Raw genomic sequence first — 455,809 nt, forward strand, 5'->3', positions numbered from 1 at the left:
CGCCCCCACTGACTGCCCAGTCAGCATCTCGAACGATGTGTTTCCATCCCCAAGCACCTTATCGAAGAGGATGCTGCTCATCCACGATTCCGTAAGCGGCGCAGGCCGCTGCCATGGCCGTATTGCCTTGTTGTTGCCTAAACGGTAATCAAAGTAGCGCCGCAGGTTTCCAAGAATCATATTGTAGACATGCTGGCGCGCGTAAGTCTTTTCTTGCGCAAGAGCTGCCATATCCTTCAACACATAAAAAATCACGTTCCACACTTGCCCGATGGAGTAGTGCGTCAGGAAGTCGTGAACGACGGCCGCGACTTTTGGAGAATAGATATCGGGCTGGAAGAAACGGTACCGTTCACACTGTTTGAGGAAGTACCGGCGGCACTCGCTCTCGGCGACCATGAACCAGAGCTGTTCAACGGCGTCCGGCTCGGGGTCGTCGAGGCGCGTAAGCAGTAGGGAAAAGACCTCCTTCATGGAGCGCCCGGATGCATCGGGAGCCAGTACCCAACCGACACTTTCGAAAGAAAAGTTGATGGCTCCGTCCTCATCGCGGATCGTGAATACCCGAGGGTCGGAGGCAGGGTCGGGAGAAATGATCCTGTCTTCGTATAGCGTCTTATAGACACGCTGCGACAGGTCCGGTGTCGGCCCCAGTTCTCCTGGCTGCGAGTCCATTGAGGCTAGCCGGTTACCCTCCCATCCGGCATTGGCAGCGACCAGCGCACTGTACAGGAAAAACGACTGCACATAACTCAGTTCTGAGTACTCAATAGGGGAGGCGTCTGTCTGGACACGCGACAGAGCCTGCGTTATCCGAGCAGTGTGCTGCGCCAAGACGATTTCATTGGCCCTCCTGTCCGTAGCGAGCGCAGCCGCCGCACAGGATCCGCACCGGTTCACGCCCCGGTAGTAAGCGGAGCCGATAGGCCTGCGACTAGATGGCGAATACTGGCTTCTATTCCGTACCTCCAGCGGAACACCGCATCCGGCACAGGGGAAATGACGTAAGTAGGCGCGGCAACTCGACTTCAGAATCTCAAGCATTTTGGGTTGGCTGATTCCCGATTCATGCAGGATCGCGTCGAATTTCTCAGTCCATGCGCCCTCAGTAACAGCCCAGTACCTGAGGCACAAGGTTTGATGAAGAGGATCATCGGTGAGGAAACAGAGGAAAGGAATGCTGGTTGACATCGTTAAAGAATGGAGCAAGGAAGGTGTGCGCCGGCCATCAGGCAGTAGCGAAGCTACTCGAATTGCAGGCCCGCGCAACACGCAAAATGATGACTATAGTCCGAAGACGAAATGATACAGCAAGGACATGATTTCTCCTACGTAACGGGAGAAATCATTGGATCCAGGGCTGGCGTTTGGAAAAGTTTTGCGTGTAGTGCGGAAGAAAGCGGGCCTGACCCAAGAACAGCTGGGTCACGCTGCAGAGGTTGACCGAACATTCGTCAGCCTGATGGAGCGCGGCGAGCGACAGCCGACGGTGCGTGTGCTTTTCAAGCTCGCTGCCGCCTTGCAGGTGACGCCGGCGCGACTGATCCAGCTCACCCAGGACATGGCGGAGCAGGACTTAGCCGGTAGCCCATGATCGTTACGAGGTCCCGCGCACCCGGCAACGGTATCACGACAATATACGGCTACCAGCCGATCCGGTGTTTTTCTTCCGTTTCAGCATGGCGGGCGTCGTCGGACGAATGCAGGTAAGTGTTCGTTGTGCTAATCGACTCGTGGCCCAGGTTATCGCGAACGTGGCGGAGGTCGACATCGTTGTTCGCCATATGCGACCCCGCGGTATGGCGCAGCCAGTGCGCTGACGCCTGGGTTACGCGGGCGGCGGCAGGTGCGTGTTCAGGACCTCGCTGACGGAGTCGATCCGCGGTTTTGGCGAACAGCGCCTTGAAGATCTCATGTACGCCACCGCGCGACATCGGTCGAGGGTTTCCGCCTATCGGTAGGAGTAGTGGCGTCGCTTCTCCAGGAACGGGGTACGGCTGAAGGCCCAACTCACGTCGGTAACGGGCCAACTCGACCATTAGCTCGTCGGTCGCCGGCACGATGCGCAATTTGTCGCCTTTGCCGAGCACTTCCAGCCACCAGCGCTCTTCGCCGTCGCGGTCGCGGCGCCGGAAAAAGCCTCCCATGCTGTTGCTGGTGATTTCAGAGATACGCAACCCACAGACGTAACAGAGCGAGACCAGCCAGCGTAGCCGCAAATAGTGTTCGCGCTCACGCGGCGTCTCCCGCGGCAGCGTGTCTACGGTCATTTTTACTTCATTCCACAGCTCGTCGTCGAGATAGCGAGAAATTCTTGGCGCAGATCGCCGTCGGCGCTCACGCGACAGAGCAAGAGGATTACCGGCTAGATAGCCTGCGTTGACGAGCCACGAAAAGAGGGTATTCAGGATAACCGCCGCCTGACGCTGGCTCGACGCCGACAGCGGCCCGGCAAACGGCCGCCACCCCGGATCTGTCCGCGGGAATTTTCGACCTTCTGCGGCGATCCAGCGAGTCGCGGGCGTCGGGTTCCGCAGAAACAGCTGGTACTCGAGCCAATCCTCGTGGGTCAGTGAAGAAAGTGGTTTGCCCAGTTGGAGCGTGCACCAAAGCAGCAGGCGCTCGGCCTCCTTGCGATAGTTGTCGAAGGTGGTCCGCTTTTCCAGAAAACGGGCCAGCCAGGCCTTGATCGCGTCGATGTCATTATTTGCTCGTATCTGGGATGTGCCGGCGCGTGCGCGGTTGGTCCCCTGGGAGCCGTCGAGCTGCCCGGGAATGGTGATGATCTCGAGAGGAGCGACCACGGCTGGCGACGGGATGACGGAATTTGAAGGGGGCATGACGAATGTTAGTTAATACAGCCGCTTGTGGCCACTGTCGGAATTGCGCTCAACGCAGACGACCCTGATCCTACCCGAAGCCAAGCGACAGCCTGGATTGTATGCCGGGATTTCGTGCGCAGACCAGGGCTTCGCGAGCGGCGTCTGAACCGGCAGGGTCGAAGGGCCACATCGAGCACGTGCACGGGTCGTCCAGTCCTTGCCTCCAAGCCGAGTCAGCGCTTCGAGCATGGGCGAGGGATATTTGCTTCCTTGACCATGCTGTTCGATACCGGACCGAACAAGGCACTCAGGACTAGATGTTGTCCGTAAGTACCGCTAACTGTTCCAACTTTGAGCTCTGACTGCGACCGAGCAATGTACTTAAGGTTGCTTACGAGCGGGATGGTAGGCGACGGGATCAACGACGCGCCGGCGTTGGCCAAGGCGAATATCGGCTTCGCCATGGGGGCGGCCGGCACGGATACGGCGATTGAAACAGCCGACGTCGCGCTCATGGATGACGACCTGCGCAAGATCCCTCAGTTCATCCGATTGAGCAGGCAGGCCAGTGCCATCTTGAAGCAAAACATCGTTACCGCCCTTTCAATCAAGGCGGTGTTCCTGGGACTGGCGATTGCGGGATCGGCCACCCTGTGGATGGCAGTGTTTGCGGACATGGGCGCGAGCCTGCTGGTGGTCTTCAATGGACTGCGGCTGCTCAAGTTCAGTGGAGCACGCGGCGGGACGTAAGCAGGCGCGTCCGCTTCCAGACGCCTATTCTGGGACCTTGTCGGCGGCTTACTTGTTGACTGGGTAGTTCGCCGGCTGCAAAGCGCGCTCGACCAACTCGATCAGGATATGGATGACCTTGATATGCAGCTCCTGCACCCGGTCCGCGTATCGGCCCGCACTTGTACAGATGCATACGTCGGCATTCTGTTCGAGCTGCGACCCTGACCGCCCAGTCAGGCCGATCACCTTCATTCCGCGCGCACGGGCAGCCTGGGCAGCCAACACGACTGATGGGCTGCCGCCGCTCGTGCTGATTGCGAACAGGACGTCGCCATCGCCGCCGTTACCCTGGACGAAGCGGGCAAACACCTGGTCGTAGCCGTAGTCGTTGGCCACACAGCTGATATAGCTCGGGTCGCTGATGGCCACGGCTGCCATCGCTGGGCGATCCTCGCGGAATCGCCCCGACAGCTCTTCGGCCAAATGCATCGCATCGCACATCGAGCCACCGTTTCCGCACGAGATGACGCGGCGTCCGCTGCGCAATGCGTCGATCAACAGGGAGGCGCCGGCCTGAATATTGCCGAGTTGGGTATCATCGCTGATGAGGCGGTCGAGCGCGTCGCGTGCCTCGACGAGGTTGGCCCTGATATGGTCGATCATCGCTTTTCTCCTTCGTGCTCGTCGTGGTCGGCGTGCTCGTGTGCCAGCGTAGGCCCGAAGCTGTGCTCTTCAGCCGCCTGTTCACAGGGCGTCGTTTCGATCTGGATGGTGCTGTGATGGATATCGTACTCGCGCGCCACGAGTTCGCGGATCGCCATCAGCAGAGCTTGCGGGTCTGCGACAGCAGTACCCTGAACGACGTGCACGGTCAGGCTGGCTTTTCCGCTGGTGATCGACCATACATGCAGGTCGTGAACGCTGGCCACGCCCGGCACTCGCGCAATTGCATCCTTGACGTCGGCAATGCCCAGTCCCTCTGGCACCCCCTCGAGCAGCACGTTCATGCTTGCCTTGAGCAGCGTCCAAGTACGTGGCAGCACCCACAGCCCGATCGCAACGGCAATCACCGAATCGACCCAGGTCCAGCCGGTGTAGCGAATAACGAGCGCACCAATGATCACGCCAATCGAACCGAGCATGTCGCTCCAGACTTCCAGATAGGCGCCCTTGACGTTCAGGCTGCTGTCCTTGCCGCTCGAGAGCAGGCGCATGCTAACGAGGTTCACGACCAGGCCGAAAGCGGCAACCATCAGCATCGTTCCCGACTGAATTTCCGGTGGATTGTGCAGTCGCTGGTAAGCCTCGTAAAGGATGTAGATCGCCACCGCGAACAGCAGCATGGCGTTGAAAGCGGCCGCCAGGATCTCGAAGCGGTAGTACCCGAATGTCCGGTTGCTGTCTGCCGGGCGTTTGCCGATGCGGATTGCGGCCAGTGAAATTGCCAGCGCCGCGCTGTCGGTAAACATGTGCGCTGCATCCGAGATTAGCGCCAGGCTGTTGGTAAGGATGCCGCCGATAATTTCAGCGATGAGGAAGGCGGTCGTAAGGCCGAGGGCAATCCAGAGTGGTCGTTCGTTCTGGCCCGGCTGTGCTGCATGTGAATGTCCTGAACCCATTGTTTTCCCCTTATATAGTAATTACGGTTGTGCTGACAAATTAGAGAAGCGAGACCCTCGCGGAGAGTTCGGCACGCTTCCTGCCGCTCGCCCGCGATACGGACGGGCGCCAAGGACGCCGGAGGATTGCTATTTTTTCTTCGCGCTGCGCGCTGAGCCCTTCCTTTTCTTCTTGTTTGCCGGATTGTTGCGGTCCTTGTATTTGAGCCAACCGAAAAACACCATCATCAGGCCAAAGAAAATCAGGCTGCTGATTCCAACTACTTCGATGAGCTGACCACGTATCGGATCGGGCAGCTGTTGTTGTAGTTTCATTGTTCGTCTCCTTGCGATTGCGTTCAACGCTTTGTCTCTCTAGCAGCGAATCAGTCCAGAATCCGGCCAAGATGGAGCACGGTACGTGCGCACAGCATCAGTACGATGCTCAGCCCGGCAAGTGCGTCCAGCTTTCCTGCCTCAACGCCCAGTGGGCTGAACGCGACACAAAACGCCAGCACGGCTGGCGCTGCGGACAGCATTGCATCGACCTCGCGCCAACTACGTCCAGCATCGCCGGGGCGCAAAGCCAGCGCACCGGTAGTCGCAGCGGCCAGCGCTCCGGGTATCGCAAAGCCTGCTATTGCCAGGGCATTGAGCGGCTCTGCGTGAAACATGCCGTGTGCGCCCATGGCGGTAACGCATATGGCCAGCAGCAGACAACACGCCCAAATGATGAGCTGGGCAAGTGAATACAGTGCGTCGCCCGACCTGATTCGGGATTGCCCTGCATCCTTGTTGTCAAGTAGCAGGCGAAAACCGATGCTTGCTGCGTGATGTGAGGCAGCTCCCATGAGGACGACGCTTTCCAGAACGACTCCTCCGGTAATGCAGCTCAGGAGCGCCGTTCCGTGCGCAGCAAGGTCCAGCCCGAAAAGCCGGCGTGTACCTGGCGACCGACTTGGGGTGTCTTCACGCATTTCATCCTCCTCAGCCGGGCCGCAAGGATTCCTCGCGGCCCGGCAGTCTCAATGCACGAGAACCTTCACCGGCTCCGCTGGTACTTCATCGCTGTCCTTGCGATGAGCAAGCCGGTAAAGGAGGGGAAGGACGAGCAGCGTCAGCGCCGTCGAGGAAAGAATGCCCCCGATCACAACGGTCGCCAGGGGCCGCTGCACTTCGGCGCCGGTGCCGGTCGCAATCGCCATCGGCACGAACCCAAGGGACGCCACCAGGGCCGTCATCAGCACTGGCCGCAGGCGCGTCAAGGCGCCGTGCGTGATCGCCCGGTCCAGCCCCATGCCGTCGTCGCGCAAGGTGCGGATATAGGAAATCATTACCAGGCCGTTCAGCACCGCGACACCCGACAGGGCAATGAACCCGACCGCCGCCGAAATCGACATCGGAATACCACGCAGGGCGAGAGCGATGACGCCGCCCGTCAGGGCGAAGGGGATACCCGTAAAGACCAGCAGCCCGTCCTTCACGTTGTTGAACATCATGAACAGCAACGTGAACACGATGAACAGGGCGAGCGGCACCACCAGCTGGAGCCGGGTCGTGGCCGACTGCAGTTGCTGGTAAGTGCCGCCCCAGCTTGTCCAGTAGCCCGCCGGCACCTTGACATCCCTGGCGATTGCCGCGGCTGCCTCAGGTACGAACGAGCCGATATCGCGTCCGCGCACGTTCGCGCTCACGACAATGCGCCGCTTGCCGTTTTCCCGGCTGATCTGGTTCGGACCAGGCGCGAATTCGAGCGAAGCAACCTCGCCCAGGGGGATGTAGGTCGTCGCGCCGCCGTCCTCGGCGGGCAGGGAGATTGGCAGCTGCCTGAGCGCGTCGAGATCGGTCCGCAGCGTTTCGGGCAAACGAACGACGATATCGAAGCGGCGGTCGCCCTCGAACATGGTGCCGGCTTCGCGACCGCCGGTTGCAATGGCCAGGGCTTCCTGCACGTCGCCGATGTTCAGGCCATAGCGCGCAGTCTTCTCGCGGTCGATGTTAACGGTCAGCATAGGCAGGCCGCCCGTTTGCTCGACCTTCACTTCGGCCGCACCCGAAATGCGCTGCAGTACCTCGGCGATCTCCTTGCCGGTCGATGCAAGCACCTCCATGTCGTCGCCGAAGACCTTGACGGCAACGTCGCTGCGCACGCCGGAGATCAGTTCATTGAACCGCAACTGGATCGGTTGCGAGAACTCGTAGGAATTGCCGGCGTATTTCTCGGCCTCTTCCTGGATCGCCGCGATCAGTTCGTCGCGGCTCTTCTTCGGTGCTGGCCATTGCGCTTCAGGTTTGAGCATGATGTAGCCGTCCGAGATGTTCGGCGGCATCGGGTCCGATGCGATCTCGGCAGTGCCGGTGCGGGCAAACACTCTGTCGATCTCCGGGAACTTCGCTTTCAGGCCGGCTTCCACCTTTTTCTGCATTTCCACGGACTGACTCAGGCTGGTGCCAGGAATGCGCAACGACTGCAACGCCAGGTCGCCTTCGTTCAGGCTCGGAATGAATTCACTGCCCAGCCGCGTCACCAGTAACCCCGACAGGACGACGAGGACGACCGCGCTCGTGATAACCAGTGCCGCGTTGCGCATGACTTTTTCGAGCATCGGCGCATAAGCACGTTTGGCCATGCCCATGAGCCTGTTTTCCTTCTCGGTGACGCGCTTGCCGATAAACAGGGCCACCGCGGCGGGGATGAAGGTGATCGACAGGATCATGGCGCCGACCAGGGCCGCAACCACGGCGAAGGCCATCGGGTGGAACATTTTTCCTTCGACACCCGACAGCGCGAAGATCGGCAGGTACACAACCATGATGATGAGCTGGCCGAAGAGCAGCGGTCGCCGTGCTTCCCGGGCAGCCGCGAACACTTCATGGAAGCGCTCGGAGAGGGTCAGGTCGCGCTTGTGGTGCTCCTGCGCATGCGCGAGGCGTCGCACGCAGTTCTCGACGATCACGACCGCGCCATCGATGATGATGCCGAAGTCGAGGGCGCCCAGGCTCATCAGGTTCGCGCTGACCTTGTACGACACCATGCCCGTGAAGGTGAACAGCATCGCCAGCGGGATGACCATCGCCGTGATGATCGCCGCACGGATGTTGCCGAGGAAGAGGAACAGGATGACGATCACCAGCACCGCACCCTCGAGCAGGTTCTTCTTGACGGTATTGATGGCCTTGTCGACCAGTACCGTCCGGTCGTACACCGGCACCGCCTTGACGCCTTTGGGCAGCGAACGGTTCACCTCGACCATCTTGGCGGCAACGGCCTGCGACACGGCGCGGCTATTCTCGCCGATCAGCATGAATACCGTGCCGAGCACGACTTCCTTGCCGTTTTCGGTCGCCGCGCCGGTACGCAGTTCACGCCCAATGTCGACGGTCGCCACATCGCGCACGCGGATTGCAACACCCTTGACGTTGCTGAGGACCGTGTTGCGGATATCGTCGAGGGTGCGCACCTGCCCCGGCGCGCGGATCAGGAACTGCTCGCCACGGCGCTCGATATAGCCGGCACCGACGTTGTTATTGTTGCGGTCGATCGCGCCGACGACGTCGGACAGCGACAGGCCGTAGGAGCTGAGCTTGGCCGGATCGGGTGCGATCAGGTATTCCTTCTCGAAGCCGCCGATCGAATTGATTTCGGTGACGCCGGGCACCTGCCGCAACTGCGGCTTGATGATCCAGTCCTGGACTTCGCGCAAGTCGGTCGGCGTGTACGGTGTGCCGTCGGGCTTTTTCGCGCCCGGCTCGCTTTCGACCGTCCAGAGGTAGATCTCGCCCAGGCCGGTAGAGATCGGGCCCATCATGGGCACCACGCCTTCAGGCAAGTTTTCCCTGGCTTCCTGGATTCGCTGGTTGACGAGCTGGCGTGCAAAGTGGATGTCGGTGCCATCCTTGAAGATGACGGTCACCTGCGACAGGCCATAGCGCGACAGCGACCGGGTTTCTTCCAGGCCGGGGAGCCCCGCCATGACCGTTTCGATCGGGAAGGTCACACGCTGCTCGGCTTCCAACGGCGAATAGCCGGCGGCCGACGTGTTGATCTGGACCTGGACGTTGGTGATGTCGGGCACCGCGTCGATGGGCAGTTTCTGGTAGTTGTAGATGCCGACGGCCGCCATGGCGACGACGCCCAGCATGACAAGCCATCGGTGCTCGATGGCGAAGCGGATAATGCGTTCAAACATGTCGGGTTCCTCGATCAGTGTTCGTGCTCGGCACTGCCTTTGCCTTGCTCGGCTTTCACAACGAAGCTGCCCGTTGCAACGTATTGCGCCCCGGCGCTCAGCCCGGCGACGATCTCGACGTTCTTGCCGTCGCTCGCGCCAAGCGTGACCGGCTGGGCCTGGAAGCCCTTCGGCACTTTTGTAAAGACGACGGCTTTGCCCTCAATGGTCTGCACGGCATCGGCTGCGACCGCAACGGCAGCTTCCTTCGTGCCGCGCACGAGAGCGACGTTCACGAACAGTCCAGGGCGCCATGCAAGGCCCGGGTTGTCGATGACGACCCGAGCGGTCGCGGTCCTGGTCTGTTCGCCCAGCAGGCTACCCACATAGCTGACCTTGCCGGTGACCGATGCGCTGCCGGCAGCGGATTTGATCGTGACCGGCTGGCCGACGCGGACCGATTCCAGGTCTTTGGCCGTCACCACGATCTCCACCCAGACGGTCGACAGGTCGGACACCAGGAAGGCGTTCGCGTCTTCCTTCACCGCTTCGCCCTGCGACAGGTGCTTTTCGACCACGACGCCGTTGAAGGGCGAGCGCAGGACATAGCGGTTCACGGCGCCCCCGTTGATCTCGGCGCCGAGGGCCGTCAGTTTCGACCTGGCGGACTGCACCTCGATCTGCGCTTCACGGTAGGCCTGCTCGGCTTGCAGGTAGTCCTGCTGCGCCGAGATCCGGTCTTCCCACAGCTTCTTCTCGCGTTCGTAGGTGGTGCGCGCCAGTCCGAGGCGCTTGTCCGCGGCGAGGGCGGTACTGCGCAGTTCGGCCAGGTCGGGGCTTGCGATGACGGCCAGTGGCTGGCCCTTCTTCACCTCCTGGCCGAGCGAGGCGGAGACCGATTCGACCACGCCCGCCACCCGGGGCACGATATGCGCGGTGCGGTCTTCGTTGAAGCGCACTTCGCCCGGCAGCGTGACGGCGGTATCGATGCGCGCCGGAGCGGCCTGTGCGACGGCAATGCCCGCCCCTTGCGCTTGCTGCGGCGTCATCTCGATCAAGCCGGGCGGTTCGTCGGCATGCTCTTCCTTGCCTCCCGATTTTTGGGCGGTTTCCTCTGCGCGTTCGCTTTCTCCCTGTGCAGCTGGAGCGTCCTTCTTCCAGAAGAGAATGGCGAGTGCCAGCACGAGACCCAGGCCGATCACGGCGGCGATGGAAAATAGGGATTTCTTGTTGATAGTGGACTTCATGGGGCAATCCTGTTGTTGAGGTCGGCGCCCGCGTCTGGAGCGACGTAGCGGCCAAGGTCGGCGACGGCGCGGTAGCGGTCGTACAGTGCCTGGATGTATTGGGTGCGGATCTGCAGCAGCGTGCGCTGGGCATCTAGGACGTCGAGGAATCCGAACTTGCCAGCTTCGAAACCGATTACCGCGGAGTCGAACACGCGCTGCGCCGCCGGCAGAATGTTCTCGCGCATGCTGCGCACCTGCTCGCGCGACAACTGGGCGCGCTGGTACGCGTTGGTAAGCCCCTGGTGCAGGCGCAGGCGTTCGGCCTCCAGTTCGGCGCGTGCCTTCTCGGCGCGACCGAGCGAGGCCTGCAGGCTGCCCTGGTTGCGGTTGAACAAGGGCAGCGGGACCGACAGGCCGACCACGGTCTGCGAACGCCCGATCTCGTCGTCCTTTTTGTTGCCGACGATAAGCGTGAGGTCGGGCATACGCTGGGCACGATCGACGCCGACCTGAGCTTCCTCGCGCTGGACCTGCAAGTTCGCGCGCCGTAGCTGCGGCGAGGTGGCCAGCCGCTGTTCCAGTTCGGCCAGCGCAGGCGTTGGTGCCAGGTCGAGCTCGGGGACGATCAGGGTAAGGTTTGCCTGACCAGTTTCGCCCCAATAGGCGGACAAGGTGTGCATGGCAATCGCCAGGTCGCTCTGCGCCTGGGCCAGCTCGAGCCGCGCCGATGCCTGTGCCACGCCGGCGCGATCCTGCTCGACAGGCGAAACCCGTCCGGCCGTGACGCGCTTTTCGGCCGCCACTGTTGCTTTCGCTGCGACGTCGAGCGAGGTCTGGGCGATGCGCACGCGCTCCTGTGCACCCAGGGCATCGAAATAGGCCGTTGTGACGTCGGCGCGCAGATCGGTACGGGCCACGCTGAGGTTGCCTGCCGCAAGACTGCGTTCGCGTTCGGCCAGGTTGATACGCGCCGAGCGCTTTCCTCCGAGTTCGAGCACTTGGCTGAGCTGCACGGTCTGGGTGCGGGTACCGCGTTGCGTTCCTTCACGGACAAAGGACACTTCGGGATTCGGGAACAGGCCCGCCTGGCGGCGCATGCCGTCGGCGATCGCAACATCGAGCGCGGCCGCGCGCAGGCTTGGGTTGGCCGCCAGTGCCTTTGCGATGGCTTCATCGAGCGTCAGCGGCGGGCCTGCGACGGGTGCTTGCTGCTGTGTTGCCACAGGAGACAACGGCTGCGCTGTCACCTGCGCAGCACTCGGCAACGCCTGTGCAAATAGCACGGACGCCCCGAGGACGAAATACTTGGGATGCATGAATAACTCCGGTTATTGAAAACGAAGGCTATTCAGCAGCGAGACGTATCGGGATGGCCTTCTCAGGCCCGCCCGCACAATGATGAGTGGATGTATACGATCTGCCGCCGAATCAGACGGCGGAGATCCATTGAGGCCGCTCGGGACGAGCGGAGTATAAGGAGGAGTATTGAAGCTGGAGCGCCGGCGGCGCCAGACGGACCGGCTCAATAATCACTTGCGCAACAGGAAGTCCTTCAAAGGCAAGCGTCGCGTGAGCACAGGAAGCGCAGTGCGAGTGCATTGCGACTTTCTTGTTGGAACCCGTCGGCTTGTCCTTCTCAGCGGAGGCGAGCTTGTGCGAGTCGGCCTCCGACGAATGATGACCGAAATGCTGGGCGGCACGGCCCGACTCGTGCTGACAATAAGCAGCAACCACACTCCAACTGAGCTGAAGAGCGAGGATCGTCAGGACTAGGTAGATGAAGCGTCGGGCGGTCATGAAGAAAAGTATAGCACGTGGGATCGTTTGTCTTATGCGCTCATATCCTTACTTCAGCTTCAGGATGCGACGTGCGCCCGAAAGTACGATCACGCCAATCACCGTGCCGACAATCAAATCGGGATAAGGCGATCCGGTCCAGGTGACGAGTGCGCCGGCAGCAATCACGCCGATGTTTGCAATAACGTCATTCGCCGAGAAAATATAACTTGCCTTCATGTGCGCCCCGCGGTCGCGTTTCTTTGCGATCAACACCAGGCAAGCCACATTCGCAACCAGGGCTACCGCGCCAACGCCCATCATCAGGCCCGATTCCGGTTCGCTTCCGAAGAAGGCCCGGCGTACCACTTCACTGAGGGCGCCCAGCGCGAGCACGAGCTGCAGCCAGCCGGCCAGGTGTGCTGCGTGCGTCTTCATCGCCGCAGCCCTGCCCACTGCGTACAGGGCCAGGCCGTACACAGCGGCGTCCGCAAACATGTCCAATGAATCAGCGACCAAACCGGTCGATTCTGCGACCAGCCCCCAGATCAGCTCGACCACGAACATGATGCCGTTGATAGCTAGCAGCAACCAGAGCGTCTTCGCCTCCGATGCGTCGCCGGCCTTGTCTTGACTGGCTTCTTCATGGGACGAATCCAGTTGCGACCCGATCAGATGGGCACCAAGCTTCAGCGGGCCAAGTTTCTGCAAGATCGGATCGACTTCCCCCATATGCGCAACATGGAGCTGCCGCTGGGAAAGGTCAAAGTTCAAGGAATGAATGCCGCCGACATCCGCCAGTGCCATGCGGATCATGTTCTCCTCGGAAGGGCAGTCCATCTTGGGAATCCCGAGCGTACTCAGCGTACGTTTGCTGTCGACTTTCGGCCTGGCTGGACGGGATCCGCGCAATTCGACACCCAGCCGCAAGGGCTGCAGCACCTGCACGAGGGCGTCCGCTTTGCCGTCGTGGAGCACAGTCACCGTGCGGGTGTTGAGGTCGAAGGCAATGTTGTCGATGCCCGAAACTTTGCCTAAGGCCATCCGAATCAAATTCTCTTCGGACGGGCAGTCCATCTTCGAGACAAATAGTTCGGTTTCGAGGCGGGCTGCCGTAGCGGTTTGGTCTTGTGTCATGACGATGAGCCTAGGATCGGAATTGTTCGAAGGATAAAGCTTCAACCCGCTTCAAGGTCAAGCGTGTTCGCCACGTCAGAACCGTCCAGCCGGAGGAATAATCTATTGCTGAGGTGACAGGGCGCCGATGATGCCGCAATCGGAAACTCGGCCGCCCTGGCATGAAATGAGCAGACGGGACAGGTGTTCTTTCAGTGAGTTGAGGTCTCTGATCTTCTGCTCGACTTCTGCAAGATGCTGCTCGGTCAGCGCAGTCACTGCACAGCAGTCGCCATCGCGGCTATCGGAAAAGGCCAACAGACTGCGTACCTGATCGATCGTGAAGCCGATTTCCCGGGCACGGCGAACGAAGCTCAGGCGGGCCACATCCTCGCTGCCGTACAGCCGATAGTTACTGCCGGTCCGCGATGGAGAATCGAGCAACCCGATTTTTTCGTAATAGCGAATCGTCGGCGCAGGGGTCTGCGCCGCGGCGGACAGCTGACCTATCGTAAAAGTGCGTGACATATGCTTGACCTTAAAGTGACTTCAAGGTTTATAAAGTTCATTTATTAATCCGTCAAGCGAATTCACCTATGCGCACCAAGATGAATCTCTGTGTCACCGCAGCGTTGCTGGCCATGTGCGCAGTTGCGGGATCTGCCTTTGCCGAAAGCACTGCACTGACGCTTGCCGAAGCCGTTGCCAGAGCCCGCATCCAGGCGCCGCAACTGCAGAGCGCCGATGCAGCACTGCGGGCTGCAGACGCCAATGTGCGCCTGTCCGGCCTGCGGCCGAATCCGACACTTTCCGTGGAAGCGGAAAATGTGTTGGGCTCAGGGCGCTATTCCGGTTTTGGCGGGGGAGAAAAGACGGTTTCACTGTCGATGCCCCTCGAGCTGGGCGGCAAGCGGGGCGCCAGGCTACGTGTGGCCCAGGCCGAGCGCGCTGCTGCCGACGTTGGTGCGCGCTCCGCTGAAGCCGAATTGACGTTCCAGATCACCGCGGCGTTTGTTACGCTTGCCGCCAGTGAGCGCTACCTTGCGATCACAAAAGCCGGTCATGAGCTGGCCGAACGCGCGCATCACGCGGCACGCGAGCGGGTACGGGCCGGAAAAGCATCTCCCATAGAAGAGCAACGGGCCGACGTGCTACGAATTAATTCCGAGGTTCGCCTGGGAAAAGCAATGCGTGCCGCCGAGCTGGCGCAGAAAACGATCGCACGGCTGACAGGCGCGCCAATGCCGTTCTCGATAGCGTCTGCCTGGTTTGAGCAGATCGAAGGGAGCGAGAAGGCACCGCCGGCGCGGCAGCAGCTGGCGATTGCGACGGCGGAGGCGGAACTGGCCGCTGCAGAGGCTCGCGTCGATGCGGCCAGGCGTGAGCGGGTACCGGACGTCACGCTGACCGCCGGCATGCGCCGGTATGGTGAAACTTCCGAAAAGGCAGCTGTGCTGGGCCTGTCCGTCCCCCTGCCATTGTTCAACCAGGGCAGCGCCGCGCTTGCACGGTCCCGGGCGGAATTCGATCGCGCGTCCGCCGTGCGCCGCGCCGTCGTACTGGAAGTCGAACAGTCTACTGCACAGGCAGAAGCTGAGGTGGCCGACGCACTGGCGGCTGCACGCGCCGCCAACGGTCCCGCACTGGCAGCGGCAGAAGAAGCGGCACGTATCGCGAGGATCGGTTATGCCGAAGGGAAATTCCCGCAACTCGAATTGATCGAAGCCGAACGCTCGCTGGCCGAAACCCGCGAAAGCTCGGTCGATGCGCTCGCAGCACTTCATACGGCACGGGCGCGTTTGGCTCGGCTACAAGGTTCCAACTCTCCAATATATAAGGACTGACCCATGCAAGCGGTATTCCGATCGGGCCTGTGTGCCGCGATGATCCTCTTGAGCGCATGCTCGCCCAAGCCGGAAACGACCAGCCGTCAAGACGCTGCCGAACATGGCGAACAAAGCGCGAATGCCAAAGGCGAACAGGCCGAAAAGGCCGAGAAAGGCGAGGCCGTAGAGCGGGGCGAAGCTGCGGAGAAAGAAGGCGGCGAGGCCGAAGCCAAGGAAGACTTTGTCGCGCTGTCGGACCAGCAGATCAAAGCGGCAGGAATCGAGGTTATGCCAGTCCGGCAGTCGTTCGCCGGGGCCGTCGAGGCGCCGGCGGTCATCGCGGCGGATCCGAAGCATGCGGCGGTGGTCTCGAGCGCCGTGGGTGGCCGGGTGGTCGAGATCCGGCGCAACCTTGGCGACCCGGTCGCTCGTGGCGACGTGCTTGCCGTAATCGAAAGCCGTGACGTAGCCCAGCTCAGGGCCGACGTCGAGATCGCCAAGCGGCAGTACGAACTGTCGCAGGCCAATTTTGCACGCGAAGAACGTCTGTACGGCGAAAAAGTCACTTCGCGGCAAGAATTCGAGATTGCGCGCAATGCCGCGCAAGAAGCACGCACCCGTCTTCGCTTGGCCGAGCAGCAGCTCGCGGCCGCAGGCGCAAGCAGCGGGGGACAGCTCAATCGGCTGATGCTGCGCTCACCCATCAAGGGCAACGTCACGGCACGACAGATCGCCTTGGGCGACATCGTCGCACCGGACGCCCATCTTTTCGAGGTCGCCGACCTCAACGAGCTGACGGCCGAACTTTCGCTCTCGCCGGACGACGCTGCCCGCATCGCCGTGGGCACGACCGTGGACGTGTCGACCGACGGTCGCACCGGCACGGGCCGCATTACGCATGTCTCGCGTGTCCTCGATCCCGCGACCCGCCAGGTACGAGCCATTGCACGCTTGTCGAACGGCCGCGGCGCGTGGCGTATCGGCGAAACGGTCCGGGCATCGATTGCGCTCGAAGGGAGCGCCGGTGGCACGCAACTGGCCATTCCACGGACGGCTGTGCAAACCGTCGAGGACAGGCCCAGCGTATTCGTTCGGGCGAGAGACGGATTCGCGATCAAGCACGTTGTCCTCGGCGGCAACACGGCCGGCTACGTCAAGGTGATGGGCGGCTTGGAAGGCAACGAACAGATTGCGGTCAGCAATACGTATCTGCTGAAGGCGGAGCATGGAAAAGGAGAGGCGGGAGACGATGACTGATCTCTTCACTCGACGGCTCCTGAAGGACACCCAACCATGATCGCTCGTATCGTCAACTTTTCCGTTGCGCGGCGGTGGCACGTGCTCATCGCAACGATCCTCCTGTCGATCCTCGGGGCACTTGCGCTGACGCGCCTGCCCATCGACGCAGTACCGGACATCACCAACACCCAGGTGCAGATCAACGTCGTTGCACCTGCGCTCGCGCCGGCCGACGTGGAGCGGCAGATCACCTATCCGATCGAAACGGCGTTTGCCGGGATACCTGGCCTGGAATCCACCCGGTCGCTGACCAGGCACGGGTTTGCGCAGGTGACTACCGTCTTCAAGGACGGTACGGACATCTATTTCGCGCGCCAGCAGATGGCTGAACGGCTGCGCGCCGTCGAGCGCTCGCTGCCGCCAGGCGCTACCGCAAGCCTGGGCCCGATCGCGACCGGGCTCGGCGACGTCTACATGTGGACGGTCGAATACGCCTCGAAGCCTACCCCGAAAGCGGGGCCGGCGGCTGGGCTGCAGGCCGATGGCAGCTACGTCACTCCAGAAGGCGAAGTGCTGCGCAGTGCTGCCGAAAAAGCCACTTACCTGCGCACGGTGCAGGACTGGATCGTCGCACCCCAGCTCAAGAATACCGAAGGGCTGGCAGGCGTGGACGTCATCGGGGGCTACGCCAAACAGTACGTGGTCACACCGGATCCGCAGCGGCTGGCAGCCCTGGGGATCAGCCTGACCATGCTGGGCGAAGCGCTCGAGCGCAATAACACGAGCGCCGGCGCCGGTGTGGTCGTTCAGAACGGGGAAGCCCTAACTGTCAAGGCCGACGCGCGCATCACGTCAGCCGAGGAACTGGCGAAGACCGTCATCACGACCCGTAGCGGCACGCCGGTACTGGTTTCGCACGTCGCCACCGTCGGCATGGGACAGGAAGTGCGATTCGGATCCGCATCCGAAGGCGGGCAGGAGGTCGTCGTCGGTACCGCCGTGATGCGGATCGGGGAGAACAGCCGGACGGTTGCCGCCGCGGTGGATGTCCGCCTGAAAGAGATCGCGCGCTCCTTGCCGCCGGACTTGCTGATCCGGCCGGTGCTTGACCGCACCCGCCTGGTCGACGCCACCATCAAGACCGTGGCGACCAACCTTACCGAGGGTGCGCTGCTGGTGATCGCCGTGCTATTCGCGCTCCTCGGGAACCTGCGCGCGGCATTGATCGCCGCGGCGGTCATCCCGGTCACGATGCTGATGACCTCTGCGGGCATGCTCGAAGCAGGGCTGTCTGCGAACCTGATGAGCCTGGGCGCGCTGGACTTTGGCCTGATTGTCGATGGCGCGGTCATCATCGTGGAAAACGCGCTGCGCCGGATCGCGGAACGCCAGCATGCGACCGGCAGGATATTGACGAAGGCGGAGCGGCTCGAGACCGTCGCCGCCGCCGCACGCGAAATGATCCGGCCAAGCGTCTACGGCCAGGCGATCATCATTCTCGTCTACGCGCCCCTGTTGACGTTCCAGGGGGTGGAAGGCCGCATGTTCGCACCGATGGCGGTGACGGTTATTCTCGCACTGGTCTTCGCGTTCGTCCTCTCGCTTACGTTCGTGCCGGCCGCGATCGCGCTCTGGCTTTCGCGCCATGTCGATGAAAAGGAAAACAAACTGGTCAAGGCCGTGTCCTCGTCGTACGCACCGTTGCTGGAGCGTGCTCTCGCGCGGCCGACGCTGACCGGCGTATTGGCGGCGATCGGTTTCGCGGGCGCACTCGGCCTGTTTACGACACTCGGCCAGGAATTTCTTCCGACGCTCGACGAGCAGGACGTACTGCTCCAGGTGGCACGCATCCCGGGCACTTCCCTTGAGCAGAGCCAGGCCATGCAGTTTGCGGTGGAGAAGGCGGTCGGCAAGCTACCGGAGGTGAAGCTCGTGTTTTCAAGAACGGGTACTGCCGAACTGGCGGCCGACCCGATGCCGCCGAACATGACCGATACCTTTGTCATCGTGAAAGACCGCTCGGAGTGGCCGGAACCACGGATGAGCAAGGCCGAGCTGGTGGAAAAGATCGAGAAAGCGGTCGCTGGCATCCCGGGCCAGAACTACGAGCTTACCCAACCGATCCAGATGCGCTTCAACGAGTTGCTGGCCGGCGTGCGTGGCGACATCGCCGTCAAGGTCTATGGCGACGATTTCGACGCCATGCTCCGCACCGCCGAACAGGTCGCGGCAAAACTGCGCGCGGTCGAGGGCGCGGAAGACGTCCGCGTGGAGCAGGTGCAGGGGCTTCCGCTGCTCGATGTTCGGCTGGATCGCGACGCCATGGCACGGGTCGGCCTGACCGCCCAGGACGTGCACGACACCTTGGCCGCAGCCATTGCCGGCCGCGAGGCCGGGTCGATCTATGAGGGGGACAGGCGATTCGACGTCGTCGTGAAACTGGGCGAAAAGACCCGCAACGACGTGGAAGCCTTGCGCCTGCTGCCTGTGCTGACGCCGAGCGGCAGCTTCGTTCCGCTGGGATCGGTGGCCCTGCTCGAGACGGCCAAGGGACCGAACCAGATCAGCCGGGAAAACGGCAAGCGCCGCGTGGTTGTCCAGGCCAATGTGCGCGGCCGTGACATTGCCGGCGTGGTCAGCGAGGCGCGCGCGAGTATCGATGCGCACGTACGGCTACCGGCCGGCGTATGGCTCACCTGGGGCGGGCAGTTCGAGAACCTGGAACGTGCGCGGATGCGCCTGGCCGTCGTGGTACCGGCCTGCTTCGCGCTCATCGTCGTACTGCTGTATTCGGCCGTCGGTTCCTGGCGCGCCGCCGCAGTCGTCTTCACGGGTGTGCCCCTGGCCCTGATTGGCGGGATTGCAGCGCTCTGGCTGCGTGGGCTGCCGTTCTCGATTTCGGCCGCCGTCGGATTCATTGCGCTGTCCGGCGTCGCCGTCCTCAACGGTTTGGTGATGGTGGGATCGATCGACGACCTGGCAAAACAATTGCCGTGGGCGCAAGCCGTTCGCGAAGGCGCGCTGCGGCGGCTGCGCCCGGTGCTGATGACGGCCCTGGTCGCATCACTGGGCTTCGTCCCGATGGCACTGGCGACAGGCGCCGGGGCCGAGGTGCAGCGTCCGCTGGCGACCGTGGTCATCGGTGGGCTGATCTCGGCCACGATCCTGACGCTGTTCGTGCTGCCGACGCTGTACCAGCGCTTTGCCCGCCCGGCAGAGAACGTAGCGGAAGGCATTTGACGGAACCATGGCCAAACATCTTTCACCGCTCTCTGCCGTCCTGGGCGCCGGACTGATCGCCGCCACCGATCTGGTCACGAAGGCCCAGGTCGTGGATCGGCTGGCCTACGGCCAGCAGGTTGAGCTGCTGCCAGCATTGAACATTGTCCATGTTATCAACCAGGGGGCGGCTTTTGGCCTTCTCGCCACAGCGGGCGGGTGGCAACGTTACCTGTTCATCGTTGTGGCTGTGCTGGCGTCGGTATTGATCATTCAAATGATCAGGAGGCCGGCGACGACGGCCACGGAGAGGGCAGCGTTGGCGATGATACTTGGCGGGGCAATTGGAAACCTGATCGACCGCGCCGCACGCATGGGCGTTGTCGACTGGATTGACTTGTATGTGGGCACGTACCACTGGCCGGCATTCAACATTGCCGACATCGGTATTACGCTGGGCGCGGCAACTATTGTCTTGCACACGGTGTTTAGTGGGAGCACATCGGTTACAGTGCATAAGCAAACACGACAGTGATATAGCGCTGTAACAGGCGGCGGAACGGAACGCTACCTCGACTAGTTGCAAACAGGCTTCCAGCCGGCTGGATACTATTCTTGCGCTTCTTTTGCCTCCGAAAGAATCTCATATCCTCCTTTCGCAGCGATAAACGACACGACCGTTCCAAGAATCAGATCGGGAAGGTTTGAGTTCGTCCACATCACCAGCGCGCCCGATAGGACGATGGCGCCGTTCACGATCGAATCATTGTTCGTAAAAATGGCTGAGGCTTTGAAATTGATGTCCTGCCCCCGATGCTGCTTTAACAGCCGGATGCAATAAATATTCAGAAGCGCATTTGCAGCGGCCATCGCCATCATGGCCGGCCCCAACGGGGCTTCGCCGCCGAGAAACCTGCGAATGACTTCGACTAATAACAGGCAGGCAAAGCCGATGAGGAGCCAGCCGGAAAGCTGGGCGGCACGGGTCTTGATTGCGGCAGACCGGCCGACAGCGTATAAACTCACGGCGTACACGGCTGCATCTCCTAGATTGTCGAGACCGGCGCCGATCACGGCGGTTGAAGATGCCCACGTTCCAATTGCAACACCGGCTAGACATTGTCCCAGGTTGATCAGTAGGACTTTCCATAGAATGCTGCGATCCTCCTCGTTTGAGGCATCCAGATCCAGCTCGTCGCTATGTGCGGTGTTGCTCGTAGTCATGCGGTCTCCGATAAACGATAGGGTCAGCTGCGCCCAGTTAAGGTCGGCTCAGCATCATTACTGCGGTGCGGAAGACGCAAAAAATTTACGTGGCCCGAAAAACTGGTGCGCTCAAGGGGGTCCGCTCTTGTCAGTAGCCACAGCAGCAGGCTTCTTTGGCTTTGCATGCTTCAATATCTGCACAACCTGAGGCAACGCACCATCCTTGCAAAAAGGAGGAGATATCTCGACCTTGTCGTGAAGCTCGGGCTTGATCGAGTCGGGCACTAAGGCGCTGACATATCTGTAAGAGCGAAGATGGGGTACTGTAATTTCGGCGTATTGATGGCCAGAAATCTGAGCCGTGTCCAGACCTGCGAGGCAGGCAGGACGGTTCGTCTTCAATTTCTCTTGCGTATAGAGTTCGCTTACCCAGCCCGTTTTGCTGTTCGGTCCAAGCCGTGGATCAGCGCAGCCAACGAGAATAAGTAGTGAACTGAGCGCAACGATACGTTTTCCGTTATTTTTCATGACAGTTCCTATAAAGATCAGCCCGCCTTCCGTCACCAGCCGCGACACCTGCGCGGCCGAGTCCTAGGTCATCATTTCCTGCCCGGCGCTGGTACATGGTTGAATACCTGTTCGCTACCTTCGCGCTTTGATCAGATTCAGTCCGAAGCCAAGCCCGGCCGCCAGGAGCAGAGCCACCTGTGCCCCATAGGTCTGCGTAGTCGGATAGATACCAAGGACCGGCAAGCGCGGTCCCTGCATTGGGGTCGCCATCAACCATCCGGCTTCCTGCAGGCCTGCGATCCCTTTACCGACCAGCACGACTGCCAGAGCGGCGACCAATGCCGAACTGAATGAAAAGAACTTACCAATAGGCATGCGTGCGCTCGTGCGCAGGAACACGGCGGCAAGAATCGTCAGCAGGACGAGGCCCGTTACGAAGCCTCCCATCAGTGCAGGGCCGTTGCCGTCGGCTGCAAGGGCCGAGTAGAACAGGACCGTTTCGAAGACTTCCCGGTACACCGCGACGAAGGCCAGGACGAACAAGGCCCATGCCGAGCGCTTTTCCATCGCTGCCGTGAGATGCTGCTTCAGGTAAGCCTGCCACTGTCCAGCCTGGCTTTTCTGGTGCATCCACAGGCCGACCGACAGCAGCACCGCCGCCGCGAAGAGCGAGGACAGGCCTTCTGTCACTTCGCGGCTTGCGCCACTGATACTGACCACGTACGTGGCTACCAGCCACGTCAGCGCACCTCCGGCCAGTGCCGAGATCCACCCGGCGTGTACGTAGCGCAGCGCCTGGGGGCGTTCGGCTTTGCGCAGGAACGCAACCATCGCGATCACGATCAGCAAGGCCTCGACACCTTCGCGCAGGAGGATGGTCAGCGCGCCTACGAACACCGTCGTTGCGTCGGTCTTGTCCGAGCCGGTGACTGACTCGACACGTAAAAAGTACTGATCCAGCTGCTGGGCGTATGCCGTTGCGCCCGCGACGTCACCTCGAGCGACCGCCCCCCGGTACAGTTGCATCGTCCGTTCCACGTCGACCAGCAGTTGGCGGTCGGTCGCGTCGAGCGCCGCCTCGAGCGGCTCGAAGCCGTCCAGATAGGCCGACAAGGCAAGATCGGTGGCGGTCGCGCGCTGGCCATTCTTCAAGGCGTCCAGGCTCTCTTGCAGCAGCTTGCGCGCAAGGGCGATCCCCTTGCGTTCCTGCTGTTCCCGGACAATGTCGGGGTGCGTGCGTGCATATGCCTGCGCTGCTCGCGCGGTTGCCGGCGGCATCGCCTTCGCCAGCTCTTCTTCGGTCGTCGTGACAAGGGCGGTCATGTCAGGAAGCGCCGCGGCGGGGACTTCATTTCGTGCAAATGCAGTTTTCCCCGCTTCAATCTCGGTATCCTTGAAAGACAGGGAGCCAACATAGAACGCCAGGGACCAGCGGTCGTGCTCGGACAAGTTGGCAAACGACGGCATCGATGTGCCTTCGACACCCTGACTGAGCACCTGGTAAAGGGCCATGAGAGAACGGGAGCGGGCCCTTTCCTCATCTGTGAAAGCGATCGGTTTCGGGTCGAGCTTTGCCGCAAGAGCGCCGTCGCCGGCACCAGTCGCACCGTGGCATGAAGCGCATTGCGCCTGGTACAGCGCGGCGCCACGGGAAAGATCGGGCATGGCGCGCGGCGCTACAGGAAAGGGATACGCCTGGAGGAGCAGTCGGTTTGCTTCCCGGGCAAGCTGGCCTACACGCTGGGGGCTGTCTTTGCGTTCGACCGCGTGCCTCAGATTTGCGGTAGCTGCGGCCAGTTCCGAGTGCAATGGATGAGGAGGCAAGGACTGCACCTGACTCTGCGCCCGCGCCGAGAACTCCCGCATTTCTCCGTACTCAGGTTCACTGATGACCGCTCCATTCTGGACGGCGCCGGGGTAGTCCACAACGACATAATCGAGCAACTGCCAGAGCTGCCTGACCTGCGGTTCGGACGATTTGGATTCTGCATGTGCCGTGCCAGCCAGGAAGCTGCAGAGAGCCGCGACGTAAATGAACCAACGCCAAATGGGGTACTTCATAATGAAAAACCTGACCAGATGTAGAGGAGCTTGACATTTAACACCTTCAAGCTACTTGAAGGTCAAGCCGTATACTGGATGCCCAGAACGGAATTAAAACGCCTTCGGCGTCGGAAGTGCCTGAACAGGTCATACGCATCCTGCTGGGAGCCCTTGGGTCGGTGGTCGGGATCGTCCCGGCTGCTAATACTGGTGGCACGAAGATCAGCATGCTCAAACGGTTGCCAACCGATCCAAGTATCAAGAAACTGATCAGGTTGAGCCCAGCAAAGCACGATGATGCTTGACGCCACGGATGTTGAGGCGAGGGCGGAAAGCCACGTTGGCTCCTCCGTCGCTGACGGCTCCATGTGCTTTAAAGGACGAGACGTCACGCTTACTCCAAGAGCTTGACACTGGCCGCTACGCGCCCCCACAATGCTTGTTGAAATGTCCAAAGTGATGAAACCATCCCGTTCAACCCGCTTCGTTGCCGCCGTGATTGCCGTGATCAGCTTGCTGTTCACCCAATTGGCTCTGGCTTCGTACGTCTGTCCCGACGAGACCACGCCGGAACGCATGACGATGGCGGCGGTTGACAACGGGATGTCCGACATGGATCACTGCACCGGCATGGACAAGGCCCAGCCGAGCATATGTCACGCGCACAACCACTCCAGCCCGCAATCGCTCAACAAACCCGATTTGCCCACAGTGCTGCCGTACCTGTTGATCGGGCCGGCGCTGTCAGTGGTCTTGCTCAATGATGGCGAAGCACCTCCAGACGTTTTTGCTGCCATACCCTCGTTATCCCGTGCGACGGAGCCGGCTTTGGCCATACGCCACTGCTGCTTCCGTATTTGACAACTCCGCCTGCTTGATTCGCCGCGCGCGCTTGCGCACGCGATGTATTTCAACGCTTGTGGAGATCGCATGTCCTTTTTCTTTTCCGCGCGCCGTCACGGGCGCGCTCCCCTGTTTTCGCTGACAGGATACCTGGGCGTATTGGCAACGTCCCTGGCCTTGGCGGCGCCTGCCCTTGCCGCCGATGCCTTGTCCCTGGCCGAGGCGCAGCGTCTCGCCATTGAACGCTCGCGGCAGATTACCGCGCAGGATGCTGCTGTGACGGCTTCACGTGAGATGGCAGTGGCAGCTGGCCGCTTGCCCGATCCGGTGCTCAAGATCGGTGTCGACAACCTGCCAGTCAGCGGCCCCGACCGTGGAAGCTTCACTGCGGACTTCATGACGATGCGTCGTATCGGCGTGATGCAGGAAATCACACGCTCGGACAAACGCAGCTTTCAAGCTGAGCGGTATCAGCGCGAAGCGGACAAAGGGCTGGCCGAAAAAGACAAGGCCATCGCCGATGTCGAACGTGCGGCGGCCATTGCCTGGCTCGATCGCTACTATGCCGAAGCAATGGCATCCGTGATCGCGTCCCAGCGCGAAGAGGCGCAACGTGAGCGCGAGGCCGCCGATGCCGCCTACCGGGCCGGACGCGGAAGCCAGGCTGATGTACTGTCCGCCAGGGCTGCCGTCGCACAGTTCGACGACCGTATGGACGATGCCGCGCGCCGGGTACGCAGCGCGAAGATTGCGCTCGCGCGCTGGGTTGGCGACATCGCCGACCAGCCCCTGTCCGGTCAACCGGCATTCGACACCATCCGGCTCGACCCGGCCTCGCTCGATACCCAGCTTGCCCATCACCCCGAGATTGCCGTTCTCAACAAGCAGGTCGATGTCGCTGCGACCGAGGTGAAGCTGGCCGAGGCCAACAAGAAGTCCGACTGGACCGTGGAAGTGGGCTATGCGCAGCGCGGTCCGGGATATTCCAACATGATCTCGTTCGGCGTCTCGGTCCCGCTGCAGTGGGACCAGAAAAACAGGCAAGACCGCGAACTGGCTGCCAAGCTCGTCACGGCTGAACAGGCTCGTGCCGAACGCGACGAGATGCTGCGAGCGCATACGGCGGAAACGCGCGTCATGGTGGCCGAGTGGCAGGCCAATCGCGAACGCTTGGCACGGTATTCCCGGGAACTCATCCCACTGGCGCAAGAGCGCAGCGGGGCAAGCCTGGCTGCCTACCGTGGCGGCAAGGCGACGCTTGCCGAGGTGCTGGGCGCGCGGCGTGGCGAACTCGACGTTCATCTCTCCAGGTTGCAGCTCGAAGCCGACACCGCCAGGCTGTGGGCAGAACTGAACTTCCTCTTTCCCACTTCGCACGGCGCGATGCCGGCGGCCGCCGCCATCTCCAGGAACACGAAATGACCAAGAAAAAGAAGCTCATCCTCGCGTTGTCCGCGGCCGCCATCCTGATCGCCGTCGGCGGTGGTCTGTTTTGGGCCGGTATGCAGCATGGCCTGCATGCCGCCATGCCAACAATAACCGGCAGCGGCGCGTCCACGAGCGGCGACAAGGTCGATCCTGCGACGGGCAGAAAAGTGCTCTACTGGCACGATCCGATGGTACCCGGCCAAAAATTCGACAAGCCGGGCAAGTCGCCCTTCATGGACATGCAGCTCGTGCCGGTGTATGCCGACGAATCAGGCGATGACGGCAAAGTTGCAATCAGCCCGCGCGTACAGCAAAACCTCGGCATCCGGACGGCCGAGGTGAAGGAAGGCAGCCTTGCCACAACGCTTGAATCGGTGGGTAGCGTGGCCTGGAATGAGCGCGATCTTTTCCTCGTGCAGGCCCGTGCCAACGGGTATGTCGAGCGCCTTCACGTACGTGCGCCGCTCGACCGTGTCCGCAAAGGCCAGGCGCTGGCCGATATCTACGTCCCCGACTGGGTGGCGGCGCAGGAGGACTACCTGGCCGCACGCCGTATGTCGGCGGATCTCGCTGACGCGGCACGCCAGCGCATGCGGCTGGCCGGCATGACCGGCGAGCAGATCCGCCAAATAGAGAAAAGTGGCAAGGTTCATCCGCGTTTGACGATCACCTCACCAGTGTCTGGCGTGGTGGCCGAGCTTGCCGTGCGCGAGGGTATGACCGTCATGCCCGGTGCGTCGCTGTACCGCATCAATGGCCTGTCCACTGTCTGGGTGAATGCCGAGATTCCTGAAGCGGCAGCCGCCCAGGTACATCCGGGCAGCACCGTCCAGGCACGCGCCGCCGCCTGGCCCGGTATGACCTTCCACGGCAAGGTCGGCGCGATCCTGCCTGAAATCGATCCCGCCACACGCACCCTGAAGGCGCGCATCGAGCTCGCCAACCCGGAGGGACGGCTGGTGCCGGGCATGTTCGCAACGGTTAGCCTGACACCGGCCGCGCGCAAGGCCATCTTGCTGGTGCCGAGCGAGGCCGTGATCCAGACCGGCACCCGCAGCGTCGTATTCGTTGCGAGCGAGGATGGGAAGTTCGCTCCGGTCGAGGTGGAAACGGGGAGCGAAGCCAATGGCCAAACGGAGATCCACAGCGGCCTGTCGGCCGGCCAGAAGGTCGTCGCGTCCGGGCAGTTCCTGGTCGACTCGGAAGCCAGTCTCAAGGGCGTGATCGCACGCATGGGCGATGCGGGTGCCGCCAACGGCGCCAAAGCGGCTGCCGCCCCGGCGCACCATGGTCGTGGCCGCGTCGAGAAGATCGATCCCGACAGTATCACGCTATCGCACGAGGCGATGCCGACGCTGCAATGGGGACCAATGACGATGCCGTTCAAACTGCCGCCGGACGGCTTGCCGCGCAATATCGCCGTGGGTAACCAGGTCACGTTCGAGATCCGGCAGACTCCGGAGGGCGACTACCAGATCACGTCGATCACGCCGGCCGACAAGCAAACCGGTAGCGGAGACGGCAAATGATCGCCAAGCTGATCCGCTGGTCCATCGTCAACCGTTTCCTGGTCTTGCTGGCCACTGCCGGCCTGACGGCCTGGGGCGTGTGGGCTCTGTCGAAAACGCCGCTCGACGCCATCCCGGACTTGTCGGATACGCAGGTGATCATCCGCACCACCTACCCGGGACAGGCACCGCAAATCGTCGAAAACCAGGTCACGTATCCATTGACGACGACCATGCTGTCCGTGCCGGGAGCGAAGACGGTACGCGGCTATTCCTTTTTCGGCGACTCGTTCGTCTACATCCTGTTCGATGACGGCACCGATCCCTACTGGGCACGTTCGCGGGTGCTCGAATACCTCAACCAAGTGCAGTCGCGCCTGCCGCCGCAAGCGAAACCATCGCTCGGGCCGGACGCCACCGGAGTGGGGTGGGTGTACGAATACGCGCTCGTCGACAAGAGCGGCAAGCACGACCTGTCACAGTTGCGCGCCCTACAGGACTGGTTCCTCAAATACGAACTGAAGGCGGTCGCGAACGTGTCGGAAGTCGCCAGCATTGGCGGCATGGTCAAGCAGTACCAGATCCAGCTGGACCCTGACAAGATGCGTGCTTTCGGTATTTCGCACGCCAGGATCGTCGACGCCGTGCAAAAGGCCAACCAGGAGACCGGAGGCTCGGTACTGGAGCTGGGCGAAGCCGAATACATGGTGCGCGCGTCCGGCTATCTGCAATCGCTCGACGATTTTCGCAAGATTCCGCTGACAACCAGCGAGGCCGGTGTGCCGGTACGACTTGGTGATGTCGCTCGTATCCAGATCGGCCCGGAGATGCGGCGCGGCATCGCGGAGCTGAATGGCGAAGGCGAAGTGGCCGGTGGCGTGATCGTCATGCGCTCTGGGAAGAACGCACTCGAGACGATCGACGCGGTCAAGGCAAAGCTTGCGGAGCTCAAGTCGAGCCTGCCGCCCGGTGTCGAGATCGTACCGACCTACGACCGCTCGGGCCTCATCACGCGTGCAGTCACCAACCTCGAACACAAGCTGATCGAGGAATTCATTGTGGTCGCACTGGTCTGTGCGATCTTCCTGTTCCACATGCGTTCGGCGCTGGTGGCGATCGTGTCACTGCCAATCGGCATCCTCGCGGCTTACCTGGTCATGTACTACCAGGGTGTGAATGCGAACATCATGTCGCTCGGCGGGATTGCAATCGCGGTCGGCGCGATGGTCGACGCAGCCGTGGTCATGATCGAAAACGCCCACAAGCATATCGAGGCATGGAACCACGCCCATCCCGGCAAGAAGCTCGCTGGCGACGAACACTGGCGTGTGATCGGCGATGCGGCTGCCGAGGTCGGCCCGGCCTTGTTCTTCTCGCTGCTGATCATCGTGCTGTCATTCGTGCCGGTGTTCACGCTCGAAGCGCAGGAAGGCAAGCTGTTTGCGCCGCTGGCCTTCACGAAGACCTATGCCATGGCCGCCGCCGCAGGCCTGTCCGTGACGCTGATCCCGGTGTTGATGGGCTACCTGATCCGTGGCCGCATTCCGGACGAACAAAGCAATCCGCTCAACCGCGGTCTGATCTGGCTGTACCGCCCGCTGCTCGAACGCGTGTTGCGGTATCCGAAGACAGCGATCATCGCTGCGGGCCTGATCGCTGCCGCGACAGTTTGGCCATTGTCACGCCTGGGCGGCGAGTTCATGCCGCCGCTCGACGAAGGCGACCTGCTATACATGCCGTCGGCCCTGCCTGGACTTGGCGTCGGCAAGGCGGCTGAACTCTTGCAGCAGACCGATCGCCTGATCAAGACTGTCCCGGAAGTGCAAAGTGTGTTCGGCAAGGCTGGCCGCGCGGAGTCGGCCACCGACCCGGCGCCGCTGGAGATGTTCGAGACCACGATCCAGCTCAAGCCACGCGACCAGTGGCGTGCCGGCATGACGCCTGACAAACTGGTCGAGGAGCTGGACCGCATTGTCAAGGTTGCCGGCCTGTCGAACGTCTGGGTTCCGCCCATCCGCAACCGCATCGACATGCTGGCCACCGGCATCAAGAGCCCCGTCGGCGTCAAGATCGCGGGCACCGATTTGAAGGTCATCGACCGCATCACCGGCGAGATCGAGCATGCCGTAAAAAAAGTGCCGGGCGTGTCATCCGCGCTGGCCGAGCGCCTGAATGGGGGCCGTTACATCGACGTGAAGATTGACCGGGATACCGCTGCGCGCTACGGGCTGAACATCGCCGACGTGCAAAGCGTTGTGTCGTCCGCGATTGGCGGAGACAACATCGGTGAAACGGTCGAGGGATTGCAGCGCTTTCCGATCAGCGTGCGTTACCCGCGCGAGGTGCGCGATTCGGTCGAAAAACTGCGCGAGCTACCGGTCCTGACCGAGCGTGGCGCCCAGATCCGGCTCGGCGATGTCGCGGCAATCCGCATTGAGGATGGACCGCCCATGCTCAAGAGCGAGAACGCGCGCCTGTCGGGCTGGGTCTACGTCGACATTCGCGGCCGCGACCTCAGCTCGGCAGTACGCGACATGCAGCAGGCCGTGGCCAGCGAGGTCAAGCTGCCGCCCGGCTATTCGGTATCGTGGTCCGGCCAGTTCGAGTACCTGGAACGCGCGACGGCGAAGCTGAAGATCGTGGTTCCGGTCACGCTGGTGATCATCTTCGTCCTGCTCTATTTCACCTTCAAGCGCCTCGACGAAGCCGTTCTCATCATGGCCACCTTGCCGTTCGCGCTGGCCGGCGGCGTGTGGCTGCTGTGGCTGCTCGGGCACCACTTGTCGGTACCGAGCGGCGTCGGCTTCATTGCGCTTGCTGGTGTGGCGGCTGAATTCGGCGTGATCATGCTGCTGTACCTGAAGCATGCCTGGGAAGCCCGCGTCGAGGCCGGACGCGACAGCGAAGCCGACCTGGTCGACGCGATCCGCGAAGGCGCCGTCCTGCGCGTGCGGCCAAAGGCGATGACGGTCGCAGTCATCATCGCGGGTCTCGTGCCGATCATGATCGGCGCTGGGACGGGTTCCGAAGTCATGCAGCGGATCGCCGCACCGATGGTCGGCGGCATGGTGACAGCGCCGCTGCTGTCGATGTTCGTGGTGCCTGCGGCCTACCTGCTGCTGCGCCGCCGCCAGGCGCGGCGCATGCACGGGCTGCGCCAGGTACCTGCGGCCGAGGAGCGAACGATTCATGCGAAATAGCACGGCAGGCATGCGGTATCTGCGCCGCTGGGCCTGCAAATACACCCACCTCAACTGAAATACGAAAGGAAATATGATGAAACGTCACACCATGATTGCCACGATGTTAGCCCTTGCCGTGTCTGGATTGGGCGCCGCGCAGGCACAGCCGAGTCAAACCGGCATGAACACTAAGTCGTGCCAGGACATGATGAAAGGCATGAACATGGAAGGCATGAACATGCAAAACATGGACGCCAAGTCGTGTGAGGAAATGATGAAGGGCATGAGCGTACAGCAAGCAAACAAAGGTGCGCAGGCCACTCGCCATGAGGCTATCGGTACGGTGAAATCCGTCGACCCGGCCGCAGGAACCGTGACGCTCGCGCATGGGCCGATCAAAAGCCTGAACTGGCCGTCCATGACGATGGGCTTTGCCGTCAAAAACAAGGCCATGTTCGACAAACTTTCGGTCGGCAAGAAAGTAGACGTGGAGATCGAGCAGCAAGGCGGCAAGTACGTCATTACGGCCGTGAAGTAAGCATGTTGCCGGCGCGACGGATGAGTTGAGCGCGGTATCGTCCGTCGCGCATGGTGCCGGTGCAACATGGCGGCGCCTACGGACACTATTTACCGCTATAGATACTCGACACCCGAGTGGTTCAGGACCACTGACGACGGTACGTATACAATGTGGGAAAAATGTAACAGAATGTGTGCAAAACTGATAATTGCCGTGCTACATTAATCACATGCGTAAGCCGTTCCGAATATTCTTCCTGTTCCTGCTTGTCGTGTCCCTGCCGATGCGGAGCATGGCCGGGGTAGCAACAGCAGAATGCGGCATGGACCATCAAGCTGCCGTTGATGGCAGCGCGGGCCACACCGCCATGCTTGTGCACGAGATGCAAGATATGGAAGCGCATGAAGCAGGGCACGAGGACATGCCCGACCATAGGCAAGCAGCCCCGCAAGACGAACAGCCCTGCGACGACTGCGAGACAGCGAGCGACGTTCATGAAGCTACCGGCTGCGGCACCTGCGCGCAATGCTGTATCGGCGCATGTGCTCCGCCTCCTATCGTTGTCCTTACCGCGGTCGAAGAAGCCGTCAGCAGCGTGCAACTATTCCACCTCTCTTCCTTTACCGGGCACATACGCGCCCGCATTGAGCGGCCACCACGGCTCGCGTGACCCTTCGCGTCCGGACTGACGCTTTCCTGTAGGCCCTGCTGAACTCCCGGCGTGTCTTCCGGTACCTGTGCTCGCGTGCACCGGCCGGGTAGCCGTGGCTTCCGTACTGGCTATTGGACCATTGGTCCCTCCATGCCCGCTCCTGCAGGCAAACACTGCCCCTGGCATCGGCGGCAACCCGTCGCCTGCCCGTATCTCGGTTTCTAAAACAATGCACCTGGAGAGAAAAATGAAATACAAGACCATTCCGGCGGCCACCGCCGCGCTTGTGCTGGCGATGTCGCACCAAGGCGTTCACGCCCAGCAGCCCGCGACTACCGGCGAACCCGCCGACGGCGGAGGAATGCAACGCGTCCAGATCACGGGCAGCCGGATCAACCTGAGGCAGGAGCAGATTTCCGGCGTGGGGCCGGTCACGGTGATCGACGCCGACACCATCCAGCGCTCCGGCGCGATCTCGGTCGAGACGCTGCTGCAGCGCCTGCCGTCGTCGGCCGGCACCGCGGGCAACCAGTCCAGCGCCTACTGGACCAGCAACGGTTATGGCACGACCCAGGTGAACCTGCGCGGCCTGGGTATCGATCGTACGCTGGTCCTGCTCAACGGCAGGCGCGTGGTCTCGGGCGGCACCGGCGCCAACAGCTCCGTCGACCTGAACATGATCCCGGTCGCGATGATCGAGCGCGTCGAGGTGCTCAAGGACGGTGCCTCGGCGATCTATGGCGCCGACGCCGTCGCCGGCGTGGTCAACATCATCACCAAGAAGGCCTTCGACGGCGTCGAAGCCTCGGTCCGCTACGGCAGGACCGCGGAAGGGGACGGCGCCGAGAAGTCGGCCGACGTGGTCTGGGGTACGCGCAGCGAGCGTGGCTCCCTGATCGCCTCGCTGAATTACTCGGAAAGCGAGGCGGTCAACCTGGCCTCGCGCGCGCCTTGCGCACTGGTGGAAGACGACGGCGAACTGGTTTGCTCGGGCAGTTCCTCGACCATCGGGGGCCGGGCGCGGCTCGCAGACGGGAGGCGCGTCAATTTCAACCAGGACCCGAACGGTAACCCGCGCGGCTTCGAAACCTATAGCGCGGCCAAGCATGCCTACAATAGCAACCCGTTCCTGAATGCGGTCAATCCCATCAAGCGCATCGGCGTCAGCGCTTTCGGTAATGTGCACCTGAGCGAGAAGGTCGAGCTCTTCACCGAGCTGATGTTCACCAATCGACAGTCCGAGCAGCTTGCCACACCGGGCGCAATTGGTGTCTACCGCCCGATTCAGATTGCCGCGAGCCATCCGACTAATCCGACCGGCCAGGACCTGACTCTAGAGCGGCGCCGCGTCGCCGAAGTCGGGCCGCGCTACTTCTTCCAGGAGACCAACACCTTCCGCGTGCTCGCAGGCCTGAAGGGAACGATCGCAGGCAGCTGGGACTGGTCGGCATCCCTGAACTGGGGCCGCAATACCGGTGTCGACGGCATGACCAACATCATCAACCTGGACCGTGTGGATGCGACGCTGAACGCGGCGACGTGCGGGACCGGTCCGGGCGCTGCCCCTTGCGGAAACTACCTCGGCTACGGCAATCTCAGCCCAGCTGTGCTCGACTACATCCACTTCACGACGCGCGACCATGGCGGCAACGACCAGAAGAGTTTTAATGCGAGCGTCAGCGGGGAGCTGTTTTCCCTGCCGGCGGGCCCGGTCGGATTCGCTTCCGGCTTCGAGTACCGCCGCGAGCAGGGCTGGCGCGATCCGGACAGTCTGATCGTGTCGGGCGCAGCCAATACCAATGCCCAGGACCCGATCGCCGGCCAGTACAGCGCGCGCGAGGTGTTCGCCGAGCTGTCGGTTCCGGTGCTGGCGAAACTCCCGTTCGTGGACGCGCTGAACCTGAACGCGGCGGCGCGCTATTCCGACTACAGCCTGTTCGGCTCGCAGGCCACCTACAAGCTCGGCCTGGACTGGCAGGTCATTCCGTCGCTGAAGCTGCGCGCCAATCGCTCGACCGCTTTCCGGGTACCGAACGTCCCGGAACTCTTCGGTGGAGTGTCCGAGGGCAACCTGACGACCACCGATCCCTGCAACAGCTGGAATACGATGGACCCGAATTCAGCGGTCTACAGGAACTGCCAGGCCTCGGGCCTGCCGGCGGGCTTCCGCCAGTTCGGTCCGTCCATCCTGACGACCGGCGGCGGCAATCCGAATCTGAAACCCGAAGAGGCGGACACCTTTACCGTGGGCGCGGTCTGGACCCCGTCGAAGTCGCTGACCCTGACGCTCGACTATTTCAATATCGAGATCGACAACGCGATCGAGACGGTACCCGGTTCGACCAAGCTGGCCGTGTGCTACAACTCCCCGGGGCTGTCGCACATCTTCTGCAGCCCGTCGAGCTTCACGCGCGATCCGCGCACCGGCGAAATCAACTTCCTGTCCTCGCAGCCTGCCAACGCGGCCCAGCAACGCGTCTCCGGCATCGACTTTGGCGCCTTGTATGACTTCAAGCTGTACGGCTGGAATTCGTCGCTGTCGGCCGATGTGTCGCGCCTGAACCGGTTCGACGTCGCTCCGTTCCCGGGCGGGGAGGTGATCGAATACGCCGGCAAGATCACGGGTGGCCGCGGCAGCTACGCCAAGTGGCGTTCGACCGCGTCGCTGACGACCGGGATCGGACCGTGGTCCGGCTCGTACACCGTCCAGTACATCGGCAAGGCGGACGATATCAATGCGGCGCCTGGCGACATCGGCGCGCAGGCACCGAGCGTCGTTTATCACAACGCGAGCGTGAAGTATGCCTTCAACAAGGCCGTGGCGATTTCGTTCGGTATCGATAACCTGTTCGACAAGAAGCCGCCGTACATCCAGAGCTGGACGGACGGTAATACCGACACGATGACCTACGACCTGCTCGGCCGCCGCTGGCACGTGCGCCTGGGCTACAAGTTCTGATCGGGCCCGCCAGGGCTTTTCGTGCCGCCGGGCCTGCCTGCAGGCCCGGCGCTACAACTCAATGTCGACATAATTATGCAATCAGCTTTCTGGGTGCGCCGCGCCCACAAATGGATAGGACTGGTGATCGGAGTCCAGGCACTGCTGTGGATGATCAGCGGGCTCTACATGGTCGTGGTGCCGCTCGAGGTCATCCATGGCGACCACCTCGCCCATGTCCCAAGCGAGCATCTCGCGACCTCCAGCGCGAGGATGCCGCAGGCGAAACTGCACGACACCTATCCCGGCATCACCTCGGTTCGTCTGAAGGTGTTGCTGGAGAAGGAAGTGTACGAAATCAGGCAGGACAAGAAAGTCAGCCTGGTCGACGCGGTCACCGGCAAGACCATCAGCCCGATCGACCGCGAGACCGTACTTGCCCTGGCAGACGCCGCCTACGCAGGCGAAGGCAATGTGCGCGGCATCGAATGGGTAACCAAGGCGCCCTCGGAAGTCGGCGCGCGGCCGGTCCCGCTGTGGGCGGTGCACTACGACGACGCCGGCAAGGACACCCTGTACTTCTCGCCATTCTCGGGCGACCTCGTCGCACGGCGCCACGAACTCTGGCGCTGGTTCGACTTCCTGTGGATGTTCCACATCATGGATTACGAGGAGCGCGAGAACGTGAACAACAGCCTGCTGCGGGTCGCCTCGATCACGGGCCTGGCCTTCGCGCTGTCGGGCGCCTGGCTGCTGTTCTACAGTTTCCAGCGCAGGAGGCAGGCATGAGCCATTGGATGCGCAAGCTGCACAAGTGGATCGGCCTCCTGATCGCGATCCAGTTCCTGTTATGGATGGGCAGCGGGGTGGTGATGAGCCTGCTCGACGCAGGCAAGGTGCAGGGACGGGAATTCCGGATCAAGCCGCCTGCGCCGCCAACCTGGCCGCGCGACGCGCTCGACCCGTCTGCACTACTGGCGAAAAGCACGGAAGGTGTCTCTTCGGTTACCTCCGGCTGGGTGCTCGAACGACCGGTGTACCAACTGCAGGGCGACAAGCGCAGCTGGCTGGTCGGCGCGGTCGATGGCCGTCCGTTCGCCATCGATGCGGCGCTCGCCGGCGCGATCGCTCGCGCGTCGTACTCGGGGAAAGGCCAGGCTGGAATCGCGCGGCTGCTCGACTACTCGCTCGAAGCGCGGGCACACAAGGAGCCGGTGTGGCGCGTCGACTTCGATGACGCCGACGAGACCTCGGTGTACGTCTCCGCCCGTTCGGGCAAGGTGCTCGAACATCGCAACAGCACCTGGCGCCTGTTCGATTTCTTCTGGATGCTGCACATCATGGACTATAGCGAGCGGACCGACTTCAACAATCCGCTCCTCGTGTCCAGCGCAATCGGCGGCCTGTGGATGGCCTTGAGCGGCGTGTGGCTGCTGTTCGCAAGCGTGCGCCTGGCGGAGTTCGTCCCCGCTCGCCTGCGGCGGCGCAGCCGCATCAATCTCGCAGCATCGGCGGGTACGGAGCCCCGGTCGGTCGATGCCGCCGCCGGCGACACGGTCTTCCAGGCGCTTGCACGCTCGGGATTGCAGTTGCCTTCAAACTGCGGTGGCGGACAAAGTTGCGGCCTGTGCGAGGTCAGGTGTGTTGGCAAGGTTCCGGCACCGACAGCTGCCGACCGTGCGCTGCTGCCGTCGCACAAGCTCGACGCTGGATACCGCCTGGCATGTGGGCTGTCCGTGGGGCGCGGCATCGATATCGATGTCGGCGACCCCTCGCTGCTGGCCACTGACCAAACCGCAGTCGTCGCCGGTGTGAAGGCGCTGACACCCTTCCTGCGCGAGATCTCGTTACGGCCAGCACGTCCCCTTGCGTGCCGCCCGGGTGCTTATGTGCAGGTGCATGTCCCGGCCTATGCCCGTGATGCCAGCCATATCGATGTCCCGGATGACCATCGCGACGATTGGCACAGGGCCGGAACAAGCGGCCAGTTGGTCAATGACGCGCCACTGCGCCGCTCCTATTCGGTCGCGGTACCGGTGGAGCGGGCCGACGGCCATCTCGTTTTCCTGGTGCGCTTCATGCCGGGCGAACGGCCAGGGAGGGGCTCGAGCTACATGTACACGCTCAAGCCGGGCGACACGGTCTCCTTCAGCGGCCCGTACGGCGATTTCGCGCTCAAGCCCGGGGCACGCGAGAAGGTGTTCATCGGTGGCGGCGCAGGCATGGCTCCGCTACGCGCCATGATCCATGCGCTGTTCGCGCAAGGGGCAAGCGAACCTGTGCACTTCTGGTACGGCGCCCGCAGCCGGCGTGACGCGCCTTATGTCGACGAGATGGCGGCGTTGGCGGCACGCCATCCGAATTTCGACTGGCGGCTCGTGCTGTCGGAAGAGGGCGGTGCTGGGCCGGCAAGCTTCGTGCACGAGGCAGTGCGCGATGGCTTGCTGCGAGACCATCCGAATCTGGCGTCGCTCGAGTTCTACGTATGCGGCCCGCCGGCCATGCTGGCGGCGACGCGCCGGATGCTGCAGGAACTCGGTGTCGACGACGGCATGGTCGCCTTCGACGACTTCAAGGTCTGAGACCGCACGGGAGCCGCCATCCTTACCTCAGCTTGCGCGAGGGCCAGTGGTCATGGACGATGGTGCAAGCCTTCCCAGACAACCGCGGTGTTCCAGTCGATGCGCTCGGTTTCCTTGAGCACCTTGCGCGTGGACGACCTGGCGAAATCAGTGCCATCCGCTAGGTGGCTGCTCGCATACTCGCCGCGCGTACGTTCGACGTGGCCACCCTCGTAGATCAGCGCTTCTGGTGCTAGGGGGCAATTGCCTTTGCCTGGTCGCCGGCGGCAAGCGCGGTGTGGAAGGCGGCGGCCGCCCTGTTTCGGTCGGCCGCCATGCGTCAGAACAGAAACGACTATCCGCTTGCATTACATCTGTTCGCCCGGGGGCGAGGTCGATGCAAGCCAGGCCGCCAGCACGACGACCGCCAGTAGCACCAGCGCTTCGATCCACAGGATGCGCCTGAACCTTGCCGGGAAGTGCTCCGGTGTGGCGTTACCTGTGGACTCGCGCGCGAGCCAGGGCGGCATCACAAAAAAGCGGTTGAAACCGCCCAGCATCGCCGCTGCCCCCACGAGCAGCAGCTTGGCCATGAGCGTACTGCCGTAGGGGTTGCCGACCAGGTTGCTGAACCCGCCCAGGCTGCGCCAGGCGGCGTAGATACCGGTCACGAAGATGCCAGTCAGGGCAACCGTCGCCGAGCTGGACAGGGACGCTACATAAGCGGCCCGCGCACGCCTGTCGGCTGCGGTCATATTGTTGGATGTCCTCAACATGACGCCACCGGACAGGACCACTTCCCCGACCCACAGGCTGATCAGGCCAAGGTGGACCCAGTCCATCAACAGACGCACGCTGATGTCGCCGTCGCTTGCCGCGTGGCTCATCATCCCGCGGGTGTACCAGAACGCGGCCAGTCCCAGGAGGGTCAGCAGCGCCGGGCGCGTGCTTCGGACACCACGGAGGAGTGCCCCGGCGGTGGCCACTGTCAATCCGGCGATGCCGATCGAGGACGCGTATCCGAGGTGAGTGGAGGTCAGCATCGACCAGGTGGCGCCTCCCGCTTCGGCGACCGGCACTTCGGCCATCGCCGCCGATTCGAGCCACAGCCACACGACGCTAACGACCAGTGCGACGAAGGCGCTGGCGACGGCAGCCTTGCGAATCGGTTGGCCGCGTACTTCAGCCCACTTCGATGTATCGCCGGCAAGCCACAAACGGGACGCGGTCGCTCCCGTGAGCACGGCAACGGCCAGGTTCAGCAGGGCAGTGACAAGATGCTGGGCGGTTTCCAGGCCCGGCCCCATCACTTGACCTTGAACGTAACGTCGCCCTTTGCCTTATGGCCGTCGTGCGTCATCGTCGACCACTGGATATGGTACTCGCCGGTGGATAGCGCCGGCAGCGGAGCAGTCATGACGGTGGGATCCGCCTTGTCGACGATTGTGGCGGCGACCGGGATGTCGTTGTTCTGTGGGCCGGTCACCTTGATCTTGCTGAACGCGGGCTCGAGCGCTTCGTTGAACTTCAGGCGGACCTGCTTTGGTGCCGTGTCGTACGTGCTGCCCGCTTCGGGATTGGACGATTGCAGTTTTGCGTGTGCGAAGGCCGAGGAGGTGACGGCGCTTGCGAGGGCGAATGTGGTGACGGCCAGAATGCGTTTGAGGGACATGCTTTTCCTTTTCGTTAGTTTAATCAAGTGCGGAGATGGTCGCCTTCCTGATCCGTCAGCCTGCGGATAAGGAAGGCATGGCTTTTACTTGGCCGCTTCAAGTTTGGTGACGATCAAACTGCCATTGACGCGCTCAACCCGGAAGCGGATGTTATCGCCGGCCTTTACCTGATCGAGCATGGCCGGATCCTGCACCTTGAACACCATCGTCATGGCTGGCATGTTCAGGTTATTCAGCGGGCCATGCTGGATCGTCAGCTTGCCGGCGTCCCTGTCGACCTTCTTCACTTCACCGGTCGACAGTGTGTTGGAATCTCCCTGCGTTTCGGAAGGTCCTGCGTTATGACCGGCATGATCATTCATCTGCATTTGAGCGGATGCACTGCTTGCTGCGAGGGCGAGACCAGCCGATACAACAAGCGAGGAAAAAAGCGAGGAAAAACGAATCATGTAAGGCTCCAGAAAAATTGAAAAATTTCCGATTACGACAGAGGTACAAGGACGTTTGCCGCGGCGGGTGTGAAACTTACTCCAGGTGTTCCTTTCATACAGCGTTCAGTCGGAGCACTTCGTTGCCGCGCATCGTGATTCGCTGGCCGTCCTCGGTCACCATGACCTTACCCTCTTCAATGCTGGTCGCGCGGCCGTACTCCTGACATCAATTAGCGAGAACTAGTTGAAATACTGTGGCGACTCGCTCACATACACCGTGAGATTGTCTGCGCCGGGCAGAATGTGCGAGAGTGGGAAGGACCTCGTGTCGAGCGTGTCGAAACTCCAGGTCACGCTCTTGCCGCCGGCATTGATCACGACGGCCTCGAGGCGGGTCACGTTCAGGTACCGCGTCTCCTGGTCGATCGTGATGGTGCGGCTGGCGCCGCCAGCGACTGCGTATCCGAACGGCGCCTGCCGGCCCGGCGGCGCCGCTTGCGGCGCAGCGGTGAGTTGCGGATCGGACGCTGGCGTCGGCTCGGCGTGCGCCAGCCCGGCGGCCATTGCGGTTCCGGTGAATAGCGTCGCGAAAGCGATCCTGGCGATGTATGCGGTCATCTGGTTCTCCTGTTGGGACGTGCCTTGCTTGTTAGCGAAACGGGAAAAGTCCCGCGTTGGAGGCCATATTACGCATGCGACGCCGACAGGAAGGTGACTCGAAGCTTACGTTTTCGTAATCGTCCGGTCAGGAGCGGCCGCGCCGGCGTGGCAGAGGGCAGATGATCTACATCCGCGCTCACCCGGGCAGATCTGGTCGACGTCGCGTCAGGGCTTGCAGCAGACCGCGCTTTCGCAGGTTAGGAAGATCGTCGACCCGCAGCAGAAAGACATCCAGAAATTCGACGCCTGGTTGAAATAGCGCCCTGCCGGACAAGCCCCCGTTTGCGGACGGCGGCATTCGGAATTCCAGACGCTGCCGAATGGGCGGCCGTAATCGCGCAGTCAGTCTACCGCTGGCCCTGCGTCAAGCGACTCCGGTTTCCAGCGCCGCAGAAGCAGTGAATTCGACACCACACTCACGCTGCTCAATGCCATGGCAGCGCCGGCAATGACGGGACTCAGGTAACCGAAAGCCGCCAGCGGTATCCCGACGATGTTGTACACGAATGCCCAGCCCAGGTTCTGCCTGATCTTTCGATAGGTCTTCTTCGATACATCAATCGATTCCGCGACGAGCGAGGGGTCGCCGCGCATCAACGTCACGCCTGCGGTATGGATCGCCACTTCGCTGCCCGTCGACATCGCCACTCCCAGGTCTGCCGCGGCCAGGGCGACAGCATCGTTGATACCATCGCCGACGAAACAGACGGTCTCGCCATTCTGTTTGAGCTCGCTGACGACGCGCGCCTTGTCGGCCGGGAGCAAGCCGGCCCTGAAATCGTCGATGCCGACTGCTTCCGCGACGGCCCTTGCCGCGCCTGCATTATCGCCCGTCAGCATGACGGCGCGTATTCCGAGATTGCGCAGCCGAGCGACCGCATCCTTCGCGGTTTGCTTGATCGTGTCGCCGAATGCGAGGAGTCCACACAATTCCAGGCCGCCCGCTGTCGTCACGACCAGCCAGGAAACGGTGCGGCCGGCGTTCTCATGATGAGCGGCGACGCCTTCCAACGCGCCCACAGAAATGCCAAGTTCCTGCAGCAGCCGTGAGTTGCCGAGGTAAGCCGTGGCGCCATCGACATCGGCCTGGACACCGCGCCCGGGCAGCGCTTTTGCATTGGACACGGGGCGCAGCGCGATACCGCGATTGGACGCTTCCGCTTCCACCGCCTTCGCTAGCGGGTGATCACTATATTGCTGGAGCGCGCGCGCCAGTTCGAGGAGGTCGCGCTCCGGCAGGCTCGCACCTTTTACGGCGACCAAGGCAGGTTTCCCTTCGGTGAGCGTTCCTGTCTTGTCAAACGCGGCTACGGTGACCGCATGACCGGTTTCCAGTGCCTCGGCATCCTTGATGAGGATGCCGTAACGGGCCGCGACACCGGTGCCGACCATGATCGACGTCGGTGTCGCCAGGCCAAGGGCACATGGGCAGGCGATCACCATCACCGCAACCGCGTTCAGTAGCGCCTGTTGCCAGTCCCCGCTGGCGAGCCCCCATCCGACAAACGTCACCGCCGCGATGACGAGTACTACCGGAACGAAGACGGCGCTGACCCTGTCGACGAGTCGTTGAATCGGGGCTTTGACGGCTTGCGCGTCTTCCACCATCTTGATGATCCGTGAGAGCATGGTTTGGCCGCCAACCGCGATTGCCATGGCAATCAGCATGCCGTCAGCATTCACCGCACCGCCGGTAACGGTGTCGCCGACGGATTTCGAGACCGGAAGGCTTTCGCCGGTCAGCAGCGACTCGTCCAGATGACTGCTCCCTTCGACGATCACCCCGTCGACAGGGACGCGATCGCCGGGACGGACAATGAAAAGGTCGCCGTGACGGACGCTGGCGATCGCGACCTCTTTGTCGACGCCATCGCGGCGCACGATCGCGTTGATCGCACGCAGGGACTCGAGCGCGCGCAGCGCGCCCACGGTCTGGTGCTTGGCGCGCTCTTCCAGCCATTTGCCAAGGAGGACCAAAGTGATGATGACAGCAGACGACTCGAAATACAGGTGTTGCATACCGTCGTGGCTGTGCTGCGCCCATAGCAGGTAGACCGAAAGCCCGTACGCAGCCGAGGTACCGAATGCCACGAGCAGATCCATGTTGCCGGCACCTGCACGCAGGGCCTTCCAGCCAGCCTTGTAGAAGCGCGCGCCGAGCCAGAATTGAACCGGCGTCGCCAGCAGCAGTTGCAGCCAGCCGGGCAGGGCCCAGTCCTGGCCGAACGGCATGGCCAGCATCGGTACGACCAAGGGCAGGCTCAGGAGGGCGGACGCGGCCACGCGCCACCAGCTGGGCAGGCCGGGAGTGACGTCCGAAGCAGGCGGGTTCTCGTCAGGTATCCTGGCCTCATACCCGGCTTGCGTGACAGCATCGATCAACATATCGGGGGAGAGGCCGCCCAGCGCCCTTATCTGGGCTTTTTCCGTTGCAAGGTTCACCGATGCCTCGGCCACTCCAGGCACTTTCCGAAGCGCCTTCTCCACTCGCGTGACGCACGAGGCGCAGGTCATGCCGGAAATCGAGAGGCTGAAGGCCGCAGCCGGCACTTCGTAGCCGGCTTTTTCCACGGCTTCATACAGTGTTTCGACAGGCGTTTCGGGATCGGCACGTACCGTCGCCCGTTCCGTGGCCAGGTTGAGTGACGCCTCGCGCACCCCGGGAACGGCCTTCAAGGCGCGCTCGACGCGTGCGGCACACGAGGCGCAAGTCATGCCGCCGACCTGGAAGGTCAGATCAGTCACATCCGGATTTCGTTCAAGAGCACTATTCACTGGTCTCTCCATTAGCAATGGTCTTCAGGATAAAGCTTCCAATCATTGGAAGGTCAAGCGGTAACCGTGCCGGGCTGAGACCAGCGCCTGATCGTAGCTGGGATGATTCAGTAAATGGAGAGTTTGTCGGCGTCGGCGGCGCTGACAGGATGCTGACTTCCGGATTACATTTCTGTCAGGTGCGGGACAGGATTGTCCGGGCAGGGCAAAATCGTCGGAAATTTCTTGCAAACTGTTCTACACATGAAGATTCTTGTAGTTGAAGACGAGCCCAAGACCGGCGAATACCTGCGCCAGGGGCTGATGGAGGCGGGTTTTGTGGTCGATCTGGCGCGCGACGGCGCCGATGGACAACACCTTGCGCTGACCCAGGCCTACGACCTGGCCATTCTGGATGTCATGCTCCCCGGCATGAATGGATGGGAAATCCTGCGCGGGATCCGGCAGGCAGGGAAGGACATGCCCGTCATGTTCCTGACTGCAAAGGACGACGTCGACCATCGCGTCAAGGGGCTGGAGCTCGGCGCGGACGACTACCTGGTCAAGCCATTCGCGTTCTCCGAACTGCTGGCGCGTGTGCGCACCTTGCTACGCCGTGGCACGAAGGTCAAGGAAGCCGAGTCACTGCGCGCCGCCGACCTGGAGCTCGACCTGCTGCGCCGTCGGGTCACCCGGGCCGGTCAGAAGATCGACCTGACCGCGAAGGAATTCGCCTTGCTGGAATTGCTGCTGCGGCGCCAGGGAGAGGTGTTGCCACGATCCCTGATCGCGTCCCAGGTGTGGGACATGAACTTCGACAGCGATACCAACGTGATCGAGGTGGCGGTCCGGCGTCTCCGTGCGAAGGTCGACGACGCGTTCGAGGCAAAGCTGATCCGCACGGTACGTGGCATGGGCTACGTACTGGAGGCGCCGTGAAGCTGCCGGGAGCGCGCTCGGTAACACTGCGCCTGACGCTGCTGTTTGCTTCGGCGTCTGGCGCGGTGCTGATGGTGCTCGGACTGGTCGTTGGTCACCTCGTCGAGCGCCATTTCGCGGAACTCGACACGGAGATGCTGAGCGGGAAACTCGAGCTCGCCAGACACGTTTTGGGACAGGTGCATACGGCGGCCGAGCTCCAGGCGCTCGCGCCTCGGGTGGAAGCGGCATTCGTCGGCGATCACGAACTGTCGCTGCGAATCCGGGCCACCGACGGCACGATACTGTACGCCAGCCCCGATGCCGACTTTCCGCGGGTATCTCCCGACCCAGGGGGCGTAGCCGGACTGGTACACGCCGCTGATGGGCGGGAGCTGCGGGTACTGACGGGATCTGCGCCGCTCGGGATGCAGGTTCCGCCTGTGCTCGTCGAGCTAGCCACCGACCTGGTTCACCACCAGCACTTCATGTCATCGTTCCGCATCGCGCTTTGGGCGACCGTCGGGCTGGCCGCCTTCGTCACCGGACTCATGGGCTGGGCGGTGGCGCGGCGTGGCCTGGCGCCGCTGCGCGCCATCACAAGCGACGCCGCCCGTCTGACCGCGGAGCGGCTGGACTGGCGCGTGCCGGTGGACTCGGTGCCGCAGGAGCTGGCCGAGGTCGCAGTGGCCCTGAACCAGATGCTCGCCAGGCTGGAGCGTTCGTTCCAGCGGCTGTCCGATTTTTCGTCGGACCTGGCGCATGAGCTGCGCACCCCGCTCAGCAACCTGCTGACCCAAACCCAGGTTACCCTGTCTCAGCCCAGGAGCACGGCGGAATACCGGGACATACTGGCCTCCAATGCGGAAGAGTACGAACGCCTGTCGCGCACGATCTCGGACATGCTGTTCCTGGCAAAGGCCGAGAACGACCTGATGGTGCCGCAGCGGGAACTGGTCGATCTGCGTGAGGAGGTCGAGACAATGCTGGAGTTCTACGGCAACCTGGCGGAGGAAAAATCGATTGAGGTTTCGGTCAGCGGCCAGGCCAGCGTCGCAGGTGACAGATTGATGCTGCGCCGGGCGATCGGTAACTTGTTGTCGAATGCATGCAGGCATACCGGGGTCTCTGGTGCGATCTCGGTCGTCCTGTCCAGCGTGCCGGGAGGCGGCACGACGATCACGGTGCGCAACACGGGCGAAACGATCGATGCCCAGCACTTGCCCCACCTGTTCGACCGCTTCTACCGCGCTGATGCCGCGCGCCGCCGCGATGCGGAAGGGGCGGGGCTCGGACTGGCGATCACCCGATCCATCGTGCGCGCACATGGCGGCGCGGCATCGGCCCGGTCCAGTGACGGGGTGACCGAATTCGAACTAATGTTGCCGGCCTGAGTTCAAGCGCGGCTGTGCCGTGCGTCGGTTTAGCCGGCGTCGCTCGCACCCGTACGTTGTTGATCGCCGGCACGACGCAATGAGCAAGGCGCCTTGCGCCAGGCTTTTTCTACTGTAAACCGCCGACGCGAAGCGTGTGCGGCTTGATTGTACATCGTGCTAAATTGTCTTTATGCGAAAACTGTTGCGGTTATTCTTCTGGTGTCTGCTCGTCGTATCCCTGCCGATGCAAAGCATCGCGGCGATTGCGAAGTTTGAGTGTGGCATGAGCCATCAATCAGGGATGGCTAGCGATATCGGAGAGAACAAAGCGCTACTGCAGCACATGGGAAATGACGCTGCACATGAACCGATGGTTTCAATCGGCAGCAGCGCGATGCAGAGTGTCGACTCGGACGAAGATTGCGGCAGTTCTGGTGAGCACAAGCGTGTCGCGTGTGCCTTCTGTGCAGGATGTTGTATTGGAGCATATGCTCCGCCTCCGTGCATTGCCCTCACTGCAGCCGAAGAAGTAGTGCAGGACATTCGACAGTTTTCGCTTTCCTCCTTTGACGGGCATATACCCGCCCGTATCGAGCGTCCTCCAAAGACCGCCTGATCGAGACCTTGTTCGCTTCGTCGCCACGTGGTCCTGCATTAACCAAGGGCCAAATCCGTTCGCGCGCATAAGTGTTGTCACGGTCGAGAGGTCTCATCCCTAACAGGTCACCACCCCGCTAGGAACCACGCGATATGGCTGCCATGCTATTTGGCAAGGAGCGCTTTTGCCCGTCGTTCTCGCGGTCGTTCCGTCGAGCGCCACGTAAGGGTCCGTGCAGCGCAACTTTAATTTGGGAGGAGTCGTATGGAAGTTTTAGATATCAAGGACCGACACGTCAGTCGATGGCGTCGTCGTGTGTTGAAAGGACTAGGCGCAACTGCGGCGTTGGCAGGCTTGCGCCCAGCGTCGCTTTTCGCAGCCCAGAGCAACCGCACTGAACTGCGCGGCACTACATTCGATCTGGAGATCGGGCCGACGCCGGTGAACTTCACAGGAGCGCCGCGCATCGCAACCGCGGTTAACGGCCAGGTGCCGGCGCCGACCCTTTATTGGACGGAGGGTGACGTCGTTACCATCCGGGTCACGAACCGTTTGCCCACAGTGAGTTCCATACACTGGCACGGCATTTTACTGCCGGCAGACATGGATGGAGTGCCCGGGATAAGCTTCTCAGGCATCAAACCCGGGGAAACCTTCACTTATCGCTTCGAAGTCAAGCAAAGCGGCACCTACTGGTACCACAGCCACTCGGCGTTCCAGGAGCAGTCCGGTCTCTACGGACCAATTGTCATCGTTCCGAAGTCGGGCGAGCGCGTGGCGGCGGACCGCGAGCATGTCGTCATGCTGTCCGACTGGACGGATGAGAAGCCGGAACGTGTGATGGCGAACCTGAAGAAGATGAGTGACTTCTTCAATAACAAGCAGCCCACCTTCGGCGCATTTGTCAGCGACATTAAAACCATGGGTTTCGCGGCTGCCGTCGAAAAGCGCAAGATGTGGAATCAGATGCGCATGATGCCGACAGACTTCAGTGATGTGACGGCCAGCCGGAATATCAGCGGCGCACTTCGGTTCTTGATCAACGGCGCCACTGCGGACGGGAATTGGACCGGACTTTTCCGCCCCGGAGAGAAGGTGCGGCTACGCATCATAAATGGCGCTGCGACTACCATCTTCGATCTGCGGATTCCCGGCCTGAAGATGACGGTGGTCTCCGCCGACGGGCAGGATGTGGAGCCCGTTACGGTCGACGAGATCAGGATTTCAGTGGCCGAGACCTACGATGTCATCGTCGAGCCTGCCGAAGACAAGGCCTATACGATTTTCGCTCAGTCGATCGGACGATCCGGCTTTGTGCGGGCCACGCTTGCGCCGAGGCAGGGGATGCAGGCAGCCGTGCCGCCAGTGGACGAGGCACAGTGGCTTACGATGACGGACATGATGGGGGCCATGGCCATGTCGGGCATGCATGGATCCGGATCCTCGGCCGGCAGCCACGCGATGAATGGGGGCCGTCCACCGGCTGCGATGGACCACGGCCAGATGCAGCATGCAATGCCTCCGGAAAACCATGCCGGCCACACCGCCCCGGGCTCGGGCACTGCTGCGAAGAATACTGCTATGCCGAAAGTGAATCACGCGCGAACAGAGTATGGTCCCGGCGTCGACATGCACGTCGACATGCCTCGCACGAACCTGGATGACCCTGGAGTCAATCTGCGAAATAACGGCCGGCGGGTGCTGACCTATGCCGACCTGCGCACTGTCGGCGGTCCTGTCGACCCGCGCGAACCGACGCGCGAGATCGAACTGCATCTGACGGGCAATATGGAGCGGTTCATGTGGTCGTTCGACGGACAGAAATTCTCGGAGGCGCTACCGATCCACTTCCGGTTTGGCGAACGGCTGCGTATCGTACTGGTCAACGACACGATGATGAATCACCCGATCCACCTGCACGGCATGTGGAGCGAGTTGGAGTCGGAGAGCGGGGAGTTCCTTGTCCGCAAGCACACGATCAACGTCCAGCCGGCGCAGCGGATCACGTATCGGGTGACCGCCGATGCACCAGGGCATTGGGCATATCACTGCCACTTGCTTTATCACATGGAGGCAGGAATGTTCAGGGAGGTGGTCGTATCATGAAAAAAACACCGTTAGTTTCACTTCAGCTGGCGCTCGCGTTATCGGCCGCCTTATCGGCACACGCGCTGGCCCAATCCAGCAGCCGGCCGTCGGCGCAATCGACACAATCTACTGAGGGCGCGCAGCCCACTTCTGGCAAGGATATGTCAGAAATGGATCATGCAGCCATGGGTCATGCAACCGCAGCACCGCCGACCAAGCAAACAGCGCGGAAAAAGCAAGCTCCGCCAAAGCCTGCCCGCGGTGCTGGACGTGGAGGCGCTGCAGCGGTGCCCCAGCCTGCGCCGGAGCTGGCCGTGCCCGCCATGGATCACGCGGCGATGGGGCACGGGGCAGCGGCGGGGCAGGCCAAGCCGGCAGCACAACCAACGCAGCCCGAGACCCCGTCGGCCGCACAGTCATCGGCGGTGGACCAAAGCCACGCCGGACACGTGATGTCCCGGCCGCAGCAGTCGAAGGGAACATCGCAAACTAACCCGGGAGCGCAGAGCCAGGGCATGGGACAGATGGATCACTCGGCCATGGGGCACGCGAACGCGCCGTCGCAACCTCCGAAGGTCACCGTTCCCGGCGGTTCGATGGATCATGCCGCCATGGGGGGCGCCATGACCGGAGGTCAGGGAATGCAGATGGGCCCGATGCAAGGCGGATCCCCCCCTCCTGATGCGCGTGACCCGAACGCCTATAACGAGGGTACACGGCATGCCGGTTTCGGCAATCACGAAATGAACGATAACGCCCCATTCGGAAGGGTACTGTTTGACAAGGCGGAGTTTGCGAAAGGAGATGGAGAGCGAGGCCAGAACATCGAACTCGAAGCCTGGTACGGCAACGACTACAACAAGTTGTGGATCAAAGCCGAAGGCGAGCGGCGCGGCGGCGCGCTTGAGGAGGCACGCACGGAGCTGCTATGGGATCGTGCTTTCGCCACGTTCTGGAGCACGCAACTCGGTGTCCGTCACGATACTGGGGAAGGAAGAAGCCGTGACTGGGTAGCCTTTGGCGTGCAAGGGCTGGCACCTTATTGGTTCGAGACCGAGGCCACGGCCTACTGGCGCTCCGGGAGCGGCCTCGCGGCGCGGCTGAGCACGAAGTATGAAGTGCTGTTCACTCCGCGCCTCATCCTCGAGCCGGAACTGTCGGCAAACCTGTACAGCCGCGTCGACCAGGAGCGGGGAACGGGCTCGGGCCTGTCCGACGTAAGTGCGGGATTGCGCCTGCGCTATGAGATCACCCGCAAGTTCGCGCCCTACGTCGGCGTGACATGGAGCAGGCAATTTGGCGAGACGGCTGACTTCGCGCGGCAGCGTGGCGGGAAACCGCGAATTGTCCAGGCGGTCGCCGGCGTGCGCCTGTGGTTCTAGGGAGGATGGGCCATAAACCGTCCCCACACCGTGTAGACGTCCTGAAACCGAGACATAACCCAACTTTCAAGGAGAACATCATGCACCAGCAACACGAAACCTGTATCAAAGCCTGTAACGATTGCGCCGATGCGTGCGACATGTGCGCCTCTGCTTGCCTGCAGGAAGACGACGTCAAGATGATGGCCCGCTGCATTGCGCTCGATATCGATTGCGCGCAACTGTGCAGGACGGCCGCAGCGATGATGGCAAGGGGTAGCGAAGCTGCAAAAGCGGTTTGCGATGCCTGCGCGGCGATCTGCGACATGTGCGCCGACGAGTGCGCAAAGCATCAGATGCAGCACTGCCAGGATTGTGCCGCCGCCTGCCGCCGGTGTGCCGATGAGTGCCGGCGCATGGCCGGCGCACACTGATCGTCAGTGTCGTGCTCAACCGCTGCTCAGGCAGAGTGGCGGAATTCCCAGGTGTTCGTCGGGCCATCCTGACGGGCACCTGCATGTTCGGTCTGGAAGGTGACTCAGCTTTTCGGGCTGCCTCGCGATCAAGCCGACCTGGCGCGCAGGAGCCTGGCGGACAATGCCACGCCAGGCCATTTGACCTGCTATTGCGTTGTACGCCGCCCAGACCCTGGCCAGGACGGCCTATAGAAAAATAAAACGGAAAGGTATGATGATGACTCAGTTACGAAACCGAAACCTTGCTGTTCATGTGGGTCTCTGGGTCCTGCTATTACTGCTTGGGGCAATCTTCATCTGGTTCGGATTTTATAACTTCGCGGCCGACGTGAAGCACTCACGGCCCGTATTTTCGCTGATCGAAACTGCACGTGAGCGTTCCGTGCAGGTTCGCGCCGCGAAAATCGGCGTGCCGACGCTGGAGGACCGGGCAGCCATCGTCAAAGGTGCCGGCAACTATCAAGCCATGTGTGCCCAGTGCCATCTGGCTCCCGGAATGGGGCCAACCGAGCTCAGTCGTGGGCTGTACCCATCACCGCCTGCGCTCGCGAAAAGCAATGTCGATCCTGCGGTGGCATTCTGGACGATCAAGCACGGCATCAAGGCGTCGGGCATGCCTGCCTGGGGCACAAGTATGGGCGACCCGGATATCTGGAGTCTTGTTGCCTTCCTGAAGAAGCTTCCAGGAATGGAAGCAGCCGCTTATCGCGAACTGGTCCAAAGCAGTGCCGGCCACTCGCATGCAGGGGCCGCTGCCCCGAGCCATGGAAATACGCCGCACAGCATGGAAGAAAGCATGCATGGGGAGCACGATGACGCTAACCCGAAGGCATCGGCTGCCACCGGACCCGGTCATACGCACAAGGAAGGCGAGCAGCACTGAGGCGTGTCGGCGTCTATCCTGGCGCGGCGGTCAGTGGCTTCGAAATAGCAAGGATGCCTTTTTGGCCGTCGCCGAAACGAGCGATGGCCTCCCGATGTTTGCTCAGTTCGCCATAGCCGATATAGCGCACGTCGAGTTCGCTGACGCGCGAAAATGCGGGGCGGGCGAACTGTGCACGCACGTCGCTCTCCCTCGCGTCGGGGGCGACCAGGAAAAACGTCGAGCCGTCGTGATCGGGAACCCCAAGGGCAAGGTCGAGCATCCGCACGATTCCCGAATAGATACTGGTGCTGTGCTCGACCTCGAATGCCAGCGTGATTCTGTCGGTGCTCCGATCGATCCATAGTACATCGATGAGGCTGACAGTATCGGATGCGGAGCTTGTCCGGATCGCTTTCGGCAATTCGCTCAGGCAGCCGTCCGCCAGCTTGCCATCACCGTAGGCGCGCCCTTTGTCATTGCTTGCGATCCAGACGTGGTATCCGAGAGCCAAGCCCAGATCGCGTAACCAGCCTTGGACCTCCGTATGGGTCCGGTCTGTTTCTGCGGCTAGCTTGCGTGCGTTGGATGCCGCAGCGTTTCCTTCATGCGCCTTCTCGAGGTCGACCTTCCAGTCGAGTGATACCCCGGTGCCGCTGCCAACGCTATAGCGACCAGTGCCGATATCGAACATGAATCCGGCCACGGCGCCCAGATCATTGGACAGTATGTTGCGATGCGTCGCATTGAATTCGATAAGGCGCTCGCGCATGGCGAGGTACTCGGTCCAACGGCCGAGTTTCACCTTCGCACCGAAAAATTCGTTGAAACCCTTAACGATCGCGGTATTGTTGGGTGGTACAAATGTCGGGTGGAGGAAGTAGAGCAGATTGGCACAGGCGGGCCCGAGGCCTTTGATCTGGCGTGCGTCCAGCACACGCACGGCCTCCACAAGCTCGGCTTCACTCTGACAGCAAAGGCAGGTATCCAGGAACCGTCCGAAGGCGAGCTGGTTGCCCCGGTCTTCATAGATATCTGGAATACGCAATTTCGGCTTCCAGAGGAACGCATGATCTGCGCCTTTGAATATCTGACGCTGCTCCGCGATGGAGTGCACTACCGTTTCAAGCGAAGATCCCCGGTATGCGACGCCAAACACACCATCACGGATCTCGCGGACCACTTCCTGCAAGCCCCTCCGGATCGAGCGGAAGTTCTTCAGCCTTTGATCCCATAGAAACCACGAGCGGTAGGTCCCATCGGGATCTGCCTTCCACTGCTCGATCAGCGATCGCTGCTGTTGCGTGGCGGGCATCGTCAATACGTCCATCTATGTCCTCAAGAGTTGGAAGGAGTGCGCAATTATTGTAGCTTGGAAAGTGGCCAAAAATGCGACTAAGCGGCACTTGCTCCCAACCGAAATCCAGACCGCCGCACTGAGGCGCGTGGGCGGGCGCATAGCTCAACACTAACAAGTACCTCACGAGTGCCGGAGCGGAAGAAAATTGGCGGCCTGCCGGCCGCCAACGGCAGCAAAACTTCAAAATCTATCGCTGCGTGAAGGATTTACTTGGCTTTGCGAGAGGACCAGTGGACGTGAACGATCACCCAGTCGCCGCCCTTTTTTTCCAGGACAGCCGTTTCGGTGCCGAAGACATGCAACGGCTTGCCACGCGAAGTACCCGTCGTTTCGGTCTCGGCCCAGACCACGGCGGTGTTACCGTCGACACGTTCGGACTGCTTGAGAACCTTGCGCGTAGCGGTTTTCGCGAATTCCATATCGCCGCCCAGGTGGTGGCCGGCATATTCGTCGCGCGAGCGCTCGACGTATCCTGCCTCGTAGATGGCAATCTCCGGCGACAGGAGCGAGAGGGCCTTGTCCTTGTCGCCCGTGGTGAGTGCGTGGTGGAAAGCGGCAACGGCGTCTGTCGGGGATGCGGCAAAGCCGCTTGCGTGCACGCCCAACAGCGCGGTAGCGAGTGCGGCCGCTGCCAGGGATTTTTTGAACATGTTTTCTCCTTCTAATTAGTTTTTGTTCAGGACGTCATCGGTGGCGACGTCGAGGTCAGGATGGCCGCGACAACGAGCACAGCGAGCAGGACAATCGCCTCGACCTGGAGGATGCGCGCAAAACGGCCGCTTGCTTCGCGTGCGGCATCGCTCGTCTGAGTCAGCGCTCGCAGCAGAGAAGGCATGACAACGAACCGGTTGATGCCGCCAAGCGCTGCTGCGGCCAGGACGAGACCGACCTTGATGATCAGGGTCGTACCGTACGGGTTGCCGAGCAGATTTTCAGGAACCTCCAGCACGCGCCACGTGCTGATCGCCCCTGTGACGAAAATACCGGCCAGGGCGACAGTTGCGCTGTTTGAAAGCGCCTCGACGTAAGCGGCGCAATCAGAACGGCTCTCGGAAGTGTTCCCGGGCAGCTGGCGTAGGGTGATCAGGCCCGCTACGAGCACTTCGCCCATCCAGGTGCTGATCAGGACCAGGTGCAGCCAGTCGACCGCGACGGCCCAGGTGAAGTCGCCGGCGGCGCCGGCGTGGCTGACCATGCTGCGGCTGTAGAGCAGCACACCGATGGCCAGGACGCGGATTGCGGAAGTCCCGGGGGCGGTTTGAACACGCGGGGGGGCCGCCGCTGCGGCGCCTGTCACGACGAGCGCGGCGGCGCCGATCATCCACGCCAACCCGAAGTGCGTTCCAGTGATCACCGATCGCACTGCCGGCAGCGCTTCAGGCAAGGGCACCTCTGCCATCGATGCCGCTTCGATCCAGAGGATCGCGACATATGCCGCCACCGCTGCGGCGGTTCCTGCGAGCAAGGCAGCACGCAGGCGCGGCAACATGGACTGGGCCCAGGGCGAAGCCTTGGCACGCAGCCAGAGCAGCGCCGCGCTTGCCCCAACGAGGAGGGCAAGCGACAGGTTCAGGATGACGGTGACGGCGCGTTGAACCGATGCGAGATCGGATTCCACTTATTTCACTTGGAAGGAAAATTCGCCCTTGACCTTGTGACCGTCGCGGGTAACAGTGGTCCACTGCACACGGTAGGCGCCCGCATGCAGGTCTGGCGTCGCGGCAACAAGCGCCTTGGGGTCGGCCGGGTCGGCAGCAAGCTTCGACGGCTCGAGCACTGCTCCTTTCTGGTCGATCAGCTTGATCTTGCTAAAGGGAAGTTCGAGGGGCTCGTTAAATTGCAGGCGCACCTGCGCCGGCGCCGGGCTGACGACGCTATTTGCCGCTGGTTGCGAGCCCACCAGCTTGGCGTGGGCCAGCGCGGCGGGTGCAGCAACGGTGGCGACAGCCGCAGCTACGGCGACAAGCAGATTCTTGAAGTTCATGTGATTTCTCCTTGATGCCCCCGCGCCTGTGCAAGCGCGGGGACGTGCTGCACGGACGGGTTCCTGATTACTGCGCCTGTTCCAGCTGGACGACGGTCACGGCACCGTTGGCGCGGTCGGCAGCGAACCTGACCTTGTCCCCGACCTTGACCTGCGTAAGCATTGCCTGATCCTTCACCCGCATGACCATCGTCATCGCGGGCATGTTGAGGTTCTTGATTTCACCGTGGCGAATCGTGATTTTCCCCGCGTCCTGGTCGATCTTTTTCACTTCGCCATCGATCAGCCCTGCCGGCGCGGATGCTGCATGGCCGGCGTGGCCTGCCTGGGCGCCATGCGAGCCGTGTCCGGCGTGGGTGCTTTCCTGGGCCAGCGCTACCGTGCTTGCGGCGGCCATCACGATGGACAGGGTCAGTTTCGAGAATGCGTTCATTGTGGTTCCTCCAGTTAGGTGTGGTCAGTTGTAGTGCTTGAAAACAGCGGTCTTGCCATTGGCCTGCACCAGCAGGACGTCGTACGGATCCTTGCGCGGGCCTTCCATCCCGGGCGAGCCGAGCGGCATGGCGGGCACGGCCAATCCCTTGGCCTTGGGTTTTTGCGCGAGCAGCCGCTTAATGTCGGCCGCGGGCACATGGCCTTCGATCGCGTAGCCCTGGATCATCGCGGTGTGGCAGGACCCGAGCGCGTTGGGAATGCCGCCACGTTCGCGGTAGTCCGACGGATTGGCGACGTTCGCCACGCGGGGCGTGAAGCCATTGGCCTTCAGGTGTTCCACCCATGCGCCGCAGCACCCACACGACTCGCTCTTGAACACGTCGATGACGGGGGCGGCCGCCATTGCAAACATTGGTGTGCACAACGCAGCGGCGAGTGCGGCCTGGCGTAATAATCGCTTCATGAGACACTCCTTTCGTACTCAGCTTGGGCTCGTACTTTAGTTATCGATGGCCTTGATGGCCAGTGGGCTTACGAACGGTTACTTCGATGTCCACAGGCTTCGTGGCAGGCATGGCTTGGCCGCCTGCCGTCTGGCTGCGCACGGCGGCCGGCGGCTCTCCCTTCCATTCATAAGCAACGGTCCCGGCCGGGTGCTTGTACCAGCCCGGATCCTTGTAGTCGCCCGGCTTCTGGTCCTTACGCACCTTCAGCACCGTGAACATGCCCCCCATCTCCACGCCGCCGAACGGACCCTGGCCGGTCATCATCGGCAGCGTGTTCTCCGGGATCGGCATTTCCATCTCGCCCATCGAGCCGCCTTTTTCGCCCATGACCATGTAGTCCGGTACCAGATTGCTGATTTTCTCGGCGACACCGCGGTGGTCGACGCCGATCATGTTCGGCACGTCGTGCCCCATCGCATTCATCGTGTGGTGCGACTTGTGGCAGTGGAAGGCCCAGTCGCCCGGCTCGTTGGCGATGAATTCGATGGCGCGCATCTGGCCCACCGCGACATCGGCCGTGACTTCCGGCCAGCGCGACTCCGGACGGGTCCAGCCACCATCGGTGCCGGTCACTTCGAACTCGTGCCCGTGCAGGTGGATCGGGTGGTTCGTCATCGTCAGGTTGCCGAAGCGGATGCGCACGCGGTCGTTCTGGCGCACGTTCATGGTGTCGATGCCCGGGAAGGCGCGGCTATTGAAGGTCCACAGATTGAAGTCGGTCATCTCGTTCACGCGCGGCGTGTAGCTGCCCGGGTCGATGTCATAGGCGCTCAGCAGGAACACGAAGTCGCGGTCGACCCGGTGGTGGGCCGGGTTTTTCGGGTGCGTGACCCAGAAGCCCATCATGCCCATCGCCATCTGCACCATCTCGTCGGCATGCGGGTGGTACATGAAGGTGCCAGGGCGCTTCGCGACGAATTCATAGACAAAGGTCTTGCCCGGCTGGATACCCGGCTGGTTCAGGCCCGTGACGCCGTCCATGCCGTTCGGCAGGCGCTGGCCATGCCAGTGGATGCTGGTGTGCTCCGGCAGTTTGTTGGTGACGAAGATGCGCACCCGGTCGCCTTCGACCACTTCGATGGTCGGGCCCGGGCTCTGGCCGTTATAACCCCACAAGTTCGCCTTCATGCCGGGCGCGATCTCGCGCACCACGGGTTCCGCGATGAGGTGGAACTCCTTGACCCCGTTGTTCATGCGCCAGGGCAGGGACCAGCCGTTCAGGGTCACAACCGGGTTGTAGGGACGTCCGTTGGGTGGAGGTGGCGGCGGCTGGGTGGCCGCGCTGGTCATGATGGGTGCTTCGGGCAGGGTGGCCGCGCCGGCGCGGCTCACCAGGCCTGCGCCAACCAGTGCAGCTGCGCCAGTGAAAAAATTTCGACGAGTACTCATTACTTGTTTCCTTGATTAATGTGCTGGGGCAGCTTCTTCGCTTGCGCCGCCGCCCATGCTGACCGTGGCGCCGCCCGTACCGTTGATGGCGGCCTGCAGGTCGGTGTCGGCAATCCAGTAGTCGCGCTGCGCCTCGATGGCGGCGTTCACGCCGTTGATTTGTGCCCGGGCGTCGGCAAGCAGCTCGAAGACGCTCATGAGCATGCCGTTGTAGCGCAGCAAAGTCTCTTCCGAGATCTTTTTCCGGAGCGGCACGATCTCGTCCCGATAGTGCCGGGCGACGTCGTAGCTCGTGCGGTAGGCCGAATAGGCTTCGCGCACCTGAGAGCGCGCCGTGACGGCAGTATTGGCCGTGCGGTGAACCGCCTGCATGTAGAGCGCCTCGGCTTTTGCCGTGCGTGCGCCGCCCCAGTCGAACAGCGGCAGGGCAAGCTCGATCTCGTAGCCGTTCTCGCGCGGCTCGCCGGACGTGCTCGAGTTCACGTAGCCGGCATCGAGCACGTTGACGAAGCCGGTGGCTTTCGTCAGGCCCAGCGCTCGCGCCGTCGCTTGCGTGCTCAGCTTCGCCAGCTGCACGTCCAGGCGCTGCTGCAGCGCGAGCGATTCGATGTTGCCGGGGTCGCGCGGCGCGCCTGGCAGGTCCGGAAGCCTGTCGGGCAGCTGGAATGCCATATTCGCGCCCCACACGCCCATCAGCCTTGCCAGCTGCTCGCGTGCTGCCGTCGCGTTGTGGCGGGCACGCGCCAGCTGCGCGGTGGCTTCGGCGGAGAATGCCTGCTCGCGCGCCTGGTCGAGGGTGCTCAGGTGGCCGACTTTCGCCATGCGCGCCGCCAGTTCGGCGCTTGCCTGCGCGGCATCGCGCACCTGCTCCGCGTATTTCGCCGACTGCGCCGCCGCAACGGCATTGAACCAGGCCTTGCGCGTGTCCGCAGCTGTGCCAACCGCTTCGGTGGCGGCAACGAGCTTCGCACTCTCGAAGCGGCGTCCTTCGATGTCCCGGCGCAGGGGGATCGTGACGAGTCCGATGAGATCGAACATGACGCTGCGTTCGATCTCGGTTTCTCCGCCACCCGACATCCGGCCGAAGCTGAAGGACGGGTTGGTCATACGGCCGGCCTGTACCAGGTCGGCTTCGGCGACCCCAAGTTCGGCAAGCGAGGCACGCAGGCCGCGGTTGTTGAGCAGGGCAACGCGCACCGCATTATCGGCAGACAGGGGCTGCTTCAGCAGCGCGGACAGTTCCGCCTGGGCTTCGGTTTCAGCACTGGTGCCGCGCGGAAGACGAACGTCCTGGCCGATGCGCTCGGTGGTCATGGACGAGACGGCGTCCAGGCCGCCGTCCTTTGAAAAGCTCGCGCAGCCGGCCAGCGTGAGGGCGACGGCGGCGATAGCAACCGTGCGCAGAGCCGGTGCAATTTGTTTTGTTGTCATTGTTCGGTCTCGCCTCAGTGATGCTTGTGTTGTTCGGCGGACGCCGCGGCGGGCTCGGCGCGGCGCGGCGCGTCACCGGGGGCGGGAGCCGGCGATTGGTGGCCCGCATGCGCGGTCTGGCCACCCACGGCATCGTTGGCGGCGCGCCACGACTTGTCGGGTGGCGGTACGCCATCCTTCATAGCAGGCGTATAGCCGCTCATGGCCGACGCATAAACGGTGGCTGGCACGGCGACGGATGGATCGGCCGGGTCGGGCGTACGGGAGTTCTGCTGGGCCTGTGCTCCAAGCGCAGCAGTGAGCAGGGTGCCAAAGGCAACCCACAGCTTGAGTTTCATTGTCAATCCTCGAAATCGGTAACAGGGTGCGCAGGCGCGCACCGGAGCTCAGGACAAACCGCCGCGGCAATTTGGCGCCGGCGGGTGTCCTGGTCGATCAAGCGGATTTATTGCCGGGGAGGGCGTTGGAGACCGTCGGGGATGAAACCGGCAACGAAATCGGCGCGAGGCACGATCACCGGCTCGGACCCGTCATAAGCGGGAAGTGGAAGAGAAAATGAAGGAGGCGCAGCCGCACCTGCACACAATGCCGAGCAGGCGCTGCACGATGAGTGGCCGGACTTTTTCGCCTCGGCATGATGGCCATCGCCGCCGAAAACCGCAGTCGCCTTTGCTGCCGCGTGCCCGCCGTGCTGGGCATCCGCGTCGTCCAGCCCCAGGTGCGACGTATGGTCGATCGTGGCAACCGCTTTCGCTGGCGGATTGGCCGGCACGCACGACATGCTGGCGGCAGCGGCTGCCGCGTGGAGCGGAAGCACGGCCATCAGGAGCCAAACCAGAAATGTCGTGAGCGTACGGTTCATAGATTTGCTGAGTATAGCACGACGCTTTTCTGTTTCGAACAGCTTTAAGCTTGACCAAAGTCAGCCGGATGACGCGCATGCCGGCCTGCATGTTGCCTTAACGTGTGGCACCGCACAGCCGCGACGGGCCGACTGGCACGATGATCGGACCTGGACGCGTGGCGCAACTGCTGCGCGATATCTTGACATCGAAAAGGAGCTGAAGATGAAAAAGATCCAGTCACGAATCGTCTGTACAGCCGGCAGCCTCATGCTCGTATTTGGCGTTGCGGGAAACACGCTCGCGCAAAATAGCCATGCGCAGCACGGTAGTGCTCCCGCCGCAGGGGCACAGCAGCATGCCGGCGGCGGCCATGACATGATGAAGACCATGGACGAGATGCACCAGAAAATGTCCTCCATGCCGATGACTGGCGACCACGATCATGACTTTGCCATGATGATGCGTTCGCACCATCAGGCCGGTGTCGACATGGCCCGCGCTGAGCTCGAGAAGGGTAAGGATGCGAACCTGAAGCAGATGGCCAAGAAGATCGTTTCCGATCAGACCAAGGAAATCAAGAAGCTCGACGACTGGCTGGCCAAGCATCAGGCGTCCGGAAAATAAGTGACTCATCCCGGCAGCGCGGCAGGCCGGCTGCGCTGCCATTCCAGCTACCGAAAAGTACGACACCCGATTTCCGGACGGTATCGTGCACGCCAGCTTCGCCAGTCCTGTTAGAGTTTTTGCATGGCTGCGCTACGCACACTGGTGATGTATTTGCTTTGTCTGATGGTTGGGTACCACGGGTACGCCAACGCGGCAGTGACCTGCTCGATGCTTGACATCGGGCATCACTCCCAGACAGACGCATGCGCCGAGACGGGCGATGCTCCAGATTCAGATGGTGACGAATGCTGCTGCGTGTCGGCTGCTCAATGCTGCGCAAAGTTCATGGTTCCGTTTGCCCCGCTGCCCGCCGTGACGAACCTGGCATCACCAGCCCCTGAGCTTCAGGATTGGACCAGGGCCATCACGGCTTTCTCCTCTCACACCCCTCCCGTTCCCGATCCACCTCCGCGCGCCTGAACGACAGTGCGGCCGCCCGTCTGGAGTGTTCCAGGCGCTCCGGCGGTGCACCACCGACGTCATGACCTCGACCACACACAGCTGGCGTGCCTTTGGTACGCCGGTCCGAACGTGTTCGTCCAAAAATACTCACAATCGATGGGGGTTACATGAAGCGCAACCATTTTCTTCGTGGTGCGATAGTCATTGCTTCGCTTTTTTTACCGATGGTCACGCCAGCCCATGCCGGCATCATTCTCGTCCACGACAGGTCGGCATTCGGCGCCACGACCACGAGGTCCGGTACCGATGACTTCGAAGACCTGGAGGCTAGCCAGGTCGAAGGCGAGCTTGAGCGCACGGCGGGCTCCTACAGTTACCACGTCGCTGCAGGTCCGAGCGATGCCGGCTTCTATCCCGCGACATTCAACGGCGACACCTTCCTGACGTCGACGATGGCAAGCGATGTGCTGACGTTCCGCGGATTTGCGCCGGATGTTTTCGCCTTCGGGGGCAGTTTCTTTGCAACCGACGCCTACGGTGCGCTCGTGCCTGGTCACACCATCGAGCTGACCGCTGCTAGCGGATCCGACAGGATCGCTTACACGCTCGACGGCTCGTCCCTGAGCGCGTTCTTCGGATTCATTTCAACCAACGCTCTCACCGAAATCACACTGCGCACGATCGGCGAGCAAGGCAACGTTTACTGGGCGACTGCCAACAATGTTGTCCTGGCGACCAATGACAGTGTTGCGCCGGTCCCCGAACCATCCTCCCACGCAATGTTGCTGACGGGCCTGGCCGCAGCAGCGTTTGCACGCCGGGCGCGGCGGTACCGCGCATAAGCAAGAGCCAGATGGACTAATCCACCACGATCAAGGAGCATGACATGAAAGCACAGAACCTGAAACTGAATCGTTTTTCCCTTTCGGCACAATCGCGTGCACTGGCTTGCCGCGCCGCGCTCAGCCTGGGTGTCCTTGCCGCTTCGGCCGGGATGGCACATGCGGAGGGCCCCGGCAGGGGCAACACGGCCCAGTTCGAGAAGAACTACCTCGTCTTCATCATCAACCACCATTACTCGGCACTTCGCATGACCGAGCTTGCGGCCGGCACGGATCCGATGCGCGATCCGCAGATCGTCGCGCCGCAGGAAGGAACATCGCCGACACCGGGCTTTGCCGCAACACCGGCGAAGGCGAGCGACGACGAGATCAGGTCGATGGCGCGCATGGGGAACCGTGAGCAGCGTGAGGAGATTGGCCGCGCCCTGCGCATGCTCAGGGAGTGGTACGGCATCCAGTACCAGCCGCAACTCACGCCTGATGGACGCCGGATGATCGCCATGCTCGAGGCAACCCCGACAGGCAGCCAGTTCAACCAGGTGTTCCTGCGTACATTCAGCAATCACCACCTGAGCGCGCTCGCGCCCAGCCTGCACTGCACCGTCAAGAGCGATCTCAATCATGACGGTTTGCAGCGCTACTGCGAGAACATCGTGATTGTCCAGAAGAACGGCATCAACGATATGCGCGAGATGTTGTGCAAGAAATATGCGGACTGCGGCTTTATTCCGATGACGGGCGACAAGCGGAAGGACCACGAGTTCTAAGCGACCGTCCTGACGTTAATGGCCCCCAGTGCCGCCGCATTACCAGGCCGTGCGGCGGCAATGAGGGACGGGCGAAAAAGATTGACCGTCACCGCTCATGGCGCTTGACCTTCCGATGATGGGAAGGTTTACAGTGCTTACAGACCGTTCAAACAGGAGGTACGCTATGCATACGTTCAAGGTAGAAAAGATGTCGTGCGGTGGATGCGCCGCCCGGGTTACCCGTGCCGTGCAGTCGATGGACCCCGAGGCAAAAGTCGAGGTATTGCTGAACGACGGCCTCGTCCAGGTGGATAGTGCGGAGACGGCGGATGCAATCGCAGAAGCCGTAACCGCTGCCGGATATCCGGCGAGCCAAGCCGCGCGGACTTGAGCAAGAATGTGTGCCGGAGTAGTTCCGGCACACATCGACTACACGTATGAAGCGAGTTCGATGTACGAGACCAGGAAAGATTCCAATATGAACGACCTGTCGCAGCATGATCACGAGGGACCCAAACATCATCCCGGCCATGGCTCAGGGCACGGCGCCGACCATGGGAACGGGGGCGGCGAGAAGCCGTTCACCGACCCGGTCTGCGGCATGAAAGTCGGAGCCGATCCAGCCAAAGAGATCCAGTACGAAGAGGCGACCTATCACTTCTGCAGCACGAAATGCATGGACAAGTTCCGCGCGGCGCCCCGGCAGTACGTCGGTGGCGCAAAGCCCGCGCCGGCGGCGGCCGCACCGGAAGGAACGATCTACACCTGCCCGATGCACCCCGAAGTCCAGCAGTCGCAGCCCGGCAACTGTCCGATCTGCGGCATGGCGCTCGAGCCCATGCTGCCGTCGCTGGAAGAAGAAGAAAATCCGGAGCTGGTGGATTTCAGGCGCCGCTTCTGGTGGACCCTGCCGCTGACCGTCATTGTGACCGTGCTTGCGATGGCCGGACACCGGCTCTTCCCGGCTGGCCTGGCGGGACAGAGCTGGATCGAGCTCGTACTGAGTACGCCGGTCGTGCTGTGGGCCGGATGGCCGTTCTTCGTCCGGGGCGTGCAGTCGCTGCGCAATCGCAGCCCCAACATGTGGACGCTGATAGGACTCGGCGTCGCAGCCGCCTATGGCTACAGCCTGGTCGCGACCGTCGCACCTGGGCTTTTTCCGCAGACTTTCCTGATGCACGGGCGTATCGGGGTCTACTACGAGGCGGCCGCGGTCATCATCTCGCTGACCCTGCTGGGGCAGATTCTGGAGCTGCGTGCGCGCTCCCAGACATCCGCCGCGATCAAATCGCTGCTGGGCCTGGCACCGAAGACGGCGCGCCGCATCAATGCCGACGGCAGCGAAGAAGATATTCCACTGACCCATGTCCACGTCGGCGACGCGCTGCGCGTGCGTCCAGGGGAGAAGGTCCCCGTCGACGGCGTCGTCCTTGAAGGCGAAAGCGCAGTCGATGAATCCATGCTGACCGGCGAGCCGCTGCCCGTCACCAAGCGACCGGGCGACAAGGCGATCGGCGCCACCATCAATACCAGCGGCAGCCTGGTCATTCGCTCGGAAAAGGTAGGGGCGCAGACCATGCTGTCGCAAATCGTCCAGATGGTGGCGCAGGCACAGCGCTCGCGCGCACCAATGCAGCGCCTGGCGGACGTGGTTGCCGGCTACTTTGTGACGATCGTGGTGGCCATCGCCGTGCTGACGCTGCTTGGCTGGGGTTTCTTCGGACCGGAACCAAGCTGGGTGTACGGCTTCGTCAACGCGGTCTCCGTGCTGATCATCGCCTGTCCATGCGCACTGGGGCTGGCCACGCCGATGTCGATCATGGCAGCCACTGGCCGTGGCGCCACGCAGGGGATCCTGTTCCGTGATGCCGCCGCCATCGAGGGCCTGCGCAAGGTCGATACGCTGATCGTCGACAAGACCGGTACGCTCACCGAAGGCAAGCCCGCGTTCCACTCGGCGGCCGCGGCGCCTGGCGGGAGCGAACAGGAAGTATTGCGGATTGCCGCCAGCATCGACCAGGGGAGCGAACACCCGCTGGCCCACGCGATCGTCGCCGAGGCGCGCAGCCGCGGATTGGTTCTGGCAAAGCCGGAGAGCTTCGAGTCCTCCAGCGGTATCGGCGTGCGCGGGGTGGTCGAAGGCAAGCAGGTTGCACTGGGTAACACCGCGCTCATGGATATCGAGAAGGTCGCCTGGCAGCCGCTCGCAGACCAGGCGGAAAGTTTGCGTCTCGAGGGCGCAAGTGTCATGTACCTGGCGGCCGACCGCCAGCTCCTGGGACTGGTCGCCGTATCGGATCCGGTCAAGCAGACGACACCCGAAGCCCTGGCGACATTGAAGGAGGCCGGGATCACGGTCGTGATGGCGACTGGCGACGGCCTCACTACCGCGAAATCGGTGGGCACAAGGCTCGGCATCGAGGAAGTCTATGGCGAGGTCAAGCCACAGGACAAGCTCGCATTGGTGGAACGCCTGCAGGGGGAGGGCAAGACGGTCGCGATGGCTGGGGACGGCATCAACGACGCCCCGGCACTGGCCAAGGCCAATGTCGGCATCGCGATGGGGACGGGCACCGACGTCGCCATCAACTCCGCGCACGTCACGCTGGTGAAGGGCGACCTTCGCGGCATCGCGCGGGCGCGCCTGCTGTCGCTGCAGACGGTACGCAACATGCGGCAGAACCTGGCCTTCGCGTTTGTCTATAACGCGCTCGGGATTCCTCTCGCCGCAGGACTGCTTTACCCATTCACCGGCCGCCTGCTGTCGCCGATGATTGCGGCGCTGGCGATGAGCCTGAGCTCCGTGTCCGTTATCACCAACGCGCTTCGGCTGCGCGGAACAGCGAAGTAACAGGAGCTGCCCGGGGAGTGCGCGGGAAAATAGGCGTTTGGTGCCGCAATACAAGAAAATGCGCCGCGGCATCGCGTTTTCGGGTGCTTGGCTCTGCCAAAGCCCTGCAGCTTGGGACTGCTCAGAATATCGACATCGGTTGGGTTATATCGTCACTCCGAACTTGTTCATTAAGGAGCGGCGGTCATGCCGAAAATCACGATTCTGAAGAAGACAAATCTCCAGGAAGACAACTGGCATTCGATGTTGATCTCGCTGTTCAGGGGATGGGCGGCGTTGGAGGTGGCCGCGGCGCATCTGCGTGCCATGACCTATCCCGGCTTCGGTGAGGTAGCGAATCCGCCCGTGCTCTTCGTGGGGCTTGCGTTCAGCACGGGCTTCGCTTACCTGGCCGTGATGGTTTTCTTCGTGCTCAGTGGCTGGCTGGTCGGCGGAAGTTTCCTCAACAAGATGGACTCGGAGCGTGCGCTCCAGCATTACGCGGTCGACCGGGTTTCGCGCCTGTGGGTCGTGCTGGTGCCGACCTTCGTGGTCGCGCTGCTCGCGGGCGTCGCCGTCGGCGTGGTCGATCCGGCCCGGGTTTCGTTTTCGGCAGACAACCCGTATTCGGTCAGCGCCTTCATCGGCAACATGTTTGGCCTGCAGACGATCCTCGTGCCTTCGTTCGGCGAGAACTTCCCGCTGTGGAGCCTGGCCAACGAGACCTGGTATTACGTGCTATTCCCGCTGCTGGTACTGGTGTTTCGAGGCAGATCGATCGCGTGGCGGGCTTCGGCGCTGCTGGCGATCGGCGTCATCGTCCAACTGGTCACGCCCGAGATCATCCTGTACTTCTCGATCTGGCTGCTCGGCGTCGCCTTCTCGCGGGTGAAGATCGAGGCGGGACCGGTCCTGCGGTGGGTACTGCTGATCCTGGCCGCCGGTAGCGCCGTCCTCATCCGCCTGAAGGGCACAAACGAATTTAATCTGGAAAGCTATCCCCAGTTTCTAATGTTTAGCTTACTCTTCGGACTGTTCCTGTCCAGCATGCAGTTCAAACGCCAGCCGTCTTCCAAGCTGGACCGGTTGGACCGCACCGGGAAATTCTTCGCCGATTTCTCCTTTACCCTGTATGTGCTGCACGTTCCGATGATTTTCGTGATGGTGTACCTGATGCCGTCGCTGCTCGGTACCAGCAAGCTCTCGCCCCACATCCTGTCGCATTACCTCGTCTATGTGGCGATGTTCCTGGTGCTCGTGGTCGGTAGCTACTTCTTCCATCTGCCGTTTGAGGCCAATACGGGGCGCGTGCGTCGATGGGTGAAGGCGCAGCTGTTTGCGCGTGTCGGTACGGTTCGGACTTGAAGGCAGGACGGGGCGGCGGAAGGTCACGAAGTGGCCGACCGCCGCCCAGCACCCTGCTGGGCTCACGACCCGACCCGTTGAACGGATAGGCGTGCGACCAACACCAGGCATGTCTGGGCTTAGTTGCCGGGTGCATCGTGTCTGTCAGGGTCGCTATTTGTCAGCAACTTCGCCAGAAAAGCGGGCGGCTCCTCCACATCCGCTCCTGATCGCAGACGGCAGGTCGCAGTAGCGTCATTTATGCGCATTTGCGTTGAAGTTTTCTTTCTTCGCAAGACCTCCCCGACCCTAGTCGCGTTACATACCTACTCAATCCGCCGCGCTCTTCGCAAGCCAACGTTCAGCCGAAAGAGTCGAACTACGAAGTACAGAGGATGAGATCCCCAGAGGACACTGCTAGCGCGATTCCGCGATCGCGACATTAATTTCAGCTTCTCCAACGATAAGCTGAAGTGCGGGTAAGCCATCCTCAACCATCTCTAACGCAAGGCCGACCAGTTGGATAACGTCATCTCTGCTGGCGTTAGCGGAATGACCTCGGGGATGGGAATGCCATTCGCCCACATATCCAACAATGTTCGCTGTGCGTACTTCAACGTCGTCAATGAGTTGAGCAACCCCGCTGGTTCCTCGAATAAACGACGCTGGGGTACCGATACTGTCTGGCGGTGCTGGACAGGCTTTCACGATGACGATGCGCTTCAACGACAGGTCGTGGTAGCCAAGCAGTATGCCCCCGGTCTCGCTTGGCAGGTTTGCCAAGCGCATCGCACGCAGTTCGTTCTCAAGCCCCTCATCCATGTAGACCGTGAAATCCGCGACTTGGCGAAAGGTTTCCTTGAACGCAGGTACTGTGTAAGCTTCTACCGCGCCGCTATCTGAGTCACGATGCCACACAGCAATCTTGGCATCGGCCACCTTTGCGGACTCAATCACCATCTGTGCTAAATTCGCCGCGTGTACCTGCACTTGCGCCAGCGACAGTCTGAACGAAATATCCCTGCAGCTAGCGCCACTCCAGAACGTTCCACCGTGTCCGATTAGGTGATGCCGTCCCCACGCGTTTTCTATCAGAGCGCGATAGTACTGCGCCTCGATCGTTCGAAGGTGGATTGATCTATCCGCATTCTCTGCGAGCAGAACCGATGACTTGCCGCTTGGGGTGAGGAAAACCGACATATGTCGGGGCAGGCGAAGATCGTCACTCGCCAATCGTGGGTATTCCAGTGTCGTTGAGGCATCGATAACCAGGGCGGCTGCCCCAATAGCTCCGGCAACTCCTGGGCTTGAAAGGGCGGTGGCATCCGCAACCAAAGGTGCGAACCGATCCTCATCCCTTGTTGCCATCTTTGCCAATCGAGCGCCGACGCTAGCTTTTGATTGGCCAATATTACCGTCGAACGCAACGTGCCTGGTGAGATTGTGTGGCTTGATATGGTCCTTGTCGATCACAGTCCAAGTGCCCCAGCCAGAACGCGCCCATAGGTTGAGTAGGCTGCTCCCAAGTGCACCGGCACCGACCAGTACACTTTTAACGCCTTCGTCCGATAAGCCGGATTGCGCACGGAACGCTGCAGTGTCGTTCTTACGCAATAGGGCAAATTGAACAAGCTGCATGTTATCGAGGGCCTCCAACACAGGCGCTTTGCCGAAGAGAGCATTCTCTCGATAGTATCTACCGCCATGCAACATCAGCGCACCGATCTTGCGTCCCACTTCGAGAAAGGGCTCGAAGATCATGAACGCACGGTGCAGAGTTCTGCTCGGTGCTTCATGCACTGAACGCCGCATCGGCGTGTGCAAAATAATTGTCGTGTACGCGCCGCCAAAAGGCTGCACTGCGCCGTGCTCAGACACGCGATTCGAAATCTGTTGGCGAATCAAACCGAGTACGTCCACACCTTTAGAGTGCAATATGCGAGCAAGCGCTTCCATCGATTGCGGGGTATCTTCGATACTTCCGTGAACCACCGGAGGCAACATGACCTGAATAGGCTCTGCTGCCAGTTCGGTGGACTCAGCCGTCGTAGTGAGGACGTACGTTTTTCCACCGCCTGCGTGCTGTTCTGACGCCGATATTGTGAATTTCTGTCCTTGCGCGATTAGTTCGTCGAAATTACTGGGAACAACCAGTTCGTCGTCTGAATTGAAGAACAGAATTTCCGGCAACTGATCGGCTGCATGTAGAGTTCCCGTCGCACTCGAGGCCAACCACCACTTGACTCGGCGTATGAACCGCTGCGGAGTCCATGTTCTGATGACTGTTGCTGTAGGCTCGTAATACAGACAAAGATCTCGTGGCGTGTCGGGTAAAGTCTGGTTCTGGTGCAGGAGCGCCGGAAAGTCTCTGCGCAGAGCGAGGGCATCTACTAGATAGCGTGGATTTCGCCACACCACAAATGCAATTCTTTCGGAATACTCAATGCCAACGCGGCAGCGGGTCGGAACACCGTGCGATTCGAGGTCGACGACGATAATTTCTCTTGCGCCATCCTCAGTTCGCCAACAGTCAACGAGCCTACAGTCCACGTCATGCCGGACGGCTTGGAAAAGCCCTCGTGCACGCTCTAACTGCAGATCAGCAGGAGCTATAGAAACCGCGCCTGGAAACCCGTAGTACGCCGTCACTTTTTGCCTGCGCGGGACGGGGTTGAAACCGCTGCGCCGACCGCACCAACGGCGGTAGATTTGATCCAGGCATTCCCTTCGGAAGTTAATTCGAAGATGATTGGCTCTGGTTTGTTGGCATTGGGTTCTTCCATTGTCACCAAAAATTTTCGGCCTTTTACCGCCTCGAGGCTTTCCTCATAAGCCTTGCGCGCCTGTATGTGCGGCGGCTGTTTCTGTTCGTAAGACTCTTTTACGTCAGTGCAGGGGCAACTGCAGCTAACGATGTAGGCACCTTTCCGCCCAGCATCAAGTATCTCTTGTACCTTGGGTTTTGGAACCGTCTTCTTGTCTCCCTTGTCGTCACTCAGCGCCAAGTAACTACAGTGATGAGGGATATTGTAGATATCCCATGCCAAACGACCCATATTGTCGTGATACTTCGTTGTATCGACAATGTCGCCAAGGCTTTCCCAAGTTGCGTCGCCGACCTCCAAATAATCGTAAATTTCGCCATCAGCGTCGAAGCGAACGTTGAATACCAGCGATGCTTCGTTACGGATTATGTCGCCATCGTCACAATGCTTGATAAACGGCGAGTGGCAAAAGAACTCGACTTTATCGTCTTCCAATGAAAAACCATCGACTAGCGTGCCCGCGTCAACGAACAGGTGGTCGCGTGCATCTGGGCTTTCACCCGCTCCTTCAATTTCGGGGTCAGCCAATCAATGAGGGCCTGGGGCTGAGAGAAGACCTTGATGCCTCTTCCTTCGAGGAGTCGGTGCCTGCCCTCTTGGCGTAAGAGGACGAACTCGTTCATCTGACTATCGTTGTCAGCGGTTTCCAAAAGCATCGCAGCCGGCATCCAAAGCTCCTGGATCTTTATCCGATCATCGCCCTGATATTTCTTGGCGTGCAACAGCTCGAAAAATTCGGTACTGCCCTGAATGTGGTCCAGATCGGCGTGAGTAAATGCGACCACATCGAAGTAGTCGCGGCCGGCAGCGGTGAGTTCCGCCCTCAATTCGGCTTTTAAGTTTATTTCCGGGCGTTCGGCGTTTTCCGATGCAGAAGAGTGGTTAAAGTCGAAGAGAATCCGCCGTCCGTTGTTCAAGATGGGGTGATCAGGGAAAACGGAAAAAATCGGGCGCTAAGCCACTCGGGCGCAGCAGTTGAACGGGCCAGCCGAGTCAAGGCGCAAGTGTCACTTTCAGGTATTGGTACAGGGTCTCCCGACTGATGCCGAACTCACGCGCAAGCGTTGATTTCTGCTCGCCAGCGGCGGCACGGCGACGCAGCTCGACAACTTGGTCGTCGACCAACGCCTTCTTGCGGCCACGGTATGCACCGCGTTGCTTGGCCAGTGCGATCCCCTCCCTCTGTCGCTCGCGGATCAGCGCCCGCTCGAATTCGGCGAACGCCCCCATGACCGATAGCAGCAAGTTCGCCATCGGTGAATCCTCGCCGGTGAAAGTCAGAGACTCTTTAACGAACTCGATACGAATGCCGCGCTTGGTGAGCTGCTGTACCAGGCGGCGCAGGTCGTCCAGGTTGCGGGCCAAGCGATCCATACTGTGCACCACCACTGTGTCGCCCTCGCGCGCGAACGACAGCATGGCATCAAGTTGCGGCCTCAGAGTGTCCTTACCCGACGCCTTGTCTATGAATTGCTTGTCCAGCTGGACGTTGTCGAGTTGGCGTTCTGGATTTTGCTCGAAGCTGCTGACCCGAATATAGCCAATGCGCTGACCGTGCAAGATGTGTCTCCAAATAGCCGAAAGTGTCAGGGGAACTCTAAGACCCTTCGCGGCATCTGTCAAGAAACTATAAACCGGACCCTATCCTGACTGATCAATCCGGCTTATCCTGACATCAGGTTAGGGTATGCCTTAGTCTGACAAATACGCTGATGAAAGTCGCAGTCCTGTCATCAGGCTGTAACGATATTTCTATAAATTTGGAATTGTCGTATCATTGACTCGATGGCGAATAGGAGACCCACATGCCTGACCACAGAAGTTTCAACGTACTTTTCCTCTGCACCGGGAACTCCTCGCGGAGCATCATTGCCGAGGCGGTGCTGAACGCCACGGGCACCGGTCGTTTTCGCGCCTACAGCGCTGGGAGCCATCCCGCCGGCTCGGTCCATCCTTTCGCGCTTGAGCAAATCGAACGGCTCGGTTTTCCCGTCACGGACCTGCGCAGCAAAAGCTGGGACGAATTTGCTGCGCAGGATGCCCCTCACATGGATTTCGTGATCACCGTATGTGACAAGGCGGCCGGCGAAGTTTGCCCGAGCTGGCCAGGCCGCCCGATCACGGCACACTGGAGCTTTGAGGATCCGGCCGCGTTCACGGGCACCGAACAGGCGCACCGGCAACTCTTCGCGAAGACTTGCCGCGAGATCAAGAACCGGCTCGACGTTTTTTCGATGCTCCCTTTCGAAACACTGTCGCGCCTGGCGATCGAAAAGCAAGTCAATGCCATCGGTCAACCGGTTGGACTGACGAATACGGCTGAGTAAGCAGCCGATTCAAGGCTGGCCGAGCAATCAATTACGGACTTCGCAATGGAAACCAAACAAGTCTTAGCCGCCCTTGCCGCCCTGGCCCAGGAGTCGCGGCTCGCAACCTTCCGCCTGCTCGTGCAAGCTGGACCGGCAGGGATGTCGGCAAGCCGAATCGCCGAAGCGCTGCAAATGGCGCCGTCATCGCTGTCGTTCCACTTGAAAGAGCTCACCCACGCCAACCTGGCGGTACCGCGCCAGGAAGGCCGCTTCATCATCTACGTGGCGAACTTCGACACCATGAATGCCCTTTTGGGCTTCCTGACCGCGAACTGCTGCGGCGGCAACCCGTGCTCGCCGGTCACAGGTTCAACGTGTGACACCAGCGCCGAGACCGCTTCCCTCTAACTCTAATTTTTCCACCCTGATCAAAGGTTTATCGTGAACGTACTTTTTCTGTGCACCGGCAATTCGTGCCGCTCCCTCATCAGCGAAGCCGTCTTCAACCATCTGGCCCCGAGCGGCTTGCACGCCATCAGCGCCGGCAGCCAGCCGATCGGGAAGCTGAACGAGCGCGCCGTCGCGCTGCTGCACAGCAAAGGGATCTCGACCGAGGGTTATTACAGCAAGTCCTGGAACGACCTGCCCGTGACGCCGGACGTCGTCGTCACGGTTTGTTCGAGCGCCGCCGGCGAAACGTGCCCGGCCTACCTCGGTCCGGTCCTGCGCACGCATTGGGGCGTCGACGATCCTGGCCACGTCATCGGCACCGAAGAAGAGATCAGCACGGCGTTCGAGAAGGCTTACGCCACGCTACGCGCGCGGATCGAAGCCTTCCTGGCCTTGCCGCTGAACGAGCTGCAGGACGACCGTGACCGCTTCAAAGCCGAGCTCGATCGCATCGGGCACATCGAAGCCTGACCAGCCGACGTCTGACAATTTCGACGGCCAGGGCTTGCACCTGGCCTTTTACGTGCGCCGTCGGCCACGACCAGTTTGAAGGAACACCTGTGCTCATCGCATTTCTTATTTTCCTGGCGACCCTGACGTTCGTGATCTGGCAGCCGCGCGGTCTTGGCATCGGCTGGAGCGCGTCGGTTGGCGCCGTCCTGGCCCTGCTTGCCGGCGTCATCCACGTCAGCGACATCCCGACGGTCTGGCACATCGTCTGGAACGCCACCGGCGCCTTCGTCGCCGTCATCATCATCAGTCTGCTCCTCGACAAGGCCGGCTTTTTTGAATGGGCTGCTTTGCACGTGGCGCGGTGGGGCAACGGCAGTGGCAAGCGCCTGTTCGTACTGCTGGTTTTGCTGGGCGCCGCGGTGGCTGCGCTGTTCGCCAACGATGGCGCCGCGCTGATCCTAACCCCGATCGTCGTGGCGATGTTGCTCGCGTTGCGCTTCTCGCCCAAGGCGACGTTGGCGTTCGTGATGGCCGCCGGCTTCATCGCCGACACGGCCAGCCTGCCGCTGGTCGTCTCGAACCTCGTGAACATCGTCTCGGCCGACTACTTCGGCATCGGCTTCGCGCGCTACGCGGCCGTCATGGTGCCGGTGAACGTGGTATCGGTCGCCGCGACGCTCGGCGCCCTCGTCTGGTTCTTCCGCAAGGACATCCCTGCCGATTACGACCTGGCACAGTTGAAGCGTCCGCAAGAAGCCATTCACGACCAGGCTACCTTCCTGACCGGTTGGTGGGTGCTGGCGATGCTGCTCGCCGGCTTCTTCTGGCTGGACGAGATCGGCATCCCGATCAGCGCTGTCGCGGCCGTCGGCGCCGCCGTCTTGCTCGCCGTCGCGGCGCGCGGGCACAAGATCTCTACCCGGGCCGTGCTGCTCAGCGCGCCCTGGCAAGTGGTCGTGTTTTCGCTCGGGATGTACCTGGTTGTGTACGGCTTGCGTAACGCGGGGCTGACGAACTACCTGACCGCCTTGCTCAACCAGTGTGCCGAGCACGGCGTTTGGGGCGCGGCACTGGGTACCGGCTTCATCACGGCGATCCTCTCGTCCATCATGAACAACATGCCGACCGTGCTGGTCGGTGCCCTGGCGATCGATGCCACGTCGACGCAGGGTGTCGTTCGTGAAGCGATGGTCTACGCGAACGTCATCGGCGCCGACCTCGGCCCCAAGATCACGCCGATCGGCAGCTTGGCTACCCTGTTGTGGCTACACGTGCTGTCGACCAAGAACATCCAGATTTCCTGGGGCTACTACTTCCGCATCGGCATCGTGCTGACGCTGCCAATCTTGCTGGTCACACTGAGCGCGCTCGCGCTACGCCTGAGCTAAAAAGGAGCACGACATGGACGTCACCATCTACCATAACCCGGACTGCGGCACGTCCCGCAATACGCTGGGACTGATTCGCAACGCCGGCATCGAGCCCACCGTCATCGAGTACCTCAAGCATCCACCCGACCGCGCGACGCTGGTCGACCTGATCCAGCGCGCCGGTTTGCCGGTGCGTGGCGTCATCCGCGAGAAGGGGACGCCGTACCATGAACTTGGCCTCGATGACCCGGCGGTCACGGACGAGCAGCTGATCGATGCGATGATCGCGCATCCGATCCTGATCAACCGCCCGATCGTGGTCACGCCGGCCGGCGTTCGCCTATGCCGACCATCCGAAGTCGTGCTCGACATTTTGCCGGCAGCGCAGCGCGGCGCATTCAACAAGGAAGATGGCGAGCCCGTCGTCGACCAGGAAGGCAGGCGCGTGAAATGAATCCGATTCCGAATCTTCCGAACGTCAAGCCCGAGCTGCTGGACCAGCCTACGGTCGAGAAGCTGGCCCCTGTCGGCGACATGAACCATCCGCCCCGGATCCTGCTGCTGTACGGTTCGTTGCGCGAGCGCTCGTTTAGCCGTTTCCTCACCGAGGAGGCCGCACGTATCCTCGAGCACTTCGGCGCCGAAGTGAAGATCTTCGATCCCATGGAACTGCCGATGGTCGGCAGCGTGCCTGAGACGCATCCGAAGGTGGTCGAACTGCGCGAGCTGTGCCTGTGGTCGGAAGGCCAGGTGTGGTGCAGCCCGGAGCGGCATGGTGCGATCACGGCGGTGATGAAGAACCAGATCGACTGGATTCCGCTGGAAATGGGCGCGATCCGGCCGAGCCAGGGGCGGACGCTCGCCGTCATGCAGGTGTGCGGCGGCTCGCAGTCGTTCAACGTCGTCAACACCCTGCGGTTGCTGGGCCGCTGGATGAGGATGTTCACGATCCCGAACCAGTCTTCGGTGCCGATGGCCTATAAGGAGTTTGACGAGGCCGGCCGCATGCGGCCCTCGGCCTACTACGACCGCGTGGTCGACGTAATGGAAGAACTCTTCAAGATCACGCTCCTGATGCGCGGTCGGACGGACTACCTGACGGACCGCTACAGCGAACGCAATGAACGGCATGTTAAATACATCTCGACATTAGTCACCAAGATCTAACGATTCCGTCTTATGCCACGCCGCTCACTGCTTTCCGATACCGAACGTGACAGCTTGCTGGTATTACCCGAAACTCAAGATGACCTGATCCAGCAATACAGCTTCACTGACGCCGACATGGCTTTGATCCGGCAGCGGCGTGGCGCCGCAAACCGGCTTGGCTTTGCCGTTCAACTGTGTCTCTTGCGCTACCCCGGTCACGCGTTGGCCAACGACACGGCGCTGCCAGACCCGCTCATCCACTGGATCGCCAAACAGGTACGAAGCGATGCAGCCGCTTGGCCAGAATATGGCGAGCGGGAGAAGACACGCAACGAGCACCTGCACGAGCTGCGCGCTTACCTGGGACTGTCCGTGTTCGGGCTGTCGGACTTTCGCAAACTGGTGCACAGCCTGGCCGATCTCGCGATACAGACCGACAAGGCCATTGTTCTGGCCGCCCATTCCCTCGATACGCTGCGACAGAAGCGCATCATCCTGCCAGCGCTGGCCGTCATCGAGCGGGCCTGTGCCGAGGCGGTGACAAGGGCGAACCGGCGCATCTACCGCGCGCTGACCGAGCCGCTGGAGCGCCACCACAAGCGGGCGTTGGACAACCTGCTCAACGTCGCGCCCGACATGAGTATCACCTGGCTGGTGTGGCTGCGCCAGTCGCCACTCAAGCCCAACTCACGCTACATGCGCGAGCACATCGAACGGCTCAAGGTGTTCCAGTCGCTCGCCCTTCCGGACGGGCTGGGCCGCCAGATCCACCAGAACCGGCTGCTGAAAATCGCGCGCGAAGGTGCGCAGATGACACCGCGCGACCTGGCCAAATTCGAGGACGAAAGACGCTATGCAACGCTGGCGGCTTTGGCCATCGAGGGCATGGCCACGGTGACCGACGAACTGGTCGACCTGCACGACCGCATCATGATCAAGCTGTTCAGCGCCGCCAAGAATAAGCATCAGCAGGACTTCCAGAAACAGGGCAAAGCGATCAACGACAAGGTTCGCTTATACTCGAGGGTCGGCCGCGCACTGGTCGAGGCCAAGGAATCGGGCGGCGATCCGTACGCGGCGATCGAGGCGATCCTGCCATGGTCGGACTTCGCACAGAGCGTCACCGAGGCCGGCCAGCTGGCCCAGCCCGAGTCGTTCGATCACCTGTCCCTGGTTGGCGAGCAGTACAGCACGCTGCGCCGCTATACGCCGGAGTTCCTGGATGTGCTCAAGCTGAAGGCGGCGCCGGCCGCGCAGGCGGTCCTCGACGCGATCGACGTGCTGCGCGAGCTGAACAGGACCGGTGCGCGCAAGGTGCCTGACGACGCGCCGGTCATTTTCGTCAAGGCGCGATGGAAGCCGCTCGTCATTACCGATGAGGGGCTTGATCGCCGCTTCTACGAAATCTGTGTATTGTCGGAGCTGAAAAACTCGCTGCGGTCTGGCGACGTTTGGGTGCAGGGATCGCGGCAGTTCCGTGACTTCGAGGAATACCTGCTACCGGCGACGAAGTTCGACGCCATGAAGACGGCGCATGAGCTGCCGATCACGGTCAACCAGGACTGCGACCAATATCTGCATGACCGCTTGCTGCTGCTCGAAAAACAGCTGGCTACGGTCAACCGCCTGGCATTGGCCAATGAGCTGCCCGACGCGATCGTCACTGAAACCGGGTTGCGGATCAGTCCGCAGGATGCCGTGGTGCCGGACGAGGCGCAAGCGCTGATTGACCTGACCGGAGGCCTGCTGCCGCGTATCAAGATCACTGAACTTCTAATGGACGTGGACGACTGGACCGGGTTTACCCGCCATTTCGTCCACCTCAAAAGCGGCGAACAGGCCAAGGACCGCACGCTGCTGCTGTCGGCGATCCTCGCCGACGCCATCAATCTCGGCCTGACTAAGATGGCGGAATCGAGCCCAGGTGCGACCTATGCAAAGCTGTCGTGGCTGCAAGCCTGGCACATTCGAGACGAGACTTATGCGGCGGGACTGGCCGATCTCGTCAATGCCCAATTCAAGCATGCGTTCGCCGAGAACTGGGGCGACGGCACTACATCGTCGTCGGACGGCCAGCGCTTCCGCGCCGGTGGCAGGGCGCAGAGTACAGGCCACATTAACCCCAAATACGGCGCCGAGCCGGGCAGGCTGTTTTACACCCATATCTCCGACCAATACGCCCCGTTCAGCACCAGGGTCGTCAACGTCGGCGTGCGCGACTCGACCTATGTGCTCGACGGCTTGCTGTACCACGAATCGGATTTGCGCATCGAGGAGCACTACACCGACACCGCGGGCTTCACCGACCACGTGTTCGCGCTGATGCACCTGCTGGGCTTTCGGTTTGCGCCGCGCATCCGTGACCTTAGCGACACGAAGCTGTACGTGCCCGGCAAGGTGACGGATCATCCGGCGCTGCGGTCGATGATTGGCGGCAGTTTGAATATCAAGCACCTGCGTGCGCACTGGGACGAGGTACTACGCCTGGCCGCCTCGATCAAACACGGTACCGTCACGGCATCCCTCATGCTGCGCAAACTCGGCAGCTATCCTCGCCAGAATGGTCTAGCGATCGCGCTGCGCGAGCTGGGGCGCATCGAGCGCACGCTGTTCATCTTGGACTGGCTCCAAAACGTCGAACTGCGCCGGCGCGTACACGCAGGCCTGAACAAGGGGGAGGCGCGCAACGCACTGGCCCGGGCGGTCTTCATTCATCGGCTGGGTGAAATCCGTGACCGAACTTTCGAACAGCAGCGGTACCGCGCCAGTGGCTTGAACCTGGTAACGGCCGCCATCGTGCTGTGGAATACGGTCTATCTGGAGAAGGCAACTCATGCCCTACGCGAATCTGGCAAGCTGGCCGACGACGGCATGCTGCAGTTTCTGTCGCCGTTGGGGTGGGAGCACATCAACCTGACCGGGGATTACGTCTGGAGGCAGAACCGGAAGGTCGACGAGGGCAAATATCGGCCACTGCGTGACTTCAACGGTCAGCAATAGGGCTTAGCGCCCAATTTTTTCCGTTTTCCCTGTTCGCCCCAAGATGATTTGGGTTGTGTCACCGTGACCTACTGGATAAAACTTGAGGATGTGCTTAGTCTGCCTGGTCGCCATTTTGCCGCCTTTGTTTGAGGGGAAATCATAGTTGCAACATTGACACTTTATCTTTTACCATCCCTCAAGTAAAGCGGTCATCAGGACAAAACATTCACGCGCTTATTCGGGCTCGAAATTTTGGGGAGAATCACGTGCCGCGCAGACCGGGCTGCAAGAACTCAGCGGACAAACCGAGGCCGAATTCGGCCTCGACCTTTGCTGCTACTTGATATCCGTGTTCGGCAATGGCATCGAAGTCTCGTAAAGTCGGGCGACGCAGCGTAGTAGGGTAACAAGATGCGAAACTCGCTCGTCGACATTGCCGAGGGGAATCCGCCGTAACGGGAGTGTCGATATACACGTACGCTCCTTGGCCCGGATTGCTTTGTAGGTAGTGAGCGAACGCGCGAACGCGTAGTGCCCGTGATTGTTCGGACATGATGTCTGCAACACGTTTAAGCCTCCAAGGATTAATCGCGAATCCAGAAAATCCAGGTTGGAGCGGAGCGCCGGCATCACTGACAATAATTTTTTCCCCGTCGAGTTTGGGAGCGCCTCGGCCAGCATCGAAAAAGGGCTCAAGTCCCAGGTTGTCGTAAACGCCCCCGTCGTATAAATGCAGGTTCTTGTAGCCAATGTCGACTACGCTTTCACTTCCGACTGGTGCATTCCAACTGCGTCGGCGCCATTCAAAGCGGTCCGCCCTCAGCACCAAGGGGCCAAAGCCCCCAGGAAAAGCGGCTGACACGGCCAGAGCGCTCGACAACGGAAAGTTTCGAGGCGAGGCGTAGCCAATCGTATAGTCACCGATAGAGTCGCGTTTGAAACGGAAGCGCTTGCCGTTCTCGGCAGTGGTGCCATTGATCGACAACTCGGGCGTACAGGGGAGGGCGGAGACCTTACGTACGACACCCCATTCCCTTTCCAGGGCGAGGGCGAGCAGGTTCGCGCGCGAGAACAGGTAGCGTAGGTTCCAAGGCCTGAGGAGTTGGCGTCCCGCGCCCCACTGTAAGCTGCGCGCGCAGAGCTTACGACGCAAGGCAGGGTAGACATCCGAAATGAAGCTGCTGGAACTCGGCCATTCGTAATTCGACTCTTGCAGGATCAGACCGACAAGCAGGCTACCGCCGGACACCGTCGACACGCGCTGCACATGCTCGAGTGCGTTACGCTCAGCCAAATATCGCAGCACGCCAAGGTGGAACACCATGGCACGAATTCCCCCTCCAGACAGCACGAGGGCCAGGCGTGGCGAGACATTTTTACTCATCAGAATCGGCGGTAAGGGGCGCCGATCTGACGCGCACGGATAGAGTCAGCGTTGTGCTTCAGCTTGTCGAATTTCTTCGGCTCAAAAAAACCGTGCTTGTGAACCTGGGTCGTGGCGCCCATCGTATCCAGCCAGCGCACATGCGACGTCCCGTTCTCCGAGTAGACCAGAACATCGCCACGAATCGTGGTCGCGAACGGGATCTCCTTGCGGCCGAGCAGTTGTCGAAGAGTAGGGGCAGGGTGGCCGTACTGGTTGTCATGGTCTACGCCGCATACCGCGAGACGGGGCCGAATCTCATCGAGCACGTCACTGGTCAGGAAGCCGTTATCGGCTCCATGGTGCGGCATCAGCAACACATCGATTTCCCCGCGCGCAATCCGGCACGACTTGATGAGTGCAGCAATAGCTGGCGATTCCACGTCGCCGAGACTCAACACATTGAAGCAACCGGTCCGGTACAGCTTCACCGTCGAATTGTCGTTCGATTTGTCGTAGAGGGTCTTCGGATGGTAGACCAGGTCTTTGTATCCGTAGCCGGCGCCAGTTTCCAAGCCTTTGATGTAGGCCGGTGTGTAAGCGATGGCACTGAGCCGCGTCGCACCACCGCGAGCGTACTCGCGAATCAGGTCACGACAGGCCACCCCGCAGTTGGTAGTGGGCTCGTATCCGGGGTATTCCACACGGGTCGGACGCCACACGTCCAGAATCTCACGCAGTTCCGAAAGGTTGCAATGGTCGCGATCCCAGCTGGTGATGTGCAGGACGCCGATATGTCGTTTCCCGCAGATCTGAAGCTCCTGCGCGATACTTGCTCGGTTGCAATCGTTCACGCGGGCTTCGATGAGGGTGAACGTGCGCCCGTCGAAATACGAAAACGAAGCCCCAGCGCATCCCAGGCGGTATCCACGGAACCTCGTAGGGCCTACGCGTAACTGGGGAAAAAGGGCCTTGGTAGCTAAAACGATATCGTTGAGATTCAAAATTTCTCCGCTAGGCTGTCTGGCTACGTCCGCACCGGCAGATAGCCAGCTGACGAGGTTGCTAGCTCCAAATCTTGCGCCTGAGAACTCGAAAAGTCAAAGGAAGGAGGAAATTACCGCACTCGGCGCGGGGCGACGACGCTTGACCAAGATTCGATGGCGGCGCTGACATTATAAGAATAATGTCATATTTCTGGAGGAGGGTATCAAGTTCCTAACGTAATACGTTATATTATTTATTTTCCACTCTCCAGGCGGCGCACGTGAAAACAGAAGAGCATTCAAGCGAAAACGCTATTGCTGCGGGTATTGCGGAGCTGCGCCAACGATTTCCACGCACCCAAGACCTTTACCGCGAGGTCTGCATCCTATTGTTCTTCCGCTTCGGCATCACGCCTACGGCGAACAAGCTCTATCAACTTGTGCGCAAGGGGAGCATGTCGGCGCCAACCGAGGCGCTCAATCACTTTTGGAGTACGTTGCGGGAGCGTTCGGCCGTAACGGTCGAGCATGCAGACCTGCCAGACGAGCTCAAGGCTGCGGCCGGTGATATGGTCGCTGCGATCTGGAGGTCTGCCCAGACCATATCGCAGGACGCTCTGGCCGAATACCGGACCGAAGCTGCAGCAGAGGTGGATGAGGCAAAAGCCGGCGAAGCGCAAGCGCAAGCAGCCCACTCAGCAGTTTCAAAGGTGCTTGAAGACGCACGTGCTCAACTGCGTACGAGCGAGGAGCTTGTTTTACAACTGCGGCAGGAATTGGCCGCGGCCGCGGCAGTCAATGCTGGTCTCGAAGCACGGCTAGAGGACCTCAATCGCCAGATGCAGGACATCCAGTTAAGGCTGGACCGATCGCACGAAGAGCGCGCAGCGGAACGGACAAAGCTGGACGAGCGCACGCAGTTAGCAGAACGACGGTATGCCGACATGGAGAAACGTGCACTTCGTGAGATCGATCACGAGCGCACGGTAGTGTCCAAGCTCCAGAAAAGTCTTGAGGCAGAACGATCCGTGCACCTTTCCGTGACCGAACGACTCCGATCGGATCTTAGTGCAGGGCAGGAGACGATTGGACAGTTGCGCCAACATGTCGGTGGCCTGGAAAGCACGGTCAACACACTCACGAGAGAACGAGACCGTGAGCGTGACGAGCTTGTGCAGATACGCGCGCAGCTAGAGGTGGCGGCACGGCAGGCAAGCGGCGAGAAAGCTCGAGCCGATCAACTGCACGAAGAAATAGAGAGGTATCACATCGAACGGAAGGGAAGCCCGAAACGAAGTACACAGATCAACACCGGTAAGAAGTCGCTACGAAAGGCACCCAGCCGTGGCGATGGGTAGGGGAGGTGCAGCTAAGCACATACCAAGATCACCATATATCGCCCCCTTCTTCGCTGATCCACGCCTTCATGACCACGCCTTCATGACTGATACACCTAATGAATGGGTCGAAATAAGTGAGGCATCGAGACACACCTGAATATGCCCTGAAATTGCAGAAACCACAAATCTGTGTTTTCAGGGTAGATTGAGGTGTAAATAGGAAGAGCTTTTAGGTGTGAGCGTTTGCCCTCTGCTAAAAGGGAAGTAATTACTCGATCTACATCGAATTGCGTCGTAATGCGAACTCGACATTAGGTTTTATATTGTCGAGTTGGGCATTTTCCAAATTTTATTCGGAACCGGAGCAGTGATCCCTGCTGAGTAATGATATTTTGGCCGCTTGACTGCTTTTGGATTTACTCGTTCACCGGCCAGGCGATCAGAATCACTTGCAAAACATTGCGCATTGCGTATAGCACTCGACCTGGCCGCAACCGATAGCGTCGCATCGAACCAGACCGCAATCCTTTCGTCCGGAGGAAATCATGCTAGAGAGACCGTTAGGTGTGCCCGCTGAGTCAAATTCGGGGCTTGAAGTCGTTGTCGAGCAAAAGATAGTTCGAGGCGACGCTGCGAAAGGCACGCGACCTTACGTATGCATCGATCAGGTTAAATATACTAATGAGTCGCTCGCGAGCATGCCGGAAGCGATCGGTCATAAACTGATTGTCCAGTTCGACGCGCGTGACATGCGAACCGTGCGCGGACACCTCGAATCTGGCGAAGATGTTGGGATCCTTACAGCGAGCAAGACGTGGTCGGGGCAACGCCACTCGCGGGCCACTCGAAAGGCAATCATTTCCCTCTCTGCCAAACGGCGAACGCAAACAACAATGGCGGATTATCCGCTCGATGCCTTCGTGCGAAGCAAACTCGAGCAACCATCCGGCAGCGCACGGTAATCTACGCTGCACGTCAGCCCCGCGTTGTTCCGCGGCGACTTCTTTACGTCCACTGGCACGACGGAGGATGCTGACTTTCAATTCCCGAGCTGTGCCACTGATTGCCGCCTGGGCGGCGCAACCAGTGGCCCCTGTAGGCTCGGACACCTCACTTCAGCCAATCGCGGCCGCCGAATGCGTTCGTGATTATTCTGCCGAGGCGTCATGCCGCGTATCCGCGCTTCGCCGGCGTCCACTCGAAGTAAGTAAAGGCTGCTGGATTTGCCCAGAGTTTGACAGCATGGGACTCGATCACAACGCACGGAGGGACGAGTCCTAGGGGCAGGCTTCCGCAAGCGTCTCCAAGCGCTTATAGAGAGCGGCAGACGCAGGGCTACAGGCCACGCACAGAAACGTCCAAAGTTCTTATGGAGCCGAGGAGGCAACTGAACCCTATGGATGTCTCAAAATTAGTTCGCAACTTCCGGCGAGTCTCAAATTTAGTTCGTCTAAGTGTACACTTTTAGTTCGCCGGAAGGCTGGACAGGGGACCCGCCAGCACATAAATCAACACCGCATTTAACATAATATAGATTATGCGCTTATTTGGTTTTCTTGCCGTTGACGGCTTCATCCGGGTCTTTCGACCCTCTGTACCACGTTTTGCCGTCTCTTCGGACCCGATCCACGAAAGCGCTCATCGTGGCATTCCAAGGACTCCGCTCGGATCTACTCGAAAGTCGGCCCATCCTCGTCCCTGGTCGATGCAGCGGCAAACTCCAATTGCAGCGGCAAACTCCAATAACACCCGTCTGGCGCCGGCCCCACGGACGACAAGGCCCTGGCCAACCATCTTGCGGCTTGCCGATGACGAGCGCCAAATAGTCCGGTTCCTGCCCAGCCGGCCTCCGGGCGCCAGCTCCGCTTGTTCGGCCTGTTCGTTCAGCGCGCGTTCTCCAGCGGTCAGAGGCGCGTAACCAGGCAGCGCGTTCACCGTGTCCGCTGCCTTGGCTTGCGGTGCGCTGTCGTCTTCAATACCTCCTTGCCGGCCTCGTCCTGGTGGCATTGCCTGGTCCTGCCCGGCGCCGTCGACAGCGCCGATCAGCAAGCACCAGCCCGGGCGGCCGTTGAAGAGCCGATGCCCTCGAGGCGTGGCTGTCGCCCCTTGCGTGTCGCACTGGCACCGGGCCGCCCGTGAAGACGAAAGGCCCGCGAACAACGACAGCGGCGCCTATGCCTCAGCGCCGCTGCCCCGGCCAGCTCGGAGGCATGAATTGCAGGAGTAGCGCACCCGCGCCCTCACCCGCTGGCGCAAGCGTCTGGCGCGAGGCTGGCATCGAGGCGGCAGACGCTCGTGGCCATCACACCGGTGGGACAGCCCCGGAACGCTATGCTGGCGCATTCAAAGGCAACCGGCCGCGTTATCGACCGGACTTGGCGCGCTCCCTGACATCGCAGGGCGAGCGTCGGTAAATATATTACTAGCACATCCGATTTGGGAAGCCAATTGACTTTCTTGTATCTTTACTCTACAATTGAGCACAATTTACAACAAATACCTTCAGTAACACCTCTGCTGCACACCGTTTTCCATGCAATGCGTGGGAAATAATTCTTGGGCCATGCGCCCGCATCCCGTAATCATTTGACGCGATTTCCCGTCAAATATCCCGGCGCCTTGTACTTACCCGGCGCCTGCGTGATTAAAAGTCCTGAATCCCAGCCTCTTTTAACACGCGTATGACACCCATGTACGGCATCCGCCCGCCGCGATGCGTGTCTCGCCCCTTTTCCGTCGCCTGCGCGCGCCCCTGCGCCGCTGCATTGCCGACGGCTCAGGGTCTCTTGATTCCCGTTAGCGCCAATGGCTGCAGGGTTTCATTCCATTCGCCAAATCGAAGGAGAACCACAACGTGGCAAAACAGATCGTCATCGACCATGTTTTCAAAGTGTACGGCGACCAGCCCGAAGAGGCGCTCGCGCTCGTCCGCGAGGGCGCCAGCAAGCAGGATATCCTGGCCAGGACCGGATGCACGATCGGTGTGTTCGACGCCACCTTTACCATCGAGGCGGGAGAGATCTTCGTCATCATGGGCCTGTCCGGTTCGGGCAAGTCCACGCTGGTGCGCATGCTCAACCGCCTGGTCGAGCCGACCGCCGGCCGCATCCTGATCGACGGCGACGACATCAATACCCTGCCCGACGCGCAGTTGCGCGCCCTGCGCCGCAAGGACATCAGCATGGTGTTCCAGTCCTTCGCGCTGCTGCCGCATGTGTCCGTACTCGACAATACTGCATTCGGCATGGAACTGGCCGGCATGCCCAAAGCCGAGCGCCATGCGCTGGCCCGGGAAGCGCTGGAACAGGTCGGCCTCGCAAGCTATGGCGCCAGTTATCCGGACGAACTGTCCGGCGGCATGCAGCAGCGTGTGGGACTGGCGCGCGCGCTGGCCAGCGACCCGTCGATCCTGCTGATGGACGAGGCGTTTTCGGCGCTGGACCCGATCATGCGCACCGAGATGCAATCGGAGTTGCTGCGCCTGCAGCAGATCAAGCGCCGTACGATCGTCTTCATCTCGCATGACCTCGACGAAGCCATGCGCATCGGCGACCGCGTCGCCATCATGAAGGACGGCCATGTGGTGCAGGTGGGCACGCCCGAAGAAATCCTGCGCAAGCCTGTCAACGACTACGTGCGCAACTTCGTGCACGGCGTCGACGCGGCGGCCGTCTTCAAGGCCGGCGATATTGCCCGCAAGAGCCAGATCGTGGTGTCGGAATCCCCTACCCGCGGTTCGCGCGCGGCCTTGTCGATGCTGGAGGAGCAGGACCGGGCCTACGCCTATGTCGTGAGTCCCAGGCGCGAATTCCTCGGCGTGGTGTCGGCCGATTCGCTGCGCAGCGCGCTCGAGGGCCATACCGGTCCGCTCGGCCTGGCGCATGCCTACCTGCCGGATGTGCAGACCATCGATGCGGACGCCCCCGTCGCAGGCCTGTTCGGCCAGGTGGCGCAGCTGCCGTACGCGGTCCCGGTGGTGGGCAGCGACGGCGGCTTCCGCGGCGCCATCAGCAAGACCACCTTGCTGAAGTTCCTCGACCGCGACACGCCCCCGATTCCTGAGCCCCAGACCCAGAAAGGACAAGCATGAATTCCAGTACCGCTACCGTAGTAGAACCGGCAGCCGCGCAAGCTGCCCAGATCAACCCATGGCTGCCGACCCCGCCGGGCGACACTTCCTGGCTCGACGCGGCAGGTCCGGCCGTCGCGCCCGGGCACGCCGAAGGTGTCAGCCTGACGCAGATCCTTGACGGCTCGCTGCCGCTGCAATCCTGGATCAACGACGGCCTGGGCTGGGTTGTCGCGCATTTCCGCCCCTTGTTCCAGGCCGTGCGCGCGCCGATCGACGCGACCCTGAGCGGTGCGAGCCACGTCCTGCTGGCCGCGCCCGCGCTGGCAGTGATCGCCATCATCGGTTTGCTGGCCTGGCAGTTCACCAGCCGCGCGCTGGCGGTCGGCACCGTGCTGGCGCTGCTGGTCCTGGCCATGCTGGGCGTCTGGCCGGAGGCGATGATCACCTTGTCGCTGGTGCTGACTTCGCTCGCGTTCTGCCTGGCGATCGGCCTGCCGCTGGGGATCCTGCTGGCCAGCAGCGACCGCGCGCAAAGCATCTTGCGCCCCCTGCTGGACGCGATGCAGACCACGCCTGCCTTCGTGTACCTGGTCCCGGTGGTGATGCTGTTTGGTATCGGCAATGCGCCTGGCGTCATCGTCACCATCATCTTCGCCCTGCCGCCGCTGGTGCGCCTGACCAATCTCGGCATTCGTCAGGTCAGGCCGGACCTGATCGAGGCGGCGCGCGCCTATGGCGCCTCGCCCTGGCAGTTGCTGACCCGCGTGCAGTTCCCGCTGGCGATGCCGTCCATCATGGCCGGCATCAACCAGTCGCTGATGTTGTCGCTGTCGATGGTGGTGATCGCCTCAATGATCGCGGTCGGTGGCCTGGGCCAGATGGTATTGCGCGGCATCGGCCGCCTGGACATGGGCCTGGCAACCGTGGGCGGTCTCGGCATCGTGCTGCTGGCCATCACGCTGGACCGCCTGACGCAGGCAATGGGGCAGCCGCGCCGCGGCGTGCGTCACTGGTACCAGACCGGCCCGGCCGGTTTCATCCTGCGCCTGGTACGGAGCAGTCCGGCCCGCGGCGAAGCGGCCGCGCCGGCCACGCCAGTTACCGCACGATAAGATAAAAGAAAGGACACCGATGCAGCATATCGAACACTTCAAGCTCACCTATAAAACGAAGCGCAAGTTTCAATGGTTGTCGGCCCTGGCGCTGGCCGCCCTCACCCTGACGACCGGCCTGGCCATGGCGCAAACGCCGGAAGCCGGCCTGCCCGGCAAGGGCATCAAGGTGCAGGCGCTCCAGAGTGCGATCGCCGAAGAGACCTTCCAGACCATGCTGGTCGACCGCGCCCTGGAAAAGCTGGGCTACGAGCCGCAGCCGATCAAGGAAGTCGAGTACCCGACCGCACACATCGCCATTGCCAATGGCGACGCCACCTTCCTGGCGGTGCACTGGGACCCCTTGCACCAGGACTATTACGACAATGCGGGCGGCGACGCCAAGTTGCTGCGCACCGGCCAGTATGCAGGCCCGGCCGCCCAGGGCTACCTGGTCGACAAGGCGACGGCCGAGAAGTACAACATCACGAACATCGACCAGCTGCGCGACCCGGAGCTGGCCAGACTGTTCGACCACGACGGCGACGGCAAGGCCGACCTCACCGGCTGCAATCCGGGCTGGGGCTGCGAGGCGATGATCGAGCGCCACATGGACGCCTACAAGCTGCGCGCGACGGTCCAGCACGTGCAGGGCAGCTATTCCGCGCTGATCGCCGATACGATCGGCCGCTACAAGCGGGGCGAACCCATCCTGTACTACACCTGGACACCCTATTGGGTGAGCGGGGTACTGGTACCGGGCAAGGATGTCGTCTGGCTGCAGGTGCCGTTCTCGTCGAATCCGCAGAACGCCAATACCCGTCTCGACGATGGCAGCGACTATGGTTTCTCGGTCAACACGACGCGTTTCGTCGTGAATCGCGCCTGGGCCGACGCGAATCCCGCCGCCGTCAGGCTGTTCGAGGTCATGCGGCTGCCGATTGCCGACATCAATGCGCAGAACGAGCGCATGCGCGATGGCGAAAACACGCAGGCCGATATCGCGCGCCATACGGAAGGCTGGATCAAGTACCACCAGCAGCTGTTCGACAGCTGGATTGCCCAGGCACTGGCGGCGGCGAAACCTGGTGCGGGAGCGCTGGCGCCTGACGACGCTGCGCAAGCTGCTGCGCAAGCTCCCGCGCAGCCCTGAGCGACCGCCGGCTGCGTGAAGCAGCGCTCCACCACGCTTTCGACGGCTGGGCAAGCTTTTACCGGCTTGCAAGCCCCCTGGCACGCACGCAGCGCGCTCCGCTCGAATGCCGGACGGGATTGCCGCCCTCAGGCGCCGTGCGGCGCGGCCGTGGCGGCAATGGGAAACATGCGGTCGTAGGCGATGTTGAACAGGAAGCCGTAGACCAGGTAGAAGATGACGATCGCGATATCCATCATCAGCGCCGCCCACAGGCCGACGCCGAGGTACCAGGCGATCATGGGGACCAGCATGATCACCAGCCCTGCCTCGAAGAGCAAGGTGTGGACGACCCGGATCGCCATTGTTTTATCCACGCTGCCCCGCAGGCGCCGCATCGCGCGGTCGAATCCCAGGTTGAACACGAAGTTCCAGAGTGTTGCGATGGTGGCCGAGGCGATGCCGATGAAGCCCATGTGTTCGACCGGCTGGTGGAAGATCGCTGCCGATCCCGGGATGAAAATGGACAGCGCCACGGCCTCGAACATGAGCGCGTGGCGGACGCGGTCCCAAAAAGTACGCATGTAAATCCTTTTGCTTGCCAAGCCGGCAGCAATTGGGGTGCAGCCGGCTTAGTTGCGGGCGCGGACATCCTTCTACGGCATGGTCCGGTTTCGCGATTGACGTTTCGGAAACATGATCGCATACTCGATAAATGTATGCATACAGGAAAATCCGAGACATCATGCTCCAAATATGAAACACCTCAACTGGGACGACCTGCGGCTGCTATTGCTCATCGTGCAGGAGGGCACGCTGCGAGGAGCTGCCAGGAAGGCGGGGGTGAGTCCGGCCACGATGTCGCGCCGGCTCGACGAGCTCGAGGAAGCGGTCGGGCAGAAACTTGTCGAGCGTTTCCAGGGCGGTTGTATTCCGACAGCGTATGGCAGCGATATATTCGCCCTGGCCGGCCAGATGGGCGAGATTGCGCTGGAAGTCGAGCGCACCCGGGATCAGGGAAACGCCCATGCGGCATCCGGCGTGGTCCGCATCAATACCGACGAGTGGCTATCGTATTTCCTGACGACGCGCTTCGCGCCCTTCCATGACGCCTATCCAAATGTCGAAGTCGAGATCGTCACCTCCCACCGGCCCTACAACCTGGCGCGGCGCGAAGCCGACATTGCAATTCGTCCTTATCGCCCCGAACAGCTCGACCTGGTAACGCGCCGGCTCGGCACCTTGTCCTTCGGCCTGTATTGCAGCCGCGATGTCGCGACGCGCCATGCCGCAGCGCTTGCAAGCCGGGATTGGGCGAAGCTGGCCTTCGTCGGTTTCGACGAGCCGCGTTCGGAGTTCCAGTCCGACCGGTGGTTGCGGGCGCTGCCTGGCGCCCCGGCGCCATGGATGCGCTGCAGTTACGGGCTGGGGATCCTGGACGGTGTCGCCCATGGCGCCGGCCTCGGTGTGCTTGCGACCTTTCTCGCAGGCGACGCGCAGGATCTCGTCGCCGCGATTCCCCATATTCCCGAGCTGGACCAGGATATCTGGCTGTCGATGCACAGCGGCCTGCGCACGAGCGCGCGCGTCAGGGCGGTAGTGGATTTCATGGGACAGGTGTTCAGCGAATACCGGGAAACGGGCCGTTGATGCATGCGCACTGACAGAAACCGCAGACTCCGCGCACCGATTTGCTGAAAAAAGCACCAGAAATGCGTACAGCGAACCGCTCGTTCGACTGACGGGAACCCTGGCTTTTGCGCTGGCTCCAGTCAGGCCCTTCGCTTGTTTCGGTGTCAAAATCGCCGTGTTATACTCATCCAATCTATGAACCGTCTGCTCACGACATTGCTGGTCTGGCTCTTGATGGCCGCCCTGCCGCTCCATGCGGCGGCTGCGTCCATCAACATGTCGTGCGCGCCGGTTCCGTCACCAGCGCCTGCGGTGCCGGTGGCTGGACACGCAATGCATGCGACGCATGACGATTCCCACGGTGAGGCCGATGCCCACCACGGAGGGCATGCAGCCGACGCGGCCTCCGACAACGATGACACGCATGCCAAGGCAGGCAAGCTGAAGCATTCTTCCTGCAGTGCCTGCTCGGCGTTTTGCGCCGGCGCCGTTGCGCCCCCTTCCTTTTCCCTTCCCTTGCCCGCTTTCGAGGGCTCCGAGGCAATCCTCGTCACCCGTGCCGACTCCGTCGCGGGTTTCATCCCCGACGGTCTCCGACGTCCACCCCGGCGCTGAATCCGCTTGATCGACCAGGTATCCGCAGCGGCAGCCGACGCCGCCACGGTCTTGCCTGGGCTTCGGTGCGCGCCTGCGCACCCCGCTTACCGATTTCGAGGATGAACAATGAAACGCAAACCTTGGCTTGCCCTGTGCTGCCTGCTCGCAGCCCTGGCTGCTGTCCTGCCCGGCGTCCAGGCCGGACAGCGCTCCCCCAGGCCCGATCCGGCTGATCCACGCGTCGCCGTGCCGGCGCCGGCCTATGTCTCGGCCATGCAGGACTATCTACCGGCCGTGAAAGACGGCGGACCGACGCCCGACCGCTCTTGGCGCGCCGCCAACGCTGCCGTCGGCGGACAGAGCCCGCACGCCGGCCACCAGGCGCCAGCGCCAGCATCTGCGTCCACCGAACCGCCGCAGCGCGCCAAGCCCGCCCCGGCGTCCAGTGAACACCACCAGCACCACTGAAGCGAGGCCGAAGATGACAGCAAGACAATTTACCTCGGCGGTGCGCAGCGTCGCGCTCGGCGCGGTCGTGCTGGCGCTCGCCGGCTGCGCGAGCTTTTCCAGCGACGGCGGCATCGACGCCGTCTCGTCGATGACCGCCGCGCGCATCGGCCAGGACCTGCGCCTACCCCGGCACGGCGACGCGGGTGGCCTGGCACAGGCCGAGCTCAGCGAAATGCTGAAACAGCCCCTGTCCGCCGACAGCGCCGTGCGCGTGGCCCTGCTCAACAACCGCGGCCTGCGCGCCTCGCTGGCGCAACTCGGCATCGCCGAGGCCGACCTGGTGCAGGCGGGCCGCATGGCCAATCCGTCGATCGGCTTCAGCCGCATGTCCGGCGGCGGCGAGACCGAGATCGAACGCAGCGTCATGTTCGACCTGGTGGGCCTGCTCACCATCCCGCTGCGCCGCGACATCGAGTCGCGGCGCTTCGAGGGCGCCAGGCTGCTTGCCGCGAGCGACGCCGTGCGCCTCGCCGCGGACACGCGCAAGGCCTGGTTCAATGCCGTGGCCGCCGCGCAGTCGGCCCGGTATGCCGAGCAGGTGCGCGAAGCCGCACAGGCAAGCGCCGAGCTGGCCGCCCGCATGGCGAAAGTCGGCAACCTGAGCGCGCTCGACCAGGCACGCGAACAGGCCTTTTCCGCCGAGGCGACCGCCCAGCTGGCGCGGGCACGCCACAAGGCCACGGCCGCGCGCGAACGGCTCACTCGCCTGATGGGCCTGTGGGGCGCCGATACCGCTTTCCAGCTGCCCGAGCGCCTGCCCGACCTGCCGGGCGCGCCGCGCGACGCCGCCGACATCGAGTCGCTGGCGATGCAGCAACGCCTGGACGTCCAGCTGGCGAAGCTGAACGCGGCAGCCACCGCGCGCGCCCTCGGCCTGTCGAAAACGACCGGCTTCGTCAACGTGCTCGACGCCGGCTACGTCAATTCGAGCAAGTCCGGTTCGCCGCGCGAAAACGGCTACGAGATCGAGCTTGCGCTGCCGCTCTTCGACTGGGGCGGCGCGCGCGTCGCCAGGGCCGAAGCGACCTACATGCAGTCGGTGCACCGCACGGCCGACATCGCCATCACGGCGCGTTCCCAGGTGCGCGAAGCGTATTCGGCCTACCGCACCAGCTACGACCTGGCCCGGCACTACCGGGACGAGATCGTGCCGCTGCGTAAAAAGATCTCGGAAGAGACCCTGCTGCGCTACAACGGCATGCTGATGAGCGTCTTCGAGCTGCTGGCCGACGCCCGCGCGCAAATCAACGGCGTGAACGCCGCCATCGAGGCGCAGCGCGACTACTGGCTTGCCGACACCGAGCTGCAGTCCGCCATCCACGGCGCCGGCGGCGCGACGGTCAGCCTGGTTGGCGCCGCAGCGCCCGAGGCCGCTGCCGAACACTGAACAAGGATGAAAGAGTAATGAGTTCTCGTCGAGATTTCTTCACGGGCGCCGCGGCGCTCGTCGGGGCCGGGCTGGTAAGCCGCGCCGGCGCCGCCACGCTGCCCGAAGCGCCCATCATGGGCAGCGCAGCCACCCAGCCGCCGCCTCCGCCCCCGAATGGCCGCCCCTACAACCCTGTCGTCACCCTGAACGGCTGGTCGCTGCCCTGGCGCATGAACAATGGCGTCAAGGAGTTCCACCTGATCGCCGAGCCGGTGGTGCGCGAGATTGCGCCTGGCATGAAGGCGAACCTGTGGGGCTACAACGGGCAAAGTCCCGGTCCCACGATCGAGGTGGTCGAAGGCGACCGCGTGCGCATCTTCGTGACCAACCGCCTGCCCGAGCACACCAGCATCCACTGGCATGGCCAGCGCCTGCCCAACGGCATGGACGGCATCACCGGCCTGACCCAGCCGGGCATTGCACCGGGCAAGACCTTTGTCTACGAATTCGTCGCGCGCCGCGCGGGGACCTTCATGTACCACCCGCATGCCGACGAGATGGTGCAGATGGGGATGGGGATGATGGGTTTCTGGGTCACGCACCCAAAGGATCCCGCCCTGCACGCGGTGGACCGCGACTTCGTCTTCCTGCTGAATGCCTACGACATCGAACCGGGCAGCTACACCCCGCGCGTCAACGAGATGCTGGACTTTAATCTCTGGACCTTCAACAGCCGCGCCTTTCCCGGCATCGACTCGATGAACGTGCGCCAGGGCGACCGGGTGCGCATCCGCGCCGGCAACCTGACGATGACGAACCACCCGATCCACCTGCACGGGCACGAGTTCGAGGTGACCGGCACCGATGGCGGCTGGACCCGGCCCGAGTCGCGCTGGCCCGAAGTCACGACCGACATCGCGGTGGGCCAGATGCGCGCCATCGAGTTCGTGGCGAGCGAGCCGGGCGACTGGCCCTTCCACTGCCACAAGTCCCACCACACCATGAATGCGATGGGGCATGACGTGCCGACACTGATCGGCGTCGACCACCGCGGCGTGGCCGAAAAGATCGCGAAACTGGTCCCGGACTACATGGTCATGGGAGACAAGGGCGGCTCGATGGGCGACATGGAGATGCCGCTGCCGGACAACACCCTGCCGATGATGACGGGCCAGGGCCCCTTCGGCGGCATCGAGATGGGCGGCATGTTCACCCTCCTGAAAGTGCGCAAGGACCAGAAGCGCGGCGACTACATGGACCCGGGCTGGTACAAGCACCCCTCCGGTACGGTGGCCTACGAGTGGAAGGGCGAGCCGCCCGCAGCCGTGCGCAGCCAGGACGCGGGCGGCCAGGCCCTGCCGGCCGCAAAAACGCCGGAGGTCGAAGTCACCGTTCGCAAGCCCCGGGGCCACCAGGGCCATCACTGATCCAGAATTTTTTAACCACGACAACTGAACCGACAAGAGGAATAATAATGAACGCACTCTCGAAACTGACCCTGACGATCGTGATGGCCGCCGCAGGCGCATTTGCCTCGGCCCAGGAAGGCGCGCACGATGCCCACGGCGGGCAGGATGCCCACGCCGGCCATGCCGGTCACCAGGCGACTGCCCCGGCCGATCTTACCGAGGGCGAAGTCAGGAAGGTCGACAGGGAGACCGGGAAAGTCACGCTGCGCCACGGCGAGATCAGGAACCTCAACATGGCCGCGATGACCATGGTCCTGCGGGTGCAGGATCCGGCCATGCTCGAGCAGGTCAAGGTCGGCGACAAGGTCCGGTTCGCAGCCGACCGCGTCAACGGCGCCGTGACCATCGTGCAGCTGGAAAAGGCGCAGTAACGCAGGCTGACGCCATCAAGGAGAAACCACATGCGCATCCAACACTTGCTGATCGCCGCCGCCACCGCGGTCGCCGCAATGGCCGCCCCGGCCGCGCTGGCCCATACCCGGCTCGAGAGCTCGCAGCCGGCGGCCAACAGCGTCGTCAGCCCGGCGCCGGCCCAGGTCCGCCTGCGGTTCAGCGACCCGCTTGAACTCCCGTTCAGCAAGGTCAGGCTGGTCGATGACAAAGGCGCGGCGGTCGACGCGGCGAAGATCGCCGTCGACCCCGCCGATGCCAGGGCGCTGATCGCCACCACGCCCGGCCTGCATGCCGGGGCCTGGCGCGTACAGTGGAGCACCGTCACGCGCGACGGACACAAGGTGAAGGGCGAATTCGGCTTCCGGGTGAAATAAGTGGAGTCCGAGCTCGCGTCGGTCCAGCGCATCCTCACCGTCGTCCTGAACCTGTCGCTGGCCATTCTCGTCGGCGCGAGCACGGCGATGCTCTGGCTGCAGGCCAGGGCCTCGCCATGGGCCCGCGGCATGCTGCCGCGCCTGCGCGCGGCGCTGCTGGTGGGCGCCTGCGCCGCAATGCTGGCGTATGCCGGCATTCTCTGGCTGGAGGCGGCGTCGATGGCGGAAGTGCCACTGCCTGATGCGCTGCCGGCGGTGCGTTCGGTCATCCATGCAACGCACTATGGGCTGGCGTGGATGATCGGCGCGGCCGCCCTGCTGGTCGCAGGCGCCGTCTCGGCCGCACCGCTGCGCCTGCAGACCGGCGCCGCCGCCGGCGCCATCCGCATTTTGGCCATCGCCGTGCTGCTCTACAGCCGCAGCATGGTTAGCCACGCGGGCGCCGCCGGCGACTTCACCTGGACAATTGTCGTCGACTGGCTACACCTGGTGCTGGTCAGCCTCTGGGTGGGCGAAGTGCTCGTGGCGGCCGTGATCACGCTGCGGCGCCCGGCGGGGAGCGCGCCCGGAAACCGTGCCGACTGCGCCGCCTACGTCGCGGCGCTCTCGCGCAGCGCCACCCTGGCGCTGGCCGGCATCTTCATCACTGGCGCGTTCGGCGCCTGGCGCGTGCTCGAACGTCCCGAGGACCTGGTGAGCAACCCCTACGGGCTCACCCTCATCGCCAAGCTGGTCCTGGTGCTGTGCGCGGCGGCGCTGGGCGGGATCAACCGCTTCGTCCTCATGCCCTTGCTGCTGCGTTCCTTGACAAGGCCCGGCCAGGGGACGCCCGATGCCGGCGGCCGCTTTGCCCGCGTGCTCCAGCTCGAAGCCCTGGTGCTGGCCGCCACCCTCATAGCCGCAGCTTTCCTCACTTCAACCGCTCCACCCATGGCATCCTAGACAATAACCATATTCAAGGAGAGATGATGTTCAAGAAGTCCCTGGCAGCCACCGTCCTCGCCGCCGCCACGTTCGGACTGCATGCAGGCGCGCTCGCTGCCTCGCCAAAGGAAACCGTGGCTGCCTTCCATCAGGCCCTCGCCAGCGGAGACAGGGACAAGGCGCTCGCCTTCCTGTCTCCGGAGATTGCCATCTACGAATCGGGCTTCGTCGAGCGCTCGCGCGACGAGTATGCCAGCAGCCACCTGGGCAGCGACATCGAGTTCTCCAAGGGTGCGACCCGCAAGGTCCTCAAGCAGTCCGAGCGGATCGACGGCAACATCGCCGTGGTATGGGAAGAGACGGAAACGCTCGGCACCATGCGCGGCAAGCCGGTGCACGTGCTCGGTATCGAAACGGCCGTGCTGGAGAAAAAGGGCGACGACTGGATCATCGTGCATGTGCACTGGTCGTCGCGCCGGGCAAAGTGAGGTCGAATCCTGTCCCGGCACGGGCGCCACGCCCGGTGCATCCCTCCGGGCTGGGACACGAGTCTGCAAACGGAGGCGGCACGATCCGGTGCACGCAGCGCCGGATCGGCCCTGACTCGTCGGCTACCGTGACCGGGCTCAGTTGCTCAGCGCGATAGCGCCTTCCGACACCGTCGCGTAGTTGGACACAGCGGCCAAGGCGCCCGTTTTCGCCGCCGGCGCACTGTCGTAGTCCAGCACCTCCTTGCCGGTCTCGTCAGTATGGACGATGCGCACGCGCATGCGGTCAGTATCGCCCGCATTCCTTCCCTTGCCGTCGACAGCATCGATCAGGAATCGGTAGCCCGTGCTTCCATTGAAATGACCGCTACTCTCGATGCGGACCTGCTGGCCATTTCGTACCGCACTGGTCACCCTGTCGCTCTTGAAGGCGAACGGCTACCCTCGTGGCGGCCGCCGCCGTCGCTCTGCAAAGTGCTGCCCAGCGGAGACCAGAGCGCGAATTGCAGTGCTTGTACCCCGGCGCCGGCGAGCATGCCGCGGCCGCTGATCGTGGCCATTGCGGGGTCATTCACCAGCACCTGTCTGCGCGTCTCCGTCGTACGGCCGCCGGAATCGGTGATCCTGAGCGTGAGCGTCACGAAACCTGGCGCGCAGAAGCGGTGTTGCAGGCGGACCTCGCCGCCGCCAGTCGACTGGCGGACCAGTGGATGCGGCGATACGCAGCCGTCACTCCACTCTGCAGCCGCGGTATGGGTCTGGGTGCGCGCGTTGTCAATGAAGCCGAGGGTGGCCCGCACTTCCTGCCCCAGCTCGACGATATCCGGCAGGTCCTGGATCGGGCCGAGCACAGGCGCGTCAGTGCCGACCTTCCCGGGCCGCAACATGACCAGGCCGGCATTCGAATCGGCGAGGATCGTGCCTGCGTCGTTGATCGCGAACGCGGTATGGAGGACGAGACCAGGAGGGCGACGATACAGGGTGCCATTCAGGTCGATCGGCGCAGTCAACCCACGCCACAGGATCGCACGTCCGCGCGGTTCATTTCCTCCGGCCACGCCGACGATCTCGCTGCGCTCGTTGATCGCGCCGGCACCGGTATAACGTGCCCATGAAGGACGCGGCAACAGGACCAGGCCCCGGGCGGGCGTCCACAAGTACGCGAAGAAGCTGTCGCCGTTCGTGGTGCTGCCTACCAGCTGCCTGCGATCGTTGAGGTCGGCGGGACGGCTCCCACGCGCGCCGGTCAGCACCAGCGGGCCGCCGGCGCTGCGGAAGAAGCCTTGCGTACTGCCGCTCGCCGGATCGCTGGCATAGCCGGCGGCATCCCCTCGTTCATTGAGGAGCGAAGTGAAGGCCAGGTTGCCACCCGGCGGCGCCAGATTGAGCTGGCGGCCGGCGGGGTCCCACAGCGTCGCGTAAATCCGGTCCGGCGTGTCGGCGAAGCCGCCGGTGAGCCCACGGTTGTTGATCGCATGCGCTTCCGACAGTGAAAACGGCAGCGGTCCGAGAGGACGAATCGTGCCGTCTGCCTCCCAGCGCACCGCGCGCGCCGACACCCCCAGCGCATAGATGGCGCCTGCGACCTGGTTGCGGTCGTTGATCGCACGCGCGCTGCTGCCCACCGGCGCTGGCAGGATGCGGTAGCCTCCTGCGACTGGACAGAATCCCTTCGCGTGGAGTGATCGCAGCAATAGCCATCGAATGCGGGGCGCAGAACCGGAATTCGCTGGCGCCGGACGGCTGTCGCCTTCGCCCGGTCCTGCTCACTCTAGAGTCGCCAATTCCACATCGCGCTGATCAGGCACAAAGATCATCCCGCTGAGCCGTGAGCTTTCCTGCGGAAAAGCATTGCGCGGAAAAATCAAACCATGTAGCAAGTTGCTTAGGCGAAGCAGCTGCGCAGCGGGACAAGCCGACAGGAAATAGGCATGCCAGTGCGGCCGCAATCGGCTCATCCCTGCGCCCTCGCAAGCCAGGCGCCAGCCCCCGGATCTAGGATTCGAGACGTCCCGTACCCGTCGGAGGAAGCATGAATCCCCCAAGCAAGCCTCGCATCCGCCTGCTCGGCAAGACCAACCTGAATGAGGATTACCAGCACTCGCTCGTCATCTCGGCCTTGCGCAGCCTCGCGGCGCTGCAGGTGCTGGCCACCCATCTGCGCGGGGAGTTCCACCCCAGCCTGCGAGCGGTCGCCGAGCCGGCCCTCTGGTATCAGCTTCTGGCCTTCCTGACCGGATTCGGGCACCTCGCCGTCGTCATCTTTTTCCTGCTGAGCGGCTGGCTGGTGGGCGGCAGCGTGCTGAACAAGCTGGAACAGCCCCGGCTGCTGGCCTCGTATGCGATCGACCGCGTCACGCGCCTGTGGATCGTGCTGATACCGGGGTTTCTGCTTACCATCGTGCTTGCCACGGCGACGGGAAGCGTCGACCCGCACCAGGTCAGCTATGCGGCCGCCAACGAATATTCGGTCACCGCATTCCTGGGTAACCTGTTCGGACTGCAGGGAATGGCAGTGCCCCGATTCGGCGGCAATTATTCCCTGTGGAGCCTGGCCAACGAGATCTGGTACTACGCGCTCTTTCCGCTGCTCCTGCTGCCATTCATCGGCAAGTCCAGGTGCACGAAAGTAGGCGGCCTGGTCGTTGCGGCCTTCATCGCCTCCCAGCTGCTGTTCGACATCACGCTGTATTTCCTGATCTGGCTGCTCGGCGTCGGCTTTTCGCGTATCCAGATCGAGCTGTCGCGTGCAATGAGGTTTTTGCTGATCGTCGCGCTGCTGGCGCTGGCCGCCTATCTCCGGCTCAGCGGCAGTATCGGGACCCTGATTGCGGCCACGTTCCCCGAGGACCTGGTGTTCAGCCTGCTCTTCCTTTGCCTCCTCTCGAGCCTGCAGTTCCGCGCCGACCACAAGCGTTTCGGCAACCGGATGGCGCGCATGCTGGGGCTGCTCGCGCCATTTTCGTTCACGCTGTACGTCATCCACTACCCGCTGCTCTACCTGATCAAGGACCTTGGCCAGCCGCTCGGCATCGGGCAGTTGTCGACGACGGATCCCGGCTCCATCCTGGTGTTCTGCGCGCTGTTCGTGGCCATCGTCGCTTTCGCCTGGCTGTTCCACCTGCCCTTCGAAGCCCAGACCAACCGGGTCCGCGCCTTCGTCAAGCGCCTGGTGCTGGAGTCCGGAACCAAGCCGTATGCGGGGCCGCGCATGCGCGACTCCTGAGCGGGACCGCTCAGGGGCAGCTCACTTCTGGCGCCGCTTCACCGCGTAGCCATACTGGATGGGCCAGGCCGGCTCTTCCTCGAAAGCATGCTGGGCCTTCAGCGCCCAGTAGGGTTCGCGCAGCAGTTCGCGTCCGACCAGGACCAGGTCGGCGTCGCCGCCGGTGATGATCTCGTCGGCGTCTTTCGCGTCCGTGATCAGCCCCACGGCGCCGGTCGGGATCTCGGCGTCGTCGCGGATGCGGCGGCTGCAGGGCACCTGGTAGCGCTTGGCTACCGGGATGCGCGCGGTCGGAAGGTTGCCGCCGGTCGAGACGTCGATCAGATCGACGCCCAGGTCCTTGAGCCGGCGGGACAGTTCCACCGACTGCTCGATATCCCAGCCGCCGGCGGCCCAGTCGGTGGCCGATATGCGCACGAACAGGGGCAGTTCGGCGGGCATCGCGACGCGCACCCGCTCGGTGACGCGCAACAGCAAGCGCATCCGGTTGTCCAGGCTGCCGCCATACTGGTCGCTACGCTGGTTGCTGTGCGGTGACAGGAACTGGTGCAGCAGGTAGCCGTGCGCGCCGTGGATCTCGAGCACCTTGAACCCGGCGGCCAGGGCGCGGCGGGCAGCCGCCTCGAAGGCATCGACGATGCCCTCGATGCCGCCCTCGTCGAGCGCGACCGGCGCCGGGTCGTCGGGGTGGAAAGGAATCGCGCTGGGCGCGACCACCGGCCAGCCGCCCTCGGCGGCGCTCTTCAGGGCGGCGCCGCCAAGCCAGGGCGCCGCGGTGCTCGCCTTGCGCCCGGCATGCGCGAGCTGGATGCCGGCCACGGCGCCCTGGCTTTCCACGAAGCGGGCGATCCGGGCCAGCGGCTCGATGTGGGCGTCGCTCCAGATGCCCAGGTCGCCCGGGGTGATGCGCCCATCGGGAGTCACGCCGGTCGCCTCGACGATCACGAGGCCGGTGCCGCCGACGGCGCGGCTGCCCAGGTGCACCAGGTGCCAGTCGTTGGCCATGCCGTCCTCGGCCGAATACTGGCACATCGGCGCCATGGCGATGCGGTTACGCAGGGTCAGGCTGCGCAGGGCCAAGGGGCTGAGCAGGTCGACTTCCGGCACTTCCTGGTCGTGCGAGGCGTCCACGCGGGCGCCGTGGGCGGGAACCTGTGCGCCCGGTCCCGTGGCTTGGGCAAACTCCGAGTTCATGGCCAGTCTCCATCTGCAGATGCGTCGCCTGGTTGGACAAGCGCCGGCGATTTAAGCTCCATGCGGGCAAATCGTCAGCATGCCGGGAGCGAGCCGGCCTCCCTCCATGCGCACCCATGAACCGCGCCCGCGCGTTTGACTTCGATCAAACCCGCTGGGTGCTCGAACGGCAGACTAAGGCCGGCTGCACGCGACTGACCACGCGCGGTGCGGGGTCGCGCGGCCGCCTCGAGGAGCCACCATGTTCAAGCATATTCTGATTCCCACGGATGGGTCGGAGCTGTCGGAACGCGCCGTGCTCGCGGGCGTGAGCTTCGCCAAGGAGGTCGGGGCCCAGGTGACCGGCATCACCGCGCTGCCCGAGTTCCGCACCTTCACTCTCGATTCCGACATGATCGAGATGACCGAGGACGAATACCTGTCCGCCAGTGAAGGGCGCGGCGCGAAGTATCTCGCGACGGTCACCGACGCCGCCCGTGCCGCGGGGGTTTCCTGCTCCACGGTACTGGCGCGTACTGACCGGCCCTATGAGGCCATCCTGAACGCCGCACGCGAGCGCGGATGCGACCTCATCGTCATGGCCTCGCATGGCCGACATGGCGTTGGCGGGGTGCTGCTGGGCAGCGAAACCCAGAAGGTGCTGGTGCAGAGCGCAATCCCGGTGCTGGTCTACCGCTGAACGGCGGCGATACGATCGAGCGGCGGCAGCGTACCGGCCGTGCTGTGCAACGACGCCTGGGCGGCGGCCTGCCCAAGCGGACGCTGCCGCTTGCCCGTCCAGAGTATAAGTATAGGAGGAATCGTTATTGGTGTCGCAAGGAAGCGCCTGTTAAGCTTGCCTCCCTTCGGCAGCCATGGCGCTGCCGTGACACTTCCAGCAACACCAGGAAAACCTAGAGAGAATTCATGAGCTGCAAACATCCCCACGCCAATCCGGCGCGCGCCGTCCTCGTCCTCGGACTGATCGCCTCGCTGGCCTCGCCGCTGTCGCAGGCCCAGGACACCACGCCGCAAGACCCCGCCGCCACCGCACAGATGCAGTCCGTCGTCGTCACCGGCACCCGCTCCCTGAACCGCCGCACCCTCGACTCCGAATCGCCGGTCGACGTCATCGGCAGCAAGGAATTGCTGAGCACCGGCTCGGGCGAGCTGGCTACCGTGCTGTCGCGCCTGCTGCCGTCGATGAATTTTCCGCGTCCGAGCGGCGCCGACGCCAGCGACGCGGTGCGTCCGGCCCAGCTGCGCGGCCTGTCGCCCGACCAGACCCTGGTCTTGGTGAACGGCAAGCGCCGCCACGCATCGAGCGTCGTCAACGTCAACGGCACCCTCGGCCGCGGCTCGGCCCCGGTCGACCTGAACGCGATTCCGCTGGCGGCGATCGAGCGCATCGAGGTGCTGCGCGACGGCGCATCGGCGCAATACGGCTCGGACGCCATCGCAGGCGTGGTCAACATCATCCTGAAGAAGGGCGCGGAGGGCGGCGAAGCCGAAGTCACTTACGGCCAGTACGACAAGGGCGACGGCGAGCAGGCCACCGTGCGCGGCTCGGCCGGCTTCAAACTTGGGAACGACGGCTGGGTGCGCGTGGCCGTCGAGGCGGCCGACCGGAATGCGACCAACCGTTCCTTCCCCGACCCGCGTGCGTCCGCCGGTCCGCGCCAGGGCACCGTGACCCAGCGCTACGGCGATCCGGACAGCCGTCCGCGCACCCTCTTCCTCAACAGCCAGGTGAGGATCAACGACGATATCGACTGGTACGCCTTCGCCAACTACGGCGAGCGCAAGACCTCGTCGGCGGCCACCTTCCGCACAGCCTTCACCGACAATTCGCAGACGACGCTGCGCACGCCGCTGTATCCGCAGGGCTTCCAGCCGCTGCTGGACAGCACATCCGTCGACAGTTCGCTGGTGACCGGCTTGCGCGGCGAGCTGGCCGGCTGGCGTTGGGATGCGAGCCTCAACTACGGTCGCAACCGCTTCTCGCTGGACGTCGACAATACGGTCAACTACAGCCTGGGCGCGTCCAGCCCGACCAGCTTCTACGCCGGCCGCCTGACCTCGACCCAGGAGCTGGCCAACCTGGATGTGGCGCGCGAGATTCCGGTGTCCTTCATGAGCGGTCCGCTGACGGTGGCCCTCGGCCTTGAAGCGCGCCACGAATCGTATGAGATCGGTGCGGGCGAAGCGAATTCCTACTTCGGTTCCGGCGCCCAGGGCTATGCGGGCTTTCGTCCCGAGAACGCCGGCAAGAATGGCCGCAACAACAAATCGCTCTACCTGAACCTGGAAGGCGACATCACGAAAGCGCTGTCGGGCTCCCTCGCCCTGCGCCACGAGCGCTACAGCGATTTCGGCAACACCACTTCGGCCAAGGCCTCGGCGCGTTATACGGTCGCCCCGGGCTTCGCCCTGCGCGGCACCGCGTCGAGCGGCTTCCGCGCACCGTCGCTGGCCCAGTCGTTCTACACGATCACGACCACCAATTCCCTGCTCGTCAACGGCACCAGCGCGCTGGTCGAGACCGGCACCTTCCCGGTCGGGAGCGCCGCCGCCACGGCGCTCGGCGCCCAGCCGCTGAAAGCGGAAAAGGCACGCAACCTGAGCATCGGCGCCCAGTGGCAACCGAACCGCAACTGGACCACGACCGTCGACCTGTACCGCATCGACATCGACGACCGCATCGTGTTCTCGTCGAACCTGCAACTGGGCAATGCGCCGGACCTGCGCAACGAACTGGCCGCGCGCGGCGTGTATGTGGGCGCCGCCCGCTACTTCACCAACGCGGTCGACACCCGCACGAAGGGCGTCGACCTCGTCAGCACCTATCGCCTGAACCTGGGTGAAGCCGGGCGCGCCGACCTGACGCTGGCCTACAACCACAACGACAACGAGGTCAAGCGCGTGGCCGCCACGCCGGCCGTGCTGTCCGCACAAAACCTGTTGCTGGCGGACCGCCAGACCGTGAACCGCCTGACCGTCGGTTCGCCGAAAGACAAGCTGGGCCTGAGCGGCGAATACACGCGCGGCGCCTGGAGTGGCCGTGCCGTCGTCACCCGCTACGGCAGGTTCACGGTGCCGCAGAACGACCCGGCGCTGGACCAGACCTACGATCCGCAATGGGTGCTCGACCTGTCGGCCAGTGTGCGCATCGCCAGTCAGTGGCGCTTGACCGCCGGCATCGACAACGTCACCAACCGCTATCCGGCCCAGGTGACCTCGGTCGCCAACCTCAACGTGAATGGCACCCAGCCTTACAGCGTGTGGGCGCCGAACGGGTTCAACGGCCGCTTCTTCTATGTGAAAGCCGGCTACACCTGGTAAGCACGCCCCCGCTGCGCAGCCACCGGTCCCGGCCGATGCCGGGGCCGGATCCTCACGCGCGAAGGCAGTGGACGCCTTGCCCTGCCAACGGGCTCTCATGCCCGCCGCCTTCAGCGCCGCACCGTCCTGCCGGGCCTTGCGTCCGGCGGCCCCGGTTCCTTCGAACATCCTCCGGGCTCCGATGCCGATTCGCGTGCAAATGCCCGATGCCCGATGCCCGATGCGCGAGGGCGTCCTGTCCGCCGGTCCCCCCTTTCCTGTAGACCTGTCTGGCTTGTCGATATCGTGTCCGTAGTCCGTGGCGTTTGATTCTTCGGTTTGGTGTTTTCATATGTTGGTTAGTTACGTTTTTGTGTTAAGGTAAGCCATCTACATCACATCCGCTTTGCCATGCACCTCCTGAATTCATGGGATGCCGACCCGGTTCGCGCATTCAGGGACTTCATGTCCACTCCGGCGTTCGCCGAAACCGGCCGGCGCGTGCGCGCCGATGGCACGCTCCGGGTCCTTTCCGCGGAGTCGGCCAAGATCTACGTCTTCATGTTCAACAACGTCACAGGCTGGATCATGGAGCAAGGCCTCACCTTCTCCACCGTCACCCAGGCAGACCTGTTGCGCTTCATCGGCCGCACCGTCAAGGGCAAGCGCGTCCTCAACAGCAAGATCGCCTATCGCTACCTGCGCCTGCTGGAGCGCTGTTACGAGCATCTCGGCGTGGCGCCCAACCCTGCCCAGCAGGCCATCCTCGGCATCGATCGCGCCCACATTGCAAAAGACGAGGCGGGCCGTGCCCTGTCCGAGGACCAGCTGGAACGCTTCTTTGCCGCCCTGCCCGCCGAGGCCCCGCGGCGGCGCCGCAGCACGTCCTTCGACGGCTGGAAGCGCCGGCGTGACCGGGCCATGCAGGTCGTCATCGCGCTGGCCGGCCTGCGGGTGTCCGAGGCGGTCGGCCTGCTCGTGCCGGAGGTCGGGCGCCAGGCGGCGCTCGACGGCTCGATCGAGCTGACCATCACCCCCGACGAGAAGCACGACACCAGCCATGAACATACGGTCACCCTCCCCCGCCAGGGCGCCGACGAGCTGCTGCCCTGGTTGCGGGAGCGCGAAGCGATGGCGATCCCGGGCCAGTTCGTGTTCCCGGCCAACCTGACCGGCGCGCGCATGACCAGGAAAACCGTCTACGTGCAGATGCGGGCCACTTTCGAACGCGCCGGCATGGACCTGTCGCGCTCGGGCGGACGCACCCTGCGCAACACCTTCGCCAGGCGCCAGCTCGACAATGGCGCGAGTGCCGACGAGCTCAAGGACGTCCTTGGCCTGGCGCTCGAGCGTTCCGCCGCCGACTACAAGCTGACCCGCGTGAAGCCCGACCCGGCGGAGTGACACCCGGCAGAGCGTCACTGTGGGTTAGTTACAAAATTCGGCAGCCGCGGCGGACCGTCGGCGGTCCGGATAGCGCTCGCACCTGGCGCGACCGGCAGCTTCGGCAAGCCGGGGAGCCAGGAACGAGCGCACAAATGAAAAAGGCGCCGCTGCAGGGCGGCGCCTTGGCGATCGGGCAGGCCGATCAGATCCAGTAGATCAGCGCGGCCACGCCAACGATGAGGGCGACCTTGGTGACCTTGTAGGCGGTCTTGTTCCAGGCCTTGTAGCGGCGGCGGTACTGGCCCATCACGTGCGAGATCCGGAACAGTTTGCTGACGAGGCCGGTCTGGTCGCCGGTTTCGTTCGGCGAGCTGGCGGCCGTCATCATGGTGCGGCCGAGCCAGCGGTTGACCGCCTGCATCCAGCGGTAGCGCATCGGGCGCTCGACGTCGCAGAACAGGATCACGCGGTCGCTCTCGCTGCCGTTGATCGCCCAGTGGATATAGGTTTCGTCGAAGATCACGCCCTGGCCGTCGCGCCAGCTGTGGCGCTGGCCGTCGACGTCGATGAAGCAGCGGTCGTCGTTCGGCGTGGCCAGGCCCAGGTGGTAGCGCATCGAGCCGGCGAAGGGGTCGCGGTGGGGATTGAGCTTGGCGCCCGGCGGCAGTTCCGCGAACATCGCGGCCTTGACCGAGGGGATGGCCTGGAGCAGCGCATGGGTCTGCGGGCACAGGCGCTGGGCCGATGGGTGGCTGGCGTCGTACCACTTCAGGTAGAAGCGCTTCCAGCCGGTCTTGAAAAAGGAATTGAAGCCGGCGTCGTCGTTCTGCTCCGCCGCCTTGATCTTCTTGAGCGCGAGCATGTTTTCCGCTTCGGCGCGGATGATCTGCCAGTTCTGCTGCAGCGGCGCCAGTTCCGGGAATTCGCTCACCGGGATATAGGGCGTACTTGGCACCTTCGAGAAGTAATGCATGAAGATGTTAATCGGCGCCATGAACGACGAATGGTCGAACAACTGGCGTCCGAACGGCAAGCGGACCTTGCCGCGGAAATGAATGTGCAGAATCGAAAGGAAATAGAAACCGATCACTGCCCACTTCATCACACACCCCCACAGGAAACTGACCACATGGTCAGCATCAGATTAAACAGGGCGCAAGAATAGCATATCCGCCCGAGGGCCGTCCGGCCGCCGGGCGAAATCGACAGGGATTGTCGCGTTCGTGCCGAAGCTTGCAGCGATGCCGTCAGGCCGTGGCACGATGACGAACCGGCCACGCGCGCCAAAGCCCCGGGCCGGCCGCACTGTCACTGTCAGTGCAGCGAGGTCATGGCATAGCCTTTTTCGTTCAGTTGGCTGCTGAGGTTCTTGATGTCGAAGTCCGGCAGTTGCTCGGCATTGTCGTCGACCTCGAACGCACGGGCCTCCACTTCCCAGTCGGTATTGGTGGCTTCCTCGGGGATGTTACGGGTTTCCGGCACGGCCAAGTAGGAGAACTTGCCGTCGCTTTCGGCTCTGCGGTAAATGTCCAGGCGCATAATCGTTTCCTTACAGTGAAGAGCTCGCTTTCGGATGAAAGCGGACGACTCCACAGTAGGCGATCGCGCCCCGCGCGTCTGTTAATTGCCCCACACTCTGCCGGACCGCGGCTCAGCGACCGGGCGACAGCCCGAGCACCCGCGCCGGCAGCATCACGATGGCACGCAGGAGCGAGAACACCGCCTCGACGCCGATGCCGAGCAGCCGGAACGGCAACAGGATCAGCCAGACCAGGGGATAGGCCAGCAGTGCCAGCAAGGCCAGCGGCCAGCACAGGAACAGCAACAGCAGCCACAGCAGGAAGCCCAGCATCGCGCACTCCATCATGTTATCGACAGGCGCAGTGTAGGCCGGCGCCCTGCCCGCCTCAACGCGACTGCGACGAATGGCGCGCCGGCGGGTCCAGGCCGTCGATTTCCCCGATGGGCGGTATCGACAGGCGCGGGCTCAGCGGGCGGCGCCGCGGATCGCCTGCGCCACGCGCGTCTTGCCGGCGCGCTCGGCGAGCTGCTCGGCCGTCAGGCCTTCGCTGTTCTTCAGCGAGGCCTTCGCGCCCTGGGCGATCAGGAGCAGCGCGGTGCCGTCCTTGCCCTCGCGCGCGGCCATCATCAGGGGCGTATAGGCGCCGCTGCGGGGCGGCGACAGCGCGTCGATCTTCGCGCCCCGCTCCAGCAGGCGCTTCACGATTTCGTCGTCGCCAGCCGCCGCGGCATAGTGCAGCGCCGTCCAGCCCGGCTGATTGACCTTCGCCCCTTTCGCCAGCAGCTTCTCCACGGCTTCGCGGTTGCGCTTGAAGGCGGCCATCATCAGCGCGGTGTTGCCATTGACGGCCCGGGTTTCCAGGTTGGTGCCCGGGTGGTCGAGGAAGACCTGCATCACCCGCATCGCGTCTTCGCGCAGCGCCAGCACCAGGCCGGGCTCGCCCCCGAGCGGATTGAGCTGGTTGGCGTTGACGGTGGCGCCGATCATGGCCTGGACGGTCTTCGCGTCGTCGAGCTGGACCGCCCGGAAGAAACGCGTGAGTTCGGCGGCATCCGGCGGCCTGGTGGCTGCACTGGATGCACTGGATGCACTGGCTGCCTGGGCCAGGCCGGCCCCGGCGCCCATCGCGAACAGGAAACTGCGCAGGATGGCGCGGCGCGGCAGGCTCATGGTCAATCCTTTCTGGCGTGCTGGAACAGCTTGAAGAAGTTCTCGCTGGTGCGGTCCGCCACTTCGCGCAGCGGCACGCCCTTCAGGTTGGCGATGAACTCGGCCACGTGCGGCACATAGCCCGGCTCGTTCATCTTGCCGCGGTAGGGCACCGGCGCGAGGTAGGGGGCATCGGTCTCGACCAGGATGCGGTCGAGCGGCACGGCGCGCGCCACTTCCTGCAGGTCTTTTGCGCTCTTGAAGGTGACGATGCCGGAAAACGAGATGTAGAAGCCCATCTCGATCGCGGCCTGCGCCACTTCCAGCGACTCGGTGAAGCAGTGCATGACGCCGGCGACGCCGCCGGCAGCCACGCCCGCGCCCTCTTCCTGCAGGATGCGGATGGTGTCGGCGCTGGCCGAGCGGGTATGGATGATCAGGGGTTTGCGCGTCTCGCGCGAAGCACGGATATGGGTGCGGAAGCGCTCGCGCTGCCATTCGAGGTCGCCCTCGAGGCGGTAGTAGTCCAGGCCGGTTTCGCCAATGGCGATGATCTTCGGATGGTCGGCCAGCCCGACCAGCTGCTGCACGGACGGTTCGGGCGTGTCCTCGTAGTCCGGATGCACGCCGACCGACGCGTAGATGTGCGGATACTGTTCGGCCAGGGCGAGCACGGAGGGGAATTCGGGCAGGTCGACCGAGACGCACAGCGCGTGTGTCACCCCGTTTTCGGCCATCCTGGCCAGGATCTCGGGCATGCGCGCGGCAAGCTCGGGGAAATTGATATGGCAATGGGAATCGATGTACATGCCGACATTGTAAGGCCAGCCGACAGACGTTGCCACGCGCGGATTGTTTCATGGTTCTGTCGGGTGGGCGCGGCCGGCGTAGGCACCTGTGTCCACGCTGTGCGGACTTCGCATTGCCGCGGCCGTCACCAGGAGAGTACCCAACGCGACCTTGCAGTTGCCGGCGCCCGGTTACAGCCGGGAGCGCAAACGCACGACCGCGTGGACACAGGTGTCCACCCTACAACTACACAAAAAGAGCGGCCGTAGCCGCTCTTTTCTCACGCAGGCGAAAAATTACGCAGCGTTCTTGCGACGGCGTACCGCCGCGCCGGCGCCCAGCAGGGCGATGCCGAACAGGGCCAGCGAGCCCGGCTCAGGCACTTCCGCGCCTTCGGCCAGCTTGAACTGACCGTTGGTGCCCAGGAAGAAGTACTGACCCGGCGCGTTCGCGTAGGTGCCGCCCGAGCAGCCTGGGCCGGCGAAGCCGCCGAACTGGCAAGCCACTTCATCGACCAGGCGGTCGGTCGGACGGCCCAGGGTGTTGGCGTTGGTGAAGGCGAAGGACAGGACCGACGAACCCGACAGGTCCTTGCCGGCGCCGGTGAAGAAGTAGCCGGCGTCGAGCATGCCCGGGGCGGCCGAGGCCAGCACGGTCACCTGGCCGTTGTTGGTCGGGCTGCCGCTGGCATCGACCAGGCCGCCGCCGCCAGCCAGCACGTTGAACTCGGCGATCAGGTTGCCCAGGTTGGCGCCGAAGTAGCCTTCGGTGCTGCCATACTGGCCGTCGGTCGGGTTCTGGTACATCTTGATGGTGCCGCCGGTGAACTTGAAGGCGCCGTTGAAGGTGCCGGTGCCCATGGCTTCGAAAGTCGCCGTGATGTTGCCGCCGGCATAGTTCAGCGGGAACAGCATGCCGTTGCTGTCGGCCTGCTGGATGTTGAAGACGGCGGTTTCCTTGAACGTGAAGGAATTCTGGCCGGTGGTGGTCAGTTCGATGAAGGCATTGCCGTTCACATCGAGGTATTCGTTGACGACCTGGCCGTCGTCATAGCCGCCGCCATTCGGGTTGAAGACCCAGTCGTTGAGGACGGGAGCTGCAAATGCGGTACCGGAAGTGCAAGCTGCGACAGCTGCTGCGCAAATCATTTTCTTAACAAATTTCATATTTCCTCTTAACCATTTGGTCGTCGTAAGATGGGACCCACAATGCATGCAAGACGCATGCCAGAGAAAATACTTCCTTATTAAACAATGACTTGTAAACTTCTCCCGCCAAGTCGCGCGTCAGTGTAAGAATTCCCGACAAGGAGCTGTGTCTCACAGGAATTTACAATGTTCGCACTGAATTGTTAAATACCGCACATAGCGTGCCGCTTACTCGACCACGCGCTTGCCGAGAATGATGAGGTCGCGCTCGATCCCGTCCAGGTTGGCAACACGCGGGAAATGCGCCCAGGTATCGAAACCGAACTTGCGGAACAGCGCCAGGCTCGGCGCGTTGTGGCCGAAGATGAAGCCCAGCAGGGTATGCACCTTGATCTGCGGCGCGAATGCGATCGCCTGCTCCAGGCAGTAGCGGCCGATGCCCTTGCCGCGCCAGCTTTCGGCGATATAGATCGACAGCTCGGCCGTGCCCGAATAGGCCGGGCGGCCATAGAAATTCGAGTAGGACATCCAGCCGATGACTTCCGGATGTTCGGACTTGTCCTCTGCATCGTGGATCACCCACAGCGGGCGCCGTTCGGGCGTGTGGTCGGCGAACCAGCCTTCGCGCGAGGCGACGGTGATGGGTTCGGTATCGGCGGTGACTTCGCGCGAGGCGACGGTGGAGTTATAGATGTCGACGATGACCGGCAGGTCGTCGCGGCGGGCGAGGCGATGTACGTAGGACGGCATGAAGTGAACTAGAAGTGAACCAGAGATAAGCTGGAAGTGGACTGAATGGGCAGCGGAAATCGGCGGAAATGAAGCCTACAGAGTGTGGGTGGCGCGCGAGGAGCGCAGCGCGGCGCCCAGGATTTCTTCGATGCGGGCCTTGGCGCGCTGGCCGGTTTCGTCGGCCGGGAAATGCACACCGACGCCCTGGGCCTTGCTGTTGTTGGCGCCGGCGGGCGTGATCCAGACCACCTTGCCGGCGATCGGATACTTGTTCGCATCGTCCATCAGCGACAGGATCAGGTAGATCTCGTCGCCGATCTTGTAGGGTTTGTTGGTCGGCACGAACATGCCGCCGTTCTTCAAGAAAGGCATATAGGCGGCGTACAGGGCGGCCTTTTCCTTGATGGCAAGCGACAGCACCGCCGGCCGCGGCACGAGCGAGGCGTTCGGGTCGGTTGTATTGCCGGACATCGGTTTCCTTTCAGGCGGAGCTGCAGCAGCGCGTGTAATCGAGCAGCATGTCTTCCACGAACAGTTTAGCCGACAAGGGGTGGTCCGCCACCGCCCGCCGCTCGTTCGTCGACTTTACTGCACGCAACAAGTTCGCAGTGTGCACGTTGCCGGCCAAGCCTGCAAGTTCCTTCTGGTAGCGCGGATAGTAGCGCACCACGCCGCACAGCTTCACCGACAGCAGGTCGTAGAGCCAGCGCTGCTGCCAGGACACCAGCGCCGCCAGCGGCGTCTTGCTGAGCTTTTCCGCGCTGCGCAAGGCCGACTCGGCGCTCGGGCGCGCCAGGAAGTGCAGCAGGCTGTCGAGTTCCTCGCGGTTGCCGAGCTCGGCCTGGGCGCGCGCCGCCAGCGGGGCGCCGCCCTCCTCGCGCAGCCAGCTGTCGGCGTCGGCCACGCCCTGCTGCTTCAGCCAGGCCAGCGCGGCGGCGTGGTCGGGCATGGGCAGGGCGAACTTGCGGCAACGTGAAAGGATCGTCGGCAGCAGACGGTCCAGCCCGTTCGAAGCGAGCAGGAACACGGTGCCGGGCGGCGGCTCTTCCAGGGTCTTCAGCAGGGCGTTCGAGGCCGGCATGTTCAGCGCCTCGGCCGGATACAGCACGACCACGCGCAGGCCCTGGCGGTGAGTCGAGATGTTCATGAAGTCGGCCAGATTACGGATCTGCTCGATCTTGATCTCTTTCGAGGGCGCCTTGGCCGACTTGGCCTTCTTCTCGGCCTCGCCGCCCTCCTCGCCTTCGCCAGCCGGCTCGTCTTCCAGGGCTTCCGGGCGCACCCGGCGGTAGTCCGGGTGGTTGTGCTGCACGAACCAGCCACAGGACGCGCAGGCGCCACAGGCCTGGCCGTCGGGCTGGACGTTCTCGCACAGGAGGGCTTGCGCAAAGTGTTCGATGAAGTCGGCCTTGCCGATGCCGGCCGGGCCATGGAACAGGATTGCATGGGGCAGCCTGGCGCGCAGCTGCTGCAGCTGCTCCCAGGCCGCTTGCTGCCAGGGGTAAATCAAAACAATTTCTCCAGCGCCTCGGCAATCGTCTGCCGGGTCGCTTCAATGCTGCGCGTCGAGTCGACCACCACGAAGCGCTCCGGGAACTGGGCGGCGCGGCGCAGGTACTCGGCGCGGCAGCGGGCAAAGAACTCGCCCTGCTCGCGCTCGAACTTGTCGAGGGTGCGGGTGGCGTCCAGGCGCTCGCGCGCCACCTCGAGCGGGACGTCGAACAGCAGCGTCAGGTCGGGCTGCAGGTGGGGGTGGACCCAGGCTTCGAGCGCTTCCATTTTCAGGCGATCGAGGCCGCGCCCGCCGCTCTGGTAGGCGAAGCTGGCGTCGGTGAAGCGGTCGGACAGCACCCAGGCGCCGGCGGCCAGGCTCGGTTCGATCACCTGGGCGATGTGCTCGCGGCGGCTGGCGAACATCAGCAGGGCCTCGGTTTCCAGGTCCATCTTCTCGTGCAGCAGCAGGTCACGCAGCTTTTCGCCCAGCGGCGTGCCGCCCGGCTCGCGCGAGGCGACCACACGCTTTCCGCGCCCGGTGAGAAACTCGCTGATATAGCCGATGTGGGTCGACTTGCCGGCGCCGTCGATGCCCTCGACGGTAAGGAATTTGCCGCGCTGTGTCATGGTCTTGCGATCCCGCGCTGGTACTGGTTGACCGCGCGGTTGTGGTCGTTCAGGTTGCTTGAAAACTGGCTGGTGCCGTCGTTGCGCGACACGAAGTACAGGGCGTCGGTCTTGGCCGGCGCCATCGCCGCGGCCAGCGATTGCACACCCGGCAGCGAAATCGGCGTCGGCGGCAGGCCGTAGCGGGTGTAGGTGTTGTACGGCGTATCGGTCTGCAAGTCCTTCTTGGCGATCTTGCCTTCGTAGCGCAGGCCCATGCCGTAGATCACGCTTGGGTCGGTCTGCAGCATCATGCCGGTGCGCAGGCGGTTCACGAACACGCCGGCGATCATCGCGCGCTCGCTCTTCTGGCCGGTTTCCTTCTCGACGATCGAGGCCATGATCAGGGCCTCGTAGGGATTCTTGTAAGGCAGGTTCGGCTCGCGCTTTTCCCAGGCCGCGTTCAGGCGGTTCAGCATCATCTGGTGCGCCTGGCGGTAGATCTGCAGGTCGCTCGCGCCCTTGGCGAAGAGATAGGTATCCGGGAAGAACAGGCCCTCGGGCTGCTTGAATTCCGACGAGATCTTCGCCATCAGTTCGGCATCCGACATCTTCGCGGTTTCGTGGCGCAGCGTTTTGGTGGCGGCGATGGCTTCGCGCATCTGGCGGAAGGTCCAGCCCTCGATGATGGTGACGGCTTCCTGGGCGAATTCGCCGCGCACGAGTTGCGTCAGCAGGCGCCGCGGCGAGGTATTCGGTTTCAGTTCATAGCTGCCGGCCTTGATGCGCCCGGCGTCGCCGCTCAGGCGCGCGAGAACCTGGAACAGGAAAGGATTGACGGGCACGCCGGCCCTGGCCATCTGCTGGGCGGCCGCGTTCACGCCGCTGCCGGGCGTGATGGTGAATTCGATCGGCGGATCGCTCGTGGTCAAGGGATGCTTGGACCACCAGGCGAAACCACCAGCCGCCGCGACTGACACGATCGCGCCGGTAACAATGATTTTTTTTATCAGTGCCATTCTCTACTGTTCTTGTGCTTTTAAGCCGTCTCCGGCGCGAAATGCTCGACAACTCTATAATGAGGCCGTAATGATAAAGCCTAATTGCGAAGAATATTGGATTTATGAGCAACTGGACAGAATATCTGGCGTCGCACGGCGCCCGCTTCCATATTGACGAAGCCACCCAGGTCGAGGATTTCGGCCGCACCCTGACAGCGGACGAGCTGGCCGCCGGTTTCGTCGCCCCCGTGACCGACCTCGGCCTGATCGCGGTCGCCGGCGACGATGCCGCCAGCTTCCTGCACAACCAGCTGACGAACGACGTCGAGCACCTCGGCAACGGCGAAGCCCGCCTGGCCGGCTACTGCACGCCGAAAGGCCGCCTGCAGGCGACCTTCCTGATGTGGCGGGACGAAGACGCGGTTTACCTGCAACTGCCGCGCGCCATCCAGCCGCCGCTGCAGAAGCGTTTGACCATGTTCGTGCTGCGGGCCAAGGCCAAGCTGCGCGACGCCACCGCGGAAGAGACCTTTGCGGCCGTGCTCGGATTCGGCGGCGCGAAGGCCGAAGCTGCGCTGCGCGCCCAGGTGGGCGAACTGCCGGCCGCGGCCTACGGCAAGGCAAGGGGCGACAAGGGCACGGTAATCCGCCTGGCCGACGCCTTCGGCGCCCCGCGCTACCTCCTGCTCGCTTCGACTGCAAACGCCCAGGCCATGTTCCCGGCTTTGACCGCCGAACTGGCGCTGGGCGGCAACCAGGCCTGGCAGCTCGCGGCGATCCATGCCGGCGTGCCCCAGGTGACGCAGCCGACCCAGGAACAGTTCGTTCCGCAGATGGTCAACCTCGAACTGCTCGGCGGGGTGAACTTCAAGAAGGGCTGCTACCCGGGCCAGGAAATCGTCGCGCGCAGCCAGTACCTCGGCAAGCTCAAGCGCAGGACCAGCCTGGCCACGGTCGAGAACGCGGCCGCGCGCGCCGGCGACGAGGTCTTCTCGACCGCCGATCCGGACCAGCCCTGCGGCATGGTGGTCAACGCCGCACCGAACGGACTCGGCGGCGCCGACATGCTGGTCGAGATGAAGCTGGCGGCCCTGGGCGAGGACGTGCGCTTCGGCTCGGCCACCGGCCCGGCCCTGCGCTTCCTGGCCCTGCCCTACCAGCTCGACGCGCTCGACATCTGAGATGATCGACCTGTACGTGTACTACAAGGTCGCCGAGGACCGGACCGCGCCGCTCGAGCCGCTAGTGCGCGCCATGCAGGCGCGCCTGGCGCAGGACCTGGGCGTGAGCGGCCAGCTCAAGCGCCGCCCCGACACCCGCGACGGCCTGCAGACCTGGATGGAAGTCTACGCTGGCGTTCCCGAACAGTTCGCGGCGCAACTCGACGCCGCCGCCGCCGAAGCCGGCCTGGCGGACCTGATCGAAGGTCCGCGCCGTGCCGAGGTTTTCCTGGAGTTCAACGCATGTGCCTGATCGTCTTCGCCTGGCGCGTCATTCCCGGCGTGCCAGTGATTGCCGCCGCCAACCGCGACGAGTTCTACGACCGCCCGACCGCGCCCGCCGCACCCTGGCCGGAAAACCCGAACGTGATCGCCGGGCGCGACCTGGAACACGGCGGCAGCTGGATGGGCGTGACGCGCGAGGGTCCCAAAGGCCCGAAATTCGCCGCGCTCACGAATATCCGGGCGCCCAGCGAAGTGCGAACGGACGCCCCTTCGCGCGGCGCGCTGGTGGCCGACTTCCTCAAGGGTTCGCTGTCGGCCGCCGAGTACCTCGAAGTCATCAAGGAACGCGGCGACGTCTACAACGGCTACAACCTGGTGCTGGGCGACGCCAGCGCCCTGTACTGGTATTCGAACCGCGCCGGCGACGACCCGCGCAACGGCCAGCCGCTCGAGCCGGGACGCATTTACGGCATCTCCAACGGGCTGCTCGATGCGCCCTGGCCGAAAGTCACCCGCACCAAGGCCCAGTTCGCCAGCCTGCTGTGCCAGGGCGCGCCGGAAGACGCCTACTTCGAGATGCTGGCCGACACCACGCGCGCGCCGGACATGCGCCTGCCCGAGACCGGCGTGCCGATCGACCTGGAGCGGGTGTTGTCGGCGGTCTGCATCGAAACGCCGGGCTACGGCACCCGCACCTCGACGGTGGTGAAGCTGTACGAGAATGCGCCGGCGGAGCTGCACGAGCGCATATTGCGGCCTTGACCCGGGCCGGCTGGTGGCGCTCACACCGTGAACGGGCCACGGCCGTAGGGTGGGCGCCCCGTGCCCACCAAACACAGGCATCGCGTTGGCATTTGCAATCAAATCCCGCCTGCTCATGCTTCCGGTGGGCACGGGGCGCCCACCCTACATGATCGAACTCAAATAACGAGGGTTTAGCAGCGCGGAATCACCTGCATCCTTGTCCAAGGCTCTTTTGCAGCGATACGGAGGACGTCATGCGTACGCCTCTTTCCTTCCTGGCGGCACTACTTGCCGCCGCCCTGCTCTCGGCCTGCCAGGCGAGCACCCCCAGCGCCTCCATCAACCAGCTCCCGCACGAGGATCCGACGGAAACCAGCACCAGCCTGGCCGACTCGCCCCAGGTGGGCGGGACCGGCAGCGCCGGCGCCAGCTCGTCCGGGGAGCAGGCCTGCCTGCGCGGCAAGCACGAATGCTCCACCGACAAGCAATGCTGCTCGGGCCGCTGCATGCAGGCAGGCAGCGCGAGCGGCATATGCGGGAAGTAGGCGCCGGGAGAGGCGCCGAAGCAGGTTCGAGAAACGAAGCAGCTCAGAGCTTGGCGCGCAGCATCTCGCGGATGTGGGGCGTGGCCGCGTAGGGGTCCGGCGGATTGCGCTGTTCCAGGATGGCGTTCATGTTCTCGGCCACACCGCCCAGCGCGTGCGGGTGCGAGAAGATATAAAAGCGCTTCTCCTGAATCGCCTCGAAGGTCATGCGCGAGACGTCGGCGGCCGACACCTTGCCCGATTCGACCGCCTTGGCCGTCAGCGCCTGCGCCGCGATCTGGCTGTTGGTCGGGCCATTCTCGCCCTTGAGTTCCTCGGGGCGGTTGCGGTGCGAGTGGCTGATGCCGGTCGGCACGAAGTACGGGCAGAGCACCGAGGTGCCAATCGGCGCCCCGACCAGCTGCAGGTCGTGGTAGAGCGTCTCCGTCAGCGACACCACCGCGTGCTTCGAGACGTTGTACACACCCATTGCCGGCGCGTTCAGCAGGCCTGCCATCGAGGCCGTGTTCACGATATGGCCCTCGAAGGACGGGTCCTTTTTCGCGCACTCGAGCATGGTGCGGGTGAACACGCGCACGCCGTGGATCACGCCCCACAGGTTCACGCCCAGCACCCATTCCCAGTCCTGCTCGCTGTTTTCCCAGATCAGGCCGCCCGAACCGACGCCGGCGTTGTTGAACACCAGGTGGATGCCATGGAAGCGGGCCACCGCCGCGTCCGCCAATTCCTGCACGTGGGCGCCCTTGCTGACGTCGCACACCATCGCCAGCACCTCGACACCGCGCGCCAGCAGTGCATCGGTGACTCGCTCGAGGGCGTCGGCCTGGACGTCGGCCAGCACCAGCTTCATGCCGAGCCCGGCCGCGGTTTCCGCGAATTCGCGTCCCAGGCCGCTGCCGGCGCCGGTAATGACGGCTACTTTGCCGCTGAAGTTCTTCATCGTTTTCCCCTCAGACTGCGGACACGCCGCCGTCGACCGCCAGGATCTGGCCCGTGATGTGCTTGCCGGCGTCGGAGGCGAACAGCACGACCGCGCCCTTCAGGTCCTCGTCGTCGCCCAGGCGCCCGAGCGGCGCGTCCTTGGCCAGGGTATCGGCGCCGATGGTCGACAACACGCCCTTGGTCATTTTAGACGGGAAGAAGCCCGGCGCGATGGAGTTGACGGTGATGCCGTGGCGACCCCATTCGCCGGCCAGCGCGCGCGTGAAATTGACGATCGCGCCCTTCGAGGTGTTGTAGGCGATGGTGCTCATCGTGCCCGGCGGATTGCCGGCGAGACCCGCGATCGAGGAGATGTTGACGATGCGCCCGTAGCGGCGCGGGATCATCGACAGCTTGCCGACCATCTGCGACACCAGGAAGATGCTGCGCACGTTCAGGTTCATGACCTTGTCCCAGGCCTCGAGCGGATGCTCCTCGGCCGGGGCGCCCCAGCTGGCGCCGGCGTTGTTGATCAGGATGTCGATGTGGCCGAGGCGGCGCAGGGCTTCCTCGACGAAAGGCTGGACATTGCTTTCCTGCGACAGGTCGCAGGCGATCGCCGAAGCCTCGATGCCTTTCGAAGCCAGGTGGGCCACGGCGGCGTCGAGTTCTTCCTGCTTGCGCGAGGAAAGCACCAGGCGCGCGCCCTGCTCGCCGAGCGCCTCCGCCATCTGCAGGCCGAGTCCGCGCGAGCCGCCGGTCACCAGTGCGGTCTTGCCTTGAAGTGAAAATAATTCCTGGGTAGTGCGCATGCTGTCTCCGTTGTTATTGTGTTGCGAAGGTGGGTCAGACTTCGTAATCCATGCACTGGCGCTCTTCGCGCACGGCCTTGAAGAATGGCATCAGGGCCTGGTGGGTGGGGTGATTGGCGTAGGCTTCCAGCGCCTCCTTGTTCTCGAAGGCGGAGACCAGCACCACGTCGTAGGTCGCCTCCAGGCCCGGCTGGGCCAGCGCGACCTCGAACTGCAGGATGCCCGGCACGATGTTGGCGCAGGCATCCAGGCGGCGCTTCATTTCCTGGGCGTTCGTCTGGCGGTCGGCGCCCTCGGCCTGCTCCTTGAGCTTCCACATCACGATGTGCTTGATCATATCTTTCCCGAATCTATCTCGTTAATACCAAAGGTTTTACATATCACTGGACTGCGATCAAGGCGCCGCAGTTACAGCACTTCGAACAGTCCGGCCGCGCCCTGGCCGCCGCCGATGCACATCGTCACCACGACATACTTGACGCCGCGGCGCTTGCCCTCGATCAGCGCATGACCGACCAGGCGCGCACCCGACACGCCATACGGATGGCCGACCGCGATCGCGCCGCCGTTCACGTTCAGGCGGTCCATCGGAATGCCCAGCTTGTCGGCGCAGTACAGCACCTGGACGGCAAAGGCCTCGTTCAGTTCCCACAGGCCGATGTCGTCGACCGTGAGGCCGGCTTTCTGCAACAGTTTCGGCACCGCGAACACCGGGCCGATGCCCATCTCGTCAGGCTCGCAGCCGGCCACCGCGAAGCCGCGGAACACGCCCAGCGGCGCCAGCCCTTTGGCTTCGGCCATGCGGCGGCTCATCACGATGGACACCGAGGCGCCGTCCGAGAACTGGCTGGCGTTGCCGGCGGTGATGACGCCGCCCGGCAGCGCGGTGCGGATCTTGCTCACGCCCTCGATGGTGGTGTCGGCGCGGATGCCCTCGTCGGCGGCGATCGTCACCTCGCGCGTGAGCAGGCGGCCCGAGGCCTTGTCGGCCACGCCCATGACGGTGGTCATCGGCACGATCTCGGTGTCGAAACGGCCTGCGGCCTGGGCGGCGGCTGCACGCTGCTGGCTCTGCACGCCATAGGCATCCTGGCGGTCCTTGGCGATCTCGTAGCGCTTGGCAACCATCTCGGCGGTCTGCAGCATCGACCAGTAGATCTCGGGCTTGCTCGCGCGCAGCGCCGGGTCGCGCAGCATGTGGGTGTTCATTTCCTGCTGCACGCAGGAGATCGACTCGACGCCGCCGGCGGCGAAGATCTCGCCTTCGCCGGCCAGCACGCGCTGGGCCGCCAGGGCGATGGTCTGCAGGCCCGAGGAGCAGAAGCGGTTGACCGTCATGCCCGGCACGGTCACCGGGCAGCCGGCGCGCAGGGCGATCTGGCGCGCGATGTTGCCGCCGGTGGCGCCTTCCGGATTGGCGCAGCCCATGATCACGTCCTCGACTTCGCCCGCGGCGATGCCGGCGCGTTCGATGGCGGCGGCGAGCACGTGCCCGCCGAGGGTGGCGCCATGGGTCATGTTGAAGGCTCCCTTCCACGACTTGGCCAAGCCGGTGCGGGCGGTCGATACGATGACGGCGTCTTGCATTCTGGTCTCCCTGGTGTTGGTGTATGAGGTGTTCGATGAGGTGTCGGACCAGATGAGAATAGCACAAGATTAGTACGGTCGTTCGCAAATCTTGATGCTTGCGCCTCATCATATACAGATGGGATTTTCCGTACGGCTGGGGCGGTCAAACGTTCAGTCAAGCACAGCGGCACCGCCCATGCAGCCACGCCGCAAGCGACCTGCAAGCGACCTGCAAGCGCCCCGAGCGCCTCCTGCAACCGGTTCGCAAGCAGCCTCGTCAACCATTAGTAAGTTTGCAGTAAGTTTGGAGCAAGCATGACGTAAGTTTAACGGTCCACACTCCGTGCACGCTGACCAGAATCCTGCACAGACAGGTTCCACGTACGGCTATCCGAGACCTACATTACTATACGGAGACATACAACATGGCTATCACACCCGGCATGACCGCGGGCGGGAAGGCGGTACCTTCCTCCCAGGGAATGACCAAGGAAGAACGCAAGGTGATCTTTGCGTCCTCGCTTGGCACCGTTTTTGAATGGTACGACTTCTACCTCTACGGTTCGCTCGCCGCCATCATCGGCAAGCAGTTCTTCCTCGGTGATACCACCACCTCCTTCATCTTCGCCCTGCTGACTTTCGCCGCCGGCTTCATCGTGCGTCCCTTCGGCGCGCTCGTGTTCGGCCGCCTCGGCGACATGATCGGCCGCAAGTACACCTTCCTGGTCACCATCCTCATCATGGGCGGCTCGACCTTCCTGGTCGGCCTGCTCCCGGGCCACGCCTCGATCGGCATCGCGGCGCCGATCATCCTGGTCACCCTGCGCATCCTGCAAGGCCTGGCGCTGGGCGGCGAATACGGCGGCGCGGCCACCTACGTCGCCGAGCACGCGCCGGAAGGAAAGCGCGGCTACTTCACCGCCTTTATCCAGACCACCGCGACCATGGGCCTGTTCCTGTCGCTGCTGGTCATCCTGGGCACCCGCACCGCCGTCGGCGAAGAGGAATTCACGGCCTGGGGCTGGCGCATCCCCTTCCTGGTCTCCGTCCTGCTGCTCGGCATCTCGGTATGGATCCGGATGTCGATGAACGAGTCGCCGGCCTTCGCCAAGATGAAAGCCGAAGGCAAGACCTCGAAGGCGCCGCTGTCGGAAGCCTTCATGAACTGGAAAAACGGCAAGATCGTCCTGCTGGCCCTGGTCGGCCTGACGATGGGCCAGGCGGTCGTCTGGTACACCGGCCAGTTCTACGCCCTGTTCTTCCTGACCCAGACCCTGAAGATCGACGGCCCGACCGCGAACATCCTGATCGCCATCGCCCTGCTGCTGGCCACCCCCTTCTTCCTGGTCTTCGGCTGGTTGTCGGACAAGATCGGCCGCAAGTGGATCATCCTGGGCGGCTGCGTCATCGCCGCGGCCACCTACTTCCCGATCTTCAAGGCCATCACCCACTACGGCAACCCGGCCCTGGAGCAGGCCATCAACAGCGCACCGGTCGTGGTCGTTGCCGACCCGAACTCGTGCAACTTCCAGGTCGACCCGAGCGGCACCCGCAAATTCCCGGCATCCTGCGACATCGCCAGCCGCATGCTGACCAACGCCTCGGTCAACTACACGACCGTCGAAGCGCCGGCCGGCACCGTCGCCAGCGTCAAGGTCGGCGACAAGGTCTTCCAGAGCTTCAACGCCACCATGACGCCTGACGGCCTGGACTTCGACAAGGACAGCAAGGCCAGGGAAGCGGCACTGAAGAAGGAAATCACCGGCGCCCTGAAGGCCGCCGGCTATCCGGAAAAGGCCGACCCGAACCAGATCAACAAGCCAATGCTGGTGCTGCTGCTCTTCATCCTGGTGATCTACGTGACCATGGTCTACGGCCCGATCGCCGCAATGCTGGTCGAGATGTTCCCGACCCGTATCCGCTACAGCTCGATGTCCCTGCCTTACCACATCGGTAACGGCTGGTTCGGCGGCCTGCTGCCGACCATCTCGTTTGCCCTGGTGGCGGCAAACGGCAACATCTACTACGGCCTCTGGTATCCGATCATCATCGCCCTGATCACCGTCGTGATCGGCGCCCTCTTCGTTCGCGAAACCAAGGACAACAACATCTACGCCACCGACTGAGCGCAAGCCTGCCGGAAAACGAAAATGCCGCTGGAAACAGCGGCATTTTTTTCATTCCATCCGGGGAGCAGCTCGTCTCACCGCCCAGTCATGCGGCTCCGCCGGCAAGCTTCGCCAACTTGAGCACATCGCTTGATTCGATGCATTCCGGCACTTCCTTGGACAGCGCTTGCAGATGCGGCGCTGCCAGATGCCGGTCGAGGTCGGCCTGGCTGCGCCACTCCTCGGTAAACACGAAGCGACGGGGATTCTCGATATCGCGATTGATCTGGTAGCTGATGCAGCCTTCCTCGCGCAGCGTCGTGTCGACGACGCCCCGGAAGAGTTGTTCCAGTTTCTGTTCAAAGCCGGGTTTGGCGACGAAGATGGCAACAACGAACAAGGTCATGGCGGTTCCTGAAGGTGAGTGACCGACAAGATTATCACAGGAATTCAGGCCGCCAGGCCCCCGGCCTGCCTGGCATCGCAGTCGAACCAGAAAAAAGCGGACGACGCCAGCTGCCGCCGATTCAACACCAGAGAGAACTGTCCGCCCCGCATCTACTGCGCCTGGCTGACCAGGTAGGCACAGCGCCTTGCTCCCTCCAGCTGATGCTCGATCCTCACCACGTTCACCCCCGGCCCCAGCACGCGCCGGAACACCTCCAGCTCCGAGCGGCAGAACTGCTGGCAGGACTGGGCCGCCGCGCAGATCGGGCAATGGTTCTCCAGCAGGAGCAGGCTGCCGTCCGCGCGCGGCTCGACCTCGGCCATGTAGCCCTCGAGCGAACGCGCTTCGGCCAGCGCCGCCACCTGCTCGTCCAGGGTGGCGTTGCGGTCGACCCGGGCCGAATAGGCGCGCTCGCTGCTCTCTTCTCGCGCCACGATCAGCTTTTCCAGCCCGGACTCCCCGAACAGCGTGCGCACGCCTTCGATCAGGTCGAGCGTCAGCTCCGCATGGCGGTCGGGAAAGCGCGCATGGCCCGTCTCCGTCAGCTGCCAGCGCCGCACCGGACGTCCGACCTTGCCGGGCGTGTCGAGAAAACTCACCAGGCCCTTCTCGACGCCCAGCTCGAGCTGGCGCCGCACACCCATCGCCGTCATCCCGAGCAATTCGGCCAGCGCCTGCGCCGTCTGCGCGCCCCGGGTCTTGAGCATCATGAGCACCTGGTCGAACGTATTCATTTCACCTCCACTTTCACTTCCATTTGCGCCTCGACCGCGCGCCCACTCCAGTTGCGCATCGCCAGCGCCGCCCAGGCCGCCAGCAGGCCGCCGACGACCAGCACCAGGCGCGTATCGAACAGCGTCAGCACGCCGCCCACCAGCGCCATCACGATATTGGCCAGGCAGAAGGTGGTCGAGAGCAGACCCATGACGGCGCCCTGCCCGTGCGCGGCGAACTGTTCGGCCGACCAGCCTTGCAGCGTGGCGTTGTAATAGGCATGCGGCAGGCCAAACAGGACGATGGCCGCCAGGCCGATCCACAGGTTGCCGAAGCCGACGGCGAGGATCGCCGTTGCGGCAAGCGCCGCCTGGCCGCTGGCGCGCCGGCGCGGCTCCAGGGGGCTGGCGCGGCCGGCGAACAGGGCCGCGAAGGTCATCAGGGCGCACATGCCCATGTTCACCAGCGCAATCTGGCGCGTGTCGTAGCGGCCGATGTCGACCAGCCACAGCGGGAAGAATTCGTAGAAGGAGGCGACCCCGCAGGCGTAGGCGAAATGCAGCACGAACAGGGTGCGCAGGGGCGTGTGGCGCAGCAGGGTGAGCGAATGACGCTCGCGCGCCACCGTCCACCAGCTGCCGCGCTGCGGGGCGATCTGTTCCCGGTCCAGCGCCAGCGCGGCCAGGCCCGCGCCCAGCAGCAGCGCGCCCGCGGCAATATAGAAAGGCACCGTGATCCCGGCCGCGACGGTGAAGCCGGCCAGCAGCGGCCCGACCAGCCAGCCCAGGTGGAAGGCCCCGTTCAGCCAGGATAGTGCGTGGTTGCGCAGCCCGCCCGTCAGGCGCTCGGCCAGCATGGCGCGCATGATGGAGCCATTCCCTTCCAGCAGGCCGGTGACGAAGCGGGCAAGCAGGAACAACGGATACGACTGCGCCACCAGCGCCCAGGCCGTCAGTGCGTGCCCGACGGCGGCGCCGACCGCGGTGATCAGGAGCACGCGCCGGCGTCCGAAGCGGTCCGACACCGGGCCCAGCATGGCGCTGCCGATCAGGAGCCCGACCGGATTGATCATCAGGGCGATGCCGAACAGGAGCTTGGAGGGCAGGCCGAGGAAGCCGGTCAGGTCATTGGCGACGCCGGCGGCAAACAGCGGCGGCAGGATCGGGTAAGGCAGTGATGCCCCCGTCGTGGAGAGCAGGCCCAGCAGGCAGGCGCTGGCGATCAGGAGCACAGTCTTCATGGACGGTCCAGGACGTTGCAATATCAGCATCGTATGCCTGAGCCGCCAATAAGTAAACGTTTTTGTTTATTTATTGAAGAGGGCAAAAAAACGGCGGACCCGTGGTCCGCCGTTCCGTCGGTCTTGCCGGCATTCAGCAGGCAAACCAGCTTGTCAAATCAACCGTTGAACCCCTTGCCCTCGCCGGCCAGGCCCTCCAGCAGTGGCGCCGGCGCCCAGGCTTCGCCATGACGGCCGCGCGCGAATTGCTGGATTGCGGCAAGCACGTTCGGCAGGCCCACCGTATCCGCGTACAGCATCGGACCGCCGCGGTGCAGCGGGAAGCCGTAGCCGGTCAGGTACACCATGTCGATGTCGGAGGCGCGCAGGGCGATGCCTTCTTCCAGGATGCGGGCGCCCTCGTTCGCCAGCGCGAACACCAGGCGCTGGACGATCTCCTCGTCCGAAATCGCACGGCGCTCGACGCCGATCTCCTTCGAGTAGCCGACGATCATCTCGTTCACGGCCGCCGAAGGATAGGCCTTGCGGTCGCCCGCCTGGTAGTCGTACCAGCCGGCGCCGGTCTTCTGGCCGAAGCGGCCCTGTTCGCACAGGCGGTCCGGGATCGGCGAATACACCAGTTCCGGCGACTCGGCATAGCGGCGCTTGCGGATGTACCAGCCGATGTCGTTGCCGGCCAGGTCGCTCATGCGGAAGGGGCCCATGGCGAAGCCGAATTTCTCGATCGCCTTGTCGACCTGCTCCGGCAGCGCGCCCTCTTCCAGCAGGAAGAAGGCCTGGCGCAGGTACTGCTCCACCATGCGGTTGCCGATGAAGCCGTCGCACACGCCCGAGACCACGCCGGTCTTGCGGATCTTCTTGGACAGCGCCAGGGCCGTCGCCAGCACGTCCTTGCCGGTCTTCGCGCCGCGTACGATCTCCAGCAGTTTCATGACGTTGGCCGGGCTGAAGAAGTGCAGGCCGATCACGTCCTGCGGGCGCGAGGTAAATTCGGCGATCCGGTTCAGGTCCAGCGTCGAGGTGTTGGACGCCAGGATCGCGCCCGGCTTCATCACTTCGTCGAGCTTGCGGAACACCTGTCCCTTGACCTCCATGTCCTCGAACACGGCTTCGACCACGATGTCGGCCTGGCCGATCTCCTCATACGAGAGCGTGCCGGTGATCAGGCCGATGCGCTGCTCGGCCTTGTCCTGGGACAGCTTGCCCTTCTTGACCGTGTTCTCGTAGTTCTTGCGGATGATGCCCAGGCCCTTGTCCAGGGCTTCCTGTTTCATCTCCAGGATGGTGACCGGGATGCCCGCGTTCGCGAAGTTCATCGCGATGCCGCCGCCCATGGTACCGGCGCCGATCACGGCCGCGCGCTCGATCTTGCGGGTCGGGGTGTCGGCCGGGACGTCGGGCACCTTGCTGGCGGCGCGCTCGGCGAAGAAGGCATGGCGCAGCGCCTTCGATTCCGTGGTCTGGGCCAGGGCCAGGAAGCGCTCGCGCTCGAAAGCAAGGCCGTCCTCGAATTTCTTCGTGACGCTGGCCGCCACGCACTCGACGCATTCGAGCGGCGCCGGGAAGGGACCGGCCATGGCTTTCACGGTATTGCGCGAGAACTGCAGGAAGCCCTCGTAGTTCGGGTAATCGATCTTCAGGTCGCGCACTTTCGGCAGCGGGCGGACGTCGGCGATGCTGTTCGCGAACGCCACGCTGGCGGCGACGAGGTCGGCGCCGGCATCGAACACGCGGTCGAAGAGTTTCGTCTCGGCGAGCTTTTCCGACATCACCGGATTGCCCGAGACGATCATGTTCAGGCCCAGCTCCAGACCCACCACGCGCGGCAGGCGCTGGGTGCCGCCTGCTCCCGGCACCAGGCCGATCTTCACTTCCGGCAGGCCGATCTGAGCGCCGGGCAGCGCCACGCGGTAGTGGCAGCCGAGCGACAATTCCAGGCCACCGCCCATGCAGACGCCGTGGATGGCCGCGACGACCGGCTTGGACAGGTTCTCGGCGGTGGCGATCAGGGTGTGCAGCGTCGGTTCGGTCAGGGCCTTGGGCGAATTGAACTCGCGGATGTCGGCGCCGCCGGAGAAGACCTTGCCGGCGCCGGTGATGACGACCGCCTTGATGGCTTCATCGCTTTCCGCGCGGCGCAGCGCCTCGACGGCCGCACTGCGGGTTTCCATGCCCAGGCCGTTGACCGGCGGATTGTTCAGGGTGATGACGGCAACGCTGCCGTGAACGACGTAGTCTGCACTCATGTCTCTTCCTTATTAGTAGTTGAACTGCTTTGAACGGCTTCTCGAACTATAACGTAAAAAAGTACGATCGTCTTATTTCTTCGTTTCCAGTGTCAAATCCGGCCCCGCTCCTGGCGGATGGGCGATTGCGGCGCAGTTGCGGCGCAGTCGTGGCGCAGTTGCTTTATCATGCGGGCCATGAAAGCCATGCGCAGCAAAGTTCCATGAAGATAATGCTTGACCCGGCGGAAGTCGAGTTCAGCGCGATTCGCGCCCAGGGCCCCGGCGGCCAGAACGTCAACAAGGTGTCGTGCGCCGTGCATGCGCGCTTCGACGTCCACGCCTCTTCGCTGCCCGAGGCCGTCAAGGCTCGCCTGCTGGCCCGACGCGACAGCCGCATTTCCCAGGACGGCGTGGTGATCCTGAAGGCCCAGGCTGCGCGCAGCCTGGAGCAGAACAAGACCGATGCCCTGCGCCGCCTCCAGGACATGGTCGACCTGGCCTCGGTAGCGCCCATCGTCCGCCGTCCGACGAAGCCGACGCGCGGCTCCCAGCGCCGGCGCCTGGACGGCAAGGCGCGCAGCGGCGAAGTCAAGCTGCTGCGCCGCAAAGTCATCGATTGAAACCCGCAGCGGCGAGTCCCGCCTCGCCCTGCCACTGAGGAAACCCATGCTCAAACTCATCCAGGAACTGATGCGGCTCTATCTGCCGGAAGGCGCCGTGACCGAAGAAGCGCTGCAGGCCCACATCCTCGGCCAGCAGGCCCTGCCCGTGGAGATCACCACCAGCGGCGGCCTGACGCGCGCGATCGCGATCCCCTTCCAGCGCATCCCCAAGCCCGACGAGGGCCGCCACTGGACCCTGCTCTGCGACGTCGCCCACGCGCTGCAGGCCGAACTGGACTTGCCGGCCCCGGCGGTCAGCATCGGCAGCGGCGGCGGGTTCTGCCTCTGGCTCTCGCTGGCCGTCGCCCTGCCCTCGCTGCAGGTGGGCCAGTTCGTCGAACTGCTGCGCCAGGCCTACTTTCCCGAAATGGAGCCGGTGATCGGCGCCCCGACGGAGCTGCCGCCTTGCCTGAACCGGGAAACCGGCCGCTGGGCGGCCTTCATCAATCCTGGCATGGGCGCCTCCTTCATCGGCGAACCCGGGCTCGAGATCGCGCCGCCGCAGGCGGCCCAGGCCGCCTTCCTCGAGGGCCTGGAGAGCATCGATCCGGTCAGCTTCGACCGCGCCCTGGCCCGGCTGCTGGCGCGCGACCAGGTCCCCGTCGAGGCCGAAGACACTGCTGCCGAGCCGGCGGCGATGCTGTCCACCCCGGCCCCGGCGCTACTGCGTCCCGCGGCCGCGCCCGAAGGCCTGCTGCTGAAGGACGCCACCCTTGAAGACATCGTGCGCCACCTCCATGCCCTGAACATCGAGCCCACGTTCCGGCATCTGATTCCGTCCGGGCGCCAGGCCTGAAGTAGTATGGATTTCATGCAGGGAGCATTGCTACTTTCGCAACTTGGAAATATGATTGAGACTCATTCCTATTTGTGAGGCAGTCATGAAAAAGAATCTCGCAGGACTCCTGGTATTGTTGGCTGCAGGTTCGGCAGGCGCGGCCCAGGCCGACCTCGCGCCGCGCAACGCGGCTCTGGACGCGCAGATCGCGTTCTGGACCTCCAGCGTGAGCGCCGCGGACCTCGCCGCAGGCGCCCAGTGCGCAGCGCCGAACGTGCCTGAGGTATCGACCCGCCACCTGGAAATCCGGGCGGTTTCGCAGTCGATCGAGCGCTGGGAGTCCTGCCACAGGCAATTCGTGCAGCAGTTGGCGGCGAAACCGGCCGAGGCCCGCATTCCCGCCGACGTGCTGGCGGCAATGAGCGCGGACCAGCGCCAGCAGGCCCTGCGGCACGTCGAGGCGATCCAGGCCAGCATGCGTGCGCAAGCGTTCGCCGACGGCGCGGCGCAGATGGCGCGCAACGATGCCTGGCTGGCGCGCACCCTGGACCAGGCCGCGACCGAGTATCCGGCACTGGCCGCCAGCCGCCTGCCGTTCACCTCCGCCGAAGCGTCCACGCTCTTCGACGCCCGCAAGCTGCGCTACGAACAACAGCGCCAGCCGCGCCGCGCGCGCGGCTTCTAGGGCTCCTGGCTGCTTCCCCGCTTCCGACCCAGGTGGCCGGAAGCGGGGGCCTCCCAGCCAGGTCCGGGGATTTACAGCTTTCCGGCCCAGCGGCGGCAGCCCTCCAGGCTGCGCTCCGGGTTTGCGCCCCATTCCGACAACCTGATGTCGGTACCGATCTCGTCCAGCAGGCGCAGCAGGGTCTCCTTGTCCCTGGCAAGACAGGCCATGTAGGCATAGTTGTTGCGGCGGTCCGGACTATCCGGATAGCGCGCGAACATGTCCTCGTAGCCCTGCTTCATGGTATCCCAGTCGGCATGGCTCGACTCGAACAGCGAGTGCTTGAAGTACCTGTCCGCGGCTGTCGCATACAGCCGCGCATACATGCCCATGCCGAAGCGGTCGCGGCTTTCCGCGGTTGCCTGCCTGATATAGTCGTCGAGCTGCTTTGGTGTGCCTCCCCACTTGGGGAGCAGGCCCTCCACCATGGCGAAGTAAAGGGCGATGTCGTCCGGATTGCGCTTCAGGCCGTCCCGCCGGATCGCGTCGAGCTGCGCGATGTTCCAGTCCAGGCCCCGGCCGATCTTCAGCAGCAGGCGATGGGCGCCGCTGTCCGTCAAGGCCACGTCGGCGTGCGCTTCCAGGTAGCTCACCGCACGCCGCAAGTAATCGTGGAAATCCTTCCAGGCCTCGGGCGGCACCTCCCGCGCAAAACCGCCGCCACGGTAGGACCACCCGTGTTCCACCAATACCGCGGCGTGCAGGATGTGGGCAAGCGCCGACTTCGGGTTGTCGCGCGCCCACTCCAGCGTCAGCGCCTCGAGTTCGCGCAGGTAGGCTTCGTCGTCCTTCACCGTTAAGGCGATTACCCTGTCGGTCCCCCTGTCGAACCATCCGAGCGGCGAGACACCGTTCTCCTCGATGCGGCCCGGCTGTTTCAGCAATGCATACTGTTTTTCGAGCGCGGCGAAATCGCCGGTCCGCATGGCGTTCGCGGCCGCGATCGTGACCGCCGATTCCTCGGCGGCCAGGGCTGGGAGCGCTACGGCGAAGGCTGTCGCCAGCGCGAGCGGCGCCAGGCCGCGCAGGACAAAGGACTTCGATATGACAGGCATTCTCATTGCGACGCTCCTTTCGCGTGTTGGCCGGCCTGGGCGTCGTTTCCATCCGGCGGGTTGAGATCCCAGACCATCTGGAGCACCTTCGGTCCAGGCTTGCCGTCCTTGCCGTCGCTGCCGGCCAGCGCATGGCGCACCGCCAGGGTGTCGAAGGTATCTTCGAAGGCGATCGGGCGCACCCCGCGGATACCCGGCACCGTGAGCTTGCGGCCGCTGACCCAGGCCTGCAGCGGCTTGCCCATGGCGTCGAAGGTGCGCGTGACCGTCGTCGTGCCCGTCACGCCGAAACGTGCGGCGAGCTCGGGATAGCCAGGGCTGCCTTTCGCCTTGCCGCCATCCTTCTCCTGTTCCCTGTCGCGCGGGCCCTCGCCGTAGCGCAGGCGCGCCGTGAGCATCGTCCCGTAGCGAAATGCCGCCAGCGCGTCGGCAGGCGCCGCACCCGCGCCGATGCTCGCGCGCAGCCACCAGCGCTGGAAATGGCAGCGGCTTTCCAGGCTCAGGGCTTCGTAGTTCAGGCGATTGCCCAGCAGGCCGGCGGCGACTATCGGCGGCAGGGCCGGCCGGAACCGCCATCCCGGGGCTGCGCGAGCAACTCGGCCGCGGCGACCTGTGGCGGCACAGAAGGCCAGGGCGCGGTTGCCGGGCGCGGCTTGCCCCAGCGTTCCAGCAGGGTGCGCTCGGTGGCGAGCGCAGCCTGCCGCTGGTCCGGCGGCATTGCCTACAGGCGTAGGATCCGGCGGGCGAACTCGAAGTTGGCCCTGTTCTCCGGAACCTCGCACACCGACGGCGCGCGCTGGATCGCCGCCAGGGTGGCCGCCTCGTAGGCGGCGTCGCCGGTGTCGACCTGCCATAGCGACAGCTCGTTGAGCACGCGCGCCCAGACGGAATACGACACCGCGTAGGGATTGCGCTCCACGGTTGTTCCCAGCAGCTTGCGCTCTTCCATCGCCCACTGCGCCAGCAGAGCACGCATGCGCGCCAGGTGCGCGGAGCCCAGCGCGCTGGCCGCCTCGCGCAGCGCGGGATCGAGGTCGAGCTCCTTCGGCAGCACGAACAACGCCGCCAGGTTGCCATGCACGTCGCTGGCGACCTGCACGTCCTGTGCGCCCGGCGAGGCCGGTGCGGCCGGTGCGGCCGCGCGCGCGGGAATGCCTGCGCAGAAAATACCGAGGGCCAACAGGCTCCCGGCCCGCAATACGGATCGCATCACGCCGCTCCTTGTCTATAAATATTTACAAAATAAAATTTCAATTAAGCATCAGTTACGGGCGGGCGTCAAGCGCCAAGTCCCCGGTCCCGCACTTGCACCATCGCCCCGCCCGCGGCCGGGAGTCGCAGCGTGCGTCGCCCGCCCGCCGGTGTACCCTGAACACATCGAGCGCCCCGTGGCCTCGTGACCACAAGGAGGGCGCCATGACGGAGGCATGCCGGCATATCTGCCTCGGCTTCACGGAGGAACGGTATCCGGAGGGTACCCATATCTGTTATCTGTACAGCAGCGACGAGGAGCGCAGGCGCATCCTGCCCCTGTTCGCGCGCCATGCCCTGCTCGAGAACGAAGCCTTCGGCTACCTGGCCGACGTGCCGACCCGCGCGCACTTGCCGGAAGCCATCGCCCAGCTCGACCTCACCGCCGCCTTGCTGCACGCCCCCGGCCAGGTGGAGCTGTCGACCAGCATGGAAGGCTATTACCCCGACGGCAGTTTTGACCCGGAAACCCTGCTCGCCAGCCTGCGCGCGAAGTACGCCCAGGCGCGCGCCGCCGGACTGCAGGGCGCGCGCCTTGCCGGTGAAATGGACTGGGCGCTGCGCGGCGTTCCCGGGACCGAGCGCATCATCGAATGCGAATCGCGCATCAACGAGCTGGTCAGGCAGACGCCGATCACCGTCATGTGCCAGTACGACCTGCGCAAGTTCGACGGCGCCATGATGTTCGACGTGATGAACGTGCATCCGGTCATGATCGTCGGCGGCCATATCCTGCGCAATCCTTTCTACCGGCAGGAATAAACCATGGATGCCCAGTCCAGCGCCGATGCAGACGGGCCGAGCGCCGCGGTCCTCGGCCGCCTGCTGGTCATCCAGCAGGCGGTCGACGCGATTCCCGACGACATCCGCATGGTCGAATTCGTGCGCCGCGCACTGTCGGGCCTGCCGGGGATCGCCGACGTCTTCCTGCATCTCGTCGGCGTGAACGAGCCCGATCCGCAACTGGCGGTCCTGCTGGAGCGCTGCGTCGCCGCGATTCCGGACCAGCCCACCCACAACCTGCTGCGCGAGCTGGGCCCCGACATCCAGTGCTTCCCGATGGATACGCCCGGGCAGCACCTGGGCAGCCTGGTCGTTTTTGTCCGCGACAAGGTGGCCTTGCAGCCTTACCTGCCCTTCCTGAGCAATATTTCGAGCACCATCAACCGCGTCCTGGTGTCGCGCCGCTACCAGGCCCGCCTCACCCAGCTCAACGCCGAGCTGCGCGAAGCGCGCGACCTGCTCGAAATGCGGGTGGCCGAACGCACCCGCGAACTGGAATACCGCGCCACCCACGATCCGGTCACCGGCCTGCCGAACCGGGCCCTGCTCATCGACCGCCTGCACAATGCAATCGTCAACGCCCAGCGCGACGGCCACATGGTCGCCGTGGTCTACCTCGACCTGGACAGCTTTTCCTTCATGAACACCGGCCTGGGCAACGCCTGCGGCGACGCCTTCCTGTGCGAGACGGCGCGCCGCCTGTGCCGGCTGGTGCGCGAGAGCGACACGGTGGCGCGCATCGGTTCGGACGACTTCGTCATCCTGCTCGCCGGCCTCGAGAACGTCGAACGCAGCAGCGCACGCCTCTCGGCCATGCTGGCGGCCGTGCGCGAACCGATGGCGCTGGTCGACAGGCAGGTCGTGGTCACCGCCAGCATCGGCGCCTGCGTCTATCCGCTCGACGGCGCCGAGGCCGAACTCCTGCTGCGGCGCGCCAACACGGCGATGCACAGGGCCAAGGCCTCGGGCAAGGACAACGTCCAGTTCTACGCCAGCACGCGCGACGCGCCGGTGGCCGAGCGCATGGAGCTCGAAACCGAGCTCAGGCACGCAATCGGCGCCGGCGAGCTGACCGTCCACTACCAGTTGAAGCTCGATGTCGCCGCCAACCGCTACGTCGGCGCCGAAGCGCTGGTGCGCTGGCAGCATCCGAAGCGCGGCCTCCTGCAACCGGGCAGGTTCATTCCGATCGCGGAAGACTCCGCGCTCATCGTCGCGCTGGGGGAATATGTGCTGCGCCGCGCCTGCCTGCAGGCGCGCCTGTGGCAGGAAGCGGGACTGGAGGGCATGTCGGTGGCGGTGAATGTCGCGGCCCGGCAGTTGCGCGACGAGCGGATCGTCGAAACCGTCAGGCAGGTGCTGCGCGACACCGCGCTGGCGCCGGAACTGCTCGAGCTGGAAATCACGGAAAGCTCGATCATGCACGACCTCGGCCACGCGAGCGCGCTCCTGCACAAGCTCAAGGGCCTGGGCGTGAAGATCTCGATCGACGATTTCGGCACCGGCTACTCCAGCCTCAGCGCCCTGCGCAACTTCCCGGCGGACAAGCTGAAGATCGACCGCTCCTTCGTGCACGAGATCGAAACCGTGCCCAGCGCGGCGGCCGTGGCCCTGGCCGTGATTTCCTTTGCCCGCACGCTCGGGATGCGCGTCAATGCCGAGGGCGTGGAAACCCTCGGCCAGGCCCAGTGCCTGAAGAAGCACGGCTGCGACGAACTCCAGGGCTACCTGCTGGCGCGCCCTGTGCCGCCGGACCAGGTGCCGGGCCTGTTCAGGCAGGCGGGCCTGGCCGAATGGAACCCGGCAGGCCCCTGAGGGTTGCCCGGCGCCTCAGGCGGTCGGCAGCTGGTGCTCGCGGTACTGGTCGCGCAGGCGGTTCTTCTGGATCTTGCCGGTTGCGCCCATCGGCAGCGCCTCGGTGAACACCACGTCGTCGGGCAGCCACCACTTCGCCACCTTGCCCTCGAAGAAGGCCAGCAATTCCTCGCGCGACACGTCCTGCCCGGGGCGGCGCACCACCACCAGCAGCGGACGCTCGTCCCATTTCGGGTGGGCCACGCCGATGCAGGCCGCCTGCAGCACGGCAGGATGGGCCATCGCGATGTTTTCCAGGTCGATGCTGCCGATCCACTCGCCGCCCGACTTGATCACGTCCTTGCTGCGGTCGGTGATCTGCATGTAGCCGTCGCCGTCGATGGTGGCCACGTCGCCGGTCGGGAACCAGCCGTCCTTCAGGACGTCGCCGCCTTCGCCGCGGAAATAACCCGAGACGATCCACGGTCCCTTGACGTAGAGGTGGCCGTAGGTCTCGCCGTCCCAGGGCAGCTCGTTACCATCGTCGTCGACGATCTTCATGTCCACGCCGAAGATCGCATGGCCCTGCTTCTGCAGGATCTTGCGCTGCGCTTCCTTCGGCAATGCCAGGTGCTTGGCCTGCAGGCCGCCGGTGGTGCCCAGCGGCGACATTTCGGTCATGCCCCAGCCGTGGATCACGTGCACGTCGAGCTTGTCGATCAGGGTGTCCATCATCGCCGGCGGGCAGGCCGAGCCGCCGATCACGGTGCGGCGGAAGGTCGAGAACTTCAGGTTGTTCTGGAGCGCGTAGTTGATCAGGCCCAGCCAGACCGTCGGCACGCCGGCCGAGAAGGTCACTTTTTCGGACTCGAACAGTTCGTAGAGCGACTTGCCGTCCAGGGCCGCGCCCGGGAACACCATCTTCGCGCCCGACAGCGGCACCGAGTAAGGCAGGCCCCAGGCGTTGACGTGGAACATCGGCACCACCGGCACGATCGTGTCCACGCTCGACACGTTCAGCGAACCCGGCATGGCCGAGGCATAGGCGTGCAGGATGGTCGAGCGGTGCGAATACAGCGCGCCCTTGGGATTGCCGGTCGTGCCCGAGGTGTAGCAGAGCGACGCGGCCGAGTTCTCGTCGAACTGGGGCCAGACGTAGTCGTCGCTGCTGGAGGCGATCAGGTCCTCGTAGCACAGCAGGCTGGCGATCTTGGTCTCCTGCGGCATATGGGCGCGGTCGCTCATCAGCACGAAGGACTTCACGGTCTTGCAGTGCGGGGCGACGGCCTCGATCAGCGGCAGGAAGGTCAGGTCGAAGAACAGGTACTGGTCCTCGGCGTGGTTGACGATGTAGGCGATCTGCTCGGGGTGCAGGCGCGGGTTGATCGTGTGCAGCACCGCGCCCGAGCCCGAGACCGCGTAGTAGAGCTCCATGTGGCGGTAGCCATTCCAGGCCAGGGTGGCGACGCGGTCGCCGATCTGCACGCCCAGGCCCTCGAGCGCTTTCGCCATGCGGCGCGCGCGCTGCGCGCACTCGCGGTAGGTGTAGCGGTGCAGGTCGCCTTCGACGCGGCGCGAAACGATCTCGTTGGCGCCGTAATGGCGGGCGGCGAACTCGATGATGCTCGAAATGAGCAGGGGCTGGTCCATCATCTGGCCCATCAGCGGGCTCTTCGGGTAAGGCGTCATCGCTAGGTCTCCTGTGGCTGTCAGCTATGATCTTTATGTCAAGCTCGGACGAGTGTGATTCGTGGCGATGCAGTGCGTCAACATGTTTCGATGGTGCGTTGCAACAAGCACCGTTTCGGTGCGTCGGCAGCCGGCGGCGGCGGGCGTTACCGGATGTAAGCGCGCTTGCCGATCATGCGTGCGCGAATAGAATCGGCCCGGTACGGTAGAATCGCGTTATCAATCCGACTCTTGATCCAAACCTTGGTCTGACTCTTACTCGCACTGGAACTGCCATTACGCCCAACGAACTCCCCTTCGGCAACGGCTTCGCAGCCCTGCCGCCCGCGTTCTACACGCGGCTGATCCCGACGCCGATGCCCGCGCCGTACTTCGTTGCGGCCAGCGCGCGCGCGGCCAGCCTGGTCGGCCTGACGCCCGAGGCCCTGGCCCAGGACGACTTCGTCGCCGCCTTCACCGGCAACGCCGTGCCCGAGGGCGCCCAGCCGCTGGCGGCCGTGTATTCCGGCCACCAGTTCGGCGTCTGGGCCGGCCAGCTCGGCGACGGCCGCGCCATCCTGCTCGGCGACCTGCCCGGGCTTGATGCCCGCATGGAGCTGCAGCTCAAGGGCGCCGGCAAGACGCCCTACTCGCGCATGGGCGACGGCCGCGCCGTACTGCGTTCCTCGATCCGCGAATTCCTCTGCTCCGAAGCGATGGCCGCGCTCGGCATCCCGACCACCCGCGCCCTGGTGGTGACCGGCTCGCAGCAGCGCGTGATGCGCGAGTCGCTCGAGACCGCCGCGGTCGTCACCCGCATGGCGCCCTCTTTTGTCCGCTTCGGCTCGTTCGAGCACTGGTATTACCGCGACAAACAGGACGAACTGCGCCAGCTCGCCGACTACGTGATCGACGGCTTCTATCCCACGCTGCGCAGCGCGCAGAACCCCTACAAGGAACTGCTGGCGGAAGTCACGCGGCGCACCGCGCGCATGATCGCCGGTTGGCAATCGGTCGGTTTCATGCATGGCGTCATGAACACCGACAACATGTCCATCCTCGGCCTGACGCTCGACTACGGTCCCTTCGGCTTCATGGAAGCTTTTGACGTCAACCACGTCTGCAACCATACCGACCAGGGCGGGCGCTATTCGTATGCGAACCAGGTCGCGATCGGCCACTGGAACTGCTACGCCCTGGGCAACGCCCTGCTGCCGCTGATCGGCGAGGTCGACGCCGCCCAGGAGGCGCTGGACGTCTACATGCCCGAATTCGAGCGCAAGCTCGACGCGTTGCTGCACGCCAAGCTCGGCCTGACCCAGGCGCACGAGGGCGACCGCGCCCTGTTCGACAGCCTGTTCACCATCATGCAGGCCAGCCACGTCGACTTCACCCTGCTGTTCCGGCGCCTGGCCGACCTGAAGGTCGGGCAAGCCGGCAGCGAGGAAGGCGTGCGCGACCTCTTCATCGACCGCGCCGCCTTCGACGACTGGGCCCTGCGCTACCGCGAGCGGCTGCGCCTGGAGGACAGCGACGACGCGGCGCGCCGCGCCGCCATGAACCGGGTCAACCCGAAGTACGTCCTGCGAAACTATCTGGCGCAGCAGGCGATCGAACGGGCACAGAACGGGGATTACAGCGAGGTCGGCAAGCTGCTGGCAATCCTCGAGCAGCCTTTCGACGAACAGCCCGGGCACGAGGCCTACGCCGCGCTGCCGCCGGACTGGGCCGCCCACCTCGAAGTCAGCTGTTCTTCCTGAACCGATCTTCCTGCGCCATGCTTCGCCTTTGCTTTACCTTTGCTTCACCAGATTTAACCTGAAAGACCACCATGACCGATAAAGTGACCAAGACCGACCAAGAGTGGCGTGCCCAGCTCGACCCGATGCAATACCAGGTGACGCGCCATGCCGCCACCGAGCGCGCCTTCACCGGCAAATACTGGGACCACCACGAGCACGGCATCTACCACTGCGTCTGCTGCGACACCCCGCTGTTCGAGTCCGACGCCAAGTTCGAATCCGGCTGCGGCTGGCCCAGCTATTTCAAGGCGCTCGACCCGGAAAACGTCATCGAGAAGGAAGACCGCAGCCACGGCATGCTGCGCACCGAGATCATCTGCGCCGTCTGCGACGCCCACCTCGGCCACGTGTTCCCGGACGGCCCGCCGCCGACCGGCCTGCGCTACTGCATCAACTCGGCCGCCCTGCGCTTCGAAGCGCTGTAAGCCTTACCCTCGAGACCGACCCGACACGACATGAAATTCCTGTTCGATTTCTTTCCGCTGATTCTCTTTTTCGCGGTCTACAAGTACGGCACCGGCAACGAAGCGGCCGCCGTCGCCCTCGCCGAGACCTGGCTGGGTGGCATGGTTTCCGGCGGCAAGATCATTGCCAGCCAGGCGCCGATCATGCTCGCCACCGTGGTCGGCATCATCGCCACCGTGCTCCAGGTCGGCTACCTGCTGGTACGCCGGCGCAAGGTCGACACCATGCTGTGGGTCTCCTTCTTCGTCATCGTCGTGTTCGGCGGCGCGACGATCTATTTCCACGACGAGACCTTCATCAAGTGGAAGCCGACCATGCTGTACTGGATCTTCGCCGGCGCCCTCTTCGTCAGCCAGGTCTTCCTCAAGAACAACCTGATGAAGAAGGTGATGCAGGAAGCCCTGCCCCTGCCCGACGAGATCTGGCCGCGCGTCGGTTACCAGTGGATGGGCTTCCTGTTCTTCCTCGGCGCGCTGAACCTGGTCATGGCCTTCGTAGTCTTCAAGGACAACACGAGCGCCTGGGTCAACTTCAAGGTATTCGGCATGACCGCGATTTTCTTCCTGTTCAGCGTCGGCCAAGCCATGCTGCTGGTTAAACATGTCCCACAGGAGGAAGCATGAGTCTCGATAACCGCGTCGACACCCGCGTCGCCCGCATCGAAGCGCGCCTGACCGAGGCCCTCGCGCCCCTCGACCTGGCCGTCGGCGACGACTCCGCCCTGCACGCCGGCCATGCCGGCGCGGCCTCGGGCGGCGGCCATTACAGCGTGCGCATCGTCTCCGAGCGCTTCGAGGGACTAAGACTCGTCATGCGTCATCGACTGGTGTATGATGCCGTGCACGATATGATGAAGGCCGAGATCCACGCCCTGGCGATTACGGCCCTGGCGCCGTCGGAGCTAAGCTGAGGAAACGAGCCGAGGAACCGGACTGAGGCCGGTTCAGCGCCGCTTAAGAAATCTGTCGCAAAATTGAATTGCTCAGTAAAAGAAATAAATCAATAAATCCCGTCCAAGCAACTCCCTCCCACAGGAAACACCATAATGACTTTTAAGCCAGCACGCCTGCTGTTAGCCCTGATCGCCGTTATCGCAGCACCCGCATTCGCCCAGAACCTCGCCGTGGTGAACGGCAAGGCCATCCCGACTTCGCGCGTGGACGCGATCGTGAAGCAGGTCGTGGCACAGGGCCAGGGCCAGGACTCCCCGCAACTGCGCGAGATGATCAAGAAGCAGCTGATCGAGCGCGAAGTGCTGATGCAGGAAGCCATCAAGCAGGGCTATGACAAGAAGCCGGAAGTCAGGCAGGCGCTCGACAGCACCCGCCAGGCCATCGTCGTCAGCCAGCTGGCGCGTGACTACATCGCCAAGAACCCGGTGACCGACGCCGAGATCAAGGCCGAGTACGACCGCTACGCCAAGACCCAGGCCGCCGAGAAGGAATACCACGTGCGCCACATCCTGGTCGAGAAGGAAGACGAGGCCAAGGCCATCATCGCCAAGCTCAAGGGCGGCGCCAAGTTCGAAGAGCTGGCCAAGCAGAGCAAGGACACCGGTTCGGCCAACAACGGCGGCGACCTCGACTGGGCTACCCCGTCGGCCTTCCCGCCGGAATTCGCAGCCGGCTTCACCAAGCTGCAAAAAGGCGGCATCACCGAGACCCCGGTCAAGACCGGCGCCGGCTACCACGTGATCAAGGTCGACGACACCCGCGCCGTGAAGGTGCCGGCCCTGGAAGAGATCAAGCCGCAGATCGCCGAAAGCCTGACCCAGCAGAAACTGGCCTCCTACCAAGAGGAAATGGTCAAAAAGGCAAAGGTACAGTAAGATGTTGTGCCTCCGGCGCGCGCGGTTCAGCGTTCGCGCGCCGGGTTTCGTCGCCAGCGGCGACTTATCGAGTTTTTATAGGATCCGAACAATGATTTTGAAGCCCACCCGCCTGTTGCTCGCCATGACCGCGATGGTTGCCGCGCCCGTTGTCTTCGCGCAGAACGTTGCGACCGTCAATGGCAAGCCGATCCCGGCGGCAAAGGTTGACCAGGTGGTCAAGCAGGTTGTCGCCCAAGGCCGCGCCACGGATTCGCCGCAACTGCGCGAACTGATCAAGAAGGACCTGATCGGCCGCGAAGTCCTGATCCAGGAAGCCGACAAGCAAGGCGTCGGCGCCCGCCCGGACGTGAAGGCCGCCATCGACAACGCGCGCCAGAGCATCATCATCAACGCGATGCTGGCAGACTACGTCAAGAAGAACCCGGTCAAGGATGCCGAGATCAAGGCCGAGTACGACAAGGCCAAGGCCCAGGCGCCGGAGAAGGAATACCACGCCCGCCACATCCTGGTCGAGAAGGAAGACGAGGCCAAGGCGATCATCGCCAAGCTCAAGGGCGGCGCCAAGTTCGAGGAACTGGCCAAGCAGGGCAAGGACGGCACCGCCCAGAACGGTGGCGACCTGGGCTGGGCCGACCCGCGCGGCTTCGTTCCTGAGTTCTCGAAGGCCATGACCTCGCTGCAAAAAGGCGCGATCACCGACACCCCGGTGAAGACCCAGTTCGGCTACCACGTCATCAAGCTGGAAGACGTGCGCCCGGTCCAGGTCCCGCCGCTGGACCAGGTCAAGCAGCAGGTCGCGGAATCGCTGCAGCAAAAGAAACTGGCGGAATTCCGCGAGTCGCTGATGAAGAAGGCGAAGATCCAGTAATTTCGGATCGGACGAATAGAAAGGCGCTTCCATGGAAGCGCCTTTTTTGTTTTCGGTAACGAGATCGCCGCGGGTTTGGTTTTTGTAGGGCGGGCGCCTGTGCCTACGCGGTCTCACCGTTCGAACAGCGGGACCGTCCCACGAAGTCCCGCTCGCGATGCGTTGAGTTCGTAGGGTGGGGCCTCGACCCCACGCGGTACAGCTTCGGAACTTTCGTAAAGCATCCTGGATACGGGAGCGTGACTTCGTGAGTCGTTGCCGTGGATCAACCGGTGAGACCGCGTGGACTCGGGAGCCCACCCTACGAAAGGCCGGGCCGCATCGGTCGCACGGGCCAAGGTGAACGAAGCCCCTGCCCCGCCTCCACGCCCATCCGCTGCTCAATCCGGGCAATGCTTCGGCGCTCCCGGATACTCCCGGTTGTTATACACGTCCAGCGTCCCGGCCCAGGCCTTCTGCAGCGCGCACTCGCCCGGCCCGCAGGTCGACAGCGTCGCGCCGCCCTGGATCCAGGCCGTCGCCGCGGCGATCACGCCCTGCACGCCCGAGGGCGCCGAGGCGCCGGCGGCGCGGTTGAGGACGGCCGCGATGTACTGGTGCGCCAGGATCAGGTAGGCGTTGCCACGCACCGGGCTGTCGAGGACCTGCTGCCAGGTCAGGCCGCTGGAGAAGAACGGGGCATTGCGGTCGTAAGACGCCGGCCACATCACATTCGGCTTGTTGCCCCAGTAGCCGCAGGTACGGCATCCCTGGCGGTGGCAGCGGAGGTGCTGCCGGCGACAAGGCTGAGCACGGGCCCGAGTGCAAGCGTCAGTTCGATCGGGATGGCGGTTTGGCGGGTGCGGAAGCGCCTGAGCTGTCTCCTTGAACAAAGGGCGAATGGAAAGCCAGCACCCATGATCCGCCCGCGCCCGGCGCGTGGACTTATCCCAGCCCAGCTTGCCAAGTCTTTGAATTTTATAGAAGAAATGTTGAAATAAAAAAAGCGCCCCAAGCGGGGCGCTTCTTTTGTTGCGTCAACCAGAGATCAGCCGACCCACTTGCGCGCGTTGCGGAACATGCGCATCCACGGGCTGTCCTCGCCCCAGCCTTCCGGCGCCCAGGAGTGCACGACGGTGCGGAACACGCGCTCGGCGTGCGGCATCATCGCGGTGAAGCGCCCGTCCGGGGTAGTGACTGCGGTCAGGCCGCCCGGCGAGCCGTTCGGGTTGAACGGATACTGTTCGGTGGCCTGTCCGCGGTTGTCGACGTAGCGCAGCGACTGCACCACTTGCGAGATGTCGCCGGTCTGCGAGAAGTCGGCGAAGCCCTCGCCGTGGGCGATCGCCAGCGGCGCCTGGGTGCCCGCCATGCCGGCGAAGAAGATCGACGGCGAGTCGAGCACCTCGACCATGCCGAAGCGCGCTTCGAACTGCTCGGACTTGTTGCGGGTGAACTTCGGCCAGGCGTGGGCGCCCGGGATGATGGGCTTCAGGTTGGCCAGCATCTGGCAGCCGTTGCACACGCCCAGGCCGAAGGTGTCCTGGCGCGCGAAGAAGCGCGCGAACTGTTCGGCCAGCCCCTCGTTGAACAGGATGGTCTTGGCCCAGCCCTCGCCCGCGCCCAGCACGTCGCCGTAGGAGAAGCCGCCGACCGCGATCACGCCGTGGAAATCATCCAGCTTGGCGCGGCCGGCGATCAGGTCGCTCATGTGCACGTCGACCGCATTGAAGCCGGCCTGGTGCATCGCCCAGGCGGTCTCGATGTGCGAGTTGACGCCCTGTTCGCGCAGGATCGCCACGCGCGGACGCACGCCCGTCGCGATGAAGGGCGCGGCGATGTTCTCGCTCGGATCGAAGGTGAGCTTCGGCGACAGGCCAGGATCGGTTTCGTCCAGCAGGCGCTCGTATTCCTGGTCGGCGCAGGCCGGGTTGTCGCGCAGGCGCGCGATGCGCCAGCTGGTCTCGCTCCACAGGCGGTGCAGGCTGCTGCGTTTTTCGTTGTAGATGACTTTCGCGTCGCGCGTGAATTCGACCACGCCGCGATCGTTGACCTTGCCGATGATGTGGCTGCAAGCGCCCAGGTTCAGTTCGCGCAGCACGTTCATCACCTGCCGCTTGTCTTCCTCGCGCACCTGGATCACGGCGCCCAGCTCTTCCGAGAACAGCGCGCGCAGGGTCATCTCGTTGCGGCGCTCGCCGACCTGGGCCGCCCAGTTCTTGGCGTCGCCCCAGTCGGAGGCGTGCTCGCCTTCCATGGTCAGGATGTCGAGGTTCACCGAGACGCCGGCGCGGCCGGCAAAGGCCATCTCGACCAGCGTGGCGAACAGGCCGCCATCGGAACGGTCGTGGTAGGCCAGCAGCTTGCCCTCGGCATTCAATCGTTGAATCGCTCCGAAGAAGGCCTTCAGGTCTTCCGGCGAATCGACGTCCGGCACGGAATCGCCCAGTTGCTGGGTGACCTGCGCCAGCGCCGATGCGCCGAGGCGGTTCTTGCCGCGGCCCAGGTCGATCAGCACCAGGGCGGTATCGCCCGCATCGAGCTTCAGTTGCGGGGTCAGCGAGCGGCGCACGTCCGGCACCGGCGCAAAGGCGGAGACGATCAGCGACACCGGCGAGATCACCTCCTTGGCTTCGCCGCCATCATTCCAGGTGGTGCGCATCGACAGCGAATCCTTGCCGACCGGGATGCTGATGCCCAGGGCCGGGCACAGTTCCATGCCGACGGCCTTGACGGTGTCGAACAGGGCTGCGTCCTGGCCCGGCTGGCCGCAGGCAGCCATCCAGTTGGCCGACAGCTTGATGTCCTCGATCGAGGCGATCGGGGCTGCAGCAATGTTGGTGATCGCCTCGCCCACGGCCATGCGGCCCGAGGCGGCGGCGTCGATCACGGCCAGCGGGGTGCGCTCGCCCATGGACATCGCTTCGCCCTGGTAGCCTTCGTAGCTCATCGCGGTGACGGCGCAGTCGGCCACCGGCACCTGCCATGGGCCGACCATCTGGTCGCGCACGGTCATGCCGCCCACGGTGCGGTCGCCGATGGTGATCAGGAAGGATTTGTCGGCCACGGTCGGCAGCAGCAGCACGCGGCGCGCGGCTTCTTCCAGCGCGATGCCGGTCAGGTCGACCGCCGGCAGCGTGCGCTGCACGTGCTCGACATTGCGCTGCATCTTCGGCGGCTTGCCGAGCAGGACTTCCATCGGCATATCGACGGGATTGTTGCCCATTTCCGGATCGATCACGCGCAGCTGGCGCTCTTCGGTGGCGACGCCGACGACCGCGAACGGGCAGCGCTCGCGCTCGCACAGGGATGCAAATTTCTGCAGGTCGTCTGGAGAAATTGCCAACACATATCGCTCTTGCGACTCATTCGACCAAATTTCCTTCGGCGCCATCCCGCTCTCTTCGAGCTGGATCTTGCGCAAATCAAACGTCGCGCCGCGCCTGGCGTCGTTCACGATTTCCGGGAAGGCATTCGACAGGCCGCCCGCGCCGACGTCGTGGATCGAGATGATCGGGTTCTCGGCGCCCAGCTGCCAGCAGCCGTTGATGACTTCCTGGGCACGGCGTTCCATTTCGGGGTTGCCGCGCTGGACCGAGTCGAAGTCGAGATCCGCGGTGTTCGTGCCGGTCGCCATCGAGGACGCGGCCGAGCCGCCCATGCCGATACGCATGCCCGGGCCGCCCAGCTGGATCAGCAGGCTGCCGACCGGGATGTCGTTCTTGTGCGTGTGCTGGTCGGCGATGTTGCCGATGCCGCCCGCGATCATGATCGGCTTGTGGTAGCCGTAGACGCCGCCGGCGGCCTGGGCGTTCTGTTCGTAGGTGCGGAAGTAGCCGCCCAGGACCGGACGGCCGAATTCGTTGCTGAAGGCGGCGCCGCCGAGCGGGCCGTCGATCATGATCTGCAGCGGCGAAGCGATGCGTTCCGGCTTGCCGTAGACCGGCGCCTCCGCCCTTTCACCCCTGGCGGTCACGTCGGCCGCGTTCTCCCAGGGGCGCTGGGCGTCCGGCAGCAGCAGGTTCGAGACCGTGAAACCGGTCAGGCCCGCCTTCGGCTTGGCGCCGCGGCCGGTCGCGCCCTCGTCGCGGATCTCGCCGCCGGCGCCGGTCGAGGCTCCCGGGAAGGGCGAGATCGCGGTCGGGTGGTTGTGGGTCTCGACCTTCATCAGGGTGTGGACCAGCTCGCTCGACGGGGCGTATTCGCCGCCCGCGCGCGGGAAGAAGCGCGTGACGCTTGCGCCTTCCATGATCGAGGAGTTGTCGCTGTAGGCGACGATCGTGCCCTTCGGCTGCAGCTGGTGCGTGTTCTTGATCATCTGGAACAGCGACTTGTCCTGCTTCACGCCGTCGATCACCCAGTCGGCGTTGAAGATCTTGTGGCGGCAGTGTTCCGAGTTCGCCTGGGCGAACATCATCAGTTCCACGTCGGTCGGGTTCCGCTCGGCCCTGGTAAAGGCGTCGAACAGGTAGTCGACCTCGTCTTCCGACATCGCCAGGCCGAGTTCGGTATTGGCGCGCACCAGCGCCTCGCGGCCCTGCCCCAAAACGTCGATGGCTTCGAGCGGCTTGCCTTCGAGCTCGTCGAACAGGCGCACGGCGTCGTCGGCACTGCGCAGTACGGTTTCCGTCATGCGGTCGTGCAGCAGGGCTGCGACCAGTTGGACTTCCTCGTTCGAGAGCTTCTTCGGGGCGCCAATGCCGGTGCCCAGGATGCCGCTTTTCAGCACGACCTTGTAGGCCACGCCGCGCTCGATGCGGTGCACGTGGGCCATGCCGCAGTTGTGCGCGATGTCGGTCGCTTTCGAGGCCCAGGGCGAGATCGTGCCCAGGCGCGGGATCACGAAGAATTCTTCGGTGGCGCCCTCGTACAGCGTCTCGGGGACCGGCTCGCCGTAGGTGAGCATGGCGCTCAGGCGTTCGGTGTCCGCGGTGGACAGCGGCGCGCTGGCGTCGATGAAGTGGTAGAAGCGAGCCTGGACCGATGCAATCGTGGGAGCGACTGCTTGCAGCTGGTTCAGGAGGCGTTGGCTACGAAATACCGAAAGGGCGTTGGAACCCGGCAGAATCAACATGGCTGGAAGTTGGTTGATGCAGCGTGGCTGCGGGTGAAAGATAGCCCGCTATTATACAGGGTTGACAACACCTTCAGCGACTCGGAGCCTGCCGCGGGTTGCCCGGCGCGATCCTTGCCGGTATCGTAGCGCCAGGAGACGCGCAATGGCCGAGCACACGAGAGAAAAGATGCAAGAGAACAGCAAGTTGTCGGTACTGGTGATCGACCCCAATCCCGGCATGCGCGCCAGCCTGCAGAACATGCTGAACCTGGGCGGCATTAGCAAGATCGAGTATGCCGTCAATGCCGGCACCGCGATCCGCCAGCTCACCCGCCGCTCCTACGACATCATCCTCTGCGAGTACGATCTCGGCAACGGCGGCGGCGCCGGCGATGGCCAGGACGGCCAGCAACTGCTGGAAGACCTGCGCCACCACCGCCTGATCCCACCCTGGGCGATCTTCATCATGCTCACCTCGGAAGCCGTCCACGGCAAGGTCGTCAGCGCAGCGGAACTCGCGCCGACCGACTACGTGCTGAAACCTTTCACCGCCGAGACTTTGGGCGCGCGCATCACCCGCGCCATCGACAGGCGCGCTGTCATCCTGCCGACCTGGCAACTGGTCGCCCAGGGCAACTTGCGCGAGGCGATCCGCTCGGCGGCCGCCAGTGAACTGGCCCACAGCCGCTACGCCCTCGATTTCGCGCGCCTGCGCGCCGAGCTGCACGTCCAGCTCAAGGAGCACGTCGAGGCCGAGCAGATCTACCGCAAGGTGCTCGGCTACAAGCCGCTCGGCTGGGCCGGCCTGGGCCTGGCGCGCGCGCTGTTCGCCCAAGGACGCATCGACGAGGCGCGCGACACCCTGCAGATGCTGGTCTCGGCCAATGGGCACCTGATGGCGGCCTACGATCTGCTCGCCCGCTGCCACGAATCCGCTGGAGCCCACGCCCAGGCCCAGAAGATCCTCGAGGAAGCGGTGGCCATCTCGCCGCACATGGTGCGCCGCCTGCGCAAGCTCGGCGACATCGCGCTCGAAGCGGGCGACCCGGCGGCCGCCGAAAAGGCATTCAGGCAGGTGGTCGCCAAGGCCCGCTATTCCGAGTTTCGCGATCCCGAGGACCACGTCAGGCTGGCCAGGGCCCTGGTCAGGCGCGGCGACCCGCTGGCCGCCGCCGGCGTCGTGCGCGACCTGGAACGCTCGCTGCGCGCCAGCCCTGAAGTCGACGCCTGCGTCGCGGTCGCCAACGCGGCCCTGCACGAGGCCACCGGCAACCACGCCGCCTGCCTGACCGACCTGCACGCGGCCGCGGCGGCCGTGGGCGCCAGCAGCGGCCTGTCGACCGGCCTGCGCATCGGCCTGGTGCGCTCCTGCCTGGCGCAGCGCCTCGACAGCCAGGCCCAGGAAGTGATGATGACGGTGGTGAACGACGCCGGCAGCGGCGTCACGCCCCAGGACGCCCTGCAGGTGTTCGCCGATTGCGGCCGGCGCGACCTGGCCGACGGCATGCACCAGCAGCTCAAGGCCCAGGCCCAGATCCTGCTGGGCGTGGCCGACGAGAAGCGCAACATGGGCGACGTGCGCGGCGCGGTCCAGACCCTGCTCGAGGCGCTGCACATGGCGCCCGGCAACCTGCAGGTGATGATCGCGACGGCGGGCGGCGTCCTGCGCCAGATCGCCGAACTCGGCTGGGACCATCCGCTGGGCGAATTGTGCTTCGAGCAGCTCGAGAAGATCCGGGCGGTGGATGCCCAGCATCCGAGGCTGGAGCCGCTGACGGAGGAATACATGGGCTTGCGGCGCAAGTACGGTATCTCGACCTGAGCCGGGACGCCTTCATCGCATTGCCTTCCGTAGCGCCACGGGGATACGCGGCCCGGCTCGTAGGGTGGGCAGGCCGTGCCCACGCGTTTCGTACGTTTCCGACGTCGTTGGCTGCGAGGTCTCGCTCCGTACCATTCGAGCTTGCCCGGAACATCGACGACATGCTGTTCAACCCGTGCAGCTTCGCTCGCTTGCCCGAGCGAGACCTTGCTGCACGAGTCCGAACGATGGGCACGTAACGCGTGGGCACGGAGTGCCCACCCTGCGCCCTTCGTCAAGCCTTTCCGTAACCTCCGCCGCCGGGCGTCTCGATGACGAACATGTCCCCTGCCCCCATCTCGACCTTGCCGATGTGCCCGACCTGCTCGACGCTGCCATCCGCGCGCACCACGGTGTTCACCCCGCGCGCGCCCTCTTCTCCGCCGGCCATCCCGAACGGGGCGTAGATCCGGTTGTTCGACAGGATCGCCGCCGTCATCGGCTCCAGGAAGCGCACCTTCCTCACCCCGCCGTTGCCGCCACGCCAGCGCCCCGCTCCGCCCGAGCCCTGGCGGATCGAATAGCTCTCCAGGCGCACCGGGAAGCGGAACTCGAGGATCTCGGGATCGGTCAGGCGCGAATTGGTCATGTTGGTCTGCACCACGTCGGTGCCGTCGTAGCCTTCGCCCGCGCCGCTGCCGCCGGAAATGGTCTCGTAGTACTGGTACTTCGCGTTCCCGAACGTGAAGTTGTTCATCGTGCCCTGCGAGGCCGCCATCACCCCCAGCGCGCCGTAGAGCGCGTTGGTGATGCAGGTCGAGGTCTCGACGTTCCCCGAGACCACCGAGGCCGGGTAATGCGGGTTGAGCATGGAGCCGGGCGGGATGATGACCTTCAGCGGCTTCAGGCAGCCGCCGTTCAGCGGAATCTCGTCGTCGACCAGGGTGCGGAACACGTAGAGCACGGCGGCCATGCACACCGCCGAGGGCGCATTGAAGTTGTTCGGCAGCTGGCTTGACGTGCCCGTGAAGTCGATCTCGGCGCTGCGGCTGGCACGGTCGACGCGGATCGCCACGACAATACGTGCGCCGTTGTCCAGCTCGACCGTGAACGCGCCGTCCTTCAGGGCGCCGATCACGCGCCGCACCGCCTCCTCGGCATTGTCCTGCACGTGGCCCATGTAGGCGCGCACCACGTCCAGGCCGAAATGGGCCACCATGCGGTGCAGTTCCTCGACGCCCTTCTGGTTCGCCGCCACCTGGGCGCGCAGATCGGCCATGTTCTGGTCCGGATTGCGCGCCGGGTAGCGGGCACTGCCGAGCAGTTCGCGTGCCTCGGCCTCGCGCAGCACGCCATCGACCCCGTCGACCAGCTTGAAGTTGTTGATCAGGACGCCCTCCTCCTCGATGTGGCTGGAGTCCGGCGGCATCGAGCCCGGCGTGGTGCCGCCGATGTCGGCGTGGTGGCCGCGCGAGCCGACGTAGAACAGGATCTCCTGCCCGGCCTCGTCGAACACCGGCGAGATCACGGTCACGTCGGGCAAGTGGGTGCCGCCGTTGTAGGGGTCGTTCAGCACGTAGACGTCGCCGGCGCGCATGCGGCCGGCATTCTCGCGCATCACGGTCTTGATGCTCTCGCCCATCGAGCCCAGGTGCACCGGCATATGCGGGGCGTTTGCCACCAGCTTGCCGTCGGCGTCGAAAATGGCGCAACTGAAGTCGAGGCGCTCCTTGATGTTCACCGAATAGGCCGTGTTCTGCAGGCGCAGGCCCATCTGCTCGGCGATCGACATGAAGAGGTTGTTGAAGATCTCCAGCATCACTGGGTCGGCCGTGGTGCCGATCGCGCGCCGCTCGGGCAGCGCCTCCACCCGCCTGAGCACGAGGTGGTTGTACGGCGTGACCTCGGCCTGCCAGCCGGCTTCGACCACGGTGGTGGCGTTGTTCTCGGCGACGATGGCGGGGCCGCCGATGATGTCGCCGGGCCCAATGTCGGCGCGGCGGTAGACGCCGGTGTCGCGCCACTGGCCATTGCCGAACATCGGCACGGTCTGCGAGGGCGCAGGCGCGCCGGCGCGCGCCGCGTCGGCAAGCCTGGTCTCGGGCGGCGCCTCCGAGCGGCCCAGGGCCTCGACCGACACCGCTTCCACCACCAGGGCGCGCGAGGGCATCAGGAAGGAGAAGCGGCGCTTGTAGGCGGCCTCGAACTGGGCCTGCATCGCCGCGACGCTGTCGTAGCCGACGACCAGGGCCGAGTCCGTGCCCTCGTAGCGCAGGTGCACGCGGCGGATGACGGCGATGCGTTCCTCGCCCACGCCCTGGGCCAGCAGCTCGGCGCGCGCCGCTGCGGCCAGGACGTCCAGGCGCTTTGCCAGGGCCTCGGCGCTGGCAGCGCCCAGCTTCTCTTCTATTGCCTGCTCGCGCATCGCGCTCTGGTCGGCCAGGCCCATGCCGTAGGCCGAGAGCACGCCCGCCAGGCTGTGGATGAAGACGGTCTTCATGCCGAGCGCGTCTGCCACCAGGCAGGCATGCTGGCCGCCGGCGCCGCCGAAGCTGGTGAGCGCGTACTCGGTGACGTCGTGCCCGCGCTGCACCGAGATCTGCTTGATGGCGTTGGCCATGTTCCCGACCGCGATCTGGATGAAGCCCTCGGCCACCTGCTCGGGCGTGCGCACGTCGCCCGTCGCCGCCTCGATCTCGCGCGCCAGCGCCGTGAAGCGCGCGCGCACGGTCTCGACGTCGAGCGCCTCGTCGCCCCTCAACCCGAACAGCTTCGGGAAGTGCTCCGGCTGTATCTTCCCGAGCATGACATTGCAGTCGGTGACCGCGAGCGGCCCGCCGCGGCGGTAGCTGGCCGGTCCCGGATTGGCGCCGGCGCTGTCGGGCCCGACGCGGTAGCGGCTGCCGTCGAAGTGCAGGATAGAGCCGCCGCCGGCCGCCACGGTGTGGATGCTCATCATCGGCGCGCGCATGCGCACGCCGGCGACCTGGGTCTCGAACACCCTCTCGAACTCTCCCGCGTAGTGCGAAACGTCGGTCGAGGTGCCGCCCATGTCGAAGCCGATCACCTTGTCGAAGCCGGCGAGAACACTGGCGCGCACCATGCCGACGATGCCGCCGGCCGGACCGGAGAGGATGCTGTCCTTGCCCTGGAAGGCGCGCGCATCGGTCAGGCCGCCGCTGGACTGCATGAACTGCAGGTTCGCGCCCGGCAGTTCCGACGCCACCTGGTCGACATAGCGGCGCAGGATGGGCGAGAGGTAGGCGTCGACCACCGTGGTGTCGCCGCGCGCGACCAGCTTCATCATCGGGCTGACGCCGTGCGAGGTCGACACCTGGGTGAAGCCGATCTCGCGCGCGATGCGCGCCACCGCCGCCTCGTGCTGCGTATAGCGGTAGCCGTGCATGAAGACGATCGCCAGCGCGCGCAGGCCCGCATCGAAGGCTTCCTGCAGCGCGGCACGGGCCGCCGCCTCGTCGAGCGGCCGCACGACTTCGCCGTGGGCGCCGATGCGCTCGTCGATCTCGGCCACCCGCGCATACAGCAGCTCGGGCAGCACGATGTGGCGGTCGAACAGGCGCGGCCGGTTCTGGTAGGCGATGCGCAGCGCGTCGCGAAAACCCCGCGTGATGGCCAGCAGCGTCGGCTCGCCCTTGCGCTCGAGCAGGGCGTTGGTGGCGACGGTCGTGCCCATTTTCACCGCTTCCACGGCGGCCGCCGGCAGCGGCGCGCCGGCTTCCACGCCGAGCAGGTGGCGGATCCCGGCGACGGCGGCGTCGCGGTATTGTTCCGGATTCTCGGACAGGAGTTTGTGCGTCACCAGCTGCCCATCCGGGCGGCGCGCCACGATGTCGGTGAAGGTGCCGCCGCGGTCGATCCAGAACTGCCAATCCATGTCTTGCCCTCTTGCAGGTTGTGGTTTTGTCATATTGTAGTCGCCTCCCGGCCTGGATCGGGCACAATGCAGGCATTCGATATCAATGAGCAGAAGGCGAGGAACATGAACAGCAAGCTTTACAGCGTTGCCCAGATCCGGGCGGTCGAGGAAGCCGCGATGCGGGAGCTGGAAACAGGCACCCTGATGCGGCGCGCCGGACGCGCCGCCGCCGACCTCGCCTTGAGCCTGGTCGGCGCCGCCCACGCGCAGCCGGTGCTGGTGCTCGCCGGTCCGGGCAACAACGGCGGCGACGCCCTCGAGCTGGCCGCCAACCTAAGCGAAGCCGGGCTGGATGTCGTGGTGCTCTACTTCGCCCCGACCACCGGCCAGCCTTCGCCGGAAGCCGCCCAGGCCCTGGCCCGTGCGCGTGCCAGCCGCGCCAACTTCGCCGACGTCGCCCCCGACACGCGCGACTGGGCGCTGGTGGTCGACGGCCTGTTCGGCATCGGCCTCGCACGCAACCTCGTGGGGCGCTACCCCGAGCTCGTCACCGCACTGGACGACATGCGCTGTCCGGTGCTGGCCCTGGACGTGCCGAGCGGCCTCGACGCCGATACCGGCATGCCGGTCGGCGAAGGCGGCGCCGCCGTGCGCGCCACCCACACCATCACCTTCATTGGCGACAAACCGGGCCTGCACACGGCCTTCGGTCGCGACCACGCCGGCGAAGTGCAGGTGGTCGATCTCGGCATCGACGAAAAGCTCTTCCCGCCGCCGCTGGCCCGGTTGGCCGGGCCCGCCCTGTTTGCCACGCAGCTCGCGCCGCGCCGCCAGGGTTCGCACAAGGGCAGTTTCGGCGACGTCGCCATCGTCGGCGGCGCCCGCGGCATGCTCGGCGCGGCGGTGCTGGCCGGCCGCGCCGCCCTGTACGCCGGCGCAGGCCGGGTCTTTGTCGCCACGGTCGATCCCGGCCCGGGCTTCGACAACCTGCAGCCCGAGCTGATGTTCCGCGCCTCGAACGCCCTCAAGTTCGAGGGCCAGGCGCTGGTGCTGGGCCCGGGCATGGGCGACTCGGTCGAGGCCATGCGCGCGCTCAGCCACGGCATCGACGGCGCAGGGCCGCTCGTGATCGACGCGGATGGCCTGAACCTGGTCGCGGCCAGCACCGAGCTGCAGGGACGCCTGGCGCGGCGCCAGGGCGCCACCATCGTCACCCCGCACCCGCTCGAGGCCGCGCGCCTGCTCGGCATCACGGCTGCCGAGGTGCAGGCCGATCGCCTGGCCGCGGCGCGCCAGCTCGCCCGGCGCCTGAACGCCGTCGCCGTGCTCAAGGGCTCGGGCACCGTCATCGCGGCCCAGGAGGGCTGCATGGCGCTCAATCCGACCGGGAATCCGGGCCTGGCGAGCGGCGGCACCGGCGACGTGCTGGCGGGCGTGTGCGGGGCCTTGCTGGCCCAGGGCTGGCCGGCATGGGAAGCGGCGGTTGGCGCGGTGTGGATGCACGGCGCGGCGGCCGACCGGCTGGTGGAGGACGGCGTCGGGCCGATCGGGCTGACGGCCGGGGAATTGCCGGCGGCGCTGAGGAAGGTGTTGAACGGGCTGGTGGCGCAGGCGCTGACGCGCTAGGTTTTGTAGGGTGGACATTCGTAGTGCTGGCATTTAGCCAGCCCTACTGTCCACGCGGTCGTACCGTGGCATACCGCACCATGTCCGGTACGTCGTTTCGACCGGGTGCGCGGATGCCGCAGGCCAGGTTGAATGCGCGGATGGGAGAAGGGTGAGACAGCGTGGACACAGGTGTCCACCCTACGAAAAGCGCTAGGCCAGGCGGCCTGCGGCGATGGTCAAGGTCCGCCCGCAACGTGCCGCCATCGCCGGATCGTGGGTCACCAGCACGAGCGTCGAGCCGCGTTCGCGATTGAGTTCGAACATCAGCTGAATCACGGCCTCGCCGGTCGCGGCGTCGAGGCTGCCGGTCGGCTCGTCCGCGAACAGCAGCGGCGGTTCGGTGACGAAAGCGCGCGCCAGGGCCACGCGCTGCTGCTCGCCGCCGGACAGGTACTTCGGATAGTGCTTGAGCCGGCTCGACAACCCGACACGCCCGAGCATCGCTTCGGCCTTGGCACGGGCGTCGCCGTCGCCGCGCAGTTCGAGCGGCAGCATCACGTTTTCCAGGGCGTCCAGGTGGGCCAGCAGCTGGAAGGACTGGAACACGAAGCCCAGCTTGGCCTTGCGGAAGGCGGCGCGGCCGTCTTCATCGAGTGCGAAGATGTCGGTGCCGTCCAGCAGGACCTTGCCGCTGCTCGGCGTATCGAGCCCGGCCAGCAGGCCCAGCAGGGTCGACTTGCCCGAGCCGGAAGCGCCGACGAGCGCGAGCGTCTCGGCCGGTTGCACGGTAAAATCGATGTTGTGCAGGATGGTGAGTTCGCCGCTGGCGTCCGCCACCCGCTTCGACAGGCCGCTTACTTCGATGGCGGCCGGTCGTCCTTTTGCAGTGGCAGGATCATTTTTGAAAGCCTCGGGATTATCACGCATGCTTGCTATTCTCAAGAAATTGTCTGTCGGTGCGCTCATGCTGGCCGCGTCGGCGAGCGCCTATTCTGCACCAAAAACCGTCCTTGTGCTGGGTGACAGCCTCTCGGCCGAGTATGGCCTGACGCGCGGCGCGGGCTGGGTCGCCCTGCTCGAACAGAAGCTCAAGGCCGAAAAGATCGACGCGCGCATCGTCAACGCCAGCATCAGCGGCGAGACCACCAGCGGCGGGCGGGCGCGCCTGCCGGCGCTCTTGAACCAGCACAAGCCGCAGATCGTCGTCATCGAACTGGGCGCCAACGACGGCCTGCGCGGCCTGCCGGTGGCCGCGGCGGAAGCCAACCTGCGCGAGATGGCGACCATGTCGCAGAAGCAGGACGCGAAAGTCATGCTGATCGGCATGCGCATGCCGCCGAACTATGGCCGCGCATACACGGAACGCTTCTTCGGCATGTACCGGAATTTGGCGAAGGAAGTGAAGGCGCCACTGGTTCCCTTCATGCTCGAAGGCGTGGCCGACAAGCCGAGCCTGTTCCAGGCCGACCGCCTGCACCCGAACGCCCAGGCCCACCCGATTATCCTCAATAACATCTGGCCGACCTTCAAGGCCCTGATCCAATCACGATGAAATACCCCGCCGTACTGAGCTTCGCCGACATCTTCCCCGACCTGGATAGCTTCGACACCATCATCGACGCCCGCAGCGAGGGCGAATTCGCGCTCGACCACCTACCCGGTGCGATCAATTGCCCGGTGTTGAACGACGAGGAGCGCATCCGCGTCGGCACGCTGTACAAGCAGGTCGGCGCCTTCGAGGCGAAGAAAGTCGGCGCGCCCCTGGTCGCGCAGAACATCGCCCGCCATATCGATACGCTCTTCGCCGACAAGCCGCGCGACTGGAAGCCCCTGGTCTATTGCTGGCGCGGCGGCAACCGCAGCGGCTCGATGGCCCACATCCTTGCCAAGATCGGCTGGCCGGTGGTGCAACTCGACGGCGGCTACAAGGCCTACCGCGCCTACGTCAGCGAAGCGCTGGAGAACCCGCCGGCCGTGGACTTCCGCGTGGTCTGCGGCACCACCGGCAGCGGCAAGAGCCGCCTGCTCGAAACCCTGGAACAGGTCGGGGCCCAGGTCCTCGACCTCGAGCGCCTGGCGGCCCACCGCGGCTCGGTGCTCGGCCACCTGCCCGACGAACCGCAGCCGACGCAGAAGATGTTCGAAAGCCGGATCTGGGACAAGCTGCGTCACTTCGACCTGGACAAACCTGTCTTCGTCGAATCCGAGAGCAAGAAGGTCGGCAACCTGCGCGTGCCCGGCGCGGTGATGGAGCGCATGCGCGCCTCGCCCTGCATCGCCCTGACCCTGTCGCGCCCGAACCGCGTGCGCCTGCTGATGGAGGACTACCAGCACTTCGCGCGCAACGCCGACGCCCTCAACGGCCAACTGGAACACCTGGTGCAGCTGCACGGCCGCGTGAAGATCGACAACTGGCATGCGATGGCGAAGGCCGGCGCGATGCCCGAGCTGGTCGACCAGCTGCTGGTCGAGCATTACGACCCGGCCTACCTGCGTTCGATCGACCGCAACTTCGTCCAGTACGGCAAGGCGCAGGTGCTCGAGCTGGCGGACATCGGCCGCGAGGATTTCGTGAACGCGGCGCGGGCGCTGATGGCAGCGTAACACCTCACGCAGCGCGGACCGTAGGGTGGGCACGCCGTGCCCACGCGTTACGTGCCTGGCAGCAGTCCGTGGCCGCGATGACGCGCTCCGCGACGCCGGCAATATAGACAGCGCTAACGGGATGCTTTTCGACCACTACCAGTAAGCCACTTTAGCCTCGATATCCGATGCCAGCACTGTTCCGGCTTCCGCGTGGGCACAGCGTGCCCACCCTACGGTCGCCGCACGCGACTTCGGCGCACATCACGGAACCCGCGACGTAAAAAAACCCGGCTGCTCGCGCAGCCGGGTTTTTCTTCGTCCAGAGAACAGGCTTATTCGGCCTGGTCCGCCGGCTTGCTTGCCGACGCATGGATCTTCGCCTTGGCCTTGGCCTTGACCGCCTCGACGAAGTTGTAGAGCTCGGCCTGGCCCACCAGGCCGTTGATCTGCTGCGCCTCCTGGGCGCGGCGCGCCTGGTCGACCTGGGCCGGCTGCGACACCTTGCCGATGCGGTAGACGCCATAGCCCACGTTCGGCACTTCCACGCCCACATAGGCCGGCAGCTTGGTCACGTCGGCCTTGAACACGGCCAGGGCGGCGGCGGTGTTGATGGTCGGCTCCTTGGTGCGCGACAGGACCTTGGTCTCGCCGAAACCGGCGGCGTCGCCCGATGCCCTGGCAGCCTTCAGCTTGGCTTCACCGGCCTCGCGCGCCAGGCGCAACGCTTCTTCCTGGGTCACGCGCTGGCGGATCTGGGCTTCGACTTCGGCCAGCGGGCGCTTGCTCGCCGGCTTGAATTCGACGACACGGCCCGCCACCAGGACAGCCGGCGCCACTTCGACGGCTTCGGTATTACGCTTGTTCTTGATCGAATCGTTCGAGAACAGGGCGGTCAGGAACTTCTCGTTGTTGAACGGTGCGGCGCCCAGGGCCGGGTTCGGCTTGCGGGTCAGGCCGTCCGCGGTCTGGATTTCCAGGCCCAGCTTGTCGGCCGCCGGCTTCAGACTGTCCGACTGCTCGTACACGATGTCGTTGAAGCTCTCGGCCAGTTCCGAGTACTTCTTCGACAGCTTGGATTTCTTCAGCTCCTCGGCGATCTCGGCCCTCGCCGCTTCCAGCGGCTTCTGCTGGGAGGGCTTGATCGAGGTAAGCTTGATGATGTGGAAGCCGAATTCCGACGGCACGATGCTGCTGACTTCGCCGTCCTTGAGCGCGTAGATCGCGTCCTCGACCGGCTTGACGAAAGCGCCCTTCTCGACCACGCCGAGGTCGCCGCCCTGCGCGGCCGAACCCGGATCCTGCGACTGCGCCTTGGCGATCGCGGCAAAGTCGGCCGGGTTCTTGCGTACTTCGGCCAGCACCGCTTCGGCCTTGGCTTTCGCAGCCGCTTCTTCGGCCGGCTTGGCGCCCTGGGCCTTGGTGATCAGGATGTGGCTGGCGGTACGCTGCTCGGGCGTCACGAAGCGCGCCTGGTTGGTCTTGTAGAACTGCTCCACTTCGGCGTCGGTGACCGAGACCTGCTTTTCGACTGCCGCCGAATCGAGCACGACGTATTCGGCCTTCACCTGCTCCGGAATCTGGAACAGCTGGGCGTTCTTGTCGTAGAAGGCCTTGACCATCTCGTCGGTGACCTTCACCTGCGGCAGGTAGTTCGCGATCGGGAACAGCAGTTCCTGGACTTCGCGTTCCTGGTCATTGATGTTCGAGATGCGGTCGGCGACCGAGCGCGGCGCGAACGCGGTCGACTGGATCGAACCGGCCAGCTGCTGGATCGCCATGTCGCGACGCATGCGCGCGTCGAACATTTCCGGAGTCATGCCCTGGGCGGCCAGCGCAGCCTTGTACTGGTCCATGTCGAAGCTGCCGTCCGGCTTCCTGAAGCCCTGGATCTGGTTGATCGCCTTGAAGATGGCCTGGTCGCTCACGGTCAGGTGATTGCGGGCGATCTCGGCATTGATGGCGCGTTCGGCGACCAGGTTTTCCAGCACTTCACGCTTGGCTTCCGGCGTGTCGAACATCTTCTGGTCGAACTGCGGGCCCAGTTGCTGGCGCGCCTGGTCGATCTGGCGGCGCTGGGCATCGTCCCATTCCTGCTGGGTGATGCTGCGACCATCGACCTCGGCCACGCCGGCGGCGCTGTCGCCACGGTTCTGGTAGCTGTCGACACCGACGAAGATGAACGAAGGCACGATCAACAGTGCCAACACACCGTACATCACGCGCTTGTTGTTACGTACAAAATCAAACATGGTCACCAATCACTCTGGAAATGGCTTCAAAGCACAAGTTAAAAAAAAAGGCGAACTCGCGTTCGCCTCTTCTCTGTGGAAACGCCATCCTGGCGCCCCGGAAATGCTGAATCTGGCGGAGCGGACGGGGCTCGCCTACGTTACCGCAGGCCGCGGAATCCCTTGCAAGGGATTCCCTTCTCACCCCAACTCGCGCTCCCCGCAGGGGGAGCGCTTTTTTCACCACAATTTTGGCGGAGCGGACGGGGCTCGAACCCGCGACCCCCGGCGTGACAGGCCGGTATTCTAACCAACTGAACTACCGCTCCAAATTCGGAGTATTTTGAGTGGCGGAGCGGACGGGGCTCGAACCCGCGACCCCCGGCGTGACAGGCCGGTATTCTAACCAACTGAACTACCGCTCCACATCAAATACAAGGTATTGCCTGCCTGGCTGGTGAAAGCTGAGAGGCTAGAGCTTCTCACCTCAGGAGATCATCGACCTCAAACATACCGCCAGACATTCTTCTCTGCATGTCACTGCAGAGAAGGCATTAGTTTACAGCATCTTTTAACGCTTTACCAGCCTTAAATTTCGGGACCTTGGCGGCCTTAATCTTGATCGGTTCCTTGGTACGCGGATCGCGGCCGGTGCGGGCAGCGCGTTCACCCACGGTGAAAGTGCCGAAGCCAACCAGGGTCACGCTGTCGTTCTTCTTCAGCGTCGCGGTCACGGCTTCGATCATGGCGTCGAGTGCGCGCGTAGCCGAGGCCTTGGTAATGTCCGCGGATTTCGCGATTTCTTCGATCAGTTCAGTCTTGTTCACTCTATCCTCTTGTACGTTCTGACGCGGCAGCGCTGCGCCTTCCTGCAAAAAACTGCAAGGGCGTATTAAACAAGGGGGATTTGCTTCTGTCAAGCAACAAATTGGGCAAACGGCGCGTAGAGACTCGCGATACGTAGGGTGGGCACGGCGTGCCCACGCGGAACGATGAGCATTGTTGGCGGCTCAAACAGCATAGTGTTAGCGCCACAAGTACTGCACGTTCAGCGAGCGAATTGTCCGGGCAGCGAACTCCGGACAGGCGCGTAACGCGTGGGCACGGCGTGCCCACCCTACGGGAAACGGTCAGGAAAATCCAAACACCGAGCGCCCGAAACAAAAAGAGGCGCCCGCAGGCGCCTCCTTCATACTGCGATCAACTCAGCGATCAGTGCTTGACCACGTCGCCCTGCCCTTCGGCCGAGCTCGACGGCGTCACCGACACGGCCGGCACGTCGACCAGCGGTTCCGGCTGGCGTTCCAGCGCAACTTCCAGCACCTTCTCGATCCAGCGCACCGGCACGATCTCGAGCTTGTTCTTGACGTTGTCCGGAATCTCGGCCAGGTCCTTCACGTTCTGCTCGGGGATCAGGACCGTCTTGATGCCGCCGCGATGCGCCGCCAGCAGCTTTTCCTTCAGGCCACCGATCGGCAAGACTTCGCCGCGCAGCGTGATCTCGCCCGTCATCGCCACGTCGGCACGGACCGGAATGCCGGTAAAGATCGACACCAGGGCCGTGGTCATCGCGATACCGGCGGACGGACCGTCCTTCGGGGTCGCGCCTTCCGGCACGTGGATGTGGATGTCGCTCTTCTCGAACACCTCGTTCTTGATGCCGAGACGCTGGGCACGGCTGCGCACCACGGTACGTGCCGCCTCGATCGATTCCTTCATCACGTCGCCCAGGGTACCGGTGCGGATGATGGCGCCCTTGCCCGGCACGTTCACGGCTTCAATCGTCAGCAGGTCGCCGCCGACTTCGGTCCAGGCCAGACCGACCACCTGGCCGATCTGATTTTCCTTCTCGGCCACGCCGAAGTCGTAGCGGCGCACGCCCAGGAACTTGTCCAGGTTCTTGCTGCCGACGACAACGCGCTTGTCGCTCTTCTTCAGCAGCAGCATCTTGACGACCTTGCGGCAGATCTTCGAGATTTCACGCTCGAGCGAACGCACGCCGGCTTCGCGGGTGTAGTAGCGGATGATGTCGCGGATCGCGGCTTCTTCCACCTTGATCTCGTCGTCCTTCAGGCCGTTCGCCTTGACCTGCTTCGGCAGCAGGTAGCGTTGGGCGATGTTGGTCTTCTCGTCCTCGGTGTAGCCCGACAGGCGGATCACTTCCATCCGGTCCAGCAGGGCCGGCGGGATGTTGAACGAGTTCGAGGTCGCCACGAACATCACGTCCGAGAGGTCGAAGTCGACTTCCAGGTAGTGGTCCGAGAAGGTGTGGTTCTGTTCCGGATCCAGCACCTCGAGCAGGGCCGACGACGGGTCGCCGCGGAAATCCGCACCCATCTTGTCGATCTCGTCGAGCAGGAACAGCGGGTTGCGCACGCCGACTTTCGCCAGCGATTGCAGCACCTTGCCCGGCATCGAGCCGATGTAGGTACGACGGTGGCCGCGGATCTCGGCCTCGTCGCGCACGCCGCCCAGGGCCATGCGCACGAACTTGCGGTTCGTGGCGCGGGCGATGGACTGGCCCAGCGAGGTTTTACCGACGCCCGGCGGACCGACGAAGCACAGGATCGGGGCCTTGAGCTTGTCGACGCGCTGTTGCACCGCGAGGTACTCGAGGATGCGTTCCTTGATCTTCTCGAGGCCGTAGTGTTCGGCTTCGAGCACCTTCTCGGCGTTGGACAGATCGTTGGCAACCTTCGACTTCTTCTTCCACGGCAGCGACACCAGGGTGTCGATGTAGTTGCGCACGACGGTGGCTTCGGCCGACATCGGCGACATCAGCTTGAGTTTCTTGATCTCGGCGGTGGCCTTGTCCAGTGCCTCTTTCGGCATCTTGGCGGCGATCACCTTCTTCTCGAGTTCGTCGATATCGGCGCCGTCTTCGCCTTCGCCCAGTTCCTTCTGGATGGCCTTGACCTGTTCGTTCAGGTAGTACTCGCGCTGCGACTTTTCCATCTGGCGCTTGACGCGGCCGCGGATGCGCTTCTCGACCTGCAGGATGTCGAGTTCGCCTTCCAGCTGGCCGAGCAGGTGCTCGAGGCGCTTGGCGACGTTGAAGATTTCCAGGATGACTTGCTTCTGCTCGAGTTTCAGCGGCAGATGGGCGGCAACGGTGTCGGCCAGGCGGCCGGCGTCGTCGATACCGGCCAGGGATGCGAGGATCTCCGGCGGGATTTTCTTGTTCAGTTTGACGTACTGGTCGAACTGCTGAACGATGGCGCGGCGCATCGCCTCGACTTCGGAGTCGTCGCCGATTTCCGAACGCAGCGGGGTCAGGTCGGCCACGAAATGGGTCGGTGCGTCCGTGATGTGATCGATTCGCGCACGCTGGGCGCCTTCCACCAGCACCTTCACGGTGCCGTCGGGCAGCTTCAGCATTTGCAGGATGTTGGCAACGCAGCCGATCTCGTAGATGTCGGCAGCGGAAGGTTCGTCTTTGGCGGCAGCCTTCTGGGCGGCAAGCATGATGCTCTTGCCCTGCTCCATCGCAGCCTCGAGGGCCTTGATCGATTTCGGGCGGCCAACGAACAGGGGTATCACCATATGGGGAAACACGACCACGTCGCGCAACGGCAGGAGGGGCAGCGTCGTTTGCTCGGTTAATTTGGAAGTTGTCATGGCATACCTTATAAAAAGCGTGTAGACGATGTTGGGCGCACACGGTGAAAACTCAAGACCGGCCAACACATATTTCTTCGAATTAAAAAAGACGTTCGAGAATGCAACCTGGCCGTTCCAATAAAATCCCCGTCTGAAATAAAAAAGCCACCACGCGACCGTAGTCGCGAGTGGCTTTTCGATTGAAGCCGGATGCTTTTATTGAGGTAAATTGTACCGCCAAGCACCCGGCGCACAAGCGCTTTTGTGGTTTCCGCGCGGAATTTTTTAGTTTTCGCCCGAAGCCTTTGCGCTTTCGCTGTAAATCAGCAATGGTTTCGCGCCGTTCGTGATCGTATTTTCGTCGATCACGACCTTCACGACGTTTTGCTGGCTTGGCAGCTCATACATCACGTCAAGCAGCGCGTGTTCCAGGATGGAACGCAGGCCGCGTGCGCCGGTCTTGCGTGCCAGCGCCTTCTTGGCGATCGCATGCAGGGCCGCCGGGCGGATTTCCAGTTCCGCGCCTTCCATTTCCAGCAGTTTCGAGTACTGCTTGATGAGCGCGTTCTTCGGCTCGATCAGGATCTGGATCAGCGCTTCTTCGGTGAGTTCGCTCAGGGTTGCTACGACAGGCAGACGGCCGACAAGTTCCGGGATCAGTCCGAACTTGATCAGGTCTTCCGGCTCGGCCTCCATCAGGATCTCGCTGTTCGAGCGCTGGGTCTGGCTCTTGACGCTGGCCGCGAAACCGATGCCCGACTTCTCGGAGCGGTTCTGGATGATCTTGGCCAGGCCGTCGAAGGCGCCGCCGCAGATGAACATGATGTTGGTCGTGTCGATCTGGACGAAGTCCTGGTTCGGGTGCTTGCGCCCGCCCTGCGGCGGCACCGAGGCCATGGTGCCCTCGATGAGTTTCAGCAGGGCCTGCTGCACGCCTTCACCGGAAACGTCGCGCGTGATCGACGGATTGTCGGACTTGCGCGAGATCTTGTCGATTTCGTCAATGTAGACGATGCCGCGCTGGGCCTTCTCGACTTCGTAGTTGCAGCTTTGCAGCAGCTTCTGGATGATGTTCTCGACGTCTTCGCCCACGTAGCCGGCTTCGGTCAGCGTGGTGGCGTCGGCGATCACGAACGGTACGTTCAGCATGCGCGCCAGCGTTTGCGCCAGCAGGGTCTTGCCGGAACCGGTCGGGCCGACGAGCAGGATGTTGCTCTTGGCGAGTTCGACGTCGTCTTTCTTGCCGAGGTGCTTGAGACGCTTGTAGTGATTGTAAACAGCAACAGACAGGATGCGCTTTGCTGTTTGCTGCCCGATCACGTACTGATCGAGCAGTTCGGCAATCTCGTGTGGCGTCGGCAGATCGGACTTGGCGCCCGCCACCGACTCGACGTTCGAAGTCTCGTCGCGGATGATGTCGTTGCACAGGTCGATGCACTCGTCGCAGATGAAGACCGAAGGTCCTGCGATGAGTTTCTTCACCTCGTGCTGACTCTTGCCGCAGAACGAGCAGTACAGAAGCTTTTCGCCGCTGGAGGATTTTTTGTCAGACATGGGGGCAGGTATTTAGTGATTTGCTATGAATATAACGCGATTACGGAGCGCGCAACACGACTGCGCACACCGCCATGCTACCCGAAATAAAAAACAAACGCCCGAACGTATTCGCGCCCGGGCGTTTTTCAGCAACACCTTGTGGGATGCCTCAAGCGCGGCTGGTCAAGACCTTGTCGATCATGCCGTATTCCAGGGCCTCTTCGGCCGACATGAAACGGTCACGGTCGGTGTCCTTGTGGATCTGCTCGATGCTCTGTCCGGTGTTCTCGGCCATGATGCGCGCCAGGCGCTCGCGCAGGTACAGGATTTCCTTGGCCTGGATCTCGATGTCCGACGCCATGCCCTGCGAACCACCGGACGGCTGGTGGATCATCACGCGCGAGTTCGGCAGCGAGAAACGCTTGCCCTTCGCGCCTGCCGCCAGCAGGAAGGCGCCCATCGACGCCGCCAGGCCGGTGCACAGGGTGGAGACGTCCGGCTTGATGAAGTTCATCGTGTCGAAGATCGCCAGGCCTGCCGAGACCGATCCGCCCGGCGAGTTGATGTAGAGCGAGATGTCCTTGTCCGGATTCTCGCTCTCCAGGAACAACAGCTGGGCAACGATCAGGTTGGCCATCTGGTCGTTGACAGGACCGACGAGGAAAATCACGCGCTCCTTGAGCAGGCGCGAGTAGATGTCGTACGCACGCTCGCCGCGGCCACTTTGTTCAACTACCATCGGCACGAGGCCGAGTGCTTGGGTGTCCAATGCCGGATTACGGTTCATACCTGTCTCGTTCCTTGTAAAAAGGGCTTAGATAAGGGTGCATCGGTAGGCTCAAAAGATGAGCCTACCCATTTCCTCAAGCCTGCGGGTTGCTACCCATCAATTCATCGAAAGCGATGGTCTTGGTGCTGACCTTCGCCTTGCCAAGCACATAGTTAACGACGTTTTCTTCCAAAACAAGGCTTTCCACTTCGCCCAGGCGACGGCGGTCGCTGTAGTAGTACTTCAGCACTTCCTTCGGATCTTCGTAGCTCTGTGCGAAGTCTTCGATCTGCGCTTTCACCTGCTCCTGGGTGGCTTGCAGGTTGTTGTCCTGAACCAGTTGCGACAGGATCAGGCCCAGGCGCACGCGGCGCTCTGCCTTCTCGGCGAACAGTTCCGACGGGAACGGCAGGTTCTTGACGTCCATGCCGCGCTGGGCCATGTCCTGGCGGGTCTGCTCGGCCAGGCGCTCGGAGTCCTGCTCGATCATGACCTTCGGCACGTCCATCTCGGTGACCTTGACCAGGGCGTCCATCACGGCTTCCTTGTTGCGGGCCTTGATGCGGGCGTTGACTTCACGCTCCAGGTTGGTCTTGATGTCGGCGCGCATTTTTTCGATCGAGCCGTCTTCGATGCCCAGCGACTTGGCGAACTCGGCGTCGACTTCCGGCAGATGCGCCCATTCCAGGTTCTTCAGGGTGATGGTGAACTCGGCGGTCTTGCCGGCCACGTCCTTGCCGTGGTAGTCCTCGGGGAAGGCCAGCGGGAAGGTCTTGCTCTCGCCGACTTTCAGGCCGACGGTAGCGGCTTCGAATTCCGGCAGCATGCGGCCTTCGCCCAGCACGAAAGCGTAGTCGTCGGCCTTGCCGCCGGCGAACTCGACGCCGTCGATCTTGCCGACGAAGTCCACGGTCACGCGGTCGCCGTTGGCGGCAACGGCTTCGCCGCCGTCGCCGTGCTCGCCGGCTTCGCCCTTGGTGTGGTAGTGCACGCGCTGCTTGCGCAGGATGTCGATGGTCTTGTCGATTTCGGCGTCGGTCACCTCGGTGGCGACGGTTTCGATCTCAACCGCGGCCAGGTCGCCGATGACGACTTCCGGGAACACTTCGAAGGTCGCGTCGAAGGCCAGCATGCCTTCCGGTGCGTCCTGCTTCGGCTCGATTTTCGGGAAACCGGCAACGCGCAGCTGGTTTTCGTTGGCGGCCTCGTTGAAGGCGCGGCCGACGCGGTCGTTCAGCACGTCGGTCTCGATCTGGTAGCCGTACTGGGCTGCGACCATTTTCAGCGGCACTTTGCCCGGACGGAAGCCAGGCGCCTTGGCGGTCTTGGCCTGCTGCTTGAGGCGTTTTTCAACTTCCGTACGGACGTCGCTCAGCGGAAAAGTGATCGTCAAGCGACGCTCGAGTTTACCCAGGGTTTCGACTGCAGTTGCCATCGTAAAAATCGTCCAAAAAAATAATTATTCGTGGTGCGAGGAGGGGGACTCGAACCCCCACACCATTGCTGGCGTCAGGACCTAAACCTGGTGCGTCTACCAATTTCGCCATCCTCGCTCAGGATTGCATATTGCCACAAAAACAAAGGGCGCCCGACAGTGAAACCGGCCGCCCTGCACTCCTTCGTCTAGGGGCTACAACTTCAACCCGGTATTTTACTGGATTTTCTGACACTAGAGGGAGTGAATTTTGTGTCAAGCACGGGGCGTGGGCGTTTAATTGCAGGTTGCGGTGCACAATGAATCGAGATAAGCCGTCTCTATTTGGAGGTTGAAACGGCGCGGGTTCGAGAACCCACCCTACGCTCTGCCTCTGATCTGCCGATGAAACAGCGTGGACACAGGTGTCCACCCTACAAGAGCGGGTTTCGCAGGGTGGACTCCCGAGTCCACGCTGTATGGCACTCACGCAGACCCGGGAGCTCCGACTTGCGCGACATCCGCAGGGTGGGTTCTCGAACCCGCCGCAACGCACGCCCGAATCGCCGAAACGCGTCCTCTCCAGTCAAGCCGCCGGCTTCTTCACCCTGAACCAGGCCGCATACAGCGCGGGCAGGAACAGCAGGGTGAGCGCGGTCGCCACCAGCAGGCCGCCCATGATGGCGACCGCCATCGGCCCCCAGAACACCGAACGCGACAGCGGGATCATGGCCAGGGCCGCGGCCGCCGCGGTCAGCAGGATGGGGCGGCAGCGGCGCACCGCCGCCTCGACGATCGCGTCCCAGGCCTCGGCGCCGTTCTTGATGTCCTGCTCGATCTGGTCGACCAGGATCACCGAGTTCCGGATGATCATGCCGAACAACGCGATCACGCCCAGGTTGGCCACGAAACCGAATGGACGGTCGAGGATCAGCAGCGCCATCGCCGCGCCGGCCACGCCCAGCGGCCCGGTGAGGAAGACCAGCAGCGAGCGCGAGAAGCTGTGCAGCTGCAGCATCAGGAGCGTGAACACGATGAACAGCACCAGCGGCACGTTGGCCGAGATCGAGGCCTCGGCTTCCGAGCTGTCGGCGGCCGCGCCTTCGAGCGTGATGCGGTAGCCGGCCGGCAGCCTGGCGCGCAGCTCGGCCAGCTTCTCGCCGACCTGGCCGGACACCGTCGGCCCCTGGATGCCGGGAACCACGTCGGACTGGACCATGATGGCCCACTCGCGGCCCTCGCGCCAGATGACGCCGGGCTCCCACACGAATTCCACGCGCGCCACCTGGCCGATGGTCACCGGACGGCCCGACGCGGTCGGGATGTTCGTGTCGCGCAGCACCGTGATGGTCGAGCGCTCCTCCAGCGGCTGGCGCACCACGATGTCGATCAATTCGTTCGTTTCGCGGAATTGCCCCACCGTGGTCCCCGACAGCACCGTGTTCACGGCGCGGCGCACCGACTGCGAGGTCACGCCCAGGGCGCGCAGCTTGTCCTGGTCGAGGTCCAGCCGCAGCACCTTCACCGACTCGTTCCAGTTGTCGTTCACGCCCACCGCGTTCGGGTTCGCGCGCAGCACGTCCTTGACCTGGTCGGCCAGGCCGCGCACGACGCCAATGTCGGGACCGGCGACCTGGAACTGCACCGGATAAGGCACGGGCGGCCCGTTCGGCAGCAGTTTCACGCGCCCGCGCACTTCGGGGAATTCGTTCCTGAACACCTCCTCGATCTTCAGGCGCAGGGTCTCGCGGTGCGCGGCGTCGACGGGCAGCACCACGAACTGCGACACGTTCGACTGCGGGAAGATCTGGTCGAGCGGCAGGTAGAAACGCGGACTGCCGGTGCCGACATAGCTGGTGATGCTTTCCACACCCTCCTGCTTGCGCACGAAGGTCTCGAACTTCTTCACCAGCGCCTCGTTGGCGGCAAAGCTGGTCCCTTCGGGCAGCCACATCTCGACCATCAGTTCGGGACGGCTGGAATCGGGGAAGAACTGCTTCTCGATAAACTTGAAGCCGAAGACCCCGAGCACGAACACGGCAAGGCTCAGCGCGATCGTGGTCCAGCGGAATTCGACGCACCAGTTCACCAGGCGGCGGAAGCGACGGAAGCCCGGGGTGTCGAACACGTCGTGCGAAGACTGGGCGTGGCCATGCGGTTTCACCTTCAGCAGCAGGAAGCCGATGTAGGGCGTGAAGGTGACCGCCACCACCCAGGACACCAGCAGGGCGATCGCGTTCACCGAGAACATCGAGAATGTGTATTCGCCCGCCGCTGATTTCGCCAGGCCGATCGGCAGGAAGCCGGCGGCCGTGATCAGGGTGCCGGTCAGCATCGGGATCGCGGTCGAGGTATAGGCGAAGGTCGCCGCCTCGAAGCGCGACAGTCCCTCCTCCATCTTCCTGACCATCATCTCGACCGCGATGATGGCGTCGTCGACCAGCAGGCCGAGGGCGATGATCAGCGCGCCCAGCGACACCTTGTGCAGCGAGATGTCGAGCATGCGCATGAAGAGGAAGGTGATCGCCAGCACCAGGGGGATGGTCAGCGCCACCACCAGGCCCGGACGCACGTCGATGGACAGCCTGGGCTTGGTATGCAGGCCGAGCGCGACGAAGCTCACCGCCAGCACGATGACCACCGCTTCGATCAGGGTGTGGATGAATTCGCTGACCGAAGCGGTGACCGCTTGCGGCTGGTTCGACACGCGTTCGAGCTCGATGCCGACCGGAAGCTGGGCGCGGATGCGCGTCACCGTCGCGTCCAGCGATTCGCCGAGCTGGATGATGTTCCCGCCCTTCTCCATCGACACGCCCAGGCCGATCACTTCCTTGCCGTTGAAACGCATCTTGTCCGTCGGCGGGTCCTGGTACTCGCGCTTCACGGTGGCGAAGTCGCCCAGCCGGAAGGTCGTGCTCCCCGCGCGCAGTTGCAGGTCTTCCAGCTCCTTGGTGGTGCGGATCGCGCCGGTGACGCGCACTTGCAGGTTGTCCGTCGGCGTGACCAGCACGCCCGAGGCCTCGACCCCGTTCTGGGTCGCGATCTGGTTGACGATCTGCTCGAAGGGCACGCCCAGTTGCGCGAACTTCTTGTTCGAGAACAGGATGTTGACCTTCTCGGCCTGCACGCCGAACTGCTCGACCTTCGCCACCAGCGGCACCCCGAGCAGCTGCTGGCGCACGAAGTCGGCGTAGTCCTTCATCTCGGCGTAGGTGAAGCCGTCGCCCGAGAGCGCGAAGATGGAGCCGTAGGTGTCGCCGAATTCGTCGTTGAAGAAGGGCCCGATCACGCCCTGCGGCAGGGTGCCGGCGATGTCGCCGATCTTCTTGCGCACCTGGTACCAGGAGTCCGGCACGTCCTTCGGCGGCGTCGACTCGCGCAGTTCGAGGATGATGGTGGTCTCGCCCGGCTTGGAGAAGCTGCGGATCTTGTCGATGTGGGGCGTTTCCTGGAGCTTGCGCTCCAGCTTGTCGGTCACCTGCTCGGCCATCTGCACGGCGGTGGCGCCGGGCCAGACCGCGCGCACGACCATGGCGCGGAAGGTGAAAGGCGGATCTTCGTCCTGGCCCAGCTTCTGATAGCTGAATATGCCGCCGAGCAGCAGGGCGGCGATCAGGAAACGGGTCAGCGGGATGTTTTCGAGCGCCCAGCGCGACAGGTTGAAGCCCTTCATTTGGCGGCCCCGCCGTCAGCGGGCGCCACGGTCGCGGCAGGTGTTCCAGAAGCGGCCGCCTCGGTGTCGCCGCGGCGCGCCACGTCGGTGGTGAGGATGCGCACCTTCTGGCCATTCCTCAGCAGGTTCACGCCCGCCGTCACGATCGTCTGGCCCGGCTTGACGCCGGCGCCGAGCAGCACGTCGTTGCCCGCCTGGCCCGCGATCTGGACCGGCACCAGCTTGACGGCGCCATTCTCGACGATCCAGACGCTGGTCACGCCCTTCTCGTGATGCAGCGCGGTGAGCGGCGCGCGCAGGCCGCCGTTGCCGCTGCGCGAGGCGAACTGCACGGCCGCGGTCATGCCCAGGCGCACGTCCGGACGCGGCGGGATCGCGACCTTGGCGGTGTAGGTGCGGGTGGCCGGATCGGCCACCGGCGACACTTCGCGCACACGCCCCGGAATCGCTTCGCCCGGGTTGGCCCAGAGGCGCACGGTGACGGAATCGATTCTCCGGATCTCGTCGACGCGGTCCTCGGGGATGCCGATCACGACTTCCATCTCGTCGGTGCGGGCCACGCGCACCACCGGCGTGCCGGCGTTGACCACCTGCCCGACCTCGGCGTCGATGCCGGTGACCACGCCGTCGATGTCCGACTCCAGCTTGCTATAGCCGGCCTGGTTGGACTGGCCGCGGAAGGCGGCGCGCGCGGCATCGGCTTCGGCCTGGGCCGCGCGCAGGGCGGCGCGCTTGGAATCGAGCACCGACTGGCTGACGAAATTCCTAGCGCGCAGTTCCTGGTAGCGCTTGTAGTCGGAGCTGGCCAGGTCGCGATTGGTCTCGGCCGCGCGCAGGCTGGCCTGGGCCTGGCTCGCCGCCAACCTCAGGTCCTGGGGATCGAGCTGCATCAGCACGTCGCCCTTCTTCACGATGGCGCCGATGTCGACCTTGCGCTCGACGATCTTGCCGGCCACGCGAAAGCCCAGGCGCGACTCGATACGCGGGCGCACCTCGCCCGAGAATTCGGCGCTGGCGCCGGGCGCGCCCTGGCTCAGAACGATGGCGCGCACCGGGCGCACGTCGTCAAGCTTCTTCTCGTCCTTCGAACAGGCCGACAGGGCGAGCGCCAACAAAGGGAGGACGAGGGCGGCCAGCGGCCGGCGCAGTCGGGTGAAGTCGGACACGTTTCTTATTCCTTTTGATTGCAGTGTTCGGACACGGGCCGTTGAACAGGCCTGGGACGGCGATGCTTCGGCAAGGCTGCGACCATTATCCATGCAAAGCGGCCAGCCCCGAAGCCCGGCAATTATAATCATGCAAACACACAGCGTAAATGACTGACAAGTCATCGATTTGCATGCCCGTCGACCATTACGAGAACTTCCCTGTCGCTTCCATCCTGATGCCGCGCCGCCTGGTGCCGGCCGTCGAAGCCATCTATGCCTTTGCCCGCGGCGCCGACGACATCGCCGACGAGGGCGAGGCCACGCCCGGAGAGCGCCTGGCGAGCCTGGCCGGATACGAAGCGGCGCTCGACGCCATCGCGCGCGGGGAAACGCCGGCGGGCCCGATGTTCGCGCGCCTGGCCGCCGCAGTGCGGCAGTTCGCCCTGCCGTTGCAGCCGCTGCGCGACCTGCTCTCGGCCTTCCGCCAGGACGTGGTCACCACGCGCTACCCGGACTACGCCAGCCTGCTCGACTATTGCCGGCGCTCGGCCGATCCGGTCGGCCACCTGATGCTGGCCCTGTACGGCGCCGTGGACGAACGCAACCTGCGCGACTCGCATGCGATCTGCACGGCTTTGCAACTGATCAATTTCTGGCAGGACGTAGCAATCGACATCGAGAAAGGCCGCATCTACCTGCCGCAGGAAGACCTGGACCGGCATGGCGTGGGCCAGCACGACCTGCGTACCGGCGCCGACACGCCGGCCTGGCGCGCCCTGATGGCCTTCGAGGTCGCACGCGCACGCAGCCTGATGCTCGGCGGCGCCCCTCTGGTGAAACGCCTGCCGGGCCGGATAGGTTGGGAACTGCGCCTGATCGTCCAGGGCGGCCTGCGCATCCTGGAACGCATCGAACGCGCCGATTACGACGTGTTCCGCCGCCGTCCGAAGCTGGGCAAGGCGGATTACCTGCTCATGGCCTGGCGCGCCGTATTCATGTAGACGCGGCATGTGAGCAAGAAAACACCGATTGGCGGCCCCTGCGCTGCGTGCTTCGGCTAAGATAGCGGATTCGCATCGCCAAATATTGCATTTTCTACATGTCTCCTGACGAATACTGCCAGCAAAAGACGGTCCAGAGCGGTTCCAGCTTCTACTACAGCTTCCTCTTCCTCGAGCCGGCGCGCCGGCGCGCGATCACGGCGCTGTACGCCTTCTGCCGCGAGGTCGACGACACCGTCGACGAGACCACCGACAGCTCGGTCGCGCGCATCAAGCTGGCCTGGTGGCGCACCGAAGTGTCGACCATGTACAAGGGCACGCCGACCCATCCGGTCACCCAGGCGCTGAAACCCCACCTGGAGACCTACCGCCTGGAAGAGCAGCACCTGCAGGCGATCATCGACGGCATGGAGATGGACCTGGACCAGAGCCGCTACCTCGACTATGCGGGCCTGAAGCGCTACTGCTGGCACGTGGCCGGCGTGGTCGGCATCCTGTCGGCCAGCATCTTCGGTTTCTCGAACCCGCAGACCCTGGCCTATGCCGAAAAACTGGGCCTGGCCTTCCAGCTCACCAACATCATCCGCGACGTCGGCGAAGACGCACGCAAGGGCCGCATCTACCTGCCGGTCAACGAGCTGCAACAGTTCGGCGTGACCGCAAGCGACCTGCTCAACTCGCGCCACAGCGAGAAGTTCGAGGCGCTGATGCGCTTCCAGACCGAGCGCGCCCAGCAGATGTACGACGAGGCGCTGCTTCTCTTGCCGAAGGAAGACCGCCGCGCCCAGCGCCCGGGCCTGATGATGGCGGCGATCTACCGCACCCTGCTCGACGAGATTGCGCGCGACAACTACCACGTCCTGAACCAGCGCATCTCGCTCACGCCCCTGCGCAAGCTCTGGCTGGCGTGGAAGACCTATGTGCGCGGCTAGGACGGACCTGCGGGTGGCCGTGGTTGGCGGCGGCTGGGCAGGCTGCGCCGCCGCGCTCGAACTGGCCGACCAGGGCGCCCGCGTCACGCTGTTCGAAGCGGCGCGCACTTTGGGCGGCCGCGCGCGGGGCGTCGAGGTCCAGGGCAAGACGCTGGACAACGGCCAGCACATCCTGCTCGGCGCCTACGACCGGACCCTCGGGCTCCTGAAACGCGTCGGCGTCGATCCGGCGTCCGCCCTGCTGCGCCTGCCGCTGCAGATGCGCTATCCGGCAGGGAGTGGCGGCATGGACTTCGCCGCCCCGCGCCTGCCCGCGCCCTGGCACATGATCGTCGCGCTGTGGCGGGCCAGGGGCCTGGCGCGCGAGGACAAGATGGCGCTCGCGCGCTTCACCAGCAGCGCGCGCTGGATGGGCTGGCGCCTGAACGACGACGTGCCCGTCAGCGTGCTGCTGGAGCGCTTCGACCAGACCCCGCGCCTGATCCGTCTCATGTGGCAGCCGCTGTGCCTGGCCGCGCTGAACACCCCGCTCGACCGTGCTTCGAGCAACGTCTTCCTGGCCGTGCTGCGCGACAGCCTGGGCGCACGCCGCGCCGCCTCCGACATGCTGATCCCCCGTCTCGAGCTGGGCGCCCTGTTCCCCCAGGCCGCCGCCCGCGCCATCGAGACCAGGGGCGGCGCCGTCCACACCGGCGCCAAGGCCGCTGCCCTGGCGCGCACGGACGGTGGCTGGGAGCTGCAGCTCGGCGGCCAGTCCGCTGGCGCAGAGCGGCAAGGCTTCGACGCCGTGGTACTGGCCACGGCGCCGAATGCGGCCAGCGCCCTGCTCGCCGGACTGCCGGACGCCGCCGAACTCGCGGCGCAGCTCGACGGCTTCGACTACGAGCCGATCTCCACCTGCTACCTGCAATACGAGGCCTCGCTGCGCCTGCCGCTGCCCTTCTGCGCCCTGGCCGACGATCCGGGCCAGGGACGCCATGGCCAGTTCGTCTTCGACCGCGGCCAGCTCGACCCGGGCCAGGCAGGCCTGCTGGCGGTCGTCGTCAGCACCGCCGGCGCCGCCGCCGCCCTCGACCAGGACGCCCTGGCCGCCCTGATCGGCGTCCAGCTGGCCCAGGCATTCGGGCAGCCGGCCCTGTCCACGCCGCTCTGGCGCCGCGTCATCACCGAGAAGCGCGCCACCTTCGCCTGCACCCCGGGTTTGACTCGTCCCGGCAACGAAACCGGCCTCCCCGGCCTGGTGCTGGCGGGCGACTACACCGCCAGCGACTACCCCGCCACCCTGGAGTCGGCGGTGCGCAGCGGCCAGGCCGCCGCGACGGCCATCCTCTCCCACGCCCGCCTGCCCCGCGAAAACGGCGGCCTGTCGCACGGCGCTGGCGCCCGCCAGGCCGGTTCCGTACAGTAGCAACATCGGAAAACCGGATCGTGGACATGGAGATGACTTACCAACTTGGATTGCGCCTGCTGGGCCTGCTGGCCCTGGTTGCCGCCAGCACGGCGGTGCTCGTCGCGCCGGAACTGATCGGCGGCCATGCCGGCGCCACCCTGCCGGCGCTCGGCTCGATGCTGTCGTTCGGCCATCCCTGAGGCGGCGGCTCGATGGGGAAACTCGAATACCTCGACGCGCTCAAGCGGGCCATGCTGGGCCTGCCGCCCGAGCTGCAGGCGAAGACCCTGGCCTGGTACGAGCAGCGCTTCGTCGACGGCGCGGCCGCCGGGCGCGGCGAAGCGGACATCGCGCGCGAACTGGACGACCCGAAGAAGGTCGCCCTGACCCTGCGCGCCAACAGCCACATGGCCGCGTTTGCCGAGCAGAAGAACCCGGCCAACCTGGTGCGCCTGTGCGCCTCGGTGCTGGGCCTGCTGGTGTTCAACCTGTTCATGGTGATTCCGGCCGCCGTGTTCGGCTCGCTGCTGGCCGCGCTCTACATCTCCGCGCTGGGTTTCTACGTGGGCGGAATCGCGATCACGGCCAGCGGCCTGTCGGGCGCCAACGAACTGGTGCTGGACGGACCGCTGCGCCACGTCAGCATCGGCGACGGCGAGCCGGAACGCGTGCGCACCCGGATCTCGATCAGCGAGACCGGCATCACGGTCGACGACGCCGATCCGCCCCCTGCCGACGAGGCGGCCGACGAAGCCAACGGCGATCCCGGTTCCGCCGACACCTCGCGCGTGGTGCGCGGCGCGGAACGCGTCGCCGGCAGCAGCGTGCGTATTTCGACCGACATGGACGAGGACTCGCGCATGACCCAGACCGTACTCGGCCTGGGCATGGTGCTGGGCGGGATCGTGCTGTTCCTGGTGTCGATCGTGGTCACGCGTTACGCCGCCCTGGGGGTGAAACGCTACGTGCAGATGAATATCTCGCTGCTGCGCAGCGCCTGAGGAGCCGCGATGCGCGCACTGATCCGAGTCGGACTCTCCCTCCTGATCCTGGCCTTCGTCCTGATCGGCCTGTCCTACACCATGCTGCGCGCCCAGGGCGTGGCTTCGCGCCCCGAGGGCCGGACGGTCACCACCGACACCCGCCCCCTCGAGCGCCGCGTTCGCGCCATCGAACTGAACGCCCCGGTCGACCTGATCGTGCGCTACGGCCCCCAGCCCGCGCTCGTGGTGCGCGGCGAACAGCGCCTGCTGCAGAACATCGAGACCAGCGCCAGCGACGACACCCTGCGCATCAGCACGCGCGGCCTGCTGCTGCGCCACCGCCAGCCGCTGGAAGTGGAAGTCACCCTGCCGATGCTCGACACCCTGAGCGTCGACGGCAGCGGCAACACCCGCGTCAACGGTTTTTCCGGCGAGCGCATCGAGGTCTCGCTGAACGGCTCGGGCAGCGTGCGCTTCAACGGCCGCTACCGGCAGGCCCGGGTCGCCCTGCACGGCAGCGGCGAACTCAGCCTGGACGCCGGCAACAGCGACAGCATCGAGGCCGAGCTGATGGGCTCCGGCGCCATGCGCCTGGCCGGCGCCACGCGCCGCTTCGAGCTCGAAGCCAGCGGCTCCGGCACTCTCGACGCCGAGCGCCTGCGCGCCGAGGAAGCGCAGCTGCACCAGACCGGCTCGGGCAACGCCACCGTCACCGTGCGCGATACCGTGTCCGCCTCGGTCAGCGGCAGCGGCGACATCGACGTGCATGGCGAGCCCTCGCAGCGCAGTGTCAGCCGGACCGGGAGCGGGACGGTGCATTTCGTCGAGTAGCCTGATCCGCGCGTGACAAAGCGCGCATTTTGCTGCGCGCGCGCTCGGCTACACTCTGCTGTCGTCCGGCCTGGTTCCAGGCCCGGAAATATCAGGAGTCGGCCAGCTCACCATGATCAAACTGCGTTCCACCATCCACTACCTCGGCTTCGCGCTCGCGGGCGCCTGCACGGCGGTCCATGCGCAGCAAGCCATGGAAACACCCGCACCCCCTTCAGGGTCTTCGATCCGGGCACTGCAGGCTGCCTGCGCACCGGATGCAGGTTCCGGCGCTTCGCTCGACCATGTACACGTGCGTGCACAGCCCGCCAGTCCTGGCGACCTGCCCTACCACGAGGCGCGCTCCAGCCTCACGGACGGACGTGTCCGGATCTACCACGACCCCGGCCTCGCCGCCGCGGCGAGCTCGAAGGCCGCCTGCCTGATGGGAATGCTGGACCTGCTGGCGGCCGTGGTGCCGGAAGCGCCCGGCGGCACCGTCTGGTCGCCCATGGTGATTACCAAGAACAACGATTACCTTCCGCCCAGGCGCGACGGCGAACTGCGCTGGCTGAACGTCTTCACTGCCAGCGGCTGGACGCCGGCCACGATCCGCTTCCTGATCGAGGTGATGCCGCACGAGGAAGTGCACCTGATCCAGAACAGCAGCGGCATCAAGCTGCCGCGCTGGTTCGCGGAGGGACAGGCTGACTGGGCCAGCCTGCAGGTGATGGCGCTGGTGCGTCCGGACCTGGCGCGCGCGGTCCATGAACGGCGCATGGATGATTCGCGCACGCTGGGCCAGGCGCGCCTTGTCGCCTGGGGCGGCCTGCGCGTCAAGCCCGAGGCGATCGAGCGCCAGTTGTCGGCCGAGGACCGCGCGCGCCGCGCGCAAGACCCATCCTATCACCCGCCGGGACCCTTCAGGTTCGGCCCGGACGACCTGGTCCAGGACAACGCGGACGAACCAGGCCGCTATGGCGCTGCGCTGGCGCTGTTCGACGGCCTGGAGCAACGGCACGGACGCGCGGCCGTGCAGGCCTGGGTGAGCGCGGTATTCGCGGGCAAGGATGCGGCAAAGATTCCGGCCCTGGCGCAGCAGATGTTTGGAGAAGACATCACGCCATTGTTGCGCTAGCAAGAATCCGACGCAGCGCGGTCAGCGCTTGTCGGCCCCCGGCCCCGCCTGGGGCGCCTGGCCGATCAGCCGCTCCAGCCGCTCGCTCGGCGAGGGCCGGATGGTCGCCGCCGACGAGCGCAGGCAGTCGAGGACCTCGGCGCGGACCGGCTCGCGCTCGACCACGTTGCAGGTCAGGGCGAGCTCGACAAGCAGGTTGCGCTCGTCCTGGGGCATGGTCTCGATCCCGGGCCAGACTACGGCGAGCTGGCTCATCGTGGATGCGGAGTGCCGGTTGAGCATGAACTTCGCGCCGACCGCGCCGAACAGCGCGAGGACGACAAGGATCACGATCAGTAGAAGAAGGCTTGGTGCTTGCTTGGACATGGTATTCCCGTGGTATTTCCAGTTGCGGCGCAAGGCCGGTCTCGATACGAACAATCAGGATTGGGCGAGCCAGCGCAGCACGCCCGCGCCAGCCGCGCGACCGCTGGCGAAGCAGGCGCTCAGCAGGTAGCCGCCGGTCGGCGCCTCCCAGTCGATCATCTCGCCGGCGACGAACACGCCAGGCAGGGACGCCAGCATGCCCTTGCCGTCGAGCGCTTCGAAGCGCACGCCGCCGGCGCTGCTGATCGCCTCATCGATGGGACGCGCATGCTTCAGGACCAGGGGCAGCGCCTTGATGGCCGCCGCCAGGCGCTCGGGGTCATTGTAGCCTGCCGCGTCCAGGCATTCGCGCAGCAGGCCCGCCTTCACGCCCTTGATGCCGAGCCGGCTCTGCAGGTGGCTCGACATCGAGCGCGAACCGCGCGGGCGCAGCACGTCGGCGCGCACCCGTTTCAGGTCGTGGTCGGGCGCGAGGTCGAGCCAGATGGTGGCTTGGCCGCGCGCCGCGACCTGGTCGCGCAGGGGCGCCGACAACGCGTACACGAGGCTGCCCTCGATGCCTGTGGCGGTCACCACGAACTGGCCCTGGCGCCGCTCGCGCTGGCCGTCGCGGCCTTCCCAGGCGATCGCCACGGTCGTCAACGGCGTACCGGCGTATTTCTCGCTGAAGTGGGCGCTCCAGTCGGTGTCGAAGCCGCAGTTCGACGGCACCAAAGGCGCGATCTCGACACCGCGCTGCGCCAGCAGCGGGACCCAGGCCCCGTCCGAACCCAGCCTGGCCCAGCTCGCGCCGCCCAGGGCCAGGATGGTGGCGCCGGCGTCGACGGCCAGCTCGCCCTCGGGCGTGGCGAACAGCAGGCTGCCCTCACGCCAGCCCTGCCAGCGGTGGCGCATGTGGAAGCGCACGCCGGATTCGCGCAGGCGGTGCAGCCAGGCGCGCAGCAGGGGCGCCGCCTTCATGTCGGTGGGAAAGACGCGGCCGGAGCTGCCGACGAAGGTGTCGATACCGAGTCCGTGGATCCAGTCGCGCACCTGCTGCGGGGTGAAATGCTGGAGCCAGCGGCCCACTTCCCCGCTGCGCGCGCCGTAGCGCGCCACGAAGGCGTCAAAGGGCTCGGAGTGCGTGATGTTCATGCCGCCCTTCCCCGCCAGCAGGAATTTACGGCCGGTCGAGGCCATGGCGTCGTAGACATCGACCGCAACGCCGCCCGCGGCCAGGACTTCGGCCGCCATCAGGCCGGCGGGGCCGCCTCCGATGATGGCGACGCGGGACGTGGTGTGGAAGGATGCGGACATGCTGGCAGGCTGGTGGAATCGAAGTGCGGCATTGTAGCCGGGATTGGGTTCTCAGGATAAATGTAAAGGGTGATTGACATCGAATTCCGGCCGGCATAGCATGTAAAGGGCACTCTACATCGCAGTTTTCAAACGGAGGCAGGGCATGCACGAGAAACGCGTCAACAAGGCCCATCGCCGCGAACGACCGAGCTTCACCTACGGCTTCCTCGAGAACGCCGGCCTGCCGCGCCTGTCGACGTTCACCGTCTGGTGCGTACTGTGCGGCGCTACCGGCCTGGTCGGGGTCGTGCGCAGGCTGGCAGGCAAATGAAGAATGCCATCCGCGAACTGCGCGCCGCGCGCGGCTGGAGCCAGGCCCACCTGGCCGAGCTGCTCGACGTGTCGCGCCAGACCGTGATCGCGATCGAGAACGGGCGCTACGATCCCAGCCTGCCGCTAGCCTTCGCCATCTCCAGACTGTTCGGGCAACCGATCGAATCCATCTTCACCCCAGACCCGGAGCCAGCATGAAAGCATCCCTGTTGTTCGCATTGATCCTCGGCGCGGCCGCGCCGGTCCTGGCGCAGCAAGCGGCCGAAGCGCAGCCGGCGCCGGCAAGCCGCTTCGCCGCCAGCATCGTCCCCGCCGAACGCTTCGAAGTCCAGGGCATGCTGGTCGAGCGCCACGGCCAGGGCGGGCGGCCGCTGATCCTGATTCCCGGCCTCGGTGGCGGCAGCTGGGTCTGGCAAGAGACACTGCGCGAGTTCGCCGGCAAGCAGGCCATCTACGTGGTCACCCTGCCCGGCTTCGACGGCCGCCCGGCGCCCGCCGGCGACCCGGTCGAAGGCGCGCGGCGCGCGCTGCTGGAGCTGATCGCCAGCCGCAAGCTCGACAAGCCGGTGCTGGTCGGGCACAGCCTGGGCGGCACCCTGGCCCTGGCCCTGGCCGAGATGCAGCCCGGCCGCATCGGCGGCGTGGTGTCCATCGACGGCCTGCCGGTCTTCCCCGGCACCGAGGACGTGCCGCTTGATCAGCGCCCGCAGGTTGCCGAGGACATGCGCGCGCGCATGGCGGCGGTCACGGGCCCGGCGTTCGCCGCGCAGCAGAAGCGGTACATGCGCTCGATCGGCGTGGTCGACATGGACAAGGGCGACGAGCTGGCGAAACTGAGCGCACGCAGCGATCCGGCCGCGATGGCCGCCTATGCGGCCGGCATCGCCACCCTCGACCTGCGCCCGCAACTGCCCGCGATCACCGCACCGGTGCTGGTGATGGCGCCGTATTTCGCCCTCGACGCGATGCAGGCCGGGGTGACCGCACCCCAGAAGGTCGCGTATTATCGTGAACTGATGCAGGGCACGCCGCGCCTGGAGGTGATCGCGATCGACAACGCGCGGCACTACGCCATGTTCGACCAGCCGCGCGCCGTCAGCGACGCCCTGCGCGCCTTCCTCAAGAACCTCTAAGGAGCAGACCATGCCCAGCACCGCCCACTGGATCGGCCAGTACCTGTTCGCCGTCGTCTCGATGTCCGCACTGCTGCTGGCGGTCGACGTACTGATGCGCGGCGAAGCCTTCGCGCGCGCCTGGCCCTCGGCCCTGGCCTGGGCGGCGATCGCCTCGGCGCTCTTCGTCGGGCGGCGCTACTACAACATGCGCAAGGGGCTCGATTGCGCAGTCTGCGAGCGTCTCGACAAGAAAAAATAAGGCCGCGCCCACGATGAAAACGGGCACGAAAAAAACAGGCATCCTGCGCGGTCTCGGGGTCGGCATCGGTATCGGGACCGCACTCGGCCTCGCGCTCGACAGCCTGGCGCTCGGCGTCGCGCTTGGTGTCGCGCTTGGCGTCGCAATCGGCACCGCCACCGGATCGCGCGCCTCCGGTCCGCGCCTGCCGGGAAGCTGACCCGTCTCGCGGGCGCAACGCCACGGCTGCGGCATTTCCCGCCGCGCCGGGGCGCTTTTCCTCCTTGATGAGCATCAGTCCCGCCCTATGGGGGTGGCTGATACTACCGAGTTATTCACCATGCATTTGTTAAGACAACAATATTCTTCTTGACAACCATGTTCATGGGAATATTCTTATACGCACGAAAGTGAACGATGCGCTCCCTCGATGGACGCACGATTCGCCCGGTACTTCGGTTTAATCATCTTGGAGGATGAGTATGTCGGAAATGTCACGGCCGTCCATGGCCCGCAGGACAGTGCTGGGCGCGATCGCGTCCAGTCCCCTCTGGATGCACAGCGCCTGGGCCGCGTCCCAGTCCATGCGCATCTCGCACCAGTTCCCCGGCGGCAGCATCACGGAAGGCGACTTCCGCGACCGCCTGTGCCGCATGTTCGCCACCGAAGTCGAAAAGCGCACGCGTGGCAGCCTGAAGTTCTCGATCTACCCGAATTCGACGCTGATGGCGCCCAATGCCCAGTTCGGCGCGCTGCGCAAGGGTGGGCTGGACCTGGCCCTGGTGCCCCTGTCCTATGCCGGCACCGAGGCGCCGGAAGCCAACATCGGACTGATGCCGGGCCTGGTCACGTCCTACCAGCAGGGCTACGCCTGGAAGAATGCCGACGTCGGCAGGGAACTGGCCCGCATCCTCGACGACCAGGGCCTGGCCGTGATCAGCTGGATCTGGCAGGCGGGCGGCGTGGCGTCGCGCGGGGCGGAACCGATCCTGCGTCCGGAACACGTGCAGGGCCTGAAGGCGCGCGGCGGTTCGCGCGAAATGGACCTGATCCTGCAGGACGCCGGCGCGTCCATCGTCAACGTGCCCTCGAACGAGATCCACAACGCGATGAAGAGCGGCGCCCTCGACGCCGCCTTCACTTCGTCGACCTCGCTGATCACCTTCCGCCTGCACGACGTGGCGCGCTCGCTGACCACCGCGCGTGGCGGCGGCTACTGGTTCATGCTCGAACCGCTGCTGATGTCGAAGACGGTATTCGCGCGTTTAACGAAGCAGCAGCAGGCCGCGATCATGCAGGTGGGCGCCGACCTCGAAAAATTCGCGCTGCGCATGGCCATGGCCGACGACCAGCAGGTCGCGGGCTACTACGCCCGCGCCGGTGCGCGCGTGGCCGACATGGATGCGGAGTCGCTCAGGAAGTGGCAGGAAGTGGCCCGCACCACGGCCTGGCGCGACTTCGGCGGCCGCAGCGACAACTGCGCGAAACTGCTGGCGCTGGCGGAAAAGCAGATCGTGGCGCTGTAATTGCGCCGGTTCCAGGCGATCGGAGCCGTTGGCGTATCCCGTAGGGTGGGCACCCGTGCCCACGCGGATTCAGCACGCCACCGGCAGCACAGGCCACAGCCCCAGGGCGCGTGAAAAGCCCGCCGTCAGCCCCCGGTCACCGGCGGGAAGAAGGCCACTTCCCCGCCCTCCTGGACCGGCGTCTCCGGCCCGCACATCACGTGGTTGAAGGCCATGCGCAGCGCGCGCCCGTGGGACAGGGCTTCACTCCAGACGCCGCCGCGCGCGATCAGGTGTTCGCGCACCTGGCCGACGGTGCGGACGGTCTCGGGCAGTTCGATGCGTTCCTGGGCGAGACCGACGGCCTCGCGCACGGACGCGAAAAATCGCAATTCGATGTGCATGGTTCTCAATGCTGGAGTTCGGCGAAGGGAATGAAGCGCACGATGTCGCCTTCGTTGATGACGCGTCCCGGCGGGTTGTCGACCAGGCCGTCGCCCCACACGGTGGAGGTGAGCACGCCCGAGCCCTGGTTGCTGAACAGCTCCAGGCCGCCACCCGCGTTCACGCGCACGCGCAGGAATTCGTTGCGGCGGTCGGCCTTGGGCAGGCTGAAGTCGGCGCGCATCTGGTAGGCGCGCGGCTCGACCGGACCGCTCACGCCCTGCAGGCGCAGCAGGAAGGGGCGCACGAACAGCAGGAAGGTGATGAAGCTCGACACCGGGTTGCCCGGCAGGCCCATGAAGAAGCACTTGCCGCCCGCCGTTTCGCTCCTGCGCACCTCGCCGAAGGCCAGCGGCTTGCCCGGCTTGACGGCGATCTGCCACATACCCAGCTGCCCTTCCGCTTCCACCGCCGGCTTGACGTGATCCTCTTCGCCCACCGAGACGCCGCCCGAGGTGATGATCAGGTCATGCGCGCGCGCCGCTTCGCGCAGGGTCGCGCGCGTGGCGTCCAGCGAGTCGGGCACGATGCCGTAGTCGGTGATCTCGCAGCCGAAGTTCTCGAGCAGGCCGCGCAGGGTGAAACGGTTCGAGTTGTAGATCGCGCCCGGGGCCAGCTTGCCCCCCGGCGCTTCGCCCGGCATCGTCAGCTCGTCGCCGGTAAAGAACACGGCCACGCGCAGGCGCCGGCGCACCGGCAGGCTGGCCAGGCCCACCGAGGCGGCCAGGCCCAGCTCCTGGCTGCGCAGGCGCGTGCCCGCCGCCAGGATGGTCGAGCCGGCGACAATGTCTTCGCCGGTGCGGCGGATCCATTCGCCCGCCTTCGGGGTGTGGCGGATGACGACGGTGTCGCCCTGGGCTTCGCACTGCTCCTGCATCACCACGGCGTCCGCGCCCGGCGGGATCATAGCGCCGGTGAAAATGCGCGCGGCGGTGCCGGGTTCGAGCGGCTCGCCGACGCTGCCGGCGGGGATGCGCTGGGCGATGCGCAGGCTGGCGCCGCCGTTGACGCAATCGGCCGTGCGCACGGCGTAGCCATCCATCTGGGTGTTGTCGGCCGACGGCACGTCGATGGTCGAGGCCTGGTCCTGGGCGAGCACGCGGCCGTTGGCTTCGATGGTTGCCACTTCTTCGATCTCTGCCACCGGCACCGCGGCGGCCAGCAGCGTATCGAGCGCCTCGCGCACGCTCAGCATGGCGCGCACGGGTTTGTCGGTCGCGGGTTGGTCTTTTGAAGCGTGGTCTTTTGATGCGGTCATGATTCTTACAGTCCGGTATGCGCGGCGATGAAGGCCTTCATCTCGTCGACGTTCGGGCGCATCAGCACGAATTTCTGGGGCAGCGCCTCGAGGTCCTCGAATCCGGCCGGGCGCGGCGCGTCCGTGCCCAGGGCTTCCAGGATGGTCTCGTTGAACTTCGCCGCCAGCGCGGTCTCGAGCACGATCATCGGCACGCCATCGTCGAGATGCTCGCGCGCGACCTTGATGCCGTCGGCGGTGTGGGTGTCGATCACGATGCCGTAGTCGTCATAGGCCATGCGGATGGTGTCGAGACGGTCGGCGTGCACCGACTTGCCCGAGACGAAGCCGAATTCGCCCACGCGCGCGAACTCGTCGCCGTCGCTGCCCGGGCCGCCCGACAGGTCGAAGCCGCCGTGGGTCTCGACCTTGCGGAACAGCGCATGGGTGCGCTCGCTGTCGCGTCCCACCAGGTCGTAGACGAAGCGCTCGAAGTTCGAGGCCTTCGAGATGTCCATCGACGGGCTGCTGGTGTGGAAGGTCTCGGCGCTCTTCCTGACGCGGTAACGGCCGGTGCGGAAGAACTCGTCGAGCACGTCGTTCTCGTTGGTTGCCACCACCAGCTTGTGGATCGGCAGGCCCATCATGCGGGCGATATGGCCGGCGCAGATGTTGCCGAAGTTCCCCGACGGGACGGTGAACGAGACCTTCTGGTCGTTGCTGGTGGTCGCCGCGAGGTAGCCGCGGAAGTAGTACACGACCTGGGCCACCACACGCGCCCAGTTGATCGAGTTGACGGTGCCGATCTTGTGGCGCGCCTTGAACGCGAGGTCGTTCGAGACCGCCTTGACCATGTCCTGGCAATCGTCGAACACGCCTTCGACGGCGATATTGAAGATGTTCGGGTCCTGCAGGCTGAACATCTGGGCGGTCTGGAAGGCGCTCATCTTGTTCGCCGGCGACAGCATGAACACACGCACGCCACGCTTGCCGCGCATCGCGTACTCGGCGGCGCTGCCGGTGTCGCCCGAGGTGGCGCCGAAGATGTTCAGCTCGTCGTTGTTCTTCGCCAGCGCATACTCGAACAGGTTGCCGAGCAGTTGCATGGCCATGTCCTTGAACGCGAGCGTCGGGCCGTTCGACAGCGCCTGCAGGACCAGCTTGCGGCCGCCCTCGTCTTCCAGCACGCGCAGCGGCGTGATGTCCGCGCTTGATTCATCCTCGCGCGCATTGCGGTAGACCTCGGGCGTGTAGGTCTTGCTGGTCAGTGCCTTCAGGTCGGCGTCCGGAATGTCGGTCGCAAACTTGCGCAAAATTTCATAGGCCAGTTCGGCGTAGGACAGCCTGCGCCAGGCGTTGAGCTCCTCGCCGCTGACGCGCGGGTATTCGGCCGGTAGAAACAAGCCGCCGTCGGGGGCCAGGCCGCCGAGCAGGATGGAGGAGAAGGATTCCGGATTACGGGAAGCGGATGCGCTCGTAGCGCGGGTAGAGACATATTGCATACGTTGATGATCCGGTTGGGCTCGCGTTGATCTCTTTATTATAGTGCGGGCCGGCCAGTTACGTATGTGCGGTCGAGATTGGCGTCGTCGGACCAAAGCGGAATCGCGTTTGCGTTTCCGGCGTCCTGGACCGTGACCGTAGGGTGGGCACCCCGTGCCCACGCGGACATCTGCGCTGTGTTGGCCGAGCTCCGGTTAAAAAAGACGCGTCCCGGCGGCGCCCCTGAAGCGCTCCGGTAACGCGTCGGTTTCGATGTCTTCCTGCGCTGCCAATGCGCCGGCATACGCGTGGGCACGGCGTGTGTTTAGCACAGGGACATAGGTAACACCTGTCTAGAGACATGGGTAACACTGCGTGGTGCTATTTTAGCTGCTGGCGAGGTCGATCTGTGCAACCTGTTGGTGGCAGAAGATGACGTTGAAGACGCCGTCCTGGTCCGCCGCTCGGATCGCTACAGGTTCTTGGTACAAGCCTTCACCGACGAAGTAACTCCGGCCCTTAAAATTGATCTGGCCATGCCGCTGCACGGTGCGCACGATATCGCCGTCGTCATATTCGATCGGCGGGAGGTGGGAAGGAAAACTGCGCGCACTGGGCTGGTAGCGGGTGGCGGGAGCTTGCTGTCCCAGTGCCTCGTGGGGACGGATCAGGTTGTACTGGTCACGCCAGGCATCGAAAGCGTCCTGGCACGCGGCGAGCGAGCCGAAACCGTATCGCTCCAGCAGTTCTCGTTTGAGCGTGCGGTGAAACCGCTCGTCCTTGCCTTGCGTTTGCGGATGGTGCGGACTGCTATGGCTGACGCGGATACCCAGGCGTATCAGCCACACCTCCAGCCGCGAGATGGTTTTATGCCCGGCTGTTCCCCAAGGCGCACCGTTGTCGCAGGTAATGCGCTGAGGCAGCCCATATTTTTGAAACGTCTTTGTGAGCACAGCCTTTGCCTGCGGGCCGTCTTCGCCGGAGCATGCAGCCAGACACAGCGAAAAGCGGGAGTGATCATCAAGTACTGTCAATGGATGGCAGCGGCCGGCCGCTGCATTGGTCAGGGCAAAATGGCCTTTGAAATCCATCTGCCACAAGCTGTTCGGTTCCTCGTGTTCGAAGCGTCCCTTGGCAGACTTGGTCTGGCCGACATGAGGCACCAGCTGGCGCCCATGTCGCCTCAAAATGGCAGCAATGGTGTTCGGATGCGGTTTGCCCACGGCCTCGGGTAGCAGTGCTTTGAGCTTGCGGGCACCCCAGCACGGATACTTGTCGTGCAGGTTCAATACTGCCGCCTCCAACTCGGCACCGCATCGCTTGGGCGACGACAGAGGACGGCGTGAGCGCTCTTGCAGCCCTTCCGGGCCGTGCTTCCGATACAAATCGAGCCACTTGTAGCCAGTCTTTCGGCTTACGCCGAAAGACTGGCAAAGCGCTGTCATGTTGCTGTCAGACGCACCCGCCAGCATGGCAAATTCAAGACGCGAGGACATACGGGAACTTTCCTTCCAAGGCATTGCACGCTCCACTTGTTAGCTGTGCAATGATCATAAAAGGTGTTACCTATGTCTCTAGACAAGTGTTACCTATGTCTCTGTGCTGAACAGCGTGCCCACCCTACGGTCGGGGCCGCGTTCCGCAAGTCCTTTAGCGGATCACGGCGTGCAGGCCTGCGCTCAGCAAGCCGCGTGATTCACGGTCACCACGTGCACCGCCAGCCCGCCCAGCGAGGTCTCCTTGTACTTCGCCTGCATGTCCGCCCCGGTCTGGCGCATGGTCTCGATTACGTTGTCGAGGCTGACGAAGTGCGTGCCGTCGCCCTTCATGGCCAGCGAGGCCGCCGTGATCGCCTTGATCGCGCCCATGCCGTTGCGCTCGATGCAGGGAATCTGCACCAGGCCGCCGATCGGGTCGCAGGTCATGCCCAGGTGGTGCTCGATGCCGATTTCGGCCGCGTTCTCGATGCGCTCGTTGGAGCCGCCGAGGGCCGCCACCAGGCCGGCCGCGGCCATGGCGCAGGCCACGCCGACTTCGCCCTGGCAGCCGATCTCGGCGCCCGAGATCGACGCGTTCTTCTTGCACAGCATGCCGATCGCGGCGGAGGTCAACAGGAAGTCACGGATGCCTTTCACCGGGTCGCTCGGGCGGCAGTCCTCGGCGTAGTAGCGCAGCACCGCCGGGATGATGCCGGCCGCGCCGTTCGTCGGGGCGGTGACCACGCGGCCGCCGGCGGCGTTCTCTTCGTTGACCGCCATCGCGTACAGGGTCACGTGGTGAGTGGCGTCGTGCGGCAGTTCGTTGACGCGCTTGCCCTCCGTGCAGTGGGCCTGCTTCCACAGGCTTGCCGCGCGGCGCTTGACGTTCAGGCCGCCCGGCAACTGGCCTTCGGTGACCAGGCCGTGGGCAATGCAGTCGCGCATCGTGGTCCAGATGCGGTCCAGGCCGGCGTCGAGCTCGGCTTCGCTCATGCGCACCAGTTCGTTCGCGCGCAGCATGTGCGGAATCGCCAGGCCGTGCCTGCGGCCCTGCTCCAGCAGTTCGCTCATGGTATCGAAGGGGAACGGCACCTCGAGCTTCGGCGCCTCGGCGGCACGCGTCTGCGCTTCGCCGGCCGCGGTGATGAAGCCGCCGCCGACCGAGTAATAGATGCGCTCGATGACGCTGCCGTCATGCAGCTGCAGCACGAAGCGCATGCCGTTCGGGTGCTCGGGCAGGGTCGAGGACTTGTGCCAGACCAGGCCGGTGCGCGCCGAGAACGGCACTTCCTTCGTGCCGAGCAGGCGCAGCACGCCATCGAGCTCGGCGTCGGCGAGCTTGTCCTCGACGCTGTCGGGGTCGATGTCCTGCGGCGTCTCGCCCATCAGGCCGAGAATCACCGCCTTGTCGGTCGCGTGGCCGACGCCGGTCAGCGCCAGCGAACCGTAGAGGTGGGCCTCGACGCCGACGGCCTCGTCAAGGCTGCCGCATTCGAGCAGGAAGCGGCGCGCCGCCACCATCGGGCCCACCGTGTGGGAGCTCGATGGGCCGATACCGATCTTGAAAAGATCGAAAACGCTCATGTCCATCTGTCTTGTCTCGCTGTACGTTTCTATTATTTTGTTTGTTCGAGTGGCGTTGTTACGCCGTGGCGCCGACGTCGATGTTCTCGAGCATGCTCGCCACCATTTCCTCGATGCCGCTCCGGGCCTTCCAGCCCCAATCACTTGTCGCGCGGCTGTCGTCCAGACTCTTCGGCCAGGTGTCGGCGATGGCCTGGCGGCTGTCCGGCTTGTAGGCGATCTCGAATGCCGGCACGGCCTTCTTGATCGCGGCGGCCAGTTCGCGCGGGTTGAAGGAGACGCCGGCGACGTTGTACGAGGAGCGGATCGCCACCTTCCCGGCCGGGGCTTCCATCAGCTCGATGGTGGCGCGGATCGCGTCCGGCATGTAGATCATCGGCAGCGTGGTTTCCGGGCCGAGGAAGCACTCATACGTTTCACCCTTGAGCGCCGCGTGGAAGATGGCGATGGCGTAGTCGGTGGTGCCGCCGCCCGGGGGCGACTTGTAGCTGATGATGCCGGGGTAGCGGATGGAACGCACGTCCACGCCGTACTTGGTGTGGTAGTACTCGCACAGGCGTTCGCCCGCGAGTTTACTGATGCCGTAGATCGTGGTCGGGTCCATGATCGTGTACTGGGCGGTGTTCTCGGCCGGGGTGTTCGGGCCGAAGGCCGCGATCGAGGAAGGCCAGAACACCTTCAGCGGTTTACCGGCTTCGCCGCGCTCGCGGGCGATTTCGAGGATGTTCAGCAGGCCGTCCATGTTCAGGGTCCAGGCCTTCAGGGGCGCCTTTTCGCCGGTGGCCGACAGCAGCGCCGCCAGCTGGTAGACCTGGGTCACGCCTTCGTCCTGGACCACGGCCGCCAGGCGCTCCTTGTCCAGCACGTCGAGCTGGGCATAGCGCGCGGCGCCGTAGACGTTGGTGCTGCCGATGTCGGTGGCGAGGACATTCCCGGCGCCGTGTTTTTCTGCCAGTGCGGTGACCAGTTCGCTGCCGATCTGGCCGTTGGCGCCGATGATGAGGATACGTTCCATTGACTGTTATTCCTTGAAGCCTGATTAGTTATTCTTGATGATGCCCAGCTCGCGGCCGGCCTGCTCGAAGGCGGCCAGCACCTTGTCGAGCTGCTCGCGGGTGTGCGCGGCGGAGAGCTGGACGCGCACGCGCGCCTGGCCCATCGGCACCACCGGGTAGAAGAAGCCCGACAGCAGCACGCCCAGTTCGAACATGCGCGCCGCGAATTTCTGCGCCACCGGCGCGTCGAACAGCATCACCGGCACCACCGGGTGGGTGCCCGGCTTGATGGTGAAGCCGATGCGCTCGATCTCGCTGCGGAAGTAGGCGGTGTTCTCCATCAGGCGGTCGCGCAGCTCGGTCGACTTGCTGATACGTTCCAGCACCGACAGCGAGGCGCCGGCGATCATCGGGGCCAGGGTGTTCGAGAACAGGTAAGGACGCGATTTCTGGCGCAGGGTCTCGATGACTTCGCGGCGAGCAGAGGTGAAGCCGCCCATCGCGCCGCCCAGGGCCTTGCCCAGGGTGCCGGTGATGATGTCGATCTTGCCCAGCACGCCGCAGTGCTCGTGGGTGCCGCGACCGGTCGCGCCCATGAAGCCGGAGGCGTGCGATTCGTCGACCAGGGTCAGGGCGCCGTACTTCTCGGCCAGTTCGACGATCTTGTCGAGCTGGGCGATGGTGCCGTCCATCGAGAACACGCCGTCGGTGACGATGACCTTGTGGCGCTTGCCGGCTTCCGTCGCGGCGATCAACTGCTTCTCGAGGTCGGCCATGTCGTTGTTGGCGTAGCGGTAGCGCGCGGCCTTGCACAGGCGGATGCCGTCGATGATCGAAGCGTGGTTCAGGGCGTCCGAGATGATGGCGTCGTTCTCGTCGAACAGCGGCTCGAACACGCCGCCGTTGGCATCGAAGGCCGCCGCGTAGAGGATGGTGTCTTCGGTACCCAGAAAACGAGACAGGGCCTGCTCGAGCTCCTTGTGCACGGTCTGGGTGCCGCAGATGAAGCGCACCGAGGACAGGCCGTAGCCGTACTTGGCCAGCGCGGCTTCGGCGGCCTTCTGGGTTTCCGGATCGCCCGACAGGCCGAGGTAGTTGTTCGCGCACATGTTGATCAGGGTGCGGCCATCGTCGGCCACGACTTCGGCGCCCTGGCGCGAAGCCAGCACGCGCTCGGGCTTGAACAGGCCCTGGTCGCGCAGCGTGGAGAGGCTCTGCTGCAGGCCGGTGTAAAACGCGTTCTTCCCTTGTTCGCTCATGTCATTTCCTGTCTGTGATGCCGGCTTGACCGACTGTTGGACTATGCTGTACCGTTGACCGCTCTTTGTACCGATTCAATGCCTTGTCACGTTTTCGGTATTTCGAACTAAAATTCAATATAATGAATATTACGCCCACCGGCCGAACTTGGCAAGATCGCTTGGCAGGGTGCGGCGCCCTCCATTTACTAGAGCTGGCTTTTTTGAGATGAAGACCCTGGTTACGACCAATAACGCCCCGCCGGAAGTCGGCGCCACCCTGCAGCGCCTGCGCCTGGCGCGCGGCCTGACGCTGGAGGACCTGTCGCGCATCGCGGGGGTATCGAAGTCGATGCTGTCCCAGATCGAGCGCGAGAAGGCCAATCCTACCATTGCCATTACCTGGCGTCTGGCGAATGCGCTGGGCGTGCAGATCGGCGAACTGCTGGCCTCGGAAACCCGCGACGTGGAAGCCATCCGCGTGCTCGACGCCCACGAGACCCCCACCCTGCCCGGCACCCACGCCGGCTATACCCTGCGCATCCTGGGGCCGATGGAGCTGGCCGGACAGTATGAATGGTACGAGCTGACCCTGGCGCCGGGCGGCGAACTGGCTTCCCAGGCCCATGACCCGGGCACCAAGGAGCACATGACGGTCATCAACGGCTCGCTCGAGGTGGAAGTCGGGTCGTCCAAGCGCAAGGTCAAGGCGGGCGGTACGGCGAGGTATCCGGCGGACCAGGATCATGTGATCCGGAATGTGGGCAAGACCGAGGCGAAGGCGCTGCTGGTGGTGGTGCACCGATAAGCGTCGTTCGAGGCGGCTCTTTTTTGATCCGACATTTGTCTTCATGCGTAAACAGATGTTTTCACGGGTCGCATCTGTTCATATGCCCTACCGCGTGGGCACAGGTGCCCACCCTGCGCCAATGCAAGCGCCAACAATAGAATCAGCACAGCGCGTTTCGCAGGACGTACCGCGTGGGTACGCGTACCCGCCCTACTCTCTGTGGCCGCCAGCGGAAGAATCGCGCCGCTGGGTTCGGTAGGTTGGGCTCTTGAGCCTACGTGGTCGTACCCGTGATCCGCCCCACCTCAGCAGCCGTAATAATCGCTACACAAATACAAATCGGGCCAGCCGAATCCCACGATTCGGCTGGCCCGATCTCTTTGCGGATCAGGCGGCCCTAGCGCCGCCCGATACGCCCGCCATTACATCTTCAGCGCGCGGGTCAGGAAGCCCCAGCGATCCGCCACTTCCTCGATCTGCTTGGCGGTCGGCTTGCCGGCGCCGTGGCCCGCCTTGGTGTCGATGCGGATGATCACCGGGTTGCAGCCGGCCTGGGCAGCCTGGGCCGCCGCGGCGAACTTGAAGCTGTGGGCCGGCACCACGCGGTCGTCGTGGTCGGCGGTGGTGACCATGGTCGCCGGATAGGCCGTGCCGGGCTTCAGGTTATGCAGCGGCGAGTACTTGACCAGGGCCTTGAACTCTTCCGGGTTTTCCGACGAGCCGTAGTCCGAGGTCCAGGCCCAGCCGATGGTGAACTTGTGGAAGCGCAGCATGTCCATCACGCCGACCATCGGGATGGCGGCGCCGAACAGGTCCGGACGCTGGGTCATGGCCGCGCCCACCAGCAGGCCGCCATTGCTGCCGCCGCCGATTGCCAGCTTCGCTGGCTGGGTCACCTTGTTGGTCACCAGCCACTCGGCCGCGCCGATGAAGTCGTCGAACACGTTCTGCTTCTGCAGCTTGGTGCCGGCCTGGTGCCAGGATTCGCCGTACTCGCCGCCGCCGCGCAGGTTGGCCACGACGTAGACGCCGCCCATTTCCATCCAGGCCAAATTGGCCGGCGAGAAGCCCGGCAGCATCGAGATGTTGAAGCCGCCGTAGCCGTAGAGGTAGGTCGGGTTGTTGCCATCCAGCTTGAGGCCCTTCTTCGAGACGATGAACATCGGCACTTTGGTGCCGTCGCGGCTGGTGTAGAACTGCTGGCGCGTCTCGTAGGCATTCGGGTCGAAGTCGACCTTGGGCTGGCGGAAGACACTGGTCTTGCCGGTCTTCATATCCAGGCGATAGATCGTGGTCGGGGTGGTGAAGCCGGTGAAGGAGAAGAAGGTTTCCGTGTCGCCGCGCTTGCCGGTGAAGCCCGAGACCGAACCGATGCCCGGCAGCGCGATCTCGCGCACCAGCTTGCCGTTGAGGTCGCTCACCCGCACGACGCTGCGCGCATCCTTCAGGTATTCGGTGATGATGCGCTCGCCGATGATGTGGGCGCCGTTCAGCGTCTCGGCCGTTTCCGGAATGATCTGCTTCCAGTTCGCTTCAGCCGGTTTACGCAGGTCGATCGCGACGATGCGCTGGCGCGGCGCCTTGCGGTCGGTACTGAAGTAGAAGACGTCGCCGACGTTGTCGATGAAGTCGTAGGCAGCGTCGAAGTTGTCGATCAGCGGCACGACCTTCGAATCGGGCTTGGACAGGTCCTTGTAGAAGATGCGGTACTTGTGGGCCGTGCCCTTGGTCGCCGTGATTAGAAGGTACTTGCCGTCGTCGGTGGTCTGGGCACGGAAGCCCCATTCCTTTTCGTCGGGACGGTCATAGACCAGGGTGTCGGCACTTTGCGGGGTGCCGATCTTGTGGAAGTAGAGCTTCTGGTGGTAGTTGACGGCGGCCAGCTTGGTGGCCTCGGTCGGCTCGTCGTAGCGGCTGTAGAAGAAGCCCTTGCCGTCCTTGGTCCAGGCGGTCTGGGAGAACTTCACCCACTTCAGGTGGTCTTCGAGGTCCTTGCCGGTCTCGATGTCGCGCACCTTCCACTCGTTCCAGTCCGAGCCCGAGGCCGCGGTGCCGTAGGCCAGCAGCTTGCCGTCCGGGCTCACCTCGGCGCCGGCCAGGGCGACGGTACCGTCGGCCGCCAGGGTGTTCGGGTCGAGCAGCATGCGCGGCTGGTCGTTCAGGTTCTTCAGGGTGTACAGCACCGACTGGTTCTGCAGGCCGTCGTTACGGCTGTAGAAGTAACGGCCGCCTTCCTTCGACGGCACCGAGTAGCGCTCGTAGTTCCACAGCTTGGTGAGACGCTGGCGGATCGCCTCGCGCTGCGGGATCTGGGCCAGGTAAGCCTGGGTCACCGCGTTCTGGGCATCGACCCACTGCTTGGTTTCGGCGCTGTTGGCGTCTTCCAGCCAGCGGTAAGGGTCGGCGATCGACGTGCCGTGGTAGTTGTCGCTCTGGTCGACTTTCTGGGTGACCGGATACTTCACTGCGCCGGCCGGGCAGGATGCCGGATCGGCGGCCTGGGCGCCGAAGGCCATCATCAGGGCGACGGCGAGCGTTGCGTGTCTCATGTGCATATTGTTCTCGAAACTTGGTTCATGAAGGCGGATGTGCCGAAAAGCATCATAACGCGAAACCCGGCAGGATGCGACCCGCCAGCGGCCTGGCGCCACGAGTGGCGCGCGCATGGCGGCGCCGGAGAAAGCCCGTCAATACGGACTGCGCGCCGGACAGGCGCAGCAAGGCGCGAGCCCGTATGCGGCGCGCATCAGTCCTGGTCGTCGCGCCCGGGGCGGCGCGCGTTCGCTTCGCGGTGGCTGAGCTGCCACTTGTGGGACAGGTCGATCGCGTGCCCGATTTCGGACGGGCTCAGGCGCCGCGCGACAATGGTCTTGTTGACGTTGGCGGTGGCGTCCCCGCCCTCGGCCGCGAGCAGCATCCACATGTAGGCGCGCACCGGGTCGCGCGCCACGCCGCGCCCGCTGTTGTACATGCCGCCCAGGTTGTACTGGGCCAGGGCATGGCCCTGTTCGGCGGCCTGCTCGTACCAGTAGACGGCGCGCCGGTCGTCCTGCTCGACGCCCTGGCCGCTGGCGTACATCACGCCCAGGTTGTTCTGGGCGCTGGCGTCGCCCTGGTTGGCGGCCAGCAGGTACCAGTGAACGGCGCGCGCCTCGTCGCGCTCCACGCCCTGGCCGTTGGCATAGATGACGCCAAGGTTGAACTGGGCGTTCGCGGCGCCCTGCTCGGCCGCGCGCCGGTACCACTCGACGGCGCGCTGCGGATCGCATTCGGTGCCGCGTCCGTGAGCGTACATGTTGGCCAGGTTGTACTGGGCCGCCACGTGACCCTGGGTGGCGGCGCGGGTGTACCACTCGAGGGCGCGCGGCTCGTCGCGCTCGAGTGGCAGGCCGGCGCGACCCTTGGCGAACATGGTGCCGAGGATGAACTGGGCCTCGCGGTCGCCGTGGCTGGCGGCGCGCTGCAGCCAGGCCAGGGCGCGGCGCGGATCGGGCTTCACGCCCAGGCCTTCGGCATAGGCGATGCCGAGCTGGCGCTGGGCGCCGCGCTCGCCCGCCGCCGCGGCCTGGCGGAACCAGTACAGGGCCTGGGTGTCGCTGGCGTCCACGCCCTGGCCGCGCTTGTACATCATCCCGAGGTTGAGCTGGGCCGGGGCGTCGCCCTGCAGCGCGGCCTTGCGGAACCAGGCCATGGCCAGCGGATGGTTCACCGCCGCACCCAGGCCGTGCAGGTAGCACTCGCCAAGCAGGTTCTGGGCGCTGGCCATGCCCTGCTCGGCCGCGCGGTAGTACCAGGACAGCGCGCGCTCATGATCCTGGGCGACGCCGCGTCCCTTGCGGTACATGTGGCCGAGATTCTGCTGGGCCGAGGCGTCGCCCTGGTCGGCGGCCAGGCGGAACCAGCGCGCGGCTTCGGCGTCGCAGGCCTCGACGCCGCGGCCGTGGTAGTACATGGCTCCCAGGTGATTCTGGGCGAAGGCCAGGCCCTGCAGCGCGGCGCGGCGCAGCCAGCGGAAGGCGGCCGCGTCGTCGCGTTCGATGCCCTCGCCCTTCTTGTACAGCAGCCCGAGGTTGAACTGGGCATAGGGATTGCCGCGCTCGGCGGCTTCGCGGAACCACACGTAGGTCTGATGGCTCTCGCGGTGGAGCTTCTGGCGGTTCATGCTGGCCTCGTGGCGGTCGACGTGTGTACGCGCGGCGTACCGGTGCGCGCTCCGTTCGTATGCGCGCCAGGCAGCCTCATAAGTATTAACAAAATTTTAATGACGGCAGGCCGCGGGAGTTTGACTGCGCGCAATCGTGACCACGCGCGCGCCAACAAAAAAGCCCACCGCGCTGGCGCGCGGCGGGCTGTTCGGAAGGGCGATGCGGCGCCTCAGAGCGCAGGGCGGCGCGGTCCGAGGGCGTAGACCAGCATCGCCAGCAGCGCCAGGCACCAGACGATCAGCGCGCCCGAAGGCAGGTCGAGCACCACCGAGAGCACCAGCCCGAGCGCATAGCCGCCCACGCCGATCAGGTAGGCGAAGGGCAGCTTGCGGCGCTCGGGATAATGGCGCACGGCCAGGCTCGGCACGATCAGGCTGGCGAACACGAGGTAGACGCCGACCAGCTGCACCGAGGCCGTCACGGCCAGCGCGAACACCAGGTAGAAACCCAGCCGCCCGAGCCGGTTGCGCAGGAGCGCCAGCAAGGCCAGGATCAGCACCGCGCCGATCGCCGGCATGAGCAGCTGGTCGTAGCTGACCCAGAGGATCTGGCCGGCCAGCAGGTCCTGCAGGTGCTCGCCGCCATGCGGGTTGTGCGCGACCAGCAGCAGGCCGGCGGTGGCGGCCAGCACGAACAGCACGCCGATCTGCGCTTCCTGCACGTCGGGCCAGCGCTTCTCGGTCCAGGTCAGGAGCAGGGCGCCCAGCACGGCGGCGACGCCGGCGGCCGCCTGCATGGTCCAGCCGTGCGGATCCATCTCGAGGGCGCTGGCGATGATCACGCCGAGCGCGGCGATCTGGGCGATCGCCAGGTCGATGAAGACGATCCCGCGCCGCAGCACCTGGGCGCCGAGCGGGATGTGGGTGGTCAATACCAGCAGGCCCGCCAGGAAGGCGGGGAGGATGATCAGGAAGTCGACGTTCTCCACGATTACTTCGCCGCCGCGCTCAAGCGTTGCACGGTGGTGTCGAACAGCGCGAACAGGTCGCGGCTCTGGGCGTCGGCGCCTACCGTGTAGGGAATCACCACCGCCGGGATGCCGGCGCGCTGCGACAGCCACTGCGAGGCGCGCTCATCCTGGTAGGCCGCGCGCAGCACCAGTTTCGCGGGCTGGGTCTTCAGTTGCGACAGCAGCTGGCCCAGCTGGGCCGCGCTCGGCTCGACGCCGGGTTTCGGTTCCAGCGTGCCGACCTGGCGCATGCCGAGCCAGCCGAGCAGGTATTCCATGTTCTTGTGGTGCTCGACCACGGTCACGCCGCGCAGCGGCGCCGCCTGCGCTTCCCACTTGCGCATCGCCGTCGCCCACCGCGCGCTGAAGTCGTTCTGGCGCGCCGCATAGAAGGCCGCGTTGGCCGGGTCGATCGCCGCCAGGCGCTTGGCCAGCTGGGCGCTGACCAGGGCGATGTTGTGCGGGTTCAGGTGCACGTGCGGATTGCCGTAGGCGTGGACGTCGCCCTCGGCGCGGTCCAGGCGGTTCGGGATGTCCAGGCGCGGGACAAAGGTGCCGGCTTCGAAGAAGCCCGGCTGGCCGCGCGCTATTTTTGCGTTGCCCGACTGCTGCACCAGCAGCGGCAGCCAGCCTGCCTCCAGGTCCAGGCCGGTGCAGACCAGCAGGTCGGCGTTGCGGGTGCGGGCGATCAGGCCGGGCCTGGCCTCGACGCGGTGCGGGTCCTGCAGCGCATTGGTCGCGCTCGAGACATTCACCTTGTCGCCGCCCAGTTCCTGGGTCAGCGCCTGCCACTCGGGCTCGCAGGTGAGCACATTGATGGCCGCCTGGGCCGGGACGATGGCGGCGAAGGCCAAAGCCCAGCCAGCCAGAAGGATCGAACGGTTGAATTTCATGCTGCTCTCCTTAGAACGCGTGCGCCGCGTGGGCGCCCAGGCTCATGATGTACTGAAGGAAGACCTGGTTGTCGCTGACGCCAGGACGCGCCTCGTCGCGCGCGAACTGCAGGCGCAGGCGCGAGAACTCGGACGGGCCGTAGTCGACCATCACGCTGGCGCGCTTCGGCGCGTAGCTTGCGAGGGCCGGGAAGGCCGCGAGGCCCAGCGTTCCGCTCTCGACCAACCCGATATATGGGGTGCCCGAGGACAGCCGGTCGTAGCGCAGGCCGGCGCGCCAGTTCGGCATGAACTGGTAGACGCCCTGCAGGTACCAGCCGGACTGGGTGCTCGCATACGCGTCGGCCAGCTCGCCGGACGCCAGGGAACCGGTTTCCTTGCGGCGCATGTATTCGCCCTGCAGCTTGAAATTGCGTTGGGTCGGATTGCCGTTCGGCGCCCATTTGTAGACGGCGTCCGCGACCCACATGGTCGAGCGGCCGGAGAAGGCATTCAGCACGCCTTCGTCTTCGAATTCGCGCTTGTCGGCGCGCGTGCGCAGGTAGGAAAGACCGGCGCGCCAGCTCGAGGAGTCGCCGATGTCGTCGCCCACGTGGGCGAACACGCTGGCGGCGCCGACGCCGTTCTTGTTGCGGTCGTTGCCGGGGAAGGCGCGGCCGTTGCCCAGCTCCACACCCAGTTCGAGGAAGGTGTTCAGCGGCGCCAGCCAGCGCGCCTGTACGCCGTCGACCTTGTACTGGCCGCCGAAGAAGGCCTGGTAGGCCAGCGGCGCATCGGCGAAGTCCCAGGTGTGGCTGTGCAGGGCGTTCAGGTAGCCCACGCCGGACAGGAAGCGGCCCGCCCTGCCGTTGATGCCGCCGCCCAGTTCGCGGGTGCGCACATAGGCTTCCTCGACCTCGACCTCGTTCTCGCCGCTCAGGGCGAAGGTGATCTGGCCGGCGAAAGTCGGGTCGATGTTCGCCGACATCGTCAGTTCGGATTCGCCCAGGTTGAAGCTGCGGCTGCCCGGACCGGCCTCGCCTTCCGGCGACATGAAGCCGCCGAAGCGGTAGGTGCCGGGATCGCGCTGGAGGTTGCTCAGGGTGCCGCCGAGGACCAGGCCGATGCTCGGGTTGAAGCTGTTGTCGCGCTGGGCGACGCCGCCGGCGGACGAGGCCACGGCGGCCGGCGCAGGAGCGGCCGGCGCAGGAGCGGCGGGCGCAGCCGCCACTTGCGGCGATGCGGCTTGTGCGGCGGCCGGGGCCGGGACCACCGCGGCGGCCTGCTGCTGCGCCGCGGCGGCGGCGTTCTGGGCCTCGGCCACGGCGGCCTGGGCATCCTGCAGGCGCTGTTCGAGCGCCTGCAGGCGGGCTTCGTAGGATTCCTTCATCTCGCGGATCTGTTCGCGGATCGCGTCCAGTTCCTTGGTGTCCGCGGCGCTGGCGGACAGGGGCAGTGCAAAAGCGGCGGCGATCGCCGCCGACAGAACGGTATTTTTGAACATCGTGTTCTTCCGGTTCGAATAGAGATAGACCGGCGCGTCCGGCAAGCGCGGACGACCCGGGGCCAGGGGCAAGCTCTAGACGAAGGAAGGCGGGGCGCGGGAGTGGAAGGCGCAAACGGTGCGCGGCAAAGCCTGGGGCGTTGCGCGCGCGGCGACGACTTCGGTCTGCAGCTCAAGAGGGACGAACTGGCGCAGCGTGCTGCCGACCGGCGTCGCCAGCTGGGCCAGGGCCAGGCACTGGTTGCAGCTCTGGTCCTGGGCGAGGGCCTTGGAGAGCTCGCGGTCTTCGCCGGCAGCGACCGGCGCGTAGACCAGCCGGCCGGTCCAGTGCGACATCGCATGTGCGAAGGCCATCTGCTGGGATACCAGCAGGAGCAGCGACAGCAGCACATGGACAATACAACGGCGCATCATGGTGCCGGCATTGTAATGCGATCAGTTAATTTGAGTAGCTTTTTTTTCAGCTGCGTATTTATCGAGCCAGCCCGGCACCTTGGCCGCCGCCAGCCGGTTCAGGCTCACCAGCAGGTCGGGCGCGACCTGGGTCAGCCCATAGGAAGAACCGATGTGGCGGCCAATGTGGATCAGCACTTCCGCCGCCACCTCGGCGTCGGCCTCGGCCCGGTGGGCGGCGCTGCGAAAGGCGATGCCGAGCTGGCGCGAGAGCTGGCCCAGCTTGTAGCTGGCCATGCCGGGAAAGACGCGGCGCGAGAGCTTGAGCGAACACACCAGGCCGGCGTGGCCGCAGGCGCGGTCCAGGCGCGCGCTCTCGGCGAGCAGGAACTTCTCGTCGAAGCTGGCGTTGTGGGCCGAGAGCGTGTCGCCGCCGATGAAGTCGAGCAGCTCGGGCACGACCCGCGAGGCCGGCGGCGCCGTGTCGACCATCTCCTGGGTGATGCCCGTCAGGCCCGTGATGAAGGCCGGGATGCGCACACCGCAGTTGACCAGCGAGACATAGCGCTCGGTAATGCGCCCGCCCTCGATGCGCAGGGCCGCGACCTCGGTGATGCGATCGCCCATTGCCGGCGACAGGCCCGTGGTCTCGAAGTCGAGCATCACGATGGGACGTTCGAAGATATGCATGGTCTTCCCTTTGTCAGCCGAAGTTAAGCGAATTTGCGGCGCGCGTCGAGCGCCAGGCCCGCGCCAATGCTGCCGAACAGGTCGCCCTCGACCGCACGGGCGCCCGGGACCAGCGCCTTGACGCGCGCACGCAGCAGGCCGACGCCGCTCGAACCGCCGGTGAAGAACACGGTGTCGACCGCGTCCGGGGCGACGCCGGCGTCGGCCAGCAGGCGCAGCACGGTGGCGTCGATGCTGTCGAGCAGGCCGCCGATCGCCGCTTCGAACTGCGGGCGTTCGACCGGCAGGTTCTGGGGCGGCGCCAGGCGCTCCAGCTCCAGCGTGACCGTCTCGTGGTCGGACAGGCCGATCTTCGCGGCCTCGACCTGCATCGCCAGCCAGTGGCCGGCGCGCTCGTCGATCAGGTGCTGCAGGCGCTGCAGTTGCGCCGGCTCGCGTGCGTCGCGCACCAGGTCGGCGAGCTGGGCGATGCTCTTGCGGGTATAGGCCTGGTTGATCGTGTGCCAGGTGGCCAGGTTGAAGTAGTAGCTCGACGGGACGTCGGCGCCCGAGCGCAACTGGCTGCCGTAGCCGAGCAGCGGCATCACGGTGGCCAGGCTCAGGTACTTGTCGAAGTCGGTGCCGCCGATGTGCACGCCGCCGGTGGCGAGGATGTCGTCGCGGCGCTCGGTGCGGCCGGCGCGCTCTGGCCCCAGGCGCACCAGCGAGAAGTCCGAGGTGCCGCCGCCGATGTCGGCGATCAGGACCAGTTCCTCGCGGTCGATCTGGGATTCGTAGTCGAAAGCGGCGGCGATCGGTTCGTACTGGAAGGCGATCTCGCGAAAGCCCACGCTCTTCGCCACCTCGGCCAGGGTGTCCTCGGCAAGCTGGTCGGCGGCGCGGTTGTCGTCGATGAAGAAGACCGGGCGGCCGAACACGGCGCTGTCGAAAGCGCGTCCGGCCTGGCGTTCGGCGCGGCGCTTGAGCTCGCCGATGAACTGGGCCAGCAGCACGCGAAACGGCAGCGCGCGTCCAGCCACCTCGGTCTGCCCGTCCATCAGGCTGGTGCCGAGCAGGCTCTTGAGCGAGCGCATCAGGCGGCCCTCGTAGCCCGACAGGTAGTCGGCCAGCGCCGCGCGCCCGTAGCGCACTTCCTCGTCGTCGGCGTTGAAGAATACCACCGAGGGCAGCGTCGGCTTGCCGTCCTCGAGGGCAAGCAGCGTGCGCTGGCTGCTTGCTTGCTGATGTCCAGTGCCGATCCAGCCCACCGTGGAATTCGAGGTGCCGAAGTCGACGCCGCATGCGTTCGTCATGTCTGCCTTTCTTTGGAAGGGGCGGTATGTTACCAGAAGCGGGCCCGTCTGGCGACCCGGCCGCGCAGGCGTTGCATGACAGACACGCACAGGCTCGCGCCGCCGCCGCTGCCGTCCTGCCTATAATCGTGGCAACCAGGGAAACCATGCGATGACCGCCATGCCAGATTGCCGCTCGTCCGTCACCGACGCCCGCCGCGCCCAGGCGGGCCGCACCCTTGCGGGAGCATGAGCCATGGCGCGCCGCTGGACCCTCAAGCGCAACTGCTCGCTGACGCCGCGCCAGTCGCTGGCCTTCTACGCCCTCCTCTGCTGCGCCTCCTTCGGGATCGCCCTGGTCTTCCTGCTGCAGGGCATCTGGATGGTGCTGGCCTTTGCCCTGGTCGAGATGACCGCCGTGGGCCTGGCGCTGCTGCACTACGCCCGCCATGCCCTCGATGTCGAGACCATCGCCCTCACCGAAGGTGCGCTCGTCATCGAGCGCATCGATGCCGGGCGGCGCGAAGAGATCCGCCTCGATCCGACCTGGCTGCGCGTGCTGCCGCCCGAGCCGCGCACGCGCAAGCTGATCCACCTGGAATCGCACGGCGCCCAGGTGACGATCGGCGCCTATGTCTCGGAAGCGATACGGGTCCAGGTAGCCCAGGAATTGAAGCAGGCCCTGCGCGGCGGAGGCGCCTTGAGCACCCTCAAAAAGTTGTCTCCGATGTAAGTTTCCTCTTACATCCACACGGCTGCGCTACCGATAGGTGTTTTCTATCCCGTTTTGCATAATCCTCTATCAGATATGCCAAGCGTCACAAGCGCAAAGGCAAGACAACCAGAGGGGAAGATGCAGAACACTCACAAGCCGCAGGGCTTTGCCATCGTGACGCACGGTGGCGCCGGCGAACCGCTGGAATATACCGACGGCTGCGAAAACGCAGCCCGCAGCGGACACGAGAAATTTCTCGAAACCGGTGATGCGCTCGATGCGGCCATCGCCGCCGTCCTGGTGCTCGAAGAGGACGAGCGCTTCAATGCCGGCACCGGCTCGGTGCTGTGCCTGGACGGCGCCACCATCGAAATGGATGCCTCGATCATGGATACGCGCGGACGCTTGGGCGCGATCGCCGGCGTGCGCGACGTGCGCAATCCGATCCTGCTGGCGCGCGCCGTGGCCGACACCCCGCACGTGCTGCTGATGGGCGAAGGCGCCGACCGCCTGGCCCGCGCCCTCGGCCTCGAAGCCGCCAGGCCGGTCAGCGCCAGCCAGCGCGAGAAACACGAGAAGCTGCTCAAGGAACTGGCCGGCTCGGTGCCGCTCATGCCCGGCATCGACAACCGCATGTTCGAGCGCTTCTGGAACTACAAGACCCCGCTGCAGCTGCCGAAGGGCGCCGCCCACGATACGGTGGGCGCCGTCGTGCGCACGCCGGACGGCCACTTCGCGGTCGCCGGCTCGACCGGCGGCTCGGCCCCTTCCCTGCTGGGCCGCGTGGGCGACACCGCGATCGTCGGCAGCGGCTTCTATGCGGGCCCGCTGGGCGCCGTGGCCGCCACCGGCATCGGCGAACACATCGTGCGCCACATGCTGGCGCGCACCGTCTACGGCTACATCGAAGAAGGCATGCCGCTGCAGCAGGCGCTGCAGCGCGGCATCGACCTGATCGACAAGGATGCCGACACCGGCCTGATTGCCGTCACCAGAACCGAAGCTGCTTCCTGCAGCAATACCCATATGCCAACCGGGAAAATCGTCGAATAACATGAAAACGGAACCGCACCAGACCGCAGCGCACGGCCACCTCGTCATCATCGGCGGTGGCGAGGACCGCAAGCACGACAAGGAAATCCTGACCCGTTTCGTCGAACTGGCGGGCGGCGAAAACGCCCGCATCGTCGTCATCACGGCGGCCAGCCAGATCGCCGACGAGATGTGGGAAGTCTATGACAAGGCCTTCGGCGACCTCGGCGTCAAGCAGCGCGCCCACCTGCGCCTCGACTCGCGCCAGGACGCCAACGACGAAGAGAAGGTCAGGATGGTGGCCGAGGCCGACGGCATCTTCATGACCGGCGGCGACCAGAAGCGCCTGCTGGCCATCATCGGCGGCACCACGCTGGACGCCGAGATGCACACCGCGCTCAAGGTGCGCGGCGCCTGCATCGGCGGCACCAGCGCCGGCGCCTCGGCCATGTCCGGCCACATGCTGGCCCAGGGCAAGACCGACCTGCTGCCGGAAAAAGGCGCGGTCAGCCTCGGCGCCGGCCTGGGCTTCGTGCACAAGGTCGTGATCGACCAGCACTTCTCGGAACGCCAGCGCCTGGCGCGCCTGCTGTCGGTGGTGGCCCAGAACCCCTACCTGATGGGCATCGGCATCGACGAGGACACGGCCCTGGTCATCGAGCGCGGGCGTGGCATCCAGGTGCTCGGCGAAGGCTCGGTCACCGTGGTCGACGGACGCACGATGAACACCAACATGGCCGACATCCGCGAGCACGCGACGCCCGAGCTGATCGACGTGCGCCTGCACCTGCTCCCCGCCGGCAGCAAGTACTACCTGCCCGAAGAAGGCGACACCAAGGCGAAGCCGATGTCGCGCTCGCTGCAAGAATTTTTGGAAAATGTGACGAAACGGAACCCGATCTCATGAGAATCATCGAAAAACGCTTCCTGCGCGGCCCCAACCTGTACAGCGCAGCCCCGTGCCTGATGGCCGTCATCGATACCGCCGGCGCGGAGGCCGCGCCCGGCCTGGTGGCGCGCCTCGTCGCCCTGCTGCCGGAACTGTCGCCGGAAGCCTCGGCGCGCCTGGCCGCGCTCAGCTGCGCGGCCGACGCCGTCGAGCCCGTCGTGATGGAGCTGCAGCGCCTGGCCGGCGCCCCCGCCACGTTCAGCCAGAGCCTGGAGGTGGCGCGCAAGCCCCACGCGCGCCGCGCCGTCTGCGGCTACCGCACCGAACAGGTCGCGGGCGAAGCGCTCGATGTGGCCCTGGCCATGATCGGCGCGCTGCAGCGCGGCGAGGACTTCGATGTCGCGGCCGCCGTCAAGGCCCTGCACGAGACGGCGGAAGATTATGCGATCGGCACCAGCACCGGCGCCGTGGTCTCGGCGGCCGAGCGCCGCGGGATCCCGTCCCTGCGCATCACCGACGAGGCCAACCTGTTCCAGCTCGGCTGGGGCAGCCGCCAGAAGCGCCTGCAGGCGACCATCACCGGCGCCACGAATTCGATCGCGGTCGGCATCGCCAGCGACAAGCAATTGACCAAGACCCTGCTCGAGCAGGCCGGCTGCCCGGTCCCGGCCGGCGCCACCGTCACCCGCCTGGAAGAAGCCCAGCGCGTGGCGCGCCGCCTCTCGGGCCCGGCCACCATCAAGCCGCTCGACGCCAACCAGGGCAAGGGCGTGACCACGGTCTGCTCCACGCCCGAGGAAGTCGAGCGCGCCTTCGAACATGCGCGCAAGTACAGCCGCCACGTCATCGTCGAGGAATACCTGGAAGGCCGCGACTACCGCGTGCTCGTCACCGGCAACAAGATTGCCGCCGCTTCCTGGCGCCGCCCCCCCTGCGTGACGGGCGACGGCAAGTCGACCGTGCGCGAGCTGGTCGAAGTCGAGAACCGCAACCCGGCGCGCGGCGAAGGCCACACCAACATCCTGACCAAGATCCCGATGGACGCCCTGGCCGAGGCCATCCTCGCCAAACAGGGCTACGGCTTCGACTCCGTGCTGCCGCTTGGGGTCTCGGTCGACCTGCGCGGCAACGCCAACCTGTCGACCGGCGGCACCGCCGAAGATGTGACCGATCTGCTGCCTGAGGAAACCCGCGACATCTGCATCCGCGCTGCGCGCACCATCGGGCTGGACGTGGCCGGCATCGACGTGATCTGCCAGGACATCTCGCAGCCGCTGCGCGAGCAGAAAGGCGGCATCATCGAGGTGAACGCCGCGCCCGGCATCCGCATGCACCAGTACCCGAGCCGCGGCACCCCGCGCGACGCCGGCGCCGCCATCGTCGAGGCCCTGTTCGGCCAGGACGACGGCCGCATCCCGGTGGTGGCGGTGACCGGCACCAACGGCAAGACCACCACTTCGCTGCTGATCGCGCACGCGGCGCGCCTGACCGGCCAGCGCACCGGCGTCACCACCACCGAGGGCGTCTACATCGACGGCCAGCGCATCATGGAAGGCGACTGCACCGGCTACCGCTCGGCGCGCACCCTGCTGACTTCGCCGGAAGTCGATTTCGCGGTGCTGGAAACGGCGCGCGGCGGCATCCTCAAGCGCGGCCTGGCCTATGACCGTTGCGACGTCTCGGTCGTGCTGAACGTTTCGAGCGACCACCTGGGCCTGGACGGCGTCGACACCATCGAGGACCTGGCGAAGGTGAAGGCCGTGGTGGCCCAGCGCGCCTCGCGCGCCGTGGTGCTCAACGCCGAGGACGACTACTGCGTGGCGATGGCCCAGGACCTGCAGCACAACGTCGAGGTGCTCTACTTCGCGCTGGACGCCGACAATCCGGTCCTGCTGCGCCACCTCGAGTCGGGCGGGCGCGGCGTCTACCTGCAGGACAACACCGTGGTGCTGGCCACCGGCGCGCGCCACGAAGCCCTGGTCGACGTGCGCCAGATGCCGGTCTCGCTAAACGGCTGCGCACGCTACAACATCGCCAACGCCCTGGCCGCGACCGCGGCGCTGGCGGCCACCGGCTTCGGCAACGCCGAAATCGTGGCCGGCCTGCGCAGCTTCGTCTCCGACAGCAAGCACAACCCGCTGCGTTCGAACGTCTTCGACGTCGAAGGCGTGACCGTGATCGTCGACTACGCCCACAACTGCGCGGCCTATGCCGCCCTGGCCGAGACGGCGCGCGCGATGACGCCGGGCCGTGTCGTGGGTGTCGTTGCTGCGCCGGGCGACCGGCGCGACGCCGACCTGGTCGACATCGGCCGCACCTGCGCCGCCGGTTTCGACGAGCTGGTGGTGTACGAGACCGAGAACCGCGGCCGCAAGGCCGGCGACGTGGCCGCCCTGCTGGTCCAGGGCGCACGCCTGGGCCGCATCGCCGCCGACCGCCTGCAGTGCGAGCTGGACGTGCACAAGGCGATCCGCGCCGGCCTGGCCCAGTGCCAGCCGGGCGACGTGCTGGTATTCGGCTGCGGCTCCTCGATTTCCGAGCTGACCGAGGCGCTGCGCCCGACCAAGCCGGAGATCGCGCAGCGGATCGAGGCGGAAGCGGTATAAGGGTTTGATGTGAGAGTGGAAGCGGCCCTGCGGGGCCGCTTTTTTTTTGGCGGCTCGCGGGACGGGCGCCGGGTTTCATGCGGTGAGACGGCGTGGGCACGAGTGCCCACCCTACAGAGTCGGGCTCGCGGTCTGGGCGCCTGGTTTCGGCCCGTGAGACAGCGTGGACACAGGTGTCCACCCTACGAAACCCGCCTTTGTAGGGTGGACACCTGTGTCCACGCGGTCGTACCGCCGCACACCCCACCCTGCCCGGCGTGCCGTCCGCGGCGCAAAAAAATGGCCCCGGAAACCGGGGCCATCTTCGTCGACCTTCCTCAACCGATCACGCCGCCTGCGCCGCGATCCTGTCGGCGCTTTCCGGATCGTCCATGCGCAGCGCATCGATGAACACCTGCAGCGAGGACCCGCAGGCGAACACCAGCACGTCCCCCGGGCTGCACAGCGACAAGCCGAGGCGGATCGCCTTGTCGACCTCGATCTCGCGGTGCAGGGTGTCCGACGGTCCGATCACGTTCTCGGCGCCTTCGAGGATCAGGTCGACCGCGCCGCCCACAGGCCGGCCGCGGCTCTGCGATTCGTACACGACCAGCTCGTCGAAGCGTTCGCCGCAGATCTCGCCGATCTGGACCAGGTCGCTGTCGCGGCGGTCGCCCGGCGCGGTGACGATGCCCACCAGCTGGCCCGGCAGCAGCGCGCGCGCCATTTCCGCCAGGGCCGCATAGGCCGCCGCGTTGTGGGCGTAGTCGACGATCACCGTCACCCCGCGCACGTCGAACACGTTGGTGCGCAGCGGGTTGGTCTTGCTGTCCGAGACAAAGGTCGACAGGCCGGCTGCGATCTGCATGTTGGAGAAGCCGGAGGCCATCAGCGCGGCCGCGGCGGCCAGCGCGTTGGCGATGTTGTAGCGTGCGCGCCCGCCGTAGCTGGACGGCATGGTCTCGACGCGCAGCAGTTCCTGCTGGCGGGTGCCGTCGGCCAGTACGATCGCGTTGTCCTGGAAATAGGCGCCGCGCCCGCCGTCCTCGAGGTGCTTGAGGAGGATGGGATTATCGGCTTCCATCGAGAAGAACAGCACTTCGGCGCCCGGCTTGGCGCGGCGCACCATGGACACGCACAGCGCATCCTCGGCATTGAGCACCACCGCGCGCGAGGCCGACGAAGCCACCACCGCCTTCACCTGCGCCAGGTCCTCGATGGTGTCGATGCCGTCCAGGCCCAGGTGGTCCGGCGACACGTTCAGGACCACGCCGACGTCGCACTGGTCGAAGGCCAGGCCGCGCTTGAGGATGCCGCCGCGCGCCGTCTCCAGCACCGCGAAATCGACGTCCGGCGCGGACAGTACGGTGCGCGCCGACCAGTAGCCGGTGCAGTCGCCCTTCACCAGGCGCTTGCCGTTGACGAAGACGCCCTCGGTGGTGGTCACGCCCGTGCCGAGGCCGGCGACGCGCGCGGCGTGGGCGATCATCAGCGTGGTGGTGGTCTTGCCGTTGGTGCCGGTGACGGCCACCAGCGGGATGCGGCCGTTCGACTGGCCCATCAGGCCGTCGATGATGGCCTCGCCGGCGTCGCGCGGCTCGCCTTTGCTCGGATGCTGGTGCATGCGGATGCCGGGCGCGGCGTTGACTTCGATCACGGCCCCGCCCTGCTCCGCCAGCGGCTGGGAGATGTCCTGGCAGACGATGTCGATGCCGGCCACGTCCAGGCCGATCTTGTTGGCGGCGCGCACGCAGAGCTGGCGCGTCGATTCGGGCAGCAGGTCGGTCACGTCCTCGGCGGTGCCGCCGGTGGACAGGTTGGCGTTGCTGCGCAGTTCGACGACGGCCCCCTTCGGCGGCACCGCATCGGGCACATAGCCCTGGCGGCGCAGCATGTCTTCGGCGTGGGCGTCGAGCGCGATGCGGGTCAGGATGTTGCTGTGGCCATTCCCGCGCGCCGGATCCTGGTTCTCGATCTCGACCAGCTCGGTAATCGTGCTGACGCCGTCGCCGACGACGTGCGCCGGACGGCGAAAGGAGGCGGCCGCCACCCGCCCGCCCGCCACCAGCACGCGGTAGTCGCGTCCTTCGACGAAACGCTCGACGATGATGCGGCGGCCGTACTGGCGCGCGAACTCGAAGGCGCGCGCCACTTCCTCAGGGGTGGCGCAGTTGGTGGTCACGCCCTTGCCCTGGTTGCCGTCGAGGGGTTTCAGCACCACCGGCTTGGCGACGCGGCGCGCGACGCGCTGGGCTTCTTCGACGCTGGTGACGGTGGCGCCTTCCGGCACCGGCACGCCGGCCTCCTGCAACAGGGCCTTGGTAAGCTGCTTGTCGCTGGCGATCTTCACCGCCACGTAGCTGGTGTCGCCGGTGGTGGTGGCCTGCAGGCGCTTCTGCTTCGAGCCCCAGCCGAGCTGGAACAGGTTGGCGTCCTCGGTGATGCGCTGGGTCGGGATGCCGCGCTCGTGGGCGGCGGCGAGCACCGCGGCGGTGCTGGTGCCGATCGCGTAGCGCGAGCCGAGCGAACGCAGCTCCTTCAGGCGCGGTTCGATGTCGAACGCTTCGCCATGGGCGAGCGCGGTGACGACGTCGACCGCGAGCTGGAAGGCGGGCTCGGCCAGCTTTTCGATCTGGTACTGGACCACGATGCGGAACTGCCCGGGGCGTCCGCTGGCCGGGCGGGTGCGGCCGTAGCCGACGGTCGGGCCGGCCATCGACTGCAGGGTCAGGCTCACGTGTTCGACCACGCGCGCGAGATAGGTGCCCGCGCGCAGTCGCTGGGCGAAGCCGCCGGGCTGGCCGGTCGGCAGCAGCTGCCCGTGCAGGGACGGCAGGAGGGCAAGCAGCGCGTCGTTGAAGCCCGGGATGTCCTTCGAGGAGACGCCGTACAGGTCCTCCAGGTCGATGACGCTCAGCAGGCAGGGGGTGTCGGCGTGGAGATTGGGGCCACGCAGGAATCGTTGTTCGAGGATGTGCACGAGAATGTCCCTATGGTTCTTTATATCTTTGTAACGTTCTGTGTTGCGGTCATGCGGAGACAGCCGGTGCGCCCAGGAAGCGCACCGGCCGTCGACAATCTTGTGGTCGTACGTGCCTCAGATTTCGAGCAGCTTGGTGTACATGCGGGTGGCCATCAGGCCGGCCGCACTGTGGTGGTGGGCCGGCGACATCAGTTCGCCCAGCAGCGCCATCGCTTCCTGCTTGCCGGCGGCAGCGGCCACGCGCTGCTCGAGCAGGCCGAGCTCGTTGTCGCTTTCCCTGTCGTTGGCTGCGCTGCGCGCCGCGCGGCGCCGGATCAGCCCGCGCTCCGGGAAGCTGCTGCTGCGGTCCAGGTGCTGGCCCAGGTTGTCCAGCGTGCGCTGGCGCGCGCGGTGGGTCAGCATGCGCCCTTCCTTCGCCGTGCCCTGGCCGTTCGGGCTGGTCACGATCCAGTCGCGCAGCACCTGCTGCTCGTAGGCGCTGAACACGCCGAACATCTCGGCGCGCTCGCCGTGGATCAGGCGCCAGAAGCGGCTGTTCTCCACGTCCTCGCCGCGCTTGATCCAGCCGGCGCTTTCCATCGCCGAGAGGAAGCCCGGGATCTGGGCCGGGTCGCCCAGCCAGTCGTTGACCGAGCGGCCGGCGACGCGGCAGTAATCGGAGTGCATGTTCTTGCCCACCGAGCTCTTTTGCGCCAGGATGTGCACCAGTTCTTCCTGCAGGTCGAACTCGGCGATCACCGACGTGGTGCCGGCGCCCAGCTCGTTCAGGCGGTAGCCGTCGAGCACGCGGCGGTAGAAGGCGGCGCGGTCGCCCACGCGCGGCATCAGGCCGTTCAGCGCCTGCACCGCCTTCTGGGCGTGGCCGGTGGCGGCATTGTCGACCGTGACGTGCAGCGTGAAGTAATACGGGTCGATGCCGAATTCGTTCAGCTCGTACGAGGTGATCAGCAGGTGCAGCGGCAGCTGCTCGTAGCCGAGGTTGTAGCCAATGACTTCGGGCAGGAAGCGGTCGGCATTGTGGCCGAGCGCAAGCTGGATCGCGCCCTGCAGGTAATGCTGTTCGTCGAGGTGCTCCCAGCCTTCGCAGCCGTGGGTGGCCAGCAGCTTGCGGTAGATCGTGACGTGGTTCTTGTCCGGTACGCCTTCGCCCAGTTCCTCGAGATAGGTCTTGATCAGTGGGTGGAAGTCCGGGTTGTCCCAGTGGCGCAGCAGGCCGTAGAGCCAGGCGCCGTCGACCAGCTTGGTCGGCGCGACCGACTTCAGGAAGTAGAGCGCATGGGCGCGGTTGCCGAAGTAGCGGCGCGGGGCGCCGGCCTTGCGCGCTTCCAGGTATTCGCGGTATTCGGCGCCGACCGCATCGGTGCGGGCCTGGACCCAGTCCGGCAGCTGGGCCAGGGTGGGCGGCAGGTCGGCGGGAATCGACTGCACGCTGGCGATCTGCTCGCGCAGGAAGCGCTCGGCGGCGCGGGCCTGTCCCAGCGGGTCGGCCAGCAGGGCGAAATACAGGTCCTTGGCAGGCGTGGCTGCGGCGCCGCCGGCCGGGTTCGCGGCGCTTGCGGCCTGGGCGACTTCAGGAACATCGGTAACGAGCGAAGGCGTCATGGAATGCGTGTCCAATATTGTTGAATAATTACCATAATTATCCAGACTGGACTTGGCACGGAGAATCGGCACGCGTGCTCCGAGGGTGTAAGACAGGGATTACAAAAGTATCTAAATGTTAACGGATTGCATCAAGACAGGGCGGCCGCTTCTCACTCTCCCAGGCAGATGCCCAGTTCGCGTGCGGTGGCCACCGTGTCGCCGTCGACCGGCACCTGCTTGGTGCGCCCGGCAACCTGGCCGAGGGGCACCAGTTCGATCGCCTGCCAGCCCAGCGCGACCATGACGCCGGCCTGCCCCGCCGCCAGGGCGCGTACGGCCGCCGCCCCGAAGCGCGAGGCGCAGACCCGGTCGAAGGCCGAGGGGCTGCCGCCGCGCAGCAGGTGGCCGAGCACCACGGTGCGGCATTCCTTGCCGGTCAGGTGCGCGAGCTGCCCTTCGATCTCGGCGCCGATGCCGCCCAGGCGCTCGGCCCGGCCGACCTCCGCCGCCGCCTTCACCCGGCGTTCGCCGGACTGGGGCGCGACACCTTCGGCGACCACCACGAGCGCATGGTGATGTCCGGCGGCGTCGCGCCGGCGAACTGCGTCGGCCACCGCCTCGATGCGGTAGGAAATTTCGGGAATCAGGATCGCATGGGCGCCGCCCGCAATGCCGGCATGCAGGGCGATCCAGCCGGCGTAGCGCCCCATGACCTCGACCACCATCACCCGGTGCTGGCTGTAGGCCGTGGTGTGCAGGCGGTCGATGCACTCGGTGGCGAAGCCGACCGCGGTATCGAAACCGAAGGTGGAGAAGGTATGGGCCAGGTCGTTGTCGATGGTCTTCGGCACCCCTACCACGCGCAGGCCCTGGCGGTGCAGCGCCTCGGCAATGCCCATCGAACCGTCGCCGCCGACCACGACCAGCGCGTCCAGTCCGCGTTCGCGGCACAAGGCCACGACTTCCATGGTGCGGTCGGTTTCGACCACGCTGCCGTCGGGCTGGGGCGTCGGATAGCGCAGGGGATTGCCGCGGTTCGTGCTGCCGAGGATGGTGCCGCCCAGGTGGCCGATCCCATGCACGTCCTCGACGCCCAGGCGCCGTACCGGTTCGCCGCTGCAGGCCGCGGGCGCGAGCAGGCCGTTGAAGCCATCGCGGATGCCGTGGCATTCCCAGCCGAGCCGGTCCGCCGCCAGCACGACCGAGCGGATCACCGCGTTCAGGCCGGGTGCGTCGCCGCCACCGGTCAGCAGCCCGATGCGCCCGATGCCGGGCGATGCCTGCGCACCCGGCGCCGTGGATGGATCTGCACTCACCTGTTCCTCCTTCCGGCCTCTCCCGGCCTGGCATTACGATAGCATGGGGCAGGCAGGGCGCACCGCGCCGGGAACCCACGGCCGGGCTCACGGTGTCTAAGCCCGTGTGCGATGGCGCCGCCCGAACCACCCATCCCCGCCATCGCGCCTGTCCGGCATCCCGCATGGAGGTGTACGATGGCGCAAACCCAGGTCCTGATCGCCGGCGCCGGTCCCAGCGGCCTGGTACTCGCACTGTGGCTGAACCGCATGGGCGTCGACGTGCGCGTCGTCGACCAGGCCGCCGGGCCCGGCACCACTTCGCGCGCCCTGGCGGTGCAGGCGCGCACGCTGGAGCTCTACCGCCAGCTCGACCTCGCACTGCCCGTCATCGAACAGGGCTATCCGATCAAGGCCTTCAATATCTGGACCGAAGGCGAGCACCGCGCGCGCATCGAACTGGGCGCCATCGGCGCCGGGCTCACGCCCTACCCTTTCCTGCACATCTATCCGCAGGACAAGCATGAACGCCTGCTGGTCGAGCGCCTGCTCGAGGCCGGCGTGCGCGTCGAGCGCCAGACCGTCCTCGAGCACTTCGAGGAAGACGGCGACACCGTGGTGGCGCAGCTGCGCGACGCGGCCGGCAATACCGAGCGCGTCGAGGCGCGCTACCTCGCCGGCTGCGACGGCGCCCACTCGAAGGTGCGCGACATCATCGGCGCCGGCTTCCCCGGCGGCACCTACCGCCAGGTGTTCTACGTTGCCGATATCGAGGGCGAGAGTCCGGCCCTGAACGGCGAACTGAACCTCGACCTCGACGAGGCCGATCTGCTGGCGGTCTTCGCCATGGCCCCGCGCGGTCATGGCCGCCTGGTCGGTACCGTGCGTGACGAACGCGCCGACCGCGCGGAAACCCTTCAGTTTTCCGACGTCAGCCAGCGCGCCATCGACAATCTCCTGATCAGCGTGCACAAGGTCAACTGGTTCTCGACCTACCGCGTACACCACCGGGTCGCCGAGCACTTCCGGGGCGGACGCGCCTTCCTGGTCGGCGATGCCGGCCACATCCACAGCCCGGCCGGCGGCCAGGGCATGAACACCGGCATCGGCGACGCCATCAACCTGGCCTGGAAGCTTGCGGCAGTGGTGCAGGGCCGCGCGCCCGACAGCCTGCTCGACAGCTACGAGGCCGAGCGCCTGCCCTTTGCGCGGCGCCTGGTCGAGACCACCGACCGCGTGTTCGGCTTCCTGACCGCGGACGGGCCGGTTGCCGAGATCGTGCGCACCGGCATCGCGCCGCGCATCATGCCGCTGATCGCGAAACTGCCGGTGACGCGAGAATACTTCTTCCGCACAATCTCGCAGACCGTGCTCCACTACCGCCACGCGCCGCTCAACAGCGGCACGGCGGGACGGATCCGCGGCGGCGAGCGCCTGCCCTGGGTCGAGATCGCGGGCGGCGACAACTTCGCGCCCCTGCCCCGTCCGGGCTGGCAGGTGCACGTCTACGGCAAGCCCAGGCCCGAGGTGCAGGCCTGGTGCGATACCCACCGGGTGCCGCTGCGCAGCTATCCCTGGAGCGAAGCCTGCACGCACGCCGGCCTGGCGCGCGACGCCGTCTACCTGCTGCGGCCCGACACCTACGTCGGGCTGGCGGCGGGGTCACCGTCGGCGCACGTGCTCGACGAATACCTGCGCGACAATGCGCTGGGCCTGTAGCGCCGGCCCGGGCCGGCCCTCAGCAGCCTTCAGTGCTTCTTGCCGCCGCCGGAAATCTTGTTTTCGGTGGCCCAGGCGCGGCGCTTGGCTTCCGCCGGCGGCGTGCCGCGCTTCTCGTAGCCTTCCTCGATGTGCTTGGCCTGGCGTTTCTGCTTGTCCGTGTAGGACGACTTGTCTCCTTGTGGCATGGCAGCCTCCTGTGGGTTCAAAGGGTTAAGGATTAAAGGGGTGCGGGATTCGCGCCTTGCGCGCCTGCGCCCGGCTCGACCAGTTCCACCTTCAGCCAGCCCGGCCGGCGCTCGTCGAAGGCCTTGTAGGCCTCGATCACGGACGCCATGCCTTCGCGCTGGGTGATGATGGCGGTCGGATCGATGGCGCCGGTACGCACCAGTTCGATCAGGTCCGGGATGTACTTGCGGTGGTTGCAGTTACCCATCCGGATTGTCAGGTTCTTGTTCATCGCGCTCCCGATCGGGAAGGACGTGTCGGCCGGCGGGTAGACGCCGATGATGGACAGCGTGCCCGCCTTGGCCAGCGCCTGCACCGCCCACTGCTGGGCCTGCGATGGCGCCTGGCCCGGATGCCAGTTCGGGCCGTCGGGGTGCTGCACCGGCGCGACGGCCTCGCGCTCTTTCCTGAACTCGTCCGCCTGCTCCTGCGCCTGTTTCGCCGCCGGGCCGTGATGGGGGCACTCGGCGTCCACCCCGACCGCATCGATCGCGCAATCGGCGCCGATGCCGCCGGTAAGCTGCATGATCACCTGGACCGGATCTTCCTCGTCGAAGTTGATGACCTCGGCGCCCTGGCGCTTCGCCATCTCGAGGCGGTCCGGCAGGTTGTCGACCGCGAGGATGCGTCCGGCGCCCAGCAGCTTGGCGGAGGCGATCGCGAACTGGCCGACCGGGCCGCAGCCGAACACGACCACCGTGTGGCCATGCCTGATGCCGGCCAGGTCGGCGCCGAAGTAGCCCGTGGGGAAAATATCCGACAGCAGGATCGCCTGGTCGTCCGTGACCTGCTCGGGCAGCTTGATCAGGTTGATGCTGGCGAAAGGCACGCGCGCCTTCTCGGCCTGCAGGCCATTGAACGGCCCGGTGGTCTTCGGCCCGCCGTAGAAGGCGGTGCCGGCCGCAGGCCCGTTGGGATTGGCGTTGTCGCACTGGCTGTAATAACCCGAACGGCAGTAGGAGCAGTAGCCGCAGGCGATGGTCGAGGGGATGACGACCCGGTCGCCGACCGACAGGTTGCGCACCTCGCTGCCCACCGCCTCCACGATCCCGACCGCTTCGTGTCCGAGGATGGTGCCCTTCTGCATATCGCTGAAGGTGCCGCGTACGAAGTGCAGGTCGGTGCCGCAGATGGCGCTCACGGTGATGCGCACGATGGCGTCGCCCGGCTCCTCGATCTTCGGCTCGGGCACCTCCTCGAGACGAATGTCGCCCACGTCATGGAAAACGACGGCTTTCATGTTGCTCCTTTCGCGTGATCGATGTTATTTGCTGCTGTCGAACTTAGCACTTCGACAGCACCCGCTGCGCACGTTACCGCCGGTCACTAACCGCATGCGTTCGCCAGGCGGCATCAAATTGACGAGCGGCAAAGCTGCGCCGCCAAAGCGCATTTCCGGCGAAGATCGCCCTGCACCGGCCCGCCGCAGGGCGCCGGCATCGAACCAGCGGCGGCGGGCCATCACCCGACAAACCAGCATTGGAGCGCCATGGATCTCACCGTTAACAACAGCACCACCTCCGACGTCCTCGTCACCCTGTTCGCCGAACTCCAGGACGGCAGCTTCAAGGCCAAGGTCATGGCCGAGACCGACGTGCCTTACGCCCCTTACTGGGAGGACGAGGTCGAGCAGCTCGTCGTCTACATCGCGCCGAACGAGGAGCAGCTGGACGCCATCCTCAAGGCCCTGAACGAGCGCCGCCTGCCCTTCAAGAGCCTGCAGGATTACGGCTCGGCCGCCGGCGGCACCTCGACCATCCCGGTCTAGCCGGACAGCGCACGCCATGGATACCTCTTCCCTCTGGCAGGGCACCGCCGCCAAGAGCGCCTGCCTGCCCACGCTGCAGACCGACCTGAAGGTCGATGTTGCGATCGTCGGCGGCGGCATCGCCGGCCTGACGGCGGCCATGTTGCTGGTCGAGGCCGGCCAGCGCGTGGCCGTGTTCGACAGGCACAAGGTCGGCAACGGCTCGACCGGCAACTCGACCGGCAACCTCTACCCGACCGTGGACGTCAGCCTGCAGGCCATCGCCGCCGAAAGCGGAGCCGAGACCGCCGCGGCCGTCGCGGCCTCGCGTGGCGCCGCGATCGACCTGATCGAGCGTACCGTGCAGCGCTTCGGCCTGGACTGCGCCTTCGAGCGCGTCGGCTGGCACTTGATCGCCGCCGACGCCGCCCACGAGCAGCTGGTGCGCGACGAGCAGGCTGCTGCTGCCGCGGCCGCGCTGCAGGCCACGCTGCTGGACGACGCGCCCCTGCCGATCCCCGCCGTGCGCACCCTGCGTGTGGACGGCGCCGCCCAGTTCCAGCCGCTCGCCTACCTGCGCCAGCTGGCCCAGGCCATCGGCAGCGAGGATTGCCTGATCTTCGAGAACACCGAGGTGCTCGCTGTCGACGACGAGCCGCCCATGGTGCACACGGCGCATGCCAAGGTGCATTGCCGCCAGGTGATCCTGGCCACCCACACGCCGGCCGGCATCCACCTGGTGCAGTCCTCGATGGGGGTGGTGCGCGAGTACGGCATCGCCGCGCCCCTGCACGACGCGCCGCCGCCGCCCGGCGTCTACTGGAGCATCGGTGCCGAGCGCCATTCGGTCCGCAGCTACCGCGCGCACGGGCGTGACTACCTGGTCGTGGTCGGCGCCGCCCACAAGCTGGGCGAGGCCGTGGTCGGCGCCGACCGCTACGACATGCTGGAAGGTTTCGCGCGTGCGCACTTCAAGCTCGGCCCGGTCGAGTACCGCTGGTCGGCCCAGCGCTACCGCATGCCCGACAAGCTGCCCTGCATCGGCCGCAACATCGACGCGAAGAACACCTATATCGCCACCGGCTTCTCGGGCGATGGCCTGACCTACGGCACGCTGGCCGGCATGCTGCTGGCCGACGAGATCCTCGGCCGGGCCAATCCCTGGGCCGACCTGTACCGGGTCGGGCGCATAGCCAAGGACCAGCGCCCCGAGGGCTTCGAGCAGGAGTCGACCCGGGCGCCGGCGCCGGAACAACTGAAGCTGGACGCCGGCGCGCGCGCCCGGCTCGACGGCGTCCAGCCCTGCGAAAGCCGCCAGCTCGAGCTGCAGGGCCAGCCGGTGGCGGTCTATCGCAATGCCGAAGGCGCGCTGCACGTGGTCTCGGGCAAGTGCAGCCACATGGGTTGCGCGCTCAAGTGGAACGGCGCCGAGATGAGCTGGGACTGCGAATGCCACGGCAGCCGCTTCGATCCCGAGGGCCGGGTGCTGGAGGGGCCGGCGCTGGCGCCGCTGGCGCGCCTGGACACCGGCGCCCCGGCCGACAGCCCGGACGAGCCGGACCCGAACGCCGGCGACGAGGAGTAAGGGCCCCGCGCGCCGGGCCATCCGGGGCTGGCCGCGGGCTTGGCTGTTTCAGGAAGCGCGCGCCGGCCGCGCGGCCGGCGTTTCGCGCGTGACGAGCACGGTGGCGATGCGGCGGTCCAGTACCTCGGCCACCTCGAAGCGCAGGTTGTCCAGTTCCACCGCCTGGCCCACTTCCGGCAGCGTGCCGAAGCGCTCCAGCATGAAGCCGGCCAGCGAGGTGTATTCGTCGTTCTCGCTGACCAGGGCCTCGGTCCCCAGCACCTGCTGCAGGTAGTGCAGGTCGGCGCTGCCGTCCACGCGCCAGCGCCCCGGGCCCTCGTCGCGCACCACCGGCAGCTCGTCCTCGTCCGGGAACTCGCCGGCGATCGCCTCGAGGATGTCGATCGGCGTGACCAGCCCCTGGATGGTGCCGTACTCGTCGGCGATGAGCACCACCTGGCCGTGCGAGCGCTTCAGGGTTTCCATCACCTTCAGCACCCCGCTCGCGTCCGGCACGATGATGGGCGGGCGCACGTGCGCCGGGTCGATCCTGCCGGCATGGGTGAGGTCGGCCATCAGGTCCTTCGCGCGGGCGACGCCGACGATCTCGTCGAGTTCGCCCCGACAGACGGGGAAGAAGCCGTGCGGCGTGTCCAGCAGCTGGGTGCGGATGGTGGCGGCGTCGGCCTGCATGTCGATCCAGGAGATGTCGGCGCGGTTGGTCATGATCGAGCGGATCGAGCGCTGCGACAGGCTGAGCACGCCGCTGACCATGTTGCGTTCCTCGGGGACGAAAGCGGTCTCCGGGTGGAGAGCCCTGCCCTGCCCCGCGCCTTCCCTTCCTTCTTCACTCCTGGCGCCGAGCAGGCGCAGCACCGCGTCGGCAGTACGCTCGCGCAGCGGCAGGTGCGCCTCCTGCCTGGCGAAATTGCGGCGCGCGAGCTGGTTCAGGGCCTCGATCATCACCGAGAATCCGATCGCCGCGTACAGGTAGCTCTTCGGAATGTGGAAGCCGAAGCCCTCGGCGATCAGGGACAGGCCGATCATCAGGAGGAAGCTCAGGCAGAGCACGACCACGGTCGGGTGGGCGTTGACGAAGCGGGTGAGCGGCCTGGAGGCGAACAGCATCACGCCCATCGAGACCACGACGGCCGCCATCATGACGCCCAGCTCGTCGACCATGCCGACCGCGGTGATCACCGAGTCCAGCGAGAAGACGGCGTCGAGCGCGATGATCTGGGCCACCACCACCCCGAAGGAGGCGTATTCGGCCGGCCCCGCATGGCTGTGGGCCTTGCCCTCGACCCGCTCGTGCAGTTCCATCGTCGCCTTCCCCAGCAGGAACAGGCCACCGAGCAGGAGGATCAGGTCGCGCCCTGAAAAGCTGAGCTGCCCGATCGAGAACAAGGGCGCGGTCAGCGACACGATCCAGGAGATCATGGTGAGCAGCCCCAGGCGCATCAGCATCGCCAGCGTCAGGCCCAGCAGGCGCGCCTTGTCGCGCTGCTCGGGCGGGAGCTTTTCCGCCAGGATCGCGATGAAGATCAGGTTGTCGATCCCGAGCACGATCTCGAGCACGACCAGGGTCAGGAAGCCCACCCAGATATTCGGATCGGATAGCCATTCCATGGTGCCCACTCCGCTTGTGTATGGATGACCGATTGTAATAGGCTGCCGGCGGGGAAGTCGCACGCGACCGGCGCCGACGCGGTATGATGAAGAGTTTCCCACGCACGGCCGCGCTGCCGCCGAGTTCCAACCACCTATTGTTTTACGCGACGACCAGACCATGGCCGATAACGACGACCACGATTACCAGAGCCGGCGCCAGTTCGCCGAGCTGTTCCAGGAAGCCCCGATGTTCATGGCCCTGCTGCGTGGTCCCGAACACCGGTTCGAATTCGTCAACCCGGGCTACCTGCGCCTGATCGGCCACCGCGAGGTGGTTGGCCACACGGTCGCCGAAGTGCTGAACGACGCCGCCAGCCAGGGCTATGTCGCCATGCTCGACAAGGTCTACCGCAGCGGCGTCCCCATCTCGGCCAATGGCGCGAAGTATGCCATGCAGCCCACGCCGGACGCTTCCGTCCTCGACCGCTACATCGACTTCGTGCTGCAGCCGGTGCGCTGCTCCAGCGGCGCCGTGTCCGGCGTGCTGGTGCTCGGTTCGGACGTCACCGACCGGGTGCAGAGCGAAATCCGGCGCGACGCCCTGGCACGCCTGACCGACGCGCTGCGCGAGCTGCGCGCGCCCGAGGACATCAGCTACTGCGCCGCACGCATCCTCGGCCAGACCCTGGGCGCGAGCCGGGCCGGCTTCGGCCTGATCGGCGCCGCCGGCGACACCCTGCACATCGAGCGCGACTGGTGCGCCGAGGGCGTCGAGAGCATGGCCGGGGCCATCGACCTGCGCCAGTTCGGCGACTTCGTCGACGAGCTCAGGCGCGGCAAGCCGGTGTTGATCCGCGACGTCCAGGCCGACGCCCGCACCGCCGCCGCGGCCGATGCCCTGGCCGAGCTCAGCGCGGCGTCCTTCCTGAACCTGCCCGTGCTGGAGGACGAGCAGCTGGTCGCCATGGTCTTCGTCAACGCCGCGCAGCCACGCGACTGGACGCCCGAAGACCTGGCCCTGACGCGCGAGGTTGCCGAGCGCACCCATACCGCCAACGAGCGCCTGCGCAGCGAGATCGCGCTGGGCGCCAGCGAGGCGATGTTCCGCACCATCGCCAACGCCATGCCGCAGATGGTGTGGTCGACCCTGCCGGACGGGTACCACGACTACTACAACGAGCGCTGGTACGAGTTCACCGGCATGACGCCGGGCAGCACCGACGGCGCCCACTGGGCCGACGTGCTGCATCCCGAGGACCGCGACGCCGCCTGGGCCGCCTGGGCCGACAGCCTGGCCAGCGGCGGCACCTACGAGATACAGTACCGCCTGCGCGACCGTTCGGGCGCCTACCGCTGGGTGCTCGGGCGCGCCATGCCGGTACGCGACGACGAGGGCACCATCATGCGCTGGATGGGCACCTGCACCGACATCCACGACCAGAAGCAGGCGGAGAACGCGCTGCGCCTGGCGAACCAGCGCAAGGACGACTTCCTGGCGATGCTCGCGCACGAACTGCGCAACCCGCTGGCCCCGATCAGCACCGCGGCCCAGGTGCTGCGGCTGCGCCAGGGCGATCCGGCCTATGCCCAGCGCGCCGGCGAGATCATCGAGCGCCAGGTGCGCCACATGACCGAGCTGGTCGACGACCTGCTGGACGTCTCGCGCGTGACGCGCGGGCTGGTGCAGATGGAGCGCGAGCCGGTGGAGCTGCGCGCGGTGGTCGATGCCGCCGTCGAGCAGGTGCGCCCCCTGATCGAGGCGCGCCACCACGAACTGGCGGTGGCGCTGCCGGCCGCGCCGGTGTACGTGAACGGCGACCGCACCCGGCTGGTGCAGGCGATCTCGAACCTGCTCAACAACGCCGCCAAGTACACCCAGCAGCACGGCGCCCTGCAGGTCGCGCTGCACGTCATTCCTGACGGCGGGGATGGCCAGGCTGTGGTCTCGGTGCAGGACAACGGCAGCGGCATCCCGCCCGCCCTGCTGCCGCACGTGTTCGACCCGTTCACCCAGGGCGAGCGCACGCCCGACCGCGCCCAGGGCGGACTGGGCCTGGGCCTGACCCTGGTGAAGAGCATCGCCCAGCTGCACGGCGGCGCGGTGGCCGCGGCAAGCGGCGGCCAGGGCCAGGGCAGCACCTTCACGATCTCGCTGCCGACGATCGCCGCGCCGGCCGAGACCGCGCCAGGCGGGGACAGCGGCACGGCGCCCGCGCCGGCGGCTGCGGCAGCGCTGGGCATCGTCGTGGTCGACGACAACCGCGACGCCGGCGCCTCGCTGGCCGCGGCGCTGGAAGCGCAGGGCCACACGGTCAGCCTGTTCGACGATGCCGAAGCGCTGCTGGCGGCGGGCGACGAGGTCAGGGCCGATGCCTACATCCTCGACATCGGCCTGCCGCGCATCGATGGCTACGAGCTCGCACGGCGCCTGCGCCAGCGTCCGGCCAGCCGCGCTGCCCTGCTGGTCGCCCTCACCGGCTACGGCCAGGCGCACGACTTCACGCTCTCGAAGGGCGCCGGGTTCGACCACCACCTGGTCAAGCCGGCCAACCTCGATCAGCTCGAGCGCATCCTGCTCCAGCACGCGCTGCGCACGGCGCAAAGCGCCTGAAACGGGAGATCAGAACAGCGCGCCCTGGGTGCTCGTCAGGCGCGCGAAGCTGTCGTCCAGGAAGGGCAGGATGGCGTCGGCGATCGGCTCGAGCTGGCGCGTGAGGTAGTGTTCGTAGTCGATGCTTGAACGCCGCGCCTCGAGCGGCTCGGGTCCGGCCAGGGTCATCACGTAGCGGATCCAACCGCCGTTGCGGTAGATCGCCGGACGGCCCTGGCGCAGGTGGAATTCGTCGGCCATGCGCGCGGCGCGCACGTGCGGCGGCACGTTGCGTTCGTACTCCTCGAGCGGCCGGCGCAGGCGCTTGCGGTACACCAGCAGGTGGTCGAACTCGCCGCGCAGCGTGCGCGCCACGTAGTCGCGCACATAGTCCTCGTAGGGCTGGCCCTTGAACACGCGCAGGTAGAGCTCCTGCTGGAACTGCTGGGCCAGCGGCGTCCAGTCGGTGCGCACCGTTTCCAGGCCCTTGTAGACCATCTCCTCGCCGCCGTCCGGCGTGCCCACCAGGCCGGCGTAGCGCTTCTTGCTGCCTTCGTCCGAGCCGCGCACCGTCGGCATCAGGAAGCGCCGGTAATGGGCCTCGTATTCGAGTTCGAGCACGCTGTCCAGGCCCAGTTCCTCGCGCAGGCTGCGGTCCCACCATGCGTTCACGTGTCCGACCAGCGCGCGGCCGATGCGCTCGGCATCGGCGTCGTCGTGGGCGCGTCCCAGCCAGACGAAGGTGGAGTCGGTGTCGCCGTAGATCACCTGGTAGCCTTCGGCCTCGATCAGCTCGCGCGTGCGGTGCATGATCTGGTGCCCGCGCATCGTGATCGAGGAGGCCAGGCGCGGATCGAAGAAGCGGCAGCCCGACGAGCCCAGCACGCCGTAGTAGGCGTTCATGATGATCTTCAGGGCCTGCGACAGCGGCGCGTTGCGTTCGCGCTTGGCGGCCTCGCGCCCTTCCCATACCTGGCGCACGATACCGGGCAGGCAGTGCCGCGTGCGCGAGAAGCGCGCGCCGCGAAAGCCCGGCACGGTCGCGGCCTCGTCCTCTTGCAGGCCCTCGACCAGGCCGACCGGGTCGATCAGGAAGGTGCGGATGATCGAGGGATACAGGCTCTTGTAGTCGAGCACCAGCACCGAGTCGTACAGGCCGGAGCGCGAATCCATGACGAAGCCGCCCGGGCTGTCGCCGCCCGGCACGTCGCCGATGTTCGGCGCCACGTAGCCCTTGCGGTGCATCAGCGGGATGTACTGGTGCTCGAAGGCAGCGACCGAACCGCCGCTGCGGTCGGCCGCGAGCCCTGTCACGCTGGCGCGCGACATCAGGAATTCCAGCAAATTCGTTCGATCGAAAATGCGCGTGACCAGCTCGCAGTCCTTCAGGTTGTAGCGCGCCAGCGCCGGCTTGTCCTCGGCAAACATGCGGTCGATCTCGGCCATGCGGTCGAAGGGGTTGTCGATCGCCTTGCCCTCCCCCAGCAGTTGCCGGGCCACCGCCTCCAGGCTGAACGAGGGGAAGCTCCAGGTGGCCGAGCGCAGCGCCTCGATGCCGTCGATGACCAGGCGGCCCGCGATGCAGATGAAGTAGTGTTCCTGCTTGCCGCCATGCTCGCGCCATTCGATCGCGCTGCCGTCGCGCCCCAGGCGCAAGGGGCGGCCCAGCTTCACGGCATGCTCCTGCAGCACGCGCATGTCGAACTGCACCAGGTTCCAGCCGATCACGGCGTCGGGATCGTGGGTGCGGAACCAGGCCTCCAGGCGCTCGAGCAGTTCGGCGCGGGTCGTGCAATAGTCGAGGTCGAAGTCGAGGCCGGCGGCCTCGTTCGGGTCGTGAGGCGCGGGACCGAGCATGTAGACCTGGCGCTGGCCGCAGCCTTCCAGTGCGATCGAGTACAGCTCGCCTTTCGAAGTGGTCTCGATGTCGAGCGACACCAGGCGCAACGCCGGACGGTAGCCGGGCGCGGGCCTGAGCTGGCCCGCGGACAGCAGGCGCGGGTCCCGGGGATCTGCGATGCCGCTGAAAGTGACGGGCGCGGTGATGAAGCGCTCCATCAGGTAGCGTTCTGGCGGGCGGATGTCGGCCTCGAACACGTCCACGCCCTGCTGGCGCAGGCGCTTTTCCAGGCGCAGCAGCTGGCGGTAGCCGCGGCAGTACAGGCCCAGCACGGGCCGGTGGCGAAAATCGGCCAGCGCCAGTTCGCGCAGTTCCCAGCCGCGCTCGCTGCGCAGGACGAATTCGGCGGCCTCGCGCTGCTCCACAGGGACGAAGGCGATCGCCGGCTGGGGCGCGACGCGCACGCGGCGCGGCCCGCCGTCGGTGGCGAGCCAGAAGTCGACCTCGACGCCGGCATCAAGATCGTTCCAGTGGCGCGTCAGCAGGAAGCCCTGCTGCGCGCCTGCCATGCCCTCCGCTGTCATGTCGCTGCCATCTCCGCCATCCCTGATCCCGGGCTGCCGCGCCGGCAGCCGGGCAGGATTATACCCGCGCGGGAATGCCGGAAGCTCAGCCGTTCGCGGCCCGTCTCTCCTCCACCGGCGCCTGCACCTCCGTCCAGGCCTCGGGCTGGTCGAGCTTGAGGAGCTGGGTCGGATAGGCGAAGGGGATGCCTTCGCTGTCGAAGCGCTCGAAGAGCAGCACGTTGATCGCCTGCTGCACATCCATGTAGACATTGTAGTCGCCGGTCTTGACGTAGTAGACGGTCTCGAACTCGAGCGAGGAGGTGCCGTAGCCCTTGAAGTGGGCGCGATCAAAGGCAGCCTGCTCCTGGGCCTCGACCGCTTCGCGCAGGATCTGCGGGATCAGCAGCACCTGGGCCTTGCTCACCTTGTAGGGCACGCGGATGGTGAACAGCACGCGCCGGCTCTGCATGTGCTTGTAGTTGCGGATCCGGCTCTTCAGGAGGTCGCTGTTCGAGAACACGATCTGCTCGCCGCCCAGGCTGCGCAGGCGGGTCGTCTTCAGGCCCACGTATTCGACCGTGCCGAGCACGTCGTCGACGATGATGAAGTCGCCCACCACGAAAGGCTTGTCCAGCACGATCGACAGAGACGAGAACAAATCGCCCAGGATGTTCTGCATCGCCAGCGCCACCGCGATGCCGCCGATGCCGAGGCTGGCGACGAGGGTCGTGATGTTGACGCCGAAGTTATCGAGGATCATCAGGATGATCACCACCCACAGCGCCGTGCGCGCCACGAAGCCGAGTGCCGCGGTCGAGGTGGTGCTGGCGGCATCCTCGGCGCTGCGCCGCAGGCGGTAGTGGTGGAACCAGCCCTTGATGCCGACGTCGCCCCAGCGCGCCGCCTGCAGCAGGAAGACGGTGACGGACAGGTGCTGCAGGAACACGCCGCTGCGCTCGGGAATCACCAGTCCCTGGGAGCCGGCATACACGCCCATCATCAGGATGAAGACGGGATGGGTGGCGGCGAGGATGTTGACAGCCAGGTCGTCGAGATAGGTCACCGTGTTGGGCGCGATATGGGCGAGGCGCCGCAGCAGCAGGCCTTTGGCGGCGTACAGCAGCACGATCACGGCGACGGCGATGCCGAAGGCGACGAGCCAGGCCTGGATGTCGTTGTTGGTTACGAGATAACGCATGTTCTTTCCTAATTTAAAACAGTATTCAGGCCGCCTCGGCCTGGTTCCGGCCAGGCGCCAGGGCCGGGCTCGGGCTGGCCGCGCTCACGGCGGCGAGGAAGTCCTCGCCCCAGCGGGCCACGTCGTGCTCGGCGACGATCATGCCCATCCGCTCGGTGCGATAGGCGCGCTCGTCTTCGCCCATGGACAGGGCCTGGTGCAGGGCCGCCGTCATGGCGTTGGCATCGTAGGGGTTGGTCAGCAGCGCGCCGTGCAGTTCGACCGCCGCGCCGGCGAACTCGGACAGGATCAGCACGCCCGCCCTGCCCGTCGCCCTCCTTGCCGCGACGAATTCCTTGGCCACCAGGTTCAGGCCGTCGCGCAGCGGCGTGATCCAGGCAATGTCGCAGGCCGCGTAATGGGCGATCACCTCGTCGAAAGGCAGCGAACGGTAGAAGTAGCGCACCGGCACCCAGTCGAGCGTGGAGTAGCGGCCATTGATCCGGCCGACCGTGCGGTCGACCTCGACGCGCAGGCTCTCGTAGATCTCCATCCCCGGGGCGGCCGGCGTGATGATGTTCAGGAGCGTCACCTTGCCGATGTGTTCCGGATGGGTTTCCAGCAGGCGCTCGAAGGCCTGGAGCTTCTCCAGCGTGCCTTTCACATAGTCGAGACGCTCGATCGAGACGATGCCGGTGACCTCGCCCAGGTAGTCGCGCACCGCCTGCGCCGCGTGCTGCACCTCCGGGGAGGCGACCAGGGCCTCGATCATCGCCGCGTCGGTGCCGACCGGGTGCGCACCCAGCGCCACCCGCCGGCCGCCGGCCACGATGGCGGTGGTCATCGTGTCCACGCCCAGCGCGCAGCCATAGGTCAGGAAGCGCGGCGCGCATGGCGCGCTGCCGCAGACCTCGACCGCCGCGAACGAACGCACGGCGTCGACGAAGTTCTCGACGTAGCGCGGGATATGGAAGCCGACGTAGTCGCACTGCAGCAGGCTGCCGATGATGTCGCGCCGCCACGGCAGGATGTTGAAGACGTCGCTGGACGGGAAGGCCGTGTGGTGGAAGAAGGCGATGCGCAGGTCGGGACGCACCGGGCGCAGGAAGGCCGGCACCATCCACAGGTTGTAGTCGTGCACCCAGACCACGGCGCCATCCTCGGCTTCGCGCGCAGTCCGCTCGGCGAACAGGCGGTTCACCTCCAGGAAGCGCTCCCAGTGGGCCTGGTTGAACTCGGCCTTGTCCGGGAAGGAGAAGATGATCGGCCAGAAGGCCTCTTTCGAGAACTTCTTGTAGAAGATGTCGATATCCTCGGCCGTGAGCGCGATGCGCGACGCCTTCAGGTGAGGATAACGTCCGGGATCGACCGCGACATCGCTGTCGAAGCCTTCGGGCGCACGGCTCGGCTGCTGCGACCAGGCCACCCAGGCGCCGCGGCGCGCGCCGGCGAAGAAACGCAGCAGGGTCGGGATGATCCCGTTCGGGCTGCGCGGACGGCGCCGCTGGAGCACGCCGTCTTCGACCACTTCGTCGAATGGCAGGCGATGGTAGACCATCACCAGGCTGGCGTTCCCGCCCGGGGCGACCGGCGCCGGTGCGAGACCGCCATCGCGCAGCGCCCCATGGTGGGCCAGCCCTTCGAGAATGCCGTCGCAGCCTTCGCCGGCGGCGACATGCACCAGCGGCCGGCCGCGCACCGCTTCCACCAGCGCGGGCTCGGCGCTGCCGACCACGATGCCGTGCAGGCCGGTCTCGAACATCGACAGGTCGTTCAGCGTATCGCCCGCCACCACGATGGTCGAGGGATCGAAGCCGACGGCCTCGGCCAGGCGCAGCAGGGCCGGACCCTTGCCGACGCCGCGCGGCAGCACGTCGAGATAGCGGCCGGCCGAGAGCAGCAGGTCGCAGCCGAGGGCTTCCACCCGGGCGCGCAGCGCCGGAGTGACAGCGCCCTCGCCGACCAGGAAGGAGCAGCGCCTTTCCTGGGGCACGCTCTGGCGTCGCAGGCCGGGGAAACCGGCCAGCGCCCTGAGCACCGCCTGGGAGCCGGGCCAGCGCACGGCGATCTCCTGCTGGATATCGCCGACCGGATGCAGCCTGCCGTCGACGACGGTGGCGCCCACGTCGGCGATGATGTAGTCGGGCATCGGGATGGTGGGGTCGCTCAGGAGCGGCAGGATGGTCTCGAGCGCGCGGCCGGTGACGAAGACCAGTTTCGCGCCCTCCTCCTGCGCATGAAACAGCTCGCGCACGCGGCGCCGCGCTTCGGGACTGCCGGCCAACAGGGTTCCGTCGAGATCGGTAGCCAGTACAAAGTTATTCGGTTGCAGGCGCGAGGCCCATCGTGGTGCTACTACAGTCATCGTCTTCGTCCTTTCAGAGCGATGCGCTCGGCGCTGCTGCGCCGACCTGGTGGGCGTGCGGGGTGAACCGCACAAGGCGAACACAATCGGACCCGGCGCCCGGATACGGGGCGCGCCGGCGATTGCCAGGAAAGTGGAAACGGGTCTAAGTACTCAACCGAAAATAAATGTGAATTTTGGCAAACAGAACCGGAGGTGCGGCTTGCCGATGCGGTGCAAGGCGGCGAGTGCGCCGCAGTGCGAGCACTGCAAGCAGGAGCCAACGCAGCAACGCGCCGGTTATGGCCGCCAAAAACACATTTATTTTTGGGTGAGTACTTAGCCCGCTGTAGCGGAACGCGGCGGCGTGGCCGCGTTGATAGAAATGTATTGTAACGGCTGAGGTGCATTTGTACAAATGTAGATTCCCAACCGAACTGCATCTTGGGCGCATCCGGCCCGCATCCGATTGCATTTCTGCACCCTGGCCCACCCGCCACCGGCAGAGCAGAACCCATGCCCGCCGCCGCGTCTATCACTTTGATGTATCTCAAACCGGCGCTTTCTTACACGGCGAGACTGTGCCCTTCGACGACGATCGATGGAGGATGGGAGATGATGCGCAGCGGCGCCGGCCATGGACGGATGCAGGTCATCGGCAGCGCGATGCGGCATGCACGCAAGAGCCTGTGCAGCCGGATCGAGCAGCTCGCGACCGCGCCGCACGACGCCTTCGTCGCCGCCTGGCCGACCCTGGTGGCCGAGGTCGAGGCCCTCTTCCGCCACGAGGAAGCGCTGATGGAAGCGGCCGGCTATGGCGGCCTGCAGGCCCACCTGGCCGACAATGCGCTCGCCCTGTGCGCCCTGCACCGGGTCACGCCCCAGGTCGAGGCCGGCGACACGGCGCTCGGCCGCGAAGCCCTGGGCGCGCTCGCCGCCATCCTCTCGCTGCACCGCTTCACGGCCGACCTGGCGCTCGTCGGCAGCGGCGCGCGCGGGCGCAGGACGGCCTCCGCCCCGGCGCGCTTCACGCGCCACGCCCAGCAGATCACGGTACGGCCAGGCCCGCGCCGCGCTCCGGGCAACGGCCCGGGTCGCTGACGCCAGCGCGGAACAGGACGGACGCGCGGAGGCGGCACTCACGTCCAGGGACCTCTGTTCGCCTGGCACGGGGCGACAAGGCTGTCGAGCCTTCCCCGCAAGCTTCGGCTCCACCGATCTGCCGAATTTGATCCAGATCATGGCGACGCTCCCGTCGGGGCAGCAGACTGCTCTCATTGCCGCGCCGGACCGGGGGCGCCATCCGGACGTTTGGCCCAGCGGCGCACAGGGGGATGCATGTTCAAGCGGATACTGGTTCCCACCGATGGCAGCGCGGCCTCGATGGCCGCGGTCGATGCCGCGGTCGACTTGGCGCATGCCTGCGGCGCCGAAGTCGTCGGCCTGCATGTCAGGCCGCTGCGCCCCCTCTTCAGTGAAGTCCTCGGCGTCCTCACCGCGCCCGAGGCCGAGGAAAAAGCCCGGGAATGCCTCGCTTATGTCGAACGCCGCGCCGCCCAGGCCGGCGTCGGCGCGACCTTGTCGACCAGGCGCGCGGACTCCCCGGCGGACGCGATCGTCGCGGCCGCGCGCGACCTGCACTGCGACCTGATCGTCATGGGCTCGCGCGGCCGCGGCCAGGCCAGCGCCCTGCTGCTGGGCAGCCAGACGCAAGGGGTGCTGGCGCACAGCGCCATTCCCGTCATGGTCGTGCGGCAGGCGCGCGGTGCGGCGGGAAGCTGAACGCGCCCGGCATTCCAAGGAAAGGATCCGCCATGTACAAGACCATCATCGTGCACGTCGACGACAGCCCGCATCTGGACGCCCGGCTGCAGGCCGCCGCCTGGCTTGCGAATGCGCACGAGGCCCACCTGGTCGGCGCCGTGGCCACCGGCATCTCCTGGCCGGCCTACGCCATGCTCACCGGCTCGATAGCGGTGGCGCCCGGCGACGAATACGATGCGCTGCGCGCCCAGGCACGCCGGAGCCTGGCACGCTTCGCCGGGCGCGCGCGCCAGCTCGGCGTGCAGTCCTTCGAGGAGCGCCTGGTCGAGGACGAGAACCGCGACGCCCTGCTGCTGCAGTCGCGCTACGCCGACCTCGTCGTCACCGGCCAGGACGGACCCGATGCGGGCGCGGTGCGCGGCCTGCCGCAATACCTGGCCCTGCACGGCCCGCGCCCGGTGCTGGTGGTGCCGCCCTCGTATGCGGGCGAGCCGATGGCCGACAGCATCGTGGTCGGCTGGGACGGCAGCGTGGCGGCGCTGCGCGCCATCGGCGGCGCGCTGCCGCTGCTCGAGCGCGCCGCCAGCGTGCGCCTGGCCCTGGTCGACCCGGACCGCGAGCACGGACTGCACGGCGACGAACCCGGCGCCGACATGGCGCTCTACCTGGCGCGCCACGGCGTGAAGGTCGAGGTCGTCGTCGAGCGCAGCAAGGCCCCCGCCGGCCAGGCCCTGCTCGGCATTGCCCGGGACGCGGGCGCCGGCCTGCTGGTCAGCGGTGCCTACGGCCACAGCCGCTACCGCGAGATCGTGCTCGGCGGCGTCACCCGCATCCTGCTCGAGCGCGCCGCGCTCCCGGTCCTGTTCGCGCACTGAGGCCAGCCATGAACCAGCCCGGCTTTCCCGCCGCCAGCGTGCTCGAGCGCGACGCCAGCGCCTGGCAGGGCACCCACCACCATTACCCGGAAACCGAGGTCGGGCATGCGTCGGCCGACCTGGCGCTGCACGCCTGGCTCGGGCGCTTCACCGGCCACGTGTCTCCCGCCGCGCAGGCCCTGGCCTGGCTCGACTGGAGCAGCCACCTGCTGCTCTCGCCCGACAAGCAGGCCGAGCTGGCCGTGCACGCGATGTCGGCGGCCACCCGCTGGCTGCACTACTGCGCCGGCGCCGCCACCGCCAGGCAGGCCGAACCGGTCGCCCCGCTGGCCCAGGACAAGCGCTTCGTCGATCCGGCCTGGCACCGCTGGCCCTGGAACGCGCTCAGCCAGGGCTTCCTGCTGCAGCAGCAGTGGTGGCACCGCGCGACCAGCAGCGTACGCGGCATGTCCCAGCACCACGCCGACGTCGTCACCTTCGTCGCGCGCCAGCTGCTCGACTGCGTGGCGCCGTCGAACTTCGTCTCCACCAACCCGGTGGTGCTGGAAGAGACCTGCGCACGCGGCGGCATGAACCTGGTGGGCGGCGCGGCCAGGGCGGCAGCCGACCTGGCCCGGGCGGCCGGCGGCGACGCCGGCCCCGGCCTGCGTCCCGGGCGCGAGGTGGCGACGACCCCGGGCCGGGTGGTGCTGCGCAACCGCCTGATCGAGCTGCTGCGCTACGATCCGGCGACCCCGCAGGTGCACGCGACGCCGCTTCTGATCGTCCCGGCCTGGATCATGAAGTACTACATCCTCGACCTCTCGCCGCACAATTCGCTGGTGCGCTACCTGGTCGAACACGGCCATACCGTGTATGTCATCTCCTGGAAGAATCCGGACGCCGGCGACCGCGAACTGAGCCTCGAGGATTACCGTCGGCTCGGCGTGATGGAGGCGCTCGACGCCATCGTGCGCGAGACCGGCGCGCCGCGCGTCAACGCCTGCGGCTACTGCCTGGGCGGAACGCTGCTCGCGATCGCGGCGGCGGCCATGGCGCGCGAGCACGACTGGCGCCTGTCCAGCCTCACCCTGCTGGCGGCCCAGGTCGACTTCACCGAGCCGGGCGAGCTGTCGCTCTTCATCGACGAGAGCGAAGTCAGCTTCCTGGAAGCGGCGATGTGGAGCCGGGGTTACCTCGATACCCGCCAGATGGCCGGCGCCTTCCAGCTGCTGCGCTCGAACGACCTGATCTGGTCGCGCCGGCTGCGCCACTACCTGCTCGACCTGCCGGAGCAGCAGACCGACCTGATGTCCTGGAACGCCGACGCCACCCGCATGCCCTACCGCATGCATTCGGACTACCTGCGCCGCCTGTTCCTGAACAACGACCTGGCGAGCGCCCGCTACCTGGTCGACGGCAGGCCCGTCGCGCTGACCGACATCGAGGCGCCGATCTTCGCGGTCGGCACCCGCACCGACCACGTCGCTCCATGGCGCTCGGTCTACAAGATCGGCCTGCTCACCGACGTCGAGGTGAGCTTCCTGCTGACCTCGGGCGGACACAACGCGGGCGTGGTGGCGCCCCCCGGGTGGCGCCGGCCGCGCCTACCAGCTCTCGACCATGGCGCACGACGCGCCCTACATCGACCCCGAGCGCTGGCAGCGCGAAGCGCCGGTCGTCGAAGGCAGCTGGTGGCCGGCCTGGGAAACCTGGCTGGCGCAGCGCGCCGGGCCGCTGGTCGACGCGCCGGCCACGCAGCCGGGACTGGGTCCCGCGCCCGGACGCTACGTGCTTGCGCCCTGAGGCACGCCCTGGCGGAGGACGCCCGGAGATTCCGGACGCCGATGCGCTTCCGCCCCCCGCGGCATCGCTCGGCCTTGACCTGCCGGCATGAGCCGGCATGCGCATGACCGGCCGGTCTCCCTGTTTCCCTGCGTCCCGCACGTGTGCGAGCGATTTCTGCTGTAATGTGGGCCATGCAGGAAAACAACACAGTATGGAGAAAGCAATGAGCAAACCTGGCCCGACGGCCCCACGTCACCCCAACAAGAACGCGGATGGCCGAACCGGCCGGACCCGGCAGTCCTGAGCGGAGACCACGATGCAATCGAATCCGCGCCAGCTGTTGCTGAAAATGTTCGAGGCCGCCGTCGAGGCGGCGCAGCCGGAACACTGTATTCCGCCCAACCTGCTGCCTTATCACGCGGCGGCCGGCAAGGGCCGGGTGGTCGTGATCGGCGCCGGCAAGGCCTCGGCCGCGATGGCCCAGGCCGTGGAACGGCACTGGCCCGGACCGCTGTCCGGCCTGGTCGTGACCCGCTACGGCTACGCCGTCCCCTGCGAGCGCATCGAGATCGTCGAGGCCGCGCACCCGGTGCCGGACGCCGCCGGCCTGGCGGCCGCGCAGCGCATGATGGCGCTGGCGCAGGGCCTGGGTCCGGACGACACCGTGATCTGCCTGATCTCGGGCGGCGGCTCCTCGCTGCTGCCGCTGCCGCTGGAGGGCATCACGCTGGAGGACAAGCAGGCGGTGAACCGCGCCCTGCTCGCTTCCGGCGCCACCATCAGCGAAATGAACTGCGTGCGCCGCCACCTCTCGGGCATCAAGGGCGGACGGCTGGCCGCCGCCTGCCATCCGGCGCGCGTGATCACGCTCCTGATCTCCGATGTCCCCGGCGACAACCCCTGCGACATCGCCTCCGGACCGACGGTGGGCGATCCGAGCACCTGCGCCGACGCGCTCGCGATCGTGAAACGCTACGGCATCGCCTTGCCCGCGCATGTGCGCGCCGTGCTGGAAAGCGGCGCCGGCGAATCGGTCAAGCCAGGCGATCCGCGCCTGGCCGGCTGCGAAACGCGCATGATCGCCACCCCGCAGATGGCGCTGGAAGCGGCGGCCGCGGTGGCGCGCCAGGCCGGCATCACGCCCCACATCCTGGGCAACGCGATCGAAGGCGAAGCGCGCGACGTCGGCAAGGCCATGGCCGGCATCGCCCGCCAGGTGGCGCAGCACAAGCAGCCCTTCACCCCGCCCTGCGTGCTGCTGTCGGGCGGCGAAACGACGGTGACGGTGTGCGGCAAGGGTCGCGGCGGACGCAACGTCGAATTCCTGCTGTCATTGGGCCTGGCGCTCGAAGGGCAGCCCGGCATCCATGCCATGGCGGGCGACACCGACGGTGTCGACGGCCAGGAAGAGATCGCGGGAGCGCTGCTGGCGCCGGACACCCTGGCCAGGGCCTGGGCACGCGGCATCCGGCCGGCCGACGCCCTGCAGGACAACGACGGCCACGGCTTCTTCGGCGCCCTGGACGACTCGGTCGTGACCGGCCCGACGCTCACCAACGTGAACGATTTCCGGGCCGTGCTGGTGCTGGGCGGCGACTAGGCAGGCAGCGCTGCGCAAAAAAAAGGCGACCCGATGCCGCAATGCCGTTCAGTCAAGCTGGATGTAGCTTGGTTCCGGCAGGCATCGTAGCGTGGGCACTCCGTGCCCACGCGTTACGTGCGCCTCCTTCGTCTGCCTGCTGAAACTTCTCGCCCGCCAAGGTCAATCCTGGCCCGCTTCCATTGCACGCTTTGCGGGCGAAATGTCGCCGCATGTGACTGCCGGCCACGTGCATAAAGCGTGGGCACGGGGTGCCCACCCTACGACTACGGCTTAACCGAACGGCATCGCCCCGATGCCGCCGTTTTCATTCGCCTTCGCGGTTCCCGGAACGCGGCCGCGTATTGGGCGTATTCCTGGCAATCCGTCAGGACAGGACGGCCACGATCCGCCCGGCGACCTCCCGCAGCCGATCCATATCGGCGGGAACGGCGGCATGCGGCAACAGCGCCGCCGCCTCGCGCCGCGGGATGATGTGGAAGTGCAGGTGCGGCACGGTCTGGCCCGCCGCACTGCCGTTGAGCTGGGCGACCATGATCCCCGGCGCGTCCATTGCGGTCTTGACCGCGGCCGCCACCTTCTTCACGGTCCGGATACAGGCCACTGCGCCCTCTTCCGACAGCTCGAACAATTCGGCGGCCGCCTCCTTGGGCAATACGAGCACGTGGCCCGGAGCCTGCGGCATGATGTCCATGATGGCGAGCGTGGACGCGTCCTCATACACCTTGATGCAGGGTAGCTCGCCGCGCAGGATCCTGGCGAAGGGGTTCTGGGTGTCATAGGCCATAGGCTGCTCCGTTGGACTGGTCATGGGTTGTCGGAAAAGTCGAGTATGCCGCATGGCCTTGTCGGCCATGCGGCTTTATCGGGCAGCGCCCTGTCAGCGCACCCCGGCCACGGCCAGCGCCGTCATGTTGACGATGCGGCGCACGGTCGCGCTCGGGCTGAGGATGTGCACCGCCTTCGCGGCGCCCAGGAGGATCGGGCCGACGGTGACGCCCTTGCCCGCCGCGACCTTCAGCACGTTGAACAGGATGTTGGCCGAGTCCAGCGAAGGCATGACCAGCAGGTTGGCGCTGCCGGCAAAGCCGGTCACGCCATCCGGCTGGTAGAGGCGGCGGATGTCCTCGGACAGCGCGGCGTCGCCGTGCACCTCGCCGATCAGGGCCAGCTCCGGTGCGCTTTGCGCCAGCAGCTCGCGCGCTTCGCGCATCTTGCGCGCCGACGGACGCTCGGACGAGCCGAAGATCGAGTGCGACAGCAGCGCGGCCTTTGGTTCCAGGCCGAAGTGGCGCAGTTCGGTCGCGGCCAGGCGGGTGATGTCGGCCAGTTCCTGCGCCGACGGGTTGTCGTTGACGTAGGTGTCGGTGATGAACAGGGTCAGCTTGTCCAGCACCAGGGCGTTCATCGCCGCCAGCGCGCCGGCGCCAGGCGCAGTGCCGATCACGTCGCGCACGTGAGCCAGGTGGCTGTCGTAGCTGCCCTGCATGCCGCAGATGAGGGCGTCGACTTCGCCCGACTGCAGCAGGCGCGTGCCCTGCAGGGTGGCGTCGCCACTGCCGTCCGGCTCGGCCAGCACGTAGTCGACGTCGCGCTTCAGGCGCAGGCCGGACTGCTTGACCGCCTGTTCCACGGCCTCGGCGGCGCCGATCAGCACCGGCTTGGCCAGGCCCTCGTCGACCACGGTCTGCACCGCACGCAGGACGCGCTGGTCCGTGCCTTCGGCGTAGGCGACGCGGCGCACCTTGGCCTTGGCCTTGGCGAACACCGGTTTCATGAAGAAGCCGGTGTGGTAGATCATTTCGCCCAGGCGGTCGCGGTAGGCGTCCATGTCGGCGATCGGACGGGTCGCCACCCCGGAGCTTGCGGCCGCTTCAGCCACGGCCGGTGCAATGGCCGCCATCAGGCGCGGGTCGAAGGGTTTCGGGATGATGTATTCGGGACCGAAAGTCAGGTCCTGGCCGGCATAGGCTTCGGCCACGGTGTCGTTGGCTTCGGCCTCGGCCAGGCGCGCGATCGCGCTCACGCAGGCCAGCTTCATCTCCTCGGTGATGCGGGTCGCGCCGCAGTCCAGGGCGCCGCGGAAGATGTAGGGGAAGCACAGCACGTTGTTGACCTGGTTCGGGTAGTCCGAACGGCCGGTGGCGACGATGCAGTCGGGACGCGCGGCCTTCGCCACTTCAGGACGGATCTCCGGTTCCGGATTGGCCAGGGCCAGGATCACGGGACGGTCGGCCATGGTCTTGACCATCTCTGCCGTCAGCACGCCGGCGGTCGAGCAGCCGAGGAAGACGTCGGCGCCGTTCACGATGTCGGCCAGGGTGCGCGCGGAGGTGTCCTGCGCGTAGCGCGCCTTGTTGGCTTCCATGTTGGCTTCGCGGCCCTGCCAGATCACGCCCTTCGAGTCGGTGACGAAGATGTTTTCCTGCTTCACGCCCAGGCTGACCATCATGTCCAGGCAGGCGATCGCCGCGGCGCCGGCGCCGGAGGCGGCCAGCTTGATTGCACCGATATCCTTGCCGACCACTTTCAGGGCGTTGATCAGGGCCGCGCTCGAGATGATCGCGGTGCCGTGCTGGTCGTCGTGGAAGACCGGAATGTTCATGCGCTCGCGCAGCTTCTTCTCGATGTAGAAGCACTCGGGCGCCTTGATGTCCTCGAGGTTGATGCCGCCGACCGTCGGCTCGAGCATGGCGATGGCGTCGACCAGCTTGTCGGGGTCGTTCTCGGCCAGTTCCAGGTCGAACACGTCGACGCCGGCGAATTTCTTGAACAGGCATCCCTTGCCTTCCATGACCGGCTTGGACGCCAGCGGGCCGATGTTGCCCAGGCCGAGCACGGCGGTGCCGTTGCTGATCACGGCCACCAGGTTGGCGCGCGAGGTATAGTCCGCCGCAGTGGCGGGGTCGGCCGCGATTTCCTCGCAGGCATAGGCTACGCCGGGCGAATACGCGAGCGAGAGGTCGCGCTGGTTCGACAGGGGTTTGGTCGCGACGACCTCGATCTTGCCGCGTACCGGCGAGCGATGGTATTCGAGCGCATCGGCACGCAGCTGGGTGTCGTCGGATTCGCTGAATTTGCTTTCACTACTCATGTGACTTCCTATTTGATTTGGCAATCCGTGCTCTACTTGGCGCTGCGGCAGTGCCAGCGTCACCGGCGACCGGCCGCAGCCGACTGGGCGAGCGGTCGGTTCAATATTATCCCAAGACGCGACGCCCAGCCCACCCAAAGTAGTATCTGGTCTGCAAGTTTAACCGATGGGCAAACTTTGCGTCTGACCGTCAAAGTATCGGCTGTCCATACCCGGGCGATGTCGCGTTTGCAGCAAAGCAAAAAGCCCATCGATCTGCATCGACGGGCTCCTCCGGCTTGGGCCGGATAGTGCAGTCCGCACCGGCGGGCTGGCGCTCTCACTCGTGAAACGCGTCTTCCTTCGGCCCGCCATGGTGAAGCCTGGGCTTATTCCTTGATTGCTTCGAGGGCGATGTCGATGCGCACTTCGTCGCTCACGCCGGGCGCGTACTTGCCGGCGTTGAATTCGCTGCGCTTGATGGTGGTGCTGGCGTTGGCGCCGATCGCGTCCTTCTTGAGCATCGGGTGCGGCATGGCCTGGAAGGAGGTGACGGTCAGGGTCACCGCCTTCGTGATGCCCTTGATGGTCAGTTTGCCTTCGATGGTCGACGGCTTGTCGCCCTCGAAGTTGACCTTGGTCGACTTGAAGCTGGCCGTCGGATACCTGGCGGTATCGAGGAAGTCCGCGCCCTGGATGTGCTCATTGAACAGCGGGAAGCCCGTGTTCACCGACTTCATGTCGATCACGATGTCGACGCTGCCCGTCTTCGCCGCCTTGTCGAACACCACCTTGCCGCTGGTCTTGTCGAAACGCGAGAGCTGGGTCGAAAAGCCCATGTGGTTGTAGGAGAAGCGCGGGTAGGTGTGGGCCGGGTCGAGCGCATAGGTCTCGGGCGCGGCGAAGGCCGGGGCGGATACGGCCAGGGCGACGGCGGTTGCGGAAATCAGTTTGATCAGTTGCTTCATGGTGGGTCCTTTTAAAAAAATGAGTTCATGCGAAAGCGTAGGCGTCCATCGCCAGCACGCCATGCTCGAAGCTGGTGTGCAGCCGGGTGGCACGGGCCTGGGGTCCGGCTGCGCCCATGGCGACGAACAACGGCAGCAGGTGTTCCTCGGTCGGATGATTCCGCTCGGCGTGGGGCGCCGCGCGGCGGTAGTCGAGCAGGGCAGCGCGGTCGCCGGCGTCGAGGCGCACCTTCATCCACTGCTCGAACCCGCTCACCCACTCCGGCGCGGGGGCGTCGATGGCCTGGCCCCGGAACTCGACCAGGTTGTGGGTCAGCGAACCGGAGCCGACGACCAGCACGCCCTCGCTGCGCAGCGCCGCCAGCGCGCGGCCCAGGCGCTCGTGTTCGGCCGGACTGGCGCCGCGCACGACCGAGAGCTGGGCGACAGGAACGTCGGCGCTTGGGGCCATCAGCGACAGCGGCACCCAGGCGCCGTGGTCGAGCCCGCGCACCGCGCTGCGGCCGACCGCGATGCCCGCTTCTTCGAGCAGGGCGGCGGCGCGTTCGGCCGCGGCGGGCGCGCCGGGCGCCGGATAGCGGATCTCGAACAGGGCGCGCGGAAACCCGCCGAAATCGTGGATGGTCTCGGGCTGGGCCGCCATGCTGACGGCCGGCGCATGCATCGTTTCCCAATGCGCCGAGACCACGAGGATCGCTTCCGGGCGCGGCAGCGAGGCGCCGAGACCCTGCAGGAAGCGCCGTGCGGGCGTGTCCTGGATCGCCAGCATGGGCGAACCGTGGGAGAGGAAAAGCGTGGGCAAGGCAGTCATGTCGGGTCCTGTCGATGGCGGCAGCGCCGCGTTAACAGGAACCATCATATTCTTGCGGCGAGCGGTGATAAAGTGCGCAAAATGGCCCAGACTGTCTCGAAAATGGGAACAATCGCTTCAATCCCAGTCTGGCTGGGCGAAAGCGTCGGCGAGGAAGTCGATCAGCAGCCGCAGCTTGGGCGACACGAACTTGCGCGACGGGTAGACCGCATGGATCCCGAGCTCACCCGACCGGTAGCCGGGCAGGATTTCGCGCAGCGTCCCCTGCGCCAGGTCCTGGCCGACGATGAAGGTGGGCTGGAGAATGATTCCCTGGTGCTGCAAGGCCGCCGCGCGGCAGGTGTCGCCGCTGTTGGTGCGTACGCGCGGCACGACCTTGACCGTGCTCTCGCCATCGGGTCCGCTGAAACTCCAGTTCTCGCCGCTGGCGGACAGGCTGTAGGAAATCACGTCGTGGGCCCGGAGATCGTCGGGGTGGACCGGCTCGCCACGCCGGGCCAGGTAGTCCGGGGACGCGCACACGGCCATCCGTGTCGTCGCCAGTTTGCGGCTGATCAGGGAAGACGGCGCGAGCTGGCCGATGCGCACCGCGGCGTCATAGCCTTCCTCCACCAGGTCGGCCACGCGGTCGGACAGGGTGATGTCGAGCGCCAGCCGAGGGTGCCGCGCCATGAAGGCCGGCCACAGCGGCGCCAGGTGCATGACGCCGAAAGTCACGGGCACGTTCAGCTTGAGCAGGCCGGTCGCCTCGCCGACGCGCGACGAGATCTCGGCCTCGGCCTCGTCGAGGTTGCCCAGCAGCTCGCGGCAGCGCGCGTGGAAGATCTCGCCTTCGCTCGTAGGCGAGAGCCGGCGCGTGGTCCGGTGCAGGAGGCGCACGCCGAGGCGCTCTTCGAGTTCCGCCACGTAGCGTGAAACGGCTGCTTTCGACATGCCAAGTACGTCCGCGCCAGCCGTGAAGCTGCCGGCCTCGACAACGGCGGCGAAGACTTTCATTTCGAGGAAGCGGTCCATTTTCTCAATCAATGAAACAATGGCTGGATTATAGCCATATTATTCCATTCTTGGGTTCAATATGGACGGGCGAGCATACTGTCGGGCTGGGCATTCGCGGGAACGAAAAAGCCAGCATTTCTGCTGGCTTCTGGCTTTCAGGCGGGCGTACCCGGAACGATCACTGGCTGCGCGCTTCCGCGTCGATCCTGGAATTGGCCGCCGTATCGCGCATGAACCAGCAGACCGCGAGAGTGCAGGCAATCACGCCCGTGGCGTACCAGTAGAAGCCGCTCTCCATGTCGACCGACTTGAACCACAGCGCGAGGTATTCGGCCGTGCCGCCGAATACCGAGACCGCGAACGCATACGGCACGCCGACGCCGGTGGCGCGGATGGTGGCCGGGAACAGCTCGGCCTTGACCAGCGCGTTGATCGAGGTGTAGCCGGACACGATGATCCAGGCGCAGGCGATCAGCGCAAAGGCTTCCCATGGGCCGCTGGCGTTGCGGATCGCCGTGAGCAGCGGCACCGTGAACAGGGTGCCGAGCAGGGCGAAGCCCACCAGCAGCGGACGGCGGCCGATACGGTCCGAGAGCGCGCCGTACAGGGGCTGCAGGCACATGGCGAACAGCAGCGAGGCCGCCGAGACCGCCGTGGTCTGGGAATCGGTGAGGCCGACCGACAGGCGCAGGAATTTCTGCATGTAGGTGGTGTAGACGTAGAAGGCCAGCGTGCCGCCCATCGTCAGGCCGATCACCAGCATGACCTCCTTCGGGTGCTGCATCAGTTGCTGCAGGCCGCCCATCTTCTTGGCCTTCTTGCGGGCGGCCTCGAAGGAATCGGTTTCCGGCATGTTGTGGCGCATGGTCAGGGCCAGCACGGCGAGCGTCGCGCCGACGAAGAAGGGAATGCGCCAGCCCCAGGCACGCAGCTGCTCGTCGGAGAGCAGGAAGTGCTGCAGGACCAGCAGGAGCACCAGCGCCAGCAGCTGGCCGCCGATCAGGGTGACGTACTGGAAGCTGGCGTAGAAGCCGCGGTGCTTCGAATCCGCCATCTCGGACAGGTAAGTGGCGCTGGCGCCGTACTCGCCGCCCAGGCTGAGGCCTTGCAGCAGGCGCGCCAGCAGCAGCAGGCAGGGCGACAGGATGCCGGCAGTAGCGTAGGTCGGCGCGCAGGCGATGATGAGCGAGCCGAAGCACATCAGCAGGACCGAGGCCATCAGGGCCGTCCTGCGGCCGCGCCGGTCGGCCAGGCGGCCGAACAGGATGCCGCCGATCGGGCGCACGAAGAAGCCGAGGGCGAAGATGCCGGCCGTGGACATCATCTGTGCGGTCGGGTCCTGGGCCGGAAAGAAGGAACTGGCGAAGTACAGCGCGAAGGCCGAATAGCAGTAGAAGTCGAACCACTCGACCAGGTTGCCGGACGAGCCGACGAAGATTGCGCGCAGGCGCTTGGCGGAAATGCGCTCGCCGGCCATGGCGGCGCCGGCAGGACGGCCACCGGCGGCCGGCTTCGTTGTGATTGTCGTCATTCTTGTCTCCTGTGATGGACGGGAGATCGACACATCGTCCCGTCCGGGACCGCTACTATCGCGCCCGAACGCTCTACGCGCATCCGCAACATCGGCGCGCCCGTCTACGTAAAACTACGGAGAAGTGTTCCAAAACGCCGGCGTAACTGATATCGTCTCGCGATTCGATCCCCAGGAATTTTTGAATGGCCAGCTGGTTCATCGCGCGACACTGGCGCGGGCTCGCCGCCGCCGCGGGAGCACTGATCCTCATCGCGGCCGCAAGCAACTGGGCCGAGCAGCGCGAACTGCAATCCAAGACCCAGGCCCTGCACCAGGCGGCAAGCGCGCACGCGCTGGGTTTGCGCGGCCTGGTCGAGAAACACGACTTCCTGCCGCACGCCGTGGCGCGCCATCCGGGCGTGCTTGCGCTGCTGCGCGCCCCGCACGATCCGGTCCTGCAGGCGCGCGCCAACGAGTACTTCGCCGACCTGCAGGCGACGACCGGCGCCGCCGCGCTCTACCTGGTCGACCGGAACGGATTGACGCTGGCCTCCAGCAACTGGAACCTGCCCTCGAGCTTCGTCGGCCAGAACTATCGCCAGCGGGCCTACTTCGAAGACGCCATCCAGGGCCGCCGCGGCTTCTTCTACGGCCTGGGCCTCACCACCGGCCAGTCCGGCCTGTTCATCGCGGAGCCTGTACGCGTGGGCGGAACCATCCTCGGTGTGGCAGTGGTCAAGATCAGCCTGGAAGCGCTGCAGACGGCCTGGATGAGCAGCCCGGATCCGGTCGTGCTCAGGGACAGCCGCGGCATTGTCTTCATGAGCACCGTTCCCGAATGGCTGTTCCATAGCCTGGGCCCGGTCTCCGCCGCCGACGCGCGCTGGGTCGCCGCGCACGGCCAGTACGGGAGCCGCAGGCGCTTCGAGGCCCTGCCATGGACCGTGGAAGCGCTGCCCGGCTCGTCGGGCTTCATCCTGCACGCCGATATGGAAGGCCGCCGCCGGAAGCTTCTTGCGCTCGACACGCCCTTGCGCGAACTCGGCTGGACCCTGACCGTCACATCGAGCATGAAGGAAGTGGTCCAGGCGCGCCAGTCCGCGTTCATGCTCACGACCCTGGCCGTTGCGCTGCTGCTGCTCGGCCTGTCGTACTGGCGGCTGCGCGAAAAGCGCTTCGTCGAACAGCGCTCGGCGCGTCTCGAGCTGGAACGGCGGGTCGAAGAGCGCACCCGCGACCTGCAGGAAGCGCACGCCTTCCGCAAGGCGATGGAAGACTCGCTGCTGGTCGGCATGCGCGCCCGCGACCCGGAAGGCAAGATCATCTACGTCAATCCGGCGCTGTGCGCCATGGTCGGCTACAGCGCCGAGGAACTGCTCGGCTGCCGGCCGCCCTACCCCTACTGGCATCCGGACGACCTGGAAAAGCAGGCGCGCGAAAGCGACGACGCCTTGCAGGGGCGGGCTGCGCCGCATGGCTTCGAATCGCGCATCCGCCACAAGGACGGGCACGACGTCATCACCATGGTCTACGCCGCCCCGCTGGTCGACGCCCAGGGCGTGCACCGTGGCTGGATGAGTTCGGTCGTGGACATCACGGCGCAGAAGCAGGCCGAAGCCCGGCAGCGCGACCAGGAACTGCGCCTGCAGCGCAGCGCCCGCCTGGCGAGCGTCGGCGAAATGGCGTCCACCCTGGCGCACCAACTGAACCAGCCGCTGATGGCCCTGTCGAACTTCGCCGTCGCGGCGCGCGCGCTCGCCGCACAGGGCTCGCCCGAGATACTGGCCGGCGCGCTCGACGAGATCGTCGGGCAGTCGCAGCGCGCCAGCGAAATCGTCAAGCGGGTGCGCGCCTTCATCAATCCGCAACGGGCCCAGTACGAAACCCTGGCGATGGCGAGCATCGTCACCCATGCCGAGACGCTGCTCAAGCCCGAACTGCAGCGCCAGGGCGCCAGCCTGGGGGTGGTGCTCGACGACGCCGGCGCCACGGTGCGCGGCGACCGCGTCCTGCTCGAGCAGGTCGTCGTCAACCTGATCCAGAATGCGCTGCAAGCCATGCAGGACCAGCCGTCCCGGTCGCCTGGGCGCCGCGACATCGAACTGGCCTGCCGCCGTGCCGGGCAGGGGCTGCGCATCAGCGTCGCCGACCGGGGGCCGGGCATCCCGCCCGAACGGCTCGAGCAGGTCTTCGCCCCCTTCTTCACCACCAAGCCCGACGGCCTGGGCCTGGGATTGAGCATCTGCCGCACGATCGTCGAGGCCCATGGCGGTTGCATTAGCGTCGAAAACCGTGACGGCGGCGGCGCCGTCTTTGCCTTCACCCTGCCCACCTTGCCATGAAAGACATCCCACTCACGCTGTACGTCGTCGACGACGACGAAGCCCTGCGCCGTTCGCTGCTCCTGCTGCTGTTTTCCCAGGGCCTGGCCGTGCAGGCCTTCGATTCCGGCGAGGCCTTCCTCGACGCCGTCGACATGCGCCAGCCGGGCTGCGTGATCCTCGACCTGCGCATGGGCGGGATGAGCGGCCTGGCCGTGTTCGAACGCCTGCTGGCCGAGCACAGCCCGCTCGTGACCCTGTTCCTGTCCGCGCACGGCGACATCCCGACCGCGCTGGAAGCGGTGCGGCGCGGCGCCTACGACTGGGTCGAAAAGCCGGACACCCAGCAACTGCTGGCCAAGCTGCCCGCCGCCACCGCCCTGGCCCGCGCCCGCGCCCAGGCGCTGCGCATGTGGGCCGAATTGACGCCGCGCGAGCGCGAGGTGGCGCGCCTCGTGGGACTGGGCCAGCCCAACAAGGAGATCGCGCGCATGCTGGTGCCGCCCTGCAGCCATCGCTCGGTGGAAACGCACCGCGCCAACATCTTCAGCAAGCTGCAGTGCGCCAACGACAACGAGCTTGGCCGCTGGCTGGCGGCGCATCCGTGGCTGGACTGATGCGCGCTGTCGGCGGCAAGCGGGAATGCGGCCGCTGCGCCAAGGCTGCCGTTCAGGCGGCCACCGGCATGGCTTCCCGCAGGCTTGCCAGCTCTTCTTCGCCCAGTGTTTCCTTTTCCATCAGCCGCCGGGCGGCCGCCTCGAGCAGCTGGCGCCGCGCGGTGAGCAGTTCCACCGCGCGCGCGAACGCCCCGTCGACGATCTCGCGCACCGCGCAGTCGATCTCGCGCGCCGTCGTTTCCGAGTAGCCGCGCGGCCGGCGCTCGGCCTGGGGGACGCCGAGGAAGGACTGGCGCTCTTCCTCGTACACGAGATGGCCCAGCTTCCTGTCCATGCCGTAGCGGGTGACCATGCTGCGCGCGATGTCGGTCACCTTCGCCAGGTCGTCTGCCGCGCCGGTGGACAGGTGGCCGAACACGAGGTGTTCGGCGGCGCGTCCGCCGAGCAGCACCGCCATCTTGTTCTCCAGTTCCTCGCGCGTCATGAGGAAACGGTCCTCGAGCGGCCGCTGCAGGGTGTAGCCGAGTGCGCCGACACCGCGGGGAATGATCGACACCTTGTGCACCGGATCGCTGCCGGGCAGGGACATGGCGACCAGCGCGTGGCCCATCTCGTGATAGGCGACGATCCTGCGCTCCAGCGGGTTGAGCAGGCGGTTCTTCTTCTCGAGGCCGGCGACGATGCGCTCGATGGCGCCGGTGAAATCGGCCATGCCGATGGCCTCCTGCTTCCTGCGCGTCGCCAGCAGCGCCGCCTCGTTGACCAGGTTGGCAAGGTCGGCGCCGGAGAAGCCGGGCGTGAGCGCCGCGATCTTCTCGCGGTCCACGTCAGGCGCGGTCTTGATCCTGCGCATGTGCACATCCAGGATCTGCAGCCGCCCCGCCTTGTCGGGTCGGTCGACCAGGACCTGCCGATCAAAGCGGCCGGCGCGCAGCAAGGCCGGGTCGAGGATTTCCGGACGGTTGGTTGCCGCCAGCAGCACCAGGCCCGATGCAGGGTCGAAGCCGTCCATCTCCACCAGCAACTGGTTGAGTGTCTGTTCCTTCTCGTCGTGCCCGCCGACATAGGCGCCGCGCGCGCGGCCGAGCGCATCGAGTTCGTCGATGAAGATGATCGCCGGCGCCTTCTGCCGCGCCTGTTCGAACAGGTCGCGCACGCGGGCGGCGCCGACGCCGACGAACATCTCGACGAATTCCGAGCCGCTGATCGAGAAGAACGGCACGCCCGCCTCGCCGGCCACCGCGCGCGCCAGCAGGGTCTTGCCAGTGCCCGGCGGTCCCACCAGCAGCACACCCTTGGGCGTGCGTGCGCCGAGCCGGCCATAGACCTTCGGCTCCTTGAGGAAGTTGACGATTTCCTTCAGTTCCTCCTTCGATTCATCGACGCCGGCGACGTCGTCGAAGCTGGTTTTCACGTCGGTTTCGACATAGATCTTCGCCTTGCTCTTGCCAATGGACATGAACCCACCGCCGAGGCCACCCTTGTCGGCGAAACGTCGCATCAGGAACATCCAAATGCCGAAGAACACGACCGCGGGGAGAATCCAGCCGAGAAGATCCCGGAAGAAGGTGTTCTGCACGACGCCGGAAAAGCGCACGTCGTACTGGGCGAGGTCGCGAGCAAGGTCCGTCTCGACCCGGGTGGTCACGAAGTGCGTGCTGCCATCCTCCAGTGGCTTGCGCAGCTTGCCCCGGATGTGGTTCGAGTCAACAGCAATTTCCTCCACATTACCCGCCTTCAATTCCGCCATGAACTGGCTGTACGGCAGGGGCTCGACCGCCTGCATGAGTACCCACACATCGCGCAGCAGCAGGATGCCGAGCAGCGCAAAGCCGAGGTACCAAAGATTGAATCTGGTCTGTTTTTCCATCATGTTCGCTCCAGACAATGGGCCGCCGGATAAAGGGAAATGGCGACCGCAGTGGTTCCATACGCGAGACTTCGTGCGGACAAAAAAAATCCCCCCGCAGGGTATGCGAGAGGATTTCAGTGGGATGCCGATGCGGCATGCCTTTCATACGGCCGGCTTGTCCCTGTGCCAGTGCTTGCGCAATGCCGGGTCCTGGGCCATGGCCCAGATCGCGAGCAGGGCAACAATGCTGCCCACCACGGCCGCGTTGGTCGTCACGTCCCTGTTGGACGCGAACCCCAGCGCCCATGGGGAGATGGCTACCCAGGCACCGAACAGGATGTTGGCCCCTTCTTCCCAGGCCTTCGGCACATACATGGCGGCGGCCGCCAATAGCACGATCGCCGCGCCGAGCGCCCACGCGTTCCAGGCCGCCCTGGGCAGCTCATCCGCATAGTTCATCAGCCAGGGAGAGGCAAATAACCATGCGCCAAGCAACAGGTTGATCCAGTCTTGCCATCGATTGGTTTTCATGATGCTTACCTCCTTTCACGGAAATGCATGCCATTGCCGCGGACAGGCAGCCGCCCGGCCTTCCCCGGAGGGTGCGGAGCGAAGCCTGCCGCTCATCGAAAAAAATAGCGTCGAGCCCCATAAAAATCAAGATTCCGGGACCGCAGCAATCGCGGCCGCCATCGAGCGTCAGGTCACCCAGCGCTGGCCTCCGGCAAGCCCCTGGGCAGGCAAGCGCTGCTCAACAATTGTGCGGCCCGCAGTGGAACGGCATGACTTGCCAATCAGTTCCTTGACCGCCACCAGGCCGACAGCTGCGAGCGCAAGCCCTGTTGAGCAGTCAAGCTCGAGCAACGACGCTCCAAGGGCAAGATGCTGCCAGGTATTGCCGCTCCCGCTTGCACCTAATGCCATGACGTTGCTGATAATCAATTTCGTAGTAGTTCACGCTCATAAAATCGATCTCATCAACGCTTGTGTTGTGCGACCAGAGGCAGGCAAATGTTCACGCGTAGAGAACCAACAGCAAGGCCACACGATGTCGATAGCAAGGGGCGCTTCCGGCCTGGCTCACGTCGGTTGCCTTTCCGCCGCCAACAAGGCGCCTTCGCCATCATGTGTGCCGGCTCCCTCATCGTGATGCTCGGTATGTGCGCTGTCGCTATCGACATTGGCCAGATATATAACCGAAAGGCCGAACTGCACGGCATGGCGAAAGCGGTTGCATTGGCGGCGGCAGGCCAGCTTGACGGGACAACGGCCGGCGTCACCAATGCATTGAATAGGGCCGCTGCGGTCGCGGCCACCTATCGTCATACGTACGGCAGCTCTTATACATGGTCCGATTCGGCGATTCGGTTCAGTAGATCGCCGGCTCCCAACGGCGACTGGATCAGCGCGGAAGGAGCAAGGGGCCAGCCTGCAGGGGTTTACTACGTGGAAGTCGACACCACCCGTCTCGGCGACGGCTCAGGGAGCGGCGCCACATTCATGACGGGCGTGCTCTCCCCCGCCCTCGCGTCGTTCGCCATCAGTGACCGTGCAATAGCGGGGCGCGCCAACCTGAAGATCACTCCGTTGGCGATTTGCGCGATGTCGCCGGATGCTGGCGCGCTGCGCGCAAATCCGGGCCCACCCATAGCGAACGAACTGGTGGAATTCGGATTTCGCCGCGGCGTCAGTTATGACCTGATGGCACTCAACCCAGGCGGTACTGGTGGCGAAACCTTCGTGGTTGACCCCTTCGCCTTGCCCGGAGGTTCATATGCGAGTTCGAACACGACGCCCTCCAAAGTTGGACCGTCTGTGTGTGCGGGAAAAATCTGGGCGCCCGGAATAATGGGCGCGCCCATCCATGTTTCTCGTCCATTCCCGCTTGCATCCCTGTTCAACCATTTGAACTCGCGTTTTGATGACTACACCACAGGCGACTGCAACGCAAACGGGGCGCCGCCGGACTTCAACATCAAGCCGTTCGCCAGAGCCACGGTAGCCTGGATGGGCCATACCGGCGAACAAACAGCCAAGCCATACACGGGTGGCGGGCGCGCGGAAACAGTAGCAGACCCGCTGACTGCTCCAGACGGCACCACTCCCGAAAACTACGGTGTGTTGTGGTCATACGCGAAGGCGGTGAAGTATGCCTCTTACACGCCAGGCGCGCGAGAACCGAACCGTGGCTACACCACCTTTGGCACTGGCGACTGGACAAGCTTGTACAAGCCAAAACCAGGCGTCTCCGGTTACCCGAGCGGATCGGAGACGCCGTACCAGGCGGTTAGCGGGAGCAACTACAGAGCCCCCTCTGCGGCCCATCTGGCGATCTCGCAAACCGGACGCCGCGTTCTCAATATCCCGCTGCTCGCCTGCCCCGTTCCTGCCGGGGCCGATGCGACTGCCACCGTGCTCGGCATCGGGCGCTTCTTCATGACCGTGCCCGCCACCAGTACCACGATCAGCGCGGAATTTGCGGGTACGGTTCCGGAGTCCGCACTCGTCGGCAAAGTGGAGCTGTTCCTATGAGCAAGGACAACAAGAACACAAGGCGCCGGCAACAGGGCGCGGCGGCGGTCGAGCTTGCCCTGGTGCTGCCGATCCTGATCGCCTTTTTCACCGCCCCCCTGTTCTTTGCAATCTATTTTTGGCACTACACAGTGGCCCAGAAGGCCGCCCAGGATGGCGCGCGCTATCTCTCGACAGTGTCCGAACAGGAAATGCGTGATCCGGAGCTGGCACTGGCCGCCGCGAACACTGCCCGAGAAATCATCAGGGGGGAGCTTGCTGACCTGATCCCTGCGCAAAACAGCGTCGCCGTCGTGCTGCATTGCGGTACGGCAGCGAATGGCGTGATGAACCTTTGCACCGGAGTCGGAGACGGCCCCTTGCCTGAATTCGTCAATGTCAGCGTTCAATTCCGTTTAAGAGACCAATTTTTCGGCTTTGTCAATACAGGTAGATACGGTTGGAACGTTTCTGCATTGGCGGCGGTGCCCTATGTCAGCAACTAAGCGCTCCCGCACCATCTTGCCACAGCCGAGACGCCAGCGTGGTGTTGCTGCGGTCGAATTCGCACTCCTGGTGTTCGTGTTCCTTGCCTTTGTATTCGGCATCATCGAGCTCGCCCGCATCATGTATCTCTACAACACGCTCCAGGAAGTGACGCGCCGCGCCGCGACCGCAGCAGCGTCGGCGAACTTCCAGGACCAGGCCGGGCTCGACCGGATACGCTACTTTTCCGTGCTTCGCGACACGCCCGGCGAGCTTCCATTAGGTGCGCCAGTTACGGACAGGCATGTCCGCATCGAGTACCTCGCACTCTTGCGCAATGCAGACGGGAGCCTGACGTCGACGCGAATCGACCCGGGCGTCCTGCCGGCGGATCCTGCGGCGAACCGCCAGATATGCCATGCAAACCCGAACGCTGCAACGTGTGTCAGACTGGTGCGAGCACAGATTTGTGATCCAGAGGTGGCTGGCCAATGCCAACGGGTGCAGTACCAGATGCTGTTTCCACTGATCAGCTTGGGCCTGTCGCTACCACGCGCGACAACCACGGCCACCGCCGAGTCGCTCGGGTACACGCCCGGGCAGGCGCCATGACAAGCGTTTTCAAGGCCGCCCCCATTGACGTTGCAGATGACTATCGGAGGACCTACGATGCACGGTGGACCGGTGATAAGGCAATCCGCGAACGCTGGCGTGGCTTGCTCCTGCTGGCCGGTGTTCGCTACCGCAATCCGTACCAGACCAGGCCTACCTTTGCGTCCAGCCTCCTGATGCTTGGCGCAAATCCCATGTACGTCGCGACTCAGCTTGGCCGCGTGGACAGTACCTTGGTCTTCCAGACCTTTGGCCGATGGATCGCTTCGGGCCTCGACAACGACAGGCGCCAGCGCCTGCTCAAGCTTTACACTCGTACTGACGTGCGCAAGGGCGATGAGTTCCCACGTTTTGGGTGAACTTCCGGGGTCGTCAAGGCCAGCACGGTTCGACGCTCGTAACTGGAAGACCCTCTGGGAAGACATGCGTTTGCTGGCGCTTGACCGCTGCAGCTGGGACAGCTCCATGCAAGCGCCGAAGGGATGTTGCGTACCCGAACTCCCGCAGTCCGCGCAGCATGGGCACCTGCCGGAGCAGAAGACGCGCAAGCCCTTGTCCAGGCACATCACGCGTCAGCCGGAAACATAGCCGGTTCCGACTTGGGGCCCCATCCCACGAGGCGTTTTATTGAGGTCCCTTTCGCAGAGAATACCGAGGCGAAATGGCTTGGCGCGCTCGGATCCAGACTTCAAAAAAATGGTACGTACCTCGCGGTCTGGACCGGAAGCTGGTTCGCTGGAAAGATGTTCTCTTCCCACCCTCGATGCGTGCTGTACGCTTCACGGGCGAGAAACGGCGGAAGGCCAGCAACAAGAAGGAGGCCACGAAAAACGTGCCTTTGGCGATCAAATTGGCCATCTCTGCCACGCAGCGGCTGGATAAGGAGCTGGACGACCGGCTCGAATACTTGCTGCATGACTCCGATTAAGGCCACTCAATCGCCTTCAGCTCGGCTGAGGCCACCGCACGAGCTGCCAGTGGGAGTCCCTTGAGGTCGTGGCTGACCGCAGCTTGCACTACCTCGTCGAATGCGCAAGGTGTGTACACCTTGCTGCCTCGCTGTGCTTGCACGAAAACGCGTGCCTCTCGTCCTGCCCCATCGCGTGATCGGTGGCCCGTCAATTGCAGCAGGTATGCTTGTAGCGCTCGAAATAAAAATGCCGCTCAGCTTCAACTGAACGGCATCTGCACACAGCCCGGCCCCTTCCTGATGCAGGGCGCCAATCTTACAGAGGCGGCATCGGACCATTCATGTACGGCGCCCCAGCCAGGGCGATCACACGGCGCAGTTCGGCACGCAGCCGTGCGAGCACGCGAGGGAAACCGGTTCGGGAATCGGCATGGCGGGAATTCGTCACGGTGGTCATGGTAGCTCCAGTAAATTCGTTAGCGTTAAGCGATGGGGCGAAGCTTATGCCGCTCCGAGGCATAAATCCAATTCAGAGTTTCGATTCCGGAAATACGGTCACGTAATAATTGTCGCCGCGATCAACCGCGTTTATCGTAATGAGGTATCACAGGCGTTAATATCGCGCCATATTGCACGACGTCGGGCGACGAATGCCAATAACCTGGCCCTCGGGAACAGTCGCCGGCCACGCAGGCTGGCTTTGGCCTGCCAGTAAATAAGGCCGCAGGAACACGGATGACTGATGGGAACGGCGGCCTGAATTGCGGGCTCGCACTGGATAAGCTTTTTGGGACAGTCTGAAAGCATATTGCAACCAGGAGGCACGGGCTTTCGGCGATACTCGTGAGGGCAGCGCAGCACCGGCATGCAAACGCCCGCGCGCCGATTACAGGGCTCTGCAGGACAGATCGCAGACGCAAGGACCGGTGCATGACTTTTCACCCATCCACAAGGGCCATTCGTTGCATTCCCGTACGCTCACCATCATCCTTGGCGGACTTGCCATGGTCGGCGCCTTCGCCGTCGATACCTTCCTGCCTTCGTTTCCCGCCATAGCCACTGACTTCTCGGTCGACGTCGCGCTCGTCCAGCAGGCCCTGAGCGCCTACCTGCTGGCGTTCTCGGTCATGAGCCTGTTCTACGGCACCTTGTCCGACGCCTTTGGCCGCCGCCCCGTCATCCTGGTCTCGCTGTTCGTGTTCACGGCGGCCTCAGTCGGTGCGGCGTTCGCGCCGAGCTTCGGCTGGCTGCTGCTGTGCAGGGTATTGCAGGGGCTCTCGGCGGGAGGCGGACGGGTGATCGGCCAGGCCGTGGTGCGCGACCGGTTCTCCGGGGCCGAAGCGCAGCGCATGATGGCCAGCATCACCATGGTGTTCGGCCTCGCCCCCGCCATCGCGCCGGTGATCGGCGGCTACCTGCACACGGCTTTCGGCTGGCGCTCCGTCTTCGTCTTCCTCGCCGCCGTGGGCCTCCTACTGATGGCCGCCACCTGGCGCTACGTCCCGGAATCCCTCCCTCCGGACGCGCGCGCCCCTTTTCATCCGGGCACCCTGGCGGCGCATTATCTGCGCGCCCTGCGTAACCCGCGCTTCGTGGCCGGCGCCCTGGCGGTGGGCTTCGCGTTCGGCGGACAGGCCATCTATATTTCGGCTGCGCCGCACTTCGTGATGGATATCCTGAAGCTGCCCGAGACCGCGTTCGCATGGCTGTTCGTCCCCATGATCGGCGGACTCGTGATCGGTGCGGCCGTCAACGGAAGGCAGGCGTCGCGTTCGACGCCTGCAGGCCTGCTGCGGCTCGCCTTTGCCTGCATGGGCGCCGGGGCGCTGGTCAACCTGACAGGCAATCTCTTCTACGAGGCAGAGCTGCCCTGGGCGGTGCTGCCGATCACGGCCTATGCGTTCGGACTGGGCCTCGCGATGCCCCTGATGAGCATCGCGACGCTGGATATCTACCCGCGGATGCGCGGGCTGGCCGCCTCGCTCATCACCTTCGTGCAGATGCTGGTGTTTTCGCTGATGTCGGGTGTAATCGCGCCCTGGCCTTCGGAAGTGCAGCCAGGCTGGCCGGCGTCGTGCTCGCCTGCTTTGTGCTGGCAAGCGTATGCTGGACGTTTGCGCAGCGGCCGGGCAGCGAGTCCCGCCGGCCGCATGCGCGTGCGTAGTCGGCTCAGGCCGACTCCGGCACCCGCCTCGTCTTCAGGAAGGCCTCCAGCGTCTCGCCGCGCATGTGTGCATACACCTGCAGGTTCGACATCTTCTGCACCCGCGCGAACTTCTCGAGCACGAAGAAGCTCACGCCATAGCGCACCAGGCCAAGCCAGTCCTGGCGCCGCACCAGGTCGCGCTCCTCGACGCTGAGACGCAATTCGTCGAAGGCCGCCTCGATGTCGCGCGTGACCAGTTCGCGAAAGGCCGGTTCGCGGTGACGCCAGAAGAACCGGTTCAGCTGGAGCGCCTTGACGCTGTGCTCGATGTCGAATGCATAGGTGCCGCCGATGTCTTCGATGCCGGCCAGTTGCTCGTTCGATTGCGCCTTGACCGGCGCCGGGGGCGGGCCGCTGTCCCCGACCTGTTCGTACACGGCCACGGCCATGTTGGTGGTCGTCGCGAGATAGTGGTTCTGGTGGACGCACCTGATCTTCTCCGTCAGGGCGCCGCGCATGGCCATCCACATGATGACTTCGACACTTTCGGCGCCGCCGCGCCGGACCAGTTCGGCATGGCTCATCGACGTCAATGTTTCAGGCTGCTCGACGAACAGCCGCAGGAACTCCTCGTCCCATTCGGTATCGTTGAAACCGGTGCGTTCGCCGTGGATCTGGTGCGACAGCCCCCCGGTGCCGACGACGACGACTTTCAGATCCTCGGGAAAGGACTCGACTGCCCGGCGAACGGCTTTGCCGAGCTTGTAGCAGCGTTTTGCCGTCGGCAGCGGATACTGCAGCACGTTGATCGCGATCGGCAGAATCGCGCCCGGCCACGCGGGTTCGTGCGGCCACATCAGGCCCAGTGGCGAATTGCAGCCGTGATCGAGTGCCCTGTCCTGGAACACGGCCATGTCGAACTCCTCGTTGACCAGGCAGTCGGTCACGTGCGCGGCCAGCCTGGCGTGCCCGCGTATGCCCGGCAGCGGGCGGCGGCCGGCGCCCTCGTCGGCCATGTCGAACTCAGGCGACACGCCGATGGCAAACGTCGGGTAACAGTCGAAGAAGAAGCTGTTCGCATGGTCGTTGTAGAAGAACAGGAGCACGTCCGGCTGCTGCTCTTCGAGCCATTTCGCGACCGGCCTGTAGCCGTCGAACAGCGGCGCCCAGGCCGGATCGTCCTGCCGCTTCCGGTCATAGGCCAGCCCGATGGTGGGGACATGCGAGGTACCGATGCCACCGATAATTTTTGCCATGATAGTTCCTGTACTGGTGAAAGTGGTCGGGCTTGCAGGGGCTGTTCAGATCCAGAACATGCCGCGCCGCTCGGCGAATTTCCAGCCCTGGGGTGTCAGCACGAAGCGGTCGCGGTACGCGCCCGGGACCGGCGCCTTCGCATCGAGCGGCAGCGCGCTTCCGTCCTGCGGCCTGGTGCCCGAGAGCAGCAGGATGCGCGAGCAGGCCTGGGCATGTTGTGGATCCTCCACCTCGACCAGCACGTCGCTGGTGACATGGAAGGTCATGACCTCGGCCGGGCGCTTGCGGAAGGCCTCGAGGATCGCGCTGCGTCCTGCGATGCCCAGGCCTGGCGCCGACGGACGGTAAAGGACCGCGTCGTCGGTAAACAGTGCCGCCAGTTCATCGTAACGGCGCTCGTCGTTCAGCCAGGCGTAGCGGACGATCAGGTCCGTGCATGCCTGCCGGATGAAAGCCTCATTCATCGCCGCCCTCCTCCAGCCAGGCGCGCATGGCGTCCAGCACCGCATCCGGCTGCTCCATCATCGACATGTGGCCGCAGTCGTCGATCAGGCGCAGCAGCGGCGGCCGGGGGAGCAGCCCGGCCATCCGCAGATGCCGATCCGGCGGGCTCCAGCCGTCCTGCAGCCCGCACAGGACCAGGGTCGGACAGGCGACACTGCGCAGCACGCCCGTCGCGTCCGGCCGGCCGAGCAAGGCGCGCGTCTGGGCGGCGTAGATTTCGGGCGACATTCGCCCCACCATGTCGAACACTTGCTTGACCAGCACCGGGTCGGAACGCCGGCCTGGCGCCAGCATGGGCAAACCCCAGGCCGGGGCGATCGCGTCGATGCCTTCACGCGCTGCCTGGTTGACGAGTAGCGCGCGCTTCTCGCGCTCCCCGGGCGCCGGACCCTCGTAGCCGGTGTCGAGCAAGGCCAGGCGTTCGACACGGCCCGGCGCGCGGCGCATGACCTCGAGCGCGACACGTCCGCCCATCGAGTGCCCGGCCAGCGCGAAGCTGTCGGGCGCGCCGTCCAGTACGCGTTCGGCCATGGCGGCGAGCGTATCCTCGCCTTTCGTGAAACTCAGCACGCGGACATCGTGGTCGCGTGCGAGGGACTTCGCTTGCGCCTCCCAGACGACTTCGTCGCACAGGAGTCCGCACAGCAGATAGATCGTTGTCATAGGTTCGGATCAAACAGAAACGGGCCATGGCGGCCCAGGGGCGCCGGCGACGGAGTCGTCCCCGACGCCATTGCCTTACTCGACGCCTGGATCGCGGAATTTTTCGATCGTGGCGAACTCCACGTTGTAAACGCCGCCGTCGCGCTTCTCGGCCTTGCGGATATACACGTTCTGTACGATGTCGCGTGTTTGCGGATCGATCGTCACAGGGCCGCGCACGCTGGTCCAGGACAGGCCTTTCATTGCTTCGATCAGCTTCGTGCTGTCGCTGTCGCCACCGGTTTTCTTCAGCGCGGCGTACAGCAGGTGCATGCCGTCATAGCCGCCGACGCCGTGGAAATTCGGGCGCATGCCCGGATTCGCCTTGGTGAACGCGGCAACATAGGCCTTGTTCTCCGGCGACGGATGCACCGCCGAGTAATGGTGGCTGCTCACCACGCCCAGGGCGGCGTCGCCGATGCTCGGCATCAGGTCGTCGTCGAGCACGTCCCCGGTGGCGATCAGGCGCACGCCCGCCGCCGCAAGGCCCCGGTCGGTAAATTGCTTCAGCACGGCCGCGCCCTCGCCCGAAGGCACGAAGACGAACAGCGCGTCTGGTTTTGCGTCCTTTACGCGCGCCAGGAAAGGCGCATAGTCGGGGTTGCGCAGCGGTACGCGCAGCGTCTCCACGATCTTGCCCCCGCCCTTTGCGAAATCCTTGACGAAGACTTTCTCGGCGTCGATGCCCGGGCCATAGTCGGACACCAGGGTGATCACCGTCTTGATGTTGTTCTTCGCTGCCCACTGGGCCATCGGCGCGGTGACCTGGGGCACCGTGAGGCCGGTGCGCACGATGTAGGGCGAGCGCTGCGGAATGATCGAGGTGGCGGCGTTCATGACGATCATCGGTATCTTGGCCTGGGTCGCAATCGGGGCGGTAGCCAGCGCCAGCGGGGTCAGGCCGAAGCCGGCCAGCACCTGGACCTTGTCGCGCGCGACCAGCTCCTGCGCGATGCGCTTGGTAACGTCCGGCGACACACCGCCGTCGTCCTTGAGGATGATCTGGATCTGGCGCCCGGCGACGGTCGATCCGTTCTGCTGCAGGAAGAGCTTGACGGCAGCGTCGACTTGGCGGCCGGTGGAGGCAAAGGGGCCGGACATGGGCAGGATCAGGCCGACCTTCAGCGGTTCGGCGGCGTTGACGGCGCCGGCGGCCAGGCCGGCGGACAGCGCTGCGGCGCCGAGCAGGATGGTGCGGCGGGTGTTATTCAGCTTGCTTGACATGTTGTCTCCTCGTTTCTATATGTTCCCCCGTTGGCGGGGAATTAGAAGTAGGGTGGGCGCCCCGTGCCCACCAAATGTTCGCACCGTGTTGGCGCGGTTCATAGCCAACGCAATGCGGGCTTCGGGTGGGCACGTTCGTAATTGAGGCCATTGGCCTCGATTACCCCACCCTACGGTCAGGCGACCGCGACCAGCCTGTCCAGCTTCTCGCCATCGGCCAGCAGGCTGGCGCTGTCCGAGTCGTGCACGATGCGCCCGCGGTCGAGCACGATGGCGCGCGAGGTCAGCGACAGCGCCAGGCGCGCGTGCTGCTCGACCACGATCACCGACATGCCTGACTCAAGCACCAGGCGGCGGATCACGCGCACCAGTTCCTGCACGATGATGGGCGCCAGGCCTTCCATCGGCTCGTCCAGCAGCAGGATGCGCGGGTTGGTCATCAGGGCGCGGGCGATGGCCAGCATCTGCTGCTCGCCGCCCGAGAGCTGGTTGCCCATGTTGTTGCGGCGTTCCTGCAGGCGCGGGAAGATCTCGTAGATCTTGGCCAGGTTCCAGGGTCCCGGGCGCGCCACCACCGTCAGGTGCTCCTCGACGGTGAGCGAGGGGAACATGTGGCGCTCCTGCGGCACCCAGCCCAGGCCCACGCGCGAACGCTTCCAGGTCGGCACGCGCGCGATGTCGCCGCCGGCCCAGCGGATACTCCCCTTGTGCAGGCGCGTCAGGCCCATCAGCGTCACCAGGAGGCTGGTCTTGCCGACGCCGTTGCGGCCCAAGAGGGCCAGGCTGTCGCCCTCGTTCATCGTGAACGAGACGTCTTCCAGTACGATCGACTCGCCATAGCCGGCGGTGACCTTGTCCAAAGCCAGCAGTTCAGGCATGTTCGGCCTCCCCCAGATACACTTCCTTCACGCGCGGATCGGCCGCGATTTCTTCGGGCGTCCCTTCGGTCAGCACCTTGCCGCCCACCAGCACGGTGATGCGGTCGGCGAAGCGGAACACCAGGCCCATGTCGTGCTCGATGAAGAGCACGGTCACGTCGCGCGGCAGACCGGCGATGACCTCGAACAGTTCGCGGCTCTCGGCCGAGGGGATGCCGGCCGCCGGCTCGTCCAGCAGCAGGATCTTCGGTTTCGTGGCCAGGGCCAGGGCGATCTCCACCAGGCGCTGCTTGCCGTAGGCCATGCTGCGCGTGATGCTGTTGGCTTCCTTCGTGAGCTTCAGGGTGGCCAGCAGGGCCATCGCTTCCTCGACCACGTCGGCGTGATTCGCCACCGTCTTCCACCACACCTTCTGCAGGCCGCGGCGCTCGCAGATCGCCAGCATCACCGACTCGAGCACGGTCATGCCCGCGAACAGGGTGTTGATCTGGAAGGTGCGCGTCATGCCGCGCTTGACGCGCTCGTGCTGGGGCAGGTTCGTGATGTCCTCGCCGCCCAGGAACACCTTGCCGCTGGTGGGCGGGAAGCCGCCCGTGAGCAGGTTGATGAAGGTGGTCTTGCCGGCGCCGTTCGGGCCGATCAGCGCATGGCGCGCGCCGGGCTCGAAAGTGAGCGAGATGTCGGTATTCGCCTTGAAGCCGCCCCACTGCTTGGAGAGGCCCTCGGTACGCAGGGTGTCGGTCATGCTGCCTCCTTGCGCTGCTGCTTGTTGAAAATGCTCGCGTAAATCTTTTCCAGTCCGCCCAGGATGCCGCCGCGTGCGAACAGCACGATCAGCACCAGCAGCAGGCCGATGTAGAACTGCCAGTAGGCCGGATCCAGGCCCGAGATGTAATCCTGGGCCACCATGAACACGGCCGCGCCGATCAGGGCGCCGTACAGGCGGCCGGTGCCGCCCAGTACGACCATGATCATCAGGTCGGCCGAGCGCGGGAAGCCGAGCACATCGAGCGCGACGAACTGGGTAGTCTGCGCCAGCAGCGCGCCGGCGATGCCGGCAACGGCTGCGCCGATCGTGAACACCGCGACCAGGCGGCGGTCGACGTTGGCGCCGATCGCCGGCATGCGGCGCCCACCTTCACGGATGCCGCGCAGCGACAGGCCGAAGGGAGAATTGACCAGGCGGCGCATCGCCACGAACAGGATGAAGAGCACGGCGAAGCTGTACCAGAAGGCGGTCTTGCCGTACAGGTCGAACTCGAAGGTCCCGAACAGCGGGGCCGTCATCATGCCCGACAGGCCGTCGACGCCGCCGGTGATGAAGGCCGCCTTGTTGGCGGCCTCGAACAGCATCAGGCCGATGCCGAGGGTGACCATCAGGCGCGCCAGGTCCTGGCCGCGCACGACGAGGAAGCTGACGATGAAGCCGAACACGCCCGCCACCAGGGCGGCGGCGAACAGGCCCGAGATCGGCTCGCCCCAGCCATGCACCGACAGCAGGCCGGCGGTGTAGGCCCCCAGCCCGAAGAAGGCGGCGTGGCCGAGCGAGACGATGCCCGCGTAACCCAGGATCAGGTCGAGCGACATCGCGAACAGGCCGATGATGATGATCTGGCTGACCAGCACCAGGTAGTCCGGGAAGAAGAAGTAGGAGGCGACCGGCAGCAGCCAGAAGACGATCTCCATCAGCTTCCAGCGGTCGTTGGGCAGGTGCAGTGCGCTGTGGTTCATGGCAGCCTTTGCGGGGTCAATGGAAGCACCGGGCGCGTCCGGCGAGCCGGTTTGGGACTTGGCCTTCATGGCCGAAGTGGAATACGCGTTCATGCTTTCCTCCGTACGAGGCCGAAGGGGAACAGGATCAGGAGCACGACCATCAGCGTGTAGATGACAAAGGCGCCCACTTCCGGCACATAATATTTGCCCGCGACGTCGAATACGCCCAGGATCAGCGCCGCGATCAGCGGCCCCTTGATGGAACCGGCGCCGCCGACGGCGACCACCAGCAGGAAGTAGACCATGTACTTGATCGGGAAGCTCGGGTCCAGGCCCAGCACGTCGATGCCAAGGCCGCCGCCGAGGCCCGCCAGGCCCGAGCCGAGCGCGAAGGTCAGCGAAAAGACGCGGCTGACGTTGATGCCCAGGCCTTCGGCCGCGGTCTGGTTGTCGACCGAGGCGCGGATCTGGGCGCCGAAGCGCATGCGTTCGATCAGCAGGTAGAGGCCGAGCGTGACCAGCACGACGACGCCGATCAGGAACAGGCGGTAGGCGCCGAGGTCGAGCCCCAGCACGTGGACCTGGCCGCGCAGCCAGTCCGGCAGGTGCACCGGTTGCTGGGTCGGGCCGAACAGAAAAGTAGCCCCGGCCACGGCCATGAAGGTCAGGCCGATCGAGAACAGTACCTGGTCCAGGTGCGTGGCTTTATAGAGCTGCCGGTACAGGCTGCGCTCGAGCACCAGGCCGACGAGCGCGGCGACGATGAAGGCCAGCGGCAGCGTCGCCAGGAACGGCAGGCCGAGCTTGCCGAGCAGGGTCACGCAGACATAGCCGCCCACCATTGCAAACGAGCCGTGCGCCAGGTTAATGAAGTTCATCATGCCCATCGTGACCGACAGGCCTACGCTGATCAGGAATAGCAGCGCCCCGTAGGCGATGCCGTCGAAGAGTACGCCGATGACGTTACCGATCATGGCCACCGCCACCGTGTTTGTCGTCCTTGTTCATGCTTGTCTCCAGCTTTCATTTTGTTTCTGCGACGATTCAGCAATCCCTCCCCGCCCTGCACCGCTTGCGGCGCCGGAACGCGGCGTCGCGGTGCAAGGCAAAGAGTACGGACAATGATCAGAAGTGATGACGCAGGCCGAGCATGACGCCGTTCTGGGTCCTGCCCACGCCCACGGTGCCGCCGGCATCCAGCGCCACCGCCGAGGCGCCGTCGTTGTCCATGCGGCCGATCGCCGTGTACACCACCGTGCGCTTGGACAGCGCGTAGTTCAGGCGCGCCACCAGCATGGTCACGTCGTCGTCCGAATTCTTCGCGTTGCGCGCCGCGGCCTGCAGGTCGAACACGAAGTTATTGATCGGATGGCTCACACCCAGGTACCACAGCAGCGACTCGGTCTGGCCGGTGGCGGCATTCGTTTCGCGGTCGATAGCGCCGCCGCCGATCTTGGTCGGGCCGATCATCATGTAGCCGTTGACGGTGGTGCGGATGTCGGTGTTGTTGCTGCTGGTGAGACCGCCGGCTGCGCCGGTATTGCCGTACAGGCGGTCATAGGAGGCATTCAGGCCCCAGGCCTTGGTTTCGTAGCCGAGCAAGGCGGTGTACTGGCGGCAGGCCTTGGAGTCGCCCGCCACTTCGCCGGCGCAGTTGGTGGCGGCCGGGCCGCCGACGGCGGATGCGTCGCGGCCGAAGCTGTAGGTCGCGCCAACCACGAAGCCGCTGAAGTTGCCCATGTAGCCGATGGCGTTGTCGCTGCGCGCATTCGGCAGGTAGGGATCGATGCTGCCGATGGCAAACAGGTTCGAACCCAGCACGTCGGTCTTCAAGCCCGAGATGTAGGTCATGTTCTGCTGGCGGCCGAGCGTCAGCGTGCCCCAGTCGCCCTTCAGGCCGACGTTGGCGGCCCGGCCGAACAGGCGGCCGCCCTGCTGCTGGGTGCCGGTGTCCATCGCCAGGCCGTTTTCGAGCACGAAGAAGGCCTGCAGGCCGCCGCCGAGGTCCTCGCTGCCCTTGAATCCGATGCGCGAAGGGAAGGAACTGGTCAGCGAAGGGATCTTGGTGATCGAGTCGCCCGCATTGTTCACGTTCGTCAGGTGGGCAATGCCGCTGTCGACGATCCCGTAGACCTGGACCGAGGTCTGGGCCTGGCCGGCGGAAGCGGCGAGGCCGCACATCAGCGCAACGGCGCTGCACATCGTATTCTTCATATTGTCTCCATCGTTTATTGTTGTTGGTGCAGATACGAGAAACTGGCTGTCAGGCAGGCATGTCAGTCGATATACTTCAACCCCGCCTGTTCGAGTGGCCCGCGCATGTTGTACATGTCGAGTCCAAGCACACCGGCGGCAAGCTTCGCGCGCTTCTCGCCTTCCAGATCCTCGCGTTTTTGTGCGGCCGCCGCCACCCGCGCCGCGTCGGCCGCAGGTACGACGACGATGCCGTCGTCGTCGGCAACGACCACGTCGCCCGGATTCACGAGTGCCCCGGCACAGATCACCGGAATGTTGACCGATCCGAGCGTCGCCTTGATGGTGCCTTTGGCGCTGATGGCGCGGCTCCAGACCGGGAAACCCATCTCCTTGAGAATGCGGACGTCGCGTACGCCGGCATCGATGATCAGCCCGCGCGCGCCGCGCGCCATGAAACTCGTGGCCAGCAGGTCGCCGAAGTAGCCGTCGGTGCACTCGGCGGTGATCGCCGCGACGACGATGTCGCCAGGCTGGATCTGCTCCGCCGCAACGTGCATCATCCAGTTGTCGCCCGGGTGCAGCAGTACCGTCACCGCCGTGCCGCTTGCGGCAGCGCCCGGATAGATCGGCCGCATGTAGGGCTTGAGTAGTCTGACGCGGCCCATCGCTTCGTGCACGGTGGCGCTGCCGAGGCGGCCCAGGTGCTCGGCAGCCGCGGCGTCGGCGCGCACGATATTGCGCTTGACGATGCCGAGCTGGTTCATCAGGGGAGTGCTCATTTCAAAGTCCTTTCTGCTTGAGTGCGGCATCGAGGCGCGGATAGACGCGGCGCGCATTGCCTTCGAAGATCTGGAAGCGGTCCTGGTCGGACAGCGCAGCCGCCTCGACATAACGTTTCGTATCGTCGTAGTAGTGGCCGGTCTCCGGGTCGATGCCGCGCACGGCGCCGATCATCTCGGAGGCGAACAGCACGTTCTTCACCGGGATCACTTTGGTCAGCAGGTCGATGCCGGGCTGGTGGTAGACGCAGGTGTCGAAGAAGATGTTGTTCAGCAGGTGCTCTTCCAGCAGCGGCTTCTTCATCTCCTGCGCCAGGCCGCGGAAGCGTCCCCAGTGATAGGGCACCGCGCCGCCGCCGTGCGGGATCAGGAACTTCAGGGTCGGAAAATCCTTGAACAGGTCGCTCGTCAGGCACTGCATGAAGGCCGTGGTGTCGGCGTTCAGGTAGTGGGCGCCGGTGGTGTGGAAGCACGGGTTGCAGCTGGTGCTCACATGGACCATCGCCGGGATCCCGTATTCGACCATCTTCTCGTAGATCGGATACCAGTAGCGATCGGACAGCGGCGGCGCGGTCCAGTGCCCGCCCGAAGGATCGGGATTGAGGTTGATGCCGACCATGCCGTATTCCTTGATGCAGCGCTCCAGCTCCGGGATGCAGGTCTTCGGGTCGACGCCGGGCGACTGCGGCAGCATGGCCGCGCCGATGAAGTTGTCGGGGAAGAGCTGCGACACCCGGTAACAGAGTTCGTTGCAAATCGCGGCCCAGGTCGCGCTCGTTTCCACATTGCCGATGTGGTGGGCCATGAAGCTGGCGCGCGGCGAGAAGATCGTCAGGTCGGAGCCGCGCTCGCGCATCAGGCGCAGCTGGTTCGCTTCGATCGATTCGCGCAGCTCGTCGTCGCTGATCCGCAGTTCCGACGGCTTCGGCCCCAGTTCCGGCGTGTTCAGGTTCGCAACCTGGCGGTTACGCCATTCCTCGAGCGCCTTGGGCGCCGTCGTGTAGTGACCATGGCAATCGATAATCAGTGGCTTGCGCATGTGTGGTCTCCTTGATTCGTGCTTGTTGATGTTTATTCGGGAATGAGTACTTCGCCGCGCATGATGGGACGGGCGGTGCGCAGCAGCGCGGCGCGGACCACCTTTTGCGGATCCTGGGCATCGAGCTCGAGCTCGACGCTGAATTCCCCGGATGGGTGTTCCACCGACACGGTCTTGCGCAGCCCGCCGGGCAAGCGGGCGATGCCCTGCGTGACCGAACCGTCCAGCACGCAGGCGGTGGCCACCGTGACCGCCGCCAGCACCCCGATGGCTTCATGGCAGACGTGGGGAATGAAGCAGCGCGTGGCCACGTTGCCGCCCGCCGCGGGCGCCGCGACCAGGCACATCTTCGGATAGCTTTTGCTGGCGACATCGCCCAGGCCCATCAGTGGCCCGCAAGCCAGGCGCAGCGCTTCGAGGCGGGCACGCAGGGAAGCGTTGCCGTTCAGTTCCTCGACACTTTCATGCCCCGTCACGCCGAAGTCCGCGGCCCGCACGATCACCATCGGCATGCCGTTGTCGATCAGGGTCGCCTGCACCGTGAACGGCTCGGGGCCGCCGACCTGGATATCGTCGAGCACGCGGCCACTTGGCAAGAGCGACGGACAGACCGAGCCGGCGGTATCGAGGAAGTTGATCGTGATCGGCGCCGCGCTGCCCGGCACGCCATCGATGCGCGCGTCACCGCGGTATTGCAGCCGGCCGCCGGGTGTCAGAACGGTGACGTCGCACTGCATGTTGGTGTTCAGCGTCAGGATGCGCGCCGTGGTCGTGCCTTCGCCGGGCGGGAGCAGGCCGCGCTCCAGTGCGAACGGCAGCACCGCGGCGAGCATGTTGCCGCAGTTGGGCGTCACGTCGACGGTCTCCCTGTCCGGCTGCAGCTGGGCGAACAGGAAGTCGAGGTCGACGCCCGGGGTGGTGCTGCGGCGGACAATGCCGACCTTGCTGGTGAGCGGGTGCGCGCCGCCGAGGCCGTCGATCTGGCGCCGGTCCGGCGAGCCCATCGCGGCCAGCAGCAGGCGATCGCGTGCGGCCGGATCGGCCGGCAGGTCGGACTCCAGAAAGAAGGGACCGCGCGACGTCCCGCCCCGCATCAGGATGCAAGGCACCGCCCGCAGGTCGGATGGGATTTGGTCAGGCATGAAGGATTGGGAGATGGACGCTTGAGACATGGGATGTACCCCGGAATGCGCTTGATGGTGGCAAGTATCCCGGCTGTCGCGCTGCGCGTGGTTGCTTTGTGGGCAATGGAATGTTCTAATTTGCTTATTATTAGTCTTTCTTCCCACCATGAGCCAGATCAGCCTGCGACACCTGCACGCTTTCCGTGTCGTCGCCGCCACCGGCGGCATCCGCCGCTCCTCCCTGTCCCTGTTCCGCGCCTCGTCCGCCGTGACGCGGTCGGTTGCGACGCTGGAGGAACAGCTCCAGGTCCAGCTGTTCGAGCGCAAAGGCAGCGGAATGTTATTGACCGCTGCCGGCGAAGTGGTGCGGCTGCGCGCCGACCGCATCGATGCCGAGTTCCAGGCGGTTCGCGACGACGCCCTGCGCGCCCAGGACAAGCACGGCCGCAAGGTCGGCGGCATCGAAGCGCTTCTCAACGAGCGCCGCCTGCAGGCCGCGGCCCTTCTGGCGGAGGTGCACCACATGCCGACCGTCGCCCACACGATGGGCACTTCGCAGGCGGCAGTGAGCCAGGCCATCTCGCGGCTGGAAGACATGCTCGGCCAGCCCCTGTTCCTGCGCACCGCGCACGGCATGCTCCCGACCGATGCCGGCCGCAAGTGGATCGAGCGCTTCGAACGCGCGCTGGCCGAATTGCGCCACATTCCGGAAGATGTCGCCGCACTGGCCGGGGTGGTCGAGGGCACGGTAACGATCGGCGCACTGCCTCTGGCGCGCGCGCAGCTGCTGCCGCTGGCCATCACCTCGGTGCTGCAGCGCCACCCTCGCCTGCATGTGAGTTCCCTGGAAAGCCCCTACGGCGAACTCACCGCCGGACTGCTGAGCGGGCGCATCGATTTCATCGTCGGCGCGCTGCGCAACGCCCCCGGCGAAGCCTTCAGCGCGCGCGCCCTGTTCGAGGACAGGCCGGCCCTGGTGGCGCGCGCCGGACATCCGCTCGCCAATAAGGAGAAGCTGTGCATGGCCGACCTGCAAGGCTATCCCTGGGTTCTGTCGCGTCCGGGCGCGCCCTTGCGCGAGTCGCTCGGGCAGTTCTTTCACAAGCATGGCGTGGCGCCTCCGCAGCCTGCCGTGGAGACCGGCGACCTGGCCCTGCTGCGCGGTCTCCTGATCTCGAGCGACATGCTGACCGTCCTGTCCGCCCACCAGCTGCATTACGAGGTAGCGACGTCCCAGCTGGCGGTTCTGCCTTTCGACATGCCTGGACTTGAACGATCGATTGGCATCATGACGCGCAAGGGCGCGCACCTGGCGCCCGGCGCCCGTGTCCTGCTCGATGAAATGGAAACCATCAGTGCGCGCTGGGCAACTACTCTGGCACCAACACCTCGATAAGCAGATAGCAACGCTGCGCAACCCGAAAGCAATACCTGAGGGAGAGTAAAAACCTATACTCCGAATGCGGTATCACAGAAAGACATAAGGGTTATTCAGTTCCACGCTGCTGGTTCGGCAACATGAACACATCACCGGCGTGGAACGCCTGGCCCATGTTCGCATAGGAGACTTAATGAATACAGTACACACCCTTGATGTGCGGGCGCACATCAACAGCCGCCCGATGAGCGGCTACCAGTGGCTCTTGCTGGTGCTCTGCTTCCTCATCATCACCACCGACGGCATCGACGTCGCCATCATGGGCTTCCTGGCCCCAGCGATCACCAAGGAATGGGGCATCTCGCGCGCCGCGTTCGGCGTGGTCATGAGCGCGGCTCCCATCGGCCTGGCGATCGGCGCCCTGCTCATTGGTCCGCTGTCGGACCGCTATGGCCGCAAGAAGCTCCTGATGGGCGCGGTCGCCTGGTTCGGTACCTTCAGCATCCTGTGTTCGCTCGCAAACGACGTGGTCACGCTGTCGCTGCTGCGCTTCCTGACCGGCCTTGGCCTGGGCGCGGCGATGCCCAACACGACCACGCTGTTATCGGAGTACATTCCGGAGAAGTCGCGGGGCACCCTGCTCGCCGTCATGTTCACGGGCTTCAATCTCGGCTCGGCACTGGTCGGCTTCGGCGCGGCCGCGATCCTGCCTGATTACGGGTGGCGCAATGTCCTCCTTGCCGGCGGTCTGATCCCGCTGGTCTGCTTGCCCTTCTACCTCTGGCTGGTGCCCGAGTCGGTCCGCTTCCTGGTCGTGCGCAAATATCCATCGGAACGCATTGCGCGCACGCTTCGACGCGTCGTCGGCTCCGACGTCCCCGCTGCCACCAGGTTTACGATCAGCGAACAGACCGTGCAGGGCGCACCGACCAGGGCGTTGCTGTCGCCGGATTACCGGAAGATCACCTTGTCGCTGTGGGCGACCTATTTCATGGGCCTGATGGTGATCTACCTGCTCAGCGGCTGGCTGCCCACGCTGATCAAGGACGCTGGCCTGCCGATCGAACGCGCTGCGAATCTTACCGCCCTGTTCCAGCTCGGCGGCACCGTCGGCGCCCTGGTGGTCGGCTACCTGATGGACCGCTGGACCCCGAACAAAGTGATCGCTTTCGCTTATATCGGTGGCGCCGCCTTCATCCTGTTGCTCGCCTCCGGCTCGGTCGAATCGTCGATGTTTGCCGCCTTCGTGCTCCTGGCGGGCTTCTGCATGAGCGGCGCCCAGACGGGACTGAACGCCTTCGCCCCATCCTGCTACCCGACCGCAGTGCGCGCTACCGGCGTGAGCTGGATGCAGGGCATGGGCCGCTTCGGCAGCATTTTCGGCTCGTTCGCCGGCGGCGTGATGCTGTCGATGGGTTGGGGCTTCAGTGCAGTGATCGCGATCCTTGCCATCCCTGCCACGATTGCCGCGCTCTCGATCGTCTTCACCAGGCTCGCGCCACGCAAGCTCGCTGCGGCCTAAACACACTGGAATCCAAGGAATTATCATGGCAAAAATTATTGGCGCGATTGCTTCATCCCACACCCCGACCATCGGCTTCGCGATGGACGCCAACAAGCAGAACGACGCCGTCTGGGCGCCGATCTTCGCAGCGTTCGAGCCGGTAAAACAGTGGCTGGTGGAGAAGAAGCCAGACGTCCTGCTGATGATCTACAACGATCACGTGACGTCCTTCTTCTTCGACCATTACTCGGCGTTTGCCCTGGGTATCGGAGAGCAGTATCGCGTCGCCGACGAGGGCGGCGGCGCGCGCGACCTGCCGCCGGTGGGTGGCCATGCGGCGCTGGCACGCCATATCGGCCAGTCCCTGATGGCCGACGAGTTCGACATGTCCTTCTTCCAGGACAAGCCGCTCGACCATGGCTGCTTCTCGCCGCTGTCGATCATGTGGCCACACCAGAAAGACGTTCCCGAGGGTCAGGGACACTGGCCGGGCGCGATCGTGCCGCTGCAGTGCGGCGTGTTGCAGTTCCCGGTGCCGTCGGCGCGCCGCTGCTTCAAGCTGGGCCAGGGCCTGCGTCGCGCGATCGAGAGCTATCCGGAAGACCTGAACGTGGCCATCGTCGCGACCGGCGGCCTGTCGCACCAGGTCCACGGCGAGCGCTGCGGCTTCAATAACACGACGTGGGACCAGCAGTTCCTGGACCTGTTCGAAAAGGACCCGGAAGTCGTCCTGAACATGACCCAGGCCGACCTCGCCCGTCTTGGCGGCTGGGAAAGCGCCGAAATCATCATGTGGATGGTGATGCGCGGCGCCATGCCGGCCAGGATCAAGTGCCTGCACCGTGAGTACTACCTCCCTTCGATGACGGGCATCGCGGTCGCGCTGTACGAAAGCGAGGTGGCGGTCGATCCCGCCTTCAATGCCACCGCGAACGAATTGCACCGCCAGCATATCGCGCACCAGACCAGGGGCGCGGAGGAGCTCGAGGGCACTTATCCGTTCACGCTGCAGCGCAGTGTCGACGGCTACCGTATCAACAAGTACCTGCACCAGTTGATCCAGCCTGCCTTCCGCGAACGCTTCCTGGCCGATCCCGAGGCGACCTACGACGAGGCCGGCCTGCTGCCCGAGGAACGCGACATGATCGCGCGGCGCGACTGGCAGGCCATGATCCGCTACGGCGTCATCTTCTTCCTGCTGGAGAAACTCGGCGCCGTCGTCGGCGTATCGAACCTGCATATCTATGCCGCGATGCGTGGCCAGTCGCTGGAAGACTTCCAGAAAACGCGCAACACGAAAGCCCTGTATTCGGTCGCCGGCGCCGCGGCCTCGGCCGCCACCGACTGGAACCAGCAGAAAACCTGATCCCGCCGCACCTGCCTCACCATCGTTGTACCCCGGGGAGCCCTCCGCCAGAAGAGGGCCGCCGGGGCTGCCATGCCCAATGACCAACCATAGGAGACGAAGCATGCAACGACCGTTCCAACGTGGCGCCACCGCCCTCGCCATCGCGACCCTGTGCGGCAGCGCCGCTGCGGCCCAGCCCCTCAGCCTGAAGAACACCCCTTCGTGCGCCAGCCTCGCCGGCATGGCGATCCCGGCTTCGCGCATCGATCTGCCGACCCGCGGCGCCACCGTGAACGAAGCCATCCCTACCGTCGACATCGATACTGCCGGCGCAAGACGCGACTACTGCAAGGTCACCGGCGTCATCCATTCGGTCGACCCGAATGCCGCCCCGATCCGGTTCCAGCTCAACCTGCCCACGCGCTGGAACGAGCGTGTGCTGCAGATGGGCGGGGGCGGCACCGACGGTACGGTCGTGACCGGCCTTGGCAGCTACGTGGCGCAACCTGCCACCGACCCGACGGCGCTGGCGAAGGGTTTCGTCACCCTGGGCAGCGATTCGGGCCATAACGCCGACAACGATCCCCCTTTTGACACCCGTTTCGCGCTGAACCAGGAACAGCTGCTCAACTTCGGCCAGCTGCAGGTCAAGAAGACGCTGGATACGGCCCAGGCCGTGATCAAGGCCTACTATCGCAAAAAGCCGCGCTACGTCTACTTCGCCGGCGGTTCGCAAGGCGGCCACGAGGCCTTCGACGCGGCCCAACGCTATCCGGAAGATTATGACGGGGTGATTGCGCAATACCCGGCCTACAACATCATCAACATGCACCTCGGCTCGCAGGCCCAGGCGCAGGCGATCTACGGCAGGCAGTCCGGCGTGCCGAGCGTGGCGTGGATGAACCCAGGCAAGGTGGCGACGCTGGTCAAGGCCGTGGCCGACACCTGCGACAAGCTCGACGGCGCGGTCGACGGCATCATCGGCAATGTCAGAGCCTGCAACGCCGCCTTTACCATCGATACCGTGAAAGCCACGTTGCGCTGCAAGGACGGGCTGGATACCGGGAACAGCTGCCTGTCCGACGCCCAGATCGGCGCCGTGGCGAAAATCGATTCGCCGGTCCAGTTCGATTTCGCCTTTGCCAGCGGCTCGCGCAGCTATCCGCACTGGCCCATCCTGGAAGGCGCGACCTTCCTGAACAACCACCTTGGCCGCACGAATACCGCCCAGAACCCGCCCGTCGTCCCGTTCGACCCGGTGAATGGTTCGGCCTTCCAGCTGCTGCCGGCGGCCGGCACCATCAAAGGCATCGTCACCCGTGACTTCACGACCGACGCGCTTGCCTTCGACGCGAATGCCTGGGTGCCGCGCATCCAGCAGGTTTCCAGCTGGACGGAAGCGACGAGCACCAACCTCGAGCGCTTCCGCCGCAGGGGTGGCAAGATGCTGATGACCCATGGAACCATCGACGACTCCATCACCCCGCACAATACGAGCGCCTACTACGAGAAGCTGGTGGCGGCGAACGGCCAGGCCAAGGTGGATGATTTCGTTCGGTTCTACCTGATCCCCGGCTTCGGTCACGGCGACGGGATCTTCCGCGCCCGCTGGGATTCGCTCGGTGTGCTGCAGGCCTGGGTGGAGCAGGGCCGCGCCCCGCGCGACCTGGTCGCCCTCGACGGCAATACCGGCACACCGGGCGCCGGCCGCACCCGCCCGCTATGCGTCTACCCGGCTTACCCGAAATACAAGGGTCATGGCGACGTGAATTCTGCCGGCAGCTTCAGCTGCGCGCAGCCTTGACGCCACGAGCGCCAGCGTGAGGAAGCGGCAGCAGGAAGACGCCCCCCTGCTATTCCCCTGTCGGCGGCTTCCATGGCGGCCCTGACCCGGCCGCCATAGACGGGAGCTCCGACATCGTTTTCGAGGTCGCTGGATGTGCGTACGTGAGCGACTGCGCAACCGAAGCTTTCCGTGCCGCCGTTGCTTAGTGATTCGCGCGGCAATACGTCAAGGCACGAGATTTCGTTAGGGTGAGCCTCTGGAATCAGGAGCTCCAACGGAGACAATGATGAGCGTTATCCACAAATCGAGCGCCACACCGCGGCGGTCAGCCCAGAACGTCCAACGCTTGCTTTATTTGATAGATCAGCTCCAGACGCGCGATATCGGATATGCCGGTGCTGCGGAGCTTCTACGTTGCTCCCGGTCCCGCGCGCGTCAATACCTGCACGAGTTACTGAGCAATCACATCATCCTTAACATCCCACGTATGATGGCGCAGGATTCTCCCGACGAGCGAGGATTCTGCCTCAATCCACAACAGGCAATCGTGCGGCGCTTTGTCGCCGAACTTCGTGGGCAGGCTGGTTCAGCAGCTTCGCCCAGGAATGCCGTGGCACGCGAGCACAGCAGCCCCGTCGAGCCGACTCAACGCGACGTCTGGCGGGACCCGCTCATCGTTGCGCTGTTCGGGCCGGCCCCAGGACGCTCCGCTTGAAGAAGCAGCCTGAAAAACACCCAAGCAAAAAAAGAGCCGGCAGCTTTCGCTCCGGCTCTCTTTACGCCGCTGATTTCTCAGCTGAATTCTGGTGGGAAGTGCAAGTTTCGAACTTGCGACCCCTGCAGTGTGAATGCAGTGCTCTACCCCTGAGCTAACCTCCCTGACAACGAGGAGTATTATGCCAAAAACTTTCTCCAACGTCAAACTATCGGCGAATATTTTCTCCAAACACATTCGCCCTTGACGCCCTTGTCGAGGCCGGCCAGCAGTTCCTCGTGCGCGGCCAGCTCCTCGCCCGATGCCTGGACCACGATGATCTCGCCCAGCGGCACGGCGTCGAGCAGCACGCCGGCCCCCGTCTCTTCCGGCTCGACATCCATCGACAGCGAATTTTGCCCGCGCGTCATCGCAAGGTAAACGTCGGCCAGCAACTCCGAGTCCAGCAGCGCGCCGTGCAGCTTGCGGTGGGCGTTGGAGACGCCGTAGCGGTCGCAGAGCGCATCCAGCGAGTTGCGCTTACCCGGATGCATTTCCTTCGCGAAAACCAGGGTGTCGATGATGGCACCGCAGTGGTCGACGAAAGGCGGCAGGCCGAGGCGCTGGAATTCGTGGTTCAGGAAGCCCAGGTCGAAAGGCGCGTTGTGGATGATGATGTCGGCGCCCTTTACGTACTCGCGCAGTTCCTCGACGATCTCGTGGAATTTCGGCTTGTCGCTCAGGAACTCGGTCGTCAGACCGTGGACCGCGAGCGCGGCCTCGTCGGAGTCTCGCTCGGGATTGATGTAGCGGTGGAAGTTGTTGCCAGTCAGCGTACGGTTGACCAGCTCGACGCAACCGATTTCGATGATGCGGTCGCCAGTGCGGGGATTAAGACCTGTGGTTTCGGTATCGAGAACGATCTGGCGCATGGAGAATACTGATGAGTTGAGGCAAGACGGCAGTATATCTCAAGCGGGCTGTTCTAATGGAAGCTCGAGAATCCGTAGCGAGCAAAAAGGAGTGCTGGTCGAGGAGCAGAGCTGTACTTTAGTACAGCGAGCACCGCAGACCGGCAATCCGACGCGCAGTAGGTTTATCGGGCTTCCATCAACGACGTCCCAGCGCCACACCCTTGTTGGCCAGCACGTCCGCGCGCTCATTACCCGGATGGCCGTTGTGCCCGCGCACCCAGCGCCATTCGACGGTGTGCTGCTGCTGGGCCAGGTCGAGCGCCTTCCACAAGTCGTCGTTCTTGACCGGCTCCTTCGACGCGGTTTTCCAGCCGCGCGCCTTCCAGCCGTGGATCCACTCCGAGATCCCCTTCTGTACATACTGGCTGTCGGTATGCAATACCACTTCGCAAGGCCGGTTCAGGGCGCTGAGCGCCTCGATCACCGCCTTCAGTTCCATGCGGTTGTTGGTGGTATTGGCTTCGCCGCCATAGATTTCCTTCTCGTGGCCGTCGGCCATGAGCAAGGCACCCCAACCGCCGGCGCCGGGATTGCCCTTGCAGGCGCCATCGGTAAAAATTTCCACTTTCGTCATGCCGCCTGTCTTTCCGCTTTCTCGTTCATTCTCTGTTGGTTGCCGGGACCGCCTGCCGGGCCCGGCTTGATTTCTTGTTCCACGCCGGCCCGATCAGGTGCATGCCCTTGACCCGCTTGATCGCATGCACGACGTAGACGGCGCCAAGGTAAGGCCACCAGCGCTGGCCTGCGCCTTCCATCATGGCGAAGCGCTGCAGCCACTGGGCGGTACGAAACGGTGGTGCGTAGCAGCCGAAATGGCTGTTGCTGACGCCAAGATTGAGCAATTTTAACCAGTCTTTCAGGCGCGGCATAGAGATGAACTCGCCTGCGGCCGGCAGGTAGCCGCCGCTGGTGAAGCGCCCGAAGCCCTGGCGCATGCCCCAGAGACTTGCGGGATTGAAGCCGCAGATGATCACCTGCCCTTCCGGGATCAGCACGCGCTCGACCTCGCGCAGGACCTGGTGGGGCTCGGCCGCGAACTCGAGCACGTGCGGCAGCACGACCAGGTCCAGGCTCTGCGAGGCGAAGGGCAGATCGGCGAAATCCAGCGCGACGGCAATCTGCTTGCCGCTCGCGGCGAACGCGAGTTCGTCCGCGGTCGAGGTGCGCGTGGCCGCCTGCCACTTGTTGGGCATGCGGTTGGCGGCAAGCGCGTCGATCTGCGGCACGCCGATCTGCACCGCGTTGAAGCCGAAGATGTCGGCCGTCAGCTCGTCCAGGCAGGCCTGCTCGAAGGCACGCACGTAGGCCCCCGCCGGCGAAAGCAGCCATTCGTCGAGCGCTATAATGGATTTTTCGGAAGCAGCGCTATCCATGCCTACCCTCTATTGAAACCATGACCAATCCGCTCCCAGGCGTCGCGAGCGACGCGCCCCGCAATGATTTGAGTGTCCTGACCGTGCCCGCGTTCAAGGATAATTACCTCTGGCTGATCCACGACGGCGCGCACGCGGCCGTGGTCGATCCGGGCGACAGCGGCCCCATCCTGGAGGCACTCGCCACGCATGGATTGACCCTTACCGCCATTCTACTCACCCATCACCATGCTGACCACACGGGCGGCGTGCCGGCGCTGCTGGCGCGTTTCCCGGTGCCGGTCCATGGGCCGCGCAACGACCGCATCGATGCCGTCACCCATCCGCTGGACGAGGGCGACCGCGTCACCTTGCCGGGACTCGGCCTGGAACTGGAGGTGCTCGAGGTGCCGGGGCATACGCTGGGCCACATCGCCTACGTGCGGCGCACGCCCGGCCAGCGCTGGCTGTTCTGCGGCGACACCCTGTTCGCGGGCGGCTGCGGCCGCCTGTTCGAGGGCACGCCCGAGCAGATGGCGGCCTCGCTGGAGAAGCTCGCCGCCCTGCCCGAGGATACGCAAGTGTATTGCGCGCACGAGTACACGCTGTCGAACCTGCGCTTCGCCCAGGCTGTGGAGCCCGGCAATAAAGCACTGGCGCTGCGCATGCGCGACGAAGGCGCGAAGCGCGCAGTTGATGTGCCGACCGTGCCGAGCAGCATCGGCCTGGAGCGGCGCACCAATCCGTTCCTGCGTTATCGGGAGCCGGCGATCGTCGCTGAGCTCGTCAAGGCCGGCAGACTCGCCGAAGGTGCGACGCCCGTGCAGGCCTTTGCGGCGCTGCGGGAGTGGAAGAACGTGTTCTGAACTGGCGGGACTTGCGTCGCTACCGCCTGTCCCGCCGAGCGGCGCTTCATCTACTGACAGCAATGGAGACGTAGGGTGGGCGCCCTGTGCCCACCGGACTCACCGACGTCTGTTGAACTGGTGGGCACAGGGCGCCCACCCTACAATACGTTCGAACAGCGCTGCGGCGCTTGCGGGGACTGAACGCGTGGACGGCAAAGCCGTCCACCCTACTGGTCTTTAAATTTCCTCGTACAGCGGCAGCGTCAGGAATTCCGCGAACTGTTCCGAGGTCGACATTTCTTCGAAGATCTCGGCGGCACGCGCATAGCTCGGGTTGTCGCCGTTCGGCGCCACGCCCTTCACCTTGGCCAGTTCTTCCGGAATCATTGCGCGGACCATCTCGGCGGTGACCTTTCGGCCGTCTTCCAGCACGCCCTTCGGCGAGCGGATCCACTGCCAGACCTGGGAACGGCTGATCTCGGCGGTGGCGGCGTCTTCCATCAGGTTGTGGATCGGCACGCAGCCATTGCCGGCCAGCCAGGCGCCCAGGTAGTGGATGCCGACGTTGATGTTGTAGCGCAGGCCCTCTTCCGTGATCGGCGCTTCCGGCTTGAAATCGAGCAGCTGGGCGGCCGTGACTTCGACGTCCGGACGCTGCTTCTCGATCTGGTTCGGCTTGTCGCCCAGCACCTTCTTGAACTCCGTCATCGCCGGCTCGACCAGGCCCGGGTGAGCCACCCAGCCGCCGTCGTAACCATCGGTCGCATCGCGCGCCTTGTCGTTGCGCACGCCGGCCATCGCGATCTCGTTCTTCTCCGGATCGGTCTTGATCGGGATCAGGGCCGACATGCCGCCGATCGCCGGCGCGCCGCGCTTGTGGCAGGTCTTCAGCAGCAGCAGTGCATAGGCGCGCATGAAGGGGGCGGTCATCGTCACCTTCGGACGGTCGGCCAGGCAGAAGTCCTTGTCATTCTTGAACTTCTTGATGCACGAGAAGATGTAATCCCAACGGCCCGCGTTCAGGCCGGCGCTGTGTTCGCGCAGTTCGTACAGGATCTCGTCCATCTCGAAGGCGGCCACGATGGTTTCGATCAGCACGGTGGCCTTGATGGTGCCGCGCGGCAGGCCGAGCGCTTCCTGGGTGGCGATGAAGATGTCGTTCCACAGGCGCGCTTCCAGGTGCGACTCCATCTTCGGCAGGTAGAAGTAGGGGCCGGCGCCGCGCGCCAGTTGTTCCTTGGCGTTGTGGAACATGAAGAGCGCGAAGTCGAAGATGCCGCCCGAGATACGCTTGCCGTCGACCAGCACGTGCTTCTCGTCCAGGTGCCAGCCGCGCGGACGCACGACCAGGGTGGCCACCTTGTCGTTGAGCTTGTACGACTTGCCGTTCTGCTCCAGCGAGATCGTGCGGCGCACCGCATCGCGCATGTTGATCTGGCCGGTGATCTGGTTGTCCCAGTTCGGCGTGTTCGAATCCTCGAAGTCGGTCATGTAGCTGTCCGCGCCCGAGTTCAGGGCGTTGATGACCATCTTGCGCTCGACCGGACCGGTGATCTCGACGCGGCGGCATTCCAGCGCGGCCGGGATCGGAGCAATCTTCCAATCGCCATTGCGGATGTGGGCGGTCTCGGGCAGGAAGTCCGGACGCTCACCCGCGTCCAGGCGGCGTGCACGCTCGACGCGGGCAGCCAGCAGTTCCTGGCGGCGCGGTTCGAACTGGCGCGTCAGCTTCGCTACCAGTTCCAGGGCTTCCGGGGTCAGGATCTGTTCGTAGCCAGGCTTGATGTCGGCACGAATCTCCAGGCCGGTTGGGGTGGCGATGGTCATTGCAATACTCCTCGATGTGAAAAATGCAGAGCGGTCAGGCAGCGGGCCCGGATGCGACAGGCGCAGGTTGACCGGGGCCAGCTTGGCGTTTGTCATATCATCAAGTATATTCACATATTAGTACTTAAACGATACATTTATTCATATCATCTGTGCGTTTTTGTCACAGATAGCAGGGAGCATATGGGCAAGTTCAGGGAAATCTCCACCTTCGTCGAGGTCGTGGCGCGCGGCAGCCTGTCGGCCGCGGCGCGCGCCGAGGGGATCGCGCCGGCCATGATCGGCCGCCGGCTCGACGCCCTGGAAGCACGCCTGGGCGTCAAGCTGCTCCAGCGCACCACGCGCCGCCTCGCCCTGACCGACGAGGGCGCGGCCTTCCTCGAGGACTGCCAGCGCATCCTCGGCGAACTCGAGGAAGCCGAGAGCGCGGTTTCCGAGCGCAGCGCCAACGCCCGCGGCCACCTGCTGGTCTCGGCGCCGGCAGGCTTCGGGCGCCAGCACGTCGCGCCCCTGCTTCCTTCCTTCCTGGCCGAACACCGCGAGCTCACCGTCAACCTGAACCTGAACGACCGCCTGGTCGACGTCATCGGCGAAGGGGTCGACGTCGCGATCCGCATCGCCAGCCTGGGCGATTCGAGCCTGGTCGGCGTGAAGCTAGCGGACAATCACCGGGTGGTGGTGGCCGCGCCCAGCTACCTGAAGCGCCATGGCACGCCGCAGCGGCCGGCCGACCTGGCGCGCCACAACTGCCTGGCCATCAGCAGCGAGGGCAGCCAGCGCGGCTGGACCTTCCGCGAAGGCGGCAAGACCGTGACCATGAAGGTGGCCGGGAACATGGGGTGCAACGACGGGACCGTGCTGCATGAGTGGGCGCTGGGCGGAAAAGGCCTGGCCTGGCGTTCGATGTGGGAAGTCGGCGCCCAGATCGAATCCGGCGAGCTGGTCACCGTGCTGGACGATTTCGCGGCCCCGGGCAACGACATCTACGCGGTGTTCGCCCAGCGCCGCCACCTGCCCTTGCGCATCCGCGCCTTTGTCGACTTCCTGCGCCACGCCTACGCCCAACCGGACTACTGGCGGCGCTGAGCGGCGCCTGCGGGGCGCATGCAGGGGCAGGCGCGCAAAACCGACAGACGAAAAAAATCCCCGGCATGCCGAGGATTTTTTCATCGTGATACAGCGGCTGAAATTACAGCGGCTGGATGTTCGATGCTTGTTTGCCCTTCGGACCCGAGGTCACGTCGAAGGAGACGCGCTGGTTCTCTTGCAGGGACTTGAAGCCTTGGCTCTGGATAGCCGAGAAGTGAGCGAACAGATCTTCGCCGCCTTCGTCAGGGGTGATGAAGCCGAAGCCCTTCGAGTCATTGAACCATTTAACGATGCCAGTTGCCATTACAATTTCCTATTTCAGTTAAGTGGGCTTACGCCCGTTTATGATCGTTTGAAGAAGCAAGAAAGAAATGACAGACAGACTGCACTACTACCTCGAACCCAACGATCCCGTATTATACCGAATAAAACGCTTGTCACGCGGTTTTCGCAAAATAAAAAAAACGAATCGCTTAACAATGCCGGAAACCAACTTTTACGCCGGTGTTTTTGTTTCGGCAGTAGGAAGAATATAGGACATCGAAGGTCTGGAAGTTTGCGCTGGATCAAACGGCTCGACGCTAGACTTTTGGACTACGGCACTATCGAAAAAGCCGAGCTGTGATAACCGGGAGACGGCGCCAGCCCTGCTTCGACGAAGCATCCGAGCGCGCCGAGCCAGGCGCTCCAGTCGTCCTCGCCGACCGTCTCGAAGGCGGTCAGCACGCCCAGGCGCTGCTCCAGCAGGCGCGCGCCCTGCCCCAGCTCGCGAAAGCCGAAGGTGACGGCGGCGCCTGCCAGCGTATGCAGCAGCGACTGCAGCTCGGCCACCAGGGCCGGCACCGGGGCCCCGGGAACGAGCTCGTCGCCCGCTGCCGCCAGTTGCGCGAGCGTGGCAGGCAAGCCGGCGCGAAACCGTTCGTTGGCACTGGTAAGCCGCGCAAAAAAGGCGGAGTCAACCGGGCCGGCCATTCCTTACTTCGTACCGAAGATGCGGTCGCCGGCGTCACCCAGGCCCGGCACGATGTAGGCGTGGTCGTCCAGGTGCGAGTCGAGCGAGGCGACATACAGCTTGACGTTCGGGTGCGCGTCCTGGACCACCTTGACGCCTTCGGGCGCGGCGACCAGGGCCAGGAACAGGATCTGCTCGTCGGCGACGCCGCGCTTTTTCAGCACGTCGATCGCGTGCACGGCCGAGTTGCCGGTTGCAACCATCGGATCGCACAGGATGAAGGTGCGGTCGGTGACGTCCGGCAGGCGCACCAGGTATTCGACCGGCTCGTGGGTCTGCGGGTCGCGGAACACGCCGATGTGGCCGACGCGGGCCGACGGCACCAGCTCCAGCAGGCCGTCGCTCATGCCGATGCCGGCGCGCAGGATCGGCACGATGGCCAGCTTCTTGCCGGCGATCACTGGCGCGTCGATCGTCACCAGCGGGGTCTGGACCGGACGCGTGGTCAGCGGCAGATCGCGCGTGATCTCGTAGCCCATCAGCAACGTGATCTCCTTGAGCAGCTCGCGGAAGGTGCGGGTCGAGGTGTCATGCTCGCGCATGTGCGACAGCTTGTGCTGGATCAGCGGGTGGTTCAGGATGTAGAGACTGGGAAAGCGCGGATCTTGTTTCATTATCGACATGTAGATGTTCTGTGGTTGAGGCTCGTATCCCGCCATTATCCCAGTCGCGGGCCGGTTTGTCCCGCCCCGGCATGGAAATTTCCGCCTATGCCAGGAGTGCCCGGCCCAGGATCGCCTCGAAGTCGAGCCCGGCCGGCAGGCGTCCGAAGGCGCCGCCGACGTCCTGGGCAATGCGCGAGGCGACGAATGCCTCGGCCACGAAAGGCGGCGCGTGGCGCAGCAGCAGCGCGCCCTGGACCGCGATCACCAGATGCTCGGCCAGGCGTCGCACGCTGCTCTCGTCGGCACTGACCAGCTCCTCGCCCAGGCGCGCGGCAAAGGCCGCGAAGCGCCCGTCCATCTGCGCCGCCGGCATCAGTTCCGCTTCCAGCGCCGCGCGCGCTTCCTGCGGCGCCCTGGCCAGCGCGCGCAGCACGTCCAGGCACATCACGTTGCCGGAACCCTCCCAGATCGAGTTGACCGGAAATTCGCGGTAGAGGCGCGCCAGCGGGCCGTCCTCGACATAGCCGTTGCCGCCCATGACTTCCATCGCCTCGGCGCCGAAGGCCGGTCCGCGCTTGCACAGCCAGTACTTGCCCGCGGGGGTGAGCAGGCGCCCGAGCGCGCTTTCCAGCGGGTCGTCCGGGCGGTCGAAGCAGCGCGCCAGGCGCAGCGCAAAGGCGGTCGCCGCCTCCGACTCGATGGCGAGGTCGGCCAGCACGTTCTGCATCAGCGGCTGCTGCGCCAGGGGCCGGCCGAAGGCGGCGCGTCCGCGCGCGTGGTGCAGCGCATGGCACAGGGCGGCGCGCATGATGCCGGCGGTGCCGACCACGCAATCGAGGCGGGTATGGCTGCCCATTTCGAGGATGGTCGGGATGCCGCGTCCGATGGCGCCGACCAGCCAGCCGACCGCGCCGCAGAACTCCACCTCGGACGAGGCGTTCGAGCGGTTGCCCAGCTTGTCCTTCAGGCGCTGCACGCGGATCGCGTTGCGGCTGCCGTCGGGCAGGTAGCGGGGAACGAAAAAGCAGGACAATCCGGCACTTCCACCTGTGCCAGCTGAGTCGTCGGTCTGGGCCAGCACCAGGTGGGCGTCGCACTGCGGCGCCGAGAAGAACCACTTGTGGCCGACGATCTGCCAGGCGCCCTCGCCCTCTTCGCCGAAACGCGCACGCGCTTCGCCGGGCGCGATCCCGGTGGCGCGCGTGGTGTTGGCGCGCACGTCGGTGCCACCCTGCTTCTCGGTCATGCCCATCCCGACCAGGGCGCCGCGCTTCTGCTCGACCGGCAGCGAGCGCGGGTCGTATTCGCGCGACAGGATCTTCGGCAGCCATTTCGCCGCAATGCGCTCGTTGCGGCGCAGCGCCGGCACCGAGGCGTAGGTCATGGTCACCGGGCACTGCGCGCCGTTCTCGACCTGGCCGAACATCAGGTAGGCCGCCGCCCGCGCGACCTGGGCGCCCGGGCGCGGATCGGCCCAGGGGCTGGCGTGGGCCCCGGCCTCGATCATCAGCGTCATCAGCTGGTGCCAGGCAGGATGGAATTCGATCTCGTCGATGCGGCGCCCGCTGCGGTCAAAGCTCTGCAGACGCGGGCCGTTGGCGTTGGCCACGCGCGCCAGGTCGAGGATCTCGAAGCGTCCCAGGCGCTCGCCCAGGGCGGAAAGTTCGTCGGCAGCCCAGCCGCCGCCCTCGCGCGCCAGCCCTTCCTGCAGGGCAGGATCGCAGCGGAACAGGTTGACGTCGCCAAACGGCGTCGCCTGGTTGAACACCTCGTGCGTATCGAACTGGTTCATGCTGTCTCCCTGCCCCGGCGGGCCGTCCTGAGGTTTAATGTTGCAATAAAGCATCATTCGAAATGATCGTCCTTCCCCGGTGTCTCGCTGATCGGTAACAATGTCCGCCAGGCGAACCACCTGGCCGCCCGACTAGACGTTCCGGCAAGGTCTCGGGGGCATGGCGCAAGCTCGCAGACGGCACCCTGCCATGACGGGACGCCAGGAGGCCCGGGAGCTGTGCCAGGCACTCTTAGATCCTGTCCCAGTAGCCAGAAGTCGCTCCTGACGCGCCCGGCAAGCGTGGCCGGCGTTGCTTGTCGTTGCGTGGCTCGCCACGCGGCCTCCTCGCGCCTTGCCCACGGTTGCCATGCATCGCCATGAGCTTCCCCCCGTCTACTGGGATAGGCTCTTAACGATCCGGCAACAGGCTAGCGCAAACGGCTGCTCCAGGCAAGACGCCCCTGCGGCAGCGCAAAAAGCTGCACACACGGGCCTTCGTTTCAGCAGTATTTAGTGCCGTTTGGAATCTTTCAGTGATAAAGTCCCTTGTGGTTTGGTAAACTTGCACGCTTACACCTCCAGCAGGTGCCAGCAATCAAACAGAATTCAAAACAATGCGTTCCAGTTCCTCCGCCGTGCCGTTCGACCAGCCGCACCAGCCTCCGGCGCGCGTGGGCGTCGACAGCATGATGGAGGCTGCCGGCGACGCCGTGTTCCGCGTCGCCCCATCCGGCCAGATCCGGGCCGCCAGTCGGCGCGCCGAGCGCCTGGTCGGCCTGGGGCCGCTCGAGGGACTGCTCCTCAACAGCATCGCTTCCGAATTCGACCAGGCCGCGCTGCGCACCGCTTTCGTCGACGCTCACGCCGCGGCCGAACCGGTCGCGGTGCGCGCGCGCCTGAAATGCGGCGAGCGCGAAACCTGGTTCGAGCTGCGCATCGCCTGCTGCGGGGACGACGACGCCCTGCTGGTGGTCGGGCGCGACATGAGCGCCCAGTACGCCACCGAGGAGCGGCTGCGCCACATGGCGACCCACGATGCCCTCACCGAACTGCCGAACCGCCTGCTGCTGGCCGACCGCATCCGCATGGTGGTGGCCAATGCGCGCCGCTCGGGACAGGGCTTTTCGGTGGCAATCGTCGGCCTGGACGGCTTCAAGAAGGTCAACGACGGCCTCGGCCATCCGGTCGGCGACGCCGTGCTGCGCCAGGCTGCGCTCCGCCTGCGCAAGACCCTGCGCGACAGCGATACCCTGGCGCGCGTCGGCGGCGACGAGTTCGTCGCCGTCCTGCCCGGTACCTTTTCCGAGGCCCAGATCAAGCTTGTCACCGGCCGCCTGCTGGCCACCCTCCAGCCGCCCTTCGAGACCGATGGCCACACCATCTACCTCGGCGCCTCGGTCGGCGTGGCCGTCTATCCACAGCACGCCGAGGACGACACCGGCCTGCTGGCCCTGGCCGACGCCGCACTCTCGCGCGCCAAGGAAACCGGCAAGGGCCGGGCGATCGTCTACAGCGCCCGCGAACAGGGTCCGCCGCAGCACGACATCTCGCTCGAAGCGGCGATGTTCAACGCCGTGCGCGAGGGCGAATTCCTGCTGTACTACCAGCCTATCGTCAATGCGCGCACCCGCGTCATCGAGGGTTTCGAGACCCTGATGCGCTGGAAGCACCCAACCCTGGGGATGGTGCCGCCGGCGCGCTTCATTCCGATCGCCGAAACCAACGGCCTGATTACCATGCTCGGCGCCTGGGCGCTGAAGGCGGCCTGCGCCCAGATCCGCCACTTCGAGGAAGCGGCCGGACGCCCGCTCTACATCTCGGTGAACATCAGCCCGCGCCAGTTCAGGAACGACAAGTTCCTCGACGTGCTCGACGAGGCACTGGCGTTTTCCGGCATCCCCGGCGAAAAGCTGGTGCTCGAAATCACCGAAGGCACGCTGATGGTCGACCCCGCGCACGCCGAGACCATCCTCACCCGGATGGCGCAGCGCGGTGCGCGCATCGCGATCGACGACTTCGGCACCGGCTACTCTTCGCTGGCCTACCTGAAGCGTTTCCCGATTTCGGTGCTGAAGGTCGATCGCGCTTTTGTGAAAGACTTGCCGCAAGCGCAGAAGGAAGCGGCGATCTGCAGCGCCGTGCTCGACATGGCGCGCCACCTCGACCTCTCGGTCGTGGCCGAGGGCGTGGAGACCGAGGCCCAGTTGGCCTGGCTCGACGAGCGCGACTGCCGCTACGTGCAGGGCTACCTGACCGGCAAACCGATGCCGGCCCACGAGGCGATCGCCGCCCTCCCGGACAACCACACTACGGCGCTGCCGCCGTCCGCACCGCGCGCAGGCACACAATGAAGCACATGATGACGCCACCAGCACACCAACTGCATGCGGCCCAGGGCAACACCATACTCGACCTGCTGTGGGAACGCATCCGCCGCCAAGGCGACATGCCCGGCTTTACGCGCGCCATCAACGCCATCCTGGCATCGATGCGCGGCGAGGACGAACGCGAATTCTCGATGACGCAGACGGTCCTGTCCGATCCGGTCCTGACCCAGAAGGTGCTGCGCCTGGCCAACAGCGGCATGTACTCGGCCTTCGGCCAGCGCGTCAACACCGTCTCCAAGGCGGTGCTGGTGCTCGGCACCGACGCCATCGGCCACCTGGCGCTGGGCCTGAAGCTGATCGAGGAACTCTCGAAGAGCACGCCGAATTCTGCGAACGCCCACGTCGAGATGGAAAAGGCGGTGCTGGCCGGGATGGTGGCGCAGCAGGTTGCCGCCAGCGCCGCCACGCGCGACCCCGAGGAAGCCGTGGTCTGCTCGATCCTGCATTCGCTGGGCCGCATGATGGTGACCTTCTACATGCCCGAGCGCTGGGCCGAACTGCAGGCGCAAGCCGGCGCCGGCAACGAGGGCGCAGCCGCGCCCGCGCTGCTCGGCCTCTCCCTCGAACAGATCGGCCGCGCGACCGCCGAGCACTGGGGCCTGCCGCGCAACCTGGTGGCGGGCATGCGCAGCGTCGAGCCGGGCGAGCGCGAGGAAGGCTTCGGCCACGAGGACTGGCTGGCGGCGCTCGGCACCATGTCGACGCGCTGCGCCAATTCGCTCTGGAATGACGACGCCGCCGGCGAACAGGCAGTGCGCGAACTGGCCGAGGCCTTCGCGCCGATGCTGGGCGTGGAACCCGAGCGTATCCTGGGAGCGGTCGACAAGGCCAAGCTCGAGGCCGCGGCCGGCCTCGCCATCGCTCCACTGGCGAACCATGCGGAAAAACGCGCGAAGGTCGACGCCGTCGAGCGCAAGCGCGAGGCCGGCAACCGCATCCTGATGAGCGGCGTGGCCGACATGCGCGACGCCGGCCTGGAGATCAGTCCCGGCCAGATGACCTCGATGGCCCTGGAAACGATCCACCGGGGCCTGTCCTGCACCCGCGCATTCGCATTCCTGCGCAACCGACGCGAGGGCAAGTACCAGGCCAAGATGGGCCTGGGCGACGGCAGCAAGGCGCTGCTGCCAAACCTGGCCTTCGAGGACGGCTACGAGGCCAACGTGTTCCACGCGGCGCTCGCCAGCGACCGCGTGATCTTCATCGAGAACGCGCGCGACCCGAAGTTCGCGGCCAATCTCCCGGGCTGGTGGCGCGGCACCCTGTCGGCGGGGCGCTGCTTCGTCGTGATCCCGCTGTGCATGCACGGCCAGTCGATCGGCTTCGTGTACTGCGACTGGGACGACAGCTTCCCCTCGGTGCACCTGAGCCAGGCAGAATTCTCGCTGCTCAACGACCTGCGCGCGCTGGTGGTGCGCGCCGTCGAGCGGCGCGCCCATCCGGAACTGGCGACGCTGAACAAGGCGTAGGGTGGGCGGCTCGACCCTGGAGCCGGAATATCGGCAAGGTGTGCGCCGCCCACGCGTTCAACGCGAGCATGCATCTCTGCGACGGCTCACCTGCCGCTTGGACGCGTGGGCGGCGCAAGCCGTGCGCCTGTACTGCGTATCCGGGCAGAGCCGCCCACCCTACATCAGATACGTGGGGTATCGACGCGCACGTCGCCGCACTGGGCGCGGTGCATCAGCGCGTGGTCGATCAGCACCAGGGCCAGCATCGCTTCCGCAATCGGCGTGGCGCGAATGCCCACGCAGGGGTCGTGGCGGCCGAAGGTTTCGACGGTGCCTGGAGCGCCGGTCTTGTCGATCGAGCGGCGCGGCACGCGGATCGACGAGGTCGGCTTGATCGCCAGCGATACCGTGATGTCCTGCCCGGTCGAGATCCCGCCCAGCACGCCGCCGGCCTGGTTGCCGACGAAGCCCTCGGGCGTGAGCTCGTCGCCGTGCTCCGAACCCTTCTGTGCGACGGACGCGAAGCCGGCGCCGATCTCCACGCCCTTCACCGCGTTAATGCCCATCATCGCGTAGGCAATGTCGGCGTCGAGCTTGTCGTAGATCGGCTGGCCCCAGCCGACCGGCACCTTGCGCGCCACCACGTCGATGCGCGCGCCGATCGAATCGCCGGCGCGGCGCAGCTCGTCCATGTAGTGTTCCATGCGCGCCAGCAGCGCCGCGTCGCCCGTCGCGGCAAAGAAGGGATTGTGCGCGACATGCTCCCAGCCTTCGAACGGGACCTCGATATCGCCGAGCTGGCGCATGCAGCCCATGAATTCGATGCCGTGGCGCTCGCGCAGCCATTTCTTCGCCACCGCACCCGCGCCGACCACCGGCGCTGTCAGGCGCGCCGACGAACGGCCGCCGCCGCGCGGATCGCGCACGCCGTACTTGTGCCAGTAGGTGTAGTCGGCGTGGCCGGGACGGAAGGTCTCTGCGATGTTGCCGTAGTCCTTGCTGCGCTGGTCCTCGTTCGGGATCAGGAGCGCGATCGGGGTGCCGGTGGTGACGCCTTCGTAGACGCCGGACAGGATCTGTACCCGGTCAGCCTCCTGGCGCTGGGTGACGTGACGCGAAGTGCCCGGCTTGCGCCGGTCGAGCTCGGGCTGGATATCGCTCTCTGCCAGCGCCATGCCCGGCGGACAGCCGTCGATGACGCAGCCGATCGCCGGACCGTGCGACTCGCCAAAGGTGGTAACGGAAAACAGCTTGCCGAAAGTATTGCCAGACATGGTAGAAGGATGGAGTGACAAAAAGAGCATTCTACCAGCCCCCACGCATGGTGGAACTCCGGGCTAGTCCCTATTCCAGTGTTGCTTTATAGAACTTATTTTTGTTCCATGGAAAGTTTCCGGCGCCGAGACATGTTTTTACAGCTATACTTGTCCGTTATGAAATGCCGAGCCTGACCATGGAGACGCAATAACAATGCCCGCATCGATTACGCCCATAGACGGCGCCGACGCGCACGACAACCTCGTGTTCCTGGACGAAGCGCCCGCCGATACGGACGCACCGAAACCGCATGCAAGCCGCGACACCTGGCGCGTCCTGATCGTGGACGACGACGCCGATGTGCATTCCACCACCACCTTCGCGCTGGGCAGCCTGGAAGTCCTGGGCCGCCCGCTGGAATTCCTGCATGCCTATTCCGCCCTTGATGCGCGCGCGCTGCTGGCGCGGGAACCCGGGATCGCCGTCGTCCTGCTCGACGTGGTGATGGAGCAGCCCGACGCCGGCCTGCACCTGGTGCGCCACATCCGCGAAACGCTCGGCCTGCACGAGGTCCGCATCATCCTGCGCACCGGCCAGCCCGGCTATGCACCGGAAATGGACGCCATCCGCGATCTCGACATCAACGATTACCGCACCAAGTCCGAGCTGACCCGCACCAAGCTGTACACGACCGTGGCCGCGGCGCTGCGCGGCTACCAGCAACTGCATACGCTCAAGCGCGGCCACTCGGCCCTGGAACGCATTGCCCGCGTCGGCGCCGAGCTGATGAACCTGCACACCCCGCGCGAGATCGCCCGCGCCGTGCTCGCGCATGCGGCCGCGGTCCTGCTGCAGGAACCGGACGGCGTCCTGTGCGTCAGCGAGAACGGCTTGCCGCATGTGCTGGGGGCGGCCGGCGCCTGCATCGACCTGGAAGGCGGCGCCCTGCGGCACCACCCCGACCCCGCGCTGCAGGAACTGGCCACGCGCGCCCTGCATGAGCGTACCAGCCTGTACACGCCCGAGCGCCTGGCGCTCTACTTTGCCGGCAAGTCCGGACGCGACTTCGTTGCCGGCATGCACCTGCGCGAGCCGGTAAACGAGGGCCGGCGCCGCCTGCTCGAGGTCCTGTGCAGCGTGGTCGCGGTCGGCGTCGACAACCTCGAACTGGTGGGACGCCTGAACCAGGCGGCCTTCTACGACCCACTGACCGGGCTGCCGAACCGCACCCGGCTGGTCGAGCAGCTCGACAGCCTGCTGGCCGGCCCCGGGCGTTCGCAGGCGACGCTGGCCCTGGTCGACCTCGACCATTTTGCCGAAAGCAACGACGCCCTCGGCCACCAGTTCGGCGACATGCTGCTGGTCGCGGTGGCGCAGCGCCTGCGCAAGCAGCTCGGGGACCTGGAGCTTGCGCGCATCGGCGGCGACATCTTCGCCGTGCTCGGCGCGGATGCGCGCTGCAGCCCGGCCGCCCTGCAGGCACTGTTCGCGGCGCCGTTCGCGATCGACGGCCAGGACGTGCAGGTCTCGAGCACCCTGGGCCTGGTGCGCCTGGTCGAACACGACGGCAGCGGCGCCGACGCCCTGAAGGATGCCGACATCGCCCTCAAGCGCGCCAAGACCCGGCAGCGCGGCGGCCACTTCTATTTCCTGCGCTCGATGGGCGTCGAGATCCGCGAGCGCGTGCGCCTGATGCACGCGCTGCGCCGCGGCTTCCGGCGCGGCCAGCTGTTCCTGGCCTACCAGCCGCAAATCGACCTGGCCAGCAACCAGCCCTACGGCGCCGAGGCACTGCTGCGCTGGCGCCTCGATGACGGCAGCCTGGTGCCGCCCGACCGCTTCATCCCGATCGCCGAGTATTCCGGCCTCATCGTCGAGATCGGCGCCTGGGTGCTGCGCGAAGCCTGCGCCGAGCTGATGCGCCTGCGCGCCGCCGGCCACCGCGACTTCACCATGTCGGTGAATGTCTCGCAGGCCCAGTTCCGCCATCCGCAATTCGTCGAGGTGCTGCGCCGGGCGCTGGCCGAGACCGGCGCCCCGCCCGCCTTCGTGGAACTGGAAATCACGGAATCGATGGCGATGGAGGACCCGCGCCACCTGGCCGAAATCCTCGCCGCGGTGAAGCAGACCGGCGTGTCGATCGCCATCGACGACTTCGGCACCGGCTTCTCTTCGCTGTCGCACCTGCAGCGCCTGCAGGTGGACCGCCTGAAGATCGACCGCGCTTTTGTCAGCGAAATCACCGATTCCGCGCGCGGCAGCAGCATCGCGGAGATGGTGATCCAGCTCGGACGCAACCTGGGGCTGTCGGTGATCGCGGAAGGGGTCGAGGACGAGCGCCAGGCGCAGATCCTGCACGCACTGGGCTGCCCGCTGGCGCAGGGTTACCTGTTCTCGCGGCCGCTGTCGCCGCAAGACTTGCGCGTGTGGCTGGGCGGGCAGTCGCAGAACACCGCGGCATAAAGCGAAGTCCGAAACCGCGACCGTAGGGTGGGCACGCCGTGCCCACGCGGAAGCTGGCGCAGAGGCCACGCATTTAGCACTCGACTGTCGGAACCGTTGGCGGCGTCATTTATGGATACGCCACGAAAAGCGAACTTTAGCGAACCACCGGATGCAGGCAATACGCATGCGTTCGCGTGGGCACGGAGTGCCCACCCTACGGATTACGCTACCAGCTCCGGCGTACTAGGTGCAGCCCGTCCGTCTCTCAATCCTCGGCCGCCTGCTCGGCCGGCCAGTCACGGATATACGCCTTGAGCATGCGGTTCTCGAAGCTTTGGGCTTCCAGCACCGCGCGCGCGACGTCGTAGAACGAGATCACGCCCAGCAGGGTCTTGGCGTTCATCACCGGCAGGTAGCGCGCGTGCTTCTCGAGCATCATGCGGCGCACTTCGTTCACCTCGGTGTCCGGGGTGACGGTGATCGGACTGTCGTCCATGTAGCGCCGCACCGTGCCGTTGCCGACCGAGCCGCCGTTGGCGTGCAGCACCTTGATGACCTCGCGGAAGGTCAGCATGCCGACCAGGTCGCCGTATTCCATCACCACCAGCGAGCCGATGTCGCGTTCGGACATCGTGTTGACCGCTTCGGCCAGCGGCGTGTCGGGCGTGACCGTGTACAGGATGTTGCCCTTGACCTGCAAAATTTCCGAGACTTTCATGTTGGCCACCCCGGCGTCAGTTAGTTTATTCACTGTAAATACTTTTTTTATCAGGCTAAAAAACGAATGGAGCCTTAAGCCTAGCAGAAAATCCAGTTTCAGGAGGAAGACACTCTCGGAAAGCGTTGCGATCCCATAAATAAATGCTACGATGCCGCGCATAATTATTTCATTAACGAGACATCCATGAGCGGTCCACGATACCCCGGTTTCGATACCCTGTCGCTGCACGCCGGCGCGGCGCCCGACCCGGCCACCGGCGCGCGCGCCACGCCGATCCACTTCACCTCCTCGTTCGCCTTCCGCGATTCCGATCACGCCGCCTCGCTCTTCAACATGGAGCGCAGCGGCCACGTCTACTCGCGCATCTCGAACCCGACCAATGCAGTGCTCGAGGAGCGCATCGCCGCGCTCGAGGGCGGTGTGGCCGGCATCGCCACCGCCAGCGGCCAGGCCGCGATGCACCTGGGGCTGTCGACGATTGCCGGCGCCGGCTCGCACATCGTGGCATCAAGAGCCCTGTACGGCGGCTCGCACAACCTGCTGGCCTATACCCTGAAGCGCTTCGGCATCGAGACGACTTTCGTCGACCCGCGCGACATCGACGCCTGGCGCGCCGCGATCCGCCCGAATACCAGGGTCCTGTTCGGCGAAACCCTGGGCAATCCGGGCCTGGACGTGCTCGACATCCCGCGCGTGGCCAGCCTGGCCCATGAGCACGACCTGCCGCTGATGGTCGACGCCACCTTCACAACCCCGTACCTGCTGCGCCCCTTCGACCATGGCGCCGACCTGGTCTTTCACTCGGCCACGAAATTCCTGTGCGGCCACGGCACCGCCATCGGCGGCCTGCTGGTCGACGGCGGCACCTTCGACTGGCACGCCGCCCACGTGCGCAGCGGCCGCTTCGCCGAACTATGCGAGCCCTACGAGGGCTTCCACGGCATGGTCTTCGCCGAAGAGTCGACGGTCGGCGCCTTTGCCCTGCGCGCGCGCCGCGAGGGACTGCGCGACTTCGGCGCCGTCATGAGTCCGCACAACGCCTTCGCCATCCTGCAGGGCATCGAAACGCTCGGCCTGCGCATGGAGCGCCACGTCGCCAACACCCGCCGTGTCATCGACTTCCTGCTCAGTCATCCGGCAGTCGAGTCGGTTTCCTATCCCGAGCTGGACAGCCATCCGGATTACGAACTGGCGAAAAACCTGCTGCCGAAAGGCTGCGGCGCCGTCTTCACCTTCACGCTCAAGGGCGACCGCGCCGCCGGCCGCCGTTTCGTGGACAGTCTGAAGGTGTTCTCGCACCTGGCCAACGTCGGCGACGCCAAGTCGCTGGTGATCCACCCGGCCTCGACCACGCACTTCCGCGTCCCGCCCGAGCAGCTGGCCGCATCCGGCATTGGCGAAGGCACGATGCGCCTCTCGGTCGGCCTGGAAGACCCGGACGACCTGATCGAAGACCTCGCGCGCGGCCTGAAACTGGCCCAGAAGGGAGCCTGAACATGATCCTCACTGTCAATGAGCGCGACGCCTACGCCTACACCGGCGGCAAGGCATTCGATGCGGCGCTGCCGACCGTGGTCTTCATCCACGGCGCCCAGAACGACCACTCGGTCTGGGGGCTGCAGTCGCGCTGGTTTGCCCACCACGGCTACGGCGTGCTGGCGGTCGACCTGCCCGGCCACGGCCGCAGCGCCGGACCGGCCCTGGCCAGCGTCGAGCAGATGGCCGACTGGCTGCTGGCCCTGCTCGATGCGGCCGGCGTGAAACGCGCGCTGCTGGCCGGACACAGCATGGGTTCGCTCGTGGCGCTGGAAGCGAGCCACCGGGCGCCCGGCCGCGTGCGCGGACTGGCCATGCTGGGCACCACCTACCCGATGAAGGTCTCGGACGCCCTGCTCACGACTGCGCGCGACGACGAGGAGACGGCCATCGACATGGTCAACATCTGGTCGCACTCGGGCATCGCCCCCAAGCCATCCAGCCCGGGGCCGGGCTTTTCCGTCATGGGCGGCGCGCGCCGGCTGATGCAGCGGATGTCGGCGGTCAATCCCGAGCAGCTCTTCCATACCGATTTCTCGGCCTGCAATGCCTACGCCAACGGCGAGGCGGCGGCGCGCGCGGCCACCTGCCCGACACTGTTCATCTTCGGCGCGAAGGACATGATGACCCCGCCGCGCTCGACGAAACTGCTGACGGGCGCCGTCCAACGTGGCAGGATCGTGACCGTGGACGCCGGCCACTCCCTGATGAGCGAACAGCCCGACGCGGTGCTCGACGCGCTCATCGGCTTTGCCGGCACGCTCGAGAACGAGGAGACCGCGGCATGAACGCACGCCATACGACTTTCAGCGAGTTTTATCCGTACTACCTGAGCCAGCACGCCGACCGCCGCTGCCGCCGCGCGCATTTCGTCGGCACCTCGCTGGCGCTGCTGGCGATCCTTGCTGCGCTGCTCAGCGGCAGCGGCTGGTGGCTCCTCGGCGCCCTGGTGCTGGGCTATGGCGGGGCCTGGGTCGGTCACTTCCGTTACGAGAAGAACCGGCCGGCGACCTTCGACCAGCCCTGGCTGTCGTTCAAGGCGGACTGGGTAATGTACTGGCAGATGCTGACGGGGAAGCTGAGCTGGTAAGCTTCACGAGACGTGGGCGATCCCGTAACGCGAATCCACGTTGTTGGCAGATCCCGTAGGGTGGGCACCCCGTGCCCACGCGGAAACCTGCCCATTGTTGGCCAAAGAGGAATCGGTACGGGCCGATCAAGAACACCGTGGCGCGATGCTGGCAACGCGGCCACGACAAAGCCAACACACATCGACCTTTTGCGTGGGCACGGGGTGCCCACCCTACGGTCACCGCTGCGTCCGTAACAGCGTCAACGCGTTTCGAAGTACTCCGCCACCGACTGGTCCAAGCCCTGGGCCACCGCCGCGTCCACATGTTTCGCCAGCCCCGCCGTATCGAGCGCGAGCGGCGAACCCAGGGCCGGCACGGCGGCCGCCGTCACCCCGGCGCTGGCCCCGCCGAACACGAACAGGCGGTACACGTCCGCCACCTTCAGCTTGCCCGGATCGGCCAGCAGCACCCAGTCGTCGGTCCCGGCGCGCACGGTCGAACCCCATTGCGTATGGCTGGGCACCTCGGCCTGCACCCGCCCGACCCAGCCGGCCGCCACCATCTGCTCGAGCAGCAGGCTCAGCTCATCGTAGCCGATCCGGGTGTGGGCGCGGATCGCCGCGCTCGACACCAGGGCCGAGCCGGTCGCGTGGGCGTTTGCGTGCAGTACCTTGAGCACCGCCATCGCATCGACGAAAGCGCCGCCCGGTCCCGGCACATGCCACCAGCGCTCGTACTTCACCACCGGCAGGGCCGCGGCGACGACCGCGCCGACCAGGGTGATCAGCCACGACAGGTAGATCCAGACCAGGAACAGCGGCAGCGCCGCCAGCGCGCCGTAGATGATGGCGTAAGCGGGAAACTGGCGGATGAAGAGCGCGAACAGGCGCTTGGCCAGTTCGAAGGCGATCGCCGCGGCCAGCGCGCCCCAGAGGGCGTCGCGCCAGTTGACGTAGCGGTTCGGCACCGCCACGTAGAGCAGCGTGTAGGCGCCCGTCGTCAGCGCCACCGAGGCAAGGGTGGAAAACAGCGTCGAGAACAGCGCGCCGACGAAGGGCACGGCCCTGGTGATCTCGTCGGTGGCCGTGAACAGCTGGGAGGTGACGGTCAGCGACAGGCCGAACAGCAAGGGGCCCAGCGTGATCAGGGCCCAATAGATCAGCATGCGCTGCATCAGCGGACGCGGGCGGCGCACGCGCCAGATCTGGTTGAACACGCGTTCGATCATGCCCATCATGGCGGTGGACGTGAGCAGCAGCGCAATGGCGCCGATGGCAGACAGGCCCTTGGCCTTGCTGGCGAACTGGGTCAGGTTGGAGATGATCGTGTTCGAGATCGCCTTGGGCATCAGGGCCTGGGCGAAATACGTTTCCAGGGCCGTGCGGAGCTGACCGAAAATCGGAAACGTGGTAAAAATCGCCAGTATGATCGTCAGCAGCGGGACCAGTGCCAGCGTGGTCGTAAAGGTGAGGCTGCCTGCCACCTGGGGCAGGCTTTCCTCGCGCAGTCGGCGGCGCGCAAAGCGCACCAGGTCGCGCGCTTCCGGCAGCGTGAGGCCGCGGATGCGTTCGGCGCCGGCGCTGAACATTTCGCTGGTGGAACGCGAAATCGAGTGAACCGTTTTGGAGAGCATATTGTCGTTCTAAAATTGACGATGAACCAGCAACGATGAACCAGCTATCGTCGGGGGCATGTCATTTGAGCAAAGCACCCTATAATACCAATGATGAACCCGACCACCCTGACTATCCTCGTTTTGTACTATTCGCGCCATGGCGCTACCCGCAAACTCGCTGAGCTCATTGCCCAGGGCATCGAAAGCCTGCCCGGCGTCGAGGCGCGCCTGCGCACCGTGCCGGCGGTGTCGACGGTGTCGGAGGCGGTCGAGCCCGATATCCCGCGCAACGGCGCACCCTATGTCGAGCTGCAGGACCTGGCCGAGTGCGCCGGCCTGGCCCTGGGCTCGCCCACCCGCTTCGGCAACATGGCGGCGGCCATGAAGTACTTCCTCGACGGCACCGCGACCGACTGGCTGGCCGGCACCCTGTCCGGCAAGCCGGCCGTCGTATTTACATCCACCGGCAGCCTGCACGGCGGCCAGGAGGCGACCCTGCTGTCGATGATGATCCCGCTGCTGCACCACGGCATGCTGGTGATGGGCCTGCCCTACACCCATCCGGAACTGATGAACACGGCCAGCGGCGGCAGCCCCTACGGCGCCACCCACTGGGCCGGGATCGACGGCGACAAGCCGGTCACGGAGGACGAGAAACGCCTGGCCATCGCGCTCGGGCGCCGCCTGGCCGAAGCCGCTGCGAAGTTGCACAACCAGTTGCAAACATAACTGCACGGACCACGCTGATGCACACCCCGAAGATCTTTCACATCGGCGCCATCGCCAGCCTCATCCTCCTGATCGGCTGGCTGGTGGCATGGGAAATCTGGGTCGCCCCGCTGCACCCCGGCGGCTCGCTGCTGGCGCTCAAGGCCCTGCCCCTGCTGGTGCCGCTGCGCGGCGTCATCAAGCGCGACCTCTACACGCTGCAATGGTCGTCCATGGTGATCCTGGTGTATTTCGCCGAAGGCGCGGTGCGCGCCTGGAGCGACGAGCTGGAAGCCTCGCGCATCATGGCGATCGGCGAGATCGTCCTGGTCTGCGTCTACTTCGCCTGCGCCCTGCTCTACCTGCGCCCCTACAAGAAGGCCGCCCAGAAGCTGGCCAAGGAGCTGCTCGACAAGGTGAAAGTGCCGCATGGCTGAGGACTTCCTTGCGCGCTGCCGCGCCATCGTCGGCGCGCCGCGCGTGCTGCTTGATGCCGCCGACATGGCGCCCTACCTGACGGACTGGCGCGGCCGCTTCACCGGCCGCGCCCGCGCCGTGCTGCTCCCCGGCGACACCGCCGAGGTCGCGCAACTGGTGGCGCTGTGCGCCCAGGCGCGCGTGCCGATTGTGCCCCAGGGCGGGCGCACCGGCCTGGTGCTGGGCAGCGTGCCCGACGCCAGCGGCACGGCCGTGGTGCTCTCGCTGCGGCGCATGAACCGCATCGGGCCGATCGACACCATCAACCGCACCATCACTGTCCAGGCCGGCTGCATCCTGCAGCAGATCCAGGACGCGGCGAACGAGGCAGGCCTGCTGTTTCCGCTCTCGCTGGCGGCCGAAGGCAGCTGCACCATCGGCGGCAATCTCTCGACGAATGCCGGCGGCACCGCCGTGCTGCGTTACGGAAATACCCGCGACCTCTGCCTGGGGCTGGAAGTGGTTACCCCGCAAGGCCGCATCTGGGACGGGCTGCGCGGCCTGCGCAAGGACAACACCGGCTATGCGCTGCGCGAACTCTTCGTCGGCGCCGAAGGCACGCTCGGCATCATCACCTCGGCCGTACTGAAGCTCTACCCGCAACCGAAGGCGGCGGTCACGGCCCTGGTGGCGATCGACTCGCCGGCGCGCGCGCTCGGCCTGCTCTCGCTGATGCAGGACGTGTGCGGCTCCAGCCTGACGGCCTATGAACTGATGTCCCATTTCTGCCTGCGCCTGGTGGCCGAGCATTTCCCCCACCTGCCGCGTCCCTTCGCGCAGGCGCATGCGCAGTACGCGCTGCTGGAAGTGTCGAGCAGCGAATCCGAGCAGCACGCCGTGGCCCTGCTCGAGTCGGGCATCGAGGCCGCGCTCGAGGCCGGACTGGCGATGGACGCGGTCGTCGCGACCTCGGGCGCGCAATCGGGCGGACTCTGGCAACTGCGCGAGCACATCCCGCTGGCCCAGGCGGCGGCCGGCAAGAACATCAAGCACGACGTCTCGCTGCCGATCTCGCGCATCGCCGACTTCATCAGCACCACCGATGCCCAGCTGGCGGAACACTTTCCCGGCTGCCAGGTAGTCTGCTTCGGCCACCTGGGCGACGGCAACCTGCACTACAACGTCGCCCCGCCGCAGGGCCGCTCGCACGACGATTTCCTGGCGAACCAGGAAGCGATCAACCGCATCGTGCACGACAGCGTGGCTGCCTTCGACGGCTCGATCTCGGCCGAGCATGGCATCGGCGCTCTCAAGCGCGAGGAACTGAAGCGCTACAAGGACGACGTGGAGCTGGACATGATGCGTGCCATCAAGGGCGCCCTCGACCCGCTCGGCATTATGAACCCTGGCAAAATTCTTTGAGACCAGGAGAGCATCGATGCTGAAACTGATGGCAGCAATGGCCGCCTGCGCGCTGGCGCAAAGCGTAGCCGCAGGGACGATCTACAAGTGCACGGTGAACGGCAAAGTCAGCTACGGCGACCAGCCCTGCAGCGCGGGCACGGCCGCGGAGCTGGCCGTGCGGGCTGCGCCGCCACCCGACAAGGGTGCCGCCGATAAATTGGCTTCCGATAAGCTGCGTCTTGCGGCACTCGAGAAAGACCGCGCCGCGCTCGACATGCGCGAGGAACGCGAACGCCAGCGCGCGGCCAAGGCCTCGGGCGCACTGCGGCAGAAGTGCGAGCGCCTGCGCCTGAAGCAGAAGTGGATGGAAGAAGACCTGCGCGGGCTGCGCGGCGAGGCGCTGGCAAGCGCGCGCCTGAAGGCGCAACGGCAGGCGGAGGTGCTGGCGGTGGAATGTCCGGCCTGAATTCCCTCTCCCCAGTTCTTTCGCGCTGGCTGCTGCTCGGCGAGTGGCGCGCGCACCCGGTGCGCGCCCTGCTGGCCATCGCGGCGATCGCGGTCGGCGTGGCCATGGGTTTCGCCATCCACCTGATCAACGCCGCCGCCTTCAACGAATTCTCCGCCGCCATCAAGAGCCTGTCGGGCCAGGCCGACATCCAGGTAGCCGGGCGCGAAGCCCTGTTCGACGAAGCCATCTACCCGCGCCTGGCGCAGTACGAAGGTGTCGCCCTGGCGTCCCCGGTGCTCGAGATCCAGGCCGCCGTGCCCTCCGTGAAGGGCGCGCTGCGCATCGTCGGCATCGACCCGCTGCGCGCCGGCTATATCGCGCCGGACCTGCTCGGCGTTCCGGGGGAAGGCCGCGGCGCCGACGTGCTCGCCGACGACACCATTTTTCTTTCCCCTGCCGCGCAGGGCTGGCTGAAGCTGCGCGATGGCGCCCCGCTCACCCTGCGCGCCGGCACCAGCGACTTCAACCTGCGCGTGGCGGGCCCGGTGCAGCGCGCCCGTCCCGGCCAGCGCATCGGCGTGATGGACATCGGCGCGGCCCAGTGGCGCTTCGGCCAGCTCGGCAAGCTCTCGCGGGTCGACTTGAAGTTGAAAGACGGCGTCAACCGCGCCCAGTTCGAGCAGCGCCTCACGCAGGACCTGGAGCGCGAATTCCCGGGGCGCTTTCGCATCGGGCAGCCCAACGACAGCGAACAGGAAAGCCGCAACAACAACCTGAGCCGCGCCTACCGCGTCAACCTCACGGTGCTGGCCCTGGTCGCCCTGTTCACCGGCGCCTTCCTCGTGTTTTCCACCCAGGCGCTGGCGGTGATGCGCCGGCGCAGCCAGTTCGCGCTGCTGCGCGTGCTCGGCGTCGAACGGCGCCAGCTGCTGCGCCAGGTGCTGCTCGAAGGCGCCAGCCTGGGCGTCGTCGGCGCCCTGCTGGGCGTGCTTGCCGGCTACCTGCTGGCGGCCCTGGCCCTGCGCTTCTTCGGCGGCGACCTGGGCGCCGGCTACTTCCCGGGCATCAAGCCGCAGGTCGTGTTCACGCCGGTCGCGGCGGCCGTCTTCTTCGCCCTGGGCCTGGGCGTAGCCCTGCTGGGTTGCCTGGCGCCGGCCCTGGAGGCGGCGCGCGCCAGGCCCGCGGTGGCCCTCAAGGCGGGCAACGACGAGGCCGCGCTCTCCGGTCTCGCGCGCATCTGGCCCTCGCTGGTCTGCCTGCTGCTCGCCGCCGCCTTCGCCTTCGCGCCGCCCGTGTTCGAGCTGCCGCTGTTCGGCTACTTCGCGATCGCCCTGCTCCTGGTCGGCGGCATCGGCCTGATGCCGCGCCTGGCCGCCTCCACGTTCCGCCTCCTCGGCCGCCCGCTGCTGCGGCGTCCCAGTCCGCCGCCGGTGCTGGCGCTCACCCTCTCGCGCCTGGCGAACGCCCCGGGCCAGGCCTCGATCGCGCTGGGCGGCGTGCTGGCCAGCTTCAGCCTGATGGTGGCGATGGGGATCATGGTGGCGAGCTTTCGCGTCTCGGTCGACGACTGGATGCGCCACATCCTGCCGGCCGACCTCTACGTGCGCACGGCCTCGGGCGGCACCACCGGCTCGCTCGACCCCGCGCAGCAGCAGGCGATCGCCGCCACGCCGGGCGTCGGCCAGGTGCAGTTCCTGCGCACCCGGCCGGTCTCGCTGGCGGCCGACCGCCCGGACGTGGTCCTGATCGCCCGCGACATCGATGCACGCGATCCCGGACGCCTGCTGTTCCTGGTTGGCGAGTCGCGTGCCGTGCCGCCCGGCGCGCGTCCGGCCTGGGTCTCCGAGGCGATGCTCGACCTGTATGGCGCGCGCGTCGGCGAGAATATCACCCTGCCGCTCGGCGGCAGGCCCGTGCCCTTCTTCGTTGCCGGCGTCTGGCGCGACTACGCCAACCAGTCCGGCTCGGTCGTGATCCGCCTGCCCGACTACCGCGCCATCACCGGCGAGACGGCGGTGACCGATGCCGCCATCTACACGGGCGGCGCGGAAGAAACGGACCGGATCGAGCGCGCGCTGCGCCGGCTGCCTTTTGGAGCGGCGCTGCAACTGGCCCGTCCCGGCGACATCCGCGCCGCCAGCCTGCAGATCTTCGACCGCAGCTTCGCCGTGACCTACCTGCTGGAAGCGATCGCCATCGTCATCGGCCTGTCCGGGGTGGCGGCCACCTTCTCGGCCCAGACCCTGGCGCGCGCCCGCGAATTCGGCATGCTGCGTCATGTGGGCGTCACGCGCGGCCAGGTGCTCGGCATCCTGGCCTGCGAGGGCGGCCTGCTGACGACGCTGGGCGTGGCCTGCGGCTTCGCCCTGGGGCTGGTGATCAGCCTGATCCTGGTCTTCGTCGTCAATCCGCAATCCTTCCACTGGACCATGCAGCTGCATCTGCCCTGGAGCCTGCTGGCGATCGTCGCCTTTGTCCTGGTCGCGGCCTCGGTCGCCACGGCCCTGGTGTCGGGCCGCTATGCCTTGTCCGGCGGTCCGGTGCGCGCCGTCAGGGAGGACTGGTAATGGAGGGTTTGTCATGCGGCTGATACCGATACTGTTGCTGCTGGCCTGCCAGCTCGCTTTCGCCGGCAAGCCGGCGTTTGCCCCGGTGACGCCGGGCCGGACCATGCAGTTCCCGCTCGACTACGGCGCCCACCCGGAATACCGCACCGAGTGGTGGTACGTGACGGGCTGGCTGAAGACAGCGGCCGGCAAGCCGCTCGGCTTCCAGGTCACCTTTTTCCGCAGCCGCACCGAACACGACACCGACAACCCGAGCGCCTTTGCCCCGCACCAACTGGTGATCGGCCACGCCGCCCTGTCCGATCCGGCGGTCGGCCACCTGGTGCACGACCAGCGCAGCGCGCGCGAAGGCTTCGGCCTGGCCTGGGCGAAGACCGGCGACACCGACCTGAAGCTCGACGACTGGCGCATGACGCGCGCACCCGACGGCCGTTACCGCGTGTCGGTGAAGTCCGGCGAGATGACATTGGAACTCACGCTCACCCCGACCCAGCCGGTGCTGGTGCAGGGCGAAGGGGGTTACTCGCGCAAGGGCCCGGCGCCGCAACATGCCAGCTACTACTACAGCCATCCGCAGCTGCGCGTGACCGGCCAGGCAGGCCGCGCCGGCGCCGTGCAGGCGGTCACGGGCAGCGCCTGGCTGGACCACGAATGGTCGAGCGAAGCCCTGCAGCCCGAGGCCAGCGGCTGGGACTGGGTCGGGGCCAACCTCGACGACGGCTCGGCGCTGATGGCTTTCCAGATCAGGGCCAAGGGAGGTGGTAAACTATGGGCGCACGCGACCGTGCGCGATCCGCAGGGCCGCGTTACCCGCTACGCGCCCGGGCAGGTGAGTTTTTCCCCACAGGCGCGCTGGAAGTCGCCGCGCACGAATGCCGAATATCCGGTTGCCACGCTGATTTCGACCGGGGCCACGCGCTGGCAGCTCACACCCCTGCAGCAGGACCAGGAGCTTGATTCGCGCCGCTCGACGGGCGCCGTCTACTGGGAGGGCGCGGTCAGCGTCGCGCGCGACGGCGTGCCCGCCGGTCACGGCTACCTCGAGATGACCGGCTACGTGCGCGACATGAAACTATGAACCACGAGACAGAACAACAACAAGCACCACGATGACCAAGCGTTCCGCCAGCTCCACCGCCTCCGCCGCGCCCGCCAAGGGCAGCCTCGCCGCCTTCAAGGGCCTGCTGCCCTTCCTGCGTCCCTACCGCCGCCAGTTCCTGCTTGCCGGCATTGCCCTGCTGTTCGCGGCCGGCGCCACGCTGGCCATCCCCGCCGCCTTCAAGCAGATGATCGACCTCGGCTTCGGCGCCGCCGCCGGCGCGCACAGCATCCGCAACGTCGACGCCACCTTCCTCGCGCTGTTCGGGGTGGCGACCGTGCTCGGAATCGCGACCGCGGCGCGCTTCTACATGGTGTCCTGGCTGGGCGAACGCGTCACCGCCGACATCCGCAGCGCCGTCTACAGCCACGTGGTCAACCAGAGTCCCGCATTCTTCGAGACCACCCAGACCGGCGAAGTGCTGTCGCGCCTGACCACCGACACCACCCTGATCCAGACCGTGGTCGGCACCAGCATCTCGCTGGCGCTGCGCAACACCCTGCTGTTCCTGGGCGGCCTGGTGATGCTGTTCGTGACCAGCGCAAAGCTCACCGCCATCATCCTCGGCCTGCTGGTCGCGGTCATCGTGCCCATCGTGCTGTTCGGCCGGCGCGTGCGCAAGCTCTCGCGCGATTCGCAGGACCGCATCGCCGACGCCTCGGCCCTGGCCGGCGAGATCCTGAACGCCATGCCGACGGTGCAGGCCTACACCCACGAGAAGATCGAGGCGAAGCGCTTCGGCGCCTCGGTCGAAGGCGCGTTCGGCGCCGCCATGCAGCGCATCCGCGCGCGCGCCTTCCTCACCATGCTGGCCATCGTGCTGGTGTTCGGCACCATCGTCTTCGTGCTGTGGCTGGGCGCCCATGCCGTGCTGCAGGGGACCATGACCGGCGGCGACCTGGGACAGTTCATCCTGTACGCCTCGATCGTCGCCGGCTCGATCGGCGCGCTGTCGGAAGTGATGGGCGAAGCCCAGCGCGCCGCCGGCGCCACCGAACGCCTGCTCGAATTGCTGGCGGCCCGCTCCGACATCCGCAATCCGGCCCACCCGCGTCCGCTGCCGGCCCGCAGCGGCGGCGGCGCTGCCCTCGCCCTGCGCGACGTCACCTTCGCCTATCCGTCGCGCCAGGACACGGCGGCGCTGTCGCATGTGTCGCTCGACATCCGGCCGGGCGAGACCGTGGCCGTGGTCGGCCCCTCGGGCGCCGGCAAGACCACCCTGTTCCAGCTGCTGCTGCGCTACTACGATCCGCAGGCCGGCGCCATCATGCTCGACGGCGTCGACATCCGCGACCTCGACCTGCACACCTTGCGCGGCGCGATCGGCATCGTGCCCCAGGACACGGTGATCTTCTCCGCCGACGCGATGGAAAACATCCGCTACGGCCGTCCGGACGCGAGCGACGAGGAAGTGATCAAGGCGGCGAAGCTGGCCGCCGCCCACGAATTCATCGAGCGCCTGCCGCAGGGCTACCGCTCCTTCCTGGGCGAGCGCGGGGTGCGCCTGTCGGGCGGCCAGCGCCAGCGCATCGCCATCGCGCGCGCCCTCCTCAAGAACCCGCCGCTGCTGCTGCTGGACGAAGCCACCAGCGCCCTCGACGCCGAATCCGAGCGCCTGGTCCAGGGCGCGCTGGAGGCGGCGATGGTCGGACGCACCACGATCATCATCGCCCACCGCCTGGCCACCGTGCAGCGCGCCGACCGCATCGTCGTCATGGAAGACGGACGCGTGGTCGAGACCGGCACCCACGCCTCGCTGGTGGCGCTCGGCGGGATCTACGCCAATCTAGCGGCCTTGCAGTTTCATCACGTGCATGTGGAGCATTGAACAAGAAATGGTGCGCTGCGCAACAGATTGACCTAATGCTCGGCAACATTTGTTGCCGCACGGCATAACCAACGGTTATGATGATCGAAGAAACCGGTATTCCCCCTTCTTCGATCATGCTCAAACAAACATTTTCCACCGCTCGCTGGAGCGTCGGCTCCAGGATCAGCGCGTTCTCCTTCGCCCTGGTCGGCGCCGTCCTCGCCGCCCTGGTGACGACGATCTCCCTCACCACCTCCTCGATCCTGGAAGAGCGTGCGCGCCGCAGCCTCGACGGCGAGCTGCAGGGCGTCGTCAACACGGTCGAGCTGTTCAACAAGACCGTGTCGAACGAGGCGGTCAGCTTCGGCCGCATCTTCGCCACCAATTTCACGGACGGCTACGCACTCGACGCCGAACACACGGTCGACATCGGGGGCAAGCCGGTGCCGACCCTGACGAACGGCGGCCGCGTCCTGAATCTCGACTTCGGCATCCCCGACCGCTTCACTGCCGCCACCGGCGCCAACGCGACCATCTTCGCGGCCAGCGGAGAGGACTTCGTGCGCGTCAGCACCTCGGTGAAGAAGGAAAACGGCGAGCGCGCCGTCGGCACCCAGCTCGACCGCGCCAGCCCGGCCTATCCCGCCCTGCGCGCAGGCCGTACCTATATCGGCCTGACCACCCTGTTCGGCAAGCAGTACATCACCCAGTACGAGCCGGTGCGCGACGCCGCCGGCAAGGTCGTCGGCGCCCTCTACGTCGGCGTCGACATCACCCGCGACGTCGCCTTCCTGAAGGAGCGCATCCGCGCGATCAAGGTCGGCGAGACCGGCTACTTCTACATCCTGAACGCGGCGCCGGGCAAGAACTTCGGCGACCTCGTCATCCACCCGAGCAAGGAAGGCACGAACCTCCTCGAGAGCCGTTCGGCCGATGGCCGCCCCTTCATCCGCGAGATGCTCGAAACGAAGAACGGCAGCATGGCCTACGCCCTGAAGGACGAGGGCGAAGAGGAAATCCGCAACAGGTTCGCCGTCTACACCTGGTTCAAGGACTGGAACTGGGTCATCGCCGGCGGCACCAATGTCGACGAGATCACCGCCGAAGCGACGGCCCTGCGCAACCGCTACATCCTGTTCGGCCTGGTGGCCCTGGTCGCTTTCGCCGTGGCCCTGTACGCCTTCGTGCGCAGCGCCGTCACCCGCCCGCTGGCCGAGGCGCGCGACGCCGCCATCCGCATCGCCGAGGGCGACCTGACGGTGCGCGTATCCAGCCGCGGCCAGGACGAGATCGGCCGCCTGCTCGAGGCCATGAACGGCATCAGCAGCAAGCTGTCCACGGTGGTCGGCAACGTGCGCGAAGGCGCCGAGCAGATCGCCAACGCCTCGCAGGAAATCTCGACCGGCAACCTCGACCTGTGCATGCGCACCGAGCAGCAGGCCTCCAGCCTGGCGAGCACCGCCTCCTCGATGGGCGAACTGACCGAGACCGTGCGCCAGAACGCCGATCACGCGCGCCAGGCCAACCAGCTCGCCCTGAACGCCTCGAGCGTCGCCCAGAAGGGCGGCAGCATGGTGGCGCAGGTGGTCGACACCATGGAATCGATCAACCAGTCCTCGCGCAAGATCGGCGACATCACCGGCGTCATCGACGGCATCGCCTTCCAGACCAACATCCTCGCCCTGAACGCGGCCGTGGAAGCGGCGCGCGCCGGCGAACAGGGCCGCGGCTTCGCGGTCGTGGCCAGCGAAGTGCGCAACCTGGCCCAGCGCAGCGCCGCCGCGGCCAAGGAGATCAAGGCCCTGATCGCCGCCTCCAGCAGCGAGGTCGAGGCCGGCAGCAGGCTGGTGAGCGAAGCCGGCGCGACGATGAACGAGGTGCTGGCCAGCGTTGCCCGCGTCACCGACATCATGGCCGACATCAGCGCCGCCAGCCTGGAGCAGACGGGCGGCATCGAACAGGTCAACCGCGCCATCGGCGAAATGGACGAGTCGACCCAGCAGAACGCCGCGCTGGTCGAGGAAGCCAGCGCTGCCACCCAGGCCCTGCAGGACCAGGCCGCGCAACTGGCGCGCGCCGTGCGCCTGTTCCGGCTGGACGATGCCGCGCCCGGCAATGCCCTGGCTGCGCCGGCGCGCCATCCGGCGCTGACGAACGATTGACCCTACATCATCTTTCCGGCCCCCGTCTTTCGGTGTAGAGTAACAACCCCTCTACACCGGAGCCCTGCCTTGTCCGACGCCGACCTGATCCGCCGCTGCCACACCGTCTTCCCGGGCCACCGCGCCCGCCGCCCCGCCGAGATGTACGCTGCCATGGCCGCCTGGTGCGAAGCCAACGACGTCGAGCACGACGTTTACGGCAGCGGAGAACTGATCGAGTCCTTCGAAAACAGGATCGCCGCCCTGCTCGGCTTCGAGGCCGCCGTGTTCTGCATCAGCGGCACCATGACCCAGGTCACCGCCCTGCGCCTGGCCAGCCAGGACCGCGGCGGCGCCCCGGTGGCCCTGCATCCGACCTCCCACATCTTCGTGCACGAGCGTGCCAACCACCAGTTGCTCGGCCACTTCGCCGCCCTGCGCGCGGGCGATCCGCAGCGCCCATTCACCGCCGCCGACCTCGAAGCGATCCCCGACCGCCTCGGCGCCGTCGGGCTCGAAATTCCGATGCGCGAGATCGGCGGCCAGGTGCCGTCCTGGGACGAACTCGAGGCGATCAAGGCCCACTGCAAGGCGCGCGGCGTGCACCTGCACATGGACGGCGCGCGCCTGTGGGAAGCGGCGGCCGGTTACGGCAGGCCGGTGGCGGACATCGCCGCCGGCTTCGATTCCGTCTACGTGTCGCTGTACAAGGGCGTGGGCGGCCTGGGCGGCGCCATGCTGGCGGGCAGCCATGACTTCGTCGCGCGTGCTGCCGAATGGTTCAAGCGCCAGGGCGGCAACGTGATCCACCGCTCGCCCTATGTCGTGGCCGCCGCCATGCAGTTCGATGCGAGGATCGCCGCCATGCCCGACTACTTCCGCCGCACCGAATTCCTGTACGAGACGCTGCGCACCCACCCGGAAATTCGCGTCAATCCCGCGCGACCGGCCGCCAACATGCTCCACCTGCACCTGCCGGTGAGCCGCGAGCGCGCGCTGGCCATCCGCGACGAACTGGCGGAACGGCACGGCATCTGGCTGTTCAACCGCGTCAACCACGGCGTGCTGCCCGACACCAGTTACTTCGAGCTCTACGTCGGCGACAACCTGCTGGCTGCCTCGGATGAACAGATTCGCACGGCGCTGGACCGGTTTGCAGCGGCGCTGCGCACGCCTGCATAAGTTACAATAGCGGGTTTTCCAAGGAAGGACCGTCATGCGCCAATACCTCGACTTCATGCGCCATGTGAAAGAGCACGGCGCGCTCAAGACCGACCGCACGGGCACCGGCACGCTCTCCGTGTTCGGCTACCAGATGCGCTTCAACCTGCAGGAAGGTTTTCCGCTGGTGACCACCAAGAAGGTGCACCTGAAGTCGATCATCCATGAACTCATCTGGTTCCTGCAGGGCTCGACGAATATCGCCTACCTGAAGGAAAACGGCGTCTCCATCTGGGACGAATGGGCCGACGCCAACGGCGACCTCGGCCCCATCTATGGCTACCAGTGGCGCAACTGGCCGACGCCGGGCGGCGAACACATCGACCAGATCAGCCTGGTCATGGACCAGATCAGGAACAATCCGGACTCGCGCCGCATGATCGTATCAAGCTGGAACGTGGCCGACGTGCCGCAGATGAAGCTGCCGCCCTGCCACGCGCTGTTCCAGTTCTACGTCGCCGACGGCAAGCTCTCCTGCCAGCTCTACCAGCGCAGCGCCGACATTTTCCTGGGCGTGCCCTTCAACATCGCTTCCTACGCGCTGCTGACCCACATGATGGCCCAGCAGGCCGGCCTGGAAGTCGGCGACTTCGTCTGGACCGGCGGCGACTGCCACCTGTACTCGAACCACCTGGAGCAGGCCGACCTGCAGCTTTCGCGCGAGCCGCTGCCGCTGCCGAAGCTGCTCATCAAGCGCAAGCCGGACTCGCTGTTCGACTACCGCTTCGAGGACTTCGAAGTGGTCGATTATCAGTCGCACCCGGCGATCAAGGCGCCGGTGGCGGTCTAGCGCGGCAGGCGTGCGCGTTTCGTCCATCAGTCATCGTCCCGCGCACGCGCAACTGCTGCTGCCGGCCGATGCCGTCGACCTCTTCGCCGGCCTCGGTATCCGCGGCGACCGCCATGCAGATCCGCTCTCGGCGCGCCAGCTACTGCTGGTCTCGACCGCCGTCTACGAAGACCTGGCCCTGCCTGCGCTTGCGCTGCGCGAAAACCTGGCAATCGGTGCCGATACAGCGCATCTCGCTTCCGGTACCGTGCTGCGGATCGGCGACGAAGTCCAGCTCAGGATCATGTTCCAATGCGAGGCCTGCGGGCAGCTCGACGCCCTCCACCCGGGGCTGGCGAAACGCATCGGCAAGCGTCGCGGCGTGCTCGCGCGCGTCCTGGCAGGAGGCCGCATCGCCCGGGGCGATTCTGTGCACGACCTCGGCGTCCTCTTTCCCGCCTGGTCCGACGACTGGCGCGAACGTGTCCGACGCGTGCTGGACGCCGTGCCGGCCGGCGCGACGATCGAGTACCGCCAGCTGGCACGCCTGGCGGGGATACAGTCGAGCTATTGCCGCGCCTTCCCGCGCCTGATCCGTCAACTTGGCGACAACCATGCCGGCAAGGCGGTGTCCTCGCAATCGGCACATACCCTCCCGCGCTGGGAGGGGCAAGGCTTGTTTGATCATTCCTGAGTGCCCAACGGCGCGCTCCCGTCACCTACACATAAAAAGTTATCGGAAGATAAATATTTTATGTTAATGTTCGGTATTTTCAGGCAAGATGAACGGTCCGTTCACCCAAGTGCCTGCCTCTAACCAGAACCCGGGACGGCAACGCCGATGAATCCACGACTTCTTCTTGCTGGACTTGCATCCCTTCTCGCCGCCTGCGGTGGTGGTGGTGGCGATTCCGGTACGTCTGCCGCGCCCCCGGTGGCCCAGGCGCCGGCGCTTCCCCCACCCGCGGCGCAACAGCCGCCCGCGGCGCCAGCACCCGCGCCGACCGCCCCGCTCCCACTCGAACCTCCTCCCGTGTCACCCGTACCGGTCGTGCCGCCGCCCGCTGCACCAGCGCCGGTCGCGCCGTCCGCCCCGCCTTTCTCGATCAGCCCGGCAACCGTGCGCGCGACCGCGGTGGCAGGCTACTCCGCGGCGATAACGCTTGCCGCTGTCCCGACCACCGGCGGCACCGAAGCGGCCTACGTCGGATTCGATTCCGGTGGCTCGACGCTCGTCTCCGAACCGACGCTGACCAGGCTCGCCAACGGCGCCATCGAGGTCAAGCTGACGACGCTGGCCTCTGCGCCCGCAGGCCGCCATACCGGCAACTTCACGGTCAATGTTTGTACGACGGCGCAATGCACCCAGCAGCTCCCCGGCGCCCCGTTCAAGCTGCCTTACGAGATCAATGTAGTCGGTCCGGACGGCCTGCTCAACAAGTTCGACGTCAAGCCGCTGCGCAAGCTCACCGGTGCTGCCGGCTGGGTCACCGTGCAAGGCAACGCCGCACGCAGCGGCCACGTCCCGGTCACGCTCGCACCCGCCAGCTTCAGTCCGCGCTGGGACTTCTATTCGCCGAAACAGGCGCACTATAACGCGCGGCATACGTTCACCGAGGTCGCCGCCCAGGACGGCGCACTCTATGTCGGCGTCGGCCTCGACCGGGACTCCACGAGCGTCGGCTACATGTTGTACGCGCTGGGCGAAGAGGACGGGCGGATACGATGGACGCGCGACTTCGGGGACCTGCCGTACCGCGGCGTGCGTGCGCCGGCCATCGGCAACGGCAAGGTCTATGTCGTTGCAGGCGACCAGGAGAAGACGACGCTGCATGCCCTCGACCAGGCGAGCGGCTCACAGGCCTTTGCCAAACGGATCTACTCGCAATGGCCGAGCTTCCGCGCGCCGGTCGTCATTGGCGACCTGGTCTATACCGAAAGCGGCGAGTTTGGCGGCTGGGGGGCGTATAACGCCGACAACGGCGACATGAAGTTCCATTATCACCTCCCTTCCTGGTTGCAAGGGGTGTCTCCGGCAACCGACGCCGACTACATCTACATCTACAGGAACAACGTCGAGGTGCTCGACCGCCGTACCGGGGCCCTGCTCGCCGTACTGCCGCCTTTCGAGATTCCTTCCTATGTCGACGGGCCGCGTGCGCGGCTGGCCTCTACGACGATGCTCGGCTCGCCGGGCACGGTATTCGTCGCCTCGGTGTACGTGCTGGGCGCCATGGATACCGTATCCAAACGCGTGCGCTGGCAGGTGCTGGGACAGTATCAGCAAAATGCCGCATTCGCCGACCAGATGGTATTCGCCCTGAACGACAGGACGCGCGCACTCGAAGTGCGCCGCGAAAGCGATGGCGCTCTGCAGTGGACCTGGACGGCAAAAGACGGCGCCGGCTTCGCGGGCGATGTCCTGGTGACCAACAATCTCGTCTTCGTCAGCACGACCGCCGGCACCTATGCCATCGACCGCGGCAGCCACGCGACGGTGTGGAAGCATCCCGCATCGGGTCCGCTGGCGCTGTCGGAGTACGGGGTACTCTACATCAAGGACGGCACCGTGCTGCACGCAATTAACGTGCAGTAAGCCCGCGCGCACCCGGCAGGTGAACGCTCGCCTTGACAGACGGTGCCGGGGGGCGCCACCATCTGCCTTTCACCAGCCACAGACAAGGATTACCGGCATGCGCCCGCTCTCACCTGCTTTCCACCTGCCCCCGGGGGAGGCCCGATGACGAAACTGACCATGGTCGTCGCCATCGATGCGCAAGGCGGCATCGGCATCGACAACCAGCTTCCCTGGCACCTGCCCGAAGACCTGGCCCACTTCAAGCGCGTCACCCTCGGCCGCCCGATCATCATGGGCCGCAAGACCTTCGACTCGATCGGCCGGCCGCTGCCCGGACGGCGCAACATCGTCGTCACCCGCAACGGCGAGTGGCGCCACGACAGCGTGGAGGCCGTGACCTCGCTCGAGGCCGCCATTGCCCTGGTGGGCGACGAGGAAGCGAGCATCATCGGCGGCGCCCAGATCTTCAATGCGGCGCTGGACCTGGCCGACCGCATGATCGTCACCGAGATCGCACGCACTTTTGACTGCGACACTTTCTTCCCGCCGATCGACCCGCAGGTGTGGCAGGAGACCGCGCGCGAGCGCCACCATTCCGAGGCCCAGGGCTTCGACTTCGACTACGTGACCTACGAGCGCAAGGCGTAGGGCGGGGTCATCGATGCCGGGGGGCATCCATGACGTGCCCACCCTGCATCCTCGTGTGCGCCATGCCTGAACGCATCCCGTTACCCTAGTAAAAAAATGTTCACCGGACAGCGGATTTTCTGCGAAAATCCGCTTCTTATTTTTTCGGTGCCGTGTGAGCGGGCCGCGTCAACCGGACGTGGCTGCCCCCACGGCGCTTCGCATTGGAGCTGTCAATGAAATTTCGTTTCCCAATCGTCATCATTGACGAAGATTTCCGTTCCGAGAACACATCCGGTCTCGGTATTCGCGCGCTTGCAGCGGCGATGGAAAAAGAAGGCATGGAGGTGCTCGGCCTGACCAGCTACGGCGACCTGTCCCAGTTCGCCCAGCAGCAGTCGCGCGCCTCGGCCTTCGTGCTGTCGATCGACGACGAGGAATTCGGCGGCGGCTCGCTCGAGGAAACCGATTTCGCCCTGACCGGCCTGCGCGCCTTCGTGCAGGAGATCCGTCACAAGAACTCGAACATCCCGATTTATATTTACGGCGAGACCCGCACCTCGCGCCACATCCCGAACGACATCCTGAAGGAGCTGCACGGCTTCATCCACATGTTCGAGGACACGCCAGAATTCGTCGCGCGCCACATCATCCGCGAAGCGAAAGCCTACCTGGATAGCCTGGCGCCGCCCTTCTTCCGCGCGCTGGTGAACTACGCCTACGATGGCTCCTACTCCTGGCACTGCCCGGGCCACTCGGGCGGCGTCGCGTTCCTGAAGAGCCCGATCGGCCAGATGTTCCACCAGTTCTTCGGCGAGAACATGCTGCGCGCCGACGTCTGCAACGCGGTCGAGGAACTGGGCCAGCTGCTGGACCACACCGGCCCGGTGGCCAAGTCCGAACGCAACGCCGCGCGCATCTACAGCGCCGACCACTGCTATTTCGTCACCAACGGCACCTCGACCTCGAACAAGATGGTCTGGCACTCGACCGTCGCCCCGGGCGACATCGTGGTGGTCGACCGTAACTGCCACAAGTCGATCCTGCACTCGATCATCATGTGCGGCGCGATCCCCGTGTTCCTGATGCCGACCCGGAACAACCTCGGCATCATCGGCCCGATCCCGCTGGAAGAGTTCACGCCCGAATCGATCGCCCGCAAGATCGAGGCCAACCCGTTCGCGCGCGAAGCGAAGGACAAGAAGCCGCGCATCCTGACCATCACCCAGTCGACCTACGACGGCGTGGTGTACAACGTGGAAGTGCTGCGCGAGATGCTCGACGGCCGCATCGACACCCTGCACTTCGACGAAGCCTGGCTGCCGCACGCGACCTTCCACGACTTCTACAAGAACATGCACGCGATCGGCCGCGACCGTCCGCGCGCCAAGCAGTCGATGATCTTCTCGACCCAGTCGACGCACAAGCTGCTGGCCGGCCTGTCCCAGGCTTCTCAGGTGCTGGTGCGCGAATCGGAATCGGTCAAGCTCGACCAGGACGCCTTCAACGAAGCCTTCCTGATGCACACCTCGACCTCGCCGCAGTACTCGATCATCGCCTCCTGCGATGTCGCCGCGGCCATGATGGAAGCGCCGGGCGGCACGGCCCTGGTCGAGGAATCGATCCTGGAAGCGCTGGACTTCCGCCGCGCCATGAAGAAGGTCGACGAGGAATTCGGCAACGACTGGTGGTTCAAGGTCTGGGGTCCGGACGTGACCTCGGAAGAAGGCATTGGCACCCAGGAAGACTGGATGATCCGCGCCGAGGACGACTGGCACGGCTTCGGCAACCTCGCCGAAGGCTTCAACATGCTCGACCCGATCAAGTCGACCATCGTGACCCCGGGCCTGTCGCTGGACGGCCAGTTCGGCGAAACCGGCATCCCGGCCTCGATCGTGACCAAGTACCTGGCCGAGCACGGCGTCATCATCGAGAAGTGCGGCCTGTACTCCTTCTTCATCATGTTCACGATCGGCATCACCAAGGGCCGCTGGAATACTTTGGTTACCGCTCTCCAGCAGTTCAAGGACGACTACGACCGCAACAAGCCGATGTGGCAGGTGATGCCGCAGTTCGCCGCCGCCAACCCGCGCTACGAAAACCGCGGCCTGCGCGACCTGTGCACCCAGATCCACACCTTCTACAAGCAGTACGACGTGGCGCGCCTGACGACCGAGATGTACCTGTCGGACATGGTCCCGGCGATGAAGCCGTCGGACGCGTTTGCGAAGATGGCGCGCCGCGACATCGAGCGCGTTGCCATCGAGGACCTGGAAGGCCGCACCACCGCGATCCTGCTGACGCCTTACCCGCCGGGCATCCCGCTCTTGATCCCGGGCGAGCGCTTCAACAAGACCATCGTCGACTACCTGCGCTTCGCGCGCGACTTCAACGAGAAGTTCCCGGGCTTCGAGACCGACGTCCACGGCCTCGTCAAGCGCGAGATCAACGGCAAGCTGGGCTACTTCGTGGATTGCGTGAAGCAGGACTGATCTTCGGTCCACGGAGGTGGGAAGAGGAGCCAGCGGCTCCTCTTTTTGTTTGTGGGGTGTGCACGGTGGACGCCTGGGTCGACGCGGTATGGTGCCGCTGCAAATCGCAACGCGCCGGCAGAACAACAGGACGCGAAAGATCAGGGTGCTTCCAAGACCGCAACGACGCAGGCAATGAGACCGCGTGGGCACAGGTGCCCACCCTACGATTACCTTCGCTTCAATTCAACGATCGGGGCCGGGACCGGCGCAGCAGCCCCCGAATTCAATTCTCGCCGCGCATGCGCGATCACGCTACGCGCCGCGCTCAGGCCCAGCAAGCCCATGACGGCGGCCACGAACAGGTCGGGCAGCCCGCTGCCCGCCTGCCAAACGCCCAGCGCCGCCAGCAGCACAGCGACGTTGCCGATCATGTCATTGCGCGTGCACAGCCAGACCGAGCGCATGTTGGCGTCGCCGTTCCTGAACGCGAACAGCAGGGCCGCGACCAGGCCATTGGCCGCCAGGGCGAGGACGCCGATGAGGCCCATCGTCTCGGCTTCCGGCACGGTGCCCGAGGCCAGGTGCCACAGGGCCGTGCCGAGCACGAACGCACCATAGGCGCCCATGCTCGCGCCCTTCACCAGCGCGGTGCGCGAGCGCCAGATTGGGGCGAGGCCAAGGACGAACAGGGAAATGCCGTAGTTGGCGGCGTCGCCGAAGAAGTCGACCGCATCGGCCAGCAGCGAGACGGAACCGGTCGCCCAGCCGCCGGCCAGTTCGACGCCGAACATCAGCGCATTGACGACCAGGGCGATCCAGAGCACGCGCCGGTAACGGGGATCGACGGGCGGTTTACCGGTAGAGCAGCCGCCGCCGCAGCAATCTGCCATCCTTGCACCTTACCGATATGATACAAATTCCGCAGGCAGGCCGCGAAAACCGTATCAGGTCTTCGGCAGCGTCACGCCGTGCTGGCCCTGGTATTTGCCGCCACGGTCCTTGTACGAGGTCTCGCAGACTTCGTCCGATTCGAAGAACAGCACCTGGGCGCAGCCCTCGCCCGCGTAGATCTTGGCCGGCAGCGGGGTCGTGTTCGAGAATTCCAGCGTAACATAGCCTTCCCATTCCGGTTCGAACGGGGTCACGTTGACGATGATGCCGCAGCGCGCATAGGTCGACTTGCCCAGGCAGACGGTCAGTACATTGCGCGGAATGCGGAAGTATTCCATGGTGCGCGCCAGCGCGAAGGAATTCGGCGGGATGATGCAGACGTCGCTTTTCACGTCCACGAAGGACTTCTCGTCGAAGTTCTTCGGGTCGACAATGGTGCTGTTGATGTTGGTAAAGACCTTGAACTCGTCGGCGCAGCGGATATCGTAGCCATAGGACGACGTGCCGTAGGAAATGATGCGGCGGCCGTCCGCCTCGCGGATCTGGCCCGGCTCGAAGGGTTCGATCATGCCGGTTTCCTGCGCCATGCGGCGGATCCATTTATCGCTCTTGATTGCCATGCTGCTCTTTCGGGAATGCGGAAAATCCCGCGATTTTACGCGAAAAGCCCGTTCCGGTCCTGCTTTGCCATGCCATTTTGGCCAGTAGCGTGGGGCAGCAAACGCCGGATCATCTCATGCGTGAGTCGCGCCGCGCGCGCCGGGTGTTCCATCGGATACAAATGGCTCCCTTCGGTCATGACGAAATTCGCGCCGACCAGCTTGCGCGTGGACGCGAGCCCGGCCTGGCGCAATTCCTCGGAACGATTCGCGCCGATGAAACCGACCGGCACCGGGAAGTCATGGCGGATCACCTCGCCCATGTGGTGGGGCAGCGAATTGTAGATGCGGGTCTCGACCGCGCGGTCGAAGCGCAGCTGCACGCCTTCCGGATGCGGTTTCAGGCCGACGTCGAGGTAGTCGTCCAGCACGCCGGGCGCCCAGGCGGCGAAGATGTCCTTGGCGATGAAATGCTGGTAGGCCGCCTCACGGCTGGGCCAAACATTGCGGCGGCGCTCGGAAAAGCGCGCCGGCGAGAACTTCGAGCCCTTGCCCAGCAGCTTCACCAGGCGCCAGAGGAAGGCGCGCCAGCCCGCCACCACCGGGGAATCGAGCATCACCACGCACTGCGCCAGCTCGGGGCGGCGCTCGGCCGCCATGGTGCTGAGCATGCCGCCGAGCGAGTGGCCGACCAGGATCGCCGGCCGGCCGTATTGCTCGAGCTGGGCGATCAGCTCATCGACCAGTCCGCTCCAGCCGTCGCCGACGGGATAGCGCGGATCGTGCCCGACCATGTCGGTGCTGTGGACCTCATAATGGACAGCGAGCGCGTCGAGCATCTGGCGGTAGGTGCCCGACGGGAAGCTGTTGCCGTGGCAGAAATGCAGCAGGGGTTTGGTCATGAAAGCATGGGATACACGAAACTGAACAGGTTTCGATTGTAATGTGACAAGCCCCCGTACGTTCTCCGTTTAGAGGGAAACCCCTACAGTCAGCTCGGCGACATAGCCGTTGACGATATCGCCCGACATGCTCGCCATCTGCAGCGCGGTGCCGTCGCTGAAGACATTGTCGGTCGCATAGCTGATTCGCGACAGGTTCTGCACGCTGGCGCCATAGCCGTTCGCCGTATAGACCTCGTTCAGGGTCGCCAGCGGGAAGGTGAACTGCGAGGTCTTCACGCGGTTGGCGGCGCTGGTCGAGGACACCAGGGTCGGATAGACCTCGAAGTGCACGTGGGGCATGCGCCCGTCGTAGCAGCCGGGGAAGATGGTCAGGAAGGTGACATAGCCGTCGGCGTCCGCCGCCTGCACGCCGCGCAGGTAGTTTTCTTCCTTGACGCTGCTCGAATACATCGAGTAGTTGCCATCGCGGTCGCAGTGCCACAGGTAGACCGTGGCGCCGGCAACGGTGGCGCAACTGGCGGCCACGTCGACCATCTTCAGCCGGATCGTCAGCGGCACGCCCGCCGCGACGCCGCCGGCGCCGGCGATGCTGGCGCGGATGTCGCTGCGCACGATGCCCGACAGGGCCAGCGCGTTGACGACCTTGTCGTTGCTGCTGTTGGTGCCGTCGGCCGGATACGGTCCGCCCGTCTCCTCGGGGATTACCGAACAGGCAGCGCTGCCGGTCGTCGTGCCGGCGCCCGGCGTGCTGGCGGAGCCCGTGCTTGCCACCCCGGCCGTGCCGCTGTCGCCCGCGCCGCCACAGCCTGCCAGCGGCACCGCCGCCGCGCCGGCGAACAGCCAGCGCAGGCTGCGGCGCCGGCTCACCGCCGCGTTCATCAGCCGCTCGATGTCGGCGGCCAGGCCGTGCTCGTGCCCATGGTCGTGATCGTGATGCGTCATGATCGCTCCCCTCTTCTCAGCGGCGCGGCGCGCCCGGACCGTGTTCGCGTTCCGGCTCGCGCGCCAGCGCTTCCTTCTGCTGCGGCGTGAGCAGGGCCATGACCCGGGCGGCGGTACGCACGCGCAGCAGTTCGCGCGCGGCGATCGCCTGGCCCAGGGCCTTCGACTGGGCGGAAGCGCGCGCCTCGTCGTACTGGCCCGCTTCCATCATCGCGCGCAGCGCCTCCATCGCCTTGCGCTCGGCCTTGTCCTGCTCGCGCTGCTGCGGCGCCTGGGCGTGCATGATCGCGAACAGGCGGTCCTGCTGGGCTTCGCTCAGTGCGATCCCGCGCAGGAAAGGCAGGCCGGGGCCGCCCATGTGGCGGCGCGGGCCGGTGTCCGGACCGAAATCCGGGCCGGGGCCCGGTCCGTCGCTGTCGGCCGGCGCCGGGGGCGCCGCCATCGTTTCGTCGAAGCCGGGGGCGGCGTGCAGGGGACCTGCCAGGGTGGCGGCAACCAGTGCGGCCGCGCCGATGCGGATGAAGTGCATGTCAATCTCCTGTTGCGTTTTCCAAGACGGCCATTCTGGTGCGCCCGCATGTAAAGCGAGGTAAGCCGGCGTAAATCCAGGTAAGTCCCCGGCAAGGCGGAGCCGAGGATGTAAAGCTGGGTAAAAAGCCCCCACCGCCCGCGCCCGGCCGCAGGCGCCCCTGCTATCATCCGGCGGATGAACCACGTACTGTTGATCGACGACGACGCCGAGCTGGTCGGCATGTTTACCGAATACCTCGAGCAGGAAGGCTTCGCCGTGGCCTGCGCGCACGACGGAGAATCGGGCGCCCGCGAAGCCCTGTCCGGGCGCTACGCCATCGCCATCCTCGATGTGATGATGCCGGCCCTGAACGGCATCGACACCCTGCGCCGCATCCGCGCCCAGAGCCGCATCCCGGTCCTGATGCTCACCGGCCGCGGCGACGACGCCGACCGCATCCTCGGCCTGGAGCTGGGCGCCGACGACTACGTCACCAAGCCCTGCACCCCGCGCGAACTGACCGCCCGCGTGCGCGCCATCCTGCGCCGCACCCAGGAAGCCCAGCCGGGCGCGGGCAATGGCGTGGTGCTCTCGGTCGGCAAGCTCACCATGCTGCCCGAGCAGCGCCGCGCCACCTGGGACAACCAGCCGCTGGAACTGACCAGCACCGAATTCAACCTGCTCGAAGTGCTGGCGCGCCACGCCGGGCGCCCGGTCAGCAAGAACGAACTGTCCGAGCAGGGCCTGGGGCGACCGCTGGCGCGCTTCGACCGCAACATCGACGTCCACCTGAGCAGCCTGCGCCACAAGCTCGGCACCCTCGACGACGGGCGTTCGCCGCTGCAGACGGTCTACCGTCTCGGCTACCAGCTGATCCGCGACTGAGGCCTGCGATGCGACTGCCGGGCGGACGCCTGTTCTGGAAATTCTTCCTGTCGATCCTGCTGGCCCAGATCGCCGCGGCGGTCGGCATCGGCAGCATGTTCTGGCTGCGCGAACAGGCGCGCCTGTCGAACGCGATCACCGTCATCGAGACCGGACCGCCGGCCGGCTTCATGCTCGATTCCGCCACCATCGCGCTGAAGTACGGCGGCATGCCGGCCCTGCGCGAGATGGTTTCAGGGATGGTCGCCCAGAAAGGCCGGCATTCCATCTACGCCATCGACCGCAACGGGCGCGAACTGCTCGGGCGCGAAGTCACCGCGGCGATGCGCGAACAGGCCAGGCGCGAGCTGGGCACGGACCGGCCCTACCGCCCGGTGCGCATGCTCAAGGCCCCCGACGGCCAGCAGCTGCTGCTGTTCGTGCCGCGCGTCTACCGCAACGCCGCCGGCGACACGTTCACCGCGGCCCAGGTGGCGCCTGGCGCTGCGCCACACGGCGCCCCGCAGATGGCGCCGGACCTGCAGCAGCCCCGCCGCGCCGACGCGCCGCCAGGTGCGGACGGTCCCGGCGAGCGCCCGGGGTTCGGACGCGGCGACGGTCCACGCGGTCCCTTCGTGCCCGGCTGGCCGCTGACCCGGCCGATTCCGCTGTTCGCCACCATCATCGTCAGCCTGCTGTTCGCCGCCCTGCTGGCCTGGTACTTCTCGCGTCCGATCCGCGCCCTGCGCAGCGCCTTCGAGGCCGCCGCTGCCGGCGACCTCGCCCCGCGCTTCGCAGACGGCAAGCTCGGCGGCGACGAACTGAACGACCTGGGACGCGACTTCGACCGCATGAGCGGGCAACTGCGCGCGCTGATGGATGGCCAGCGCCGCCTGCTGCACGACGTCTCGCACGAACTGCGCTCGCCGCTGGCGCGCCTGCAGGCGGCGATCGGCCTGGCGCACCAGCAGCCGGACAAGATCGCGACCTCCCTGGAGCGCATCGAGCGCGAGGGCGTGCGCATGGACAAGCTGGTCGGCGAGCTGCTGGCGCTGTCCCGGCTCGAAGCCAACCCGGACCTGCCGAAGAACGAGACGATCGACATGCAGGAACTGGTCGACGGCATCGCCGCCGACGCCCGCTTCGAAGCCGGACCTTCCGGCCCCGCCATCGAACTCGACATCGAAGGCGAAGCGCCCGTGTGCGTGCGCGGCTCGCCCGACCTCCTGTGGCGCGCGATCGAGAACGTCGTGCGCAACGCGGTCAAGCACGGCGGCGCCCAGGGCAGGGTCGACCTGCGCCTGCGCGCCGATACGAACACCGTGCACGTCGACGTGCTGGACCGCGGCCCGGGCATCCTCGAGCAGGACCTGCCGACCATCTTCCAGCCCTTCTACCGCTCGAACCCGACCAGGAACAACGTCGACGGCCACGGGCTCGGGCTGGCGATCGCCGAGCGCGTGGTGCAGGCCCACGGCGGCGCCATCACGGCCCGCAACCGCGAAGGCGGCGGCCTGCACGTGGCGATCACGCTGCCGCTGGCGCGCTAGCGGTCCTGCCGGTAGCCGTCGTGCCAGTAACGGCGCTGCGTGCGCCGGTACTCGCTCACCGCGATCTTCTCGCCGAATCCGAAGGTGATGGCGCCCGACTCGTCGGTACGCAGGCGCCGGATGCCGAGCTGGCCGTAGCGCTCGAACACCTCCTTTTTGGGGTGGCGATAACGGTTACGGTGGCCGACCTGGAACACGCCGATCGACGGTTTCACCGCCGCCAGGAAGGCCGGCGTCGACGAGGTGCCGCTGCCATGGTGGGGCGCGAGCAGCACGTCCGCGCGCAGACTGCCCGGCGCCGCCTGCAGCAGGGCCGCTTCCTGGGCCGCCTCGATGTCGGCGGCAAGCAGGATGGCGCGGCCCTTGGCCGAGATGCGCAGTGTGCAGCTGCGCGCATTCGCCTTCAGCCCCGGCTCCGCGTAGCTGGCGGGCGTCGGCTGCAGCATCTCGAAGACCACGCCGTCCCACTCCCAGCGCTGGCCCGCTTCGCAACGCCGATGCGCCGCCGCCTTGCGCACGGCCGGGTGGCCAGGCGCGAGCGAACTGGCCATCCATCCGATCTCCAGCGCCTCGAGCAGGGTCGGCGCGCCGCCGGAATGGTCGGTGTCGCTGTGCGAGACGATGAGACCGTCGAGCTGCTTGACGCCACGCGCGCGCAGGTAAGGCAGCAGCACGCGGGTCGCGCCGTTCTGGGTCGCCGCGTATTGCGGGCCGGTGTCGTACAGCAGCCGATGCTTTTCCGTTTCGACCAGCAGCGCCATGCCCTGGCCGACGTCGAAAGCGGTCACGGCGAACTCGCCGGGTGGCGGATGCGTCGGCAGCAGCGTGAACAGGGGCAGCCATGACACCGCGCCTATCCAAGGTGCCGGCCAGCCGCGCGGCGCCAGCATCCAGGCAGTGCCGAACAGCGCGAGCACGAACAGCCAGGGCGGCGGCTGCGGCGCGCTCCAGACCGCCAGCGGCAGGGTCGCGAGCCAGCCCAGCGCCGCGGCCAGCCAGGCCACGCCGAGATGGGCAAGCGCCAGGACGGGAGCGGAGAGCGGCGCCGGCAGCAGGCTGCCCAGCAGCGCCAGCGGCGTGACGGCAAAGCTCACGACCGGAATCGCCACCGCATTCGCGAGCGGCCCGATCAGCGACACCTGGGAGAACAGCAGCAGCGTGAACGGCACCAGGCCCAGCGTGACCGCATACTGGGTGCGCGCGGCCAGGCGCAGCGCGCCGCGCCAGCCCGCAGTCCGGGCCTCGAAACGTCCCGCGCCCGCATACAGGATCACGCCCACCGCGCCGAACGACAGCCAGAAGCCCGGCCACAGCAGGCACCAGGGGTCGAGCAGCACCACGACGCCCAGCGCCAGGCAGAGCACATGCGACACGCCTGTCAAGCGACCGCACCACAGGGCGACGGCCACCACCGCCAGCATGTAGAGCGTGCGCTGCGCGGGCACCCCGAAGCCGGCCAGCAGCACGTACAGCAGCGCGGCCGCCGCGCCGGCCAGCGCCGCGACCTTCTGCGCCGCCAGGATCAGCGGCAGCTGTGCGCACGTGAAGAAGGAGCGGCGCCACAGGCTGGAGGCGAGCCAGGCGGCCAGTCCGGCGATCATCGTGATGTGCAGGCCCGAAATGGCGACGAGATGGCTGACGCCGGTGCGGTTGAACACGTCCCAGTCGGCCTGCTCGATGCCGCGCTGGTCGCCGATCACCAGGGCCACGATCACGCCGGCATACGGCTTGCCGCTGAGTGCTTCGACGATGCGTGCGCGCAGCAGGTCGCGGCAGCGCTCGACGACGTGGACCGGGCTGAAGACGAAGCTGTCGATGCGCCGATTGCTCCCGCCCGGCCGCACGTAACCGGTGGCACGCACGCCCTGCCCCAGCAGCCAGGCTTCGTAGTCGAAGCCGTGCGGGTTCGCGTTACCGTGGGGACGCTGCAGGCGCACGGTCAGGCGCCAGCGCTCGCCGGGGCGCACCTGGACGCCCTCGCTGCCGCCGTACCACGACAGGGCCAGGGTTTGCGGCAGCGTCGCTGGATCGTCGAGGACTTGTTCGACCTTGAACTGGAAGCGTACGCCCTCGCCGAAATCGTGGGGCAGCCTGGCGATGGTGCCGACGACCGCGATGTCGCGGCCCTCGTCGGCTTTCGCAAGTTCCTGCGACAGCGCGGCATGCGCCAGGATGGCGGCCCAGCAGAAGCCGAGCAGGCTGCCTGCCAGCGCGGCCCGTGTCGCGCCGCGCAGCGCGAGCAGCAGGACCAGGGCGGCCAGCGCGCAGGCCAGCAGGTGCCAGGGATCGGGGAGTGCCGGGCGCGTCTGGAGGAAGGCTGCGCCTGCGACGAAGCCGAGGATGGCGCAGCGCATGGGTGTTACGCCAGCTTCAGGATCGTCATTTCCGCACCGTCCCCGAGGTCGACCTGATGGCATTCGAAGCCTGCGAACGAAAGGCGTGTTGCGTGGCGCTGGCCGCTGGCGACATCGCCGGGCGAAGGCGAATACTGGACAAGATCTTGTTCCACAAACCGATTGCGGCGCCATCCGACAGCGAGGGTGAGACGGGCTGACGATTCCCGTTTCCGGTCGTCATTTTGAATACGACATGTGGAACGAGGACGTTGTCTTCGGCCCCATTCATCCGGATGGCTCGGCAACCGGGAGAACATCGTGATCTGCTCGCGCTGATCGGCAGTGAGCGGGTCACGGACATAGGCCCGGTCCATGCAGAATCCCGGTTCGGCAGGGATGCCGTTATCGGGGTTCGTCACGAGCTGCTTGACCGGCCTGGGAAGGTCCTCGATCCACTCGAGACCGCGGTTTGCAAAAAACAAATCGATGCTGATGCCATGACCATGCACCAGGGCTTCCGTCGTGATGCCTGCGTCGCGATAACGCTCCACGCCGCCCATGCCGTCGCCCTGGGTCCCCTCGTTGACTGTTCGGCTGTGCCTGAAGATCTTCCCGACGAGGCCACTGTCGGTCTTCACGTCCCTTGCCGACTCCAGGTTCTTGTTGTCGCCAAACCGGTCCGGCGTGGCCCGGATCTGTGCCTCACGGCCGGCAACACGCTTCTGGAATTCCTCCGGCGTTTCGTCGAAAGCCGAGATCCTGAAGCCATCGATGCGCGCCTCGCTCAGCTCGACCTGCGCCTCCTCCGGCAGGTTGATCAGAAACCTGCCGACACATAAGGTCTTCATCTTCGCAGTCATCCCCGCTACCGTCTTCCGGTCCTGTTCTCCATGGTTGGCCAGGACATATCCGGCGCCAACGGCACAAGGAATAGTAGGCGCGAACAGCCATTTTGCGTACTTGCGGACGACAGCCATCATCCGGGGCCCGGGCTCGCTGCTTCTACCCGTCGGGTCGCCGAGACCGACAAGCACCTCCCGAAGTATTCATGATCGCTGTTTCTCCGCGTGTCACGCGCAACAAGCGGATGGCGAGAACAGCAGCATTCACAGAACGTCGTCATATGATGTCTGTAGCGCTTAAACTGCTTTGCCAGACGCGTCTAGCGCCTGGAATTTGATGTCCTGGTCTGCGACGAGTCTTGGAGGCGGGCTGCACTCGCAGATACACAGATCGTCGCTCAGGGCGTATTCCTTGCCTGCGAAAGTGTCGGAGATCCGCGGCATCACGCACTCGATGTGTCCCTGCGTATTACATGCAGGACAGGCAACCGGATCACCCTCACGTGCCAACGGTTTCCCGTCGACGATACAGGATTGGCTGGATGCGCTGACCGTGCCGCCTGCAGTCGTCGTCGCCCCGCCCCTGATGTGATAACGCCTGTAAGTCATTACCACTCCGCACCAGAAAAGGAAAACTGCAATGTAGCCGAATCGGCGCCCCCGACATTGCGACAAGCCAGCTCAACCAGGCAGTTGGCCGTCGACGCCCACGGGAATGTCGATCGCAGCGTGGGGTAATACTGTGATCGGAACCTCAAGCGATCGCGGGAGGGTCGCCCTCGGCTTGAGGCGGGGTGGTTTCCTCGCTTGGCGCGGCGGAGTGTCGAACCAGTTGCCATACACTGCGACGCTGAATTGCCTGCGACTTCACGAACGCTCGACCGAAAGCTGCCGGCGGGACTTCGAACGTTGCCGCCGGCAGCAGACTGCCCGCAGCGAACCAGCGCGTGCCGTCGAGAGCGTGCGACTCCTCGCAGCGCCACCAACCACTGGCCGGGCATTGCATCCCGGTCTTGGCGATGCAGCCAATCGAAACACCTGGCTCGGCGCACGATAACGCAGTCTCGATCGCACTACTGCTGTCGGCCTTTGCCGCGAATGTCGCCTGTGCCAATGGCACTGGTGGGGGAGTTCGGTCGCGCTCACGCTTGTCCACCAACTTCCAGGCGCTACGCGTAGGTGCTTCGTAGCTGGGCTGCAGTCCGCGTATCTTCTGCCATAAGGATTGCGGGGGCAACAGCAATGCCTGTGGCAGTTTCTGGCCCTTGTTGAAGTATTGGCGTTGCCCACCAAGTACGGCGACACCATCGCCCCCCTCGCCGCACAGCCACCAGCCACTTTGCGGGCAGCGCTCACCTGCTTCGGCACACGTTCCAAGCGGTGGCACTGGTGGGCCTGCCTGAGCGACCTCGATAGGGCTGGTCGGTCTTAAACGAACACTCGAAGAAATCTTTTCCCATAACTGCACAGCCGTTTGCTCGGTCAGGCTCGATTGGACTGGCTTACCGCCCGCGCGCGGATTGACGCCTGTATCAAGTTCAAGAAGCAACCTGGGCTCAAGTACATTCTCCTCGCTGCCATTCGTTTCCCACGCAAAGCTGAAATTGGTAGTGAAGTTCAGCTCGGTGGTTTTTATTCCGATTTCTTCTCCAGCGAACCCACTGATTCTACGCTCTCCTGCCCGTAACATTCGTGAACGCGCACGCGTAAGGGCATCGGTGGCCGCAGCATCACGCTCTACCAATCCCAGGCCCCGATGAAGTCCCGTATTCGTCCAGAACGCCAATGTGATATCGGGATGTCCTGGAAAGGACGCGAACATAGTCACGCTCTCATGGCGTTCTTTAGGAGATGGGTCCGTGATGATCGCTCTGTCCACACAGAACCCTGGAACATTGGGAGTATTGTCCTGGTTGATGCTCACAAGTTGAGTCATCAGTGAGGTAACAACGCCAACGCGTTCCGGCGCATCGCCTTCACTGTTGAAACTAAAGGTGGCGCCATTCTTGTTGATATGCCCTTCGATCGTCACAGTTTCGTGATAAACACGCTGTTGGTTCCTGATGTCATAGCTGCGATAACGACTGTGGACAAGGAGTTTTCCTGAAACCCCAGGAGCACGTACTTCCTTGCTCATTTCGATATTTTTCCGTCCGAGCATATTCGGTGCAGCCGCAAGCCTGGCTTCCCGCTCAGAAATCCATTGAGCGAATTGGTCGGCTGTTTCCTCATGACGGGTAATATCAAAGCCGTCGAGGCTGGCCATCTTCATGCTTACACGCGCGTCCGCAGGCACATCAATGAGCAACCGGCCCACACATACGGTTTTCATCTTGTTGCTCATCTTGGGTGCCTTCCTCGTGTCATCACTGCGCTGCACGGCTCGTACGCATGTAATACCGACAGCGCCGATGATGGCGAGCGCTAGCAGCCACTTTACGCACCTGCGGACGGCGGGCATCATTTAATGCCTTGAACAATCTTGACTATCAGATGACGCGTCAGCAGAAGCATCGCGTCGTTTGAGAAGCTATCCTGGTGTCCAAATCCGCGTGAGGCATACACTTCACGTACATGCGCGGCTACGCCGGCACTCGACTGGCCTGGCACTGTATCGTCACCATGCGCGTCCTGACCCCAGACGCTAAATCGCAATTTCACACGGCCCTCAATGACGACCTCTCTAGCCCCGTCAGGGGCTTGCGCCACCAGCCGTGCGTTACGGGTATTTGCCGGCGTGAGCACGATGCCCTGGCCTGCCGTGACCCGGGTCGCCCAACGCACAGTTCCGTATGTACGCCGCTCCTCGTCAACTCCATAGAATGCAAAGGTATTCGGGTGATAGTACGGCTTGCTCTCGGCGCCGTCAGACTTTACGCCCGTGCCGATGATCGTTCGGTGGAAATGTTCAGCGGTATCGATGGCTTTCCGAACCGCCTCCCGAATCGCACCAGGCTTTCCCTTAAAAAGACCGGCAGGATCGGCAAGACCTGGGTCAATCAATCGATACCACGACTCCATATCACGGTACAGGTCGTACGGGTTCCCGGCGGGAAGCGCCAGGACCTGCTGCTCCTTGTCAGCGCCATCGACCCGACTGAGCGTTTTTACCAGTAACCACGGCTTCGGATACAGATGATTTGGCAACAGCTCCAATGCACCCGGAGCCGTCGCCATGACAGCGGTTGTCTCCGACGCGGTCATTCCAGCAATCTCGGCAAAGCGATTCGCTTTAACGTTGTTCACGAAGTCGTTCGTATAGCGCTCGCTTTCGGTACCACATGCGATACGCCGGTATGCGACTGGCGCACCCAGGGCAGGCATTACTCCGTGGATTATGCCGGCGATATCGGCCGAGTCGGTCGGACTATTTGCCCGAAGACGGGCGCAAGCCCGTGCCACCAGTCCTCCCATTGAGTGCGTTATTAGAATGACGCGTTCACATTCGTGCTTACGCGACCGCCAAAATGCCTTGATTTCGTCGATACGACGGCTCAACCGTTGGGCGGACACTGCACAAGACTCCAACCAGTTATATCCAACCGCATAGACCGGATATTGGAAACCAGAGAATTTTTCTAATTCGGCCTCGGTCACCCGGGCAATGCTACGTACACCCCAGCTCGTTGGGCTACATTGCATCACCCGCTTCCAGTGAACACGAATTTCCCTTTCCCCACGTTTGTCGATTCGAAAGGTCGTATCCAAGTATGTCTGAAGTTTCTCGAGCACGTCCCAATAGGAATCCTTGTGAATTTCTCCCCATCCGCGCGCGCGCAATTCAGCTTGACTTAATCCGGCAATCTCGCCGAGCTCGCCTGACCCGTCCACTTCGAGCGCGGCAGGATTCAGGATGCGTTGACGCGTAGCGGGCGTGCGCCGCTTCCATTTCCTCGCCTCCCTGAGACCTTCGAATACGCCGTTCGGAGCACGCCAGGCGGGATCGTCAGCGTCGACGTCGGCGTCGAGGTTCCGTTCAGGTTTCGCCAATTCCGGCTCGCCTGGCGCCTGACCTTCTCCTCTGCGTTGCGAACCTCGCGATGGCGCGCCCTGCTCTTCCGATTTTGCAGAACGTGCGCGCAAATTCGTTCCCATAATCCCCGGTACGAAAATAACCGGAATGACCTTGCGCGAGCCGACAGTGACCTTGGCCCGGACCTTGAACGACTTTGGTGTAGCGACTGTATGTGCTAACAGACTGCCATCGGTATCGACCGTCGGCTGGCGAATCGGACGAGTCGGCTCGCTCATGCGATGCTCGCGCCGGTTGCCTTGTCGTCTTCCTCGGGAAAGAGCCGGAACTCGATGTCGCCGAGCGAATACGCGTGCAGGATGTCGGTACGTCCCTCGTCGTCGGTGACCCCCTCGATGGTGGTGCCGTCCTCGTGGCGCGCGATGTAGCGGCGCCCCTTCGCAGGCAGGCCGGTCTGACGGTCGATGACAACCACGCGCTCGTCGGTCTCCAGTCCACTATGTGCCAGGTCAAGTGCTGCCGGACTCGCCCCAGCCCCATCAAGATTCTGAAAACTCGCAGCGCGAACTACATGCCCTGCCGTGCATTGCTGTGTGATTGCATTAGCGCCCCACACCGTCTGCGCCCCCTGCGCCACGACTTTCACCTCCGGCGCCTGCAAGTCGATGCCCTCGGTCGCGATCAGGCTGATGCGGCCCGACGACTTGATCTCGATGTGGCCCTGGTGAGTCTGGAGCATGATGTTGCCGCGCCCCGCAACCAGCTTCATCCCGAGCGAGTAGGCGAACATGCTCAGGCTGCGCGCGGCGCGCACGAACAGGTTGCGGCCGGCCGAGAGTTCGGTGTCGGATGCCGACACCAGGTCGATCTTGCTCTGCGCGCCGATGGCGACGTTATCCTCGCTCGCCACCAGCACCCCGGCCGGTCCGGACGCCGCCAGGAGGGGCGCACCGCCTGCTCCTTCGGCGACGTTGGAACCCTCGTGCCAGCGCTTGAGCTTGTCCACCAGCTCGGCCAGGCGCGGCCTGGCTTCCTCGTCTTCGTTGTGGCTGATGGCCTGGCGCTCCAGCTCCTCGAGGACGCCCTGCATCACTTCGGCCAATCCGACGAGACCGCCGCGTTCGAGCTGCTCACCCTCACCGCCCTCCGCGCTGATCAGGACGCCCTGGCCGCCGCGCACGGCAACGGCCTTGTCGCTGCGCAGTTCGGCGCCTTCGCCGCGCGCTTCGCCCTGCCCGCCCGTGCGGGCGCGGGTCAGCCAGCCAAGGTTCAGCTCCGACCGGGCGTGGTCACTTGCGACCTGGGCGCTGATTTCGCCGCGCGTATCGTCGAAGCGGAGCTGGCTGCCGCGCTGGCCGCCGATCTCGCGGCTGCGCAGCCCCGACAGGTAGCGGTTACCGGGGAGCTCGCCGGCGCGGCTCAATGCCGGCGGGTTGGCGCGGCCGTTGAACAGCTGCGAGAGGATGATCGGCTTGTCAGGGTCGCCCCCGAGGAAGGCCACCAGGACTTCCGAACCGACCCGCGGAAGACCGAGGGCGCCGCACTGCTGCTGGCTGCCGGGACCGTTCCCGGCCCAGTTCGAGGCCACGCGCACCCACGCGGAATCGACAGCGTTACCCGAGGCGCCGGCGCCATGCGCGTGCTCGTGGTCTGCCGGACGCATGCCGGGGAAGCGGATCTTCACCCGGCCGAGCTGGTCGCAGTGCACCTCCTCGTTGTCCGGCCCGACCACGATCGCGCTCTGCAGCTGCGGATGCGGCAGGTCGGCACGCGGGTCGTAGGCGGGCACGATCGGTACGCCGCGCCGCACGGCCGTGAAGCGTACGCGCACGGGCGGCTCGCTGGCCCCGCCGCCCGGCGCATCCCACCCGTTCTGCGCCAGCAGCTTCTCCACCCGCGCCGACAAATCCCCCGGCAGGTTGTTGCGCGCGCTGACCTGGAGCTCGGTGATGACGAACTGGCGTTCGGCTGCCGGATGGGTGTCGATCTCCGGATGATCCGCAAGCGTGAAATACTGTCCGGCGCAGAAGTCGCGCACGCTGCCCTCGCCATGGAAGCACTTGGCCTCGAGCTCGTGGCGCTGCATGCGCAACTGGCCGAGGCGCCAGTGGTCCTCGACGTCATTGCCGGAATGCGGAGTCTCGATCAGGTAATCGTCGAGGCTGGCCGCCAGGCCGTTGCCGTGTCCGCCCTGGTCCAGGCTGGCGCGCGCCGTGGTCGACATGAACTGCAGGCCGCCCGGGTTCTTGTAGTCCCAGCTGTGGCGGGTGGCGCTGCCCGGCTGCAGGCTGCGGACGGCGCCCCAGGAGGTGATGGTGTCGCGCTCGTCGGTTGGGTCGTCGCGGTGGTAGCGCACCGTGCCGGCCGCGTTCTCGGGCAGGCCGTTGGCGTCGGCGAACAGCACCAGCGTGTGGGCGGGGGTGCGGTCGTGCAGTGGGTCCACCGCGGTGGCGCGGCTGCGGCCCGGGCGCACCGTCCACGAGATCCCGCGCCGGCGCAGCAGGCGCCGGACAAAGGCGGCGTCCGATTCGTTGTATTGCATGGTCTGCTCGCGCGGCGGATACAGGCGCATGTCGAGCAGCGGGTCGAGTTCGTATTCGAAGGCGCCGGCCAGCACGGCGTTCGCATGGCGCCATTCGTCGAACAGGACCTGGACGATCTCGAGCTCGTTCTGGTAGCGGAAGATGCGGCTGTTGACGCGCTTTCCCATCACCGCCAGCGCGTCGCGCAGCACCAGCTGGTAGGTGGCCAGGGCGCCGTCGGAGTCGCCCGAGCGCGCCTCGGTGACGATGCCGCAGATGCTGCGCAGCTGGCCGCGGTCGGTGACGACCTGGATCTCGGCCGGCAGCGCGATCAGTTCCTTGAGCGGCAGCGCCGGATCGCTGGCGACGCAGGAGACGCGGTAGTCGATGCCGCCGCAGATCGATTCGGCGCCGGTGATCCGCTGCGGCAGCAGGATGTCATCGGACAGCCCCTCGGCATGGGCCAATCGCAGGCGCAGGGCCCGGTGCGCGGTGCTCAGTGACTTCTCGTGCTCTAGCACGCGGAGAAACTCGCTCGCGCTGTCCAATTCCGGCTCCCTGGTTGAAAACGGTATGGTCCCACGAACACGACAATTCGCGCTTGCGCGTGCTCACGAGGATCCGGCTGAACTGTTCAAACGTCGCGTTGTCGCAGCACCCGAGCGTGAGAATTCGGTCCCGTGCCCGCGCCCGCCGCGTGAATATTCACACCCGGGCCGCGCCGCCTATCCGCGGCAAGCCGGCAGCTAAGGCTCCAGGGCCGTATGCAGGAAGGATGTGACGGCGTCGACCAGCCGCGGCGCAAGCGGCAGCGCCGGGTCGCCGTAGGACGCCAGTTGGGCGCCATCTGCCGGCACCATCTTGAGCACATGGTTCATGCCCTCGACGATCTCCAGGCGCGCGCCCGGATTCGCCCTCTTCAGCGCCTGCGCATCCTCCACGCCGACCTGGATATCGGTCGTCCCCTGCACGATCAGCACCGGTATCGACAGGGCGGCGATGCGCTTGGCCGGCACGTAGCGGAACTGCGAGATCAGGTAGGGCTGCACGCTCGGACGATAGAGCGCGGCGAGCAGCGGCGGTACGCCGTCCACCGTCTGGCCCCGCTCGAGCGCGCCCAGGATGCGTTCGTTCTCCTTGAGCAGATCGGGCGGCAGCTTGTCCGCCAGCTGGCGCCGCAGCACGGCCGGCAACGGCGTGCCGACGCCGGCGAACGAGACGAAGGCATCGGCGCCGGCCTGCCTGGCCGCCACCATCCCGATCAGCGATCCTTCGCTGTGTCCGATCACCGCCACTTTCGAGAAACGCGGGTCCTTGCGCAGGCGCGCGGCCCAGGCGGCGGCATCGTCGATGTAGGTCTCGAAGCGCAGCGCCGACTCGCTCTGCATGGCCTGGGCGCTGGCGCCGATGCCGCGCTTGTCGTAGCGGACCGAGGCAATCCCGGCCCGCGCCAGCGCCTGCGCCAGCATGCGCAGGCTGTCGTTGCGGCCGGGGATCATGCTGGAATTGCCGTCGCGGTCGGTGGGGCCGGAGCCGGCGATGATCAGGGCCACCGGCACGGGGCCTGCCGCGGCGGGCAGCACCAGGCTGCCGGCGATCTTGCCTGTGGGGGTGTCGAGCGCGATCCCGGCCTCGCTGATGGCCTGCGCAGACTGCGCCAACGCAGGTGCGGGCACAAGCGCGGGCATGAGCACGCACACCAGGAAAGACAGCAGCCGTCCGATCATCCTTGCCTCCGGTTGTAGAAAAACGGGTCCTACGACAGCAGCGTTGCCAGGCGCGGAATCGCCGCCAGCGAATTGCGCCAGGCGGCCTGGCGCAGTGCGGTTTCTTCCATCCCGCGCAGGCCGGCCAGGGCCGCGCCGATCGCCGGCAACTGCTCGGGGCTGTTGCGCGCCGGGTGGATCCAGCTCGGCGAGATATCCGGCGCATCGGTCTCGAGCACCAGCGAATCCAGCGGCAGCTCGCTTGCCAGGCGCCGGATCTGCAGCGCGCGGGTGAAGGTCATGGCACCGCCGAAGCCCAGGTGCATGCCGAGCCTGATGAAGGTCTCGGCCTGCTGGAAGGAGCCGTTGAAGGCGTGCGCGATACCGCCCGGCGGCGTGACCTGGCGCAGGTGCTTCAGGACCTGGTCCTGCGAGCGGCGCACGTGGGTCAGCACCGGCAGGTCGAAGTCGCGCGCGATGCGCAGCTGGGCGCGAAAGAAGCGTTCCTGCTTCTCGCGCATCGCCGGCTCGCACAGCATGGGAAGGAAGAAGTCCAGGCCGATCTCGCCGATGGCCACAAAAAGAGGATCGCCCATCGCCTTCGCCACCGCCGCGCGCAGGACCTCCAGGTCCTCGTCCTCGGCCTGCGGCACGTAGATCGGGTGGATGCCGAGCGCATAGCTGGCGTTGTTCGACTGTGCGTGGGCCTGCGCGGCCAGGGCCGCCACCTCGTCGAAGTTGGCGCGCGCCACGGCCGGGATCACGATCATCGACACCCCCTGCTGCCCGGCGCGCTGCGCGACGTCGAGCGACTGCGCGCCGAATTCGTGGGCGTCGAGGTGGCAGTGGGTGTCGATCCACATGGCTTACGTCTCCAGCGGCTGCAGGCCGTGCTCGGTCATGCGCAGCGCGCGGTCGCAGCGGCGCGCCAGTTCCATGTCGTGGGTGACGATGACGAACGAGGTGCCGAGGGTGCGCGACAGTTCCAGCATCAGGTCGAAAATCGCCATCGCCGTGGTGTGGTCCAGGTTACCGGTCGGCTCGTCGGCCAGCACGCAGGCCGGCTGGGTGACGAGGGCGCGGGCCAGCGCCACGCGCTGGCGCTCGCCGCCGGACAGTTCGCCGGGACGGTGGGTGGCGCGCTTGCCCAGGCCCACGCGCTCGAGGATGGCCTGGGCCTTCTCGAGCGCGGCCGCGCGCTTCTCGCGCCGGATCAGGAGCGGCATGGCGACGTTGTCCAGGGCCGAGAACTCGGGCAGCAGGTGGTGGAACTGGTAGACGAATCCGAGGGAGGAGTTGCGCAGTTCGCCGCGCCGGGTTTCGGAGAGCGTTGCGAAGTCCTCGCCCAGCAGGGTGACCGAGCCGGCGGTCGGCGTGTCCAGCCCGCCCAGCAGGTGCAGCAGGGTCGACTTGCCCGAGCCCGAGGCGCCGACGATGGCCACGCGCTCGCCGCGGCGGATCGCGAAATCGATGTTGTCGAGCACCCGCACCTGGTACTCGCCCTGCTTGAAGGTCTTGCCCAGGGCACGGCAGGCCAGCACCGGCGTCGCGTTGTCCATATCGGTCATGTTACTCATAGCGCAGCGCCTCCGCCGGTTTCACGCGCGCGGCCGAGCGGCTCGGGTAGATCGTGGCCACGAAGGCCAGCAGCACGGCGATGCCGCCGATCCTGAAAACGTCCGGCCAGCGCAGGTCCGACGGCACGGTGCTGTTTTGGTAGATATCCTTCGACAAGAACTGCACTCCCAACAAATGTTCAATGAATGGAACGATGACATCGATGTTCAGGGCGACCAGCACGCCGCCGACCACCCCGGCGACGGCGCCGAGCACGCCGACCATCGCGCCCTGGATCATGAAGATCTTCTGGATCGAGGCGGGCGACGCCCCAAGCGTGCGCAGGATGGCGATGTCGGCCTGCTTGTCGGTCACCGTCATCACCAGGGTCGAGACCAGGTTGAAGGCGGCCACCGTGATGATCAGGGTCAGGATGATGAACATCATCTTCTTCTCGGTCTGTACGGCGCCGAACCACACTGCGTTGAGCTTCGACCAGTCGCGCATCTCGAGTTCGCCCGGCATCGATTTTTCGAGTTCGGCCGCCACCTGGGGCGCCTGGTGCATGTCGGCGATGCGCAGGCGCAGGCCGGCCGGCGCCGACAGGCGCTCCATCTTCTCGGCGTCCTGCAGGCTGACGAAGGCCATGCCGGCGTCGAACTCGGCGTGGCCGGATTCGAAGATGCCCGAGACCGTGAAGCTGCGCATGCGCGGCAGCATGCCGGCCGGCGTGGTCTGGGCCTGGGCCAGCAGCATGGTCACCTTGTCGCCCACCTGCAGGTTCAGCGACGCGGCCAGCACATTGCCGAGGACGATGTTGAAGCTGCCCGGCGTGAGCGAATCGAAGCTGCCCTGGCGCATGGTGCTGGCCACTTCCGAGATGTTGCGCTCGGCCTCGGGCAGCACGCCGCGGATGGTGGCCGGACGCATCGCGCCGTCGCGCTGCTGCAGCAGGCCCTGCGACTCGACGAAGGGCGCGGCCGCCTTCACCGCCGGGTTCTTCAGGGCCTGCTGGGCGGCCTCGCGCCACTGCGGCATGTCGCCGCGCGTGTCGAACACCTCGATATGGGCCAGCACCGACAGCATGCGGTCGGTCACCTGCTTCTGGAAGCCGTTCATCACCGACAGCACGATGATCAGGGCCGCCACGCCCAGCGCGATGCCCGCGACCGAGATCAGCGAGATAAAGGACAGGAAGCCGCTCTGGCCGCTTCCCTTGCCCGCGCGCGTGTAGCGCAGGCCGACCAGCCATTCGAACGGCAGTTTGTGATTGAAGCTCATGTTCATTCGTAGCGCAGGGCTTCGGCCGGCTTCACGCGCGCCGCCGCCCAGCTCGGGTAGAGGGTGGACAGGAAGGCCAGCAGCACGGCCACGCCGCCGATCGCGCCGACATCGAACCAGCGCAGGTCGGACGGGATCTCGCTGATCAGGTAGATTTCCTTCGACAGGAACTGTACCCCGAAGGCGTGCTCGATGGCCGGCACGATGACGTCGACGTTGAGCGCCACCAGCACGCCGAGCACGACGCCGAGCAGGCTGCCCAGCACCCCGACCAGGGTGCCCTGGACGATGAAGATCTTCATGACCGAGCGCGGCGAAGCGCCCAGGGTGCGCAGGATGGCGATGTCGGCCTGCTTGTCCTTGACCGTCATGACCAGGGTCGACACCAGGTTGAAGGCGGCCACCGCGATGATCAGGGTCAGGATGATGAACATCATGCGTTTTTGCGACTGCACGGCGGCGAACCAGATCGCGTTCACCTGCGACCAGTCGCGCACCATGTAGTCGCCATGCAGGCTGCGGCGCAGCTCGGCCGCCACGCGCGGGGCCTGGTGCAGGTCGTGCAGGCGCAGGCGCAGGCCGATGGGGCCGGTGAGCTGGGCCGCCTGGACCACGTCGTCGAGCTGGACGAAGCCGAGCATGGAATCGAATTCGTAGTGGCCGGCTTCAAAAATGCCCGAGACGACGAAGGCCTGGGTGCGCGGCGCGGCCGGGGCGCCGCTGGCGGTGGCGCCGGCAACGCCGAGCAGCATGGTCACGCGCTCGCCCACGCCCACGTGCAGGGCGTCGGCCAGGGCCCGGCCCAGCACGATGTTCATGGTGCCCGGCCGCAGGGAATCGAAGCTGCCCTCCTTCATCTGGCGCGCGACTTCCGACACCCTGGCTTCCTCGGCCGGGAGTACGCCGCGCACCAGCACCGGCTTCATCACGCCGTCGCGCAGCAGCATGCCCTGGACCTCGACGAAAGGCGCGGAATCGGCCACGGCGGGGTTACGCGCGGCTTCCATGCCGACCTCGCGCCAGTTCGGCATGGCGCCGCGGATATCGAAGACCTCGATGTGGGCCAGCACCGACAGCATGCGGTCGGTCACTTCCTTCTGGAAGCCGTTCATCACCGACAGCACCACGATCAGGGCGGCGACGCCGAGCGCGATGCCGGCCACCGAGATCAGCGAGATGAAGGATATGAAACGGTTACGGCCGCTGCGCTTGCCGGCGCGCGTATAGCGCAGCCCGACCAGCCATTCATACGGCAGTGTGTGAATGAAACTCATGAATTTGTAGTGTTTGACAACTGACCCCGCAGTTTGCCACACAAAGCTCATCCATGACAGGGCGCACGAGCACCTTAAGTATGCTTTCAGGCTGTGGCGGTCCGGTCACGGCCCGGTGCTTGACTACGCCCGACCCGGCCATTTGGCCTACAATCACGGCATGTCCCAGATTACGCTTGTCCTCCCCTTCGCCCTTCCCGTCCCCGAATTCGCGCCCGACCTGGTGCGCGCGCTGCAGGCGCCGAGCCTGGCCGCCCTGCTGTCGCGCACTTCTGCCCGACGCACGCTGCCGCCCGACGACGCGGTACGCGCCCTGCCGCACGAGCAATGGCTGGCGCGCGCCCTGGACCTGGACGCCGGCGGACGGCCGGCCTTTGCCGGCGCCGCGATGCGCGCCTACGGGCTCGATCCTGCTGGCGGCACATGGTTTATCGTCAACCCGGTGCACATCGAGATCGCGCGCACCCACCTGATGATGGGCGACCCGCAGGGGCTGGGCCTGGCTGATGCCGACAGCCGCGCGCTGTTCGACGCGGCCCGGCCGTATGTGGAGGAAGCCGGCCACGCTCTGCTCTACGGCGACGCCCAGACCTGGTTCCTGCGCGCTGACGACTGGGCGGAGCTGGACACGGCCACGCCCGAGGCGGCGCTGGGCATGGACCTGACCGACTGGATGCCCAGCGGCGCGCGCGCGGCGGCCTTCCGCCGCCTGCAGAACGAGATCCAGATCCTGTGGCATACGCATCCGGTGAACGCCGCGCGCGAGGCGCGACGCCAAGCGGCCGTCAACGCCTTCTGGCCCTGGGGCGCAAGCGTGGCAAGAAGCGCGGCCGATGGCGCGTCGGCGCCGCTGCCGCGCCTGGCCGCTTTCGATACCGCCGCCTGGCTGGCCCGGCTGGCCGGCGACAGCCCAGGCGACCTGGCGCAGTTCGCCGCCAGGGTCGATGGCGACGCCATCCTGGTCTGCGGCAGCGTGGCGCCCTATGCGCTGGCCGCCGACTGGGGCGGCTGGGTCGCCGCGATGGGCCAGCTTGAAGCTGTGCTGTTCGCACCCATCTTGGAAAGCCTGAAGACGGGCCGCGTACGCCAGCTCAGGCTGGTCCTGAGCCACCGCGACGCGCTTGCCGAATTCACCACCAACGCCATGGCGCAACGCAAGTTCTGGCGCCGTCCCACCCTGGAAGCCTTGATTTGAAGACCCGCATCACCACCCGTCCCTGCCCGTTCCGCACCTCCGAACTGCTGCGCCAGGGAGGCGTGCATCCCGTGCTGGCGCGCATCTACGCGGCGCGCGGCCTGCTCGACCCGCGCGAACTGGCCAGCGAACTGGCCGCGCTGGCGCCGCCGGCGGGACTGAAGCACATCGACGCCGCGGCCGTCTTCCTGGCCGACGCGATCGCCGCGCAAAAGAACATGACCATCGTCGCCGACTACGATTGCGACGGGGCGACGGCCTGCGCGGTGGCCCTGCGCGGCCTGCGCGCGATGGGCGCCCGGGTCGACTACATCGTGCCGAACCGTTTCGAGTACGGCTACGGGCTCACGCCCGAGATCGTCGAGCTGGCCGTGCGCGAAAAGGCGCCGGACGTCATCATCACCGTCGACAACGGCATCGCCAGCATCGACGGCGTGCTCGAAGCGAACCGGCGCGGCATCGAAGTCGTCGTCACCGACCACCACCTGCCGGGCGACGCCCTGCCGCCGGCGCGCGTGATCGTCAACCCGAACCAGCCCGAATGCGGCTTCCCGAGCAAGCACCTGGCCGGCGTGGGCGTGGTCTTCTATGTGCTGCTGGCCCTGCGCGCCGAGCTGCGCCGGCGCGGCGTGTTCGACGCGCAGAGCCAGCCAAAGTTGGACAATTTGCTCGACCTGGTCGCGCTGGGCACCGTGGCCGACGTGGTGAAACTCGACGCCAACAACCGCATCCTGGTCGCGCAGGGCATCAAGCGCATGCGCGCCGGCCGCATGCATCCGGGCGTGGCGGCGCTGTTCCGCGTGGCCGGACGCGAAGCACGCTGCGCCTCGCCCTTCGACCTCGGCTTTGCCGTCGGTCCGCGCCTGAACGCCGCCGGCCGGCTGGAGGACATGTCGCTCGGGATCGAATGCCTGGTCACCGACGACGAGGGCCGCGCCTGGGCCATCGCCCAGCAGCTCAACGAGATCAACCTGAAGCGCCGCGAGATCGAGGCCGAGATGCAGGACACGGCGCTGCTGCACCTGGACGACTTCCAGCCTGCGGACAGCAGCACCATCGCGGTCTTCGACGAAGGCTGGCACCAGGGCGTGATCGGCATCGTCGCCTCGCGCCTGAAGGAAAAATTCTATCGGCCGACGATCACCTTCGCGCCTGCCGGACTGGGGCTGATCAAGGGCTCGGGGCGCTCGATTCCCGGCTTCCATCTGCGCGATGCGCTGGACCTGGTATCCAAGCGCGTGCCCGGGCTGATCGACAAGTTCGGCGGCCACGCGATGGCGGCCGGATTGACCATCCGCGCCGAGCATTTCGACAGCTTCTGTGAGGCTTTTGAAGCGGTCGGGCGCGCCTGGCTGACCGAGGCGCAACTGGAGCGCGTGATCGAGACCGACGGCCCGCTGGAAGACGAGTTCTACAGCACCAGCTTCATCGAGCTGTGCGACGGCCAGGTCTGGGGCCAGGGCTTTGCCCCGCCCGTCTTCTGCGACGAATTCCGCGTGCTGAGCCAGCGCATCCTGAAGGAGAAGCACCTCAAGCTCCTGTTGGAGCGCAACGGCCGCCGCTACGACGCGATCTGGTTCGGCCACACCGACGCCCTGGGCGAACGCGCCCGCGTGGCCTTCAGGCTCGATGCGAACGAGTACAACGGCGTGACCAAGGTGCAGCTGCTGGTCGAGCACGCCGAGGCAATCTGACACCATCGCGTTCTCGTAGGGTGGACACCTGTGTCCACGCGGTAGAGCGTTTGCGGATCCGCTGCACCTCCGAAAGCCAGTGCGCATACGTAGCGACCTACGGTGATTGACGAGAACGCATCGGTAGGACAGCGTGGACACAGGTGTCCACCCTACGAAACCCTACCGCCCGCAATCGCACCCGCGGTCGAACACGATCTTCCACGTCCCCGGCCCTTCCAGCCGCCAGACCGAATTGAAGCGCCCGACCTGGCGGCCGCTCGGGTCGGTCACCGGCCCGCTGCTGTAGGCCAGCGTGCCCGAAGCCAGCACCTCGACCTGGTCCGGCGCCCAGGCGAAGGGCGCGGCGGCCCCGTCGAAATAGGGGCGCCAGGCCTCGGCCACCGCGTCCCTGCCGCGCTGGGCGCCGCCCGGCACCATGAACACGGCTTCCTTCGACAGGAAGCCGGCGAATGCCTCGAAATCGCGGGCCCGCATGGTTGCCGCGAAAGCGCGCTCCGTCTCTATTACCTGTTGCCTGAGTTCTTCCTGCGTGCCACGCGAGCCGCGCGCCATGCAGGCCGCAACGACCACCGCCACCAGCGCTCCCAGGATGATGCCTGCCGATCGCCAACTCATGGAAATATCCTTTTCCTTTTGACAAGTCGGCGCCAATTCTGTCATGGCGCAAGACCCTTGACAACCGGTAGTTGCACACTCTCCGAAAATGGAGTATAAATACTCCAGAAACGGAGGAATCTATGAGTCTGGCCTATGCTTACCCCACGAGCCGCTTCGAGCCGGCGGTGCTGGTCGACCTGAATTCACGCGCCGAGCGCGAGCGCCTGTCGCAGTCCGCGCTGAAGGGCTTCTTCAAGCTGGCCGCCGCCTGGGGCCTGCGCGACGAGGACGCGCGCGAGCTGCTCGGCGGCCTGTCCGCGTCCAGCTTCTACGACTGGAAGAAGAATCCCGACCGGGTGCTCGAGGTCGACCGCATCACCCGCATTTCCTACCTGCTCGGCATCTACAAGGCCTTGCACATCCTGTACGGCGACAAGCTCGCCGACGAATGGATAGCCCTGCCCAACACCAACGTCATCTTCGGCGGCCGCACGCCGCTCGCCTATATGCTGGGTGGCGGCCTGCTGGCCATGCAAACGGTACGCAAGCTGCTCGACGCGCGCCGCGGAGGTCTCTGATCTTGCCGGTCGTACCGAAACTTACCGCCCTGCGCCAGTTCGACACCTGCCGCCTGATCCCCTCGCGCTTCGCCGATGTCGAGGATTCGGTGCTGGCGCCGCTGGCCGACAGTACCGATGTCCTGCGCGACCTGTTCGACCTCGACAACGCCACCAACGAGCGCCTGCGCGGCGAGGCCGGCCTGCTGCCCGGCATCGGCGTCGACGAACTGGTCTTCGGCGTGCCGAACTTCCGCATCATCAACGCGGCCTATACCTATGCGCGTCCGGAAGGCAGCCGCTTCAACGACGGCGAACGCGGCGCCTGGTACTGCGCCTTCGAGGCCGAGACCGCGCTCGCCGAGGTCAGCTTCCACAAGGCGGTCGAGTACGCCGAGATCCAGCGCTTCGACGACAGCGCCACCTACCAGTCGATGCTGGCCGACTTCACCGGCACCTTCCACGACATCCGCGGCATCAATTTCAGGGATTGCCTCGACCCGCAAAGCTACGTTGCCTCCCAGGCCCTGGCCGCCGAACTGCTGGAACAGGGCTCGATGGGCATCATCTACCCGAGCGTGCGCCGCCCGGAAGGCACCAACCTGGCCTGCTTCCGTCCGGCCCTGGTGGGCAATGTGCGCAAGGGCGTGGCCTATCGGTTAACATGGGAGGGCTCGCCGCAGCCGCGGATCGAGATCATCCAGGACCATCGCACTATTTTATGAAGACCAAACCGGAAAACGACACCGAGCTGCACGACAAGATCAACCGCGAAACCGCCCGCGTGAAATGGGATGAGCTCGAACGCCATTTCGCGCAGGGCAACGTGATCTATGTCAGCGAGGCGCTCGACCTGATCGACGTCGCCATGCGCATCTCGCACGACGACAAGGACAATATCGCGCGTTGGATGGCTGAAGGAAAGATCGCCAAGGTCTCGGACGTGCAGGCCGAAAGCTGGTCGGCCGGCGAAGTCCTGCTCTGGGGCACCGTCGTGCACCCCTTTATCCTGGTGCAGCCGGAGAAGAAGCAACTGCACTGACAGGCCGTCCCGCCGGGGCCGACGCGCGGGCGCCCGGCTTCCCATTTCAGGCAATTGCGACATCGTCAACACCTCATGTTGCAGTTTTGCCGCACAGCATCATTTTCCCTGATTCGGCTGTTATACTCGCCCCGGCGGCGCAGCCCCGCCTGCGGCGCGGCGCCTCCCGCCGCCGCGTTCTGCGCAAGTCCGACACCGCCGCCCTGCGCGGCCTATCCACCGCTTGAATCAGGAAATCCAACGTGAAGAACCTCAAGATCGGCGCTCGACTCGGCATCGGCTTTGCGATCGTGCTCGCCCTGCTGGCCGCGCTTGCCGTCACCGCCCTTAGCCGCATGCAGTCTGCGGGCGACATGACGAACCGCCTCGTCCACACCAGCATCAAGAACCAGCGCAACGTCGCCGAATGGAGCAAGTACATCGAGGTGAACAGCGCGATGATCGAGACCGCCTTCGCCACCAGCGACCCGGCCAAGGTGAAGGAAATCGCCGAGCGCATGAAAGCCGTGTCCGCCCGTTCGACCGAACTGCAGCGGGAAATCGAAAGCGCCGTACGCAACGAAGGAGTGAAGGCGCAGATGGCGGTCGTCAAGGAAGTGCGCGCCGCTTACCTCGATGCGCGCGCCGCGCTGTTCAAGGCCAAGATCGACGGCGACGAGGCGCTCGCAACGAAGATTCATGCCGAGCAGATGGTCCCGCGCAGCGCCGCCTTCCTGGACGCCATGAACAAGCTCGCGACCATGCAGGTCACCGCCGCCGACGCCATCGCCACCACCATCCTGGATTCCTATGCGAACACCCGCGTGATCCTGATCACCCTGAGCATCGCCGCGCTGGCGCTCGGTATCGGCTGCGCCTTCCTGATCACGCGTTCGATCACGGTGCCGATCCGCGAAGCCGTGGCAGTGGCCGAAAAGGTCGCGGCCGGCGACCTGAGCAGCCACGTGCGCAGCCAGAGCCGCGACGAAACCGGGCAGCTGATGCGCGCCCTGGGCGGCATGACCACCGCCCTGGCCGAGATCGTCGGCCGCGTGCGCAGCGGCACCGGCGCCATCGCCACCGCCTCGAACGAGATCGCGGCCGGCAACCAGGACCTGTCGAGCCGCACCGAGCAGCAGGCCGGCTCGCTCGAGGAAACCGCTTCGTCGATGGAAGAACTGACCTCGACCGTGAAGCAGAACGCGGACAACGCCCGCGAAGCGAACCGCCTGGCGCGCAATGCGGCGGCGATCGCCGGCGACGGCGGCGCGGTCGTGGCCGAGGTGGTCAACACCATGGGCTCGATCAACGACTCCTCGCGCAAGATCGTCGACATCATCAGCGTCATCGACGGCATCGCCTTCCAGACCAACATCCTGGCGCTGAACGCGGCCGTGGAAGCGGCCCGCGCCGGCGAACAGGGCCGCGGTTTCGCGGTCGTGGCCGGCGAGGTGCGCAACCTGGCCCAGCGCTCGGCCACCGCGGCCAAGGAGATCAAGGCGCTGATCGACGACTCCGTCAGCAAGGTCGAAGCCGGCACCAGCCAGGTCGACCGCGCCGGCGCCACCATGACCGAGATCGTGCGCAGCATCGAGCACGTGACCACCATCATGGCCGACATCGCCGCGGCCAGCGAGGAGCAGAGCGCCGGCATCGAGCAGGTGAACGTGGCGATCACGGAAATGGACCGCGTCACCCAGCAGAACGCCGCCCTGGTCGAAGAAGCGTCCGCCGCCGCCGAGTCGATGCAGAACCAGGCCGACGAGCTGGCCCGGCTGGTCAGCACCTTCCGCCTCGACACCGACGGCGCGGCCCAACTGCCTGCCCGCGGCTACGCCCGCAGCGAAGCGCCGCGCCAGGCGCTGGCCCTGGCGGCGAACGCCTGATCGGACCTGCCCTCTCGTGGCCGGCGTGCGCCGGCCACTACCTTTCCACCGGCCGGCCGCCTGCGCCGGCCGCGTCTCCCGCCGCCGGCTCATGGATCGGACAGCGGTTCAGTTCCGAACGGCGCATGCGCGACACCGCCATCACCTCCCTGCGCGCCCGGTTGACCGCGCCCAGCGGCCGGTGCGCCGCCAGGCAGTTCCAGGGGTCGAAGGCAATCCCGTCCTCCAGTTGCGGGGAGGCGTAGTCATCCCAGGCCTGCTGGCGCGGCACCGACAGGCGCGCCACCGTCACATAGGGGCTGAGCTCCTCCGGCCAGGCGACCGAGGCATCCTCGACCGGCATCGCCTCGGCGTCGACGCACAGCTGCACCCGCAGCTCCCACTCCGCCGCCGGCGCGCCGGTGTCGCCGAAGAATGCGCCGATCGCGGCGCGCTGGGCGTCGTCGCCGTTGCCGATCGCCTCGCCGGACAGGGCCAGCAGCGCGGGCGAGACCGGCGCCAGCGCGAACTTGGCCATGTACTGGCCGTACAGGAAAGGCGTCTGCGTGTAGCAGGTTTCGCCCAGCGGGTGACGCTGGGGCTCGCCAGCCGCGCCCCTGAGCCTGACGCTCGCGCCGCCCAGGCCCTCGATGGCGCCCTCGGCGCCGCGCATCAGCGCCGAGACCAGCTGCTTGGCCCCCTTCATGTGGCCAATGCTGGCGGCCGCCAGCTTCGAGGGCGCTACCAGACCCTGCGGCCCGGGCAGCGCAAAAGCGGGGGCGTTCACCATCAGGAAATCCTGCGAGCGCCCCTCCCTGGCCGGATCGAGCCGTTCGCCCGGCACCTCGAGGATCTTGATGGCCACCGCGCGCGGCGTGGGCACCGAATCCGGCAGCTGCTCGGGCGGCGGCGAGGACCAGCGCAGCAGCGCTTCGTAGCCGCCCGGCGCCGCGAACAGCCCCTGGGCCAGACAGGCCGGCAGCTGGTCGGCCACCGTGAGGGTCCCGCGCAGCAGCGCGTGGCCCTTGGCGTGCACGGCGCGGCGTGCGTGTCCTTCGGACTCGGCGGCCCTGTTGACCATGCCCGCGAAGATGTTCTGCAAGGCGTGGATCGCCTCGGCCTCGTCCCGCGCGATGTGCTCGAACTGCGGCGCGTACAGGATCGGTTCAGGCGTGCGTGACGGTTCGGTGTTCATGCCGGCTCCTCCTGGTCGAGCCGCCACTGTAGCTGGAAGCGCCGAAGCGGCGCGTCCGCCACGGGTCCTCAGTACGCCAGGACCGCCGGCGCGCCGAGTCCGCCGCGGCCATCGCTCTCCAGCTGGAAGGTGTTGACCACGCCGGCCAGCTCGTCGGCCTGCTGGCGCAGCGACTGGGCGGCCGCCGATGCCTGCTCGACCAGGGCCGCGTTCTGCAGCGTCATCTGGTCCAGGCGCACGATGGCGGCGTCGACCTGCTCGATGTCCTCGCTCTGCGAGCGCGTCGCCCCGGAAATCTGCCCCATGATGTCGCTCACCTGCTGCACGCCGTCCACCACCTTGCGCATGGTGTCGCCGGCCTGGCCGACCAGCGCGGTCCCCTGGCCGACCTTGCTTACCGAATCCTCGATCAGCACCTTGATTTCCCTGGCCGCCGCGGCCGAGCGGTGCGCCAGGTTGCGCACTTCGCCGGCCACGACCGCGAAGCCGCGGCCCTGCTCGCCGGCGCGCGCCGCTTCCACCGCCGCGTTCAGCGCCAGGATATTGGTCTGGAAGGCGATCGAGTCGATCACACCGATGATTTCCTCGATCCTGCGCGAGGAATCCTCGATCAGGTTCATGGTCGCGACCACGCCCTCGACCGCCGCCCCGCCTGCCACCGACACCTGCGCCGCCTGGTTCGCCAGGACGCTGGCCTGGGCCGCGTAGTCGGCGTTCTGGCGCACCGAGCCGATCAGCTGCTTCATCGACTCCGCGATCCGGGCCAGTGCGGCGGCCTGGGTTTCGGTGCGCCTGGACAGGTCGAGGTTGCCGCTGGCGATCTCGCCCGAGGCGGCGGCGATGGCGTCGGTGCCGCCGCGCACCTTGGCCACGATGGCGCTCAGGCTGTCGCGCATGCTGCTCATCGCGGCCAGCAGGCTGGCCGGACGGGCGCGGCGGGTGTCCACCTCGCAGTGCAATTCTCCCTGGGCGATCGCGCGTGCGACACCGGTCGCATAGGCGGGCTCGCCGCCGAGCTGGCCGAGCAGGTTGCGCGAGATCGCCAGGCCGATCACCGCGCACAGCAGCGCGCACAGCACGGCCAGGCTGCCGATCCAGTAGCGCGCGCCCGATGCCTCGGCCATGGCGGCCGCGCCGGCCGCCTTCGTGCGCGCCTGCAGGTCCTTCACCAGGACATCGATGTCGGCCACGATCCGGCGCCGCAGCGGGCTGCATTCCTGCACCAGGAAAGTGCCGTAGGCCTGCATCTCGCCCGCGGCACGGAAGCGTCGCGGTCGCTCCAGCTCGCGCGCCATCGCCAGCATGCCCTCCTTCACCCGCGCGTACTGCGGATGGCCGGCCAGCTCGGTGTCGAGCGGCTGCAGCGCGGCCAGGTAGGCCGCCTTCTGGGCGTCGAGGATGTCGAGTTCCCGGCCAGCCGCCTGCGCATCGTCGAAGATGAAAGCGTTGCGCGCCGCGATGCCGGTCTGGCCCAGCGCCTCGCGCGCCGCGTAAAGCGGCTCGAGCTGGGCGTTGTGGCGCGCTTCCACGTCGACCAGCGCGGTCTCGATGCTGTTCACGCGCGTGATCGCGAACACGGCAAGCACCACGGTGACCAGCAGCACCAGCGCAAACGCGGTGTACAGCCTGACCGTGAGGCGGGCTTGGGAAAAGTTCATGTCGGCTCCAGGATGCTTCCGGCCGGTCCGAACACCGGCGCGGAGCAAGTATTGATGAATTTGCTCAAGATTGTGTCTCAACAATTTCTTTAACGCAACTCTAATTGCGTTTTTTGTTGGTTTTATCGCGTTTCATGGCCAGAAAATCGGAACCCTCAGGTAGTTTCATCAAATCGGCTATACTCCTATAAAGAGTAGGAATATTGATGAACAGTAATTTCACGGAAGAAGACCCGATTCTCACGACGAGCGCGGCCGCGCGCATGCTCGGTGTCGCCACCAGCACGGTCCAGTTATGGATGGAAAGCGGCGCCATCGAATCGTGGAAGACACCGGGCGGACACCGCCGCACGCGCGAGAGCCATATCCGTGCCCTGATGAACAAGGTGGGCGGGCACGAAACCGGTAACGGCGGACGTCGCGTGCCGCCGACACCGCTCGACCCCGAATACCTGCCGAATCCCGAGGCCGCCTTCCCGGTCCCGCCAGACGAGGACGCGCGCCTGGCGGCGCTGGCCGCATCGAACCTGGTCGACAGCCCGCCGGAAGAACGTTTCGACCGCATCGTGCGGCTGGCCTCGATGGCGACCGATTCGCCGATCGCCCTGATCTCGCTGCTGACCTCGCGGCGCCAGTGGTTCAAGGCGCGCGTCGGCCTGCAGCCACAGCAGACACCGCGCGAATGGGCCTTCTGCTCGCACGCGATCCTGCAGGACCGTCCCTTCGTGGTGGAGGATGCCGTGGCCGACGAGCGCTTCAGCGGCAATCCGCTGGTGCTGGCCGATCCGCACATCCGCTTCTACGCCGGCGTGCCGCTGCGCGACCAGGACGGCAACGCCATGGGCACCCTGTGCGTGATCGACCGCGAGCCGCGCAAGCTGCGCTCGACCGAGCTGCAGGCCCTGCTCGACCTGGCGGCGATCGCGTCGACGGAAATCTCGCGCAACGACAAATAAGGCGCGCCTTCGGGTAAGGCCGTCGTCGGGCGATGCATACCGCGTATGTATCGCGCGGCCTACAGTGTTGCGTGGAGGCTCGTAGGGTGGACGACTCTACCGGACGCCACGCACTCACGCGGCCGATCCGCCGTCCACGCGTTCAAATCACCTCAGCAAGCCTGCGGCCCCGAGCGGCGTCCCAGCGTAAAGGCCGCCCGTCACTCCCGCACCCGATGCGTCATCGCATGTGCGGCCTGCCGCATCAACAGCTCCGCCTTGCGCGGATCCGTTTCCGTCAGCGCCAGCTGCTGCAGCGCCTCGGGGTATTCCAGCTCCGCGGCCGTTTCCAGCCAGCGCCGCGCCGCCGCCGGGTCGGGCGGCGCACCCTCGCCCGCCGCCAGCATGTTGGACAGCACGAACATCGCCGCCGGCACGCCGCCCTGGGCCGCCACCGTGAGCAGCGCCACGGCGCGCGCCGGGTCGGCTGGCATCCCCTCGCCGTTGCGGACCTTCAGCGCCAGCCGGTAAGCGGCGATCGCCTCCCCGGCCTGCGCTTGCGTCTGCGGCACGCCAGGCGGCTCAGCCGGGGCCGCCGATGCGCCGCCGCCGAGCGCGAAGCCCAGCAGCAGCGCGGCAGGCAACAGGATCGGCTTCATTTCGACAGGTCGACCGTGTACAGCGCAAAGCCCTTGCCCTGGCCGTCGTCCGCCTTCAGCAGCCCGACGTTCTCCAGCCCTGCCTCGCGCGCCAGTTCCAGCTTGCCCGGGGCCGAGCGGAACACCACCGGGCCGGCCGTCTTCACCGGGGTGAAGCGCCAGCTGCGCTGCGAACCGTTGGCCTTGCGGGTGAGCTGCTTCACTTCGCGCACATAGGCGATCAGCACGTCGCGGCTGGTGTCGGGCGAGGCCAGGATGGTCTTGCTGCCGTCCAGGCCCGGGAAGTTGCCGCCGCCGCTGGCGCGGTAGTTGTTGGTGGCGACGATGAATTCCTGGCTGTCGGCCACCGGCTCGCCGCGCAGCTTCAGCTTGCGGATGCGCTGGCCCGGCGCCTGGGTGACGTCGATCTCGAAGCTGATCTCGCTGGAGGTCGGGACGTCGAAGTTATAGCTGGGGAAGCCCTGGTTGATGAGCTCCTGCGCTTCTGTCCTGGCCGGGTCGATGGTGTTGAAGCGGCGCGCCGAGGTCTCGAGCCAGGCTTTCAAGCCTGCGCCGTCGACCTTCACCGCGTACAGCGCGTTCGGGTAGAGGTAGAGGTCGGCCGCGTTGTTCATCGCCAGGCTGCCCGGCGCGACGTCGGTGTAGTCGAAGGCGCCGGCGAAGCCGTTCTTGAAGGCCGCCGACATTGACAGCACCGGCAACTTTGCATACTGCGGCAGGTTCGTCGCCACGTACTTCTCCACGTAAGCCGTCTGGGCCTGGTTGACCACTTCGAGCGCCGAGATGTCGCCGACGTCGACAAAATAGGTCGACATGCGGAAGTCGCTGCTGCCCACCGGCGTCTTCACGAAGCGGATCGTCGCCTCGTGCTCTTCCCTGATCAGGGCCGCGACCTGCGGGTCGGGGGCGACGAAGGTCTTGTCGGCGTTCTGGGCGGCGCGCGCCTCGACCGTCGTCCTGTCCTTCTCGATGGTCCAGCGCTTGCCGTCGGCGCGCAGGTGCAGCGCGACCACGCCCAGGTGCTTGCCCCAGAGGTTGGCCATCACGGTCGGCACGCCATGCACGAAGCCCCTGGCCTTGTCCACGCCCGGCAGGTTGAACTGGGGCGCGCTGCTGGCCGCGTTCGGGAACAGCTGGTGCGAGTGCCCCAGCAGCATCACGTCCACGCCTTCTACCCGTGCCAGGTAGTAGCCGGCGTTTTCCATCTGCGGCGTGTAGGGGCTGCCGTCCAGGCCGCCGTGGGCGATGGCCACCACGATGTCGGCGCCCTTGCGGCGCATCTCCGGCACGTACTTCTCGGCCGCCTCGCGCACGCCGGTGGTGTAGACCTTGCCTTCGAGGTGGCGCTTGTCCCAGGACATGATGCCGGGCGGAGTGAAGCCGATGATGCCGACCTTGACCGTCGCCGTGATCTTGCCGCCCTTCGCATCGAGGCCGCTGATCTTCTTCTCGATGATGCGGTAGGGCTCGAACAGCGGCGCCTTGGTCGTCACGCTGTAGACGTTGGCCAGCACCTGCGGAAAGGCCGGGCCGGCGCAGCGCTTCGGCTGCTCCAGGCCGGGCACCCTGAAGCGGTTGCCGGTCACCTGCCCGAGGAAGGCCAGGCCGTAGTTGAATTCGTGGTTGCCGATCGAGGCGCCGTCGTACTTCAGCGCATTCATCACCTTGTAGATGCCCAGCGTCTGGTCGCAGCGCACCGGCGCCACCAGGGCCTGGTAGTCGGCCAGCGCGGTGCCCTGGATGGTGTCGCCGTTGTCGAACAGGACCGTGTTCGCGTATTCGCGGCGCGCCTGGGCGATCAGGGTGGCGGTGCGGTCCAGGCCGATCGACGGCTCTTCGGCCAGCTTGAAGTAGTCGTAGCCGACCACGGTGGCGTGCAGGTCGGTCGTTTCGAGAACGGCCAGCACGGCGCTGGCGCCCTTCGGTGCGGGTTTGGCGGCGAAGGCGGGCGCGGACAGGACGGCAGCAGGCAGCAACAGCATGCCGATTTGATAAGAGATTGAGTGTCGCATGAGCAATTCTTGGGTGAGAACCGGAGGATGATACGGCAGCGGCGCAAGCAGCGGCAAGGAATACGCCCGCGCGCGGTCCCGGGCCCACCGGGTGGCCGGCGGTCTGGGGTATAATCGAAGGTTCGATTTAACTCATTCAAACGCCAAGATCATGGAAGCTGAACGCATCAACGCCATCTCCGCCCTGCTGAACGACCTGACCAGCCGTGAAGCCGAACTTCGGAGGTATCTTTGACTTCGATCGGAAGTCGGAGAAACTAGAACAGGTCAACCAGGAACTCGAGGACCCGACCGTCTGGAACGACCAGAAGCGGGCCCAGGACCTCGGCAAGGAAAAGAAGGCCCTCGAGGCCGTCGTGCTGACGCTCGAGAAGGCGCGGTCGGACCTGCTTGACGCCACGGACCTGTTCGAAATGGCGCGCGAAGAAGGCGACCATGACACCCTGGAGTCGATCGGCAGCGATGCCGAGGAAATCCAGAAGACCATCGAGGCGATGGAATTCCGCCGGATGTTCAGCAACCCGATGGACCACGCCAACTGCTTCATCGACATCCAGGCCGGCGCCGGCGGCACCGAAGCCCAGGACTGGGCCTCGATGCTGCTGCGCCAGTACCTGCGCTACTGCGAACGCAAGGGCTTCAAGGCCGAGGTCCTGGAAATCTCCGAGGGCGAGGTCGCCGGCATCAAGACCGCGACCATCAAGGTCGACGGCGAGTACGCCTATGGCCACCTGCGCACGGAAACCGGCGTGCACCGCCTGGTGCGCAAGTCGCCGTTCGACTCGGCCAACGGCCGCCATACCTCGTTCACCTCGCTGTTCGTGTATCCGGAAGTCGACGAGTCCTTCGAGATCGAGATCAACCCGGCCGACGTGCGCATCGACACCTACCGCGCATCCGGCGCGGGCGGCCAGCACATCAACAAGACCGACTCCGCGGTGCGCCTGACGCACGCTCCGTCGGGCATCGTTGTCCAGTGCCAGAACGACCGCTCGCAGCACCGCAACAAGGCCGAAGCCTGGGACATGCTGCGCGCCAAGCTGTTCGAACTCGAGATGCGCAAGCGCATGGCCGAGCAGCAGAAGCTGGAAGACTCCAAGACCGACGTCGGCTGGGGCCACCAGATCCGTTCCTACGTGCTGGACCAGTCGCGCATCAAGGACCTGCGCACCGGTTTCGAAACCGGCAACACCAAGAACGTGCTGGACGGCGACCTGGACGACTTCATCTCCGCTTCGCTGAAACAGGGCGTCTGATGGCTCAGGTAAAACGCGCGCTGATCTTCGACATGGACGGCACCATCGTCGACAACATGGGCTTCCATACCCAGTCGTGGATCACCTTCTTCGCCCGCCGCGGGCGCGACATCGATGCGGACGAGTTCTTCCGCACGACGGCCGGCCGCCAGGGCAAGGAAATCATCCGCTCCTACATGGGCGAGGACCTGCAGGACGAGGAAGTGCTGCAGCTGAACCATGAGAAGGAAGCCGTCTACCGCGAGCTCTACGCCCCGCACCGCAAGGCGGTCGAGGGCTTCGAGGACCTGATCGCCGACGCGCGCTCGCAGGGTATTTCCCTGGCGGTCGGCACCGCCGCCCCGCCGGCCAACGTCGAGTTCACGCTCGACGGCCTGGACCTGCGCCGCCATTTCGACACCGTCGTCGGCGCCACGGACGTCGCCCGCGGCAAGCCGCACCCGGACGCCTTCATCGAAGCCGCCCGCCGCTGCGGCGCGCAGCCGGAAAACTGCATCGTCTTCGAGGACGCGCCCCTGGGCGTGGAAGCGGCGCGCCGCGCCGGCATGCGCTGCGTGGTGATCACCACCACCCTGCCGGCCGAAGCCTTTACCGAATTCGACAACGTGATCAAGATCGTCTCCGACTTCGCCGAGCTGTCCGTCGACGAGCTGTTCGCCTGATCAAACCAAACGAGTACCAACCATGACTACGGAAAACCAAGAAAACAACACGCCAGCCCAGGTTACCCCGGCGGCGGACGAGAACAAGATCATGGCAGAACGCCGCGCCAAGCTGGCCGCGATCCGCCAGCAAGGCGTCGCCTTCCCCAACGATTTCAAACCCGAGCACAAGGCCGCCGAGCTGCACGAGCAGTACGGTTCGCTCACCCGCGAAGAGCTGGAAGAAAAGGCCATTCCCGTGGTCCTGGCCGGCCGCATGATGCTCAAACGCGAAGCCGGCAAGAAGGCCGCCTTTGCGACCTTGCAGGACGCCTCGGGCGCGCGCGCCGACGGCCGCATCCAGATCTACGTCACGCTCGACGCGACCGGCGAAGCGGCGATGGAAGCCTTCCGCACCTACGACCTGGGCGACATCCTGGGCGTCGAGGGCACCCTGTTCAAGACCAAGGTCGACGAGCTGACCATCAAGGTCACGAAGCTGCGCCTGGTCACCAAGTCGCTGCGCCCGCTGCCGGACAAGTTCCACGGCCTGGCCGACCAGGAGACGAAATATCGCCAGCGCTACGTCGACCTGATCATGAACGAAGAGACGCGCCGCACCTTCAAGGCGCGTACCGCCGCGCTGTCGTCGATGCGCCGCTTCATGGAAAAGAACGGCTTCATGGAAGTCGAGACCCCGATGCTGCACCCGATCCCGGGCGGCGCCGCGGCCAAGCCTTTCATCACCCACCACAATGCGCTGGACATGCAGATGTTCCTGCGCATCGCGCCGGAACTCTACCTGAAGCGCCTGGTGGTCGGCGGCTTCGACCGCGTGTTCGAAGTGAACCGCAACTTCCGTAACGAGGGCGTGTCGATCCGTCACAACCCCGAGTTCACGATGATGGAGTTCTACGCGGCCTACACCGACTACACCTGGCTGATGGACTTTACCGAAGCCGTGATCCGCCAGGCCGCGATCGACGCCCAGGGCACTGCGGTGCTGAGCTACGGCGGCCGCGAGCTGGACCTTTCGAAGCCCTTCCAGCGCCTGACCATCGTCCAGGCCATCAACAAGTACGCGCCTGGCTACACCACCGAGCAACTGGAAGATCCGGCTTTCCTGAAGGCGGAACTGCTGAAGTTCGGCGTCAAGCCGATCGCCACCGCCGGCCTGGGCGCGCTGCAACTGGCGCTGTTCGAAGAGACCGCCGAAGCCCAGCTCTGGGAGCCGACCTACATCATCGACTATCCGGTCGAAGTGTCGCCGCTGGCGCGCGCCTCGGACACCCGTGCGGGCATCACCGAGCGCTTCGAGCTGTTCATGGTCGGCCGCGAGATCGCCAACGGCTTCTCGGAGCTGAACGATCCGGAAGACCAGGCCGCGCGCTTCCTGTCGCAGGTCGAGGCGAAGGACGCGGGTGACGAAGAGGCGATGTACTACGACGCCGACTACATCCGCGCGCTGGAATACGGCATGCCGCCGGCCGGTGGCTGCGGCATCGGCATCGACCGCCTGATCATGATCCTGACCGACTCGCCGAACATCCGCGACGTGCTGCTGTTCCCGCACCTGCGCAAGGAAGACTGATCGTCGGATCAGTTGGTGGAATCAAAAGAACGGGGCGCCAAGGCGCCCCGTTTTTTATTGTTGGCTTCGAAGATGGCGTAGGGTGGACACCTGTGTCCACGCTGTACGACGTGTGCAGGTGGCTTCGCTTGAAGCCGCCGCGGCACATGCACCGTACAGCGTGGACTCGGGAGTCCACCCTACGAAACCCAACTACTTACTTCACGATCGTATAGCAAGGCGTATACGCCTTGCCCGGCAATTTCATCCGGCTCTGCTCCACGAACGAGGCCAGCAGCGCATCCATCGGCTCCATGATCTCGCGCTCGCCATGGATCTCATACTTGCCGAACTCCTCGATCGCACGGATGCCCTCTTCCTTGACGTTGCCGGCCACCACGCCCGAGAAGGCGCGGCGCAGGTTGGCCGCCAGCAGGTGCGTTTCCTGGCTCTTGTGCAGCGACAGGTTGCGCATGTTTTCGTGAGTCGGCCGGAACGGGCGCTGGAATTCCTGGTCGATTTTCAGCAGCCAGTTGAAGTAATACGCATCGCTGTGCGCCTTGCGGAATTCGCGCACTTTCTTGATCCCCTCGTGCATTTCGCGTGCGACCGCGTCCGGATCGTCGATGATGATCTTGTAGCGCTGGCGCGCCTTGTCGCCGAGCGTCTGGGCGATGAAGCCGTCGATCTGCTCGAAATATTCGCGCGCCGTCGCCGGACCGGTAAAGATCAGCGGGAAAGGCATTTCCGCGTTATCCGGATGCAGCAGGATACCGAGGATATAGAGAATCTCTTCCGCGGTGCCGGCGCCGCCCGGGAAGACGCAAATGCCGTGGCCAACGCGGACAAAGGCTTCCAGGCGCTTTTCGATGTCCGGCATGATGATCAGGTCATTCACGATCGGATTCGGCGATTCGGCGGCGATGATGCCCGGCTCCGAAATGCCGATATAGCGCCCGCCCTGCAAGCGCTGCTTGGCGTGGCCGATCGTCGCGCCCTTCATCGGGCCTTTCATGGCGCCCGGACCGCAGCCGGTGCAGATGTCGAGTTCGCGCAGGCCGAACGCATAGCCGACCTCTTTCGAGTAGTTGTATTCGATGCGGTTGATCGAATGGCCGCCCCAGCACACCACCAAGTTGGGATTACGCTGCGGCTGCAGCAGGTTGGCGTTGCGCAGGATGTGGAACACCGCGTCGGTGATGCCTTCGGGACGCGACAGGTTGAAGCGCGGATTGTCGGTGACTTCGAAATTCACGAAGACGATATCGCGCAGCACCGAGAACAGGTGCTCGTGTATCCCCTTGATCATCTTGCCATCGACGAAGGCGATGGCCGGCGCGCCGCGGATATCGAGCTTGATGCCGCGTTCGCGCTGGATGATGCTGATATCGAAACTGCTGTAGCGCTCCAGCAGTTCCTTGCCATCGTCGATCGAGCTGCCCGAGTTCAGGACTGCGAGCGAACATTTGCGGAATACGGAATACAGGCCACCCTGGCTGGTGTCGAGCAGTTTGGCCACTTCGGCCTTGGACAGGACTTCCAGCCGGCCTTCTGGAGAAATGAGAGTATCGACGACTTCGTAGTTCATACGTTCTTCCTTTTCTGACGCTCTTGGGGGGTCTTCACAAATCTGAATGTTTCACCAATATACGACAAGTGGCTGGGACACGCGTGTCCAATCGCACGCCGATTGTGCGGCACCGCACCATGCGCGCGCGTGTTTACCACAATGGCAAATATTTTTCTTGAGCCCAGCAATATCTACTAAAATGCGTGCGGATTGGAAGCTGCGAATCATCTTTGCCTTCCAACGATAACAGTTATTCTTAAAACTATATTTCGGGAGGAACCGCATGAGCGGTGCAGCTGCTACACCCGCCGACAAGGTCGTCATTCCAGAGTTCAAACAGATCATGGGCCACCCAGCGCCGCTGTGGATGCTGTTCATGACCGAATTCTGGGAGCGCTTCGCTTTCTACGGCATCCGTTGGGCCCTCGTGCTCTACATCGTCGCCCAGTTCTACGGCGGCGACGCCGTCGGCCAGGCCGACGCCAACCTCACCTACGGTTCCTACCTCGCGCTGGTGTACGCCGGCGCCGTCTTCGGCGGCCTGATCGCCGACCGCGTCATCGGCTACCAGCGCTCGATCCTGATCGGCGCCGTCTTCATGGCGGCCGGCCTGTTCATGATCACGATCCCGAACCAGGACCTGTTCAAGCTCGGCCTCGCCACCATCATCGTCGGCAACGGCATGTTCAAGCCGAACATCTCGACCATGGTCGGCAAGCTGTACGCGATGAACGACACCCGCCGCGATTCGGGCTTCACCATCTTCTACATGGGCATCAACGCCGGCGCCTTCATCGCCCCGATCCTGACCCAGATCCTGGCCCAGAAACTGGGCGACGGAACGACGCCTGCCTACAAGGTCGTGTTCTTCGCTTCCGGCATCGGCATGCTGATCAGCCTCGTGTGGTTCTACATCGGCCGCAAGACCCTGGCCGGCATCGGCCGTCCCGACCCGCAGGCCGAAGGCATGGCCCGTCCGCTCGCCGTCATCATCGGCAGCGTCGTCGTCATCCCGGGCGTGTACTTCCTGCTGAAACTCGGCGCCAACACCCTGCAGGCGATCCTGACCGTCCTGTTCATCGTCCTGGCCCTGATGCTGATGATCGAAGGCATCCGCAACGGCAAGGTCGCGCGCGACAAGACCATCGCCATGATGATCATCTTCGCCTTCAACATCCTGTTCTGGATGTTCTTCGAGCAGGCAGGCAGCTCCTTCACCTTCCTGGCCGACCAGATCGTCGACCGCAACTTCGGCGACTGGACCTTCCCGGTCGCCTGGTTCCAGAGCGTGAACTCGGTCGCCATCATCGTCTTCGCGCCGATCATCGCCGCGATCTGGGTCATGCTGGGCCGCCGCAACGCCAACCCGTCGATCCCGCGCAAGTTCGGCCTGGGCCTGATCTTCAACGGCCTGGCCTTCGGCCTCTTGATGTACGCGCTGTCGACCCTGGTCGACGACGCCGGCAAGATCCCGTTCTGGACCCTGTTCACGGTCTACTTCATCCAGTCGGTGGGTGAGCTCTGCCTGTCGCCGATCGGCCTGTCGATGGTCACCAAGCTGGCGCCGGTGCGCCTGGTCGGCCTGGGCATGGGCGGCTGGTTCCTGTCGACCGGCATCGGTAACAACCTGTCGGGCATCTTCGCCTCGCATGTCTCGGGCGAAACCGGCATGTCGATCGCCTCGGCACTCGACGGCTACACCTTCGGCTTCTGGTCGCTGGTGGGCGGCGGCGTCCTGCTGTTCCTGATCGCACCGCTGATCCAGAAGCTGATGCACGGCGTGAAATAAGCGTCCCTTCGCTTCAACGAAAAACGGCAGCTTCGGCTGCCGTTTTTTATGCCTGTTGTGTGTGCCCACCCTACGCGTATCCCACCGATCGCATGAAATCCGCGCCCACCATTCAACCGCCGGCGGTCTCCCCATCCAATTCGCGCCGCATCGCCTCCATCTCCTCCACCATCCACTCGCGAAAACGCTGGATCTTGCTCATGTTTTCCTTGTGGGGATTGGCGAGGAAGCGGTAGCCCATGTCGAAGCGCGCGCTGCGGCAGGCGATCTGGCGCAGCGCGCCGGAAGCGATGTCCTGGCAGGCGATCCCGTAGGGCACCAGGGCCACGCCCTGCCCCGCCACCGCCGCCTGCACCAGCACGCCCCAATGGCTGTAGCCGCGCGAGAAATCGTACTTGCCCTTGAGCGCACGGTTCTCGTTCAGGAGCTGCAGCCAGGATTCCGGCGACTTTTCGCACAGCAGCGGCTGCTGCGCCAGGTCGGCCAGCGTCAGGCCATCCTGGCCGGGCGCCAGCAGCTCCGGACTGTAGACCGGCACCAGGCGTTCGCGAAACAGCAGCGCCGGGTCGCTGTCGCGCACCTGGCCGTAGCGGATCGCCACGTCGGTGGTGTCGGCTTCCAGGTCGACCGGGGCGTCGTTCGAATCGATGCGGATGTCGAGCTCCGGATGCAGCTTGGTGAAGCGGTGCATGCGCGGCACCAGCCACTTGATGGCGAAGGAATGGGTGGTCGAAATGCGCAGCACCGACTCCTCGTCGCCGCGCTGCAGCGCCCCGACCTTGGCGCGCAGGTCGGCCAGCATGCGGCCGATGGCGATCGCCAGCTCCTGCCCCTTCTCGGTCAGCGAGATGTGGCGCGGGTGGCGCACGAACAGCGGAAATCCGATGGTCTCCTCGAGCTGCTTGACCTGCAGGCTGACCGCCGCCGGCGTCTTGTGCAGCTCGCGCGCGGCCAGCTTGAAGCTGCCCCAGCGCGCGGCGCACTCGAAATCGATCAGCCCGGAGAGGCTGCGCAGCGGCTTCATGTTCGCTCCATGCGCAAGTTTTTCTTATTCATAGAAGCGTTTTTTCTCGTTTGATGATTTTTGCTGCTGAGCACAAAATATACTCGATTCGTCAAGGAGAAGCCATGCACAAGAATACTTTGGTGATCGGCGGGACCCGTTATTTCGGCAAGCTGCTGGTGCAGCGCCTGGTAAGAGCGGGCCACCGCGTGACGATCGCCACCCGCGGCTATGCGCCCGATCCCTTTGGCGAGCGCATCGAGCGCATCCGCGTCGACCGCCGCAACGAGACTGCCATGCGCAGCGCCTTCGCCGGCAAGGACTACGACCTGGTGTTCGACCAGATGTGCTACAGCCCGCTCGACGCCGCCATCGCGACCCGGACCTTCGCCGGCAGGGTCGGGCGCTACGTCATGACCTCGACCATCGACGTCTACCGCGGCCTCGCGCCAGGCGGCGCGGCCCTGCGCGAATCCGACCTGCCCGTGCTGGCGCAGGCGATCGACACCGCCTATCCCTGGCACGACCCCAAGCTCGCGGTGCAAAGCTACGTGACGGGGAAGATCCAGGCCGAGGCCTACCTGTACCGCGACGGTTCGCTGCCCTTGGTGACCGCGCGCCTTGCCCACGTGCTGGGCGGCCCCGAGGAATTCACGGGACGCCTGGCCTATTACGTCGACCTGCTGCGTCAGGGCGCGGCCCTGCCCTACACCAACGCGGGCGCGAAGGTCTCCTTCCTCGGCACCCAGGAGGCGGCGGCCTTCCTCGACTGGGTCGGCGCGCAGGACTTCACCGGGCCGGTGAACGCCGCTTCAGGCGGGCCGCTGTCGGCGCATGGCCTGTACGGCCGCGTGGCCCAGGTGCTCGATGCGCAGGCGCGCTTCAGGCGCGTCGATGGCGCTCTGGCCCCGGGCCAGCTTTCGCCCTTCGACTTCCAGCAGCCGATGGTGCTGGACACCGCGCGCGCGCAGGGTCTGGGATATCGCTTCAGGCATTCCGACGCGTGGCTGGACGATGTGATTCGCCAGCATGACCTGGCGTTTGTCTGATCCCTGGCGGGATCCGCGCCGCGGGTTTGCATAGGGTGAGACAGCGTGGACACAGGTGTCCACCCTACGAAACCCATCACACCCGAATAGGCGATGGTCGGGGTTGCTGTTGTAGGGTGGGCATTCGTGGTGCTGGCATTTAGCCAGCCCCACTGCCCACGCGGTCTCACCATCAATGATCAGGCAATGCGACCAGCACCACAATCCTCCACCACTCTTCAAAACAAGACGGGCGCCGAAGCGCCCGTTTCACTTTACTTCTGCGCTTTCTCCCGCGCCACCCAGTACAGCAGCAGCACGATCGCCGCATACGGAATCAGTGACAGCAGGTCCGCATTCGGCCCCGACACGAAGGGATTCGAGCTCTCGGCCCACTTCGCCATCATGCTGTCGAAGTTGGTCATGACACCCGCCGTGATCGCGATCACGATGCCGGCCAGCGCGCCGCCGGCGATGTAGCCCGAGGCGAGCAAGGTGCCGGAACTGCGGTCGCCCGCGGCCTGGCGCTCTTCCTCGTTCAGCTTGGCGTACTGCGGCAGCTTGTTGTTGCGGCGGTCGGCGAACCAGCGCACCGCGCCGCCCACCGCGATCGGCAGCGTCGACACCAGCGGCAAATAAACCCCTACCGAGAACGCCAGCGCCTGGATGCCGGCCAGTTCCAGCACAACCGAGATCATCACGCCGAACAGCACCAGGGTCCACGGAAGCTGCTGGTCAAGGATGCCCTTGATGATGTAGGACATCAGCACGGCCTTGGGCGCGTCGTACTTCTTCACTTCGGTGCCATCCGGACGCTGGTGGTAGTGGCCGTTGATGCCCGGGTCGACCAGGTAGGCCAGCTTGCCGTCGTCGGCCACCAGGTACTTGCCGGCAGGGCCGCCCACGGTGTCCGTCTTGCGCCAGACCTTGTAGGTCTTGGCGTCGCTCTCGGCCTGCGGCCCCTGCAAACGCTCGGTCTCGACCAGTTTCGACACGTCGACGGTGACGGCCGGCGCGACCTGGGCGGCCGGGACGTAGACTGTGCCGGCCTCGTTCAGCTTCAGCAGGATCGGCCCGAGGATCAGCGCCGAGGCAAAGGCGCCGCACAGGATGGCGTACTGCTGCAGGCGCGGGGTCGAGCCGACCAGGAAGCCGGTCTTCAGATCCTGCGAGGTGGTGCCGGCGTTGCTGGCCGCGATGCAGACGATGGCGCCGACCGACAGCGCGGTCACGTAATAGCGCCCGCCGGTCCAGCCCATCACCAGGAAGATCAGGCAGGTGAACAGCAAGGTGGCGACCGCCATGCCCGAGATCGGGTTCGAAGACGAGCCGACTTCGCCGGTCAGGCGCGAGGAGACGGTCGCGAACAGGAAGCCGAACACCAGGATCAGCAATGCGCCCAGCAGGTTCATGTGCAGCGGCGTGGCGAAGGTGATGATGGCGATGATGGCCAGGCAGCCGATCGCCACCCACTTGATCGGGATGTCCTGGTCGGTGCGCAGGCCGGCGTTGGCCGCCGTTGCCTTTCCTTTACCCATGCCGGCCAGGCCGCCCTTCAGGCCGTTCCAGATCGAGGGCAGCGAGCGCACCAGCGAGATCAGGCCGCCGGCCGCCACGGCGCCCGCGCCGATGTAGAGCACGTAGGCGTCGCGGATGTCGTCGGGCGACATGTCCTTGATCAGCATCGTTCCGGGCGAAAGCGGCACGGTCAGCAGCTCGCCGAAGAACTTGATCATCGGGATCAGCAGCAGATAGGACAGCACGCCGCCCGCCGCCATCGTGAAGGCGATGCGCGGGCCGATGATATAGCCGACGCCGACCAGCTCGGGCGACACTTCCGCACCGGCCGAACCGGCCTTCAGCGGCGCACCGAACTCGAAGTTGGCCACGTCCTTCCAGCCCTTGAGCGAAACGTTCGCGACCTTGTACAGCAGGCCCAGGCCGAAGCCGCCGAAGATGATGGCGGCGCGGCGCTTGGCGTCACGCGCCGCGTCCGAGCCGGCAACCCGCACTTCGCCCGCGGCCTCGCGCGAGGTGTCGGTGGCGGCGGCCTTCAGCACCTCGGCGCAGGCCGTGCCTTCCGGGTACTTCAGCTCGCGGTGGGCGTCGACGATCATGGTGCGGCGCATCGGGATCATCATCAGGATGCCCAGCAGGCCGCCCAGGATACCGACCAGCATCACGCGCGAGATCTCGAGATCGAAGCCGAGGATCATAATGGCCGGCATGGTCACGCCCAGGCCGAAAGCCAGCGATTCGCCGGCCGAACCCGCGGTCTGCGTGATGCTGTTTTCCAGGATGGTCGATTCGCGCCCGCCCATCTTCTTGAACATGCCGAACAGGGTGATGGCGATCACCGCCACCGGGATCGAGGCACTGACGGTCAGGCCGACTTTCAATACCAGGTACAGCGAGGAAGCGCCGAAGACCATGCCCAGCACGACGCCCATGACGAGGGCGCGGATGGTCATTTCGGGCAGTTGCGCCGTCGCCGGAATATAGGGCTTGACGGCGGGAGGAGCAGGATCGTAGGGCATCGTATTCCTTGGATGTCTTGGAAATCGGCTTGTCTCAGGCAAGCCTGAAGGCGTGACTATGGCATATGCTTTGATGGAAGGAAAGCGCATTATAATGGCCCGCACCGGGCCGCTGACCCTTGCGGTCCCACAGCACGAGAGAACCGTTTTGACCAAGTCCACCCGGCCTTCCCCCGCCCTCAAGCCGTTCCGGCCACTTCACCGCGAGCGCGGTTTCATTTTCTTCATCCTGGCCGCCATCGTCGTGTTCGTCGCCGGCCTGGCGATCTACGTGTTCGCCGCCATCCTGCCGAAAGTGCCGGCGATCGACGCCGTCCTCGATTACAAGCCCAAGATCCCGCTGCGCATCTACACCGCCGACAATGTGCTGATCGGCGAATTCGGCGAGGAGCACCGCGATTTCGTCCCGATCGCGAAGATTCCGCCGATGATGAAGAACGCCGTGCTGGCGATCGAGGATGCGCGCTTCTACGAGCACAGCGGCATCGACTGGATGGGCGCCGTGCGCGCGGTCGGCTCCAACCTGCGCAGCGGCTTCGGCTCGGGCGGCGCCTCGACCATCACCATGCAGGTGGCGCGCAACTTCTTCCTGTCGAAAGAGAAGAAGCTGTCGCGCAAGATCAACGAGATCGCCCTGGCCTACCGGATCGAGGATGCGCTCACCAAGGACCAGATCCTCGAACTCTACATGAACCAGATCTACCTGGGCCAGCGCTCCTACGGTTTCGCCAGCGCGGCGCGCGCCTACTTCGGCAAGGACCTCGACAAGCTTTCCATCGCCGAAACCGCAATGCTGGCCGGCCTGCCCCAGAATCCGGCGCGCAACAACCCGGCCGTGAACCCGAAGCGCGCCAAGGCGCGCCAGGAACAGGTGCTGCGCCGCCTGCGCGACCTCGGCCAGATCGACGAGGCCCAGTACGCGAAAGCCGTGGCCGAGCCGATGCGCGTGCATTCGCGTCCCCAGGAATTCGGCGCCCACGCCGAGTACGTGGCGGAACTCGCCCGCCAGGCGGTCTACGCCCGGTTCAAGGAAGAAGCCTATACACGGGGATTGCGCGTCGTCACCACGATCCGCGAAGCCGACCAGAAGGCCGCCTACGAATCGGTGCGCCGCAACGTGCTGGCCTACGACGCGCGCCACGGCTACCGCGGCCCGGAAGCGCGCATCGAACTCCCGGCCGACGAAACGGAGCGCGAGGAAGCCATTGTCGAGGCCCTGCAGAAGCGCCCATCCAGCGACGGCCTGGAACCGGCGGTCGTGCTCGCCGCTTCACCGAAGCGCGTGCAGGTCGAGACCATCGCCGGCGACGTGTTCGACATCGAGGGCGCCGGCCTGAAGTTCGCGGCCGCCGGCCTCTCCGGCAAGGCCAAGGAATCCGTGCGCATCGCGCCGGGCGCCATCGTCCGCATCAGCAAGCTGCCGAAGGACGGCTGGGGCATCAGCCAGGTGCCGCAGGTGGCGGCAGCTTTCGTCGCGATCGACGCCGACAGCGGCGCGTATCAAGCGCTGGTCGGCGGCTTCGACTACAACCTGCAGAAGTTCAACCACGTGACCCAGGCCTGGCGCCAGCCGGGTTCGGCGATCAAGCCCTTCGTGTATTCGGCGGCCGTTGAAAAAGGCTATTCCCCGGCCACCCTGATCCTCGACGAGGCGCTCGACATGCCGGGCGAGAATGCCGGCGCCACCTGGTCGCCCCAGAACGACGATGGCGTCTTCGATGGCCCGATCACGATGCGCTATTCGCTGGCCCACTCGAAGAACGTGCCGACCGTGCGCCTGCTGCGCGCGATCGAAGTGCCCTATGCCCACGACTTCCTCGGCCGGTTCGGCTTCGACCTGGCGCGCCACCCGCAGAACCTGACCCTGGCCCTGGGCACCGGCGCGGTCACGCCGCTGCAGATGGCCGGCGCGTACGCGGTCTTCGCCAACGGCGGCTATGCCGTGAAGCCTTACCTGATCGAGAAAATCGTCGACGGCGACGGCACCATCATCCAGCAGGCCACGCCGCCCGCCCCGCGCCAGGAGACGGCGCGCGTGCTCGACGCCCGCAACGCCTTCATCACCGACAGCATGCTGCGCGACGTCACCCGCTACGGCACCGGCGCCGCCGCCACCAAGCGCCTGGGCCGTCCCGACATCGCCGGCAAGACCGGCACCACCAGCGACGCCATCGACGGCTGGTTCGCCGGCTACGGCGGCAATGTCGTCGCCGTGGCCTGGATGGGCTACGACGAACCGCGCTCGCTGGGCGGCCGCGAATTCGGCGCGACGCTGGCCCTGCCGATCTGGCTCGACTACATGCAGGTCGCCCTGGCCAAGCACCCGCCCGTCGAGCGCCCGGAACCGGAAGGCCTGGTGCGCGAGAACGACGACTGGGTGTATGCGGAGTTCGCGGAAAATCCGCAGCTGCACGGGATCGACGTGATGGCGGAGGCGCCGGCCGAGGATCCGAACGGATTGTCGGAGGGGGAGGAAGTCATGCCTGCCGAGCCGACGGGGGAGAATGCGCATCCGTTGGCGGATCCGACGCGCTGAGGAAAAGCTGGGGAGAAGCTGGGGTCAGGTCTGACATTCGGACACGAGCTCAGCCATAAACGCGTTCTCTTCCTGCTCGCGGCTGCGGTATCTCATCGCCGGACATCTCCGCATCCGATACCGTCGCCCGTATGACGCGACCACTTCGACTCGAATTTCCTGGGGCCCTCTACCACGTTACATCGCGCGGCAACCGGCAAAACGCCATCTATCGGGATGATTCCGATCGCCGCGCATGGCTGGATCTGCTGGGACTGGTGTGCAAACGCCACAACTTCCTGATTCATGGCTTTTGCCAGATGACGAATCACTTTCATCTGTTGATCGAGACCCTTGAGGGAAATCTCTCGCAGGGCATGCGTCAACTGAATGGCGTGTACACCCAGCATTACAACCATCGACATCGTCTCGTCGGCCACCTGTTCCAGGGCCGCTACAAGGCCATCCTCGTCCAGAAAGAAAGCTATTTACTGGAACTGGCCCGCTACATCGTCCTGAATCCCGTGCGCGCGAACATGGTAGCGGCGCCAGGCGATTGGCAATGGAGCAGCCATCATTACCTTGTCCATTCCGCCCACCCTCCGACCTGGCTCGAATGCGATTGCATACTCGGCCGCTTTGGACCGACGCGCGCCGAGGCTATCCGTGCATATGACGCGTTCGTGCTGGCGGGCATCAACGAAGCGAGTCCGCTTGCCGCGACGCGCCATCGCATTCTCCTGGGCGACGACGCGTTCATAACGAAGCACGAAAACATGCGGCTATCGGAGGAACTGGGGGAAAATGCCAGGGCTGAGCGCCGTGCAGTTGCGCCTGACCTGGCATCGTACCGGGCCATGCATGGCGACCGAAACGAAGCAATGGCGCGCGCATACCTGTCGACTGCCTACACGATGCCGCAGATTGCGGACGCTTTCGGCGTGTCGACCAAAACCGTCAGCCGGGCGGTGGCAGCGTACGAACGCGGGTGCAGCAAGACTAATGATGAGCTCGTGTCCAAATGTCAGACCTGACCCCAGCTGTGACCCCAGCTGTGTCGCCACCGCCTCAAAATTGTAAGACCGATAGCGCGCACAATTGACACGCGCGCTGGGCGCGTGCCAACATCCGTTTCCCGTCGCCAACTATCAACCTTACCACCCGGATCGGACCGACTCCCATCATGACCACTGCCACGCCTACCTTCGACGCCCGCGGCCTTGCCGAGCTCCTCGACGCCAGCAGCCCGGAAGCGCTCGATGCGCTGGACTTCGGCGTGATCGCGTTCGACGCCGAGACCATCGTCCGGCGCTACAACGCAACCGAATCGCAGGCTGCCGGGCTGTCGCCCCAGCGGGTCATCGGCGAGCCGCTGTTCACCAATGTCGCGCCCTGCATGAACAACTTCATGGTGGCCCAGCGCTTCGAGGATGCGGCCGACCAGGGCAGCGCGCTGGACGACACCATCGACTACGTGCTGACCCTGCGCATGCGTCCGGTCAAGGTCAAGCTGCGCCTGCTGGCCAGCCCATCGGGCGCTTACCGCTACGTGCTGGTCCAGCGCCGGTGAGCTCGGTGGACGACGGCGTCGAGCAGCTGCGCGCCGAGCACGAAGCCCTGATCCAGTTCCTCTACCTCGCCCCGGTCGGGCTGGTGCAGGCCGGCATCGACGGCGAGATCGCCATGATCAATCCGATCTCGGCCCAGCTCCTGATGCCGCTGTCGCCCGACGGCTGCCTCTCCAACCTGTTCACCGCGCTCGAGGGCGTGGCGCCCGGCCTGCGCTTCCAGTGCGAACAGTACCCGCACGGCAGCGGCATGGTGTTCGAGGGCCTGCACATCCACCTGCGCGCGGCCGAGCGCAAGCGCACGCCCCAGGTGCTTTCGCTCAGCCTGTTGAAGCTGGACGCGGCGCGCATCATGGCCGTGCTCCAGGACGTCACCGCCGAGGTGAAGCGCGAGCGCCAGCTGCGCCAGAGCGACGCCTGGCTCAACGCCATCCTGACCCGCATCAGCGACTATGCCCTGGTCTCGCTCGACCGAGAAGGGCGCGTCTGCGACTGGAACGAGAGCATCGCCCGGGTAACGGGCTTCGGCGAGCACGTCGTCGGCGCGCCCTATTCCGTGTTCTACCCGCTCGACGCGATGACGGGCGAACACCTGCGCGACCGCCTGCGCGAAGCCGAGCGCAACGGCTGGAGCCTGGACGAGGGCCTGCGCCTGCGCGCCGACGGCAGCCAGTTCTGGGGCAGCGCCCTGATCGCGCCCCTGCCGGACCGCGAAGCCTTCGGCCTGGACGATCCGGAAGCACCCAGCTACTGCCTGATCCTGCGCGACATCAGCGACAAGCGCGCCGCCACCGAAAGACGGCGCCAGGCGGCGTTCTGCGACCACCTGACCGGGCTGGCCAACCGCCGCGCCTTCTTCGAGGCCGCCGAACTGGAGCTGGACCGCGCCACTCACACGCCGCGCCCGCTGGCCCTGGTCATCTTCGACGCCGACCTGTTCAAGCACATCAACGACCGCTACGGCCACCCGGCCGGCGACCGCGTGCTGTGCGACCTGGCCGACGCCCTGCGCGACAGTTTCCGCATCGTCGACACCGTGGCCCGCCTGGGCGGCGAGGAATTCGCGGTGCTGCTGCCTTCCACCGGCGAAGAAGCGGCGCTGGTTGGCGCCGAAAGGCTGCGCGCCCTGGTCGCCACCCGCCTGGTCGCGACCGACCACGGCGAAATCGCCTACACTGTCAGCGCCGGCGTTGCCGTGCTCGACGCCCAGGATGGCGAGCCGGGAGGTATCGACGGCCTCGTCAAGCGCGCCGACCAGGCGCTCTACCTTGCCAAGCGCAGCGGAGGCAACCGCACCGTCTGCTGGACACCGAATTTGCCTACCAATGAAGACACTCCAAAGCGAAGCCGCGATGCAGGTTGAGAACATCGACGCCTACGAGGCGCTGGTCCAGTTTCTCTACCGCGCACCGATCGGCCTGGTGCAGACCGGCCTCGACGGCGCGGTCGACATGCTCAACCCGATGGCCTCGAACCTGCTGATGCCGCTCGCCGTCGAGGCCGGCCTGGACAACCTGTTCGCGGTGCTCGACGCCGTCGCGCCCCAGGTCAGGCAGATGGCGGCCAGCTTCGACCAGCCCTCGGGCGTGGTCTGCGACGCCCTGCGCGTGCCACTGGGCGCGGCGCACACAGCCCCGGGCGCGCCCCAAGTGCTGTCGATCAGCCTGCTCAAGCTCGACCCGCAGCGCCTGATGGCCGCAATCACCGACGCCACCTTCGAGATGCAGCGCGAGCAGGACACCCTGCGCCGGCGCCTGAGCAACGCTGCCCGCACCGACGCCCTGACCCGCCTGCCCAACCGCGCCGCCGTGCGCGAGCAGTTGCAGACGCTGCTCGACCAGCCCGGGCGGACGGGCCAGTTCGCCCTGCTGTTCCTGAACTTCGACCGCTTCCGCCAGATCAACGACACGCTGGGCCAGGCCGCCGGCGACCAGTTGCTGGTCGCCGTCGCCGACACGCTGCTCGGTGCAATGGCCGAGCGCGTCTGGGGGGCGCCTGCGGGCGCCCGGCGCATCGATGCGGCGGCCGGCAACGGCCACCTGGTCGCGCGCGTGGGCGGCGACGAATTCGTGGTGCTGCTCGACGGCCTGCGCTATCCCGAAGAGGCCGAGAACGTCGCATTGCGTTTGCTGTCCATACTGTCGCGCCCCTGCCAGATCGACGGACGTGAGGTGTCCTGCCGCGCCAGCGTCGGCGTGTTCTGGGGCGCCGGCGCCGCAGGCGACGCCGACGCCGCCATGCGCGACGCCAGCATCGCGATGATCGAGGCCAAGCGCGCCGGCGGCGCGCGCCACGTCGTGTTCGAGGCCTGCATGCGCGAACGCGCCTCCCGGCGCGCCGACATCGAGGCGCAGTTGCGCACGGCGCTGGCGGAAGAACAGCTGTTCGTGGTCTACCAGCCGGTGGTCGGGCTGGATCCCGACGGCAGCACCGACATTTCCGCCGGGGTCGAGGCCCTGGTGCGCTGGCAGCATCCGGTGCGCGGCCTGGTGCCGCCTTTCGATTTCATCGGCGTGGCCGAGGAATGCGGCCTGATCGACCAGATCGGCGACTTCGTGCTGGCGCGCGCCTGCGCCGATTTCATGCGCTGGCGCACGCTGCTGGGCGCCAGGGCTCCGCGCCTGATGGCGGTGAACCTGTCGCGGGCCCAGCTGGCCCAGCCCGGCTGGATCGCCAGGGTCCGCGCCATCCTGGAAGAAACCGGCATGCCGCCGGCCAGCCTGCAGCTCGAGGTGACGGAAAGCCTGGCGGCCCAGGACGAGCACACCCAGTTGCGCCTGCACGAACTGAAGGCGCTCGGCATCAAGCTCGCGCTGGACGACTTCGGCACCGGCTATTCCTCGCTGTCCAGCCTGCACCTGTTGCCGGTCGACACAGTCAAGATCGACCGCTCCTTCGTGTGCAAGGCCGACACCAGCGACCACCACCAGGTACTGATCGAGGCCACGGTGAAGGTGGCCAGCAGCCTGGGCATGAACACCGTGGCCGAGGGCATCGAGACCGCGGCCCAGGCCGAGGCGGTGCGCGCCCAGCACTGCGCCAAGGGGCAGGGCTATTTCTACAGCCGGCCGCTGCCGACCGAAGCCCTGGTGGCCTGGATCGCCGGACAGCACGCTGCCTGAGCATATCTGTCCGGCTGATCCTACACTCGCGTCCGCCGTGTTCCTATGGCGTACCGACGAGATCGCTCGCATGATGGCATCCTCAATCAAAAAAGGAGGACTACCATGAAGCGCACCACCATGAGCATCACGCTCGCGGGCCTGATGGCCCTCGGCCTGGCAGCATGCAGCTCGACCGGCACCGATTCGATGAACAGCAGCACCAGCAGCACCAGCGGCTCGAGCATGTCGGGCACGACCAGCAGCGGCGGCACCGTCAACGCCAACCGCAGCGACGGCAGCGGCACCACCGGCACCGGCGGCTACTACGGCAGCGGCGCAGGCAGCGCCAACGGCAATGTTGCTCCGGCCACCGGCTCGGTCGGCACCGCCACCGGCACCATGGGCACCACCGGCACCACCGGCACCATCGGCACCCAGGGCACCACCCGCGAAACCGCGGTCCAGGGCACCAGCACCAGCGGCAGCGCCGGCAATTCCCAGAGCACCGGCAGCAACGGCCGCTGATTCTGTCCCCTTATTCCCTGCGCGGTCCCGCCGCGCAGGCCCCATCATTTCCCCTTGGCAGTACCGCGCCACCCTGGCGACAACGATGCATGCCACCAAGACACAGGCAATATCCTGACTGTCCGGTATCTCCTACAAACGCTCTCGTTTTCTTCCTATAGCGAAGCGAGCACCGCGCTCGCATGATGAAAGCCTCACACGACAACGGAGGAAAACCTATGAAGCGCACTTATCTGAGCGTCATGCTGGCCGGCCTGATGGGCCTGGGCCTGGCGGCCTGCAGCTCCACCGGTATGGGCGACACCTCGTCGGGCACCAGCTCGTCGGGCACCATGGGCAGCGGCGCGACCACCGGCTCGGGCATGTCGGGTACCAGCGGCTCGGGCACTTCGGGCTCGACCACGGGCACGGGCTCAACCTCCGGCACCTCGGGCAACTGGGGCACCTCGGGCAGCGGCACCTCCGGCGCCACCGGTACGACGGGCACCACCGGGACTTCGGGCATGAGCGGCACCTCGGGCACTACTGGCACCTCGGGTACCACTGGCACTTCGGGCACGACCGGCACCTCGGGTACGACCGGCACCACCGGCACCACCACGGGCACCGGCCGCTAAGCCATCGCACCGCGCGGCGCGCCCCACGGCGCGCCGCATTCCGGCGCCTGTCGCCCCCGCAGCACATCCCTCATCCGCCCCCTCGGGTAGAATCCTTCACTCCGATACGGCCGACACTTCCCGACAATGAAAAACTGGATCGCGCGCCTGCTTGGCGGGTCCTCCACGCACGCCTCGCCGCGCGCCGGCGGGCAACCGGCCCGGCCCGCCGCCGGCACCGGTACGTCCGCGGCACCGGCGCCAGGCACGGACCTGGACACGGCCCGCGCACTCGACCTCGCCTTCTACCGCTGGCTGGCCGGCCCCGCCAGGAGCGAGGCGCCGCCGGCCCGCGAGGCGCTGATCCTGGGCGAACTGGCGCGGCTTGCGCATGCGCCGGCGCAGGCGGCCGGGCTGGTGCCGCGGGTGCCTGCCGTGATCCCCGAACTGCTGCGCAGCCTGCGCGACGAAAGCATCTCCGGCGCCGACCTGGCGCGCATGGTGGCGCAGGACGTGGTGCTGGTGGGCGAAGTGATCCGCGAAGCGAACAGCTCCTGGTACCGCCCGCCGACGCCGGTGCGCACCATCGAGGGCGCCCTGCTGCTGCTGGGCCGCAACGGCTTGCGCATGCTGCTGGCGCGGGTGGCCTTCCGTCCGGTGTTCAGGCTGCAGGGCGGACGCCTGGCCGCGCAGGCGGCGCCGCAGGTCTGGAGCCAGTCCGAGAAATGCGCGTTCGCGGCCAGCACCCTGGCGCCGAGCTTCGGCGCCGATCCTTTCGAGGCCTACCTGGCCGGGCTGGTGCAGAACGTCGGCCTGGTCGTGGCCTTGCGCGTGATCGACCAGGTCGAGGGCGGCGCGGCGCTGCCGGACTCCCCCGCTTTCGCATTCGGACTGCTCGTCCACGCCCGGCGCCTGGCCCACGGGATCGCGCTGCACTGGCAGTTTCCGGAAAGCGTGGCCGGCGCTATCCTCGAAGGCGAACGCCGTGGCGACGACGCGAGCGCCTCGCCCCTGGCCCGGGTGCTGGCAACGAGCGACCGCCTGGCCAAGCTGCGCCTGCTGGAAGACGCCGGCGCCGTGGACGCGGACGACCCGCTGTTGAGCGCCATCGTCGGCACCCGCCTGCGCCCCTGCTATGATCGGCTTCGTCCAAACCAAGCGGAGGAAGGTTGATGCCGTTCCCGATAGAACAAAAACTCGTCATCGGCGTCGCCTCGAGCGCGCTGTTCGACCTCGCCGAGTCGCACCAGGTCTACGTCAGGCATGGCGCCGAGGAGTACCGCGCCTACCAGGAGCAGCACCTGGACACCATCCTCGGCAAGGGCGTGGCCTTTCCCTTCATCCGGCGCTTCCTGAACATCAATAAATGCTTCCCGCGCCAGTCGCCGGTCGAGGTAGTGCTGTTTTCAAGGAATTCGCCCGAGACCGGCCTGCGCGTGATGCGCTCGATCGCCCACTATGGCCTGGACATCTCGCGCGCGGCCTTCATGAACGGGAAATCGCCCTACCCCTACCTGCCGGCCTTCAACGCCTCGCTCTTCCTGAGCGCCAACGAGGAAGACGTCAAGAGCGCGATCGCCGTCGACTACCCGGCCGGCCTGGTGCTGCCCTCGAAGATCGCCGACGAGGACGACGACCTGGAACTGCGCGTGGCCTTCGACTTCGACGGCGTGCTGGCCGACGACGAGTCGGAGACGGTCTTCAAGCGCAACAACGACCTCGGCGAATTCCATGCGCACGAAACCCTGCACGTGGCGCGCCCGCACAGCCCCGGACCGCTGGCCGCCATGTTCCGCCAGCTGGCCATCCTGCAGCGCCTGGAAGAGCGCGCCCAGCGCCGCGACCCCGGCTACCGGCGCATCGTGCGCATCGCCATCATCACCGCGCGCAACGCGCCCTCGCACGAGCGCGTCGTGACCACGCTGAAAAGCTGGGGCGTGTCGGCCGACGAGACCTTCTTCCTCGGCGGGATGGACAAGTCGCGCGTGCTGGCGGTGTTCAAGCCCCACATCTTCTTCGACGACCAGATGGCCCACCTGCGCGCCTCGCCCGGCGGCACCATCCCGATGGTGCATGTGCCCTTCGGGATCGCCAACCGGCGGCCGGCCGCCGCGCACGAGCCTGTAGCTGCGACGGGCGAGGCGTCCGTCCCCGCCGAGGTGTGATCCTCCTTTACCTCGGCGCCGCGATCGCCCCGCGGTAGAGCGCGTCGGTGATGCGCTCCTGGAAGCGCGCCTCCGACGAGAAGCGGCCCGGCTGCAGGTCCGGGTTGGCGCCGACGCCGCTGGCGACATAGATCATGCCGTCCTTCGTCGCCGGGTCGAACACGAAGAGCGCGTTCAGTCCCCAGGACCAGCCCAGGTGCCCCACGCCCGTGAAGCCGCCGCCCTCGACCAAACGGTCGCCGCGCGGCCGTCCCGGCCCAGGGCTGCTGGCGTCGACGAAGTGCTGGTTGCCGATGCCCCAGGCGTGGTACAGGCCGCGGAAGTTGTCGCTGTCGCCGTTGCCGTTGCTGCCGTCCGGGCTGGCGGTCCACTGCCGCGACAGCATGGTGGCGATGGTGTCCGGCGCGAGGATCCGGGCGTCGCCGTGGCGGCCACCGTTCATCAGCATCAGCATGATGTCGGCCAGCTCGTCGGCCGAGATGCGCAGGCTGCCCTGGGGGCCGAACAGGGTGCCGTTGGTGCCGACCGCGTAGCGCTCCAGCCCGGGCGGCGCGCCCGGCGGTTCGACGCCGAAGTCGTCGGCCTGGGCGATCCAGGGCCCGGCGGGGTCCCAGGCCTCGGCGCCATCCTTTTCGCGCTTGCGGTAGAGCGTCGCGACGTCCTGCACGCGCGCCGGCGCGAAGTCGGCCAGGTAGAAGCCGGCCTTCAGGCCCATCGGGTCGAAGACCAGCGCGCGCATCAGGCGGTCGAAACGCTGGCCGGCGACGCGCTCCATGACGGTCGCCACCAGGCCGTAGTTGAAGTTCACGTACTCGAACCAGCCGCCGGGCCCGTGGTCGCCGGCCCAGGCGGCGCCCCTGCCGTAGTGGCGCCCGCCCGGCAGCAGCACCTCGCGCAGGTCGACGTCCGGCGCCCACTTGAAGCCGCCCTCGTCGCGCAGCGACGAGGTGTGGGTCAGCAGCATGCGCAGGGTGATCGCCCGGTCGGGAAAATGCGGGTTGCGCAGGCGATAGCCGAGGTAGTCGCTCACGTCCCGGTCGAGCGCCAGGCGGCCCTGCTCGACCATCTTCATGGCGCCGAGAGTGGTGACGAACTTCGAGATCGAGGCGATGCGAAACAGGGTGTTGGCGTCGACCGGCTCGGCCGGCCTGCCGTTGGCGGCCAGGCGCCTGCTGCCGAACTGGCGGCTGTAGACCACCTCGCCGCGGCGCACGGCCACCACCGCCAATCCAGGCAGGGGCAGGCCGGGGTCGTCGACGATGGCCTGCAAGGTGCGCGTCAGCGCCTCGACCTGTGGCGGCGGCAAGGGAGTAGCGAACGCCGAGGTGGCGAGGACGGACAGGGCAAGCATTGTGCGCAGGGCGTTCATGGATTCGGGAAGCGTGACTCGGTTTGTGTTCGTTTGCGAACATGAGAATGTACAGACTCAAGGCATACTAGGCAAACTTGCCAAGAATAATAAATCCAAGGTACACCATGCACTTTCCGATCATCGCCGTCCTGGTCGCACTCATCCTGCTTGCCACGCTCCTGCCCTTCTCGCACCGCACGGGCTGGTGGATCCGCGACCTCGACTTTCCGCGCCTGCAGATCGCCTTCCTGGCGCTCGGGACGCTGGTGGCGGAGCTGGGCCTGCTCGACCTGGCGGACCCCGCCAGCGAGGCCCTGGTTGCCGTCACCGCCGGCTGCCTGCTGTACCAGGCCTGGTGGATCATCCCTTACACCCGGGTATATCCGCACGAGGTCAAGGTGGCGGCGAACGTCGACGAGGCCGAGCGGATCCGCGTCCTGACCGCCAATGTGTTCACGCCAAACCGCAACGCGGACGGCCTGATCGCGCTGATCCGCCAGCACCGGCCGGACGTCTTCGTGACCCTGGAGTCGGACGGCTGGTGGCAGGAACGCCTCGACACGCTCGAAGCGGACTACCCGTATTCGATGAAGTGCCCGCTCGACAACCTCTACGGCATGCACGTGTATTCGCGCCTGGCGCTGGAAGACACGGCGATCCAGTTCCTGGTCGAGGACGACATCCCATCGATGCACGCGCTGGTGGTGCTGGAATCGGGACGCAAGGTGCGCATGCACTTCCTGCACCCGGCGCCGCCCAGCCCGACCGAGCACGACGAATCGACCGAGCGCGACGCCGAGCTGCTGGTGGTGGCCAAGAGCGTGGCCGGCCTGGATACCCCGGTGGTGGTGGCGGGCGACCTGAACGACGTGGCGTGGTCGGTCACGACGCGGCTGTTCCGCAAGATCAGCGGCCTGCTCGACCCGCGCATCGGACGCGGCATGTTCAACACCTTCCACGCCGGCATCCCTTTCCTGCGCTGGCCGCTCGACCACCTGTTCCACAGCCGGCACTTCACCCTCTCCTTCATCCGCCGCCTGCCCAAGTTCGGCTCCGACCACTTCCCGATGCTGGTCGAGCTGGCCTACGACAGGAAGCACGGCGCGGACCAGGAAGGCCTGCAGGCCGACGCCGACGACGAGGCCCTGGCGCGCGAAAAGATCGCGGCCGAGCCGGTGAAGGTGTCGGATGTGCACGAGCCGCAGGCGTGACTGGCCCGGCTTTTCGTGGTTTTCGTAGGGTGGACACCTGTGTCCACGCGGTCATACATGTGCCTGCCCTGACGTGAACCGCCAGGCCGCAGGAGCGGGTTACCCGGCGCTACGCGGCATCGATGTCATTGCTCATCCGCCGCACAGCGTGGACTCGGGAGTCCACCCTACAACACCATCTACGGCGCCACCGACGCCGCCCGCTTCAGGCAGCGCAGCGTAAACGTCGAGCGCGTATGCTTCACTCCCGGCAGCTTGTACAGCTTCTGGCGCAGGAAGCGTTCGTAGCCTTCCGTTCCCGACACCGCCACCTTGATCAGGTAATCGTATTCACCCGACAGCAGATAGGCCTCCATCACTTCCGGCAGGTCGGCCAGCGCATCCTGGAAGGCCTGGAAGATCTCGTCGTCGTGGCGGTCGACCGTGACCTCGATGATCACCGTGTCGGGCAGGCCGAGCGCGCGCTGGTCGAGCACCGCGACATAGCCCTGGACGTGGCCCGATTCCTCGAGCGCCTTGACCCGGTGCCAGCAGGGCGTGGGCGAGAGGTTGACCGTGTCCGCCAGCTTCTGGTTGCTGATGCGCCCGTCGCGGCTGAGGGTGCGCAGTATCTTGCGGTCGATCTCGTCGAGCAAACCGTCCTTCATCGCAATCCGTCCTTTGCAAATAATTAAGCCCGAAGATAGTTCTTCCATATTTTAGCCCAACCATGGAAGAGTCTTCCGGCGCATTGGCAAATGCGCCATGCATACGAAAGAATATTTTTTGTGCATCGCAGTAAAATCGATGCCTCCCTATCAAGCACAGCAAAGCGCCTCCCCCGGTTGCCTCATGAGGGCTCCGTTGTATGGCGGCGCAGCATTCCCGTTTTGGAGTTTTCGTGTCAGAAGCAGCATCCCGCGCCGGACTAGGCTACCGCGACGATCCTTTCGCAGCCGAACTGCCGCTCATGTTCGCCGCGCCCGCCCTGTTCGCCGCCAACCTGGTGGTGGCGCGCTGGGCCGAAAGCGCCGCCATTCCGCCCGTCTTCCTCGCCTTCGGCCGCTGGGCGCTGGCCTTTGCCATCCTGCTGCCCACCGTCGGCCCGCGCCTGTGGGCGCTGCGCGGCGTGCTGCTGGCGAACTGGCCGCGCATCCTGCTGCTGGCCGGTCTCGGCATGGGCATGGCGGTCGCGCCGCAATACATCGGCGCGCGCCATACCAGCGCGGCCAACATCGCCATCATTTTCGCGGCCTGTCCGGCGCTGGTGACCCTGATCGAAACCCTGGTGTGGAAGGCGCCCCTGCACAAGCGCCAGGCCGGCGGCATGCTGCTGGCCATTGCCGGCGCCCTGCTGGTACTCTCGAAAGGCGACCTGGCGGCCCTGGGCGCCATGCACTTCGGTCCGGGCGACCCCTGGGTGATCGCGGCCGCGTGCGGCTGGGCCCTGTACACCGTGCTGGGACGGCGCATGCCGCTGCCGCCGCTGCCGGCCACCTGCAAGCTGGCCAGCCTGATCCTGGGCGGCGCCCTGGTGCTGGCCCCGTTCGCCGCACTGGAAGCGGCCAGCGGCACGGTGCCCGATTTCGGCGACCCGCGCCTCTACATGGCCCTGGCCTTCCTGGCCGTGGTGCCGAGCCTGGGCGCCTACTTCTGCTTCGACCGCCTGGTATCGATCGCCGGCCCCGCGCGCGCCAGCATGTCGCTCTACCTGATCCCGCTGTTCGCCACCCTGGCCGCCTGGCCGCTGCTCGGAGAGGCGCCGCGCCTCTACCATGCGGCGGGCTTCGGCTTCATCCTGGCGGGCGTCGTGGTGTCGAGCATGCGCAGGCGATAGAGCGCCTGAAAAGCCCTCATGGCTGCGTTGCATTCGTCTCGCCGTACTATTCGTACTGTCTTCGACGATGCACCTTGCCCTGAGGGCTTTGTCAGACGCTCTGGTGGTCGGCCGCGTGGGCGCGCATGGGCGCGCGGGGGCAAAACCATGCCCCTTCGTCTATAATGAACGACCCATCGCACCGATTGTAATGCGCGCCTGAATGCCTTTCGATCTCAACAAGCACCTCCCCAAACCGGGTAACCGTTTCGTCCTGCCGGCCCTCGCCGGCTCCTCCGACGCCTACGCGCTCGCCCTTGCCGGCCTGGCGTTCAAGGCCAACAAGCAGATGCTCACCGTCATCGTGGCGAATGCCAGCGACGGCCAGCGCCTGCTCGACGAGATCGCCTGGTTCGCCGACGGCAAGCTTTCCTGCCACCTGCTGCCGGACTGGGAAACCCTGCCCTACGATGCGTTTTCGCCGCACCAGGACCTGGTGTCCGAGCGCCTGGCGACGCTGCACGAGATCGGGAGCGGCCACTGCGACGTGCTGGTCGTGCCGGCCACCACCGCCCTGGTGCGCCTGGCGCCGCCGTCCTTCCTGGCAGCGTATACCTTCTTCTTCCGCCAGGGCGAAAGCCTGGACGAAGCCAAGCTGAAGGCCCAGCTCACCCTGGCCGGCTATACCCACGTGTCGCAGGTGATGTCGCCGGGCGAATACTCGGTGCGTGGCGGCCTGATCGACCTTTTCCCGATGGGGTCAAGCCTGCCCTACCGCCTGGACCTGTTCGGCGACGAGATCGAGACCATCCGCACTTTTGATGCCGACACCCAGCGCTCGCTGTATCCGGTGAAGGAAGTGCGCCTGCTGCCGGGCCGCGAGTTCCCGATGGACGAACAGGCGCGCACCAGTTTCCGCCGCCGCTGGCGCGAGCGCTTCGAGGGCGATCCCTCGCGCTCGCCGATCTACCGCGACATCGGCAACGGCATCGCCTCGGCCGGCATCGAATACTACCTGCCGCTGTTCTTCGAAGAGACGGCCACCCTGTTCGACTACCTGCCCAAGGACAGCCCGCTGGCCATGGTCGGCGACATCGAGGCCGCGATCGGGCGCTTCTGGCTCGACACCGACTCGCGCTACCGCTTCCTGAAGAGCGACCGCGAGCGCCCCATCCTCGAGCCGGCCGAACTCTTCCTCGGCGCCGAGCAGTTCTTCACCTGCGCCAAGCCGCACGGACGCTGGAACATCGGGCGCGACCCGAATGCGCCCGCTTCCGAGCTGTCGGCGCCGATCCCCGACATCGCCGTCAACCGCCGCCTGGAAGACCCGCTGGCCAACCTGCGCGCCTACCTGGCTGCTACCTCCTGCCGGGTGATGATCTGCGCCGACTCGAACGGCCGCCGCGAAACCCTGCAGCAATACTTCAACGAGTACAAGCTGGACGTGGCCCCGGTCGAGGGCTTCGAGGGCATGCGCGCGTCGGATGCGAAAGTCGCGCTGGGCGTGGCGCCGCTGCAGGCCGGCTTCGAACTGTTCGAACAGGCCAGCGGCTGCATCGCCTTCATCACCGAGACCGAGCTGTATGCGGGTTCGGGCCGGCGCGCCGGCAAGAAGAAGCAGGAAGCGACCAGCCAGGTCGAGTCCATGGTGCGCGACCTGTCGGAGCTGAAGGTGGGCGACCCGGTGGTGCACATCAACCACGGCATCGGCCGCTACATGGGCCTGATGAGCATGGACCTGGGCGAAGGCGAGACCGAGTTCCTGCACCTGGAATACGCCAAGGAGACCAAGCTCTACGTGCCGGTCTCGCAGCTGCACGTGATCTCCCGCTACTCCGGCACGTCGCCCGAAGACGCGCCGCTGCACGCCCTGGGCTCGGGCCAGTGGGACAAGGCCAAGCGCAAGGCCGCCGAACAGGTGCGCGACACCGCCGCCGAACTGCTCAACCTGTACGCCCGCCGCGCCGCGCGCCAGGGCCACGCCTTCGAATACTCCGCGATCGACTACGAGAACTTCGCCCAGAGCTTCGGCTTCGACGAGACGCCGGACCAGGCGGAGGCAATCAACAACGTCATCAGGGACATGACCTCGGGCCGGCCGATGGACCGCCTGGTCTGCGGCGACGTTGGCTTCGGCAAGACCGAGGTCGCCCTGCGCGCCGCCTTCATCGCCGTCATGGGCGGCAAGCAGGTGGCGATCCTGGCGCCGACGACGCTCCTGGCCGAACAGCATGCGCAAACCTTCGCCGACCGCTTCGCCGACTGGCCGGTGAGAATCGCCGAGCTCTCGCGCTTCCGCACCGGAAAGGAGATCAACAACGCGATCAAGGGCATGGCCGACGGCACGCTCGATATCGTGATCGGCACCCACAAGCTGCTGTCGCCGGACGTGAAGTTCACGCGCCTGGGGCTGGTCATCATCGACGAGGAACACCGCTTCGGCGTGCGCCAGAAGGAAGCCCTGAAGGCCCTGCGCGCCGAGGTCGACGTGCTGACCCTGACCGCGACGCCGATCCCGCGCACGCTCGGCATGGCCCTGGAGGGCCTGCGGGACTTCTCGATCATCGCCACCGCGCCGCAGAAGCGCCTGGCGATCAAGACGTTTGTCCGCAGCGAGGATGGCTCCGTCATCCGTGAGGCCTGCCTGCGCGAACTGAAACGCGGCGGCCAGATCTACTTCCTGCACAACGAGGTCGAGACCATCGAGAACCGCCACGCGATGCTGCGCGAGCTGCTGCCCGAGGCGCGCATCGGCATCGCCCACGGCCAGATGCACGAGCGCGACCTGGAAAAGGTGATGCGCGACTTCGTGGCCCAGCGCTTCAACATCCTGCTGTGCACCACCATCATCGAGACCGGCATCGACGTGCCGACCGCGAACACCATCATCATGCACCGGGCCGATAAATTCGGCCTGGCCCAGCTGCACCAGCTGCGCGGACGCGTCGGCCGCTCGCACCACCAGGCCTATGCTTACCTGCTGGTGAACGACGTGTCGAACCTCACCAAGCAGGCGCAGCGCCGCCTGGACGCGATCCAGCAGATGGAGGAACTGGGCAGCGGCTTCTACCTCGCCATGCACGACCTGGAGATCCGCGGCGCCGGCGAGGTATTGGGCGAGAACCAGTCGGGCGAGATGCTCGAAGTGGGCTTCCAGCTGTATTCCGACATGCTGAACGAGGCGGTGCGCTCGCTAAAGGCCGGCAAGGAGCCGGACCTGGCCGCGCCCCTGTCGTCGACGACCGAGATCAACCTGCACTGCCCGGCGCTGCTGCCGGCCGACTTCTGCGGCGACGTGCACGAGCGCCTGTCGATCTACAAGCGCCTGGCCAACTGCGAAACGCAAGGCAAGATCGACGACATGCAGGAAGAGCTGATCGACCGCTTCGGCAAACTGCCGGAGCAGGTCAAGGCGCTGATCGAGACCCACCGCCTGCGCATCGCCGCGAAACAGGTCGGCATCGTGAAGATCGACGCCCACGGGGAAGCGGCAAGCCTTCAATTCATGGAGCAGCCGCCGATCGACCCGATCAAGATCATCACCCTGATCCAGAAGAACCGTCACATCAAGCTGGCGGGCCAGGACAAGCTGCGCATCACCGCCGCCATGCCGGACCTGGCGACGCGGGTGACGCAGGTGAAGCAAACCATCAAACAACTGCTGGCATAAAGAATATGACGATGAATCTGGTATTGCAGGGGCCCGGCGCGGCGCAGGGAAAACTGGCCGCGATCGGCGCACAGGCGCGTCCCGCGCGCGTCGTGGCCCTGTCGGCGCACGCGGTCCGCTGCGAAGGCGTGCAGGCGACGCCCGAGGTGGTCAAGGCGGTGCAGACCCAGGCGCTGGTGCTGGGCGTCGACGCCACCTTCATCGAGGCCGGCCGCACGCTGCGCGACTTCGGCCTGGTGGCGATGGACATGGACTCGACCCTGATCACGATCGAGTGCATCGACGAGATCGCCGACATGCAGGGGCTGAAACCCCAGGTCGCCGAGATCACGGAAAGCGCGATGCGCGGCGAACTCGATTTCGCGGCCAGCCTGACGCGCCGCGTCGCCCTGCTCGAAGGGCTCGAGGCCACGGCGCTCGAACGCGTCTACGAGGAGCGCCTGCGCATTTCTCCCGGCGGCGAGGCGATGCTGGCCGGCGTGCAGGCGGCCGGCCTGAAGACTCTGCTGGTCTCGGGCGGCTTCACCTTCTTCACCGAGCGCCTGCAGCGGCGCCTGGGCCTGGACTATGCGCACGCCAACGTGCTCGAAGTCGTGGACGGGCGCCTGACGGGACGGGTGGTCGGCGGCATCGTCGACGCCGACGAAAAGATGCGCACCGTGCAGCGCGTCTGCGACGACCTCGGCATTCCCACCAGTCAGGCGATCGTCATGGGCGACGGCGCCAACGACCTGAAGATGATGGGGATCGCCGGCCTGTCGGTCGCCTTCCGCGCCAAGCCGGTGGTGCGCGCGCAGGCGGATGTCGCGCTCAACTTCAGCGGGCTGGACGGGTTGCTGACGGTCCTGGCCTGAGCCGGCCGCACGCTCCACATCCCATCGATACGGGCGGCGCCGTGCCGGCGCCGCCGGACCGATCCGAGCGGCTCCTTGTGTAATAAAATTTCATTAGCACACGTTTTTTGAAATAATATTTCACACGCCTCGGCGAGCGCAGACGCCCGCCCACCCCTCCTGCGCCTTCCTGTTCCATCAATTTCTTTGCTTTGGGCAATGAATTGCTACACCGCAAGGACAATCTCATCAATTCCTGCGCCAGCGCAAACGGCCTGACGAGCTTCTCTTGAGTCGGCCTCGGCGCCGCCTTAGATTGTTCATGTGGCACCGCCCGCGTCGCGAGTCCGGTATCGCCCACTTCTCGATGGAGCCAAGGTATGCACGACTTCCTGCCTGTCCCGCCTGGCGCCCGCGGCGCCGCCCGGCCCGCGCGCCGCCAGTTCCTGCGCGCCGGTCCCCTGATCGCGGCCAGCCTGGCCGCGCCGGCGCTGCCCGCGGCGGCCCAGACCGGCGCAGGCGAACGCTGGTGCGCCACCTGGGGTACGGCCCCGGCCGGCCCGCCGCCTTCCACCAGCGTCCTGGGCACCACCAGCCAGACGCTGCGCCTGATCGTGCGTGCAAGCATCGGCGGCGCGCGCGTGCGCATCCGCCTTTCCAACGAAATGGGCAGCGCCCCGCTGCGCATCGGCGCCGCCAGCATCGCCCTGCGCTCCTCGGGCTCGGCCGTTACCCAGGCCAGCCTGCGCCAGCTCAGCTTCGGGGGCCAGTCGGCCATCACCATCCCCGCCGGCGCGCCGGCGCTGTCGGACCCGGTCGAGCTCAGCGTGCCGGCCCAGGCTGACCTCGTCATCAGCCTCTACCTGCCGGGCGCCGCCGAGGCCACCACCATCCACAACCTGGCGCTCCAGACCGGCTACCTGTCGCCGGCGGGCGACTACACCTCGACCGTCGCGATGCCCGTGGCGCGCACGCTCGCGTTCTGGCCCTTCCTGACCGAGGTCGACGTCGCCGCCGCCGCGCCCGCCCTGGTCGCGCTGGGCGATTCGCTCACCGACGGCGCGCGCAGCACCAACAACAGCAACCGGCGCTGGCCGGACTACCTGTCGCGCCGGCTCCAGAGCGCGCTGGGCGCCAGCGGACGCATCGGCGTGGTCAACCGCGGCCTGAGCGCCAACCTGCTGCTGAGCGACTACGCCAACGCCATGCTGGCCGGGCGCGACGTGCTGGAACGCTTCGACCGCGACGTGCTGGCCACGAGCGGCGTGCGCTACCTGGCCCTGCTCATCGGCATCAACGACATCTGCTACAGCCCGAGCTCGAACCCGATTCCCGTGGCCGACCTGATCGCGGGCTACCGCCAGGTGGTCGCCCGCGCCCATGCGCGCGAGATCACGGTGATCGGCGCCACCCTGCCGCCGATGGAAGGCTTCGTGTACTACACGCCCGCGCGCGAAGCGGTGCGGCGCGCGGCCAACGACTGGATCCGCGGCAGCGGCGAATTCGACGCCGTGGCCGACGTCGAGTTCGCCCTGCGCGACCCGGCGAACCCGGGGCGCATCCTGCCGGCCTATGACAGCGGCGACCGCCTGCACCCGAACGACAGCGGCTACCAGGCGATCGCCAACGCCTTCCCGCTGGCGCCCTTCGTGTCGGCGACCACGCCGCCGCTCGAGTTCACCTACCGTTGAACCCGGCCCGGAACGACACGTAGTGAGGACCTGTAACAAGCTGTAATTCCACACCAAAATGGACAACGACAAACTATCATGGCGACATCAGGAGGACCGTCATGAAAAAACTCATCGTCATTGCCGCCGCGCTGGCGGCGCTCACGGGCTGCGCCACCCAGTATCCCGGCCCGGCCAACTACGGCACCCGCGGCTATGCGCAGGCCGCCGATCCCGATGGCTGGCAGGTGGTCTCGGTCACGCCGGTGCCGCTGGGCACTGGCGCGCGTGCGGGCGACGCCGGCGTGGTGACCAGCTCGCCCGTGGTCGTCAACCCGGCGCCCGCCAGCCCGGTATATGTACCGCAGACTATCTACGCGCCGGCGCCGGTCGTGGTCCAGGACCCGTACTGGTATCCGCCCGTGTCGATCGGGCTGGGCTTCAGCTTCGGCCGCAGCTGGGGTGGTCGCCACCACTACCATCCGCGCCCGCGTTTCCACCGTCGCTGAGCGGCGCCGCGCGGGGCCTTGCCGCCCGCGCCGGCACCATATTAGTGAGGCCGCACAGACCGTGCGGCCTTTTTTTTGCGCAGCAAAATACGCCTGTTTCCTTACCCCTAACTTACTTTTCCCCTGCGAGCATTTATTTCGTTTGCATGGTGCGACGCGTCACAGCAATAGATTGCTGTTGGCCAATTGCTAACCTACAATGATTTGTCGATGGCGCCTCGGCGGTGTTTTTTCCGCCTCGCGGACCAGCGTACGGCAAGACTAAAAACCACTACGGAGACAGCAAATGAATTTCAGCATGAAAGCATTGGTTGCAGGTGTAGCACTGGGTTTCTCGATGTCGGGCATGGCTGCGGAGCCGATCAAGATCGGTGTGACCGGACCGTTCACGGGCGGTTCGGCGCCGATGGGCGTGTCGATGCGCGACGGCGTCAAGCTGGCGGTGCAGGAGATCAACGCCAAGGGCGGCGTGCTGGGACGGCCCCTGCAGATGGTCGAGCGCGACGACGAGGCCAAGCCGGAACGCGGCGTGCAGATCGCCCAGGAGCTGATCAACAAGGAACGCGTCGCCGCCACCGTCGGCTACATCAACACCACCGTGGCCCTGGCCTCGCAGCGCTTCTACCAGAACGCCAAGATCCCGGTGATGAACAACGTCGCCACCGGCTCCGTGATCACCAAGCAGTTCGCCACCCAGCCCGAGAACTACATCTTCCGTAATTCCGCCAGCGACACCATCCAGTCGGCGATGATCGTCGAGGAAGCCGTGACCCGCCGCGGCTTCAAGAAGGTCGCCATCCTGGCCGACTCCACCAGCTACGGCCAGCTCGGCCGCGAAGACCTGGAAAAGACGCTGCAGCAGAAAGGCATCAAGGCCGTCGCCGTCGAAAAATACAACCTGAAGGACGTCGACATGACGCCCCAGCTGCTGAAAGCCAAGCAGGCCGGCGCCGAAGTGGTGCTCACCTACGGCATCGGCCCCGAGCTTGCGCAGATCGCCAACGGCATGGAAAAGCTGAACTGGAAGGTGCCGATGATCGGCAGCTGGACGCTCGCCATGGCCAACTTCATCGACAACGCCGGCAAGAACTCGGAAGGCACGCGCATGCCGCAGACCTTCATCCAGGAAGGCGACACCCCGCGCCGCAAGGCCTTCATCGACGCCTACATCAAGGCCTACAACCCGCCGGGCGGCCGCATGCCCTCGGCCGTCTCGGCCGCCCAGGGCTATGACTCGATCTACCTGCTGGCCGCCGCCATGAAGCAGGCCGGCAGCACCGAAGGCCCGAAAGTGAAAGCCGCACTGGAAAACCTGAACGAGAAGGTCGAGGGCGTGGTCACCACCTACAACAAGCCGTACAGCAAGACCGACCACGAAGCGATCAACTTCGAGAACACCCGCTTCGGTGAAGTGCGCGGCGGGCGCGTCGTGCTGGCCAAGTAAGCGCCGCATCGTGAGCTGACAACACGGCCAGTCCCCGACACCGGGGGCTGGCCGGGGATGCGCTGTCCTCGCGCTGTATTTGGCGCTGCCTGCGTTCCAGTTCGTCGTCACGCGTCCCTGGCGGGACAGGTTCTTTTTGTCGACCGGCGGCGCACGCGCTGCCTCACGGGTGAACATCATGGAAATTCTTCTGCAGCTGGTCTTCAGCGGGATCGCGCTCGGCATGATCTATGCCGTCATCGCATTCGGCTACCAATTAACCTTTGCCACGTCGGGCACGCTGAACTTCGGGCAGGGCGAAGCCCTGATGCTCGGCGCCCTGGTCGGCCTCAGCCTGGCCGGCAACATCCACGGCGGCCCCTACATGAGCTACTGGGTCATGATCCCGCTCGTGATCCTGTTCGGCGCGGCGCAGGGCGCCTTCGTCGAATGGATAGGCGTGCGTCCGGCGATCAAGCTGAAAAGCGAATTCGGCTGGATCATGTCGACCATCGCGCTGGCCATCATCTTCAAGAACATCGCCGAGAACATCTGGGGCAAGGAAGACATGCCCTTCCCCTCGCCGCTCGACTCCACCCCGTTCCAGGTCATGGGCGCGAACGTGCAGCCGATGCAGGTGGCGGTGATCGTCGGCGCCCTGCTCATCATGCTGGCCGTCGAGCTCTTCAACCGCAAGTCGATCTACGGCAAGGCGGTGGTGGCGACGTCGAACGACCGCGACGCCGCCGGCCTCATGGGCATCAACACCGGCCGCGTGATCACCTTCTCCTACGCGCTGTCCTCGGCCACCGCGGCCTTTGCCGGCGTGCTGGTCGCGCCGGTGACGCTGACCGGCGCCACCATGGGCGCTTCGCTCGGCCTGAAAGCCTTTGCGGTGGCGATCATCGGCGGCCTGACCTCGGGCATGGGCGCCATCGTCGGCGGCCTGATCATGGGCATCTCCGAGACGCTCGCCGGCTACTACATCTCGACCGGCTACAAGGACGTGCCGGCCCTGCTGCTGCTCCTGCTGGTGCTCGCCGTCAAACCGTCCGGCCTGTTCGGCAAGGCCGCGATCAAGAAGGTCTGACCATGAACAAGAAGACCCTCCTCGCCTCCGTCGTCGGGATCGCCGCGCTGGCGGCCTTCCCGCTGGTCGTCACCAATCCCTACTACGTCCACCTGGTCGAAACCATCCTGATCTACGCGATCCTGCTGTTCGGGCTCGACATCGTGGTCGGCTACACCGGCCAGGTCTCGCTCGGCCACGCCGGCCTGTTCGGCATCGGCTCGTATGTCACGGCGGTCCTGATCATGCATTTCGGGGCACCCTGGTACCTGGCCATCCCCGCCAGCATCCTCGGCACCGCGCTGTTCGGCGCCGTGCTCGCACTGCCCGCCCTGCGCGTGACCGGCCCCTATCTCGCAATGGTGACCCTGGCCTTCGGCACCATCATCCAGATCCTGATCAACGAGATGTCCTTCATCACCCAGGGACCGATGGGCATCACCCTGACCAAGCCGAGCGTGTTCGGACGCGAGCTGCACGAGACCGAATACTTCTACATGGTCGCGATCTTCATGGTGGCCGCGCTCACGGTCGTCCACTTCCTGCTCAAGTCGCACTTCGGGCGCGCCTTCGAAGCCCTGCGCGACAGCCCGATCGCCTCGGACTGCATGGGCGTGTCGGTGTACCGCTACAAGGTCTACGCCTTCGTCATCAGCGCCGCCCTGGCCGGCCTGGCGGGCAGCCTGTACGCCTACTCCGAGCAGTACGTCGCGCCGAACACCTACAACTTCGAGCTGACCATCCTGTTCCTGCTGGCCGTGATCATGGGCGGACGCAAGACCCGCACCGGCTCCATCATCGGCGCGATCATCGTCGTCATGCTGCCGAGCCTCCTGGCCGACATCGCGCTGTTCCGCCAGATCGCCGTGGCCGCGGCGGTGCTGGGCGTGCTCGGCTCGGCGGTCGCCCTGGCGCGCCGGCGCACCACGCCGCGCCGGGTGCTGGTACCGCTGGCCGCCACGGTCGGCCTGGCGATCTGGGCCTACCGGATCGAGAACATGGTCGACTGGCGCCTGACCATCTTCGGCCTGATGACGCTCTTCGTCGTCTACTACCTGCAGGAGGGGATCGTCGGCTTCCTGCGCCAGCTGCTCGGGCGCCGCGCCGCCCACACCCGCCCGGTCGATGCCGACAGCGCCGCCGACGCGTTCGCCGGTGTGAAGAACGAAGCGGGCAACGCCGGTGGCAGCGGCGACCTGCTGCGCGCCGAGAAGATCCTGATGCAGTTCGGCGGCCTGAAGGCCCTCAACCAGGTCGACCTGAACGTGGCGCGCGGCGCCGTGCACGGCCTGATCGGCCCGAACGGTTCCGGCAAGAGCACGATGATGAACGTCCTGACCGGCATCTACAAGCCGACCGCCGGCAACGTGGTGTTCGCCGGCGAGCGCATCACCGGCCGTTCGCCGTCCCAGATCGCGCTCGGCGGCGTGGCGCGCACCTTCCAGAACGTGCAGCTGTTCGGCGAGATGACCGCCACCGAGAACGTGCTGGTCGGCCTGCACCACAGCTTCCGCTCGAACGTGTTCGACGCCATGGTGAAGACGCCGAGAATCCGCCGCGAAGAGGCGGCGGCGCGCCGGCGCGCGGCGGCCATCCTGGACTTCGTGGGCCTGTCGAACCTGGCCGACGAGGAGGCGCGCAACCTCCCCTACGGCAAGCAGCGCCTGCTCGAGATCGGCCGCGCGCTCGCGCTCGACCCGCGCCTGCTGCTGCTCGACGAGCCGGCCGCGGGCCTGACCGCGCCCGACATCCGCGAGCTGATGGCGATCATCCGCAAGATCCGCGACCACGGCATCACGATCATCCTGATCGAGCACCACATGGACGTGGTGATGTCGATTTCCGACACCGTGACCGTGCTCGACTTCGGCCAGAAGATCGCCGAGGGCAACCCGGCCAGCGTCCAGGCCGATCCCAAGGTCATCGAGGCCTACCTCGGCGGCGCCGCCGACACCGCGCCGCCCGCCGCGGCCGCCATCTAGGAGAACACATGCTATCGATTCAACATCTGGAAGCGGCCTACGGCAAGGTGCAGGTCCTGCACGGCATCTCGCTGGAAGTGCCCAAGGGCAGCCTGGTGACCCTGATCGGCTCGAACGGGGCCGGCAAGACCACCACGATGCGCGCCATCTCCGGCATGATCAAGCCGCGCGCCGGCAAGGTCACGCTGGACGGCAAGGACATCACCGGCCTGGACTCGCACCGCATCGCGCGCAGCGGCCTGGCCCACTCGCCGGAAGGGCGGCGCGTGTTCGCCACCATGAGCGTCACCGACAACCTGCTGCTGGGCGCCTTTCCGCGCTTTACCCGGGCCCGGCCCAAGGGCGACGTGGCGCGCGACCTGGAACGCGCGATGGAACTGTTTCCGCGGCTGAAGGAGCGGCGCGAGCAGCTCGCCGGCACCCTGTCCGGGGGCGAGCAGCAGATGCTGGCCATGGCGCGCGCCGTCATGCTCAACCCCGACGTGGTGCTGCTCGACGAACCTTCGATGGGCCTGGCGCCGATCCTGGTCGAGGAAGTCTTCCGCATCATCACGCGCCTGAAAAAGGAAGGCGTGACCATGCTGCTGGTCGAGCAGTTCGCCGCTGCCGCCCTGAACGTGGCCGACTATGGCTACGTGCTGGAAAACGGCCGCATCTCGGTGCACGGCCCGGCCGAGAACCTGAAGCACGATCCGAAGGTGGTGGCGGCCTACCTCGGCGGCGGGCACGCGCATTGAGGCAGGCGAGCCTGGCGCCGGCGGCCCCGCGCCCGTGAAGGCGGCGGGCGCGCTCGGCGGGCGCGACTACCTCGCCGCGCTGTGCGTGGTGCTGGTCTGGGGCACCAACTTCGTGGCCATGAAGCTGGGCCTGCGCGAACTGACGCCCTTCCAGCTCGGGGCCGGGCGCTACCTGTTCGCCTTCCTGCCGCTGGCGTTCGTGGTGCGCCCGCCGCGCCTGGCCACGCGCTGGGTGCTGCTCTACGGCCTGTTCCAGGGCGTCGGCCAGTTCGGCCTGCTGTTCCTGGCCCTGCGCGCCGGCATGTCGGCAGCGCTGGCGCCGGTGATGCTGCAGATGCAGGTTTCCTTCACGGCCCTGTTCGGCTTCGTGCTGCTGGGCGAGCGCGTCGGGACCAGCCTGAAGGCCGCGATGGCGATCGCCGCGCTCGGGCTGGCCTGCTTTGGCGTCGACGTTGTCAAGCTCGGCGGCTCGGAAGTGAGCCTGACCGGCTTCCTGCTGACCGTCGCCTCGGCGGCGATGTGGGCGGCCTCGAACATCGTGGTGCGGCGCGCACGCGAGGCGGCGCCAGACTTCGAAGTGCTGCCCTTCATGGTCTGGAGCAGCCTGGTGCCGGTCTTCCCCTTCGTGCTGCTGTCGCTGGCCTTCGACCCGGCCGGGACGAACTGGGACTGGCGCCGCCTGTCGGCCGGCGGCTGGGCCTCGCTCGCCTACCTCGGCTGGTTCGCCACCATCCTCGGCTATGCGATGTGGACGGGCCTCCTCAAGCGCCACCCGGCAAACCGGGTCGCGCCCTTCAGCCTGGCCGTGCCGCCGGTCGGCATCGCCGCCGGCATGCTGGCCCTGGGCGACATCGTCACGCCCTGGCAATGGGCCGGCATCGCCCTGGTCGTGCTCTCGCTCGCGCTGGTCGTGTTCGGGCCGCGCCTGTGGCCGCGGCGCTGAAGCGGGCCGTTATAATGTCCGGCTTTACGCTGTCAAAAGAAAAAGACATGGACACTTCCAAATTCAAGCGCTACCCCGGTTCGCGCGCCTTCTGGTTCCTGTTCGGCGTGGGCCTGGGCGGGATGGGCCTGGTCACGGGCATCGAACGCGGCCTCACCGGCGAGACCCTGATCGGCATCGGCCTGATCCTGCTCGGCATCCAGGGCCTGCTGCGCCCGGTCGTGCTGACCCGCGCCGGCAGGATGAGCAAGGAAGAGATGTCGCGCGACGTCGCGCTCGGCAGCGATGCCTTCCACGGCGGCCTGTCGCTGGTGATGGTGGCCTGCCTGCTGGTCGGCTTCGTGCTGAAGTACATCGTCAAGGCCTGAGCGCCCGCCAAGCCCGGTTGCAGGCACGGGCCGGCGCCGGACTCAGGGTGCGCCGAACAGGTCGTGCGCATCCAGGATCGCGTAGGCAATCTCCGGCCGCTCCTGCAGCAGGCGGCGCACCGCCGCCGGGACCGACTGGCGCACCTTCCTGCACAGGCCCGGTTTATCCTCGAGCACGATGATGATGCCGCGCACGGTGCGCACTTCGTTCGGACCGGGTGCGATGCGCAGCTCGGCGCCGACGTTCTTGCGGATCAGGGCCTGCACGTGTTTGAGGTCCTCGTAGTCCGTGACGCGCTCGATGCGGGCGAGCAGGTTCTGCTCCTGGCGGCGGTCGATCGCCAGCGGGCGGTGGTCGGCCTGCGGGTCGGCCAGGACGCGTTCGTACCCGCACACGCAGGCCCCGGGCGGGCACTCGGTGCGGATGGGGTACGGCAGGCTGACGGCGGTGTCGGTCACGGCGGCGCGCTTCCTTGCTCGGGCTGCGGGTTCGGTGTCGCCGCCGATTCTAGCGCAGGATTCCCCAGGGGCGCAGCGCCACTCACGCTCGTCAACAGTGCCAGCATGCGCTTGTGGTGCGAGCCCTTCCAGAATACGCGGGCGCAGCAGTCGCAGGTATTGAATTCGTCGTGCAGCTCGCGTACCGAGGGCGGCAGGCGCTCGATCACGTCGGCCTTGGCGACCGCGCGCAGCGGCAGGTTGCAGTGCAGGCAGACCGTGAACGGCCGGGCGCTCGCGGCCAGGTCGAGGCGGTCGAACAGTTCGCGGAACTGCTCGGCGGGTTTGAGGGCATGCAGGTAGCAGCCGTGCGTGACGCTGCGCCGCTTGAGCAGCTCGCGGTCGCGGGTCAGCACTACCCGGTCCTCTTCAAGCGCGATGGCGACGATCTCGTCGTCGTGGTAATGGTTGTCGTAGAGCGTGTCGAAGCCGGCCATGCGCAGCAGGCGCGCCAGGCCGCCGAGGTGGGCGTCGGCCACGAAGCGCAGCCGCCTGAGCGGGCGCTCGCGCACCCGCAGGAGCGGCGTGATGTCGAAGGTCTCGAACTTCGGGTAGACCGCGACCCGGTCGCCCTCTTCCAGCAGGCGGTCGAAGCCGCTGCTCTCGCCGTTTACCAGGATCAGTTCGACTTCGGTGTGCGGCACGCCCAGGGCCTCGATCATGTGCTTCGTGGTGGCGGTGCGCGCGCAAGGCGCCGAGAACTCGCGCCTGCGCCGCTCGCGCGGCAGGAAGTCGTTCAGCTCTTCGTAGAAGCGGAAGCTTGCCGTCACCATGGACGCAGTATCACACCTTTGGCGGCAGCCCGTCCCGGCACGCACGCAACACGTCGAGTGCGTTGGGCACGGCTGCGCCGGCGGCCGTGTTGTCGAAGATGCACCAGACCTTGCGCCCGGCCGCGCTGTGCACGGCCAGGTCGCGCGCCAGCGCATCGAGGTAGTCCCGGGAATAGGACGAGTAATAGATGCGCGGCGCGCCGTGCAGGCGCACGTAGATGTCGTTCGTGGTCGGCACATGGGGGCCGGGCTGGCCGGCGGGCGGATCGGCGATCACGCGGGTCACGCCGCGCTCGCGCAGCACCTCGGTGGCGATGTCGCTGAACCAGCTCGGATGGCGGCCCTCGCAGGCGATCATACAGTCGAAGCGCTCCTGCAGGCGCAGGAAGAAGTCGCGCACGGTCTCGTCGTGGAAGCCGAACTTCGGCGGCAGTTGCACCAGCAGGCAGCCGAGCTTCTCGCCCAGGGCGCCCACCTCGCCGGCAAAGCGCGCCAGCAGGTCGTCGATGCCGCGCAGGCCGGCGTCGTGGGTGATCGAACGCGGCACCTTGACCGCGAAGCGGAAGGCTTCGGGCACGCTTTCGGCCCAGCGCGCATAGGTCTTGGGCTGGTGCGGACGGTAGAAGGAAGAATTGATTTCCACGACCGGGAACACGGCCGCGTAACGTTCGAGGTGACTGCCCTCGCCCGGAAAGTCTGCGGCATGCTCCGTGCGCAAGCTCCAGCCGGCGCAGCCGATCAGTTGGGTACAAGCCTGGTTCGGTATCGTCATTGGTTGATTTGCAATGTCTCTTGTCGCAATTGTACGCCCACGCGCATTGCCATGGCGCATGGTTGAGCCGGGCGGCCGGCCGACGCGCCCTGCCTGCCCGGATTACAATAAGGGCATCATGTCCGAGGAGAATAAGCCGTGAGCGATCCGATCCACATCGTCTGCCCGCAATGCGACGCCGTCAACCGTCTCGCCTCCGAGCGCCTGTCCGACAACCCGGTCTGCGGCAAGTGCGCGCAGGCGCTGTTCACCGGCCGCCCGCTCGACGTCTCGTCCGAGCGCTTCACCCGCCATATCGCGCGCAACGACATTCCGGTGCTGGTCGACTTCTGGGCCGACTGGTGCGGCCCCTGCAAGATGATGGCGCCGCATTATGCCCAGGCCGCGGCGCGCCTGGAACCGCGCGTGCGCCTGCTGAAGGTCGACACCGAACGCGCCCAGGACCTGTCGGCGCGCTTTGCGATCCGCAGCATCCCGACCCTGGCGCTGTTTCGCGGCGGACGCGAGGTCGCACGCCAGGCCGGCGCCATGGACGCGGGGCGCATCGCCGCCTGGGTCCAGTCCCATCTCTGAGCACCGGGGCACGCACGCCAGCGCGGGTTGGCTATATCACCACGCAGGACTGCTACAATCGGGCCAAGCGGGGTCGACCCGAAGGAGCCAACCATGTCGCAAGAACTCGTCCTGGACCGGGGCGTGGAAGACGCCAAGCAACTGGCGCGCATCCTCTACCTGGTCCACGCAGCCACCTTCTTCTTTTCCCTGGGCACGCTGTCGATCCTGCCGGTGATCGTCAACTACGTGAAACGGCCCGACACCACGGGCACCATGGTTTACAGCCATCACACCTGGATGATCCGCTCGTTCTGGTTCTACGTGCTGTGGATGGTCGTCGGCGGCATCCTGTTCGCATCGGTGGTCGGCATCCTGTTTGCCTTCGCGGTCTGGGGGCTCGCCTGGGTCTGGAAAGCCTATCGCCTGATTCGTGGTTTTTTGGATCTGAACAGCAATAAATCCATGCCTGTTTGAGCCTGTCTTGACGCACTGGACCGTTTTCAGGGCTAGAATGGTTTCCTTGTGGAATCATCAACCTTCAGGGCGACACATGAAATCGGTTCAGCAGGAAGTCGACGAGCGCAGCAATCTCACTGGCACCAACAAGTTCGAATTGCTGCTGTTCCGTCTCGGCGGCGACGAGAACGGCGAGCACAGCGAACTGTTCGGTATTAACGTATTCAAGATCCGCGAGATCGTCGCCATGCCGGCGATCACGGCGGTGGCCGGCTCCCCGCCGCATGTGCTCGGCGTGGTCAACCTGCGCGGCCAGATCATCCAGGTGCTGGACCTGCCGGCGATTGCCGGCGTCAAGCCCAGGACCGGCCTGAACATCATGCTGGTCACCGAGTTCGCACGCACCACCCAGGCCTTCGCCGTCGAGAGCGTCGAGGAGATCGTGCGCCTGGACTGGAGCCAGGTGATGTCGGCCGAGCACAGCGCCGGCAGCGGCATGGTTACCAGCATCGCCCGGATCGAGGGCGAGAACGGCGCGGATGGCCGCCTGGCCCAGGTGCTCGATGTCGAGACCATCCTGCGCAACATGAACCCCGATTCCGGCCCCGAGGTCAGCCGGCAGGCAGTCGGCGCGAAGATCCAGATCAAGCCGGGTGCGATCGTGCTGGCGGCGGACGACTCGGTGGTTGCCCGCGCCCTGATCGAGCAGGGCCTGGACGCGATGGGCCTGCCCTACATCATGACCAAGAGCGGCAAGGAAGCCTGGGACCAGTTGGCCAGCATCGCGAACGCCGCCGAAGCCGAGGACAAGAGTGTGTACGACAGGGTCGCCCTGGTGCTGACCGACCTCGAGATGCCGGAGATGGACGGCTTCACCCTGACCCGCAACATCAAGAAGAGCGCGCGCTACGGGAACATTCCGGTGGTGATCCATTCCTCGTTGTCGGGCACCACGAACGAGGAGCACGTCAGGAACGTCGGCGCCGACGCCTACGTCGCGAAGTTCTCGGCGGAAGACCTGTCTACGACCTTGCGCTGGGTGTTGAAGCAGTAAGAGCCTGTCCCAGTAGCCAGGAATCGCTCCTGACGCGCCTGGCAAGCGTGGACGGCGTTGCTTGTCGTTGCGTGGCTCGCCACGCGGCCTCCTCGCGCCTTGCCCACGTTTGCCATGCATCGCCTACGCGCATGTCGCCATGGGCTTCCCCCGTCTGCTGGGATAGGCTCCAAGTTGGCGATCGGGACGCCGCGGTGCTTCCCGTTTGCGTTTCGATTGATCGGACGTAGTACCGCGCGGGCACCGGTGCCCACGCGGATGCCCCATCAGCCCAAAGTTGACGCCACCGAAGCCACGAGCTGCGTCGCACCGCCTTCACAGCTTCGAAAGCGCCTGCTCGATATCCGCGATCAGGTCGTCCGGCTCTTCCAGTCCGATATTGAAGCGCACCAGCGTGCCCTTCTCCTGCCAGTTGCGGCGGATCGCCTGCATGCGGTAAGGCACCGCCAGGCTGTTCGCGCCGCCCCAGCTGTAGCCCAGGCCGAACAGTTCGAGCGAATCGACGAAGCGGTCGGTCTGGACCTCGGTATAGCGTTCGTCGAAGATCACCGAGAACAGCCCGCCGGCGCCCCTGAAGTCGCGCTGCCAGTGTTCATGGCCCGGGCATTCCTCGAAGGCCGGGTGCAGCACGCGCACGATCTCGGGACGGGTCTTGAGCCAGCCTGCGACCTTGCGCGCGGCGCGGTCGTGGGCTTCGAAGCGCAGCTTCATGGTCGGCAGGCCGCGCATCACCAGGTAAGCGTCGTCCGGGCTCACGCCCAGGCCCAGGCGCATGTGGGCGGTGGCCAGCCTGTCGTGCACGGCGCGATCGCGGGTGATGACCGCGCCCATCAACAGGTCCGAGCCGCCCGACTGGTACTTGGTCAGTGCGTGCATGACGATGTCGACGCCGACATCGAAACCGCGCAGCGCCAGGCCGGCGGCCCAGGTGTTGTCCAGCGCCACCAGGACGCCGCGCGCGTGGGCGGCCTCGCAGATCGCGCGCAGGTCCGGCACTTCCATCGACACCGAGCCCGGGGCTTCGGTCCAGATCAGCTTCGTGTTCGGCTGGATCAGCTCAGCGATGCCGGCGCCGGCCAGCGGGTCGTAGTAGCGCGCGCTGATGCCGAAGTCCTGCGACAGCCAGCGGCCCAGTTCGCGGTTCGGGTTGTAGACGTTATCGGGCAACAGGACGTCGTCGCCGCTCTTCAGGAAGGCGAAGTCGACCATCGAGATCGCCGACAGGCCCGAGGGCGCCAGCAGGCAGTGATTGCCGCCCTCGATCTCGGCCAGGCGCGCTTCGAGCGTGAAGGTGGTCGGCGTGCCGTGCAGGCCGTAGGTGTAGGCGGTCTTGTTCTTCCAGTCGCCCGAGCGCAGGGCGGCGACGTTCTCGAACAGGACGGTCGATGCACGGTGGATGCCGGGCGGGTAGGCGTCGAAGCCGCCTGGCGCCGTGTAGTCGGTGTGGATCAGGGTGGTCTGGAGGGACTTCTTGGTCATGGTGGCCCTTTTGAACGGTGATGGATCAGCTGATTCAAACGTGAAATGCCGGCGCTGCTGATACTAACAGCGGCCGGCATATCGACGGTGCTATACCGCGTGGGCAGTAGGGCCGGCTAAATGCCGGCACTACGAATGCCCACCCTACGAAAACCGCGCTACTTACGCCACGGTCGCCCACAGGTCGTGGGCGTCTGCCTTGGTGACGACGACGTCGGCGAACTGGCCGACGGCCAGCTTGGCCTTGCCCGGCACCAGCGAGCGCTTGATGTGGACGACGCCGTCGATTTCCGGGGCGTCGGCAGCCGAGCGGCCGATCGCTTCGCGGGCATTGACTTCGTCGACCAGCACGCGGATGGTCTTGCCGACCTTGGCCTGCAGGCGCTTGGCCGAGATCTCTTCCTGCAGCAGCATGACGCGCGCGCGGCGTTCTTCACGCACTTCCTCCGGCACCGGATTGGCCAGCTCGTTGGCCGTCGCGCCTTCGACCGGCGAATAGGCGAAGCAGCCCAGGCGGTCGATTTGCGCTTCCTTCAGGAAGTCCAGCAGGTATTCGAACTCGGCCTCGGTCTCGCCCGGGAAGCCGGCGATGAAGGTGGAGCGGATGGTCAGCTCCGGGTTCATCTTGCGCCAGGCCAGGATGCGGTCCAGGTTCTTCTCGCCGCTGGCCGGACGCTTCATGCGCTTGAGGACGTCCGGATGGGCGTGCTGCAGCGGGATGTCCAGGTAAGGCAGGACGTGGCCGTCGCCCATCAGCGGGATCGCCTGGTCGACGTGCGGATAAGGATAGACGTAGTGCAGGCGCACCCAGGCGTCGTACTGGCGCGCCAGCTGGCCCAGGGCCTCGACCAGTTGCGTCATGTGGGTCTTGACCGGGCGGCCGTTCCAGAAACCGGTGCGGAACTTCACGTCCACGCCGTAGGCCGAGGTGTCCTGCGAAATCACCAGCAGCTCCTTGACGCCGGCCTTGAACAGGTTTTCGGCCTCGATCAGCACCTCGTGGATCGGACGCGACACCAGGTCGCCGCGCATCGACGGGATGATGCAGAAGCTGCAGCGGTGGTTGCAGCCTTCGGAAATCTTCAGGTAGGCGTAGTGCTTCGGGGTCAGCTTGACGCCATGGTCGGGGACCAGGTCGACGAAGGGATCGTGCGGCTTGGGCAGGTGGGTATGCACCGAATTCATCACTTCGGCCACGGCGTGCGGGCCGGTCACGGCCAGCACCTTCGGGTGCACCTTGGTGATGATGTCTTCGCCCGAGGCATCCTTCTTCGCACCCAGGCAGCCGGTGACGATGACCTTGCCGTTCTCGGCCAGCGCCTCGCCGATCGCGTCCAGCGACTCCTGCACCGCGGCGTCGATGAAGCCGCAGGTGTTGACGATGACGAGGTCAGCGCCGTCGTAGGATTTGGCGGTCTGGTAGCCTTCCGCGCGCAGCTGGGTCAGGATCTGTTCGGAGTCGACCAGCGCCTTCGGGCAGCCGAGCGAGACGAAACCGACCTTCGGCGCTGCCACGCCGGACGCCGGCGTCGGGATGACAACGGCTGGCGCGGGCGCTGGCCCACCCGTTGCTGCAAGGCTGCTGGTGGTGACGGAAGGATGACGACGGAGTTCAGGCATGGTCTGACTACAAATGATCGGGGCAATCCGTGATTGTACCCGAAGCGGACGTGCCTCGCAGCCTCCAGGCGCCAGCGCCGCCCCATGCTGAAGCGTGCGCGCGACATTGCCATTCGCTTAAGTGGGATGCGCAGTTGCCGCCCGGGGAACGGTTTCGGGCAGCAAGTTGGACTCGAAGACGAGTTCCGGCACGATCACTTCCCATTCCTCGCAACGCACCATGGCCAGATAAGCCGGATCGGTATCCTTGCGCCGACGCCGGACCACGGCATGTACCCGCGCCGAAATGCAGCGCATCCGTTGCGGCGGGCAAAACGACCTGGCAAGCCGTCCGACGATGCGCCCAGCGAGGTTGCTCAGCTCCCATCGTCCACCGTTATCCCTCAATACGAGGGTATCGCCTGCGGCCAGCGCCGCGATGGCGCCGTGCACCTGGTCGGCACCGCCAAAGCGCCCGGCATAGCCGAGATCGATGTCGCCGAGCGCCGGGCGCAGGTAGCGTCGTCCAAGCTGTTGGGGCAGCGCCGGCGCGGGCGCCGGACGTTGCACCGCGCAGGCGGCATCGCCCAGGTGCGACAGGAAAGGATTGCCGGCGCCTGCATCGGCCAACATGAGCGTCCGGCGCGCCCGCGTCATCGCTACGTAGAACAGGCGGCGCGATGCGTCCGGATCCTCGTTCTCGGCCGTTCGGCCCCACCCGCCATCGAGGACTGCGACATGGTCGAATTCCAGTCCCTTCGCCCGGTGCGCCGTCAGGAGCAGCAGGCCGCCCTGGCGCCGCCGCAGCTCGCGCCCCCACTCGGCCAGCCATTCGACGAAATGCTCGCAGGGCAGCTCGACGTCGCCCGTGTCGAGCGCATATTTGTCGACCGCCTCGCGCAGCACTTCCCACCAGGGGCTCCCGGCCTGGGCAGGAATGGCGTCGCGAATCTCGCTTGCGCGCACCAGCCTGCCTTCCCGCGCCCGCAGGCTGGCGACGAGCTGACGCGTTTCGCGCAGCTGCCAGCAGTGGAGCAGGTCTTCGTCCGCCATCTGCGCCGGTATGCCGTACAGCTCGCAATAGCTGCGAACCGGGTCGAGCGACTTCCAGTCACGCGCGATCACGGCCGTGCTCGCCCAGTCCCAGGATGGCGAGAGCGACGCCAGCCTGCGCAGCTCGGCCATGACCGCGGCCGCCTGCCGCTCGTTGCCTGGGCCAGTCTGCAACACTTGCACCCGCCCCTGGCCGACGGCATCGATGCCCTGCCAGTCGCCGCCTGGAGAGACCGCACGCCGCGCCTTGTCGACCGTGATCGGCTGCGCCGCTTTCATGCGCCCGGCGGCCGGCTCGATGACGCGGTTGGCGGCATCGACGACGTGGCGCGTGGAGCGATAGTTCTCGACCAGGAAGCTCGGCCGGGCGTCATAATCGGTTTCGAAACGACGGATGAACTCCACGCTCGCGCCACCGAAAGCATAAATATTCTGGTCGTCATCGCCGACCGCGAACAGGCTCAGGCGACCGTCCTCGTCGGACCGGGTGCGGCCCGCGATGGCGGAGATCAGCTCGTACTGTGCGGGCCCGATGTCCTGGTATTCATCGACCAGCACCCAGCGAAAGCCCGCCAGCAGCCGGTCGCGCTGGGCATCGGCCTCCTCCGGCGCGCCGCCCTCCCCCTGCAGCAGCGCCACCGCGGCGCGCACGACCTCGTCGAAGGCCCCGTCGTGCTTCATGGCCTGCCTGCGAAAGCTCGTGCCTGTCAGGCGCATGGCAAATGCGTGGCAAGTCATCACCATCACACCGCGTGCGTCGTCGCCGAGCAGGGCCGCCAGGCGGCGGCGGATTTCGATGGCGGCGTGACGGTTATAGGCAAGCGCCAGGATCCCCTGCGGATTTTCACGGCGCACCCGCACCAGGTAGGCGATCCGATGCACCAGCACGCGCGTCTTGCCCGAGCCAGGCCCGGCCAGCACCAGCACATTGGTCTGCTCGCGATCGTCCGCGACGATTTTCTGCTGCTGGGGATTGTTGAGGCTTTCCACGATGGCGGTCCAGGATGCCGGCGTGGTCTGGCGCTCGAGCTCCTTCTGCGTCGCCGGCAGCCACAGGCGCAGGAACTCGTCCCGTTCCAACCTGAAGTAATCGAACACCATGCGCAGGGCCTGCGCCACCGCCTGCAGGCCCCGGCGCACGAACTCGGCCATGACATGGATTTGCACCACCTGCTCGTCGTAATGCATCTTCAGCGGTGCGAAATCGGCTTTCGCGAAACCGCGGCGCTCGCCCGAGAGGCGGATCGTCATGGCCGGCCTGAACACGGCCAGCCCCTTGTTCAGGCGGATCACTTCCTGCTCGTGCAGCCACAGCAGTGCCCTGTCGAGCAACTTACCCGAATCCTTGACCTCCGATAGCAGCACGACATCCTCTTTCAGTGCTGCGTGCAGCTTTCCCAAGCTGGTCTCTGCCAGCAGGTCGGTGCCGCGCGCTCCCGCCGGCAAGGCCTCCAGCAAGTGGCGCAAGACCAGGCAGGCCGCTTGCCGCCTCAGCTCGGCTGTCCTGACCAGCTTGCTCCACTCGCGTTGCAGCGTCACCTGCATGTGCTCGGCATCCAGGCGGCGCAGGCGCAGGCTGCCTATGCCGCCTTCTTCGCTGCGGCCGTCCATGGAAATGCCGTTGAGCATACGAACCAGCTTTTCCGGCAAGGCCGAGGGATGGCCCGCATCCTTGAGCGCCTGGGTCGCCTGGCGCAGATGGAGAACCGACTCGGCCCCCCTTTCAAGGTCGGGCGCCGCTTCGCGCAGGGTCGCGACCAGGGCCGTTTCCAGCGCGACAGCTTCCTCCAGCCGTTTATGCGAGCCATTGACCACGCCGGCATGCACATAGGCCGTCAGCAGGGTGTCGTTGCTGGCGATGCCCAGCCGTTCCAGCTCGTAGAGCGCAGCGCGAAGCTTGTCCGCGCTGAGGCCGGACAAGCCCATCAGCTCGTCGGTGGAGATGCCTTCGTCGGCATCGGCGCTCAGCATCGCCTGGACGAGGGCCAGCAGCTGCCCGCGGTACTGGTCGAACATCGGAAACGCATCCAGTTTGCGCCGCGCTTCCTCGATCGAATTCACCTTCAACGACGACGGAAAGACTTGAACACGATTCTCTTCCCGCGTCAGCAGTCCCGCCTCCTCCAGCCAGGACACGGCGGTGCGCACCCGGGTGTCGTCGGTTGCGCTGTCGCGTTCGAACACGCCCTCGGCGTCTTCGGCCAGGATTTCCCCGGATGTGGCAATCACCTCGCCGTCGCCCTTCTTCTTGCGCTCGAGCGCACGCAGGGAGCGCAGGACCGACTGGATCTCGCGTTGCGTCAGTCGCGAGCGGGCCGACATGCCGAACTGGCGCTCGACGTCGAGCGACGAATAGAGCAGGACGCAGCGGGCGCGCGCACGGTCGCGACCCGCGCGCCCGGCTTCCTGAAGGTAGTTTTCGAGCGAGCCCGGCATATCCGCATGGATCACCAGCCGCACATCGGGCTTGTCGATTCCCATGCCGAACGCATTGGTGGCGGCGATAACCCGCAGCTCGCCCGCGATAAAGCGCTGTTGCGCGGATTTCTTTGTTTCGGAAGCCAGGCCGGCGTGGAAGTGCGCGGCAGCGACGCCTTTCTCTTGCAGATACCTGGCAATCTCTTCGGTCTGCTTGCGCGAGGCGCAATAGACGATAGCGCCTCCAGGCTTTCCATCCGGAAGATCCTGTTCCAGCAATTGATGGACATGGGCGAACTTCTCCGCCGGCGTCGTCGGCAAGAAGTCAAATTCGAGGTTGTCGCGCTGGGCGCCGCCGTTCAGCACCCTCAGCTCGACACCGACCTTGTCCCGGAAATGCCCGACCATGTCCTGCACGACCTCCGGCTTCGCGGTAGCCGTCAGGCACAGGATGGGCGCCAGCTCACCCTCCTGGACCGATTCGCGGATGAAGCGGCCGACATAGCGGTAGTCGGGGCGGAAGTCATGTCCCCATTTGGAGATGCAGTGCGCTTCATCCAGCACCCACATCCCGATTTCCCGTTGCGACAGCACCTTGCGGACCGATTTACTACGCAGCTGCTCGGGCGCGATGATCAGGATGGCAACATCGCCCAGCCGCACACGGTCCAGTATTTCGGCGCGCTCGGGCAAAGAGAGCAGTCCGTTGATGGCGGCACTGCTGCCGATGCCGCGGGCTTCGAGGCCAGCCACCTGGTCGGCCATGAGCGCCACCAGGGGAGAAATCACGACGGTCAAGGCACCCGTCTTGTCGTAGCGCGACAGCGCGGGAATCTGGTAGCACAAGGACTTTCCTGTTCCGGTCGGCAGGATACCCAGCACATGCTGGCCGGCCATTGCCGCCTCGACGATGGTTTGCTGCAGCGGGCGGCCGTTCTCGTCTTCCGGTTGCGGCCTGAAGGCGTCGAATCCAAACCAGCGGGCCAACTCCTTGCAAGCGTCGTGGCGGTCCCTGCACCATGCGCAGGCGGGGTCCGCACAGCGCATATCGCGGAGCTTGCGTACGATCTTGCCCGCGGCGGGATACTGGCGCCGCACCCAGGGCGGCATGACCGAATTGCTGCCGGAAACCGATAACCAGGCCAATGCATAGGCAAGCGGCCACCCCAGCGACTGGGCATCGTCCGCGCATTGCCTTGCCTGGGCAGCACATCCTCGGCCTTCCAGATAGCGGGCGATCGCCGTGCGGGCGGCCTCATCCGATGGCCGCGGCTGGCGCCGGATAGTGGTGAAGAAGGCGTTCAGGCCCGATACGGTCGCATCCCTCGTCGTCAACCAGTGCCATGCCAGCAGAAGGTCGGGCGCCGAGTGCCCCATCTCCTGGAGGGCAGCCACCTGGTCGCGAAATACCTCCAAGGTCAGCCGGGCATCGAGCTCAGGATCGTTCAACTGGCCGCGCTGGAGTTGCCCGTCCTGGTAATGCTTGACCAGGTGATGGTAGGGATTGCGCGGAAAAGCCAGCGGGTTGATGCATAGCGTATCGACAACCGGCAACTGCAGCAGCTTTAGGTCGGGCTTGGCTGCAAGCAGGTAGCTTCGGTCGAACGCGATGAAATTGTGTCCAAGTACGAATGAGGAGCCGCTGGCGAATTCGTCCAGTCCGGCCAGCGCCTGGAGCAGATTACCCTGCCGGAACACGTACGCGCCGCCGGTATCGCCACGTACGCCGGCCAAGGCGTGGATCTTTTCGTCCCTGACGCCAACCTCGAGGTCAACCGATATACAGCGTGGTGCGAGGGGCGGACGTTGGCCGGCACCATCCGCAGCCGCCGTCTCGCGCGAGGCGCCTTGAGGCAAATTCGAGTCCATAGGGAGCATGCTCATGCCGACGCGGCCTGGACCGATGCCGATCCTGCGCCGCACCGCGGAAGAGTGGGTTCGTGACGCTATTCTAAAGATTATCTCCAGGAAATAATACTGTTTTAGCGTTGAACATCACTTCCCTGGTGGTCCCAATACGAGGACGCCCAGCAGCGGGGCAGGAAAGAAGCGGCCCGCCCCGCCAAATCGGTCTGGCGCTTACTTCTTGTCCGTCGGATTCATGCCCGGGAAGGGAAAGGCCGCGAACATCGCCTTGCTCTGGTTCTGCATCTGCTCCTGCATCTGCATGAACAGGTTCTTGCTCTGGTCGATGTAGTTGTTCATCATGCCCTGCATCATCGGACCCTGGACGTTCATGAACTGGGTCCACATCTCCGGACTGAAAGGCTTGCCTTCCAGGGCGCCGGCGGCATTGCTGGTGAACTTGTTCTGGATGTCGGTAAAGGCCTGGACGTTCTTTTCCAGGTAGGAACCCATCATGCCCTGCATCGCGTGACCGTAATAGCGGATGATCTGGGCCAGCACTGAGCTCGAGAACATCGGCACGCCGTTCGCTTCCTCTTCGAGGATGATCTGCAGCAGGATGCTGCGGGTCAGGTCTTCGTTCGTCTTGGCGTCGACCACCGTGAACTCGTCGGCGTCGAGGACCAGCTGTTTCACGTCCGTCAGGGTGATATAGGAACTGGTCTGGGTGTCGTAGAGGCGACGGTTCGGGTATTTCTTGATCAGGCGTTCAGTACTGTTTTTTGCACTACTCATCTCAAGTTCCATTGGTTGCGCATGGCTTCATGGGCCGCGCTTTTCATCATGAGCATACAGCCGGTAAAGATGGCTCCTGCTGTCTCCGTGTTGCTTGCAGGACCGGAATTCACCGAATTCCGGTGCAGGTGCAGCAATTGAAGGTTTTACCACCCAATTTATTTATAAGCAATACCTATACGCCTTAATCGGCCCTTGCCTTGACATAGCGTCCCGGCGCCGGCTCGGACGGCAGGTACTGGTCGTTGCCCGGCTGGGCCGGGGCCGGTACTTCCTTGCCGCCATTCTCGAGCAGGAACTTCGCCCATTCCGGCCACCAGCTGCCCTTGTGCTCGACGGCGCCGGCGAACCAGTCTTCCGGCGTGCGCGGACGGGTACGGCCGTTCTTCTCGTTGACCCAGTAGCTGCGCTTGCCCTTCGAGGCCGGATTGATCACGCCGGCGATGTGGCCCGAGGCGCCCAGCACGAAGCGGTTCGCCTTGGCCTTCTTCGGATTAAGCAGGTTCATCGAGGCAAACGCCGCCTGCCAGGGCACGATGTGGTCCTCTTTCGAGCCGTAGATGAAGACCGGGCAGTCGATGCGGCCCAGGTCGACCGGCACGCCGCAGACGCTCAGCTTGCCCGGCTGCTTGAGCTTGTTCTCGAGGTAGGTATTGCGCAGGTACCAGCAGAACATCGGACCCGGCAGGTTGGTGCTGTCGGCGTTCCAGTAGAGCAGGTCGAAGGCCGGCGGGGTCTTGCCCTTCAGGTAGTTCTGCTGCACATAGTTCCACACCAGGTCGTTCGGGCGCAGGGCCGAGAAGGTGGTCGCCAGGTCGCGGCCCGGCATGATGCCGCCCTTCGCCAGGGACTGCTCGCGCAGCGCGACCTGGGCTTCGTCGACGAACACTTCGAGCACCCCGGTGTCGCTGAAGTCGAGCAGGGTCGTGAGCAGGCTCAGGCTCGCCGCCGGCTGCTGGCCGCGCGCGGCCAGGACCGCCAGCGCCGACGCGGCGATCGTGCCGCCGACACAGAAGCCGAACACGTGGGCCTTGGGCTGTCCCGTGATCTCGCGCACCACGTCGAGCGCCTCGATGGCGCCGCGTTCGACGTAATCGTCCCAGGTCAGGCTGGCCATGCTCTGGTCCGGGTTACGCCAGGACACCATGAACACGGTATTGCCCTGCTCGACCACGTAGCGCACTACCGAGTTTTCCGGCTGCAGGTCGAGGATGTAGAACTTGTTGATGCAGGGCGGGATCATCAGCAGCGGCACCTCGCGCACGGTCGGGGTCGCCGGGCTGTACTGGATCAGCTGGAACAGCTCGTTTTCGTACACGACGTGGCCGGGCGTGGTGGCGACGTTCCTGCCGACCTCGAAGGCCGATTCGTCGGACTGCGAGATGCGTCCCTTCTGCATGTCGGCCAGCATGTTCTGCAGGCCGTGCTGCAGGCTCTCGCCCTTGGTCTCGAGCATCTTCTTCTGCGCTTCCGGATTGGTTGCGAGGAAGTTCGCCGGCGACATGGCGTCGACCATCTGCTGCACCGCGAAACGGATCTTCTGGCGTTCGCGCGGCGGTGCCTCGACGGCGTCGGCCAGCGCCATCATGAAGTCGGCGTTGAGCAGGTAGGAGGCCGCCGAGAAGGCGGAAAAGGGGTACGACGTCCAGTCCGAGCCCGAGAAGCGGCGGTCATGCAGCTCGGGCGTGCGGCCCAGCATGAAGTCCTGCCACAGCTTGCCGGCTTTTTGCAGGTAGTCCTGGCGCAGCGCGTCCAGGCGCGCCGGCGCGATGCCGACCTTGAAGTCCTTGAGGATGCCGGCGAGCGGGTTGCCGGCCAGCGGATTGGCCACGCCGGCGCCGAGGTCGGCGACCGGCATCTTGAGCCAGCCCTGCCAGGCCGAGGGATCGGTAAGCTGGGTCATCCAGGTTGCGGCGAAAGCTTGCGGGTCGGGCATGTTCATGTCGGCGTCCGTTGGTAGAATCGGGTTGTCAACTGGAGAAAAGCATGTGGATCGTTGCTATCGGCTGGGCCTATGTCGTCATCCTGATGGCGGCGACCGAAACCTCGGTGATCGCCGGAATTATGACTTTTTTCGGCTACGGCGTGTTGCCCATGTCTATACTTTTTTACCTCACCGGGGCTGGACGGCGGCGCCGGCGTCGCGCCGACGCATCGGCGCGGCCACTGAACGGACCGTCCAGTGAGGACACCAGCTTGCCACTCAGCACTATTGCGCCCTTCGCACTGGCCGACGGCAGCGACGCGTCGGGCGATTGCGGGAGCGGCGGCGACGGTGGCGATGGCGGCGGCTGTGGCGGTGGAGACTAGCCAGTATTGATGACGCCGACGGCTTTTACTTGAGCCAGATCAAACTCGCCTGGCGGCCAGTGACACCGTCGCGGCGGTAGGAATAAAAGCGGTCGCGCTCGGTAGCGGTACAGTGGATCCCGCCGGCAATACTGCTCACCCCGTCCCGCTCGAGCATCAGGCGCGCCAGCGCGAACATGTCGGCCAAGTATTTCGAAGCGTGACCAGGGTGGCGCCGGAAAGCAAAACCGATGTCCACGCCAGGCAGCGCCGCGGCGAAGCTGTCGAACACGTCCTGGCCCACCTCGAAGGCCAGCGGCCCGATCGCCGGCCCCATCCAGGCCGTGATCTCCCCTGCCCCGGCCGCGCGCATGGCGCGCACGGTTTCCCGCAGCACGCCCCCGGCGAGGCCGCGCCAGCCCGCATGGGCTGCCCCCACCACACGGCCGTCGAGGTCGGCGAACAGCACCGGCAGGCAGTCGGCGGTCAGGATCGCGCACACCACGTCGCGGCCGGTCGCGACGCTGGCGTCGCCGACCCGCACCGGCTGGTCCGGCCCCACCGTCGCGGCATCGACCACGCCGTTGCCGTGCACCTGGGAGATCCAGGCCGGGCGCCCCGGCAGCAGGACCTGCAGGCGCGCACGGTTTTCCGCCACGGCCGCCGGGTCGTCGCCCACGTGCATGCCGAGGTTCAGCCCGCCGCCACCGCGGCCGTCGTCGTAGGGTCCGGTCGAGACCCCGCCGGCGCGCGTGGTGGCCAGGGCGCCGATATTGGCCGGCAGCGCCGGCCAGTCGGGGATGACCAGGTCGGCGGCGTCCATCAGGAGGCTTGCGGCTCGGCGATGCCGGCGCGCGCGATCAGTTCGGCGAAATCCGCGGCCAGCGGGACCACCCATTCGCACTGTTCACCGGTGGCCGGGTGCACCAGGCCCAGGCGGCGCGCCTGCAGCGCCTGGCGGTGGAACACCGGGCTCAGGTGGGTCTTGCCGTAGACCGAGTCGCCGACCAGGCCGAAGCCGATCGACAGCATGTGCACGCGGATCTGGTGGGTGCGGCCGGTCTCGAGCGAGCAGCGCACCAGGCTGACCGGACGGCGGTCGAGCATGCCGCTGGCGACGCGCTCGTAGTGGGTGATCGCCGGCTTGGCGCCCAGGCCGGTCGAGACCGCCATCTTGACGCGGTCCTTCGGATGGCGGCCCATCGGCGCATTGATGGTGCCCGACAGGTTGGGCGTGCCCCACACCAGGGCGAAGTACTCGCGCTTGACGCTGCGCGCCTGCAGCTGCCGCACCAGGTCGGTCTGGGCGGCCAGGGTCTTGCCGACCACCATCAGGCCGCTGGTGTCCTTGTCCAGGCGGTGCACGATGCCGGCGCGTGGCACGGACGCCAGTTGCGGCGCGTGGTGCAGCAGGCCGTTGAGCAGCGTGCCCGACCAGTTGCCGGCGCCCGGATGCACGACCAGGCCGGCCGGCTTGTTGATCACGAGGATGTGCTCGTCCTCGTACACGATGTTCAGTGCAATCGCTTCCGGTGCAAAGGCGGTGTCTTCCGGCGCCGGCTGCGGTTCGACGACGACGGTCTCGTCGCCATAGGCGGTGTCCTTGCCGCGCGCCGGCTTGCCGTCGACCAGCACATGGCCCTGCTCGAACCAGAGCTGCAGGCGGCTGCGCGAAAACTGCGGCACCAGGCCCGCCACGACCTTGTCGAGGCGTTGACCGCAAGCCTGCGCATCGAGCTGCAGGGTGATCGGCGAAAGATCGATGCCGCTGGCGGCAAGGGGAAACTCGGCAACGATATCGTCGTCGAAATCGGAGTCCAGGGGTAATTCCGCCGAATTCGGCGCAGGAGTTAATATCACGTCAGTCCCATCGGCTATAATCAGCCGTTCGTTGAATCTCGGTAAAACTTTTCTGCAAAAAGCTATGCAAAAAAAATTGTTGGTGGTGCTTGCTACGAGTGCCTTGTTGGGCCTGTCCGGCTGCGGCATGTTGCCGGGAAAGACAGACGCCACCCAAAATCAATCAGCGGAGAAATTATACGCTGAGGCACGCGAAGAGATGGCCGGCGGCCACTACGAAGCAGCGATCACGCTGTTCCGACGCCTCGAATCGAACTACCCCTTCGGCACCTACGCCGCCCAGGCGCAGATGGAAATCGCCTACGCCCACTACAAGGCGCAGGACCAGGCCGAGGCCCTCGCCGCCGTCGAGCGCTTCATCAAGTTGCACCCGAACCACCCCCAGGTCGACTACATGTACTACCTGCGCGGCCTGATCAACTTCAACGACCAGATCGGCTTCATGAGCGTGCTCTACTCGCAGGATCCGTCCGAGCGCGATCCGCGTGCGACCCGCGAAGCCTTTGCCGCCTTCAAGGCCCTGGTCGACCGCTTCCCGAACAGCAAATATGCGCCGGATTCCATCGCGCGCATGAACTACCTGATCAACGCGATGGCCGCCTACGAGGTCCACGTGGCGAACTACTACTACCGCCGCGGCGCCTACCTGGCCGCCGTCAACCGCGCCCAGAACGCGGTCTCGGACTACAGCGAATCGCCGTCGCGCGAGGAAGCGCTGTTCATCATGATCCGTTCCTACGACAAGCTCGGCATGTTCGACCTGCGCGACGACACCCAGCGTGTCTTCCTGCGCAACTACCCGAACAGCCGCTTCATGAACCCGAACGCCAGCGGCGACGCGCCATGGTGGCAGTTCTGGGCGAAGTCGGGCGCCAAGCCGGCGCCGAAGGACATCACCGCTACGCGGTGATGTCCGTAGGGTGGGCACTCCGTGCCCACGCGGAACGGTGAACATTGTTGGCAGCGCAAATGCACAATCAATGTTACCGTTCGCAGCATCCCCCAACGCCTGACTTGTCGACCAGGTGCCGCGCTAACGACTTGCCGTAATCGCCGCCAACGATTTTCATCGTTCCGCGTGGGCACGGGGTGCCCACCCTACGCCTCGACTTTGCGCCGGAACACCCAGTTGCGCTCGCCCGATTCGGACGGAACAAAGGCATAGCCGTCGACGTCGAAGGCCTTCAGCGCCTCCGGGTCGGTAATGCCGTTCTCGATCGCGTAGCGCGCCATCATGCCGCGTGCGCGCTTGGCGAAGAAGGAAATGATCTTGTATTTCCCGTTCTTCCAGTCCTCGAACACCGGCGTGATGACGGGCGCGTCCAGCAGCTTGGGCTTGACCGACTTGAAGTACTCTTCCGATGCCAGGTTGACCAGCGCGCCGGACTGCGTCTTCGCCAGCTCGGCGTTGAGCGCGCGGGTGATGGTCTCGCCCCAGAAGGTATAGAGGTCCTTGCCGCCGGGATTGGCCAGCTTCGTGCCCATCTCCAGGCGATACGGGTGGATCAGGTCGAGCGGACGCAGTAGTCCATACAGGCCTGACAGGATACGCAGGCGTGCCTGGGCAAAGGCGGTGGCCTTCGCATCCAGGCTGCGCGCGTCCAGGCCGGCATACACGTCGCCGTTGAAGGCCATCACGGCCTGGTAGCCGTCGCCATGGTCCGCCGTCCAGCTCGCATAGCGCGCCACGTTCAGCACCGAGAGGCTGTCGGAAATGTGCATCAGGTCGCCCACCTGGCCGGGCGAGAGGTCGCGCAGCACACCGATCAGCTGGGCGGCGCGGTCGACGAAGTCGGGGAGCGTGTGTTCCTGGGTCGGGGACGGCGTGTCGAGGTCGAGGGACTTGGCAGGCGATAATACAATCAGCATCGTAAACGTAAAAGCAATTAAGTTCCCATATGATACCTGCTTCCGCACAACGCATCGTTCTCGACACCAACGTTTGCCTGGATCTGTTCGTCTTCCACGACAAGCGCTGGGACCTGCTCCTGCAGGCGCTCGAGGCCGGCGAAGTCCAGGCCCTCACCCGCGCCGACTGCCGCGGCGAATACCGCACGGTGCTGCATTATCCTCACCTGCCGCTCGACGAGGCCGCGCGCGAGCAGGCGGCGGCGCGCTTCGACGCCTTGATCGCCGTGGTGGCCCCGGACAGCAAACCGGTCCGCCTGCCGGTCTGCACCGACCGCGACGACCAGAAGTTCCTGGAGATCGCGCGCGACGCCGGCGCCCAGGTCCTGGTCACGAAGGACAAGGCCCTGCTGAAACTCGCCCGCAAGACCCTGCAGGCCGGACTGTTCCGCATCATGCTGCCGGAAGCCTGGACCAGGACGCAGCTTGCCGGCGCAGTACAATGATCGATACCGCAACTCTACCTTCGACCATGAACACCCCAGCACTGCAATCGCGCCTGCCGGCTGTCGGCACCACCGTTTTCTCCACGATGTCCGCCCTCGCCGCCGAGCACGGCGCCGTGAACCTCGGCCAGGGCTTTCCCGACTTCGGCTGCGACCCGCGCCTGCTCGACCATGTGAACGAGGCCATGCGCGCCGGCCACAACCAGTATCCGATGATGAGCGGCGTGCCGGCCCTGCGCGAAGCGATCGCGGCAAAGATCGGCCGGCTCTACGGACGCAGCTACGACGCCAACCTGGAGATCACCGTGACCGCCGGCGCCACCCAGGCGCTGACCACGGCCATCCTCTGCTGCGTGCATCCGGGCGAGGAAGCGATCGTCATCGAGCCGGCCTACGACAGCTACGCGCCCGCGATCGCGCTGGCCGGCGGGGTGATGGTGCCGGTGACGATGGAGCTCGACGGCCAGGGCTACAGCGTGCCCTGGGACAAGGTGGCAGCCGCGGTGAGCCCGCGCACCCGCCTCATCGTCATCAATTCGCCGCACAATCCGACCGGCGCCATCCTGCGCCGCGCCGACCTCGAACGCCTGGCGGCGCTCGTGGCCGGCACCGGCATCCTCATCCTGTCCGACGAAGTCTACGAACACATGGTGTACGACGGCCAGCGCCACGAATCCGTAGCCAGCCACCCGGTGCTGGCCGAGCGCGCCTTCGTGGTCTCGAGTTTCGGCAAGACCTACCACGTGACCGGCTGGAAGATCGGCTATGTGGCCGCGCCCGCGGCGCTCACCGCGGAGTTCCGCAAGGTCCACCAATACAACGTATTCACGGTGAACACGCCGATGCAGCACGGCCTCGCCCGCTACATGGCGGATCCGGCGCCCTACCTCGAGCTCCCTGGCTTCTACCAGAAGAAGCGCGACCTGTTCCGCGCCGGCCTGGCCGGGACCCGCTTCGAACTGCTGCCGGCCGACGGCACCTATTTCCAGTGCGTGCGCTATGACGCCGTATCAAGCCTGCCCGAGACCGAGTTCGCGCGCTGGCTGACCACCGAATTCAAGGTCGCGGCGATTCCCGTCTCGCCCTTCTACAGCCAGCCGAAGGAGTCGGGCATCGTGCGCTTCTGCTTTGCCAAGCAGGACGAGACCTTGCGTATCGCCCTGGCGCGCCTGGCCAGGATCTAAGGAAGCACTGATTTATTCATGACGGCGGTCTTGGCCTGGAGAAAAAACGCCCTGCTGCGTTGCAAATCCTCGCCATACCACGCGGTATGGCTGCGGTTTGCGCCTTGCCGGCCGCTTTTTTTCATGGCCTATCCCATCCGCCAGAACAAATCAGTGCTTCCTTAACGCGCCACCTGCTGCAGCCTGCGCTCCACAAAGCCCTGGAGCTCGGGCGAGAGCGTGCCCGCCGCCTTGGCGCGGCGGAAGGCCTCGGCGGCATCGGGGCTGCGCTTTTCGGCCTGCAGCGAGATCCCCAGCCCCATCCACCACACCGCGTTGTTCGGCGCGCTGCGCAGCGCGGCCTGGTATTGTTCGACCGCCTCGCGCTGGCGTCCCTGGCGCTGCAGGGCGCCGGCCAGGAAGCCGTGGTATTCGCCGTCGCCCGCCGCGTAAGGCAGGGTGCGCAGCAGGGTCTCGATGCCGCTGCCGCCGCGCTCGATCTGCAGGCGCGCCAGCAGCATCGCCAGCGCCGGCTGGCGCGCGTCCAGAGCCAGGGCCTGCTGCAGCTCGGCCACCGCCTCGTCGTTGCGCCCGTTCTCGATCAGCAGGCCCACCAGGGTCTGGCGCGCGGCATCGTGTTTTGGATTGGCGCGCAGCGCCGCCTGCAGGCCGGCGATGGCCTCGGCGACGCGGCCGTCCTGCAGGCCGGCCAGGGCGCGGCGGTAGCCATTTTCGGCGCGCTGGAGCGCGGTTTCGCTGCGGCCCTGGACCGGGTTGGCAGGACGGGAATCGTCCGCACCCGCTTCGTCCGGGAAACTGCCGGCGGCGATTTCCTTGCGCTTGAGCGCGGCGCCCCGGGCGACGTCGGCACGGGCCTTCTGCGCTGCCCTGTCCTGTTCGGCGCGCAGCCGGGGCGCGGCGGGGGCGGGCGCGGCTGCCGGCGCCGGATCGTCCTGCGCGGCCGGCCTCTCGGCCTGCGCGGGCGCGGGCGCCGCTGCGTTGACGGCCGGCGCAAGCTCGGCCACGGTCGCCGGCACGGCAGGCGGCGCGGCCTGTGCGGCCGGCGCCGGCGGACGCGGGTCGAAGGTCTTGCCCTTGATCGGCAACAGCACCATGGCGCCCACGCCCAGTGCCGCTGCCAGCAGCGCGGCGGTGATGGCCGCGATCCGGCGGCGCGGGCGGGTCGACGCACCGCCCGGCACCGGTTTGACCTCGAGCGGCACCTCCCCCGCACGCGCATTGCCGCGCGCATCGAGGTCCTGCAACATTTTATTTATCAGGCTCATCGTACAAAAGTCCAGGCAAGTCCCGCCATGCCGGCAAGCACGCTTGCGCCGGCCAGCCATGGCCAGCGGCGGCGTTGGATGGCGATGGTATCGCGCGCGGCGGCGGCCACGTGGGCCGCGCCCACCTCCTGCCGTCCCTGCCCGTAGCACAGCATCAGCGCCTTGTGCGCGAGGATGTTCACCAGGCGCGGGATGCCGCCGCTGGCGCGGTACAGGCGGGCGATCGCGCGGCGCGAGAACAGGCGCGCGCCGTTGTAGCCAGCCACCCGCAGGCGGTGCGCGATGTAGTAGTCCAGGTCGTCCCGGTCCAGCGGACCGAGATGATAGTGAAAGGTGATGCGCTGGGCGAGCTGGCGGATCGACTCGTGTTCCAGCTTGCGGTTCAGTTCGGGCTGGCCGAACAGGACGATCTGCAGCAGCTTGCGCTTTTCCGTCTCGAGATTGGTCAGCAGGCGCAGCGCCTCCATGGTCTCGAGCGGCAGCGCCTGGGCCTCGTCGATGCACAGCAGCACGCGCTTGCCCTGCCCTGCCAGCATCAGGAGGTGGTGGGTAAGCGTTTTCAGGAGCTGGTGCTGGTCGACATCGCGGTCCAGCACCAGCTCGAGCTCGTCGGCAAGGGCCAGCATCAGGGTGCGCGGCTCGAGGTAGGGATTCGGGATCCAGGCGGTGATGAAATCCTCGCCCAGCGTCGCCATGAACTTGCGGCACAGCAGCGTCTTGCCGGTCCCGACCTCGCCGGTGATCTTGATGAAGCCTTCGCCGGTCCTGGCCGCCACCAGCAGGGTGTTGAGCGCTTCCTGCGAGCGCGGGCTGCCGAAAAAGAAACTCGTGTCCGGCGTAATGCCGAACGGCAGCTCGCGCAGGCCGAAATGCGCTTCGTACATTATCTGCGCTCCAGGGTGCGCGGATCGAGCTGCTCGATGCGGCGCGTGGTGTCGAGCAGGTCCTGGTTCCAGTTATTGGCGCTGTCGACGATGGTCGGCTTGATCAGCACCACCAGCTCGCGCTTCTGGTTGATCTTGTTCTTGTTGCGAAACAGCGCACCCAGCACCGGCACCCTGCCGGCCCCGGGAAGCTGGCTGGTGTCGTCGGTCGACGCCTGGCGCATCAGGCCGCCGATCGCGACCACCTGGCCGTCCTGGCCGCGCACGATGCTGTCGAGTTCCGAGGTGCTCGACGCCGCCAGCGGAAGGGTCAGCGAGCCGGCCGAACCGAGGTTGATGCCCTTGGTCACGGTGCTGACCTGGCTCACCGAGGGATGCACGTGCAGCAGGATGTTGCCGCTGTCGTCGATCTGCGGCGTCACGTCCAGCACCACGCCCGAGAAGAAGGGCTGCAGCGTCACGCTCGGGGTGATGGTGTTGCCGGTGGCGGTGTTGTTGGTGGTCGTGGTCACGCCGGTCACGTAGAACTCGTCGGTGCCGATCTTCAGCACCGCCTTCTGGTTGTTCACGGCTGCGATGCGCGGGCTCGACAGTACGTGGACCGTGCCCTGCGACTCCAGGAAGGAGATCAGGGCCGCGAAGTTATTCGTCTGCACCGCCAGGCCGAACAGCGAACCGGCCGCGTTGGCAGCGTTCGACAGCGAAAAGCCGGTGCTGGCCGACAGGCCGGTGCCGTTGCTGATCACCGGCGGCTGGCCGCCCGTGTAGGGCAGCGGCGCCAGGCCAGTGCCGGGCGAAATCAGGCCGCCCGAGACCCGGTTCGGGTGCGAGCTCTTGATCGAGGCGAACGAAGCCCAGTTGATGCCGCTCTGAAACTGGTCGTTCAGCTCGACTTCGAGGATCTTGGCTTCCAGGATCACCTGGCGGTCGACCGCGAGCTGGGTCGCCTTCAGGTAGGCGTCGACGTTGCGCAGCTCCTCGGGCATGGCGCGGATCACGAGCACGCCCGACTGCGGGCTGACCACCACGCTGCGCCCGCCCTGCTTCGAACCGACGATGGCTTCGATGGCGTCACGCAGGTCGGTCCAGAAATCGTTGTCCGAGGTGGTGTTGACGTCGGTGCTCTGGATCTGGCTGTTGCCCTGGCCGTAGGGATCGTTCGGGTTGTTCGGGTTGTTCTGGTTATTGCCCATGCCCTGGTTGCCGACGCCCTGGCCCTGGTTGCCGCTGCCATTATTGTTATTGCCGGCGTTCGAGACCGAGGTCGAGGTCACGCGCAGGTTCGACGTGCCGCGGCGGTTGCCGACCAGGTAGTTCACGCGGAACATGCGGGTCTGCATGGTCAGCGGACGGATCGTCACGCGGTTGCCTTCGATCTTGTAGTCGTAGCCATACATCTCGCGAATCGCTTCCAGCGTTTCCTGCAGGGTGACGTCCTTCAGGTTGGCGCTGATGCTGCCCGACACCTCCGGATGCACCAGCATGTTGTAGCGCGTGCCGGCCACGATCGAGCGGAAGAACTGCTGCGCGGGGACGTTGTTGAAGGCGACGTTGAAGCGTTCCTCCAGCGCCGGGCGGGCCTTCGGCAATTCCTTCGCCAGCTTCGACGCCGGCGGCAGCAGGGCGTCGGCGACCGGGTCGCTCGCCGGCTGGGGCGCGCTGGTGGCGGCGCTGGCGGTGGCGACTTCGCGCTTGATGGCGTCATAGGTCGCATGCGGCGGCGTGACCTGGCAGGCGCCGAGCAGTGCGGCGCCCGACAGGACGCTCGTGGAGAGTAGGTGTTTTCGCATCGTCATTGTTCTCGTCAGTCTCCGCGTACACGCTCGAGCCCGCCACCCGACGGGGGCGGGCTGGCGGGAGCGTCCAGTTTCAGCACGCGCCGTTCGCGCCCGCGCACCAGCTCGACTTCGTTGGGGCCCATGCGCGTCACGCGCATGCCGCGCACCGTGTCGCCCAGGCGCACCGTCTCGCCGTCGATGACGGCGACGTGGCGCCCGCCCGGCTGGCGCGCGATGAGCACCGACTGCAGGCGCGGCGCGGACGGTGCCGCGGGAGCGATGCGCGCAGCCGCACTCCCTTCCAGCATCGAGGCCGGCGGCCGGGTCGGGTCGCGCAGCGCCTGGGCGGCGGCCGGCAGCGAGCATGCAAGCAGCAGGCACAGCGCAAGTGCGCGTCTCACGGCGCACTTCTTCACAGCTTCATCCATTTGCGGTCCAGGCTCAGGGTGTAGAGCGTCAGCGTCAGGCGCGACGCCGGCCAGGTCTCGGCCTCGAGCTGGGCGCGGCCCCAGAACAGCTGGGTCGGCAGGCTCTCGAGCGCGGCCATGTAGTCGATCATGTCGAGGTAGCCGCCGCGCACGGTGATCTCCACGCCGTGACGATACAGCAACTCGGCCGGGCCGGGCGTGGTGTTTTGTGAAGCCGCCGCCGTGCCCGGCGCGGGCCCGGCGGCGCGCCTTCCCGCTTCCAGCACCGACTCGGCCGGCAGGGTGCGCACCGACACCAGCGTCAGGCGTCCGTTGGCGCGCACGATGGAATCGAGCAGCGGCGCCATGCGCTCGGGAGCCACCAGGCCGTTCTGCATCGCGCGCAGCTGGATGCTCAGGTCCTCGATTTCCTTGCGTACCGCCGCCAGGCGCGCGCGCGCCGGTGCGTCCGGATCCTGCTGGGCCGCCTCGACCCGCGCGCGGATCTCGTTGTCGATACCCTCGATGTTGTTGTTCTGCTGGCTGATCTGGGCATTGAGCGCGTCCTGCCTGCGCAGCTGCGGTCCGAGCGCGAAGAAGTGCATCAGGAACACGATGGCGGCCGCGCTGGCCGCGAACACCAGGATGCGTTCGCGCAGCGTCAGGGCGTCGATGCGCGCCGCCAGTTTGATCCATCGTTCTTTCATGGGCGCGGCGCCTCGCTGTTCGATTGCAGGCTGAATTCGACGTACGGCGCAACCTGGGGCGCCGCCGGCTCGGCCGGCGCCTGCGCGCCCGGGACCGCCGCTTTCGCTCCCTCCGAAATTTGCAGGCTGCCGAAGCCCTTGCCCTGCAGGACAGGCTCGCGCGTCAGCCGCGTCAGGTAGCCAGGCACCGCCTGCGCATCGAGGGCGCGGCCGCGCACCCCGATCTCGTTGCCGGCGCCATGAATGGTGATGCCCGTCAGCCACAGCCCTTCGACATGCTGGCGCGCCAGTGCGCGGAAGTATTCAGCGTAGCCGCGCGTGTTGCCCAGCTCTCCGCGCTGCAGCACGCCGGACACCTCGCGCAGGGCGCCGAGCTGGCGTTCGGCCTCGCTCACCGCGCCGGCCAGCGTCGGATCCTTCTGGCGCGGCGGGAACTCGGCCGTCACCGCCGCCAGGCGCGCCTGGCGCTGCTGGAGTTGCGCCGCGCCCGCGTCGGCCTGGCGCTGCAGCGACTTGACGCGCATGTCGCCGTAGGCCGCCATCGCCGCCACGCCCAGCACCAGCACGGCGAGCGCCTGGGCCATGGTGCGGCTCGAGAAGATCTTCTTCTGCTGCAGGAAGATCGGGTTGAACAGGTTGATCTGCTGGCTCACAGCACCGTCTCCTCGTGGCGCAGGGCCGCGCCGAGCGGCACCAGGAAGCGCTGCTGCAGGGCCTTGTCGGCCAGCTCGGGCGCCCGGCCGAAGTCGAACAGGCTCGCCAGGTCGAGGGTATCGACCGGCATGTAGAGGTTGCTCGACAGGTAATCCTCGAGCCCGACCACGGTCGACGGGGCCAGCACCAGCTTTGCCACGCTGATGAAGGAGTACTGGCGCTCGAAGTTGTCGAGCGAGCGCTGCAGTTCGAGCGTGACGCGGTCGAACACGGCGTGCCTGCGCTCGTGGACGGGATCGAGCAGCTGCTCGGGCGCGATGTCGATGCGCCGCGTGAGATAGAGTTCGCCCTTGTAGGACACGGTCAGCAGGCCGCCCTCCTCGCTGAAGGACAGCATGGCCAGGCCGCGCCCTTCCGGCTCGATCATCGCCGCGATGTTTCGCTGCGCCATTTCGGGAATGTCGATCACGGACAGTTCGACTTTTGCCCCGGCAAACAGCTTCTGGCGCGCCTCGATGATGCTGTTGCGCGCCGCGATCGCGAACATCGAATGCTGGGCGCGCACCGCCGCGCCCTGGTCGACCGGCAGGTCGAGCACGTCGATGGTGGCGTCGTCGATGTGGAAGTCGAGCATGTCCTTCAGGCGCCAGCGCACCGCGGTCTTCAGTTCGTCCGCCGCCACGTTGGGCGCGTCCACCGACAGGATCTGGTATTCGCCGGCAGCCAGTACCGTGCTGCAGCGGTAGGCGTTCGCATGCAGCTCGCGGCCCAGCTTCTCCAGCAGCTCCGGTCCCACCTTGCCCGGATAGAAGACCGCCTGACGGACCTGGGGACGGATCTCGGGCGCGGTCTGCATGCTGACGGCGGCGATGCCGTCGCGCAGCAGGCTGATCGCCAGCCATCCTTCTCTGTTCTTGGCTCTTCTAAAAAAACGCATGCAGGTCGGGTACCGTGGTGATACAGCGATGAGGTTTGTCTCGTAAAGGCTTGATTATATTCAAGTCCGACGCCTAAGCGATAAAAAAATGTTGCTGGTTTATTCAGCCTGCTGCCGGATTATCATTGACGCGCCGTCAATAGACTTCCCGCAGGTAGATCAGCGCGCTGCGGGTGGCGCCGAAATTCACCCTGCCGCGCGTCGCCGGCAGCCAGGGATGGCCGGTGGGCTGGACCCAGACGCTGCCGGCCCGGCCCGCGCCCGGCGCGTTCAGCAGGTAGACGCCGGCGCCGCCCGTCAGCGTGACATTCTGCGTCGCGCTCGGACTGTTCAGGATCGCGGTATTGCAGTTCTGCAGTCCCGTATCGCCGGCCGCGGGAGTGGCCGTGCCGGCCCGCAGGTCGCGCCAGCAGGAGGTATAGTTCGCCGCCGCCGTGAAGGCCTGGTTCGGGATGTCGGTGTGGTTGACCCATGCCGCGCCGCTCCAGTACTGGGCCTGCAGCCTGAGCGGCGTGCGCCGGGTGTTGCTGCCCTGGGCGCTGCCGACGTTCAGGCGGCCGTTGATGATCATTACGCCATCCTCGGCCGACTGCGCCGGGTCGTCGCGCAGGGACGAGATGGCGACGGCTTTCAGGCCGCTCGACAACGCGCCGGTCTTGGCCACGGCAACCGTCTCCGGCGAGCTTGCCCGCAGGTAGATCGGTGTCGGCGCGCTCCAGGCCGTGTTCGCGGGCTTGCTGACGTCGAACGGCGTCTCGAGCGTGAAGTTCGGCGCGCCGGTCAGGCGCGCAATGCCGGCGTCCGAGCCGAGCTCGCCGCCAACCAGGGCGCGCGTGGTGGCGCCCTGCCCCGGCGCCGTCACGGCGCTCAGCGTCACCGGTTTGCGCCAGGCCCCGGTGTAGTTCTCCAGTTCGTCGCCGGCCAGGTTGTAGGCCTTGACCTCGACATCGAAAGGCTGGCCCGAATAGGCCGCGCCGCTCACGACCGCGGGCGCGCCCTCGCACCCCATCTCTGCTTGGCATTGCGAAGGCGCGGTCACCGTGGTCGTGTAATAGGCCGGGTAGAAGCGGCCGACCGGCTCGCGCTTGCCGCCCACGGCCAGGCCGGTAGCCAGGTAGTCGGCCAGCGACGGCGTCAGGTTGATGGCGCCGACCTCGCTGTACTGCAGCGTGGCGGCGATCGAACCGCTCTTCGCTCCCTGGCCCGACGACGTCAGCGTACCCGCTTCGCTCATCGGCGCCGCCGTGCCCGCCGCCGGCGAATGCGCGAACGACACCGTCGGCAGATTTTTTTCGTTGCCGAAGTTCTGCGCGAACGTCGTTCCATCGGCCAGCAAGGCGCCGACTTCGACATTGAAATCCTCCCCCGTCTTGGCGAAGGCGACGCCGTCGGGCGTGATCGTCCGCGGATTGGCGCCGCCGAGCACATTGGTGATGCTGCGCACTGCCAGCTGGAGCGGACGCGCGGTGAAGGAATTCGAGGAGGCGACACGCCCGTTCGCCAGCAGGTTCAGCTGGACTGTGCCCACGTCCGGGTAGCCGAAGTTCGACTGCGCCGCCGTCACCGCGGCCGAGGCGCTGTTGGCGGCAAAGGCCATCTTGACCGCGCTCGACCAGGCGCTGGCCGTACCCGCCGCCGGCGCGCCGCCGTTCGGGGTGCAGACCGGCAGCACTGCGCCGGCATAGCCGGCGCCGACCTTGCCGCTGGCCGGATCGTCGCAGCTCAGGCTGAACTGCATCGGCACCGTGGTCTGCTGGGTCGTGTGGAGCGCCATGGTCGTGGTTCCGTTCACGGCCGTGACGTAGATCTTGGCGTTGGCGCCGCCGGTCATCGGCCCGTTGTAGAGCGGGCAGTCGGCGCTGTCGACCGCCTTGTTCGGAGCGCAGGGGACGGACGTGAACACGTAGCCCGGCATCGCGGTCGCGGAGCCGGTCGCGGTGAACGTGCTGCTGGCGCTGTTGTTGGCGCTGTTGTTGTCCGAGGTGCCGGCCACGCTGGCGTTGTTGGTCATGCTGCCGGCCTGGTTCACGGCGGCGGTGATGACCAGCGGCGCGGCGGTCGTGTTCGGCGCCATCGACGGCCTGTAGGTGCAGGTGACGACCTGGCCGCTGCTGGTGCAGCTCCAGTTCACGCCGCTGGCGGAGACGAAGCTCATCCCCGCCGGCAGGGTGTCGGTGACGGTGATCGGGCCAGCCTCGGTATAGGGGCCGTTGTTCGACACCACCAGGGTATAGGTCGCCTTGCCGCCGACGGCGGTCGAGCCGCCGCGCGTCATCGCGATCGAGAGGTCCGACACCGGCAGGGTCGGCACCACCAGGATCTCGGCATTGAGCAGCACCAGGTCCTGGCCGGTGCGGTAGGTCGTGGTCACGCTGGGCGCATAGAAGATCCACTGCACCACCTCGGTGTCGTAGGCGTCGAAGTCGATTCCGTAGGAAGAGGGATCGCGGTTGATGTTGCTCTTCGAGTTGAACTGGTTGCCGGACGGGTTCATGTCGTCGGTCAGCTCATTGCCCTCGAAGATCAGGTTCTCGCCGCCCTGCGACAGGGTGGAGTCGCCTTCCCAGGTGATGTGACCGACACGCGCCTTTTCGCGGGTCGGCCACCAGGGCGAGGGCCAGCGGAAGTTGGTGGCGGTGAAGCTGATTTCGCCGTTCTGGAAGAAGCGGAAACCCTCGTACAGGTTCAGCACGCGCTCCGGCTCGTCACGGTGCGAGTAGATGACCAGCAGCGAAAAACCGCCCAGCACCGCCTGCGACGCGCACCAGGGATTGCCGGTGGCGACCGTCAGGCCGGAAAAGCCGTAGGTGCCGGCTCCCTTGTTCTTGACGATGTCGGTGACGTCGGCGGCGCCGCCGAAATACTTCATGCCGTTGCCGACCGTGTTGGACGAATACTTGCGCGTGGCGGTGACGGAGTTGCCTTCGAAGCTCACGGTATTGTCGGCGGAGCCGGAGCCGGCCCAGTAGAGTTGTGCCGACAGCACCGTCGCGTTGCTCGGCAGGCTCAGGCTCGCCTTGAGCGTGCTGGTCGAGGAGGCGACCGAGCAGGCATCCTTGTTGTTGGGCTTGGTGCGGAGCGTCACCTGGGTGCCGGTGAAATTGACGCTGCCGTTGAAGCTCTTCCACAGGCTGATGGCGGTGTCGGCGCGCGCCGGGGCGCACAGCGCCAGCAGCATGGCGAACCAGGCGCACAGGCGCAGCAAGAGTGGCAGCGCGCTCAAATCTGCACCTCGATCACGCGCGCGACGTAGTCGGCGCTGTTGTTCGGAGCCGGGCAGTCGCCCGCGTTCGCCGTGCAGGCGCTGGCGCGGATGCGACGGCGGTCCAGGTTGACGTTCGCGTTGGCCGAGGCCGGCCCCGGATTCATCCAGCATTCGACCGTGACGCGAAACGGCGCCAGCGTGCCGGCCGGGAGCTGGAAGCGGTCGATCGCGGACACCGCGCCGTTCACCGAGGCCGTGGCGCAGTAGGCGGCATCGGTCGCGCGCCGCAGCAGGGCCCACTCGATGCCGGCGCGCGCGGCCTGGTAGGCGCGTGCGCCCTGCTCGTCCAGCGCGCTGGACTGGCGCTGGGTAGCGAAGATGGCGACCAGGGCGGCCGCCAGTCCGGCCAGCACGACCAGCAGGAAAATCGCGGTGACCAGGCCGGCGCCGGCGCTGCGGCGCGCCTGCGGAAAATGAAATGAATACGGCATCATGGCGTATTGTCGACGTGGACCTGGTGGACCAGGCGCACCGCTGGGGCGGCAAGGTTGCGGGTGCGCAGGCTCAGGGCCAGCACCACCAGGCCGGCATTGGTGGCGGCCACGTGATCGCCGCGAAAGACGTTCGCGCAGTTGGTGACGCGCGCGGCCAGCACGGCCGCGCGCGCGTTCGCCGGCGGCACGACCATTGCCGCGTTCACGCCATAGTTCGAGTAGCGCCGGATCTGGAAGCCGCCGTCGGGCGCGGCTTCGCAGACATAGGAGACGGCGCCCTCGACGACCTGGAAGCGCGCGTCCGGAGAAGGCAACGGCACCGGCTGCGCCGCGAAGCGGTTGACGCCCAGGGTGATCACGGGGCTGACCGCGCCCGCCGCCACCGCCTGCGCCACCGGCGACATGGTCGTGCCCTCGTAGGCGTCCGCACCCGGCACGCCGAGATTCATGACCGCGATGAAGTCGCCGGGCTGGATGGCCTCGGCCAGGGTGCCGACCATGCCGAAGCTCGTGTCGCCGGCGTCGGTGAAGGAGAGCGTGTCGCCGCCCTGCACTTCATCCTCCTCGGCCAGGTAGCGCCCGCCCGTCCGGGTGAGCAGGAATTCGATGGCGCTGCCGGCCGCGTTCACGCGCACGCTGTTGGGCAGGGCCAGGCGGATGTCGCGCGCCATGCGGCGCAGGGCGAGGTCGGCCTCGTCGCTGGCCTCGGCGCGGGCGACGGCGTCGACGTAACCCTGGATCGGCGCGCGGATGAAGACGGCGACGATGGCGCCAAGGATGCCGATGATGACGATCACCATGATCGTCTCGACCAGCGTGAAGCCGCGCTGGGCGCCGCCGCGGGACACGCACACCGGGCGCGCCATCACTGGAAACCCGGGCGCGCGTGGCGCGTGCGGTAGGCTTCCAGCACCACCGGCCCATCGCCGCCGAAGGTGACGGTGACGCGGATGCGCAGCACATCGGTATTGGCCAGCGTGCCGCCGGCGCCTGCGCCGCCCAGCTGGGCCGGCGCGACGTTCACGGTCGCCGCATAGCCCTGCACGCCGAGCGGCTGGCCGGTGACGTCGACCAGCTGGCCGGCGGCGTCGTTGAATGCGGCCGTGTCCACGTTGGGCTGCACCACGTAGTCGTTGACGTTGTCGAAGGGACGCGGATTGACCGGCTCGGGCGCAAGCTGGCCCCAGTTCTCCCGGATCGTGCATTGGGTCGGGTCGGCCTGGGTGTCGAAATCGGGCGAGCTGGGGTCGCACAGGGTGAAGCCGGCCGAGCGCACCTCTTCCAGCAGGCCTTCGGCAATCATCAGCGCCTGCTTGCGGCGCAGCGGATCGGCGCTATTGGCGGTGGCCAGGCGCATGACCATGATGATGCCGGCCAGGGCGATGGCGACGATCACGATGAACATGATCAGCTCGACCATGGTCACGCCGCGCTGGCGGCGCAGTCGCTGCACGGTCTCAGAAAACATGGCCGGTCACCGCGGCGACGCTGACGGTGCGGGTGGCGCTGCCGCCGACGATCGTGACGCTCAGTCCGCCGAACTGATTGGCCTGGGGCGGGTTGAAAGGCTGGCCGAGGGCGTCGAAACCCATGACGGTGATGTTCGCGTTGCCGGTGACATTGGCCGGACGGCCTTCGCACATCCAGGTGCGCACGCCGCAGGCTGCGCGGGTGGCGTCGGACCAGCTGTTCTCGCTTGGGGCGCGCACCTGGTTGGGGGCGGCGCAAGGCTCCTCGTTGGCGAAGCACAGTGCGATGCGGTTCGGGGCGAGCTGGACGAAGACGTTGCGGTTCTGGGCGATCGCGATCTTCTGGCCGTAGCGCAGGATGGCGCGCAGCTGCTCGGCTGCGGTCTCGGCGTCGTAGACCGTGCGATCGAAAAAGCGCGTCATCGCCACCGCCGACACGATGCCGACGAGGACGATGACGAGGATGAGTTCCACCATGGTGAAGCCATGATGGCGAAGCCGAAGCCGGAGGCGGCCGGGGGCCGGAGCCAAGGAAGGATACAGGCCGGCCACGTCGTCAGGACAGGATTACTGGCAGCTGTCGGCAGTGCCGGTCAAGGTGATGACCGGGGCGGTGACGATGCCGGTGGTGGCATTCGCCGACGCCGGGGCGTAGGTGACGAAGCATTTTGCCACGTTGGCCGATTTTTCCAGGCTCTTCGGTGCGATGGCGATGTTGCCAGCGTCAACTTTCGGACGCGGGCTGCCGGTGGTCGCCTCTGCGCCTTCGGCAAACACCACGTAATCGGTCTCGGCCAGGCCGGCCGCTGCCAGCATCTTCTTACGGTTATCATCAGACGTGATCACCGGATAGCCGGTGGCCGTGCTCATGTCGACGGCAGTACCCTCGACGTCGACGGTCGAGCCTGGCGAAACGAGAAACTTACCGTGGATCATGGCTGACGAGGCGGACAGGGCGCCCCTGGCTGCGTTCAGGCTGGCGAGACGAGCGTCGCCGCTCAGGTTGGTAAATTTGGGCAGTGCGGTCGCAGCCAGGATGCCGAGGATGACGATCACGACGATCAGTTCGATCAGGGTGAAGCCGCCTTGGGCCGATTTGATGCTCTTGTTCATTACTTTTTCTCCGATTGAAGGGACGCGGAACAAACCGCTTTAGTTACTAGTAGCGACCTTCTGGTTTTCGACTTCATCCAGTACCAGGCCTTCGGTGACCTTGCTCCGTCCATCTGGTTCGACCGGCTTGGGCACGCGGAGCAATTCTACCTTGAACCTAAGAAATTCTGGTGTCTCGCCAGAAAAACTTTTGGTCGATGCCGATAGATAGACCAGGGTCCGTTTCGCTTTGTCGAAGTACCAATTCCCCTTTGGGAGTGTGGATTCATCCGGGGAATAATACTCGCCAAGGTAGTTTTTTGGGCGTTCCACCAGCCAATCCATGGGATTTTCATGTGCAATTGGCAATAAAGCGGCCTGGCCGCCATTCGACAGGGCCTGGGCCGAGCGTACCGAGAGTGCGGTTCGCAGCGAGCTGATGAGTTGTTTCGCCGCAACGAGCTCGGATTCGCCCGCGTAGGCGACGAGGCGATTCAGCAACATGCCGGCCAGCAGGCTGACCACGGTGGCGGCCACGGCCAGCTCGAACAGGGCGAAGCCGCGCGCAGATCCAGCGGAACGGGCCGATCGCATCGTCATTGCCGGTGCAGGGCCGCCTGGCCGAGGTCCCAGATGGGCAGGAAGATGCCGAGCGCCATCACCAGCACCGTCAGGCCGAGGAAGACGATCAGGATGGGCTCGATCTGGGCGGACAGGGTCTTCAGCTCGTAATCGACTTCGCGTTCGTACATCAGCGCGATCTCGTCCATCAGGTCGTCGAGCGAACCGGTCTCCTCGCCCACCGCGATCATCTGCAGCACGATGGGGGTGAAGACGTTGGCGGCGGTCGAGGTGCGCAGGATGCTTTCGCCGCGCTCGACGCCGTCGCGCATCTGTTCGATGCGGGCGGCCAAATAGGCGTTGTCGGCGGTCTGCGACACCACGGTCAGCGCCTGCACCATCGGCACGCCGCTCCTCATCGACAGCGCGAAGCTGCGCGCGAAGCGCGACATGGTCGACTTGTGGATGATCTTGCCGGCGATCGGCAGGCGCAGCTTGTAGCGGTCCCAGTTGTAGCGCCCCTTGGCCGATCCGACCCAGGAGCGAAAGCCGAGGAAGCCGCCGACCGTGGCCGCCAGCAGCAGCGGCCAGTAGTCGAGCGTGAAGCGCGAGGTCGCCATCAGGATGCGCGTCATCAGCGGCAGTTCGGTGTGCAGGCTCTGGAACACCTTGGCGAACTGGGGAATGACGAACATGTTCACGACCACCATCGCCAGCGCCATTGCGATCACGACGAAGCTCGGATAGCGCAGCGCCGCCTTGACGCGGTCGCGCATGTCGCGGTCGAATTCGAGGTGGTCGAACAGGCGCAGGAAGATCTCTTCCAGGCGCCCGGTCATTTCGCCCACCCGCACCATCGACAGGTAGAAGCTCGAGAAGACCGCCGGGTGACGCCGCATCGCGCTGGACAGTTCGCGTCCCGAGTCGAGCGACTCGCGCAGGTCCTTGATGACGCGGCCGAAAGCCGGACTGGTGCTTGACTCCTGCAGGCCGGCCAGGCCGCGCATGATGGGCACGCCGGACTTGAGCAGGGTGTGCATCTGGCGGCTGAACAGCTGCACGTCCATCGACTTCACCGGCTTCTCGCGCACGCGCTCCCACCAGCTCCGTGCTTCGCCGTTGGCGGCGCTCTTGCGCGTGGTCGCCACGATCTCGACCGGCGTGACGCCGGTGCCGAACAGCTGGTCGGCCACGGCGCCGGCATCGGGCCCCTCCAGCACGCCCTGCATCAGCTCGCCGCGCGCGTTGCGGCCCTTGTAGGCAAAGAAGGGCATCAGTCCTCTACCTGGTTACTGATGCGCATGGCTTCGGCAATCGTCGTGCGTCCCTGCACGGCCAGCTGCACGCCGTGGCGGCGCAGGGTCTCGCCCGCCATCTCGGCCTGCGCCACCTTCAGGAAGTGCGACGGGTCCGGGTGATTCGCGGCGTCGGTCACGGCGCGCGTCATCTCCAGCAGTTCGTACACGCCGGTGCGACCGCGGTAGCCGGTGCCGTTGCAATGCGAGCAGCCCTTCCCGTGGAAGAAGGGCGTGGTGTCGGCGTGCTCGCCCAGTTCGGTGCGCAGCCAGGTGCGTTCCGGCGGCGTCGGCGCGTAGGGCGTGCTGCAGCTTTCGCAGATCACGCGCACCAGGCGCTGGGCCAGCACGGCCTGCAGCGAGCCGCCCACCATGTAGCGCGGCACGCCCATGTCCATCAGGCGCAGCGGGGTCGAGGCGGCGTCGTTGGTGTGCAGGGTCGAGAGCACCAGGTGGCCGGTCATGGCGGCGCGCAGGCCGATCTGGGCGGTTTCCTGGTCGCGCATCTCCCCGACCAGCACGATGTCCGGATCCTGGCGCAGGGCCGAGCGCAGCACGCGGGCAAAACTCAGCTCGATCTTCTCATTCACCTGGACCTGGTTGATGCCCTGCAGGCGGTATTCGACCGGGTCCTCGACCGTGATCAGCTTCTTCTGGACCGAATTGAGTTCGGCCAGCGCGCTGTACAGCGTGGTGGTCTTGCCGGAACCGGTAGGTCCGGTCACCAGCACCAGGCCGTTCGGGCGCTGGACGATGGCGCGGAAGCGTTCGAGCATCCGGCGCGGCATGCCGATCGATTCCAGGCGCAGGGTATTGCCGGCCTGGCTCAGGAGTCGCATGACGACCGATTCGCCGTACTGGGTCGGCATGGTCGAGATACGCACGTCGATGCGCTGGTTCCTGACCCTGACGGCGAAGCGGCCGTCCTGGGGCAGGCGCTTTTCCGAGATGTCCAGGTCGGCCATCAGCTTCAGGCGCAGGGCCAGCGGCGTGGCGACCTTGATGTCGGCCTCGGTCTGCAGGTGCAGCACGCCGTCGATGCGGAAGCGGATCTGCAGGCGCCCTTCCTGGGGCTCGATGTGGATGTCCGAGGCGCGCACCTGGGCGGCGTCGTCGAACACCGACTGCAGCAGTTTCACGACCGGCGCCTCTTCCAGGCCCGGGTTCGCGGTCATGGCCCCGAAGTCGACAAAGGCGTCGCCGATGTCGGCCTCGACCTCGCGGGCGAAGTCGGTGATCTCGCCGGTACGGCGGTAGATGCGGTCGATCGTGTGCAGGACCTCGGTCTCGTTGACCACCGCCAGCTCCACGCCCTTCTTCAGCAGGCGCGCGATCTCGTCGTAGGCGAACAGGTCGGTCGGGTCGGACACGCCGACCAGCACCGTCTCGCGGCGGTCTTCCAGCACCAGCGCGCGGAAGCGGCGCGCGGCCGTTTCCGGCAGCAGGCGCACCAGCTGGTCGCTGATGTTGTAGAACTTGAGGTTGACGTAGGGGATGTTCAGCTGGCGCGCCAGTGCGCTCGAAATCTGTTCCTCGGTCACGAAGCCGTTCTCGACGAACACGCGGCCGAGCTTGCGTCCAGTGCGTTTCTGGTCGGCCAGGGCCTGGTTCAACTGCTCTTCGGACAGCAGCTTTTGCTGGATCAGCACCTCGCCGAGTCGGATTTTTTCCGGCCTTGCCATGAGTCCCTTACGAATGATCTGGAAATGGGGATTATTCTAAGGCAGAACCGGGCGATATTTACCGTCGGAATTTATTTCTGTGGCCAGGATGCCGCGCTCGGCAGTGCGATGCGTGTAAGATAAACAAGAGCTGGATGGGCCGAGAAGTTCTCGTAGGGTGGGCACGCCGTGCCCACGCGGTACGCACGGGGCCATCGTCCGCTGCGGCGAGATGCCGCTCGAAACGCATGCGATGAATACGAACCAGGTGAGTGGCTCCGCTTTGCCCCGCGAGCGAGTCATCACGGCTAACGCTGAACGCATCGACACGTAACGCGTGGGCACTCCGTGCCCACCCTACGGTCGCTGCTGTCGTCCGATTCAATTTTCGTGAGGTTGTAGATGCCTGAACAAGCCCCGACGCGCCGCCGCGTCTTCCTGATGCGCCACGGCAGCGTGACCTACTTCGACGCCGCCGGCAAACCGGTCCTGCCCGAGCAGGTCCCGCTCAACGAGGAGGGCCGGGCCCAGGCCGATGCCGCCGGCGCCGCCTTTGCCGCCGCCGGCATCCGTTTCGACCGCGTCATCGTCTCCGGCCTGCCGCGCACCGTCGAGACCGCCACCCGCGTGCTCGCCGCCAGCGGCCAGCAGATCGCGCTCGACACCTGGCCCGAGCTGCACGAGATCCGCGGCGGGCGCCTCTCAAACATCCCGACCGCCGACCTGAAACGCGCCTTCACCGGCGCCTTCGAGGGCGTGGTGAATCCGGAGCAGCGCTTCCTCGGCGGCGAATCGGTCGGCGAGATGATGGACCGCGTGCATCCGGCGATCCAGAAACTGCGCGCCGACCCCGGCTGGGACACCGTGCTGCTGGTCCTGCACGGCGGCGTCAACTGCGCCATCCTCTCGCTGGCGCTTACCGGCCAGCGCCTCTTCCTCGGCGGCCTGGCCCAGACGGCCGGCTGCATCAATGCGCTCGACGTCGGCGCCGACCCGGCCGATTGGGTGGTGCGCTTCGTGAACTACGTGCCCCCTGCCCCGCTGCAGCCGGGTGCGCGCAGCACCACGATGGAACAGTTGTTCGAGCAGTACAAAAGGTCACGCTGACGACGACGCCGAGCTCGCGCCGGGCGCACCGGTTCGCCTGGCAAAACGGCCGAAAAAATAGCAAAAACAAATAGCACGGTCGTGCATTTCATCGGCTACAATCACTCGACAACAACACAGGAGGAGACGCCAGTGTACGAAGAAATGATGGGCACCAAACCGGTGTCCGAGGCCCAGAAATTCGATGTCGAGGCGCTTGCCGCATGGTTGCGGGAACATGCGCCGGACTTCCCGGCCGGCCCGCTCGAGGTCGAGCAGTTCAAGGGCGGGCAATCGAACCCGACCTTCAAGCTGCGCGCCGGCGGCCAGCAGTACGTGCTGCGCACCAAGCCCGGCCCGGCAGCCAAGCTGTTGCCGTCGGCGCATGCGATCGACCGCGAATTCCGCGTGATGCAGGCCCTGCACGGCGCCGGCTTCCCGGTGCCGCGCCAGATCGTGCTGTGCACCGACGAATCGGTCATCGGCCGTGCCTTCTTCCTGATGGAATGCGTCGAAGGCCGCGTGCTGTGGGAGCAGTCGCTGCCCGGCATGACGAAGGAAGAACGCGGCGCCATCTACGACGAGATGAACCGCGTGATCGCCCAGCTCCATACCATCGACTACGCCGCCGTCGGTCTTGCCGACTACGGCAAGCCGGGCAACTACTTCGCGCGCCAGATCGAGCGCTGGACCAAGCAGTACCAGGCCTCCGCAACCGAGACCATCGAGGCCATGGACCGCCTCATCGAATGGCTGCCGAAGAACATCCCGCCGGGCGAGGACACGTCCATCGTGCACGGCGACTTCCGCCTGGATAACATCATCTTCCACCCGACCGAGCCGCGCATCCTCGCCGTGCTCGACTGGGAACTGTCGACCCTGGGCCACCCGCTCGCAGACTTCTCCTACCACTGCATGTCCTGGCATATCCCGCCGGGCAAGTTCCGCGGCATCGCCGGACTGGACCTGGCAGCGCTGGGCATTCCCGACCAGGAAGAATACGTGCGCCGCTACTGCGAGCGCACCGGCAAGACCATCCGCCCCGAGGATTTCAACTTCTACCTCGCCTACAACATGTTCCGCCTGGCCGGCATCATGCAGGGCATCATGAAGCGCTACGTCGACGGCACCGCCTCGAGCGCACAAGCGCTGCAGAACGGCAAAGCCGCCCGCCCCATGGCCGAGATGGCCTGGCAATTCGCGAACCGCTGAGGGCGCGCCCCCACTATAACAAGGAGACATGCAATGGATTTCGAGTATTCCGACCGCTGCAAGGAACTGCAGGCGCGCCTGATCGCCTTCATGGACGAGCACATCTATCCGAACGAAAAGGCCTTCAAGGAAGAAGTCGACCGTAACGGCGCCGCCGGCGACCGCTGGGTACCGACCGAACTGATCGAACGCCTGAAACCGCTGGCGCGCGAACGGGGCCTGTGGAATCTGTTCCTGCCGAAGTCGGCGCGCGCGCCCGAGGGCCTGTCCAACCTCGACTATGCCCCGCTGTGCGAGATCATGGGCCGCGTGTCCTGGGCGCCAGAGGTGTTCAACTGCTCGGCGCCGGACACCGGCAACATGGAGACCCTGGAGCGCTACGCCGGCGAGGAACACAAGACGCGCTGGCTCGAGCCCCTGCTGCGCGGCGAGATCCGCTCGGCCTTCGCCATGACCGAGCCCGACGTGGCCTCGTCGGATGCGACCAACATCGCCACCCGCATCGAGCGTGACGGAGATGAATACGTCATCAACGGCCACAAGTGGTGGATCTCGGGCGCGGGCGACCCGCGCTGCCAGATCTTCATCGTCATGGGCAAGACCGATCCGAACGCGGCGCGCCACCAGCAGCAGTCGATGATCCTGGTGCCGGCCGACACGCCGGGCATCACGATCAAGCGCCCGCTGCCGGTGTTCGGCTACGACGACGCCCCGCATGGCCACTGCGAGATCCTGTTCGAGAACGTGCGCGTCCCCGCCGCCAACATGCTGCTGGGCGAAGGGCGCGGCTTCGAGATCGCCCAGGGCCGCCTCGGACCGGGCCGCATCCACCACTGCATGCGTTCGATCGGTGTCGCGGAGCGCGCCCTGGAACTGATGTGCAAGCGCCTCGACAGCCGGGTCGCCTTCGGCCGCAAGATCTCCGAACAGGGCGTGTGGCGCGAGCGCATCGCCGAAGCGCGCATCCGCATCGACACCGCGCGCCTGCTGACCCTGAAGACCGCCTACCTGATGGATACGGTCGGCAACAAGAAGGCCCAGGCCGAGATCGCGATGATCAAGGTGCTGGCCCCGACCGTCGCCCAGCAGGTGCTCGACTGGGCGATCCAGGCCCACGGCGCCGGCGGCGTCTCGGACGACTTCCCGCTGGCCTACCAGTGGGCCGGCAACCGCACCCTGCGCCTGGCCGACGGCCCGGACGAGGTGCACCGCAACGCGATTGCCAAGCTGGAGCTTGCCAAATACGCATAAGCTGTTGCTGGGCATCTACATCCCGGGCGGCTTGACGGTCTTCGTCGGCCGTCGAGCTGTTCCCCGCCGCCCGGGTCGGCTACCATGAGGGCAAGCGGCCGGCCAGGCCGCGCCGACCCGGATGTTCTCCTTGCCTTTGTTTCGCCGTTTCTCCCTTCCTTCGATCCGCTCGAAGCTCTTCGTCCTCGTCCTCGCCAGCGTGCTGCCGATCGTGTTCGGCTACATCGCCTTCGTCCGCGACGCCGGCCAGCGCGAGCACGAGCACGTCGCGCGCGATGCAGCGACGGTGGCGCGCGCCCTGGTCGCCGCCCTTGACCGCGAGCTCGAGAGCGCCGAGTCGGCCGCGCGCGTGGCGGCCGCCTGGCCCACGCTCGATGCGCGCAGCCTCGACCAGTTCCATGCGCGCGCGCGCGAACTGCTGCGCCCCGAATTCCCGGCCCACGGCTTCGTCCTCACGGGCAGGGACGGCCGGCCGCTGCTGAGCACGCACGTGGCCTTCGGTACGCCGCTTCCGCCGGTCGCCAACCTCGAATCGGTCCGCAAGGTCTTTCAACAGGGCGACGCCGTCACCTCCGGCCTGTATGCGCCGGGCCCCGGCCAGGCGCCGGTGGTCTCGGCCGACGTGCCGGTCTGGCGCGGCGGCAGGGTCGCTTATGTGCTCTCGGCCGAGGTCCGGCCGCGCCGCATCGCCGACCTGCTCGGCGCCCAGCAACTGCCGCCGGGCTGGGTGGCCGAGGTATTCGACAAGCACGGCCTGATGGTCGCGCGCAACCTCGACCAGACCCGCCACCAGGGCGGGCGCATGAACGCGGCGTTGCAGGCGGCATTGGGCGCGAGCCCGGAAGGCGCGGTCACGCTGGCCGGCCAGGCGGGCGAGCCGGACTGGTATGCGGTGTATTCGCACTCGGACCAACACGGCTGGACCGTGACCGTCACCTATCCCGAGGACGCCGCGCGCGAGCTGCTTGGCCACACCCTGCCGGCCACCGTCGCCGGCTCGGCCGCCCTGCTCGGCCTGAGCCTGCTGCTGGCCTGGGGCATCGGCGGCACGATCGCGCGCTCGGTGAGCCAGTTGAGCGAACCGGCGGCCGCGCTCGGACGCGGCGAGCCGCTGCGCCTGGCCCGGCCCCGGATCCGCGAGGCGGCAACCGTGGCCGACGCGCTGCGCCAGGTCGAGGGCGAGCTGCTGCGCTACCGCTCGCACCTGGAGGCGCTGGTGGCCGACCGCACGGTTGAACTGGAACGCCTGAACGCGCGCGTGGAGACCGTGTACGCCACCGCGCCGGTGGGCCTGTGCTTCGTCGACCGCGACCTGCGCTTCGTGATGATCAACGACTACCTGGCGGCCATGAATGCGGTCCCGGCCCAGGACCACCTCGGCCGCACCCTGCCCGAACTGCTGGGCGAGGTCGGCGTCGTGTTCGAGGAGGCCTACCGCCGCGTGCGCGACACCGGCCGCCCGCTGCGCGACGTCGAGACCACCGGCGCGGTGCCGGCCGCGCCCGGCCTGATGCGCTCCTGGCTGTCGAGCTACTACCCGGTATTCGGCCCGGGGCGCGAGCTGGTCGGCATCAATGCGGTCGTGCTCGACATCAGCGAGCGCAAGCTGCTGGAGCAGCAGAACCGCGACAACGAGGAGATGTTCCGGGTGCTGTTCGAGGCCTCGGGCGACGCCCAGGCCCTGCTCGCCTATAACGCCAACTTCGTCAGCGCCAACCAGGCCGCGGCCACCCTGTTCGGCTATGACGAGGTGGAGGAGTTCCTGATGCTCTCGCCGGCCGGCGCCTCGCCCGAGTTCCAGCCGAACGGCCGCCGTTCCGATGAGATGGCCACCGAGCTGATGCGCCAGGCGCTGCACGCGGGCGGCGTCCAGTTCGAATGGGTGCACCGGCGCCGCGACGGCGGCAACTTCCACGCCGACATCAAGCTGACCCGCCTCGACATCGGTGGGCGCGGCATGATGCAGGTCCTGATCCGCGACATCAGCGCGCGGGTGGCCGCCGACGCCGCCCTGCGCGCCAGCGGCGCCCAGTTGCGCCAGCGCGAACGCTTCATCCGCACCGTCACCGACAACCTGCCGGCGCTGGTGAGCTACTGGGACGCCGACGGCAGGCTGCGCTTCGCCAACCGTCCCTGCCTGGCCTGGATCGGCCGGCCCGAACAGGACGCCATCGGACGCCGCGCCGAGGAACTCATCCCGCCCGAACACAATGCCCGCTTCGCCCCGTATTTCGCGGCCGTGCTGGAAGGCGAGCCGCAGCGCTTCGAATGCGAGCTGCCGCCGCGCCCCGCACCGGAAGGCGAGCAGCCCGGCGAAGCCATCCACGTCTGGGGCAGCTACCTGCCCGATATCGACCGCGATGGCCAGGTGCGCGGCGCCTACAAGCTGCACATGAACGTGACCGACCTGAAGCGCACCGAGGGCCGGCTGGTGCGGGCCCTGCGTGAAGCCGAGCAGGCCAACCGCGCCAAGAGCGAATTCCTCGGCAACATGAGCCACGAGATCCGCACGCCGATGAACGCGATCATGGGCCTGGCCCGCCTGCTCGAGGAAGCCCCGCTGGGGCGGCGCGAGCGCGGCCACGTGGCCCACATGAAGGCGGCCTCGACCTCGCTGCTGGGCCTGCTCAGCGACCTGCTCGACTACTCGAAGATCGAGTCCGGCCAGCTCGCCCTCGAACGCCTGCCCTTCCGCCTGGACGACACCCTGCAGAGCATTGCCATCCTCAGCAGTCCGGCGGCCTGGGCCAAGGGCCTGGAACCGGTGTTCGCGGTCGCCCCGGACGTGCCGGAGCAGCTGCTGGGCGACCCGCTGCGCCTCGAGCAGGTGCTGCTGAACCTGGTCGGCAACGCGGTCAAGTTCACCGAGCGCGGCGAAGTCGTGCTGGCGGTCGAGGTGGCGGCGCGCGGCGGACAAGGCGTGCGCCTGCGCTTTACCGTGCGCGACACCGGCATCGGCATCGCACCCGCGATGCGGGAGCGGATGTTCGAACCCTTCTCGCAGGGCGACAGTTCGGCCAGCCGCAAGTACGGCGGCGCCGGACTCGGCCTGTCGATCGCGCGCCGCCTGGTCGGGCTGATGGGAGGCGAGCTCGGCGTCGACAGCCAGGCGGACACCGGCTCGACCTTCCACACCGAACTCGAATTCGGCGTCGCCGAAGCGGCCACGCCGGCAGACGGGGAGCGCCTGCGGGTGCTGGTGGTGGACGACAACGCCAGCGCGGCCCAGGCCTTGCGCGCCACGCTGGCCGGCTTCGGCTGGGAGGTCGCCTGCGCCGCCGGCGGGGTCGAGGCGCTGGCCCTGTTGCGCGAGGCGCCGCGCTTCGACCTGGCGTTCGTCGACGCCGCCATGCCCGAGCCCGACGGCCTGGCGGTGCTGGCCTACGCGCGCGCCGATGGCGCCATCAGCCTGCCGCCCACGGCCCTGCTGGCGGCCGACCCGGAAAAGGAACGCCTGGCAGCGCTGGCCGGCGACCTGGCGCCCGACGCCATCCTCGGCAAGCCCTTCACCCGCGCCGCCCTGCGCGAAACAGTGGCCGAACTGCGCGGCGGCGCGCACCGGGCGCCGGCCCCGAAACCGGTGCTGGCGGCGCGCCTGGCCGGCCTGCGCGTACTGGTGGTGGAGGACAATCCGATCAACCAGGAAGTGGCCAACTACGTGCTGGTGCATGCCGGCGCCACGGTCGACCTGGCCGCCAACGGCCGCATCGCCCTGTCCATGCTGACCGAGCAGGACGCGCGCCACGCGCAGTACGATGCCGTGCTGATGGACCTGCAGATGCCGGTCATGAACGGCTTCGAGGCCAGTGCCGCGATCCGCGCGGCGGGACTGCGCACCCTGCCGATCGTCGCCATGAGTGCCAACGCGATGTTCGAGGACCGCCAGCGCGCGCTCGCGGCAGGCATGGACGAGCACCTGGCCAAGCCGATCGACGTCGACGAACTGGTCGCCACGATCGAGCGGGTCACCGGCGCGGGCCCGGGCGAGGGGCGCGGCGCGGTGCCGGCGCTTCCGGCACCGGTGGGCCTGCCCATCCTGCCCGGCATCGACCTGAAGGCGACCCTGCCGCGCTTCGGCGGCAGCTACCCGGCCTTCGTTTCGGTGTTCCTGCGCTTCGCGCTGACCCAGGCGCAGGCGGTGGACGACATCCGTGCGCTGGTACGCCAGGGCGACCGCCCGGCCGCGGCCCGGCTTGCGCACCGGCTGCGCGGCGTCGCCGCCAACCTGGGTGCGAACGAGGTGGCGGCGCAGTCCCTGCACCTGGAAGAGGCGCTGCGCGGCGCCGACGAGGCCCACCTGGCATTGCGCCTGGGCGACCTCGACGCCGCCATGGCGCGGGTGGCGGACGCCGCGCATGAACTCCGGCCGGCCATGCCGGAGGAAACGGCGGCGCCGGCAGGGACGAGCATGCGCACGGACGCGTTGGCAGGCTTGTTGGAATTACTCCAGAATAACAACATGAAGGCGATGTCCGCCTACGAAGCCCTGCGTCCCGCCCTGGCCGGCATGCTCGCCCCCGGCGCAGCGGCGGCCCTGCAGGAGGCGGTCGGCACGCTGCGATTCGAACAGGCGGCCGGCCTCGTGCGGACTATACTGGAAGCAAAGGGAGATTCATGAGCTGGACCGACATGGCCCTGAACGGGCGCATCCTGGTCGTCGACGACGCGATGGAAAACATCCAGATCCTGCACAGCGCGCTGCAGGACGAGCACGAGGTGCTGTTCGCGCTCGACGGCGCGAAGGCCCTCGAGCTGGCGCGCGCCCAGCGTCCCGACCTCATCCTGCTCGACGCCGTCATGCCCGGCATGGACGGCTACGACGTGCTCTCGGCGCTGCGCGGCGCCGCCGACACCTGGGATATCCCGGTCATTTTCGTCACCGCCCTGAAGAGTCCCGAGGACGAGACGCGCGCCCTGGACGCCGGCGCGGCCGACTTCATCAGCAAACCGGTCAACGCGGCCGTGGTGCGCGCGCGGGTGCGCACCCAACTCACGGTCAAGCGCCAGGCCGACGCGCTGCGCGCGATGACGCTGACCGACAGCCTGACAGGGGCGGCGAACCGGCGCGCCTTTACCGAGCGCATCGAAGCCGAATGGCGGCGCTGCGCGCGCGTGCAATTGCCGCTGGCGCTGGTCCTGGCCGACGTCGACCACTTCAAGATGTACAACGATTACTACGGCCACCAGGCCGGCGACGTCTGCCTGGAACAGGTGACGCGCGCCATGCAGCGCACCGCCGGCCGCGCCCAGGACATGGTGGCGCGCTACGGCGGCGAGGAATTCGCGATCCTGCTGCCCCAGCTCGACGCCACCGGCGCCGCCGGCGTGGCGCGCCGCCTGCTGGCCGAACTGGCCCAGCTCGCGATACCGCACGCCGCCTCGCCGACCGCGTCGGTGCTGACCGTCAGCATGGGCATCGCATCGATCGTGCCGGTCAGCGGCCAGCCCAGCGCCAGCCTGATCCGCTCCGCCGACGCCGAGCTGTACCGGGCCAAGGCGGATGGGCGCAACTGCTACCGGATCGCGGCGGCAAGCTGAAACGGGAAATATCCTGTAGGGTGGGCACTCCGTGCCCACGCGCTACGGACCTGCCCACTTCCGTTGGCTGCTCCGCAACCAATACGCGGCAGATACCGCAGCGTTAGCGGTAGTGCACTTTCCACTCGGGCCGCCGACTGCGGATGCCTCGGCGAGCGATATTTTACGGTCGCGATCCAGGCGGCGCGCACGTAAGGCGTGGGCACGGGGTGTGTTCAGCACAGAGACATAGGTAACACTTGTCTAGAGACATAGGTAACACCTTTTATGATCATTGCACAGCTAACAAGTGGAGTGTGCGATGCCTTGGAAGGAAAGTTCCCGTATGTCCTCTCGTCTTGAATTTGCCATGCTGGCGGATGCGTCTGACAGCAACATGACAGCGCTTTGCCAGTCTTTCGGCGTCAGCCGAAAGACTGGCTACAAGTGGCTCGATTTGTATCGGAAGCACGGCCCAGAAGGGCTGCAAGAGCGCTCACGCCGTCCTCTGTCGTCGCCCAAGCGATGCGGTGCCGAGTTGGAGGCGGCAGTGCTGGCCCTGCACGACAAGTATCCCTGCTGGGGTGCCCGCAAGCTCAAAGCACTGCTCCCCGAGACCGCGGGCAAACCGCATCCAAACACCATTGCTGCCATTTTGAGACGGCATGGGCGCCAACTAGTGCCTCATGTCAGCCAGACCAAGCCTGCCAAGGGACGCTTCGAACACGAGGAACCGAACAGCTTGTGGCAGATGGATTTCAAAGGCCATTTTGCCTTGACCAATGCAGCGGCCGGCCGCTGCCATCCGTTGACAGTACTGGATGATCACTCCCGCTTTTCGCTGTGTCTGGCTGCGTGCTCGGGCGAAGACGGCCCGCAGGCAAAGGCTGTGCTTACAAGGACGTTTCAAAAATATGGACTGCCGCAGCGCATTACCTGCGACAACGGTGCGCCTTGGGGAACAGCCGGGCATAAATCCATCTCGCGGCTCGAGGTGTGGCTGGTACGCCTGGGTATCCGCGTCAGCCATAGCAGTCCGCACCATCCGCAAACGCAGGGCAAGGACGAGCGGTTTCATCGAACGCTCAAGCGCGAACTCCTGGAGCGCTACGGTTATGGCTCGCTTGCCGCGTGCCAGGAGGCCTTCGATGCCTGGCGCGACCAATACAACCTGATTCGTCCCCACGAGGCACTGGGACAAAAAGCTCCCGCCACCCGCTACCAGCCCAGTGCGCGCAGTTTTCCATCCCACCTGCCGCCGATCGAATATGACGACGGCGACATCGTGCGTACCGTACAGCGGCACGGCCAGATCAATTTCAAGGGCCGCAGTTACTTTGTGGGTGAAGGTTTGTACCAAGAGCCTGTGGCAATCAGAGCGACGGATCAGGACGGCGTCTTCAACGTCATCTTCTGCCACCAACAGGTTGCACAGATCGACCTCACCAGCAGCTAAAATAGCACCACGCAGTGTTACCCATGTCTCTAGACAGGTGTTACCTATGTCCCTGTGCTAAACAGGGTGCCCACCCTACGGGCGGCGCCAGCGTATCGGCAACGGACGGGCAAGCGCCAGCTTGCCCGGGGCGTATCGCCACGTGTCGAGGATTTACGCCGGCACACCCTCCGGCCGGCGCCGGAACATCGCCATGCCGTCGATCGTGCACACCCGCTCGCCGCGCTGGTTGGTGGCGACCCAGGTCGACCAGACCACGCCGCGGTCGGGCTTGGAGCTCGAGGCCTTGACCTCCTTCGTCACGTAGCGCAGCGAGAGCGTGTCGCCGGCGCGCACCGGTTGCAGCCAGCGCACGCCGTTCAGGCCGGGCGAACCCATGCTCGAAGCCTCGCAGCGCATGCCGTCGACCACCATGCGCATCATCATCGCGCAGGTGTGCCAGCCGCTGGCGATGACGCCGCCATAGATCGACTTCGCGGCCGCTTCCTTGTCGATGTGGAAGGGCTGGGGATCGAACTGGGTGGCGAAGGCGATGATCTCGTCCTCGTTCACGGTACGCGTGCCGAGGTCGATTTCCTGGCCGGGCACGAAGTCCTCGAAGTACCAGTCGCGGCTCATGCTGCGACTCCTTCCCTGAAGCCCGGCTGGGCGATGAAGCGCGTCAGGTGGTGGTCGGCGTCGCCCAGCGTCAGCTCGATCGTCGCCAGACGCTTGAAGTAGTGCGCCGCCGGCAGTTCGTCGGTCACGCCCATGCCGCCATGCAGCTGCACCGCCTGCTGGCCGATGAAGCGCGCCGCCTGGCTGATGCGGTATTTCGCGGCGGAGACCGCACGGCGGCGCTCGGCGGCATCGCTTGACCCCAGCTTGACCGCGGCCAGCATGGCCATCGAGCGCGCCTGCTCCAGGTGGATGTACATGTCCGCCATGCGGTGCTGCAGGGCCTGGAACTTGCCGATCGGGGCGCCGAATTGCTGGCGCGTTTTCAGGTATTCCAGCGTGGCCTCGAAGATCGCCTCCATCGCGCCCAGGGCCTCGGCGCACACCAGGGCCGCGCCGTAGTCGAGGGCCGCGTCCAGGATGTGCCAGCCGGCCCCGGCCGCACCGATCACGGCGGTGGCGTCGACGCGCACGTTGTCCAGCACAAGGTCGGCGGCGCGCATGCCGTCGAGGGTGCGGTAGCCGGTGATGCGCACGCCGTGCGCGTCGGCAGGCACCACGAACAGGCTGATGCCCTCCTCGGCGCGCTGCTCGCCACCCGTGCGCGCCGAGACCACCAGCATGCCAGCCTGGGCGCCGTGCAGCACCACCTTTTTCTCGCCGTGCAGCAGGTAACCGTCGCCATCGGCTTGCGCGCGGGTGGCGATGTCGCGCATGTCGTGGCGCGACTGGCGTTCGCCCAGGGCGCAGGCCAGCTTCAGCTCGCCCGTTGCGACACGCTCGAGCAGTTGCGGATGCAGGCCGCCCAGGCGCAGGAATTCGGCGCCGAGCACGGTCGCGAGATAGGGCTCGACCACCAGGCCGCGGCCCAGTTCGCGCATCACCACGAACATGTCGACGGCCGTGCCCGAGAAGCCGCCCTGCTCTTCCGGCACCGGCAGCGCCGTCATGCCCAGTTCCGTCAGGGTGGCCCAGGCCTCCTTCGAGACGCCTTCCTCCGAGTGGACGATGGCGCGGCGCGCCTCGAAACCGTAGTCGCGGCCGATCCAGCGCTTGAGCGCGTCGGCGAACTGGAGCTGCTCAGGGTTGAAATTGAAGTCCATGCCCTCTCCTCACAGACCCAGGATCATCTGGGTGATGATGTTGCGTTGAATCTCGTTCGAGCCGCCGTAGATGGAGGTCTTGCGATAGTTGAAGTAGTATGAAGCCAGCGGCGCCGCGTCGTCGTCGTCGAACACGCTGTGTTCGCTCTCGCCTTCGAGGTAGGCCGGATCGAAAGGCAGCGCCATCGGGCCGACCGCTTCGACCATCAGTTCGGTCAGCGCCTGCTGGATGTCGGTGCCGCGCACCTTCAGCACCGAGGCTTCCGGACCTGGCGCCTTGTCGGCCTTGGCCAGCACGCGCAGCACCGTCATTTCCAGCGCCATCAGTTCGATCTCGAGGTTCGCCAGCTTTGCAGCAAACAGCGGGTCCTCGATCAGGGGCTTGCCGTTCCTGCTCTCGCGCGCAGCCAGGCCCTTGAGGAAGGCCAGTTCGCGCTTCGAGCGGCCCACCGCGGCAATGCCCGTGCGCTCGTGGCCGAGCAGGTACTTGGCATAGGTCCAGCCGCGGTTTTCCTGGCCGACGAGATTGGCCACCGGCACGCGCACGTTGTCGAAGAAGACTTCGTTCACCTCGTGGTCTTCGTCGAGCATGATGATCGGGCGCACCGTGATGCCCGGGCTGTGCATGTCGATCAGGAGGAAGGAGATGCCCTCCTGCTTGCGCACGCCCGTATCGGTGCGTACCAGGCAGAAGATCATGTCGGCGTGCTGGGCCAGCGTGGTCCAGGTCTTCTGGCCGTTGACGATGTAGTGGTCGCCATCCCTCACCGCGGTGGTCTTCAGGGAAGCCAAATCGGAGCCGGCGCCCGGCTCGGAATAGCCCTGGCACCACCAGTCCTCGCAGGACAGGATGCGCGGCAAATAATAGGCTTTCTGTTCGGGGCTGCCGAAGGCCATGATCACCGGCGCCACCATGCTCACGCCGAAGGGCAGGATCTGCGGCGTGCCCGCCAGCGCGCATTCTTCCTCGAAGATGTGGCGCTGCACCGGCGTCCAGCCAGGGCCGCCGAATTCGACTGGCCAGCCCGGCGCCACCCAGCCTTTTGCAGCAAGGATCTTGTGCCAGCGTACGCTGTCTTCCTTGCTCAGGCGCAGGTGGCTGCGCACCTTGTGCTGCAGGTCCGGCGGCAGGTTCGCGGCCAGGAAGGCCCGCACCTCGTCGCGGAAGGCCAGGTCTTCATCCGTATAGTTCAGGTCCATACTGTCTCCTTGTTATCGTCGTCCGGGCTCGCCTAAAAAAGCACGACCGTTCACAAGGGATTGTACCTGAAAAGCCTGGGAAATTATCAAATAAAAAAGGGTGGCAAGCCCGAAAAGGCCATGCCACCCCTCGGGGCAAAACGCCGGATTACTTCGCGCGACGGCGACGCAGCGCGCCAACGCCCATTGCGCCGGCCAGCAGCAGAGCAATGCTCGACGGTTCAGGAACTTCGGCAGCTTCTGGTGCGGTGGTGCCTGGAGCAGCAACCGGCGGGACCGCGGCCGGAGCCTGCACTACGGTGCCTGGGGCAGCCGAAGCGGACACGCCGGCGACGCTGGTGGCGGCCCAGCCGGTCAGGGTGCCCGGGTGAACGCGGGCGGTTTGTGCTTGAGCTGCACCAGCGGTAACGAGCAGTGCTGCAATGACGAGGTGACGTACTGACATGATTGCTCCTTCTTAATGAGAGTGGCTTTACTGTGATAAATATGTCAACAGCAAGATCATGCTATCACAACATTAAAAAAGGGCTGTTCCAATTGAATTCAATTCCAAAAAGAAACAATACTTCCTACAGGAAGCTTTCCTATTGGAATTTCTTTCCTTTTGGAATGTACGCTCGCGAACATTCTTGATCAGCAGCGGTGCAGGTTGTGTCGGCCAGGCGGCATGCAGGCAGGACCTTGCGCGCGACAGCACTGGACTTAAAAAAAGAAAGCTTCCAACTGGAAGCTTTCCTGGTACGTTCTTTCTCTGAATAGTCGCTGGCGGACGTTTCAGCACGCTGCCAGCGACCATCGTCAGGGCTTGGCCGAGCTCATGTAAGGCATCACGCGCGAGGCCATGCGGGTGTCCGTCTTCAACATGCCCGCTTCGTCGGCCAGGATGTGGGCCGCTTCCTGGAGCAGCACGTCCTTGGCATCCTTGGCGGCCTTCTCGGCGGCCAGCTCGGCCGACAGTGCACGCTCGTCCGCCTGCAGGCCATCGTCCTGCTGCGGGCTGTTACGTGCGGCAACCACGGTCTTCACCGGCTTGGTCGGCACCGGCACCTTGCTGCGCGCCTCCTTGCCTCCCGGCGCGGCCGCCGGCTCGTCCGCATTCGCGCCCTTGCCGCCGGCCAGGCGCGCTTCACGCGCCTTGGCGCGGGCGTCCTGGGCATCGCGTTCCTTGCGGCGCACGGCTTCGTTCAGGGAAATCGCATTTTCCTTACGAATCCGCATGACTTCCGCGATGTCTTCACGCAGATCGAGGAAATCCTTGTCCTTCGCGATGCGTGCCTCGTGGCGTTTTTGCAACGGGTCGACCAGTTCCTTCAGGTTACCCAGTGGAACGTAGGTCGCCGGCTTGATCGAGACCCAGGGCAGCGCATTGCTGAACGAGGATTCGCCGAAGTTCTCGACATCCGACAGCACCGGCAGCTTGATGTCGGGCGTGACGCCGCGCAACTGGGTGGTGCCGCCGTTGATGCGGAAGAACTGGGCGATCGTCATCTTCAGTTCGCCATAGCGCACTTTCTCGGACTGCGAAAAGCGGTCCAGGTCGAGCAGGGTCTGCACCGTGCCCTTGCCGAAGCTCGGCTCGCCGATCACGAGGCCGCGGCCGTAATCCTGGATCGCGGCGGCGAAGATCTCCGAGGCCGAAGCCGAACCGCGGTTGATCAGGACGCCCATCGGACCGTCCCAGGCCAGGCCGGGCTTGGTGTCGGCCTCGACTTCGACGCGGCCTTCCGCAGTGCGCTGCTGCACCACCGGGCCCTTGTCGATGAACAGGCCGGTCAGCTCGACCGCCTCGACCAGCGAACCGCCGCCGTTGTTGCGCAGGTCGATCAGCACGTTGTCGACCTTGTCCTTCTTCAGTTCGCCCAGGATGCGCTCGACGTCGCGGGTCGCGCTCTTGAAATCCTTGTCGCCCTTGCGGCGGGCTTCGAAGTCCTGGTAGAAGGTCGGCAGCGAAATCACGCCGATGCGGCGCGTGACGCCATTGTCCTTGACCTCGATGATGGATTTCTTGGCGGCCTGCTCTTCCATGCTGATCTTCTTGCGCACCATCGAGACGGTGACGTGCTTGGCGTCGACGCCGGCGTCGCCCGGGATCACGTCCAGGCGTACGGTCGAGCCTTTCTCGCCGCGGATCAGCTGGACCACGTCGTCGATGCGCCAGCCAAGCACATCGGTGAACGGGCCATTGCCCTGGGCCACGCCGACGACGCGGTCGCCGACTTTCAGCTTGCCGGATTTGTCCGCCGGGCTGCCCGGGACGATCTCGCGGATGATGGTGTAGTCGTCGCGCGTCTGCAGCACGGCGCCGATGCCTTCGAGCGAGAGGCGCATCGCGATGTCGAAGTTGTCGGCCGAGCGCGGGCCCAGGTAGTTGGTGTGCGGCTCGATGGCGGTCGCGTACGCGTTCATGAACATCTGGAACACGTCTTCGTTATTGAGCTTTTGCAGGCGCGAGATATAGCCCGCGTAGCGCTTGTCCAGCGTTTCGCGGATCGCCTTCTCGTCCTTGCCGGCCAGTTTCAGGCGCAGCCAGTCGTTCTTGACGCGCTTGCGCCACAGGTCGCGCACTTCGTCCTCGTTCTTGGCCCAGGGGGCTTTTTCGCGGTCGAGCTGCAGGGTCTCGTCGACGGTGAAATCGAATTTGGTCTTGAGCAGGCCGCGCGCATAGTTCATGCGGTCGTTGAAGCGCTGCTGGTAGAGGTTGAAGATGGCAAACGGCACCGCCAGCTCTTCGTTGTTGATCGCATCATCGAACTTGGTGCGCATGGGCGCGAAGCGGTCGATGTCGGCCTGGGTGAAGTACAGCTTCTCGCTGTCGAGCGATTCGAAGTAGTTGTCGAAGATTTTCTCCGACATCGCGTCGTCCAGCGGCATCGCCTTGTAGTGGTAGCGCGCCAGCACGCGCGAAGCCCACAACGCCGCCTGGGTCTGGGCCGCGACCGGCTTCATCTGGGTGGAGGCGACTTTCTCGGGCTGTGCGGTCACCGCATGCGTGGACATGGCAAAGGCCAGCGCAATCATCAACATCTGCTTCTTCATTTATGCGTTCTCCGAACGTGTACTGTGGTGTCTGCCGGCAGCGCACGGATACCACCGGTATCCGGGGCGCGCAGACCATTCTACAGGATAGCGCAAAGATGCAGAGCCGGGCGACAGGGGGTCCCCTGCCCTTAAGGTTGGCTTAAGCGGGGGTGGACAGCTTGTCCAGTGCCTGCCTCCGGCCCCGGCCGAAGGCCTGCCGGGGCTCGCTCAGTTGCTCTTGCCGTACTTGTAGAAGGGATCGTACAGGGGCATTTCCTGCTCGGTCGAGCGCAGCTCGCGGCCGCAATCGAAAGAGGTGCCGCCGGTGCCGTAGGTCGGCGTATAGCCGCTGCCGTCCGGGCAATCGACCATCGCCAGCGCCTTCTTGACCGTGTTGCCCCAGCCGCCGTTCTGCAACGGGCCGTTGCACCAGTACTCGCCGCCTTTGGTGACGCGGCACCAGGCGCGCGCGCGTCCACGGCTGGGCTTGCTCGCGACCGGCACCGGGTCGGCGCCGACACGCGCCTCGCCGGCGTCGGCCAGGGCCGTGCTGTTGCGCGCAGCATTACTCGACTGCACGAAGCCGCGCATCTGGCGCGCCGCGTTCTCGCGCGCCTCCTGCTCCTGACGGGCGATACGGGCCGCACGTTCCGCCTCCTGGCGCGCGGCGCGCTCCTTCTGCTCGGCCGCCTGGCGCGCAGCACGGGCCTCGCTTTCGGCCTTGCGCTGGGCCGCCTGGGCAAGCTGGCGCTCGGCCGCCTGCTGCTGGACGGCGGCGGCGCGCTGCATCTTCTCCGCTTTCTGTTCCGCCTGCTGCCCGGCCTGGCGCGCGCGTTCGTTGGCGGCACGCACCTCGCGCTCGCGCTGGGCCGCCGCCTGCATCGCGGCCATGCGCTTGTGCTCGGCGGCCCGCTCGGCCGCCATATCGGCCTGCTGGCGGCTGTACTCGTCGGCGGCGCTGGCCAGGCCACGCTGGAACTCCTCGCTGGCGGCAATCTCGCCAAGCGTGCCCAGGACTTCGCCCGTGCCTTCGACGGTCGCCACCAGGGCATTGGCCGCGCCCTCTCCGATATAGCTGAGCAGGCCGCGCGAGCCGACCTCTTCCCGTGCGTCAGCCGCCAGTTGCGTCGCCTGCGCCGCGAAGCCTGGGTCGAAGCGGGTGCGCAAGCCCAGGGCGAAGAGTTTCAGGTTGCCGGAGAGCACGCGAATGTTGGTGTTCTCATCGGCCACCGAATGGTTGTCGGTTTCGGTGCTGACAACTTCCCGGAACAGCACCGGGCCATCCACGGGCGTGCCGCCGCGTACCGTATATTCGACCACGGCCTTGCCGCCGCCCAGCGACTGGATCGCCATGCCGACGTGGGCACGCTGCGCGCCGTCGGCAGCGAAAAAACCGGCGCGCTTGAGCACGATACGCGCCGCGGCCGGCAGTTCGTTGGCGATCTCGCCGCCCGGCGTGACCAGGTCGACCAGGCCGAGCCGGTAGGCGATGACCGGCCTGGCGACCGCGACCTTCTCGATCCAGCGGTCGGCCGGCACCAGTGCGTTGGCCAGCGCCGGCAAGGGCAGCAGCCCCGGCAGCGCCAACAGGAACAGGCAGAGGGAACGGATCATTCGAACAGGCCGCCCTGGATCCAGTTCTGGAGCGCGCGCTCGTGTTCGGTCATCAGGGACGCCTTGTTGGCCTCATGGTTGACCGGCCCCAGCACCAGGAAATAGATGCCGCCCAGGGTCTTGACGTGGGTCGAGGCGGCCTGCTGGTGCAGCCGGGCCTGGCCGCGCGCGCCGTTCCTGTACAGCGTGTAGCTCAGTTGCGACGGGCGGGTGTCGGAGATCGCCGGGAACAGGCCGATCGTGAACGAGGACAGCATCATCTGGCCCAGGTCCTTGGTGCTCTGCTCGAAGCCGGTGGCGACCTCGTCCACCACGATCGTGTAGTCGGGCCGGACATCGCTGCGGGCGCCATCGCGCCAGGCCTTGAAGCCATAACCACCGAGCATCTGGACCAGTTCATCCGCGCGCGCTTCGGGACTGCCGTCGCGGCAAGGATTGACGACGAAAACGATATTCGACGAGCAGGCATCGGCCGGGCTGCGGTCGCGCATCGTGTACTGGACGGCGACGGACTTGCCGCGCGCCTGGAAGGCCTCGGCATCGACGGATGGGGAAAGGGAATACACGGCGGCGCAACCCTGGAGCAGGAGCGCGGTCATGACAAGGAACAGCAAACGCATTTCTGGACAACCTTCTTCTAGTGGAATGTAAAACCGCCGCGGCAAGCGCCGGCTGGCCTCTGCGGGCCGGGCGGTATTGTAGGGCGTCAAGACCCACTTTGCATGAAAGGTATTAGAAGAAAGAAACTAACGTTGCTGTTGTGCCACGCCAGCTCGGGGGAGAGTGGCTAGGGCCGGAACATGCCCGCCTGCCATCCATACACGCCGGCGCCGAAGGCCAGCACCAGCAGCCAGGGCCAGGAACGCAGGGCCAGGCGCCAGTCGACCGGCGACGGCCAGAACGAGAGGAACTGGGGCGCCAGCAGCGCCGCCAGCAGCAGGTCGAGCGGCTCGAAATGCCAGCCCGGCCGGGTACGCCATGCCGCCACCGTGAGCGGCACCAGCAGCACCAGCAGCGGTGCGAGCGCGGCCGGCGCGGCGTTGTACCAGCGCAGGTTGGCGAAGGTGACCGAGCCAAGCTCCCAGACCCGGCCCTTGCGGCGCGGGATCAGGTTCAGGCCGATGGGCTCGGCATTGGTGAGCAGGCCGACGCTAAAGTGGGCCAGTTCGTGGCACAGGGTCCCTACGGCCGTCAGCACGAAAAAGCCGGGATGGGCACCCGAGAGCATCCAGAACAGGAAGGCCAGCGCCAGCGAGGGCACCAGGTAGAGGAGGATGTCGCCGTGGCTGCACAGGAAGGCCGGCGCCACGGCGGCGCAGGCGGACAGCAGGTTCACGGGACGAAGACCTTAGCCGGCGTAGAAACAGCGCCCGCAGGCCTGGCGGTAGCTTTCGTTGCCGCCGATGCTGACCTGCTCGCCTTCCTTGATGCGGCGCCCTTGGGCGTCGACGCGAATGTTCATCGTCGCCTTCTTGCCGCAGGAGCAGATGTTCTTGATTTCCTCGATGTCGTCGGCCAGCGCCAGCAGGTAGGCCGAGCCGGGGAAAGGCTCGCCGCGGAAGTCGCTGCGCAGGCCGTAGCAGATCACCGGCACGCCGCGCACCTGGGCCAGCTGGTGCAGCTGCTGGACTTGCGCGGTGCTGAGGAACTGGGCTTCGTCGACCAGCACGCAGCCGACCCGAGGCGCTTCCTCGAGGAAGTTGGTGTCGCCGCTGAACACGTCGACCTGGCGCTGCGGGCCCAGGCGCGAGGTGATCAGGCCGACGCCGTAGCGGTCGTCGATGGCGGCCGTGTACAGCGCGACCTGCTGGCCCTGCTCCTCGTAGTTGTGCGCCACCTGCAGCAGGGCCGTCGATTTGCCGGCGTTCATCGCCGAATACCTGAAATAGAGTTTCGCCACAGCCCTGCCCTGCATGCCCGGATTTTGAAGTGGCGGCAATTATAGCAAGCGGGCGAGTGCCAGCGCCAGCGCTCCGGGAAGAAGGACAAGGCCGTAGGCACCACTGGCGCTCCGCGGCCAGCGGCGTTTTCGCAGACGGACGACGGGCTCGGACCGGATCAGGTGCGGCGCCGGCGCAACCAGCCGACGACGCCCAGGCCCATCAGCATCATGGCGTAGCTTTCAGGCTCGGGAATCGGCATGGCCAGGGTCACGTCGTTGGCGGTCGGCCAGTAATTGCCGCCAGACGCCAGGGTGACCGAAGTCAGCGGTGAGCTGGACACGAAACCCAGGAAGCTGGTAGTGGTCGCGCCGCTCAGGGTGTAGTTCAGGGTAGTGCCGTCCATTGCCGTGAACAGCAGGGTCCCGTTCGGCACGAAGGCGCCGTTGACGTCGGAGGCGAAGAAATAGCCGCCGAAGCCGACGATGCCGGGTGCGAAGTTGGAGAAGGTAATGGTCTCGTTATCGACGTTCGGCGTCAGCCAGCCGTCGCCGCCGCTGCCCGCACCGTAAAGCCCGCTTGGCGCCGATGCCGTATAGCTGTAGGCGCCGGCCGTCCGCTCGAACGGGCTCTCGTAGAGCTGGATAGTCAGATCGTCGTAGGTATCGACACCGTAGCCGCCTACCGCGGCCAGGAAGGCGGCCTGGTCGGTATAGACGTTGATCTGCGCCTCGGCGCCGGCCGCTACGCACAGCAGTACGGCAGCGGTCAGGCTTTTCAGGGGAAAGGGGTGGCGTTTCATGATTGCGCTCCTTGCGAAGGGATAAGAGGTACAGCGCTCTGCGGCACCCAGTACAACGCATCCCAGCAGATGTGGCAATCCGAATAACGTTGTTATTGTGACAGTTTGATATAGCTCAGTTGTGCGCAGGTTGAGCTGACAAAGAGATCGAGCCGCTCAAGCTTGCCGCGCGTGAACGACGACACGCGCCGGGTTGCCGGCAACGGTCGCGCCGGCCGGTACGTCGTGCGTGACGACGCTGCCCGCCCCGACGATCGCGTCGTCGCCAATGGTGACCCCGGGCAGGATGATGGCGCCGCCGCCGATCCAGACATTCGCGCCGATCGTCACCGGCCTGCCGCATTCGAGGCCGCTGCGGCGCACATCCGGGTCGCGCGGGTGGTCGGCGGCATAGATCTGCACCGCCGGGCCGATGCGGGTGTCGTCCCCGATCGTCACGCGCGCGGTGTCGAGGATCACGCAGTTGTAGTTCAGGAAGACGCGCGCGCCGAGGTGGATGTTGTAGCCGTAGTCGCAGTAGAACGGCGGGCGCAACATGACGCCCTCGCCCACCGCGCCCAGCCGTTCACGCAGTAGCGCATCCCAGGAATCGGGCGTGCCGAGTGCCGCGTTGTAGCGCGCCAGCCAGGCCGCGCAGGCCGACAGCTCGGCCAGCAGCTCGGGCGCGTCCGGATGGTAGAGCTCGCCAGCCAGCATCTTGTCCTTTTCACCAGGCGCCATCGCCGCTCCTTCATTGGCCAACATTATTGACCCGGATGGTACTTGCGTTCCAGGGCCTTCTCGATGTCTTCCTTGTAGAAGAGCACGTCCTTGAATTCGCCTCGGCTGTACATCTCGGCCTGGTCGGCGAAGTGCTTCGAGGCCGGATTGCCGCTCTGGCCGCCGGCCAGGATGCTCTTCGCGCGCAGCTTCGGACCGAACTCGACGGCCGCGACGAAGCTGTTGCCGCGGTCTCCGTAGATGCGTTTGGTCTTCTGCTTGGCCACCATGCCGAACGAGGCCAGCGAGCCCCAGTGGGCCGAGGTGAAAGCCACCGGATAGCTCGGCTTGCTGTCGTCGTACTGCTGGTCGATGTCGCCGCTGATGCGCTGGAAGCGGTTGATCTCGCCCCAGGGCGTCTGCCAGGTGCCGAAGTCTTTCGTGAGTTTATCCGAGGCGCGCTGCAGGGCGGCGAGCCGCTCTTCGGCATCCAGGCGAGTGGTGATGTAGTCGACCGAGGGCATTCCGGCGGCGCGCGCCTTCGGCGCTGCATGGGCCACCATCTCCTGGCCCCAGTAAACGGCCAGCGAAGTCGGCACCGAACTCGTGGCAAAGCGCAGGTCCCAGCCACGCAGCGCCGCCACCTGGGCAGCCAGCGCCGCCTTGCGTGGATCGTTGGCAGGCAAGGCCTCGTAGTCCTTCGCCAGTTGCGGCACCAGCGGCTCGAAGGCGGTCAGGTAGCTGTCGTAGGACGCCGCGATCAGGCTGTCGACCGTGAAGTCCTTCGCCCCCTTCAGCACGCGCTCGGCATGCACGCCGCGCGCGTTTTCCGGCAGCGACCACATGTAGTCCGGGTAATCCTTGCGCTGGGGGCTGCTCGCACCCGCCGCGCTGAACGGCCAGTTGTTGGTGTTCGAGATGTAGCCGCTGGCCGGGTTGAACAGCGTGATCGTGTCCTTGATCTCGTGCAGGCCCTGCCACTCGGTGGCCGGGTTGCTGCCGTCGACCGGTTTGGTCCAGTCGAAACGCGGGTCGCGCTTGGGGATGAAATTGCCGTGGAAATAGGCGATATTGCCGTCGGCATCGGCATACACCGTGTTGTTCGAGGAATTCGTGCGCAACTGCATCGCCTCGTAGAAGGCGTTGTAGTTCTTCGCCTTGGTGCGGGTGTAGGACTGGGTCAGGGCCTTGACCGGCTCGTCCATCATCTTCACCGCCACCCATTTGCCGTTCTCGCCTCGCACGATCGGGCCGTGGTGGCTGAACCAAGCGGTAACGGTGCGGCTGGCCAGCTTGCCGCTCGCCGTCTTGTACGGCAGCGTGACCGGCACGGCGCGCAGCGCGCGCTCTTCCTTGCCGTACTTGTAGAAGAACTTGCCGCCGCGCTCGACCACCGTTTCCAGGTATTCGTCGATGACGTCGCCGCCGCCCGAGGTATGCATCCAGCCGGCGCGGTCGTTGAAGCCCTGGTAGATGAAGAACTGGCCCCAGGTCACCGCGCCATAGGCGTTCAGGCCTTCTTCGCTGGCCATGTGGATCTCGGGACGGAAGTAGAACGAGGTGTGCGGGTTGATCATCAACAGCGGATACCCGGCTTTCGTCAGCTTGGGCGCAATCGCGAAACCGTTCGAGCCGCGCGGCTCGGCGTCAAGCAGGTTGCGGTTGTCGGCCACGCTGTTGGCCGATGCGGGCTGCGGGCGCTTGCCGTAGAAGGCCTCGAGATCCTTCAGGTCGATCGACTCGATGTCGCCGCCGATGCTGCCCTCGCTGAAGGACAAGGCCATCCAGGGCTCGAAGCGGGTGATCAGCTTCGGTTTGACTTCGGGATGCGTGTGCAGGTAGAAGTTCAGGCCGTCGGCGAAGGCCACCATCAATTGCTTGAGCCAGTCGGGACTGGCGGCGTACTTGGCCTGCATGTCCGCAGGCTGGATATACAGTTTCATGCGCAGGTCGCGCCAGATCTCCTTTTCCCCCTCGACCTCGGCCAGGCGTCCCATCGCATTGATGTAATTGAGTTCGACGCGGTTGAAGTCGTCCTCGGCCTGGGCATAGATCATCCCGAACACCGCATCGGCGTCGCTCTTGCCGAACACATGGGGAATGCCCCACTTGTCGCGCATGATCGTCACGCGCTGCGCCGTCTGCTGCCAGCGCGCCAGGTCGGCGGCCGGGGTCTTCGCAGAGGCCGGAGCCGCTGGGGCCGCTGGGCCGGCCGGTGCGGCGATGGCTGCGGGAGCGCCGGCAACAAAAGCAGCGCCGGACAGGGCCAGGGCCGATGCGACGAGGCGGGACAGGATCATGCGGGTCTCCTTGTGGTGATCGTTTTTGTTCGATGCTTACAGTCCGGCGTTGGCCAGCTTCTGCTTGAGGATCTCGTTCTCGGTCAGCAGGGTCGCCATCCGGTCCTTGAGCGACGCGATCTCGGCCTTCAGGGCCGCTTTCTCGTCGACCGGTTCGCCGTCCGGACCGGTCTTCTTCGGCTTGGTGGCCATTTTCTGCTCGCGCACCTGGCGCGCGGCCTGCTGCAACTCCTTCTTGCCGCCGGCGACGGCCGCGATCTGGGCCTCCTGCGGCAGCTGGGCGACATTCGCCGCGGCGCTGAGCGAGATGGTGCCGGCGCGCACCGCGTCGACCAGCTGCGGCGCGGCCGCCTTCTGGATGCGTTCGATCTGGCTGATGGTGTTGCTCGAGACGCGCGCGGCCTTGGCCACCTCCTCGCGCGTGTTCCATGGCGGCGGCGGACGCGAGTCCATGTCGTCCGGTTTCGGCTCAGGCGGCTCCTCGGCCATCTTCTGGGCCATGCGCGCGGTGACGATTTCCTTCTTTCGCAGCGCCAACAGGCCACGCTGGAAGTCCGACACGCTGCGGCGCGCCAGGTGGTTGTCGATCATCCAGAGCATGACGTCCTCGATCGACGAAAACTTGTCGTTCTGGACGGTGCGGAAGTCGATGCCGTGCTTGCGGCAGATCTCGTAGCGGTTATGGCCGTCGATGAGGACGTCGCCCCACAGCACCAGCGCGTCGCGGCAGCCTTCGGCGAGCAGGCTGCGTTCCAGCGCGGCGTATTCGATGTCGGTAAGCGGGTCGACGAAGGCGCGCAGTTCGTCGTGTATCGTGATGTTCAATGTAGGTCCTTGTACTTCGCTTGCACTTCTTGCGGCGCCGTCATGGCGCCGGGGTGCATGCTACACCATTCGATGGCTGAGCCAAAGACGGCCTGCCCCCTGCAGGGCCCGGATGCAGCAAAATGTTGCCAGACTGACCCTGCCGCGCCCCGCTTGTGCTAGAATCCTGCGCTCTGCCCGAATGGTGAAACTGGTAGACACCCGGGACTTAAAATCCCGTGCCAGAAATGGCGTGCCGGTTCGATCCCGGCTTCGGGCACCACCTTATCCCTGCTGTGTTCGACACAGTCCTGCCTGCCGCGGCGCACGCTGGCTCCTGCCGCAATTCCAGCCTGGATGTGAGAATGCGAGAGGTTTTTCAGGACCTGCATCGGCTAGGATGCCGCATTGCCTGAACAGCTCCTTTCCCATGTCGAACACCAAAGCTGCCGGACAGACTATCTGCCTCAGGCAAGTTTCTCGAACCTTGGCCATCCTCCGTTCCTTGCCGCTGCTGGCGTGCGCGTTTCTGGCCGCCTGTTCGACGCCGCGTGCACCCGATCTGCACAACATCGACCTGGTCGTGGCGCGCGGCGCCAACCAGAACACCCCCATCGCATTCGATATCGTCTACGTATTCGACCAGGCGGCCCTGGCACGCCTGCCCAGGACGAGCGCCGAATGGTTCAGGCAGCCGAACCCTCCCGCAAGTTCTCTCGGCAGCCCCATCCGGGCCTTCTACTATGAACTCGTACCGGACTCAACCACAAGGATACCGGAACCGTTGACGCATGGAGCAATTGCCGTTGTCGGTTACGCCAACTACACCGACGAGGCAGGCCAGCCGATGATCGATCTCACGGGGTACCGCAAGGTCACGATCCGGTTCGGTCCCGATCGCATCGACCTCAGCGGCGAGCGCTGAGCCCCAGGCTCCACGCCGACCGGAACGCAGATAAAAAAAATGCCGCTGTCACATCACGCGACAGCGGCAAACGCTCAGTTGGTCTGAGTTGGAGACATTTCCTATCGTATGGGCGGCGGTGGCAGTCTCAAGGTCCGCGAGGGCGTAAATTCTTCCTGCCTTGACGTAGGCGCAATCGCACACACTCTTCTCCATTTCCGACCGGGCGATCAGAAAACCTTGGTCAACGACACCACGAAAGTATTCTTCCCCGGATCCGAATAATCGATCCGCCCCGCCCGCTCCGGCACACCCGCCGTATAGCGCTCGTAGGCATGGGTGGCGCCGAACGCCCGCGTATATGCTCCGGTCGCCTTCCAGCCGCGGCCCAGCCTGCGCGTAACGCCCACCTTGACGTCGCGCCAGTTCCAGTAGTCGTTGCCGGCGCCTGCCACCCGGCCTTCGCCCACGTGCAGGTTGAGCGTGGTGGCGCTGCCGAGCTCGACGTTCGCGCCGCCGTCGAGGTAGCCGGTGCCACGCGCATTCGCGATGCCGAAGAAGTTGCGCGTCACCGTGTAGTTGTATTTGGCGTACAGCGCCTTGTAGCTCACCGCGGCGGAGATTTCGCCGTAGTCGTAGCGCACCCCGCTGCCGCTGAGCGCGGCGCCCGGATACTTGTAATAGTGGGTCATCAGGCTGTAGCCCAGCGGGCCAAGCGCGGCGCTGTAGCCGCCGTACAGGTCCCACTCGAGGGAGCCGCCCGCGACGATGCGATCGCTCACGGTCGAGAACCAGGTGCCGCCCGACCAGCCGTTCTTGCCGACGAAGTCGATGCCGGCCTGGGCGGCGGGCCTGCCCCAGCTCTGGCGGAAGCCCCGCGACACGTACTGGCTCGCCACGGTGGCGTTCGCCGACCAGGACGTCGCGGTGTCGGCGGTGAAGGTCATATCGGCCTCGGGCCCTGCCGCATGCGCGGACGGTGGCACGGCATACAAGGCAAGACAGGCAAGCGGCAACAGCCGCTGGACGGAGTTGAACATGGTGGCGTAGGTTTGGCTGGACGCGACAGGGGCGGCCTGGAAGATGGTGGAAAATGCCGTACGGCAATTAACTGAGGCGATTGTAGAGGGGATGCGTGCGCGCCCGGCGATTTCATGCCAGCTTGAAAATCGCTTTTTTTCGCGGATGCGTGATCCGCGCAACAGCGTGTTCAATGCGGCATTCAAGGAGGGCAACACAAGACGCACCTGGTGCCGGCGCCGCCCGGCTTCCCGCCTTCCCTGCTCCCTCGTCTTGCACAAGCGCAAGCAGCGTAGGGATTTTCCGGCGCGCCTGCGTAAACTATGCGGCGGCTCAAGCCTTGCGCATCGCGTCGGAGCCATCCCCTCCAGCCTGGCCGGCGAGGCAGTATGATTTCCGCTTCGCAATGTCCGGCAGGTGCCGGCTGCGCATGGAGGAAGGCATGACCGATCCGGCCGGGCTGTTCGCTCGCTGCACAGGCAAGGGTAACGTGTCCACGGACCGGGCCCTGCCGTCTTTCGCAGGCCCCCCAACGCCGCCCGGTCCGGCAGGGCGTTTCGCCCAGCTCGCACGCCTGCATGCGCTGTACGCGGATCAGGGCGCGCAGCTGTCGCCAGCCGGCCTGAAGGCGCTGCTCGCGCTTGCCGCGGGCTGGCGGAACTGGCCCCTGGCCGCGGTGCTCGGCGAGCGCCTGCGCGGCACCGGCGGGCTCGACGCGCAGGACACCCTGCACCTGGTCGACGCCTGCCGGGCCCTCGGCAAGGCCGAGCGGGCGCTGGAACTGGCCAGCAGCCTGCACGGGCGCGCGCGGGACGAAGGGCGCTACGCGCGCCTGGTCGACGCGCTGCGTTCCTGGCGCGACTGGCGCTCAGGCTTCCCGTCGACCCGCGGTCCCGGCGGCAGCGCGGCCGAACTCGCGCTGGAACCGCTGGCCCACCACCACGCCCAGGACTTCCTCTGGCAGTACCACGACCCGGCGATTGCTGCGCTGTGCTGCCTGCCGGTTTTCATCGACGAGCTCGACTGGCATTACTGGATGGCCGACGTCTGGCGCGCCGGGAACCGCCTGCCGCATGCGGTGCTGCACCGCGAATGGGGCTTCATCGGCTGCGTCAGCCTGGCGGTACACCGCGACGTCGGCTTTTTCTATTACTGGCTGGGACCGGACTTCCAGGGCCGGGGCCACGGTCCACGCGCCGGCGCGTTGCTGCTGTCGCTGGCGCAACAGGCCTACGGACTGCGCTGCTGCTATGCCAAGGTCTACGACTACAACCTGCGCTCGCGGCGCGGCCTGGAAAAGATGGGGTTTGCCGACCTCGGGATCAGGGGCGCGGGCGAGGATTGCAACCAGGTCTTCTACCGGCGCGGCCCCACGCAAGCGCGCCGGCGCATCGTCGGCGAGCTGCACTGGCTGCTCGCGTGCATGGACGCCCAGGTGCGCCCGGCGCCGCAGCCGGCCGCATCGTGCGAGGACGCGGCGCCGGCCTGACACGCATGACACAGACCCGCCGGCCTGCGCCTCAGGCGCCCTGGTAGATCAGGACTCCGCACACGGCCGCGCCCAGGACCAGCAAGCCGAACAGGAACCAGCGCATCGCGCTCGCCAGGCCGGCGACCGCCTTGTTCGCATCCTCGTTGAGCATGCCGCGCTTGCGGCTGGAATTGAGCAGCATCGACACGAAAATGAAGAGGAAGAAAAGGAGCAGGACAAACTTCATCGATCCATCCTCAGGTGCGCGCCAGCACCAGCACCAGCGACACGAAACTGACCAGCAGGCCGGACGCCGCGATGACCCCGACCACCTGCAGGCGTCCGCGCGCCGCTTCCATCTTGGCGATCAGCTGGGCGTTCTGGTCCGCCAGTTCGGTGATCAGTTTCGAGGCGTCGCGCAACTGGTTGTGCATCTGCGCAATCGCCGCGTCCTGCTGCTCGATGTGCGCCACCAGCATCGCCACGCCGTCGTCGCCCACGGCCTGGCCCGGCATGATCGCTTCCTCGGCCATGGCGCCCGGCGCCCCCTGCTTGCGGCCCACCGTATCCCACAGCTTGCGCGCGCCGTTTGCCACCTGCGGCGCCGCTGCGATCACGTCGCTCCACGGAACCGCCTTCAATACCTTCAGCCAGGCTACGGCCATCTTGTTTCCTCCCATGTTAACCAGTCTCAGGATAGCACCTCCCTGCCGTGCCGAACCGCCCCGCTGTGCTGCAATCGTGCAGATGCCATTTTTGCAGTACCATGGCCCCATGTGTGGACGATTTGACCAAAGCCAAACGGCACGCTACTACGCGAACGTGTTCGGCTGGGCCGACGCGGTGTACGACAGCGAGTCCAGCCCCGCCTACAACGTCTCGCCGGGCAGCTATCGCCCCGTCATGCACCTGCAGGACGGCGAGCGCCGTATCGACGACGTATTCTGGAGCTACCGCGCGAAATGGGCGGAGGGCAAGATTCCGATCGCCATCAATGCCCGCCTGGACAAGCTGACCAACCGCTACTGGAGCCGTCTGCTCAGGAACGGGCGCGCGCTCGTGCCGGCCGAGGGCTGGTACGAGTGGACCGGCGAAAAAGGCAAGAAGCAGCCCTGGCACATCCATCGCAAGGACCGTGCGCCCCTGTTCATGCTGGCGCTGGCGAATTTCGGCACGTTTACCGAGAACCGGGCCGAGGCCGGCTTCGTGATCGTGACCGACGATGCCGGCGAAGGCATGCTCGACATCCACGACCGCCGCCCGGTCGTGCTCGATGCCGCCGACGCGGCGCTGTGGCTGGATCCGGCGCTCTCGCCCGAGGCGGCGGTCGAGCTGGCGCGCAACGCAGCGCTCCCGCCCGAGGCCTTCGAGTGGTTCAAGGTCACGCCGGCCGTCAACCGGGCCGGCGCCAACAGCCCGGAAATGGCGCTCCCCCTGGCCGAATGAGCGCCACCGCCGGCCGCCTTACTCGAGCACGCTGACCAGGGCCAGCACGCCGAGGGACAGGCCGATGATCACGCCGGCGCGGTTGCGCAGGCGCTCCCCGCGTTCGACCAGCTGCCGCGCAATGCGGCGGCGCGGCCGGCGCGCGTTGGCCTCAGGGTTGAGGTTCTGTTGTTGCGATTTCTGTTCCGTGTTCATCTCTACGATATCCATTGGCGGTCTTGTGAAGATAACTGCCGAAGGTTGAAAATGCCGGCCGCGGTGGGCGGCAACATGAGGTTGGGCAGGCTCGGCTGACGACAGCGTGCTGTCGGCCGAGCTCAACCAAGCCGGGCGAGATGCTCGGAAATGCGGGCACAGGCGGCGCTGGCGGGAATGCAACAGCGCACATGCTGGAAGCGGAAATGGGAAGCGGCACGGGCAGGCGCCGCACCGCGGAGGGACGTCAAATTGAACGACTGATCGTGCTGAGAGCGTGACATTCCAGTTACCGTATTCAATCCGCCATCGGCGCGCCGCGACAGGCGGAGACCGACCGCATGAAACATCCGATTCTACACGAACAGCTTGTCAGATCAATACGCGGTTGGTGCAGGCCTGCGTCAGATCAAGGCCCCTGTTGTTAGCTGGCCCATTTTCTTCCTTGTGCTGGCCTCCCTGGACATTTCCCGTCTGCTGCAGCAACTGAATTCCCTGGTTTCTCTGCAATCGAACAAAGGTCTGATCCAGGTCGTGTCCAGAGCGGCAACTAAAGCGACGAGGCCGGTGTCATACATGGACGCACACACCGACGCACGAGGACACGATGGGCATCTATATGCAATTACGAGAGACGTTGAAGGAAGGCGAGCACTACGCCGGGGTCATCCTCGGCAAGGATGGGCAACCCGACCATCACCTGATCCTGCTTCCCGGCGACCTGGGCGACGTCAGTTGGCCGGGAGCGATCGACTGGGCGGGGGCGCAAGGCGGGGAACTGCCGAACCGGCGCGAGCTGTCGCTGCTCTTCGCCAACCTGCGCGAGCAGTTCGCGCGCGAATGGTACTGGTCGTCCGAGCCGCATGAAACGCGCTCCCAGCTGGTCTGGGGCGAGAACTTCGCGAGCGGCATCCAGACGGTCTACGGGCGGCCGTTCCGTGGCCATGCGCGCGCCGTCCGGCGGGTGCTGATCGAGTAGCCCCCTGGTCGGGCACAGGGCCGGACAGTGGGCGCGGCCGGGAACAGCCGGGCCGACGCCGGAGGCCCACCAGAGACAGGAAGATTGCGAGGAAGACTGCAAGGAAGCATTCCGCTTCCGGGCGCGGATCGTTTGACTCGTCCGCGCCCTCCCCGCCTGTCTTGACGCTTGCCTTACTCCGAGGCGCCGCGCGCTTCGGCGGCCGAGATGCGCCGGCCGTTGCCGCCGTTGCTTGCCCGGCTGACGGCCATCAGGCCCGCTCCCAGCAGCGCCAGGCCGAGCACGGCGCCGAGCGGGGAACGCGGCATCCAGCGCATCGCGGCGCCGGTGACGGCGCTCGGGCTTTCGCGCTGCGGATCCGAGTGGCGGCGGCGCAGCGCGCCATTGCTGGCCGGGCCGCCTGCGTAGAGCTGCACCATTTCGCGGACAAAAGGCACCATGTCCTGGGGGCCGCGGCTGGTCACGAGGTTACCGTCGCGCACCACTTCCTGGTCGAGCCAGGTGGCGCCGGCATGGACCATGTCGTCGCGCACGCCGGGCCAGGAGGTCAGCGTACGGCCCGACAACAGCCCGGCGGAAGCGAGCACCCAGGGGCCATGGCAGAGCGTGGCGATCGGCTTGTCGAGCAGGTCGAAGGCGCGCACGAAATCGCGCACCTCGCTCGACTGGCGCAGCGCGTCAGGATTCATGAAACCGCCTGGAATCAGCAGGCCATCGTAGTCGCGCGCGCTGACCTCGTCGACCGTCCAGTCGACCGCGACCAGGTCGGCGGGCTGGTGCAGGTTCATGCCGCGGATCTTGCCGCGTTTCAAAGAGATGATGTCGACCTCGGCGCCCGCCGCACGCAGCGCCGCCACCGGCGCCGTCAATTCCACTTTCTCGAAGCCGTCCGCGGCGAGCACGGCGATACGCTGTCCTGCCAGTTTCTTCCGTCCAGTCATGGTGTCCTCCGTTGAGATATGTGCGGGGGAGTCTACCGCAATGGCTGAATTGGCAGCGTACGGTCCGGCGCGCACCTTGCAGCGCACCATGATGATGCCTCGGCCGCCGCGCCTGGCGAAAAAATGCCCGCGGCGGGGGGCGCGGGCACACGCAATCCGCGCCGGCCGGCCTGGCCGGCTGGACGGTTTACTTCGCCGGCACGTTGGCGCGGCCGATCGGCTCCTCGATGTTGGCCAGGAACCAGGCAGTGGCCGTCATCAGGGCCACATGACGGCGCAGCAGGTCGGGGTCGACCTTGTCCAGGGTGTCGGCGGCGGTGTGGTGGTAATCGAAATAGCTCGACGTATCGATCAGCGGTGCGAAGCTCGGCACGCCGGCACGCTCCAGGCCCGACAGGTCGCCGGTCGAGAGCGCATCCTGGCGCTGGAACACGCCGGCGCCGATCGGCAGCAGGGCCGCCTGCAGCGGCGCGAACAGCTTGCTCGAGGTCGCCGGCACGCTGGCCCGCAACCCGAAGGGACGGCCGACGCCGTTGTCGCTCTCGATGGCGCCGATGTGCTTGCCGGCGTTTGCCTGTTGGGCTTCGAGGTAGGTGCGGGCGCCGCGGGTGCCGTTTTCCTCGTTCATCCAGGCGATCATGCGGATCGTGCGGCGCGGGCGGTAATCGAGTCTCTTGAGCGTATCGAACACCGCCATGGCGCTGGCGACGGCCGCCGCGTCGTCGTGGGCGCCGGTGGCCAGGTCCCAGGAATCGAGGTGCCCCGAAACGATGACGACCTCGTCGGCCTTGTCGGTACCCGGCAGGTCGGCGATCACGTTGTAGCTGTCGGCGTCGGGCAGGATCTTCGGCGTGAGCACCAGGCGCATCGCCAGCGGGCCGCGCCTGGCCAGGCGGCTCATCAGCATGGCGTCCTCGACCGTGACGGCGGCGGCCGGGATGCGCGCGCCGTCCTGCAGGCCCGAGTTGCCGGTATGCGGCAGGCGGTAGTTGGCGCCGCCAACCGAGCGCACCAGCGCCGCCGCCGCGCCCATCTCGGCCGCGATGCGCGGGCCGTTCACGCGGTAGTTCGAACCCTGGCCATAAGCCTGGCCGGCCAGGCCGCGGTCGGCCATGTGCTGGTCGAAAGGCACGTCGAACAGGACGATGCGGCCCTTGACCTCGCCTGCACGCTGCTTGAGCTCGTCGAAGCTGGACACCACGATCACTTCGGCCTTCAGGCCCTCGGCCGGGGTTGCGCCGGAGCCGCCCAGGGCGCTGAGCACCACGCGCTGGGTGATGCCGGCCGGGCGCCCGCGGTATTCGACCAGCTCGCCGCTCTCGGCGCCACGCACCCAGTGCGGCACCTTCACCGGCTGCAGGGTCACCTTGGCGCCGAGTTTACGCATCGCATCGGCCACCTGGGTCACGGCCGCCGCCGCGCCGGCCGAGCCCGACAACCGCGGGCCGATCAGGTCGGTCATGTCGGCCGTGCGTTCCCAGGCATAATCGCTCGCCATCGCGGTATCGCGGATCCTGGCCAGCGCGGCGGGATCGTTGCCGGGGCTGGCGGCCTGGGCCGATGCGGCCAGCAGGGCGGCGGCCATCAGGCCGAGAGCGGGAATGCGGATGCGGCGGTTCATGCGGTGATTCCTTCAGTCAAGTACTAGGGACCCGAAGGTTAGCGCATATGGCAGGTTTTTGCTGCGCGCCGGCTATCGTCACGCCGGTACCAGGCGCACCAGCGTGATCTCCGAAGGCGCCCCGAAACGCTTGGGCGGCCCCCAGTAGCCGGTGCCGCGGCTGGTGTAGACCCAGAGGGCGCGCACCTTGTGCAGGCCGGCAACGAAAGGCTGCTGCAGCGGCACGAAGAAATTCCAGGGGAAGAATTGCCCGCCGTGGGTGTGGCCGGAGAGCTGCAGGTCGAATCCGGCCTCGGCGGCGGCCGGCGCCGTGCGCGGCTGGTGCGCCAGCAGGATCTTCACATCGACTCCCCGCGGCGCTCCCGCTGCGGCGGCATGCGGGTCGCTGCGGTGGCTGGGTACGAAATGGTGGGCAGTGAAGTCCGGCACGCCGGCGATCAGGACCTTGGCCCGGCCGCGTTCGCGCACCACGTGCTGGTTCAGCAACACGGTCAGGCCCAGGCGGCGCACCTCGGCGATCCACTCCTCGGCGCCCGAGTAATATTCGTGGTTGCCGGTCACGAAAAAGGCGCCGTCCGGCGCCGACAACCGCGCCAGCGGCTGGGTATGCAGGGCCAGGCGCTGCACGCTGCCGTCGACCAGGTCGCCGGTGACCGCGATGGCGTCGGCCTTCAGGGCATTGACGCGGTTGACGATGGCGTTCAGGTAGGGGCGGCGGATGGTCGGGCCGACGTGGATGTCGGAAATCTGCGCGATGGAGTAACCATGCAGCTCTTCCGGCAGGCCGGCGATCGGCACATCGACCCGCTTCACCCGCGCCAGGCGGCGCGCGTTGACGAAGCCGATCAGGGTGACCGCCAGCGCCAGCAGCGGCACCCCGGCCGCGCTCCAGTGGGTGAAGGCCGGGCTGGCAAAGCCGCTCACCCGCACCATGAGCAGGACGATGTCGCGGAGAAACGTAATGACGAGCAGCGAAGAAAACAGGCCCATCGCCAGCAGGCCGAACCAGGCCAGTTGCTCGGACCAGCGCCGCCGCCGCAACGAGGAGGACAGCAGGCCGACCGGCACCAGCACGGTCGACAGCGCCAGCAGCACGACGCCGGCCAGCATGCCGCCCAGCCCCAATCCCATGTCCGGCATCAGCCGCGCCCCGATATACACGTGCAGGAGAATGAGCAGGGCAAGGACGGTGAACAGGTTACGGCGAGCTGACATGGTGTGGAGAAGAGTGGAAGCGGTGTGTGTTAGATGGGGCGGGCGCGGCGGTCTGCAAGCCTTGTCAAAAGAATGTTACGAGACCACCCCGACTTGTAAAAGTCTGTATTAGTCGATGAGACCCTGTGCGGGCAGAACTATAGTGTGTCCATGCCCGGCCTCCTTGCGATCATGTCGATCCACGCCGGGGAACAAAGGAAAAGCCATGTTGAACAAGAAATGCTTTGGTGCGGTGATCCTGGCCGCGGTTGCCGTCTCGCCCTCGGCATTCGCTGGCGACCGCGGCGTCAATACGGCGGTCGGCGCGGTGCTCGGCGCAGCAATTGGCGGTAGTGCGGGTGGTGGCACCGGCGCCCTGGTCGGCGGCGTGCTTGGCGCGGCAGTCGGCAACTCGATCAGCACCCACGACGATCGCCGTCATTACGGCGGCCGCGGCTACGGCTCGGTCAACTACGGTCCGGCCCCGGTCTACGCCCAGCCGCGCCCGGTCTACTACGAGGCCCCGCGTTACTACCGCCAGCCCGAGGTGGTGTACGTCGAACCGCGTCACCGCGGCTGGGACCATGGGCGTGACCGTGGCGGCCGCGACCGCGACTGGGACCGCGGCCATGACCGCGACGGCTACCGCGATGGCCGCGGCTGGGACCGCGACGGCTACCGCCGCTGATCCAGCCTGCCACTGATCCAGCCCACTCCACAAGAGCCGCGTCGCCGACGCGGCTTTTTTTCGTCCGTCCACCCAACGCCCCTTTCCCCTCCCCTCCGCTAGCCTGCAGCGGCGGCGCCTGCCGCCCCGTCATTAGCGGAGGGATGCATGTACGACAGCGGCGACATCGTGACACTCGCGGGCGGCCATTACCGGCTGCGCGAACAACTGGCCGGTTCGGCCTATGGCCTGGTCTGGCGCGCCGAAGGCGGCCCGGACGGTGAAGTCGCGCTCAAGCTGGTCAACCGCGAACAGATGGCGCGTGCGCCCGCCGCGCTGCAGGCGCGCTGGAGCGAATGCGCGGCGTGCGAGATCGCCTTCCTGTCCAGCCTTGCGCCCTGGGACGCGCGCCACATCGTACGCCTGCTCGACCATGGCCATCACGAGGGCCTGCCCGCGCTGGCCCTCGAACTGCTCGACGGCGACCTCGCCGCGCACATGACGGCCAACCAGGCTGCCGGCCGGCGCACCGGCCTGGCCCAGGCGCTGGCCTGGCTGGCCCAGATCAACCAGGCGCTGGCCAAGGTCCACCAGCAGGGCTGGCGCTACCTCGACCTGAAACCGGCCAACCTGCTGGTCGACGCCGCCCGCGGCACGCTCAAGCTGGCCGACTTCGGCACCAACCGCAGCCTGGACGACGCGCAGCAGCATTCCTATGCCGGCACCGCAAGCTGGCAGGCGCCGGAACAATTCTTCCCGGCCGAGGGCGCAGGCTACCTGACCGATGCGCGCAGCGACTACTTTGCGCTCGGCGCCATCTTCTTCTATCTCGTCACCGACGGCGCCACGCTGCGCTACCACGGCGCCTGCGCGGATGCCTACCGCGCCCACGGCAGTTCAGGCGCCGCCCAGCTGCGCGCGGCCTGGGGCGGCGCCCTGCCCCCGGTGCTGGCCGAGGACGAGGCCGGGCGCTTCCTCGCCTGCGCAGGCGCGGGAGAGTGCCGCGGCGACCCGGCGGCGGCCCTGGCCCTGCTGCGCGCCCTGCTGGCGCTGCGGCCCCAGGACCGGCCGCGCCATGCGCTGGAGATCAGCCGCCTGATCGCGGCAGCCCAGGGCGGCATCGACGGCTCCCGAAATCCGGCAAGGAGCGCCGAACGAAGCGCAGAGCGGAGGGCGGCGTGAGGGGCGCCGGACGCATCGCCGTGGGCACGCTGGCGACGGCCGCCCTGCTCCTCCCGTGCGCGCTGCAGGCCTTGGCCTTGCTGCGCATGCCGCCCGCCTTCAGCCC

At 65.7% G+C, this 455,809-nt stretch carries 395 protein-coding genes, 5 tRNA genes and 3 pseudogenes (2 of these 403 only partly in view); 191 read left to right on the forward strand and 212 right to left on the reverse strand.

Going from position 1 to position 455,809, the window contains the following annotated elements:
• Positions 1-834: the 5' portion of a hypothetical protein gene (locus ACSUZJ_RS13610; protein ID WP_499408975.1), read on the reverse strand. It extends 36 nt beyond the left edge of the window; only the first 834 of its 870 coding nucleotides appear in the window; it begins with the start codon at positions 832-834; the stop codon falls past the left edge of the window.
• Between the two features lie 514 nt (positions 835-1,348).
• Here ACSUZJ_RS13610 and ACSUZJ_RS13615 point away from each other — a divergent pair.
• Entirely contained in the window at positions 1,349-1,594 is a 246-nt protein-coding gene (locus ACSUZJ_RS13615; RefSeq protein ID WP_290423429.1) for a helix-turn-helix domain-containing protein, read from the forward strand.
• A gap of 49 nt (positions 1,595-1,643) precedes the next feature.
• On the opposite strand, the gene ACSUZJ_RS13620 is transcribed toward ACSUZJ_RS13615, so the two are convergent.
• Positions 1,644-2,840 (reverse strand): tyrosine-type recombinase/integrase, encoded by a 1,197-nt coding sequence (locus tag ACSUZJ_RS13620; protein ID WP_290423428.1) that lies wholly within the window; start codon positions 2,838-2,840, stop codon positions 1,644-1,646.
• A gap of 381 nt (positions 2,841-3,221) precedes the next feature.
• Between ACSUZJ_RS13620 and ACSUZJ_RS13625 the strand changes: the two are divergent.
• A pseudogene (locus tag ACSUZJ_RS13625) lies at positions 3,222-3,572 on the forward strand (heavy metal translocating P-type ATPase); the annotation flags it as partial.
• 48 nt (positions 3,573-3,620) lie between these two features.
• Here ACSUZJ_RS13625 and ACSUZJ_RS13630 read toward each other — a convergent pair.
• The 10 genes from ACSUZJ_RS13630 to ACSUZJ_RS13675 form a co-directional block, all read right to left on the reverse strand.
• On the reverse strand, positions 3,621-4,217 hold the full coding sequence (locus tag ACSUZJ_RS13630) for an SIS domain-containing protein (protein WP_499408978.1): 597 nt from the start codon (positions 4,215-4,217) through the stop codon (positions 3,621-3,623).
• Positions 4,214-5,173, reverse strand: a complete 960-nt coding sequence (locus ACSUZJ_RS13635) for a cation diffusion facilitator family transporter (protein WP_290423426.1) — start codon at positions 5,171-5,173, stop codon at positions 4,214-4,216. Before ACSUZJ_RS13635 ends, ACSUZJ_RS13630 begins: the two co-directional genes overlap by 4 nt.
• A gap of 129 nt (positions 5,174-5,302) precedes the next feature.
• A complete protein-coding gene (locus ACSUZJ_RS13640) occupies positions 5,303-5,488 on the reverse strand; it encodes a hypothetical protein (protein ID WP_290423425.1) in 186 nt (61 codons plus the stop codon).
• A gap of 50 nt (positions 5,489-5,538) precedes the next feature.
• Entirely contained in the window at positions 5,539-6,129 is a 591-nt protein-coding gene (locus ACSUZJ_RS13645) for a hypothetical protein (protein ID WP_313706243.1), read from the reverse strand.
• 48 nt (positions 6,130-6,177) lie between these two features.
• Complete coding sequence (locus tag ACSUZJ_RS13650; RefSeq protein ID WP_313706244.1) at positions 6,178-9,342, reverse strand: CusA/CzcA family heavy metal efflux RND transporter; 3,165 nt, start codon at positions 9,340-9,342, stop codon at positions 6,178-6,180.
• Positions 9,343-9,356: 14 nt separating this feature from the next.
• On the reverse strand, positions 9,357-10,568 hold the full coding sequence (locus ACSUZJ_RS13655) for an efflux RND transporter periplasmic adaptor subunit (RefSeq protein ID WP_499408981.1): 1,212 nt from the start codon (positions 10,566-10,568) through the stop codon (positions 9,357-9,359).
• Entirely contained in the window at positions 10,565-11,866 is a 1,302-nt protein-coding gene (locus tag ACSUZJ_RS13660) for a TolC family protein (RefSeq protein ID WP_488689773.1), read from the reverse strand. Before ACSUZJ_RS13660 ends, ACSUZJ_RS13655 begins: the two co-directional genes overlap by 4 nt.
• 112 nt (positions 11,867-11,978) lie before the next feature.
• Positions 11,979-12,347 carry a hypothetical protein gene (locus ACSUZJ_RS13665; protein ID WP_499408983.1) on the reverse strand — a complete coding sequence of 123 codons (369 nt, stop codon included), beginning with the start codon at positions 12,345-12,347 and terminating at the stop codon, positions 11,979-11,981.
• A gap of 48 nt (positions 12,348-12,395) precedes the next feature.
• Complete coding sequence (locus ACSUZJ_RS13670) at positions 12,396-13,463, reverse strand: cation efflux transmembrane domain-containing protein (RefSeq protein WP_290423419.1); 1,068 nt, start codon at positions 13,461-13,463, stop codon at positions 12,396-12,398.
• A 102-nt stretch (positions 13,464-13,565) separates the two neighbouring features.
• Positions 13,566-13,970, reverse strand: coding sequence for a MerR family transcriptional regulator (locus ACSUZJ_RS13675; RefSeq protein WP_290423418.1), 405 nt, complete (start codon positions 13,968-13,970; stop codon positions 13,566-13,568).
• Between the two features lie 68 nt (positions 13,971-14,038).
• On the opposite strand from ACSUZJ_RS13675, the gene ACSUZJ_RS13680 reads away from it, so the two are divergent.
• Genes ACSUZJ_RS13680 through lspA form a run of 4 tightly spaced genes read left to right on the forward strand, consistent with a single transcriptional unit; the run spans position 14,039 to position 20,261 of the window.
• The gene (locus tag ACSUZJ_RS13680) at positions 14,039-15,286 is read left to right on the forward strand and encodes a TolC family protein (protein WP_488689770.1); all 1,248 of its coding nucleotides are present in this window, start codon (positions 14,039-14,041) and stop codon (positions 15,284-15,286) included.
• A 3-nt stretch (positions 15,287-15,289) separates the two neighbouring features.
• Entirely contained in the window at positions 15,290-16,525 is a 1,236-nt protein-coding gene (locus ACSUZJ_RS13685; protein WP_499408986.1) for an efflux RND transporter periplasmic adaptor subunit, read from the forward strand.
• 36 nt (positions 16,526-16,561) lie between these two features.
• Positions 16,562-19,747: an efflux RND transporter permease subunit gene (locus ACSUZJ_RS13690; protein WP_499408988.1), complete on the forward strand. Its 3,186-nt coding sequence runs from the start codon at positions 16,562-16,564 to the stop codon at positions 19,745-19,747.
• 7 nt (positions 19,748-19,754) lie between these two features.
• Positions 19,755-20,261, forward strand: a complete 507-nt coding sequence (lspA, locus tag ACSUZJ_RS13695; RefSeq protein ID WP_290423414.1) for a signal peptidase II — start codon at positions 19,755-19,757, stop codon at positions 20,259-20,261.
• A 74-nt stretch (positions 20,262-20,335) separates the two neighbouring features.
• On the opposite strand, the gene ACSUZJ_RS13700 is transcribed toward lspA, so the two are convergent.
• From ACSUZJ_RS13700 to ACSUZJ_RS13710, 3 genes are all read right to left on the reverse strand, one after another.
• A complete protein-coding gene (locus ACSUZJ_RS13700; RefSeq protein WP_290423413.1) occupies positions 20,336-20,950 on the reverse strand; it encodes a cation efflux transmembrane domain-containing protein in 615 nt (204 codons plus the stop codon).
• A gap of 111 nt (positions 20,951-21,061) precedes the next feature.
• Entirely contained in the window at positions 21,062-21,460 is a 399-nt protein-coding gene (locus tag ACSUZJ_RS13705; protein WP_290423412.1) for a hypothetical protein, read from the reverse strand.
• 114 nt (positions 21,461-21,574) lie between these two features.
• On the reverse strand, positions 21,575-23,503 hold the full coding sequence (locus ACSUZJ_RS13710) for an FTR1 family protein (protein ID WP_499408991.1): 1,929 nt from the start codon (positions 23,501-23,503) through the stop codon (positions 21,575-21,577).
• A 116-nt stretch (positions 23,504-23,619) separates the two neighbouring features.
• On the opposite strand from ACSUZJ_RS13710, the gene ACSUZJ_RS13715 reads away from it, so the two are divergent.
• The 10 genes from ACSUZJ_RS13715 (at position 23,620) to ACSUZJ_RS13760 (ending at position 37,138) form a co-directional block, all read left to right on the forward strand.
• Positions 23,620-23,790: a DUF3703 domain-containing protein gene (locus ACSUZJ_RS13715; protein WP_499408993.1), complete on the forward strand. Its 171-nt coding sequence runs from the start codon at positions 23,620-23,622 to the stop codon at positions 23,788-23,790.
• A 151-nt stretch (positions 23,791-23,941) separates the two neighbouring features.
• Positions 23,942-24,346 carry a hypothetical protein gene (locus tag ACSUZJ_RS13720; RefSeq protein ID WP_499408995.1) on the forward strand — a complete coding sequence of 135 codons (405 nt, stop codon included), beginning with the start codon at positions 23,942-23,944 and terminating at the stop codon, positions 24,344-24,346.
• Positions 24,347-24,415: 69 nt separating this feature from the next.
• A complete protein-coding gene (locus tag ACSUZJ_RS13725; protein WP_290423409.1) occupies positions 24,416-25,750 on the forward strand; it encodes a TolC family protein in 1,335 nt (444 codons plus the stop codon).
• Positions 25,747-27,285: an efflux RND transporter periplasmic adaptor subunit gene (locus ACSUZJ_RS13730; protein WP_488689768.1), complete on the forward strand. Its 1,539-nt coding sequence runs from the start codon at positions 25,747-25,749 to the stop codon at positions 27,283-27,285. The genes ACSUZJ_RS13725 and ACSUZJ_RS13730 overlap by 4 nt, the downstream gene beginning before the upstream one ends.
• Positions 27,282-30,464 (forward strand): efflux RND transporter permease subunit, encoded by a 3,183-nt coding sequence (locus ACSUZJ_RS13735; protein ID WP_488689767.1) that lies wholly within the window; start codon positions 27,282-27,284, stop codon positions 30,462-30,464. Before ACSUZJ_RS13730 ends, ACSUZJ_RS13735 begins: the two co-directional genes overlap by 4 nt.
• A 73-nt stretch (positions 30,465-30,537) precedes the next feature.
• Positions 30,538-30,984: a copper-binding protein gene (locus ACSUZJ_RS13740; protein WP_499408998.1), complete on the forward strand. Its 447-nt coding sequence runs from the start codon at positions 30,538-30,540 to the stop codon at positions 30,982-30,984.
• 211 nt (positions 30,985-31,195) lie between these two features.
• Positions 31,196-31,636 carry a hypothetical protein gene (locus ACSUZJ_RS13745; protein ID WP_290423405.1) on the forward strand — a complete coding sequence of 147 codons (441 nt, stop codon included), beginning with the start codon at positions 31,196-31,198 and terminating at the stop codon, positions 31,634-31,636.
• Between the two features lie 229 nt (positions 31,637-31,865).
• On the forward strand, positions 31,866-34,577 hold the full coding sequence (locus ACSUZJ_RS13750) for a TonB-dependent receptor (protein ID WP_290423404.1): 2,712 nt from the start codon (positions 31,866-31,868) through the stop codon (positions 34,575-34,577).
• 75 nt (positions 34,578-34,652) lie between these two features.
• Positions 34,653-35,345 carry a PepSY domain-containing protein gene (locus ACSUZJ_RS13755; protein WP_290423403.1) on the forward strand — a complete coding sequence of 231 codons (693 nt, stop codon included), beginning with the start codon at positions 34,653-34,655 and terminating at the stop codon, positions 35,343-35,345.
• A complete protein-coding gene (locus ACSUZJ_RS13760) occupies positions 35,342-37,138 on the forward strand; it encodes a 2Fe-2S iron-sulfur cluster-binding protein (protein WP_499409001.1) in 1,797 nt (598 codons plus the stop codon). The genes ACSUZJ_RS13755 and ACSUZJ_RS13760 overlap by 4 nt, the downstream gene beginning before the upstream one ends.
• A gap of 347 nt (positions 37,139-37,485) precedes the next feature.
• Here ACSUZJ_RS13760 and ACSUZJ_RS13765 read toward each other — a convergent pair whose 3' ends face one another.
• The 6 genes from ACSUZJ_RS13765 to ACSUZJ_RS13790 form a co-directional block, all read right to left on the reverse strand.
• Positions 37,486-38,424, reverse strand: a complete 939-nt coding sequence (locus ACSUZJ_RS13765; RefSeq protein WP_290423401.1) for a CopD family protein — start codon at positions 38,422-38,424, stop codon at positions 37,486-37,488.
• Positions 38,424-38,789 carry a copper homeostasis periplasmic binding protein CopC gene (gene copC, locus ACSUZJ_RS13770; RefSeq protein ID WP_290423400.1) on the reverse strand — a complete coding sequence of 122 codons (366 nt, stop codon included), beginning with the start codon at positions 38,787-38,789 and terminating at the stop codon, positions 38,424-38,426. Before copC (ACSUZJ_RS13770) ends, ACSUZJ_RS13765 begins: the two co-directional genes overlap by 1 nt.
• A gap of 84 nt (positions 38,790-38,873) precedes the next feature.
• Positions 38,874-39,239, reverse strand: coding sequence for a copper-binding protein (locus tag ACSUZJ_RS13775; RefSeq protein WP_290423399.1), 366 nt, complete (start codon positions 39,237-39,239; stop codon positions 38,874-38,876).
• 94 nt (positions 39,240-39,333) lie between these two features.
• Complete coding sequence (locus ACSUZJ_RS13780; RefSeq protein WP_488692862.1) at positions 39,334-39,402, reverse strand: CopK family periplasmic copper-binding protein; 69 nt, start codon at positions 39,400-39,402, stop codon at positions 39,334-39,336.
• A gap of 59 nt (positions 39,403-39,461) precedes the next feature.
• A complete protein-coding gene (locus tag ACSUZJ_RS13785) occupies positions 39,462-39,839 on the reverse strand; it encodes a CzcE family metal-binding protein (RefSeq protein ID WP_290423398.1) in 378 nt (125 codons plus the stop codon).
• 384 nt (positions 39,840-40,223) lie between these two features.
• Entirely contained in the window at positions 40,224-42,668 is a 2,445-nt protein-coding gene (locus ACSUZJ_RS13790) for a heavy metal translocating P-type ATPase (RefSeq protein WP_499409005.1), read from the reverse strand.
• A gap of 231 nt (positions 42,669-42,899) precedes the next feature.
• Between ACSUZJ_RS13790 and ACSUZJ_RS13795 the strand changes: the two genes are divergently transcribed.
• From ACSUZJ_RS13795 to ACSUZJ_RS13825, 7 genes are all read left to right on the forward strand, one after another.
• The gene (locus ACSUZJ_RS13795; protein ID WP_499409007.1) at positions 42,900-43,574 is read left to right on the forward strand and encodes a heavy metal response regulator transcription factor; all 675 of its coding nucleotides are present in this window, start codon (positions 42,900-42,902) and stop codon (positions 43,572-43,574) included.
• Entirely contained in the window at positions 43,571-44,947 is a 1,377-nt protein-coding gene (locus ACSUZJ_RS13800; protein ID WP_499409009.1) for a heavy metal sensor histidine kinase, read from the forward strand. The genes ACSUZJ_RS13795 and ACSUZJ_RS13800 overlap by 4 nt, the downstream gene beginning before the upstream one ends.
• A 172-nt stretch (positions 44,948-45,119) precedes the next feature.
• On the forward strand, positions 45,120-45,545 hold the full coding sequence (locus ACSUZJ_RS13805; RefSeq protein ID WP_499409011.1) for a hypothetical protein: 426 nt from the start codon (positions 45,120-45,122) through the stop codon (positions 45,543-45,545).
• 246 nt (positions 45,546-45,791) lie between these two features.
• Entirely contained in the window at positions 45,792-47,633 is a 1,842-nt protein-coding gene (locus ACSUZJ_RS13810) for a copper resistance system multicopper oxidase (protein WP_499409013.1), read from the forward strand.
• Positions 47,630-48,997, forward strand: coding sequence for a copper resistance protein B (locus ACSUZJ_RS13815; RefSeq protein WP_499409015.1), 1,368 nt, complete (start codon positions 47,630-47,632; stop codon positions 48,995-48,997). Before ACSUZJ_RS13810 ends, ACSUZJ_RS13815 begins: the two co-directional genes overlap by 4 nt.
• Before the next feature lie 80 nt (positions 48,998-49,077).
• A complete protein-coding gene (locus tag ACSUZJ_RS13820; RefSeq protein ID WP_499409017.1) occupies positions 49,078-49,410 on the forward strand; it encodes a four-helix bundle copper-binding protein in 333 nt (110 codons plus the stop codon).
• Positions 49,411-49,663: 253 nt separating this feature from the next.
• A complete protein-coding gene (locus ACSUZJ_RS13825; protein WP_499409019.1) occupies positions 49,664-50,335 on the forward strand; it encodes a c-type cytochrome in 672 nt (223 codons plus the stop codon).
• Positions 50,336-50,348: 13 nt separating this feature from the next.
• Here ACSUZJ_RS13825 and ACSUZJ_RS13830 read toward each other — a convergent pair whose 3' ends face one another.
• The 10 genes from ACSUZJ_RS13830 to ACSUZJ_RS13875 all read right to left on the reverse strand — a co-directional run bounded on the left by ACSUZJ_RS13830 (position 50,349) and on the right by ACSUZJ_RS13875 (position 58,281).
• Positions 50,349-51,644 carry a type II restriction enzyme NmeDI-related protein gene (locus tag ACSUZJ_RS13830; RefSeq protein WP_499409021.1) on the reverse strand — a complete coding sequence of 432 codons (1,296 nt, stop codon included), beginning with the start codon at positions 51,642-51,644 and terminating at the stop codon, positions 50,349-50,351.
• A gap of 236 nt (positions 51,645-51,880) precedes the next feature.
• Positions 51,881-52,324 (reverse strand): YybH family protein, encoded by a 444-nt coding sequence (locus ACSUZJ_RS13835; RefSeq protein WP_313706984.1) that lies wholly within the window; start codon positions 52,322-52,324, stop codon positions 51,881-51,883.
• Between the two features lie 26 nt (positions 52,325-52,350).
• Complete coding sequence (locus ACSUZJ_RS13840; RefSeq protein ID WP_499409024.1) at positions 52,351-53,292, reverse strand: CopD family protein; 942 nt, start codon at positions 53,290-53,292, stop codon at positions 52,351-52,353.
• Positions 53,293-53,658: a copper homeostasis periplasmic binding protein CopC gene (copC, locus tag ACSUZJ_RS13845; protein WP_313706986.1), complete on the reverse strand. Its 366-nt coding sequence runs from the start codon at positions 53,656-53,658 to the stop codon at positions 53,293-53,295.
• A 67-nt stretch (positions 53,659-53,725) separates the two neighbouring features.
• Positions 53,726-54,091 carry a copper-binding protein gene (locus ACSUZJ_RS13850; protein WP_313706987.1) on the reverse strand — a complete coding sequence of 122 codons (366 nt, stop codon included), beginning with the start codon at positions 54,089-54,091 and terminating at the stop codon, positions 53,726-53,728.
• Positions 54,092-54,115: 24 nt separating this feature from the next.
• Positions 54,116-54,556 (reverse strand): DUF411 domain-containing protein, encoded by a 441-nt coding sequence (locus tag ACSUZJ_RS13855; protein ID WP_313706988.1) that lies wholly within the window; start codon positions 54,554-54,556, stop codon positions 54,116-54,118.
• A gap of 40 nt (positions 54,557-54,596) precedes the next feature.
• Positions 54,597-55,988: a multicopper oxidase family protein gene (locus ACSUZJ_RS13860; protein ID WP_313706989.1), complete on the reverse strand. Its 1,392-nt coding sequence runs from the start codon at positions 55,986-55,988 to the stop codon at positions 54,597-54,599.
• A gap of 15 nt (positions 55,989-56,003) precedes the next feature.
• Positions 56,004-57,419 carry a TolC family protein gene (locus ACSUZJ_RS13865; RefSeq protein ID WP_499409027.1) on the reverse strand — a complete coding sequence of 472 codons (1,416 nt, stop codon included), beginning with the start codon at positions 57,417-57,419 and terminating at the stop codon, positions 56,004-56,006.
• 14 nt (positions 57,420-57,433) lie between these two features.
• Positions 57,434-57,757 (reverse strand): hypothetical protein, encoded by a 324-nt coding sequence (locus ACSUZJ_RS13870; RefSeq protein ID WP_313706991.1) that lies wholly within the window; start codon positions 57,755-57,757, stop codon positions 57,434-57,436.
• A 107-nt stretch (positions 57,758-57,864) separates the two neighbouring features.
• A complete protein-coding gene (locus ACSUZJ_RS13875; RefSeq protein WP_313706992.1) occupies positions 57,865-58,281 on the reverse strand; it encodes a hypothetical protein in 417 nt (138 codons plus the stop codon).
• Positions 58,282-58,486: 205 nt separating this feature from the next.
• On the opposite strand from ACSUZJ_RS13875, the gene ACSUZJ_RS13880 reads away from it, so the two are divergent.
• The 6 genes from ACSUZJ_RS13880 to ACSUZJ_RS13905 all read left to right on the forward strand — a co-directional run bounded on the left by ACSUZJ_RS13880 (position 58,487) and on the right by ACSUZJ_RS13905 (position 65,118).
• Positions 58,487-58,888, forward strand: coding sequence for a DUF305 domain-containing protein (locus ACSUZJ_RS13880; RefSeq protein WP_313706993.1), 402 nt, complete (start codon positions 58,487-58,489; stop codon positions 58,886-58,888).
• Between the two features lie 611 nt (positions 58,889-59,499).
• Positions 59,500-60,174: a PEP-CTERM sorting domain-containing protein gene (locus ACSUZJ_RS13885; protein WP_313706994.1), complete on the forward strand. Its 675-nt coding sequence runs from the start codon at positions 59,500-59,502 to the stop codon at positions 60,172-60,174.
• A gap of 44 nt (positions 60,175-60,218) precedes the next feature.
• Positions 60,219-60,941: a DUF305 domain-containing protein gene (locus ACSUZJ_RS13890; RefSeq protein WP_499409030.1), complete on the forward strand. Its 723-nt coding sequence runs from the start codon at positions 60,219-60,221 to the stop codon at positions 60,939-60,941.
• Between the two features lie 166 nt (positions 60,942-61,107).
• Positions 61,108-61,314 carry a heavy-metal-associated domain-containing protein gene (locus ACSUZJ_RS13895; RefSeq protein ID WP_313704779.1) on the forward strand — a complete coding sequence of 69 codons (207 nt, stop codon included), beginning with the start codon at positions 61,108-61,110 and terminating at the stop codon, positions 61,312-61,314.
• 87 nt (positions 61,315-61,401) lie between these two features.
• Positions 61,402-63,774, forward strand: a complete 2,373-nt coding sequence (locus ACSUZJ_RS13900) for a heavy metal translocating P-type ATPase (RefSeq protein WP_499409033.1) — start codon at positions 61,402-61,404, stop codon at positions 63,772-63,774.
• A 186-nt stretch (positions 63,775-63,960) separates the two neighbouring features.
• Positions 63,961-65,118, forward strand: a complete 1,158-nt coding sequence (locus ACSUZJ_RS13905; RefSeq protein ID WP_499409035.1) for an acyltransferase family protein — start codon at positions 63,961-63,963, stop codon at positions 65,116-65,118.
• 396 nt (positions 65,119-65,514) lie between these two features.
• On the opposite strand, the gene cap2-3 is transcribed toward ACSUZJ_RS13905, so the two are convergent.
• From cap2-3 to ACSUZJ_RS13925, 4 genes are all read right to left on the reverse strand, one after another.
• Complete coding sequence (cap2-3, locus tag ACSUZJ_RS13910; RefSeq protein WP_499409037.1) at positions 65,515-67,746, reverse strand: anti-phage 6A-MBL system cap2_3 protein; 2,232 nt, start codon at positions 67,744-67,746, stop codon at positions 65,515-65,517.
• The gene (locus ACSUZJ_RS13915) at positions 67,743-68,450 is read right to left on the reverse strand and encodes a hypothetical protein (RefSeq protein ID WP_499409039.1); all 708 of its coding nucleotides are present in this window, start codon (positions 68,448-68,450) and stop codon (positions 67,743-67,745) included. Before ACSUZJ_RS13915 ends, cap2-3 begins: the two co-directional genes overlap by 4 nt.
• Positions 68,372-68,839, reverse strand: a complete 468-nt coding sequence (locus ACSUZJ_RS13920; RefSeq protein WP_499409041.1) for a hypothetical protein — start codon at positions 68,837-68,839, stop codon at positions 68,372-68,374. The genes ACSUZJ_RS13915 and ACSUZJ_RS13920 overlap by 79 nt, the downstream gene beginning before the upstream one ends.
• A 76-nt stretch (positions 68,840-68,915) precedes the next feature.
• Positions 68,916-69,482, reverse strand: a complete 567-nt coding sequence (locus ACSUZJ_RS13925) for a recombinase family protein (protein WP_499409043.1) — start codon at positions 69,480-69,482, stop codon at positions 68,916-68,918.
• 245 nt (positions 69,483-69,727) lie between these two features.
• Here ACSUZJ_RS13925 and ACSUZJ_RS13930 point away from each other — a divergent pair, with 245 nt between their 5' ends.
• The 7 genes from ACSUZJ_RS13930 to ACSUZJ_RS13960 all read left to right on the forward strand — a co-directional run bounded on the left by ACSUZJ_RS13930 (position 69,728) and on the right by ACSUZJ_RS13960 (position 76,653).
• On the forward strand, positions 69,728-70,249 hold the full coding sequence (locus ACSUZJ_RS13930) for an arsenate reductase ArsC (RefSeq protein WP_499409045.1): 522 nt from the start codon (positions 69,728-69,730) through the stop codon (positions 70,247-70,249).
• Positions 70,250-70,294: 45 nt separating this feature from the next.
• Positions 70,295-70,639 (forward strand): ArsR/SmtB family transcription factor, encoded by a 345-nt coding sequence (locus tag ACSUZJ_RS13935; protein ID WP_499409047.1) that lies wholly within the window; start codon positions 70,295-70,297, stop codon positions 70,637-70,639.
• Positions 70,640-70,672: 33 nt separating this feature from the next.
• The gene (locus ACSUZJ_RS13940) at positions 70,673-71,152 is read left to right on the forward strand and encodes an arsenate reductase ArsC (RefSeq protein WP_499409049.1); all 480 of its coding nucleotides are present in this window, start codon (positions 70,673-70,675) and stop codon (positions 71,150-71,152) included.
• Positions 71,153-71,241: 89 nt separating this feature from the next.
• Positions 71,242-72,522 carry an arsenic transporter gene (locus ACSUZJ_RS13945; protein WP_499409051.1) on the forward strand — a complete coding sequence of 427 codons (1,281 nt, stop codon included), beginning with the start codon at positions 71,242-71,244 and terminating at the stop codon, positions 72,520-72,522.
• Positions 72,523-72,535: 13 nt separating this feature from the next.
• A complete protein-coding gene (gene arsC / locus ACSUZJ_RS13950) occupies positions 72,536-72,958 on the forward strand; it encodes an arsenate reductase (glutaredoxin) (RefSeq protein WP_499409053.1) in 423 nt (140 codons plus the stop codon).
• Complete coding sequence (gene arsH / locus ACSUZJ_RS13955; protein ID WP_499409055.1) at positions 72,955-73,671, forward strand: arsenical resistance protein ArsH; 717 nt, start codon at positions 72,955-72,957, stop codon at positions 73,669-73,671. The genes arsC and arsH overlap by 4 nt, the downstream gene beginning before the upstream one ends.
• Positions 73,672-73,683: 12 nt before the next feature.
• On the forward strand, positions 73,684-76,653 hold the full coding sequence (locus ACSUZJ_RS13960; RefSeq protein WP_499409057.1) for a Tn3 family transposase: 2,970 nt from the start codon (positions 73,684-73,686) through the stop codon (positions 76,651-76,653).
• Between the two features lie 244 nt (positions 76,654-76,897).
• Here ACSUZJ_RS13960 and ACSUZJ_RS13965 read toward each other — a convergent pair whose 3' ends face one another.
• On the reverse strand, positions 76,898-78,019 hold the full coding sequence (locus ACSUZJ_RS13965; protein ID WP_499409059.1) for a patatin-like phospholipase family protein: 1,122 nt from the start codon (positions 78,017-78,019) through the stop codon (positions 76,898-76,900).
• Positions 78,019-79,002: a ComEC/Rec2 family competence protein gene (locus ACSUZJ_RS13970; protein ID WP_499409061.1), complete on the reverse strand. Its 984-nt coding sequence runs from the start codon at positions 79,000-79,002 to the stop codon at positions 78,019-78,021. Before ACSUZJ_RS13970 ends, ACSUZJ_RS13965 begins: the two co-directional genes overlap by 1 nt.
• 263 nt (positions 79,003-79,265) lie before the next feature.
• Here ACSUZJ_RS13970 and ACSUZJ_RS13975 point away from each other — a divergent pair, with 263 nt between their 5' ends.
• The 4 genes from ACSUZJ_RS13975 to proX all read left to right on the forward strand — a co-directional run bounded on the left by ACSUZJ_RS13975 (position 79,266) and on the right by proX (position 86,640).
• Positions 79,266-80,342 (forward strand): DNA-binding protein, encoded by a 1,077-nt coding sequence (locus ACSUZJ_RS13975; protein ID WP_499409063.1) that lies wholly within the window; start codon positions 79,266-79,268, stop codon positions 80,340-80,342.
• A 2,836-nt stretch (positions 80,343-83,178) separates the two neighbouring features.
• Positions 83,179-84,414: a glycine betaine/L-proline ABC transporter ATP-binding protein ProV gene (gene proV, locus ACSUZJ_RS13980; RefSeq protein ID WP_499409065.1), complete on the forward strand. Its 1,236-nt coding sequence runs from the start codon at positions 83,179-83,181 to the stop codon at positions 84,412-84,414.
• Positions 84,411-85,508: a glycine betaine/L-proline ABC transporter permease ProW gene (gene proW / locus ACSUZJ_RS13985; RefSeq protein ID WP_499409067.1), complete on the forward strand. Its 1,098-nt coding sequence runs from the start codon at positions 84,411-84,413 to the stop codon at positions 85,506-85,508. Before proV ends, proW begins: the two co-directional genes overlap by 4 nt.
• A 19-nt stretch (positions 85,509-85,527) precedes the next feature.
• Entirely contained in the window at positions 85,528-86,640 is a 1,113-nt protein-coding gene (gene proX, locus ACSUZJ_RS13990; RefSeq protein ID WP_499409069.1) for a glycine betaine/L-proline ABC transporter substrate-binding protein ProX, read from the forward strand.
• 128 nt (positions 86,641-86,768) lie between these two features.
• Here the strand turns inward: proX and ACSUZJ_RS13995 are convergent, their stop codons facing one another.
• Positions 86,769-87,203, reverse strand: coding sequence for a PACE efflux transporter (locus ACSUZJ_RS13995; RefSeq protein ID WP_499409071.1), 435 nt, complete (start codon positions 87,201-87,203; stop codon positions 86,769-86,771).
• 172 nt (positions 87,204-87,375) lie between these two features.
• Between ACSUZJ_RS13995 and ACSUZJ_RS14000 the strand changes: the two genes are divergently transcribed.
• From ACSUZJ_RS14000 to ACSUZJ_RS14040, 9 genes are all read left to right on the forward strand, one after another.
• On the forward strand, positions 87,376-88,269 hold the full coding sequence (locus ACSUZJ_RS14000; protein ID WP_499409073.1) for a LysR family transcriptional regulator: 894 nt from the start codon (positions 87,376-87,378) through the stop codon (positions 88,267-88,269).
• Between the two features lie 177 nt (positions 88,270-88,446).
• Entirely contained in the window at positions 88,447-88,866 is a 420-nt protein-coding gene (locus ACSUZJ_RS14005) for a hypothetical protein (protein WP_499409075.1), read from the forward strand.
• 108 nt (positions 88,867-88,974) lie between these two features.
• Positions 88,975-89,316 (forward strand): hypothetical protein, encoded by a 342-nt coding sequence (locus tag ACSUZJ_RS14010; RefSeq protein WP_499409077.1) that lies wholly within the window; start codon positions 88,975-88,977, stop codon positions 89,314-89,316.
• A 13-nt stretch (positions 89,317-89,329) separates the two neighbouring features.
• A complete protein-coding gene (locus ACSUZJ_RS14015) occupies positions 89,330-90,745 on the forward strand; it encodes a TolC family protein (protein ID WP_499409079.1) in 1,416 nt (471 codons plus the stop codon).
• A 17-nt stretch (positions 90,746-90,762) separates the two neighbouring features.
• Complete coding sequence (locus tag ACSUZJ_RS14020; RefSeq protein WP_499409081.1) at positions 90,763-92,154, forward strand: multicopper oxidase family protein; 1,392 nt, start codon at positions 90,763-90,765, stop codon at positions 92,152-92,154.
• A gap of 47 nt (positions 92,155-92,201) precedes the next feature.
• Positions 92,202-92,567 (forward strand): copper-binding protein, encoded by a 366-nt coding sequence (locus ACSUZJ_RS14025; protein WP_499409083.1) that lies wholly within the window; start codon positions 92,202-92,204, stop codon positions 92,565-92,567.
• A gap of 30 nt (positions 92,568-92,597) precedes the next feature.
• Complete coding sequence (locus ACSUZJ_RS14030; RefSeq protein WP_499409085.1) at positions 92,598-92,963, forward strand: copper resistance CopC family protein; 366 nt, start codon at positions 92,598-92,600, stop codon at positions 92,961-92,963.
• Positions 92,964-93,905 (forward strand): CopD family protein, encoded by a 942-nt coding sequence (locus tag ACSUZJ_RS14035; RefSeq protein ID WP_499409087.1) that lies wholly within the window; start codon positions 92,964-92,966, stop codon positions 93,903-93,905.
• Positions 93,906-93,928: 23 nt separating this feature from the next.
• The gene (locus ACSUZJ_RS14040) at positions 93,929-94,375 is read left to right on the forward strand and encodes a YybH family protein (protein WP_499409089.1); all 447 of its coding nucleotides are present in this window, start codon (positions 93,929-93,931) and stop codon (positions 94,373-94,375) included.
• A 138-nt stretch (positions 94,376-94,513) separates the two neighbouring features.
• Here the strand turns inward: ACSUZJ_RS14040 and ACSUZJ_RS14045 are convergent, their stop codons facing one another.
• Together ACSUZJ_RS14045 and ACSUZJ_RS14050 are read right to left on the reverse strand one after the other, a co-directional pair.
• Positions 94,514-94,789 (reverse strand): hypothetical protein, encoded by a 276-nt coding sequence (locus ACSUZJ_RS14045; protein ID WP_499409091.1) that lies wholly within the window; start codon positions 94,787-94,789, stop codon positions 94,514-94,516.
• Entirely contained in the window at positions 94,786-96,069 is a 1,284-nt protein-coding gene (locus tag ACSUZJ_RS14050; protein WP_499409093.1) for a hypothetical protein, read from the reverse strand. Before ACSUZJ_RS14050 ends, ACSUZJ_RS14045 begins: the two co-directional genes overlap by 4 nt.
• Positions 96,070-96,407: 338 nt before the next feature.
• On the opposite strand from ACSUZJ_RS14050, the gene ACSUZJ_RS14055 reads away from it, so the two are divergent.
• Positions 96,408-97,601, forward strand: coding sequence for an acyltransferase family protein (locus ACSUZJ_RS14055; RefSeq protein ID WP_499409095.1), 1,194 nt, complete (start codon positions 96,408-96,410; stop codon positions 97,599-97,601).
• Positions 97,602-97,622: 21 nt separating this feature from the next.
• Here the strand turns inward: ACSUZJ_RS14055 and ACSUZJ_RS14060 are convergent, their stop codons facing one another.
• Entirely contained in the window at positions 97,623-98,642 is a 1,020-nt protein-coding gene (locus tag ACSUZJ_RS14060; RefSeq protein ID WP_499416538.1) for an NADH:flavin oxidoreductase/NADH oxidase, read from the reverse strand.
• 394 nt (positions 98,643-99,036) lie between these two features.
• Here ACSUZJ_RS14060 and ACSUZJ_RS14065 point away from each other — a divergent pair, with 394 nt between their 5' ends.
• The 3 genes from ACSUZJ_RS14065 (at position 99,037) to ACSUZJ_RS14075 (ending at position 103,499) form a co-directional block, all read left to right on the forward strand.
• A complete protein-coding gene (locus ACSUZJ_RS14065; RefSeq protein WP_499409097.1) occupies positions 99,037-99,474 on the forward strand; it encodes a universal stress protein in 438 nt (145 codons plus the stop codon).
• 227 nt (positions 99,475-99,701) lie between these two features.
• Positions 99,702-102,116: a TonB-dependent receptor plug domain-containing protein gene (locus ACSUZJ_RS14070; RefSeq protein WP_499409099.1), complete on the forward strand. Its 2,415-nt coding sequence runs from the start codon at positions 99,702-99,704 to the stop codon at positions 102,114-102,116.
• A gap of 444 nt (positions 102,117-102,560) precedes the next feature.
• On the forward strand, positions 102,561-103,499 hold the full coding sequence (locus ACSUZJ_RS14075) for a site-specific integrase (protein WP_499409101.1): 939 nt from the start codon (positions 102,561-102,563) through the stop codon (positions 103,497-103,499).
• Between the two features lie 184 nt (positions 103,500-103,683).
• On the opposite strand, the gene lpxO is transcribed toward ACSUZJ_RS14075, so the two are convergent.
• The 11 genes from lpxO to mltG all read right to left on the reverse strand — a co-directional run bounded on the left by lpxO (position 103,684) and on the right by mltG (position 111,940).
• Positions 103,684-104,583 carry a lipid A hydroxylase LpxO gene (gene lpxO / locus ACSUZJ_RS14080; protein ID WP_499416540.1) on the reverse strand — a complete coding sequence of 300 codons (900 nt, stop codon included), beginning with the start codon at positions 104,581-104,583 and terminating at the stop codon, positions 103,684-103,686.
• 212 nt (positions 104,584-104,795) lie between these two features.
• Complete coding sequence (locus tag ACSUZJ_RS14085) at positions 104,796-105,020, reverse strand: DUF6139 family protein (protein ID WP_499409103.1); 225 nt, start codon at positions 105,018-105,020, stop codon at positions 104,796-104,798.
• A 112-nt stretch (positions 105,021-105,132) separates the two neighbouring features.
• Positions 105,133-105,333: a hypothetical protein gene (locus ACSUZJ_RS14090; RefSeq protein ID WP_499409105.1), complete on the reverse strand. Its 201-nt coding sequence runs from the start codon at positions 105,331-105,333 to the stop codon at positions 105,133-105,135.
• 135 nt (positions 105,334-105,468) lie between these two features.
• Positions 105,469-106,173, reverse strand: a complete 705-nt coding sequence (locus tag ACSUZJ_RS14095) for an ankyrin repeat domain-containing protein (RefSeq protein ID WP_499409107.1) — start codon at positions 106,171-106,173, stop codon at positions 105,469-105,471.
• A 2-nt stretch (positions 106,174-106,175) separates the two neighbouring features.
• Positions 106,176-106,961 carry a TatD family hydrolase gene (locus ACSUZJ_RS14100; protein WP_499409109.1) on the reverse strand — a complete coding sequence of 262 codons (786 nt, stop codon included), beginning with the start codon at positions 106,959-106,961 and terminating at the stop codon, positions 106,176-106,178.
• Between the two features lie 276 nt (positions 106,962-107,237).
• Positions 107,238-108,107 (reverse strand): flocculation-associated PEP-CTERM protein PepA, encoded by an 870-nt coding sequence (pepA, locus tag ACSUZJ_RS14105; RefSeq protein ID WP_499409111.1) that lies wholly within the window; start codon positions 108,105-108,107, stop codon positions 107,238-107,240.
• Between the two features lie 210 nt (positions 108,108-108,317).
• Positions 108,318-108,839 carry a GNAT family N-acetyltransferase gene (locus tag ACSUZJ_RS14110; protein WP_499409113.1) on the reverse strand — a complete coding sequence of 174 codons (522 nt, stop codon included), beginning with the start codon at positions 108,837-108,839 and terminating at the stop codon, positions 108,318-108,320.
• Between the two features lie 75 nt (positions 108,840-108,914).
• Positions 108,915-109,292 carry a PilZ domain-containing protein gene (locus ACSUZJ_RS14115; protein WP_499409115.1) on the reverse strand — a complete coding sequence of 126 codons (378 nt, stop codon included), beginning with the start codon at positions 109,290-109,292 and terminating at the stop codon, positions 108,915-108,917.
• 10 nt (positions 109,293-109,302) lie between these two features.
• On the reverse strand, positions 109,303-110,331 hold the full coding sequence (locus ACSUZJ_RS14120; protein ID WP_499409117.1) for a DNA polymerase III subunit delta': 1,029 nt from the start codon (positions 110,329-110,331) through the stop codon (positions 109,303-109,305).
• A complete protein-coding gene (gene tmk / locus ACSUZJ_RS14125) occupies positions 110,328-110,942 on the reverse strand; it encodes a dTMP kinase (RefSeq protein ID WP_499409119.1) in 615 nt (204 codons plus the stop codon). The genes ACSUZJ_RS14120 and tmk overlap by 4 nt, the downstream gene beginning before the upstream one ends.
• On the reverse strand, positions 110,939-111,940 hold the full coding sequence (mltG, locus tag ACSUZJ_RS14130) for an endolytic transglycosylase MltG (protein WP_499409121.1): 1,002 nt from the start codon (positions 111,938-111,940) through the stop codon (positions 110,939-110,941). Before mltG ends, tmk begins: the two co-directional genes overlap by 4 nt.
• A gap of 104 nt (positions 111,941-112,044) precedes the next feature.
• Between mltG and ygfZ the strand changes: the two genes are divergently transcribed.
• The 4 genes from ygfZ to ACSUZJ_RS14150 all read left to right on the forward strand — a co-directional run bounded on the left by ygfZ (position 112,045) and on the right by ACSUZJ_RS14150 (position 114,656).
• A complete protein-coding gene (gene ygfZ / locus ACSUZJ_RS14135; RefSeq protein WP_499409123.1) occupies positions 112,045-113,103 on the forward strand; it encodes a CAF17-like 4Fe-4S cluster assembly/insertion protein YgfZ in 1,059 nt (352 codons plus the stop codon).
• 1 nt (position 113,104) lies between these two features.
• Positions 113,105-113,395, forward strand: a complete 291-nt coding sequence (locus ACSUZJ_RS14140; RefSeq protein WP_499409125.1) for a DUF4936 family protein — start codon at positions 113,105-113,107, stop codon at positions 113,393-113,395.
• A complete protein-coding gene (locus tag ACSUZJ_RS14145) occupies positions 113,386-114,129 on the forward strand; it encodes an NRDE family protein (RefSeq protein ID WP_499409127.1) in 744 nt (247 codons plus the stop codon). Before ACSUZJ_RS14140 ends, ACSUZJ_RS14145 begins: the two co-directional genes overlap by 10 nt.
• A gap of 236 nt (positions 114,130-114,365) precedes the next feature.
• Positions 114,366-114,656 carry a hypothetical protein gene (locus ACSUZJ_RS14150; RefSeq protein ID WP_499409129.1) on the forward strand — a complete coding sequence of 97 codons (291 nt, stop codon included), beginning with the start codon at positions 114,366-114,368 and terminating at the stop codon, positions 114,654-114,656.
• Positions 114,657-114,699: 43 nt separating this feature from the next.
• Here the strand turns inward: ACSUZJ_RS14150 and ACSUZJ_RS14155 are convergent, their stop codons facing one another.
• From ACSUZJ_RS14155 to ACSUZJ_RS14170, 4 genes are all read right to left on the reverse strand, one after another.
• Entirely contained in the window at positions 114,700-115,596 is an 897-nt protein-coding gene (locus tag ACSUZJ_RS14155) for an SDR family oxidoreductase (RefSeq protein WP_499409131.1), read from the reverse strand.
• Between the two features lie 10 nt (positions 115,597-115,606).
• The gene (locus tag ACSUZJ_RS14160; RefSeq protein ID WP_499409133.1) at positions 115,607-116,389 is read right to left on the reverse strand and encodes an SDR family oxidoreductase; all 783 of its coding nucleotides are present in this window, start codon (positions 116,387-116,389) and stop codon (positions 115,607-115,609) included.
• Positions 116,390-116,423: 34 nt separating this feature from the next.
• On the reverse strand, positions 116,424-116,726 hold the full coding sequence (locus ACSUZJ_RS14165; protein ID WP_499409135.1) for a Dabb family protein: 303 nt from the start codon (positions 116,724-116,726) through the stop codon (positions 116,424-116,426).
• A 71-nt stretch (positions 116,727-116,797) separates the two neighbouring features.
• The gene (locus ACSUZJ_RS14170; protein ID WP_499409137.1) at positions 116,798-117,976 is read right to left on the reverse strand and encodes an acetyl-CoA C-acyltransferase; all 1,179 of its coding nucleotides are present in this window, start codon (positions 117,974-117,976) and stop codon (positions 116,798-116,800) included.
• A 407-nt stretch (positions 117,977-118,383) separates the two neighbouring features.
• Here ACSUZJ_RS14170 and ACSUZJ_RS14175 point away from each other — a divergent pair, with 407 nt between their 5' ends.
• Positions 118,384-120,084 (forward strand): MFS transporter, encoded by a 1,701-nt coding sequence (locus tag ACSUZJ_RS14175; protein ID WP_499409139.1) that lies wholly within the window; start codon positions 118,384-118,386, stop codon positions 120,082-120,084.
• A gap of 88 nt (positions 120,085-120,172) precedes the next feature.
• Here the strand turns inward: ACSUZJ_RS14175 and ACSUZJ_RS14180 are convergent, their stop codons facing one another.
• The 4 genes from ACSUZJ_RS14180 to ACSUZJ_RS14195 form a co-directional block, all read right to left on the reverse strand.
• Positions 120,173-120,472, reverse strand: coding sequence for a putative quinol monooxygenase (locus ACSUZJ_RS14180; protein WP_499409141.1), 300 nt, complete (start codon positions 120,470-120,472; stop codon positions 120,173-120,175).
• Between the two features lie 152 nt (positions 120,473-120,624).
• The gene (locus tag ACSUZJ_RS14185; RefSeq protein ID WP_499409143.1) at positions 120,625-121,248 is read right to left on the reverse strand and encodes a helix-turn-helix transcriptional regulator; all 624 of its coding nucleotides are present in this window, start codon (positions 121,246-121,248) and stop codon (positions 120,625-120,627) included.
• Positions 121,245-122,468, reverse strand: a complete 1,224-nt coding sequence (locus tag ACSUZJ_RS14190; RefSeq protein ID WP_499409145.1) for an MFS transporter — start codon at positions 122,466-122,468, stop codon at positions 121,245-121,247. The genes ACSUZJ_RS14185 and ACSUZJ_RS14190 overlap by 4 nt, the downstream gene beginning before the upstream one ends.
• Before the next feature lie 158 nt (positions 122,469-122,626).
• Complete coding sequence (locus ACSUZJ_RS14195; protein WP_499409147.1) at positions 122,627-124,714, reverse strand: 3-hydroxyacyl-CoA dehydrogenase NAD-binding domain-containing protein; 2,088 nt, start codon at positions 124,712-124,714, stop codon at positions 122,627-122,629.
• A gap of 203 nt (positions 124,715-124,917) precedes the next feature.
• On the opposite strand from ACSUZJ_RS14195, the gene arfB reads away from it, so the two are divergent.
• The 3 genes from arfB to ACSUZJ_RS14210 all read left to right on the forward strand — a co-directional run bounded on the left by arfB (position 124,918) and on the right by ACSUZJ_RS14210 (position 126,821).
• Positions 124,918-125,316, forward strand: coding sequence for an alternative ribosome rescue aminoacyl-tRNA hydrolase ArfB (gene arfB / locus ACSUZJ_RS14200; protein ID WP_499409149.1), 399 nt, complete (start codon positions 124,918-124,920; stop codon positions 125,314-125,316).
• Between the two features lie 46 nt (positions 125,317-125,362).
• A complete protein-coding gene (locus ACSUZJ_RS14205) occupies positions 125,363-126,154 on the forward strand; it encodes a hypothetical protein (protein WP_499409151.1) in 792 nt (263 codons plus the stop codon).
• 85 nt (positions 126,155-126,239) lie between these two features.
• Positions 126,240-126,821: a hypothetical protein gene (locus ACSUZJ_RS14210; protein ID WP_499409153.1), complete on the forward strand. Its 582-nt coding sequence runs from the start codon at positions 126,240-126,242 to the stop codon at positions 126,819-126,821.
• 71 nt (positions 126,822-126,892) lie between these two features.
• Here ACSUZJ_RS14210 and ACSUZJ_RS14215 read toward each other — a convergent pair whose 3' ends face one another.
• The 3 genes from ACSUZJ_RS14215 to ACSUZJ_RS14225 all read right to left on the reverse strand — a co-directional run bounded on the left by ACSUZJ_RS14215 (position 126,893) and on the right by ACSUZJ_RS14225 (position 129,125).
• Complete coding sequence (locus tag ACSUZJ_RS14215; protein ID WP_499409155.1) at positions 126,893-127,921, reverse strand: DUF4034 domain-containing protein; 1,029 nt, start codon at positions 127,919-127,921, stop codon at positions 126,893-126,895.
• The gene (locus ACSUZJ_RS14220) at positions 127,918-128,313 is read right to left on the reverse strand and encodes a hypothetical protein (RefSeq protein WP_499409157.1); all 396 of its coding nucleotides are present in this window, start codon (positions 128,311-128,313) and stop codon (positions 127,918-127,920) included. The genes ACSUZJ_RS14215 and ACSUZJ_RS14220 overlap by 4 nt, the downstream gene beginning before the upstream one ends.
• Positions 128,314-128,636: 323 nt before the next feature.
• The gene (locus ACSUZJ_RS14225) at positions 128,637-129,125 is read right to left on the reverse strand and encodes a hypothetical protein (RefSeq protein WP_499409159.1); all 489 of its coding nucleotides are present in this window, start codon (positions 129,123-129,125) and stop codon (positions 128,637-128,639) included.
• A 206-nt stretch (positions 129,126-129,331) separates the two neighbouring features.
• On the opposite strand from ACSUZJ_RS14225, the gene ACSUZJ_RS14230 reads away from it, so the two are divergent.
• Together ACSUZJ_RS14230 and ACSUZJ_RS14235 are read left to right on the forward strand one after the other, a co-directional pair.
• Entirely contained in the window at positions 129,332-129,928 is a 597-nt protein-coding gene (locus ACSUZJ_RS14230) for an MEDS domain-containing protein (protein WP_499409161.1), read from the forward strand.
• 3 nt (positions 129,929-129,931) lie between these two features.
• A complete protein-coding gene (locus ACSUZJ_RS14235) occupies positions 129,932-131,764 on the forward strand; it encodes a putative bifunctional diguanylate cyclase/phosphodiesterase (protein ID WP_499409163.1) in 1,833 nt (610 codons plus the stop codon).
• A 15-nt stretch (positions 131,765-131,779) separates the two neighbouring features.
• Here the strand turns inward: ACSUZJ_RS14235 and ACSUZJ_RS14240 are convergent, their stop codons facing one another.
• Entirely contained in the window at positions 131,780-133,432 is a 1,653-nt protein-coding gene (locus ACSUZJ_RS14240; protein ID WP_499409165.1) for a 3-(methylthio)propionyl-CoA ligase, read from the reverse strand.
• 248 nt (positions 133,433-133,680) lie between these two features.
• Between ACSUZJ_RS14240 and ACSUZJ_RS14245 the strand changes: the two genes are divergently transcribed.
• The 6 genes from ACSUZJ_RS14245 (at position 133,681) to ACSUZJ_RS14270 (ending at position 138,377) form a co-directional block, all read left to right on the forward strand.
• The gene (locus ACSUZJ_RS14245; RefSeq protein WP_499416542.1) at positions 133,681-135,171 is read left to right on the forward strand and encodes a protein adenylyltransferase SelO; all 1,491 of its coding nucleotides are present in this window, start codon (positions 133,681-133,683) and stop codon (positions 135,169-135,171) included.
• Positions 135,172-135,242: 71 nt separating this feature from the next.
• Complete coding sequence (gene msrB / locus ACSUZJ_RS14250; RefSeq protein ID WP_499409167.1) at positions 135,243-135,638, forward strand: peptide-methionine (R)-S-oxide reductase MsrB; 396 nt, start codon at positions 135,243-135,245, stop codon at positions 135,636-135,638.
• A gap of 30 nt (positions 135,639-135,668) precedes the next feature.
• Complete coding sequence (locus ACSUZJ_RS14255) at positions 135,669-136,301, forward strand: septation protein A (RefSeq protein ID WP_499409169.1); 633 nt, start codon at positions 135,669-135,671, stop codon at positions 136,299-136,301.
• The gene (locus ACSUZJ_RS14260; RefSeq protein WP_499409171.1) at positions 136,298-136,588 is read left to right on the forward strand and encodes a BolA family protein; all 291 of its coding nucleotides are present in this window, start codon (positions 136,298-136,300) and stop codon (positions 136,586-136,588) included. The genes ACSUZJ_RS14255 and ACSUZJ_RS14260 overlap by 4 nt, the downstream gene beginning before the upstream one ends.
• A 135-nt stretch (positions 136,589-136,723) precedes the next feature.
• Positions 136,724-137,506 (forward strand): peptidylprolyl isomerase, encoded by a 783-nt coding sequence (locus ACSUZJ_RS14265; protein ID WP_499409173.1) that lies wholly within the window; start codon positions 136,724-136,726, stop codon positions 137,504-137,506.
• 91 nt (positions 137,507-137,597) lie between these two features.
• Positions 137,598-138,377: a peptidylprolyl isomerase gene (locus ACSUZJ_RS14270; RefSeq protein ID WP_499409176.1), complete on the forward strand. Its 780-nt coding sequence runs from the start codon at positions 137,598-137,600 to the stop codon at positions 138,375-138,377.
• Positions 138,378-138,757: 380 nt separating this feature from the next.
• Here ACSUZJ_RS14270 and ACSUZJ_RS14275 read toward each other — a convergent pair whose 3' ends face one another.
• On the reverse strand, positions 138,758-139,084 hold the full coding sequence (locus tag ACSUZJ_RS14275; protein WP_499409178.1) for a hypothetical protein: 327 nt from the start codon (positions 139,082-139,084) through the stop codon (positions 138,758-138,760).
• A 320-nt stretch (positions 139,085-139,404) separates the two neighbouring features.
• A complete protein-coding gene (gene purL, locus ACSUZJ_RS14280) occupies positions 139,405-143,430 on the reverse strand; it encodes a phosphoribosylformylglycinamidine synthase (protein ID WP_499409180.1) in 4,026 nt (1,341 codons plus the stop codon).
• 169 nt (positions 143,431-143,599) lie between these two features.
• On the opposite strand from purL, the gene ACSUZJ_RS14285 reads away from it, so the two are divergent.
• Positions 143,600-145,234 (forward strand): tetratricopeptide repeat protein, encoded by a 1,635-nt coding sequence (locus ACSUZJ_RS14285; RefSeq protein WP_499409182.1) that lies wholly within the window; start codon positions 143,600-143,602, stop codon positions 145,232-145,234.
• Between the two features lie 274 nt (positions 145,235-145,508).
• Here the strand turns inward: ACSUZJ_RS14285 and ACSUZJ_RS14290 are convergent, their stop codons facing one another.
• On the reverse strand, positions 145,509-149,108 hold the full coding sequence (locus ACSUZJ_RS14290) for a hydantoinase B/oxoprolinase family protein (protein WP_499409184.1): 3,600 nt from the start codon (positions 149,106-149,108) through the stop codon (positions 145,509-145,511).
• Between the two features lie 66 nt (positions 149,109-149,174).
• Between ACSUZJ_RS14290 and ACSUZJ_RS14295 the strand changes: the two genes are divergently transcribed.
• On the forward strand, positions 149,175-150,716 hold the full coding sequence (locus ACSUZJ_RS14295; RefSeq protein ID WP_499409186.1) for an NAD(P)H-hydrate dehydratase: 1,542 nt from the start codon (positions 149,175-149,177) through the stop codon (positions 150,714-150,716).
• 192 nt (positions 150,717-150,908) lie between these two features.
• Here the strand turns inward: ACSUZJ_RS14295 and ACSUZJ_RS14300 are convergent, their stop codons facing one another.
• Positions 150,909-151,625, reverse strand: coding sequence for an ABC transporter ATP-binding protein (locus tag ACSUZJ_RS14300; protein ID WP_499409188.1), 717 nt, complete (start codon positions 151,623-151,625; stop codon positions 150,909-150,911).
• Between ACSUZJ_RS14300 and ACSUZJ_RS14305 the strand changes: the two genes are divergently transcribed.
• Together ACSUZJ_RS14305 and mnmH are read left to right on the forward strand one after the other, a co-directional pair.
• On the forward strand, positions 151,624-152,250 hold the full coding sequence (locus ACSUZJ_RS14305; RefSeq protein ID WP_499409190.1) for an arylesterase: 627 nt from the start codon (positions 151,624-151,626) through the stop codon (positions 152,248-152,250). The genes ACSUZJ_RS14300 and ACSUZJ_RS14305 overlap by 2 nt on opposite strands.
• Complete coding sequence (gene mnmH, locus ACSUZJ_RS14310; protein WP_499409192.1) at positions 152,247-153,302, forward strand: tRNA 2-selenouridine(34) synthase MnmH; 1,056 nt, start codon at positions 152,247-152,249, stop codon at positions 153,300-153,302. The genes ACSUZJ_RS14305 and mnmH overlap by 4 nt, the downstream gene beginning before the upstream one ends.
• 314 nt (positions 153,303-153,616) lie before the next feature.
• Here the strand turns inward: mnmH and ACSUZJ_RS14315 are convergent, their stop codons facing one another.
• The 11 genes from ACSUZJ_RS14315 to ACSUZJ_RS14365 all read right to left on the reverse strand — a co-directional run bounded on the left by ACSUZJ_RS14315 (position 153,617) and on the right by ACSUZJ_RS14365 (position 167,670).
• Positions 153,617-155,533: a SurA N-terminal domain-containing protein gene (locus ACSUZJ_RS14315; protein ID WP_499409194.1), complete on the reverse strand. Its 1,917-nt coding sequence runs from the start codon at positions 155,531-155,533 to the stop codon at positions 153,617-153,619.
• A gap of 231 nt (positions 155,534-155,764) precedes the next feature.
• A tRNA-Asp gene (locus ACSUZJ_RS14320) sits at positions 155,765-155,841 on the reverse strand.
• Positions 155,842-155,860: 19 nt separating this feature from the next.
• Positions 155,861-155,937: transfer RNA gene (locus ACSUZJ_RS14325), tRNA-Asp, on the reverse strand.
• Positions 155,938-156,066: 129 nt separating this feature from the next.
• Positions 156,067-156,339: an HU family DNA-binding protein gene (locus ACSUZJ_RS14330; RefSeq protein ID WP_290423305.1), complete on the reverse strand. Its 273-nt coding sequence runs from the start codon at positions 156,337-156,339 to the stop codon at positions 156,067-156,069.
• A 385-nt stretch (positions 156,340-156,724) separates the two neighbouring features.
• Positions 156,725-159,130, reverse strand: a complete 2,406-nt coding sequence (gene lon, locus ACSUZJ_RS14335; protein WP_499409196.1) for an endopeptidase La — start codon at positions 159,128-159,130, stop codon at positions 156,725-156,727.
• Between the two features lie 267 nt (positions 159,131-159,397).
• Positions 159,398-160,666 (reverse strand): ATP-dependent Clp protease ATP-binding subunit ClpX, encoded by a 1,269-nt coding sequence (gene clpX / locus ACSUZJ_RS14340; protein ID WP_499409198.1) that lies wholly within the window; start codon positions 160,664-160,666, stop codon positions 159,398-159,400.
• Positions 160,667-160,817: 151 nt separating this feature from the next.
• Entirely contained in the window at positions 160,818-161,435 is a 618-nt protein-coding gene (clpP, locus tag ACSUZJ_RS14345) for an ATP-dependent Clp endopeptidase proteolytic subunit ClpP (protein ID WP_499409200.1), read from the reverse strand.
• 76 nt (positions 161,436-161,511) lie between these two features.
• Entirely contained in the window at positions 161,512-162,852 is a 1,341-nt protein-coding gene (gene tig / locus ACSUZJ_RS14350) for a trigger factor (RefSeq protein ID WP_499409202.1), read from the reverse strand.
• Between the two features lie 31 nt (positions 162,853-162,883).
• Positions 162,884-162,970: transfer RNA gene (locus ACSUZJ_RS14355), tRNA-Leu, on the reverse strand.
• A gap of 447 nt (positions 162,971-163,417) precedes the next feature.
• Positions 163,418-166,504, reverse strand: coding sequence for an efflux RND transporter permease subunit (locus ACSUZJ_RS14360; RefSeq protein WP_499409204.1), 3,087 nt, complete (start codon positions 166,502-166,504; stop codon positions 163,418-163,420).
• Positions 166,501-167,670 (reverse strand): efflux RND transporter periplasmic adaptor subunit, encoded by a 1,170-nt coding sequence (locus tag ACSUZJ_RS14365; protein ID WP_499409206.1) that lies wholly within the window; start codon positions 167,668-167,670, stop codon positions 166,501-166,503. Before ACSUZJ_RS14365 ends, ACSUZJ_RS14360 begins: the two co-directional genes overlap by 4 nt.
• Positions 167,671-167,843: 173 nt before the next feature.
• Here ACSUZJ_RS14365 and hpnC point away from each other — a divergent pair, with 173 nt between their 5' ends.
• From hpnC to ACSUZJ_RS14400, 7 genes are all read left to right on the forward strand, one after another.
• Positions 167,844-168,653 carry a squalene synthase HpnC gene (gene hpnC / locus ACSUZJ_RS14370; RefSeq protein ID WP_499409208.1) on the forward strand — a complete coding sequence of 270 codons (810 nt, stop codon included), beginning with the start codon at positions 167,844-167,846 and terminating at the stop codon, positions 168,651-168,653.
• Positions 168,654-168,751: 98 nt separating this feature from the next.
• Positions 168,752-169,585, forward strand: a complete 834-nt coding sequence (hpnD, locus tag ACSUZJ_RS14375) for a presqualene diphosphate synthase HpnD (protein WP_499409210.1) — start codon at positions 168,752-168,754, stop codon at positions 169,583-169,585.
• Positions 169,572-170,993, forward strand: coding sequence for a hydroxysqualene dehydroxylase HpnE (gene hpnE / locus ACSUZJ_RS14380; protein ID WP_499409212.1), 1,422 nt, complete (start codon positions 169,572-169,574; stop codon positions 170,991-170,993). The genes hpnD and hpnE overlap by 14 nt, the downstream gene beginning before the upstream one ends.
• A 32-nt stretch (positions 170,994-171,025) precedes the next feature.
• The gene (locus ACSUZJ_RS14385; protein ID WP_499409214.1) at positions 171,026-171,175 is read left to right on the forward strand and encodes a hypothetical protein; all 150 of its coding nucleotides are present in this window, start codon (positions 171,026-171,028) and stop codon (positions 171,173-171,175) included.
• 12 nt (positions 171,176-171,187) lie between these two features.
• On the forward strand, positions 171,188-171,976 hold the full coding sequence (locus ACSUZJ_RS14390) for a DUF1700 domain-containing protein (protein ID WP_499409216.1): 789 nt from the start codon (positions 171,188-171,190) through the stop codon (positions 171,974-171,976).
• Positions 171,977-171,985: 9 nt separating this feature from the next.
• Positions 171,986-172,789: a head GIN domain-containing protein gene (locus tag ACSUZJ_RS14395; RefSeq protein ID WP_499409218.1), complete on the forward strand. Its 804-nt coding sequence runs from the start codon at positions 171,986-171,988 to the stop codon at positions 172,787-172,789.
• A 112-nt stretch (positions 172,790-172,901) separates the two neighbouring features.
• Positions 172,902-173,906 carry a hypothetical protein gene (locus tag ACSUZJ_RS14400; protein ID WP_499409220.1) on the forward strand — a complete coding sequence of 335 codons (1,005 nt, stop codon included), beginning with the start codon at positions 172,902-172,904 and terminating at the stop codon, positions 173,904-173,906.
• A 21-nt stretch (positions 173,907-173,927) separates the two neighbouring features.
• Here the strand turns inward: ACSUZJ_RS14400 and ACSUZJ_RS14405 are convergent, their stop codons facing one another.
• Positions 173,928-174,326, reverse strand: coding sequence for a hypothetical protein (locus ACSUZJ_RS14405; protein WP_499409222.1), 399 nt, complete (start codon positions 174,324-174,326; stop codon positions 173,928-173,930).
• On the reverse strand, positions 174,327-175,568 hold the full coding sequence (locus ACSUZJ_RS14410) for a TIGR03862 family flavoprotein (RefSeq protein WP_499409224.1): 1,242 nt from the start codon (positions 175,566-175,568) through the stop codon (positions 174,327-174,329).
• A gap of 145 nt (positions 175,569-175,713) precedes the next feature.
• On the opposite strand from ACSUZJ_RS14410, the gene ACSUZJ_RS14415 reads away from it, so the two are divergent.
• The 6 genes from ACSUZJ_RS14415 (at position 175,714) to dctP (ending at position 178,762) form a co-directional block, all read left to right on the forward strand.
• Positions 175,714-175,881: a hypothetical protein gene (locus ACSUZJ_RS14415; protein ID WP_499409226.1), complete on the forward strand. Its 168-nt coding sequence runs from the start codon at positions 175,714-175,716 to the stop codon at positions 175,879-175,881.
• Positions 175,878-176,081, forward strand: a complete 204-nt coding sequence (locus ACSUZJ_RS14420; RefSeq protein WP_499409228.1) for a helix-turn-helix transcriptional regulator — start codon at positions 175,878-175,880, stop codon at positions 176,079-176,081. Before ACSUZJ_RS14415 ends, ACSUZJ_RS14420 begins: the two co-directional genes overlap by 4 nt.
• Positions 176,078-177,016: an alpha/beta fold hydrolase gene (locus ACSUZJ_RS14425; RefSeq protein WP_499409230.1), complete on the forward strand. Its 939-nt coding sequence runs from the start codon at positions 176,078-176,080 to the stop codon at positions 177,014-177,016. The genes ACSUZJ_RS14420 and ACSUZJ_RS14425 overlap by 4 nt, the downstream gene beginning before the upstream one ends.
• Before the next feature lie 10 nt (positions 177,017-177,026).
• Positions 177,027-177,257 carry a hypothetical protein gene (locus ACSUZJ_RS14430; RefSeq protein ID WP_499409232.1) on the forward strand — a complete coding sequence of 77 codons (231 nt, stop codon included), beginning with the start codon at positions 177,027-177,029 and terminating at the stop codon, positions 177,255-177,257.
• 13 nt (positions 177,258-177,270) lie between these two features.
• Entirely contained in the window at positions 177,271-177,456 is a 186-nt protein-coding gene (locus ACSUZJ_RS14435) for a glycine zipper domain-containing protein (RefSeq protein ID WP_499409234.1), read from the forward strand.
• Positions 177,457-177,742: 286 nt separating this feature from the next.
• Positions 177,743-178,762, forward strand: coding sequence for a TRAP transporter substrate-binding protein DctP (gene dctP / locus ACSUZJ_RS14440; protein WP_499409236.1), 1,020 nt, complete (start codon positions 177,743-177,745; stop codon positions 178,760-178,762).
• Positions 178,763-178,887: 125 nt separating this feature from the next.
• On the opposite strand, the gene moaD is transcribed toward dctP, so the two are convergent.
• The 7 genes from moaD to ACSUZJ_RS14475 all read right to left on the reverse strand — a co-directional run bounded on the left by moaD (position 178,888) and on the right by ACSUZJ_RS14475 (position 187,220).
• On the reverse strand, positions 178,888-179,145 hold the full coding sequence (gene moaD, locus ACSUZJ_RS14445) for a molybdopterin converting factor subunit 1 (RefSeq protein ID WP_499409238.1): 258 nt from the start codon (positions 179,143-179,145) through the stop codon (positions 178,888-178,890).
• Positions 179,146-179,150: 5 nt separating this feature from the next.
• Positions 179,151-180,380, reverse strand: coding sequence for a molybdopterin molybdotransferase MoeA (locus ACSUZJ_RS14450; RefSeq protein WP_499416544.1), 1,230 nt, complete (start codon positions 180,378-180,380; stop codon positions 179,151-179,153).
• A 68-nt stretch (positions 180,381-180,448) separates the two neighbouring features.
• Positions 180,449-181,924, reverse strand: a complete 1,476-nt coding sequence (gene thrC / locus ACSUZJ_RS14455) for a threonine synthase (RefSeq protein ID WP_499409240.1) — start codon at positions 181,922-181,924, stop codon at positions 180,449-180,451.
• A 366-nt stretch (positions 181,925-182,290) separates the two neighbouring features.
• Entirely contained in the window at positions 182,291-183,424 is a 1,134-nt protein-coding gene (locus ACSUZJ_RS14460; protein ID WP_499409242.1) for an IS481 family transposase, read from the reverse strand.
• A gap of 159 nt (positions 183,425-183,583) precedes the next feature.
• Positions 183,584-184,972 carry an L-serine ammonia-lyase gene (locus ACSUZJ_RS14465; RefSeq protein ID WP_499409244.1) on the reverse strand — a complete coding sequence of 463 codons (1,389 nt, stop codon included), beginning with the start codon at positions 184,970-184,972 and terminating at the stop codon, positions 183,584-183,586.
• A gap of 52 nt (positions 184,973-185,024) precedes the next feature.
• Positions 185,025-185,981, reverse strand: coding sequence for an NAD-dependent epimerase/dehydratase family protein (locus tag ACSUZJ_RS14470; protein WP_499409246.1), 957 nt, complete (start codon positions 185,979-185,981; stop codon positions 185,025-185,027).
• Between the two features lie 24 nt (positions 185,982-186,005).
• Positions 186,006-187,220, reverse strand: a complete 1,215-nt coding sequence (locus ACSUZJ_RS14475) for a glycine C-acetyltransferase (RefSeq protein ID WP_499409248.1) — start codon at positions 187,218-187,220, stop codon at positions 186,006-186,008.
• Between the two features lie 208 nt (positions 187,221-187,428).
• On the opposite strand from ACSUZJ_RS14475, the gene ACSUZJ_RS14480 reads away from it, so the two are divergent.
• A complete protein-coding gene (locus ACSUZJ_RS14480; RefSeq protein WP_499409250.1) occupies positions 187,429-188,007 on the forward strand; it encodes a helix-turn-helix domain-containing protein in 579 nt (192 codons plus the stop codon).
• Positions 188,008-188,411: 404 nt separating this feature from the next.
• Here the strand turns inward: ACSUZJ_RS14480 and ACSUZJ_RS14485 are convergent, their stop codons facing one another.
• The 8 genes from ACSUZJ_RS14485 to ACSUZJ_RS14520 form a co-directional block, all read right to left on the reverse strand.
• Positions 188,412-190,544 (reverse strand): prolyl oligopeptidase family serine peptidase, encoded by a 2,133-nt coding sequence (locus ACSUZJ_RS14485; protein ID WP_499409252.1) that lies wholly within the window; start codon positions 190,542-190,544, stop codon positions 188,412-188,414.
• A gap of 191 nt (positions 190,545-190,735) precedes the next feature.
• Positions 190,736-192,151: a tetratricopeptide repeat protein gene (locus ACSUZJ_RS14490; protein ID WP_499409254.1), complete on the reverse strand. Its 1,416-nt coding sequence runs from the start codon at positions 192,149-192,151 to the stop codon at positions 190,736-190,738.
• Positions 192,152-192,363: 212 nt separating this feature from the next.
• A complete protein-coding gene (locus ACSUZJ_RS14495; RefSeq protein ID WP_499409256.1) occupies positions 192,364-193,122 on the reverse strand; it encodes a metal ABC transporter permease in 759 nt (252 codons plus the stop codon).
• 2 nt (positions 193,123-193,124) lie between these two features.
• Positions 193,125-194,036 (reverse strand): metal ABC transporter substrate-binding protein, encoded by a 912-nt coding sequence (locus tag ACSUZJ_RS14500; RefSeq protein ID WP_499409258.1) that lies wholly within the window; start codon positions 194,034-194,036, stop codon positions 193,125-193,127.
• A gap of 10 nt (positions 194,037-194,046) precedes the next feature.
• Positions 194,047-195,519, reverse strand: a complete 1,473-nt coding sequence (locus tag ACSUZJ_RS14505; protein ID WP_499409260.1) for a putative porin — start codon at positions 195,517-195,519, stop codon at positions 194,047-194,049.
• Positions 195,520-195,594: 75 nt separating this feature from the next.
• Positions 195,595-195,933, reverse strand: coding sequence for a hypothetical protein (locus ACSUZJ_RS14510; RefSeq protein WP_499409262.1), 339 nt, complete (start codon positions 195,931-195,933; stop codon positions 195,595-195,597).
• Between the two features lie 21 nt (positions 195,934-195,954).
• A complete protein-coding gene (locus ACSUZJ_RS14515; RefSeq protein ID WP_499409264.1) occupies positions 195,955-196,602 on the reverse strand; it encodes a 3'-5' exonuclease in 648 nt (215 codons plus the stop codon).
• A gap of 23 nt (positions 196,603-196,625) precedes the next feature.
• Positions 196,626-197,894 carry an Hsp70 family protein gene (locus ACSUZJ_RS14520; protein WP_499409266.1) on the reverse strand — a complete coding sequence of 423 codons (1,269 nt, stop codon included), beginning with the start codon at positions 197,892-197,894 and terminating at the stop codon, positions 196,626-196,628.
• 235 nt (positions 197,895-198,129) lie between these two features.
• On the opposite strand from ACSUZJ_RS14520, the gene ACSUZJ_RS14525 reads away from it, so the two are divergent.
• The 4 genes from ACSUZJ_RS14525 to cphA (ACSUZJ_RS14540) all read left to right on the forward strand — a co-directional run bounded on the left by ACSUZJ_RS14525 (position 198,130) and on the right by cphA (ACSUZJ_RS14540) (position 203,115).
• Positions 198,130-198,606: a DUF2244 domain-containing protein gene (locus tag ACSUZJ_RS14525; RefSeq protein WP_499409268.1), complete on the forward strand. Its 477-nt coding sequence runs from the start codon at positions 198,130-198,132 to the stop codon at positions 198,604-198,606.
• A gap of 120 nt (positions 198,607-198,726) precedes the next feature.
• Positions 198,727-199,641, forward strand: coding sequence for an isoaspartyl peptidase/L-asparaginase (locus ACSUZJ_RS14530; RefSeq protein ID WP_499409270.1), 915 nt, complete (start codon positions 198,727-198,729; stop codon positions 199,639-199,641).
• A 1-nt stretch (position 199,642) separates the two neighbouring features.
• On the forward strand, positions 199,643-200,527 hold the full coding sequence (locus ACSUZJ_RS14535; protein WP_499409271.1) for a cyanophycinase: 885 nt from the start codon (positions 199,643-199,645) through the stop codon (positions 200,525-200,527).
• The gene (gene cphA, locus ACSUZJ_RS14540) at positions 200,524-203,115 is read left to right on the forward strand and encodes a cyanophycin synthetase (RefSeq protein WP_499409273.1); all 2,592 of its coding nucleotides are present in this window, start codon (positions 200,524-200,526) and stop codon (positions 203,113-203,115) included. Before ACSUZJ_RS14535 ends, cphA (ACSUZJ_RS14540) begins: the two co-directional genes overlap by 4 nt.
• 325 nt (positions 203,116-203,440) lie before the next feature.
• Here the strand turns inward: cphA (ACSUZJ_RS14540) and cphA (ACSUZJ_RS14545) are convergent, their stop codons facing one another.
• The 3 genes from cphA (ACSUZJ_RS14545) to ACSUZJ_RS14555 form a co-directional block, all read right to left on the reverse strand.
• The gene (cphA, locus tag ACSUZJ_RS14545; RefSeq protein ID WP_499409275.1) at positions 203,441-206,074 is read right to left on the reverse strand and encodes a cyanophycin synthetase; all 2,634 of its coding nucleotides are present in this window, start codon (positions 206,072-206,074) and stop codon (positions 203,441-203,443) included.
• A 117-nt stretch (positions 206,075-206,191) separates the two neighbouring features.
• Positions 206,192-207,679 (reverse strand): iron-containing redox enzyme family protein, encoded by a 1,488-nt coding sequence (locus tag ACSUZJ_RS14550; RefSeq protein WP_499409277.1) that lies wholly within the window; start codon positions 207,677-207,679, stop codon positions 206,192-206,194.
• 152 nt (positions 207,680-207,831) lie between these two features.
• Complete coding sequence (locus tag ACSUZJ_RS14555) at positions 207,832-208,977, reverse strand: 6-phosphofructokinase (RefSeq protein WP_499409279.1); 1,146 nt, start codon at positions 208,975-208,977, stop codon at positions 207,832-207,834.
• Between the two features lie 177 nt (positions 208,978-209,154).
• On the opposite strand from ACSUZJ_RS14555, the gene ACSUZJ_RS14560 reads away from it, so the two are divergent.
• Positions 209,155-210,675, forward strand: coding sequence for an FAD-dependent monooxygenase (locus tag ACSUZJ_RS14560; protein WP_499409281.1), 1,521 nt, complete (start codon positions 209,155-209,157; stop codon positions 210,673-210,675).
• A gap of 29 nt (positions 210,676-210,704) precedes the next feature.
• Here the strand turns inward: ACSUZJ_RS14560 and ACSUZJ_RS14565 are convergent, their stop codons facing one another.
• Both ACSUZJ_RS14565 and ACSUZJ_RS14570 read right to left on the reverse strand, forming a co-directional pair.
• Positions 210,705-210,863, reverse strand: coding sequence for a hypothetical protein (locus ACSUZJ_RS14565; protein WP_499409283.1), 159 nt, complete (start codon positions 210,861-210,863; stop codon positions 210,705-210,707).
• Positions 210,864-210,895: 32 nt separating this feature from the next.
• Positions 210,896-212,143, reverse strand: coding sequence for a zinc-dependent alcohol dehydrogenase (locus tag ACSUZJ_RS14570; protein ID WP_499409285.1), 1,248 nt, complete (start codon positions 212,141-212,143; stop codon positions 210,896-210,898).
• A 249-nt stretch (positions 212,144-212,392) separates the two neighbouring features.
• Between ACSUZJ_RS14570 and ACSUZJ_RS14575 the strand changes: the two genes are divergently transcribed.
• On the forward strand, positions 212,393-212,671 hold the full coding sequence (locus ACSUZJ_RS14575) for a hypothetical protein (RefSeq protein WP_499409287.1): 279 nt from the start codon (positions 212,393-212,395) through the stop codon (positions 212,669-212,671).
• 16 nt (positions 212,672-212,687) lie between these two features.
• Complete coding sequence (locus tag ACSUZJ_RS14580; RefSeq protein WP_499409288.1) at positions 212,688-214,235, forward strand: FAD-dependent oxidoreductase; 1,548 nt, start codon at positions 212,688-212,690, stop codon at positions 214,233-214,235.
• A gap of 48 nt (positions 214,236-214,283) precedes the next feature.
• Here ACSUZJ_RS14580 and ACSUZJ_RS14585 read toward each other — a convergent pair whose 3' ends face one another.
• Positions 214,284-215,843, reverse strand: a complete 1,560-nt coding sequence (locus ACSUZJ_RS14585) for a TerC family protein (RefSeq protein ID WP_499409290.1) — start codon at positions 215,841-215,843, stop codon at positions 214,284-214,286.
• A 160-nt stretch (positions 215,844-216,003) separates the two neighbouring features.
• On the opposite strand from ACSUZJ_RS14585, the gene ACSUZJ_RS14590 reads away from it, so the two are divergent.
• Positions 216,004-218,436, forward strand: coding sequence for a hybrid sensor histidine kinase/response regulator (locus tag ACSUZJ_RS14590; RefSeq protein ID WP_499409292.1), 2,433 nt, complete (start codon positions 216,004-216,006; stop codon positions 218,434-218,436).
• A gap of 9 nt (positions 218,437-218,445) precedes the next feature.
• On the opposite strand, the gene ACSUZJ_RS14595 is transcribed toward ACSUZJ_RS14590, so the two are convergent.
• From ACSUZJ_RS14595 to ggpS, 3 genes are all read right to left on the reverse strand, one after another.
• Entirely contained in the window at positions 218,446-220,839 is a 2,394-nt protein-coding gene (locus tag ACSUZJ_RS14595) for a DNA polymerase II (RefSeq protein ID WP_499409294.1), read from the reverse strand.
• 85 nt (positions 220,840-220,924) lie between these two features.
• Positions 220,925-222,019: a mechanosensitive ion channel family protein gene (locus tag ACSUZJ_RS14600; protein ID WP_499409296.1), complete on the reverse strand. Its 1,095-nt coding sequence runs from the start codon at positions 222,017-222,019 to the stop codon at positions 220,925-220,927.
• A 25-nt stretch (positions 222,020-222,044) separates the two neighbouring features.
• Positions 222,045-224,363, reverse strand: a complete 2,319-nt coding sequence (ggpS, locus tag ACSUZJ_RS14605; RefSeq protein WP_499409298.1) for a glucosylglycerol-phosphate synthase — start codon at positions 224,361-224,363, stop codon at positions 222,045-222,047.
• A 594-nt stretch (positions 224,364-224,957) separates the two neighbouring features.
• Between ggpS and ACSUZJ_RS14610 the strand changes: the two genes are divergently transcribed.
• The 5 genes and pseudogenes from ACSUZJ_RS14610 (at position 224,958) to ACSUZJ_RS14630 (ending at position 230,348) form a co-directional block, all read left to right on the forward strand.
• Entirely contained in the window at positions 224,958-225,443 is a 486-nt protein-coding gene (locus tag ACSUZJ_RS14610) for a hypothetical protein (RefSeq protein WP_499409300.1), read from the forward strand.
• 237 nt (positions 225,444-225,680) lie between these two features.
• Positions 225,681-226,124 (forward strand): universal stress protein, encoded by a 444-nt coding sequence (locus tag ACSUZJ_RS14615; RefSeq protein WP_499409302.1) that lies wholly within the window; start codon positions 225,681-225,683, stop codon positions 226,122-226,124.
• A gap of 32 nt (positions 226,125-226,156) precedes the next feature.
• Positions 226,157-226,981, forward strand: coding sequence for a universal stress protein (locus ACSUZJ_RS14620; RefSeq protein ID WP_499409304.1), 825 nt, complete (start codon positions 226,157-226,159; stop codon positions 226,979-226,981).
• Between the two features lie 8 nt (positions 226,982-226,989).
• Positions 226,990-228,766: pseudogene (locus ACSUZJ_RS14625) on the forward strand (PHA/PHB synthase family protein).
• Between the two features lie 298 nt (positions 228,767-229,064).
• Positions 229,065-230,348, forward strand: coding sequence for a glycerate kinase type-2 family protein (locus tag ACSUZJ_RS14630; RefSeq protein ID WP_499409306.1), 1,284 nt, complete (start codon positions 229,065-229,067; stop codon positions 230,346-230,348).
• A 367-nt stretch (positions 230,349-230,715) separates the two neighbouring features.
• Here the strand turns inward: ACSUZJ_RS14630 and ACSUZJ_RS14635 are convergent, their stop codons facing one another.
• The 6 genes from ACSUZJ_RS14635 to ACSUZJ_RS14660 all read right to left on the reverse strand — a co-directional run bounded on the left by ACSUZJ_RS14635 (position 230,716) and on the right by ACSUZJ_RS14660 (position 237,727).
• The gene (locus ACSUZJ_RS14635; protein WP_499409308.1) at positions 230,716-231,135 is read right to left on the reverse strand and encodes an HIT family protein; all 420 of its coding nucleotides are present in this window, start codon (positions 231,133-231,135) and stop codon (positions 230,716-230,718) included.
• Positions 231,136-231,228: 93 nt separating this feature from the next.
• Entirely contained in the window at positions 231,229-233,442 is a 2,214-nt protein-coding gene (locus tag ACSUZJ_RS14640; RefSeq protein ID WP_499409310.1) for an NADP-dependent malic enzyme, read from the reverse strand.
• Between the two features lie 368 nt (positions 233,443-233,810).
• On the reverse strand, positions 233,811-234,389 hold the full coding sequence (locus tag ACSUZJ_RS14645) for a YceI family protein (RefSeq protein ID WP_499409312.1): 579 nt from the start codon (positions 234,387-234,389) through the stop codon (positions 233,811-233,813).
• A gap of 25 nt (positions 234,390-234,414) precedes the next feature.
• The gene (locus tag ACSUZJ_RS14650; RefSeq protein WP_499409314.1) at positions 234,415-235,200 is read right to left on the reverse strand and encodes a dioxygenase family protein; all 786 of its coding nucleotides are present in this window, start codon (positions 235,198-235,200) and stop codon (positions 234,415-234,417) included.
• A 117-nt stretch (positions 235,201-235,317) separates the two neighbouring features.
• Entirely contained in the window at positions 235,318-236,214 is an 897-nt protein-coding gene (locus ACSUZJ_RS14655; protein WP_499409316.1) for a LysR family transcriptional regulator, read from the reverse strand.
• A gap of 160 nt (positions 236,215-236,374) precedes the next feature.
• Positions 236,375-237,727 carry an MFS transporter gene (locus ACSUZJ_RS14660; protein ID WP_499409318.1) on the reverse strand — a complete coding sequence of 451 codons (1,353 nt, stop codon included), beginning with the start codon at positions 237,725-237,727 and terminating at the stop codon, positions 236,375-236,377.
• A 185-nt stretch (positions 237,728-237,912) separates the two neighbouring features.
• On the opposite strand from ACSUZJ_RS14660, the gene ACSUZJ_RS14665 reads away from it, so the two are divergent.
• Complete coding sequence (locus ACSUZJ_RS14665) at positions 237,913-240,051, forward strand: sensor histidine kinase (protein ID WP_499409320.1); 2,139 nt, start codon at positions 237,913-237,915, stop codon at positions 240,049-240,051.
• Positions 240,048-240,647: a response regulator transcription factor gene (locus tag ACSUZJ_RS14670; protein ID WP_499409322.1), complete on the forward strand. Its 600-nt coding sequence runs from the start codon at positions 240,048-240,050 to the stop codon at positions 240,645-240,647. Before ACSUZJ_RS14665 ends, ACSUZJ_RS14670 begins: the two co-directional genes overlap by 4 nt.
• A gap of 52 nt (positions 240,648-240,699) precedes the next feature.
• On the opposite strand, the gene ftsH is transcribed toward ACSUZJ_RS14670, so the two are convergent.
• The 3 genes from ftsH to ACSUZJ_RS14685 all read right to left on the reverse strand — a co-directional run bounded on the left by ftsH (position 240,700) and on the right by ACSUZJ_RS14685 (position 243,363).
• Entirely contained in the window at positions 240,700-242,517 is a 1,818-nt protein-coding gene (ftsH, locus tag ACSUZJ_RS14675; RefSeq protein WP_499416546.1) for an ATP-dependent zinc metalloprotease FtsH, read from the reverse strand.
• A gap of 144 nt (positions 242,518-242,661) precedes the next feature.
• Positions 242,662-243,030 carry an SPW repeat protein gene (locus tag ACSUZJ_RS14680; protein WP_499409324.1) on the reverse strand — a complete coding sequence of 123 codons (369 nt, stop codon included), beginning with the start codon at positions 243,028-243,030 and terminating at the stop codon, positions 242,662-242,664.
• A 168-nt stretch (positions 243,031-243,198) separates the two neighbouring features.
• Entirely contained in the window at positions 243,199-243,363 is a 165-nt protein-coding gene (locus tag ACSUZJ_RS14685) for a hypothetical protein (protein ID WP_499409326.1), read from the reverse strand.
• Between the two features lie 225 nt (positions 243,364-243,588).
• On the opposite strand from ACSUZJ_RS14685, the gene ACSUZJ_RS14690 reads away from it, so the two are divergent.
• The 5 genes from ACSUZJ_RS14690 to ACSUZJ_RS14710 all read left to right on the forward strand — a co-directional run bounded on the left by ACSUZJ_RS14690 (position 243,589) and on the right by ACSUZJ_RS14710 (position 247,036).
• Positions 243,589-245,031, forward strand: a complete 1,443-nt coding sequence (locus tag ACSUZJ_RS14690) for a pilus assembly protein TadG-related protein (protein ID WP_499409328.1) — start codon at positions 243,589-243,591, stop codon at positions 245,029-245,031.
• Complete coding sequence (locus ACSUZJ_RS14695) at positions 245,028-245,516, forward strand: TadE family protein (protein WP_499409330.1); 489 nt, start codon at positions 245,028-245,030, stop codon at positions 245,514-245,516. The genes ACSUZJ_RS14690 and ACSUZJ_RS14695 overlap by 4 nt, the downstream gene beginning before the upstream one ends.
• On the forward strand, positions 245,503-246,108 hold the full coding sequence (locus tag ACSUZJ_RS14700) for a TadE/TadG family type IV pilus assembly protein (protein WP_499409332.1): 606 nt from the start codon (positions 245,503-245,505) through the stop codon (positions 246,106-246,108). Before ACSUZJ_RS14695 ends, ACSUZJ_RS14700 begins: the two co-directional genes overlap by 14 nt.
• The gene (locus ACSUZJ_RS14705) at positions 246,105-246,467 is read left to right on the forward strand and encodes a hypothetical protein (protein WP_499409334.1); all 363 of its coding nucleotides are present in this window, start codon (positions 246,105-246,107) and stop codon (positions 246,465-246,467) included. The genes ACSUZJ_RS14700 and ACSUZJ_RS14705 overlap by 4 nt, the downstream gene beginning before the upstream one ends.
• Positions 246,468-246,769: 302 nt before the next feature.
• Positions 246,770-247,036: a hypothetical protein gene (locus tag ACSUZJ_RS14710; protein WP_499409336.1), complete on the forward strand. Its 267-nt coding sequence runs from the start codon at positions 246,770-246,772 to the stop codon at positions 247,034-247,036.
• 298 nt (positions 247,037-247,334) lie between these two features.
• Here the strand turns inward: ACSUZJ_RS14710 and ACSUZJ_RS14715 are convergent, their stop codons facing one another.
• Positions 247,335-247,475 (reverse strand): hypothetical protein, encoded by a 141-nt coding sequence (locus ACSUZJ_RS14715; RefSeq protein ID WP_499409338.1) that lies wholly within the window; start codon positions 247,473-247,475, stop codon positions 247,335-247,337.
• Positions 247,476-248,022: 547 nt separating this feature from the next.
• On the opposite strand from ACSUZJ_RS14715, the pseudogene ACSUZJ_RS14720 reads away from it, so the two are divergent.
• Positions 248,023-248,994, forward strand: a pseudogene (locus ACSUZJ_RS14720) (multidrug effflux MFS transporter); the annotation flags it as partial.
• A 193-nt stretch (positions 248,995-249,187) separates the two neighbouring features.
• On the opposite strand, the gene ACSUZJ_RS14725 reads toward ACSUZJ_RS14720, so the two are convergent.
• From ACSUZJ_RS14725 to ACSUZJ_RS14780, 12 genes are all read right to left on the reverse strand, one after another.
• Positions 249,188-250,420, reverse strand: a complete 1,233-nt coding sequence (locus ACSUZJ_RS14725; RefSeq protein WP_499409340.1) for a gallate dioxygenase — start codon at positions 250,418-250,420, stop codon at positions 249,188-249,190.
• 45 nt (positions 250,421-250,465) lie between these two features.
• Positions 250,466-250,885 (reverse strand): nuclear transport factor 2 family protein, encoded by a 420-nt coding sequence (locus ACSUZJ_RS14730; protein ID WP_499409342.1) that lies wholly within the window; start codon positions 250,883-250,885, stop codon positions 250,466-250,468.
• Positions 250,878-251,588 carry an alpha/beta fold hydrolase gene (locus ACSUZJ_RS14735; protein ID WP_499409344.1) on the reverse strand — a complete coding sequence of 237 codons (711 nt, stop codon included), beginning with the start codon at positions 251,586-251,588 and terminating at the stop codon, positions 250,878-250,880. The genes ACSUZJ_RS14730 and ACSUZJ_RS14735 overlap by 8 nt, the downstream gene beginning before the upstream one ends.
• 75 nt (positions 251,589-251,663) lie before the next feature.
• Positions 251,664-252,851 (reverse strand): ABC transporter substrate-binding protein, encoded by a 1,188-nt coding sequence (locus ACSUZJ_RS14740; RefSeq protein WP_499409346.1) that lies wholly within the window; start codon positions 252,849-252,851, stop codon positions 251,664-251,666.
• Between the two features lie 176 nt (positions 252,852-253,027).
• Entirely contained in the window at positions 253,028-253,729 is a 702-nt protein-coding gene (locus ACSUZJ_RS14745) for an ABC transporter ATP-binding protein (RefSeq protein WP_499409348.1), read from the reverse strand.
• The gene (locus ACSUZJ_RS14750) at positions 253,722-254,474 is read right to left on the reverse strand and encodes an ABC transporter ATP-binding protein (protein WP_499409350.1); all 753 of its coding nucleotides are present in this window, start codon (positions 254,472-254,474) and stop codon (positions 253,722-253,724) included. The genes ACSUZJ_RS14745 and ACSUZJ_RS14750 overlap by 8 nt, the downstream gene beginning before the upstream one ends.
• Positions 254,471-255,460: a branched-chain amino acid ABC transporter permease gene (locus ACSUZJ_RS14755; protein ID WP_499416548.1), complete on the reverse strand. Its 990-nt coding sequence runs from the start codon at positions 255,458-255,460 to the stop codon at positions 254,471-254,473. The genes ACSUZJ_RS14750 and ACSUZJ_RS14755 overlap by 4 nt, the downstream gene beginning before the upstream one ends.
• A gap of 89 nt (positions 255,461-255,549) precedes the next feature.
• The gene (locus tag ACSUZJ_RS14760; protein WP_499409352.1) at positions 255,550-256,416 is read right to left on the reverse strand and encodes a branched-chain amino acid ABC transporter permease; all 867 of its coding nucleotides are present in this window, start codon (positions 256,414-256,416) and stop codon (positions 255,550-255,552) included.
• Positions 256,417-256,567: 151 nt separating this feature from the next.
• Positions 256,568-257,656 carry a porin gene (locus ACSUZJ_RS14765; protein WP_499409354.1) on the reverse strand — a complete coding sequence of 363 codons (1,089 nt, stop codon included), beginning with the start codon at positions 257,654-257,656 and terminating at the stop codon, positions 256,568-256,570.
• 62 nt (positions 257,657-257,718) lie between these two features.
• Positions 257,719-258,402, reverse strand: coding sequence for a 4-carboxy-4-hydroxy-2-oxoadipate aldolase/oxaloacetate decarboxylase (ligK, locus tag ACSUZJ_RS14770; RefSeq protein ID WP_499416550.1), 684 nt, complete (start codon positions 258,400-258,402; stop codon positions 257,719-257,721).
• A gap of 16 nt (positions 258,403-258,418) precedes the next feature.
• Positions 258,419-259,444: an amidohydrolase family protein gene (locus ACSUZJ_RS14775; RefSeq protein ID WP_499416552.1), complete on the reverse strand. Its 1,026-nt coding sequence runs from the start codon at positions 259,442-259,444 to the stop codon at positions 258,419-258,421.
• Between the two features lie 44 nt (positions 259,445-259,488).
• Positions 259,489-260,598, reverse strand: coding sequence for a 4-oxalomesaconate tautomerase (locus ACSUZJ_RS14780; RefSeq protein WP_499409356.1), 1,110 nt, complete (start codon positions 260,596-260,598; stop codon positions 259,489-259,491).
• Positions 260,599-260,746: 148 nt separating this feature from the next.
• Here ACSUZJ_RS14780 and ACSUZJ_RS14785 point away from each other — a divergent pair, with 148 nt between their 5' ends.
• From ACSUZJ_RS14785 to ACSUZJ_RS14805, 5 genes are all read left to right on the forward strand, one after another.
• The gene (locus ACSUZJ_RS14785; protein WP_499409358.1) at positions 260,747-261,976 is read left to right on the forward strand and encodes a LysR family transcriptional regulator; all 1,230 of its coding nucleotides are present in this window, start codon (positions 260,747-260,749) and stop codon (positions 261,974-261,976) included.
• Between the two features lie 175 nt (positions 261,977-262,151).
• On the forward strand, positions 262,152-263,480 hold the full coding sequence (locus ACSUZJ_RS14790; protein WP_499409360.1) for an MFS transporter: 1,329 nt from the start codon (positions 262,152-262,154) through the stop codon (positions 263,478-263,480).
• Between the two features lie 25 nt (positions 263,481-263,505).
• Positions 263,506-264,828, forward strand: coding sequence for a gallate dioxygenase (locus ACSUZJ_RS14795; protein WP_499409362.1), 1,323 nt, complete (start codon positions 263,506-263,508; stop codon positions 264,826-264,828).
• A gap of 103 nt (positions 264,829-264,931) precedes the next feature.
• Positions 264,932-266,614: a tannase/feruloyl esterase family alpha/beta hydrolase gene (locus ACSUZJ_RS14800; protein ID WP_499409364.1), complete on the forward strand. Its 1,683-nt coding sequence runs from the start codon at positions 264,932-264,934 to the stop codon at positions 266,612-266,614.
• A 265-nt stretch (positions 266,615-266,879) separates the two neighbouring features.
• Complete coding sequence (locus tag ACSUZJ_RS14805) at positions 266,880-267,311, forward strand: hypothetical protein (RefSeq protein ID WP_499409366.1); 432 nt, start codon at positions 266,880-266,882, stop codon at positions 267,309-267,311.
• A gap of 89 nt (positions 267,312-267,400) precedes the next feature.
• Here the strand turns inward: ACSUZJ_RS14805 and ACSUZJ_RS14810 are convergent.
• From ACSUZJ_RS14810 to ACSUZJ_RS14825, 4 genes are all read right to left on the reverse strand, one after another.
• Positions 267,401-267,475: transfer RNA gene (locus ACSUZJ_RS14810), tRNA-Val, on the reverse strand.
• 39 nt (positions 267,476-267,514) lie between these two features.
• Complete coding sequence (dnaQ, locus tag ACSUZJ_RS14815) at positions 267,515-268,222, reverse strand: DNA polymerase III subunit epsilon (RefSeq protein ID WP_499409368.1); 708 nt, start codon at positions 268,220-268,222, stop codon at positions 267,515-267,517.
• 178 nt (positions 268,223-268,400) lie between these two features.
• Entirely contained in the window at positions 268,401-268,838 is a 438-nt protein-coding gene (gene rnhA / locus ACSUZJ_RS14820; RefSeq protein WP_499409370.1) for a ribonuclease HI, read from the reverse strand.
• Positions 268,839-268,863: 25 nt separating this feature from the next.
• Complete coding sequence (locus ACSUZJ_RS14825; protein WP_499409372.1) at positions 268,864-269,637, reverse strand: class I SAM-dependent methyltransferase; 774 nt, start codon at positions 269,635-269,637, stop codon at positions 268,864-268,866.
• Positions 269,638-269,657: 20 nt separating this feature from the next.
• On the opposite strand from ACSUZJ_RS14825, the gene gloB reads away from it, so the two are divergent.
• A complete protein-coding gene (gene gloB / locus ACSUZJ_RS14830) occupies positions 269,658-270,482 on the forward strand; it encodes a hydroxyacylglutathione hydrolase (RefSeq protein WP_499409374.1) in 825 nt (274 codons plus the stop codon).
• 219 nt (positions 270,483-270,701) lie between these two features.
• On the opposite strand, the gene aceB is transcribed toward gloB, so the two are convergent.
• On the reverse strand, positions 270,702-272,291 hold the full coding sequence (gene aceB / locus ACSUZJ_RS14835) for a malate synthase A (protein ID WP_499409376.1): 1,590 nt from the start codon (positions 272,289-272,291) through the stop codon (positions 270,702-270,704).
• Positions 272,292-272,474: 183 nt separating this feature from the next.
• Between aceB and ACSUZJ_RS14840 the strand changes: the two genes are divergently transcribed.
• Positions 272,475-273,377: a LysR family transcriptional regulator gene (locus ACSUZJ_RS14840; protein ID WP_499409378.1), complete on the forward strand. Its 903-nt coding sequence runs from the start codon at positions 272,475-272,477 to the stop codon at positions 273,375-273,377.
• A 103-nt stretch (positions 273,378-273,480) separates the two neighbouring features.
• On the opposite strand, the gene ACSUZJ_RS14845 is transcribed toward ACSUZJ_RS14840, so the two are convergent.
• From ACSUZJ_RS14845 to ACSUZJ_RS14860, 4 genes are all read right to left on the reverse strand, one after another.
• Positions 273,481-273,684, reverse strand: a complete 204-nt coding sequence (locus tag ACSUZJ_RS14845) for a cold-shock protein (protein WP_036166698.1) — start codon at positions 273,682-273,684, stop codon at positions 273,481-273,483.
• A 290-nt stretch (positions 273,685-273,974) separates the two neighbouring features.
• The gene (locus ACSUZJ_RS14850) at positions 273,975-274,283 is read right to left on the reverse strand and encodes an Hpt domain-containing protein (protein WP_499409380.1); all 309 of its coding nucleotides are present in this window, start codon (positions 274,281-274,283) and stop codon (positions 273,975-273,977) included.
• Positions 274,284-274,355: 72 nt separating this feature from the next.
• Positions 274,356-275,006: a uracil phosphoribosyltransferase gene (upp, locus tag ACSUZJ_RS14855; RefSeq protein ID WP_499416554.1), complete on the reverse strand. Its 651-nt coding sequence runs from the start codon at positions 275,004-275,006 to the stop codon at positions 274,356-274,358.
• Between the two features lie 94 nt (positions 275,007-275,100).
• Positions 275,101-276,789 carry an isovaleryl-CoA dehydrogenase gene (locus ACSUZJ_RS14860; RefSeq protein WP_499409382.1) on the reverse strand — a complete coding sequence of 563 codons (1,689 nt, stop codon included), beginning with the start codon at positions 276,787-276,789 and terminating at the stop codon, positions 275,101-275,103.
• 596 nt (positions 276,790-277,385) lie between these two features.
• Between ACSUZJ_RS14860 and ACSUZJ_RS14865 the strand changes: the two genes are divergently transcribed.
• A complete protein-coding gene (locus ACSUZJ_RS14865) occupies positions 277,386-279,122 on the forward strand; it encodes a putative bifunctional diguanylate cyclase/phosphodiesterase (RefSeq protein ID WP_499409384.1) in 1,737 nt (578 codons plus the stop codon).
• 8 nt (positions 279,123-279,130) lie between these two features.
• A complete protein-coding gene (locus tag ACSUZJ_RS14870) occupies positions 279,131-280,627 on the forward strand; it encodes an HDOD domain-containing protein (RefSeq protein ID WP_499416556.1) in 1,497 nt (498 codons plus the stop codon).
• A gap of 164 nt (positions 280,628-280,791) precedes the next feature.
• Here ACSUZJ_RS14870 and aroC read toward each other — a convergent pair whose 3' ends face one another.
• Positions 280,792-281,883 carry a chorismate synthase gene (aroC, locus tag ACSUZJ_RS14875; protein WP_499409386.1) on the reverse strand — a complete coding sequence of 364 codons (1,092 nt, stop codon included), beginning with the start codon at positions 281,881-281,883 and terminating at the stop codon, positions 280,792-280,794.
• A 196-nt stretch (positions 281,884-282,079) separates the two neighbouring features.
• On the opposite strand from aroC, the gene ACSUZJ_RS14880 reads away from it, so the two are divergent.
• A complete protein-coding gene (locus ACSUZJ_RS14880; RefSeq protein ID WP_499409388.1) occupies positions 282,080-284,329 on the forward strand; it encodes a putative bifunctional diguanylate cyclase/phosphodiesterase in 2,250 nt (749 codons plus the stop codon).
• Between the two features lie 247 nt (positions 284,330-284,576).
• On the opposite strand, the gene ACSUZJ_RS14885 is transcribed toward ACSUZJ_RS14880, so the two are convergent.
• Complete coding sequence (locus tag ACSUZJ_RS14885) at positions 284,577-285,029, reverse strand: CBS domain-containing protein (protein ID WP_499416558.1); 453 nt, start codon at positions 285,027-285,029, stop codon at positions 284,577-284,579.
• Positions 285,030-285,215: 186 nt separating this feature from the next.
• Here ACSUZJ_RS14885 and ACSUZJ_RS14890 point away from each other — a divergent pair, with 186 nt between their 5' ends.
• Genes ACSUZJ_RS14890 through ACSUZJ_RS14900 form a run of 3 tightly spaced genes read left to right on the forward strand, consistent with a single transcriptional unit; the run spans position 285,216 to position 287,658 of the window.
• On the forward strand, positions 285,216-286,526 hold the full coding sequence (locus tag ACSUZJ_RS14890) for an O-acetylhomoserine aminocarboxypropyltransferase (RefSeq protein ID WP_499409390.1): 1,311 nt from the start codon (positions 285,216-285,218) through the stop codon (positions 286,524-286,526).
• A gap of 2 nt (positions 286,527-286,528) precedes the next feature.
• Positions 286,529-287,356, forward strand: a complete 828-nt coding sequence (locus ACSUZJ_RS14895) for an alpha/beta fold hydrolase (RefSeq protein WP_499409392.1) — start codon at positions 286,529-286,531, stop codon at positions 287,354-287,356.
• Entirely contained in the window at positions 287,353-287,658 is a 306-nt protein-coding gene (locus ACSUZJ_RS14900; protein WP_499409394.1) for an Mpo1-like protein, read from the forward strand. The genes ACSUZJ_RS14895 and ACSUZJ_RS14900 overlap by 4 nt, the downstream gene beginning before the upstream one ends.
• 242 nt (positions 287,659-287,900) lie before the next feature.
• On the opposite strand, the gene ACSUZJ_RS14905 is transcribed toward ACSUZJ_RS14900, so the two are convergent.
• On the reverse strand, positions 287,901-289,274 hold the full coding sequence (locus ACSUZJ_RS14905) for a YihY family inner membrane protein (protein WP_499409396.1): 1,374 nt from the start codon (positions 289,272-289,274) through the stop codon (positions 287,901-287,903).
• Positions 289,275-289,367: 93 nt separating this feature from the next.
• Between ACSUZJ_RS14905 and wrbA the strand changes: the two genes are divergently transcribed.
• The 14 genes from wrbA (at position 289,368) to ACSUZJ_RS14975 (ending at position 307,537) form a co-directional block, all read left to right on the forward strand.
• Positions 289,368-289,985: an NAD(P)H:quinone oxidoreductase gene (gene wrbA / locus ACSUZJ_RS14910; protein ID WP_499416560.1), complete on the forward strand. Its 618-nt coding sequence runs from the start codon at positions 289,368-289,370 to the stop codon at positions 289,983-289,985.
• Positions 289,986-290,002: 17 nt separating this feature from the next.
• Positions 290,003-290,401, forward strand: a complete 399-nt coding sequence (locus ACSUZJ_RS14915; RefSeq protein WP_499409398.1) for a DUF2069 domain-containing protein — start codon at positions 290,003-290,005, stop codon at positions 290,399-290,401.
• Positions 290,394-291,803 (forward strand): FAD-binding oxidoreductase, encoded by a 1,410-nt coding sequence (locus tag ACSUZJ_RS14920; protein WP_499409400.1) that lies wholly within the window; start codon positions 290,394-290,396, stop codon positions 291,801-291,803. Before ACSUZJ_RS14915 ends, ACSUZJ_RS14920 begins: the two co-directional genes overlap by 8 nt.
• A gap of 16 nt (positions 291,804-291,819) precedes the next feature.
• Positions 291,820-292,251: a DUF4124 domain-containing protein gene (locus ACSUZJ_RS14925; RefSeq protein WP_499409402.1), complete on the forward strand. Its 432-nt coding sequence runs from the start codon at positions 291,820-291,822 to the stop codon at positions 292,249-292,251.
• Complete coding sequence (locus ACSUZJ_RS14930) at positions 292,239-294,800, forward strand: FtsX-like permease family protein (RefSeq protein WP_499409404.1); 2,562 nt, start codon at positions 292,239-292,241, stop codon at positions 294,798-294,800. The genes ACSUZJ_RS14925 and ACSUZJ_RS14930 overlap by 13 nt, the downstream gene beginning before the upstream one ends.
• A gap of 13 nt (positions 294,801-294,813) precedes the next feature.
• Positions 294,814-295,878: a lipocalin-like domain-containing protein gene (locus ACSUZJ_RS14935; protein WP_499409406.1), complete on the forward strand. Its 1,065-nt coding sequence runs from the start codon at positions 294,814-294,816 to the stop codon at positions 295,876-295,878.
• A gap of 31 nt (positions 295,879-295,909) precedes the next feature.
• Entirely contained in the window at positions 295,910-297,727 is a 1,818-nt protein-coding gene (locus ACSUZJ_RS14940) for an ABC transporter transmembrane domain-containing protein (RefSeq protein WP_499409408.1), read from the forward strand.
• 116 nt (positions 297,728-297,843) lie between these two features.
• Complete coding sequence (locus ACSUZJ_RS14945; protein ID WP_499416562.1) at positions 297,844-299,871, forward strand: methyl-accepting chemotaxis protein; 2,028 nt, start codon at positions 297,844-297,846, stop codon at positions 299,869-299,871.
• A 69-nt stretch (positions 299,872-299,940) separates the two neighbouring features.
• A complete protein-coding gene (locus ACSUZJ_RS14950) occupies positions 299,941-301,032 on the forward strand; it encodes a threonine aldolase family protein (protein WP_499409410.1) in 1,092 nt (363 codons plus the stop codon).
• Positions 301,033-301,066: 34 nt separating this feature from the next.
• On the forward strand, positions 301,067-301,861 hold the full coding sequence (gene thyA / locus ACSUZJ_RS14955; RefSeq protein WP_499409412.1) for a thymidylate synthase: 795 nt from the start codon (positions 301,067-301,069) through the stop codon (positions 301,859-301,861).
• A 10-nt stretch (positions 301,862-301,871) separates the two neighbouring features.
• A complete protein-coding gene (locus ACSUZJ_RS14960; RefSeq protein ID WP_499409414.1) occupies positions 301,872-302,534 on the forward strand; it encodes an MOSC domain-containing protein in 663 nt (220 codons plus the stop codon).
• 339 nt (positions 302,535-302,873) lie between these two features.
• Positions 302,874-304,436 carry an outer membrane protein assembly factor BamB family protein gene (locus ACSUZJ_RS14965; RefSeq protein ID WP_499409416.1) on the forward strand — a complete coding sequence of 521 codons (1,563 nt, stop codon included), beginning with the start codon at positions 302,874-302,876 and terminating at the stop codon, positions 304,434-304,436.
• A 144-nt stretch (positions 304,437-304,580) separates the two neighbouring features.
• On the forward strand, positions 304,581-305,066 hold the full coding sequence (locus ACSUZJ_RS14970) for a dihydrofolate reductase (protein ID WP_499409417.1): 486 nt from the start codon (positions 304,581-304,583) through the stop codon (positions 305,064-305,066).
• Positions 305,067-305,281: 215 nt separating this feature from the next.
• Positions 305,282-307,537: an Orn/Lys/Arg family decarboxylase gene (locus ACSUZJ_RS14975; RefSeq protein WP_499409418.1), complete on the forward strand. Its 2,256-nt coding sequence runs from the start codon at positions 305,282-305,284 to the stop codon at positions 307,535-307,537.
• 209 nt (positions 307,538-307,746) lie between these two features.
• On the opposite strand, the gene ACSUZJ_RS14980 is transcribed toward ACSUZJ_RS14975, so the two are convergent.
• The 5 genes from ACSUZJ_RS14980 to ACSUZJ_RS15000 form a co-directional block, all read right to left on the reverse strand.
• Positions 307,747-308,409 carry a cation efflux transmembrane domain-containing protein gene (locus ACSUZJ_RS14980; RefSeq protein ID WP_499409419.1) on the reverse strand — a complete coding sequence of 221 codons (663 nt, stop codon included), beginning with the start codon at positions 308,407-308,409 and terminating at the stop codon, positions 307,747-307,749.
• A gap of 54 nt (positions 308,410-308,463) precedes the next feature.
• A complete protein-coding gene (dcd, locus tag ACSUZJ_RS14985) occupies positions 308,464-309,030 on the reverse strand; it encodes a dCTP deaminase (protein WP_499409420.1) in 567 nt (188 codons plus the stop codon).
• 35 nt (positions 309,031-309,065) lie between these two features.
• Positions 309,066-309,911: an alpha/beta fold hydrolase gene (locus ACSUZJ_RS14990; protein WP_499409421.1), complete on the reverse strand. Its 846-nt coding sequence runs from the start codon at positions 309,909-309,911 to the stop codon at positions 309,066-309,068.
• A gap of 69 nt (positions 309,912-309,980) precedes the next feature.
• Positions 309,981-310,856 (reverse strand): dioxygenase family protein, encoded by an 876-nt coding sequence (locus tag ACSUZJ_RS14995; protein ID WP_499409423.1) that lies wholly within the window; start codon positions 310,854-310,856, stop codon positions 309,981-309,983.
• A 16-nt stretch (positions 310,857-310,872) separates the two neighbouring features.
• Positions 310,873-311,385 carry a Spy/CpxP family protein refolding chaperone gene (locus ACSUZJ_RS15000; RefSeq protein ID WP_499409425.1) on the reverse strand — a complete coding sequence of 171 codons (513 nt, stop codon included), beginning with the start codon at positions 311,383-311,385 and terminating at the stop codon, positions 310,873-310,875.
• Between the two features lie 177 nt (positions 311,386-311,562).
• Between ACSUZJ_RS15000 and ACSUZJ_RS15005 the strand changes: the two genes are divergently transcribed.
• Together ACSUZJ_RS15005 and ACSUZJ_RS15010 are read left to right on the forward strand one after the other, a co-directional pair.
• Complete coding sequence (locus tag ACSUZJ_RS15005; protein WP_499409427.1) at positions 311,563-312,252, forward strand: response regulator; 690 nt, start codon at positions 311,563-311,565, stop codon at positions 312,250-312,252.
• An 8-nt stretch (positions 312,253-312,260) separates the two neighbouring features.
• Positions 312,261-313,781, forward strand: coding sequence for an ATP-binding protein (locus ACSUZJ_RS15010; RefSeq protein WP_499409429.1), 1,521 nt, complete (start codon positions 312,261-312,263; stop codon positions 313,779-313,781).
• Here the strand turns inward: ACSUZJ_RS15010 and ACSUZJ_RS15015 are convergent.
• From ACSUZJ_RS15015 to ACSUZJ_RS15065, 11 genes are all read right to left on the reverse strand, one after another.
• A complete protein-coding gene (locus ACSUZJ_RS15015; protein ID WP_499409431.1) occupies positions 313,778-316,135 on the reverse strand; it encodes a DNA internalization-related competence protein ComEC/Rec2 in 2,358 nt (785 codons plus the stop codon). The genes ACSUZJ_RS15010 and ACSUZJ_RS15015 overlap by 4 nt on opposite strands.
• Before the next feature lie 5 nt (positions 316,136-316,140).
• On the reverse strand, positions 316,141-316,977 hold the full coding sequence (locus tag ACSUZJ_RS15020) for a hypothetical protein (RefSeq protein WP_499409433.1): 837 nt from the start codon (positions 316,975-316,977) through the stop codon (positions 316,141-316,143).
• A 279-nt stretch (positions 316,978-317,256) separates the two neighbouring features.
• Positions 317,257-317,568 carry a PAAR domain-containing protein gene (locus ACSUZJ_RS15025; protein ID WP_499409435.1) on the reverse strand — a complete coding sequence of 104 codons (312 nt, stop codon included), beginning with the start codon at positions 317,566-317,568 and terminating at the stop codon, positions 317,257-317,259.
• Positions 317,569-317,713: 145 nt separating this feature from the next.
• On the reverse strand, positions 317,714-319,303 hold the full coding sequence (locus ACSUZJ_RS15030; protein ID WP_499409437.1) for a T6SS immunity protein Tli4 family protein: 1,590 nt from the start codon (positions 319,301-319,303) through the stop codon (positions 317,714-317,716).
• Positions 319,304-319,419: 116 nt separating this feature from the next.
• Positions 319,420-321,210, reverse strand: a complete 1,791-nt coding sequence (locus ACSUZJ_RS15035; RefSeq protein WP_499409439.1) for an esterase/lipase family protein — start codon at positions 321,208-321,210, stop codon at positions 319,420-319,422.
• On the reverse strand, positions 321,207-323,975 hold the full coding sequence (locus tag ACSUZJ_RS15040; protein WP_499409441.1) for a type VI secretion system Vgr family protein: 2,769 nt from the start codon (positions 323,973-323,975) through the stop codon (positions 321,207-321,209). Before ACSUZJ_RS15040 ends, ACSUZJ_RS15035 begins: the two co-directional genes overlap by 4 nt.
• A 225-nt stretch (positions 323,976-324,200) precedes the next feature.
• Positions 324,201-325,181 (reverse strand): alpha/beta hydrolase family protein, encoded by a 981-nt coding sequence (locus tag ACSUZJ_RS15045; RefSeq protein WP_499409443.1) that lies wholly within the window; start codon positions 325,179-325,181, stop codon positions 324,201-324,203.
• Positions 325,182-325,210: 29 nt separating this feature from the next.
• Positions 325,211-326,023, reverse strand: coding sequence for a TatD family hydrolase (locus ACSUZJ_RS15050; RefSeq protein WP_499409445.1), 813 nt, complete (start codon positions 326,021-326,023; stop codon positions 325,211-325,213).
• 3 nt (positions 326,024-326,026) lie between these two features.
• Entirely contained in the window at positions 326,027-326,719 is a 693-nt protein-coding gene (lolD, locus tag ACSUZJ_RS15055) for a lipoprotein-releasing ABC transporter ATP-binding protein LolD (protein ID WP_499416564.1), read from the reverse strand.
• Positions 326,720-326,729: 10 nt separating this feature from the next.
• Positions 326,730-327,998, reverse strand: coding sequence for a lipoprotein-releasing ABC transporter permease subunit (locus ACSUZJ_RS15060; protein WP_499409447.1), 1,269 nt, complete (start codon positions 327,996-327,998; stop codon positions 326,730-326,732).
• Positions 327,999-328,000: 2 nt separating this feature from the next.
• Positions 328,001-329,272, reverse strand: coding sequence for a lipoprotein-releasing ABC transporter permease subunit (locus ACSUZJ_RS15065; RefSeq protein WP_499409449.1), 1,272 nt, complete (start codon positions 329,270-329,272; stop codon positions 328,001-328,003).
• A 160-nt stretch (positions 329,273-329,432) separates the two neighbouring features.
• Between ACSUZJ_RS15065 and ACSUZJ_RS15070 the strand changes: the two genes are divergently transcribed.
• Together ACSUZJ_RS15070 and recJ are read left to right on the forward strand one after the other, a co-directional pair.
• Positions 329,433-330,467 (forward strand): hypothetical protein, encoded by a 1,035-nt coding sequence (locus ACSUZJ_RS15070; protein WP_499409451.1) that lies wholly within the window; start codon positions 329,433-329,435, stop codon positions 330,465-330,467.
• The gene (gene recJ, locus ACSUZJ_RS15075) at positions 330,464-332,161 is read left to right on the forward strand and encodes a single-stranded-DNA-specific exonuclease RecJ (RefSeq protein WP_499409453.1); all 1,698 of its coding nucleotides are present in this window, start codon (positions 330,464-330,466) and stop codon (positions 332,159-332,161) included. Before ACSUZJ_RS15070 ends, recJ begins: the two co-directional genes overlap by 4 nt.
• 162 nt (positions 332,162-332,323) lie before the next feature.
• Here the strand turns inward: recJ and ACSUZJ_RS15080 are convergent, their stop codons facing one another.
• On the reverse strand, positions 332,324-332,779 hold the full coding sequence (locus tag ACSUZJ_RS15080) for a YybH family protein (protein ID WP_499409455.1): 456 nt from the start codon (positions 332,777-332,779) through the stop codon (positions 332,324-332,326).
• 122 nt (positions 332,780-332,901) lie between these two features.
• Between ACSUZJ_RS15080 and ACSUZJ_RS15085 the strand changes: the two genes are divergently transcribed.
• The 4 genes from ACSUZJ_RS15085 (at position 332,902) to ACSUZJ_RS15100 (ending at position 336,225) form a co-directional block, all read left to right on the forward strand.
• Positions 332,902-333,339, forward strand: a complete 438-nt coding sequence (locus ACSUZJ_RS15085; RefSeq protein WP_499409457.1) for an antitoxin Xre-like helix-turn-helix domain-containing protein — start codon at positions 332,902-332,904, stop codon at positions 333,337-333,339.
• 2 nt (positions 333,340-333,341) lie between these two features.
• Positions 333,342-334,043, forward strand: a complete 702-nt coding sequence (locus tag ACSUZJ_RS15090; protein ID WP_499409459.1) for an RES family NAD+ phosphorylase — start codon at positions 333,342-333,344, stop codon at positions 334,041-334,043.
• Entirely contained in the window at positions 334,040-334,360 is a 321-nt protein-coding gene (locus tag ACSUZJ_RS15095) for a DUF2288 domain-containing protein (RefSeq protein ID WP_499409461.1), read from the forward strand. The genes ACSUZJ_RS15090 and ACSUZJ_RS15095 overlap by 4 nt, the downstream gene beginning before the upstream one ends.
• A 242-nt stretch (positions 334,361-334,602) precedes the next feature.
• Entirely contained in the window at positions 334,603-336,225 is a 1,623-nt protein-coding gene (locus ACSUZJ_RS15100) for a methyl-accepting chemotaxis protein (RefSeq protein WP_499409463.1), read from the forward strand.
• A 37-nt stretch (positions 336,226-336,262) separates the two neighbouring features.
• Here ACSUZJ_RS15100 and ACSUZJ_RS15105 read toward each other — a convergent pair whose 3' ends face one another.
• Both ACSUZJ_RS15105 and ACSUZJ_RS15110 read right to left on the reverse strand, forming a co-directional pair.
• The gene (locus ACSUZJ_RS15105; RefSeq protein ID WP_499409465.1) at positions 336,263-337,399 is read right to left on the reverse strand and encodes a catalase family protein; all 1,137 of its coding nucleotides are present in this window, start codon (positions 337,397-337,399) and stop codon (positions 336,263-336,265) included.
• Positions 337,400-337,467: 68 nt separating this feature from the next.
• Entirely contained in the window at positions 337,468-339,057 is a 1,590-nt protein-coding gene (locus ACSUZJ_RS15110; protein ID WP_499409467.1) for a methyl-accepting chemotaxis protein, read from the reverse strand.
• A gap of 206 nt (positions 339,058-339,263) precedes the next feature.
• On the opposite strand from ACSUZJ_RS15110, the gene ACSUZJ_RS15115 reads away from it, so the two are divergent.
• A complete protein-coding gene (locus ACSUZJ_RS15115; protein ID WP_499409469.1) occupies positions 339,264-340,013 on the forward strand; it encodes a GAF domain-containing protein in 750 nt (249 codons plus the stop codon).
• Positions 340,014-340,213: 200 nt separating this feature from the next.
• Here the strand turns inward: ACSUZJ_RS15115 and ACSUZJ_RS15120 are convergent, their stop codons facing one another.
• Both ACSUZJ_RS15120 and ACSUZJ_RS15125 read right to left on the reverse strand, forming a co-directional pair.
• Complete coding sequence (locus ACSUZJ_RS15120; RefSeq protein WP_499409471.1) at positions 340,214-340,651, reverse strand: tetratricopeptide repeat protein; 438 nt, start codon at positions 340,649-340,651, stop codon at positions 340,214-340,216.
• Complete coding sequence (locus ACSUZJ_RS15125) at positions 340,648-342,633, reverse strand: bifunctional 2',3'-cyclic-nucleotide 2'-phosphodiesterase/3'-nucleotidase (protein WP_499416566.1); 1,986 nt, start codon at positions 342,631-342,633, stop codon at positions 340,648-340,650. Before ACSUZJ_RS15125 ends, ACSUZJ_RS15120 begins: the two co-directional genes overlap by 4 nt.
• A gap of 181 nt (positions 342,634-342,814) precedes the next feature.
• Between ACSUZJ_RS15125 and prfB the strand changes: the two genes are divergently transcribed.
• The 3 genes from prfB to lysS all read left to right on the forward strand — a co-directional run bounded on the left by prfB (position 342,815) and on the right by lysS (position 346,151).
• A protein-coding gene (gene prfB, locus ACSUZJ_RS15130) for a peptide chain release factor 2 (RefSeq protein WP_499409473.1) occupies positions 342,815-343,919 on the forward strand; the annotation gives its coding sequence in 2 pieces (ribosomal slippage) (positions 342,815-342,895 and positions 342,897-343,919; 1,104 coding nt in all).
• Positions 343,919-344,581, forward strand: a complete 663-nt coding sequence (locus ACSUZJ_RS15135; protein WP_499409475.1) for an HAD family hydrolase — start codon at positions 343,919-343,921, stop codon at positions 344,579-344,581. The genes prfB and ACSUZJ_RS15135 overlap by 1 nt, the downstream gene beginning before the upstream one ends.
• Positions 344,582-344,603: 22 nt before the next feature.
• Entirely contained in the window at positions 344,604-346,151 is a 1,548-nt protein-coding gene (lysS, locus tag ACSUZJ_RS15140) for a lysine--tRNA ligase (RefSeq protein WP_499409477.1), read from the forward strand.
• 196 nt (positions 346,152-346,347) lie between these two features.
• On the opposite strand, the gene ppnN is transcribed toward lysS, so the two are convergent.
• Positions 346,348-347,718: a nucleotide 5'-monophosphate nucleosidase PpnN gene (gene ppnN, locus ACSUZJ_RS15145; protein WP_499409479.1), complete on the reverse strand. Its 1,371-nt coding sequence runs from the start codon at positions 347,716-347,718 to the stop codon at positions 346,348-346,350.
• A gap of 265 nt (positions 347,719-347,983) precedes the next feature.
• Between ppnN and ACSUZJ_RS15150 the strand changes: the two genes are divergently transcribed.
• Entirely contained in the window at positions 347,984-349,489 is a 1,506-nt protein-coding gene (locus ACSUZJ_RS15150) for a peptide MFS transporter (protein WP_499409481.1), read from the forward strand.
• A 112-nt stretch (positions 349,490-349,601) separates the two neighbouring features.
• Here the strand turns inward: ACSUZJ_RS15150 and ACSUZJ_RS15155 are convergent, their stop codons facing one another.
• Positions 349,602-350,513: a LysR substrate-binding domain-containing protein gene (locus ACSUZJ_RS15155; RefSeq protein WP_499409483.1), complete on the reverse strand. Its 912-nt coding sequence runs from the start codon at positions 350,511-350,513 to the stop codon at positions 349,602-349,604.
• Positions 350,514-350,617: 104 nt separating this feature from the next.
• Between ACSUZJ_RS15155 and ACSUZJ_RS15160 the strand changes: the two genes are divergently transcribed.
• Positions 350,618-351,541 (forward strand): NAD-dependent epimerase/dehydratase family protein, encoded by a 924-nt coding sequence (locus ACSUZJ_RS15160; protein ID WP_499409485.1) that lies wholly within the window; start codon positions 350,618-350,620, stop codon positions 351,539-351,541.
• A 254-nt stretch (positions 351,542-351,795) separates the two neighbouring features.
• Here the strand turns inward: ACSUZJ_RS15160 and ACSUZJ_RS15165 are convergent, their stop codons facing one another.
• The gene (locus ACSUZJ_RS15165) at positions 351,796-354,057 is read right to left on the reverse strand and encodes an OPT family oligopeptide transporter (protein WP_499409487.1); all 2,262 of its coding nucleotides are present in this window, start codon (positions 354,055-354,057) and stop codon (positions 351,796-351,798) included.
• 94 nt (positions 354,058-354,151) lie between these two features.
• On the opposite strand from ACSUZJ_RS15165, the gene ACSUZJ_RS15170 reads away from it, so the two are divergent.
• The 9 genes from ACSUZJ_RS15170 (at position 354,152) to ACSUZJ_RS15210 (ending at position 364,530) form a co-directional block, all read left to right on the forward strand.
• On the forward strand, positions 354,152-356,593 hold the full coding sequence (locus tag ACSUZJ_RS15170) for a penicillin-binding protein 1A (RefSeq protein ID WP_499409489.1): 2,442 nt from the start codon (positions 354,152-354,154) through the stop codon (positions 356,591-356,593).
• Positions 356,594-356,724: 131 nt separating this feature from the next.
• On the forward strand, positions 356,725-357,606 hold the full coding sequence (locus tag ACSUZJ_RS15175) for a transposase (protein ID WP_499409491.1): 882 nt from the start codon (positions 356,725-356,727) through the stop codon (positions 357,604-357,606).
• Between the two features lie 149 nt (positions 357,607-357,755).
• Positions 357,756-358,142 (forward strand): PAS domain-containing protein, encoded by a 387-nt coding sequence (locus ACSUZJ_RS15180; protein ID WP_499409493.1) that lies wholly within the window; start codon positions 357,756-357,758, stop codon positions 358,140-358,142.
• A complete protein-coding gene (locus ACSUZJ_RS15185) occupies positions 358,139-359,503 on the forward strand; it encodes a sensor domain-containing diguanylate cyclase (RefSeq protein ID WP_499409495.1) in 1,365 nt (454 codons plus the stop codon). The genes ACSUZJ_RS15180 and ACSUZJ_RS15185 overlap by 4 nt, the downstream gene beginning before the upstream one ends.
• Complete coding sequence (locus ACSUZJ_RS15190) at positions 359,466-361,262, forward strand: putative bifunctional diguanylate cyclase/phosphodiesterase (RefSeq protein ID WP_499409497.1); 1,797 nt, start codon at positions 359,466-359,468, stop codon at positions 361,260-361,262. The genes ACSUZJ_RS15185 and ACSUZJ_RS15190 overlap by 38 nt, the downstream gene beginning before the upstream one ends.
• 105 nt (positions 361,263-361,367) lie before the next feature.
• Positions 361,368-361,769, forward strand: a complete 402-nt coding sequence (locus ACSUZJ_RS15195) for a hypothetical protein (protein WP_499409499.1) — start codon at positions 361,368-361,370, stop codon at positions 361,767-361,769.
• A 218-nt stretch (positions 361,770-361,987) separates the two neighbouring features.
• Positions 361,988-362,386, forward strand: coding sequence for a hypothetical protein (locus ACSUZJ_RS15200; protein WP_499409501.1), 399 nt, complete (start codon positions 361,988-361,990; stop codon positions 362,384-362,386).
• Between the two features lie 126 nt (positions 362,387-362,512).
• Positions 362,513-363,538, forward strand: coding sequence for an HDOD domain-containing protein (locus ACSUZJ_RS15205; protein ID WP_499409503.1), 1,026 nt, complete (start codon positions 362,513-362,515; stop codon positions 363,536-363,538).
• Positions 363,538-364,530, forward strand: coding sequence for a 5'-nucleotidase (locus ACSUZJ_RS15210; RefSeq protein WP_499409505.1), 993 nt, complete (start codon positions 363,538-363,540; stop codon positions 364,528-364,530). Before ACSUZJ_RS15205 ends, ACSUZJ_RS15210 begins: the two co-directional genes overlap by 1 nt.
• Before the next feature lie 7 nt (positions 364,531-364,537).
• On the opposite strand, the gene ACSUZJ_RS15215 is transcribed toward ACSUZJ_RS15210, so the two are convergent.
• Positions 364,538-365,899, reverse strand: a complete 1,362-nt coding sequence (locus ACSUZJ_RS15215) for a serine hydrolase domain-containing protein (RefSeq protein WP_499409507.1) — start codon at positions 365,897-365,899, stop codon at positions 364,538-364,540.
• A gap of 107 nt (positions 365,900-366,006) precedes the next feature.
• Here ACSUZJ_RS15215 and ACSUZJ_RS15220 point away from each other — a divergent pair, with 107 nt between their 5' ends.
• Entirely contained in the window at positions 366,007-367,092 is a 1,086-nt protein-coding gene (locus ACSUZJ_RS15220) for an endonuclease/exonuclease/phosphatase family protein (RefSeq protein WP_499409509.1), read from the forward strand.
• Between the two features lie 179 nt (positions 367,093-367,271).
• Here ACSUZJ_RS15220 and ACSUZJ_RS15225 read toward each other — a convergent pair whose 3' ends face one another.
• The gene (locus ACSUZJ_RS15225; protein ID WP_499409511.1) at positions 367,272-367,739 is read right to left on the reverse strand and encodes an Lrp/AsnC family transcriptional regulator; all 468 of its coding nucleotides are present in this window, start codon (positions 367,737-367,739) and stop codon (positions 367,272-367,274) included.
• A 233-nt stretch (positions 367,740-367,972) separates the two neighbouring features.
• Here ACSUZJ_RS15225 and ACSUZJ_RS15230 point away from each other — a divergent pair, with 233 nt between their 5' ends.
• The 11 genes from ACSUZJ_RS15230 (at position 367,973) to ACSUZJ_RS15280 (ending at position 382,091) form a co-directional block, all read left to right on the forward strand.
• Entirely contained in the window at positions 367,973-368,908 is a 936-nt protein-coding gene (locus ACSUZJ_RS15230) for a DMT family transporter (RefSeq protein WP_499409513.1), read from the forward strand.
• A 202-nt stretch (positions 368,909-369,110) separates the two neighbouring features.
• Complete coding sequence (gene mfd / locus ACSUZJ_RS15235) at positions 369,111-372,557, forward strand: transcription-repair coupling factor (RefSeq protein ID WP_499409515.1); 3,447 nt, start codon at positions 369,111-369,113, stop codon at positions 372,555-372,557.
• A gap of 5 nt (positions 372,558-372,562) precedes the next feature.
• The gene (serB, locus tag ACSUZJ_RS15240; protein WP_499409517.1) at positions 372,563-373,411 is read left to right on the forward strand and encodes a phosphoserine phosphatase SerB; all 849 of its coding nucleotides are present in this window, start codon (positions 372,563-372,565) and stop codon (positions 373,409-373,411) included.
• A gap of 359 nt (positions 373,412-373,770) precedes the next feature.
• Positions 373,771-375,081, forward strand: a complete 1,311-nt coding sequence (locus ACSUZJ_RS15245; protein WP_499409519.1) for an SGNH/GDSL hydrolase family protein — start codon at positions 373,771-373,773, stop codon at positions 375,079-375,081.
• A 101-nt stretch (positions 375,082-375,182) separates the two neighbouring features.
• Complete coding sequence (locus tag ACSUZJ_RS15250; RefSeq protein ID WP_499409521.1) at positions 375,183-375,569, forward strand: hypothetical protein; 387 nt, start codon at positions 375,183-375,185, stop codon at positions 375,567-375,569.
• Between the two features lie 286 nt (positions 375,570-375,855).
• Positions 375,856-377,013, forward strand: coding sequence for an ABC transporter substrate-binding protein (locus ACSUZJ_RS15255; RefSeq protein WP_499409523.1), 1,158 nt, complete (start codon positions 375,856-375,858; stop codon positions 377,011-377,013).
• A 178-nt stretch (positions 377,014-377,191) separates the two neighbouring features.
• On the forward strand, positions 377,192-378,082 hold the full coding sequence (locus tag ACSUZJ_RS15260; RefSeq protein WP_499409525.1) for a branched-chain amino acid ABC transporter permease: 891 nt from the start codon (positions 377,192-377,194) through the stop codon (positions 378,080-378,082).
• A gap of 2 nt (positions 378,083-378,084) precedes the next feature.
• A complete protein-coding gene (locus ACSUZJ_RS15265; protein ID WP_499409527.1) occupies positions 378,085-380,043 on the forward strand; it encodes a branched-chain amino acid ABC transporter ATP-binding protein/permease in 1,959 nt (652 codons plus the stop codon).
• 8 nt (positions 380,044-380,051) lie between these two features.
• The gene (locus ACSUZJ_RS15270; RefSeq protein WP_499409529.1) at positions 380,052-380,780 is read left to right on the forward strand and encodes an ABC transporter ATP-binding protein; all 729 of its coding nucleotides are present in this window, start codon (positions 380,052-380,054) and stop codon (positions 380,778-380,780) included.
• A 34-nt stretch (positions 380,781-380,814) separates the two neighbouring features.
• A complete protein-coding gene (locus ACSUZJ_RS15275; RefSeq protein WP_499409531.1) occupies positions 380,815-381,723 on the forward strand; it encodes an EamA family transporter in 909 nt (302 codons plus the stop codon).
• A gap of 47 nt (positions 381,724-381,770) precedes the next feature.
• Positions 381,771-382,091, forward strand: coding sequence for a hypothetical protein (locus ACSUZJ_RS15280; RefSeq protein ID WP_499409533.1), 321 nt, complete (start codon positions 381,771-381,773; stop codon positions 382,089-382,091).
• Positions 382,092-382,133: 42 nt separating this feature from the next.
• On the opposite strand, the gene ACSUZJ_RS15285 is transcribed toward ACSUZJ_RS15280, so the two are convergent.
• Genes ACSUZJ_RS15285 through ACSUZJ_RS15295 form a run of 3 tightly spaced genes read right to left on the reverse strand, consistent with a single transcriptional unit; the run spans position 382,134 to position 384,134 of the window.
• On the reverse strand, positions 382,134-382,550 hold the full coding sequence (locus tag ACSUZJ_RS15285) for a hypothetical protein (protein ID WP_499409535.1): 417 nt from the start codon (positions 382,548-382,550) through the stop codon (positions 382,134-382,136).
• Positions 382,547-383,362, reverse strand: a complete 816-nt coding sequence (locus ACSUZJ_RS15290; RefSeq protein ID WP_499409537.1) for a Mut7-C RNAse domain-containing protein — start codon at positions 383,360-383,362, stop codon at positions 382,547-382,549. The genes ACSUZJ_RS15285 and ACSUZJ_RS15290 overlap by 4 nt, the downstream gene beginning before the upstream one ends.
• Positions 383,363-383,372: 10 nt before the next feature.
• Entirely contained in the window at positions 383,373-384,134 is a 762-nt protein-coding gene (locus ACSUZJ_RS15295) for a DUF72 domain-containing protein (RefSeq protein ID WP_499409539.1), read from the reverse strand.
• Between the two features lie 138 nt (positions 384,135-384,272).
• Between ACSUZJ_RS15295 and trxC the strand changes: the two genes are divergently transcribed.
• The 3 genes from trxC to ACSUZJ_RS15310 all read left to right on the forward strand — a co-directional run bounded on the left by trxC (position 384,273) and on the right by ACSUZJ_RS15310 (position 386,199).
• Positions 384,273-384,707, forward strand: coding sequence for a thioredoxin TrxC (gene trxC / locus ACSUZJ_RS15300; RefSeq protein ID WP_499409541.1), 435 nt, complete (start codon positions 384,273-384,275; stop codon positions 384,705-384,707).
• A 93-nt stretch (positions 384,708-384,800) separates the two neighbouring features.
• A complete protein-coding gene (locus ACSUZJ_RS15305) occupies positions 384,801-385,163 on the forward strand; it encodes a DUF4870 family protein (protein ID WP_499409543.1) in 363 nt (120 codons plus the stop codon).
• A gap of 76 nt (positions 385,164-385,239) precedes the next feature.
• Positions 385,240-386,199: a chemotaxis protein gene (locus tag ACSUZJ_RS15310; protein WP_499409545.1), complete on the forward strand. Its 960-nt coding sequence runs from the start codon at positions 385,240-385,242 to the stop codon at positions 386,197-386,199.
• Positions 386,200-386,514: 315 nt separating this feature from the next.
• Here the strand turns inward: ACSUZJ_RS15310 and ACSUZJ_RS15315 are convergent, their stop codons facing one another.
• The 5 genes from ACSUZJ_RS15315 to phaC form a co-directional block, all read right to left on the reverse strand.
• Positions 386,515-387,678: a cystathionine beta-lyase gene (locus ACSUZJ_RS15315; protein ID WP_499409547.1), complete on the reverse strand. Its 1,164-nt coding sequence runs from the start codon at positions 387,676-387,678 to the stop codon at positions 386,515-386,517.
• A gap of 162 nt (positions 387,679-387,840) precedes the next feature.
• On the reverse strand, positions 387,841-389,298 hold the full coding sequence (gene rimO / locus ACSUZJ_RS15320) for a 30S ribosomal protein S12 methylthiotransferase RimO (protein WP_499409549.1): 1,458 nt from the start codon (positions 389,296-389,298) through the stop codon (positions 387,841-387,843).
• A 117-nt stretch (positions 389,299-389,415) separates the two neighbouring features.
• A complete protein-coding gene (locus tag ACSUZJ_RS15325; protein ID WP_499409550.1) occupies positions 389,416-394,617 on the reverse strand; it encodes a RecQ family ATP-dependent DNA helicase in 5,202 nt (1,733 codons plus the stop codon).
• A 210-nt stretch (positions 394,618-394,827) separates the two neighbouring features.
• Entirely contained in the window at positions 394,828-395,388 is a 561-nt protein-coding gene (gene phaR, locus ACSUZJ_RS15330) for a polyhydroxyalkanoate synthesis repressor PhaR (RefSeq protein ID WP_499409552.1), read from the reverse strand.
• Between the two features lie 184 nt (positions 395,389-395,572).
• Positions 395,573-397,330: a class I poly(R)-hydroxyalkanoic acid synthase gene (gene phaC, locus ACSUZJ_RS15335; protein ID WP_499409554.1), complete on the reverse strand. Its 1,758-nt coding sequence runs from the start codon at positions 397,328-397,330 to the stop codon at positions 395,573-395,575.
• Positions 397,331-397,374: 44 nt separating this feature from the next.
• Between phaC and ACSUZJ_RS15340 the strand changes: the two genes are divergently transcribed.
• Positions 397,375-397,698, forward strand: a complete 324-nt coding sequence (locus tag ACSUZJ_RS15340) for a hypothetical protein (protein ID WP_499409556.1) — start codon at positions 397,375-397,377, stop codon at positions 397,696-397,698.
• A gap of 25 nt (positions 397,699-397,723) precedes the next feature.
• On the opposite strand, the gene pgeF is transcribed toward ACSUZJ_RS15340, so the two are convergent.
• Complete coding sequence (gene pgeF, locus ACSUZJ_RS15345; RefSeq protein ID WP_499409558.1) at positions 397,724-398,500, reverse strand: peptidoglycan editing factor PgeF; 777 nt, start codon at positions 398,498-398,500, stop codon at positions 397,724-397,726.
• Positions 398,500-399,537, reverse strand: coding sequence for an RluA family pseudouridine synthase (locus ACSUZJ_RS15350; protein WP_499409560.1), 1,038 nt, complete (start codon positions 399,535-399,537; stop codon positions 398,500-398,502). Before ACSUZJ_RS15350 ends, pgeF begins: the two co-directional genes overlap by 1 nt.
• Positions 399,538-399,601: 64 nt before the next feature.
• Between ACSUZJ_RS15350 and ACSUZJ_RS15355 the strand changes: the two genes are divergently transcribed.
• Complete coding sequence (locus tag ACSUZJ_RS15355) at positions 399,602-400,447, forward strand: outer membrane protein assembly factor BamD (protein WP_499409562.1); 846 nt, start codon at positions 399,602-399,604, stop codon at positions 400,445-400,447.
• Between the two features lie 188 nt (positions 400,448-400,635).
• Here ACSUZJ_RS15355 and yaaA read toward each other — a convergent pair whose 3' ends face one another.
• Positions 400,636-401,406 (reverse strand): peroxide stress protein YaaA, encoded by a 771-nt coding sequence (gene yaaA / locus ACSUZJ_RS15360; protein ID WP_499409564.1) that lies wholly within the window; start codon positions 401,404-401,406, stop codon positions 400,636-400,638.
• Between the two features lie 29 nt (positions 401,407-401,435).
• On the opposite strand from yaaA, the gene ACSUZJ_RS15365 reads away from it, so the two are divergent.
• Both ACSUZJ_RS15365 and ACSUZJ_RS15370 read left to right on the forward strand, forming a co-directional pair.
• Positions 401,436-401,891, forward strand: a complete 456-nt coding sequence (locus tag ACSUZJ_RS15365) for a putative toxin-antitoxin system toxin component, PIN family (protein ID WP_499409566.1) — start codon at positions 401,436-401,438, stop codon at positions 401,889-401,891.
• 26 nt (positions 401,892-401,917) lie between these two features.
• Positions 401,918-403,075 (forward strand): pyridoxal phosphate-dependent aminotransferase, encoded by a 1,158-nt coding sequence (locus ACSUZJ_RS15370; RefSeq protein WP_499409568.1) that lies wholly within the window; start codon positions 401,918-401,920, stop codon positions 403,073-403,075.
• 161 nt (positions 403,076-403,236) lie between these two features.
• Here ACSUZJ_RS15370 and ACSUZJ_RS15375 read toward each other — a convergent pair whose 3' ends face one another.
• The 16 genes from ACSUZJ_RS15375 to ACSUZJ_RS15450 all read right to left on the reverse strand — a co-directional run bounded on the left by ACSUZJ_RS15375 (position 403,237) and on the right by ACSUZJ_RS15450 (position 419,505).
• On the reverse strand, positions 403,237-404,340 hold the full coding sequence (locus tag ACSUZJ_RS15375; protein WP_499409570.1) for a tetratricopeptide repeat protein: 1,104 nt from the start codon (positions 404,338-404,340) through the stop codon (positions 403,237-403,239).
• Positions 404,337-405,224: an ExeA family protein gene (locus ACSUZJ_RS15380; RefSeq protein ID WP_499409572.1), complete on the reverse strand. Its 888-nt coding sequence runs from the start codon at positions 405,222-405,224 to the stop codon at positions 404,337-404,339. Before ACSUZJ_RS15380 ends, ACSUZJ_RS15375 begins: the two co-directional genes overlap by 4 nt.
• Entirely contained in the window at positions 405,224-407,014 is a 1,791-nt protein-coding gene (mshL, locus tag ACSUZJ_RS15385; RefSeq protein WP_499409574.1) for a pilus (MSHA type) biogenesis protein MshL, read from the reverse strand. Before mshL ends, ACSUZJ_RS15380 begins: the two co-directional genes overlap by 1 nt.
• A gap of 14 nt (positions 407,015-407,028) precedes the next feature.
• Complete coding sequence (locus ACSUZJ_RS15390; RefSeq protein ID WP_499409576.1) at positions 407,029-407,403, reverse strand: hypothetical protein; 375 nt, start codon at positions 407,401-407,403, stop codon at positions 407,029-407,031.
• An 11-nt stretch (positions 407,404-407,414) separates the two neighbouring features.
• Entirely contained in the window at positions 407,415-408,116 is a 702-nt protein-coding gene (locus ACSUZJ_RS15395) for a hypothetical protein (RefSeq protein WP_499409578.1), read from the reverse strand.
• A complete protein-coding gene (locus tag ACSUZJ_RS15400) occupies positions 408,113-408,769 on the reverse strand; it encodes a PilN domain-containing protein (RefSeq protein WP_499409580.1) in 657 nt (218 codons plus the stop codon). The genes ACSUZJ_RS15395 and ACSUZJ_RS15400 overlap by 4 nt, the downstream gene beginning before the upstream one ends.
• Entirely contained in the window at positions 408,766-409,707 is a 942-nt protein-coding gene (locus ACSUZJ_RS15405) for an agglutinin biogenesis protein MshI (RefSeq protein ID WP_499409582.1), read from the reverse strand. The genes ACSUZJ_RS15400 and ACSUZJ_RS15405 overlap by 4 nt, the downstream gene beginning before the upstream one ends.
• Before the next feature lie 136 nt (positions 409,708-409,843).
• Entirely contained in the window at positions 409,844-412,930 is a 3,087-nt protein-coding gene (locus tag ACSUZJ_RS15410) for a hypothetical protein (RefSeq protein ID WP_499409584.1), read from the reverse strand.
• Positions 412,927-413,406 carry an agglutinin biogenesis protein MshP gene (locus tag ACSUZJ_RS15415; protein ID WP_499409586.1) on the reverse strand — a complete coding sequence of 160 codons (480 nt, stop codon included), beginning with the start codon at positions 413,404-413,406 and terminating at the stop codon, positions 412,927-412,929. The genes ACSUZJ_RS15410 and ACSUZJ_RS15415 overlap by 4 nt, the downstream gene beginning before the upstream one ends.
• A complete protein-coding gene (locus tag ACSUZJ_RS15420; protein ID WP_499409588.1) occupies positions 413,403-414,260 on the reverse strand; it encodes a PulJ/GspJ family protein in 858 nt (285 codons plus the stop codon). Before ACSUZJ_RS15420 ends, ACSUZJ_RS15415 begins: the two co-directional genes overlap by 4 nt.
• An 11-nt stretch (positions 414,261-414,271) precedes the next feature.
• Complete coding sequence (locus tag ACSUZJ_RS15425; protein ID WP_499409590.1) at positions 414,272-414,874, reverse strand: type IV pilus modification PilV family protein; 603 nt, start codon at positions 414,872-414,874, stop codon at positions 414,272-414,274.
• Positions 414,864-415,352 carry a pilus assembly FimT family protein gene (locus ACSUZJ_RS15430; protein ID WP_499409592.1) on the reverse strand — a complete coding sequence of 163 codons (489 nt, stop codon included), beginning with the start codon at positions 415,350-415,352 and terminating at the stop codon, positions 414,864-414,866. The genes ACSUZJ_RS15425 and ACSUZJ_RS15430 overlap by 11 nt, the downstream gene beginning before the upstream one ends.
• 90 nt (positions 415,353-415,442) lie before the next feature.
• The gene (locus tag ACSUZJ_RS15435) at positions 415,443-415,988 is read right to left on the reverse strand and encodes a prepilin-type N-terminal cleavage/methylation domain-containing protein (protein WP_499409594.1); all 546 of its coding nucleotides are present in this window, start codon (positions 415,986-415,988) and stop codon (positions 415,443-415,445) included.
• 39 nt (positions 415,989-416,027) lie between these two features.
• Positions 416,028-416,567 carry a pilus assembly FimT family protein gene (locus ACSUZJ_RS15440; protein WP_499409596.1) on the reverse strand — a complete coding sequence of 180 codons (540 nt, stop codon included), beginning with the start codon at positions 416,565-416,567 and terminating at the stop codon, positions 416,028-416,030.
• Complete coding sequence (locus ACSUZJ_RS15445; RefSeq protein WP_499409598.1) at positions 416,564-417,802, reverse strand: type II secretion system F family protein; 1,239 nt, start codon at positions 417,800-417,802, stop codon at positions 416,564-416,566. The genes ACSUZJ_RS15440 and ACSUZJ_RS15445 overlap by 4 nt, the downstream gene beginning before the upstream one ends.
• Positions 417,802-419,505 (reverse strand): GspE/PulE family protein, encoded by a 1,704-nt coding sequence (locus ACSUZJ_RS15450; RefSeq protein WP_499409600.1) that lies wholly within the window; start codon positions 419,503-419,505, stop codon positions 417,802-417,804. Before ACSUZJ_RS15450 ends, ACSUZJ_RS15445 begins: the two co-directional genes overlap by 1 nt.
• A 381-nt stretch (positions 419,506-419,886) precedes the next feature.
• On the opposite strand from ACSUZJ_RS15450, the gene ACSUZJ_RS15455 reads away from it, so the two are divergent.
• The 6 genes from ACSUZJ_RS15455 to ACSUZJ_RS15480 all read left to right on the forward strand — a co-directional run bounded on the left by ACSUZJ_RS15455 (position 419,887) and on the right by ACSUZJ_RS15480 (position 430,006).
• The gene (locus tag ACSUZJ_RS15455) at positions 419,887-420,591 is read left to right on the forward strand and encodes a histidine phosphatase family protein (RefSeq protein WP_499409602.1); all 705 of its coding nucleotides are present in this window, start codon (positions 419,887-419,889) and stop codon (positions 420,589-420,591) included.
• 147 nt (positions 420,592-420,738) lie between these two features.
• A complete protein-coding gene (locus ACSUZJ_RS15460; protein ID WP_499416568.1) occupies positions 420,739-421,782 on the forward strand; it encodes a phosphotransferase family protein in 1,044 nt (347 codons plus the stop codon).
• Positions 421,783-421,815: 33 nt separating this feature from the next.
• Complete coding sequence (locus tag ACSUZJ_RS15465) at positions 421,816-423,033, forward strand: acyl-CoA dehydrogenase family protein (RefSeq protein WP_499409604.1); 1,218 nt, start codon at positions 421,816-421,818, stop codon at positions 423,031-423,033.
• Between the two features lie 130 nt (positions 423,034-423,163).
• Positions 423,164-427,651 carry a response regulator gene (locus ACSUZJ_RS15470; protein ID WP_499409606.1) on the forward strand — a complete coding sequence of 1,496 codons (4,488 nt, stop codon included), beginning with the start codon at positions 423,164-423,166 and terminating at the stop codon, positions 427,649-427,651.
• Positions 427,648-428,571 carry a diguanylate cyclase gene (locus ACSUZJ_RS15475; RefSeq protein WP_499409608.1) on the forward strand — a complete coding sequence of 308 codons (924 nt, stop codon included), beginning with the start codon at positions 427,648-427,650 and terminating at the stop codon, positions 428,569-428,571. The genes ACSUZJ_RS15470 and ACSUZJ_RS15475 overlap by 4 nt, the downstream gene beginning before the upstream one ends.
• Positions 428,572-428,872: 301 nt before the next feature.
• Entirely contained in the window at positions 428,873-430,006 is a 1,134-nt protein-coding gene (locus ACSUZJ_RS15480) for an IS481 family transposase (protein WP_499409610.1), read from the forward strand.
• Positions 430,007-430,159: 153 nt separating this feature from the next.
• Here the strand turns inward: ACSUZJ_RS15480 and ACSUZJ_RS15485 are convergent, their stop codons facing one another.
• The 13 genes from ACSUZJ_RS15485 to ACSUZJ_RS15545 all read right to left on the reverse strand — a co-directional run bounded on the left by ACSUZJ_RS15485 (position 430,160) and on the right by ACSUZJ_RS15545 (position 444,104).
• On the reverse strand, positions 430,160-430,624 hold the full coding sequence (locus ACSUZJ_RS15485) for a MaoC family dehydratase (protein WP_499409612.1): 465 nt from the start codon (positions 430,622-430,624) through the stop codon (positions 430,160-430,162).
• Positions 430,621-431,766 carry an acyl-CoA dehydrogenase family protein gene (locus ACSUZJ_RS15490; protein ID WP_499409614.1) on the reverse strand — a complete coding sequence of 382 codons (1,146 nt, stop codon included), beginning with the start codon at positions 431,764-431,766 and terminating at the stop codon, positions 430,621-430,623. Before ACSUZJ_RS15490 ends, ACSUZJ_RS15485 begins: the two co-directional genes overlap by 4 nt.
• 9 nt (positions 431,767-431,775) lie before the next feature.
• Positions 431,776-432,966 (reverse strand): acyl-CoA dehydrogenase family protein, encoded by a 1,191-nt coding sequence (locus ACSUZJ_RS15495; RefSeq protein WP_499409616.1) that lies wholly within the window; start codon positions 432,964-432,966, stop codon positions 431,776-431,778.
• Positions 432,967-433,114: 148 nt separating this feature from the next.
• Positions 433,115-433,411, reverse strand: a complete 297-nt coding sequence (locus ACSUZJ_RS15500; RefSeq protein WP_499409618.1) for a PEP-CTERM sorting domain-containing protein — start codon at positions 433,409-433,411, stop codon at positions 433,115-433,117.
• 353 nt (positions 433,412-433,764) lie between these two features.
• Positions 433,765-436,002 (reverse strand): carboxy terminal-processing peptidase, encoded by a 2,238-nt coding sequence (locus ACSUZJ_RS15505; protein WP_499409620.1) that lies wholly within the window; start codon positions 436,000-436,002, stop codon positions 433,765-433,767.
• A 210-nt stretch (positions 436,003-436,212) separates the two neighbouring features.
• Positions 436,213-437,598 (reverse strand): hypothetical protein, encoded by a 1,386-nt coding sequence (locus ACSUZJ_RS15510; RefSeq protein ID WP_499409622.1) that lies wholly within the window; start codon positions 437,596-437,598, stop codon positions 436,213-436,215.
• Positions 437,595-438,212 carry a hypothetical protein gene (locus ACSUZJ_RS15515; RefSeq protein WP_499409624.1) on the reverse strand — a complete coding sequence of 206 codons (618 nt, stop codon included), beginning with the start codon at positions 438,210-438,212 and terminating at the stop codon, positions 437,595-437,597. The genes ACSUZJ_RS15510 and ACSUZJ_RS15515 overlap by 4 nt, the downstream gene beginning before the upstream one ends.
• A 173-nt stretch (positions 438,213-438,385) precedes the next feature.
• Positions 438,386-438,934, reverse strand: coding sequence for a hypothetical protein (locus ACSUZJ_RS15520; protein ID WP_499409626.1), 549 nt, complete (start codon positions 438,932-438,934; stop codon positions 438,386-438,388).
• Between the two features lie 12 nt (positions 438,935-438,946).
• Positions 438,947-439,468, reverse strand: a complete 522-nt coding sequence (locus ACSUZJ_RS15525) for a thymidine kinase (protein WP_499416570.1) — start codon at positions 439,466-439,468, stop codon at positions 438,947-438,949.
• Positions 439,469-439,656: 188 nt separating this feature from the next.
• Positions 439,657-440,280 (reverse strand): PEP-CTERM sorting domain-containing protein, encoded by a 624-nt coding sequence (locus tag ACSUZJ_RS15530; RefSeq protein ID WP_499409628.1) that lies wholly within the window; start codon positions 440,278-440,280, stop codon positions 439,657-439,659.
• 156 nt (positions 440,281-440,436) lie between these two features.
• On the reverse strand, positions 440,437-441,000 hold the full coding sequence (locus ACSUZJ_RS15535; RefSeq protein WP_499409630.1) for a sugar O-acetyltransferase: 564 nt from the start codon (positions 440,998-441,000) through the stop codon (positions 440,437-440,439).
• A 23-nt stretch (positions 441,001-441,023) separates the two neighbouring features.
• Positions 441,024-443,279: a penicillin acylase family protein gene (locus tag ACSUZJ_RS15540; protein ID WP_499409632.1), complete on the reverse strand. Its 2,256-nt coding sequence runs from the start codon at positions 443,277-443,279 to the stop codon at positions 441,024-441,026.
• Between the two features lie 36 nt (positions 443,280-443,315).
• On the reverse strand, positions 443,316-444,104 hold the full coding sequence (locus ACSUZJ_RS15545) for a hypothetical protein (RefSeq protein WP_499409634.1): 789 nt from the start codon (positions 444,102-444,104) through the stop codon (positions 443,316-443,318).
• Between the two features lie 175 nt (positions 444,105-444,279).
• Between ACSUZJ_RS15545 and ACSUZJ_RS15550 the strand changes: the two genes are divergently transcribed.
• Together ACSUZJ_RS15550 and ACSUZJ_RS15555 are read left to right on the forward strand one after the other, a co-directional pair.
• Positions 444,280-444,366: transfer RNA gene (locus ACSUZJ_RS15550), tRNA-Leu, on the forward strand.
• Positions 444,367-444,513: 147 nt separating this feature from the next.
• Positions 444,514-445,008, forward strand: coding sequence for a hypothetical protein (locus ACSUZJ_RS15555; RefSeq protein WP_499409636.1), 495 nt, complete (start codon positions 444,514-444,516; stop codon positions 445,006-445,008).
• A gap of 209 nt (positions 445,009-445,217) precedes the next feature.
• Here the strand turns inward: ACSUZJ_RS15555 and ACSUZJ_RS15560 are convergent, their stop codons facing one another.
• Positions 445,218-445,934, reverse strand: coding sequence for a TorF family putative porin (locus tag ACSUZJ_RS15560; protein WP_499409638.1), 717 nt, complete (start codon positions 445,932-445,934; stop codon positions 445,218-445,220).
• Positions 445,935-446,449: 515 nt separating this feature from the next.
• On the opposite strand from ACSUZJ_RS15560, the gene ACSUZJ_RS15565 reads away from it, so the two are divergent.
• On the forward strand, positions 446,450-447,496 hold the full coding sequence (locus tag ACSUZJ_RS15565) for a GNAT family N-acetyltransferase (protein WP_499409640.1): 1,047 nt from the start codon (positions 446,450-446,452) through the stop codon (positions 447,494-447,496).
• A 31-nt stretch (positions 447,497-447,527) separates the two neighbouring features.
• Here the strand turns inward: ACSUZJ_RS15565 and ACSUZJ_RS15570 are convergent, their stop codons facing one another.
• Positions 447,528-447,725 carry a hypothetical protein gene (locus tag ACSUZJ_RS15570; RefSeq protein ID WP_499409642.1) on the reverse strand — a complete coding sequence of 66 codons (198 nt, stop codon included), beginning with the start codon at positions 447,723-447,725 and terminating at the stop codon, positions 447,528-447,530.
• A gap of 10 nt (positions 447,726-447,735) precedes the next feature.
• Entirely contained in the window at positions 447,736-448,143 is a 408-nt protein-coding gene (locus tag ACSUZJ_RS15575; RefSeq protein ID WP_499409644.1) for a hypothetical protein, read from the reverse strand.
• 109 nt (positions 448,144-448,252) lie between these two features.
• Here ACSUZJ_RS15575 and ACSUZJ_RS15580 point away from each other — a divergent pair, with 109 nt between their 5' ends.
• Positions 448,253-448,924, forward strand: coding sequence for an SOS response-associated peptidase (locus ACSUZJ_RS15580; RefSeq protein ID WP_499409646.1), 672 nt, complete (start codon positions 448,253-448,255; stop codon positions 448,922-448,924).
• Between the two features lie 18 nt (positions 448,925-448,942).
• On the opposite strand, the gene ACSUZJ_RS15585 is transcribed toward ACSUZJ_RS15580, so the two are convergent.
• A complete protein-coding gene (locus ACSUZJ_RS15585) occupies positions 448,943-449,119 on the reverse strand; it encodes a hypothetical protein (RefSeq protein ID WP_499409648.1) in 177 nt (58 codons plus the stop codon).
• A 619-nt stretch (positions 449,120-449,738) separates the two neighbouring features.
• On the opposite strand from ACSUZJ_RS15585, the gene ACSUZJ_RS15590 reads away from it, so the two are divergent.
• On the forward strand, positions 449,739-450,098 hold the full coding sequence (locus ACSUZJ_RS15590) for an Lcl C-terminal domain-containing protein (RefSeq protein WP_499409650.1): 360 nt from the start codon (positions 449,739-449,741) through the stop codon (positions 450,096-450,098).
• A gap of 173 nt (positions 450,099-450,271) precedes the next feature.
• Here ACSUZJ_RS15590 and ACSUZJ_RS15595 read toward each other — a convergent pair whose 3' ends face one another.
• The 3 genes from ACSUZJ_RS15595 to ACSUZJ_RS15605 all read right to left on the reverse strand — a co-directional run bounded on the left by ACSUZJ_RS15595 (position 450,272) and on the right by ACSUZJ_RS15605 (position 453,875).
• A complete protein-coding gene (locus tag ACSUZJ_RS15595) occupies positions 450,272-451,039 on the reverse strand; it encodes a type 1 glutamine amidotransferase domain-containing protein (protein ID WP_499409652.1) in 768 nt (255 codons plus the stop codon).
• Positions 451,040-451,226: 187 nt separating this feature from the next.
• Positions 451,227-452,660, reverse strand: coding sequence for a M20/M25/M40 family metallo-hydrolase (locus ACSUZJ_RS15600; RefSeq protein WP_499409654.1), 1,434 nt, complete (start codon positions 452,658-452,660; stop codon positions 451,227-451,229).
• Between the two features lie 78 nt (positions 452,661-452,738).
• Complete coding sequence (locus ACSUZJ_RS15605) at positions 452,739-453,875, reverse strand: metallophosphoesterase (RefSeq protein ID WP_499409656.1); 1,137 nt, start codon at positions 453,873-453,875, stop codon at positions 452,739-452,741.
• A 205-nt stretch (positions 453,876-454,080) separates the two neighbouring features.
• On the opposite strand from ACSUZJ_RS15605, the gene ACSUZJ_RS15610 reads away from it, so the two are divergent.
• The 3 genes from ACSUZJ_RS15610 to ACSUZJ_RS15620 form a co-directional block, all read left to right on the forward strand.
• On the forward strand, positions 454,081-454,542 hold the full coding sequence (locus ACSUZJ_RS15610; protein WP_499409658.1) for a glycine zipper domain-containing protein: 462 nt from the start codon (positions 454,081-454,083) through the stop codon (positions 454,540-454,542).
• Between the two features lie 147 nt (positions 454,543-454,689).
• Complete coding sequence (locus tag ACSUZJ_RS15615; protein WP_499409660.1) at positions 454,690-455,703, forward strand: protein kinase domain-containing protein; 1,014 nt, start codon at positions 454,690-454,692, stop codon at positions 455,701-455,703.
• A protein-coding gene (locus ACSUZJ_RS15620) for an FtsW/RodA/SpoVE family cell cycle protein (RefSeq protein WP_499409662.1) crosses the window boundary here: on the forward strand, positions 455,700-455,809 show its 5' portion. Its footprint extends 2,227 nt past the window's final position; the window shows 110 of its 2,337 coding nt (coding positions 1-110); the start codon lies at positions 455,700-455,702; the stop codon falls past the right edge of the window. Before ACSUZJ_RS15615 ends, ACSUZJ_RS15620 begins: the two co-directional genes overlap by 4 nt.

Source organism: Telluria sp. B2 (assembly GCF_051789535.1).
Lineage (GTDB): Bacteria > Pseudomonadota > Gammaproteobacteria > Burkholderiales > Burkholderiaceae_D > Telluria.

What these genes read in the sequence shown, in the direction of transcription:
- ACSUZJ_RS13620 (WP_290423428.1), bottom strand. Translation starts at nt 2,840, where the DNA reads ATGCCCCCTTCAAATTCCGTCATCCCGTCGCCAGCCGTGGTCGCTCCT.
- ACSUZJ_RS15150 (WP_499409481.1), top strand. Translation starts at nt 347,984, where the DNA reads ATGAGCGGTGCAGCTGCTACACCCGCCGACAAGGTCGTCATTCCAGAG.
- ACSUZJ_RS14995 (WP_499409423.1), bottom strand. Translation starts at nt 310,856, where the DNA reads ATGACGCATCACGATCACGACCATGGGCACGAGCACGGCCTGGCCGCC.
- ACSUZJ_RS13760 (WP_499409001.1), top strand. Translation starts at nt 35,342, where the DNA reads ATGAGCCATTGGATGCGCAAGCTGCACAAGTGGATCGGCCTCCTGATC.
- ACSUZJ_RS15555 (WP_499409636.1), top strand. Translation starts at nt 444,514, where the DNA reads ATGTCGAACACCAAAGCTGCCGGACAGACTATCTGCCTCAGGCAAGTT.
- dnaQ (WP_499409368.1), bottom strand. Translation starts at nt 268,222, where the DNA reads ATGCGCCAGATCGTTCTCGATACCGAAACCACAGGTCTTAATCCCCGC.
- ACSUZJ_RS14465 (WP_499409244.1), bottom strand. Translation starts at nt 184,972, where the DNA reads ATGGACATGAGCGTTTTCGATCTTTTCAAGATCGGTATCGGCCCATCG.
- mnmH (WP_499409192.1), top strand. Translation starts at nt 152,247, where the DNA reads ATGAAATACCCCGCCGTACTGAGCTTCGCCGACATCTTCCCCGACCTG.
- ACSUZJ_RS14735 (WP_499409344.1), bottom strand. Translation starts at nt 251,588, where the DNA reads ATGACAACGATCTATCTGCTGTGCGGACTCCTGTGCGACGAAGTCGTC.
- ACSUZJ_RS15245 (WP_499409519.1), top strand. Translation starts at nt 373,771, where the DNA reads ATGCACGACTTCCTGCCTGTCCCGCCTGGCGCCCGCGGCGCCGCCCGG.
- ACSUZJ_RS13710 (WP_499408991.1), bottom strand. Translation starts at nt 23,503, where the DNA reads ATGAAGTACCCCATTTGGCGTTGGTTCATTTACGTCGCGGCTCTCTGC.
- ACSUZJ_RS14715 (WP_499409338.1), bottom strand. Translation starts at nt 247,475, where the DNA reads ATGACCACCGTGACGAATTCCCGCCATGCCGATTCCCGAACCGGTTTC.
- ACSUZJ_RS13875 (WP_313706992.1), bottom strand. Translation starts at nt 58,281, where the DNA reads ATGAACCGTACGCTCACGACATTTCTGGTTTGGCTCCTGATGGCCGTG.
- ACSUZJ_RS14525 (WP_499409268.1), top strand. Translation starts at nt 198,130, where the DNA reads ATGGCGCGCCGCTGGACCCTCAAGCGCAACTGCTCGCTGACGCCGCGC.
- ACSUZJ_RS14235 (WP_499409163.1), top strand. Translation starts at nt 129,932, where the DNA reads ATGGATGCCCAGTCCAGCGCCGATGCAGACGGGCCGAGCGCCGCGGTC.
- ACSUZJ_RS15290 (WP_499409537.1), bottom strand. Translation starts at nt 383,362, where the DNA reads ATGGTGACGGCAAGCTTCCGCTTCTACGAAGAGCTGAACGACTTCCTG.
- ACSUZJ_RS13855 (WP_313706988.1), bottom strand. Translation starts at nt 54,556, where the DNA reads ATGAAGCGATTATTACGCCAGGCCGCACTCGCCGCTGCGTTGTGCACA.
- ACSUZJ_RS15570 (WP_499409642.1), bottom strand. Translation starts at nt 447,725, where the DNA reads ATGAAGTTTGTCCTGCTCCTTTTCTTCCTCTTCATTTTCGTGTCGATG.
- ACSUZJ_RS13690 (WP_499408988.1), top strand. Translation starts at nt 16,562, where the DNA reads ATGATCGCTCGTATCGTCAACTTTTCCGTTGCGCGGCGGTGGCACGTG.
- aceB (WP_499409376.1), bottom strand. Translation starts at nt 272,291, where the DNA reads ATGACCATCGCCACCCCAACCGGCCTGGAGATTCGTGCCGACATCAAG.
- ACSUZJ_RS14030 (WP_499409085.1), top strand. Translation starts at nt 92,598, where the DNA reads ATGCGCATCCAACACTTGCTGATCGCCGCCGCCACCGCGGTCGCCGCA.
- proW (WP_499409067.1), top strand. Translation starts at nt 84,411, where the DNA reads ATGAATTCCAGTACCGCTACCGTAGTAGAACCGGCAGCCGCGCAAGCT.
- ACSUZJ_RS15135 (WP_499409475.1), top strand. Translation starts at nt 343,919, where the DNA reads ATGGCTCAGGTAAAACGCGCGCTGATCTTCGACATGGACGGCACCATC.
- ACSUZJ_RS14695 (WP_499409330.1), top strand. Translation starts at nt 245,028, where the DNA reads ATGAGCAAGGACAACAAGAACACAAGGCGCCGGCAACAGGGCGCGGCG.
- ACSUZJ_RS15405 (WP_499409582.1), bottom strand. Translation starts at nt 409,707, where the DNA reads ATGCGTTTTTTTAGAAGAGCCAAGAACAGAGAAGGATGGCTGGCGATC.
- ACSUZJ_RS15250 (WP_499409521.1), top strand. Translation starts at nt 375,183, where the DNA reads ATGAAAAAACTCATCGTCATTGCCGCCGCGCTGGCGGCGCTCACGGGC.
- ACSUZJ_RS15445 (WP_499409598.1), bottom strand. Translation starts at nt 417,802, where the DNA reads ATGCCCTTCTTTGCCTACAAGGGCCGCAACGCGCGCGGCGAGCTGATG.
- ACSUZJ_RS15030 (WP_499409437.1), bottom strand. Translation starts at nt 319,303, where the DNA reads ATGAGCAACAAGATGAAAACCGTATGTGTGGGCCGGTTGCTCATTGAT.
- ggpS (WP_499409298.1), bottom strand. Translation starts at nt 224,363, where the DNA reads ATGACTGTAGTAGCACCACGATGGGCCTCGCGCCTGCAACCGAATAAC.
- ACSUZJ_RS14065 (WP_499409097.1), top strand. Translation starts at nt 99,037, where the DNA reads ATGTTCAAGCATATTCTGATTCCCACGGATGGGTCGGAGCTGTCGGAA.
- ACSUZJ_RS15205 (WP_499409503.1), top strand. Translation starts at nt 362,513, where the DNA reads ATGAAAAACTGGATCGCGCGCCTGCTTGGCGGGTCCTCCACGCACGCC.
- ACSUZJ_RS15165 (WP_499409487.1), bottom strand. Translation starts at nt 354,057, where the DNA reads ATGCCCTACGATCCTGCTCCTCCCGCCGTCAAGCCCTATATTCCGGCG.
- ACSUZJ_RS14745 (WP_499409348.1), bottom strand. Translation starts at nt 253,729, where the DNA reads ATGCCTGAACTGCTGGCTTTGGACAAGGTCACCGCCGGCTATGGCGAG.
- ACSUZJ_RS14220 (WP_499409157.1), bottom strand. Translation starts at nt 128,313, where the DNA reads ATGCTCACGGCGCGCCTGCGCTACGGCGAGGGCCCGCGCGACAGGGAA.
- ACSUZJ_RS13730 (WP_488689768.1), top strand. Translation starts at nt 25,747, where the DNA reads ATGACCAAGAAAAAGAAGCTCATCCTCGCGTTGTCCGCGGCCGCCATC.
- ftsH (WP_499416546.1), bottom strand. Translation starts at nt 242,517, where the DNA reads ATGGAAAAACAGACCAGATTCAATCTTTGGTACCTCGGCTTTGCGCTG.
- ACSUZJ_RS14485 (WP_499409252.1), bottom strand. Translation starts at nt 190,544, where the DNA reads ATGCACATGAGACACGCAACGCTCGCCGTCGCCCTGATGATGGCCTTC.
- ACSUZJ_RS14170 (WP_499409137.1), bottom strand. Translation starts at nt 117,976, where the DNA reads ATGCAAGACGCCGTCATCGTATCGACCGCCCGCACCGGCTTGGCCAAG.
- ACSUZJ_RS14865 (WP_499409384.1), top strand. Translation starts at nt 277,386, where the DNA reads ATGCGTTCCAGTTCCTCCGCCGTGCCGTTCGACCAGCCGCACCAGCCT.
- ACSUZJ_RS13665 (WP_499408983.1), bottom strand. Translation starts at nt 12,347, where the DNA reads ATGACCGCCCGACGCTTCATCTACCTAGTCCTGACGATCCTCGCTCTT.
- ACSUZJ_RS15430 (WP_499409592.1), bottom strand. Translation starts at nt 415,352, where the DNA reads ATGGTGGAACTCATCCTCGTCATCGTCCTCGTCGGCATCGTGTCGGCG.
- ACSUZJ_RS14060 (WP_499416538.1), bottom strand. Translation starts at nt 98,642, where the DNA reads ATGGCGCCGATGTGCCAGTATTCGGCCGAGGACGGCATGGCCAACGAC.
- ACSUZJ_RS15270 (WP_499409529.1), top strand. Translation starts at nt 380,052, where the DNA reads ATGCTATCGATTCAACATCTGGAAGCGGCCTACGGCAAGGTGCAGGTC.
- ACSUZJ_RS13755 (WP_290423403.1), top strand. Translation starts at nt 34,653, where the DNA reads ATGCAATCAGCTTTCTGGGTGCGCCGCGCCCACAAATGGATAGGACTG.
- dcd (WP_499409420.1), bottom strand. Translation starts at nt 309,030, where the DNA reads ATGGCAATCAAGAGCGATAAATGGATCCGCCGCATGGCGCAGGAAACC.
- purL (WP_499409180.1), bottom strand. Translation starts at nt 143,430, where the DNA reads ATGTTGATTCTGCCGGGTTCCAACGCCCTTTCGGTATTTCGTAGCCAA.
- ACSUZJ_RS15010 (WP_499409429.1), top strand. Translation starts at nt 312,261, where the DNA reads ATGCGACTGCCGGGCGGACGCCTGTTCTGGAAATTCTTCCTGTCGATC.
- ACSUZJ_RS15050 (WP_499409445.1), bottom strand. Translation starts at nt 326,023, where the DNA reads ATGTGGATCGACACCCACTGCCACCTCGACGCCCACGAATTCGGCGCG.
- ACSUZJ_RS15615 (WP_499409660.1), top strand. Translation starts at nt 454,690, where the DNA reads ATGTACGACAGCGGCGACATCGTGACACTCGCGGGCGGCCATTACCGG.
- ACSUZJ_RS15025 (WP_499409435.1), bottom strand. Translation starts at nt 317,568, where the DNA reads ATGACTTACAGGCGTTATCACATCAGGGGCGGGGCGACGACGACTGCA.
- mshL (WP_499409574.1), bottom strand. Translation starts at nt 407,014, where the DNA reads ATGCGAAAACACCTACTCTCCACGAGCGTCCTGTCGGGCGCCGCACTG.
- ACSUZJ_RS13785 (WP_290423398.1), bottom strand. Translation starts at nt 39,839, where the DNA reads ATGACCGCATACATCGCCAGGATCGCTTTCGCGACGCTATTCACCGGA.
- ACSUZJ_RS14590 (WP_499409292.1), top strand. Translation starts at nt 216,004, where the DNA reads ATGGCCGATAACGACGACCACGATTACCAGAGCCGGCGCCAGTTCGCC.
- ACSUZJ_RS14645 (WP_499409312.1), bottom strand. Translation starts at nt 234,389, where the DNA reads ATGAAGCAACTGATCAAACTGATTTCCGCAACCGCCGTCGCCCTGGCC.
- ACSUZJ_RS15315 (WP_499409547.1), bottom strand. Translation starts at nt 387,678, where the DNA reads ATGACCAAGAAGTCCCTCCAGACCACCCTGATCCACACCGACTACACG.
- ligK (WP_499416550.1), bottom strand. Translation starts at nt 258,402, where the DNA reads ATGAACCAGCTCGGCATCGTCAAGCGCAATATCGTGCGCGCCGACGCC.
- ACSUZJ_RS14270 (WP_499409176.1), top strand. Translation starts at nt 137,598, where the DNA reads ATGATTTTGAAGCCCACCCGCCTGTTGCTCGCCATGACCGCGATGGTT.
- ACSUZJ_RS14410 (WP_499409224.1), bottom strand. Translation starts at nt 175,568, where the DNA reads ATGTCCGCATCCTTCCACACCACGTCCCGCGTCGCCATCATCGGAGGC.
- gloB (WP_499409374.1), top strand. Translation starts at nt 269,658, where the DNA reads ATGACCAATCCGCTCCCAGGCGTCGCGAGCGACGCGCCCCGCAATGAT.
- ACSUZJ_RS13655 (WP_499408981.1), bottom strand. Translation starts at nt 10,568, where the DNA reads ATGAAGTCCACTATCAACAAGAAATCCCTATTTTCCATCGCCGCCGTG.
- ACSUZJ_RS15610 (WP_499409658.1), top strand. Translation starts at nt 454,081, where the DNA reads ATGTTGAACAAGAAATGCTTTGGTGCGGTGATCCTGGCCGCGGTTGCC.
- wrbA (WP_499416560.1), top strand. Translation starts at nt 289,368, where the DNA reads ATGAACCCGACCACCCTGACTATCCTCGTTTTGTACTATTCGCGCCAT.
- ACSUZJ_RS14620 (WP_499409304.1), top strand. Translation starts at nt 226,157, where the DNA reads ATGTACAAGACCATCATCGTGCACGTCGACGACAGCCCGCATCTGGAC.
- ACSUZJ_RS14175 (WP_499409139.1), top strand. Translation starts at nt 118,384, where the DNA reads ATGGCTATCACACCCGGCATGACCGCGGGCGGGAAGGCGGTACCTTCC.
- ACSUZJ_RS14790 (WP_499409360.1), top strand. Translation starts at nt 262,152, where the DNA reads ATGAATACAGTACACACCCTTGATGTGCGGGCGCACATCAACAGCCGC.
- ACSUZJ_RS14900 (WP_499409394.1), top strand. Translation starts at nt 287,353, where the DNA reads ATGAACGCACGCCATACGACTTTCAGCGAGTTTTATCCGTACTACCTG.
- ACSUZJ_RS14660 (WP_499409318.1), bottom strand. Translation starts at nt 237,727, where the DNA reads ATGACGACAATCACAACGAAGCCGGCCGCCGGTGGCCGTCCTGCCGGC.
- ACSUZJ_RS13645 (WP_313706243.1), bottom strand. Translation starts at nt 6,129, where the DNA reads ATGCGTGAAGACACCCCAAGTCGGTCGCCAGGTACACGCCGGCTTTTC.
- ACSUZJ_RS14785 (WP_499409358.1), top strand. Translation starts at nt 260,747, where the DNA reads ATGAGCCAGATCAGCCTGCGACACCTGCACGCTTTCCGTGTCGTCGCC.
- ACSUZJ_RS15475 (WP_499409608.1), top strand. Translation starts at nt 427,648, where the DNA reads ATGAGCTGGACCGACATGGCCCTGAACGGGCGCATCCTGGTCGTCGAC.
- ACSUZJ_RS13880 (WP_313706993.1), top strand. Translation starts at nt 58,487, where the DNA reads ATGAAAAAGATCCAGTCACGAATCGTCTGTACAGCCGGCAGCCTCATG.
- ACSUZJ_RS14780 (WP_499409356.1), bottom strand. Translation starts at nt 260,598, where the DNA reads ATGCCTGACCAAATCCCATCCGACCTGCGGGCGGTGCCTTGCATCCTG.
- ACSUZJ_RS15170 (WP_499409489.1), top strand. Translation starts at nt 354,152, where the DNA reads ATGGCCCGCACCGGGCCGCTGACCCTTGCGGTCCCACAGCACGAGAGA.
- ACSUZJ_RS14535 (WP_499409271.1), top strand. Translation starts at nt 199,643, where the DNA reads ATGAAAACGGAACCGCACCAGACCGCAGCGCACGGCCACCTCGTCATC.
- ACSUZJ_RS15340 (WP_499409556.1), top strand. Translation starts at nt 397,375, where the DNA reads ATGTGGATCGTTGCTATCGGCTGGGCCTATGTCGTCATCCTGATGGCG.
- ACSUZJ_RS14970 (WP_499409417.1), top strand. Translation starts at nt 304,581, where the DNA reads ATGACGAAACTGACCATGGTCGTCGCCATCGATGCGCAAGGCGGCATC.
- ACSUZJ_RS14015 (WP_499409079.1), top strand. Translation starts at nt 89,330, where the DNA reads ATGACAGCAAGACAATTTACCTCGGCGGTGCGCAGCGTCGCGCTCGGC.
- ACSUZJ_RS15005 (WP_499409427.1), top strand. Translation starts at nt 311,563, where the DNA reads ATGAACCACGTACTGTTGATCGACGACGACGCCGAGCTGGTCGGCATG.
- ACSUZJ_RS14190 (WP_499409145.1), bottom strand. Translation starts at nt 122,468, where the DNA reads ATGAAGACTGTGCTCCTGATCGCCAGCGCCTGCCTGCTGGGCCTGCTC.
- ACSUZJ_RS13750 (WP_290423404.1), top strand. Translation starts at nt 31,866, where the DNA reads ATGAAATACAAGACCATTCCGGCGGCCACCGCCGCGCTTGTGCTGGCG.
- ACSUZJ_RS13830 (WP_499409021.1), bottom strand. Translation starts at nt 51,644, where the DNA reads ATGGACGTATTGACGATGCCCGCCACGCAACAGCAGCGATCGCTGATC.
- ACSUZJ_RS14520 (WP_499409266.1), bottom strand. Translation starts at nt 197,894, where the DNA reads ATGACGAACGCATGCGGCGTCGACTTCGGCACCTCGAATTCCACGGTG.
- ACSUZJ_RS13775 (WP_290423399.1), bottom strand. Translation starts at nt 39,239, where the DNA reads ATGATTCGTTTTTCCTCGCTTTTTTCCTCGCTTGTTGTATCGGCTGGT.
- lspA (WP_290423414.1), top strand. Translation starts at nt 19,755, where the DNA reads ATGGCCAAACATCTTTCACCGCTCTCTGCCGTCCTGGGCGCCGGACTG.
- ACSUZJ_RS13885 (WP_313706994.1), top strand. Translation starts at nt 59,500, where the DNA reads ATGAAGCGCAACCATTTTCTTCGTGGTGCGATAGTCATTGCTTCGCTT.
- ACSUZJ_RS13900 (WP_499409033.1), top strand. Translation starts at nt 61,402, where the DNA reads ATGAACGACCTGTCGCAGCATGATCACGAGGGACCCAAACATCATCCC.
- ACSUZJ_RS13810 (WP_499409013.1), top strand. Translation starts at nt 45,792, where the DNA reads ATGGAAGTTTTAGATATCAAGGACCGACACGTCAGTCGATGGCGTCGT.
- ACSUZJ_RS15325 (WP_499409550.1), bottom strand. Translation starts at nt 394,617, where the DNA reads ATGGACTCGAATTTGCCTCAAGGCGCCTCGCGCGAGACGGCGGCTGCG.
- ACSUZJ_RS14285 (WP_499409182.1), top strand. Translation starts at nt 143,600, where the DNA reads ATGCAAGAGAACAGCAAGTTGTCGGTACTGGTGATCGACCCCAATCCC.
- ACSUZJ_RS13735 (WP_488689767.1), top strand. Translation starts at nt 27,282, where the DNA reads ATGATCGCCAAGCTGATCCGCTGGTCCATCGTCAACCGTTTCCTGGTC.
- ACSUZJ_RS14760 (WP_499409352.1), bottom strand. Translation starts at nt 256,416, where the DNA reads ATGATCGGTAACGTCATCGGCGTACTCTTCGACGGCATCGCCTACGGG.
- ACSUZJ_RS14185 (WP_499409143.1), bottom strand. Translation starts at nt 121,248, where the DNA reads ATGAATACGTTCGACCAGGTGCTCATGATGCTCAAGACCCGGGGCGCG.
- ACSUZJ_RS15015 (WP_499409431.1), bottom strand. Translation starts at nt 316,135, where the DNA reads ATGCGCTGCGCCATCCTCGGCTTCGTCGCAGGCGCAGCCTTCCTCCAG.
- ACSUZJ_RS15020 (WP_499409433.1), bottom strand. Translation starts at nt 316,977, where the DNA reads ATGACTGCGAAGATGAAGACCTTATGTGTCGGCAGGTTTCTGATCAAC.
- ACSUZJ_RS15580 (WP_499409646.1), top strand. Translation starts at nt 448,253, where the DNA reads ATGTGTGGACGATTTGACCAAAGCCAAACGGCACGCTACTACGCGAAC.
- ACSUZJ_RS15065 (WP_499409449.1), bottom strand. Translation starts at nt 329,272, where the DNA reads ATGAGTTTCATTCACACACTGCCGTATGAATGGCTGGTCGGGCTGCGC.
- ACSUZJ_RS14825 (WP_499409372.1), bottom strand. Translation starts at nt 269,637, where the DNA reads ATGGATAGCGCTGCTTCCGAAAAATCCATTATAGCGCTCGACGAATGG.
- ACSUZJ_RS14230 (WP_499409161.1), top strand. Translation starts at nt 129,332, where the DNA reads ATGACGGAGGCATGCCGGCATATCTGCCTCGGCTTCACGGAGGAACGG.
- ACSUZJ_RS15115 (WP_499409469.1), top strand. Translation starts at nt 339,264, where the DNA reads ATGAACAGTAATTTCACGGAAGAAGACCCGATTCTCACGACGAGCGCG.
- ACSUZJ_RS14055 (WP_499409095.1), top strand. Translation starts at nt 96,408, where the DNA reads ATGAATCCCCCAAGCAAGCCTCGCATCCGCCTGCTCGGCAAGACCAAC.
- ACSUZJ_RS14075 (WP_499409101.1), top strand. Translation starts at nt 102,561, where the DNA reads ATGTCCACTCCGGCGTTCGCCGAAACCGGCCGGCGCGTGCGCGCCGAT.
- ACSUZJ_RS14765 (WP_499409354.1), bottom strand. Translation starts at nt 257,656, where the DNA reads ATGAAGAATACGATGTGCAGCGCCGTTGCGCTGATGTGCGGCCTCGCC.
- ACSUZJ_RS14085 (WP_499409103.1), bottom strand. Translation starts at nt 105,020, where the DNA reads ATGCGCCTGGACATTTACCGCAGAGCCGAAAGCGACGGCAAGTTCTCC.
- ACSUZJ_RS15195 (WP_499409499.1), top strand. Translation starts at nt 361,368, where the DNA reads ATGAAGCGCACCACCATGAGCATCACGCTCGCGGGCCTGATGGCCCTC.
- ACSUZJ_RS13805 (WP_499409011.1), top strand. Translation starts at nt 45,120, where the DNA reads ATGCGAAAACTGTTGCGGTTATTCTTCTGGTGTCTGCTCGTCGTATCC.
- ACSUZJ_RS13680 (WP_488689770.1), top strand. Translation starts at nt 14,039, where the DNA reads ATGCGCACCAAGATGAATCTCTGTGTCACCGCAGCGTTGCTGGCCATG.
- ACSUZJ_RS15440 (WP_499409596.1), bottom strand. Translation starts at nt 416,567, where the DNA reads ATGACGATGCGATCGGCCCGTTCCGCTGGATCTGCGCGCGGCTTCGCC.
- ACSUZJ_RS14795 (WP_499409362.1), top strand. Translation starts at nt 263,506, where the DNA reads ATGGCAAAAATTATTGGCGCGATTGCTTCATCCCACACCCCGACCATC.
- ACSUZJ_RS14100 (WP_499409109.1), bottom strand. Translation starts at nt 106,961, where the DNA reads ATGTACATCGATTCCCATTGCCATATCAATTTCCCCGAGCTTGCCGCG.
- ACSUZJ_RS14650 (WP_499409314.1), bottom strand. Translation starts at nt 235,200, where the DNA reads ATGACTGCCTTGCCCACGCTTTTCCTCTCCCACGGTTCGCCCATGCTG.
- ACSUZJ_RS14725 (WP_499409340.1), bottom strand. Translation starts at nt 250,420, where the DNA reads ATGGCAAAAATTATCGGTGGCATCGGTACCTCGCATGTCCCCACCATC.
- ACSUZJ_RS15595 (WP_499409652.1), bottom strand. Translation starts at nt 451,039, where the DNA reads ATGACTGGACGGAAGAAACTGGCAGGACAGCGTATCGCCGTGCTCGCC.
- ACSUZJ_RS14595 (WP_499409294.1), bottom strand. Translation starts at nt 220,839, where the DNA reads ATGACAGCGGAGGGCATGGCAGGCGCGCAGCAGGGCTTCCTGCTGACG.
- ACSUZJ_RS14490 (WP_499409254.1), bottom strand. Translation starts at nt 192,151, where the DNA reads ATGAACCGCCAGAAGCTCCACCGCGAGAGCCATCAGACCTACGTGTGG.
- ACSUZJ_RS13865 (WP_499409027.1), bottom strand. Translation starts at nt 57,419, where the DNA reads ATGACAACAAAACAAATTGCACCGGCTCTGCGCACGGTTGCTATCGCC.
- ACSUZJ_RS15600 (WP_499409654.1), bottom strand. Translation starts at nt 452,660, where the DNA reads ATGAACCGCCGCATCCGCATTCCCGCTCTCGGCCTGATGGCCGCCGCC.
- ACSUZJ_RS15575 (WP_499409644.1), bottom strand. Translation starts at nt 448,143, where the DNA reads ATGGCCGTAGCCTGGCTGAAGGTATTGAAGGCGGTTCCGTGGAGCGAC.
- ACSUZJ_RS15540 (WP_499409632.1), bottom strand. Translation starts at nt 443,279, where the DNA reads ATGATCCTGTCCCGCCTCGTCGCATCGGCCCTGGCCCTGTCCGGCGCT.
- ACSUZJ_RS14155 (WP_499409131.1), bottom strand. Translation starts at nt 115,596, where the DNA reads ATGAAGAACTTCAGCGGCAAAGTAGCCGTCATTACCGGCGCCGGCAGC.
- ACSUZJ_RS13835 (WP_313706984.1), bottom strand. Translation starts at nt 52,324, where the DNA reads ATGTTCAAAAAATCCCTGGCAGCGGCCGCACTCGCTACCGCGCTGTTG.
- ACSUZJ_RS14005 (WP_499409075.1), top strand. Translation starts at nt 88,447, where the DNA reads ATGAACCGTCTGCTCACGACATTGCTGGTCTGGCTCTTGATGGCCGCC.
- ACSUZJ_RS14885 (WP_499416558.1), bottom strand. Translation starts at nt 285,029, where the DNA reads ATGAAAGTCTCGGAAATTTTGCAGGTCAAGGGCAACATCCTGTACACG.
- upp (WP_499416554.1), bottom strand. Translation starts at nt 275,006, where the DNA reads ATGAAACAAGATCCGCGCTTTCCCAGTCTCTACATCCTGAACCACCCG.
- ACSUZJ_RS15530 (WP_499409628.1), bottom strand. Translation starts at nt 440,280, where the DNA reads ATGAAACGCCACCCCTTTCCCCTGAAAAGCCTGACCGCTGCCGTACTG.
- ACSUZJ_RS14165 (WP_499409135.1), bottom strand. Translation starts at nt 116,726, where the DNA reads ATGATCAAGCACATCGTGATGTGGAAGCTCAAGGAGCAGGCCGAGGGC.
- ACSUZJ_RS14640 (WP_499409310.1), bottom strand. Translation starts at nt 233,442, where the DNA reads ATGAGTAGTGAAAGCAAATTCAGCGAATCCGACGACACCCAGCTGCGT.
- ACSUZJ_RS14750 (WP_499409350.1), bottom strand. Translation starts at nt 254,474, where the DNA reads ATGACCGACACCCTGCGTACCGAGGGCCTCTCCAAGCAGTGGGGCGGC.
- ACSUZJ_RS14655 (WP_499409316.1), bottom strand. Translation starts at nt 236,214, where the DNA reads ATGGACCGCTTCCTCGAAATGAAAGTCTTCGCCGCCGTTGTCGAGGCC.
- ACSUZJ_RS15375 (WP_499409570.1), bottom strand. Translation starts at nt 404,340, where the DNA reads ATGAGCCTGATAAATAAAATGTTGCAGGACCTCGATGCGCGCGGCAAT.
- ACSUZJ_RS15380 (WP_499409572.1), bottom strand. Translation starts at nt 405,224, where the DNA reads ATGTACGAAGCGCATTTCGGCCTGCGCGAGCTGCCGTTCGGCATTACG.
- ACSUZJ_RS13820 (WP_499409017.1), top strand. Translation starts at nt 49,078, where the DNA reads ATGCACCAGCAACACGAAACCTGTATCAAAGCCTGTAACGATTGCGCC.
- ACSUZJ_RS15565 (WP_499409640.1), top strand. Translation starts at nt 446,450, where the DNA reads ATGACCGATCCGGCCGGGCTGTTCGCTCGCTGCACAGGCAAGGGTAAC.
- ACSUZJ_RS14225 (WP_499409159.1), bottom strand. Translation starts at nt 129,125, where the DNA reads ATGCGATCCGTATTGCGGGCCGGGAGCCTGTTGGCCCTCGGTATTTTC.
- ACSUZJ_RS15365 (WP_499409566.1), top strand. Translation starts at nt 401,436, where the DNA reads ATGATACCTGCTTCCGCACAACGCATCGTTCTCGACACCAACGTTTGC.
- phaR (WP_499409552.1), bottom strand. Translation starts at nt 395,388, where the DNA reads ATGAGTAGTGCAAAAAACAGTACTGAACGCCTGATCAAGAAATACCCG.
- ACSUZJ_RS13705 (WP_290423412.1), bottom strand. Translation starts at nt 21,460, where the DNA reads ATGAAAAATAACGGAAAACGTATCGTTGCGCTCAGTTCACTACTTATT.
- ACSUZJ_RS13935 (WP_499409047.1), top strand. Translation starts at nt 70,295, where the DNA reads ATGGAAACCAAACAAGTCTTAGCCGCCCTTGCCGCCCTGGCCCAGGAG.
- lpxO (WP_499416540.1), bottom strand. Translation starts at nt 104,583, where the DNA reads ATGAAGTGGGCAGTGATCGGTTTCTATTTCCTTTCGATTCTGCACATT.
- ACSUZJ_RS14430 (WP_499409232.1), top strand. Translation starts at nt 177,027, where the DNA reads ATGCCCAGCACCGCCCACTGGATCGGCCAGTACCTGTTCGCCGTCGTC.
- ACSUZJ_RS14265 (WP_499409173.1), top strand. Translation starts at nt 136,724, where the DNA reads ATGACTTTTAAGCCAGCACGCCTGCTGTTAGCCCTGATCGCCGTTATC.
- ACSUZJ_RS14805 (WP_499409366.1), top strand. Translation starts at nt 266,880, where the DNA reads ATGATGAGCGTTATCCACAAATCGAGCGCCACACCGCGGCGGTCAGCC.
- ACSUZJ_RS14470 (WP_499409246.1), bottom strand. Translation starts at nt 185,981, where the DNA reads ATGGAACGTATCCTCATCATCGGCGCCAACGGCCAGATCGGCAGCGAA.
- ACSUZJ_RS14935 (WP_499409406.1), top strand. Translation starts at nt 294,814, where the DNA reads ATGCGGCTGATACCGATACTGTTGCTGCTGGCCTGCCAGCTCGCTTTC.
- ACSUZJ_RS14385 (WP_499409214.1), top strand. Translation starts at nt 171,026, where the DNA reads ATGACTTACCAACTTGGATTGCGCCTGCTGGGCCTGCTGGCCCTGGTT.
- ACSUZJ_RS13740 (WP_499408998.1), top strand. Translation starts at nt 30,538, where the DNA reads ATGATGAAACGTCACACCATGATTGCCACGATGTTAGCCCTTGCCGTG.
- ACSUZJ_RS15485 (WP_499409612.1), bottom strand. Translation starts at nt 430,624, where the DNA reads ATGAGCCGCGACTGGTACTTCGAGGACTTCGTGCCCGGCCAGGAAATC.
- ACSUZJ_RS13860 (WP_313706989.1), bottom strand. Translation starts at nt 55,988, where the DNA reads ATGAGTACTCGTCGAAATTTTTTCACTGGCGCAGCTGCACTGGTTGGC.
- ACSUZJ_RS14390 (WP_499409216.1), top strand. Translation starts at nt 171,188, where the DNA reads ATGGGGAAACTCGAATACCTCGACGCGCTCAAGCGGGCCATGCTGGGC.
- ACSUZJ_RS14275 (WP_499409178.1), bottom strand. Translation starts at nt 139,084, where the DNA reads ATGTGGCCGGCGTCTTACGACCGCAATGCCCCGTTCTTCTCCAGCGGC.
- ACSUZJ_RS13930 (WP_499409045.1), top strand. Translation starts at nt 69,728, where the DNA reads ATGCCTGACCACAGAAGTTTCAACGTACTTTTCCTCTGCACCGGGAAC.
- ACSUZJ_RS14090 (WP_499409105.1), bottom strand. Translation starts at nt 105,333, where the DNA reads ATGCTGGGCTTCCTGCTGTGGCTGCTGTTGCTGTTCCTGTGCTGGCCG.
- ACSUZJ_RS15160 (WP_499409485.1), top strand. Translation starts at nt 350,618, where the DNA reads ATGCACAAGAATACTTTGGTGATCGGCGGGACCCGTTATTTCGGCAAG.
- ACSUZJ_RS13870 (WP_313706991.1), bottom strand. Translation starts at nt 57,757, where the DNA reads ATGAAACTCAAGCTGTGGGTTGCCTTTGGCACCCTGCTCACTGCTGCG.
- ACSUZJ_RS15435 (WP_499409594.1), bottom strand. Translation starts at nt 415,988, where the DNA reads ATGAACAAGAGCATCAAATCGGCCCAAGGCGGCTTCACCCTGATCGAA.
- ACSUZJ_RS14560 (WP_499409281.1), top strand. Translation starts at nt 209,155, where the DNA reads ATGGCGCAAACCCAGGTCCTGATCGCCGGCGCCGGTCCCAGCGGCCTG.
- ACSUZJ_RS15295 (WP_499409539.1), bottom strand. Translation starts at nt 384,134, where the DNA reads ATGACGATACCGAACCAGGCTTGTACCCAACTGATCGGCTGCGCCGGC.
- ACSUZJ_RS15180 (WP_499409493.1), top strand. Translation starts at nt 357,756, where the DNA reads ATGACCACTGCCACGCCTACCTTCGACGCCCGCGGCCTTGCCGAGCTC.
- msrB (WP_499409167.1), top strand. Translation starts at nt 135,243, where the DNA reads ATGACCGATAAAGTGACCAAGACCGACCAAGAGTGGCGTGCCCAGCTC.
- ACSUZJ_RS14500 (WP_499409258.1), bottom strand. Translation starts at nt 194,036, where the DNA reads ATGAAATTCAACCGTTCGATCCTTCTGGCTGGCTGGGCTTTGGCCTTC.
- dctP (WP_499409236.1), top strand. Translation starts at nt 177,743, where the DNA reads ATGGCCCGCAGGACAGTGCTGGGCGCGATCGCGTCCAGTCCCCTCTGG.
- ACSUZJ_RS15395 (WP_499409578.1), bottom strand. Translation starts at nt 408,116, where the DNA reads ATGAAAGAACGATGGATCAAACTGGCGGCGCGCATCGACGCCCTGACG.
- ACSUZJ_RS13670 (WP_290423419.1), bottom strand. Translation starts at nt 13,463, where the DNA reads ATGACACAAGACCAAACCGCTACGGCAGCCCGCCTCGAAACCGAACTA.
- ACSUZJ_RS14115 (WP_499409115.1), bottom strand. Translation starts at nt 109,292, where the DNA reads ATGTCCGGCAATACAACCGACCCGAACGCCTCGCTCGTGCCGCGGCCG.
- ACSUZJ_RS15585 (WP_499409648.1), bottom strand. Translation starts at nt 449,119, where the DNA reads ATGAACACGGAACAGAAATCGCAACAACAGAACCTCAACCCTGAGGCC.
- ACSUZJ_RS15505 (WP_499409620.1), bottom strand. Translation starts at nt 436,002, where the DNA reads ATGAAGAAGCAGATGTTGATGATTGCGCTGGCCTTTGCCATGTCCACG.
- ACSUZJ_RS15070 (WP_499409451.1), top strand. Translation starts at nt 329,433, where the DNA reads ATGTCCCAGATTACGCTTGTCCTCCCCTTCGCCCTTCCCGTCCCCGAA.
- ACSUZJ_RS14630 (WP_499409306.1), top strand. Translation starts at nt 229,065, where the DNA reads ATGCAATCGAATCCGCGCCAGCTGTTGCTGAAAATGTTCGAGGCCGCC.
- ACSUZJ_RS13685 (WP_499408986.1), top strand. Translation starts at nt 15,290, where the DNA reads ATGCAAGCGGTATTCCGATCGGGCCTGTGTGCCGCGATGATCCTCTTG.
- ACSUZJ_RS14975 (WP_499409418.1), top strand. Translation starts at nt 305,282, where the DNA reads ATGAAATTTCGTTTCCCAATCGTCATCATTGACGAAGATTTCCGTTCC.
- ACSUZJ_RS13795 (WP_499409007.1), top strand. Translation starts at nt 42,900, where the DNA reads ATGAAGATTCTTGTAGTTGAAGACGAGCCCAAGACCGGCGAATACCTG.
- ACSUZJ_RS13965 (WP_499409059.1), bottom strand. Translation starts at nt 78,019, where the DNA reads ATGAGTAAAAATGTCTCGCCACGCCTGGCCCTCGTGCTGTCTGGAGGG.
- arfB (WP_499409149.1), top strand. Translation starts at nt 124,918, where the DNA reads ATGAAGATAATGCTTGACCCGGCGGAAGTCGAGTTCAGCGCGATTCGC.
- ACSUZJ_RS14610 (WP_499409300.1), top strand. Translation starts at nt 224,958, where the DNA reads ATGATGCGCAGCGGCGCCGGCCATGGACGGATGCAGGTCATCGGCAGC.
- ACSUZJ_RS15200 (WP_499409501.1), top strand. Translation starts at nt 361,988, where the DNA reads ATGAAGCGCACTTATCTGAGCGTCATGCTGGCCGGCCTGATGGGCCTG.
- ACSUZJ_RS14530 (WP_499409270.1), top strand. Translation starts at nt 198,727, where the DNA reads ATGCAGAACACTCACAAGCCGCAGGGCTTTGCCATCGTGACGCACGGT.
- lysS (WP_499409477.1), top strand. Translation starts at nt 344,604, where the DNA reads ATGACTACGGAAAACCAAGAAAACAACACGCCAGCCCAGGTTACCCCG.
- ACSUZJ_RS13630 (WP_499408978.1), bottom strand. Translation starts at nt 4,217, where the DNA reads ATGATCGACCATATCAGGGCCAACCTCGTCGAGGCACGCGACGCGCTC.
- ACSUZJ_RS14510 (WP_499409262.1), bottom strand. Translation starts at nt 195,933, where the DNA reads ATGATGCGCCGTTGTATTGTCCATGTGCTGCTGTCGCTGCTCCTGCTG.
- ACSUZJ_RS14570 (WP_499409285.1), bottom strand. Translation starts at nt 212,143, where the DNA reads ATGAAAGCCGTCGTTTTCCATGACGTGGGCGACATTCGTCTCGAGGAG.
- ACSUZJ_RS14025 (WP_499409083.1), top strand. Translation starts at nt 92,202, where the DNA reads ATGAACGCACTCTCGAAACTGACCCTGACGATCGTGATGGCCGCCGCA.
- clpP (WP_499409200.1), bottom strand. Translation starts at nt 161,435, where the DNA reads ATGAACCGTAATCCGGCATTGGACACCCAAGCACTCGGCCTCGTGCCG.
- ACSUZJ_RS14710 (WP_499409336.1), top strand. Translation starts at nt 246,770, where the DNA reads ATGGCTTGGCGCGCTCGGATCCAGACTTCAAAAAAATGGTACGTACCT.
- rimO (WP_499409549.1), bottom strand. Translation starts at nt 389,298, where the DNA reads ATGCCTGAACTCCGTCGTCATCCTTCCGTCACCACCAGCAGCCTTGCA.
- ACSUZJ_RS14010 (WP_499409077.1), top strand. Translation starts at nt 88,975, where the DNA reads ATGAAACGCAAACCTTGGCTTGCCCTGTGCTGCCTGCTCGCAGCCCTG.
- ACSUZJ_RS14475 (WP_499409248.1), bottom strand. Translation starts at nt 187,220, where the DNA reads ATGAGCGAACAAGGGAAGAACGCGTTTTACACCGGCCTGCAGCAGAGC.
- ACSUZJ_RS15560 (WP_499409638.1), bottom strand. Translation starts at nt 445,934, where the DNA reads ATGACCTTCACCGCCGACACCGCGACGTCCTGGTCGGCGAACGCCACC.
- ACSUZJ_RS14600 (WP_499409296.1), bottom strand. Translation starts at nt 222,019, where the DNA reads ATGCGTTATCTCGTAACCAACAACGACATCCAGGCCTGGCTCGTCGCC.
- ACSUZJ_RS15225 (WP_499409511.1), bottom strand. Translation starts at nt 367,739, where the DNA reads ATGAAGGACGGTTTGCTCGACGAGATCGACCGCAAGATACTGCGCACC.
- ACSUZJ_RS14000 (WP_499409073.1), top strand. Translation starts at nt 87,376, where the DNA reads ATGAAACACCTCAACTGGGACGACCTGCGGCTGCTATTGCTCATCGTG.
- rnhA (WP_499409370.1), bottom strand. Translation starts at nt 268,838, where the DNA reads ATGACGAAAGTGGAAATTTTTACCGATGGCGCCTGCAAGGGCAATCCC.
- ACSUZJ_RS15060 (WP_499409447.1), bottom strand. Translation starts at nt 327,998, where the DNA reads ATGAGCTTCAATCACAAACTGCCGTTCGAATGGCTGGTCGGCCTGCGC.
- ACSUZJ_RS14870 (WP_499416556.1), top strand. Translation starts at nt 279,131, where the DNA reads ATGACGCCACCAGCACACCAACTGCATGCGGCCCAGGGCAACACCATA.
- ACSUZJ_RS15085 (WP_499409457.1), top strand. Translation starts at nt 332,902, where the DNA reads ATGAGTCTGGCCTATGCTTACCCCACGAGCCGCTTCGAGCCGGCGGTG.
- ACSUZJ_RS15190 (WP_499409497.1), top strand. Translation starts at nt 359,466, where the DNA reads ATGAAGACACTCCAAAGCGAAGCCGCGATGCAGGTTGAGAACATCGAC.
- thrC (WP_499409240.1), bottom strand. Translation starts at nt 181,924, where the DNA reads ATGCAATATGTCTCTACCCGCGCTACGAGCGCATCCGCTTCCCGTAAT.
- ACSUZJ_RS15280 (WP_499409533.1), top strand. Translation starts at nt 381,771, where the DNA reads ATGGACACTTCCAAATTCAAGCGCTACCCCGGTTCGCGCGCCTTCTGG.
- pepA (WP_499409111.1), bottom strand. Translation starts at nt 108,107, where the DNA reads ATGAAATTTGTTAAGAAAATGATTTGCGCAGCAGCTGTCGCAGCTTGC.
- ACSUZJ_RS14435 (WP_499409234.1), top strand. Translation starts at nt 177,271, where the DNA reads ATGAAAACGGGCACGAAAAAAACAGGCATCCTGCGCGGTCTCGGGGTC.
- ACSUZJ_RS14205 (WP_499409151.1), top strand. Translation starts at nt 125,363, where the DNA reads ATGCTCAAACTCATCCAGGAACTGATGCGGCTCTATCTGCCGGAAGGC.
- ppnN (WP_499409479.1), bottom strand. Translation starts at nt 347,718, where the DNA reads ATGAACTACGAAGTCGTCGATACTCTCATTTCTCCAGAAGGCCGGCTG.
- ACSUZJ_RS14395 (WP_499409218.1), top strand. Translation starts at nt 171,986, where the DNA reads ATGCGCGCACTGATCCGAGTCGGACTCTCCCTCCTGATCCTGGCCTTC.
- ACSUZJ_RS13640 (WP_290423425.1), bottom strand. Translation starts at nt 5,488, where the DNA reads ATGAAACTACAACAACAGCTGCCCGATCCGATACGTGGTCAGCTCATC.
- ACSUZJ_RS14580 (WP_499409288.1), top strand. Translation starts at nt 212,688, where the DNA reads ATGGATACCTCTTCCCTCTGGCAGGGCACCGCCGCCAAGAGCGCCTGC.
- ACSUZJ_RS14880 (WP_499409388.1), top strand. Translation starts at nt 282,080, where the DNA reads ATGCCCGCATCGATTACGCCCATAGACGGCGCCGACGCGCACGACAAC.
- ACSUZJ_RS14020 (WP_499409081.1), top strand. Translation starts at nt 90,763, where the DNA reads ATGAGTTCTCGTCGAGATTTCTTCACGGGCGCCGCGGCGCTCGTCGGG.
- ACSUZJ_RS14195 (WP_499409147.1), bottom strand. Translation starts at nt 124,714, where the DNA reads ATGAGTGCAGACTACGTCGTTCACGGCAGCGTTGCCGTCATCACCCTG.
- ACSUZJ_RS14565 (WP_499409283.1), bottom strand. Translation starts at nt 210,863, where the DNA reads ATGCCACAAGGAGACAAGTCGTCCTACACGGACAAGCAGAAACGCCAG.
- ACSUZJ_RS14635 (WP_499409308.1), bottom strand. Translation starts at nt 231,135, where the DNA reads ATGGCCTATGACACCCAGAACCCCTTCGCCAGGATCCTGCGCGGCGAG.
- ACSUZJ_RS13790 (WP_499409005.1), bottom strand. Translation starts at nt 42,668, where the DNA reads ATGGAGAGACCAGTGAATAGTGCTCTTGAACGAAATCCGGATGTGACT.
- ACSUZJ_RS14915 (WP_499409398.1), top strand. Translation starts at nt 290,003, where the DNA reads ATGCACACCCCGAAGATCTTTCACATCGGCGCCATCGCCAGCCTCATC.
- mltG (WP_499409121.1), bottom strand. Translation starts at nt 111,940, where the DNA reads ATGGCACTGATAAAAAAAATCATTGTTACCGGCGCGATCGTGTCAGTC.
- ACSUZJ_RS14840 (WP_499409378.1), top strand. Translation starts at nt 272,475, where the DNA reads ATGGGCAAGTTCAGGGAAATCTCCACCTTCGTCGAGGTCGTGGCGCGC.
- aroC (WP_499409386.1), bottom strand. Translation starts at nt 281,883, where the DNA reads ATGTCTGGCAATACTTTCGGCAAGCTGTTTTCCGTTACCACCTTTGGC.
- ACSUZJ_RS15510 (WP_499409622.1), bottom strand. Translation starts at nt 437,598, where the DNA reads ATGATCCGTTCCCTCTGCCTGTTCCTGTTGGCGCTGCCGGGGCTGCTG.
- ACSUZJ_RS13905 (WP_499409035.1), top strand. Translation starts at nt 63,961, where the DNA reads ATGCCGAAAATCACGATTCTGAAGAAGACAAATCTCCAGGAAGACAAC.
- tig (WP_499409202.1), bottom strand. Translation starts at nt 162,852, where the DNA reads ATGGCAACTGCAGTCGAAACCCTGGGTAAACTCGAGCGTCGCTTGACG.
- ACSUZJ_RS13815 (WP_499409015.1), top strand. Translation starts at nt 47,630, where the DNA reads ATGAAAAAAACACCGTTAGTTTCACTTCAGCTGGCGCTCGCGTTATCG.
- ACSUZJ_RS15265 (WP_499409527.1), top strand. Translation starts at nt 378,085, where the DNA reads ATGAACAAGAAGACCCTCCTCGCCTCCGTCGTCGGGATCGCCGCGCTG.
- ACSUZJ_RS14160 (WP_499409133.1), bottom strand. Translation starts at nt 116,389, where the DNA reads ATGCGCACTACCCAGGAATTATTTTCACTTCAAGGCAAGACCGCACTG.
- ACSUZJ_RS14070 (WP_499409099.1), top strand. Translation starts at nt 99,702, where the DNA reads ATGAGCTGCAAACATCCCCACGCCAATCCGGCGCGCGCCGTCCTCGTC.
- ACSUZJ_RS15175 (WP_499409491.1), top strand. Translation starts at nt 356,725, where the DNA reads ATGACGCGACCACTTCGACTCGAATTTCCTGGGGCCCTCTACCACGTT.
- ACSUZJ_RS15535 (WP_499409630.1), bottom strand. Translation starts at nt 441,000, where the DNA reads ATGGCGCCTGGTGAAAAGGACAAGATGCTGGCTGGCGAGCTCTACCAT.
- ACSUZJ_RS14480 (WP_499409250.1), top strand. Translation starts at nt 187,429, where the DNA reads ATGAAGACCCTGGTTACGACCAATAACGCCCCGCCGGAAGTCGGCGCC.
- ACSUZJ_RS14930 (WP_499409404.1), top strand. Translation starts at nt 292,239, where the DNA reads ATGTCCGGCCTGAATTCCCTCTCCCCAGTTCTTTCGCGCTGGCTGCTG.
- ACSUZJ_RS14420 (WP_499409228.1), top strand. Translation starts at nt 175,878, where the DNA reads ATGAAGAATGCCATCCGCGAACTGCGCGCCGCGCGCGGCTGGAGCCAG.
- ACSUZJ_RS14730 (WP_499409342.1), bottom strand. Translation starts at nt 250,885, where the DNA reads ATGAATGAGGCTTTCATCCGGCAGGCATGCACGGACCTGATCGTCCGC.
- ACSUZJ_RS14400 (WP_499409220.1), top strand. Translation starts at nt 172,902, where the DNA reads ATGATCAAACTGCGTTCCACCATCCACTACCTCGGCTTCGCGCTCGCG.
- ACSUZJ_RS14210 (WP_499409153.1), top strand. Translation starts at nt 126,240, where the DNA reads ATGAAAAAGAATCTCGCAGGACTCCTGGTATTGTTGGCTGCAGGTTCG.
- ACSUZJ_RS15035 (WP_499409439.1), bottom strand. Translation starts at nt 321,210, where the DNA reads ATGAGCGAGCCGACTCGTCCGATTCGCCAGCCGACGGTCGATACCGAT.
- ACSUZJ_RS15355 (WP_499409562.1), top strand. Translation starts at nt 399,602, where the DNA reads ATGCAAAAAAAATTGTTGGTGGTGCTTGCTACGAGTGCCTTGTTGGGC.
- ACSUZJ_RS15000 (WP_499409425.1), bottom strand. Translation starts at nt 311,385, where the DNA reads ATGCACTTCATCCGCATCGGCGCGGCCGCACTGGTTGCCGCCACCCTG.
- ACSUZJ_RS14290 (WP_499409184.1), bottom strand. Translation starts at nt 149,108, where the DNA reads ATGGATTGGCAGTTCTGGATCGACCGCGGCGGCACCTTCACCGACATC.
- ACSUZJ_RS15080 (WP_499409455.1), bottom strand. Translation starts at nt 332,779, where the DNA reads ATGAGTTGGCGATCGGCAGGCATCATCCTGGGAGCGCTGGTGGCGGTG.
- ACSUZJ_RS14980 (WP_499409419.1), bottom strand. Translation starts at nt 308,409, where the DNA reads ATGGCAGATTGCTGCGGCGGCGGCTGCTCTACCGGTAAACCGCCCGTC.
- ACSUZJ_RS13725 (WP_290423409.1), top strand. Translation starts at nt 24,416, where the DNA reads ATGTCCTTTTTCTTTTCCGCGCGCCGTCACGGGCGCGCTCCCCTGTTT.
- ACSUZJ_RS15210 (WP_499409505.1), top strand. Translation starts at nt 363,538, where the DNA reads ATGCCGTTCCCGATAGAACAAAAACTCGTCATCGGCGTCGCCTCGAGC.
- ACSUZJ_RS14215 (WP_499409155.1), bottom strand. Translation starts at nt 127,921, where the DNA reads ATGAGAATGCCTGTCATATCGAAGTCCTTTGTCCTGCGCGGCCTGGCG.
- ACSUZJ_RS14705 (WP_499409334.1), top strand. Translation starts at nt 246,105, where the DNA reads ATGACAAGCGTTTTCAAGGCCGCCCCCATTGACGTTGCAGATGACTAT.
- ACSUZJ_RS14425 (WP_499409230.1), top strand. Translation starts at nt 176,078, where the DNA reads ATGAAAGCATCCCTGTTGTTCGCATTGATCCTCGGCGCGGCCGCGCCG.
- ACSUZJ_RS15095 (WP_499409461.1), top strand. Translation starts at nt 334,040, where the DNA reads ATGAAGACCAAACCGGAAAACGACACCGAGCTGCACGACAAGATCAAC.
- ACSUZJ_RS14890 (WP_499409390.1), top strand. Translation starts at nt 285,216, where the DNA reads ATGAGCGGTCCACGATACCCCGGTTTCGATACCCTGTCGCTGCACGCC.
- ACSUZJ_RS14740 (WP_499409346.1), bottom strand. Translation starts at nt 252,851, where the DNA reads ATGTCAAGCAAGCTGAATAACACCCGCCGCACCATCCTGCTCGGCGCC.
- ACSUZJ_RS14460 (WP_499409242.1), bottom strand. Translation starts at nt 183,424, where the DNA reads ATGCCTTGGAAGGAAAGTTCCCGTATGTCCTCGCGTCTTGAATTTGCC.
- ACSUZJ_RS14040 (WP_499409089.1), top strand. Translation starts at nt 93,929, where the DNA reads ATGATGTTCAAGAAGTCCCTGGCAGCCACCGTCCTCGCCGCCGCCACG.
- thyA (WP_499409412.1), top strand. Translation starts at nt 301,067, where the DNA reads ATGCGCCAATACCTCGACTTCATGCGCCATGTGAAAGAGCACGGCGCG.
- ACSUZJ_RS14295 (WP_499409186.1), top strand. Translation starts at nt 149,175, where the DNA reads ATGCAGGCATTCGATATCAATGAGCAGAAGGCGAGGAACATGAACAGC.
- ACSUZJ_RS14940 (WP_499409408.1), top strand. Translation starts at nt 295,910, where the DNA reads ATGACCAAGCGTTCCGCCAGCTCCACCGCCTCCGCCGCGCCCGCCAAG.
- ACSUZJ_RS15370 (WP_499409568.1), top strand. Translation starts at nt 401,918, where the DNA reads ATGAACACCCCAGCACTGCAATCGCGCCTGCCGGCTGTCGGCACCACC.
- ACSUZJ_RS14755 (WP_499416548.1), bottom strand. Translation starts at nt 255,460, where the DNA reads ATGAACCACAGCGCACTGCACCTGCCCAACGACCGCTGGAAGCTGATG.
- ACSUZJ_RS15125 (WP_499416566.1), bottom strand. Translation starts at nt 342,633, where the DNA reads ATGCTGTTGCTGCCTGCTGCCGTCCTGTCCGCGCCCGCCTTCGCCGCC.
- ACSUZJ_RS14505 (WP_499409260.1), bottom strand. Translation starts at nt 195,519, where the DNA reads ATGTTCAAAAATACCGTTCTGTCGGCGGCGATCGCCGCCGCTTTTGCA.
- hpnC (WP_499409208.1), top strand. Translation starts at nt 167,844, where the DNA reads ATGCCCGTCGACCATTACGAGAACTTCCCTGTCGCTTCCATCCTGATG.
- ACSUZJ_RS14180 (WP_499409141.1), bottom strand. Translation starts at nt 120,472, where the DNA reads ATGACCTTGTTCGTTGTTGCCATCTTCGTCGCCAAACCCGGCTTTGAA.
- ACSUZJ_RS14095 (WP_499409107.1), bottom strand. Translation starts at nt 106,173, where the DNA reads ATGAGCCTGCCGCGCCGCGCCATCCTGCGCAGTTTCCTGTTCGCGATG.
- ACSUZJ_RS14300 (WP_499409188.1), bottom strand. Translation starts at nt 151,625, where the DNA reads ATGCGTGATAATCCCGAGGCTTTCAAAAATGATCCTGCCACTGCAAAA.
- ACSUZJ_RS15495 (WP_499409616.1), bottom strand. Translation starts at nt 432,966, where the DNA reads ATGGACCTGAACTATACGGATGAAGACCTGGCCTTCCGCGACGAGGTG.
- ACSUZJ_RS14895 (WP_499409392.1), top strand. Translation starts at nt 286,529, where the DNA reads ATGATCCTCACTGTCAATGAGCGCGACGCCTACGCCTACACCGGCGGC.
- ACSUZJ_RS14680 (WP_499409324.1), bottom strand. Translation starts at nt 243,030, where the DNA reads ATGAAAACCAATCGATGGCAAGACTGGATCAACCTGTTGCTTGGCGCA.
- ACSUZJ_RS14700 (WP_499409332.1), top strand. Translation starts at nt 245,503, where the DNA reads ATGTCAGCAACTAAGCGCTCCCGCACCATCTTGCCACAGCCGAGACGC.
- ACSUZJ_RS15525 (WP_499416570.1), bottom strand. Translation starts at nt 439,468, where the DNA reads ATGAACGCCGGCAAATCGACGGCCCTGCTGCAGGTGGCGCACAACTAC.
- ACSUZJ_RS14150 (WP_499409129.1), top strand. Translation starts at nt 114,366, where the DNA reads ATGCGTACGCCTCTTTCCTTCCTGGCGGCACTACTTGCCGCCGCCCTG.
- ACSUZJ_RS15260 (WP_499409525.1), top strand. Translation starts at nt 377,192, where the DNA reads ATGGAAATTCTTCTGCAGCTGGTCTTCAGCGGGATCGCGCTCGGCATG.
- ACSUZJ_RS14585 (WP_499409290.1), bottom strand. Translation starts at nt 215,843, where the DNA reads ATGGAATGGCTATCCGATCCGAATATCTGGGTGGGCTTCCTGACCCTG.
- ACSUZJ_RS15415 (WP_499409586.1), bottom strand. Translation starts at nt 413,406, where the DNA reads ATGATGCCGTATTCATTTCATTTTCCGCAGGCGCGCCGCAGCGCCGGC.
- ACSUZJ_RS15450 (WP_499409600.1), bottom strand. Translation starts at nt 419,505, where the DNA reads ATGGCAAGGCCGGAAAAAATCCGACTCGGCGAGGTGCTGATCCAGCAA.
- arsC (WP_499409053.1), top strand. Translation starts at nt 72,536, where the DNA reads ATGGACGTCACCATCTACCATAACCCGGACTGCGGCACGTCCCGCAAT.
- ACSUZJ_RS15305 (WP_499409543.1), top strand. Translation starts at nt 384,801, where the DNA reads ATGTCGCAAGAACTCGTCCTGGACCGGGGCGTGGAAGACGCCAAGCAA.
- ACSUZJ_RS15605 (WP_499409656.1), bottom strand. Translation starts at nt 453,875, where the DNA reads ATGTCAGCTCGCCGTAACCTGTTCACCGTCCTTGCCCTGCTCATTCTC.
- ACSUZJ_RS13660 (WP_488689773.1), bottom strand. Translation starts at nt 11,866, where the DNA reads ATGCATCCCAAGTATTTCGTCCTCGGGGCGTCCGTGCTATTTGCACAG.
- ACSUZJ_RS13825 (WP_499409019.1), top strand. Translation starts at nt 49,664, where the DNA reads ATGATGATGACTCAGTTACGAAACCGAAACCTTGCTGTTCATGTGGGT.
- ACSUZJ_RS13895 (WP_313704779.1), top strand. Translation starts at nt 61,108, where the DNA reads ATGCATACGTTCAAGGTAGAAAAGATGTCGTGCGGTGGATGCGCCGCC.
- hpnE (WP_499409212.1), top strand. Translation starts at nt 169,572, where the DNA reads ATGTGCGCGGCTAGGACGGACCTGCGGGTGGCCGTGGTTGGCGGCGGC.
- ACSUZJ_RS14110 (WP_499409113.1), bottom strand. Translation starts at nt 108,839, where the DNA reads ATGCCGTCCTACGTACATCGCCTCGCCCGCCGCGACGACCTGCCGGTC.
- ACSUZJ_RS15490 (WP_499409614.1), bottom strand. Translation starts at nt 431,766, where the DNA reads ATGGACTTCAATTTCAACCCTGAGCAGCTCCAGTTCGCCGACGCGCTC.
- ACSUZJ_RS14305 (WP_499409190.1), top strand. Translation starts at nt 151,624, where the DNA reads ATGCTTGCTATTCTCAAGAAATTGTCTGTCGGTGCGCTCATGCTGGCC.
- ACSUZJ_RS15480 (WP_499409610.1), top strand. Translation starts at nt 428,873, where the DNA reads ATGCCTTGGAAGGAAAGTTCCCGTATGTCCTCTCGTCTTGAATTTGCC.
- ACSUZJ_RS15425 (WP_499409590.1), bottom strand. Translation starts at nt 414,874, where the DNA reads ATGTTTTCTGAGACCGTGCAGCGACTGCGCCGCCAGCGCGGCGTGACC.
- ACSUZJ_RS15155 (WP_499409483.1), bottom strand. Translation starts at nt 350,513, where the DNA reads ATGAAGCCGCTGCGCAGCCTCTCCGGGCTGATCGATTTCGAGTGCGCC.
- ACSUZJ_RS13890 (WP_499409030.1), top strand. Translation starts at nt 60,219, where the DNA reads ATGAAAGCACAGAACCTGAAACTGAATCGTTTTTCCCTTTCGGCACAA.
- ACSUZJ_RS15120 (WP_499409471.1), bottom strand. Translation starts at nt 340,651, where the DNA reads ATGAAGCCGATCCTGTTGCCTGCCGCGCTGCTGCTGGGCTTCGCGCTC.
- ACSUZJ_RS14515 (WP_499409264.1), bottom strand. Translation starts at nt 196,602, where the DNA reads ATGCATATCTTCGAACGTCCCATCGTGATGCTCGACTTCGAGACCACG.
- phaC (WP_499409554.1), bottom strand. Translation starts at nt 397,330, where the DNA reads ATGAACATGCCCGACCCGCAAGCTTTCGCCGCAACCTGGATGACCCAG.
- proX (WP_499409069.1), top strand. Translation starts at nt 85,528, where the DNA reads ATGCAGCATATCGAACACTTCAAGCTCACCTATAAAACGAAGCGCAAG.
- ACSUZJ_RS14945 (WP_499416562.1), top strand. Translation starts at nt 297,844, where the DNA reads ATGCTCAAACAAACATTTTCCACCGCTCGCTGGAGCGTCGGCTCCAGG.
- hpnD (WP_499409210.1), top strand. Translation starts at nt 168,752, where the DNA reads ATGTCTCCTGACGAATACTGCCAGCAAAAGACGGTCCAGAGCGGTTCC.
- lon (WP_499409196.1), bottom strand. Translation starts at nt 159,130, where the DNA reads ATGACAACTTCCAAATTAACCGAGCAAACGACGCTGCCCCTCCTGCCG.
- ACSUZJ_RS15310 (WP_499409545.1), top strand. Translation starts at nt 385,240, where the DNA reads ATGAAATCGGTTCAGCAGGAAGTCGACGAGCGCAGCAATCTCACTGGC.
- ACSUZJ_RS14800 (WP_499409364.1), top strand. Translation starts at nt 264,932, where the DNA reads ATGCAACGACCGTTCCAACGTGGCGCCACCGCCCTCGCCATCGCGACC.
- ACSUZJ_RS15220 (WP_499409509.1), top strand. Translation starts at nt 366,007, where the DNA reads ATGCACTTTCCGATCATCGCCGTCCTGGTCGCACTCATCCTGCTTGCC.
- cphA (WP_499409273.1), top strand. Translation starts at nt 200,524, where the DNA reads ATGAGAATCATCGAAAAACGCTTCCTGCGCGGCCCCAACCTGTACAGC.
- ACSUZJ_RS15215 (WP_499409507.1), bottom strand. Translation starts at nt 365,899, where the DNA reads ATGAACGCCCTGCGCACAATGCTTGCCCTGTCCGTCCTCGCCACCTCG.
- ACSUZJ_RS13650 (WP_313706244.1), bottom strand. Translation starts at nt 9,342, where the DNA reads ATGTTTGAACGCATTATCCGCTTCGCCATCGAGCACCGATGGCTTGTC.
- ACSUZJ_RS14925 (WP_499409402.1), top strand. Translation starts at nt 291,820, where the DNA reads ATGCTGAAACTGATGGCAGCAATGGCCGCCTGCGCGCTGGCGCAAAGC.
- ACSUZJ_RS15045 (WP_499409443.1), bottom strand. Translation starts at nt 325,181, where the DNA reads ATGATCGGACGGCTGCTGTCTTTCCTGGTGTGCGTGCTCATGCCCGCG.
- ACSUZJ_RS15500 (WP_499409618.1), bottom strand. Translation starts at nt 433,411, where the DNA reads ATGTCAGTACGTCACCTCGTCATTGCAGCACTGCTCGTTACCGCTGGT.
- ACSUZJ_RS13675 (WP_290423418.1), bottom strand. Translation starts at nt 13,970, where the DNA reads ATGTCACGCACTTTTACGATAGGTCAGCTGTCCGCCGCGGCGCAGACC.
- ACSUZJ_RS15255 (WP_499409523.1), top strand. Translation starts at nt 375,856, where the DNA reads ATGAATTTCAGCATGAAAGCATTGGTTGCAGGTGTAGCACTGGGTTTC.
- ACSUZJ_RS13995 (WP_499409071.1), bottom strand. Translation starts at nt 87,203, where the DNA reads ATGCGTACTTTTTGGGACCGCGTCCGCCACGCGCTCATGTTCGAGGCC.
- ACSUZJ_RS15105 (WP_499409465.1), bottom strand. Translation starts at nt 337,399, where the DNA reads ATGAACACCGAACCGTCACGCACGCCTGAACCGATCCTGTACGCGCCG.
- tmk (WP_499409119.1), bottom strand. Translation starts at nt 110,942, where the DNA reads ATGACACAGCGCGGCAAATTCCTTACCGTCGAGGGCATCGACGGCGCC.
- serB (WP_499409517.1), top strand. Translation starts at nt 372,563, where the DNA reads ATGACGATGAATCTGGTATTGCAGGGGCCCGGCGCGGCGCAGGGAAAA.
- ACSUZJ_RS14845 (WP_036166698.1), bottom strand. Translation starts at nt 273,684, where the DNA reads ATGGCAACTGGCATCGTTAAATGGTTCAATGACTCGAAGGGCTTCGGC.
- ACSUZJ_RS15590 (WP_499409650.1), top strand. Translation starts at nt 449,739, where the DNA reads ATGCAATTACGAGAGACGTTGAAGGAAGGCGAGCACTACGCCGGGGTC.
- mfd (WP_499409515.1), top strand. Translation starts at nt 369,111, where the DNA reads ATGCCTTTCGATCTCAACAAGCACCTCCCCAAACCGGGTAACCGTTTC.
- ACSUZJ_RS14360 (WP_499409204.1), bottom strand. Translation starts at nt 166,504, where the DNA reads ATGAAGGGCTTCAACCTGTCGCGCTGGGCGCTCGAAAACATCCCGCTG.
- ACSUZJ_RS14145 (WP_499409127.1), top strand. Translation starts at nt 113,386, where the DNA reads ATGTGCCTGATCGTCTTCGCCTGGCGCGTCATTCCCGGCGTGCCAGTG.
- ACSUZJ_RS13745 (WP_290423405.1), top strand. Translation starts at nt 31,196, where the DNA reads ATGCGTAAGCCGTTCCGAATATTCTTCCTGTTCCTGCTTGTCGTGTCC.
- ygfZ (WP_499409123.1), top strand. Translation starts at nt 112,045, where the DNA reads ATGAGCAACTGGACAGAATATCTGGCGTCGCACGGCGCCCGCTTCCAT.
- ACSUZJ_RS14415 (WP_499409226.1), top strand. Translation starts at nt 175,714, where the DNA reads ATGCACGAGAAACGCGTCAACAAGGCCCATCGCCGCGAACGACCGAGC.
- ACSUZJ_RS13635 (WP_290423426.1), bottom strand. Translation starts at nt 5,173, where the DNA reads ATGGGTTCAGGACATTCACATGCAGCACAGCCGGGCCAGAACGAACGA.
- ACSUZJ_RS14575 (WP_499409287.1), top strand. Translation starts at nt 212,393, where the DNA reads ATGGATCTCACCGTTAACAACAGCACCACCTCCGACGTCCTCGTCACC.
- ACSUZJ_RS14990 (WP_499409421.1), bottom strand. Translation starts at nt 309,911, where the DNA reads ATGACCAAACCCCTGCTGCATTTCTGCCACGGCAACAGCTTCCCGTCG.
- pgeF (WP_499409558.1), bottom strand. Translation starts at nt 398,500, where the DNA reads ATGGACGCCGCCGACCTGGTCATCCCCGACTGGCCGGCGCTGCCGGCC.
- ACSUZJ_RS15455 (WP_499409602.1), top strand. Translation starts at nt 419,887, where the DNA reads ATGCCTGAACAAGCCCCGACGCGCCGCCGCGTCTTCCTGATGCGCCAC.
- ACSUZJ_RS14670 (WP_499409322.1), top strand. Translation starts at nt 240,048, where the DNA reads ATGAAAGACATCCCACTCACGCTGTACGTCGTCGACGACGACGAAGCC.
- ACSUZJ_RS15465 (WP_499409604.1), top strand. Translation starts at nt 421,816, where the DNA reads ATGGATTTCGAGTATTCCGACCGCTGCAAGGAACTGCAGGCGCGCCTG.
- ACSUZJ_RS14315 (WP_499409194.1), bottom strand. Translation starts at nt 155,533, where the DNA reads ATGTTTGATTTTGTACGTAACAACAAGCGCGTGATGTACGGTGTGTTG.
- ACSUZJ_RS13700 (WP_290423413.1), bottom strand. Translation starts at nt 20,950, where the DNA reads ATGACTACGAGCAACACCGCACATAGCGACGAGCTGGATCTGGATGCC.
- copC (WP_290423400.1), bottom strand. Translation starts at nt 38,789, where the DNA reads ATGTCCCTCAAACGCATTCTGGCCGTCACCACATTCGCCCTCGCAAGC.
- yaaA (WP_499409564.1), bottom strand. Translation starts at nt 401,406, where the DNA reads ATGCTGATTGTATTATCGCCTGCCAAGTCCCTCGACCTCGACACGCCG.
- ACSUZJ_RS14140 (WP_499409125.1), top strand. Translation starts at nt 113,105, where the DNA reads ATGATCGACCTGTACGTGTACTACAAGGTCGCCGAGGACCGGACCGCG.
- arsH (WP_499409055.1), top strand. Translation starts at nt 72,955, where the DNA reads ATGAATCCGATTCCGAATCTTCCGAACGTCAAGCCCGAGCTGCTGGAC.
- ACSUZJ_RS14905 (WP_499409396.1), bottom strand. Translation starts at nt 289,274, where the DNA reads ATGCTCTCCAAAACGGTTCACTCGATTTCGCGTTCCACCAGCGAAATG.
- ACSUZJ_RS14450 (WP_499416544.1), bottom strand. Translation starts at nt 180,380, where the DNA reads ATGCTGAGCGTGCGCGAGGCGCTCGATACGCTGCTGGCCGCCGCGGTG.
- clpX (WP_499409198.1), bottom strand. Translation starts at nt 160,666, where the DNA reads ATGTCTGACAAAAAATCCTCCAGCGGCGAAAAGCTTCTGTACTGCTCG.
- ACSUZJ_RS14860 (WP_499409382.1), bottom strand. Translation starts at nt 276,789, where the DNA reads ATGAACCAGTTCGATACGCACGAGGTGTTCAACCAGGCGACGCCGTTT.
- ACSUZJ_RS14665 (WP_499409320.1), top strand. Translation starts at nt 237,913, where the DNA reads ATGGCCAGCTGGTTCATCGCGCGACACTGGCGCGGGCTCGCCGCCGCC.
- ACSUZJ_RS13765 (WP_290423401.1), bottom strand. Translation starts at nt 38,424, where the DNA reads ATGGGGCCGGGCCTGGAAACCGCCCAGCATCTTGTCACTGCCCTGCTG.
- ACSUZJ_RS14260 (WP_499409171.1), top strand. Translation starts at nt 136,298, where the DNA reads ATGAGTCTCGATAACCGCGTCGACACCCGCGTCGCCCGCATCGAAGCG.
- ACSUZJ_RS14240 (WP_499409165.1), bottom strand. Translation starts at nt 133,432, where the DNA reads ATGACGCCTTACCCGAAGAGCCCGCTGATGGGCCAGATGATGGACCAG.
- ACSUZJ_RS13960 (WP_499409057.1), top strand. Translation starts at nt 73,684, where the DNA reads ATGCCACGCCGCTCACTGCTTTCCGATACCGAACGTGACAGCTTGCTG.
- lolD (WP_499416564.1), bottom strand. Translation starts at nt 326,719, where the DNA reads ATGGACAACGCGACGCCGGTGCTGGCCTGCCGTGCCCTGGGCAAGACC.
- ACSUZJ_RS14615 (WP_499409302.1), top strand. Translation starts at nt 225,681, where the DNA reads ATGTTCAAGCGGATACTGGTTCCCACCGATGGCAGCGCGGCCTCGATG.
- ACSUZJ_RS15110 (WP_499409467.1), bottom strand. Translation starts at nt 339,057, where the DNA reads ATGAACTTTTCCCAAGCCCGCCTCACGGTCAGGCTGTACACCGCGTTT.
- moaD (WP_499409238.1), bottom strand. Translation starts at nt 179,145, where the DNA reads ATGCACATCGAATTGCGATTTTTCGCGTCCGTGCGCGAGGCCGTCGGT.
- ACSUZJ_RS14550 (WP_499409277.1), bottom strand. Translation starts at nt 207,679, where the DNA reads ATGACGCCTTCGCTCGTTACCGATGTTCCTGAAGTCGCCCAGGCCGCA.
- ACSUZJ_RS14920 (WP_499409400.1), top strand. Translation starts at nt 290,394, where the DNA reads ATGGCTGAGGACTTCCTTGCGCGCTGCCGCGCCATCGTCGGCGCGCCG.
- ACSUZJ_RS13850 (WP_313706987.1), bottom strand. Translation starts at nt 54,091, where the DNA reads ATGAACGCATTCTCGAAACTGACCCTGTCCATCGTGATGGCCGCCGCA.
- ACSUZJ_RS15460 (WP_499416568.1), top strand. Translation starts at nt 420,739, where the DNA reads ATGGGCACCAAACCGGTGTCCGAGGCCCAGAAATTCGATGTCGAGGCG.
- ACSUZJ_RS14255 (WP_499409169.1), top strand. Translation starts at nt 135,669, where the DNA reads ATGAAATTCCTGTTCGATTTCTTTCCGCTGATTCTCTTTTTCGCGGTC.
- copC (WP_313706986.1), bottom strand. Translation starts at nt 53,658, where the DNA reads ATGAACTTCAAGAATCTGCTTGTCGCCGTAGCTGCGGCTGTCGCCACC.